General features: G+C 59.8%; 412 protein-coding genes, 2 tRNA genes, 6 pseudogenes and 2 riboswitches (2 of these 422 running past the window's edge). Of the genes and pseudogenes, 154 read left to right on the top strand and 266 right to left on the bottom strand.

All coding sequences use genetic code 11. From position 1 onward, the window contains the following. Positions 1-748, bottom strand: the 5' portion of a protein-coding gene (locus tag ACA072_RS08435; protein WP_497623950.1) for an MFS transporter. Its footprint begins 446 nt before the window's first position; 748 of the gene's 1,194 nt are visible here — the first part of the coding sequence; its start codon is at positions 746-748; the stop codon falls past the left edge of the window. A 91-nt stretch (positions 749-839) separates the two neighbouring features. Here ACA072_RS08435 and ACA072_RS08430 point away from each other — a divergent pair, with 91 nt between their 5' ends. Beyond that, positions 840-1,379 carry a TetR/AcrR family transcriptional regulator gene (locus ACA072_RS08430; protein WP_497623949.1) on the top strand — a complete coding sequence of 180 codons (540 nt, stop codon included), beginning with the start codon at positions 840-842 and terminating at the stop codon, positions 1,377-1,379. 239 nt (positions 1,380-1,618) lie between these two features. After that, the gene (locus tag ACA072_RS08425) at positions 1,619-5,089 is read left to right on the top strand and encodes a hybrid sensor histidine kinase/response regulator (RefSeq protein WP_497623948.1); all 3,471 of its coding nucleotides are present in this window, start codon (positions 1,619-1,621) and stop codon (positions 5,087-5,089) included. A 161-nt stretch (positions 5,090-5,250) separates the two neighbouring features. Here the strand turns inward: ACA072_RS08425 and ACA072_RS08420 are convergent, their stop codons facing one another. Both ACA072_RS08420 and ACA072_RS08415 read right to left on the bottom strand, forming a co-directional pair. Further along, positions 5,251-6,615: a DNA recombination protein RmuC gene (locus ACA072_RS08420; protein ID WP_497624957.1), complete on the bottom strand. Its 1,365-nt coding sequence runs from the start codon at positions 6,613-6,615 to the stop codon at positions 5,251-5,253. 175 nt (positions 6,616-6,790) lie between these two features. Further along, the gene (locus ACA072_RS08415) at positions 6,791-7,114 is read right to left on the bottom strand and encodes a sel1 repeat family protein (protein WP_497623947.1); all 324 of its coding nucleotides are present in this window, start codon (positions 7,112-7,114) and stop codon (positions 6,791-6,793) included. A gap of 941 nt (positions 7,115-8,055) precedes the next feature. Here ACA072_RS08415 and ACA072_RS08410 point away from each other — a divergent pair. The 3 genes from ACA072_RS08410 to ACA072_RS08400 all read left to right on the top strand — a co-directional run bounded on the left by ACA072_RS08410 (position 8,056) and on the right by ACA072_RS08400 (position 10,458). Beyond that, positions 8,056-8,280, top strand: a complete 225-nt coding sequence (locus ACA072_RS08410; protein ID WP_008031832.1) for a hypothetical protein — start codon at positions 8,056-8,058, stop codon at positions 8,278-8,280. Between the two features lie 277 nt (positions 8,281-8,557). Further along, positions 8,558-9,040, top strand: coding sequence for a hypothetical protein (locus ACA072_RS08405; protein ID WP_109628671.1), 483 nt, complete (start codon positions 8,558-8,560; stop codon positions 9,038-9,040). A gap of 146 nt (positions 9,041-9,186) precedes the next feature. After that, the gene (locus ACA072_RS08400; protein ID WP_497623946.1) at positions 9,187-10,458 is read left to right on the top strand and encodes an OmpP1/FadL family transporter; all 1,272 of its coding nucleotides are present in this window, start codon (positions 9,187-9,189) and stop codon (positions 10,456-10,458) included. 89 nt (positions 10,459-10,547) lie between these two features. Here the strand turns inward: ACA072_RS08400 and ACA072_RS08395 are convergent, their stop codons facing one another. The 14 genes from ACA072_RS08395 to cobO all read right to left on the bottom strand — a co-directional run bounded on the left by ACA072_RS08395 (position 10,548) and on the right by cobO (position 22,084). Further along, on the bottom strand, positions 10,548-11,099 hold the full coding sequence (locus ACA072_RS08395) for a glutathione peroxidase (RefSeq protein WP_497623945.1): 552 nt from the start codon (positions 11,097-11,099) through the stop codon (positions 10,548-10,550). 55 nt (positions 11,100-11,154) lie between these two features. After that, complete coding sequence (locus ACA072_RS08390) at positions 11,155-11,277, bottom strand: hypothetical protein (protein WP_256597486.1); 123 nt, start codon at positions 11,275-11,277, stop codon at positions 11,155-11,157. Beyond that, entirely contained in the window at positions 11,274-12,482 is a 1,209-nt protein-coding gene (locus ACA072_RS08385; protein ID WP_497623944.1) for an MFS transporter, read from the bottom strand. The genes ACA072_RS08390 and ACA072_RS08385 overlap by 4 nt, the downstream gene beginning before the upstream one ends. Before the next feature lie 52 nt (positions 12,483-12,534). Further along, positions 12,535-12,939 carry a MarR family winged helix-turn-helix transcriptional regulator gene (locus ACA072_RS08380; protein WP_497623943.1) on the bottom strand — a complete coding sequence of 135 codons (405 nt, stop codon included), beginning with the start codon at positions 12,937-12,939 and terminating at the stop codon, positions 12,535-12,537. A gap of 201 nt (positions 12,940-13,140) precedes the next feature. After that, on the bottom strand, positions 13,141-13,872 hold the full coding sequence (locus ACA072_RS08375; RefSeq protein ID WP_497623942.1) for an adenosylcobinamide-GDP ribazoletransferase: 732 nt from the start codon (positions 13,870-13,872) through the stop codon (positions 13,141-13,143). A gap of 2 nt (positions 13,873-13,874) precedes the next feature. Further along, the gene (cobC, locus tag ACA072_RS08370) at positions 13,875-14,450 is read right to left on the bottom strand and encodes an alpha-ribazole phosphatase family protein (RefSeq protein ID WP_497623941.1); all 576 of its coding nucleotides are present in this window, start codon (positions 14,448-14,450) and stop codon (positions 13,875-13,877) included. Further along, complete coding sequence (cobT, locus tag ACA072_RS08365) at positions 14,447-15,502, bottom strand: nicotinate-nucleotide--dimethylbenzimidazole phosphoribosyltransferase (protein WP_497623940.1); 1,056 nt, start codon at positions 15,500-15,502, stop codon at positions 14,447-14,449. The genes cobC and cobT overlap by 4 nt, the downstream gene beginning before the upstream one ends. Next, on the bottom strand, positions 15,499-16,020 hold the full coding sequence (gene cobU, locus ACA072_RS08360; RefSeq protein WP_497623939.1) for a bifunctional adenosylcobinamide kinase/adenosylcobinamide-phosphate guanylyltransferase: 522 nt from the start codon (positions 16,018-16,020) through the stop codon (positions 15,499-15,501). Before cobU ends, cobT begins: the two co-directional genes overlap by 4 nt. 74 nt (positions 16,021-16,094) lie before the next feature. After that, a complete protein-coding gene (locus ACA072_RS08355; RefSeq protein ID WP_497623938.1) occupies positions 16,095-17,546 on the bottom strand; it encodes a cobyric acid synthase in 1,452 nt (483 codons plus the stop codon). Next, a complete protein-coding gene (cobD, locus tag ACA072_RS08350) occupies positions 17,543-18,535 on the bottom strand; it encodes a threonine-phosphate decarboxylase CobD (RefSeq protein ID WP_497623937.1) in 993 nt (330 codons plus the stop codon). Before cobD ends, ACA072_RS08355 begins: the two co-directional genes overlap by 4 nt. Beyond that, entirely contained in the window at positions 18,528-19,436 is a 909-nt protein-coding gene (gene cbiB, locus ACA072_RS08345; RefSeq protein WP_497623936.1) for an adenosylcobinamide-phosphate synthase CbiB, read from the bottom strand. Before cbiB ends, cobD begins: the two co-directional genes overlap by 8 nt. Then, on the bottom strand, positions 19,433-20,083 hold the full coding sequence (bluB, locus tag ACA072_RS08340) for a 5,6-dimethylbenzimidazole synthase (protein WP_497623935.1): 651 nt from the start codon (positions 20,081-20,083) through the stop codon (positions 19,433-19,435). Before bluB ends, cbiB begins: the two co-directional genes overlap by 4 nt. Next, the gene (locus ACA072_RS08335) at positions 20,080-21,462 is read right to left on the bottom strand and encodes a cobyrinic acid a,c-diamide synthase CobB (RefSeq protein WP_497623934.1); all 1,383 of its coding nucleotides are present in this window, start codon (positions 21,460-21,462) and stop codon (positions 20,080-20,082) included. Before ACA072_RS08335 ends, bluB begins: the two co-directional genes overlap by 4 nt. Positions 21,463-21,472: 10 nt before the next feature. Then, positions 21,473-22,084, bottom strand: coding sequence for a cob(I)yrinic acid a,c-diamide adenosyltransferase (gene cobO, locus ACA072_RS08330; RefSeq protein ID WP_131062200.1), 612 nt, complete (start codon positions 22,082-22,084; stop codon positions 21,473-21,475). An 81-nt stretch (positions 22,085-22,165) separates the two neighbouring features. Beyond that, positions 22,166-22,399: riboswitch (cobalamin riboswitch) on the bottom strand. A gap of 156 nt (positions 22,400-22,555) precedes the next feature. Between cobO and ACA072_RS08325 the strand changes: the two genes are divergently transcribed. Together ACA072_RS08325 and ACA072_RS08320 are read left to right on the top strand one after the other, a co-directional pair. Next, the gene (locus tag ACA072_RS08325; RefSeq protein WP_497623933.1) at positions 22,556-23,140 is read left to right on the top strand and encodes a hypothetical protein; all 585 of its coding nucleotides are present in this window, start codon (positions 22,556-22,558) and stop codon (positions 23,138-23,140) included. Positions 23,141-23,207: 67 nt separating this feature from the next. Then, the gene (locus ACA072_RS08320; protein WP_497623932.1) at positions 23,208-24,521 is read left to right on the top strand and encodes a PQQ-dependent sugar dehydrogenase; all 1,314 of its coding nucleotides are present in this window, start codon (positions 23,208-23,210) and stop codon (positions 24,519-24,521) included. Between the two features lie 44 nt (positions 24,522-24,565). Here ACA072_RS08320 and ACA072_RS08315 read toward each other — a convergent pair whose 3' ends face one another. The 6 genes from ACA072_RS08315 to ACA072_RS08290 form a co-directional block, all read right to left on the bottom strand. Next, entirely contained in the window at positions 24,566-25,219 is a 654-nt protein-coding gene (locus tag ACA072_RS08315) for an O-methyltransferase (RefSeq protein WP_497623931.1), read from the bottom strand. Positions 25,220-25,241: 22 nt separating this feature from the next. After that, the gene (locus ACA072_RS08310) at positions 25,242-25,778 is read right to left on the bottom strand and encodes a C40 family peptidase (protein WP_109628654.1); all 537 of its coding nucleotides are present in this window, start codon (positions 25,776-25,778) and stop codon (positions 25,242-25,244) included. Positions 25,779-26,000: 222 nt separating this feature from the next. Then, the gene (locus tag ACA072_RS08305; RefSeq protein WP_497334683.1) at positions 26,001-26,642 is read right to left on the bottom strand and encodes a C40 family peptidase; all 642 of its coding nucleotides are present in this window, start codon (positions 26,640-26,642) and stop codon (positions 26,001-26,003) included. Between the two features lie 214 nt (positions 26,643-26,856). Beyond that, positions 26,857-27,561, bottom strand: a complete 705-nt coding sequence (hda, locus tag ACA072_RS08300; protein ID WP_010456804.1) for a DnaA regulatory inactivator Hda — start codon at positions 27,559-27,561, stop codon at positions 26,857-26,859. Positions 27,562-27,791: 230 nt separating this feature from the next. Next, positions 27,792-28,865 (bottom strand): AI-2E family transporter, encoded by a 1,074-nt coding sequence (locus ACA072_RS08295; RefSeq protein WP_497623930.1) that lies wholly within the window; start codon positions 28,863-28,865, stop codon positions 27,792-27,794. A 38-nt stretch (positions 28,866-28,903) separates the two neighbouring features. Further along, on the bottom strand, positions 28,904-29,965 hold the full coding sequence (locus tag ACA072_RS08290; protein ID WP_497623929.1) for a DUF2066 domain-containing protein: 1,062 nt from the start codon (positions 29,963-29,965) through the stop codon (positions 28,904-28,906). Between the two features lie 384 nt (positions 29,966-30,349). Here ACA072_RS08290 and purM point away from each other — a divergent pair, with 384 nt between their 5' ends. The 3 genes from purM to ACA072_RS08275 are packed head-to-tail and all read left to right on the top strand — an operon-like array spanning position 30,350 to position 32,780. Further along, positions 30,350-31,408, top strand: coding sequence for a phosphoribosylformylglycinamidine cyclo-ligase (gene purM / locus ACA072_RS08285; RefSeq protein ID WP_010456810.1), 1,059 nt, complete (start codon positions 30,350-30,352; stop codon positions 31,406-31,408). Continuing rightward, on the top strand, positions 31,408-32,058 hold the full coding sequence (gene purN / locus ACA072_RS08280) for a phosphoribosylglycinamide formyltransferase (protein WP_497623928.1): 651 nt from the start codon (positions 31,408-31,410) through the stop codon (positions 32,056-32,058). The genes purM and purN overlap by 1 nt, the downstream gene beginning before the upstream one ends. Before the next feature lie 8 nt (positions 32,059-32,066). Beyond that, the gene (locus ACA072_RS08275) at positions 32,067-32,780 is read left to right on the top strand and encodes a DUF3108 domain-containing protein (protein ID WP_497623927.1); all 714 of its coding nucleotides are present in this window, start codon (positions 32,067-32,069) and stop codon (positions 32,778-32,780) included. A gap of 65 nt (positions 32,781-32,845) precedes the next feature. Here ACA072_RS08275 and ACA072_RS08270 read toward each other — a convergent pair whose 3' ends face one another. From ACA072_RS08270 to ACA072_RS08260, 3 genes are all read right to left on the bottom strand, one after another. After that, positions 32,846-34,024, bottom strand: coding sequence for a trans-sulfuration enzyme family protein (locus ACA072_RS08270; protein WP_497623926.1), 1,179 nt, complete (start codon positions 34,022-34,024; stop codon positions 32,846-32,848). Continuing rightward, positions 34,021-35,397, bottom strand: coding sequence for a pyridoxal-phosphate dependent enzyme (locus tag ACA072_RS08265; RefSeq protein ID WP_403101004.1), 1,377 nt, complete (start codon positions 35,395-35,397; stop codon positions 34,021-34,023). The genes ACA072_RS08270 and ACA072_RS08265 overlap by 4 nt, the downstream gene beginning before the upstream one ends. Positions 35,398-35,545: 148 nt before the next feature. Continuing rightward, on the bottom strand, positions 35,546-36,556 hold the full coding sequence (locus ACA072_RS08260) for an amidohydrolase family protein (RefSeq protein WP_497623925.1): 1,011 nt from the start codon (positions 36,554-36,556) through the stop codon (positions 35,546-35,548). A gap of 142 nt (positions 36,557-36,698) precedes the next feature. Between ACA072_RS08260 and ACA072_RS08255 the strand changes: the two genes are divergently transcribed. After that, complete coding sequence (locus tag ACA072_RS08255) at positions 36,699-37,115, top strand: OsmC family protein (RefSeq protein ID WP_109628644.1); 417 nt, start codon at positions 36,699-36,701, stop codon at positions 37,113-37,115. Positions 37,116-37,176: 61 nt separating this feature from the next. After that, the gene (locus tag ACA072_RS08250; protein WP_497623924.1) at positions 37,177-38,037 is read left to right on the top strand and encodes a pirin family protein; all 861 of its coding nucleotides are present in this window, start codon (positions 37,177-37,179) and stop codon (positions 38,035-38,037) included. 128 nt (positions 38,038-38,165) lie between these two features. On the opposite strand, the gene ACA072_RS08245 is transcribed toward ACA072_RS08250, so the two are convergent. The 4 genes from ACA072_RS08245 to ACA072_RS08230 form a co-directional block, all read right to left on the bottom strand. Next, positions 38,166-38,894: a dienelactone hydrolase family protein gene (locus ACA072_RS08245; RefSeq protein ID WP_497623923.1), complete on the bottom strand. Its 729-nt coding sequence runs from the start codon at positions 38,892-38,894 to the stop codon at positions 38,166-38,168. 66 nt (positions 38,895-38,960) lie between these two features. After that, positions 38,961-40,865 (bottom strand): molecular chaperone HtpG, encoded by a 1,905-nt coding sequence (htpG, locus tag ACA072_RS08240; RefSeq protein WP_497623922.1) that lies wholly within the window; start codon positions 40,863-40,865, stop codon positions 38,961-38,963. Between the two features lie 81 nt (positions 40,866-40,946). Beyond that, on the bottom strand, positions 40,947-41,399 hold the full coding sequence (locus tag ACA072_RS08235) for a PaaI family thioesterase (protein WP_497623921.1): 453 nt from the start codon (positions 41,397-41,399) through the stop codon (positions 40,947-40,949). After that, positions 41,396-41,872, bottom strand: coding sequence for a PaaI family thioesterase (locus ACA072_RS08230; RefSeq protein WP_497623920.1), 477 nt, complete (start codon positions 41,870-41,872; stop codon positions 41,396-41,398). The genes ACA072_RS08235 and ACA072_RS08230 overlap by 4 nt, the downstream gene beginning before the upstream one ends. A 157-nt stretch (positions 41,873-42,029) precedes the next feature. On the opposite strand from ACA072_RS08230, the gene ACA072_RS08225 reads away from it, so the two are divergent. Continuing rightward, entirely contained in the window at positions 42,030-42,263 is a 234-nt protein-coding gene (locus ACA072_RS08225) for a hypothetical protein (RefSeq protein WP_064679026.1), read from the top strand. Between the two features lie 67 nt (positions 42,264-42,330). On the opposite strand, the gene ACA072_RS08220 is transcribed toward ACA072_RS08225, so the two are convergent. The 12 genes from ACA072_RS08220 to sdhC form a co-directional block, all read right to left on the bottom strand. After that, positions 42,331-42,732: an MAPEG family protein gene (locus ACA072_RS08220; protein WP_497623919.1), complete on the bottom strand. Its 402-nt coding sequence runs from the start codon at positions 42,730-42,732 to the stop codon at positions 42,331-42,333. After that, on the bottom strand, positions 42,732-43,469 hold the full coding sequence (locus ACA072_RS08215) for a DUF599 domain-containing protein (RefSeq protein WP_461957848.1): 738 nt from the start codon (positions 43,467-43,469) through the stop codon (positions 42,732-42,734). Before ACA072_RS08215 ends, ACA072_RS08220 begins: the two co-directional genes overlap by 1 nt. A 261-nt stretch (positions 43,470-43,730) precedes the next feature. Next, on the bottom strand, positions 43,731-45,044 hold the full coding sequence (brnQ, locus tag ACA072_RS08210; protein ID WP_497623918.1) for a branched-chain amino acid transport system II carrier protein: 1,314 nt from the start codon (positions 45,042-45,044) through the stop codon (positions 43,731-43,733). A gap of 421 nt (positions 45,045-45,465) precedes the next feature. Beyond that, positions 45,466-46,347: a succinate--CoA ligase subunit alpha gene (gene sucD / locus ACA072_RS08205; protein ID WP_008148605.1), complete on the bottom strand. Its 882-nt coding sequence runs from the start codon at positions 46,345-46,347 to the stop codon at positions 45,466-45,468. Next, the gene (gene sucC / locus ACA072_RS08200) at positions 46,347-47,513 is read right to left on the bottom strand and encodes an ADP-forming succinate--CoA ligase subunit beta (RefSeq protein ID WP_008148602.1); all 1,167 of its coding nucleotides are present in this window, start codon (positions 47,511-47,513) and stop codon (positions 46,347-46,349) included. Before sucC ends, sucD begins: the two co-directional genes overlap by 1 nt. Before the next feature lie 196 nt (positions 47,514-47,709). After that, positions 47,710-49,146 carry a dihydrolipoyl dehydrogenase gene (gene lpdA / locus ACA072_RS08195; protein ID WP_497623917.1) on the bottom strand — a complete coding sequence of 479 codons (1,437 nt, stop codon included), beginning with the start codon at positions 49,144-49,146 and terminating at the stop codon, positions 47,710-47,712. A 110-nt stretch (positions 49,147-49,256) separates the two neighbouring features. Then, the gene (gene odhB / locus ACA072_RS08190; RefSeq protein WP_033056077.1) at positions 49,257-50,477 is read right to left on the bottom strand and encodes a 2-oxoglutarate dehydrogenase complex dihydrolipoyllysine-residue succinyltransferase; all 1,221 of its coding nucleotides are present in this window, start codon (positions 50,475-50,477) and stop codon (positions 49,257-49,259) included. 42 nt (positions 50,478-50,519) lie between these two features. Further along, positions 50,520-53,351 carry a 2-oxoglutarate dehydrogenase E1 component gene (locus ACA072_RS08185; protein WP_497623916.1) on the bottom strand — a complete coding sequence of 944 codons (2,832 nt, stop codon included), beginning with the start codon at positions 53,349-53,351 and terminating at the stop codon, positions 50,520-50,522. Positions 53,352-53,610: 259 nt separating this feature from the next. Next, entirely contained in the window at positions 53,611-54,315 is a 705-nt protein-coding gene (locus ACA072_RS08180) for a succinate dehydrogenase iron-sulfur subunit (RefSeq protein ID WP_056743991.1), read from the bottom strand. A gap of 11 nt (positions 54,316-54,326) precedes the next feature. Further along, positions 54,327-56,102, bottom strand: coding sequence for a succinate dehydrogenase flavoprotein subunit (gene sdhA, locus ACA072_RS08175; protein ID WP_497623915.1), 1,776 nt, complete (start codon positions 56,100-56,102; stop codon positions 54,327-54,329). 3 nt (positions 56,103-56,105) lie between these two features. Next, positions 56,106-56,474: a succinate dehydrogenase, hydrophobic membrane anchor protein gene (sdhD, locus tag ACA072_RS08170; RefSeq protein WP_007945134.1), complete on the bottom strand. Its 369-nt coding sequence runs from the start codon at positions 56,472-56,474 to the stop codon at positions 56,106-56,108. Continuing rightward, on the bottom strand, positions 56,468-56,842 hold the full coding sequence (gene sdhC / locus ACA072_RS08165; RefSeq protein WP_033053500.1) for a succinate dehydrogenase, cytochrome b556 subunit: 375 nt from the start codon (positions 56,840-56,842) through the stop codon (positions 56,468-56,470). The genes sdhD and sdhC overlap by 7 nt, the downstream gene beginning before the upstream one ends. Before the next feature lie 363 nt (positions 56,843-57,205). Between sdhC and gltA the strand changes: the two genes are divergently transcribed. Together gltA and ACA072_RS08155 are read left to right on the top strand one after the other, a co-directional pair. After that, positions 57,206-58,495: a citrate synthase gene (gltA, locus tag ACA072_RS08160; protein WP_010456856.1), complete on the top strand. Its 1,290-nt coding sequence runs from the start codon at positions 57,206-57,208 to the stop codon at positions 58,493-58,495. A gap of 383 nt (positions 58,496-58,878) precedes the next feature. Next, complete coding sequence (locus ACA072_RS08155; RefSeq protein WP_497623914.1) at positions 58,879-59,229, top strand: hypothetical protein; 351 nt, start codon at positions 58,879-58,881, stop codon at positions 59,227-59,229. A 455-nt stretch (positions 59,230-59,684) separates the two neighbouring features. Here the strand turns inward: ACA072_RS08155 and ACA072_RS08150 are convergent, their stop codons facing one another. The 3 genes from ACA072_RS08150 to ACA072_RS08140 form a co-directional block, all read right to left on the bottom strand. Continuing rightward, complete coding sequence (locus ACA072_RS08150; RefSeq protein ID WP_497623913.1) at positions 59,685-61,343, bottom strand: cation acetate symporter; 1,659 nt, start codon at positions 61,341-61,343, stop codon at positions 59,685-59,687. Next, positions 61,340-61,651 (bottom strand): DUF485 domain-containing protein, encoded by a 312-nt coding sequence (locus tag ACA072_RS08145; RefSeq protein WP_497623912.1) that lies wholly within the window; start codon positions 61,649-61,651, stop codon positions 61,340-61,342. The genes ACA072_RS08150 and ACA072_RS08145 overlap by 4 nt, the downstream gene beginning before the upstream one ends. 205 nt (positions 61,652-61,856) lie before the next feature. Then, entirely contained in the window at positions 61,857-62,708 is an 852-nt protein-coding gene (locus ACA072_RS08140) for a glycine betaine ABC transporter substrate-binding protein (RefSeq protein WP_497623911.1), read from the bottom strand. 299 nt (positions 62,709-63,007) lie between these two features. On the opposite strand from ACA072_RS08140, the gene ACA072_RS08135 reads away from it, so the two are divergent. Further along, entirely contained in the window at positions 63,008-64,603 is a 1,596-nt protein-coding gene (locus ACA072_RS08135; RefSeq protein WP_497623910.1) for a glycoside hydrolase family 17 protein, read from the top strand. A gap of 124 nt (positions 64,604-64,727) precedes the next feature. Here ACA072_RS08135 and ACA072_RS08130 read toward each other — a convergent pair whose 3' ends face one another. Further along, a complete protein-coding gene (locus ACA072_RS08130) occupies positions 64,728-65,096 on the bottom strand; it encodes a hypothetical protein (RefSeq protein WP_497623909.1) in 369 nt (122 codons plus the stop codon). 224 nt (positions 65,097-65,320) lie between these two features. On the opposite strand from ACA072_RS08130, the gene ACA072_RS08125 reads away from it, so the two are divergent. Further along, complete coding sequence (locus ACA072_RS08125; RefSeq protein WP_497623908.1) at positions 65,321-66,619, top strand: serine/threonine protein kinase; 1,299 nt, start codon at positions 65,321-65,323, stop codon at positions 66,617-66,619. Next, complete coding sequence (locus tag ACA072_RS08120; protein WP_497623907.1) at positions 66,612-67,400, top strand: MlaA family lipoprotein; 789 nt, start codon at positions 66,612-66,614, stop codon at positions 67,398-67,400. Before ACA072_RS08125 ends, ACA072_RS08120 begins: the two co-directional genes overlap by 8 nt. 191 nt (positions 67,401-67,591) lie before the next feature. On the opposite strand, the gene ACA072_RS08115 is transcribed toward ACA072_RS08120, so the two are convergent. After that, complete coding sequence (locus ACA072_RS08115) at positions 67,592-68,506, bottom strand: DUF808 domain-containing protein (RefSeq protein ID WP_497623906.1); 915 nt, start codon at positions 68,504-68,506, stop codon at positions 67,592-67,594. 134 nt (positions 68,507-68,640) lie between these two features. Here ACA072_RS08115 and ACA072_RS08110 point away from each other — a divergent pair, with 134 nt between their 5' ends. Then, positions 68,641-69,249 (top strand): TetR/AcrR family transcriptional regulator, encoded by a 609-nt coding sequence (locus ACA072_RS08110; RefSeq protein WP_497623905.1) that lies wholly within the window; start codon positions 68,641-68,643, stop codon positions 69,247-69,249. A gap of 109 nt (positions 69,250-69,358) precedes the next feature. Here the strand turns inward: ACA072_RS08110 and ACA072_RS08105 are convergent, their stop codons facing one another. Both ACA072_RS08105 and ACA072_RS08100 read right to left on the bottom strand, forming a co-directional pair. Next, complete coding sequence (locus ACA072_RS08105) at positions 69,359-69,817, bottom strand: REP-associated tyrosine transposase (RefSeq protein ID WP_497623904.1); 459 nt, start codon at positions 69,815-69,817, stop codon at positions 69,359-69,361. 213 nt (positions 69,818-70,030) lie between these two features. After that, positions 70,031-70,471, bottom strand: coding sequence for a GlcG/HbpS family heme-binding protein (locus ACA072_RS08100; RefSeq protein ID WP_497623903.1), 441 nt, complete (start codon positions 70,469-70,471; stop codon positions 70,031-70,033). Positions 70,472-70,738: 267 nt separating this feature from the next. Between ACA072_RS08100 and gcl the strand changes: the two genes are divergently transcribed. The 8 genes from gcl to ACA072_RS08060 all read left to right on the top strand — a co-directional run bounded on the left by gcl (position 70,739) and on the right by ACA072_RS08060 (position 80,342). Further along, entirely contained in the window at positions 70,739-72,514 is a 1,776-nt protein-coding gene (gene gcl / locus ACA072_RS08095) for a glyoxylate carboligase (RefSeq protein ID WP_150712114.1), read from the top strand. 138 nt (positions 72,515-72,652) lie between these two features. Continuing rightward, positions 72,653-73,435 carry a hydroxypyruvate isomerase gene (hyi, locus tag ACA072_RS08090; RefSeq protein WP_131061573.1) on the top strand — a complete coding sequence of 261 codons (783 nt, stop codon included), beginning with the start codon at positions 72,653-72,655 and terminating at the stop codon, positions 73,433-73,435. Positions 73,436-73,586: 151 nt separating this feature from the next. After that, on the top strand, positions 73,587-74,477 hold the full coding sequence (locus ACA072_RS08085) for a 2-hydroxy-3-oxopropionate reductase (RefSeq protein WP_497623902.1): 891 nt from the start codon (positions 73,587-73,589) through the stop codon (positions 74,475-74,477). Between the two features lie 153 nt (positions 74,478-74,630). Continuing rightward, positions 74,631-75,911 (top strand): glycerate kinase type-2 family protein, encoded by a 1,281-nt coding sequence (locus tag ACA072_RS08080; RefSeq protein WP_497623901.1) that lies wholly within the window; start codon positions 74,631-74,633, stop codon positions 75,909-75,911. Then, positions 75,901-77,316 carry a pyruvate kinase gene (pyk, locus tag ACA072_RS08075; protein ID WP_497623900.1) on the top strand — a complete coding sequence of 472 codons (1,416 nt, stop codon included), beginning with the start codon at positions 75,901-75,903 and terminating at the stop codon, positions 77,314-77,316. The genes ACA072_RS08080 and pyk overlap by 11 nt, the downstream gene beginning before the upstream one ends. 162 nt (positions 77,317-77,478) lie before the next feature. Then, positions 77,479-78,393 carry an urea transporter gene (locus ACA072_RS08070; RefSeq protein WP_497623899.1) on the top strand — a complete coding sequence of 305 codons (915 nt, stop codon included), beginning with the start codon at positions 77,479-77,481 and terminating at the stop codon, positions 78,391-78,393. 21 nt (positions 78,394-78,414) lie between these two features. Further along, complete coding sequence (locus ACA072_RS08065; protein ID WP_497623898.1) at positions 78,415-79,239, top strand: ion transporter; 825 nt, start codon at positions 78,415-78,417, stop codon at positions 79,237-79,239. A 104-nt stretch (positions 79,240-79,343) separates the two neighbouring features. Continuing rightward, positions 79,344-80,342, top strand: coding sequence for a sulfate ABC transporter substrate-binding protein (locus tag ACA072_RS08060; RefSeq protein ID WP_497623897.1), 999 nt, complete (start codon positions 79,344-79,346; stop codon positions 80,340-80,342). Between the two features lie 191 nt (positions 80,343-80,533). Here ACA072_RS08060 and ACA072_RS08055 read toward each other — a convergent pair whose 3' ends face one another. Then, entirely contained in the window at positions 80,534-81,163 is a 630-nt protein-coding gene (locus ACA072_RS08055; protein WP_497623896.1) for a hypothetical protein, read from the bottom strand. A 235-nt stretch (positions 81,164-81,398) separates the two neighbouring features. Here ACA072_RS08055 and ACA072_RS08050 point away from each other — a divergent pair, with 235 nt between their 5' ends. The 3 genes from ACA072_RS08050 to ACA072_RS08040 all read left to right on the top strand — a co-directional run bounded on the left by ACA072_RS08050 (position 81,399) and on the right by ACA072_RS08040 (position 84,514). Continuing rightward, the gene (locus ACA072_RS08050) at positions 81,399-82,604 is read left to right on the top strand and encodes an MFS transporter (RefSeq protein WP_497623895.1); all 1,206 of its coding nucleotides are present in this window, start codon (positions 81,399-81,401) and stop codon (positions 82,602-82,604) included. 170 nt (positions 82,605-82,774) lie between these two features. Further along, positions 82,775-83,494 (top strand): SDR family oxidoreductase, encoded by a 720-nt coding sequence (locus ACA072_RS08045; RefSeq protein ID WP_497623894.1) that lies wholly within the window; start codon positions 82,775-82,777, stop codon positions 83,492-83,494. A gap of 132 nt (positions 83,495-83,626) precedes the next feature. Further along, positions 83,627-84,514 (top strand): LysR family transcriptional regulator, encoded by an 888-nt coding sequence (locus ACA072_RS08040; protein ID WP_497623893.1) that lies wholly within the window; start codon positions 83,627-83,629, stop codon positions 84,512-84,514. 47 nt (positions 84,515-84,561) lie between these two features. On the opposite strand, the gene ACA072_RS08035 is transcribed toward ACA072_RS08040, so the two are convergent. From ACA072_RS08035 to ccmA, 10 genes are all read right to left on the bottom strand, one after another. Continuing rightward, the gene (locus ACA072_RS08035; RefSeq protein WP_497623892.1) at positions 84,562-84,969 is read right to left on the bottom strand and encodes a hypothetical protein; all 408 of its coding nucleotides are present in this window, start codon (positions 84,967-84,969) and stop codon (positions 84,562-84,564) included. 13 nt (positions 84,970-84,982) lie between these two features. Next, entirely contained in the window at positions 84,983-86,185 is a 1,203-nt protein-coding gene (gene ccmI, locus ACA072_RS08030; RefSeq protein ID WP_497623891.1) for a c-type cytochrome biogenesis protein CcmI, read from the bottom strand. Then, on the bottom strand, positions 86,178-86,651 hold the full coding sequence (locus ACA072_RS08025; RefSeq protein WP_438662312.1) for a cytochrome c-type biogenesis protein: 474 nt from the start codon (positions 86,649-86,651) through the stop codon (positions 86,178-86,180). The genes ccmI and ACA072_RS08025 overlap by 8 nt, the downstream gene beginning before the upstream one ends. Continuing rightward, positions 86,648-87,184 carry a DsbE family thiol:disulfide interchange protein gene (locus ACA072_RS08020; protein WP_403099509.1) on the bottom strand — a complete coding sequence of 179 codons (537 nt, stop codon included), beginning with the start codon at positions 87,182-87,184 and terminating at the stop codon, positions 86,648-86,650. Before ACA072_RS08020 ends, ACA072_RS08025 begins: the two co-directional genes overlap by 4 nt. Continuing rightward, positions 87,181-89,169, bottom strand: coding sequence for a heme lyase CcmF/NrfE family subunit (locus ACA072_RS08015; RefSeq protein WP_497623890.1), 1,989 nt, complete (start codon positions 89,167-89,169; stop codon positions 87,181-87,183). The genes ACA072_RS08020 and ACA072_RS08015 overlap by 4 nt, the downstream gene beginning before the upstream one ends. Positions 89,170-89,172: 3 nt before the next feature. After that, positions 89,173-89,628, bottom strand: coding sequence for a cytochrome c maturation protein CcmE (gene ccmE / locus ACA072_RS08010; protein ID WP_095127755.1), 456 nt, complete (start codon positions 89,626-89,628; stop codon positions 89,173-89,175). Next, positions 89,625-89,801: a heme exporter protein CcmD gene (gene ccmD, locus ACA072_RS08005; RefSeq protein WP_008145547.1), complete on the bottom strand. Its 177-nt coding sequence runs from the start codon at positions 89,799-89,801 to the stop codon at positions 89,625-89,627. The genes ccmE and ccmD overlap by 4 nt, the downstream gene beginning before the upstream one ends. Continuing rightward, entirely contained in the window at positions 89,798-90,553 is a 756-nt protein-coding gene (locus ACA072_RS08000) for a heme ABC transporter permease (protein ID WP_497623889.1), read from the bottom strand. The genes ccmD and ACA072_RS08000 overlap by 4 nt, the downstream gene beginning before the upstream one ends. A 76-nt stretch (positions 90,554-90,629) precedes the next feature. After that, positions 90,630-91,298, bottom strand: coding sequence for a heme exporter protein CcmB (ccmB, locus tag ACA072_RS07995; RefSeq protein WP_497623888.1), 669 nt, complete (start codon positions 91,296-91,298; stop codon positions 90,630-90,632). Further along, positions 91,295-91,930, bottom strand: coding sequence for a cytochrome c biogenesis heme-transporting ATPase CcmA (gene ccmA / locus ACA072_RS07990; protein WP_497623887.1), 636 nt, complete (start codon positions 91,928-91,930; stop codon positions 91,295-91,297). Before ccmA ends, ccmB begins: the two co-directional genes overlap by 4 nt. Before the next feature lie 197 nt (positions 91,931-92,127). On the opposite strand from ccmA, the gene fliK reads away from it, so the two are divergent. Then, positions 92,128-93,702 carry a flagellar hook-length control protein FliK gene (gene fliK, locus ACA072_RS07985; protein ID WP_497623886.1) on the top strand — a complete coding sequence of 525 codons (1,575 nt, stop codon included), beginning with the start codon at positions 92,128-92,130 and terminating at the stop codon, positions 93,700-93,702. Further along, positions 93,699-94,028, top strand: a complete 330-nt coding sequence (locus tag ACA072_RS07980; protein ID WP_497623885.1) for an EscU/YscU/HrcU family type III secretion system export apparatus switch protein — start codon at positions 93,699-93,701, stop codon at positions 94,026-94,028. Before fliK ends, ACA072_RS07980 begins: the two co-directional genes overlap by 4 nt. A gap of 115 nt (positions 94,029-94,143) precedes the next feature. Here the strand turns inward: ACA072_RS07980 and ACA072_RS07975 are convergent, their stop codons facing one another. From ACA072_RS07975 to rfbF, 56 genes are all read right to left on the bottom strand, one after another. Continuing rightward, entirely contained in the window at positions 94,144-94,536 is a 393-nt protein-coding gene (locus ACA072_RS07975) for a DUF2802 domain-containing protein (protein ID WP_010456926.1), read from the bottom strand. Next, positions 94,537-95,022, bottom strand: coding sequence for a chemotaxis protein CheW (locus ACA072_RS07970; RefSeq protein WP_008155806.1), 486 nt, complete (start codon positions 95,020-95,022; stop codon positions 94,537-94,539). Between the two features lie 88 nt (positions 95,023-95,110). Next, positions 95,111-96,007: a CheW domain-containing protein gene (locus tag ACA072_RS07965; protein ID WP_497623884.1), complete on the bottom strand. Its 897-nt coding sequence runs from the start codon at positions 96,005-96,007 to the stop codon at positions 95,111-95,113. Position 96,008: 1 nt separating this feature from the next. Then, a complete protein-coding gene (locus ACA072_RS07960; protein ID WP_497623883.1) occupies positions 96,009-96,797 on the bottom strand; it encodes a ParA family protein in 789 nt (262 codons plus the stop codon). A gap of 43 nt (positions 96,798-96,840) precedes the next feature. Then, positions 96,841-97,731: a flagellar motor protein MotD gene (gene motD / locus ACA072_RS07955; protein ID WP_497623882.1), complete on the bottom strand. Its 891-nt coding sequence runs from the start codon at positions 97,729-97,731 to the stop codon at positions 96,841-96,843. 15 nt (positions 97,732-97,746) lie between these two features. Continuing rightward, a complete protein-coding gene (locus ACA072_RS07950) occupies positions 97,747-98,487 on the bottom strand; it encodes a flagellar motor protein (protein WP_497623881.1) in 741 nt (246 codons plus the stop codon). Continuing rightward, positions 98,487-99,626, bottom strand: coding sequence for a protein-glutamate methylesterase/protein-glutamine glutaminase (locus ACA072_RS07945; protein WP_497623880.1), 1,140 nt, complete (start codon positions 99,624-99,626; stop codon positions 98,487-98,489). The genes ACA072_RS07950 and ACA072_RS07945 overlap by 1 nt, the downstream gene beginning before the upstream one ends. Positions 99,627-99,676: 50 nt before the next feature. Then, positions 99,677-101,908 (bottom strand): chemotaxis protein CheA, encoded by a 2,232-nt coding sequence (locus ACA072_RS07940; protein ID WP_497623879.1) that lies wholly within the window; start codon positions 101,906-101,908, stop codon positions 99,677-99,679. Between the two features lie 46 nt (positions 101,909-101,954). Next, positions 101,955-102,743: a protein phosphatase CheZ gene (locus tag ACA072_RS07935; RefSeq protein WP_403099478.1), complete on the bottom strand. Its 789-nt coding sequence runs from the start codon at positions 102,741-102,743 to the stop codon at positions 101,955-101,957. A 22-nt stretch (positions 102,744-102,765) separates the two neighbouring features. Continuing rightward, positions 102,766-103,137, bottom strand: coding sequence for a chemotaxis response regulator CheY (locus ACA072_RS07930; protein WP_003183998.1), 372 nt, complete (start codon positions 103,135-103,137; stop codon positions 102,766-102,768). 167 nt (positions 103,138-103,304) lie between these two features. Further along, entirely contained in the window at positions 103,305-104,045 is a 741-nt protein-coding gene (gene fliA, locus ACA072_RS07925) for an RNA polymerase sigma factor FliA (protein WP_007894214.1), read from the bottom strand. After that, on the bottom strand, positions 104,042-104,872 hold the full coding sequence (fleN, locus tag ACA072_RS07920) for a flagellar synthesis regulator FleN (protein ID WP_003222917.1): 831 nt from the start codon (positions 104,870-104,872) through the stop codon (positions 104,042-104,044). The genes fliA and fleN overlap by 4 nt, the downstream gene beginning before the upstream one ends. 116 nt (positions 104,873-104,988) lie before the next feature. After that, the gene (flhF, locus tag ACA072_RS07915; protein WP_497623878.1) at positions 104,989-106,323 is read right to left on the bottom strand and encodes a flagellar biosynthesis GTPase FlhF; all 1,335 of its coding nucleotides are present in this window, start codon (positions 106,321-106,323) and stop codon (positions 104,989-104,991) included. 11 nt (positions 106,324-106,334) lie between these two features. Then, positions 106,335-108,464 carry a flagellar biosynthesis protein FlhA gene (gene flhA / locus ACA072_RS07910; protein ID WP_219095671.1) on the bottom strand — a complete coding sequence of 710 codons (2,130 nt, stop codon included), beginning with the start codon at positions 108,462-108,464 and terminating at the stop codon, positions 106,335-106,337. 239 nt (positions 108,465-108,703) lie between these two features. Then, positions 108,704-109,843: a flagellar biosynthesis protein FlhB gene (gene flhB, locus ACA072_RS07905; RefSeq protein ID WP_497623877.1), complete on the bottom strand. Its 1,140-nt coding sequence runs from the start codon at positions 109,841-109,843 to the stop codon at positions 108,704-108,706. Between the two features lie 3 nt (positions 109,844-109,846). After that, on the bottom strand, positions 109,847-110,632 hold the full coding sequence (gene fliR / locus ACA072_RS07900; RefSeq protein WP_497623876.1) for a flagellar biosynthetic protein FliR: 786 nt from the start codon (positions 110,630-110,632) through the stop codon (positions 109,847-109,849). A gap of 3 nt (positions 110,633-110,635) precedes the next feature. Further along, positions 110,636-110,905: a flagellar biosynthesis protein FliQ gene (gene fliQ, locus ACA072_RS07895; RefSeq protein WP_007948918.1), complete on the bottom strand. Its 270-nt coding sequence runs from the start codon at positions 110,903-110,905 to the stop codon at positions 110,636-110,638. Then, on the bottom strand, positions 110,902-111,660 hold the full coding sequence (gene fliP / locus ACA072_RS07890; RefSeq protein WP_027922366.1) for a flagellar type III secretion system pore protein FliP: 759 nt from the start codon (positions 111,658-111,660) through the stop codon (positions 110,902-110,904). Before fliP ends, fliQ begins: the two co-directional genes overlap by 4 nt. Next, positions 111,660-112,109: a flagellar biosynthetic protein FliO gene (gene fliO, locus ACA072_RS07885; RefSeq protein WP_497623875.1), complete on the bottom strand. Its 450-nt coding sequence runs from the start codon at positions 112,107-112,109 to the stop codon at positions 111,660-111,662. Before fliO ends, fliP begins: the two co-directional genes overlap by 1 nt. After that, positions 112,110-112,568, bottom strand: coding sequence for a flagellar motor switch protein FliN (gene fliN, locus ACA072_RS07880; protein ID WP_109628591.1), 459 nt, complete (start codon positions 112,566-112,568; stop codon positions 112,110-112,112). 66 nt (positions 112,569-112,634) lie between these two features. Beyond that, positions 112,635-113,603, bottom strand: coding sequence for a flagellar motor switch protein FliM (fliM, locus tag ACA072_RS07875; RefSeq protein ID WP_438662292.1), 969 nt, complete (start codon positions 113,601-113,603; stop codon positions 112,635-112,637). Positions 113,604-113,612: 9 nt separating this feature from the next. Next, complete coding sequence (fliL, locus tag ACA072_RS07870; RefSeq protein ID WP_497623874.1) at positions 113,613-114,110, bottom strand: flagellar basal body-associated protein FliL; 498 nt, start codon at positions 114,108-114,110, stop codon at positions 113,613-113,615. 220 nt (positions 114,111-114,330) lie between these two features. After that, a complete protein-coding gene (locus ACA072_RS07865) occupies positions 114,331-115,710 on the bottom strand; it encodes a flagellar hook-length control protein FliK (RefSeq protein ID WP_497623873.1) in 1,380 nt (459 codons plus the stop codon). Positions 115,711-115,815: 105 nt separating this feature from the next. Beyond that, positions 115,816-116,163, bottom strand: a complete 348-nt coding sequence (locus ACA072_RS07860; RefSeq protein ID WP_497623872.1) for an Hpt domain-containing protein — start codon at positions 116,161-116,163, stop codon at positions 115,816-115,818. A gap of 30 nt (positions 116,164-116,193) precedes the next feature. Continuing rightward, positions 116,194-117,897, bottom strand: coding sequence for an ATP-binding SpoIIE family protein phosphatase (locus ACA072_RS07855; RefSeq protein ID WP_497624956.1), 1,704 nt, complete (start codon positions 117,895-117,897; stop codon positions 116,194-116,196). Positions 117,898-117,902: 5 nt separating this feature from the next. Beyond that, positions 117,903-118,208: an STAS domain-containing protein gene (locus tag ACA072_RS07850; protein ID WP_497623871.1), complete on the bottom strand. Its 306-nt coding sequence runs from the start codon at positions 118,206-118,208 to the stop codon at positions 117,903-117,905. A gap of 212 nt (positions 118,209-118,420) precedes the next feature. After that, complete coding sequence (gene fliJ, locus ACA072_RS07845) at positions 118,421-118,870, bottom strand: flagellar export protein FliJ (protein WP_131061616.1); 450 nt, start codon at positions 118,868-118,870, stop codon at positions 118,421-118,423. A 6-nt stretch (positions 118,871-118,876) separates the two neighbouring features. Further along, on the bottom strand, positions 118,877-120,235 hold the full coding sequence (gene fliI, locus ACA072_RS07840; protein WP_497334550.1) for a flagellar protein export ATPase FliI: 1,359 nt from the start codon (positions 120,233-120,235) through the stop codon (positions 118,877-118,879). Continuing rightward, positions 120,225-121,025 carry a flagellar assembly protein FliH gene (gene fliH, locus ACA072_RS07835; protein WP_497623870.1) on the bottom strand — a complete coding sequence of 267 codons (801 nt, stop codon included), beginning with the start codon at positions 121,023-121,025 and terminating at the stop codon, positions 120,225-120,227. The genes fliI and fliH overlap by 11 nt, the downstream gene beginning before the upstream one ends. Before the next feature lie 7 nt (positions 121,026-121,032). Beyond that, complete coding sequence (gene fliG, locus ACA072_RS07830) at positions 121,033-122,052, bottom strand: flagellar motor switch protein FliG (protein WP_007894195.1); 1,020 nt, start codon at positions 122,050-122,052, stop codon at positions 121,033-121,035. Further along, the gene (gene fliF, locus ACA072_RS07825) at positions 122,045-123,832 is read right to left on the bottom strand and encodes a flagellar basal-body MS-ring/collar protein FliF (RefSeq protein ID WP_497623869.1); all 1,788 of its coding nucleotides are present in this window, start codon (positions 123,830-123,832) and stop codon (positions 122,045-122,047) included. The genes fliG and fliF overlap by 8 nt, the downstream gene beginning before the upstream one ends. A 14-nt stretch (positions 123,833-123,846) precedes the next feature. Beyond that, a complete protein-coding gene (fliE, locus tag ACA072_RS07820) occupies positions 123,847-124,176 on the bottom strand; it encodes a flagellar hook-basal body complex protein FliE (protein ID WP_010456962.1) in 330 nt (109 codons plus the stop codon). A 163-nt stretch (positions 124,177-124,339) separates the two neighbouring features. Next, positions 124,340-125,719, bottom strand: a complete 1,380-nt coding sequence (locus tag ACA072_RS07815) for a sigma-54-dependent transcriptional regulator (RefSeq protein WP_497623868.1) — start codon at positions 125,717-125,719, stop codon at positions 124,340-124,342. 5 nt (positions 125,720-125,724) lie between these two features. Beyond that, complete coding sequence (locus ACA072_RS07810; RefSeq protein WP_497624955.1) at positions 125,725-126,930, bottom strand: sensor histidine kinase; 1,206 nt, start codon at positions 126,928-126,930, stop codon at positions 125,725-125,727. Positions 126,931-127,058: 128 nt separating this feature from the next. Further along, positions 127,059-128,534 (bottom strand): sigma-54 dependent transcriptional regulator, encoded by a 1,476-nt coding sequence (locus ACA072_RS07805; protein WP_131061623.1) that lies wholly within the window; start codon positions 128,532-128,534, stop codon positions 127,059-127,061. 173 nt (positions 128,535-128,707) lie between these two features. Next, complete coding sequence (gene fliT, locus ACA072_RS07800) at positions 128,708-129,004, bottom strand: flagellar protein FliT (protein WP_497623867.1); 297 nt, start codon at positions 129,002-129,004, stop codon at positions 128,708-128,710. A gap of 10 nt (positions 129,005-129,014) precedes the next feature. Continuing rightward, a complete protein-coding gene (fliS, locus tag ACA072_RS07795; protein ID WP_497623866.1) occupies positions 129,015-129,410 on the bottom strand; it encodes a flagellar export chaperone FliS in 396 nt (131 codons plus the stop codon). Positions 129,411-129,538: 128 nt separating this feature from the next. Continuing rightward, the gene (gene fliD, locus ACA072_RS07790; protein ID WP_497623865.1) at positions 129,539-130,942 is read right to left on the bottom strand and encodes a flagellar filament capping protein FliD; all 1,404 of its coding nucleotides are present in this window, start codon (positions 130,940-130,942) and stop codon (positions 129,539-129,541) included. 82 nt (positions 130,943-131,024) lie between these two features. After that, positions 131,025-131,390, bottom strand: a complete 366-nt coding sequence (locus tag ACA072_RS07785; protein WP_497623864.1) for a flagellar protein FlaG — start codon at positions 131,388-131,390, stop codon at positions 131,025-131,027. A 74-nt stretch (positions 131,391-131,464) separates the two neighbouring features. Beyond that, positions 131,465-132,316: a flagellin domain-containing protein gene (locus ACA072_RS07780; protein ID WP_497623863.1), complete on the bottom strand. Its 852-nt coding sequence runs from the start codon at positions 132,314-132,316 to the stop codon at positions 131,465-131,467. 253 nt (positions 132,317-132,569) lie between these two features. Further along, positions 132,570-132,839 carry a hypothetical protein gene (locus ACA072_RS07775; protein ID WP_497623862.1) on the bottom strand — a complete coding sequence of 90 codons (270 nt, stop codon included), beginning with the start codon at positions 132,837-132,839 and terminating at the stop codon, positions 132,570-132,572. Continuing rightward, a complete protein-coding gene (locus ACA072_RS07770; RefSeq protein WP_497623861.1) occupies positions 132,836-134,128 on the bottom strand; it encodes a motility associated factor glycosyltransferase family protein in 1,293 nt (430 codons plus the stop codon). Before ACA072_RS07770 ends, ACA072_RS07775 begins: the two co-directional genes overlap by 4 nt. Positions 134,129-134,224: 96 nt before the next feature. Beyond that, positions 134,225-135,151, bottom strand: coding sequence for a ketoacyl-ACP synthase III (locus ACA072_RS07765; RefSeq protein WP_497623860.1), 927 nt, complete (start codon positions 135,149-135,151; stop codon positions 134,225-134,227). 228 nt (positions 135,152-135,379) lie between these two features. Then, entirely contained in the window at positions 135,380-136,432 is a 1,053-nt protein-coding gene (gene pseI / locus ACA072_RS07760) for a pseudaminic acid synthase (protein WP_497623859.1), read from the bottom strand. Beyond that, a complete protein-coding gene (gene pseG / locus ACA072_RS07755; protein WP_497623858.1) occupies positions 136,425-137,930 on the bottom strand; it encodes a UDP-2,4-diacetamido-2,4,6-trideoxy-beta-L-altropyranose hydrolase in 1,506 nt (501 codons plus the stop codon). The genes pseI and pseG overlap by 8 nt, the downstream gene beginning before the upstream one ends. Then, positions 137,927-138,622 (bottom strand): pseudaminic acid cytidylyltransferase, encoded by a 696-nt coding sequence (gene pseF / locus ACA072_RS07750; protein ID WP_497623857.1) that lies wholly within the window; start codon positions 138,620-138,622, stop codon positions 137,927-137,929. Before pseF ends, pseG begins: the two co-directional genes overlap by 4 nt. Positions 138,623-138,628: 6 nt before the next feature. Next, a complete protein-coding gene (gene pseC / locus ACA072_RS07745; RefSeq protein WP_497623856.1) occupies positions 138,629-139,792 on the bottom strand; it encodes a UDP-4-amino-4,6-dideoxy-N-acetyl-beta-L-altrosamine transaminase in 1,164 nt (387 codons plus the stop codon). After that, positions 139,789-140,790 carry a UDP-N-acetylglucosamine 4,6-dehydratase (inverting) gene (gene pseB / locus ACA072_RS07740; RefSeq protein WP_497623855.1) on the bottom strand — a complete coding sequence of 334 codons (1,002 nt, stop codon included), beginning with the start codon at positions 140,788-140,790 and terminating at the stop codon, positions 139,789-139,791. The genes pseC and pseB overlap by 4 nt, the downstream gene beginning before the upstream one ends. A gap of 29 nt (positions 140,791-140,819) precedes the next feature. Then, the gene (locus ACA072_RS07735; protein WP_497623854.1) at positions 140,820-143,753 is read right to left on the bottom strand and encodes a TIGR00180 family glycosyltransferase; all 2,934 of its coding nucleotides are present in this window, start codon (positions 143,751-143,753) and stop codon (positions 140,820-140,822) included. Positions 143,754-143,804: 51 nt separating this feature from the next. Then, positions 143,805-144,542 carry a cephalosporin hydroxylase family protein gene (locus tag ACA072_RS07730; RefSeq protein WP_461957780.1) on the bottom strand — a complete coding sequence of 246 codons (738 nt, stop codon included), beginning with the start codon at positions 144,540-144,542 and terminating at the stop codon, positions 143,805-143,807. 17 nt (positions 144,543-144,559) lie between these two features. Next, on the bottom strand, positions 144,560-145,630 hold the full coding sequence (locus ACA072_RS07725; protein WP_497623853.1) for a class I SAM-dependent methyltransferase: 1,071 nt from the start codon (positions 145,628-145,630) through the stop codon (positions 144,560-144,562). Continuing rightward, on the bottom strand, positions 145,620-146,477 hold the full coding sequence (locus tag ACA072_RS07720) for an NAD-dependent epimerase/dehydratase family protein (RefSeq protein WP_497623852.1): 858 nt from the start codon (positions 146,475-146,477) through the stop codon (positions 145,620-145,622). The genes ACA072_RS07725 and ACA072_RS07720 overlap by 11 nt, the downstream gene beginning before the upstream one ends. Then, complete coding sequence (locus ACA072_RS07715; protein WP_497623851.1) at positions 146,474-147,700, bottom strand: methyltransferase domain-containing protein; 1,227 nt, start codon at positions 147,698-147,700, stop codon at positions 146,474-146,476. Before ACA072_RS07715 ends, ACA072_RS07720 begins: the two co-directional genes overlap by 4 nt. Continuing rightward, on the bottom strand, positions 147,697-148,257 hold the full coding sequence (locus ACA072_RS07710) for a dTDP-4-dehydrorhamnose 3,5-epimerase family protein (RefSeq protein WP_497623850.1): 561 nt from the start codon (positions 148,255-148,257) through the stop codon (positions 147,697-147,699). Before ACA072_RS07710 ends, ACA072_RS07715 begins: the two co-directional genes overlap by 4 nt. Further along, complete coding sequence (gene rfbG / locus ACA072_RS07705; RefSeq protein WP_497623849.1) at positions 148,254-149,336, bottom strand: CDP-glucose 4,6-dehydratase; 1,083 nt, start codon at positions 149,334-149,336, stop codon at positions 148,254-148,256. Before rfbG ends, ACA072_RS07710 begins: the two co-directional genes overlap by 4 nt. Continuing rightward, positions 149,318-150,091: a glucose-1-phosphate cytidylyltransferase gene (rfbF, locus tag ACA072_RS07700; RefSeq protein WP_461988446.1), complete on the bottom strand. Its 774-nt coding sequence runs from the start codon at positions 150,089-150,091 to the stop codon at positions 149,318-149,320. Before rfbF ends, rfbG begins: the two co-directional genes overlap by 19 nt. A gap of 460 nt (positions 150,092-150,551) precedes the next feature. Here rfbF and ACA072_RS07695 point away from each other — a divergent pair, with 460 nt between their 5' ends. Further along, positions 150,552-150,755 carry a hypothetical protein gene (locus ACA072_RS07695; protein WP_497623848.1) on the top strand — a complete coding sequence of 68 codons (204 nt, stop codon included), beginning with the start codon at positions 150,552-150,554 and terminating at the stop codon, positions 150,753-150,755. 429 nt (positions 150,756-151,184) lie between these two features. Here ACA072_RS07695 and ACA072_RS07690 read toward each other — a convergent pair whose 3' ends face one another. The 9 genes from ACA072_RS07690 to ACA072_RS07650 all read right to left on the bottom strand — a co-directional run bounded on the left by ACA072_RS07690 (position 151,185) and on the right by ACA072_RS07650 (position 165,199). Further along, positions 151,185-154,757, bottom strand: a complete 3,573-nt coding sequence (locus ACA072_RS07690) for a glycosyltransferase (RefSeq protein WP_497623847.1) — start codon at positions 154,755-154,757, stop codon at positions 151,185-151,187. A gap of 93 nt (positions 154,758-154,850) precedes the next feature. Next, positions 154,851-156,416, bottom strand: coding sequence for a flagellar hook-associated protein 3 (locus tag ACA072_RS07685; protein ID WP_497623846.1), 1,566 nt, complete (start codon positions 156,414-156,416; stop codon positions 154,851-154,853). 13 nt (positions 156,417-156,429) lie between these two features. Further along, positions 156,430-158,496: a flagellar hook-associated protein FlgK gene (gene flgK / locus ACA072_RS07680; RefSeq protein ID WP_497623845.1), complete on the bottom strand. Its 2,067-nt coding sequence runs from the start codon at positions 158,494-158,496 to the stop codon at positions 156,430-156,432. Positions 158,497-158,519: 23 nt separating this feature from the next. Further along, a complete protein-coding gene (flgJ, locus tag ACA072_RS07675) occupies positions 158,520-159,818 on the bottom strand; it encodes a flagellar assembly peptidoglycan hydrolase FlgJ (RefSeq protein WP_497623844.1) in 1,299 nt (432 codons plus the stop codon). Between the two features lie 11 nt (positions 159,819-159,829). Next, the gene (locus ACA072_RS07670; RefSeq protein ID WP_438659492.1) at positions 159,830-160,918 is read right to left on the bottom strand and encodes a flagellar basal body P-ring protein FlgI; all 1,089 of its coding nucleotides are present in this window, start codon (positions 160,916-160,918) and stop codon (positions 159,830-159,832) included. 27 nt (positions 160,919-160,945) lie between these two features. Then, positions 160,946-161,641 (bottom strand): flagellar basal body L-ring protein FlgH, encoded by a 696-nt coding sequence (gene flgH, locus ACA072_RS07665; protein ID WP_109628550.1) that lies wholly within the window; start codon positions 161,639-161,641, stop codon positions 160,946-160,948. A gap of 51 nt (positions 161,642-161,692) precedes the next feature. Continuing rightward, positions 161,693-162,478, bottom strand: coding sequence for a flagellar basal-body rod protein FlgG (gene flgG, locus ACA072_RS07660; RefSeq protein WP_219097700.1), 786 nt, complete (start codon positions 162,476-162,478; stop codon positions 161,693-161,695). 45 nt (positions 162,479-162,523) lie between these two features. Then, positions 162,524-163,264, bottom strand: coding sequence for a flagellar basal body rod protein FlgF (locus ACA072_RS07655; protein ID WP_497623843.1), 741 nt, complete (start codon positions 163,262-163,264; stop codon positions 162,524-162,526). 369 nt (positions 163,265-163,633) lie between these two features. After that, entirely contained in the window at positions 163,634-165,199 is a 1,566-nt protein-coding gene (locus ACA072_RS07650) for a sigma-54-dependent transcriptional regulator (protein WP_497623841.1), read from the bottom strand. Between the two features lie 371 nt (positions 165,200-165,570). Here ACA072_RS07650 and phhA point away from each other — a divergent pair, with 371 nt between their 5' ends. From phhA to ACA072_RS07620, 6 genes are all read left to right on the top strand, one after another. Beyond that, positions 165,571-166,359 carry a phenylalanine 4-monooxygenase gene (gene phhA, locus ACA072_RS07645; protein WP_497623840.1) on the top strand — a complete coding sequence of 263 codons (789 nt, stop codon included), beginning with the start codon at positions 165,571-165,573 and terminating at the stop codon, positions 166,357-166,359. Between the two features lie 103 nt (positions 166,360-166,462). Next, positions 166,463-166,819, top strand: coding sequence for a 4a-hydroxytetrahydrobiopterin dehydratase (locus ACA072_RS07640; RefSeq protein WP_123509107.1), 357 nt, complete (start codon positions 166,463-166,465; stop codon positions 166,817-166,819). Continuing rightward, complete coding sequence (locus ACA072_RS07635) at positions 166,819-168,012, top strand: amino acid aminotransferase (protein WP_497623839.1); 1,194 nt, start codon at positions 166,819-166,821, stop codon at positions 168,010-168,012. Before ACA072_RS07640 ends, ACA072_RS07635 begins: the two co-directional genes overlap by 1 nt. A 292-nt stretch (positions 168,013-168,304) precedes the next feature. Further along, positions 168,305-168,436 (top strand): hypothetical protein, encoded by a 132-nt coding sequence (locus tag ACA072_RS07630; RefSeq protein WP_010461912.1) that lies wholly within the window; start codon positions 168,305-168,307, stop codon positions 168,434-168,436. 76 nt (positions 168,437-168,512) lie between these two features. Continuing rightward, positions 168,513-168,698: a hypothetical protein gene (locus ACA072_RS07625; protein ID WP_497624954.1), complete on the top strand. Its 186-nt coding sequence runs from the start codon at positions 168,513-168,515 to the stop codon at positions 168,696-168,698. A gap of 100 nt (positions 168,699-168,798) precedes the next feature. Then, positions 168,799-169,998 (top strand): MFS transporter, encoded by a 1,200-nt coding sequence (locus ACA072_RS07620; protein WP_497623838.1) that lies wholly within the window; start codon positions 168,799-168,801, stop codon positions 169,996-169,998. Here ACA072_RS07620 and arfB read toward each other — a convergent pair. Both arfB and ACA072_RS07610 read right to left on the bottom strand, forming a co-directional pair. Beyond that, positions 169,995-170,408: an alternative ribosome rescue aminoacyl-tRNA hydrolase ArfB gene (gene arfB, locus ACA072_RS07615; protein ID WP_123364512.1), complete on the bottom strand. Its 414-nt coding sequence runs from the start codon at positions 170,406-170,408 to the stop codon at positions 169,995-169,997. The two genes, ACA072_RS07620 and arfB, sit on opposite strands and share 4 nt — an antisense overlap. Positions 170,409-170,635: 227 nt before the next feature. Beyond that, positions 170,636-172,051: an amino acid permease gene (locus ACA072_RS07610; protein WP_497623837.1), complete on the bottom strand. Its 1,416-nt coding sequence runs from the start codon at positions 172,049-172,051 to the stop codon at positions 170,636-170,638. A gap of 931 nt (positions 172,052-172,982) precedes the next feature. Between ACA072_RS07610 and ACA072_RS07605 the strand changes: the two genes are divergently transcribed. Together ACA072_RS07605 and ACA072_RS07600 are read left to right on the top strand one after the other, a co-directional pair. Beyond that, the gene (locus tag ACA072_RS07605; protein ID WP_010461921.1) at positions 172,983-173,120 is read left to right on the top strand and encodes a hypothetical protein; all 138 of its coding nucleotides are present in this window, start codon (positions 172,983-172,985) and stop codon (positions 173,118-173,120) included. A 69-nt stretch (positions 173,121-173,189) separates the two neighbouring features. Further along, the gene (locus tag ACA072_RS07600; RefSeq protein WP_497623836.1) at positions 173,190-174,155 is read left to right on the top strand and encodes a leucyl aminopeptidase; all 966 of its coding nucleotides are present in this window, start codon (positions 173,190-173,192) and stop codon (positions 174,153-174,155) included. Positions 174,156-174,321: 166 nt separating this feature from the next. Here ACA072_RS07600 and rluB read toward each other — a convergent pair whose 3' ends face one another. The 6 genes from rluB to ACA072_RS07570 all read right to left on the bottom strand — a co-directional run bounded on the left by rluB (position 174,322) and on the right by ACA072_RS07570 (position 179,424). Next, positions 174,322-175,602 carry a 23S rRNA pseudouridine(2605) synthase RluB gene (rluB, locus tag ACA072_RS07595; protein ID WP_497623835.1) on the bottom strand — a complete coding sequence of 427 codons (1,281 nt, stop codon included), beginning with the start codon at positions 175,600-175,602 and terminating at the stop codon, positions 174,322-174,324. 156 nt (positions 175,603-175,758) lie between these two features. Next, entirely contained in the window at positions 175,759-175,950 is a 192-nt protein-coding gene (locus ACA072_RS07590) for a DUF1289 domain-containing protein (RefSeq protein ID WP_497623834.1), read from the bottom strand. A 147-nt stretch (positions 175,951-176,097) separates the two neighbouring features. After that, a complete protein-coding gene (gene scpB, locus ACA072_RS07585) occupies positions 176,098-177,084 on the bottom strand; it encodes an SMC-Scp complex subunit ScpB (protein WP_497623833.1) in 987 nt (328 codons plus the stop codon). A gap of 11 nt (positions 177,085-177,095) precedes the next feature. Further along, the gene (locus tag ACA072_RS07580; protein ID WP_461957756.1) at positions 177,096-177,917 is read right to left on the bottom strand and encodes a segregation and condensation protein A; all 822 of its coding nucleotides are present in this window, start codon (positions 177,915-177,917) and stop codon (positions 177,096-177,098) included. Beyond that, the gene (locus ACA072_RS07575; protein ID WP_497623832.1) at positions 177,918-178,547 is read right to left on the bottom strand and encodes an L-threonylcarbamoyladenylate synthase; all 630 of its coding nucleotides are present in this window, start codon (positions 178,545-178,547) and stop codon (positions 177,918-177,920) included. 13 nt (positions 178,548-178,560) lie between these two features. Then, complete coding sequence (locus ACA072_RS07570) at positions 178,561-179,424, bottom strand: PHP domain-containing protein (protein WP_497623831.1); 864 nt, start codon at positions 179,422-179,424, stop codon at positions 178,561-178,563. Positions 179,425-179,511: 87 nt separating this feature from the next. Here ACA072_RS07570 and ACA072_RS07565 point away from each other — a divergent pair, with 87 nt between their 5' ends. The 6 genes from ACA072_RS07565 (at position 179,512) to ACA072_RS07540 (ending at position 183,929) form a co-directional block, all read left to right on the top strand. Then, positions 179,512-180,108, top strand: coding sequence for a septation protein A (locus ACA072_RS07565; RefSeq protein ID WP_462026127.1), 597 nt, complete (start codon positions 179,512-179,514; stop codon positions 180,106-180,108). A 1-nt stretch (position 180,109) separates the two neighbouring features. Continuing rightward, positions 180,110-180,409 carry a YciI family protein gene (locus tag ACA072_RS07560; RefSeq protein WP_497623830.1) on the top strand — a complete coding sequence of 100 codons (300 nt, stop codon included), beginning with the start codon at positions 180,110-180,112 and terminating at the stop codon, positions 180,407-180,409. A gap of 109 nt (positions 180,410-180,518) precedes the next feature. Then, entirely contained in the window at positions 180,519-180,932 is a 414-nt protein-coding gene (locus ACA072_RS07555; protein ID WP_497316379.1) for an SH3 domain-containing protein, read from the top strand. Positions 180,933-180,939: 7 nt separating this feature from the next. After that, complete coding sequence (locus ACA072_RS07550; protein ID WP_059407604.1) at positions 180,940-181,617, top strand: response regulator transcription factor; 678 nt, start codon at positions 180,940-180,942, stop codon at positions 181,615-181,617. Between the two features lie 318 nt (positions 181,618-181,935). Beyond that, positions 181,936-182,385: a Spy/CpxP family protein refolding chaperone gene (locus ACA072_RS07545; RefSeq protein ID WP_131062526.1), complete on the top strand. Its 450-nt coding sequence runs from the start codon at positions 181,936-181,938 to the stop codon at positions 182,383-182,385. 203 nt (positions 182,386-182,588) lie between these two features. Next, positions 182,589-183,929: a sensor histidine kinase gene (locus ACA072_RS07540; protein WP_497623829.1), complete on the top strand. Its 1,341-nt coding sequence runs from the start codon at positions 182,589-182,591 to the stop codon at positions 183,927-183,929. A 133-nt stretch (positions 183,930-184,062) separates the two neighbouring features. On the opposite strand, the gene ACA072_RS07535 is transcribed toward ACA072_RS07540, so the two are convergent. Beyond that, a complete protein-coding gene (locus ACA072_RS07535; protein ID WP_497623828.1) occupies positions 184,063-184,626 on the bottom strand; it encodes an NAD(P)H nitroreductase in 564 nt (187 codons plus the stop codon). A gap of 122 nt (positions 184,627-184,748) precedes the next feature. Between ACA072_RS07535 and ACA072_RS07530 the strand changes: the two genes are divergently transcribed. After that, positions 184,749-186,203: a TrkH family potassium uptake protein gene (locus ACA072_RS07530; protein ID WP_497623827.1), complete on the top strand. Its 1,455-nt coding sequence runs from the start codon at positions 184,749-184,751 to the stop codon at positions 186,201-186,203. On the opposite strand, the gene ACA072_RS07525 is transcribed toward ACA072_RS07530, so the two are convergent. Further along, positions 186,160-187,221, bottom strand: coding sequence for an AraC family transcriptional regulator (locus tag ACA072_RS07525; protein WP_497623826.1), 1,062 nt, complete (start codon positions 187,219-187,221; stop codon positions 186,160-186,162). The two genes, ACA072_RS07530 and ACA072_RS07525, sit on opposite strands and share 44 nt — an antisense overlap. Positions 187,222-187,384: 163 nt before the next feature. Between ACA072_RS07525 and ACA072_RS07520 the strand changes: the two genes are divergently transcribed. After that, a complete protein-coding gene (locus ACA072_RS07520) occupies positions 187,385-187,696 on the top strand; it encodes an Mpo1-like protein (protein ID WP_497623825.1) in 312 nt (103 codons plus the stop codon). A gap of 99 nt (positions 187,697-187,795) precedes the next feature. Next, the gene (locus ACA072_RS07515; RefSeq protein WP_497623824.1) at positions 187,796-188,386 is read left to right on the top strand and encodes an HD domain-containing protein; all 591 of its coding nucleotides are present in this window, start codon (positions 187,796-187,798) and stop codon (positions 188,384-188,386) included. Positions 188,387-188,521: 135 nt separating this feature from the next. Here the strand turns inward: ACA072_RS07515 and ACA072_RS07510 are convergent, their stop codons facing one another. Next, positions 188,522-189,337, bottom strand: a complete 816-nt coding sequence (locus ACA072_RS07510) for a UDP-2,3-diacylglucosamine diphosphatase (RefSeq protein ID WP_008156147.1) — start codon at positions 189,335-189,337, stop codon at positions 188,522-188,524. 129 nt (positions 189,338-189,466) lie between these two features. Here ACA072_RS07510 and ACA072_RS07505 point away from each other — a divergent pair, with 129 nt between their 5' ends. Together ACA072_RS07505 and ACA072_RS07500 are read left to right on the top strand one after the other, a co-directional pair. After that, positions 189,467-190,231, top strand: coding sequence for a helix-turn-helix transcriptional regulator (locus tag ACA072_RS07505; RefSeq protein WP_497623823.1), 765 nt, complete (start codon positions 189,467-189,469; stop codon positions 190,229-190,231). 218 nt (positions 190,232-190,449) lie between these two features. Next, positions 190,450-191,340, top strand: coding sequence for a DMT family transporter (locus ACA072_RS07500; protein ID WP_497623822.1), 891 nt, complete (start codon positions 190,450-190,452; stop codon positions 191,338-191,340). On the opposite strand, the gene ACA072_RS07495 is transcribed toward ACA072_RS07500, so the two are convergent. The 4 genes from ACA072_RS07495 to recQ all read right to left on the bottom strand — a co-directional run bounded on the left by ACA072_RS07495 (position 191,334) and on the right by recQ (position 196,230). After that, positions 191,334-191,621, bottom strand: coding sequence for an Rdx family protein (locus ACA072_RS07495; RefSeq protein WP_403099289.1), 288 nt, complete (start codon positions 191,619-191,621; stop codon positions 191,334-191,336). The two genes, ACA072_RS07500 and ACA072_RS07495, sit on opposite strands and share 7 nt — an antisense overlap. Positions 191,622-191,666: 45 nt before the next feature. Beyond that, complete coding sequence (locus ACA072_RS07490; protein ID WP_497623821.1) at positions 191,667-193,421, bottom strand: motility hub landmark protein FimV; 1,755 nt, start codon at positions 193,419-193,421, stop codon at positions 191,667-191,669. 128 nt (positions 193,422-193,549) lie between these two features. After that, positions 193,550-193,984, bottom strand: a complete 435-nt coding sequence (locus ACA072_RS07485) for a MarR family transcriptional regulator (RefSeq protein ID WP_461957741.1) — start codon at positions 193,982-193,984, stop codon at positions 193,550-193,552. A gap of 119 nt (positions 193,985-194,103) precedes the next feature. Next, the gene (gene recQ, locus ACA072_RS07480) at positions 194,104-196,230 is read right to left on the bottom strand and encodes a DNA helicase RecQ (protein ID WP_497623820.1); all 2,127 of its coding nucleotides are present in this window, start codon (positions 196,228-196,230) and stop codon (positions 194,104-194,106) included. Between the two features lie 874 nt (positions 196,231-197,104). On the opposite strand from recQ, the gene ACA072_RS07475 reads away from it, so the two are divergent. The 6 genes from ACA072_RS07475 (at position 197,105) to ACA072_RS07450 (ending at position 204,709) form a co-directional block, all read left to right on the top strand. Beyond that, the gene (locus tag ACA072_RS07475) at positions 197,105-197,692 is read left to right on the top strand and encodes a UPF0149 family protein (protein WP_010461974.1); all 588 of its coding nucleotides are present in this window, start codon (positions 197,105-197,107) and stop codon (positions 197,690-197,692) included. 10 nt (positions 197,693-197,702) lie between these two features. Continuing rightward, entirely contained in the window at positions 197,703-198,098 is a 396-nt protein-coding gene (locus ACA072_RS07470; protein WP_497623819.1) for a YbaN family protein, read from the top strand. Between the two features lie 233 nt (positions 198,099-198,331). Continuing rightward, entirely contained in the window at positions 198,332-199,039 is a 708-nt protein-coding gene (gene lapG, locus ACA072_RS07465) for a cysteine protease LapG (RefSeq protein WP_497623818.1), read from the top strand. 22 nt (positions 199,040-199,061) lie between these two features. Beyond that, positions 199,062-201,002 carry a cyclic di-GMP receptor LapD gene (gene lapD, locus ACA072_RS07460; protein ID WP_497623817.1) on the top strand — a complete coding sequence of 647 codons (1,941 nt, stop codon included), beginning with the start codon at positions 199,062-199,064 and terminating at the stop codon, positions 201,000-201,002. Positions 201,003-201,140: 138 nt separating this feature from the next. After that, positions 201,141-203,891 carry an Ig-like domain-containing protein gene (locus ACA072_RS07455; RefSeq protein ID WP_497623816.1) on the top strand — a complete coding sequence of 917 codons (2,751 nt, stop codon included), beginning with the start codon at positions 201,141-201,143 and terminating at the stop codon, positions 203,889-203,891. Between the two features lie 458 nt (positions 203,892-204,349). After that, positions 204,350-204,709 (top strand): DUF6124 family protein, encoded by a 360-nt coding sequence (locus tag ACA072_RS07450; RefSeq protein ID WP_497623815.1) that lies wholly within the window; start codon positions 204,350-204,352, stop codon positions 204,707-204,709. 386 nt (positions 204,710-205,095) lie between these two features. On the opposite strand, the gene ACA072_RS07445 is transcribed toward ACA072_RS07450, so the two are convergent. Further along, on the bottom strand, positions 205,096-212,262 hold the full coding sequence (locus ACA072_RS07445; protein ID WP_497623814.1) for a retention module-containing protein: 7,167 nt from the start codon (positions 212,260-212,262) through the stop codon (positions 205,096-205,098). A 590-nt stretch (positions 212,263-212,852) separates the two neighbouring features. On the opposite strand from ACA072_RS07445, the gene ACA072_RS07440 reads away from it, so the two are divergent. Genes ACA072_RS07440 through ACA072_RS07430 form a run of 3 tightly spaced genes read left to right on the top strand, consistent with a single transcriptional unit; the run spans position 212,853 to position 217,766 of the window. Further along, entirely contained in the window at positions 212,853-214,211 is a 1,359-nt protein-coding gene (locus ACA072_RS07440) for a TolC family outer membrane protein (RefSeq protein WP_497623813.1), read from the top strand. A gap of 18 nt (positions 214,212-214,229) precedes the next feature. Beyond that, the gene (locus ACA072_RS07435; RefSeq protein WP_497623812.1) at positions 214,230-216,389 is read left to right on the top strand and encodes a type I secretion system permease/ATPase; all 2,160 of its coding nucleotides are present in this window, start codon (positions 214,230-214,232) and stop codon (positions 216,387-216,389) included. A gap of 9 nt (positions 216,390-216,398) precedes the next feature. Further along, entirely contained in the window at positions 216,399-217,766 is a 1,368-nt protein-coding gene (locus ACA072_RS07430) for an HlyD family type I secretion periplasmic adaptor subunit (protein WP_010462001.1), read from the top strand. A gap of 187 nt (positions 217,767-217,953) precedes the next feature. On the opposite strand, the gene ACA072_RS07425 is transcribed toward ACA072_RS07430, so the two are convergent. After that, the gene (locus tag ACA072_RS07425) at positions 217,954-218,550 is read right to left on the bottom strand and encodes a tRNA-uridine aminocarboxypropyltransferase (protein WP_497623811.1); all 597 of its coding nucleotides are present in this window, start codon (positions 218,548-218,550) and stop codon (positions 217,954-217,956) included. 4 nt (positions 218,551-218,554) lie between these two features. Next, positions 218,555-219,448, bottom strand: coding sequence for a LysR family transcriptional regulator (locus ACA072_RS07420; protein WP_007945995.1), 894 nt, complete (start codon positions 219,446-219,448; stop codon positions 218,555-218,557). Between the two features lie 425 nt (positions 219,449-219,873). On the opposite strand from ACA072_RS07420, the gene speB reads away from it, so the two are divergent. The 6 genes from speB (at position 219,874) to ACA072_RS07390 (ending at position 225,468) form a co-directional block, all read left to right on the top strand. Continuing rightward, positions 219,874-220,824: an agmatinase gene (speB, locus tag ACA072_RS07415; protein ID WP_010462004.1), complete on the top strand. Its 951-nt coding sequence runs from the start codon at positions 219,874-219,876 to the stop codon at positions 220,822-220,824. 9 nt (positions 220,825-220,833) lie between these two features. Continuing rightward, the gene (locus tag ACA072_RS07410) at positions 220,834-221,241 is read left to right on the top strand and encodes a YybH family protein (protein ID WP_200667912.1); all 408 of its coding nucleotides are present in this window, start codon (positions 220,834-220,836) and stop codon (positions 221,239-221,241) included. A gap of 54 nt (positions 221,242-221,295) precedes the next feature. Further along, positions 221,296-222,807 (top strand): purine-cytosine permease family protein, encoded by a 1,512-nt coding sequence (locus tag ACA072_RS07405; RefSeq protein WP_497623810.1) that lies wholly within the window; start codon positions 221,296-221,298, stop codon positions 222,805-222,807. 163 nt (positions 222,808-222,970) lie between these two features. Next, a complete protein-coding gene (locus ACA072_RS07400) occupies positions 222,971-224,350 on the top strand; it encodes a sodium:solute symporter family protein (RefSeq protein ID WP_497623809.1) in 1,380 nt (459 codons plus the stop codon). Between the two features lie 85 nt (positions 224,351-224,435). Further along, positions 224,436-225,161 (top strand): MBL fold metallo-hydrolase, encoded by a 726-nt coding sequence (locus ACA072_RS07395; RefSeq protein WP_461980175.1) that lies wholly within the window; start codon positions 224,436-224,438, stop codon positions 225,159-225,161. Between the two features lie 55 nt (positions 225,162-225,216). Then, positions 225,217-225,468, top strand: a complete 252-nt coding sequence (locus ACA072_RS07390) for an acyl carrier protein (protein ID WP_497623808.1) — start codon at positions 225,217-225,219, stop codon at positions 225,466-225,468. Positions 225,469-225,680: 212 nt separating this feature from the next. Here ACA072_RS07390 and ACA072_RS07385 read toward each other — a convergent pair whose 3' ends face one another. Continuing rightward, positions 225,681-225,809 (bottom strand): PA1414 family protein, encoded by a 129-nt coding sequence (locus tag ACA072_RS07385; RefSeq protein ID WP_007914492.1) that lies wholly within the window; start codon positions 225,807-225,809, stop codon positions 225,681-225,683. Positions 225,810-225,948: 139 nt separating this feature from the next. After that, complete coding sequence (gene ptrR, locus ACA072_RS07380; protein WP_497623807.1) at positions 225,949-226,842, bottom strand: putrescine utilization regulator PtrR; 894 nt, start codon at positions 226,840-226,842, stop codon at positions 225,949-225,951. A 103-nt stretch (positions 226,843-226,945) separates the two neighbouring features. Between ptrR and ACA072_RS07375 the strand changes: the two genes are divergently transcribed. After that, positions 226,946-228,127, top strand: coding sequence for an MFS transporter (locus tag ACA072_RS07375; protein ID WP_497623806.1), 1,182 nt, complete (start codon positions 226,946-226,948; stop codon positions 228,125-228,127). Here the strand turns inward: ACA072_RS07375 and ACA072_RS07370 are convergent. Together ACA072_RS07370 and ACA072_RS07365 are read right to left on the bottom strand one after the other, a co-directional pair. After that, positions 228,072-229,004 (bottom strand): DMT family transporter, encoded by a 933-nt coding sequence (locus ACA072_RS07370; protein ID WP_497623805.1) that lies wholly within the window; start codon positions 229,002-229,004, stop codon positions 228,072-228,074. The two genes, ACA072_RS07375 and ACA072_RS07370, sit on opposite strands and share 56 nt — an antisense overlap. 126 nt (positions 229,005-229,130) lie before the next feature. Then, positions 229,131-229,967 (bottom strand): CvfB family protein, encoded by an 837-nt coding sequence (locus tag ACA072_RS07365; protein ID WP_497623804.1) that lies wholly within the window; start codon positions 229,965-229,967, stop codon positions 229,131-229,133. Positions 229,968-230,320: 353 nt separating this feature from the next. Here ACA072_RS07365 and ACA072_RS07360 point away from each other — a divergent pair, with 353 nt between their 5' ends. The 3 genes from ACA072_RS07360 (at position 230,321) to ACA072_RS07350 (ending at position 232,393) form a co-directional block, all read left to right on the top strand. Next, positions 230,321-230,509, top strand: a complete 189-nt coding sequence (locus ACA072_RS07360; protein WP_017337097.1) for a PFL_1563 family small protein — start codon at positions 230,321-230,323, stop codon at positions 230,507-230,509. A 220-nt stretch (positions 230,510-230,729) separates the two neighbouring features. Then, the gene (locus ACA072_RS07355; protein ID WP_497623803.1) at positions 230,730-231,446 is read left to right on the top strand and encodes a TorF family putative porin; all 717 of its coding nucleotides are present in this window, start codon (positions 230,730-230,732) and stop codon (positions 231,444-231,446) included. Positions 231,447-231,523: 77 nt separating this feature from the next. After that, positions 231,524-232,393 carry a DUF6279 family lipoprotein gene (locus ACA072_RS07350; protein ID WP_497623802.1) on the top strand — a complete coding sequence of 290 codons (870 nt, stop codon included), beginning with the start codon at positions 231,524-231,526 and terminating at the stop codon, positions 232,391-232,393. A gap of 125 nt (positions 232,394-232,518) precedes the next feature. Here the strand turns inward: ACA072_RS07350 and ACA072_RS07345 are convergent, their stop codons facing one another. Beyond that, positions 232,519-232,908: a transcriptional regulator gene (locus ACA072_RS07345; RefSeq protein ID WP_497623801.1), complete on the bottom strand. Its 390-nt coding sequence runs from the start codon at positions 232,906-232,908 to the stop codon at positions 232,519-232,521. 178 nt (positions 232,909-233,086) lie between these two features. Between ACA072_RS07345 and ACA072_RS07340 the strand changes: the two genes are divergently transcribed. Next, on the top strand, positions 233,087-233,821 hold the full coding sequence (locus ACA072_RS07340) for a DUF899 domain-containing protein (RefSeq protein WP_497623800.1): 735 nt from the start codon (positions 233,087-233,089) through the stop codon (positions 233,819-233,821). Between the two features lie 66 nt (positions 233,822-233,887). On the opposite strand, the gene ACA072_RS07335 is transcribed toward ACA072_RS07340, so the two are convergent. Together ACA072_RS07335 and ACA072_RS07330 are read right to left on the bottom strand one after the other, a co-directional pair. Next, on the bottom strand, positions 233,888-235,045 hold the full coding sequence (locus ACA072_RS07335; RefSeq protein ID WP_497623799.1) for an MFS transporter: 1,158 nt from the start codon (positions 235,043-235,045) through the stop codon (positions 233,888-233,890). Positions 235,046-235,093: 48 nt separating this feature from the next. Beyond that, positions 235,094-238,009: an aldehyde dehydrogenase family protein gene (locus ACA072_RS07330; protein WP_497623798.1), complete on the bottom strand. Its 2,916-nt coding sequence runs from the start codon at positions 238,007-238,009 to the stop codon at positions 235,094-235,096. A gap of 591 nt (positions 238,010-238,600) precedes the next feature. Here ACA072_RS07330 and ACA072_RS07325 point away from each other — a divergent pair. Beyond that, positions 238,601-238,791: pseudogene (locus ACA072_RS07325) on the top strand (DUF899 family protein); the annotation flags it as partial. Positions 238,792-238,800: 9 nt separating this feature from the next. Here the strand turns inward: ACA072_RS07325 and ACA072_RS07320 are convergent. From ACA072_RS07320 to ACA072_RS07290, 7 genes and pseudogenes are all read right to left on the bottom strand, one after another. Continuing rightward, entirely contained in the window at positions 238,801-239,025 is a 225-nt protein-coding gene (locus tag ACA072_RS07320; RefSeq protein ID WP_497623797.1) for a hypothetical protein, read from the bottom strand. 334 nt (positions 239,026-239,359) lie between these two features. After that, entirely contained in the window at positions 239,360-239,704 is a 345-nt protein-coding gene (locus ACA072_RS07315) for a hypothetical protein (RefSeq protein WP_497623796.1), read from the bottom strand. After that, positions 239,701-252,648, bottom strand: a complete 12,948-nt coding sequence (locus ACA072_RS07310; RefSeq protein WP_497623795.1) for a hemagglutinin repeat-containing protein — start codon at positions 252,646-252,648, stop codon at positions 239,701-239,703. Before ACA072_RS07310 ends, ACA072_RS07315 begins: the two co-directional genes overlap by 4 nt. Before the next feature lie 24 nt (positions 252,649-252,672). After that, positions 252,673-254,379 carry a ShlB/FhaC/HecB family hemolysin secretion/activation protein gene (locus tag ACA072_RS07305; protein WP_497623794.1) on the bottom strand — a complete coding sequence of 569 codons (1,707 nt, stop codon included), beginning with the start codon at positions 254,377-254,379 and terminating at the stop codon, positions 252,673-252,675. Between the two features lie 240 nt (positions 254,380-254,619). Beyond that, on the bottom strand, positions 254,620-254,724 hold the full coding sequence (locus tag ACA072_RS07300) for a hypothetical protein (protein WP_497623793.1): 105 nt from the start codon (positions 254,722-254,724) through the stop codon (positions 254,620-254,622). Positions 254,725-255,101: 377 nt separating this feature from the next. Next, positions 255,102-255,173 (bottom strand): annotated as a pseudogene (locus ACA072_RS07295) (tRNase toxin domain-containing protein); the annotation flags it as partial. A gap of 642 nt (positions 255,174-255,815) precedes the next feature. Then, positions 255,816-267,569, bottom strand: coding sequence for a two-partner secretion domain-containing protein (locus ACA072_RS07290; protein WP_497623791.1), 11,754 nt, complete (start codon positions 267,567-267,569; stop codon positions 255,816-255,818). Positions 267,570-267,947: 378 nt separating this feature from the next. Between ACA072_RS07290 and ACA072_RS07285 the strand changes: the two genes are divergently transcribed. From ACA072_RS07285 to ACA072_RS07275, 3 genes are all read left to right on the top strand, one after another. Further along, positions 267,948-268,223 carry a hypothetical protein gene (locus ACA072_RS07285; protein ID WP_497623790.1) on the top strand — a complete coding sequence of 92 codons (276 nt, stop codon included), beginning with the start codon at positions 267,948-267,950 and terminating at the stop codon, positions 268,221-268,223. A 254-nt stretch (positions 268,224-268,477) separates the two neighbouring features. Beyond that, positions 268,478-269,062, top strand: a complete 585-nt coding sequence (locus ACA072_RS07280) for a papain-like cysteine protease family protein (RefSeq protein ID WP_497623789.1) — start codon at positions 268,478-268,480, stop codon at positions 269,060-269,062. 12 nt (positions 269,063-269,074) lie between these two features. Then, complete coding sequence (locus ACA072_RS07275; protein WP_497623788.1) at positions 269,075-269,674, top strand: hypothetical protein; 600 nt, start codon at positions 269,075-269,077, stop codon at positions 269,672-269,674. A 63-nt stretch (positions 269,675-269,737) separates the two neighbouring features. Here ACA072_RS07275 and ACA072_RS07270 read toward each other — a convergent pair whose 3' ends face one another. Next, entirely contained in the window at positions 269,738-271,084 is a 1,347-nt protein-coding gene (locus ACA072_RS07270; protein ID WP_008153197.1) for a DEAD/DEAH box helicase, read from the bottom strand. A 192-nt stretch (positions 271,085-271,276) separates the two neighbouring features. On the opposite strand from ACA072_RS07270, the gene ACA072_RS07265 reads away from it, so the two are divergent. Beyond that, on the top strand, positions 271,277-272,575 hold the full coding sequence (locus tag ACA072_RS07265; protein ID WP_497623787.1) for a mechanosensitive ion channel family protein: 1,299 nt from the start codon (positions 271,277-271,279) through the stop codon (positions 272,573-272,575). Between the two features lie 35 nt (positions 272,576-272,610). Here ACA072_RS07265 and ACA072_RS07260 read toward each other — a convergent pair whose 3' ends face one another. From ACA072_RS07260 to ACA072_RS07245, 4 genes are all read right to left on the bottom strand, one after another. Further along, on the bottom strand, positions 272,611-273,459 hold the full coding sequence (locus ACA072_RS07260; protein ID WP_497623786.1) for a mechanosensitive ion channel family protein: 849 nt from the start codon (positions 273,457-273,459) through the stop codon (positions 272,611-272,613). A 99-nt stretch (positions 273,460-273,558) separates the two neighbouring features. Beyond that, positions 273,559-274,425, bottom strand: a complete 867-nt coding sequence (locus tag ACA072_RS07255) for a carboxylate/amino acid/amine transporter (protein ID WP_497623785.1) — start codon at positions 274,423-274,425, stop codon at positions 273,559-273,561. Positions 274,426-274,773: 348 nt separating this feature from the next. After that, positions 274,774-275,373 carry an FMN-dependent NADH-azoreductase gene (locus ACA072_RS07250; RefSeq protein ID WP_219095154.1) on the bottom strand — a complete coding sequence of 200 codons (600 nt, stop codon included), beginning with the start codon at positions 275,371-275,373 and terminating at the stop codon, positions 274,774-274,776. A gap of 260 nt (positions 275,374-275,633) precedes the next feature. Further along, a complete protein-coding gene (locus ACA072_RS07245; protein WP_497623784.1) occupies positions 275,634-275,963 on the bottom strand; it encodes a 3-phosphoglycerate kinase in 330 nt (109 codons plus the stop codon). Between the two features lie 49 nt (positions 275,964-276,012). On the opposite strand from ACA072_RS07245, the gene ACA072_RS07240 reads away from it, so the two are divergent. The 4 genes and pseudogenes from ACA072_RS07240 to ACA072_RS07225 all read left to right on the top strand — a co-directional run bounded on the left by ACA072_RS07240 (position 276,013) and on the right by ACA072_RS07225 (position 280,238). Beyond that, entirely contained in the window at positions 276,013-276,936 is a 924-nt protein-coding gene (locus ACA072_RS07240) for a PA3225 family LysR-type transcriptional regulator (protein ID WP_131060451.1), read from the top strand. 14 nt (positions 276,937-276,950) lie between these two features. Beyond that, a pseudogene (locus ACA072_RS07235) lies at positions 276,951-277,756 on the top strand (alpha/beta fold hydrolase). Positions 277,757-277,759: 3 nt separating this feature from the next. Then, positions 277,760-278,320: a peptidylprolyl isomerase gene (locus tag ACA072_RS07230; RefSeq protein ID WP_497623783.1), complete on the top strand. Its 561-nt coding sequence runs from the start codon at positions 277,760-277,762 to the stop codon at positions 278,318-278,320. Positions 278,321-278,405: 85 nt separating this feature from the next. Continuing rightward, on the top strand, positions 278,406-280,238 hold the full coding sequence (locus ACA072_RS07225; RefSeq protein ID WP_497623782.1) for an ABC transporter ATP-binding protein: 1,833 nt from the start codon (positions 278,406-278,408) through the stop codon (positions 280,236-280,238). 173 nt (positions 280,239-280,411) lie between these two features. On the opposite strand, the gene ACA072_RS07220 is transcribed toward ACA072_RS07225, so the two are convergent. Next, positions 280,412-281,536: a GNAT family N-acetyltransferase gene (locus ACA072_RS07220; protein WP_497623781.1), complete on the bottom strand. Its 1,125-nt coding sequence runs from the start codon at positions 281,534-281,536 to the stop codon at positions 280,412-280,414. Positions 281,537-281,820: 284 nt separating this feature from the next. Between ACA072_RS07220 and ACA072_RS07215 the strand changes: the two genes are divergently transcribed. Continuing rightward, positions 281,821-283,137 carry a putative porin gene (locus ACA072_RS07215; protein ID WP_497623780.1) on the top strand — a complete coding sequence of 439 codons (1,317 nt, stop codon included), beginning with the start codon at positions 281,821-281,823 and terminating at the stop codon, positions 283,135-283,137. A gap of 133 nt (positions 283,138-283,270) precedes the next feature. On the opposite strand, the gene ACA072_RS07210 is transcribed toward ACA072_RS07215, so the two are convergent. The 5 genes from ACA072_RS07210 to aceK all read right to left on the bottom strand — a co-directional run bounded on the left by ACA072_RS07210 (position 283,271) and on the right by aceK (position 291,557). Next, the gene (locus ACA072_RS07210) at positions 283,271-283,507 is read right to left on the bottom strand and encodes an anti-sigma factor family protein (RefSeq protein WP_497623779.1); all 237 of its coding nucleotides are present in this window, start codon (positions 283,505-283,507) and stop codon (positions 283,271-283,273) included. Next, positions 283,501-284,112: an RNA polymerase sigma factor gene (locus ACA072_RS07205; RefSeq protein WP_497623778.1), complete on the bottom strand. Its 612-nt coding sequence runs from the start codon at positions 284,110-284,112 to the stop codon at positions 283,501-283,503. Before ACA072_RS07205 ends, ACA072_RS07210 begins: the two co-directional genes overlap by 7 nt. Before the next feature lie 154 nt (positions 284,113-284,266). Next, positions 284,267-285,388 (bottom strand): beta-ketoacyl-ACP synthase III, encoded by a 1,122-nt coding sequence (locus ACA072_RS07200; protein ID WP_497623777.1) that lies wholly within the window; start codon positions 285,386-285,388, stop codon positions 284,267-284,269. 343 nt (positions 285,389-285,731) lie between these two features. After that, on the bottom strand, positions 285,732-289,643 hold the full coding sequence (hrpA, locus tag ACA072_RS07195; RefSeq protein ID WP_497623776.1) for an ATP-dependent RNA helicase HrpA: 3,912 nt from the start codon (positions 289,641-289,643) through the stop codon (positions 285,732-285,734). Between the two features lie 195 nt (positions 289,644-289,838). Beyond that, positions 289,839-291,557 carry a bifunctional isocitrate dehydrogenase kinase/phosphatase gene (aceK, locus tag ACA072_RS07190; protein ID WP_497623775.1) on the bottom strand — a complete coding sequence of 573 codons (1,719 nt, stop codon included), beginning with the start codon at positions 291,555-291,557 and terminating at the stop codon, positions 289,839-289,841. 157 nt (positions 291,558-291,714) lie between these two features. Here aceK and ACA072_RS07185 point away from each other — a divergent pair, with 157 nt between their 5' ends. Next, on the top strand, positions 291,715-292,623 hold the full coding sequence (locus ACA072_RS07185; protein WP_497623774.1) for a DMT family transporter: 909 nt from the start codon (positions 291,715-291,717) through the stop codon (positions 292,621-292,623). 259 nt (positions 292,624-292,882) lie between these two features. On the opposite strand, the gene ACA072_RS07180 is transcribed toward ACA072_RS07185, so the two are convergent. Both ACA072_RS07180 and ACA072_RS07175 read right to left on the bottom strand, forming a co-directional pair. Further along, complete coding sequence (locus ACA072_RS07180) at positions 292,883-293,746, bottom strand: DMT family transporter (protein WP_497623773.1); 864 nt, start codon at positions 293,744-293,746, stop codon at positions 292,883-292,885. 109 nt (positions 293,747-293,855) lie between these two features. Then, a complete protein-coding gene (locus tag ACA072_RS07175) occupies positions 293,856-294,020 on the bottom strand; it encodes a hypothetical protein (protein WP_497623772.1) in 165 nt (54 codons plus the stop codon). Between the two features lie 185 nt (positions 294,021-294,205). On the opposite strand from ACA072_RS07175, the gene ACA072_RS07170 reads away from it, so the two are divergent. Both ACA072_RS07170 and ACA072_RS07165 read left to right on the top strand, forming a co-directional pair. Beyond that, complete coding sequence (locus ACA072_RS07170) at positions 294,206-294,745, top strand: hypothetical protein (RefSeq protein WP_497623771.1); 540 nt, start codon at positions 294,206-294,208, stop codon at positions 294,743-294,745. 4 nt (positions 294,746-294,749) lie between these two features. Next, positions 294,750-294,950, top strand: coding sequence for a hypothetical protein (locus ACA072_RS07165; RefSeq protein WP_497623770.1), 201 nt, complete (start codon positions 294,750-294,752; stop codon positions 294,948-294,950). 61 nt (positions 294,951-295,011) lie between these two features. On the opposite strand, the gene ACA072_RS07160 is transcribed toward ACA072_RS07165, so the two are convergent. Both ACA072_RS07160 and cysK read right to left on the bottom strand, forming a co-directional pair. Further along, entirely contained in the window at positions 295,012-295,950 is a 939-nt protein-coding gene (locus tag ACA072_RS07160) for an aspartyl/asparaginyl beta-hydroxylase domain-containing protein (protein WP_497623769.1), read from the bottom strand. A gap of 222 nt (positions 295,951-296,172) precedes the next feature. Then, complete coding sequence (cysK, locus tag ACA072_RS07155; RefSeq protein ID WP_497623768.1) at positions 296,173-297,147, bottom strand: cysteine synthase A; 975 nt, start codon at positions 297,145-297,147, stop codon at positions 296,173-296,175. Positions 297,148-297,274: 127 nt separating this feature from the next. Between cysK and ACA072_RS07150 the strand changes: the two genes are divergently transcribed. After that, complete coding sequence (locus ACA072_RS07150) at positions 297,275-298,351, top strand: DUF748 domain-containing protein (RefSeq protein ID WP_497623767.1); 1,077 nt, start codon at positions 297,275-297,277, stop codon at positions 298,349-298,351. Here ACA072_RS07150 and ACA072_RS07145 read toward each other — a convergent pair. Both ACA072_RS07145 and ACA072_RS07140 read right to left on the bottom strand, forming a co-directional pair. Then, the gene (locus tag ACA072_RS07145) at positions 298,348-298,851 is read right to left on the bottom strand and encodes a DUF2442 domain-containing protein (RefSeq protein WP_497623766.1); all 504 of its coding nucleotides are present in this window, start codon (positions 298,849-298,851) and stop codon (positions 298,348-298,350) included. The genes ACA072_RS07150 and ACA072_RS07145 overlap by 4 nt on opposite strands. Further along, complete coding sequence (locus ACA072_RS07140; protein ID WP_497623765.1) at positions 298,839-299,069, bottom strand: DUF4160 domain-containing protein; 231 nt, start codon at positions 299,067-299,069, stop codon at positions 298,839-298,841. Before ACA072_RS07140 ends, ACA072_RS07145 begins: the two co-directional genes overlap by 13 nt. 202 nt (positions 299,070-299,271) lie before the next feature. On the opposite strand from ACA072_RS07140, the gene ACA072_RS07135 reads away from it, so the two are divergent. Continuing rightward, on the top strand, positions 299,272-300,117 hold the full coding sequence (locus tag ACA072_RS07135; protein WP_008035065.1) for an AAA family ATPase: 846 nt from the start codon (positions 299,272-299,274) through the stop codon (positions 300,115-300,117). Positions 300,118-300,130: 13 nt separating this feature from the next. Next, the gene (locus ACA072_RS07130; RefSeq protein WP_497623764.1) at positions 300,131-301,309 is read left to right on the top strand and encodes a vWA domain-containing protein; all 1,179 of its coding nucleotides are present in this window, start codon (positions 300,131-300,133) and stop codon (positions 301,307-301,309) included. Between the two features lie 123 nt (positions 301,310-301,432). Here ACA072_RS07130 and ACA072_RS07125 read toward each other — a convergent pair whose 3' ends face one another. From ACA072_RS07125 to ACA072_RS07110, 4 genes are all read right to left on the bottom strand, one after another. Continuing rightward, positions 301,433-302,359 carry a 5-oxoprolinase subunit C family protein gene (locus tag ACA072_RS07125; RefSeq protein WP_497623763.1) on the bottom strand — a complete coding sequence of 309 codons (927 nt, stop codon included), beginning with the start codon at positions 302,357-302,359 and terminating at the stop codon, positions 301,433-301,435. Beyond that, positions 302,356-303,060: a 5-oxoprolinase subunit PxpB gene (gene pxpB / locus ACA072_RS07120; protein ID WP_497623762.1), complete on the bottom strand. Its 705-nt coding sequence runs from the start codon at positions 303,058-303,060 to the stop codon at positions 302,356-302,358. Before pxpB ends, ACA072_RS07125 begins: the two co-directional genes overlap by 4 nt. Beyond that, positions 303,057-303,809 (bottom strand): 5-oxoprolinase subunit PxpA, encoded by a 753-nt coding sequence (locus ACA072_RS07115; protein WP_497623761.1) that lies wholly within the window; start codon positions 303,807-303,809, stop codon positions 303,057-303,059. Before ACA072_RS07115 ends, pxpB begins: the two co-directional genes overlap by 4 nt. Before the next feature lie 63 nt (positions 303,810-303,872). After that, positions 303,873-305,159: an MFS transporter gene (locus ACA072_RS07110; protein ID WP_497623760.1), complete on the bottom strand. Its 1,287-nt coding sequence runs from the start codon at positions 305,157-305,159 to the stop codon at positions 303,873-303,875. A 158-nt stretch (positions 305,160-305,317) separates the two neighbouring features. Between ACA072_RS07110 and ACA072_RS07105 the strand changes: the two genes are divergently transcribed. Further along, the gene (locus ACA072_RS07105; protein WP_497623759.1) at positions 305,318-306,232 is read left to right on the top strand and encodes a LysR family transcriptional regulator; all 915 of its coding nucleotides are present in this window, start codon (positions 305,318-305,320) and stop codon (positions 306,230-306,232) included. A 120-nt stretch (positions 306,233-306,352) separates the two neighbouring features. Here ACA072_RS07105 and ACA072_RS07100 read toward each other — a convergent pair whose 3' ends face one another. The 3 genes from ACA072_RS07100 to ACA072_RS07090 are packed head-to-tail and all read right to left on the bottom strand — an operon-like array spanning position 306,353 to position 308,208. Continuing rightward, positions 306,353-306,895: a DUF2937 family protein gene (locus ACA072_RS07100; protein ID WP_008067554.1), complete on the bottom strand. Its 543-nt coding sequence runs from the start codon at positions 306,893-306,895 to the stop codon at positions 306,353-306,355. A gap of 12 nt (positions 306,896-306,907) precedes the next feature. Continuing rightward, on the bottom strand, positions 306,908-307,684 hold the full coding sequence (locus tag ACA072_RS07095; protein ID WP_109628454.1) for a class II glutamine amidotransferase: 777 nt from the start codon (positions 307,682-307,684) through the stop codon (positions 306,908-306,910). Between the two features lie 26 nt (positions 307,685-307,710). Further along, positions 307,711-308,208 (bottom strand): MFS transporter, encoded by a 498-nt coding sequence (locus tag ACA072_RS07090; protein WP_462026046.1) that lies wholly within the window; start codon positions 308,206-308,208, stop codon positions 307,711-307,713. Positions 308,209-308,445: 237 nt separating this feature from the next. Between ACA072_RS07090 and ACA072_RS07085 the strand changes: the two genes are divergently transcribed. Next, positions 308,446-310,500 (top strand): S9 family peptidase, encoded by a 2,055-nt coding sequence (locus ACA072_RS07085; RefSeq protein WP_497623758.1) that lies wholly within the window; start codon positions 308,446-308,448, stop codon positions 310,498-310,500. 255 nt (positions 310,501-310,755) lie between these two features. Beyond that, the gene (locus ACA072_RS07080) at positions 310,756-311,229 is read left to right on the top strand and encodes a cyclic nucleotide-binding domain-containing protein (protein WP_497623757.1); all 474 of its coding nucleotides are present in this window, start codon (positions 310,756-310,758) and stop codon (positions 311,227-311,229) included. Here ACA072_RS07080 and ACA072_RS07075 read toward each other — a convergent pair. After that, positions 311,226-311,516 carry a hypothetical protein gene (locus ACA072_RS07075; protein ID WP_497623756.1) on the bottom strand — a complete coding sequence of 97 codons (291 nt, stop codon included), beginning with the start codon at positions 311,514-311,516 and terminating at the stop codon, positions 311,226-311,228. The two genes, ACA072_RS07080 and ACA072_RS07075, sit on opposite strands and share 4 nt — an antisense overlap. Positions 311,517-311,596: 80 nt before the next feature. On the opposite strand from ACA072_RS07075, the gene ACA072_RS07070 reads away from it, so the two are divergent. The 4 genes from ACA072_RS07070 to ACA072_RS07055 all read left to right on the top strand — a co-directional run bounded on the left by ACA072_RS07070 (position 311,597) and on the right by ACA072_RS07055 (position 313,857). After that, complete coding sequence (locus tag ACA072_RS07070) at positions 311,597-312,283, top strand: spermidine synthase (RefSeq protein WP_027925870.1); 687 nt, start codon at positions 311,597-311,599, stop codon at positions 312,281-312,283. A 48-nt stretch (positions 312,284-312,331) separates the two neighbouring features. Further along, a complete protein-coding gene (locus ACA072_RS07065; RefSeq protein WP_461980127.1) occupies positions 312,332-312,706 on the top strand; it encodes a YajD family HNH nuclease in 375 nt (124 codons plus the stop codon). Positions 312,707-312,916: 210 nt separating this feature from the next. Further along, positions 312,917-313,387 (top strand): RNA methyltransferase, encoded by a 471-nt coding sequence (locus tag ACA072_RS07060; protein ID WP_008153126.1) that lies wholly within the window; start codon positions 312,917-312,919, stop codon positions 313,385-313,387. 92 nt (positions 313,388-313,479) lie between these two features. Continuing rightward, positions 313,480-313,857: a YgaP family membrane protein gene (locus tag ACA072_RS07055; RefSeq protein WP_497623755.1), complete on the top strand. Its 378-nt coding sequence runs from the start codon at positions 313,480-313,482 to the stop codon at positions 313,855-313,857. Between the two features lie 110 nt (positions 313,858-313,967). On the opposite strand, the gene ACA072_RS07050 is transcribed toward ACA072_RS07055, so the two are convergent. Both ACA072_RS07050 and ACA072_RS07045 read right to left on the bottom strand, forming a co-directional pair. Further along, the gene (locus ACA072_RS07050; protein WP_497623754.1) at positions 313,968-315,197 is read right to left on the bottom strand and encodes a hypothetical protein; all 1,230 of its coding nucleotides are present in this window, start codon (positions 315,195-315,197) and stop codon (positions 313,968-313,970) included. Between the two features lie 18 nt (positions 315,198-315,215). Then, the gene (locus tag ACA072_RS07045) at positions 315,216-315,665 is read right to left on the bottom strand and encodes a YcgN family cysteine cluster protein (protein ID WP_438658832.1); all 450 of its coding nucleotides are present in this window, start codon (positions 315,663-315,665) and stop codon (positions 315,216-315,218) included. Positions 315,666-315,943: 278 nt separating this feature from the next. On the opposite strand from ACA072_RS07045, the gene ACA072_RS07040 reads away from it, so the two are divergent. Then, entirely contained in the window at positions 315,944-316,537 is a 594-nt protein-coding gene (locus tag ACA072_RS07040) for a nitroreductase family protein (protein WP_131060411.1), read from the top strand. 133 nt (positions 316,538-316,670) lie between these two features. Here the strand turns inward: ACA072_RS07040 and ACA072_RS07035 are convergent, their stop codons facing one another. From ACA072_RS07035 to ACA072_RS07010, 6 genes are all read right to left on the bottom strand, one after another. Further along, a complete protein-coding gene (locus ACA072_RS07035; protein WP_497334279.1) occupies positions 316,671-317,603 on the bottom strand; it encodes a D-2-hydroxyacid dehydrogenase in 933 nt (310 codons plus the stop codon). Between the two features lie 120 nt (positions 317,604-317,723). Continuing rightward, positions 317,724-318,017 carry a YcgL domain-containing protein gene (locus tag ACA072_RS07030; RefSeq protein WP_007898694.1) on the bottom strand — a complete coding sequence of 98 codons (294 nt, stop codon included), beginning with the start codon at positions 318,015-318,017 and terminating at the stop codon, positions 317,724-317,726. Then, positions 318,014-319,147, bottom strand: coding sequence for a ribonuclease D (rnd, locus tag ACA072_RS07025; protein WP_497623753.1), 1,134 nt, complete (start codon positions 319,145-319,147; stop codon positions 318,014-318,016). Before rnd ends, ACA072_RS07030 begins: the two co-directional genes overlap by 4 nt. Before the next feature lie 123 nt (positions 319,148-319,270). Beyond that, entirely contained in the window at positions 319,271-319,933 is a 663-nt protein-coding gene (locus ACA072_RS07020) for a class I SAM-dependent methyltransferase (protein ID WP_497623752.1), read from the bottom strand. A 73-nt stretch (positions 319,934-320,006) separates the two neighbouring features. Continuing rightward, positions 320,007-321,656, bottom strand: a complete 1,650-nt coding sequence (locus tag ACA072_RS07015; protein ID WP_497623751.1) for a phosphoethanolamine transferase — start codon at positions 321,654-321,656, stop codon at positions 320,007-320,009. A 179-nt stretch (positions 321,657-321,835) separates the two neighbouring features. Then, a complete protein-coding gene (locus tag ACA072_RS07010) occupies positions 321,836-323,218 on the bottom strand; it encodes a glutamine synthetase family protein (RefSeq protein WP_497623750.1) in 1,383 nt (460 codons plus the stop codon). A gap of 515 nt (positions 323,219-323,733) precedes the next feature. Between ACA072_RS07010 and ACA072_RS07005 the strand changes: the two genes are divergently transcribed. After that, a complete protein-coding gene (locus ACA072_RS07005) occupies positions 323,734-324,927 on the top strand; it encodes a cyanate transporter (protein ID WP_497623749.1) in 1,194 nt (397 codons plus the stop codon). Between the two features lie 205 nt (positions 324,928-325,132). After that, positions 325,133-326,068, top strand: a complete 936-nt coding sequence (locus ACA072_RS07000) for a LysR family transcriptional regulator (protein ID WP_497623748.1) — start codon at positions 325,133-325,135, stop codon at positions 326,066-326,068. A 3-nt stretch (positions 326,069-326,071) separates the two neighbouring features. Here ACA072_RS07000 and ACA072_RS06995 read toward each other — a convergent pair whose 3' ends face one another. Continuing rightward, the gene (locus ACA072_RS06995) at positions 326,072-326,437 is read right to left on the bottom strand and encodes a 5-carboxymethyl-2-hydroxymuconate Delta-isomerase (protein ID WP_497623747.1); all 366 of its coding nucleotides are present in this window, start codon (positions 326,435-326,437) and stop codon (positions 326,072-326,074) included. A gap of 212 nt (positions 326,438-326,649) precedes the next feature. Here ACA072_RS06995 and ACA072_RS06990 point away from each other — a divergent pair, with 212 nt between their 5' ends. Then, the gene (locus ACA072_RS06990; protein ID WP_497623746.1) at positions 326,650-327,354 is read left to right on the top strand and encodes a ribonuclease T2 family protein; all 705 of its coding nucleotides are present in this window, start codon (positions 326,650-326,652) and stop codon (positions 327,352-327,354) included. A gap of 48 nt (positions 327,355-327,402) precedes the next feature. Here ACA072_RS06990 and ACA072_RS06985 read toward each other — a convergent pair whose 3' ends face one another. The 5 genes from ACA072_RS06985 to ACA072_RS06965 form a co-directional block, all read right to left on the bottom strand. Continuing rightward, positions 327,403-328,323, bottom strand: a complete 921-nt coding sequence (locus ACA072_RS06985; protein ID WP_497623745.1) for a LysR substrate-binding domain-containing protein — start codon at positions 328,321-328,323, stop codon at positions 327,403-327,405. A 72-nt stretch (positions 328,324-328,395) separates the two neighbouring features. Beyond that, on the bottom strand, positions 328,396-330,510 hold the full coding sequence (locus ACA072_RS06980) for a DUF6311 domain-containing protein (RefSeq protein ID WP_497623744.1): 2,115 nt from the start codon (positions 330,508-330,510) through the stop codon (positions 328,396-328,398). Beyond that, on the bottom strand, positions 330,507-330,893 hold the full coding sequence (locus ACA072_RS06975) for a GtrA family protein (protein ID WP_461957665.1): 387 nt from the start codon (positions 330,891-330,893) through the stop codon (positions 330,507-330,509). The genes ACA072_RS06980 and ACA072_RS06975 overlap by 4 nt, the downstream gene beginning before the upstream one ends. Continuing rightward, on the bottom strand, positions 330,890-331,600 hold the full coding sequence (locus ACA072_RS06970; protein WP_497623743.1) for a class I SAM-dependent methyltransferase: 711 nt from the start codon (positions 331,598-331,600) through the stop codon (positions 330,890-330,892). The genes ACA072_RS06975 and ACA072_RS06970 overlap by 4 nt, the downstream gene beginning before the upstream one ends. A gap of 3 nt (positions 331,601-331,603) precedes the next feature. Beyond that, positions 331,604-332,572 (bottom strand): glycosyltransferase family 2 protein, encoded by a 969-nt coding sequence (locus ACA072_RS06965; protein ID WP_497623742.1) that lies wholly within the window; start codon positions 332,570-332,572, stop codon positions 331,604-331,606. Between the two features lie 277 nt (positions 332,573-332,849). On the opposite strand from ACA072_RS06965, the gene ACA072_RS06960 reads away from it, so the two are divergent. After that, positions 332,850-333,041 carry a YegP family protein gene (locus tag ACA072_RS06960; protein ID WP_010462174.1) on the top strand — a complete coding sequence of 64 codons (192 nt, stop codon included), beginning with the start codon at positions 332,850-332,852 and terminating at the stop codon, positions 333,039-333,041. A gap of 138 nt (positions 333,042-333,179) precedes the next feature. Here ACA072_RS06960 and ACA072_RS06955 read toward each other — a convergent pair whose 3' ends face one another. The 18 genes from ACA072_RS06955 to ACA072_RS06870 all read right to left on the bottom strand — a co-directional run bounded on the left by ACA072_RS06955 (position 333,180) and on the right by ACA072_RS06870 (position 355,960). Next, positions 333,180-333,884: an NAD(P)H-dependent oxidoreductase gene (locus tag ACA072_RS06955; RefSeq protein ID WP_497623741.1), complete on the bottom strand. Its 705-nt coding sequence runs from the start codon at positions 333,882-333,884 to the stop codon at positions 333,180-333,182. Between the two features lie 9 nt (positions 333,885-333,893). After that, a complete protein-coding gene (locus ACA072_RS06950; RefSeq protein ID WP_497623740.1) occupies positions 333,894-335,549 on the bottom strand; it encodes an ABC transporter ATP-binding protein in 1,656 nt (551 codons plus the stop codon). A 2-nt stretch (positions 335,550-335,551) separates the two neighbouring features. Next, positions 335,552-336,379, bottom strand: a complete 828-nt coding sequence (locus ACA072_RS06945; protein ID WP_497623739.1) for an ABC transporter permease — start codon at positions 336,377-336,379, stop codon at positions 335,552-335,554. Positions 336,380-336,382: 3 nt separating this feature from the next. Next, entirely contained in the window at positions 336,383-337,342 is a 960-nt protein-coding gene (locus ACA072_RS06940; RefSeq protein ID WP_497624953.1) for an ABC transporter permease, read from the bottom strand. Positions 337,343-337,507: 165 nt separating this feature from the next. Next, positions 337,508-339,109, bottom strand: coding sequence for an ABC transporter substrate-binding protein (locus ACA072_RS06935; RefSeq protein WP_497623738.1), 1,602 nt, complete (start codon positions 339,107-339,109; stop codon positions 337,508-337,510). Positions 339,110-339,215: 106 nt separating this feature from the next. Beyond that, positions 339,216-340,631: an aldehyde dehydrogenase family protein gene (locus ACA072_RS06930; RefSeq protein ID WP_497623737.1), complete on the bottom strand. Its 1,416-nt coding sequence runs from the start codon at positions 340,629-340,631 to the stop codon at positions 339,216-339,218. Further along, positions 340,624-341,814, bottom strand: coding sequence for a pyridoxal phosphate-dependent aminotransferase (locus tag ACA072_RS06925; protein ID WP_497623736.1), 1,191 nt, complete (start codon positions 341,812-341,814; stop codon positions 340,624-340,626). Before ACA072_RS06925 ends, ACA072_RS06930 begins: the two co-directional genes overlap by 8 nt. Before the next feature lie 21 nt (positions 341,815-341,835). Next, positions 341,836-343,443 (bottom strand): 5-guanidino-2-oxopentanoate decarboxylase, encoded by a 1,608-nt coding sequence (locus tag ACA072_RS06920; RefSeq protein ID WP_497623735.1) that lies wholly within the window; start codon positions 343,441-343,443, stop codon positions 341,836-341,838. A 10-nt stretch (positions 343,444-343,453) separates the two neighbouring features. After that, entirely contained in the window at positions 343,454-345,553 is a 2,100-nt protein-coding gene (locus ACA072_RS06915) for an acetate--CoA ligase family protein (protein WP_497623734.1), read from the bottom strand. An 18-nt stretch (positions 345,554-345,571) separates the two neighbouring features. Next, positions 345,572-346,732: an acyl-CoA dehydrogenase family protein gene (locus ACA072_RS06910; RefSeq protein WP_497623733.1), complete on the bottom strand. Its 1,161-nt coding sequence runs from the start codon at positions 346,730-346,732 to the stop codon at positions 345,572-345,574. Between the two features lie 52 nt (positions 346,733-346,784). Beyond that, complete coding sequence (locus ACA072_RS06905; RefSeq protein WP_497623732.1) at positions 346,785-347,576, bottom strand: enoyl-CoA hydratase/isomerase family protein; 792 nt, start codon at positions 347,574-347,576, stop codon at positions 346,785-346,787. A gap of 266 nt (positions 347,577-347,842) precedes the next feature. Further along, positions 347,843-349,255, bottom strand: coding sequence for an amino acid permease (locus ACA072_RS06900; protein WP_497623731.1), 1,413 nt, complete (start codon positions 349,253-349,255; stop codon positions 347,843-347,845). Between the two features lie 186 nt (positions 349,256-349,441). After that, positions 349,442-351,706 carry an ATP-binding protein gene (locus ACA072_RS06895; RefSeq protein WP_497623730.1) on the bottom strand — a complete coding sequence of 755 codons (2,265 nt, stop codon included), beginning with the start codon at positions 351,704-351,706 and terminating at the stop codon, positions 349,442-349,444. Further along, positions 351,703-352,476: a substrate-binding periplasmic protein gene (locus ACA072_RS06890; RefSeq protein ID WP_497623729.1), complete on the bottom strand. Its 774-nt coding sequence runs from the start codon at positions 352,474-352,476 to the stop codon at positions 351,703-351,705. The genes ACA072_RS06895 and ACA072_RS06890 overlap by 4 nt, the downstream gene beginning before the upstream one ends. Positions 352,477-352,481: 5 nt before the next feature. Continuing rightward, positions 352,482-353,198 (bottom strand): response regulator, encoded by a 717-nt coding sequence (locus tag ACA072_RS06885; protein ID WP_497623728.1) that lies wholly within the window; start codon positions 353,196-353,198, stop codon positions 352,482-352,484. A gap of 92 nt (positions 353,199-353,290) precedes the next feature. Then, the gene (locus tag ACA072_RS06880) at positions 353,291-353,938 is read right to left on the bottom strand and encodes a TetR family transcriptional regulator C-terminal domain-containing protein (RefSeq protein ID WP_497623727.1); all 648 of its coding nucleotides are present in this window, start codon (positions 353,936-353,938) and stop codon (positions 353,291-353,293) included. A gap of 117 nt (positions 353,939-354,055) precedes the next feature. Beyond that, positions 354,056-354,835, bottom strand: coding sequence for a class II aldolase/adducin family protein (locus tag ACA072_RS06875; RefSeq protein ID WP_497623726.1), 780 nt, complete (start codon positions 354,833-354,835; stop codon positions 354,056-354,058). Positions 354,836-354,910: 75 nt separating this feature from the next. Then, a complete protein-coding gene (locus ACA072_RS06870; protein WP_497623725.1) occupies positions 354,911-355,960 on the bottom strand; it encodes an ABC transporter substrate-binding protein in 1,050 nt (349 codons plus the stop codon). A gap of 216 nt (positions 355,961-356,176) precedes the next feature. Between ACA072_RS06870 and ACA072_RS06865 the strand changes: the two genes are divergently transcribed. Next, the gene (locus tag ACA072_RS06865) at positions 356,177-358,138 is read left to right on the top strand and encodes an oxidoreductase (RefSeq protein ID WP_497623724.1); all 1,962 of its coding nucleotides are present in this window, start codon (positions 356,177-356,179) and stop codon (positions 358,136-358,138) included. A 69-nt stretch (positions 358,139-358,207) separates the two neighbouring features. Continuing rightward, on the top strand, positions 358,208-358,807 hold the full coding sequence (locus ACA072_RS06860; RefSeq protein ID WP_497624952.1) for a cupin domain-containing protein: 600 nt from the start codon (positions 358,208-358,210) through the stop codon (positions 358,805-358,807). A gap of 90 nt (positions 358,808-358,897) precedes the next feature. On the opposite strand, the gene ACA072_RS06855 is transcribed toward ACA072_RS06860, so the two are convergent. The 3 genes from ACA072_RS06855 to ACA072_RS06845 form a co-directional block, all read right to left on the bottom strand. Further along, positions 358,898-359,209 (bottom strand): hypothetical protein, encoded by a 312-nt coding sequence (locus tag ACA072_RS06855; RefSeq protein ID WP_497623723.1) that lies wholly within the window; start codon positions 359,207-359,209, stop codon positions 358,898-358,900. Next, a complete protein-coding gene (locus ACA072_RS06850) occupies positions 359,202-359,567 on the bottom strand; it encodes a hypothetical protein (protein ID WP_497623722.1) in 366 nt (121 codons plus the stop codon). The genes ACA072_RS06855 and ACA072_RS06850 overlap by 8 nt, the downstream gene beginning before the upstream one ends. A gap of 248 nt (positions 359,568-359,815) precedes the next feature. Further along, positions 359,816-360,139, bottom strand: a complete 324-nt coding sequence (locus ACA072_RS06845) for a hypothetical protein (protein WP_497623721.1) — start codon at positions 360,137-360,139, stop codon at positions 359,816-359,818. 115 nt (positions 360,140-360,254) lie between these two features. Here ACA072_RS06845 and ACA072_RS06840 point away from each other — a divergent pair. The 3 genes and pseudogenes from ACA072_RS06840 to ACA072_RS06830 all read left to right on the top strand — a co-directional run. After that, positions 360,255-360,429: pseudogene (locus tag ACA072_RS06840) on the top strand (phage holin family protein); the annotation flags it as partial. Further along, a complete protein-coding gene (locus ACA072_RS06835) occupies positions 360,426-361,268 on the top strand; it encodes an N-acetylmuramidase domain-containing protein (protein ID WP_497623720.1) in 843 nt (280 codons plus the stop codon). The pseudogene ACA072_RS06840 and the gene ACA072_RS06835, both read left to right, overlap by 4 nt. A gap of 100 nt (positions 361,269-361,368) precedes the next feature. Continuing rightward, positions 361,369-361,685: pseudogene (locus tag ACA072_RS06830) on the top strand (hypothetical protein); the annotation flags it as partial. 80 nt (positions 361,686-361,765) lie between these two features. Here ACA072_RS06830 and ACA072_RS06825 read toward each other — a convergent pair. The 5 genes from ACA072_RS06825 to dapA all read right to left on the bottom strand — a co-directional run bounded on the left by ACA072_RS06825 (position 361,766) and on the right by dapA (position 365,455). Further along, positions 361,766-361,855: transfer RNA gene (locus ACA072_RS06825), tRNA-Ser, on the bottom strand. 83 nt (positions 361,856-361,938) lie between these two features. Next, the gene (gene purC / locus ACA072_RS06820) at positions 361,939-362,652 is read right to left on the bottom strand and encodes a phosphoribosylaminoimidazolesuccinocarboxamide synthase (protein ID WP_008034929.1); all 714 of its coding nucleotides are present in this window, start codon (positions 362,650-362,652) and stop codon (positions 361,939-361,941) included. Between the two features lie 28 nt (positions 362,653-362,680). After that, positions 362,681-363,439, bottom strand: coding sequence for an MBL fold metallo-hydrolase (locus ACA072_RS06815; protein WP_008153089.1), 759 nt, complete (start codon positions 363,437-363,439; stop codon positions 362,681-362,683). Between the two features lie 4 nt (positions 363,440-363,443). After that, positions 363,444-364,559 (bottom strand): NlpB/DapX family lipoprotein, encoded by a 1,116-nt coding sequence (gene bamC / locus ACA072_RS06810; protein WP_497623719.1) that lies wholly within the window; start codon positions 364,557-364,559, stop codon positions 363,444-363,446. A gap of 17 nt (positions 364,560-364,576) precedes the next feature. Further along, entirely contained in the window at positions 364,577-365,455 is an 879-nt protein-coding gene (dapA, locus tag ACA072_RS06805) for a 4-hydroxy-tetrahydrodipicolinate synthase (RefSeq protein ID WP_403098986.1), read from the bottom strand. A 328-nt stretch (positions 365,456-365,783) separates the two neighbouring features. Between dapA and ACA072_RS06800 the strand changes: the two genes are divergently transcribed. Both ACA072_RS06800 and ACA072_RS06795 read left to right on the top strand, forming a co-directional pair. Beyond that, positions 365,784-366,344 (top strand): glycine cleavage system transcriptional repressor, encoded by a 561-nt coding sequence (locus tag ACA072_RS06800; RefSeq protein WP_109628402.1) that lies wholly within the window; start codon positions 365,784-365,786, stop codon positions 366,342-366,344. 10 nt (positions 366,345-366,354) lie between these two features. Then, entirely contained in the window at positions 366,355-366,828 is a 474-nt protein-coding gene (locus ACA072_RS06795) for a peroxiredoxin (protein WP_497394791.1), read from the top strand. A gap of 126 nt (positions 366,829-366,954) precedes the next feature. Here ACA072_RS06795 and ACA072_RS06790 read toward each other — a convergent pair whose 3' ends face one another. Together ACA072_RS06790 and ACA072_RS06785 are read right to left on the bottom strand one after the other, a co-directional pair. Further along, the gene (locus tag ACA072_RS06790; protein ID WP_497623718.1) at positions 366,955-368,025 is read right to left on the bottom strand and encodes an AI-2E family transporter; all 1,071 of its coding nucleotides are present in this window, start codon (positions 368,023-368,025) and stop codon (positions 366,955-366,957) included. A gap of 31 nt (positions 368,026-368,056) precedes the next feature. Then, positions 368,057-368,296 carry a sulfurtransferase TusA family protein gene (locus ACA072_RS06785; RefSeq protein ID WP_497623717.1) on the bottom strand — a complete coding sequence of 80 codons (240 nt, stop codon included), beginning with the start codon at positions 368,294-368,296 and terminating at the stop codon, positions 368,057-368,059. Positions 368,297-368,394: 98 nt separating this feature from the next. Between ACA072_RS06785 and ACA072_RS06780 the strand changes: the two genes are divergently transcribed. Then, entirely contained in the window at positions 368,395-369,828 is a 1,434-nt protein-coding gene (locus ACA072_RS06780) for a M48 family metalloprotease (RefSeq protein WP_497623716.1), read from the top strand. A gap of 80 nt (positions 369,829-369,908) precedes the next feature. On the opposite strand, the gene ACA072_RS06775 is transcribed toward ACA072_RS06780, so the two are convergent. The 4 genes from ACA072_RS06775 to rpoE all read right to left on the bottom strand — a co-directional run bounded on the left by ACA072_RS06775 (position 369,909) and on the right by rpoE (position 373,683). Further along, positions 369,909-371,336: a DegQ family serine endoprotease gene (locus ACA072_RS06775; RefSeq protein WP_497623715.1), complete on the bottom strand. Its 1,428-nt coding sequence runs from the start codon at positions 371,334-371,336 to the stop codon at positions 369,909-369,911. Positions 371,337-371,518: 182 nt separating this feature from the next. Continuing rightward, entirely contained in the window at positions 371,519-372,475 is a 957-nt protein-coding gene (locus ACA072_RS06770; protein WP_497623714.1) for a MucB/RseB C-terminal domain-containing protein, read from the bottom strand. Positions 372,476-372,483: 8 nt separating this feature from the next. Further along, positions 372,484-373,071 (bottom strand): sigma-E factor negative regulatory protein, encoded by a 588-nt coding sequence (locus tag ACA072_RS06765; RefSeq protein WP_077749615.1) that lies wholly within the window; start codon positions 373,069-373,071, stop codon positions 372,484-372,486. Between the two features lie 30 nt (positions 373,072-373,101). Then, complete coding sequence (gene rpoE / locus ACA072_RS06760) at positions 373,102-373,683, bottom strand: RNA polymerase sigma factor RpoE/AlgU (RefSeq protein ID WP_007944079.1); 582 nt, start codon at positions 373,681-373,683, stop codon at positions 373,102-373,104. Between the two features lie 558 nt (positions 373,684-374,241). On the opposite strand from rpoE, the gene nadB reads away from it, so the two are divergent. Continuing rightward, entirely contained in the window at positions 374,242-375,858 is a 1,617-nt protein-coding gene (nadB, locus tag ACA072_RS06755) for an L-aspartate oxidase (protein ID WP_497623713.1), read from the top strand. Here nadB and ACA072_RS06750 read toward each other — a convergent pair. Together ACA072_RS06750 and ACA072_RS06745 are read right to left on the bottom strand one after the other, a co-directional pair. Further along, complete coding sequence (locus tag ACA072_RS06750) at positions 375,827-376,279, bottom strand: protein YgfX (RefSeq protein WP_497623712.1); 453 nt, start codon at positions 376,277-376,279, stop codon at positions 375,827-375,829. The two genes, nadB and ACA072_RS06750, sit on opposite strands and share 32 nt — an antisense overlap. After that, entirely contained in the window at positions 376,263-376,517 is a 255-nt protein-coding gene (locus ACA072_RS06745; RefSeq protein WP_007944081.1) for an FAD assembly factor SdhE, read from the bottom strand. The genes ACA072_RS06750 and ACA072_RS06745 overlap by 17 nt, the downstream gene beginning before the upstream one ends. A gap of 149 nt (positions 376,518-376,666) precedes the next feature. Between ACA072_RS06745 and ygfZ the strand changes: the two genes are divergently transcribed. Continuing rightward, positions 376,667-377,608: a CAF17-like 4Fe-4S cluster assembly/insertion protein YgfZ gene (gene ygfZ, locus ACA072_RS06740; RefSeq protein ID WP_497623711.1), complete on the top strand. Its 942-nt coding sequence runs from the start codon at positions 376,667-376,669 to the stop codon at positions 377,606-377,608. Between the two features lie 35 nt (positions 377,609-377,643). Continuing rightward, positions 377,644-378,465, top strand: a complete 822-nt coding sequence (locus ACA072_RS06735; protein WP_497623710.1) for an HDOD domain-containing protein — start codon at positions 377,644-377,646, stop codon at positions 378,463-378,465. A gap of 130 nt (positions 378,466-378,595) precedes the next feature. Here ACA072_RS06735 and ACA072_RS06730 read toward each other — a convergent pair whose 3' ends face one another. Beyond that, entirely contained in the window at positions 378,596-379,984 is a 1,389-nt protein-coding gene (locus ACA072_RS06730; RefSeq protein WP_497623709.1) for a sensor histidine kinase, read from the bottom strand. Next, positions 379,977-380,648, bottom strand: coding sequence for a response regulator (locus ACA072_RS06725; RefSeq protein ID WP_007898613.1), 672 nt, complete (start codon positions 380,646-380,648; stop codon positions 379,977-379,979). Before ACA072_RS06725 ends, ACA072_RS06730 begins: the two co-directional genes overlap by 8 nt. Before the next feature lie 235 nt (positions 380,649-380,883). Here ACA072_RS06725 and ACA072_RS06720 point away from each other — a divergent pair, with 235 nt between their 5' ends. Genes ACA072_RS06720 through ACA072_RS06700 form a run of 5 tightly spaced genes read left to right on the top strand, consistent with a single transcriptional unit; the run spans position 380,884 to position 386,260 of the window. After that, positions 380,884-382,176, top strand: coding sequence for an OprD family porin (locus ACA072_RS06720; RefSeq protein ID WP_497623708.1), 1,293 nt, complete (start codon positions 380,884-380,886; stop codon positions 382,174-382,176). 39 nt (positions 382,177-382,215) lie between these two features. Then, on the top strand, positions 382,216-383,193 hold the full coding sequence (locus ACA072_RS06715) for a Bug family tripartite tricarboxylate transporter substrate binding protein (protein WP_497623707.1): 978 nt from the start codon (positions 382,216-382,218) through the stop codon (positions 383,191-383,193). A gap of 59 nt (positions 383,194-383,252) precedes the next feature. Continuing rightward, positions 383,253-383,711, top strand: a complete 459-nt coding sequence (locus ACA072_RS06710; protein WP_497623706.1) for a tripartite tricarboxylate transporter TctB family protein — start codon at positions 383,253-383,255, stop codon at positions 383,709-383,711. 1 nt (position 383,712) lies between these two features. Continuing rightward, positions 383,713-385,227, top strand: coding sequence for a tripartite tricarboxylate transporter permease (locus ACA072_RS06705; protein ID WP_497623705.1), 1,515 nt, complete (start codon positions 383,713-383,715; stop codon positions 385,225-385,227). Next, positions 385,220-386,260 carry an AbrB family transcriptional regulator gene (locus tag ACA072_RS06700; RefSeq protein ID WP_497623704.1) on the top strand — a complete coding sequence of 347 codons (1,041 nt, stop codon included), beginning with the start codon at positions 385,220-385,222 and terminating at the stop codon, positions 386,258-386,260. The genes ACA072_RS06705 and ACA072_RS06700 overlap by 8 nt, the downstream gene beginning before the upstream one ends. Positions 386,261-386,375: 115 nt before the next feature. Here the strand turns inward: ACA072_RS06700 and ung are convergent, their stop codons facing one another. Then, entirely contained in the window at positions 386,376-387,071 is a 696-nt protein-coding gene (gene ung, locus ACA072_RS06695) for a uracil-DNA glycosylase (RefSeq protein WP_497623703.1), read from the bottom strand. Positions 387,072-387,203: 132 nt separating this feature from the next. Between ung and dspII the strand changes: the two genes are divergently transcribed. Further along, positions 387,204-388,316: an enoyl-CoA hydratase/isomerase DspII gene (gene dspII / locus ACA072_RS06690; protein ID WP_497623702.1), complete on the top strand. Its 1,113-nt coding sequence runs from the start codon at positions 387,204-387,206 to the stop codon at positions 388,314-388,316. Positions 388,317-388,435: 119 nt separating this feature from the next. Here dspII and ACA072_RS06685 read toward each other — a convergent pair whose 3' ends face one another. Both ACA072_RS06685 and ACA072_RS06680 read right to left on the bottom strand, forming a co-directional pair. Further along, on the bottom strand, positions 388,436-388,879 hold the full coding sequence (locus ACA072_RS06685; RefSeq protein ID WP_497623701.1) for a hypothetical protein: 444 nt from the start codon (positions 388,877-388,879) through the stop codon (positions 388,436-388,438). A gap of 167 nt (positions 388,880-389,046) precedes the next feature. After that, positions 389,047-389,289: a hypothetical protein gene (locus ACA072_RS06680; protein WP_497623700.1), complete on the bottom strand. Its 243-nt coding sequence runs from the start codon at positions 389,287-389,289 to the stop codon at positions 389,047-389,049. A gap of 276 nt (positions 389,290-389,565) precedes the next feature. After that, positions 389,566-389,666, top strand: a riboswitch (guanidine-I (ykkC/yxkD leader). Between the two features lie 62 nt (positions 389,667-389,728). On the opposite strand from ACA072_RS06680, the gene ACA072_RS06675 reads away from it, so the two are divergent. From ACA072_RS06675 to ACA072_RS06605, 15 genes and pseudogenes are all read left to right on the top strand, one after another. After that, positions 389,729-390,796: a putative urea ABC transporter substrate-binding protein gene (locus tag ACA072_RS06675; RefSeq protein ID WP_497623699.1), complete on the top strand. Its 1,068-nt coding sequence runs from the start codon at positions 389,729-389,731 to the stop codon at positions 390,794-390,796. Positions 390,797-390,811: 15 nt separating this feature from the next. Next, positions 390,812-391,627 (top strand): ABC transporter permease, encoded by an 816-nt coding sequence (locus tag ACA072_RS06670; protein WP_497623698.1) that lies wholly within the window; start codon positions 390,812-390,814, stop codon positions 391,625-391,627. Further along, complete coding sequence (locus tag ACA072_RS06665; RefSeq protein ID WP_497623697.1) at positions 391,624-392,412, top strand: ABC transporter ATP-binding protein; 789 nt, start codon at positions 391,624-391,626, stop codon at positions 392,410-392,412. The genes ACA072_RS06670 and ACA072_RS06665 overlap by 4 nt, the downstream gene beginning before the upstream one ends. A 12-nt stretch (positions 392,413-392,424) precedes the next feature. Next, complete coding sequence (locus ACA072_RS06660) at positions 392,425-393,150, top strand: urea amidolyase associated protein UAAP1 (RefSeq protein ID WP_497623696.1); 726 nt, start codon at positions 392,425-392,427, stop codon at positions 393,148-393,150. Between the two features lie 11 nt (positions 393,151-393,161). Then, positions 393,162-393,803 carry an urea amidolyase associated protein UAAP2 gene (locus ACA072_RS06655; RefSeq protein WP_077749606.1) on the top strand — a complete coding sequence of 214 codons (642 nt, stop codon included), beginning with the start codon at positions 393,162-393,164 and terminating at the stop codon, positions 393,801-393,803. Positions 393,804-394,087: 284 nt separating this feature from the next. Beyond that, positions 394,088-397,717 carry an urea carboxylase gene (uca, locus tag ACA072_RS06650; protein ID WP_497623695.1) on the top strand — a complete coding sequence of 1,210 codons (3,630 nt, stop codon included), beginning with the start codon at positions 394,088-394,090 and terminating at the stop codon, positions 397,715-397,717. Between the two features lie 25 nt (positions 397,718-397,742). Then, positions 397,743-399,515: an allophanate hydrolase gene (atzF, locus tag ACA072_RS06645; protein WP_497623694.1), complete on the top strand. Its 1,773-nt coding sequence runs from the start codon at positions 397,743-397,745 to the stop codon at positions 399,513-399,515. Positions 399,516-399,720: 205 nt separating this feature from the next. Beyond that, on the top strand, positions 399,721-401,208 hold the full coding sequence (locus tag ACA072_RS06640; protein WP_497623693.1) for a sensor domain-containing diguanylate cyclase: 1,488 nt from the start codon (positions 399,721-399,723) through the stop codon (positions 401,206-401,208). A 6-nt stretch (positions 401,209-401,214) separates the two neighbouring features. Continuing rightward, positions 401,215-401,409, top strand: coding sequence for a cysteine-rich CWC family protein (locus ACA072_RS06635; RefSeq protein WP_461957603.1), 195 nt, complete (start codon positions 401,215-401,217; stop codon positions 401,407-401,409). Between the two features lie 57 nt (positions 401,410-401,466). Beyond that, positions 401,467-402,159, top strand: a complete 693-nt coding sequence (locus tag ACA072_RS06630) for a pseudouridine synthase (protein WP_497623692.1) — start codon at positions 401,467-401,469, stop codon at positions 402,157-402,159. 311 nt (positions 402,160-402,470) lie between these two features. Continuing rightward, a complete protein-coding gene (locus ACA072_RS06625; protein ID WP_497623691.1) occupies positions 402,471-403,355 on the top strand; it encodes an alpha/beta fold hydrolase in 885 nt (294 codons plus the stop codon). 181 nt (positions 403,356-403,536) lie between these two features. After that, positions 403,537-403,610 (top strand) — tRNA-Gly (locus ACA072_RS06620). A gap of 219 nt (positions 403,611-403,829) precedes the next feature. After that, positions 403,830-404,042, top strand: a pseudogene (locus tag ACA072_RS06615) (helix-turn-helix domain-containing protein); the annotation flags it as partial. Between the two features lie 433 nt (positions 404,043-404,475). After that, positions 404,476-404,745 (top strand): short-chain dehydrogenase, encoded by a 270-nt coding sequence (locus tag ACA072_RS06610; RefSeq protein ID WP_497450511.1) that lies wholly within the window; start codon positions 404,476-404,478, stop codon positions 404,743-404,745. Positions 404,746-405,174: 429 nt separating this feature from the next. Further along, positions 405,175-405,903, top strand: a complete 729-nt coding sequence (locus ACA072_RS06605; RefSeq protein ID WP_497623690.1) for a class I SAM-dependent methyltransferase — start codon at positions 405,175-405,177, stop codon at positions 405,901-405,903. A 262-nt stretch (positions 405,904-406,165) separates the two neighbouring features. Here ACA072_RS06605 and tam read toward each other — a convergent pair whose 3' ends face one another. After that, complete coding sequence (gene tam, locus ACA072_RS06600) at positions 406,166-406,936, bottom strand: trans-aconitate 2-methyltransferase (RefSeq protein WP_497623689.1); 771 nt, start codon at positions 406,934-406,936, stop codon at positions 406,166-406,168. A 536-nt stretch (positions 406,937-407,472) separates the two neighbouring features. On the opposite strand from tam, the gene ACA072_RS06595 reads away from it, so the two are divergent. The 3 genes from ACA072_RS06595 to ACA072_RS06585 all read left to right on the top strand — a co-directional run bounded on the left by ACA072_RS06595 (position 407,473) and on the right by ACA072_RS06585 (position 409,296). Then, positions 407,473-407,976, top strand: a complete 504-nt coding sequence (locus tag ACA072_RS06595; protein WP_090181110.1) for an inclusion body family protein — start codon at positions 407,473-407,475, stop codon at positions 407,974-407,976. Between the two features lie 124 nt (positions 407,977-408,100). Beyond that, positions 408,101-408,640 (top strand): AidA/PixA family protein, encoded by a 540-nt coding sequence (locus tag ACA072_RS06590; protein ID WP_497624951.1) that lies wholly within the window; start codon positions 408,101-408,103, stop codon positions 408,638-408,640. A 245-nt stretch (positions 408,641-408,885) separates the two neighbouring features. Beyond that, entirely contained in the window at positions 408,886-409,296 is a 411-nt protein-coding gene (locus ACA072_RS06585) for a low affinity iron permease family protein (RefSeq protein WP_497623688.1), read from the top strand. 66 nt (positions 409,297-409,362) lie between these two features. Here ACA072_RS06585 and ACA072_RS06580 read toward each other — a convergent pair whose 3' ends face one another. The 6 genes from ACA072_RS06580 to ACA072_RS06555 all read right to left on the bottom strand — a co-directional run bounded on the left by ACA072_RS06580 (position 409,363) and on the right by ACA072_RS06555 (position 413,714). Beyond that, positions 409,363-409,866: a DUF4142 domain-containing protein gene (locus ACA072_RS06580; RefSeq protein ID WP_497623687.1), complete on the bottom strand. Its 504-nt coding sequence runs from the start codon at positions 409,864-409,866 to the stop codon at positions 409,363-409,365. Between the two features lie 75 nt (positions 409,867-409,941). Beyond that, the gene (locus tag ACA072_RS06575; protein WP_010462447.1) at positions 409,942-410,100 is read right to left on the bottom strand and encodes a KGG domain-containing protein; all 159 of its coding nucleotides are present in this window, start codon (positions 410,098-410,100) and stop codon (positions 409,942-409,944) included. Positions 410,101-410,217: 117 nt separating this feature from the next. Beyond that, positions 410,218-411,567: a sensor domain-containing protein gene (locus ACA072_RS06570; RefSeq protein ID WP_497623686.1), complete on the bottom strand. Its 1,350-nt coding sequence runs from the start codon at positions 411,565-411,567 to the stop codon at positions 410,218-410,220. 84 nt (positions 411,568-411,651) lie between these two features. Beyond that, positions 411,652-412,290, bottom strand: coding sequence for a LysE family translocator (locus ACA072_RS06565; RefSeq protein ID WP_497623685.1), 639 nt, complete (start codon positions 412,288-412,290; stop codon positions 411,652-411,654). A gap of 43 nt (positions 412,291-412,333) precedes the next feature. Next, the gene (gene fos, locus ACA072_RS06560; RefSeq protein ID WP_497623684.1) at positions 412,334-412,771 is read right to left on the bottom strand and encodes a fosfomycin resistance glutathione transferase; all 438 of its coding nucleotides are present in this window, start codon (positions 412,769-412,771) and stop codon (positions 412,334-412,336) included. A gap of 10 nt (positions 412,772-412,781) precedes the next feature. Beyond that, positions 412,782-413,714, bottom strand: a complete 933-nt coding sequence (locus tag ACA072_RS06555) for a LysR family transcriptional regulator (RefSeq protein WP_497623683.1) — start codon at positions 413,712-413,714, stop codon at positions 412,782-412,784. A gap of 86 nt (positions 413,715-413,800) precedes the next feature. Here ACA072_RS06555 and ACA072_RS06550 point away from each other — a divergent pair, with 86 nt between their 5' ends. Further along, positions 413,801-414,289 carry a DMT family transporter gene (locus ACA072_RS06550; protein ID WP_497623682.1) on the top strand — a complete coding sequence of 163 codons (489 nt, stop codon included), beginning with the start codon at positions 413,801-413,803 and terminating at the stop codon, positions 414,287-414,289. 180 nt (positions 414,290-414,469) lie between these two features. Here ACA072_RS06550 and ACA072_RS06545 read toward each other — a convergent pair whose 3' ends face one another. From ACA072_RS06545 to ACA072_RS06530, 4 genes are all read right to left on the bottom strand, one after another. Further along, the gene (locus ACA072_RS06545) at positions 414,470-415,801 is read right to left on the bottom strand and encodes an MFS transporter (protein ID WP_497623681.1); all 1,332 of its coding nucleotides are present in this window, start codon (positions 415,799-415,801) and stop codon (positions 414,470-414,472) included. A 176-nt stretch (positions 415,802-415,977) separates the two neighbouring features. Further along, entirely contained in the window at positions 415,978-416,904 is a 927-nt protein-coding gene (locus ACA072_RS06540; protein WP_497623680.1) for a hydroxymethylglutaryl-CoA lyase, read from the bottom strand. Beyond that, complete coding sequence (locus tag ACA072_RS06535; RefSeq protein WP_497623679.1) at positions 416,901-418,094, bottom strand: CaiB/BaiF CoA transferase family protein; 1,194 nt, start codon at positions 418,092-418,094, stop codon at positions 416,901-416,903. Before ACA072_RS06535 ends, ACA072_RS06540 begins: the two co-directional genes overlap by 4 nt. Before the next feature lie 268 nt (positions 418,095-418,362). Further along, positions 418,363-419,271 (bottom strand): LysR family transcriptional regulator, encoded by a 909-nt coding sequence (locus ACA072_RS06530; RefSeq protein ID WP_497623678.1) that lies wholly within the window; start codon positions 419,269-419,271, stop codon positions 418,363-418,365. A 195-nt stretch (positions 419,272-419,466) separates the two neighbouring features. Between ACA072_RS06530 and ACA072_RS06525 the strand changes: the two genes are divergently transcribed. Beyond that, positions 419,467-420,633, top strand: coding sequence for a multidrug effflux MFS transporter (locus tag ACA072_RS06525; protein WP_497623677.1), 1,167 nt, complete (start codon positions 419,467-419,469; stop codon positions 420,631-420,633). Here the strand turns inward: ACA072_RS06525 and yiaY are convergent. Beyond that, positions 420,630-421,778 carry an L-threonine dehydrogenase gene (gene yiaY, locus ACA072_RS06520; protein ID WP_497623676.1) on the bottom strand — a complete coding sequence of 383 codons (1,149 nt, stop codon included), beginning with the start codon at positions 421,776-421,778 and terminating at the stop codon, positions 420,630-420,632. The two genes, ACA072_RS06525 and yiaY, sit on opposite strands and share 4 nt — an antisense overlap. A gap of 156 nt (positions 421,779-421,934) precedes the next feature. Here yiaY and ACA072_RS06515 point away from each other — a divergent pair, with 156 nt between their 5' ends. Continuing rightward, positions 421,935-422,954 carry a DUF4917 family protein gene (locus ACA072_RS06515; RefSeq protein WP_497623675.1) on the top strand — a complete coding sequence of 340 codons (1,020 nt, stop codon included), beginning with the start codon at positions 421,935-421,937 and terminating at the stop codon, positions 422,952-422,954. A 116-nt stretch (positions 422,955-423,070) separates the two neighbouring features. Here ACA072_RS06515 and ACA072_RS06510 read toward each other — a convergent pair whose 3' ends face one another. Further along, complete coding sequence (locus ACA072_RS06510; protein ID WP_497623674.1) at positions 423,071-423,613, bottom strand: helix-turn-helix domain-containing protein; 543 nt, start codon at positions 423,611-423,613, stop codon at positions 423,071-423,073. Between the two features lie 159 nt (positions 423,614-423,772). Between ACA072_RS06510 and ACA072_RS06505 the strand changes: the two genes are divergently transcribed. Both ACA072_RS06505 and ACA072_RS06500 read left to right on the top strand, forming a co-directional pair. Beyond that, the gene (locus ACA072_RS06505) at positions 423,773-424,555 is read left to right on the top strand and encodes an aldolase (protein WP_497623673.1); all 783 of its coding nucleotides are present in this window, start codon (positions 423,773-423,775) and stop codon (positions 424,553-424,555) included. Positions 424,556-424,584: 29 nt separating this feature from the next. Next, positions 424,585-425,472: a dihydrodipicolinate synthase family protein gene (locus tag ACA072_RS06500; protein WP_497623672.1), complete on the top strand. Its 888-nt coding sequence runs from the start codon at positions 424,585-424,587 to the stop codon at positions 425,470-425,472. Positions 425,473-425,615: 143 nt separating this feature from the next. On the opposite strand, the gene ACA072_RS06495 is transcribed toward ACA072_RS06500, so the two are convergent. The 3 genes from ACA072_RS06495 to ACA072_RS06485 all read right to left on the bottom strand — a co-directional run bounded on the left by ACA072_RS06495 (position 425,616) and on the right by ACA072_RS06485 (position 427,042). Further along, positions 425,616-425,960, bottom strand: a complete 345-nt coding sequence (locus ACA072_RS06495) for a YegP family protein (protein ID WP_403098842.1) — start codon at positions 425,958-425,960, stop codon at positions 425,616-425,618. Positions 425,961-426,141: 181 nt separating this feature from the next. After that, positions 426,142-426,447, bottom strand: a complete 306-nt coding sequence (locus tag ACA072_RS06490) for a ribbon-helix-helix domain-containing protein (RefSeq protein WP_008025707.1) — start codon at positions 426,445-426,447, stop codon at positions 426,142-426,144. Between the two features lie 13 nt (positions 426,448-426,460). Continuing rightward, entirely contained in the window at positions 426,461-427,042 is a 582-nt protein-coding gene (locus ACA072_RS06485; RefSeq protein WP_497623671.1) for a DJ-1/PfpI family protein, read from the bottom strand. Between the two features lie 302 nt (positions 427,043-427,344). Between ACA072_RS06485 and ACA072_RS06480 the strand changes: the two genes are divergently transcribed. Further along, positions 427,345-428,235 carry a DMT family transporter gene (locus tag ACA072_RS06480; protein ID WP_497374115.1) on the top strand — a complete coding sequence of 297 codons (891 nt, stop codon included), beginning with the start codon at positions 427,345-427,347 and terminating at the stop codon, positions 428,233-428,235. Between the two features lie 120 nt (positions 428,236-428,355). On the opposite strand, the gene ACA072_RS06475 is transcribed toward ACA072_RS06480, so the two are convergent. From ACA072_RS06475 to ACA072_RS06460, 4 genes are all read right to left on the bottom strand, one after another. Then, complete coding sequence (locus ACA072_RS06475) at positions 428,356-429,570, bottom strand: class I SAM-dependent methyltransferase (RefSeq protein WP_497623670.1); 1,215 nt, start codon at positions 429,568-429,570, stop codon at positions 428,356-428,358. 253 nt (positions 429,571-429,823) lie between these two features. Continuing rightward, positions 429,824-430,441 carry a TPM domain-containing protein gene (locus tag ACA072_RS06470; protein WP_109628344.1) on the bottom strand — a complete coding sequence of 206 codons (618 nt, stop codon included), beginning with the start codon at positions 430,439-430,441 and terminating at the stop codon, positions 429,824-429,826. Positions 430,442-430,469: 28 nt separating this feature from the next. Then, positions 430,470-431,225 carry a TPM domain-containing protein gene (locus ACA072_RS06465; protein ID WP_497623669.1) on the bottom strand — a complete coding sequence of 252 codons (756 nt, stop codon included), beginning with the start codon at positions 431,223-431,225 and terminating at the stop codon, positions 430,470-430,472. Positions 431,226-431,259: 34 nt separating this feature from the next. Continuing rightward, positions 431,260-431,868 carry a LemA family protein gene (locus tag ACA072_RS06460; protein ID WP_497623668.1) on the bottom strand — a complete coding sequence of 203 codons (609 nt, stop codon included), beginning with the start codon at positions 431,866-431,868 and terminating at the stop codon, positions 431,260-431,262. Positions 431,869-432,106: 238 nt separating this feature from the next. Here ACA072_RS06460 and bglX point away from each other — a divergent pair, with 238 nt between their 5' ends. Next, positions 432,107-434,398, top strand: a complete 2,292-nt coding sequence (gene bglX, locus ACA072_RS06455) for a beta-glucosidase BglX (protein ID WP_497623667.1) — start codon at positions 432,107-432,109, stop codon at positions 434,396-434,398. 124 nt (positions 434,399-434,522) lie between these two features. Here bglX and ACA072_RS06450 read toward each other — a convergent pair whose 3' ends face one another. The 5 genes from ACA072_RS06450 to ACA072_RS06430 form a co-directional block, all read right to left on the bottom strand. After that, a complete protein-coding gene (locus ACA072_RS06450) occupies positions 434,523-435,680 on the bottom strand; it encodes a phospholipase D-like domain-containing protein (RefSeq protein WP_497623666.1) in 1,158 nt (385 codons plus the stop codon). A 1-nt stretch (position 435,681) separates the two neighbouring features. Beyond that, positions 435,682-436,272, bottom strand: coding sequence for a YceI family protein (locus ACA072_RS06445; protein WP_497623665.1), 591 nt, complete (start codon positions 436,270-436,272; stop codon positions 435,682-435,684). Between the two features lie 209 nt (positions 436,273-436,481). Beyond that, positions 436,482-436,808 carry an amidase gene (locus tag ACA072_RS06440; RefSeq protein ID WP_497623664.1) on the bottom strand — a complete coding sequence of 109 codons (327 nt, stop codon included), beginning with the start codon at positions 436,806-436,808 and terminating at the stop codon, positions 436,482-436,484. Next, on the bottom strand, positions 436,805-437,899 hold the full coding sequence (locus ACA072_RS06435) for a serine hydrolase domain-containing protein (RefSeq protein WP_497623663.1): 1,095 nt from the start codon (positions 437,897-437,899) through the stop codon (positions 436,805-436,807). The genes ACA072_RS06440 and ACA072_RS06435 overlap by 4 nt, the downstream gene beginning before the upstream one ends. A 157-nt stretch (positions 437,900-438,056) precedes the next feature. Then, entirely contained in the window at positions 438,057-438,944 is an 888-nt protein-coding gene (locus ACA072_RS06430; protein WP_497623662.1) for an acyl-CoA dehydrogenase middle domain-containing protein, read from the bottom strand. 155 nt (positions 438,945-439,099) lie between these two features. On the opposite strand from ACA072_RS06430, the gene olsB reads away from it, so the two are divergent. Next, positions 439,100-439,855 carry an L-ornithine N(alpha)-acyltransferase gene (gene olsB, locus ACA072_RS06425; protein WP_208671639.1) on the top strand — a complete coding sequence of 252 codons (756 nt, stop codon included), beginning with the start codon at positions 439,100-439,102 and terminating at the stop codon, positions 439,853-439,855. Next, the gene (locus ACA072_RS06420) at positions 439,855-440,646 is read left to right on the top strand and encodes a lysophospholipid acyltransferase family protein (protein WP_497623661.1); all 792 of its coding nucleotides are present in this window, start codon (positions 439,855-439,857) and stop codon (positions 440,644-440,646) included. The genes olsB and ACA072_RS06420 overlap by 1 nt, the downstream gene beginning before the upstream one ends. 126 nt (positions 440,647-440,772) lie before the next feature. Here the strand turns inward: ACA072_RS06420 and ACA072_RS06415 are convergent, their stop codons facing one another. Beyond that, a complete protein-coding gene (locus tag ACA072_RS06415) occupies positions 440,773-441,351 on the bottom strand; it encodes an acyl carrier protein phosphodiesterase (protein ID WP_497623660.1) in 579 nt (192 codons plus the stop codon). Between the two features lie 171 nt (positions 441,352-441,522). Between ACA072_RS06415 and ACA072_RS06410 the strand changes: the two genes are divergently transcribed. The 3 genes from ACA072_RS06410 to ACA072_RS06400 are packed head-to-tail and all read left to right on the top strand — an operon-like array spanning position 441,523 to position 444,086. Beyond that, a complete protein-coding gene (locus ACA072_RS06410; RefSeq protein WP_010462509.1) occupies positions 441,523-441,843 on the top strand; it encodes an ArsR/SmtB family transcription factor in 321 nt (106 codons plus the stop codon). Between the two features lie 3 nt (positions 441,844-441,846). After that, positions 441,847-443,013: an MFS transporter gene (locus ACA072_RS06405; protein ID WP_497623659.1), complete on the top strand. Its 1,167-nt coding sequence runs from the start codon at positions 441,847-441,849 to the stop codon at positions 443,011-443,013. A 23-nt stretch (positions 443,014-443,036) separates the two neighbouring features. Next, on the top strand, positions 443,037-444,086 hold the full coding sequence (locus tag ACA072_RS06400) for an alkene reductase (RefSeq protein WP_497623658.1): 1,050 nt from the start codon (positions 443,037-443,039) through the stop codon (positions 444,084-444,086). A gap of 248 nt (positions 444,087-444,334) precedes the next feature. On the opposite strand, the gene emhR is transcribed toward ACA072_RS06400, so the two are convergent. Next, positions 444,335-444,967, bottom strand: coding sequence for an efflux system transcriptional repressor EmhR (gene emhR / locus ACA072_RS06395; RefSeq protein WP_497316111.1), 633 nt, complete (start codon positions 444,965-444,967; stop codon positions 444,335-444,337). A 265-nt stretch (positions 444,968-445,232) separates the two neighbouring features. On the opposite strand from emhR, the gene emhA reads away from it, so the two are divergent. The 7 genes from emhA (at position 445,233) to ACA072_RS06360 (ending at position 455,236) form a co-directional block, all read left to right on the top strand. Then, complete coding sequence (emhA, locus tag ACA072_RS06390; protein ID WP_497623657.1) at positions 445,233-446,390, top strand: efflux RND transporter periplasmic adaptor subunit EmhA; 1,158 nt, start codon at positions 445,233-445,235, stop codon at positions 446,388-446,390. Between the two features lie 3 nt (positions 446,391-446,393). Then, entirely contained in the window at positions 446,394-449,543 is a 3,150-nt protein-coding gene (gene emhB, locus ACA072_RS06385; protein ID WP_497623656.1) for an efflux RND transporter permease subunit EmhB, read from the top strand. Next, a complete protein-coding gene (gene emhC, locus ACA072_RS06380) occupies positions 449,540-451,000 on the top strand; it encodes an efflux RND transporter outer membrane subunit EmhC (RefSeq protein WP_497623655.1) in 1,461 nt (486 codons plus the stop codon). Before emhB ends, emhC begins: the two co-directional genes overlap by 4 nt. 442 nt (positions 451,001-451,442) lie before the next feature. Then, positions 451,443-452,702, top strand: coding sequence for an OprD family porin (locus tag ACA072_RS06375; RefSeq protein ID WP_497623654.1), 1,260 nt, complete (start codon positions 451,443-451,445; stop codon positions 452,700-452,702). 225 nt (positions 452,703-452,927) lie between these two features. Next, positions 452,928-453,575, top strand: a complete 648-nt coding sequence (locus ACA072_RS06370; RefSeq protein WP_497623653.1) for a hypothetical protein — start codon at positions 452,928-452,930, stop codon at positions 453,573-453,575. Positions 453,576-453,620: 45 nt separating this feature from the next. After that, complete coding sequence (locus ACA072_RS06365) at positions 453,621-454,382, top strand: DUF3050 domain-containing protein (RefSeq protein ID WP_497623652.1); 762 nt, start codon at positions 453,621-453,623, stop codon at positions 454,380-454,382. 38 nt (positions 454,383-454,420) lie between these two features. Beyond that, positions 454,421-455,236 (top strand): methyltransferase domain-containing protein, encoded by an 816-nt coding sequence (locus tag ACA072_RS06360; protein ID WP_497623651.1) that lies wholly within the window; start codon positions 454,421-454,423, stop codon positions 455,234-455,236. Positions 455,237-455,409: 173 nt separating this feature from the next. On the opposite strand, the gene pcaC is transcribed toward ACA072_RS06360, so the two are convergent. The 4 genes in view from pcaC to ACA072_RS06340 are tightly spaced (at most 45 nt apart) and all read right to left on the bottom strand, a layout consistent with a single transcriptional unit that may run on beyond the window. Continuing rightward, positions 455,410-455,802, bottom strand: a complete 393-nt coding sequence (gene pcaC, locus ACA072_RS06355; RefSeq protein WP_497623650.1) for a 4-carboxymuconolactone decarboxylase — start codon at positions 455,800-455,802, stop codon at positions 455,410-455,412. Between the two features lie 10 nt (positions 455,803-455,812). Continuing rightward, positions 455,813-456,604: a 3-oxoadipate enol-lactonase gene (pcaD, locus tag ACA072_RS06350; protein ID WP_497623649.1), complete on the bottom strand. Its 792-nt coding sequence runs from the start codon at positions 456,602-456,604 to the stop codon at positions 455,813-455,815. Between the two features lie 11 nt (positions 456,605-456,615). Continuing rightward, entirely contained in the window at positions 456,616-457,980 is a 1,365-nt protein-coding gene (locus ACA072_RS06345; RefSeq protein ID WP_497623648.1) for a 3-carboxy-cis,cis-muconate cycloisomerase, read from the bottom strand. A 45-nt stretch (positions 457,981-458,025) separates the two neighbouring features. Next, positions 458,026-458,548 carry the final stretch of an MFS family transporter gene (locus ACA072_RS06340; RefSeq protein WP_462025926.1) on the bottom strand. It continues 782 nt past the right edge of the window, so only the last 523 of its 1,305 coding nucleotides appear in the window; the start codon falls outside the window, past its right edge; the stop codon is at positions 458,026-458,028.

Below are 458,548 nucleotides of genomic sequence, written 5' to 3'. Positions count from 1 at the left end.
CTGTCGCACCGCCAATCAGATTCGAAGTCGATCCGGTGGCCGTCCGCACTAGGGACGGCGCGAGGGAGGCAAAGAAGCCACCGAGCGCCCACGCCGCGGTGTTAAGCGGCATCACCAGCCACAACACGCGCCGAGCCTGGACCGGCACATGCAGGGTCGGAAGCAGCGAAGCCAGCGCGCCCGGTTGTGGGCTGACGCTTTCCGGAAGACGCCAGACGTACAACGCCTGCAACCCGAAGAGTGCGAGCAGCACCCAAAAGGTCAATTGCAGCGGCAGCGGCGCAAACTCGGCCAACAAACCACAACCCATGGCTCCCGCCGCCATGCCCAGCAGCGGCGCGACGCTGTTGACCAGCGGACCTTGCTGGCGATCGGTGTCGAGCAGCGCGGCACCCAATACAGCCGTGGCCATCCCGGTGGCAAAGCCCTGAAGCACCCGGGCGCTGATCAACCAGGCGACGCTGTCGGCATTGATGAACAGCAGCATCGCCAGCATGTTCAGCACCACAGCGGTGAAAATCACCGGTTTGCGTCCCAGGTAATCCGAGAGCGAACCCACTGTGAGCAGCGCGGCGAGCAAGCTGATGGCGTACACGCCGAAGATCAGGGTCAGGGTCGCCGCCGAGAACTGCAGGTGTTCCTGATACAAATGGTACAGGGGCGTCGGCGCAGTGGAAGCGGCGAGAAAACTCAGTAAAGTGATCGCCAGAAACCACAGGCTGGAACGGTTTGATATCGAGCTGGACATGTGCACACTCCGCAAAAGCTAATTTGTTGCTTTTGCGGAGTGTGCTACTGGCCAGCGCTTAAAGCAAATTCTTTGTGTTAAGGTCCGCCGTATGGCTATTAAAGAAGGTTTACGCCCCGGCGGTCGAAGCGCCCGGGTGCAAGAGTCGATTCATTCGGCTGTCCGCCAACTCCTCGAAGAGCAGGATCGCGCCACCGTGACCGTCCCGCAAATCGCTGCGCGTGCGGGGGTGACGCCGTCGACGATCTATCGGCGCTGGGGCGATTTGTCGGTGTTGCTGGCCGATGTCGCCCTCGCCCGCCTGCGCCCGGAAAGCGAGCCGGCGGACACCGGCAGCTTGCGCGGTGATGTGCGGGCCTGGGCGGAGCAGTATCTGGATGAGATGAGTTCCGAGCCCGGCCGGAACATGCTGCGCGACGTGCAAAGCAGCGTCACACCGGTTTATTGCGCGACGATCATTGGCGGGCAATTGCAGACGATTTTGGACCGTTACCCGGATCAGCCGAAACCGAGCGTCGATCGGCTGATCAATCTGGTGGCGGCACCGACGGTGTTTCGTATCCTGTTTTCGGCGGCGCCGTTAGAGGTTGAGGAATTGGATCAGTTGATCGAGATTGCGTTGAATCAGTGAGGCCGCCTTCGCGGGCGAGCCCGCTCCCACCTTTAATCGCATTCCATCGGAGTACTCGGTTAAATGTGGGAGCGGGCTTGCTCGCGAAGAGGCCAGTGCAGGCAGTGAAAAATCCAACTGACTGAAACCCTGCGACACCCCGCCACGCCACGACCTTGGTCGACACTGACTAACCCCGGCCATCGTGCGAGACTGTCTGACCGGGCGGGAGTCCCGGGTGTCTTTTGTCGGGAGTTCCCATGTCGCTGTCCAGCGGGCTGATCGCCGCCGTCGCCCTGGCCTATATGGCCATCATGTTCGCCATCGCCTTTTACGGCGACCGTCGCAGCACACCGTTGCCGCCCCGAGTGCGCGCGTGGGTGTACAGCCTGTCGCTGGCGGTCTATTGCACCAGCTGGACCTTCTTTGGCGCCGTCGGCCAGGCCGCCGAACAACTCTGGTCATTCCTGCCGATCTATCTGGGGCCGATCCTGCTGCTGGTCTGCGCGCCGTGGGTCCTGCAAAAAATGGTGATGATCAGCAAACAGGAGAACATCACCTCCATCGCCGACTTCATCGCCGCCCGCTACGGCAAATCCCAGTCACTGGCGGTGGTCGTGGCGCTGATCTGCCTGGTGGGCGTGCTGCCTTACATCGCCTTGCAGCTCAAAGGCATCGTCCTCGGGGTGAACCTGCTGATCGGCGCCGGCGCCGACGCCATGGGCACCCGCGCCCAGGACACGGCGCTGATCGTGTCGCTGGTGTTGGCGCTGTTCACCATTGTCTTCGGCACGCGCAACCTCGACGCCACGGAACACCACCGCGGCATGGTGCTGGCGATTGCCTTCGAATCGCTGGTCAAGCTGTTTGCGTTTCTCGCCGTCGGCGCGTTCGTCACCTACGGACTGTACGACGGCTTTGAAGACCTGTTCGATCAGGCCATGCTCGCCCCGCGCCTGGAGGCGTACTGGAAGGAAACCATCAACTGGCCGTCGATGGTGGTGCAGACCGGCGTAGCGATGATGGCGATCATCTGCCTGCCCCGACAGTTCCACGTGACGGTGGTAGAAAATATCGACCCTCAGGATTTGCGCCTGGCGAAATGGGTGTTCCCTGCTTACCTGGCGCTGGCGGCATTGTTTGTCGTACCGATCGCCCTCGCCGGTCAGATGATGCTGCCCAGCTCGGTGCTACCGGACTCTTTTGTCATCAGCCTGCCCCTGGCCCAAGCTCATCCGGCCTTGGCGATGCTGGCCTTTATCGGTGGTGCCTCGGCGGCGACCGGCATGGTGATCGTTGCCAGCGTGGCACTGTCGACCATGGTCTCCAACGACATGTTGCTGCCGTGGTTGCTGCGCCGAAACAACGCCGAGCGGCCGTTCGAAGTGTTCCGCCAATGGATGCTCTCGGTGCGCCGCGTCAGCATCGTGGTGATTCTGTTGCTGGCCTACGTCAGTTATCGCCTGCTCGGTTCGACCGCGAGCCTGGCGACCATCGGCCAGATTGCCTTCGCCGCCGTGACCCAGCTGGCCCCGGCCATGCTCGGCGCGTTGTACTGGAAGCAGGCCAACCGTCGGGGTGTATTTGCTGGCCTCGCCGCCGGGACATTCCTCTGGTTCTACACCCTGATTCTGCCGATCGCGGCCCACAGCCTCGGCTTGTCCTTGAGCAGTTTCCCAGGGCTGGCCTGGTTGCACAGCAACCCGCTGGACCTGCCGCTAACCCCGCTGACCCAAGGCGTGGTGCTGTCGCTGGCGGCCAACTTCACGCTGTTCGCCTGGGTGTCGGTGCTGTCACGCACGCGGGTGTCGGAGCACTGGCAGGCCGGTCGTTTCATCGGTCAGGAAATCAGCGCGCGCCCCAGCGCCCGCTCGATGCTGGCAGTGCAGATCAACGATTTGCTGCAACTGGCCGCACGCTTCGTCGGTGAAGAACGCGCGCGGCAGAGCTTCATCCGCTTTGCCTACCGCCAAGGCAAAGGCTTCAATCCGAACCAGAACGCCGACGGCGAATGGATCGCTCACACCGAACGTTTGCTGGCCGGTGTACTCGGCGCTTCTTCGACGCGCGCGGTGGTAAAAGCCGCCATCGAAGGTCGGGAAATGCAACTGGAGGATGTAGTCCGCATCGCCGACGAAGCCTCGGAGGTGCTGCAGTTCAACCGTGCCCTGTTGCAAGGCGCTATCGAAAACATCACCCAGGGCATCAGCGTGGTCGACCAGTCGCTAAAACTGGTGGCCTGGAACCGGCGTTATCTGGAGCTGTTCAATTACCCGGACGGGCTGATCAGGCTTGGCCGACCGATTGCCGACATTATTCGCTACAACGCCGAACGCGGGCTGTGCGGCCCCGGCGAAGCCGAAGTGCACGTCGCCCGCCGCCTGCACTGGATGCGCCAGGGCCGCGCCCACACCTCTGAACGACTGTTCCCCAACGGGCGTGTGATCGAGCTGATCGGCAACCCGATGCCCGGCGGCGGTTTTGTCATGAGCTTTACCGACATCACCGCGTTCCGCGAAGCCGAGCAAGCGCTGACCGAAGCCAACGAAGGCCTTGAGCAGCGCGTCACCGCACGGACCCATGAACTGTCGCAGCTCAACGTGGCCCTGACCGAAGCCAAGGGCACCGCTGAATTGGCCAACCAGTCGAAAACCCGCTTTCTGGCAGCGGTCAGCCATGACTTGATGCAGCCACTGAATGCCGCACGCCTGTTCTCCGCCGCCCTCTCCCATCAAGACGATGGCCTGTCCAGCGAGGCACAGAAACTGGTTCATCACCTGGACAGTTCGTTGCGTTCGGCCGAGGACCTGATCAGCGATCTGCTGGACATTTCCCGCCTGGAAAACGGCAAGATCAACCCGGACATCAAACCCTTCGCGCTCAACGAACTGTTTGATGCGCTCGGCGCCGAGTTCAAGGCACTGGCTCAGGAACAAGGGCTGAAATTCCGGGTTCGGGGCACCACGATGCGGATCGACAGCGACATCAAATTGCTGCGACGGATCCTGCAGAACTTCCTGACCAACGCTTTCCGTTATGCCAAGGGGCCGGTGCTGCTCGGCGTCCGGCGGCGCAAGGGCGAGTTGTGCCTGGAGGTCTGGGACCGTGGGCCGGGAATTGCGGAAGACAAACTGCAGGTGATTTTCGAGGAGTTCAAACGCCTCGACAGCCACCAGACGCGCGCCGAGAAAGGACTGGGCCTGGGGCTGGCGATTGCCGACGGGTTGTGTCGCGTATTGGGTCACACCTTGCGCGTACGGTCCTGGCCTGGACGTGGCAGCGTGTTCAGTGTCAGCGTGCCGCTGGCACGGGCACAAGCCGTCGCGCCGGCCAGGGTCAGCGAGCTCAATGGCCATGTGTCGAGCGGCGCGCAGGTGCTGTGCATCGATAACGAAGACAGCATCCTGATTGGCATGAACAGCCTGCTGACACGCTGGGGTTGCCAGGTCTGGACCGCGCGCAACCGTGATGAGTGCGCAGCGCTACTGAAGAACGGTGTACATCCGCAGTTGGCATTGGTGGATTACCACCTGGACCATGGCGAGACCGGGACCGAGTTGATGGCGTGGTTGCGCACCCAGCTTGGGGAACCGGTGCCGGGGGTGGTGATCAGTGCCGATGGCCGGCCAGAGACGGTGGCCCAGGTACATGCGGCTGGCCTGGAGTACCTGGCCAAACCGGTGAAACCGGCGGCGTTGCGGGCGTTGTTGAGTCGGCATTTGCCGTTGTGATCGCAGGCTTGAGTTCTTTGGTGGCAGTGCTGACGCCTTCGCGAGCAAGCCCGCTCCCACAGGGGATCGGAGTTGTTGCGCACATAGAGTGAACAACACAAAAAACCTGTGGGAGCGGGCTTGCTCCGGGCGGCGTTCCGACGAAGCTTTTGGCTTTTGACCTATTCAGGCAACTCAGCCAACCCATCGACATCGGTCATCGCCCGCTCCAGCAGATCAGCCGGCAAGCTCTTGCTGGCGCGCGCACCCAGCAACTTCAACTGTTCACTGCGACTGACCAGATTGCCGCGCCCTTCTGTCAGCTTGTTGCGCGCAGAGCTGTAGGCCTTGTCCAGTTGCTGCAAGCGATTGCCGACTTCATCCAGGTCCTGGATGAACAACACGAACTTGTCGTACAGCCACCCGGCGCGCTCGGCAATCTCCCGGGCGTTCTGGCTCTGGCGCTCTTGCTTCCACAGGCTGTCGATGACCCGCAGGGTCGCCAGCAACGTGGTCGGACTGACGATGACGATGTTGCGGTCGAAGGCTTCCTGAAACAGCGTCGGCTCAGCCTGCAAGGCAGCGGAAAACGCTGCTTCGATCGGCACGAAGAGCAAGACGAAATCCAGGCTGTGCAAGCCGTCGAGTCGCTTGTAATCCTTGCCCGACAGGCCTTTGACGTGATTGCGCAGCGACAGCACGTGCTGCTTGATGGCGATCTGGCCGATGGCATCGTCTTCGGCTGCCACGTATTGCTGATAGGCCGTGAGGCTGACTTTGGAGTCGACCACCACCTGCTTGTCGCCCGGCAGATAAATGATTACGTCCGGCTGGAAACGCTCACCGTCCGGGCCCTTGAGCGTGACCTGGGTCTGGTACTCGCGGCCCTTCTCCAGCCCGGCATGTTCCAGCACGCGCTCAAGAATCAGCTCACCCCAGTTGCCCTGGGTTTTCTGGCCTTTCAACGCACGGGTGAGGTTGGTGGCTTCGTCGCTCAGGCGCAGGTTCAGTTGCTGCAGGCGCTCCAGCTCCTTGGCCAGGGAAAACCGTTCGCGGGCTTCGGCCTGATAACTTTCCTCAACGCGTTTTTCGAAAGACTGAATGCGTTCCTTCAAAGGATCGAGCAACTGGCCCAGACGCTGCTGGCTGGTTTCGGCGAAACGCTGTTCACGCTCGTCGAAGATCTTGCCCGCCAGCTCGGCGAACTGCGCGCGCAGCTCGTCACGCGAGCCTTGCAGGTCGTTGAGGCGCTGTTGATGGCTGTCCTGCTGCTCACGCAGTTCGGCGGTGAGCGAAGCCGCCCGGGCGTCCAGGCGCCGCAGCTCGGCTTCTTTGCCGGCCCGTTCGATGTTCCAGGCGTGAGACGCATCGCGCGCGTCGTCGCGCTCGATTTGCAGCAGTTCGATTTCACGGCGCAGGGCGGCCAGTTCTGCCTGTTTGGCGCCGTTGGCCTGGCTCAGATCACCGATTTCATCGCGGCAGGCTTCAAGCTGAGCGTTCAAACCGTCCTGCGCCAGTTGCGACATGGCCAGGCGCTCTTCCAGCAAGGCCACCTCGGCTTGCCCCGTGCTCGCCCGGCGCTGGATCTGCCAGGCCAGTACCAGCAATGGCAATGCAGCGCCCGCCAGACCGAGCAAAATGCTGGTCAAGTCCATAGCCATAGCGACTCCTGCCGATGAGATTAAGCTTGAAGGGTAACCAAGGCGTCAGAACTTGGACAGCTCAGTCTTCGACCAGGCCCAGTTCCTGAAGGGCGCGCAGATCCCCTGCCCGTGCGGCTTGGCGCAGCAGGTCCTGGCCAATGCGGCGATCGCGGGCATTGCCGCATTCGCGGCACATCAGCTGGCCGAGGCGACTTTGCGCAGCCACGACACCTTCACGGGCAGGCTGCTTGAGCAAACGCCCGGCGAAATGTTTGACGTTGGTGTTTTCACCCAGGCGCGGGCTATCGAGCAACCACTCTGCCACTCGCATCGAAAAGCGTTTGGGAGGGGTAACACCGGGAGGTGTAGAGGTGGCAGAAACTGATACGGAGCGAAACTTCATAAAGCACTGTGGGGCAGATCGGAAGGCGCGCCACTCTACTCTTTTTTTCTTACAGGTAAAGTCTAAAAAAACCCGGCACGCCCGTCCTAGAGCAAGCGCTCGGGACAATCCACAGAAGCTGTGGATAACTCAGTGGACAACCGCCCTTGAACTCTCGCAAAGCCCTGTGGAATGGGGCTCGCAGTCAAACTGACGATTTTTTCACCAGTAAAAAAAAGCGATGTTTTTCATTGACTTAAATTTTCAGTACAGGCACCCACTGTGGTCGGCGCGCGGATGACAGTGCGGTTACAGTCTGCGCAACTTATGTGCACAAGTACCTTCGCTGCAGTTATATCGATGCGCTTTTTCGGAGCGTTTTGCGGACCGCTTCTGGGGATAACCTTGGCAAACCCCTGTCCCGGGCATGTGCCGGACAGAGGACCAGTGGTCGGAAATTGGCCCAATGCGGAGCAAGATTGCGAGGCTCTGCATTTATTTTGCTTTCACGCTTCCCTTCGCCCACTCGATCCGTTAGTATCCGCGGCGTTAGTACCAAGCTGAAAGTCAATTCTGGTCGAACAAATCCTCCCGGTCAGCCTTCCCAAAGGAAGCCTCTACCGAACAAGCGGGATCGACCACCTCGATGGTTTCCAGGTAAACCTTGCGCCAACACAGCCTTTGAATCGAAAGCAAAGGGTGTTGCGAAGCTCACTTACTCTGACCGAACCAGCCTGCAAATTGATCAGGATCTTCACCCCGGGCCCAGAACCTTTGCCCTTGATGTGTTGCCTGCCCTCCTAAGTACCTACCTGCCAGCCCAAGCGCGCCAATTATCAGCGCTTCAAACTGGCTGCTTTGTTCCAGTCGGGTTCTTCGTTCGACCAATGGTGGTCGTCGTCACTGGAACGTTTTAATTTTGCACGGCTCTTATCCGTGTCGCTTGTAGGAACACCCATTTAATGACTACTCAAATCCACACCCAGGATGCCATCCGCACCCTAACCAACGCTTTTGCACCAATGAACTGCCTGATCATGGCCGCTCGCAAAGGCTGCTTCAGCTTCACTCTGGTCAACGAACACGGCATCGCTCGTCACAGCGAACGCCTCTACCCCGATCAATACTCCAGCGCAGAACCGCTGCAGGCCGTGATCGAGCGTACCCGTCAGGCACTGGTTGCCTGATACGCCAGAAAGACTGAAAACCTCAAAAGCCCTGCTCAAAAAGCGGGGCTTTTTATTGCCTGGTATTTCTCATCAGGCCGCTTGCGCCTAAGCACTAACCGATATAACGGTTATAACTCGAAGCCACAAATATTTTAAAAACAGTCCTTTACAGCGCGAATATGACACTACACTTCAACTCAAGCGGCTTGTTCCGCTTCCGGCGAGCCTGATTCGATTTACCCGCTGCCAACGCTCCCTTCAGGTATCGCCGCCCACTTCATGTTCCGAGGGCTTTATGGGTATCGCTGCCAGCGAACTGTGCCGTTATGTGATCCGCCCGACTTTGATTTACCTTGGGCGCCATAGCGCAACTGCCGAATCCCTGCTGCTGGGCATCGCCGCCAGTCAGTCAGCCCTTGGTTCCGCCCTGCATGACCGCCGTGGGCACGGCCTTTACCGAATCGCCGAACCTCGCCATCAGGCCCTCTGGGATCACTACCTGGCCCTGGACCCGGAGCGCGCGAGCCTCGTGCGCGGCCTCGCCAGTCAGCATGCCTTTCTCAGCGGACCGCACCTGGAATTGACCGTCAACCTGCGTTACGCCACTGCCATCGCCTGGCTGCTGGTGGAAGAACAGAACACTCCCCTCCCCGCCGCAGATGATTTGTTGGGAATGGCCCGAATCTGGCGCCAGACTTTTCAGCCTCAAGGTCGCCTGCGCGACTTCACCTACGCTTGGCAAACCTGTGTTTCACCCATGAATCAGGTCGCCTGCTGACCCACCGGTTTCCAAAGATCCTGTAACGGGTCGCGAATCTGGTCGGATTGTCCTACAAAACCGCTCTAACTCAAGCCATACAGCCTATAGCGCTGGGACGAAAATGTTGGTAATTTTCGCCCCGGTGATCACCAGGAGTTCTAATAATGAAAAAAGTAATGCTCAAAACCACCATTAGCCTCGCCGTTGCCATGGCATCCACCCAGATCTTCGCAAGTGGCTTTGCCCTCAACGAACAAAGCATCAGCGGGATGGGAACAGGTTTTGCCGGGCGATCTTCCTCTGCCGACGACGCATCCACCATTGCAGGCAACCCTGCCGGCATGTCTCGCCTCAAGCGCGAACAAGTGACCGGCGGTGTTGCATTCATCGACGCGCACACTGACATCAGTGACGCCAGCTCCAGTCCGAATGGCGGTTCCAACAAAGGTGACATGGTCCCTTTCATGGGCGTGCCGATGGGCTACTACGTCAAGCCAATCGATGACCACTGGGCCGTCGGTTTCGGCGTCTACGCTCCATTCGGCCTGGTGACCGATTACGAGAAAGGCTTTGCCGGCCGTTACTTCGGCAGCAAGAGCGAAGTCAAGATCGTCACCCTGCAACCGACTGTCAGCTACGCCTTCAACGACAAGGTTTCCATCGGCTTCGGTCCGACCATCAACCGCATCGACGGCACCCTGGAATCGAACCTGTCGATCACCCAGGCCGCGCCGGACGGCAAGGTCAAGATCGAAGGTGACGACACTGCGCTGGGCTACAACATCGGCGTGCTGGTGCAGGCTACCGACAGCACCCGCGTCGGCCTGACCTACCACTCGAAAGTGAAGTACAAGCTCGAGGGCAACTCCAAGGTCGACTACAACGTGCTGGGCCTGATCGGTCAGAACCCAAGCCAGAAGTACGACGCCTCGCTGGACCTGACCACGCCTGAATCGGTGGACTTCTCGGTCACTCATCAGCTGGACGACCAGTGGACCCTCTACGCAGGCAGCACCTGGACTCGCTGGAGCCGCCTGAAAGAAATCACCGTCGATAACAAAGGTGTTCCGGCGGTCCTGAACGGTCAGTTCGGCACCATCACCGAGGAACAGAACTGGCACGACACCTGGGCTCACGCCATCGGCGCGTCCTACCAGTTGAACAAGCAATGGGTATTGCGTACCGGTCTGTCCGTCGACCAGGCGCCGACCAACAACACCGACCGTTCCCCACGCATTCCGACTGGCGATCGCAAGATTTTCAGCCTGGGCGCTGGCTGGAGCCCGACCGACGACCTGACCATCGACGTGGCGTACTCGTACCTGCGTGAAGAGTCGGTCAAAGTCGACAACAGCAACAACCGTGGCCAGAACTACAACGCCAAGTATGAAAACTATGCGAACGGCTTCGGTGTCGGCGCGACCTACCGCTTCTGATGATTTACGGCGAGCCTGAAACACTCGCCGCCTGAATCAAAAAAGCCCCGCGCTCTTGTACAGAGGCGGGGCTTTTTAGTGGGCGTCAATCAGGGTTGCGAGGCCAGGGCTTTTTCTACCGCCGCGATGAACTCGGGATCGTCGGGCTTGGTCAGGCTGGAGAAATTGGCAATCACCTTACCCTTGCGATCGACCACGTATTTGTAGAAATTCCACTTCGGCGCGCTGCTCTGCTTGGCGAGGATCTTGAAAAGGTGAGTCGCGTCGTCGCCGCGGACTTTCTGCGGCTCGGTCATGGTGAAGGTTACGCCGTAGTTCACGTAGCAGACCTTGGCGGTCTCGGCGCCGTCCTTGGACTCCTGCTTGAAGTCATTGGACGGAACGCCGATCACCTCCAGCCCTTGATCCTTGTAACGCTGATTCAGCGCCTCAAGGCTTTTGAACTGGGGGGCGAAACCACAGAAGCTTGCGGTATTGACCACCACCAGCGGTTTACCCTCAAACCGTTGGCACAGGTCGATGGATTCCTTGGCGCGCAGCTTGGGCAACGAGCCCTGCAACAGCTCTGGGCACTCGGCCGCTGTTGCCAATCCGGTAAACGCCACCAGCAACGCGGGGACTGCAATCCAGCGCATCAGCATGTCGGTGCATCCTTGATCAATGGTCACAAACGAAGTTACTCGCCCTCGCCCGTTCCTAGCAAGCGCCCATTCCCAACTGCATCAGCGCCAGTCCGCCCTGATGCCAGCCCCACCAGGCCAGCGCCAGCAACAAGGCGCCGACAGCGGCTACGGCTATTCGCGGCCAGAGACTGTTCATATCGCACTCATTCGGGTTTGCAGGCGCGCAACCGGCTGCTCACGCACTGGCCAGTTTAGGGCGGCGGCCAACAGGCTCAAGAGGATTGCCACTTGCCAGATCAAGTCATAGCTCCCGGTTCGGTCATACACCACCCCGCCCAACCAGCCGCCGAGGAACGAACCGAGCTGGTGGAAGAGGAAAACAATCCCACCGAGCATGGACAGGTTTCGCACACCGAACAAGGTCGCCACCGTGCCGTTGGTCAATGGCACGGTCGACAGCCACAGGAAACCCATCGCCATGCCGAACAGGTAAGCGGTGGTCGTGGTGACCGGTGCCCACAGGAACAGCGTAATCACCACCGCCCGCAGCAGATACAAACCGGTGAGCAAGCGCGGCTTGGACATGCGCCCGCCGAGCCATCCTGCGGTGTACGTGCCGAAAATATTGAACAGCCCGATCAGCGCCAGCACCGTGGTGCCCACCGTGGCGGGAAGGTGCTGATCCACCAGGTACGCCGGCAAGTGCACACCGATGAACACCACCTGGAAACCGCAGACAAAAAAGCCGAACGCCAGCAACCAGAACCCCGAATGGGAACAGGCTTCGCGCAGCGCTTCGGAGAGGGTTTGTTCATGGCCGAACACCGGCAGCGGTTTGTCCTTGAGCATTCTAACCAGCGGGATGATCAGCGCCACCAGCAGGCCCAACACCAGCAATGCCGCGGACCAGCCCAGCCAGCCGATCAACCCCAGCGTACCGGGCAACATCGCAAACTGGCCAAACGAACCGGCGGCGCTGGCGATGCCCATGCCCATGCTGCGTTTCTCCGGCGGCACGGCGCGACCGACCACGCCGAGGATCACCGAGAACGACGTGCCCGAGAGGCCCAGGCCGATCAACAGACCGGCACTGAGGGACAACGTCACAGCCGAGTCGGACAAGCCCATGAACACCAGGCCCAAGGCGTACAGAACGCCACCGACCAGCACCACTTTCGCCGCGCCAAAACGGTCAGCCAGCGCGCCGGTGAATGGCTGCGCCAGGCCCCAGATCAGGTTCTGCAAGGCAATGGCAAACGCAAACGTCTCACGGCCCCAACCGAACTCGGCACTCATGGGTGCCAGAAACAGGCCGAAGCCGTGTCGCACGCCCAAAGACAATGCCAGGATCAGCGCACTCCCCACCAAAACCCAACCGCACGTACGCCACATCGAGGTCATTCTTATTCTCCGGTAGCGGGTATATACCCGCTTAAGATCGGAAAAACCGGCATCACGCCAGTTCGTCCAGCAATCGCAACAAGGTTTCGCGTTTTTCGGCACCCAGACGATCGACCAACCGCTGCTGTGCCGCTTCCCACGCCGGCAAGGCCGCTGTCAGGCGATCGGCACCCGCCTGGGTCAGGCGGACAATGCGGTTACGCATGTCCTCACCCTCGACCAGCGTGACCAGGCCCTCACCTTCGAGCACCCGAAGATTGCGCCCCAGGGTGCTGCGGTCCAGGCCCATGGCATCGGCCAGGGTGGAAATACTCGGTTCATTCAGGCGCTGCAGATTGCACAGCAAAGAATACTGGGCAACGTTGATCCCGAAGCCGTCGAGAGCGCCGTCGTAATGCCTGCTGACGCCACGGGCGGCGCGACGCAGGTTGATGCATAAACATTGAGAGTCGAGCATGGTGCGTGTATATACCCGCGAGTGTGTTAAATCAAGTTACAGATGAGTTCAGTCAGGGATATCGAAGTGTCTGGCAGACCGCATTCGCGAGCAAGCCCTCTCCCACATGATTGGCGTCGTACATAAATTCTGCGTTCACTGAAGATCTACTGTGGGAGCGGGCTTGCTCGCGAAGAGGCCCGCACACCCAGCACAAAAACCTCAGACCAACGCCAATCCTACCAACACCGCCATCTCCAGCAACTCCAGCATCGCCCCGGCCGTATCCCCCGTCGTCCCACCCAATCGTCGCAGCATCACCTGCCGCAACCAAACGAACATGCCCGCCGCCAGCAACAGCGCCCAGACACCGCTGAACCCTGCGATCAGCACACATGCCAACGCACTGACCGCCAACACCTGCTTACCCGCTGAACGAGGCAAATGATCGGCCAGCGCCTGCCCCAACCCGCCGGCACGCACATACGGCGTGGTCAGGAACAACCCCAGCAGCGCGCTGCGGCCAATCAGCGGAACGATGATCAGCACAACGCTGTGCTGCTGCTCGATCAACGCCAGCAACGCGGCGAATTTGAGCAGCAACACCAGCACCAGCGTCACCACCGCAATCGGCCCGCTGCGCGGGTCTTTCATGATGGTCAGCGTGCGCTCGCGGTCGCCGAAGCCACCGAGCCATGCGTCGGCGCTATCGGCCAGACCGTCCAGGTGCAACGCGCCGCTTAGCAGTACCCAAACCGTCAGCAGCAACGCGGCGTGAAGCAACAAAGGCGTGCCCAGTAACAACCCGTTCAGCGCCCATAAAATAACGCCGAACAGCAGCCCGACCAGCGGATAAAACAGCAGCGACCGACCCAGTTCCTGAGGCGCGGGCATGCCGGACAGACGAATCGGCAGACTGCTGAGAAATTGCAGGGCGATCCAGAACGGCAACATGGTCAGGTCGCTTCCTTGAGAATGACGCCTGACTCGACGCGCAACGAAAACAGCGAGCCATGGCCGACCTCGACATTCAGCAACTGCTCTCGCGGCAAACCCCGCGCCTGAGCCAGCAACAAACGCATGACGCCGCCATGGCTGATCAACAAAATCCGTTCGCCCGCATACGTCGCGTGCAGACGCTCCACCGCCGCCAGCACCCGCGTCGAAAAATCTCCGACCGGCTCGCCCTCAGGAGGCGTAAAGGAATAAGGATCGGCCCAGAACAGGCCCAACCCTTCAGCGTCAGTCTCCATCAGTGCCGCCGCGCGCTTTCCTTCCCAGGCACCGAAGTGCAGTTCTTGCAGATCCTTATCGAGGTGTACAGACAAGCCCAGCTGAGCACCGAGTTCATCAGCAAACCGCGCACAGCGTTGCAATGGCGAACTGATCAACCGATCCCACGGCCCATGTCCGACCACCGCCGCGCGCATCTGCTCCCAGCCCTTGGCGGTCAGCGCATCGTCTAGGCTGCCGCGCAAACCGCCACCGAGCTCGGTTTCACCGTGGCGCAGAAGATCCAGGCGCAACGTCATGCCGGACGGTCCGCCACCGCTGCTTCGGCGAAGGTCGCCATTTGCCCGTGAAGATCACAAGCCAGGCGCAGCAACGGCACGGCCAACGCAGCGCCACTGCCCTCGCCCAGCCGCAGGCCGAGGTCCAGCAGCGGCTCGGCGTTGAGGGTTTCCAGCACATGACGATGGCCCGGCTCGGCACCGCGATGGCCGAACAACAACCACTCGCGGCATTCAGGGTTCAAGCGCACTGCCACCAACGCGGCGACGCTGCAAATAAAGCCGTCCACCAGCACCGCAACGCCCTCCTGGGCACACGCCAGATACGCACCGACCAACGCCGCAATTTCAAAACCGCCGAGGTTGAACAGGGTTTGCAGTGCATCACCGCGCTGAGCGCCGTGCAATGCCAAGGCACGTTCGATGACCTGCGCTTTATGGCTGACCCCCGCCGCGTTCAAGCCGGTGCCCGGCCCGGCCAGATGCACCACCGGGCAATCGAGCAAGGCACAGGCCAGCGCACTGGCTGCGGTGGTGTTGCCGATGCCCATCTCACCACCGATAAACAGCTGCGCACCGGCGGCGACCGCACGCTGCACGCTGTCGCGACCGGCTTGCAAAGCGAGTTCGCCCTGGGCCTGAGTCATGGCCGGACCTTCCACGAAATTGGCAGTGCCCGCACCGATGTTGAGGTGACGCACGCCCGGCAGGTTCAACGATGGCGTCACTGTACCGAGGTCGACCACTTCCAGGGACGCACCGAGCTGGCGCGCCAGCACGCTGATTGCCGCACCACCGCTGACGAAGTTATGCAGCATCTGCCCGGTGACTTCCTGAGGAAATGCCGACACGCCCTCAGCCACAACGCCATGGTCACCGGCAAAAATGGCAATCCACAACTGATCAAGACTCGGTTTGACCTGCCCCTGCAGTCCCGCCAATTGCACGGCCACCGATTCGAGTCGGCCGAGGGAACCGGCGGGCTTGGTCAGCTGCTGTTGACGGGCCTGCGCCTGTTCGACAGCTTGCGCATCGATCGGCTTGCTCGGGTTCAGCCACCAGGATTGAGTCATAACGCAGTTCCTTTCAAAGTCAGGGGCAGGCCGGCGACGGTCAGGACGACACGTTGGCAGCACTCGGCCAGGGCTTGATGCAGCCAACCGGCTTCATCGACATAGCGGCGAGTCAATTCGCCCAGCGGCACGACACCCATTCCGGTCTCGTTGCTGACAAAAATGATTTCACCCGGCAATGACGCCAGGCAGCCCAGCAAGGCTTCGCGCTCTGCGATGAGGCGTTCGGCGTTGTCGAGCATCAGTAGATTGGTCATCCACAGGGTCAGGCAATCCACCAGCAGGCAACGCTCGGCGCGGGCGGTTTCGCGCAGCACTCGGGCGAGTTCGATGGGCTCTTCGATCAACGCCCATTCGGTCGGGCGACGGGCGCGGTGATGGGCGACCCGCTCGTTCATTTCACCGTCCAGCGGTTGGCTGGTGGCGATGTAGGTCACTGCCAGGCCACTGTCGGAGGCGAGTTTTTCAGCGAGTCGACTTTTGCCGGAACGGGCGCCGCCGAGGATCAGTTGCAGCATGGTTACATCCTATAAATGTGCGGTGAGGCGACTGGCGCCTTCGCGAGCAAGTCGAAGACGCCAGTGAAACCACCCTAAATCCCACAGAGCTCACGCAACAACGCGGTATCCAAATGCTTCTCCACCAAATCCGCCAACCGCTCGATATCCCGCTCGCGCAACCCGTGGTAATCCACGTCCTGCACATTCTGCAAACCCGCCCAACGCAGCAGCGCACTGCACGCTACCGGAGATTCGAACAGGCCATGCAAGTAGGTGCCGAAAATCTGCCCGTCAGTACTTTGCGCGCCATCACAGCGACCATCGTCCAGCTGCACCGCAGCATTTTCCAGCGCCGGCCCGGTGGTGACTCCGGCATGAATTTCGTAACCGCTGACTTCAGCATCTTCCAGCGCCAGACGACCGCGCACATTGCGCAATTGCTTCTCTTCTTCGAGCTGCGTTTCAAACGCCAGCAAGCCCAGACCGGCACTGGAACCCGGCGCGCCTTCGAGGCCCAGCGGGTCATGCACCTGCTCACCGAGCATTTGCAGTCCGCCGCAAATCCCCAGCACTTTGCCGCCGTAGCGCAGATGACGACTGATGGCCGCGTCCCAGCCATTGGCACGCAGATACTCGAGGTCGCTACGCACGCTTTTTGAGCCGGGGAGGATGATCAGGTCGGCCGGCGGGATCGCCTGGCCAGGGCCGATGAATTGCAAGTCCACTTGCGGATGCAGGCGCAGCGGATCGAAATCGGTGTGGTTGCTGATGCGCGGCAATACCGGCACCACCACTTTCACCACGCGCTCAGCCTTGTCGGTCTGGCGCTGATCGATGCCGTCCTCGGCTTCCAGGTGCAAATCCATCACATACGGCAGCACGCCGATCACCGGTTTGCCGGTGCGCGCTTCCAGCCAGTCCAGTCCCGGTTGCAGCAAAGCGATGTCGCCGCGAAAACGGTTGATGATGAAGCCTTTGACCCGTGCCTGTTCGGTGGGCGACAGCAATTCCAGCGTGCCCACCAGATGCGCGAATACCCCGCCGCGATTGATGTCGGCAATCAACACCACCGGACAATCCACCGCTTCGGCAAAGCCCATGTTGGCGATGTCGCCGGTACGCAGATTGATCTCGGCCGGCGAGCCCGCGCCTTCGACCATCACCACCGGATAGGCCGCGCTCAATCGTTCATGGGAGGCCAGCACCGCTTGCATGGCGATGGTTTTGTAGTCGTGATAGGCCACCGCGTTCATCGTTGTGACTGCGCGACCATGAATGATCACTTGGGCGCCGGTGTCGCTGTTGGGTTTGAGCAGTACCGGGTTCATGTCGGTGTGCGGCTCAAGGTTGGCCGCCTGGGCTTGCACGGCCTGGGCGCGACCGATCTCGCCACCGTCGGCGGTCACGGCACTGTTGAGCGCCATGTTCTGCGGTTTGAACGGCACGACGCTCACGCCCTGACGCGTGACCCAGCGGCACAACGCCGTCACCAGGGTGCTTTTACCGGCGTCGGACGTGGTGCCTTGCACCATTAGCGTGGTCATTGGGATTCCTTGACGTAGTCTTGAAGCGCCAGTTCGAGACGCTGCCAATCGGCCTCATCCGCAGGCAAGCCAAAACGCACGCTACTGTTGTGGGTGAACAGCCGCAGCAAGATGCCGCGCCTCGCCATGAACTCGTGCAGCGCTTCGGCACGCTCGGTGATCAGCCATTGAAACAAGGCGCAGCCACCCTGCGGCTGCAAACCATACTGCCCGAGCAACAGCGCCAATCGTTCGCTGGCCACTTCGCTGCGTACCCGCTGCCTGGCGTGGCCTTCGGTGTCCAGCAAACAGGCTTGGCCTAGCACCCGTGTCGGCCCGCTGACCGCCCACGGCCCGACCTGCTCGGCGAGTAATTTGAGCAGCTTGCGCTCAGCCAGGACAAAGCCCAGCCGCACACCGGCCAGGCCAAAAAACTTGCCGAAGGAACGCAGCACAATCAAACCGACCAGATGGGCAAACGGCGCCAGGCTCAGCGTCGGCGTGTTGTCCATGAACGCCTCGTCCACCACCAGCCAGCCACCGCGCGAGGCCAGTCGGGCATGCCAGTCGAGCAGGCGACTCGGGGTCAGGCTCAGGCCTGTCGGGTTGTTGGGATTGACCACCACCAGCACGTCGAGGCTGTCGATATAGAAGTCGACCTCCTGCTCCAGCACTTCGCGCACAATGTAGCCGTTGCGCCGCCACGCTTCCGCGTGTTCGGCGTAGCACGGCGACAGCACGCCGACCTTGCCGGCCCGGCGCAGACGCGGCAGCAACTGGATGGCCATTTGCGAACCGGCAACCGGCAGCACCTGGGCGGCGCCGTAATAATCGCAGGCTGCCTGCTCCAGACCGTCATCGGTTTCCGGCAAGCGCGCCCAGGCCCGCAGCGGGATTTCCGGGATCGGGAATGGCCACGGCGCGAGGCCGCTGGACAGGTCCAGCCAATCGGCTTCGGCAATGCCGTATTCGAGCGCCGCCTTGCGCAAGCGGCCACCGTGCTCAAGCATAGAATTCAGCTCCCACGCAGAGAATCAGCAGCCATAACCATACCCCGCGCTGGACCAATTGCCAGCCACGGTCGATGGAGTCGGCATCCGCCGGCACACCTTCGCCCAGTTGCGGACGCTGATGCAGTTCACCGTGATAGATCGCCGCCCCGCCCAACTCGACGCCGAGTGCACCGGCACCGGCCGCCATCACCGGCCCGGCGTTCGGGCTGTCCCAGGTCGGGCCCTGGGTGCGCCAACATTTCAACGCCAGTCGGGTTTTGCCCAGCAGCGCGTAGGTCAACGCCACCAGGCGCGCAGGAATGTAGTTGAGGACATCGTCGATTTTCGCCGCCGCCCAGCCGAAACGTTCGAAGCGTTCGTTGCGATAACCCCACATCGCGTCCAGGGTGTTGCTCAAGCGATAGAGCACCACGCCGGGTGCGCCGGCCACGGCAAACCAGAACAGCGCAGCAAATACCGCATCGCTGCCGTTTTCCAGGACTGATTCGGTGGCGGCGCGGGCGACTTCGGTTTTATCCAGCTCGCTGGTCTGGCGGCTGACCAGATAGCCGACACGTGTGCGCGCCTCCTCCAGATCATCGCTGCGCAGGGCCTTGGCCACCGGCTCGACATGTTCGCCGAGGCTGCGCATGCCGAGCGCGCAATAGAGCGCGAGAATCTCGACCACCCAGCCGACATAAGGCGCCCAGGAAAACGCCGTGGCCAGCAAGGTCAGCGGCAACACCGCAATCACCCAAGCGGTGACGCCGTGACTGCGCCAGCCGCGCCCCTCACCATTGAAACGTCGCTCGATGCGGTCGGCAAAACGGCCGAACGCCACCAGCGGATGCCAGCGTTTGGGTTCGCCCAGCAGCGCGTCCAGCGCCACCGCGGCGACACTCAATAACGCCACACTCATTGACTCACTCCCCAATAATTTTCATACAGCAACTCACTGAGCGGACGCGCCTGCGCCCACCCTTCGAGTACCAGCATCGGCGCCGGATAGAATTCCTTGACCGGGCCGAGGCAAAGAACTGCCAACGGCTTGGCTCCGGCGGGTAAACCCAGCAAGTCCGCCAGTGCTTGCGGCTCGAACAGCGACACCCAGCCCATGCCCAGACCTTCAGCGCGGGAGGCCAGCCAGAGGTTCTGGATCGCGCAGGACAACGAGGCCATGTCCATTTCCGGCAAGGTGCGACGGCCAAAGATGTGGCGTTCGCGATCATCCATCAGCGCGGCGACCAGCACCTCGGCGCAATCGTTGATGCCTTCGACCTTGAGCTTCATGAATTCGTCGGTGCGCTCGCCGAGGGCTTCGGCGGTGCGGATGCGTTCTTCTTCCACCAGTTGCTGGATCTTGCCGCGCAGGGCCCGGTCGCTGATGCGGATGAACCGCCAGGGCTGCATCAGGCCGACGCTGGGGGCTTGATGGGCTGCTTCGAGCAGGCGCTGCAGTAACTCGGGCTCGACGGTGCCGCCGCTGAAGTGGCGCATGTCGCGGCGTTCGGCAATTGTCCTATAAACCGCTTCGCGTTCGGCTTCGGAAAATGCGTTGTCGGTCATGGCCTCTTCGCGAGCAAGCCCGCTCCCACAGGGGTTAGGTGATCCAATGTGGGAGCGGGCTTGCTCGCGAAGGCGTCCCTGAAGTCGGGAAGAAATAGTGCAGCGATCGCGTTCGGATTGGACGGGAAATAGAAGTGGACGTAGGAAGCCGTCATCCGCCCCTCACGATAAACCGCCTCCGCCCCACGCCCGCCGTTCGGGCTCAGCCCACGAGCAATCGGCTCAAGCTCGGTGCTGGTCAACGAATGGTGATAGGTGTGCCCGCGCAACGAACCTTCCGGCAACTCAACGGCTTGCAGCGCCAGCGCAGCCAGACGTTTCTGCATCACCGCATCACCGGCCAGCAAACCGACCAATTCAGCGCGAGTGCCTTCGACGTCGGTCAACGAATCGAGCAGGTACAACATCCCGCCACATTCGGCCAGCAACGGTTTGCCGGCGGCATGATGGGCGCGGATAGCATTGAGCATCGAGGTGTTCTGTGACAGCGCCACATGGTGCAATTCCGGATAACCGCCCGGCAAATAAAGGCTGTCCGCCTCTGGCAAATCAGCATCGCGGATCGGCGAGAAAAACAGCAATTCGGCGCCCATGGCCCGCAGCAAATCCAGGCTCGCGCCGTAGGTGAAAGCAAACGCTTCATCACGGGCCACGGCGATTCGCACGCCGGCCAGCAAAGGCTCGGCGACGATCATTTCAGGTGCCGCAAATTCCACGGGCGGCGGCAGCGCCACGTCGCAACTGCTGGCCAGCGATTGGGCCGCGGCATCGAGGCGCAGGTCGAGATCGTTCAACTCGCTGGCCTGGACCAGACCGAGATGACGACTCGGCAATTCAATCCCGGTCTCACGCGACAACGCGCCGTACCAGCGCAAGCCTTCCGTCAAGCTGCCTTCCAGCAATTGCGCGTGGCGCAGCGTGCCAACACGGTTGGCCAACACACCGGCAAACGGCAAGTCCGGCTGATACTTGGCCAACCCCAACGCCAGCGCACCGAAAGTCTGCGCCATCGCCGTGCCGTCGATCACACCGAGCACCGGCACACCGAAGTGCCGCGCCAGGTCCGCGCTGGACGGCGTGCCGTCGAAAAGGCCCATGACGCCTTCGATGAGGATCAGGTCGGCCTCACCGGCGGCTTCCCACAACAGTCGACGACTTTCCTGCTCGCCGACCATCCACATGTCCAGTTGATACACCGGCGCACCGCTGGCGCGCTCGAGAATCATCGGGTCGAGAAAGTCCGGGCCGCACTTGAACACGCGAACCTTGCGCCCCTGATTGCGATGCAAACGGGCCAGCGCGGCGGTGACGGTGGTCTTGCCCTGACCGGAGGCCGGCGCGGCAATCAATACCGCCGGGCATTGACGATGGCTATTCATAAAGTGCAGCTCACAACTCGACGCCTTTTTGCGCTTTGATCCCGGCCTGGAATGCGTGTTTGATCACGCCCATTTCGGTGACCGTGTCGGCCAGTTCGATCATCTCCGGTTTGGCGCCGCGACCGGTGACCACCACATGTTGCATCGGCGGACGCGCCTGCAAGTCAGTGAGCACTTGATCGAGGTCGAGGTAACCGTGCTTGAGCGCAATGTTCAACTCATCCAGCACCACCAGGCCGATCGATGGATCGCGCAGCAGTTCGCGGGACACTTCCCAAGCGGCTTCGGCGGCGGCGATGTCACGCTGGCGGTCCTGGGTTTCCCAGGTGAAGCCCTCGCCCATCACATGAAAACGCACCTGCTCCGGGAAGCGGCGGAAGAACAGCTCTTCGCCGGTACTGTTGCGGCCCTTGATGAACTGCACCACGCCGCACTGCATGCCGTGCCCCATGGAGCGGGCGAGCATGCCGAAGGCCGAGCTGCTCTTGCCTTTGCCGTTGCCGGTCAGTACCAGCAGCAGGCCGCACTCGTTCGGCGAGTTGGCGATGCGTTCGTCGATCACGGCTTTTTTGCGCTGCATGCGCGCCAGATGGCGTTCGTCACGATCAGGGGAATCAGTCATGGGGGAGCTCTCCGTTGAGGCTGGATAACGGCGGGCAGGCACAAGAATAGACGGCAAGAAGCCTGGCATCGCCCACCGTGATGCCGTTGGATGAATCAGGCCGGTCTCCGGGCTCATGAGCGGCTTGCGCCGGACTGCGCGCCTTCCCATGTCGACAGTCGACACAGTGGCTCAAGGCGCAATCTTTACTCATTTACCGTTGCGGGGGCAGCGCCGGGATCGTGACGTTTCGTCGCTTGAAGATGGTCACTCACCGGCTTCCCTGTTTCACTCTGTCGACCTTCGCCACAGAGCACCTGAAACAAGCCGCGAAGGTTAGAGGGTTGGGGGTGGAGCGTCAATTGAAGACAAAGCGCGGGCGAGCGATATACTGCCGCCGGTCAATTTACTGACACCCCAACTTGCACCACACTGTCAGCAGTGATATCAAAGCGCCACAACCCAACATCACAATTACAAAGGGTGAGCAACATGCAAGGCATGATCATCAGCAATCCGAAGCTGGAATTCCTGCGACCGGTGCTGGAACGCTGGTTTGACTGTATAGACCGCTACAATGCGGTGCGCGGCGATAACGATACGCCTTACTGGTACGACGAAAAAGCCAACCTTGGCTTGCTCTCCGCCGCGGCCTGGATGGCGGAAATGGTCACGTTGCAACAAACCACAACGCGCAAGCAGAACGAAGAAGGCGAACGCAACGGCCGTGCCGATCTGTTTATCGCCTCCCCCGAAGAACGCGCCTACCTTCAGGCCACTCAACGTTGGCCGAAGGTCAATAGCCTGAACCTGAGCCAGGCGCTGCAGGACATCACCAGCAACGCCAAACGCATCAGCTACGCCAGCGACCTGAAACTCGGCTGCTTGTTTGTTGCGCCCCAAAAGGCCCAGCAGAGCGCGACACCGGAAGAACTTCAGGACATGGTCGACGACCTGCAAAAAGAACACAGCTGCGCCGTGGCCTGGTATTTCCCGTACGCCTATCGCAAGTTGCGCAATGAAGCCGGCAACTATCACCCCGGCATCGCCGTGCTGTTCAAGGAAGCCCGCGGCTGACCGGTTGAACCATCGCGCTTCAAATCTTCTCTATGATTAAGTCAATGCATTCATAGGGAAGATCCGCATGCGCAAGCCCCAGCTCGTTCTCGTCATCGCGCTCGCCGGAGGGCTCGCCGCTTGTGGTGAAACCTCCAGCTTGCAAGTCTCCGACGGCACCGGCCCGTCACCCAAGTTGCCAGAACCCAACAAAACCCTGATCCCGACGGTGAATATCGCCCCGGCGATCGGCTGGCCGGAGGGCGCGAAACCCACTCCTGCGGCGGGCACTCAAGTGGCGGCATTCGCCGAAGGGCTCGATCACCCGCGCTGGCTCTACGTGCTGCCCAACGGCGACGTGCTGGTGGCCGAAACCAACGCGCCACCGAAACCCGATGACGGCAAAGGCATTCGCGGCTGGGTAATGGGCAAAGTCATGGGCCGTGCCGGTGCCGGCGTCCCCAGCCCGAACCGCATCACGCTGCTGCGGGACAAGGACCACGATGGCATCGCCGAAACCCGCACGGTGTTCCTGGAAAACCTCAATTCGCCGTTCGGCATGACCCTGGTCGGCAATGACCTGTACGTCGCCGACACCGATCGCTTGCTGCGCTTTCACTATGAAAACGGCGCCACGGCAATCAAGTCGCAGCCGATCAAGGTGGTCGACCTGCCGGGCGGCACGTTGAATCACCACTGGACCAAAAACGTCATCGCCAGCAAGGACGGGAGCAAGCTGTACGTCACGGTCGGCTCCAACAGCAACGTTGGCGAAAACGGCCTGGACCAGGAAGAAGGTCGCGCGGCGATCTGGGAAGTGGATCGCGCCACCGGCAATCACCGCATCTTCGCCTCGGGGATTCGCAATCCAAACGGTCTAGCCTGGGAACCGCAGACCGGTGCCTTGTGGACGGCGGTCAATGAGCGGGACGAAATTGGCAGTGATCTGGTGCCGGACTACATCACTTCGGTGAAAGACGGCGGATTCTACGGCTGGCCCTTCAGCTATTACGGCCAGCACGTCGACATTCGCGTCGAGCCGCAAAACCCGGACCTGGTGGCCAAGGCCATTGCGCCGGACTACGCGGTCGGCCCGCATACCGCGTCGCTGGGCCTGTCGTTTGCCGAGGGCAACTCGCTTCCAGCGCAGTTCAAGGAAGGCGCCTTCATCGGTCAGCACGGCTCGTGGAACCGCAAGCCACACAGTGGCTATAAGGTGATTTTCGTCCCGTTCGCGGGCGGTAAACCGACCGGGCAACCGGTGGATGTGCTGACAGGTTTCCTCAATGAGGATGAGAAAGCCATGGGCCGGCCTGTGGGCGTGGTGATTGATCAGCAAGGGGGTTTGCTGGTGGCCGATGATGTGGGGAACAAGGTGTGGCGGGTTTCCGCAGCCAAGTAATCTCAAGCTGCCAATACATAACTAATGTGGGAGCGGCTCAGCACTTACTTTTTACGACACAGAGTTAAACCATCTCCTAGCGGCAACAACGACAGATCCACACGCGAGTCATCCTTCAAGGCGCGATTGAGCGCCTGGATGGCTCGGGTGTCTGCGCTTTCGGGATCCTTTTCAAGCACCCGCCCGCTCCACAGCGTGTTATCGAACACCGCCAGCCCGCCGATGCGCAGCAAACGCAGCGCATGCTCCAGATAGCCCGGATAGTTAGCTTTGTCAGCATCGATGAAGATCAGATCGAATTGCCCCGGTTGATCCAGCTGAGCCAGGGTTTCCAGCGCAGGCGCCAGACGCAGATCGATGCGATGGGCGAGCCCCGCCTCCTGCCAATAACGACGCGCGATAGCGTTGTAGTCGCCGGGGATATCACAGCAGATCAGCGAACCGTCCTGCGGCAACGCAGCGGCCATGCACAAGGCGCTGTAACCGGTGAACGTGCCGACTTCCAGCAATCGCTTCGCGCCAATGAGTTTGACCAGTAAAGCGAGGAACTGCCCCTGCTCCGGCGCCACCTGCCAGCGCGCCATCGGCATTGCCTGGGTTTCGTCGCGCAAGCGCTTGAGCAGCGGCGTTTCCCTCAGGGAAACGTCGAGCAGGTATTGATACAGGGAATCGTCGAGATTGAGCGTGCGGGCGGTCATGACGACCTCTTCGGACAGAATGCTACGGATTGCGCGCCAAATGCTCAGGCTGCAGAACACGCTTGGCGCTCAGATATGCCTTCTGCCAGTAAGCCTTGGACAGGCTGTCGAGCTTCACCGTGCCACCAGTGGCGGGCGCATGAACGAAGCGACCTTCGCCGACGTAGATACCGGCATGGCTGACCTGGGAGCCACCGTTGGTGGCAAAGAAGATCAGGTCACCGGTCTGCAGGCCTTCCTTGCCGACGCTGGCCGCCTGCATGCTGATCATTTCGCGGGTGGTACGCGGCAGGGAAATACCGGTGACATCACGGTAGACGTAACCGATCAGACCGCTGCAATCGAAGCCCGAATCCGGCGTGTTGCCACCCCAACGATACGGCGTGCCCACCAGGCCCAGCGCGCGGAACAGCACGTCTTCTGCCTCGGGGGAAAAGGGTTGCGGGTTACCGAAAACAATGGGGGCGCGAACCACCGGCGCAGGAGGCGGTGTGCGACTGGCGCAAGCGCTGAGCAGCGCTGCGAAGAGCATGATGGTGAGGCGGGCCGACATCGTCATTAGCAGAACATCCTGATCTGGCTGCGGCTTTTTTCTGCCGGGAAGACAGAAAAGAAAACCGCCTGCGCAGGACGCAGGCGGTTTGCCATCAATAATAGATCTGGATTCTAGCGGCTATGGGCCAAACTTCAAGTAAGACTTTAAGTTCGCCTTACAAACTGTCCGCCTACTTCGTTGCGAAGAGACTTTTTGTCGCCACTGACGTGGCGACAGGCTGAAGATTTACTTGCGTGCCGTGACCACGGTCGGGGCCATCGCGAGTGCGCGCTTGGCTTCGATGAAGGTCTTGCTCCAGTAGCTGTCGCCCAGGCTATCGACCCGGACACCACCGCTTTTGCGGCTGCTGGAGTGGATGAACTGGTTGTCACCCAGGTAGATCCCGGCGTGACTGACACGACCGCGACGACCATTGGTGGCGAAGAACAGCAGGTCGCCCGGCTTCAGCGCGCTGCGAGCCACCAGCGGCGCATCCACATTGATCATTTCGCGAGTGGAGCGCGGCAGGTTCATGCCGGCTTCTTCACGGAACAGATAACCGATGAAACCGCTGCAATCGAAGCCAGCCTCGGAGGTGCCGCCGAAACGGTAACGGGTACCGATCAGGGACATGCCACGTTCGAGGATGCTGTCGGCCAGAACCGGAAGCTGGTACGACTTGCCGTCGGCGAAGTTTGCCAGTTCTTTGTCGGTGGCCACGCCGTCCTGGTAAAGATCTTCCTGGAAAAGAACGGAAGAGGACTGGGCGGTAACTGAATTCTTGACCTGCTGTTGTTGCTCTTGCTGGGTCACTGGGGAGTGGGCAGCGCAACCGAACAACAGGGTGACGAGTGCGAGAGGCACGAGGGGTGCGAAGCGCTTTAGCATGGGCACGACCGTGGCTGATAGTGGGTAAAGAAGCCGCGACTATGCCCGCTATCATCCTCATTTGCAAATTCAATCGAACTTTATGTGACTTCCTGGTTCCGCGTTTACATCTAAGCGCTTAAGCCCCTTTTAGACGCCTGCGCAGCCTACGACTTGTAGGAAAGCGGATTTTCTGACGCCGGAAATTCGCCAAAACCCCCGCCAGGCTTGAGTTTTACCAGCCTAAGGTTTCTTTCAGGAAAGGAATCGTCAGCTTGCGCTGAGCTTGAAGGGAGGCCTGATCGAGACGCTCAAGCAATTCGAAAAGTGCGCTCATGCTGCGGGTACCGCGGGTCAAAATGAAATGCCCGACTTCATCGGTCAGGTGCAGGCCGCGACGGGAAGCACGCAGTTGCAAGGCGCGCAATTTGTCTTCGTCGGAGAGCGGACGCATCTGGAAGATCAGTGCCAGGGTAAGACGAGACTTCAAGTCAGCCAGCTTCACCGGCAGTTCGCGCGGCGAGGTCGACGCCGCAATCAGCAGACGCCGACCGCTGTCGCGCAGACGATTGAACAGATGGAACAGCGCCTCTTCCCAATCCGCCCGGCCGGCGACCGCCTGCAAATCATCGAGGCAGACCAGTTCGTATTGTTCGAGGTTGTCGAGAATGGAGATGCCGCGATCCAGCAGCTCGGCCAACGGCAGATAAACCGCCGGCTCTCCCAGTTGCTCAAAGCGCAGGCAGGCCGCCTGCAACAAGTGCGTACGCCCTACCCCGTCCTTGCCCCAGAGATAAATCAGGCTTTCGGTCCAGCCGGCGTCGGCTTCGCATAGCCGCTCGACATAGCCGAGTGCAGCGGCATTGGCGCCTGGGTAGTAATTGATAAAGGTAGCGTCATCACGCAGACGCACACCTAGGGGCAGCTGAATCGGTTTCATGCTGACTGAACAGTTCCAAAGGAACCGTTAGTGGCCTCTGTGTAAAGTTTGCGAAGTTTATACCCGTGGGGCGGGTCGCACAATGCGACAGACCACAAGCAAAATCAAAGGTTTGCGTTAACGCCCTGGTTTCATGACAGTTTCTTTGGCGGCGCATGTGACAGCAGCGCGGGGGATACGGGCCAACCTGGCAAGAAACCAGGCCGCCCGCCGTGAGACTTCAACGACCTTTATAGCTCGGGTTCGTCGGCACCACTGTAGATATCCGAATCTTTATACAAATCATGCACATGGCGCACCAGCACCATGATCACCGCCGCCACCGGCAACGCCAGTAAGATGCCGGTAAATCCGAACAGCTCGCCCCCGGCCAGAATGGCGAAGATCACCGCCACCGGGTGCAGGCCGATACGATCGCCCACCAGCAACGGCGTCAGCACCATGCCTTCCAGTGCCTGCCCGACCATGAACACCGCGACGATGCCGATCATGGGATACAGATCGCCACCGAACTGAAACAGCCCGGCAACTAACGCCGCGCCGATCCCGATGACAAAGCCCATGTACGGCACAATGGCCGCCAGGCCTGCGATCAGACCGATCAACAGCCCCAGCTCCAGACCCACCAGCATCAAGCCCGCCGCGTAGATCACGCCGAGCGCCACCATTACCAGCAACTGCCCGCGCACGAATGCACCCAGCACTTCATGGCATTCACCGGCCAGGGTCACGATGCGTTCTTCGTTTTCACGGGGCAGCAGGCTGCGGACCTTGGCCATCATCAGGTCCCAGTCCCGCAGCAGGTAGAAACTCACCACCGGGATCAGCACCAGGTTTGCCAGCCAGCCAATCAACGCCAGCCCGGAAGCCGTCGCCTGACTCAGCACCACCCCGACAATGTCGGTGGTCTGGCCCATGTGCTCGCTGATCGCGGCCTTGAGCTTGTCGAACTTCCAGAAATTATCCGACAGTCCGAATTTCGATTGCGCCCACGGCAGTGCGGTGTGCTGCAGCCAGTCGAGCATCTGCGGCGCCAGTTCATACAAGCGAAACAGCTGCTTGGCGAGCATCGGCACCAACACCAACAGTAAAGTCGTGAAGATCAAGGTGAACAACGCGAACACCGCCACCACGCCCCAGGTGCGTGACAGGCCAGCCCTTTCCAGCCGATCCACCAGCGGATCGAACAGATAGGCCAGCAGCAGCGCGACCAGAAAAGGCGTCAGGATCGGATGCAACAACCAGACAAACACGCAGAGCAGAACCACCCCGCCCAACCAGAACCAACGCCGCGTATCGGCCATGTACCACTCCATATGCATCTATATAAAGAAAGAAAACCTTACCAACGGAATCGCAACTGCGGCACCCGTGCCGGAGTTGGCGCCACCACAGGCGCCCAACCCTCGGCCACCGGCTGCACAGGCGCTACCGGAGCTGGCGCCTCACCGGCCGGCACCTCTTGCAACTTCGCCAGGGACAGCTGCGAGCGTAACTGCTCGGCGCTGCCATTGACCCGATAGAGAATGCGTTCACCGTCGACACTTTGCAGGCACGCACCAAAAGGCTCCAGCAAGCGCCCGAGGGCGGCGTAGCGTTCCAGGTTCATGCCCTGCACTTCCAGCAATTGTTCGCCCGAAGCGCCCGGCTTGACGACAAACCGTGGCGCGAGACGCTGACTCACCGCCAGCATCACCGCATCAGCCACAGCAGCCTGGTCCGCACCCTGCACGCTGCCCGCCTCCTTCTTGTCGCCCAGCCACAAATTCCATTTAGCCTGCCACTGACCGCCCTCTTCCCGGGCATGCACCGCGAGCAAGCCGTCAGCGTTATAACGGTCCGATGCACCGCGCAATGGCGCTGCATCCGTCCCTTCAAGATTCGGCGCGGTAGCGACCAGTTGTTCACTCAGGTCGGCCAACGGCAGACGCAGCGGCAAACCACGATGTTGTGCTGCACGACGCAACGGTGCGGCGCTGGCCTGGCCATCTCCCACCAGGCTCGAACCCTCGGCGGAGTCGTTCAGCCACCAACTCAGGATCGACGGCCGATTCGCCCCCCACAACGACAACCCGGCGCGGCGCAAGGCTTGCTCGGTCGTGGCCGGGTCGAAATCGACCTTCAGCACTTCCGGCGGGCCAGCGTCGAAACCGTATTGGCTGATGATCTGTTGCGGGTCCTTGCGCAGCGCCGCCAAGCCCGGACTTTGCACAGCCTTGGGATCGCCGGTCAGACGCAGCACCAGCGTATCGAGCGCGCGCTGGGTCGCCTGATTGCGCTCCTCCGCCGACTGACTGCTGACAGGCTCGCGCACCTGATACAGGCCTTTGACGGTTTCGGCATGACTCGCCAGGCTGACCAGGGACAAACAGCCTGCAAATAAAAATCTGGAAAAAAAACGCATGGAAGATTCCTGACGACGAGAGCGGCTGGAACAGACCGCATGAAGAGGATCGAACAAGGCTGTGACCACGTCCCTGCGCAAAACATTCACCACGATCTGACTAAGTTTTCGCACTGTCATAACGATAGACGGTTAATCGCGATACCTTATACAGCCATCGGTGAGGCGACCAACATGGGCAATAACGGTTTTTTTCGGCCGATATGCCCCTGCCGTCGGCGTGAGGATGGCCGCTGCCCCTCAAGCCTGATAAAATCGCGCGCCTTCGCAGACCGGCAACAGCCGGGCACCCTGAAATTCGCGGACGGCACTCGCCTTCGTCTGTTTCGGCGGTCCCACTGGACTCGGTCGTTACCCCTGAATCCCCCCCTAAAGGCCTGGATCATGAGCAAGCAACCCTCCCTGAGCTACAAGGACGCCGGTGTAGACATCGACGCCGGTGAAGCATTGGTCGAACGCATCAAGAGCGTCGCCAAGCGCACTGCGCGCCCGGAAGTCATGGGCGGCCTGGGCGGTTTCGGCGCCCTCTGCGAAATCCCGGCCGGCTACAAGCAGCCTGTACTGGTTTCCGGCACCGACGGCGTGGGCACCAAGCTGCGCCTGGCACTGAACCTGAACAAGCACGACAGCATCGGCATCGATCTGGTGGCCATGTGCGTGAACGACCTGGTGGTCTGCGGCGCCGAGCCACTGTTCTTCCTCGACTACTACGCCACCGGCAAGCTCAACGTCGAAACCGCGACCCAGGTCGTGACCGGCATCGGCGCTGGCTGTGAATTGTCCGGCTGCTCCCTGGTTGGCGGCGAAACCGCTGAAATGCCAGGCATGTACGAAGGCGAAGACTACGACCTGGCCGGCTTCTGCGTCGGCGTCGTGGAAAAATCCGAAATCATCGACGGTTCGAAAGTCGCTGCCGGCGATGCCCTGCTCGCCCTGCCGTCTTCCGGTCCGCACTCCAACGGCTACTCGCTGATCCGCAAGATCATCGAAGTGTCCGGTGCCGACATCGAAAACATCCAGCTCGACGGCAAACCGCTGACCGACCTGCTGATGGCCCCGACCCGCATCTACGTGAAGCCGCTGCTCAAGCTGATCAAGGACACCGGTGCCGTCAAGGCCATGGCCCACATCACCGGTGGCGGCCTGCTGGACAACATCCCGCGCGTTCTGCCAAAAGGCGCCCAAGCGGTGGTTGACGTGGCGAGCTGGACCCGTCCTGCCGTGTTCGACTGGCTGCAAGAGAAAGGCAACGTCGACGAAAACGAGATGCACCGCGTGCTGAACTGCGGCGTCGGCATGGTTATCTGCGTGGCTCAAGAGCACGTTGAAACTGCGCTGAATGTCCTGCGTGAAGCCGGCGAGCAGCCTTGGGTCATCGGTCAGATCGCCACCGCTGCCGAAGGCGCAGCCCAGGTTGAACTGAAGAACCTCAAGGCTCATTGATGTCCCAGACCTGTGATGTGGTGGTGCTGTTGTCCGGCACCGGCAGTAACTTGCAGGCCTTGATCGACAGCACGCGGACCGGCGACAGCCCGGTCCGCATCGCCGCGGTGATTTCCAACCGCGCCGACGCTTACGGCCTGCAACGCGCCAGGGACGCGGGTATCGACACCCGCTCCCTGGATCACAAGGCGTTCGAAGGCCGCGAAGCCTTCGACGCCGCGCTGATCGAGCTGATCGACGCCTTCAACCCCAAACTCGTGGTACTGGCCGGTTTCATGCGCATTCTCAGCGCTGACTTCGTGCGCCACTACGCGGGTCGCCTGCTTAACATCCATCCTTCGCTGCTGCCCAAATACAAAGGGTTACACACTCATCAGCGCGCGCTGGAAGCCGGCGACACGGAACACGGCTGCTCCGTGCACTTCGTCACCGAGGAACTCGATGGCGGACCACTGGTCGTACAGGCAGTAATACCGGTAGAGTTGCACGATTCGCCGCAGAGTCTGGCGCAGCGGGTCCACACTCAGGAACACCTGATCTACCCGATGGCCGTTCGCTGGTTTGCCGAGGGTCGTTTATCGCTCGGCGAGCAAGGTGCTTTACTGGATGGAAAGCTACTCGCGGCCAGCGGCCACTTGATTCGAAACTAGGAGATTTTATGCGTCGCGCCCTGCTCTTCGCTTGCGCTCTGTTTGCCCTGCCTTTCGCGCAGGCTGCAGAACTTCAACCTTTCTCCGCCAGCTACACCGCCGACTGGAAACAGCTGCCCATGAGCGGCACGGCCGAGCGCAGCCTGACCAAGGAAGCCAACGGTGTCTGGAAGCTCAGCTTCAAGGCCTCGATGATGATCGCCAGCCTGTCTGAAGAAAGCACCCTGACCGTGGACAAGGACACCTTGCTGCCACAGTCCTATCACTTCGAACGTGGCGGTCTGGGTAAAGCCAAGAAAGCGGACCTGGACTTCGACTGGACCAACAAAATGGTCACCGGCACCGATCGCGGTGACGCGGTCAAGATCCCGCTCAATCGCGGCATGGTCGACAAATCCACCTACCAGCTGGCCCTGCAGCACGACGTGGCCGCCGGCAAGAAAAGCATGAGCTATCAGGTTGTTGACGATGGCGAAGTCGATACCTATGACTTCCGCGTGCTGGGTTCGGAAAAAGTCGACACCAAGGCCGGTCAGATCGATGCGATCAAGGTCGAGCGCGTGCGCGACCCGACACAAAGCAAGCGCATCACCGTGCTGTGGTTCGCCAAGGACTGGGATTACCTGCTGGTCCGTCTGCAACAGGTCGAAACCGACGGCAAGGAGTACAACATCATGCTTCTCGACGGCAAGGTCAACGGCAAGACTGTCAAAGGCAGCTGATCCGGATCGACAGAAGGATCCGGAATCCGACAAGGATTCCGGATTTTTTTTATGCCTGCTGAAAGTTAAATCCGCGCCAGCGCCTGGGCCAGGTCGGCGCGCAGGTCTTCGACATCCTCGACCCCCACGGACAAACGCACCAGCGCATCGCCAATGCCGAGTTGCGCGCGGGTGTCTGCCGGGATGGTGGCGTGGGTCATGATTGCCGGGTGCTCGATCAGGCTTTCCACCCCGCCCAGGCTCTCGGCCAGGGCGAAGATCTGCACACTTTCGAGGAAGCGTCTGGCGCCGGCCAGGTCGCTGTTCAGGTCGAGGGAAATCATCCCGCCGAATCCTCGCATCTGCTGGCGTGCCAATTCGTGCTGCGGGTGCGACGGCAGGCCCGGATAGTAAACGCGCGCCACCTGCGGCTGACGCTCCAGCCATTGCGCCAGCTCCAGCGCGTTGCTGCAATGGCGCTCCATGCGCAACGCCAGGGTCTTCACCCCACGCAGGGTGAGGAACGCGTCAAACGGCCCGGCGATGGCGCCCACCGCGTTTTGCAGGAAGCCCAGGCGCTCGGCCAGTTCGGCGTTCTGACCGACCACCGCGATGCCACCGATCACGTCGGAGTGGCCGTTCAGGTACTTGGTCGTCGAGTGCACCACGATATCGAAACCCAGCTCCAGTGGACGCTGTATCCACGGGCTCGCAAAAGTGTTGTCGGCGACACAGAGGATGCCTCGCTCGCGGCAGATGCGCGCTATGGCGGCGAGATCAGACAGGCGCAGCAAAGGATTACTCGGCGTCTCGACACAGACCATCCGCGTGTCGTCCTGCAACGCAGCCTCGAAGGCCGCCAGGTCGGTCAAGTCGACGTAGCTGAAGCGATGCCCGGCACTGCGCTGACGCACCTTGTCGAACAGTCGGAACGTGCCGCCGTACAGGTCGTTGCCAGAGACGATGTGCGCGTTGGCGTCGAGCAGCTCCAGCACGGTGGAAATCGCCGCCAGCCCGGAGGCGAAGGCGAACGCCCGGGTTCCGCCCTCAAGGTCGGCCACGCAACGTTCCAGCGCAAAGCGCGTCGGGTTGTGCGAGCGCCCGTAGTCGAAGCCCTTGTGTACACCGGGGCTCTGTTGCAAATAGGTGGAGTTGGCATAAATCGGCGGCATCAGCGCCCCGGTGGAAGGATCCGGCGTCTGTCCGGCATGGATCACACGGGTGCCGAAGGCGCGTGGCGCGCCGGATTCATCGTGCTGACTCATGAAAGGGATCTCCGTAAGTGATTAAGCATGTCGACTCGTGTAATCAAACCGTGGAAGCCCGAGGCATCGGCGATGATTGCCACCAGCCCGCGATCGAGCTCCGCCTGCAACTCGGCCAGACTGGCGTCAGCCGGCAGGGTTTGCAACTTGTCCGTCATCGCGCTGGCCACGGGCATGCGCAAGTGCGAAGCGTCCTGGTGCACGCCCAGCAGAATATCGGACTCGTCGATCACGCCGATCAGCCGCTTTCCGTCCGCCAGGACCGGCAGTTGTGACACATCCGCCAGGCGCATGCGCTGGAAGGCCGTGAGCAGCGTGTCGTCGGGGCCGACGCTGATCACGCGACCGTCCTCGAAGCGCCGCGCGATCAGGTCGCGCAGATCGCCGTAGCGCTTGTATTGCAGCAGACCCTGATCGTTCATCCACTGATCGTTGTAGACCTTCGACAGGTAGCGGGTGCCGGTGTCGCAGACGAAGCTGACCACCCGCTTCGGCTCGGTCTGCTCGCGGCAGTAACGCAGGGCCGCTGCCAGTAATGTGCCGGTCGAGGAACCGCCAAGAATGCCTTCGGCGCGCAGCAACTGGCGGGCATGATCGAAGCTTTCCTCGTCGCTGATCGAATAGGCGTGGCGCACGCTGGAAAGGTCGGCAATCGACGGAATGAAGTCTTCACCGATGCCTTCCACCGCCCAGGAACCGGCCTTGCCGAGGGTGCCACTGCGGCTGTACTCGGCCATCACCGAGCCGACCGGGTCGGCCAGCACCATTTCCAGGTTCGGCTGCACGCGCTGGAAGAAGCGGGTCAGCCCGGTCAGCGTGCCGGCCGAACCGACGCCGACGACGATGGCGTCCAGGTCATGCTGGGTCTGCGCCCAGATCTCCGGCGCGGTGCTGCACTCGTGGGCCAGCGGGTTGGCCGGGTTGTTGAATTGATCGGCGAAGAAGGCATCGGGAATTTCCTGCGCCAGCCGCGCAGCGACGTCCTGGTAATAATCGGGATGGCCCTTGCCGACGTCGGAGCGGGTGATGTGCACCTCGGCGCCCATGGCCTTCAAGTGCAAAACCTTCTCGGTGGACATTTTGTCCGGTACCACCAGCACCACTCGATAGCCTTTGGCACGGCCGACCAGGGCCAGGCCCAGGCCGGTGTTGCCGGCGGTGGCCTCGACGATGGTGCCGCCGGGTTGCAGACGGCCATCGCGTTCGGCGGCGTCGATCATCGCCAGTCCGATGCGATCCTTGATCGAACCGCCAGGGTTCTGCGATTCGAGTTTGAGAAAAAGGGTGCACGGGCCGGTATCGAAGCGGCTGACGCGCACCAGCGGCGTATTGCCGATCAGTTCAAGCACGGCAGGGCGGGAGTCGTTTGGCATGTCGTTACCTCGCTGCGAGAATCCGCACTGGATGGACAGCGACTTGCGGCGAGTCATCGCGCGCCAGTCGCCAGGAATGCCTCGCTTGGAACATAGGCAGGGATTGCACCATCCGCAACCATCCGCAGCCAATCGGTCGCCTGGCGCTTTAACGGTTGCGCGGCAGAATCGACAGGAAATTGTCCCGTGCGACTTTTTTCGCCACCGGCTCAGGCAAGGCGTCGAGAAACGGATCGAAGCTACGCATTTCCTTACCCAGCTTGTTGAAACGTCCCACCACATCGGAGCCGAGCATGAAGCGATCCGGGAAGCGCTCCACCAGTTTCAGCCAGGCTTGCGAGGGTTGGCCCTGCGCATCCACCAGGTAAGGCGTCAGCATGCTCCAGGACAGGTCGATGTACAGATTGGGGTAAGCCTCGAGCATTCGGCTCAGGGTCGGCGACAGAAAATCCATCTGGGTCTGGTGCCGATGGATCTCGGCACTGGTGCCCGCGTGAGCCCAAATGAATCGCGTGTGCGGGTGATTACGCAGCGGCTCCTCGACTTCTGACAGGTACAGCGGATTTTTCTCACGCTTGGAGGTGATGTTGGAGTGCAGCATCACCGGCAAGTCGTTCTCGGCCGCGAGGTGATAGATCCGCGTCATCGCTTCGTTGTTGGCCCGTGGCGTGTCGCCGGAGGTCAGCGCGGTCAGGTCATCGTGCCGGGTAAACACTTCGCCGATCCCCTGCCACAACCCCGGATTGAGGTCGAGCATGCGCTGGATATGCGCCGCGGAGTTTTTGTCGTTGGGATTGAAGCCCGACAGGAACGGGTGAAAACGCTGACGCTGCTCGGGCGTCAGTTTGTTCACCGCCGCCGCGACGATCACATCCGTTGCGCTGTACCAATAGGCATCGGCGTCATCACCGGCGTAATAGCGCGGACGCTTCGGTTCGTCTTCGTGCCACTTCTTCGCCACCGGGATGCCGGAAATCATCACATGCTCAATGGCATTGTCGTCCATGGCCTTGAGCAGTTTCGGCATGCCGGCTGTCTCCTGGAAAAAGTCCACGTAGTGCAGGTGCGCATCGCTGTAGACGTATTCGCGTGCATCGGCATCAGCACTGGACAGCGCCAGCAAACAGGCAAGGCTCAAACGGAACAAGGGCACGGGCATTCTCCGGGGGCAGGAAAAACGTAGACCTCCGCACATTAGAGGCGGTTCAGCCTGTAAGAAAGTGGAACGCGCAACAGTAGGAATGCTCTATACCTTCAAGGTCTTTTTTGATCGAATGACTTTTTAGCCTGGGAGGCTTCTCATGACCGTTACCGTCAATACCGTTTCCGCCGAAGGTTTTCGTCACAGCGTCCAGATCGACGACCACGAACTCTTTGCCGATGTACCGACCACGTCTGGCGGCGAAGGCACGGCCCCTGAGCCACACGACTACTTCGACGCGGCCCTGGGCGCCTGCAAGGCCCTGACGCTGAAGATGTACGCGAAGAAGAAGGATATTCCGCTGACCGGCGTCACAGTCGAGGTCAAACGTGACAACAGCGAAGAGCAGAAAGGCAAATATGCCTTGCACGTCAAACTGACCCTCAAGGGTGTGCTCACCGACGCCCAGCGCGACGAGCTGCACCGCGTGGCCGACCGTTGCCCGGTGCACAAGCTGATGACCAGCTCTGAAGTCAGCATCGAAACCCATCTGTCCGAAGGTGCCTTCAGCCAATAGCGGCAAGGGCTGCACAAGCGGGTTATGCTCCACGCGTCACCCGCTCAGCCTGGAATGCACCATGAACACTCCGCTCGTGATCCGCCCTCGCGCCGAAGATGTCGAGGGCCAACCGATTCTGCGCCCGCTGCCGTCGGCCAAATGCCGCAGCGTCGGGCCTTTCGTGTTTTTTGACCACATGCTCGAAACCCGTTATCCGGCGGGTAAAGGCATGAACATCCGTCAGCACCCGCACATTGGTCTGTCCACCCTCACCTATCTGTTCCAAGGAAAAATCCAGCACAAGGACAGCCTGGGTTCCGATCAGGTGGTGGAGGCTGGCGATGTCAGCTGGATGACCGCGGGCAGTGCGATTGCTCACGTTGAACGTACTCCTGAAGCCTTGAAGGAAAGCGGCTTCACGATGCACGGTTTGCAGATTTGGCTGGCATCACCCAAGGAGCATGAACAGGGGCCGGGCCACTACAGCCATCACCCGGCGGCGACGTTGCCGGTCAGCGATAACCTTGGCGTGAAGATCCGGATGATTGCCGGGTCAGGCTTTTGCCTGGAATCGCCGGTTCCGGTGCTTTCTCCTACGTTGTATGCGGAATTGAACCTGCAAACGGCGACCACGCTGCTGATTCCCACCGAGCATGAAGAACGGGCGCTGTATGTGCTCAGCGGCGACGTACAGCTGGATGGCGAACTGCTGGAGCCGCATGCACTGGTGGTGTTGCCGGCCGGAGAGGAGCTGACGTTATTCGCCGAGAGCGACTGTCATGCGGTACTGTTTGGTGGGGCACCGCTGGACGGGCCGCGACGGATCAACTGGAATTTTGTGGCGAGCGACCCGGCGGCGATCGATGAAGCGCGGCGACGCTGGGCGGCTGGGGATTGGCCGACGGTGCCAGGGGAGGTTGAGCGGATCGAACTGCCTTAGGCCATCTGGCGTTAGTCAGGCCGCCATCGCGAGCAGGCTCGCTCCCACAGGGGAATGCATTCCAAATGTGGGAGCGAGCCTGCTCGCGATGAGGCCAGCCCTGACACCAACAATGTCAGGGAACGACATCAGCCGCTAAACACTTCATCCAGCAAATTGTGCATCGAGGCAAACGCACGCCCCGCCGTCTTCGCGTCATACATCATCTTGCCCGGCACATTCGCATGCGGGTCAGTAAACGAATGCACCGCGCCGCCGTAGCTCAGCAGTTGCCAATCCACGCCCGCCGCATTCATTTCCTCTTCAAACGCTGGCAATTGCTCTTTCGGCACCAAGGGGTCGGATGCGCCGTGCAGCACCAGCACCGAGCCCTTGATGTTTTTCGCATCGTTGACGTTCGGCGTATCCAGCGTGCCATGGAACGACACCGCCGCTTTTACCGACGCGCCCGTGCGGGCCAGTTCCAGCGCACAGCAACCACCGAAGCAGAAACCGAAGGTTGCCAGCTTCGAGGTATCGACCGCAGCCTCACCCTGTACTTGCAACTGTTCGAATGCCGCCTGCATGCGCTTGCGCAGCAAAACGCGGTCGTTCTTCAGCGGCATCATCGCTGCGCCCGCCTCGTCGGCGTTCTGCGGACGTACCGACTGACCGTACAGGTCCGCGATCAACACCACATAACCCTTGGCCGCCACCGACTTCGCAATTTCCTCGGCACCGGCACTGACGCCCATCCAGTTTGGCGCCAACAACAGACCGGGTCGTGGGCCTTTGTGGCCGGCATCGAACGCCAAACGGCTTTCATAAGACTGGCCATCAATCTGATAAGCGACGGAACGAACAGTGATTTGGCTCATGACTAACTCCCAGCAAAAGACACCAGAATGAAAAAACCCGCCGAAGCGGGTTTTTGTACAACTCAGTTAAACCGACAGTTCAACCAGCAGCTTGTTGAGGCGGCGCACATACGCGGCCGGGTCTTTCAAGCTATCGCCGGCGGCCAGGGCCGCCTGATCGAAGAGGATGTGCGACAGGTCGCCGAAGCGTTCGTCGCTCTGCTCGTTGTCGAGCTTCTCGATCAGCGGGTGAGCCGGGTTGAATTCGAAGATCGGCTTCGAATCCGGAACCTTCTGACCGCTGGCTTCGAGGATCTGACGCATCTGCATGCCCAGGTCCTGCTCGCCAATGGCCAGAATCGCCGGGGAATCGGTCAGACGGTGAGAAACCCGCACTTCGGCAACAGAGTCGCCCAAAGCAGTTTTCAGACGCTCAACCAGGCCTTCTTTGGACTTGGCGACTTCTTCCGCGGCTTTCTTGTCTTCTTCCGAGTCCAGGTTGCCCAGGTCCAGGTCACCGCGCGCCACGTCGACAAAGCTCTTGCCGTCGAAGTCGCTGAGGTAGCTCATCAGCCACTCGTCGATGCGGTCGGTCAGCAGCAGCACTTCGATGCCTTTCTTGCGGAAGACTTCCAGGTGCGGGCTGTTTTTGACTTGCGCGTAGGTTTCGCCGGTCAGGTAGTAGATCTTGTCCTGACCTTCCTTGGCGCGTGCCAGGTACTCGGTCAGACCGACCACTTGCTCGCCTTCATCACCGTTGGTCGATGCGAAACGCAGCAGGCCAGCGATTTTCTCTTTGTTGGCGAAGTCTTCTGCCGGGCCTTCTTTCATGACCTGGCCGAAGTTTTTCCAGAAGCCCTTGTATTGCTCAGGCTCGTTCTTCGCCAGTTTTTCCAGCATGTCCAGAACGCGCTTGGTCAGTGCCGACTTCATGGAGTCGATGATCGGGTCTTTCTGCAGGATTTCCCGCGACACGTTCAGCGACAGGTCATTGGAATCGACCACGCCTTTGATGAAGCGCAGGTACAGCGGCAGGAACGACTCGGCCTGGTCCATGACGAATACGCGTTGTACGTACAGCTTCAGGCCTTTCGGCGCTTCACGCTGGTACAGGTCGAACGGAGCACGGGTCGGCACGTACAGCAGCGAGCTGTATTCAAGCTTGCCTTCGACCTTGTTGTGGCTCCAGCTCAGCGGATTCTCGAAATCGTGAGCGATGTGTTTGTAGAACTCCTGGTATTCCTCGTCCTTGATCTCGGTGCGAGGACGGGTCCACAGGGCGCTGGCGCGGTTGACGGTTTCCCATTCAACGGCCGGCTTCTCTTCGCCTTCGACGGCTGCCACTTCTTTCGGCAACTCGATCGGCAAAGCGATGTGGTCGGAGTACTTCTTGATGATGTTGCGCAGACGCCAGCCATCGGCGAATTCGTCTTCACCGGACTTCAGGTGCAAGACGATACGGGTGCCGCGCTCGGCTTTCTCAACGGTGGCAACTTCAAAGTCGCCTTCACCCTTGGACGACCAGTGCACGCCTTCGCTGGCAGCAGCACCGGCACGACGGCTGAACACGTCAACTTTATCGGCAACGATGAAGGCCGAGTAGAAGCCGACACCGAACTGACCGATCAGGTGCGAATCTTTCTTCTGATCGCCGGACAGGTGTTTCATGAAGTCGGCAGTACCGGATTTGGCGATGGTACCCAGATGGGTGATCGCGTCTTCACGGCTCATGCCGATGCCGTTGTCTTCGAGGGTGACGGTTTTGGCGTCCTTGTCGAAGCTCACACGGATTTTCAGTTCGGCGCCACCTTCCAGCAGTTCAGGCTTGGACAGGGCTTCGAAACGTAATTTGTCGACAGCGTCAGAGGCGTTCGAGATCAATTCGCGAAGGAAAATTTCCTTGTTGGAATACAGCGAATGGATCATGAGGTGCAGCAGTTGCTTCACCTCGGTCTGGAAGCCCAGGGTTTCCTTTTGAGTTTCCACACTCATGGTCATCAAACTCCAATCAGATGGCAGTGGCCGTGACCTTCAGGGTCGACGGCGGGTTGTCATCAGAGTTTGGGGCTGAGTTCAGGATTTCAAGGGCTCTTCAATTTTGAAATGACCGCGAGCCGTGGCAATCGGTTCGGCTTCGGTGGTTTGCCAGGCCGTAATCGCCACGTTTGCCACGCGTCGGCCCTGGCGGCAGACCTGACATTTGGCCCAGGTGTCGCGAAACTGCCCCGCTCGCAGGTAGTCGAGGGAGAAGTCGATGATCTTCGGCACACCGGGTGAACCGGTGAAAATCAGCAGGTGCAGCGCTGCGGACAGCTCCATGAACCCGGCGATCACCCCACCATGGATGGCGGGCAGTAAAGGGTTACCAATGTTGTCCTTGTTGGCCGGCAGGCGAAACAGCAATTCATCCCCGACACGGGAACACTCGATGCCGATCAGTTTGGCGTAGGGAAGCAAATGCAGCAGCGAGGCGTAGTCCCCCAGCTCATGGGCCTGCTGAAGTTGTTCCTTGAAAGTGTCAGTCATTTCGCGCCTCCGGCGATCGCACCGCCAATACCCTTGGTGCCTTTGACGGCCTTGCCCATGCGCATGAAGGTGCCGACGACATGGGCGATGGGCTGCTCCGGATCGTCCTGGTAGGCAAAGCCTCGAGCGAAGATCACGTCGGTGGTCACCCGGTAACATTGGGCGAAACCGTAGACGTCCTTGTGAGGCTCGGCAGCGTGCATGTAGTCGATGCGCAAATCGAGGGTCGGACAGACTTCAAATTCGGGCAGGACGCAGAGGGTCGACATGCCGCACGCGGTGTCCATCAGGGACGTTAGCGCCCCACCATGGATCACCCCGGTCTGCGGATTGCCGACGATTTGCGGGCTGTACGGCAAGATGACCGTCAGTCCGTCGCTACTGGCGCTGTGAACGCGCAAACCCAGTACCTGACAATGCCTGAGCGCTGAAAGAAATCGCGTCGCGCGCTCAAAAACGGGGTTTTCGGCCATGTGATAAACACTCTTCTTAGTATTCGGAGATCGTATTCAGCGTATTCGTAAAAGTTCCCGTGGGAACAATCTTATATATCTGAACGAATTGAGGAACTTAACCCTGATGGCTGTGCTCGAAAGGCCAGTAGATATTTTCCATAAGGAGATACACCCCATGCGTAAGACTTTAGCTATTGCCTTGATGTTGACCGCTTCCCTCGGTCTCGCTGCCTGCGATAAAAAATCCGAGGACAAAGCTCAAGATGCTAACCAACATGCCGAGCAAGCTCAGCAAGACATGAACAAAGCTCAGGATAAAGTGAACGACGCTGCGAAAGAAAACGCCGAAGCTGCCAAAGCTCAGGCCGAATCGAACGAAGCTGCAGCAAAAGAAGCACCTAAAAACTAAAACAGTTTTTAGCGTGATAAAGAAAACCCGCCAAGTGCGGGTTTTCTTTTGCCTGTCATTCAGCCCGTTAGAGCAAAATAGTTCTAAAAGTCGGACTAATCATCAGCAGCAAACAACACACTAATCCGATGAACCACACCAGACTGCGTTGCCAGGCAAGATCGGCCCAATAGCACAGTAAATAAATGATCCGGGTAATCACAAAGATGATTGCCAGCGAGTCGATCAGCCACCCCGCCGTTTGCGTGGTGTGCGCCATCAACACCCCCACCGCAAATAATAGGAACGCCTCGAAGCAGTTTTGATGCGCTGCCACCGCACGGGCGCCGAAGCCGGTCAGTTGTGCTTGTTGCTGACGCGGTAAGTGATTGTTGTAACCGCCCTGCTCTTTCATCGCTTTGGCAACAGGCATGCGAGCGACGTAAATCAGCAATGCGCTGATAAACACACACCAGAACGGAATACTCATCAAGCGGCCTCTTTGTTGGCTTCGGGCAATGGTGCCTCTGTAGGGGTATAGACCATCACATCGAGAACGTCGGAATGAAACTCCCGGCGATACAACACCAGCACCACACCGGCACTCATCAACATGAACAGCCACGGGCTGACGAACCAGGCCAGCATGGTCATGCCGAAGTAGTAAGAACGCAGGCCAAAGTTGAACTGGTTGGCGGCCATGGAGATGACCCGGGCCGCGCGGGCCGCAAAGGCTTTGCGCTCTTGTTCGGACACGTGGCGCTCGCCAATCATTGGCGCCGATCCGATCAAGATGGCGGCGAAGTTGTACTGGCGCATGCACCAGCTGAACGTGAAAAACGCATACACAAACACCAGCGCCAGGCACAGCAACTTGATCTCGGACATGCCTTGGGACGCCTGTTGCACCATCGGAATATCCGCCAGCAACGACACGGCCCGTTCGGACGCGCCGAGCACCGTCAGAATACCGGCCAGGATAATCAGTGTGCTGGAAGCAAAGAACGAGGCGTTGCGCTCCAGGTTGCCGACCACGCTGGCGTCGGCGATGCGGTTGTCGCGGAGCAGCATGCGGCGCATCCAGTCTTCACGGTACAAGTGCAACACACTGGCCAGGCACGCGGTGTCGCGGCCTTTCCACGAGGCATACCGGGTGTAACCGCCCCAGCAGATGACAAACCAGACGGCGGCGAGGATGTGGATGATGTTGGCGTGGATGAACGACATGCAGGTCCTTGTGATGTAGATGCGGTGTACCTGGCCCCTGTGGGAGCGGGCTTGCTCGCGAAGACGGCTTATCATTCAACATTGATGTCGACTGACCCACCGCCTTCGCGAGCAAGCCCGCTCCCACAGGGGATTTGCAGTGCTTCGACGTTAGCTGACAAAAAAAGACACCGCATCACGCGCATAAAAAATGCCCCGCATCGATTGATACGGGGCATTTCTGTAGATGCTCATGACCCGCTTGTGACGGGCCGAAGCCGCTTAAGCCAGCGCTTCTTCGCGCTTGCCCAGCAGACGGTCGCACACCACCGCGACCACCAGGGTCATGACCGACGGCACGAGCCACGCCAGGCCCTGCGCGCTCAGCGGCAGATGGGACAGCTGAGTCGGCATCCAGTCCGCCAGACCCGCGCCCTTGAGCGCATCGATCATGCCGAAGATGAACGACACCAGCATCACCGGGCCGACGATACGGCCCTGTTCATGCCAGAAGTCTTTGCAGAAGCTCAGCGCCACCAGGGCGATGCACGGTGGGTAAATCGCTGTCAGCACCGGGATCGAGAACGCAATCAGATTGGTGAGGCCCAGGTTGGACACCAGCAGGGAGAACGCGGCAAGGATGATGACCAATGTCTTGTAGGACAGCGGCAGCACACCGCTGAAGTATTCAGCACAGGCGCAGGTCAGACCGACAGCCGTGACCAGACAGGCCAGGGAGATCAGCACCGCGAGGAAACCGCTGCCCAACGAACCGAAGGTGTGTTGAACATAGGCGTGCAACACCGCAGCGCCGTTGGTTGCACCGGCCGCCACTTCATGGCTGCCGGAACCGAGACGGAACAGGCTGACGTACACCAGCGCCAGGCCCACGCCGGCAATCAGACCGGCAATGATCGCGTAACGGGTGATCAGCACCGGCGATTCGACGCCACGGGAGCGGATCGCGTTGACGATGACGATGCCGAACACCAGTGCGCCGAGGGTATCCATGGTCAGGTAACCATTGATGAACCCTTGGGAGAACGGTGCCGCCACGTATTCCGGGGTGGCCACGCCGATGTCGCCGGCCGGCAGCGCGAACGCGGCAATGCCGAGTGCGGCCAGGGCGATGATCTTCAGCGGTGCGAGGAAACGTCCTACGGTATCCAGCAAACGCCCCGGATAGAGCGAAATGAAGAACACCAGCAGGAAGTACACCGAGCTGTAGAGGAACAGCGCCAACGGGCTTTCGCCGGTCAACGGCGCCAGGCCGACTTCGAACGACACGGTCGCGGTGCGCGGTGTGGCGAACAACGGGCCCACGGCGAGGTAGCACGCGGCGGCCAGCAGGCCACCGGCGATTTTGCCGATCGGGCTGCTCAACGCATCCATCGCACCACCGACCTTGGCCAGCGCAATCACGGTGATCACTGGCAGACCGACCGCGGTGATCAGAAAGCCCAGCGCTGCCATCCAGACATTAGGCCCGGACTGCAAACCGACGATAGGCGGGAAGATGATGTTGCCAGCCCCGACGAACAGGGCAAATGTCATAAAACCAAGTGCCAGGATGTCCTGACCTTTCAAAACTTTCATTAAGGAAATATCCACACTACTGAATCGGAATTTAGAGAGGGATTTCCCTTGTGGGTGAGGGAAATGCTGTCGGTCCGTATAGGACTGACCCGTTTAGCGCGACGCTTCCTTGTGGGACGCAAACGCAAAAATGGCGGCTAGCCTAACGAATTCGCCCGACAAACGCACTGTTAAGGGGCGATCTATCCGATACACGACATTTCTGTGTCGCGTTTACATATCTAATTTACCTACCTCAGGGGGATCGTTCCCACGCTCTGCGTGGGAATGTATCCCGTGACGCTCTGCGTCACATTCAAAAGCGGAACGCGGAGCGTCCCCGGCGGCATTCCCACGCAGAGCGTGGGAATGATCACCCGGAAACGACAAAGGCCACCCGAAGGTGGCCTTTGTTTGGTGAAGCGTCAGCTAAGCGCGAGGCTTACTTGATCGCCCAACCGGTCAGCTCGGACAAAGCCTTGCCGATGTCTGCCAGCGAACGCACGGTTTTAACGCCTGCGTCTTCCAGGGCAGCAAACTTCTCGTCTGCAGTGCCTTTGCCGCCAGAGATGATTGCGCCAGCATGGCCCATGCGCTTGCCTGCAGGGGCAGTCACACCAGCGATGTAGGAAACAACCGGCTTGGTCACGTGTGCCTTGATGTAGGCAGCCGCTTCTTCTTCAGCCGAACCGCCGATCTCGCCGATCATAACGATCGCTTCGGTCTTCGGGTCTTCCTGGAACAGCTTCAGGATGTCGATGAAGTTCGAACCCGGGATCGGGTCACCACCGATGCCGACGCAAGTCGACTGACCGAAACCGGCGTCAGTAGTCTGCTTGACAGCTTCGTAGGTCAGGGTGCCGGAACGGGAAACGATACCGACCTTGCCTGGCAAGTGAATGTGACCTGGCATGATGCCGATCTTGCATTCGCCTGGGGTGATCACGCCTGGGCAGTTAGGACCGATCAGGACTACGCCCAGTTCGTCGCACTTGACCTTGGCATCCAGCATATCCAGGGTAGGAATGCCTTCAGTGATGCAAACGATCAGCTTGATGCCGCCGAAGGCTGCTTCCAGGATGGAGTCTTTGCAGAAAGGAGCTGGAACGTAGATCACGCTGGCGGTGGCGCCAGTGGCAGCTACAGCATCTTTCACGGTGTTGAACACTGGCAGGCCCAGGTGCTCGGTGCCGCCTTTGCCCGGAGTAACGCCACCGACCATCTTGGTGCCGTATTCGATGGCTTGCTGGGTGTGGAAACTACCTTGCGAACCGGTAATACCCTGGCAGATAACTTTGGTGTCTTTATTGATCAGGACGCTCATTATTTGCCCTCCGCAGCTTTAACGACTTGTTGAGCAGCGTCGGTCAGGCTGGTAGCAGCGATGATGTTCAAACCGCTTTCTGCCAGTACTTTAGCGCCCAGCTCAGCGTTGTTGCCTTCAAGGCGAACAACAACCGGGATTTTCACGCCGACTTCTTTCACTGCACCGATGATGCCTTCGGCAATCATGTCGCAACGAACGATGCCGCCGAAGATGTTGACCAGTACTGCAGCGACGTTAGTGTCGGACAGGATGATCTTGAAGGCTTCGGTAACGCGTTCTTTGGTAGCACCGCCGCCCACGTCGAGGAAGTTGGCTGGTTTGCCGCCATGCAGGTTGACGATGTCCATGGTACCCATGGCCAGGCCAGCACCGTTGACCATGCAACCGATGTTGCCTTCCAGTGCTACGTAGTTCAGTTCGAACTTGGCAGCGTGCGCTTCGCGCGGATCGTCTTGCGACGGATCGTGGAAAGTCTTCAGCTTAGGCTGACGGTACATGGCGTTGGCGTCGATGTTGATCTTGGCGTCGAGGCAATGCAGATCGCCGTCAGCCTTGATCACCAGCGGGTTCACTTCCAGCAGAGCCAGGTCGTGATCCTTGAACAGCTTGGCCAGACCTACGAAGATCTTGGCGAACTGAGCAACTTGCTTGCCTTCCAGACCCAGCTGGAATGCCAGCTCGCGACCCTGGAATGGCTGAGCGCCAACCAGTGGATCGATAGTGGCTTTCAGAATTTTTTCTGGAGTGTCGTGAGCGATTTTCTCGATATCCACGCCACCTTCGGTGGAAGCCATGAACACGATGCGACGGCTTGAACGGTCAACGACAGCGCCCAGGTACAGCTCTTTAGCGATATCAGTGCACGATTCAACCAGGATCTTGGTGACTGGCTGACCATTGGCATCAGTCTGGTAAGTCACCAGACGCTTGCCCAACCACTGTTGAGCGAATGCTTTGGCGTCTTCTTTGCTGCGAACCAGCTTTACGCCGCCCGCTTTACCGCGACCACCTGCGTGAACCTGGGCTTTGACAACCCATTCGGTCCCGCCGATTTTGTCGCACGCTTCTGCTGCTGCTTCCGGGGTGTCTACGGCGAAACCCTGGGATACTGGCAGGCCGTATTCAGCGAAGAGCTGCTTACCCTGATACTCGTGAAGATTCATGCTTATTACCGTCTTCGTTAGGTACTGCGCATTCGGTGCTGCACTTGTTCAAGTGCCGCACCACCTGTGACTGCTGCTCGCGTAGCCTTTCCGGTCAACCGGTGCAACTACGCGAGACTGCGTCCAGCGGATATTCCGCGGTGAGTCTTGCATGCAAGGCTCACGACGGGCCATTCCGCCGTGGTTTCTTATTGTCTTAACGCTTCTTGCGGTTGGCGATGTGAATGGCGCCGCCATTCACTGCCAGAGCTGCTTCGTGCAAGGCTTCAGACAGGGTCGGATGGGAGAAAACCATCATGCCCAGGTCTTCCGCGCTGGTGCCGAATTCCATACCGATTGCGCCCTGCTGAACCAGTTCTGCAGCGCTCGGGCCAATCACGTGGACGCCCAATACGCGGTCAGTCTTGGCATCGGCAATGACTTTCACGAAACCGCCGGTGTCGTTGGCCGCCATGGCACGGCCACTGGCTGCGAACGGGAAGGTGCCAACGTTAACTTCAACGCCTTCAGCCTTCAAGACCTGCTCGGTTTTGCCGACCCACGCGATTTCCGGGTGAGTATAAATAACAGACGGGATCAGGTCATAGTTGATTTGGGCTTTGTGGCCCTTGATGCGCTCAACCACCATGATGCCTTCTTCGGACGCCTTGTGCGCCAGCATCATGCCGCGAACCACGTCACCGATCGCGTAAACGCCCGGTACGCTGGTGGCGCACTGGTCGTCAACGAATACGAAACCGCGCTCGTCGATGTTCACACCGCTGTCGGCAGCCAACAGTTCGGTGGTCACTGGACGGCGACCAACGGCAACGATCAGCTTGTCGAACGTGATGTTCTGTTCGCCATTGGCATCGGTGTAGTTCACGACAACTTCGTTGCCATTCACTTTGGAACCGGTGACGCGAGCGCCCAGCTTGATGTCCAGACCTTGTTTGGTCAGGGTTTTGAAAGCTTCTTTGGAAACGGCGTCGTCAGCGGCTGGCAGGAACTTCTCCAGTGCTTCCAGAACAACCACTTCCGAACCCAGACGCGACCAGACCGAACCCAGCTCCAGACCGATTACGCCAGCGCCGATAACGCCCAGACGCTTAGGTACGGTTTGGAATTCCAGTGCGCCGGTCGAATCGACGATCACGTTCTGGTCAACCGGAGCCGGTGGAATGTCGATCGGACGCGAACCCGAAGCCAGAATCACGTTCTCGGCTTCGATGATTTCAACGGTGCCGTCCGGCTTGGTCAGCTCAACTTTCTTGCCGGCCAGCAGTTTGCCGTGGCCTTGCAGGGAAGTGACGCCGTTCGCCTTGAACAAGGTGGCAACGCCAGAGGTCAGGCCTTTGACGATGTTGGCTTTACGGCCAACCATTGCCGCCACGTCCATGGTCACGCCAGCGTGATTGATACCGTGGATGGCGAAGCCTTCTTTGGCTTCCTTGTATTTCCAGGAGCTGTCCAGCAGCGCCTTGGATGGAATGCAGCCGACGTTCAGGCAAGTACCGCCGAGGGCCAGTTTGCCTTCCTTGTCGGTGTATTTCTCGATGCAGGCAGTGGAGAGGCCCAGTTGCGCTGCTTTAATGGCAGCCACGTAACCGCCAGGGCCCGCGCCAATCACTACCACGTCGAATTTCTGAGTCATGTGTCATTCCTTCTCGAATCAAACCGGACAATCCCTTTTGGGGAGTGTCGTGGGACGAAGCTGGTCATTACAGGAGGGCCGCCCATCACTGGACGGCCCGTGCAACGTAATCAGATATCCAGCAGCAAACGAGCCGGGTCTTCCAGCAGGTTCTTGATGGTAACCAGGAAGGTCACAGCTTCTTTGCCATCGATCAGACGGTGATCGTAGGACAGCGCCAGGTACATCATCGGACGGATAACGACCTGACCGTTGATCGCCATAGGACGCTGCAGAATATTGTGCATGCCCAGGATGGCCGCTTGCGGCGGGTTGACGATCGGAGTCGACATCATCGAACCGAAGGTACCACCGTTGGTGATGGTGAACGTACCGCCGGTCATTTCGTCCATCGACAGTTTGCCGTCGCGAGCCTTCTTGCCGAAGGTGGCGATGCCGCCTTCGATTTCAGCCAGGCTCATCAGTTCGGCGTTACGCAGAACCGGTACAACCAGGCCGCGGTCGCTGGAAACAGCGACACCAACGTCGGCGTAGCCGTGGTAGACGATGTCGGCACCGTCGATCGACGCGTTGACAGCCGGGAAGCGTTTCAGCGCTTCGGTGGCCGCTTTCACGAAGAACGACATGAAGCCCAGGCGTACGCCGTTGTGGGACTTCTCGAACAGGTCCTTGTACTTCGAACGCAGGGCCATGACTTCGGTCATGTCGACTTCGTTGAAGGTGGTCAGCATCGCCATGTTCGACTGAGCTTCTACCAGACGCTTGGCCACGGTAGCGCGAACGCGGGTCATCGGAACGCGCTTCTCGATGCGGTCGCCAGCGGCGAACACAGGAGCAGCGGCAGCCGGAGCAGCAGCCTTGGCAGGCGCGGCAGCCGGAGCGGCTTTCTTGGCAGCTACGGCTGCAACCACGTCTTCCTTGGTCACACGACCGCCTTTGCCAGTGCCGGCAACGGAAGCGATGTTGATGCCGTTTTCTTCAGCCAGCTTGCGAGCAGCCGGTGCAGCAACAGGATCGTCTTCGCCTTCAGCGGCTGGAGCGGCAGCTTGTGCAGCGGCCGGAGCAGCGGCAGCCGCTGGAGCGGCAGCAGCGCCGCCCGCTTCGATGGAGCCCAGGACTTCGTCGGACAGAACGGTGTCGCCTTCGTTCTTGACGATAGCGCCCAGCACGCCGTCGGCGGTAGCCAACACTTCCAGCACAACCTTGTCGGTTTCGATGTCGACGATCAGGTCGTCACGCTTTACAGCGTCGCCCGGTTGTTTGTGCCAGGTGGCAACGGTGCCATCGGCAACCGATTCCGGGAAAGTGGGGGCTTTGATTTCGATAGCCATTATCTGTGAGTCCTTAAATTCGGTTTCAGGTGCGCGAAGGCGTTAAACAGTAAAGGCGTCTTGCAGCAGTTTTTCCTGCTGCTCAGCGTGCATCGATGCATAACCACAAGCAGGTGCAGCAGAAGCATCACGGCCGGCGTACTCGAGGACGAGCGCCTTGTTGTGATTGCCAACGATGCGGCGCATGTGATGCTGGCTGCAGTACCAGGCACCCTGGTTCATCGGCTCTTCCTGACACCAAACGATATGTTTGAGGTTGGTGTACGGAGCCAGGACTTCGTTCAAGTCGTCCTCAGGGAATGGGTACAGCTGCTCGATACGCACGATGGCGATGTCATCACGACCTTCGGCACGGCGTTTTTCCAGCAGGTCGTAGTAGACCTTGCCGCTACACAGAACAACGCGCTCGACCTTTTTCGGGTCTTGGGCATCGATTTCCGGGATCACGGTCTGGAACGAACCTTCGGCCAGATCTTCCAGGGTCGAGATGGCCAGTTTGTGACGCAGCAACGACTTCGGAGTCAGAACGATCAATGGCTTGCGTAGCGGGCGAATCACCTGACGACGCAGCAAGTGGTAGATCTGAGCCGGGGTAGTCGGTACCGCCACCTGAATGTTGTGCTCGGCGCACAGCTGCAGGTAACGCTCCAGACGAGCCGACGAGTGCTCCGGCCCCTGACCTTCATAACCGTGCGGCAGCAACATGGTCAGACCGCAGAGACGGCCCCACTTGTGCTCGCCACTGGTGATGAACTGGTCGATAACCACCTGGGCACCGTTGGCGAAGTCGCCGAACTGGGCTTCCCAGATCACCAGCGCCTCAGGCGTGGTGGTCGAGTAACCGTATTCGAACGCCAGCACGGCTTCTTCGGACAGGAACGAATCGTACAGGTCGAAACGTGGCTGGCCCTTGTACAGGTTTTGCAGCGGAACGTAGGTCCCCGCGTCTTTCTGGTTGTGCAAGACAGCGTGACGGTGCGAGAACGTGCCGCGACCGATGTCCTGACCCGTCATGCGAATCGGGTGACCTTCGAACGCCAGAGTCGCGTAAGCCATGGTTTCGGCGTAACCCCAGTTGATCGGCAGGCCGCCGGCTTGCATCTTCTGACGGTCTTCGTAGATTTTCGAGACCTGGCGCTGAACCACGAAGCCTTCCGGAATTTCCAGCAGCTTGGCGGACAGTTCCTGCAAGGTTTTCAGGTCGAAACGCGTGTCGTGACGCGCAGTCCAGGCGTGGCCCAGATACGGACGCCAGTCCACGAACAACTCTTTGTTCGGCTCTTTGACCAGGCTTTTTACTACATGCAGGCCGTTGTCCAGCGCGTTGCGGTATTCGTCGACTTTCGCCTGAACACGCTCAACGTCCAGCACACCGCTCTGAGTCAGGCGATCGGCATACAGCTCACGGGTGGTGCGCTGTTTGGTGATCTGCTGATACATGATCGGCTGGGTGCCACTTGGCTCGTCGGCCTCGTTGTGGCCACGACGACGGTAGCAGACCAGGTCGATCACCACGTCACGCTTGAACTGCATGCGGTAGTCGATGGCGAGCTGGGTCACGAACAATACGGCTTCCGGATCATCACCATTCACATGGAGGATCGGCGCCTGGATCATTTTCGCAACGTCGGTCGCATACTCGGTGGAACGCGAGTCCAGCGGGTTGCTGATGGTGAAACCAACCTGGTTGTTGATCACGATGTGCACGGTGCCGCCGGTCTTGAAACCGCGGGTCTGCGACATCTGGAAGGTTTCCATCACCACGCCCTGACCGGCGAATGCCGCGTCACCGTGGATGGAGATCGGCAGAACCTTCTCGCCGGTAGGGTCGTTACGACGATCCTGACGGGCGCGAACCGAACCCTCGACCACTGGAGATACGATTTCCAAGTGGGACGGGTTGAAGGCCATCGCGAGGTGAACTTCACCGCCGGTGGTCATGACGTTGGACGAGAAGCCCTGGTGATATTTAACGTCACCGGAACCCAGCTCGACCTTCTTCTTGCCTTCGAACTCGTCGAACAGCTCGCGCGGATTCTTGCCGAAGGTGTTGACCAGCACGTTCAGACGGCCACGGTGGGCCATGCCGATAACGATTTCCTTGGTGCCGTAGGAACCGGAACGCTGGATCAACTCGTCGAGCATCGGAATCAGGCTCTCGCCGCCTTCCAGACCGAAACGCTTGGTGCCCGGGTATTTGGTGCCCAGGTATTTTTCCAGGCCTTCACCGGCGGTAACGCGCTCAAGCAAGTGACTCTTGATGTCGGCGGAGTACGTCGGACGACCACGCACGCTTTCCAGACGCTGCTGGAACCACTGGCGCTGCTCGGAATCGGTGATGTGCGTAAATTCAGCGCCGATGGTGCGGCAATATGTCTGCTGCAACGCTTCGTGAATTTCGCGTAGGCTCGCCTCCTCTTTGCCGATGAACAGGTCGCCGGCACGGAAGGTCGTATCAAGATCGGCATTGGTCAAGCCGTAATGATTGATCGACAGGTCTGCAGGTGCAGGACGCTGCCACAGCCCCAGCGGGTCAAGCTGGGCTGCCTGGTGGCCACGCATACGGTAGGCCTGGATCAATCGCAGCACTTCAACTTGCTTCTTCTCGTGCTCACTGCTCACGCTCCCGGCGGAAACCGGTTGGGCGCGGCGCTGGTTCTTTGCCAGCAAGACGAAATGATCGCGAATTGTGGAGTGCGAAACATCGGTGGCAGTGTTGCCGTCAGCCGGCAACTTCTGGAAGTAGGTGCGCCACTCTTCTGGCACAGCGTTAGGGTCGTGCAGGTAGAGCTCGTAGAGCTCTTCCACATAGGCAGCGTTACTACCGGATAGGTAGGCGCTGTTCCACATGCGCTGCATCACGCTTTCTTGCATGCTTGGTCACCCTCGGTTAGGGGAACACCACCGGCGTCGACACCGAGCAAACTTGCAGAAGTCCGAATGCAGCGACCAAAACAAGCCACTTAGGATCACGCTGATAGTCCGGGTACCAGCCCGGATGCCCCTGCTTGTCTCATTTCTTCAAAATAAGAGCCGCAGCCTTATAAGCTGCTGCTCAGGTTAAAACTACGGCGCCGGTTGAAGCCTGCGCCGTAGCATCTACGGGTACAGCGGTCCTGCCTTTACAGCTGAATCACACGCCGCTTTGCAGCAGCATGTTACGTACGTGACCGATGGCCTTAGTCGGGTTCAGGCCTTTCGGACAGACGTTGACGCAGTTCATGATCCCGCGGCAGCGGAATACGCTGAACGGGTCATCCAGCGAAGCCAGACGCTCGGCAGTCTTGGTGTCGCGGCTGTCTGCCAGGAAGCGGTACGCTTGCAGCAGAGCAGCCGGCCCCAGGAACTTGTCCGGGTTCCACCAGAAGGACGGGCAAGAGGTCGAGCAGCAAGCGCATAGGATGCACTCGTACAGACCGTCGAGCTTTTCACGCTCTTCCGGAGTCTGCAGACGCTCGATGGCCGGAGCCGGCGTGTCGTTCTGCAGGTATGGCTTAACCTTCTCGTATTGCTTGTAGAAGATGCTCATATCGACGACCAGGTCACGGATAACCGGCAAACCTGGCAGCGGACGAACGATCAGCTTGTTACCTTTTACGACAGCGGACAGCGGCGTGACGCACGCCAGACCGTTTTTGCCGTTGATGTTCATGCCGTCGGAACCGCAAACACCTTCACGGCAAGAGCGACGATAGGAGAAACCTTCGTCCTGCTCTTTGATCAGGGCCAGCACGTCCAGCACCATCAGGTCTTTACCACCGGTATCGACCGTAAATTCCTGCATGAACGGCGCAGCGTCCTGATCAGGGTTGTAGCGATAAACACTGACTTGCAACATGGCGGCCACCCTTAATAAGTCCGAATCTTAGGTTCAAAAGTCGGAACAGTCTTCGGCGAGAAGTTCACAGCACGCTTGGTTACGCGCTTGTCACCCGGGAAGTACAGGGTGTGGCACAGCCAGTTTTCGTCGTCGCGATCTTCGAAGTCTTCACGGGCGTGAGCGCCGCGGGACTCTTTGCGGATCTCGGCAGCGATGGCGGTGGCTTCGGCCACTTCCAGCAGGTTTTGCAGTTCCAGGGCTTCGATTCGAGCGGTGTTGAACGCCTGGCTCTTGTCGTTGATCTTGACATTGGCGATACGGCCGCGCAGATCAGCCAGCTGGGCAATACCCTTCTGCATGTATTCGCCGGTACGGAATACACCAAAGTAGTTCTGCATGCAGCTTTGCAGCTCTTTACGCAGGGTGGCGACGTCTTCGCCTTCGGTACGCGAGTTCAGGCCATCGAGACGAGCCAGGGCTGCGTCGATGTCGGACTGGCGAGGACGGGCGTAATCAACGCCTTCCTTCAGGGTCTGCTCCAGGAACAGGCCGGCCGCACGGCCGAATACCACCAGGTCAAGCAGCGAGTTGCCGCCCAGACGGTTGGCACCGTGAACCGATACGCAAGCCACTTCGCCCACTGCGAACAGACCAGGAATGATCTGGTCGACGCCGTCGGCGTCCTGGGTGATTGCCTGGCCATGAATGTTGGTGGCAACGCCGCCCATCATATAGTGGCAGGTTGGAACGACCGGAATCGGCGCCACGGCTGGATCGACGTGTGCGAAAGTCTTGGACAGTTCCATGATGCCTGGCAGACGGCTGTGCAGAACTTCTTCACCAAGGTGATCGAGTTTCAGCATTACGTGGTCGCCATCCGGACCGCAACCGTTGCCGGCGATGATTTCTTTAACCATCGAGCGAGCAACAACGTCACGACCCGCCAGGTCTTTGGCGTTCGGAGCATAACGCTCCATGAAACGCTCGCCGTGCTTGTTGATCAGGTAACCGCCCTCACCGCGGCAGCCTTCAGTCACCAGTACACCGGCGCCGGCGATGCCGGTCGGGTGGAACTGCCACATTTCGATGTCTTGTACCGGCACGCCAGCACGCAGAGCCATGCCGACGCCGTCACCGGTGTTGATCAGGGCATTGGTGGTGGACGAGTAGATACGACCTGCACCGCCGGTCGCCAGTACGGTGGCGTTAGCGCGGACGTAGGAAGTTTCGCCGGTTTCGATGCAGATGACGATCATGCCGACAAAGGCACCGTCTTCGTTCTTCACCAGGTCGACGCCGTAGTATTCGTTGAGGAATACAGTGCCAGCCTTCAGGTTGGCCTGGTAAAGGGTGTGCAGCAGAGCGTGACCGGTACGGTCGGCAGCGGCGCACGTACGTGCAGCCTGGCCACCTTTACCGAAGTCTTTCGACTGACCGCCGAACGGACGCTGGTAGATGCGGCCCTGTTCGGTACGGGAGAACGGCAAGCCCATGTGCTCAAGTTCGAAAACGGCTTCCGGACCTACGGAACACATGTATTCGATAGCGTCCTGGTCACCGATGTAGTCGGAACCCTTGACGGTATCGTACATGTGCCAGCGCCAGTCATCGTTCGGATCTGCCGAGGCGATGGCGCAGGTGATGCCACCCTGGGCGGATACAGTGTGCGAACGAGTCGGGAAAACCTTGGTAACTACGGCAGTCTTGTGACCACCTTGTGCCAGCTGCAGCGCAGCGCGCATGCCAGCACCGCCGCCGCCAATGATGATGGCGTCGAACGAAAGCGTATTAACGGTAGTAGACATGAATCAGATACCCCAGAGAATCTGCACACCCCAGACGAAGTAAGCGAACATCGCAACGCCGCATACCGCCTGGAAAAGGAAACGTATTGCAGTCGCGGACTTGCCGAACGCCATTGGCGTCAGGTAGTCGGTCGCGATGGTCCACATGCCGACCCAGGCGTGAGCGCCAAGGGCAACGAGGGCCAGGAGACTGAAAATACGCATCCAGTTGCTTGCGAACAGTTCATGCCATTGGGCGTAGCCGATGCCAGGGTTGGCGACGACGTATCCGATCAGGAAAATGAAGTAAGCCGCGAGAACGACCGCAGACACACGTTGTGCCATCCAGTCATAGAGGCCCGAACGCGACAGGTTCGTGACGTTAGTTACCATATCCAAACTCCTGCCAGAACGATTACCACCACGGAAACGGCGATAACGATTTTCGAGCCCAGTTTGCCGCCTTCAAGCGACTCGCCGATGCCCATGTCCATCATCAAGTGGCGCACACCGGCAACCAGGTGATACAGCAAGGCGGACAGGATGCCCCATGTCACTAGCTTGGCTAGCGGACTGGTCAGACACGCTTTCACCTGACCGAAGCCTTCTTCCGAGTCGAGCGACTTGTCCAATGCATAAAGCATGATGGCCAGGCTGACAAAGAGGATGATTCCGGAGATTCGGTGAAGAATGGACGTGTAAGCAGTGACTGGGAGTTTGATGGTCCTTAGGTCTAGGTTTACAGGTCGTTGGCTATTCACGGCTTTTTTTCACACTGAAGAGCCCCTAACAATCAGGGCAAAGTTGTTGGGGAGTGCACTGGTCAGGTACCCACCACCCAGGGAGTGCGACCCCCAATAAAGCAGGCCCAAAAGCCCCTGGCGGTCGGAGGCCGAGTATAGACAGTTAGGCTACTAATGACAACGCGTTCACCTTCCCCTAATAGCTCATTGCACAAGTTGGATAAAAGGCGTAAATGGCAGTCAATTTCGAGGAAAAAGTCCGGTTAAAGCCTTCTGGAGCAAGACTTTAGGCAAATTGACATTCGAATTTATCTCACTATAGTGGTGCGGGCCCTGCGTGGGGGGTCTGTCTGATGATTTCAAGCATAAATAGGAGGCCACATGGCTGACAAAAAAGCGCAGTTGATCATCGAGGGCGCAGCCCCCGTCGAGCTGCCCATTTTAACCGGCACCGTTGGTCCCGATGTAATCGATGTTCGGGGCCTGACGGCCACGGGCCGTTTCACCTTTGACCCTGGTTTCATGTCGACAGCTTCCTGCGAGTCGAAGATCACCTATATCGACGGCGACAACGGCATTCTGCTGCACCGCGGTTACCCGATCGAACAGCTGGCTGAAAAGTCGGACTACCTGGAAACCTGCTATCTGCTGCTCAACGGCGAACTGCCGACCGCAGAACAGAAGGCCCAGTTCGTCAGCACCGTGAAGAACCACACCATGGTTCACGAGCAGTTGAAGACCTTCTTCAACGGCTTCCGTCGCGACGCCCACCCAATGGCCGTCATGTGCGGTGTAGTCGGCGCCCTCTCGGCCTTCTACCACGACTCCCTCGACATCAATAACCCGCAGCATCGTGAAATTTCCGCGATCCGCCTGGTTGCCAAGATGCCGACCCTGGCAGCGATGGTTTACAAGTACTCCATGGGCCAACCCATGATGTACCCGCGCAACGACCTGACGTACGCGGAAAACTTCCTGCACATGATGTTCAACACCCCGTGCGAGATCAAACCGATCAGCCCGGTACTCGCCAAGGCCATGGACCGGATCTTCATCCTCCATGCCGACCACGAGCAGAACGCATCGACGTCCACCGTACGCCTGGCCGGCTCTTCGGGTGCCAACCCGTTCGCCTGTATCGCCGCCGGCATCGCTGCACTGTGGGGCCCTGCCCACGGCGGCGCGAACGAAGCTGTTCTGACCATGCTCGATGAAATTGGCGATGTGTCGAACATCGACAAGTACATCGCCAAGGCCAAGGACAAGAACGATCCATTCAAACTGATGGGCTTCGGTCACCGGGTTTACAAAAACCGCGACCCGCGCGCCACCGTGATGAAGCAGACCTGCGACGAAGTGTTGAAGGAACTGGGGATCAAGCACGACAAGCAACTCGAACTGGCCATGCGCCTGGAAGAGATCGCGCTGACCGACCCGTACTTCATCGAGCGCTCGCTGTACCCGAACGTCGACTTCTACTCGGGGATCATCCTCAAGGCGATCGGCATTCCAACCAGCATGTTCACCGTGATCTTCGCCCTGGCGCGGACTGTCGGCTGGATCTCCCACTGGAAAGAAATGCTCTCCAGCCCGTACAAGATTGGCCGTCCGCGCCAGTTGTACACCGGCTACGAGTCGCGTGACATTACCAAGCTGGAAGACCGCAAATAAGACCTGTCTTGCGATAACGTCTTAAGTTGTACCGGGAACGGCCTCTATTTATATAGAGGCCGTTTTTGTTTGTGTGGCCTTAGAAGTCTCAGCGGCCTGAGGGCCGACTGGGTTTTTGGGATTTGGGATTTGTGTACATATCCGTTTCTGCGGTAACGGCGACTTATGGTTTCGCTCTTACAGCGACTCACTTTTCCAAACGCCGGAATGCCGGCCCAGCGAAAAGTAAGCAAAAGGCTTCGCCCCGGCGTACGGCGCCTCGCTGAGGCTCCGCGTTCCCTCGCTACGGCGTCCATCAGGGGGCATCGCCTACGGTCTGCTTCGCGACGACCTCCTCTCGATGTGTGCGGCTTCGCCGCACGGCGCTACGCGCCCACCCCCTGATGAACACCTACGCTCGGCCTGCCGAAGGGGCGAGAGATCAAGATCAAGATCAAGATCAAGATCAAGATCAACGTCAAAAGCCAAAGCAAAGCAAAGCAAAGCAAAGCAAAGCAAAGCAAAGCAACCTGACAACTGTGGGAGCGAGCTTGCTCGCGATGGCGGAGTGTCAGACGACTTCAATGCTGGATGTCAGACCGCAATCGCGAGCAAGCTCGCTCCCACAGTTGAATTGGGTGCATCAGCAAGATATTGGTCGGCTGTCAGGCCGCCTTCGCGAGCAAGCCCGCTCCCACATAAAGCAGCGTGGCGCACGGCTTTTGCTCTTCACCACTCATCAGGCCGAGCGTTAGCTCGCCTTCAGCTTTTGATCTTGATCCACCCGCCCCTTTCGGGAGGCTGAGTGGAGGTGTTCATCCGGGGAGTGGCGCGCAGCGCCGTTCGACGCAGTCGAACACGCTGCATGTAGGTGCAGCGAAGCCAACCGGAGGGCAGTGTCCCCGGATGGATACCGGAGCGAAGGTACGCCGAGCCTTAGCGAGGGGCCGGACGCTTGGGGCGAGCGTTTTTTTGCTTACTTTTTTTAGGCGCTTGTAAAAAAAGTGAGTCGCCGTAAGGGCGAAACCCTAAGTGGCCGTTACCGCAGGAATGGATATACACACAACCACCAAGAACATGGTCGGCTATCAGGCCGCCATCACGCAGGCCAGCTCCCAAAGAGTCAACGCCGAGCCCAATAAAAAATGCCCCGATCTCTCGACCGGGGCATTTTTCGTTCAACGCAACTTACACAGACAACCTCGAAGCCTTAGTGAGAAACCGCCCCACTCGCCCCCAACCCGGTCTGCGAACGAACAAACTGCGGGAAGAACAGCGCACGCTCATTAACGCCAGCCGCGGACTTGTCAGTGATCGAGAAGAACCAGATCCCGATGAACGCAATGGCCATGGAAAACAGCGCCGGGTACTCATACGGGAAGATAGCCTTCTCGTGATGCAGGATCTGCACCCAGATGGTCGGCCCAAGCACCATCAAGCCAACCGCACTCACCAGACCCAACCAGCCACCGATCATCGCACCGCGAGTGGTCAGCTTCTTCCAGTACATGGAGAGCAGCAGCACCGGGAAGTTACAGCTCGCCGCGATGGAGAACGCCAGGCCCACCATGAACGCAATGTTCTGGCTTTCGAACAGAATGCCCAGGCCGATCGCCAGCACCGCCAAAGCGATGGTGGTGATTTTCGAGACACGGATCTCGTCCTTCTCGTTGGCCTTGCCTTTCTTGATCACGCTGGCATACAGGTCGTGAGACACCGCCGAAGCACCGGCCAGAGTCAAACCGGCAACCACTGCCAGAATGGTCGCGAACGCTACCGCCGAGATGAAGCCCAGGAAAATACTGCCACCCACCGCGTTGGCCAGGTGCACCGCCGCCATGTTGTTACCGCCCAACAGCGCGCCAGCCGCATCTTTAAAGGCCGGATTGGTGCTGACCAGCAGGATCGCGCCGAAGCCGATGATGAAGGTCAGGATGTAGAAGTAGCCAATGAAGCCGGTTGCATACAGCACGCTCTTGCGGGCTTCCTTCGCGTCACTCACGGTGAAGAAGCGCATCAGGATGTGCGGCAGGCCAGCGGTACCAAACATCAGTGCCAGGCCGAGGGAGAACGCGGACACCGGATCTTTCACCAGGCCGCCCGGGCTCATGATCGCTTCGCCTTTGGCGTGAACCTTGATCGCCTCGGAGAACAGCGTGTTGAAGTCAAAGTTGACGTGCTTCATCACCATCAGCGCCATGAACGAGGCACCGGACAGCAACAGCACGGCCTTGATGATCTGCACCCAAGTGGTCGCCAACATGCCGCCGAACAGCACGTACATGCACATCAGGACGCCGACCAGGATCACCGCTACGTGGTAATCCAGACCGAACAGCAACTGGATCAGCTTGCCGGCCCCGACCATTTGCGCGATCAGGTAGAACGCTACCACCACCAGCGAACCGCAAGCGGACAGCGAGCGAATCTGGGTTTGCCCAAGGCGGTAGGACGCCACGTCGGCAAAGGTGTACTTACCCAGGTTACGCAGGCGCTCGGCGATCAGGAACAGAATGATCGGCCAGCCCACCAGGAAGCCGATCGAGTAGATCAGGCCATCGTAGCCGGAAGTGAACACCAGGGCGGAAATACCCAGGAAGGACGCCGCGGACATGTAGTCACCGGCAATCGCCAGACCATTCTGGAAACCGGTGATCTTGCCACCGGCCGCATAGTAGTCGGCTGCCGAGTTGTTTTTCTTGGAGGCCCAGTAGGTGATATACAAAGTCGCGCCGACGAACGCCACGAACATCAGGATCGCGGCGACGTTCAGCGGTTGTTTCTGCACGGCACCGGTCAGGGCTTCAGCCGCCCAGGCACCCGGTGCGAAGGCTGCAACACTCAATAAAGCCAATAGACGCCGGATCATTGCTGAGCCTCCTTGAGAATCAGATTGTTCAGGTCGTCGAATTCGCCATTGGCGCGTCGCACGTAGATCGCAGTCAGGACAAAGGCCGAAAGAATCAGCCCGACACCAATCGGTATCCCCCAGGTAATCGAAGATTCGGGGTTGATTTTCGCGCCCAGAATATGCGGCCCGTAAGCAATCAAAAGGATGAATCCGGAGTAAAGCCCAAGCATGATCGCTGAAAGAATCCAGGCGAACTTTTCTCGCTTGCTAACCAGCTCCTTGAAGCGCGGGCTGTTTTGAATCGAGAGGTAAATGCTGTCGTTCATTGTTTTTATCCTCGCAGCACAGATTAAAGTTGGAACGTTATCCACTCTATGCGGCTGCGGAACTGGTTCCAGACGACCTTAGTATTAGAACGACATGACAGAATCGCCATTTTTCAGCATCCACTCCCACAGGGAAAAGCAAAAGGCCCCTTGGCAAATATGCCAAGGGGCCTTGAGAGGTACTGAATAGAGCCTTCAGCTCAAATCACTTGGTCCAGTCCGCGACGCGTTCAGGGTGTTTGGCCACCCAATCCTTCGCAGCGGCTTCAGGTTTGGCGCCATCCTGGATCGCCAACATGACTTCGCCGATTTCGTCTTTCGAGGCCCACTGGAAGTTCTTCAGGAACTTGGCCACTTCCGGTGCCTTGGTTGCAAGTTCTTTGCTACCGATGCTGTTTACGGTTTCAGCCGCGCCATAAACGCCTTTCGGATCGTCCAGGAAGCGCAGTTTCCACTTGGCGAACATCCAGTGCGGCACCCAACCGGTGACAGCGATGGATTCGTTTTTCTTCTCGGCACGGGTCAGCTCGGCAATCATGCCGGCGCCGGAACTGGCCTTGAGTTGATACCCGGTCAGGTCGTAATCCTTGATCGCCTGCTCGGTTTTAAGCATCACACCCGAACCAGCGTCGATACCGACGATGCGTTTCTTGAAGGTGTCGTCAGTTTTCAGGTCATCAATGGTTTTGGCCTTGACGTATTCCGGCACGATCAAGCCGATTTTTGCATCCTTGAAGTTCGGGCCGTAATCGACGACTTGATCCTTGTTCTTGGTCCAGTAGTCGCCGTGAGTCACCGGCAGCCAGGCAGACAACATGGCGTCGAGTTTGCCGGTGGCCACGCCCTGCCACATGATCCCGGTGGCGACGGCTTGCAGTTTCACGTCATAACCCAGCTTTTGCTTGATCACTTCGGCGGCCACATGCGTGGTCGCGACGCTGTCGGACCAACCGTCAACGTAACCGATGCTCAGGGTTTTGCTCTCGGCATTGGCCATCGTGGAGCCAATCGCAAGCACCAGAGCGGCACCGGCGCCTAAAAGTCGTCGCATCTTCATCGTTACTTCCCCGAAAGTGCTGCGCTCGACGGATGCCGAGTCGCGTCAACGTATTGTTATGGTGCACAGCGCGCCCATCACGCCCACCGCAAACTCGTTCGAACATCAGCGTGATTTTCCATGGGAGCACTGATGCATCGATCATCAACCTGACGACAACCGCGACCTGCTCTGTCAGCGACCTCAAGGCATCGAGAAACGACATCAGATCGCCATTAATCTAGTGCACAGAAAGCCCCCAGGCCAATCCGCTCGAACTTTGCATGTCAAAATCATGCAAGGGCCCAAGCGCGGGGCAAATGCAGGTAACATGCGCGGCTTTGCTCCCAGACGGCCTGACCATGCCCGCGACATCCCGCTTTCCTTTTCTGGCTTATCTCTTCGCTTGCCTGCTCGGGCTGTTTGCCCTCGGCGGCTTCTGGTACGGCCTCGGCAAACCGGTGATTCTGCCGGACGTGGCCAGCGCGACGCACAAGCTGCAATGCGCCTCCTACACCCCGTTCGACAAGGACCAGTCACCGTACGACGTGCCGTTCAAGTTGCGCCCCGAGCGCATGGACGCCGACCTCGCGCTGCTGGCCAAAAGCTTCGAGTGCATCCGCACTTATTCCATGACCGGCCTCGAGGCGGTGCCCGATCTGGCCCGCAAGCATGGTCTGAAACTGATGATCGGCGCCTGGGTCAATAGCAACCCGGTGGACACCGAGAAAGAAGTCGACCTGCTGATTGCCTCGGCCAACGCCAACGCGGACGTGGTGACCTCGGTGATCGTCGGCAACGAAACCCTGTTGCGCAAGGAAATCACGGGGGCGCAGCTGGCGAGGCTGATCAATAAAGTCAAAAGCCAGGTCAAGCAGCCGGTCACTTACGCCGACGTCTGGGAGTTTTGGCTCAAGCACCCGGAAATCGCCCCAGCGGTGGATTTCCTGACCATCCATTTGCTGCCGTACTGGGAAGATGATCCCTCGAACATTGACGCAGCGCTGCAGCATGTGGCTGAAGTGCGTCAGGTGTTCGGCAACAAATTCGCGCCCAAGGACGTGGTGATTGGCGAAACCGGCTGGCCGAGCGAAGGCCGCCAACGCGAAACCGCCCTGCCGAGCCGGGTCAATGAAGCCAAGTTCATCCGCGGTTTTGTCATCATGGCCGAACAGCAAGGCTGGCATTACAACCTGATCGAGGCGTTCGACCAGCCGTGGAAACGCGCCAGCGAAGGGGCCGTCGGTGGTTACTGGGGGCTGTTCGATGCTGATCGTCAGGACAAGGGCGTGTTGGCCGGCCCTGTGTCGAACGTGCCGTACTGGTCGCAGTGGCTGGCCGTTGGCGGCTTGATCTTCCTTGGCACGCTGATGCTCGGCGGGCGTGTACGCACCACGCGCGCTGCCTTGGTATTGCCGCTGCTCGGCGCACTGGCCGCGTGCTCGATTGGCGCCTGGGGCGATTTGGCGCGTGTCACGACGCGTTTTGCCAGTGAATGGTTGTGGGTGGCGTTGCTGACGGGTTTGAACCTACTGGTGCTGGCCCATGCAGCACTGACCCTGAGTGCTCGTACCGGCTGGCGTGAGCGTGCGTTCAATGCCCTGGAGCGTCGAGCGGGCTGGCTGGTTGCTGCAGCAGGTTTTGCGGCGGCGGTGATGATGCTGGAACTGGTGCTCGACCCGCGCTACCGCAGTTTCCCGAGTGTCGCGTTCATCCTCCCGGCGCTGGTTTACCTGTGCCGCCCGGTGAGCGCGCCGCGCCGTGAAATCGCCCTGCTGACCTTCATCATCGGCGCCGGCATTGCGCCGCAGCTGTTCGTTGAAGGGTTGCAGAACCAGCAGGCCTGGGGTTGGGCGCTGGTGAGTGTGTTGATGGTGGCGGCGTTGTGGCGCTGTTTGCGGGTTCGCAAGGGCTGATCTTCTGCGCGGCTACCGGCCTCATCGCGGGCAAGCCACGCTCCCACAGGGTTCTTCAGCGAATACAGATTTTGTGTACGACAAAGATCCTGTGGGAGCGTGGCTTGCCCGCGAAGACTGACTCTCAGGCGCTACGAGACGCCCGAACCAGACGCAACCCTGCAATCACCACCGCAAAAACAGCCAAAGTAGTGTTGTACAACGCCAGCGCCGGAATTCCGAATACCAGCGCCAGCACCGCCAGCCACCACCCCGCCCGGCCCGGCACCACAAACCCGAGGATCGCGGCGGCCAATGCGGCGTAGCCCAACACCTTGAAGTGAATCATCAAGCCCAGGCTCGAACGAACCTGGCATTCCCAACGGCTCGCCTCGTCCACGCAGAGGCCAACCCACTGCGCATCCTCCATAAAGCCATAACGCGCGCCATAACTGGCGGCCAGCCATAAAGGCAGCAAAACGAGCAGCAGAATCACAGGCAGACGGCGGGACATGAAGCACTCCAATAAGCGAAAACGGCGGCCAGCTTAATCCCCCGACAGCACTAAGCAAACGCGCGCAACAGATAATTGGTCACGAAATAGCTGCAAAGTGTATCGTCCAGCTACTATTGATCCGAAATACGCCCTGATTGGTGCCGCAGCATGGCACTTTGGCGCAAACCCCGTGGTCATAGCCTGCGAACTTCATTCGGCACCTTCCTCTAAGGGATCTAGTCATGCTCCGTTCCTTGCGCTTCGCCGCCCTGTTTGGCGGCCTTATTTTGAGTGCGTCCGCACTGGCGGTCGACATCGACGCCGCCAGTTATGGCTACCCCTTGACCAACCCGTTCGAGGCAACCATCGCCACGACTCCGCCAGACCTGCGTCCGGAGCTGCCGCTGGACGAGGACATCGACCAACAGACACGCAGCGTGACCCTGCGCCCGGAGCGTGAATTCGAACTGCCAGACAACTTCTGGCCGGTCAAAAAGCTGACCTACCGCATCGCCACGCAAGACAAGGCAGCGCCGCTGATCTTCCTGATCGCCGGCACCGGCGCGCGTTATGACAGCAGCCTCAACGAATACCTGAAAAAGCTCTACTACAAGGCTGGTTATCACGTGGTGCAACTGTCGTCGCCCACCAGCTTCGACTTCATGAGCGCGGCTTCACGCTTTGCCACACCGGGTATCACCAAGGAAGATGCCGAAGACATGTACCGGGTGATGCAGGCCGTGCGGGCGCAAAACCCGAACGTCCCCGTCACCGATTACTACCTGACCGGTTACAGCCTGGGCGCGCTGGACGCTGCCTTCGTCGCGCACCTGGACGAAACCCGTCGCAGCTTCAACTTCAAGAAAGTCTTGCTGCTCAACCCGCCGGTCAACCTTTACACCTCGATCACCAACCTGGACAAACTGGTCCAGACCGAGGTCAAGGGCATCAACAACAGCACCACGTTCTATGAACTGGTGCTGAACAAACTGACCCGCTACTTCCAGCAAAAAGGCTACATCGACCTCAACGATGCCTTGCTCTACGACTTCCAGCAGTCCAAGCAGCACCTGACCAACGAACAGATGGCCATGCTGATCGGCACTTCGTTCCGCTTCTCGGCGGCCGATATTGCCTTCACCTCGGACCTGATTAACCGTCGCGGCCTGATCACCCCGCCGAAGTACCCGATCACCGAAGGCACCAGCCTCACGCCGTTCCTCAAGCGGGCGCTGCAATGCGACTTCGACTGCTACATCACCGAACAAGTGATCCCGATGTGGCGCGCCCGCACCGACGGCGGCAGCCTGCTGCAACTGATCGATCAGGTCAGCCTGTATGCACTCAAGGATTACCTGCACGACAGCCCGAAAATCGCCGTCATGCACAACGCCGACGACGTGATCCTCGGCCCTGGCGACCTCGGCTTCCTGCGCAAGACCTTCGGCGATCGTTTGACCGTTTATCCACTGGGCGGCCATTGCGGCAACCTAAATTACCGCGTCAACAGCGACGCTATGCTGGAGTTCTTCCGTGGCTAAATACCTCCTGCTTATCGCTGCGTTACTCTGTGCAGGCGTCGCCAATGCAGACAACAGCAAAGCCAACGCCCCTGTCGTGGTCGACAGTGACGGTTTCAAGGAACCGCTGAGCAAACTCAAGTTCAACCCGGGGCTGGATCAGCGCGAGTTCGAACGCTCCACGCTCAACGCGCTGAACGTCTACGACCCGCTGGAAGAGTGGAACCGGCGGGTTTATCACTTCAACTACCGCTTCGACCAATGGGTGTTCCTGCCGGTGGTCGACGGTTATCGTTACATCACCCCGAGTTTCCTGCGCACCGGCGTGAGCAACTTCTTCAATAACATCGGCGATGTGCCGAACCTGATGAACAGCCTGCTGCAGTTCAAAGGCAAGCGTTCGATGGAAACCACCGCGCGCCTGCTGCTCAACACCACCATCGGCATCGCCGGCCTGTGGGACCCGGCCACCGCCATGGGCCTGCCGCGTCAGGCCGAAGACTTCGGCCAGACCCTGGGCTTCTACGGTGTACCGGGCGGCGCTTACTTCGTGTTGCCGATCCTTGGCCCTTCGAACATCCGCGACACCGGCGGCCTGGTGGTGGACTTTAGCGCCGAATCGGCGATCAACTTCCTGAACGTCTCGGAAGTCAGCTCCAACCATCCTGAAGTCTGGGCCCTGCGCGGTGTCGACAAGCGCTACCAGAACAGCTTCCGCTATGGCCAGCTGAACTCGCCGTTCGAGTACGAGAAAGTGCGTTACGTGTACACCGAGTCACGCAAGTTGCAGATCGCCGAGTAATTCCAGCGGCAACAAAAAAGGCCATTCGATGCAGATCGAATGGCCTTTTTAATGCGCGAAACCCCAAACACCACAAAACCCAATGTGGGAGCGGGCTTGCTCGCGAAGGCGTCATGTCAGTCAACTTCTCCGTCAACTGATCGACCGCATTCGCGAGCAAGCCCGCTACCACAGTTGGACCGTGCCAGGCTTTAGCTTTTCAGCGCTTTCCAGAGTTTGCTGACGACCATCACACCGGCCAACACCACCGCACCCGCGACTATCCCCGCCACCGCATTCAGCAACGTCGGCACGATAAACCCGGCACCGCCCGCCCCCGCGCTGACGCTTTCAATCCAGTGATGAACCACCGGCACGCCATGGGTCAGGATTCCGCCGCCCACGAGGAACATAGCCGCCGTACCAATCACCGACAGGCTTTTCATCATGTACGGCGCTGCGCGCAGAATCCCGCCGCCGATGCTTTTGGCCATCTGCCCGGGCTTCTGGGTCAGCCACAGGCCGAGGTCATCGAGCTTGACGATGCCTGCCACCAGGCCATAAACACCAATGGTCATGACGATGGCGATGCCCGACAGCACGATGACCTGTTGGGTCAACGACGCATCCGCCACGGTGCCGAGGGTGATGGCGATGATTTCTGCCGACAGGATGAAGTCAGTACGGATGGCGCCCTTGATCTTGTCCTGCTCGAATGCCACCAGGTCGACCGCCGGATCAGCCACTGCTTCGACCAGTTCCGCATGCTCGGCCTGGTCTTCAGCCTTGCTGTGCAGGAATTTGTGGGCGAGTTTCTCGAAACCCTCGAAGCACAGGTACGCGCCGCCGATCATCAACAATGGCGTGACCAGCCAGGGAATGAATGCACTGATGGCCAGGGCTGACGGCACCAGGATCAGCTTGTTGAGAAACGAGCCCTTGGCCACCGCCCATACGACCGGGATTTCCCGCTCGGCACGTACACCGGAAACCTGTTGGGCATTCAGCGCCAGATCATCGCCGAGTACGCCGGCGGTCTTCTTGGCCGCCATCTTGGTCATCAACGCCACATCGTCGAGTACCGCGGCAATGTCATCGATCAGCAACAGCAAACTGCTTCCTGCCATGAATCAAGTGTCCTTCTGGAATGAATGCTGCGCAGCATAGCGCGACCGAGCGCCACACGGGGCATTCTTGAGCGCCGCGCGAGGCCGGTGCTACCATGCGCAACCGCCAGAACAGGCAAGGAACCCCCTGGTTTATGAGCACTATCCGCGAGCGCAACAAACAACTGATCCTGCGTGCCGCCAGTGAAGAATTTGCCGACAAGGGCTTCGCTGCGACCAAAACCAGTGATATCGCAGCCAAGGCGGGATTGCCCAAGCCGAACGTCTATTACTACTTCAAATCCAAGGAAAACCTCTACCGTGAGGTCCTGGAAAGCATCATTGAGCCAATTCTGCAGGCCTCGACGCCGTTCAACGCCGACGGCGTGCCCAGCGAAGTGCTGAGCGGCTACATCCGCTCGAAAATCCGCATCTCCCGCGACCTGCCCTTCGCCTCCAAGGTGTTCGCTAGCGAAATCATGCACGGCGCCCCGCATCTGAGCGCCGACCTGGTGGAACAGCTCAACGGCCAGGCCAGGCACAACATCGACTGCATCCAGACCTGGATCGACCGCGGCCAGATCGCCCCGATTGATCCTAACCACCTGATGTTCAGCATCTGGGCCGCGACCCAGACCTATGCCGACTTTGACTGGCAAATCACCGCCATCACGGGCAAGGCCAAGCTGGATGAAGAGGACTATGAAGCGGCGGCGCAGACGATTATTCGGTTGGTGCTGAAGGGGTGTGAGCCGGACAGGTAGACCGCGGTGCATTTATCGCTAGCAGGCTAGCTCCCACATTGGATCTGTGGCGTTCACCAATCCCCTGTGGGAGCTAGCCTGCTAGCGATGAAGGCGGCTCGGTTTCAGCTCAAACCCAAACAGCATCCCACAACGGATAGTCGCCAAGCTTTTCCACCAGCCCAGCCCGCAACGGGTTGGCCACGACATACCGGGCCAATTTCACCAAATCCTCTTCCCGCCGCAGAGCCCGGTCGTGAAAACCTTTCTGCCAGAGGGCGATCTTGCGGCCAGTAAACTGATTCACCGCTTTGGTGCTCAGTGATTTGGTCTTTTGCATCAGGTCACCTAATGATCCTTGCTGTAACTCGACCAGCCAATGGAAATGATCGGGCATGACAACCCAGGCCAGTGAATTCGCGATGCCTTGATCCTGAGCGCAGCGAAATTGATTAACCACCACTCTACCCAAGGTGAAGTCTTTGAATATTGGCTTTCGGTCGTGTGTATTGGTAGTCAGCAGGTAAATCCGATTGGATTCGGCATAGCGGCCAATGCGCAAGCGATTTGAAGCGGGTAGATCAGGCATTCCTTTGCCCCTTGCATGATTAACTCATCTGGAAGGCTAGACCTGAAATCGCCCAAGGGCGGGGAGACATTTAGCTGGATGTGTCTGGTAGTCCGTCATCGCTAGCAGGCTAGCTCCCACACTGGATCTCTGTGAACACAACATTCGTGTGCGACAAACATCCCCTGTGGGAGCCAGCCTGCTGGCGATGGCGATAGATCAATCAATACGAAATCAAGCCGTCACCCCCGCATCAGCCCTCAACCCCACCGCCTCGATCGCACTGATCGCACACTGCTCGTCAACATCTGACAGATCCCCGCTGATCCCCACCGCCCCCAGCACGTTCCCGTCCTGATCCCGAATCAACACACCGCCCGGTGCCGGCACGACGCTGCCCTGCCCCAGGCTGTTCAGCGCGGCGAAGAAGGCCGGGCGTTGCTGGGCGTCCAGCGCCAGCAGGCGTGAGCCTTTGCCGAGGGCGATGGCGCCCCAGGCTTTGCCGATGGCGACCTGTGGGCGCAGCAGGCTCGCGCCGTCTTCGCGTTGCAGGCTAATCACGTGTCCGCCGGCATCCAGTACCGCGATGGTGAGTGGGGCCGCGGAGATTGCACGGCCTGCGGTGATGGCCTGATCGATCAGGTTGACTGCAACTTTCAAGGTTAAAGCGCTCATGGTGCCGTCCTCATTTTGTTATAGGGAAAGCGGAGGTACTGCGCGTTTGTGCCGCAGCCCAATGCAACAAATAGAACACAATGAGTTATTTTTTTGTATACAATAATTTTCGAAAAGCGCCACATGCGACGAAAAGCCACAGCAGAACGGGCTTCCGACGAATGAAACGACCGCTTGAGAAAATGGATTGACCTGCGCCGTCCGCCGTGAATAAACTCTGCGCAAAGCCACTTGTATACAATTACAAAACGTAAGAGGCACAAAACAATGAGCAAAATGAGAGCAATCGAAGCCGCCGTTCTGGTGATGCGCCGCGAAGGGGTTGATACCGCTTTTGGCATCCCGGGCGCCGCGATCAACCCGCTGTACTCCGCCTTGCAGAAGGTCGGTGGCATCGATCACGTCCTCGCGCGCCACGTTGAAGGTGCCTCGCACATGGCCGAGGGCTACACCCGCACCAAGGCCGGCAACATTGGCGTGTGCATCGGCACTTCCGGCCCGGCCGGCACCGACATGGTCACCGGGCTCTACAGCGCCTCGGCCGACTCGATCCCGATTCTGTGCATCACCGGGCAAGCACCCCGCGCCCGTATGCACAAGGAAGACTTCCAGGCTGTCGACATCACCACCATCGTCAAGCCAGTGACCAAGTGGGCGACTACGGTCATGGAACCGGGCCAGGTGCCGTATGCATTCCAGAAAGCCTTCTATGAAATGCGCTCCGGCCGTCCAGGCCCGGTGCTGATCGACCTGCCGTTCGACGTGCAGATGGCCGAAATCGAATTCGACATCGACGCCTACGAGCCACTGCCGCTGGCCAAGCCAACCGCCAACCGCGTGCAAATCGAGAAGGCCCTGGCCATGCTCGATCAGGCCGAACGCCCATTGCTGGTGGCCGGTGGCGGCATCATCAATGCCGACGCCAGCGAATTGCTGGTGGAGTTCGCCGAGTTGACCGGTATCCCGGTTATCCCGACCCTGATGGGCTGGGGCACGATCCCGGACGACCACCCGCTGATGGTCGGCATGGTGGGCTTGCAGACGTCGCACCGTTACGGCAATGCCACCCTGCTGAAGTCCGACGTGGTCTTGGGCGTCGGTAACCGTTGGGCCAACCGTCACACCGGTTCGATCGATGTGTACACCGAAGGCCGCAAGTTCATTCACGTCGACATCGAGCCGACGCAAATCGGCCGCGTGTTCAACCCGGACCTGGGCATCGTTTCCGACGCCGCTGCCGCGCTGACCGTGTTCATCGAAGTCGCTCGTGAATGGCAAGCCGCCGGCAAGCTGAAAAACCGTAGCGCCTGGCTGCAAGACTGCCAACAACGCAAAGCCAGCCTGCAGCGCAAGACTCACTTCGACAACGTGCCGGTCAAGCCGCAGCGCGTTTACGAAGAGATGAACCAGGTGTTCGGCAAGGACACGTGCTACGTCAGCACCATCGGTCTGTCGCAGATTGCCGGCGCGCAGTTCCTGCACGTCTACAAGCCGCGTCACTGGATCAACTGCGGTCAGGCCGGCCCGTTGGGCTGGACCATTCCGGCAGCGCTGGGCGTGGTCAAGGCCGATCCGACCCGCAAGGTCGTGGCACTGTCGGGCGACTATGATTTCCAGTTCATGATCGAAGAGTTGGCGGTGGGCGCGCAGTTCAAGCTGCCGTACATCCACGTTGTGGTCAACAATTCGTACCTGGGGCTGATTCGTCAGGCTCAGCGCGGTTTCGACATGGACTACTGCGTGCAGCTGTCCTTCGATAACCTGAACGCTCCGGAACTCAACGGTTACGGTGTCGACCATGTCGCGGTCGCCGAAGGCCTCGGCTGCAAGGCGCTGCGGGTGTTCGAGCCGGGTCAGATCCAGCCTGCCTTGCGCAAGGCCCAGGAGCTGATCGAAGAGTTCAAGGTGCCGGTGATCGTCGAGATTATCCTGGAGCGCGTCACCAACATTTCCATGGGCACCGAGATCAACGCCGTCAACGAATTCGAAGACCTGGCGCTGGTCGGCAACGATGCGCCAACCGCGATTTCGTTGCTGGACTAACAGCTGACCGCTCTCCCTGTGGGAGCGAGCCTGCTCGCGATGAGGCCGGCACATTCAACATTGATGTTGACTGTCCCACCGCTATCGCCAGCAGGCTGGCTCCCACAGGGGATCTGCACATACTTTCGGGAGACCACCATGCCGCGTTTCGCAGCCAACCTGTCCATGCTGTTCACTGAGCAGGATTTTCTTGCCCGTTTCGAAGCGGCCGCCAAGGCCGGCTTCAGTGGTGTCGAATACCTGTTCCCCTACGACTTCAGCTCCGCCGAGATCAAGGCCAAGCTCGACGCCAACGGCCTGACCCAGGTGCTGTTCAACCTGCCGGCCGGTGACTGGGCCAAGGGCGAACGCGGTATCGCGTGCCTGCCGGACCGGGTTGAAGAGTTCCGCGCCGGTGTCGATCTGGCGATCGCTTACGCACAAGTACTGGGCAACACCCAGGTCAACTGCCTGGCCGGTATTCGTCCACAAGGTGTCGACGATGCCACCGTGGAAAAAACCTTCGTTGCCAACCTCAAGTACGCCGCCGACAAGCTGCAAGCGGCGGGCATCAAGCTGGTGATGGAAGCGATCAACACCCGCGACATCCCGGGTTTCTACCTGAACAACACGGCGCAGGCCCTGTCGATTCGCGAACAAGTCGGCAGCGCCAACCTGTTCCTGCAATACGACATCTACCACATGCAAATCATGGAGGGCGACCTGGCCCGCACCATGGCTGCGCACTTGGGCGAGATCAACCACATCCAGTTGGCCGACAACCCGGGGCGTAACGAACCGGGCACCGGTGAAATCAACTACCGCTTCCTGTTCGAACACCTGGACCGCATCGGTTATCAGGGTTGGGTTGGCTGTGAATACAAGCCGCTGACCACCACGGAAGCGGGTCTGGGCTGGCTCAAAACCCATAACGCGATCTGACACAGATCCCTGTGGGAGCGGGCTTGCTCGCGAATGCGGTGGGTCAGTCGACATGGATGCTGAATGGTCCACCGCATTCGCGAGCAAGCCCGCTCCCACCCAAAGCACTCCCCTATTTGCTTGAGCTACACAAAAACAAGAGGAATTTCTCATGGCTAAAATCGGATTTATCGGCACCGGCATCATGGGCCACCCAATGGCGTTGAACCTGCAGAAAGCCGGTCATAGCCTGTTCCTGTCGGCGCACCACGACGCCGCCCCGGCCGACCTGATTGCCGGAGGCGCCATCGCCCTGGCGAACCCGAAAGAAGTCGCCCAGGAAGCTGAATTCATCATCATCATGGTGCCGGATACCCCGCAGGTCGACGACGTGCTGTTCCGCGCCGACGGTGTTGCGGCCGGTGTGGGCAAAGGCAAAATTGTCATCGACATGAGCTCGATCTCGCCGACCGCCACCAAAGCCTTTGCGGCCAAGGTCAATGAAAAAGGCGCGCAATACCTCGATGCGCCAGTGTCCGGCGGTGAAGTCGGCGCCAAGGCCGCTAGCCTGAGCATCATGGTCGGTGGCGATGCCGATGCCTTCGAACGCGCACTGCCGCTGTTCCAGGCCATGGGCAAGAACATCACCATGGTCGGCGGCAACGGCGACGGTCAAACCGCGAAAGTGGCAAACCAGATCATCGTCGCGTTGAACATCCAGGCCGTGGCCGAAGCCCTGCTGTTCGCCGCGAAAAACGGTGCCGATCCAGCCAAGGTCCGTGAAGCGTTGATGGGTGGTTTCGCTTCGTCGAAGATCCTTGAAGTACACGGCGAGCGCATGATCAAAGGCACCTTCGATCCGGGCTTCCGCATCAGCCTGCACCAGAAGGATCTGAACCTGGCCCTGCAAGGCGCCAAGGAACTGAACATCAACCTGCCGAATACCGCCAACGCCCAGCAAGTATTCAGCACCTGCGCGGCCATCGGTGGCAGCAACTGGGACCACTCGGCGCTGATCAAAGGTTTGGAACACATGGCGAACTTCTCGATTCGCGATAAGTAAGCAAGCCCTGCATAAAACCTGTGGGAGCTAGCCTGCTAGCGATGAAATCGACGCGGTGTGTCTGATAGACCTCGGCGCCTGAATCGCTAGCAGGGCTAGCTCCCACAGGATCTGAGTTGCCCTTTCAAATAACAAGAATTCCGGGAGCCCGCCATGTCGGTCGATCCGCAACAATTCCTGCGCGAGCTGTTTGCCACAGCCATCGACGCGGCCCATCCGCAGCAAGTCCTCGAAGCCCATTTGCCTGAAGATCGTAGCGGTCGGGTGATCGTCATTGGCGCCGGCAAAGCCGCGGCCGCCATGGCTCAGGTGGTCGAGCGTTGCTGGCAGGGTGAAGTCTCCGGTCTGGTGGTCACCCGTTACGGCCACGGCGCCCCGTGCGAAAAAATCGAAGTCGTCGAAGCCGCTCACCCGGTGCCGGACGCTGCCGGTCAAGCCGTCGCCAAGCGCGTGTTTGAACTGGTCAGCAACCTGACCGGAGACGACCGCGTGATCTTCCTGCTCTCGGGTGGCGGTTCTGCCCTGCTGGCATTGCCGGCGGCCGGCATCACCCTCGCCGACAAGCAATCGATCAACAAAGCCCTGCTCAAATCCGGCGCCACCATCGGCGAGATGAATTGCGTGCGCAAGCACCTCTCGGCGATCAAGGGCGGCCGCCTCGGCAAGGCCTGCTGGCCGGCCACTGTATATACCTATGCGATTTCCGATGTACCGGGCGACCTCGCCACGGTCATCGCTTCCGGCCCGACCGTGGCCGACCCGAGCACTTCGGCTGAAGCATTGGCGATCCTCAAACGCTACGGTATCGACGTTCCGGCCTCGGTGCGCACCTGGTTGCAGAGCCCGGAGTCGGAGACGGTCAAACCCGGTGATCCGAGCCTGGCACGCAGCCATTTCCAGTTGATCGCCCGTCCTCAACAATCCCTTGAAGCCGCTGCGGTGAAAGCCCGTCAGGCCGGTTTCAGCCCGCTGATCCTCGGCGACCTGGAAGGCGAATCCCGCGATGTGGCCAAGGTGCACGCCGGTATCGCCCGGCAAGTGGTCCTTCACGGCCAACCGTTGGCGGCGCCGTGCGTGATTTTGTCTGGCGGCGAAACCACCGTCACCGTGCGCGGCAATGGCCGTGGCGGACGCAACGCCGAATTCCTGCTCAGCCTCACCGACAGCCTCAAAGGCCTGCCCGGCGTCTACGCCCTGGCCGGTGACACCGACGGCATCGACGGTTCCGAAGACAACGCCGGCGCGATCATGACGCCAGAGAGCTACGCCCGCGCCGCCGCCCTCGGCTTGAGCGCCAGCGATGAGTTGGACAACAACAATGGCTACGGCTATTTCGAGGCGCTGGACGCACTGATCGTCACCGAGCCGACCCGCACCAACGTCAACGACTTCCGTGCCATCCTGATTCTCGAGAGCCCAAAAAATGACGCCTGACAAGAAGGTTAAAATCCTCGCCACCCTCGGCCCTGCCACCGACGGGATCGATGACATCCGTGAGCTGGTGCAGGCCGGGGTCAACATCTTTCGCCTGAACTTCAGCCACGGCGATCACGCCGACCACGCTCAGCGTTATCAATGGATTCGTGAAGTCGAACGCCAGCTGAATTATCCGCTGGGCATTCTGATGGACCTGCAAGGCCCGAAACTTCGGGTCGGCAAGTTTGCTGAAGGCAAGGTGCAACTGCATCGCGGCCAGGCCCTGCGCCTGGACCTTGATCCGACGCCGGGTGATCAGCGCCGGGTCAACCTGCCTCACCCGGAAATCATCGCCGCGCTGGAACCTGGCATGGACCTGCTGCTCGATGACGGCAAACTGCGTCTGCGCGTGGTCACCAAGTACGCCGACGCGATCGATACCACGGTGCTCAACGGCGGCGAACTCTCGGACCGCAAAGGGGTGAACGTGCCGCAAGCGGTGCTGGAATTGAGCCCGCTGACCGCTAAGGACCGTCGCGATTTGAGCTTCGGTCTGGAGCTGGGTGTGGACTGGGTCGCGCTGTCGTTCGTGCAGCGTCCGGAAGACATCCGCGAAGCCCGCGAACTGATCGGCGACAAAGCGTTCTTGATGGCCAAGATCGAGAAGCCATCGGCCGTGACTCAACTGCGCGAGATCGCCGAATTGAGCGACGCGATCATGGTCGCTCGCGGTGATCTTGGCGTGGAAGTACCGGCCGAAAGCGTGCCGCAGATTCAGAAAAACATCATCACCATTTGCCGCGAACTCGGCAAACCGGTGGTGGTGGCGACGCAGATGCTCGAATCGATGCGCTTCTCCCCGGCCCCGACCCGCGCCGAAGTCACCGACGTGGCCAACGCCGTGGCTGAAGGTGCCGATGCGGTGATGCTATCGGCGGAAACCGCGTCCGGCGAGTACCCGCTGGAAGCGGTGCAGATGATGAGCAAGATCATTCGCCAAGTGGAAAACGGCCCGGATTATCAGGCGCAACTGGACGTGAGCCGGCCGAAGGCTGAGGCGACTGTTTCTGATGCGATCAGTTGCGCGATCCGCCGCATCAGCAATGTGCTGCCGGTGGCGGTGCTGGTGAATTACAGCGAGTCCGGCACCTCGAGTTTGCGTGCGGCGCGGGAACGGCCGACGGTGCCGATCCTCAACCTGACGCCGAACCTGCAGACGGCGCGGCGCTTGACCGTGGCGTGGGGCGTGCATTCGGTGGTCAATGACCGGCTGCGGCAGGTGGATGAAGTGTGCTCGACGGCGCTGGAGATTGCGCAGGCGCAGGGGATGGCGCAGCGCGGGGACACTTTATTGATCACGGCGGGTGTGCCGTTTGGGCAGCCTGGGTCGACTAACTCACTGCGTATCGAGACGTTGATCTAGAGCGCCCATACCGGCCTCATCGCCAGCAGGCTGGCTCCCACATTGGTTTTGTGTCGATCACGGAATCAAGACTGAACTGAGATTCAGTGTGGGAGCCAGCCTGCTGGCGATGAGCCGGGGTCGCGCTCGACCGACTCGCTCCCTTTGACTTTCAGAACTGCCATGCCTGCCAACCACTTCAACACCCACTGCCCCGATTGGGCGACTGCCCTGCTCAACGGTTTCAGCCAGATCTTCCTCCAGCGCCATCCGCTGTGCGGTCTGCTGTGCCTGTTGGCGATTCTTTTCACCGCGCCCACCCTGCTTGGCGGTGCACTGCTGGGCGGAGTCGCCGGCTTGCTCACCGCGCAACGTCGCGGCTACGCCAAGGCCGATCGTCAGGCCGGGCTGTTCAGTTACAACGGTGTCCTCCTCGGCCTGCTGCTGAGCCTCTATTTCCCCTGGTCCGCGCTGTTGCCGCCGCTGATCATCGCGGCGGGTGGACTGAGTGCGATGTTCACTCAACAGTGGCTCAAACGGGTACGGGTCAGCCACTACCTGCCTGCCTATACGGCGCCCTTCGTGGGGCTGGGCTGGTTGCTGCTGTGCTTCGCCACGCCCTCGACCAATGCGCACCTGATCGAAATCAGTACGCTGAACTTGCTCGCAGCACCCCTGAAAGGCCTAGGTCAGGTGATGTTCCTCGGTCATCCACTGGCCGGTGCGATGATTGCCGTGGGGTTGCTGATCGCTGATCGCCGCGCATTCTGCTGGGCGTTGTTGGCGTCTGTCGCGGGCATGGGCTGGAGCCTGCTGCATCACGACTTCTATAGCGCATTGATCGGCCTCGGTGGCTACAACGCCGTACTCGCCGCCCTCGCCTTCAGCTCGCAACGCCAGAAACCCTGGCTGCCGCTGCTCGGTATTGCCTCAGCGCTGGTGCTGACGCCGGTGTTTGCCGTCATCGGTCTGCCAACGCTGACCGCGCCGTTCATCCTCGCCTGTTGGCTGATCCGCACGGTTGCTCAACTGCTCGGCAAGCCCCCTGTCGCCCGAACGCCTTGCACTCTGGAGGAGAATCAACCTAGGCTTCGCTGATCATTGGTTCAGGCGGTATCCATGGACAGCAGCAGAAACTGGCGTGAAGAGCTTTACGTCATGGTTTTCCAGAGTGACACCAAGGCGGGGCGGCGCTTCGACGGCATTCTGCTGTTGATCATCCTCGCCAGCATCGTGATCGTGATGCTCGACAGCATCGACACGGTCCACAAGAACTACGCCGACGTGCTGGCCTACATCGAGTGGGGCTTCACCGTCATCTTCGCCATCGAATATGGCTTGCGCCTGTACTGCTCGCCCAAGCCGTTGCGCTACGCGTTCAGCTTTTATGGGCTGGTGGATTTGCTGGCGATCGTGCCCGGCATCCTCGCGCTGTATTACGCCGATGCCCAGTACCTGCTGATCATCCGGATCATTCGGATGCTGCGGATTTTCCGCGTGCTCAAGCTCAGCCCGTACCTCAAGCAAGCCAACTACCTGATGTCGGCGCTGCGCGGCAGCAAGCAGAAGATCGTGGTGTTTCTGGTCAGCGTCTGCACGTTGGTTACGGTGTTCGGCACGCTGATGTACGTGATCGAAGGCCCGCAACACGGCTTCACTAGCATTCCCAAAGGCATTTACTGGGCGATCGTCACGTTGACCACGGTGGGCTTCGGCGACATCGTGCCCAAGACGCCGCTGGGCCAGGTGATTTCGTCGCTGGTGATGATCACCGGCTACTCGATCATCGCCGTGCCCACCGGGATTTTCACCGCCGAACTGGCTAACGCTATGCGCGGTGAACAGCTGCAACACGACTGCCCGGTGTGCAAGAAAAGCAGCCATGAACATGGCGCAGCATTTTGCTCCCGCTGCGGCAATGCATTGTTTAAGAAACTGGAATAAGCAAAGTGCTTTTTAATCTTTAAAGGCCTATGCGAGCCCAGTTATAGTCGCTAGCAAATTGCCTCACTTTTTAAATAAAAACTTTATAGAACAAGGAATGCGCAGTGAAAAAACTCTTTGGCGCCTCACTTCTGGCCGCTGGCCTGGCACTGACCAGCGTGGCTCAGGCCGCACCGACCCTGCTCAACGTTTCCTACGACGTGATGCGCGATTTCTACAAGGACTACAACACTGCATTCCAGAAACACTGGCAAGCCGAGCACAACGAGAACATCACCCTGCAGATGTCCTTCGGCGGCTCCAGCAAACAGGCGCGCTCGGTGATCGATGGCCTGCCGGCTGACGTCATCACCATGAACATGGCCACCGACATCAACGCCCTGGCGGACAACGGCAAACTGGTCCCGGACAACTGGGTCACCCGCCTGCCGAACAACAGCGCGCCATTCACCTCGGCTACCGTGTTTATCGTTCGCAAAGGCAACCCGAAAGCCCTGAAAGACTGGCCCGACCTGCTCAAGGATGGCGTGCAAGTGATCGTGCCGAACCCGAAGACCTCGGGTAACGGTCGCTACACCTACCTGTCCGCCTGGGGTTATGTGCTGAAAAACGGCGGCGACGAGAACAAGGCCAAAGACTTCGTCGGCAAGCTGTTCAAGCAAGCGCCGGTGCTGGATACCGGTGGCCGCGCAGCCACCACCACGTTCATGACCAACCAGCTCGGTGACGTACTGGTGACCTTCGAAAACGAAGCGGAAATGATTGCACGTGAGTTTGGTCGTGAACAATTCGAAGTGATCTACCCGAGCGTCTCCGCTGAAGCCGAGCCGCCGGTGTCGGTGGTCGACAAAACCGTCGACAAGAAAGGCACCCGCGCGGCGGCCGAGGAATACCTGAAGTACCTGTGGTCGCCGGAAGGTCAGGAAATAGCGGCGGCCAACTACCTGCGCCCGCGTGATCCGGCGGTGCTGGCCAAGTACACCGATCGTTTCCCGAAAGTTGACTTCCTGTCGGTGGAGAAGACCTTTGGTGACTGGAGGACGGTACAGAAGACCCACTTTAATGATGGTGGGGTCTTTGATCAGATCTACAGCGGCCAGTAATTCCTGAGCTGAATGAAAAAGGCGACCTTCAGAGGTCGCTTTTTTTATGGTCGAACACAAGATCTGTGTTCCCTGAAGATCCCCTGTGGGAGCGGGCTTGCTCGCGAAAGCGGTGTGTCATTGGACATTGACGGCGACTGACACGGCCTCTTCGCGAGCAAGCCCGCTCCCACAGGGTTTTGGACATGCCGTTACATCGGTGGTGTAACCCCATCCTTGCCCGCCGAAATGGATTGCGCCGTCAGCGTCCCGTCAGCACTTTGGGTCACAAACGTCACAATCTTCACCCCCACCTTCAGCAAACTCCGATCCCCCGGCATCAGGTTCACGATCGGCACATCTTCCGGCACCAGGATCTTCTGCTGCCCGCCCTTGTAGTTGACGGTCAACACCCGGCCATTGCTCACCACCAGATCGCCTACGCTGCCGTTGGTCATGCTGCTGCCCTTGACCAGATCGAACGGCCGATGCCCGTCGCCGCTGCCCGCCAGCTCCGGTGGAAAGACGTGGACTTCCAGCGCCTTCAAGGTGCCATCGTCTTGTGGAATAGCGGCCGAGCCGATGTAGCTGCCGGGTTTGATGTCTTCGATATTGGCCAGGGTAACGGCGCGGGCTTTGGTGTCCTGGGTCAGATTGATCACCACGTTTTCGCCGGTGTTGACGTGGACTTTCAAGGCATCGGGGCTGACCCCGGTGATCTCGCCGCGCACGCCAATGCGCATTCCCGGCGCGTCGGCGGCCTGGGCCAGACCTGCCGTGAACATGCCGATCAAGGTGACAACTGAAGCGCCGCGAACAAGGTGACGAAACATCGCATTCATGGAAGTGCCTTCCGGTTATGAATCGTGAAGGAGAACATAAGCACGCTATCGAACAGGATGTAAGTGAATGTATCATCGGAGTTCAATGTTTCGACGCAAGGTTCGTCGATGGACGGCACTCACGTCCATCACCCATTCCGCAATGGAATGATTGCTATCACTCCAATCCCTCTTCTGCCGAATCCGATACCTCTTTAGCCTGCGCGCATTCCCCTTTTGTTCAGCGAGACACGTTATGAACCCAGCGACCCAGGTGCCCCACGGCACCGCGACAATGACCAAAGGCATGGTGATGCTGTTTGCCTTCTGCTGTGGCGCGATTGTGGCCAACATTTACTATGCCCAGCCGATCATCGGCCTGATCGCGCCGGACATCGGCCTGACCAGCACCATGGCCAGCCTGATCGTTTCGCTGACCCAGATCGGTTACGCGTTGGGTCTGTTCTTCCTCGTTCCGCTGGGCGATCTGCTGGAAAACCGCCGGTTGATGATCATCACCACCGTGGTGGCGATTGCCAGCCTCTTGGGTGCGGCGTTCACCGATCAGCCGAATGTGTTTTTGCTGATCTCATTGCTGGTGGGTTTCAGTTCGGTGTCGGTGCAAATCCTGATTCCACTGGCGGCGCACCTCGCGCCGGAAGAGTCGCGCGGTCGGGTCGTCGGCGGGATTATGGGCGGGCTGCTGCTGGGGATTCTGCTGGCGCGGCCGGTGTCCAGTGTCGTGGCTGACCACTTCGGCTGGCGCGCGATGTTTGTGATCGCGGCGGTATTGATGGCGGCGATCAGCCTGGTGCTGGCACTGACGATCCCCAAGCGCCAGCCTGATCACAGCGCTTCTTATGGCCAATTGCTGGGTTCCCTGTGGACGCTGTTGCGCCAGCAACCGGTGTTGCGTCAGCGTGCGTTCTACCAGGGCTGCATGTTCGCCACGTTCAGCCTGTTCTGGACCGCCGTGCCGCTGGAACTGGCGCGCAATCATGGCCTGTCGCAAACCCAGATCGCGATTTTTGCGCTGGTTGGTGCCATTGGTGCGATCGCCGCGCCGATTGCCGGTCGACTGGCCGATGCTGGCCACACCCGCATCGCTTCGCTGCTGGCCCTGCTCTTCGCCAGCCTGAGCTTTCTGCCAGCGTTCATCCACCCGGCCTACAGCGTCATCGGCCTCGCGGTCACCGGCGTGGTCCTCGACTTCTGCGTGCAGATGAACATGGTCCTCGGCCAACGCGCGGTCTACGCCCTCGATGCCAAAAGCCGCAGCCGCTTGAATGCGTTGTACATGACCAGCATCTTCATCGGCGGCGCGTTTGGCTCCTCCGTGGCCAGTGCGGTGTATGAGCATGGCGGCTGGCTGTGGATCGTGATTGTGGGCAGTGCATTTCCGCTGTTGGCGTTGTTGCGGTTTTTGAGTGTTTCGCCGAAGGCTTCGTTGGCGACTGTATAAGGCGTCAAAAGCTTCGCGGGTAAGAACTTGTCCCTGCAGATCCTTGTAAGAACCGGGCCAACCCGGATTACACTCAGCGTCCAGAGCCTGAAGCGAAGCTGGATGCGATTCGAGCCTGACCCGTTCAAATGCCGCCTGCCCCGGCGGCATGTTCTTTCAAGGAGTTTGCAATGACCCGACGTACCTTTCTCATTACCGGTGCCAGCAAAGGCATTGGTCGGGCAGTGGCCGAGCATCTGGACCGCGCGGGGCATCGGGTGGTCGGGATTGCCCGCACGCCTGACCTGTCATTCCCCGGGATTCTGTTTCCGCTGGATTTGAGTGACAGGACGCTGACTCAGGAGGTGCTGGCGGATCTGGCCAGGACGTACGAATTTGATGGGCTGGTGAATAACGTCGGCCTGGTTCGCCCCCAAGTACTGGGCGAAATCGACCTCGATACCTTCGACGACGTGATGCGGGTCAACCTGCATTCGGCGTTGCAGGCTACTCAGGCGCTGCTGCCGAACATGCGCGCCAAGGGCTGGGGTCGGGTGGTGAATATTTCCAGTTTGACGGTACTCGGGATCACCCAGCGCACGGCGTACGCGGCAGCCAAAGCAGCGCTGATCAGCTTCACGCGTTCCTGGGCGCTGGAACTGGCGCAAACCGGCGTGACCGTCAACGCCGTGGCGCCAGGGCCGACGGAAACGGAACTGTTCCGCACCAACAACCCGCCGGGCAGCGAAGGCGAAGCGCGGTATCTGGCGGGTGTGCCGATGGGTCGGTTGGGGCAGCCGCACGAGATCGCGGCGGCCATTGCGTTTTTGCTGTCCGAGCAGAGCGGTTTTATCACCGGGCAAACCTTGTTTGTCGATGGCGGCTCTTCAATCGGCAAAGCCGCGTTTTAACTGAATACACGGATCCCCTGTGGGAGCGGGCTTGCTCGCGAATGCGGTGTATCAATGGACATTATTGGTGTATGTCAGTCCGTATTCGCGAGCAAGCCCGCTCCCACAGTTTGATCTTCACAAGGACTTTGGATGGACCGCCTCGGCGCAATGGAAACCTTCGTCTACGTGGTGGAAACCGGCTCGTTTTCCGCCGCCGCCCGGCGCTTGAATATCGGCCAGCCCGCCGTATCGAAAACCATCGCACAACTGGAAGCGCGTCTCGCGGTTCGACTGCTGTTGCGCTCGACTCGCGGCCTGACGCCCACCGAAGCCGGGCTGGTCTTCTTCGAACGCGCCAAGCGCGCCATCGAAGAAGCCGATGAGGCCGACAACGCCGCGCGCGGTGCCGCCAGCGGCCTCACCGGCAACTTGCGAATCTGCGCTGCCGTGACCTTCGGCCGCCTGCACATCGTTCCGCACCTCGGACCGTTCCTCGATCAAAACCCGGACCTGAACATCGACCTGATGCTCGACGACCGCAACGTCAATCTGGTCGAAGAAGGCGTCGACATCGCCTTGCGCCTGGGTACCCAGAGCGACTCCGACCTCACCGCCCGCAAAATCGCCGAATGCCGGCGCGTCGTCCTGGGCACGCCCGCCTATTTCGAAAAGCACGGCGAACCCGACTGCCCGGCTGATCTGAGCAAACACCAGGCAGTCGTCTACAGCTTGGGGGGCGGTGCGAACTGGCAGTTTCGCAACGGGACAGATGAGCAGTCAGCCATCATCAGCGGCCGAATCCGCGTCAACGCCGCCGAGGGTCTGCGTGCAGCCGTGCTCGCCCATCAAGGGCTGACCCTGGCATCGGAATGGATGTTTGCGCCGGAGTTGGCCAGCGGTGCGGTCAGGGAAGTGATGAAGGATTGGACGTTGCCGAATCAGGACCTTTGGGCGGTGTTTCCCACGGGCAGAATGGCCAGCGCCAAGGCTCGGGCGTTTGTGGAATATGTTCAGGGGTTACTGACAAAAGACGTCTGAGAAACGCTCAGAAACCAAAACGGCGATCCAAGGATCGCCGTTTCAATTTACTCCCCGAACTGCCGCCCCAACCCACCCGGCACACCATGGATATTGGTCTCTTCCCATGGCCCGTTCGGGCTGATGGACCGGCTCCAGCCGTTGTTCCAGCGGTAGTAGGTGCGCTGGCGGTAGAAGGTGTTGGGCTGATCATCCAGCACGTAGACGCCGAGCTTGGCATCCCAATGGCTGTTGCCACCCGGTGGCGGCGCGAAGCTGGCGGAAGTGCGTGGCAGCGGCTTGGCGGGTTTGGCCGGGATGGTCGGCTTGCTCGGGACCGTTGAGGGCGCCGGTTTGGTGCTGGGCTGGGACGGAGGGATCGGTCGCGGGGTTGGCTGCTCAGGGGGCCGTTGGACCGCACAAGCGCTTAACCCCAAAACCAGACTGAGCAGGGTGATACGAGCGATGGCGGTCATGGGCGATTTCCTGTTATTTGTCCGGGCTGTCGATGGTCAGTTTTTGCGCTGCTGTGGTGGTGCTGGCCAAGGGCTGGCTGCGACCGATCCATTCACCGGCAGTCGGTTGGCCGGCGCGGGAGATGCGCGCAACCAATTGGACTTCAGGGAAGTTCGACAGTTTCAACTGCGGCATCATTGCGTCGGCATCGCCCAGTTCGACGGTGGCCGGCAAGTCGGCGACGGTCAGACGCTTGGCGGCCAGCGGTGCCGGTGGACCCGAAGTGGCGCGGGCGAAAATGAACACGCTGTCATCGGGCTGGACCTTGGCTTTGAGTTCGGGCGCCAGATCGACGGTGACTTTAAGCTTGGCTGCCGCTTTGGTCGCTGGGGCCTGGGCGACTTTGCCGCCGCTGGCTTCAAGCTTCTCGGTCGCCCGGGTGATCCCGCCTTGCAGCGCGGCACGGGAACTGTCTTCCGGCGGCAGTTGCGCCAACAGGCGATTCCAATAGTCGATGGCGTCCTGATAACGCTGGCTTTCAAACGCCGCGATACCCAGCAAGCCAAGGCTGGTGACTTCTTTCGGATCGGTTTTCAGCGCTTCGTCAGTCAGTGCCTGAATCTTGTCCGACCACTTCTTGCCATCGGCGAAGTACTGGGCCTGGGCCCATTGGCCGAGCAGTTCCGGTTGACGACCGGCCAGGTTTACCGTGCGTTCGAAGATCTTCGCCGCATCGCCAGGACGGTCCTGAGCCATGTACGTGCGACCTAGGAAGTACAAGCCTTCAGCAGAATCCGGCTGAGCCGCGACCGCGCGCTCCAGACGCTGGGTCATCTCTTCCATCGACTGCGGTGCCTGGGCGAATTCACGAGTCAGTTCGACCTTGTCGCTGGCCCCGAAATGCAGGTACAAGCCCAATCCCAGGACCGGCACCAGAATCGCCGCCAGCAAGGGCAACGGTTTGCCCAGGCGCGCCACGCGCGGTGCCTCGACGCCTTCGGTGTCTGCGAGCAACTCACGGGCCGCTTCGGCGCGACCGGTTTCCAGTTGCGCAGCGTTGAGCACGCCCTCTTCCTGCTCGGTTTGTAACTCAGCCACCCGCTCCTGATACAGTGCGACGTTCAGGGCAGTTCGATCCTCTTCAAGTTGCGCGCGACGGCCACGCAAAACGGGGATCAGCAGAAAACTCAGGGCAACCAGAAGTAGCAGACCTGCAGCGAGCCAGAAATCAATCATTCTTGGTTTTATCCAACAGGTGGTCGAGGCGCTCGCGCTCCTCGGCAGAAAGCTCGTCCCGGGTGTCAGTGCGTTGCACGCGACGACGGCGGACGATCACGGCGATGATCACAAAACCGCCCAGCAACAGGCCGGCGGGGCCGAACCAGAGCAGCGCAGTTTTGGCGTTCAGGGCGGGTTTGTAGCGGACGAAATCACCGTAGCGATCAACCATGAAATCGATGATCTGCTGGTTATCCTTGCCCTCGCCCAGCATGCGGAAAATCTCTTTGCGCAGGTCGGCGGCGATTGGCGCGTTGGAATCGGCGATGTCCTGATTCTGGCACTTGGGGCAACGCAGCTCTTTGGTCAGTTCGCGAAAACGCTCGCGATCACCTTCTTTGGCGAACTCGTAGGTGTCGATGGCCGCGTGCGCGACGCCGGCCATGCTCAAACCCAGTACAACAGCGGCTATCCAGCGTTTCATGGCTTGGCCTCGTCGACCAGCGCCTGATACCTGGCCGCCAGTTTTTCGCGCCAGACCTGCTCGTCGATCACACCGACGAACTTGTCGCGGATGATGCCCTTGGCGTCGATGAAGAACGTTTCCGGCGCGCCGTAAACGCCGAGGTTCAGGCCCAGCGAGCCCTCCGCGTCACTGATGCCCAACTGGTAAGGGTTGTGGAATTCCACCAGCCACTTCTTCGCGTCGGCGTTGACGTCCTTGTAGTTGATGCCATAAATCGTCACGCCCTGCTGGGCCAGTTTGTTCAGGACCGGATGCTCGACCTTGCAGGCGATGCACCAGGTGGCCCAGACGTTCACCAGCGCAGGTTTACCGAGAATGTCGGCCTTGGTCAGGGTCTTGTCGCCCTCCACGGTCGGCAGGGAAAACGCCGGGAACGGCTTGCCGATCATCGCCGAAGGCAACTCGGCCGGGTCCAGGTACAACCCGCGATACAGGAAAACAGCCACCACCAGAAAAATCGCCAGTGGCAACAGCATTAACCAACGTCTCATGCAGTGGCTCCTGTCATGCCCAGTGCTTCACGCACGCGGCTTTTCACCTTGACCCGATAACGGCGATCCAGCGCCGCCAGCAACCCGCCGAAACCTGTGAGCAGACCGCCGAACCAGATCCAGCGCACGAACGGTTTGACGTGCACGCGCACAGCCCAGGCGCCATCGCCCAGCGGTTCGCCGAGTGCGACGTAAATGTCACGGGTAAACCCGGCGTCGATCCCGGCTTCGGTCATCACCGAGTTCTGCACGGTGTAGAGGCGTTTTTCCGGGTGCAGCACGCTGACTTCCTTGCCGTCACGGATCACCCGGACGGTGCCCTTGTCGGAGGTGAAGTTCGGGCCTTCGTAGTGCTTGGCGCCTTCGAACACGAAGTGATAACCGGCCAGGTCCATGGACTCGCCCGGTGCCAGGCGCAAATCGCGCTCGGCACTGTTCTGGCTCGACAGCACGACACCAAGGGCACACACGGCGATCCCCAAGTGCGCGATCTGCATGCCCCAGTAGCTGCGGGTCAAGGTCGGCAGGCCTTTGATCAGGCCTTTGTGGCGAGTCTTGTCGAAAATGTCGCGTACACCAGCCAGCAACACCCACGCGGCGAGCATGAACGTAGCGATCACCGCCCAGTTGAAATCGCCGTAAGCGACGCCGGCCACCACGGCCAGCGCGGCACTGCCGAGCAACACCGGAGCCAGCATGTTGAACAGCCATTTGACCGGGGTGTCTTTCCAGCGCACCAGCATGCCGACTGCCATCACCATCATCAGCAACGCCATCAACGGAATGAACAGCGCGTTGAAGTACGGCGGGCCGACCGACAGCTTGGCGCCGGTCATCGCATCGAGAATCAGCGGGTACAAGGTGCCCAGCAGGATCATCGACGCCGCCACTACCAGCACCAGGTTGTTGCCCAGCAGCAGGGTTTCCCGGGACCACAGGTTGAAGCCGACGTGGCTCTTCACCACCGGCGCGCGCAGGGCGAACAGCGTCAGCGAGCCGCCCACCACAAACAGCAGGAAAATCAGAATGAACACGCCGCGCTCAGGGTCGGACGCGAAGGCGTGAACCGAGGTCAGCACGCCGGAACGCACCAGGAACGTACCGAGCAAGCTCAACGAGAACGCGGCGATGGCCAGCAACACGGTCCAGCTCTTGAACACGCCACGTTTTTCCGTGACCGCCAACGAGTGAATCAGCGCCGTACCCACCAGCCAAGGCATGAAGGATGCGTTTTCCACCGGGTCCCAGAACCACCAGCCGCCCCAGCCGAGTTCGTAGTAGGCCCACCACGAACCGAGGGTGATGCCGATGCCGAGGAAGGCCCAGGCGACGATGGTCCATGGACGCGACCAGCGCGCCCACGCCGCGTCAAGACGACCGCCCAGCAACGCGGCGATGGCGAAAGCGAAAGCCACGGAGAAACCGACATAACCCATGTACAGCATCGGCGGGTGAACGATCAGGCCGATGTCTTGCAGCAAGGGATTGAGGTCGCGTCCGTCCGCCGGAATCTGCGGCAGGATCCGCGCAAACGGGTTTGACGTGAGGATCAGGAACAGCAGGAAACCGATGCTGATCATGCCCATCACCGCCAGCACGCGGGCCAGCATCACTTGCGGCAACTGCCGGGAGAACACCGACACCGCAAAGGTCCAGCCGCCGAGGATCAAGGCCCACAGCAGCAACGAGCCTTCGTGAGCGCCCCACACCGCGCTGAACTTGTAGTACCACGGCAAGGCGCTGTTGGAGTTGCTGGCCACGTAGGCAACGGAGAAGTCGTCGGCCATGAACGCGTAGGTCAGGCAGCCGAAGGCGAACAGCAAGAAGGCGAACTGGCCCCAGGCGGCCGGCTGCGCGAGGCTCATCCACAAACGGTCCCCGCGCCAGGCGCCGAGCATCGGCACGATGGCCTGAACCAGCGCGAAACACAGCGCCAGGATCATGGCCAGGTGGCCAAGTTCAGGAATAAACAGTCCGGATGTCATCGATCAACCCTCCTTCGCGGGCGTTGGAGCAGATTGACCGCTGTCTTTCAACGCCTTGGTCACTTCTGGCGGCATGTACTTTTCATCGTGCTTGGCCAGCACTTCGTCGGCCACCACCACGCCGTCAGCGTTCAGTTTGCCCAGGGCGACGATGCCCTGCCCTTCGCGGAACAGGTCCGGGAGGATGCCGCGGTAGCTGATGGTCACGGATTTTTTGAAGTCGGTGACAATGAATTTCACGTCCAGCGAGTCGCCGGAACGTTGCAGCGAACCTTTCTCGACCATGCCGCCGGCGCGAATGCGCGTGTCTTGCGGGGCCTCGCCGTTGGCGATCTGGGTCGGGGTGTAAAACAGATTGATGTTCTGCTGAAGGGCGCTCAGGGCCAGGCCGACGGCTGCGCCGACACCCACCAGGATCGCGAGAATGATGATAAGACGCTTTTTGCGCAGCGGATTCACTTGCCGTTCTCCCGGCGCAAACGACGCGCCTCTTGTTGCAGATACCGCTTGCGGGCCAGGATCGGCGCCGCCACGTTGAGGGCCAGCACCGCCAGGCAGATGCCATAGGCTGACCAGACATACAGGGCGTGATGGCCCATGGCGAGGAAGTCGCCGAATGAAGCAAAACTCATTGAGCGGCCTCCAGACTGTTCTGCACTTCAGCCTTGACCCAACTGGCTCGGGCTTCGCGCTTGAGCACTTCAAGGCGCATGCGCAGCAACAGCACCGCGCCGAAGAAACAGTAGAAACCCAGCACCGTCAGCAGCAGTGGCAGCCACATCTCGACCGGCATTGCCGGTTTTTCGGTGAGGGTGAAGGTCGCGCCCTGGTGCAGGGTGTTCCACCACTCCACCGAGTATTTGATGATCGGGATGTTGATCACGCCGACAATCGCCAGGACCGCGCAGGCCTTGGCCGCGCTGTCACGATTGCTGATCGCGTTGCCCAGCGCAATGAGACCGAAGTACAGAAACAGCAGAATAAGCATGGACGTAAGTCGCGCATCCCAGACCCACCACGAGCCCCAGGTCGGTTTGCCCCAGATCGCGCCGGTGACCAGCGCCACGGCGGTCATCCACGCACCGATAGGCGCCGCGCATTGCAGGGCGACGTCGGCCAGTTTCATCTTCCAGACCAGCCCGACGATGCCGCACACCGCCAGCATCACGTAGACGGACTGCGCCAGCATGGCGGCGGGAACGTGGATATAGATGATGCGAAAGCTGTTGCCTTGCTGGTAGTCGGGCGGCGCGAAGGCCAGGCCCCAAACGACACCGATGCCAATCAGCAACAACGCGGCGATGCTCAGCCACGGCAGCAGTTTTCCACTGATGCCGTAAAACCATTTGGGCGAGCCGAGCTTATGAAACCAGGTCCAGTTCATTACTGTTTCCATCACGGTTGCTCTTCGCTATGAAGAGCCAAAGGGTCTTTACTGATCAAATTTTGACCAGACCTCATTATTCGCCGACGCTGATCTTCAGGCCAGCAGCTATTGCAAACGGTGTCAGGGTTACCGCCAGGGCGGTCAGGCTACCAAGCCACAAGAGATAACCGGTCGCCGGCATGCCCTGCAAAGCCGCCTGCAAGGCGCCACTGCCGAGAATCAACACCGGGATGTACAGCGGCAGAATCAGCAGCGCCAGCAACAGGCCGCCACGCTTCAATCCCACCGTCAGGGCGGCGCCCACCGCACCGAGCAGGCTCAGCACCGGTGTACCCAGCAATAAAGAAAGCAGCAACACCGGCAGACAGGCGGTTGGCAAACCGAGCATCAACGCCAGCAGTGGAGCGAGCAAAACCAGTGCCAGGCCAGAGAAGGCCCAGTGTGCCAGTACCTTGGCCAAAACCAGAAGAGGCAGGGGGTGCGACGAAAGGACCCACTGTTCAAGCGATCCGTCTTCGAAATCACTGCGGAAAAGCCCGTCCAGCGAGAGCAAGACCGACAAAAGAGCCGCTACCCAGACCAGTCCCGGAGACAAGGTTTGCAACAATTGAGACTCGGGTCCGACCGCCAACGGGAACAGCGAAACGACGATCGCGAAAAATACCAGCGGATTCGCCAGCTCCGCAGGACGGCGGAACAGCAGACGGGCCTCGCGGGCAACCAACAGGCCGAAAACACTCATACGGCCCATTTCCCCAGATCGATATCGCGATAGCTGGCCGGCATCCGGATCAGCGTGTGGTGGGTGGTCAGCACCACCATACCGCCGCGCTCACAATGGGCGGCCAGGTGCTCTTCGAGTTGCGCCACGCCTTGTTTGTCGAGCGCGGTGAACGGTTCGTCGAGGATCCACAGCGGCGGGCTGTCCAGATACAACCGCGCCAACGCCACGCGGCGCTTCTGCCCGGCGGACAACGTGTGACAGGGAACATCCTCGAAACCGCGCAGTCCGACATCGGCCAGCGCTTGCCAGATTGCCTCGTGGGAGGCCGGTTGATGCAGGGCGCAGAGCCAGGTCAGGTTCTCCTCCGGCGTCAGCAGGTCCTTGATCCCGGCGGCATGGCCGATCCACAGCAGGTTGCGCGCCAGTTCCAGGCGCTGGTCATTCAGCGGCTGGCCATTGAGCAGCACTTGACCGGCGGTCGGCTGCATCAGGCCGGATAACAGACGCAGCAGGCTGGTCTTGCCACTGCCGTTGGGGCCGCTGATTTGCACCATTTCGCCACTGGCCAGTCTCAATTCGAGATTTTCGAAGAGCAGCCGAAGGTCTCGCTCACAAGCGAGGGCAACGGTTTGCAGGACTGGACTGGTCACGAGATCACGGGCCTTCAGGGTTCAAGTCGGCAGTGGAGCGGCCGTTAAAGACATGCAGGATAAATGCATTGGCGGCCCGTTCTAAGGAGCTGGATCAAGTATTTGAAATGTTTTCAGCGCCCCGGATACAACGGGGCGGCATTATACATGCCATGCCCTACTCTCAAGAGGGCAATTTCCTCAGGTTGTGACCGCGTATGACAGGCGAAATGAACATCCTCCCGCTCCCGCAAGCCACCCCCGCGACTTCGCGGCCATTGCTGGTGAGTGGCGATCTGCTCAAGCTGCTGACGCCGATGGAGGGCCTGATCACACCCGGACAAACCGCCAAGGCTGAAGTGCTGTCGCTGAAGCAGGCGGATCAGACATTTCAACTGTTGCTCAAAGTCACCCTCGACAGCGGCCGCCAGACCACGGTCCAGGCCACCAGCACCCAGCCGCTGCCCCAAGGCACCAGCCTGGCGATCACCCAGCCGTCAGCGAGCAACCTGGCGATCACGGTGCAACAGGCCATCGCTTCCAGCGTCGCCACCCTCACCCGCATCGATACCGCACAATTGCCTGTCGGGACGCTGTTGCAGGGCAAAGTGCTGACCTCGCAGGTCCTGCCACAGGTGCCGGGCCAGCCGACCGTGTATCGTTCGATGGTGAGCCTGCTCAACACGGCGTTGAGCGGCAGCACCCTGAGCATCGAGAGCCCGACGCCACTGCGCATCGGCACGTTGTTGAGTGCCCTGGTGCAGGACACGCAAACCTTGAAGTTCGTTCCGCTGAGCAATCGTCAGGAGCAGTTGGCCGTCACCCAGCAATTGGTCAGCCAGCAGAGCCGCCAAGGCTCGCTGGATGGCTTGATCAAAGTCCTGCAAAACCTGCCGCCTTCGGACCAAACCTCCAGCGACCTGCGGGTTGCCGTGGAAAAGCTGCTGGCCGGTTTGCCGGACGTTCAGCAACTGAGTACCCCGAAAGGTTTGGCTCAGGCGCTGGCCAATAGCGGCGTGTTCCTCGAAGCGAAACTGCTGACCGGACAGAACCCGACACTGGCGCCAGACATGAAAGGCGATCTGCTCAAGCTGATCGCACAACTGACGCCAGGATTGCCGGCCAACACCAATCTCAACGCGATTATTGCGGCCAATACGCTGGTCCAGTCCATGCCGAATTTCGTGCGCAGCGCGTTGGGCATGCTCGGCCAGGTCAGCGCCAAGCCGCTGCCGACCAGTTTCCCGCTGCCCGAACGGCTGCTGCAAAGCCAGGACGGTGAAGACGATCTTGAGCACTTGCTGCGTCTGGCCGCGGCGGCCGTTTCGCGCCTGCAAAGCCATCAATTGTCGAGTCTCGAGCAGACCGGCGTCACTGACGATGGACGCCTGATCAGCACCTGGCAGCTGGAAATCCCGATGCGCAATCTGCAGGACATTGTGCCGTTGCAGGTCAAGTTCCAGCGCGAAGAAGCGCCGGAGAAAGAACAACCGCACGAACGCCGGGACGAACGCGAGCCGAAGCAGCAATTATGGCGCGTGGACCTGGCGTTCGACATGGAGCCGTTGGGCCCCTTGCAGATTCAGGCGCAGCTGATCAAGGGCAGCCTGTCCAGCCAGCTGTGGGCCGAACGGCCGTACACCGCCAGCCTGATCGAAAGTAACCTGGCCGCGCTGCGCCAGCGCCTGCTGGATTCCGGGCTGAACGTCGGCGATCTGGATTGCCACCTCGGCACGCCACCGCAAGGTCCGCAAACCCGTCTCGAACAACGCTGGGTCGACGAAACCGCATGAGAAACCCCAACACCCCACGCCAGGCCATCGCCCTCAAATACGACGGCACCCACGCCCCTACCCTCACGGCCAAAGGCGACGAAGCGCTGGCCGAAGCCATTCTGAAGCTTGCCCGTGATTATGAAGTGCCCATCTATGAAAACGCCGAGCTGGTGAAGCTGCTGGCGCGGATGGAGCTGGGGGAAAGTATTCCGGAAGAGTTGTACCGCACGATTGCCGAGATTATTGCGTTCGCGTGGAACCTGAAGGGCAAGTTTCCGGCGGGGCATGATCCGCAGGCGCCGATGGTGGAGAAGGACGTTACCGATCGCGGGGATGACTATTGATCTGTGTTGATGCAAAAAGATCGCAGCCTCGTTTCACTCGACAGCTCCTACAGGGGAATGCAGAACCCATGTAGGAGCTGTCGTGTGAAACGAGACTGCGATCTTTTGATCTTTCTCAGTTCTTGTGCAGCTTGCGCATCAACTCCGCTTCAGCCTGGGTCAACCCGCAAGACTGAGTCAGTTCATCGACGGTAGCCCCCATGCCGACCAGGCGTGCCGCCTGGGCAAACGACAGGCTCGACGGATCGCGCTGTTCCAGCTGCGCCAGTTTGTCCGGCAAGGGGCTGACGACGGCGCGCAGTTCGTGCAGGTCTTCACCCATGCGCACGTTGCCGCTCTGATAGTCGTCGACGCGCTTGGCCAGGTCCTTGATGCGCTGATCGCGCAGCGCATCACCCTGGGCCTGTTGCGCGGCAATTTGCCGTTGAGCGCGAATGTACGCCAGGAACATTGCCAGCGTGCCTGCCCAGAAAAGGAACAGGACAATGACCGCTACCTCAAGAATCAATCAGATGTTCTCCAGGTCCGACCATTCTTCTTCGCTCATCATCTTGTCCAGTTCGACCAGGATCAGCAGTTCGTTGTTCTTGTTGCACACGCCTTGGATGAACTTGGCGGATTCTTCGTTACCGACGTTTGGCGCGGTTTCGATTTCCGACTGACGCAGGTAAACCACTTCGGCCACGCTGTCGACCATGATCCCGACCACTTGCTTGTCGGCTTCGATGATGACGATACGGGTGTTGTCGCTGATCTCGGCATTCATCAGGCCGAAGCGCTGACGGGTGTCGATCACGGTGACCACGTTACCGCGCAGGTTGATGATGCCCAGCACGTAGCTCGGAGCACCCGGGACCGGGGCGATTTCGGTGTAACGCAGGACTTCCTGAACGCGCATCACGTTAATGCCGTAGGTTTCGTTGTCCAGTTTGAAGGTTACCCATTGCAGGATCGGATCTTCAGAACCTTTTGCATTCGTCGCTTGATTACTCATACCCTGACCCCTCGAAAAACCGCTTCTGGCGGCGTGTGCTCTGTTGGCGGCATTCAACAATGCCGTCGCATACTTGTTATGTCGGCAGCTATGTCGGTTTGTGTAGCGGCTTGCTGCCGCTCATGTGCTTTGCTCCACCGCTGGCGATCAACTCGGCCAGGGCTGCAACGTCCAGCAATGCACACATGTGCTCAATCACCGTGCCGGCGAGCCATGGCCGCTGACCTCGATGACTTCTCCATTTGATTTCGTTCGGGTCCAGGCGCAACGAGCGGCTGACCTGATGCACCGCCAGCCCCCACTCGTAGCCCTGAACCGAAATAACGTATTGCAGGCCCTGGCGGAAATCGTCGCGGTAGCGGTCGGGCATGACCCAGCGCGCGGTATCCAGGACTTTCAGGTTGCCGGCCTGGCTCGGCAGGATCCCGAGGAACCATTCCGGCTGACCGAACAACGGCGTCAGCTCGTGACCGGCCAAGGAGTAAATCGAGCCGAGGCACACCAGCGGCACTGCCAGGGTCAACCCGGCGACGTCGAACAGCAGGCATTCGAATGGCTCGGCAGCCCACGCCGGCCGACCGTCGGTTTCCACCGGCGGCGGCGTGTTGCTCGGTGGCAGATGGACTTCGACCAGCGGCGGCACCAGGGTTTGCAACAGCGGTGCAAGGGTTGAGACCGGCGCCAGAATCGGTGCCGGCGCTTCTTCGATCACCACCGGGGCTGTTGCGACCGGCGCAATCACTGGCGCCACGACAGGCGCGGCAGCGACAACGGACTTCTGCGCATCACGCGCCTGTTCTTCAAGCACGGCTGCCTGGAACTCGTCCAGTGCTGCTTCGACCTCGACCGCTTCAACGACCTCAATGACTTCAGCCACCGCTTCGACTTCCAGCGGCAACTCTTCAGTCGCCTCCATCAGCAAGTTGTCCAGATACGACTGGAGCGCCAGTTGCGGACGCGAGGTGATCTTCACCGGCCGATTCATCTCAGGCCACCTGCGGAACGAGTTGTGCCGCCAGCAAATGCTTGAGCAAGGCGCGGTAAGCAAGAACGCCACGGCTCTTGCCGTCGAATTGCGAAGGCGTCAGCCCGGCCCGGCTCGCATCCCGCAGGCGCGTGTCGATCGGGATATAGCCTTGCCAGATTTCTTCCGGGTATTTGTCGCGCAGCACGCGAAGGGTGCCGAGAGACGCCTGGGTACGGCGGTCGAACAGGGTCGGAATGATGGTGAACGGCAACGCCACTTTGCGTGAGCGGTTGATCATCGCCAGGGTGTTGACCATGCGCTCCAGGCCTTTGACGGCCAAGTGTTCGGTCTGCACCGGGATCACCAACTGTTGACTCGCCGCCAAGGCATTGACCATCAACACGCCGAGCAACGGCGGGCTGTCGATGACGGCGTAATCGAAGTCCTGCCACAGTTGCGCCAGGCTCTTGGCGATCACCAGGCCCAGGCCACTCTGGCCCGGCGACTGACGTTCAAGCGTGGCCAGCGCGGTGCTCGACGGCAACAGCGAAATACGTTTGTCACTGGTCGGCAGCAGCAATTGACCGGGCAAGCCTTGCGGCACGCTGCCCTTGTGCAGGAACAGGTCGTAGCTGCTGTGTTCAAGACTGTCGGGGTCATAGCCGAAGTAGCTGGTCATGGAACCGTGCGGATCGAGATCGACCACGACCACGCGCTTGCCCGCCTCGGCCAGTAACCCGGCTAAAGCGATAGAGGAAGTGGTTTTACCAACACCACCCTTTTGATTGGCAACGGCCCAGACTCTCATTCGGATTGTTCCTCCCGGCCGACATGATCGACCGAGAAATAGCTCAACGTGTTAATGCAGGCGACGGAGAATTGACGGCGTTCTCTCGTACCGGCGACTTGACCGGGGTCGGTGCAGTTTGTGTGCCAGCACGCTTCAACGCGGCATCCGGTTGCGCATGGGCGGTTCCGGTCCCGGTGAGGCTGCGGCGTACATCGAGATTGCGTGACACCACCAGCACCACACGACGGTTGCGTGCCCGGCCCTCGGCGGTGGCGTTATTGGCCACCGGCTGGAATTCGCCGTAACCCACCGACGCCAGACGACCAGGGTTCACACCCTGCATCGCGAGCATGCGCACGATGCTCGACGACCGGGCCGAGGACAGCTCCCAGTTGGTCGGGTATTGCGCGGTGCGGATCGGTTGATCGTCGGTAAAACCTTCGACGTGGATCGGGTTATCAAACGGCTTCAGAATCCCGGCGACCTTGTCGATGATGCTGAACGCCATGTCGCTGGGCATGGCGTCGCCGCTGCCGAACAACAGGCTGGAATTGAGCTCGATCTCGACCCATAACTCGTTGCCGCGCACGGTCATCTGGTTGGACTTGATCAAGTCACCGAACGCCGCGCTGATGTCATCGGCGATGCTTTTCAGCGGATCGCTGGAACCGGCGACACCGGCGTCGACCTGCTCGCTGTCCTTGACCAGCGGCTTGGCCGGGGTCACGGTTTGCGGCCGTTCTTCACCAATCGGAATTGGCTTGAGCGAGCGATCGGCATCCGTAAAGACCCCGATCAACGCTTGCGAAATGACCTTGTACTTACCCTCGTTGATCGAAGAAATCGAGTACATGACCACGAAGAATGCGAACAGCAACGTGATGAAGTCGGCGTAGGAAACGAGCCAGCGTTCGTGGTTTACATGTTCTTCAGGTTGCCGACGACGAGCCATGATCCATTTTCCCCATCAATCCATGAAGCCCTGAAGCTTCAACTCAATAGAGCGAGGGTTTTCACCTTCGGCGATCGACAAGATCCCTTCCAGAAGCATTTCGCGATAGCGCGATTGGCGCAAGGCAACGGACTTGAGCTTGGCGGCAACCGGCAGCAACACCAGGTTGGCACTGGCCACACCGTAGATGGTCGCGACAAAGGCGACGGCGATGCCGCTGCCCAGTTGCGTCGGATCGGCCAGGTTGCCCATGACATGGATCAGGCCCATCACCGCACCGATGATGCCGATGGTCGGCGCGTAGCCGCCCATGCTTTCAAAGACTTTCGCCGCTTCAATGTCGCGAGATTCCTGGGTGTAGAAATCCACTTCCAGAATGCTGCGAATCGCTTCCGGCTCGGCGCCGTCCACCAGCAGTTGCAGGCCTTTGCGCGAGTAGCTGTCAGGTTCCGCATCGGCCACCCCTTCCAGACCGAGCAAACCTTCCTTGCGCGCGGTCAGGCTCCAGTTGACGACGCGGTCGATGCCGCCGGCCAGGTCAACGCGCGGCGGAAACAGAATCCAGCCGATGATTTGCATGGCACGCTTGAAAGCGCTCATCGGCGATTGCAGCAACGCTGCGCCGATGGTCCCACCGAGTACGATCAACGCCGCCGGGCCGTTAGCCAATGCGCCGAGGTGACCGCCTTCAAGGTAGTTGCCGCCAATGATGGCGACAAACGCCATGATGATCCCGATAAGGCTTAAAACATCCATCAGATACACGCCTCGACCAAGTGCCTGCCAATGTCATCCAGACCGTAAATTGCGTCGGCGAGGTCGGCTTTGACGATGGCCATCGGCATGCCGTAGATCACGCAGCTCGCTTCATCCTGAGCCCAGATTGCACTGCCGCCCTGCTTGAGCAGGCGCGCGCCTTCACGACCGTCGGCGCCCATGCCGGTCAGGACGACCGCCAGAACTTTGTCACCGTAGGACTTGGCGGCAGAACCGAAGGTGATGTCCACGCACGGCTTGTAGTTCAGACGCTCGTCGCCTGGCAGGATTTTCACCGCGCCACGGCCATCGATCATCATTTGCTTGCCACCCGGCGCCAGCAGCGCCAGGCCCGGACGCAGGATGTCGCCATCCTCGGCTTCCTTGACGCTGATGCGGCAGAGCTTGTCCAGACGTTCGGCGAATGCCTTGGTGAACGCGGCCGGCATGTGCTGGATCAACACGATCGGGGCCGGGAAGTTGACCGGCAGCTGGGTCAACACCCGCTGCAGGGCAACCGGACCGCCGGTGGACGTGCCAATGGCCACCAGTTTGTAGGCTTTGCGTTTCGGTGCTGGCGACGACGGGCCCGACGATGTGGTCGCGTGGCTACGCGCCGGAATCGGTGCCGGAGCCGGACGCGCGGGCGTGCTGCTGCCGTAACTGCTGACGCTCGAAGGCGCAGGCGTCGGGGCTGGCGCGGCGACCGGGGCCGGTGCGCTGTAGGTGTTGGCGCGACGGTTACTGCGCGAGATGCTGAGAATCTTCTCGCACAGCAGTTGCTTGACCTTCTCCGGGTTGCGGGAGATGTCTTCGAAATTCTTCGGCAGGAAATCCACCGCGCCGGCGTCCAGCGCATCGAGGGTGACCCGGGCGCCTTCATGGGTCAGCGAGGAGAACATCAACACCGGAGTCGGGCAGCGCTGCATGATGTGCCGCACGGCCGTGATGCCATCCATCATCGGCATCTCGTAGTCCATGGTGATCACGTCTGGCTTGAGGGCCAGCGCCTGATCGATCGCCTCTTTTCCGTTGGTCGCCGTACCGACGACCTGGATATTCGGATCCGCTGAAAGAATTTCCGAGACGCGGCGGCGGAAAAACCCCGAATCGTCCACCACCAGGACTTTGACTGCCATAAACACTCCGTTAGGACGGAGCGAGGCTCAGTCGCCCCGCTCCACCAGAATCAAATACGCCGTGCGGCGTAACGCTTGAGCATGCTCGGAACATCGAGAATCAGCGCAATGCGACCGTCACCGGTGATGGTGGCGCCCGACATGCCCGGGGTTCCCTGGAGCATTTTGCCCAATGGCTTGATGACCACTTCTTCCTGGCCCACCAACTGGTCGACGACGAAGCCGATCCGCTGAGTGCCCACCGAAAGGATCACCACATGGCCCTCGCGCTGCTCTTCGTGAGCGGCGGAGCTGACCAGCCAGCGCTTGAGGTAGAACAATGGCAGTGCCTTGTCCCGCACGATCACCACTTCCTGGCCGTCCACCACGTTGGTGCGCGACAGGTCGAGGTGGAAGATCTCGTTGACGTTCACCAGCGGGAACGCGAACGCCTGGTTGCCGAGCATGACCATCAGCGTCGGCATGATCGCCAGGGTCAACGGGACCTTGATGACGATCTTCGAGCCCTTGCCCTTGGTCGAATAGATATTGATGGTGCCGTTGAGTTGGGCAATTTTGGTTTTCACCACGTCCATGCCCACGCCGCGTCCGGAGACATCGGAAATTTCGGTCTTGGTCGAGAAACCCGGGGCGAAGATCAGGTTGAAGCAATCGGACTCGCTGAGGCGATCCGCGGCATCCTTGTCCATCAAGCCTTTCTTCACGGCGATGCCGCGCAGAACGTCAGCGTCCATGCCCTTGCCGTCATCGGAGATGGACAGCAGGATGTGGTCGCCTTCCTGTTCAGCAGACAGGATCACCTTGCCGCTGCGCGGCTTGCCCATCGCTTCGCGCTCGGCCGGCTCTTCAATACCGTGGTCGACCGAGTTGCGCACCAAGTGGACCAGCGGGTCGGCCAGGGCCTCGACGAGGTTCTTGTCGAGGTCGGTTTCTTCGCCGACCAGCTCCAGGTTGATCTCTTTCTTGAGCTGGCGAGCCAGGTCGCGAACCAGACGCGGGAAGCGCCCGAAGACTTTCTTGATCGGTTGCATCCGGGTCTTCATGACCGCGGTCTGCAGGTCGGCCGTGACCACGTCGAGGTTCGACACGGCCTTGGACATGGCTTCGTCGCCGCTGTTGAGGCCCAGACGGACCAAGCGGTTACGCACCAGTACCAGTTCGCCGACCATATTCATGATCTCGTCGAGACGCGCGGTATCAACCCGCACGGTGGTCTCGGCTTCACTGGCCGGTTTTTCCGGTGGTGGAGCGGACGGTGCGCGGGCCGGAGCCGGTGCAGCGGCAGCCGCTGGCTTCGGCGCTTCGGCTTTTGGTTCGGGCGCTTTGGCAACCGGTTTCGGTGCAGCCGCCTTGGCGACTGGAGCAGCCACCGCAGTGCCTGTGCCGACTTCGGTGAACTTGCCTTTGCCATGCAATTCGTCGAGCAGCGATTCGAACTCGTGATCGGAGATCAGATCACCGCCGGCCGCTTTAGCGGTTGGCGCAGCCGGCGCCGGGACGGCGGCAATGGCCGACTCCAGCGCATCCACGGCAAAGTTGCCCTTGCCGTGCAACTGATCGAGCAGTGCTTCAAATTCGTCGTCGGTGATGTCGGAGCTGTCGCCTGCCGCTTTCGGGGCAGCCGGTGCAGCAGGCGCTGCCACCGCGTCGACGGCGAACTGGCCTTTACCGTGCAATTGATCGAGCAACGACTCGAACTCGGCATCGGTGATTTCGTCGCTGGCCGCGGAATCGGCGCCAGCCACTGGAGCAACGGCCGGCGCCTCGGCTTGAGCCTTGACGGCGTTCAGCGAGTCCAGCAGTTGTTCGAATTCGTTATCGGTGATGTCGCCCGATTCTTCAGCGGCCGGTGCTTCGACCACTTCGGCAACCGGTGCGGTTTCATCCGTCGTTTGCGGCTCGGCCAGACGGGCCAGTGCCGCGAGCAATTCAGGCGTGGCAGCCGTGATCGGGCTGCGTTCGCGCACTTCGGTGAACATGCTGTTCACCGCGTCCAGCGCTTCGAGAACCACGTCCATCAGTTCCGAGTCGACGCGACGTTCACCCTTGCGCAGGATGTCGAACACGTTCTCGGCGATGTGACAGCACTCCACCAGCTCGTTGAGCTGGAGGAAGCCGGCGCCCCCTTTTACAGTGTGAAAACCGCGAAAAATTGCATTGAGCAAATCCGCATCATCCGGTCGGCTTTCCAGCTCGACCAGCTGTTCGGACAGTTGCTCTAGAATCTCGCCGGCCTCAACCAGGAAATCCTGAAGGATCTCTTCATCGGCGCCGAAGCTCATTAAGGGGGTGCTCCTACAGGTCTAAAAACCTAAAAAACCTAAAATTCTAAAACCCTAGGCTGGATAGCAAATCGTCCACATCGTCCTGACCGGACACAACGTCTTCTCTTTTATCGGCATGAATCTGCGGACCTTCACCCTGAGAGAGATGTTTTTGCGGATCTTTTTCAGCGAGCATCGCATCACGGTCATGTTCGATACCCGCAAAGCGGTCTACCTGACTGGCCATGAGCACGAGCTTGAGCAGGTTGCTTTCAACTTCGGTGACCAACTGGGTCACGCGCTTGATCACCTGACCGGTGAGGTCCTGGTAATCCTGGGCCAGCAGAATGTCGTTGAGGTTGCTCGACACCGTGCGATTGTCTTCGCTGCTGCGTGTCAGGAAACCGTCGACCCGCCGGGCCAGCTCGCGGAACTCTTCAGCCCCGACTTCGCGACGCATGAACCGCCCCCAATCCGTGCTCAACGCCTGGGCTTCTTCGCTCAGGCTGTTGACCAGCGGCGTGGCGTTCTCCACCAGGTCCATGGTGCGGTTGGCGGCGGCCTCGGTCAGCTTGACCACATACCCCAGGCGCTCGGTGGCGTCCGTGATCTGTGACACTTCCTCGGCTTGCGGCATGTTCGGGTCAATCTGGAAATTGACGATCGCGCTATGCAGCTCGCGAGTGAGCTTGCCCACTTCCTGATACAGGCCGCGGTCACGGGTCTGATTGAGCTCATGGATCAGTTGCACCGCGTCGCCGAACCTGCCTTTTTCAAGGCTTTCGACCAGTTCGACCGCGTGTTTTTTCAGGGTCGATTCAAAATCGCCCAGTGAAGATTCTTTATGCTCCATAGCTCCCCCGTGGCGCAGTGGATCAACCGATGCGTTCGAAAATCTTCTCGATTTTTTCTTTCAACGCCTGGGCCGTGAAGGGTTTGACCACATAGCCGTTAACACCGGCCTGGGCCGCTTCGATAATCTGCTCGCGCTTGGCTTCTGCAGTCACCATCAGCACCGGCAGGTGCTTGAGCTTTTCATCGGCGCGCACGTGACGCAGCAGATCGATACCGGTCATGCCAGGCATGTTCCAGTCCGTTACCAGAAAGTCGATGCTCCCGCTGTTGAGAACCGGAATGGCGGTAGTGCCATCGTCGGCCTCGACCGTGTTGGTGAACCCAAGGTCACGCAACAGGTTTTTTATGATCCGCCGCATCGTTGAGAAGTCATCAACGATGAGGATTTTCATGTTCTTGTCCAATTCGACCTCCAAGCAGTCTTAAACGCGCCCAGCACCTGGACGCGCCATTTCAATCAATCCGGCAATGCACTCGATGACTGTCTGGAGCACAACAGATCGCGACCGGTGCAGTTCAACACTCCACCGGCCTCGTTCGCAGTGTCCCCACACTGCCTTCAGCGCGCTCGCCACTCCCCCAAACGCCCCCGCAAACGGGCCGCGCACTGGCTATGTAACTGGCTGACCCGCGATTCGCTGACCCCCAGGACCTCACCGATTTCCTTGAGGTTCAGCTCTTCGTCGTAGTACAGCGCCAACACCAGTCGCTCACGCTCCGGCAAATTGGCAATCGCGTCCGCCAGCGCTGCCTGGAAGCGTTCATCTTCCAGATCGCGTGACGGCTCCAGATGTGCACTCGCGCCATCCTCATGCAGCCCTTCGTGTTCGCCGTCCTGCAACAGATCGTCGAAACTGAATAACCGGCTGCCCAGGGTGTCGTTCAAAATCCCGTAATAATCGTCGAGACTCAATTGGAGTTCGGCCGCAACCTCATGATCTTTAGCGTCACGACCGGTTTTAGCTTCAATCGAGCGAATTGCGTCGCTGACCATGCGGGTATTGCGGTGGACCGAACGTGGCGCCCAGTCCCCCTTGCGTACTTCATCGAGCATCGCGCCGCGGATTCGAATGCCCGCGTACGTCTCGAAACTCGCGCCTTTGCTGGCGTCGTATTTGGTCGACACTTCAAGCAGGCCGATCATCCCGGCCTGGATCAGGTCTTCAACCTGGACACTGGCCGGCAGACGGGCCAGCAAGTGGTAAGCAATGCGTTTGACCAGTGGCGCGTAACGCTCGATCAGCTCGTACTGCGCGTCACGTGCCGACTTCTTGTAGAGGTTGTAGCCACTGGCTGTCATAGGACGGGTCCTGCGGTCTGTTGCACGAGGCGCTCGACGAAAAACTCCAGGTGCCCACGCGGGTTGGCAGGCAACGGCCAGGTGTCGACCTTCTGCGCGATCGCCTTGAACGCCAGGGCGCACTTGGAACGCGGGAAGGCTTCGTAGACGGCACGCTGCTTCTGCACGGCCTTGCGCACGCTTTCGTCGTAAGGCACCGCGCCGACGTATTGTAGGGCGACGTCGAGGAAGCGGTCCGTGACCTTGGTCAACTTGGCGAACAGGTTGCGACCTTCCTGCGGGCTCTGGGCCATGTTGGCCAGGACGCGGAAGCGGTTCATGCCGTAATCGCGGTTCAGCAGTTTGATCAGCGCGTAGGCATCAGTGATCGAAGTCGGCTCGTCGCAGACCACCAGCAAGACTTCTTGCGCGGCGCGAACAAAACTGACTACCGAGTCACCAATACCCGCAGCGGTGTCGATCACCAAGACGTCGAGGTTGTCGCCGATATCGCTGAAGGCCTGAATCAGGCCGGCGTGTTGGGCCGGGCTCAGATGAACCATGCTCTGCGTGCCGGACGCGGCCGGGACGATGCGAATACCGCCAGGGCCTTGCAACAGAACGTCGCGCAGCTCACAGCGGCCTTCGATCACGTCGGCCAGGGTACGTTTGGGTGTCAGCCCCAGCAGGACGTCGACGTTCGCCAGCCCCAGATCGGCGTCCAGCAGCATGACGCGCCGGCCGAGCTCAGCTAGAGCCAGGGACAAGTTCACTGACACGTTAGTCTTCCCGACGCCACCTTTGCCGCCGGTCACCGCGATCACCTGTACGGGATGCATGCTGCCCATGTTATTTCTTTACCTTGTCTTGCATAGACGGAGGCCACATTACTGGCTGCGCGTTCATCAACTGAACAATGCATGGCAGACCATCGATGTAGGTACAAAAACGGTTCATTAGTACCTCAGCCAACCTGCTTGGTCGGGCTGTGGTAAATATCAGCGAACATGTCAGCCATGGCTTCTTCGCTGGGTTCTTCTTGCATTTGCACGCTTACGGCGCGACTGACCAACTGATGACGACGCGGCAGATGCAGATCATCCGGAATACGCGGGCCATCGGTCAGGTACGCCACCGGCAATTCATGACTGATGGCCAGGCTCAACACCTCACCCAGACTTGCCGTTTCATCCAGTTTAGTCAGGATGCAGCCAGCGAGCCCGCAGCGCTTGTAACTGTGATAAGCGGCCGTTAGAACCTGTTTCTGGCTGGTGGTTGCCAGAACCAGATAATTTTTTGACTTGATGCCACGTCCAGCCAGGCTTTCGAGCTGCATGCGCAGGGCCGGATCGCTGGCCTGAAGGCCCGCGGTATCAATCAGCACCACGCGTTTGCGCAACAATGGATCCAGCGCCTGGACCAGCGATTGGCCCGGATCGACGTGGGTTACCGACACGTTGAGAATCCGGCCCAAGGTCTTCAATTGTTCCTGCGCACCGATACGGTAGCTGTCCATGCTCACCAGCGCGATGTTTTGCGCGCCGTATTTGAGCACATAGCGGGCCGCAAGCTTTGCCAGGGTGGTGGTCTTGCCCATGCCGGCAGGGCCGACCATGGCAATCACGCCGCCCTCTTCCAGTGGCTCGACTTCCGGTGTGGCAATCATCCGCGCCAGGTGCGCCAGCAACATGCGCCAGGCCTGACGGGGTTCGTCAATGTCGGTGATCATCGCCAGCAAGTCGCGGGACAACGGGCCAGACAGGCCGATGCGTTGCAGGCGACGCCAGAGATTGGCCTGGGCCGGACGGCTGCCTTGCAGCTGATTCCAGGCCAGGGAGCCGAGTTGCACTTCCATCAGTTCGCGCAGACTGTTGAGCTCGAAACGCATCGAGTCGAACGCCCGCGGGTCCACGCCGCCAACAGCGGGTGCCGGGGCTGGAGCGGAGCGACGAGGCTCGGCGTAGGTCGGTTCGATCAGCGGCTCGGCAGCGGTCAATGGCAGGCCGGCGAACAACTGGCGATTGGTGGTCTTGTCGCCTTCGGTCTCGCCTTCGCCACGCAGGCTCAATTCAGCCTGGGCAGTGACGATCCGCGACTGGGTCTTGCGCAGCTCATCCTCGAGTTCCATGTTCGGAACACGCGGGGCCAGCGCCGACAATTTGTAATCCAGGGCAGCCGTCAGCTCGACACCACCGGCGATCCGGCGATTGCCAATAATGGCGGCATCAGCGCCCAGCTCATCACGAACCAGTTTCATGGCCTGACGCATATCGGCGGCGAAAAAACGCTTAACTTGCATAAACCACTACCTCAGCCGTTGGGCCCTACTGTCGCAACGATGGTCACTTGCTTGTTGTCAGGAATTTCCTGGTAAGCCAACACATGCAAACCCGGGACTGCCAGTCGGCCGAATCGCGACAGCATCGCGCGAACCGGACCGGCTACCAGCAGAATCACCGGTTGACCTTGCATTTCCTGACGCTGCGCCGCATCGATCAACGAGCGCTGCAGTTTCTCAGCCATGCTTGGCTCCAGCAGCACACCCTCTTCCGAGCCTTGTCCTGCCTTCTGAAGACTATTGAGCAATATTTGTTCCAACCTTGGCTCCAGGGTGATAACTGGTAGCTCGGAGTCAGTCCCTACAATGCTTTGGACGATTGCGCGGGATACGCCGACGCGCACCGCGGCCACCAAAGCGGCAGTATCTTGACTCTTGGCCGCATTGTTGGCGATGGCCTCGGCAATGCTGCGAATGTCCCGCACAGGCACCTGCTCAGCCAACAAAGCCTGAAGCACTTTGAGCAGTTGCGAGAGCGAAACCACACCCGGCACCAACTCTTCAGCCAGCTTAGGCGAGCTTTTGGCCAGCAATTGCATGAGTTGCTGGACTTCTTCGTGACCAATCAGTTCGCTGGAGTGCTTGTACAGAATCTGGTTCAAGTGCGTCGCCACGACCGTACTGGCATCCACCACGGTGTATCCGAGCGATTGCGCCTGGGCGCGCTGGCTGATTTCGATCCACACCGCCTCCAGGCCAAAAGCCGGATCTTTGGCGGTTATGCCGTTGAGCGTGCCGTAGACCTGCCCCGGGTTGATCGCCAATTCGCGATCCGGGTAAATCTCGGCTTCGGCCAGGATCACGCCCATCAGGGTCAGACGGTAGGCACTCGGCGCCAGGTCGAGGTTGTCACGAATATGCACAGTCGGCATCAGGAAGCCCAGATCCTGGGAGAGCTTCTTGCGCACGCCCTTGATCCGCGCGAGCAACTGACCACCCTGGTTGCGATCCACCAGCGGAATCAGGCGATAGCCGACTTCCAGGCCGATCATGTCGATCGGCGTCACGTCGTCCCAGCCCAACTCCTTGGTTTCCATGGCGCGGGCTGGCGATGGCAGCAGCTCTTGCTGACGCTTGACCTCTTGCAGGGCCTGGACCTTGACCACGTTCTGCTTCTTCCAGAACAGGTACGCACCACCGGCCGCCAACGCGGCCATGCTCAGAAAGGAGAAGTGCGGCATGCCGGGCACCAGGCCCATCACCGCCATCAAACCTGCCGCCACGGCCAACGCTTTTGGCGAGGCGAACATCTGGCGATTGATCTGCTTACCCATGTCTTCCGAACCGGAAGCACGGGTCACCATGATCGCTGCAGCGGTCGACAACAGCAGTGATGGCAATTGCGCCACCAAACCGTCACCGATGGTCAGCAAAGCGTACACCCGGCCGGCGTCGCCGAAGGTCATGCCGTGCTGGAAGATACCGACCGCCATGCCGCCGATCAGGTTGATGAACAGGATCAGCAGACCGGCGATGGCGTCACCGCGCACGAATTTGCTGGCGCCGTCCATGGAACCGTAGAACTCGGCTTCCTGGGCGACTTCCATCCGGCGCAGTTTGGCCTGGTTCTGGTCGATCAGGCCGGCGTTCAAATCGGCGTCGATCGCCATTTGTTTGCCCGGCATCGCATCGAGGGTGAAACGCGCGCTCACCTCGGAAATTCGCCCGGCACCCTTGGTCACCACGACGAAGTTGATGATCATCAAAATCGCGAAGACCACGATACCGACCACGTAGTTACCGCCGATCACCACCTCACCGAAGGCCTGGATCACCTTACCGGCGGCGGCATGGCCGTCCTGACCGTGGAGCATCACCACTCGCGTGGAGGCCACGTTCAGCGCCAGTCGCAACAACGTCGCCACCAGCAGGATGGTCGGGAACACCGCAAAATCCAGCGGCCGCAACGCGTACACGCACACCAGCAGCACGACGATGGACAGCGCAATGTTGAACGTGAAAAACACGTCCAGCAGGAACGGCGGCACCGGCAGCATCATCATGGCCAGCATGACCAGCAGCAACAACGGCACACCCAGGTTGCCCCGACTCAAGTCGGCAACGTTTGTGCGGGCAGTGTTGAATAACTGAGAGCGATCCACCGGTTTTCCCCGTTTCTTTAAAGCAAACTTTTGACGCCCAAAGCAGGCGCAGGGCGGCTACTGCAAGAAGCCTTCCAACTTTTGCAGAGGATTGAAACAGAGGGGTTAATTGAGGATTTGTAGCAGCTGCCGAGCCTGCGAGGCTGCGTTCGAGGACGGAATCCTCGGAAAAAACCCTCACGACTGCTGCGCAGCCGAACGCCGCCTCGCAGGCTCGACAGCTGCTACAGGGTGCGGGATCAGGAATCGCGGCGCAGATCCGGCGGAATCGGCAGATTATCCTTGAGCGGATCCGGACGCTTGCCCATGCCCGCGCGGTACTGGCGGATCTGGTAGACGTAGGCCAGTACCTGAGCAACCGCCAGGTACAACCCACCGGGGATTTCCTGCTCCAGTTCGGTGGAGTAGTAGATCGAACGCGCCAAGGCTGGCGATTCGAGCAGCAGCACATTGTTGGCCACCGCGATTTCACGAATCTTCAAGGCGAGGAAATCACTGCCCTTGGCCAGCAACACCGGCGCGCTGCCCTTGTCAGGATCGTACTTGAGGGCGACGGCATAGTGAGTCGGGTTGGTAATGACCACATCGGCCTCGGGAATGGCCGCCATCATCCGGCGCTGGGACATCTCGCGCTGCAACTGGCGAATGCGCTGTTTGACCTCCGGCTTCCCTTCCTGATCCTTGTGTTCGTCGCGCACTTCCTGCTTGGTCATCAGCAGTTTCTTGTGGCTTTCCCACAGCTGCACCGGCACGTCGACGGCGGCGATGATGATCAGCCCGCAGGCCATCCACAAGGTGCTCCAGCCGACCACTTGCAGGCTGTGAATGATCGCCATGTCCAACGGCTCGTGCGCGATGCGCATCAGGTCATCGATGTCGGAGGACAATACCGCCAGCGCCACGAACAGCACGATGAAAAACTTCGCCAGGGCCTTGAGCAGCTCGACCAGCGCCTTGGCCGAGAACATCCGCTTGAGCCCCGCGCCGGGGTTCATGCGACTGAATTTCGGCGCCATCGAGCTCGCCGCAAACAACCAGCCGCCGAGGGAAATCGGGCCGATCAACGCCGCCAGCAACAAGGTGATCATCACCGGTTGAACCGACAACAAGGCAATCAGCCCCGAGTGCATCAGAAAGGTGCCCATGTTGCGCTGATCCAGAATGACTTCTCGCGACAGCGTGAAGTTCATCCGCATCAGTTCCATCAGGTCTTGCGCCAGGGCACCGCCGAAAATCAGCAACGCGCCAGCACCGGCGAGCATGACCGCCAGGGTGTTGAGTTCCTTGGAGCGCGCAACCTCCCCCTTTTCCCTGGAGTCCTTTTTGCGTTTCTCCGTGGGGTCTTCTGTTTTGTCCTGACCGCTTTCGCTCTCAGCCATGACTCAGCGCGCCCGTGCCAGTTCGCGTAACAACTGCAAGGCCTCGGAAGCCAGCGGTTGATACTGATTGATGATGTCCGCCAGACCGACCCAGACGATGAAGAGCCCGAGCACCAGGGTCAGCGGAAAACCGATGGAAAAGATGTTCAGCTGCGGCGCGGCGCGGGTCATCACGCCAAACGCAATGTTGACCACCAGCAGCGCCGTGACCGCCGGCAGCACCAGCAACAACGCGGCACCCAGGACCCAACCGAGCTTGCCGGCCAGCTCCCAGAAATGATTGACCATCAACCCGCTACCCACCGGCATCGTGGTGAAACTTTCGGTGAGGACTTCGAAGACCACCAGGTGACCGTTCATGGACAGGAACAACAGCGTCACCAGCATGGTGAAGAACTGCCCGATCACCGCTACCGAGACGCCGTTGGTGGGGTCGACCATCGACGCGAAGCCCATGCCCATCTGAATGGAGACGATCTGCCCCGCCACCACGAAGGCCTGGAAGAACAACTGCAAGGAGAAACCCAGCAGCGCGCCGATGAGGATCTGCTCGGCGATCAGCAGCAGCGCACTCAAATCCAGCGCATTGATCGGCGGCATCGGTGGCAGGCCCGGCGCAATCACCACGGTGATCGCCAGGGCGAAGTACAGGCGCACGCGCGTGGGCACCAGGGACGTGCCGAACACCGGCATGACCATCAGCAACGCGCCGATGCGAAACAGCGGCAACATGAACGTCGCCACCCAGGTACTGATCTGGGTATCGGTCAGTTGCAGCAGCGACGGCATGGTTTAGCCGATGACCTGAGGAATGCTGCCGTACAGCTGCAGGATGTATTCCATGAACGTCTGCACCAGCCACGGACCGGCGACAATCAGCGTCACCAGCATGACCAGCAGGCGCGGCAGGAAACTCAGGGTCTGTTCGTTGATCTGCGTGGCGGCCTGGAACATCGCCACCAGCAGGCCCACCAGCAGACTCGGAATCACCAGCACGGCGACCATCATGGTGGTCAGCCACAGCGCTTCGCGGAAGATGTCTACCGCCACTTCCGGCGTCATGGCGACACACCGCCGAAGCTGCTCGCCAGGGTGCCGATGATCAACGCCCAGCCATCCACCAGCACGAACAGCATGATCTTGAACGGCAGGGAAATGATCAGCGGCGAGAGCATCATCATACCCATGGCCATCAGCACACTGGCCACGACCAGGTCGATGATCAGGAACGGAATGAAGATCATGAAGCCGATCTGGAACGCGGTTTTCAGTTCAGACGTCACGAAGGCCGGCACCAGAATGGTCAGCGGCGCCTGATCCGGCGAGGCAATGTCGGTGCGCTTGGACAGCCGCATGAACAGTTCAAGATCGCTGCTGCGCGTCTGCGCCAGCATGAAGTCCTTGATCGGCACCTGAGCCTTGGCCACGGCATCCTGAGCGGTGAGTTTTTCCGCCAGGTAAGGCTGCAAGGCGTCCTGATTCACCCGGTCAAACACTGGCGCCATGATGAACAGGGTCAGGAACAGCGCCATGCCGGTGAGGATCTGGTTCGACGGCGTCTGCTGCAGGCCCAGGGCCTGGCGCAGAATCGAGAAGACGATGATGATCCGGGTAAAACTGGTCATCAGCATGACGAACGCCGGGATAAAACTCAGCGCCGTCATGATCAGCAGGATTTGCAGGCTGACCGAGTATTCCTGGGCGCCATTGGCGTTGGTACCCAGGGTGATCGCCGGGATCGACAACGGATCGGCGGCGAACGCCAGCGGCGCGGCCAGCATCAGGGCCAGCGTCAAGACGATGCGTAACGCACCCATTACTTCTTATCCTTCTGATCCTTGCCGAGTATCTTCAACAGATGCTGGGCAAACTCCGGAGTCGCTTTATCGGTGGTGGTCGGCACTTCGATCGGCTCTTTAAGCACATGCAACGCAGTGATCGTGCCGGGGCTGAGGCCAAGCAGGATCTGCTCGTTGCCGACTTGCACCAGCATCAAGCGGTCGCGAGGACCCAAGGCACGGGAACCGACAATCTCGATCACCTGCCCTTTGCCGGCCGGCCCGGCCTGCTGGACCCGGCGCAGCAGCCAGGCAAGGAAGAAGATCAACCCCAGTACCAGCAGCAAGCCGAACACCAACTGCGTCAATTGCCCGGCCACACCGCTACCGGCCGCCGGCGCAGCAGCGGCCGTTACAGCCGTGGCCACAGGTTCGGCTGCCAGAACACTGAACGGCAACGCAAGCAGAAGCCCCAGAACCTTGTTCACTTAGCGCAGCTTCTTGATACGTTCGCTTGGGCTGATCACGTCAGTCAGGCGGATGCCGAACTTCTCGTTGACCACAACCACTTCGCCGTGGGCGATCAGGGTGCCGTTGACGAGCACGTCCAGCGGCTCACCGGCCAGGCGATCCAGCTCGATCACCGAACCCTGGTTGAGTTGCAGCAGGTTGCGGATGTTGATGTCGGTGCTGCCCACTTCCATGGAAATCGACACCGGGATGTCGAGGATCACGTCGAGGTTCGGACCGTCGAGGGTGACCGGATCGTGGTTCTTCGGCACGCTGCCGAACTCTTCCATCGGCAGACGGTTGGACGGCGAACTGGCGGCGTCGGCAGCCAGCAAGGCATCGATATCGTCCTGGCCGGCATCACCGGTTTCTTCCAGGGCGGCAGCCCATTCGTCAGCCAGTGCCTGGTCGTCCTGGGCGTTCATATCGTCGTTCATCATGTGTCCTCGGCGGGCAACTGCTCAATCAAGAGCAGCCAATTAATAGGGGGGTTGGAGCGCCGGTCAGCGGCGCTCGATCGGCTCGATCACCTGCAACGCGAGGTTGCCTTTGTGCGAGCCCATCTTGACCTTGAAGGCCGGCACGCCGTTGGCGCGCATGATCATCTCTTCCGGCATCTCGACCGGGATCACATCCCCCGGCTGCATGTGCAGGATGTCGCGCAAGCGCAATTGGCGGCGGGCAACCGTGGCACCGATCGGCACGTCGACGTCCAGCACGTCCTGGCGCAGGGCGTTGACCCAACGCTCGTCCTGGTCATCAAGATCCGACTGGAAGCCGGCGTCGAGCATTTCGCGCACAGGCTCGATCATCGAGTACGGCATGGTCACGTGCAGATCGCCGCCACCGCCATCGAGTTCGATGTGGAACGTCGACACCACCACCGCTTCGCTCGGGCCGACGATGTTGGCCATGGCCGGGTTCACTTCCGAGTTGATGTACTCGAAGTTCACTTCCATGATCGCCTGCCAGGCTTCCTTCAAATCGACGAAGGCCTGCTCCAGCACCATGCGCACGACGCGCAGTTCGGTAGGGGTGAATTCACGCCCTTCGATCTTGGCGTGACGACCGTCGCCGCCGAAGAAGTTGTCCACCAGTTTGAACACCAGTTTGGCGTCGAGGATGAACAGCGCGGTGCCACGCAGCGGCTTGATCTTGACCAGGTTGAGGCTGGTCGGCACGTACAGCGAGTGCACGTATTCGCCGAACTTCATCACCTGCACGCCACCGACGGCGACGTCCGCCGAGCGGCGCAGCATGTTGAACATGCTGATGCGGGTGTAGCGGGCAAAACGCTCGTTGATCATCTCCAGGGTCGGCATGCGTCCGCGGACGATGCGATCCTGGCTGGTCAGGTCGTAGCTTTTGACGCTGCCGGGTTCGGCAACGTTATCGGTCTGTACCAGACCATCGTCGACGCCATGCAACAGCGCATCGATCTCATCCTGGGACAGCAGGTCCTGCACGGCCATGTCGTGTTCCTACTGCAGTACGAAATTAGTGAAAAGCAGCTGTTCGATAACCACTTTGCCGAGTTCTTTCTGCGCCACTTCCTGGACGCCGGCCGTGGCCTTCTGACGCAACATCTCCTGGCCGACCGGGGTCGCCAGCGTGGCGAAATCCTGGCCGGAGAACAGCATGACCAGGTTATTGCGGATCACCGGCATGTGCACTTTGAGCGCTTCCAGATCGGCCTGGTTGCGCCCCAGCATGGTGATGCTCACCTGCATGTAGCGCTGGCGACCGTTCACGTTGTAGTTGGCCACGAACGCCGGGGCCATGGGCTCGAAAATCGCTGGCTGCTTGCCGATCACAGCGGTTTCAGCGGCGGCAGGCTTGCTCTGGGCGCTGTGCATGAAGAACCAGGTCGCCCCCACGGACATGCCGATCGCCAGCAGCAGGGCCACCACGATCACAATGATCAGCTTGATCTTGCCTTTGGTTGCGGGGTCTTTTACTACTGCGTCGCTCTTCGCCATGCCAATAATCCGTCACTATTCTAGTTTTCACAGTCGCACGGCAAGGCAAGAGCAAGTGTTATGCCAGAAGTCTCGGGAGGGCTTTAGTCAGGGGGATTGGCATGCCACGACCCCTGTGGGAGCGGGCTTGCTCGCGAATACGGTTTTACATTCAACAATTATGTCGACTGTCACACCGCATTCGCGAGCAAGCCCGCTCCCACAAAGGTACTGCGTTGGGTCAGGCGTAGTAATCGACGGCGCTGGAGCCGATCACGCTGGTAGCGGTTGCCGCTACCTCAGCCACGCTCGGTGCGATCTCTTCATCCATGGCATCAAGACCACCGCCATTGGCATTGGTCCGACCGCCCTGCCCCTGTTGAGCCTGTTCCTGGCCCTGCCCTTGCCAGCCACGAGACTGGTCGGACACGTTGACGTCGACCTGACCCATACCCTGTTGCGTGAACATGTCACGCAGGCGATGCATCTGGCTGTCCAGCGCTTCGCGCACGCTTGGATGGGCGCTGATGAAGGTGACCTGGGTCTGCTGGTCCGGAACCATGTTGACCCGGATATCCAGACGCCCCAGTTCAGCCGGTTGCAACTGGATGTCGGCCGCCTTGAGGTTGGCGCTCGAGAGGTACATGACGCGGTTGACCACTTCCTCGGTCCAGCCGCTCTGGTGCATGGCGATCGGCTGATTCACCGGCAACGCATTGGCGGTTTTCGGAGTGGCCGCCTGGGTCAGTGCCGCCAGACGATTGGCGAAGTCATCGACACGGGTATCGCTGCTGGCGGAGGTCAAATCCTTGAGGCCGCTATCGATCAGACCGCTGAAAGCCTTTTCGCCGCCCTGGCTGGTGCTGTCCTTGTCGGCTTGCACATCGAGCATGCTGGCCATGCCGACGGCAAAGTTCTGCGCCGCCGTCAGTTCACCGTCAGCCTGGGTCTGGGCAGAACTGGCTTTTGGCTGGGCCTGGCTGCTGGCGGAGACGTGACCGCTCTGTTCCATGGCCATGCGCACGGCCGGCAGCGCGTCGAGGGGATCAGCTTCGGGATCGAAATCGCTATCGGTGACAGGCGCCGCTTGTGCGGTCGCGGCAACGACGGCGGCGGAGGCAACCGGCGCTTCAGCCTGTGGCTGTGCGGTCGTCACGACGGGCGCAGCGGTTTGCACGACCGGCACGGTCACCAACGGCTGCACTGCCTGCATCAACGCAGGATCGAGGGCAGGATCGAGGCTCGGATCAACAGGCGCCGTTTCGACCACTGGCGTTTCGGCGGTCTCGGGCTGGTCGTCGCTGGTCGTTGCGTCATCGGTCGGCGCCGGTTTCTCGGCGGGCAAGGAATTGCCGCTATCGGCAACCACCGGCTCCGGAGCGGCAGGCTTGTCACTGCTGACATCCGGTTTGCCAGCGCTTTGCGGGGCATTATCGGCAGCCGGTTTAATCGGTTTATCAGCGGCCGCAGAAGGCTTGTTCTGGGCTTGATTGGCGTAAACATCAGCGAAGCTGGACGCCTTGTCCCCTGGCTCAGAGCCTTGCGCCGGGGTATTGGCGGAGGCAACCTGAGTCTTGGCCGTCGCGACGGCCTGCAGAAGCGAATTGGGGGTAACGGGCATAAAACGGTCTCCGCTGCACTGGGATCGTAGGTACAGTTGAGTGAGATAGCTGCAAAGGTCGAGCCAGGTTGGCTCGACAGAGGCTAAAAGCGCCGGACGGTCGTATCAGTCTGCGAGGGAGCGTTGTCGCTCAGCTTCATACAGCGGTCGGACGATGGCGAATTCGCCGTCGATTTCTCCAACCAGTTTTTCAATACCCGCGAGGCTTTTTTGCTTGGCGCGCTGCTCCAGCTCGTGGCACAACTCAGCCAGGCGAACGGCACCCATGTTGCTGCTGCTGCCTTTGAAGCTATGGGCAGTGTTCATAAGTTGCGCAGCATCTTCAGCCTCGCGCAACACACTTAAACGCTCTTCGGAGTCAGCGAGAAAGGTATCCAGCAACGTCGGATACTCATCCTCCATGACTTCCTGCAACGCGCTCAGCACGTCGCGGTCCAGATGTGTGTCAGCCACTTGCTCACTCCTTGATCAAGAATGGGTGAATTATGCCAGAGCCTCCCAGAAAAACTCCACGCGGGCACTTCGACCATCGTCGGACCAGCTCGCGCTACGGCTCAGCTGACGGATCAGACTGACGCCGCGTCCCGACAGACGGCCACCCTCGACGGGACGCTCCATCACCCGCGCCACATCAAAGCCTTTGCCACTGTCTTCGACCCGCACAATCAGGCTGCCGCCCTTGCCGGTCGGCACGACCTGCAAATGCACCCGCACATAGCCATCTTGCAACGCCTCCAGCCGCTCACTGCGTGCCTGATAATAGCGTGCAAACCCCGAGGCATCGCGTTTGAGGCTTGAATCCAGCCCCAGCACGCCGTGCTCCAGGGCATTGGAATAAAGCTCTGCCAGCACACTGTAGAGCGCGCCACTCTGAGCCCGCAGGCCGTGGACCTCAAGCAGCAATTGCAACAGGTACGGCAGCGGATTGAAACGTTTGAGGGTCGCGGCACGAAATTCGAAACTTACCGACCAGTCCAGCGGACAGGACTGGCCGCTGTCGGAGTACACCGGCGCCGGTGGGATCAATTGCGCAGCCTCCAGCAGACTGACCTCGACCATGCTCACGTCATCGCGCGCCTCGCCACGGAAATCCCGCAGCGCCTGTTCGATTTCCTCGAACAGCGCATCTGGCTGGCGATTGGCTGCAAACACCCGCTGCAATCGCTCCACGCCAAATAACTGTTCGTTGGCATCGCAGGTGTCGATGACCCCGTCGGACAGCAGGAACACCCGATCGCCGACGGCCATCGGAAACACCTCGGTGCGGTCATTGAAGGTTTGCGGGCTCAGTACGCCCAGTGGCAAGTGCCGCGCCGGCAGCGGCGTGCGCTCCCCCGTGGCGATACTGTGCAAGTAACCGTCCGGCATTCCGCCGTTCCAGACTTCCACCGAGCGCCGCTGAAAGCTCAGGCACAACAAGGTGGCGCAGCAGAACATGTCCACCGGCAGGATGCGTTTGAGCTTGGCATTCATCTCGCGCAAGGTTTCCGCCAGGCCATAACCCTTGGCGGTCATGCCGTAGAAGACCTCCGCCAGGGGCATGGCGCCCACCGCGGCCGGCAAACCGTGACCGGTGAAATCCCCCAGCAGCACGTGCATGTCGCCAGCCGGGGTGAACGCCGCAAGCAGCAGGTCGCCGTTGAACAGCGCGTACGGGGATTGCAGGTAGCGGATGTTCGGCGCACTCAGGCAGCCCGAATGCGCCACCTTGTCGAACACCGCCTTGGCCACCCGCTGCTCGTTGAGCAAGTAGTCATGATGTTTGGCGATCAGGTCACGCTGCTGCAGCACCGTGGCCTGCAACCGGCGCAAGCGGTCCATGGCCTTGATCTTGGCGGCGAGAATTACCTGGTTGTAGGGCTTTGCCAGAAAATCGTCGCCACCGGCCTCCAGGCATCGGGCCAAGGCTTCGCTTTCGGTCAGCGAGGTCAGGAAGATGATCGGCACCAGGGTTTCCCCGGCCAGTGCCTTGATCTGCTGTGCCGCCTCGAAACCGTCCATCACCGGCATCATGGCGTCCATCAGCACCAGGTGCGGCCGCTGCTCGCGAAACGCTTCGACTGCTTCGGCACCATTGGCGGCCGTGAGCACCTGGTGGCCCTGGCGACGGACGATGCTCGACAACAGCATGCGATCGGCCGCACTGTCTTCGGCGATGAGGATCGTCAGCGGTTCGACCGGCTGCATGGCGGTCATGCAACGTCGAAGATTTGTTCGAAATTGGAGATGGCGAGAATCTTGCGCACATCGGCGTTGGCGTTGGTCAACGTGATTTCGGCATTCTCACCGCCGGCGTGATCGCGTAATAGCAAGAGCATGCCGAGCGCCGAACTGTCGAGGTAGGTGGCCGCTTTAAGATCCACCTCGAACGATTCGGGCTTTTGATCAAGCTTCTCGTAGGATTCACGGAATTCCTGGTGCTTGGCAAAATCGAATCGTCCCTCGACCGAAATCGTCAGCTTTTTCCCATCCTGGGAGACTTTTGTAACGACTGGCATTTATCGGCTTCCTTGTCATGGGTGAGCGTACGTGTACAAGGTTTAGCACTTGGCGGAGATGGGAGCAAGGCGGGAAGTTGTGGCGCCTGTCAGACCGCCTTCGCGGGCAAGCCCGCTCCCACAGGTTTTGTGTCGTTCACAGTATTAGGAACAACACGACACTTGTGGGAGCGTGGCTTGCCCGCGAAGAACGATAACGCGGTCCAACTGACTCAGTACGGATCATGCCGCGGCAACCGCTGGGACAACTCATCCAGCAGCTTCTGCTCGCGCTTGTCTTCGAGCTTGCGCGCCTCGTCCATGTAGCGCTGTACAAGTTTTCGCAAGCCTTCAACCCGGGCAAACGCCTGCTGCCAGGAATCCCGCGCCTTGTTCAGGTTGTTCTGGTGCCAGTTCAGGCTTTGGCGCTGCTGATCGATGGCGGTGCCCAGTTGTGCAAGAAAGCCCTGATAGCCGAGCAACCACTGGCCGGAAACGCCCGAACTGCCGCGCACAATCCATTGCTCCTGGTATTCGAGGCGGAAGTTTTCGAGGTCGGCGAGTTTGCTTTCCGCCACACGAACCTGGCCCTGAAAGTGCCCGAGGCGCATGACCGCGGTTTTTTCGGCCTTTTCGGCCATTTCCACCACGGGTGCCAGGCGTGCCGCGCGGCTCTGGGCCATGGCCGGTTAGCCGCCCGCTGCCGGGGCGAAGATGGTGGCGAGATGGTGTTCGCTGGCGCCCATGCCGATGTTGTCGTTCAAGCCCTGACGCAGATAAGTGGTCATGGCCGGTTGCAGGGAAATCGCGATGTCGGTTTCTCGATCACCGCCCGGCACGTAGGCGCCGACGCTGATCAAGTCGCGACTCTGCTGATAACGCGACCAATACTGCTTGAACATCTGTGCACGCGCCATGTGCTCGGGGCTGACCACCGACGGCATGACCCGGCTGATGGAGGCTTCGATGTCGATGGCCGGGTAATGACCTTCTTCGGCCAGGCGCCGGGACAGCACGATGTGCCCGTCGAGCACGCCTCGCGCCGAGTCGGCGATCGGGTCCTGCTGGTCATCGCCTTCGGACAATACGGTGTAGAACGCCGTAATCGAACCGCCGCCCTTCTCGGCATTACCGGCCCGCTCCACCAGTTTTGGCAACTTGGCGAACACCGACGGCGGATAACCCTTGGTCGCTGGCGGTTCGCCGATGGCCAGGGCGATTTCCCGCTGGGCCTGGGCGAAACGGGTCAGCGAATCCATGAGCAACAAAACGTTCTTGCCCTTGTCGCGGAAATACTCGGCGATGCGCGTGCAGTACATGGCCGCGCGCAGACGCATCAGCGGCGCATCGTCTGCTGGCGAGGCGACGACCACCGAGCGCTTGAGCCCTTCTTCACCGAGGATATGCTCGATGAATTCTTTAACCTCGCGACCCCGCTCACCGATCAGCCCGACGACGATAATGTCGGCCTCGGTGAAGCGGGTCATCATGCCCAGCAGCACGGATTTACCGACGCCTGTACCGGCGAACAGACCGAGACGCTGACCGCGACCGACCGTCAACAAACCGTTGATGGTGCGGATGCCCACGTCCAGCGGCTCGCTGATCGGTTCGCGCTTGAGCGGGTTGATGGTCGGCCCGTCCATCGGCACCCAGTCTTCGGCCTTCATTCCACCCTTGCCGTCCAGCGCACGGCCGGCGCCGTCGAGCACCCGCCCGAGCATGCTCATGCCCATCGGCAAGCGACCAGTGTCTGCCATAGGAACCACGCGGGCACCGGGCGCAATGCCGGCGACGCTGCCGACCGGCATCAGGAACACCTTGCTGCCGGAGAAGCCCATGACTTCGGCTTCGACCTGCACCGGGTGATAACTGTCGTCGTTGATGACCATGCAGCGGCTGCCCATGGCGGCACGCAAACCTTCGGCTTCGAGGGTCAGGCCGACCATGCGCAGCAGACGGCCTTCGAGGATCGGAGCCCCCGCCAGCGTAGTGACCTCGGCATAGCTGCCCAGGCGCTTGGCGAAGCTGGTGCGATCAAGGCGCATCGGGTGCGTCCAGGGCCGGCTCGACCGCAGGCTTTTCGTCGACCGGCAGTTCCAGGCTCAGATCCGGCGCGGCCGGGTGCAAGGCCTGGTCATGCAACTGATCGAACAGCTTGGCCATGACCTGGGCAACGCGGGTTTCAACGGTGGCGTCGATGCGACTGTGTTCGGTTTCGACCCGGCAACCGCCGGGCAGCAGGGACTCGTCCTCGACGATGCGCCAGGTTTCTTCATGGCGCTCGCGCAGGGCTTTGACCTGTTCGAAATCCTGCGGATTGATGTACAGCCGCACATTGCCCACGCCCAGCGGCAAGAGCTTGAGGGCTTCGCGCATGACGTGTTCGATTTGCGTCGAGTCGATGGCCAGTTCGCGTTGAATCACCTGTTTGGTGATGTGCTGCACGAGGTCGACCAGTGACTTTTCGATCTGCGTGTCTTGCTCGGCGATAGGCTCGAACAGGTTAGCCATCAGCTGTTCAAGGCCGGCGATCTTCGGCGCCAGCGCCGCTTCGGCTTCCTGGCGAACCTTGAGCGTGGTGCTATGGAAACCCTCTTTCTCGCCCACGGCGAAACCTTCGTTGTAGGCTTCCTGGCGAATCGCTTCGAGCTCTTCGAGGGTCAGTGGCTGGACTTCATCCAGCGGCACTTCTTCCATTTCCGGCGGTTCAGGCTCGGGTTCCGGCTCGGGCTCCGGCACAAACGGATCGAAGCTGGGCAACGCCCAGACGTCGAAACCGGCGACGGCCTGGCCTCGGATCAGGTCGGTCTGGGACTCATCATGTTTGGACGACATAGTGACCTTAGATCATCTCTTCGCCGCCCTTCCCGCCGAGAACGATTTCTCCGGCTTCGGCCATACGGCGGGCAATGGTGAGGATTTCTTTCTGCGCGGTTTCCACGTCGCTGACGCGCACCGGGCCTTTGGCCTCGAGGTCGTCGCGCAACAGTTCGGCCGCTCGTTTGGACATGTTCTTGAAGATCTTTTCCTTGACGCCTTCGTCCGAACCCTTGAGGGCCAGCACCAGCACGTCGGAGGACACTTCGCGCAGCAACGCCTGAATCCCGCGGTCGTCGACATCGGACAGGTTGTTGAACACGAACATGAGGTCTTCGATCTGACCGGACAGGTCTTCGTCGACTTCGCGAATCGAGTCCATCAGCTGACCTTCGATCGAGCTGTCGAGGAAGTTCATGATGTCGGCCGCACGCTTGATGCCACCCAGGGTGGTGCGCGAGGCATTCGAGTTGCCGGAGAACTGCTTCTCGAGAATCTGGTTGAGTTCTTTCAGGGCCGCTGGCTGCACGGTATTCAGCGAGGAAACCCGCAGAATGATGTCCAGACGCACCTTGTGATCGAAGTTGCCGAGCACTTCGCCGGCCTGATCCGGATCGAGGTACGCCACGACGATCGCCTGGATCTGCGGGTGCTCGTAACGAATCACGTCGGCGACGGCGCGCGGTTCCATCCACTTCAGGCTGTCGAGGCCGCTGGTGTTGCCGCCCAGCAGGATGCGATCGATCAGGCCGTTGGCCTTGTCTTCGCCCAGGGCCTGGGTGAGCATTTTGCGCACGTAGTCGTCGGAGCCGACGCCCAGGCTGGTCTGGTCGCCGACGATGTCGACGAACTCGCTCATGACCTGCTCGACCTGCTCGCGGTGCACGTTGCCCATCTGCGCCATGGCCACGCCGACGCGCTGGACCTCTTTGGGCCCCATGTGACGCAACACTTGGGCAGCATCGGTCGAACCCAGGGACAGCAGCAGAATCGCGGCTTTGTCGACCTTGGTCAGTTTGGCGGCAACGGCTCGGTTATCACTCATCTGCGTTAATCCACTCTTTCACGACCTGGGCCACGCGACCCGGATCTTCTGCCACCAGACTCTTGATTGCATTCAACTGTGCGTCATAGCCTTCGCTAGGGCTCGGCAGCAGGATGCTTTGCGGGCCGCCAAGGCTGACGCGATCGTTGGCCAGTTCGCCGTCCAGGCCGCCCATGCCACCCAACTCGACGTCGCTTCCCAAGCCAGCAAGCTGTTTGCCTTTGCCGCCACCGGTGATGTTGTTGAGCACCGGACGCAACACACCGAACACCAGCACCAGGATGAACAACACACCCAGCACTTGCTTGACGATGTCCCAGAACCACGGCTGGGAGTAGAACGGAATATCGGCAATCACTTCACCGCGCTCGGCGGAGAACGGCATGTTGATCACGCTGACGCTGTCACCACGGCTGGCGTCGAAACCGACCGCGTCCTGCACCAGGCGAGTGAAGCGCGCCAATTCATCGGCGCTCCACGGCGCGCGAGTGGTTTCGCCATTGGCGGCGTTGACCTTGACCTGGTCATCCACGACGACTGACACCGACAGGCGATTCAGACGACCCTGCTGTTGCTTGGTGTGGCTGATCGAGCGGTCGAGTTCGAAGTTCTTGGTGGATTGTTGACGCTTGTCCGCCGGGTACGGCGCCAGCATCGGCTGACCGGTGGCCGGGTCCATGATTTGCTGACCGTTGGCATCGATCAACGGCTGGCCTGGCTGCACCATGCCGGCGGCTGCGGTGCTGCCACCGGTGGTTTGCGGCGCGGAGGCTGGCGATGGCGGCTGGTTGCTCAAGGCACCCGGCACACCTTGCGGGCCATTGCTGGCGGTGCGTTGTTCGTTGACCGACTGCTCGCTGCGCAACGCCGGTTGATCCGGGTTGAACTGCTCGGAGGTCGACTCGACGGCACTGAAGTCCACATCGGCCGACACTTCAGCTTTATAGCGATCGTTGCCCAGCACCGGTTGCAGGATGTTGTGCACGCGCTGGGTCAGCATGGTTTCCATGCGACGGCTGTAATCGAATTGCTTGCCGGCCATGGTCAGTTCGGAATTTTCCGCCTGATCCGACAGCAGATTGCCCTTCTGATCCACTACGGTGATCTGGGATTTGCTGAGCTCGGGAACGCTGGTCGCGACCAGGTTGATGATTGCTACCACCTGGCCCGGCTCCAGCGAACGGCCGGAGTACAGCTCAACCAGTACCGAAGCACTTGGCTTGCGTTCGTCACGCACGAACACCGAGCTTTTCGGAATCGCCAGGTGCACGCGGGCGCCCTTGACGTTGTTCAGGCTGGAAATGGTACGAGCCAGTTCGCCTTCGAGGCCGCGACGATAACGGGTCGCTTCCATGAACTGGCTGGTCCCCAGGCCCTGGTCCTTGTCGAGGATTTCAAAACCGATGTTGCCATCGCTGGGAGTGACACCAGCGCCCGCCAGCTTGAGCCGCGCACGGGACAGGTCTTCGGCCTTGACCAGCAAGGCACCGGAGTTGGGTTCCACGGTGTAGGGAATATCGGCGGCGGCCAGGGTGTCCATGACCTGTTTGGCGTCCATACCGGCAAGGCTGCCGTACAGAGGCCGGTAGTCCGGCTGCTGCGACCACAGCACCACGGCAAAACCAATCGCCACGCTCGCAGCCAGGCCGACCAACAGGCCCACCTGACGCAACATGGTCATCTCGGAGAGGTTTTCCAGGAAGGACAACCCGAACAGCGGCGGTTTGCCGTCTATCGGAGTGGCCTTGGCCGGAACATTATCGGCGACTGCTTCTGCCATGACTCAATTCGTCCTTAAACCGGCATCTGCATGATGTCTTGGTATGCCTGAACCAGCTTGTTTCGCACTTGGGTCAACGCTTGAAAAGACACGCTGGCCTTCTGCGAGGAAATCATCACATCCGTCAGGTCGACGCCACTTTTGCCGATCTCGAAGGCACTGGCCAACTGACTGGACGCCTGCTGGGTGTCGTTCACTTTATTGACAGCCTGACCGAGCATGTCGGAAAAGCTGCTGCCACCCAGTTCAGGGACTGCGGCAGTCGATTTAGGCGCAGACATGGCATCCATTTGCATGGAACGCATATCCAGCATCAACCGATTAAATTCAATACCTTGGCTCATGGTCTACTCTCGTTGGCGACCCGCAATTTTTTGACACTCACTCGGCGGGTAGTGAGGTGTTAGCAACAAGGGTGCCAGCTCCGTGGCCGCTCTGAACAAAAGCCCTTCCTTTGCCCTCATTCCAATCTTTCAAGCCGCAACGCAACCTGCTACAAAAATCGAATCAGGTGGCGAACAGGTACGCTTCCACATCCATGCCGGCATCGCGCATCTGCGCCAGCTTGTAGCGCAAGGTGCGCGGGCTGATGCCCAGTCGCTCGGCGGCTTCCTTGCGGCGGCCGCGCTCGGTGCGCAAGGTGTCGATGATCATCTGGAATTCACGCCGGCGCAGGTCATCACCCAAAGCCCCGGCCGATTCAGCATCGACCTCCACGGCCCGTGCCGGCGCCAATGCCGGCAGCGGCGCACAGGCCACCGGGCCTGACAGGCAGAAATCCTGAGGCTGGATCAAACCACCCTGCTGCAAAATCAAGGCGCGCTGGATCGCGTTGTCCAGTTCACGCACGTTGCCCGGCCACGGGTAACCGATCAGGCACGCCTGCGCCTCGGCCGACAGTTTCGCCGCGGCATGCTTCATTTTATTGACGTGTTTGGCCAACAGTCGCTCGGCCAGCGGCAGGATGTCGGCGGTGCGCTCGCGCAACGGACGCCAGGCCAGCGGAAACACCGACAATCGATAGAAGAGGTCTTCACGGAACCGTCCCGCCGCCACTTCACCGGACAGGTCACGGTTGGTGGTCGCCACGACCCGGATGTCCAGAGTGATCGGCTTGCGCGCACCGACCCGTTCGACTTCGCGCTCCTGCAACACACGCAGCAACTTGGCCTGGAGCCCAAGGGGCATTTCAGAAATTTCGTCGAGCAGAATGGTGCCGCCATCGGCCTGCTCGAACTTGCCGGCCTGCGCCGCGATGGCACCGGTGAACGAACCTTTTTCGTGACCGAACAAGGTGGCTTCAAGCATGTTGTCGGGGATCGCCGCGCAGTTGATCGCAATGAACGGCTGACTGGCGCGATGGGAATGCTGATGAATGTAGCGCGCCAGGACTTCTTTACCGGTGCCGGACTCGCCGGAGATCAACACGGTCGAATCACTGCGCGCGACCCGCGCGGCCAGTTCCAGCAATTGCACGCTGGCCGGCTCGAAGGCAATCGGCCCTTCACTCTCGGTCGCGCCGAGCGCACCCAACGCGTGCCGCGCCACCAGATCGAGCAAAGCCTTGGGCTCGAACGGTTTGACCAGGTAATCTGCTGCGCCCTGGCGCATTGCATCGACGGCCCGCTCGACAGCGCCATGAGCCGTCATCAGCAACACCGGCAATTGCGGCTGACGCGCGCGCAACAGACCGAGCAGTTGATGGCCGTCCATGCCCGGCATGTTGACGTCGCTGATCACCAGGCTGAACGCCTCATTACCAACGGTCGCGAGCGCCTCTTCCGCCGAACCTACTGCGGTGTAGTCGTGCCCCGCGAGCAGCAGCGTATCGGCCAATGCTTCGCGTAGCGCGCGGTCGTCCTCGACCAGTAGAACCTTGATTGCCATGTCCTTCACTCCGCTCCGTGAGCGTTGGGCTGTTCACCGGAAAAAAGCGGCAGGATGACTTGCGCACAGGTGCCGCGCCCCGGCCGCGAGCGCAACTGCAATTCTCCCTGATGAGCACGGGCCACTGCCTTGACCACGGTCAGGCCCAGGCCGGTTCCGGTGGTTTTAGTGGTGAAAAACGGCTCGCCCAGGCGCGCCAGCACTTTGCTGTCGATGCCGCTGCCGCTGTCACTGACACACACGCGCAGGTTGTTTTCACGGGCGTAGAAATGCACCTTCAACCGGACATCGCCAGCGCTGGCCTGGATCGCGTTCTCGATCAGGTTAAGGATCGCGCCGACCAGGGTGTCGCGGTTGCACAGCAACTCACCGGCGTGACTGTCGCACTGCCAGCGAATCGGCAGGTCCTGCACATGAGTCAGCGCCGCCGATTGCAACGACTGCATCAGTTGCTTGGGCGTGACACGGTCAGTCAACGGCAACTCGCCGCGAGCGAACACCAACATGTCGCGGACCTGATGTTCCAGCTCATGCAAACGCTCTTTCAGGCGCCCGGCGAAACGCTGTTGCGTGGCGACCGGCAATTCCTGCTCAGTCAAATGGCTGGCGTAGAGCAAAGCGGCTGACAGCGGTGTACGAATTTGATGGGCCAACGAAGCGACCATTCGACCGAGGGACGACAGGCGTTCGTGTCGGGCCAGTTGATCTTGCAGATGACGGGTTTCAGTCAGGTCGTTGAGCAACACCAACTGCCCCGGCTCGGCATCCAGCGAGCGAGTGGCGATCGACAGACGCCGACCGTCCTTGAGGGAGATTTCGTGACCGTCATCTTCGCGAGGGGCAAAGCAGCGGGCAATGACATGGCGCCAGAGTTCGCCCTCGAGGGGCAGACCGAGCAGCTCGCAGGCCGCCGGGTTGGCTTCGCGCACGATGCCCTGGGCATCAATGACGATGACGCCGCCAGGCAACAGATCGAGGAGGTTTTGCAGACGGTTGGCCAGGCGTTCTTTTTCCGCCAGTTCTTGCATGCGCTGGGCGCTGACCACCGCCAACTCACCCTTGAGCTCGGTGACCCGGGCTTCAAGCATGCTGTAGGAATCAGTCAACTGGCTCGACATCTGATTGAACAGCGAGAACGCCTGTTCAAGGCCAAGCCGGCTTGCCTGCTCTACGGACGACGGTTGCCCCGAAGTGTCAGGGACAGGAGACATCTGGGCGGCTTGGGGCATCGTGCTCTCTCGCTTGGCTGACCGTCAGTTAAACGGAACGTTGCGAGGGATGTAGCAATACCCGTGCCTAAAAAAAACCGCCTATAAATGAACGACTTGAAAAACAGGCGTCAATCATCCGCCTGTTCATCACCGTCGCGACGGCTCATGCCGTACTTGCGCATCTTCTCCACCAGGGTGGTGCGACGAATACGCAGGCGTTCTGCAGCGCGGGCGACGATGCCATTGGCATCATCCAGCGCCTGCTGAATCAGCCCCTGCTCCAGACCACCGAGGTAGTCTTTCAAGTCGAGGCCTTCCGGCGGCAGCAGGGCGTTGGCGGTGAAGTCCGGGGTATGGCCGTTGATCGCCACTCGTTCTTCAAGATCGCTGCGCAGGCTGTCGACCAGTTGCTCATCTTCGTCATCGACGTAGCGGAATTTCTTCGGCAGTTCGACCACGCCAATCACCCCGTACGGGTGCATGATCGCCATGCGCTCCACCAGGTTGGCGAGCTCGCGAACGTTGCCCGGCCAGCCGTGACGGCACAGCGACATGATCGCAGCCGAGTTGAAACGTATCGAACCGCGCTTTTCGTGCTCCATGCGCGAGATCAACTCGTTCATCAGCAACGGGATGTCTTCGACACGTTCACGCAGTGGCGCCATCTCGATCGGGAACACGTTCAGGCGGTAGTACAAATCTTCGCGGAAGGTGCCGATCTCGATCATGCTTTCGAGGTTCTTGTGAGTCGCCGCAATGATGCGCACGTCGACGCTCTGGGTCTTGTTGCTACCCACACGCTCGAAGGTGCGCTCCTGCAACACACGCAGCAACTTGACCTGCATCGGCAACGGCATGTCGCCGATTTCGTCGAGGAACAGGGTGCCGCCGTTGGCCAGCTCGAAACGCCCGGCGCGGCTGGTGATGGCCCCGGTGAAGGCGCCCTTCTCGTGGCCGAACAATTCGCTTTCCAGCAACTCGGCCGGGATCGCCCCGCAGTTGACGGGAACGAACGGCGCGTCACGGCGCTTGGAGTGGTAATGCAGGTTGCGCGCGACCACTTCCTTGCCAGTGCCTGATTCGCCGAGGATCAGCACGCTGGCGTCGGTGTCGGCCACTTGCTGCATCATCTGACGGACGTGCTGGATCGCCCGGCTGGTGCCGACGAGGCTGCGGAACAGATTGGGTTCACGATGACGACCGCGCTCGCGGGCCTGGTCATACATCTCGCGATAGACCTGGGCACGGTGCAACGAGTCGAGCAATTTGCTGTAGCTGGGTGGCATTTCAAGGGTCGAAAGCACTCGGCGACGCTGGTCTTCAGGCAAGTCAACGGAAGAATTATCGCCCATTAACAAAACCGGAAGGAACTCATCCCAGGTTGCGAGTGTCTTTAACAAGCCCGGAAGTGCGCCAGGAGCATTGACCGTCCCGATCAGGACACAGATCACTTCACGACTTGATGACAAAGAGCCGACCGCCTGCTGCCAGTCATGGCTACCGCAGGGTAAATTTTCTTCGCCAAGAAAATTTAAAATCACCGCCAAATCGCGGCGACGGACGCTATCGTCATCAATCAGCAGAATTTTGGTTTCACGCCACATGCAATAGCAACTTCCCTAGTCAACTCAATGCCCAAAATGATGGGGCAAGCTAGACGCTTGCAGACACGTTATGCCTGTAGACGCCTGAAATCTGGAACCAGCCACTAGTTAAGTCAAAAAACCGTGCACAGTCAAATTTATGGCGCACTATGTTTGGATTAACTGAGGATTAATTAACCAAACAGATGGTAAACCTTTGCCGCACTCTGTGCTTGATGGATCTGCGACATCTCGTCGACTATCGCCTGCCTCTCCCCCGTCGCCGCCTCAAGAAGCTGCTTGTACACCCCCAGCAACTCCTCAAGATTATCGCGCAGGGCAGCTTCGTCCACCGAAGCTTCACTCAAGACGTCTTCCATGCAGGAACGACACGCCAGGTCCAACTCACCGATGGCCTCCCAGTTTCGATCGGCCAATGCGCCGACCAGGGCTTCGCGGGTGTGTTCGATACGCTGCAATACAAGACTCATGGTGATCTCCTTAAAACTGCGGACCCGGTGCGGCAATCGCATCCCAACCATCTTTGACTGTTCGAAGCAGATCAGCCACTTCGTCGAGAATCGCAGGATCAGTCTTGATGTTGGCCTCGGCCAGACGCTTCATCATGTAGGTGTACAGGTTATCCAGTTCACCGACGCTCTCAACAGAGTTCTCAAGGTCCAGGCCTTCACGCAAACCACCGATGATGCCGATGGCCTTGCCGATCAGGACGCCCTTGTTCGGAATATCTTTGCGCTCCATCGCGCCCTTAGCCTGGGCGATACGGTCCAGCCCGCCCTCCATCAACATCTGCACCAGACGATGCGGACTGGCTTCGGAAGTTTGCGCCTGAGCGCCAATCTTCTTGTATTGGCGAAGGGCTAACATTGGATTCATGTTGTACCTCATCAAAATTCTGTAGTTCGTCTAACCAGTGTATCGACGACGCGTCAAAAAACTTTAGATTCAAATGCAAAAAGCCCGGAGCGCTTGAAAACGCTGCCGGGCTTTTGGCGTTATGCGTGTTACGAGTTCTTCTGTTGCGCAGCCATCGCCTCAAACATACCGGTGATATTGCTGGCTGTCGCTTTCAACTTACCAACGAGCGTATCCATGTCGTTGTACTTTTTGGTCAGTACAGCGGTCAGGGTCTCGATTCGACGATCAAGTGCACCCTGGTCGGCGGCCAACCTGGTTTTGGTCACGTTCAGGCTGGTGGTGCGGGTATCCAGAATACCGCCGGTATCGGTGTACGGCTTGATCACATTGTTCATGCGCTCGAGCAGACCATTGGTACCGGTAAACAGGGTCTGAACCTCGCCGCCGAGCTTCTTGTCATTCATCGCCGCGGTGAACTTGACGGAGTCGAAGTTCAGCGCACCGGTTTTCTGGTCAGTGGTAATCCCCAACTGCGAGAGCACGGTCAGCTTGTCGCCGGCACCGGTCGTGGACAGTGGGCCACGCATGCCTGCCAGAATCGAACGCGGCATCGCGTCACCGGTCAGCGCAGCAGGGATGGTCGGCTTGCCATCGTCGTCCAGGGACGGCTTGGTCAAGGACGTCACAGCGTTGGCGACGGCGTTGTAGGCATCGACAAACTTCTGGATCGAAGCCTTCAGGCCATCGTTGTTGCCTGCGACGGTTACGGTGGTGGTGTCCTTGGACAGCAAGGTCATCGACAACCCGGAAACGTTGCTCACGGTGTTGGAAGGACTGCTCATCGCCAAGCCATCAACGCTGTAGAGCGCATCCACAGGCAATTCGCCGATGGCGCCCGAAGAAGTCGCAGTCGGCGTTGCCGCCATTTTCACTGTACCGTCCATGTCCAGACCGGCAATACCGCTGACCTTGAGCTCGGACCCAGCACCCGTTGTGCTGGAACCCAGCACCAGACGCGAACCGAAACTGTCGGTCACGATGTTGGCGCTGAGGCCACTGGACTGGTACTGAGTGTTGATGGAGTCGCGAACCGATTGCAGGGTGGCGCCCGCCGCAACGTTAACGGTGTAGGACTTGCTGCCCTGATTGATCGTCAGGGTGCCTGACGCGATCGGGCTGGTTGCACCACCGGCGAAGGCGGCACTGGCCACTTTCGAGCTGGTTGCCAATTGGGTGACGGCGACGGTGTAAGTACCGGCGACCGCTGAGTTGTTAGCGGTGGCGGTGACCACTTTGGCGTTGGCGGTGGTCGCTGCAAAACCTGTGAACTGAGGAGATGTCGTGCTACCCAGATCCTTGAGCGCGGTCTGGAACGTGGCCAGCAGCGATTTCAAGGTACCGACCCCGGAAATACTCGCCGAGTTGGTGGCGGTCCCACGGTCGATCTGACCTTGCTTGGCCGCTTTGTCAGCGTTTACCAAGGCTTTGACGATAGCACCGGTATCAAGGCCGGAGCCTAGACCCGTGCCCGGTAAAATTGGACTTGCCATGTAGAACTCCCTTCAGTGTGTCGCCGGTCTTTTGACCACTACAACGCCCAAAAGAACATAACAACAAAATTCGTGCCAGCTGTCAGGCTTTAGCGCTGAACAACAAGCTGCTTGCATCATTCAAACTATTGGCCAGTTTCAGGACTTCTTCGTTGGGGATCTGACGGACCACCTCACCGGACTCACTGGCAATGACCTTCACAACAACCTGACCTGAAGGCTCATCAATCGAGAACTCCAGATTACGCTTGACCGACTGAACGAACTTTTCAATTTCTTGAACAGCCATTTTCAGTTTGTCCTGCTCGGCTTGTGCGCTCTTGCGCACCTCCTTGACGTCGACCACTTTCGCGGGCTCCGCTCGAGGCTTTTCCGCAGGCTTGTCAGCAACAGTGGTCGCTTGCTTCGCCGTTGGATAAGACAAGTTCAGCTTCACGCTCATATCCATGTCCATCACCTCTAAAAGTAAAAAAGCGAGAGGGTACGACCAGCGCACACCCCTCGCCAAAACTCAATCAGCTATTACTGAAGCAGTTTCAGAACAGCGGATGGCAGTTGGTTGGCCTGGGCCAGAACTGCGGTGGAAGCTTGTTGCAGAGTTTGTTGCTTGGTCAGTTCTGCAGTTTCAGCAGCGAAGTCGGTATCTTGTACGCGACCACGAGCAGCACTGGCGTTTTCGTTGATGTTCTGCAGGTTGGAGATGGTGCTGGTCAGACGGTTTTGTGCAGCACCGAGGTCAGCACGCGCGCTGTTGATGGTCTGCAGAGCAGCATCGATACGGGTGATGGCAGCGGAGAACGAAGCCTGAGCGGTAGCCGAGCTGTTACCAGTGATCTGGGTGGTAGCCGAGTCAACCGACAGGGTTGCAGCGCCGAAGCCCGAAGCCAGAGTCAGGGTGATCTGGTTAGCCGAACCAGTGTTGGAACCAACCTGGAAGGTCATGGTGCCAGCAGTACCGTCCAGCAGGTTCTTGCCGTTCAGGTTGGTGGAGTTGGCGATACGAGTGATCTCGTCCGACATTGCCGCGAATTCTTTGTTCAGAGCCACACGGTCTTGAGTACCGTTCGAGTCGTTTCGAGCTTGTACGGCCAGTTCACGCATACGCTGCAGAATGTTGGTGGTTTCCTGCATCGCGCCTTCAGCGGTCTGAGCGATCGAGATACCGTCGTTGGCGTTTTTGATCGCCATGGTCTGACCGCGGATTTGCGCGGTCATACGAGTGGTGATTTGCAGGCCGGCGGCGTCGTCTTTGGCGCTGTTGATTTTCAGGCCGGAAGACAGACGAGTCATCGAAGTCGACAGAGCGTCGGAGGAGCGGTTCAGGTTCTTCTGAACGCTCAACGATGTGACGTTGGTGTTTACTGTTAAAGCCATGACGAATTCCTCGTTGGTTGGGTACTGCGGCTTCCGGCCCTGGCAACCGCCGGGTATGGCCTAGAGAACCTTCGTAATAGTTATCGTCGCCAATGCAACTTGCTTTAGGGGATTTTCAAAATTATTTGCCATCACGTTGCCACCCCCTGTAAATCAAGGGGTTGGCGACGTTCCAATAGCGAAAAAATGACGTCAGGGAAATGTCGGCGACAGATCGGCGAGGACTCGCCGGCACCGACAGAAGGGAAATGGCTTAAACAGACAGGCTTTCGGTCAGCAGCTCGACCAGTTCATATTCCAGGTAATCGGCCAGTGCGAGCCAGTTCTGCGCCTCCTGACACGCGAACATCTGGCCGAGCACAAACGCCCACTGCTGCTGAGCCTCCTGCGGCTTCGAATCGAACGCCGGGTGGACTGTACCGGCCAACTCGATCATCGCCAGACCGGCTTCGACATCACGCCCCAAGCGGAACAAAGCTGCACATTGCTGCGCGTCGGCAACGAAGGTTTCAAGCGCGCTCATGACGCAAACTCCGGATGAAAAACCGTGCCGGCGATCATCGCCCCTGCCCGACTGCTGTTATAGAAACGTACCTGCGGATGACCCGCAATAAAACGCTCCAGCTCACACAGATAGCTGCGGAAGTTGAGCTGAGTCTTGATGCGCTGACCGTGACCGTCCAGTACCCAGTGCTTGGCAGCCCCCAGTTGCGGCCCCAGATCACCATCGCTCCAGCCGGCGTGAGTCTTGTCACCCGGAAAGGCGAAGTCGGCGCCGAACAGCGTGACCTGTGCCGCGCCCATCTTCACCGCCAGGTCCGCCGCCGGATGGATCACGCTGCCACCGACATACAACTCACCCCTTGGCAATTGCCGACGTAACTGCTGGTAGATCGGGCTCGCGGAGTAACCGGTATAACGTGGCCCCTGCCAGGCTTCAATCACCACCGGATCCAGCATGGGCATGTACACCAGCGTGATGTCGGCCGTGCCTTCAGCCGGCAGGTGCCGGTCGGAAATGCGCTGGTCGATGCTGACGACAATGTCGGGACGAATGCCGTGCTTGAGCAGCGGGCGATAGGCCGTATCGACGCAGATGAACAACGGCCGCCCGGCTTCATTGCGAATCGCGCGCAAGGTCGCAAAGTGCTGTTCCAGGCTTGGCCCGGTGGCGATGACAAAGATCTCCCGCCCCGGCTGTGAACCGAACAACTCGGCCACATCGCGATCGCCCTGCACCCATTCGAGACTGACCTGCAAGCGCTCGATAATCTCAGGCGCCTGTGGATCGAATTCACGATTATTGAAAGTCAGGTGGGTTTCGCTGATCAGCCGATCACGGATCTTCGCGTTGAAATCGTCGGCCAGCACGAGCTCGGAGGGCAGGGCAAAAAACGGCAGCTGGATTTCCCCCAGATCACCGGCATACAACAGTTCGACCCGTGGATCGCTGAGCCACGCCTGTTGATCGAGCAGTTGCAGCACCAGGGCAAACACGGCGCCGTTGAGGATGTGCACGTACAACCGTTGAAGACTGGCACGTTGCAGCAACTCCGTTTGCAGATCGCCGAGCCCGGTGCCGTAGACATGCGCCACCGGACTGTCGACCGGCAAGCTGTCGGCCTGAAGCACGGCCTCGCGACTGCGATCATGGCGACTGGTCAGTTGAATGCCATTGATGCTCAACGTCGAGCCCAGGCCCTCCACCAGATCAGCCTGTAGCAGGTTCGTGTCTTCGACCAGCAAGCGCACAGCCAACGCCGGCCAGCGTTGCTGGATGACGTCGACGTTGTGCTCAAAGAACTCGCTCATGGCGCCTCGCTTTTGGTTCGGGCAAAAAAATAGCGCTCAAGATTACACCTTGAGCGCTTTTTTTGTGTCTGGCTTTCTTTGACTAAAGCACCGGGTTCAAGGGCGATAGAGAATCGCCGAGCCCCAGGACAGACCCACACCGAAACCGCTCAACGCGACGCGCTTCCAGTCGGAGTCCAGCACGTGTTTTTCCAACAGCAGCGGAATGCTCGACGACACGGTGTTGCCGGTCTCGACCATGTCCTTGATGAACTTCTCCGGCTCGCCTTCGAAGCGACGCGCTACGGCGTCGACAATTGCTGCGCTGCCCTGGTGAATGCAGAAAGCGTCGATGTCGTCAGCCGTCAGTTGCGAGTCGGCCAGCAGTTCATGCAAGTGCGCCGGCACTTTGAGCAGCGCAAAGTTGAACACCTGACGGCCGTTCATATAGAACACGCCATCGGTGACTTTCAGGTGCGGCGCACCGGAACCGTCGGTGCCGAACTTGGCTTTGCCCAGCTGCCAAGGCGCGTCTTCACCCATCCAGGTCGCAGTAGCGGCGTCGCCGAAAAGCATGGTGGTGTTGCGGTCTTCCGGGTCGACGATCTTCGAATACGGGTCGGCAGTGATCAGCAAGCCATTCTTCAGGCCGGCGGCTTCCATGAAGCCCTTGATCGCGTAAATGCCGTAAACGTAGCCGGAGCAGCCCAGGGAGATATCGAACGCAGCCACGGTGGTTGGCAGGCCGAGTTTGTCCTGAACGATGGCTGCGGTGTGGGGCAAGCCTTCTTCGTCACCGTTCTGGGTGACGACAATCAGTACGTCAATGGATTCGCGTTTCAGATCGGGGTTGTTGGCGAACAGCGCGTTGGCTGCTTCGACACACAGGTCCGACGTTTCTTGTCCGGCGTCTTTGCGCGGCAGGAAGGCCGAGCCGATTTTGCCCAGGATGAACTCTTCATCCTTTTCGAACTTTGCACCTTGTGCGTAATTGTCCACGCCGGCTACAGGAACGTAGCTCGCAATGCTTTTTATGCCAATCATTACGGCTTCCCAATAATAAACAGCCCAATACCACCGCTCGTAATGATTCGAGGGGCGCCGACAAACAGAGAAAAACGTCGCCCCATAGAGGCGACAGCGGAAAGAATAAAAGACTATCACTGGACCAAACAGAGACCAGGCGCCACCTTCCCGATTAATACAATACAGTGAAGATGCGCGTTATGACTCTCAGGTCACGCTATTTTGCCGAAACAGGCCTACAACGCGTTATTCGACCAACGACCAGTCCAGCGCGGTTCCACGCTTGATGGCGTGGCGGGCACGACGGCCCAGAAGGGTTTCAGCGTGTTTGGGCGCCAGCCCCAGGCCAGGACGGATGGCTCGCAGATTGACGACGGTGAACGGCTCGCCGGCCGCCATGTCTTGTGTGACATAGAGCGAACGTCGGTACACCAGGGACTTGCGCTCCGCTTCGGTGACACCGTAATGCACCTGGCCCATGGCTTGCCAGGCACGCTCGGTTTCGATCACCAGGCTTTCGAGTTCGGCCGGTTCCAGGGAGAAACTGGCGTCCACGCCGCCGGCCGAACGGTCGAGGGTGAAGTGTTTTTCCACCACCGTCGCCCCCAATGCCACCGCGGCCACGGACACGCCGACACCCATCGAGTGATCGGACAGCCCGACTTCGCAGCCAAACAACTCACGCAAATGTGGAATTGTGCGCACGTTACTGTTGGCCGGGGTCGCCGGATAAGTGCTGGTGCATTTGAGCAACACCAGGTCCTTGCACCCCGCCTCGCGGGCCGCGCGCACGGTTTCGTCCAGCTCGGCGATGCTGGCCATGCCGGTGGAGATGATCAAGGGCTTGCCGGTGGCCGCGACACGGCGAATCAGCGGCAGGTCGGTGTTCTCGAAACTGGCGATCTTGTAGGCCGGCACATCGAGGCTTTCCAGGAAGTCAACGGCGCTGTCATCGAACGGCGTGGAGAACGCCAGCATGCCCAGTTCCTTGGCCCGGGCAAAAATCGGTGCATGCCACTCCCACGGCGTATGCGCTTTCTCATACAACGCATACAACGAGGTCCCGGCCCACAGACTGTTGGGGTCCTTGATGAAGAACTCGCCTTCGGACAGGTCCAGGGTCATGGTGTCTGCGGTGTAGGTTTGCAGCTTCAAGGCATGCGCGCCGGCCTTGGCCGCGGCGTCGACGATTTGCAAAGCCATGTCCAGCGACTGGTTATGGTTGCCACTCATCTCGGCGATGATAAACGGCGGCGCGTCGGCACCGATCAAGCGGTCGCCAATCTTGAAGCTAGTCATTTCTGTGATCCTTCAATATGCGCGTGAACGCGCAAGCACTCTGAGTGAAACCGGCTTCGCGAAACACCTTCAGCGACGGCTGGTTGGTCGGCAACACTTGGGCGGTGATGACGGTCAGTTGCGGCCAGTGGGCTGTCACGAACGCCTCGCCGCGAGCCAGCAGCGCCCTGCCCCAGCCCAGGCCGATGCGATCTTCGAACAGATAAATCGAGACTTCGGCTTCAAAGCCGCGCAAGTCATAACGCAACACGCCCACCGGACCGTCATCGGCTTCAGCGATCAACAGCAAGCGCTGCGCATTGTTCAAACTGGCGGCCAGCCAGTTTAGATGTGACGACCATTCAATCGCCCCGGTCTCCAGCGACCAGCGCCGTACCGCCTCGGCATTACGTCCGTCAAACAAAAGCCGGGCATCGGTTGCGGTCGCCGGACGGATCTGTAACACCGCACCGGCCAAGGCCGCCGCCACCCGCTGCGCACCGCGGCCATCAACCAATTGCCGTGAATGGTCGGCCAGGCTCTGGCGTATCCCCTGATTGCCCGCGACAAAACCGATCGCCTGGCGCAACTGCTCGACGCTGACCTGCTCACGAGCGCCCAGATACACATGGGCACCCGAGGCGCCCATGACCTCGCCGTTGGCCTGCTGATTGTTCGAGACCGCAATGCAAATCGTCGGCAGCCCCATGGCCGCCCGTTCCCAACTGGTGCCGCCACCGGCGCCGACAAACAGGTCGGCCTCGGTCATCAGCCGGTGGAAATCGCTGACAAAGCGGTGCAAGCGCCAGTTCGGACGATTCGCTGCCATGGCCTGCATCGTGTCCCAGGCCGGGTTGTCGACACCGGCCACGAAGTCGACTTCCAGCGCGTTGAAATCCGCCATCGCCAGCATCGCGTGGTGAGTCTGCATCGCCGCATCGAAGCCGCCGAAATTCACCAGCACGCGCTTCGCCCGGGGTTTGATTTCGATCGCCGGGCAGCGAAATTCATCGCGCAACATGGCAAAACGAGGGCCGAGCAAGGTTTGGCAATCGTATTTGAGCAGCGAAGCGTAGGCCTGTGGCGTGCCGGACAAGTTTTGATTGAGCAACAAATCGACGCTGTACCGGCGAGTAGCAAGATCATCCACCGCAGCGATCCGTGGCGCCCAGCGCCGGGCCGCCGTCTGCCAGTGATGGTCGAGGCCATAGTGGTCGACGACGATCCAGTCGAACGCTGGACGGGTTTCCAGTGCGCGCGCCAACGCGTCGATGTCTGCTTGCCACGGCAGCATGGATTCGATGGCTTGCTGCGGGTCTTCATCGGGATAACGCTGCGGCAGCGCGAAGGTTTCAAAACCTTCGGCCGCCAACGCGTCCAGACGATGCCCCGGCAGCAGCCGACAGGCAAAGGCCACGTGCGAGCCCTGCTTGCGCAAGGTTCTGGCCAGGGGCAACAAGCGAGCGATATGTCCGCTGCCAATGGTCGGCGACGCGTCGGAGCGAATCAGCACCCTCATTGCAGTTCACCACCGGCCTTCAGCGCGGCGTACAGGTATTCAGCGCGCTTCCAGTCTTCGAGGGTGTCGATGTCCTGCACCAGATGCCGCGGCAGAATCACCGGCAGGCTCGCCGGGGAAAACAGCACATCGCCGCGCAACCAGGCCTCGCTGCGCCCCCAGTAGAACTGACCGGCGTCTTGAAAGGCTTCGGCCAGATCCTGCGAGCGAGTGTTGCGAAATTCCGGGTACAACGATGTCAGTGCGCCCTGCTCGTCAAGGGTCAAGGCACGCTGCACGGGAAAGCCGAACCCGGCCACGGAGAACGCGAAGGATTTATCCGGGTGCTGCTCCAGCAATTCAAATCCCTGCCGCAGAAACCGCGCCTGCAACAACGGCGCAGTCGCGTAGATACAGCAGGCATAGTCGAACGCCGGAAGCTCATTCAACGCATGCACCATCACCGCAGCGGTGCCGGTGAAATCGTCGGCCAATGACGCCGGGCGCATAAACGGCACTTGAGCGCCGTGCGCCCGCGCGACCTCGGCGATTTCTTCATCGTCAGTGCTGACGATTACCTGATCGAACAGCTGCGAATCCAGCGCCGTACGAATCGAGCGGACGATCATCGGCACGCCGTCGAACGGCTTGAGGTTCTTGCGCGGGATACGCTTGCTGCCGCCCCGGGCCGGAATAATAGCGATGCAACTCAACAGTCACTACTCCTCTAGAACCAGCCGCCGCAGTTGCTCGACCACATAGTCCTGCTGTTCGTCGCTCAGCAAAGGAAACAGCGGAAGGCTGATCGCCTCGGCGTAATAACGCTCGGCTTGCGGAAAATCACCTTCGGCAAAACCCAGGTCACGATAGTACGGCTGCAAGTGCACCGGAATATAGTGCAGGTTCACACCGACACCGGCCGCTCGCAAGCCTTCGAACACTTGTCGATGGCTGAGGTTGATCCGGTCGACCTGCAACCGCACCACATACAGGTGCCACGCCGACTCAGCCTCGGGCTGCGCACTGGGCAGCATCAGTGGCAAGTAGGCCAACAACCGGTCGTAACGCGCCGCCAGTTCACGACGGCGCTCGATGAAGTCGTCGAGTTTGTTCAGCTGTGACAACCCGAGGGCTGCCTGCAGGTCGGTGATCCGGTAATTGAAGCCGAGCTCCACTTGCTGGTAGTACCAAGGGCCGTGGCTGGGCTCGGTCATCTGCTGTGGATCGCGGGTCATGCCGTGGCTGCGCAAGCGCTGCAAGCGTTCGGCCAGGTCCGCACGATTGGTCAGGACCATGCCGCCTTCGGCGCTGGTGATGATCTTCACCGGATGAAAACTGAACACCGTCATTGCCGCGAAATCGCCGCACCCCACCGGACGTCCGGCAAAGGAGGCACCCACCGCGTGGGAGGCGTCTTCGATGACCGTGAAGCCATAACGCTCGGCCAGTTCGGCGATCTTGCGCATGTCGCAGCTTTGGCCTGAAAACGCCACGGCCACCAACACCTTTGGCAGCGTCCCGTCACGTTCGGCGGCTTCAAGTTTCGATTCCAGCGCATAGGCATCGAGGTTCCAGGTCAGCGGATCGATGTCGACGAAATCCACCTCGGCGCCACAGTAGCGACCGCAATTGGCGGAGGCCAGGAAGGTGTTCGGCGTGGTCCACAAGCGGTCGCCCGGCCCGAGTCCCGCCGCCAGGCAAGCGATGTGCAGCGCGGCAGTGGCGTTGCACACCGCCACCGCGAAATCAGCCTGGCAGCGCTCGGCCATGGCCTGTTCAAAACGCTCGATGGTCGGCCCTTGAGTCAGCCAGTCAGACTGCAACACAGCAACCACCGCGTCGATGTCTGCCTGATCGAGACTTTGCCGACCGTAGGGAATCATGCCGGCAACCCCGCGTGCAGGTCGGCGATCTGGCCCACCGACAGGAAATGCGGGTTGGTGTCGGAGCGGTATTCGAAGTCTTCACCCACAGGCCGGCCCTGCTCGCCTGTGTTGTCGACGGCAAAATCCACGTCGACGCTGGTGAAACGAATCGACGGCTGAATGGTGTAGTGATCGGCGAACTCCAGGGTCATGCGCGCGTCATCCAGCGGCACCATCAACTCGTGGAGTTTTTCGCCCGGGCGGATGCCAACGTTCTTGTGCGGCAAGTGTTCAGCCATGCCCAACGCCAGATCGACGATGCGGATCGATGGAATCTTCGGCACAAACACTTCACCACCGTGCATGCGGGCGAAGCTGTCGAGTACGAACTGCACACCGTGATCAAGGGTGATCCAGAAGCGCGTCATGCGCTCATCGGTGATTGGCAGCTCTGTTGCGCCTTCGTTGATCAACTTGCTGAAGAACGGCACGACAGAGCCGCGCGAACCTGCCACGTTGCCGTAGCGGACCACGGCAAATCGCGTTTGCTGTTCGCCGGCAATGTTGTTGGCGGCCACGAACAGTTTGTCCGACAGCAACTTGGTCGCGCCGTACAGGTTGATCGGGCTGGCCGCCTTGTCGGTAGACAGCGCGACGACTTTCTTCACGCCGTTATCGATGGCCGCGGCAATGATGTTTTCCGCGCCATTGACGTTGGTGCGGATGCATTCGGTCGGGTTGTATTCCGCCGCCGGCACTTGCTTCAGGGCGGCGGCATGCACCACGTAATCGATACCGCGCATGGCCTGACGCAAACGCTCGCCATCACGTACATCGCCGAGAAAGTAGCGCATGCACGGCGCATTGAACGTCTGCTGCATCTCGTACTGCTTGAGCTCGTCGCGCGAGAACACCACCACCCGCTTTGGCTGGTATTGCTCGAGCAGGCGGCGGATGAAATTGCGACCGAACGAGCCGGTACCACCGGAGATGAAAATCGATTTACCGTTGAACATGCCTTGAGTCCTTTTACCTGTCAGCAGGCTTAAGCAAGCAACTGCGCCCAGTTCACACTGGAAGCGTCGCCGAGGGTAAAGCCCTTGCCGGTCAAGGCCAGGTTCTGGTTGTAAGCCGAATATTGGGCGAAACGCGCCTGCCACTTGTCTTGCAGGGCCGCGGCAGTCTGCGGCGCGTCAGGCAACAGGCCCGGGTGCAGCATTTGCGCCTGAGGGCACCAGACGATCAGGTAACCGGCGTCGGCGGCTTTCAGGCACAGATCGATGTCAGCAAAGGCTTCGTCGAAATGCTCTTCGTCCAGACCGCCGACCGCTTCATAAAGATCTTTGCGAACCATCATGCAAGCCCCGGACACTGCCGAGTAGTTCTGCTCCACCTGATGACCATTCATGTAGCCTTTGGCATCTTTGCGCTCACCGATAAACACCGAGCCCAGCACACCGTTAAGGCCCAGTACCAGACCGGCCTGAGTGGTGACGCCGCGGAAGTCCATCAGCTTGGCGCCGACAATCCCGACTTCCGGACGCTGGGCCTGGTTGAGCAGGCTGTCGAGCCAGTTGGAGTTGACCACTTCGACGTCGGACGACATCAGCACCACGTAGGCACCCTTGGCCTCACGCACGGCAACATTATGCAGCGCCGAGGCGCTCAGTCGCTTGCCGGTACGCAGGATGCGCAGTCGATCGCTCTTGCCTTCCAGACTGGCGAGCCAGGTCGCCAGCTCTTCGGATTGACTGTGGTTATCGGCAATAAGAATTTCATGCTGCTGATAACGGGTGCGTTGCAGCACGCTGACCACGGCGCGCCGCAGCGACTCTAAATTGTCCTGACTGTGCAGGATGATCGAGACTTTCGGGCGCTCGGCGTGCTGGTAGTCGATCTGCCAGGTTTGCGGCAGCTCGGAGCTGACCTGGCCGCGATAACCGCGAGCCGTCAAGGAGCGGGTCAGGGTCTGACGTTCGTGAGGATTTTCCTCGGTGGACGGCGCGTTGCAGATCAGCAGCGGCTCCGCCAGATGTGCCAGGCCACCCAAGCCGCCGTCTTCGATCAGGCGCAGCACCAGATCGAACTCCAGTGCCGACGCGTATTCAGTCGAGTAACCACCGGCTTCGACCCATACGTCACGCTGGATCAGCCAGTGACGGGCCATCATCGACGGCACGGTTTGCAGCAGATCGAGGTTGACGCCCGGACGGAACACATCGCTCAGGGAACCGTTTTCCTGACGCTGGATTTCGTCCATGGCCACCGCGCGAACGCCCTCGGCGCCCAGCAATTCGAGGCTGGCACGCAGCAGGCCGCTGGCGGTGAATTGATCTCCGGCCTCGGCCAGCACCAGCCAGTCGACGGTGGACTGGGCCACACTCTGGTTGATGCGTTCAACGTAGTTGGCGGCGGTGACTTTGACAAAGTGCACGGTGTCACGCGGTGTGGTGGTCGCCGGCAAATCGCCGGTGGTGAACACCACCAGTTTGAACGCCTTGCAGTGGCCACTGACCAGGCTGTCGAAGGTGGCCTGCAACTTGACCATATCGGCGTCCAGGTCCAGCAGCAGGATGCCGAATTGTGGACCGCCGTTGTGTTTGGCCAGGTGTGCGCTGATTGACTTGAGTTGCTTGGCATCCGGGTTGCGCGCTTCGATCCAGTTCAGCAGGCGTCCGGACGGCATGTTTTCGAACAACGACTGTTCGTCCTGCTTCGGCACCGACAACAGGCGCTTGGCCCAGGCTTGCAGCTTGACGCCCTCGTCCTCATCTTCGGTGCCCTGCAACGACTCGGCCAGACGTGCAACCACGGTGCGGTTGAACGCATAGAGGCTCAGCGCTTCCCACAATCGGGCGCGCAGGGTGCGGTCGTTGTCGTTAGGGTGAACGCGCATCAGCTCATGCTGCTTGAGCAAAATGCCTTCCAGTTCCTGGAGCTGCAATTTGCCGGCGGGCATGGTGTGCAGGAGGAATTCGAATTCGGTCAGCAGGTCGAACACCGGCTGGTTGTAGAACGGCATTTCGACAAACTGCTCGGTATTGAACGTACGCACCGGCTCTTTGCCGGATTCGAGCCAAGCCGAGGTAAAAATCAGCGTGCCCTTGAGCGAACGCATGTTATTCAGGCAGTCGGCCATGGTGGCGAAACTGTCCAGCGCCACCTGCTTGCCCTCGGCCAGCGACTTGTGGCTCATACCGGTCGGCAACGAGGCCAGAAACTCGGCGAAGCGCTCGCGGTCGGCCACGGTTTTCGTGTCTTTAAGCGTCAACACCGTCAGCACGTTGGTGTTGTGCTCCGAGGCACCGTAGGGAATTTCCCGCACGGCGAACGGGATCGGCAAGATCCGCGCCTTGGCCCGTGCGAGCATGTAATAGGCATGCCCGATTTCCTGCCACTCGAAGCTGGTGTTCGGCAACAGCGCGTTGTGCCAGTCCTGCAGCAGCTCGGTGCGGCTGACCGCATAGAACGGCGGCAGGAAGTGCCCCATGAATTGCATCAGGCGATCTTCGGCCTGATCCGAGCAGTAATCTTCCGGCCCCTTGCGGTCGCGGCGGAAGTAATTCACTTCCGTGGCGCGGGCCAGGTACATGATCCCGTAACCGTGGGCCATGCCGTAGTCGGCGTTGTCCTCGAGGAACTCCAGCGACTCGGTGACCGCATCGTGCAGCAGGAAATCGTCATCGGCCGCCAGCACCATGTACGGCGTGGTCACCTGATTCACGCCGTAGGCAAGTTTTTCCTGCAACCCGGTGTAGGTGAACTGCGGCAGGTGCCGGTAATCGACCATCGGGTAATCCCGGGTGATGTTTTCGTCGCTTTTGAGCGAAGAATCCAGAACCAGGATCGTGCAGGGATAGCTGCTGTAATACTGCAAGGTACGCCGCAGGTACGCGTTGCGGTTGTGGGAAATCACCACCACCGTCAACCGGTCTTTCAGCGGTGCCACATCGTTACGAGCAGTGTTTTGAACGCGCATATCTCTATCCCCACAACCGGCCAAGCGCCGAGAACCCAGATTCAATAATGATTAACGAACGCGACGCAGATAGCCGTCCGGCGCCACGGTGATCAGCAGCTTGTTCTGCAACTGACGGTCGATTTCGAAGTCAGCGTTTTCTTCCAGGTATTTCCACACGGCGGTCTTCGGGTTGTCGCCCGGGCCCCATGGACGATCCGGGAAGAAGTCGGCTGGCATGTCTTCAACCACGGTGTCCATCACCACGCAGTAGCTGTCGACCGACACCAGTGGTGCGTACAGGCGCAGCTCTTCCAGCACGTGGTCGTGGGTGTGGTTGGAATCCAGTACCAGAATGACCTTCTTGCCTTCGGCCGCCGCGCGCACTTGCTCGGCGATGGCCGCGTCGATGCTCGAACCTTCGATCATTTTGATGCGCTTGCTCATCGGGTGGCTTTCGATGGCTTCGCGGTTGTGCGGGCGAATGTCGAGGTCGATGCCCAGCACTTCACCGTGGCCTTGCAGCTCCAGCAACGAGGCGTAATAGATGATCGAGCCGCCGTGGGCGATGCCGCATTCGATCACCAGATCAGGTTTGACCTGCCAGATGATTTCCTGCATCGCCATCATGTCTTGCGGCAACTGAATGATCGGACGGCCCATCCACGAGAAGTGGTAGCTGTACTTGTGCTTCGCCGACTGGTTGAAGAAATCCTGGGCCAGACCAGTGAGTTTCTGGTCGTCGCCCTGAGCAGCGATTTCTGCCTGGCATTGGGCTTCGAAGGCTGTATTGATGGTGTTGTCGGTCATTTTTCTAATCTCAATAGTCACTGGAACGAAGCGCTGTCGACGGCGTGATAGACATAGCGTCCATCGGTCATCCGCTTGATTTCTTCGAGGTAGTTGGAGTTCATCACAAACAGGTTGGCGCCTTCGGGCAACGCATCCATGGCCTCTTGCGGCGAGGACACCCGCACGCCGCTCAGGGGCAGATACCGGCCCTGTTTGGCCGGGTTGATATCCACCACGCGATCCACCGCCACACCGGCCCGTTGCAGGAACAGCGAATAGATCACGCCTTTGGACGACGCGCCCCAGATCGCCGAACCCTGTTCGGGCGCGGCTTGAATAATCTGCACCGCGCGCTCGAGGCTGCTGGTGAAACCTTGCGGCAACTCAAGGCGTGGCACCGGTTGCTCCGGGGTCAGGCGCAAGGTCGCCAGGTCCGCCACGATGTACAGGTATTGGCCACCGAACAGGTGACCGGCCTCGTGCACCGTGCCGAACATCCGGCGCAGGTCATCCAGGCGGAAGTAATTGACGTGCTCGTAGAACAAGTCGAACCAGGCGCGGTGCTCCAGGATCCAGTCGAAGCACGGCACTTCGATGTAGATCTGCCCGCCCTGATTGGCGTCGGCCATTTCGGCGAGGAAACTCACCGGATCCTGAATGTGTTCCAGCACATGGCGCAGCACAATGGCATCCGCCGCCAGGCCCAGACCACGCGTGAACGGCGCCTTGATCACATCGGCGTTGCTGCCTTCGTAGGCCGGGTCGATGCCGGTGATGGCGTAACCCAGGCTTTTCAGCAGCTCCAGAAAGTAGCCTTTGCCGCAGCCGACTTCGATCAGTTCCTGACCCTTGAAGTGGCGGGCGATGATGCCTTCGACATCGCTCAAGTGCTTCTGGAACTGGCCCGAGTGCGCCTGTTCGTTCTGGTAGTCAGCGTCGTAGCTGAGCTTGTCGGCATCGAAGGCCTGGTTGAAGATCAACCCGCTCTTTTCGTCCTGCACCAACAGCATGTCGGCGCTGGCCGATGCCCGGGCCGACTCTGGGTCGGCAAAGGTACGGTTCTGCAACACCGGCAGGTCGGCGACCCGATACAACTCATGCCTCATGCTCTGCTCCCAGTAGCTGTTGCAAACGGTCCGCCACGCCCCAGAACGCCATCGGCTCGTGAGTCGGGTATGGGTAGTGACCGAGGTTCAAACGGATCGCTGCGCCACGTTCGCGCAGTCGCTGCTCGACCAGCGCCCTAACCGAAACCGGCTGGCCGCTGGAACAGTTGATCACGCCGTCGAAATCACGCTGTTGCACGATGGCGGCGAGGTAACCGGCGACCGTCTCGATGGCCAGGTAATCGCGCAGCTGTTCGCCGGCCGACATATTGAAACTGTCGTCGCCGGCATCGATTGCCCGGTCCAGCGCCGCCAGCAAACTGTTCGGGTTTTGCCCCTCGCCGTGCAGGTAGAACAACCGCGCCCATTGCAGGGTGAACGGTTGAACCCGCTGCAGGTTTTCGAGGAACAGACGCAGGGTATTTTTTGCCAACCCATAAGGGTTACTCGGCAGCGGTGCGGTCTGCTCGCTGAGCGGCCCGCTCTGCAGGCCGTATTCAAAACAGGTGCCGGTGACCAGCACTTGCGAAACGCCCGCCTCGACCGCGCTCTTGATGAACCGGTAGTCGGCCATCAGGTTGTGCTCGAAGTGAAACAGCGCCTGATAGTTCGGCAACCCTGGCCAGGCCAAATGCGCCAAGGCATCAATGCCATCGGTCAGCGCGGCGATGTTCACATCGTCGGCGTGAATATCCGCCGCGATGAACTCCACGGCATTAATCCACGGCATGTTCGCAGCGGTCTCGGCGTTGCGTGCCACGGCGCGGATTTCGCAGCCACGGGCGAGCAAGGCCTCGACCAGATACCTGCCAACGAACCCGGTCGCCCCGGTGACCAGAATCTTCACAGGACGGTCAACTCAGGCACGGCGATGACAAAGCGCCCATCCCACTCGCGTACCTGGGCCAGTTGCTGACTGACTTCGTGCAGCAGGTTCCACGGCAGCACCAGCACGTAATCCGGTTTTTCCAGATCGATCTGCGCCGGCGACACAATCGGAATGCGACTGCCCGGCAGGTACTTGCCTTGCTTGTGCGGATTGGCGTCGGCGACCCAGGCCAACAGGTCCGGCTTGACGCCTGCGTAGTTGAGCAAGGTGTTGCCCTTGGCCGCGGCGCCGTAACCGACCACGCGCTTGCCGTCGGCTTTCGCCTGCAACAGGAAACGCAGCAGTTCGTGCTTGATGCGTTCGGCGGCGGGCGCGAGGGTCGCGTAGTACTCGGGGGTTTTCACCCCGGCGGCGAGTTCGGCTTGCAGTTGCTGTTGAACCGCTGGCTGGACTTCGCGGCGCACACCGTCGACGCGCTGAACGAACACGCGCAGCGAACCGCCATGGGTCGCCAACTGACTGACGTCGAACACTTCCAGACCGTTGCGCTCGCACAGCGTTTGCACAGCGGTCAGCGACAGATAGGAGTAGTGCTCGTGATACAGCGTGTCGAACTGCTGCCCGGCCATCAGGGTCAGCAACTGCGGAAACTCAAACGTCGCCACGCCGGTCGGCTTGAGCAACGTCGCGAAACCGCCGAGGAAATCATTGATGTCCGGCACATGGGCCAGCACGTTGTTGGCCGCCATCAGGTCGGCGGACCAACCGTCGGCGATCAACTGCGAAGCCGTGTCGCGACCGAAGAACAGCTCGCGGATCTCCAGGCCTTTTTCCCGCGCCGCTTGTGCGGTGCTACGGGTCGGCTCGACGCCCAGGCAAGGGATGCCGCGTCCGGCGACGTACTGCAACAGGTAACCGTCGTTCGCGGCGATTTCCACCACACGACTGTCGGGGGTCAAGCCGAAGCGCTCAACCATCTCGGCCACATACTTATCGGCATGGGCCAGCCAGGTGCTGGAGAACGAACTGAAATAGGCGTACTCGGCGTCGAACAGGCTGTCGGCGCTGGTGTAATCCTCGGTCTGCACCAGCCAGCACTGCTGACACACCGCCACTTTCAGCGGCACCCATTGTTCGGCTTGCTCAAGCTGATCGGCGCGCACATAGGCGTTGGACGGCGGCGAGGTGCCGAGATCGATCAGTGGCAAGGCCAGGGAAGTCCCGCAACCACGGCAATTCATACACGCACTCCAGCGAAGTGTTCATCGAGCAAGGGATGGCTGGAATCCCGTGCCGACAGATTATTGACAGGCAACGGCCAGGCAATCGCCAACCGTGGATCGTTCACACTCAAACCACCCTCGTGCGCAGGCGTGTAATCCTCGCTGTGCAGGTAGAGCAATTCGGCGTCATCGGTCAGGGTCTGGAAGCCGTGGGCGAACCCGGCCGGAATCAACAGGCTGCGACCGTCGCCGGCGCGCAGGTGTTCGGCATGCCAGTGCAGGAAGGTCTCGGAGTCGGGGCGCAAATCCACCGCCACGTCCCAGACTTCACCGCGCAGGCAGGTGATCAACTTGGCTTCCGGCGCGCTGGCGTTCTGGTAATGCAGACCGCGCACGCTGCCGCGTTCGCGAGTGCAGGAATGGTTGATCTGACGGATATGAAACGGTTGGCCGAAGGCGCCGAGGCTGCCTTCACAGAACAGCCGCGCAAAGTGCCCGCGCTCATCTTCGAAGCGTTTGTGCTGCACGCTGAACAACCCGGCCAGCGGCAATGGTTTCAACAGAAACTCGCTCACAGCGCGCCTCGGTACAGGTTCAACTGGCCCAGGGTGATGGCGCGCATGTCGTCGCCGTTTTGCCACGCCAGGTGCCAGTCGAGGGTCTGGGTCAGGCACTGCTGCAACGACCAGCGCGGTTGCCACGCCAACAGTTGACGGGCGCGGCTGCTGTCCAGACGCAACAGACCGGCCTCATGCAAATCACTCGGCTCGATGCGCAAACCACGGGCTTGCGGCCAGCGGCTGGCGAGCAATTCGACGACTTCGCCGACGCTGCACATGTCCGCTTCGCTCGGGCCGAAGTTCCACGCACCGGCAAATTCCGGACCTTTTTCGTAGAGGCCGGCGGCCAATTGCAGGTAACCGGCCAGCGGCTCCAGCGCGTGCTGCCACGGGCGCACGGCTTGCGGGTAGCGCAGGGTCACCGGTTCGTCGGCGGACCAGGCTTTGAGCACATCGGGAATCAATCGCTCTGGTGCAAAATCCCCCCCGCCCAACACGTTGCCGGCACGCGCCGTGGCCAGGGCCAGACCGTGTTCGGCATACTTTTCAGCCGGGAAGAACGAAGCAGCATAAGACTGCGCCAACAACTCGCAGCAGGCTTTGCTGCTGCTGTAAGGGTCGTGTCCGCCCAGGGCTTCGTTTTCACGGTACGGCCACAGCCATTCCTGATTGGCGTAGACCTTGTCGGTGGTCACCAGCACACAGGCGCGCACACCGCCGATCTGGCGGATGGCTTCGAGCAGGTTGAGGGTGCCCATGACGTTGCTGGAGTAAGTCCCCAGCGGGTCGCGATAACCTTCGCGCACCAGCGGCTGGGCCGCCAGGTGCAGGACGATTTCCGGCTGGGACTCGGCAATCAGCTCCAGCAATGCGCCGAGGTCACGCAGATCGCCGCGCTGATCGTTGATGCCTTCGCGCACCCGCGCCAGGTCGAACAGACTCGGCTCGGTCGACGGGTCCAGCGAAAAACCGCTGACCTCGGCACCCAGGCTTTGCAGCCACAACGTCAGCCAGCTGCCTTTGAAGCCGGTATGGCCGGTCAGCAGAACCCGCTTGCCGCGCCAGAACTCCGGACTCAGTCCCATTGTTTCCATGGGGCCTCCCCGCTCAGCCACAGTTGCTCAAGGTGGTTTTTGTCGCGCAGGGTGTCCATCGGATGCCAGAAACCGTCGTGCTGGAAGGCTTGCAGTTGCTGTTCACTGGCCAACGCGGCCAGCGGCTCGGCTTCCCAGGAGGTTTGATCGTCGGCGATGTACGGCAGCACTTTGGGCGACAGCACGAAGAAACCACCATTGATCCAGCCGCCGTCACCGCGCGGTTTTTCAATGAAGCCTTTAACGCTGTCACCGTCGCGCTCCAGGGCGCCGTAACGGCCCGGTGGCTGTACGGCGGTCACGGTCGCGAGCTTGCCGTGGGTCAGGTGGAAGTCCACCAATGCGCCAATGTTGAGGTCCGAGACGCCGTCGCCGTAGGTGAAGCAGAACGCTTCTTCACCTTCCAGGTAACGGGAGGCGCGGCGCAGGCGGCCACCGGTCATGGTGTCTTCGCCGGTGTCGATCAGGGTCACGCGCCACGGTTCGCTGTAGTTCTGGTGAACGTCCATGCGGTTGTTGCACATGTCGAAGGTGACGTCGGAGGTGTGCAGGAAGTAGTTGGCGAAGAAATCCTTGATCGCGTAGCCCTTGTAGCCAAGGCAGATCACGAAGTCATGAATCCCGTGGGCGGAGTACTGTTTCATAATGTGCCAAAGAATTGGCTTGCCGCCGATTTCGATCATTGGCTTGGGCTTGAGGTGCGACTCTTCGCTGATCCGCGTACCGAGACCACCTGCCAGAATTACTGCCTTCATCGCTGTCCTCTTGCTCTTCGCGCAGCCCTGCCACCCCCGCGAGGGTTGGCGAACCGTCAGATGCACATCATTTGCCCGCAGCCACTGGGGCCTTCACGTGTTTTGAGGTGAAGGTTTTATGGCGATATGCGGGGGACTTGCAGGAAGTGAGCCAATTGTCTGGGGTCGGCGACTGGTGGGGGTTGGAGGGATTTGGGATTTGGGATTTGTGTACATATCCGTTTCTGCGGTAACGGCGACTTATGGTTTCGCTCTTACAGCGACTCACTTTTCCAAACGCCGGAATGCCGGCCCAGCGAAAAGTAAGCAAAAGGCTTCGCCCCGGCGTACGGCGCCTCGCTGAGGCTCCGCGTTCCCTCCCTACGGTGTCCATCAGGGGGCATCGCCTACGGTCTGCTTCGCGACGACCTCCTCTCGATGTGTGCGGCTTCGCCGCACGGCGCTACGCGCCCACCCCCTGATGAACACCTACGCTCGGCCTGCCGAAGGGGCGAAAGATCAAGATCAAGATCAAGATCAAGATCAAGATCAAGATCAACGTCAAAAACCAAAAGCCAAAGCCAAAGCCAAAGCCAAAGCCAAAGCCAAAGCCAAAGCCAAAGCCAAAGCCAAAGCCAAAGCCAAAGCCAAAGCCAAAGCCAAAAGGATCGTAGCTATCGAGTAGCTTGCGTACATCCGAAAGAACAGGTCGGCTGTCAGGCCGCCATCGCTGGCAGGCCAGCTCCCACATAAAGCAGATCGGCGTACGGCTTTTGCTTCTCACCACTCATCAGGCCGAGCGTTAGCTCGCCTTCAGCTTTTGATCTACCCGCCCCTTTCGGGAGGCTGAGTGGAGGTGTTCATCCGGGGAGTGGCGCGCAGCGCCGTTCGACGCAGTCGAACACGCTGCATGTAGGTGCAGCGAAGCCAACCGGAGGGCAGTGTCCCCGGATGGATACCGGAGCGAAGGAACGCCGAGCCTTAGCGAGGGGCCGGACGCTTGGGGCGAGACCTTTTGGTTCCTTTTGGGGCGTTTGCCAAAAGGGACTCGCCGTAAGGGCGAAACCCTAAGCCGCCGTTACCGCAGCAACGGATATGTACACAGACAAAACAATCAGTCCGGCAACCACCCCCAAAGCCAATGCTGCAAATTATCCCCCCGCAACATAAAGTCCCGATGCACAGCCTCACGCAACTGATCCCCCATGCGATAACTGGCATCCGGATCAGCCAAATGCATCCGAATCGCCTGCAACCACTCTTCAGTGCTATTGCTCAAAACCTTGGTGCAAGGCAGGAACCCGTCATAAGCCCGGGTATCAGTACAAATCACCGGATACCCACAAGCGCCATATTCCAGCAACCGCAAATTACTCTTGCAGTCGTTGAAGATATGAAACTCCAGCGGCGCCAACGCCAAATCAAGGTTCAGGCTAGCCAACTTGTACGGGTAACTCTGCAAATCAATCGTGCCATGGAACTCATGGATGTACGGGCGCAAGGCATCCGGACACATACCGAAGAACACCCAATCCACCTCATTGGCCAACTCGCGAACCACATCGGCAATGATCTCCAGATCGCCGGTATGACTGGTCCCGCCACCCCACCCAACCCGCGGCTTCTTCGAGGTACGACGCTGACTGGTCAGCGTCAACCACGGCGCGGGCGGAAGCATGTTGGGCACCACGCGAATCTCGCTGTGCATGCTCGACAAAACATCGGCCAGTGCCTGAGTCGTCACCACCACGCGGTCGCACAGGGCAATGCCGTCACGCAACATCTGCTCCGTGTTGGTCGGCTTGTTACGGGCGTGGCTGTTCTTTTTCGGCGTGCTGACAATGTAGTCATCCAGCTCGAAAATCCGCAGGGCACTGGAATACTTCTTCATGCGCAGAATGTCGGCCGCCGAGCCTTCGCTATAGCGGCCCTGCAGAATAATGGTGTCTGGCGACAACCGCTCGATTTCCACGGTCGACGGCGATTCGTAAGCCACGCGCGCAATGACTCGCCCGGCCGCCTCAAGCTCTGCCAGAGGCGCGGTCACACGGTAATGCCCGATTGCTGATTCATTGACCGGCAAGCCGAGAATCAGCGGCAGGTCGCGATGGCGGAACGGGTTCCAGTTATTGCGCAGCGAAGGCTCCAGACTGAAGCTCGCCACACCGAGTGTCAGCGCCGGGTTGTAGGCCGGGTCACGAGAGATCGTCGGCAGCCACTTTTTGTAGAAAGTTTCATGCTCAGACACCTGCGCCTGCACCTCGACCTGCGAGGCTACAGGCGACGGGTCTTCGCCCATCATCACGGTCGCAAAAGGTGTCCAGACCACCAGGTAGCCGTTTTTGCCCGCCTTGAGGCACAGATCAACGCCACTGAGCCCGAGGTTGAATTCGGCTTCATCGCGTTGACCGAGGCTGTCGAACACCTCTTTGCGCACTATCAGGCAATCACTGCTGACGGCGCTCCAGTTCTGGGCCACTTGCAGGCGCTGCATGTAGCCACGGGCACTGACGTGCTCGCCGAGAAATGGCGAACTGGCCGGGCCGGCCAGCCCCAGGATCAAACCGGCAGAGACGATCGCATTGTTGGGACCAAGCAGCCGCGCGCCCACCACACCAACTTCCGGGCGCTGCGCGTGATTGAGCAGTTCGGCGAGCCAGTCGCCCTCGCGAATCACGCTGCGCGGGTTGAGCGTCAGCAGGTACTCGCCACGGGCATGCTCGGAGGCGAAGTTGACCAGGGTCGCCTCACCGCCACTGCCGGCATAACGCAGCACCCGCAGCAGGGCCGCGCCCATCTGAGCCATGGCGTTCAGCCAATCGGCCATCGCCGGATCGCCGCGACCGTCATCGACAATCAGGATTTCGTATTCGGAGTACGTGGTGTTTTCGATCAGGCTTTCGGTGCAGCGCTGCAACGCACCCAGCGACGTACCTGCGCCAATGATGATCGAGACCAACGGCCGGTGGCCGTGCAGGTAATCGATGCGATTAAGCAGCGGCAATTGTTCATGGCGAATCCGGTGTTCCAGGCCGATACGGGTCAAGTGCGCACTGACCAGTGCCTCACTGCCCTCGATAACCTCCGGCAACGACATCCAGTCCGGGAACGTCTGGGTCGACTCCACCTGAATCTCGGCAATGTGCTCGATGGTGTGCAACCCGGCTTCTTCCACCAGACGCCAGAGCAAATCCTGTGGCGCCAGCTCACCGTGCACCGAATCGAAACCACCCACCGCCAGAAAGCGCTGGCGCTCGAACGCCAGGGTTCGGCCGACGTAAGGGTAGGAACGCATCAGGTCGAGGTTGAAGTCAGGCTTGAACACCGGGTCGACGGATTCCCCCTCGACCAGCGCGCCTTCGTCGCTGTAGGCGCACAGCATGCCCGGCGTACTGGCGATGCGCTCGGCCAGCACCAGCAGCGCCGACTCGCGCAGCGTGTCACCCGCACGCAGCAGGTAGAACCAATGCGCGCCTTCCAGCTGCGGTACAACGGCATTGAGCTGTTGCGCCCAGTTCGCCTCAAGCGGCAATTGCAGGACTTTATCGTCGGCATCGCAGTCAGCGTTGGACAGCACCACGACCGCTTGCGGTGCATACAGTTGACTGGCAATGCTGGACAGCGTGGCTTTCAGCCCGACGCTGTCGGATTCGGTGTCGATGACGATCGGCACCAGGTTCGGACGCACGGCCCAGCGGCTGATGCGTTCCGGCATGTGCCGCGCTTCCGCCGGGTTGAAGGTGCGGACCGCCAGCCACTCGCGGTAGAAATCGGCGTAGCTGTCGCTGTTCCCGCCGACTCGGCCGTTGACCACGGTGTTGCGGTTGCCCAGCACCCGCACCACGCACAACTCTTCCCAATTGCGCGGTTCTTCAGCAGCCTTGCTCAGTTCGACGCTGCGCACCCAACCCGAGGCCGGCGCCGACTCGCCGCCGCGTGCAGTCAGCATTTGCGTCAGCCATTCCCATTCCTGCACAGCGGCCCGCGTCATTTCCAGGGTCTTGCTCAGGCGTTCCGGGTACTGGCGCTCGGTGCTCTGCACGGTGTTCAGCGCCGCCAGATTGCCGCGACGCAACAGGCACACGAACAAGGCGAAATCGAGCATCGCGACGAAGCCGGAACCTTCCTGGATCAGCGCGGGCAACAGCTCGAGCACATCGGCACGGCGCATCAGCGTCGAGCTGAAGTTGCCGATGAAGTTCTTCGGCGTACCTTCGAAAATCGCCAGCATGTCATCGCCCTTGAGCAACGAATCAATGGGCGAAAAACGGCAGTTGTCGATCCGTGGCGGCAAGATGAAGTTGTTGGCATCGCTCATCATGCGCAGGGCGCAAACGAGGGTGACCTCGGGATGATCGATCAGCACCTGCGCTTGCAGGGCAATAGCCGGCGCGAACAGACGGTCGTCGTCGCACAGCACTTTGATGAACTCGCCACGCGCGGCTTCGACGCAGCGCAGCAGGTTCTTTTGCAGGCCAAGACGCTTGGGGTTACGCAGGTAACGAACGGTGTGCACAGTGTCGGCAAACGACTCGACGATGTCGCGAATCTCGTCGGAAGACGAATCGTCACAGATGACGATTTCGACGTTCTCGTACGTTTGAGCGAGCGAACTTTCCAGCGCCTGGCTGAAGAAGCGCGGGTTGAAGGCGGGGATGACGATACTGACTAGAGGGTGTTGATTCACGACAAAACTCTCGAGCGGCGAACCCCTGCCCTTTCAGGCAGAGGCTTCAAAACCGCTTAGGAAAAGACGGTTGGCAGCTCGACAGGCACAGACTCAGATCTTGTTGAACAAGCCCAGTTGAGCAATCTTGCTGAAGGCCAGCTGCGACGCTTGCAACATGGTTTGTTGCAATGTCAGGCGGGTCATCACTGCGGCCGGATCGGAATCGCGGATCGCCGACTGGGTCTGGGTATTCGCCAGGACCAGACTCTGGTTGGTGTCGCTCTGCGTATCCAGGGCCGAACCGCGACCACCCACCGAACTCAGTGCACTGGACAACTGATCGTTGCCGCTCTTCAGGTTGCCGATGCCCGAAGCGAGGGAGGCTTGCAGCTTCTGGGTCAGGATCGGATCGCCATTGGTTGGCGTGTTCAGCGCCGATTTCAACTGGCTCACGGTGTCCAGAATGTTCTGGGTTTCGTGAGTGTTGACGGCCACGCTGAACTGATCGCCCGCCGCTGGTGTACCGGCCAGGTTGAAGCTCACGCCCGAGGCGGTCGCAACGCCGGCCACCACGGTGCCGGAAGACACCGGTTTGCTATCGGCCGTCAGCGGTGCTGCGTACAAATCGAATGCGGTGGCACTGGTGAATTTCATCACCGCCGAACCGGTCGGGAAACTGGCGTGGTAAGCCGTCGGGTTGGTGATGCTGCTGCCGGTCACTTGAGTCGCTGACGGGTTACCCGGGCTGCGAGTTGCGGTGAACGTGTCAGGCTTGGCCGCCAAGGTGAAGCTGTGGCCCGGCAACACGGTGGCTGCAGTGTCACCGGCCGCCAGATTGATGTTCAGGGTCAGCTCGACGCCGCGGAAAGACACGCCTTGGCCGGCTTTGGCGTTCGGGTCGAACGCACCGCCCTGGCTGGCTTCGGCGGTCACGTCGTTACCGCCCGAGTCGGTGATTTTCAACTGGGTGCCGCTGACGAAATCGACGGTGTACGGTTCGCCCGCACGGAATTTGTTGTTGTAGGTCACGCTCGACGAAACCTGGCCATTGGACAGGACGACACGCCCGTCATCCACGGCCGGCGCGGTCATGGTGACCTGGCTGCGGCTGGTGTTGATGGCCTGCTGGAACACTTCCCAACCGGTGCTGTTGGTCGCCATCGACATGGTGTCGCCGATCGCCAGATCGAGGGTCACCTGGTCACCGTTGTAGCTGTAGGTGCCATCGTCGTTGCGCGAGAACGGCGCGGTATCGCCCTTGGAACCGGCGAAGATGTATTTGCCGTTCTCGTCCTTGCTGTTCATCAGGCTCAGCAACTGCTCTTCGATCTGACCCAGCTCTTTGGCGTTGGCCTGACGGTCGGCGTCGGTGTAGCCACCGTTGCCGGCACCCACGGCCAGTTCCTGGGCACGTGCCAGCACGTTGTTGATGCTGGTCATCACCGCTTCGGTCTGACCCAGGGTCGCCTTGAGGGTGTTGGTGTTGGCCTTGTACTGATCGAGCATCGACGCCTGTTGACCCAATTGCAGCAGGCGCGAGGCGCCGACCGGATCATCGGCTGCGGTATTGACGCGAACCAGGCTGCTGGCCTCTTCGCTGCTTTTGACCACGTTGGCGAAGTTCTTCTGATAGTTCGCGGCAGAGGACTCGTAAAACTGGGCGGTAGAAATGCGCATGGGCTACGACTCCTTAAAGACTGTTGATCAGTGTGCTGAAGATTTCCTGCGCAGCCTTGATGATCTGCGAAGAGGCGGTGTAGTACTGCTGATACTTGACCAGGTTGCCGGTTTCCTCATCGAGGTCGACACCGGACAGCGAGTCGCGAGCACCTTTGGCGTTGGCCAGGATGGCGCCGGTTGCGGCACTGTCGAGCTTGCCCTGAGCGGCTTTGGCGCCCACACCTTCGACCAGTTTGCCGTAGGCGTCGGTCAGGGAAATGCCTTTGCTGGCGCTCCCGGTGTCCACGACCTGTTTGGTCTGCAAGCCGGCCAGGGCGGTGCCGTTACGGTTGTCCATCGTGCCTGGCTGCGCAACGTTGATGTCGATTGCGCTGCCGGTGCCCGGCGAGCCGGCCACGGTCATGTCGAAGGTCGCGGTACGCTGCACGGCCGGCGGGCCCGGATCCATGATCGGCGCACCCAAGGCATCCTTGAGCGGTACGCTCAGGCTCAGTGTGTTGTTCTGGTTTGGCTTGATGGTGCCGGTGCTGATCTGCACGCCCTTGGCGTCCAGCAACTGGTAAGTCTGGCTGGTGCCGTCGGCAGATGCCGCACCGAACACCACTTTGACCGGCGTCGAATTCTTGATGCCATTCTGGATCGCCGTGGTGGTGGCGGCATCGTAAATATCAAACTTCGTGGTCAGGGTAGGCTGACCGCTGGCCGGGATCGTCAAGGTGCCGCTGCCGCCCGGCGTAATGGCCGCGCTCAACGGTGCAGCGATGGCCAGACGCTTGGAGTCGGTCATCTCGGTCTTGATGTTCGCAGCCGCGTTGCGAGTCGGCGTGATCTTGAACGTGTCGCCCGCAGCGGCGGTGCCGCCGGTCAACTTCAACGAGAAACCATCAATCACCGGCGGCGGCGTGGTCAGGGTGCTGAAAGCGCCCATGGACGTGCCATCCGGCAGACGCGAAACGGTGTAGTCGGTGCCGGTGGTGAAGGTGATCTTGTAGTCGTTGATGGTCAGCTTGCCGCTGTCCGCGATGGTCACATCGAAGTTGCCTGAACCGGCGCTGTTGCCGACGGTGGCAACACTGCGGCTGGCCATCTGCGCGGCACTGTTGATGCTGTTGAACAGGTTCGAGCCGAACGCACCGTTCTTGTCGATGCCCTGGGCCTGGAGGCCGTTCATCTGATCGGCGACAACCAGAGCCACGCGGCCCAGTTCGTTCATGGCTGGGTCCAGCACGGTGTCGCGATAACGCAGCAGACCGCCCATTTCACCACCGGTCATCACCGAGGTGATGTCAACAGTGCTGCCGTTGCGATCGAGCTGGATGCCCACGCGCGAAGGATCTTTTTGGCTCGGCACCACCGACAGGGTACTGGCGGTGCCACCTATGACCAGCGGCTGGCCGCTGCCCAGGTAAACGTCGAGGTTACCGTCGCGCTCGATGACCTGCGCACCGGTGAAGGTGGAGAGCTGACGCACGGTTTCGTTACGCGCATCGAGCAGCTCGTTCGGCATGCCGCCGGACTTGGAAACTTCGGAAATCTTCTGGTTCAACTGCGCCACGGTGGCGGCAAGTTTGTTGACCTGATCGGCCATGTTCGTCAGGTTGCCGTTGATGCTCGCGCTCTGCTGAGTCAACTGGCTGGACACTGAGTTGAAACGATTGCTCAAGGCCTGGGCATCGCTCAGCAGCAGTTGACGCGACGCGTCGTCACCCGGCTTGGCATTGACGTTCTGCACCGAGGCGAAGAACTTGGTCAGGGCGCCATTGAGGCCGGTGCCGCTGTCCGACAGCAAGGCGTCGAGCGGGCTGATCTGCCCGGCGTACGCGGCCGCATCGCTGTTGAGCGACGTGGTGGTCTGCAATTGCGCATCGAGGTAGCTGTTGTAGACGCGGCGTACATCGGCCAGGGTCGTACCGGTGCCAATGTAGACGTTGCCGAACTGATTCGAGGCTTTGGTACTCTGCACGGTTTGCTGGCGTGAGTAACCGGCGGTGTCGGCGTTGGCAATGTTATTGCCGGTAGTCATCAACGAGGATTGGCCAGCGGCCAGACCCGACATCCCGATATTGAGCAAACTCATGGTTCAGACCTTATGCCTTGTGCCTATAGAGGCGTAGTGGAAGCGCCCGCCGCAGCGTAGTTTTGGTAACTCGTCATCTGCTTGGCTATCTGCGAAATCTTGCTTGCGTAGGCCGGGTCTGTTGCATACCCGGCTTTCTGCAGCTCGCGTACAAACTGTTCTGGGTTATCGGCAGACTTCAGAACATCTTGATAGCGATTGTTGGATTGCAGCAAAGTCACCAGGTCATGGAAGCTGTCTTTGTACGAATCGTAGGAACGGAACTCGGCCGTCTCCTTGACCATCTCGCCATTCCTGAATTCGCTGGTGATCGCGCGCGCCGATTCACCCTTCCAGTTGCTGCTGGCCTTGATGCCAAACAGGTTGTGGCTGCTGCTGCCATCCTGGGCACGCATGACCGATTTGCCCCAACCGGTTTCCAGGGCAGCCTGGGCCACCAGGTAACGCGGATCGACGCCGATACGGTCGGCGGCTTCCTTGGCCATCGGCAGCATGGTGTTGACGAATTCGTCGGCGGAGCTGAAGGCTTTCTTCGGCGGCGCCAGTGGAATCTGCGCCATCGCACGGCCGTAGACCTGCAAGCGTCCGCTCGATTTGTTATCGGTTGGCGAAGGCAGCCAGTCGCCATTGAACAGCGGCCCGGCACCGGTCACTACCGGCGTCGCGGCGCGTTCAGGCAGCACGGTTTTGTTCGGGGTTGTCGCGGCGGTCGTCGTTGCCGAAGGCACCAGACCGGCGAGCAAGCGATCAGCCAGTTTCGGCGGCAAGGCCAGGCGGCGCTGATTGATCAGCTCCATGTCATTGCGATGGGTGCCCTCGCCTGTCGGCGCCTTGACCGAACGCGAGGCCCACAACGGACGCTGACCATTGAGGCGCGACAGCGGACCGTCGGTAGCCACGGTGCCGGCAGCAATCGGGGTTTGCACTGCCGCTTTCGCCGCTTCCTGCTTGGCGGCGGACAAGGCCGCAGCCTCGCCCGGCGCCAGCGGTTTGTTCTTCGACATCTGGCGCATCAGCACGTCCGCCAGACCAATACCGCCGCCCTCGCGGGACATGGAAACGGCCAACTGCTGGTCGTACATTTCCTGGTATTGCTTGGCCGCCGGCGTGTTGAGCGGGTTGTCCTTGCCCAGCGCTTCGGTGGCCGAGCGCATGGACTTGAGCATTTCTCCGAGGAACAGCGACTCGAATTCCTGCGCCACCTTGCGCATGTTCGCGTCACTGTCCTTGTCGCCGACCTTGAGCTGGTTCAAACGATTCAAGTCCGAATAGGACCCCGAATCGTTGCTGCTCACACCCAGGCCACCTTTGCGCATATCCATGGTCGCTGTCCTCAGATCACGATCAGGTCGGCTTGCAACGCGCCGGCCTGCTTCAGTGCTTCGAGGATTGCCATCAAGTCACCCGGCGCCGCGCCGACCTGGTTCACCGCCCGCACGATTTCGTCGAGGGTGGTGCCAGGGCCGAACTTGAACATCGGCTTGGCTTCTTGCTGAGCGTTGACTCGCGAGCGCGGCACAACAGCGGTCTGGCCGTTGGACAGAGGGCCGGGCTGGCTCACGATCGGGTCTTCGGTGATGGTCACCGTCAAGCTGCCGTGAGTCACGGCGGCTGGCGAAACCTTGACGTTCTGGCCGATCACGATGGTGCCGGTACGCGAGTTGATGATGACTTTCGCCACCGCCTGACCCGGGTCGACTTCAAGGTTCTCGAGGATCGACAGATAGTCGACGCGCTGGCTTGGATCAAGCGGTGCACTGACACGAATCGAACCGCCGTCGATGGCCTGGGCCACGCCAGGGCCGAGCATGTCATTGATCTTGTCGACGATACGTTTGGCGGTGGTGAAGTCCGAACGGTTGAGGTTCAGGGTCAGGCTGTTGCCTTGGTTGAAACCGCTCGGCACCGAACGCTCGACCGAGGCACCACCGGGGATACGACCGGCCGACGGAACGTTGACGGTGATCTTCGAACCGTCGCGACCTTCCGCATCAAAACCGCCGACCACCAGGTTGCCCTGGGCGATCGCGTAGACGTTACCGTCGATACCCTTGAGCGGCGTCAGCAGCAAGGTGCCGCCACGCAGACTCTTGGAGTTACCGATGGAGGATACGGTGATGTCGACTTGTTGTCCCGGCTTGGCGAACGCCGGCAAATCAGCACTGATCGACACGGCGGCGACGTTCTTCAATTGCACGTTGCCCGAACCCGGCGGCACTTTGATGCCGAACTGCGAGAGCATGTTGTTGAAGGTCTGCAGGGTGAACGGGGTTTGCGTCGTCTGGTCGCCGGTGCCGTTAAGCCCGACCACCAGGCCGTAGCCGATCAATTGGTTGGAACGTACGCCGGAAATACTGGCGATATCCTTCAGCCGCTCGGCTTGCGCGTTGAACGCAGCCGAGAGCATCAGGGCAGCCACCATCAGGTGTTTAAGATTCAACGTAGCCACCTAGAAAGGGAACAGCGGGCTGAGGAAGAAACGGTCGAACCAGCCTGGCTGACTCGCATCGGCAAACGCACCGGTGCCCGAGTAGGTGATGCGTGCATCGGCGACGCGAGTCGACGACACGGTGTTGTCGGTGGCGATGTCATCGGCGCGCACCATGCCGGCAATCCGTACCAGCTCATCGCCGGTGTTGAGCGTCAGCCACTTCTCGCCGCGCACGGCGATGATGCCGTTGGGCAGCACGTCGGCGACGGTCACGGTGATCGAGCCGGTCAGGCTGTTGCTCTGGCCGGACTTGCTGTCCCCCTTGGTCGCACGGTCACCTTCGTAACCGACGTCCAGGCTCAGGCTACCGCTGCCCACCGGATCGCTGGTGCTCAGGCCACCGCCGAAAAACGAGCTCAGACCGATGTCGGTCTTGCTGTTCTTGCCGATTTGCGAGTTGGCGTTCTTGCTGGCCTGGGTGCGTTCGTTCAGGGTGATGGTGATGATGTCGCCGACCCGGAACGCCTTGCGGTCGCTGTACAGGTTCTGTTCGAAACCGGCCTGGTAGATCGAGCCGTTATTGGCGGCAGCCGGCAGCGGCGTACGCGGCAACACCGGGGCGTAGTAAGGGTCATTGGGCTTGGGCGGCGGAGCGACGCAGCCCGCGAGCACGACGACCCCACTCAGTGCCAGAACAGATACAAAGCGATTCATGACCCTACCTCACGGTGTTGCAGGCGGCCTCATGGCCGCCTCATAGACTGATTACAGATTCTGCGTTACGAACGAGAGCATCTGGTCGGCGGTGGAGATCACCTTGGAGTTCATCTCGTAGGCGCGCTGAGTGGTGATCATGTTGACCATCTCTTCAACGGTGCTGACGTTGGACGTTTCCAGGGTGTTCTGCAGCGTGGTACCGAAACCGTTCAGGCCCGGGGTGCCGATTTGCGGCGCACCGCTGGCAGCGGTTTCCAGGAACAGGTTGTTCCCCACAGCTTGCAGGCCGGCCGGGTTGATGAAGTCGGCGGTTTGCAGGTTGCCGATCACCTGGTTGGCCGGGTTACCCGGAACGGTGATGGACACGGTGCCGTCGCGACCGACCGTGAAGGTCTGTGCGTCGTTCGGAATGACGATGGCCGGTTCCAGGGCGAAGCCGCTGGCGTTGACGATCTGACCGTTGGAGTCAAGGTGGAACGTGCCGTCACGGGTGTAGGACGTGGTGCCGTCCGGCTGCAGGATCTGGAAGAAACCGCGACCGTCGACGGCCAGGTCCAACGGCTGCTCGGTGGTTTGCAGGCTGCCGGCGGTGAAGTTTTTCTGGGTGCCGACGATGCGCACACCGGTACCCACTTGCAGACCGGACGGCAGTTCGCTGTCCTGGGTCGACTGGGCGCCTGGCTGGCGTTTGATCTGATAGAGCAAGTCCTGGAACTCGGCGCGGTCACGTTTGAAACCCGTGGTCGACACGTTGGCCAGGTTGTTGGAAATGGTCGTCAGGTTGGTGTCCTGGGCGGACAGACCTGTTTTGGCAACCCATAGAGCCGGAAGCATTCGATTCTCCTCGTGCGCCTGTTTTACGGCGCGACGTTCTGATAATTAGCTGATCTGCAAGACCCGAGCCATGGCCTGGTCATCGTCTTTTGCGGTGTTCATCATCTTGATGTGCAGCTCGAACTGCTTGGCCAGCGCCAGCACCGAGGTCATTTCTTCCACGGCGTTGACGTTGCTCGACTCAAGGAATCCGGACACCAGCTTGACGCCCGCATCGGCTTGCGCCGGCTTGCCGTCCTTGGTGTGGATCGAACCGTCCAGGCCCTTGGTCATGTTCTTCAGGTCAGGGTTGACCAGTTTGATGCGGTCGACTTCAGCCATCACGCGCGGGCCTTCGCCCATGGCACGGATGCTGATGGTGCCGTCTTCGCCGACTTCGATCTGCTGCTCGGGCGGCACGGCGATTGGTCCGCCATTGCCCATCACCGGCATACCGTTGCCGGCCCGCAGCACGCCCAGGGCGTCCACGTTCAGGCTGCCAGTGCGCACGTAGCTTTCAGCGCCGTCCGGGGTCTGCACGGCGATCCAGCCATTGCCTTGCACCGCAACGTCGAGGTCGCGACCGGTTTCAACCAGCGACCCTGGAGAGAAGTCGGTGGCCGGACGCTCGGTCATGGCAAACGCACGCGCCGGAAAGCTGTCACCAAACACCGGCATCGAACGGGCCTGTTCCAGGTCCTTCTGAAAACCGTTGGTGGAGATGTTTGCCAGGTTGTTGGCATGAGCCTTCTGCGCCAGTGCATTCTGGCTGGCGCCGGTCATTGCCACATAAAGGTACTTATCCACACTCTTTCCTCTGCATGCCGGACGTTTGCCGCCCACCGCTGTACTGCTGAGCGATAAGCAATTTGCAGACCAACTTTCTTTTGACGGCGCGAGGCCCGGCAAACAAAGGACTTGAGGGGTTTTGCGGGGATTGGGGAAATGTATCGGAGACGAAAAACCGGCGGTGTTATGCCGTTTGGTGGCAAGTGTCAGCCTCGTGAGCTCAACGAAACCCTTGTAGCAGCTGTCGAGCACCGCGAGGCAGCGTTCGGCGGCGAAGCCGTCGTAAAACCAGCCCCCGCGGTGTAGCAGCAAAACCTTGCACGCCGGGTTTGCGACGGCTGCGCCGCCGAACGCTGCCTCGCGGTGCTCGACAGCTGCTACAGGGACCTAGGTGTTGCCGGGGTCTTTGCCCACTTCGTACTCACGCAACTTGTTGGCAATGGTCGTGTGCGAAACCCCCAACCGCTTGCCCAGTTGCCGACTGCTCGGATGCTCGGAATACAGCCGCTCCAGCACCGCTTTCTCAAAGCGCCCGACGATCTCATCCAGACCACCCTCAAGCGAAAAATCGCCAAGCGGCTGACGCACGCCGTAGTCCGGCAAGCGAATGTGCTCGGCCTTCACGGTCCCGCCCTCGCACAGGGAAACTGCCTGGAACAGCACGTTCTCCAACTGCCGGACATTGCCCGGCCAATGGTAATGACTGAGCCGCTCCAGCGCCGCCGGCGCCAGTTTCGGCAGCGGGCAACCGATCTGCCGGCTGGCCTGATCGAGGAAGTGTTCTACCAGCGGCGTCAAACCGTCGAGGCATTCGCGTAGCGGCGGGATGTGCAGCGACAGCACGTTCAAGCGGTGATACAGATCCTGGCGAAACTCACCGCGCGCGCACAACTCGGACAAATCCACCTGCGTCGCGCAGATCACCCGCACATCCAGATAAACCTCTTCATCACTGCCTACACGGCGGAAGCAACCGTCCTGCAGGAAACGCAGCAATTTCACCTGCAACCGCGGGCTCATTTCCCCGACGCCATCGAGAAACAGCGTACCGCCCGCCGTCAGTTCCAGCAGCCCGAGCTTGCCTTCGGCCCGCGCCCCTTCGAAAGCACCGGGCCCGTAACCGAACAACTCAGTCTCGGCCATCGATTCCGGCAAGCCGGCGCAGTTGAGCGCCATCAAGGGTGACTGGCCGCGAGGGCTCGCCAGGTGACAGGCACGCGCCAGCAACTCTTTACCGGTGCCGGTTTCGCCTTCTATCAACAGCGGCGCATCCAGCGGCGCCATGCGCCTTGCTTCACGCACCACCGCTGCCATCACCTTGGAGCTTTGGAAAATGCTGTCGAACCCACGCAATTCCTGCTTGCGCACGTTATAGATGCGCTCACCGACCCGGTCAGCCCGGTGCAGCGTCAACACCGCGCCCGCCATGGCTTCGCTGTCGTCATGCTCCGACTGCAATGGCGCGATGTCGGCGAGAAACACATCGCCCTTGACCTTGACCCGCAGCCCGTTGATCCGCGACTTGTTGGCGCGCACCAGTTCCGGCAAGTCGAAATCCTCGGCATAACGGGACAGCGGAATGCCCGGCACCTCATCGACCCGCACACCCAGCAACTGCGCCGCCGCACGGTTGGCCGCGACGATTGAGCCGCCCATGTCGATCGACAGCACCGGAAACTCCAAAGCGCCGAGCAAGGCATTGAGCTCCATGTGCCGACGCTCGCTGGGCATCAGCCCTACACGCTTGACGCCAAACACCCCGGCAATCGATTCGAATTTCGGACGCAACGCCTGGAACTGAATGTTGATCAGGTTCGGGCAATGCAGGTAGATCGCGTTGCCATGCTCACCGCCGACCTCACCACGAGCGACGTTGATCCCGTACTCGACCAGCAAGTTGAGAATGTCGCGCAGGATGCCGATGCGGTTCTGGCAGTGGACTTTGATACGCATATAAAAGACCTGATAAACGATGATTGACCTGTGGGAGCCAGCCTGCTGGCGATGGCGTCGCATCAGGCGATATTGATGTCGAATGACAGACCGCTATCGCCAGCAGGCTGGCTCCCACAGGGTTAGCGCCCGATTTTTCTGATAGGGCACTGAGAAAGCCGTCAAGATTATGTGACAGTCAAAGCGCTTTTCAAACCCGAGAATCTCAGCAACTACACGGCGGCTGCCGATTCGTAACGAATACTTTACGTTTTTCGCGATTTTTTCCTACATAGAGCGCCGATCACCTACTGCAAGGCCGCAATCATTGGGGTATTCCTATGTCCATAGCAACACATAACAAGAACGAAATCCCCTAGCAGGAGAGCAGCATGAAGCAGACGCAATACGTGGCTCGCGAGCCCGATGCGCAAGGTTTTATCGACTACCCCGCTGAAGAACACGCGGTGTGGAACACGCTGATTACTCGCCAACTGAAAGTGATCGAAGGGCGTGCGTGCCAGGAGTACCTGGACGGTATCGAAAAACTCGGTCTGCCCCACGACCGCATTCCGCAACTGGGCGAGATCAACAAAGTCCTCGGTGAAACCACCGGTTGGCAAGTTGCCCGCGTCCCGGCGCTGATCCCCTTCCAGACCTTTTTCGAATTGCTGGCCAACAAGCAGTTCCCGGTGGCGACGTTTATTCGTACCCGCGAAGAGCTGGATTACCTGCAAGAGCCGGACATTTTCCACGAGATCTTTGGCCACTGCCCGCTGCTGACCAACCCTTGGTTCGCCGAATTTACCCACACTTACGGCAAACTTGGCCTACAAGCCACCAAGGAAGAGCGCGTGTACCTGGCGCGTCTGTACTGGATGACCATCGAGTTTGGCCTGGTCGATACGCCAGAAGGCTTGCGCATCTGCGGCGGCGGCATTCTCTCCTCGCCGAAAGAAACCGTTTACTGCCTGTCGGACGAACCTGAGCATCAGCCGTTCGATCCGCTGGAATGCATGCGCACGCCTTATCGCATCGACATCCTGCAACCGCTGTACTTTGTCTTGCCGAACCTCAAGCGCCTGTTTGATGTAGCTCATGAAGACATCATGAGCATGGTCAAGCAAGGCATGCAGCTGGGTTTGCACGCCCCCAAATTTCCGCCAAAAAAAGCCGCGTGATCCGCAGCTTTTAGAATCAAGTGAGCCTGTCAGAAACCGACGCTTTGGTTTAGCGTGGGGTACTGACGGCCGATTTCCAACAATTCGATTTCAGGAACTCATCATGTCCACATTGAACCAAGCCCATTGCGAAGCCTGCCAGGCCGGCGCTCCACAGGTCAGCGACGAAGAACTGCCGGTACTGATCAAGCAGATCCCGGACTGGAACATCGAAGTTCGCGACAGCGTGATGCAGCTGGAAAAAGTTTTCCTGTTCAAGAACTTCAAGCACGCGCTGGCATTCACCAATGCGGTCGGCGAAATCTCCGAGGCGGAAGGTCACCACCCAGGCCTGTTGACCGAGTGGGGCAAAGTCACCGTGACCTGGTGGAGCCACTCCATCAAGGGTCTGCACCGCAACGATTTCATCATGGCCGCACGCACTGACGACGTAGCCAAGGACGCCGAGGGCCGCAAATAATGCATTTCGACGCCATAGGTCGAGTACCCGGCGACCCGATTCTCGGCCTGATGGAGGCCTATGCGCAGGACCCTAACCCGCGCAAATTCGACCTTGGCGTGGGCGTCTATAAAGATGCCCAGGGCCTGACGCCGATTCCCCAGTCCGTGAAGCTCGCCGAGCAGCGTCTGGTGGATCGCCAGACCACCAAGACCTACATCGGCGGTCACGGCGAACCGGCGTTCGGCAAGGCCATCAATGAGCTGGTGCTGGGCGTCGATTCCCCGCTGATCTCTGAAAAACGGGCCGGCGCCACCCAAACCCCGGGCGGAACCGGCGCACTGCGCTTGAGCGCCGACTTTATCGCCCAATGCCTGCCGGGCCGTGGCGTGTGGTTAAGCAACCCGACCTGGCCGATCCACGAAAGCATTTTCGCGGCCGCCGGGGTCAAGGTCAGCCACTACCCCTACGTCGGCAGCGATAACCGCCTCGACGTCGAAGCCATGCTGGCAGTACTCAAAGAAGCGCCGAAGGGCGATGTCGTTTTGCTGCACGCCTGCTGCCACAACCCGACCGGTTTCGATCTGTCCCATGACGACTGGCGCCGCGTGCTGGACGTGGTGCGCAGTCGCGATCTGGTGCCGCTGATCGACTTCGCCTACCAGGGTTTCGGCGATGGCCTGGAACAGGATGCGTGGTCGACGCGGCTGTTCGCTGCCGAGTTGCCGGAAGTGCTGATCACCAGCTCCTGCTCGAAGAACTTCGGCCTGTACCGTGATCGCACCGGCGCGCTGATTGTCTGTGCGAAAACCGCTGAAAAGTTAGTGGATATCCGCAGCCAACTGGCCAACATCGCCCGCAACCTGTGGTCGACGCCACCGGATCACGGCGCTGCCGTGGTGGCAACGATTCTTGGCGATCCAGAGCTGAAAAGCCTCTGGGCAGACGAAGTGGAAGCCATGCGTTTGCGCATTGCCCAACTGCGCAGCGGTCTGGTGGAAGCGCTTGAACCACACGGCTTGCGTGAACGCTTTGCGCACATTGGTGTGCAACGCGGGATGTTTTCCTACACCGGGTTGACGCCGGACCAGGTTAAACAGCTGCGTGATCATCACAGCGTTTACATGGTCGGTACCGGCCGTGCGAACGTGGCCGGGATCGACGCGACGAGGCTTGACCTGCTTGCCGAGGCAATCGCCGCAGTCTGCAAATAACCTCAAGCCCTACACATCCCCTGACTGATCGTTCCCACGCTCCGCGTGGGAATGCAGCCCGGGACGCTCTGCGTCCCAACAGCGGACGCGGAGCCTCCATTGAGGCATTCCCACGCAGAGCGTGGGAACGATCCCCCCCCCGTAGCTGCTACTGACCTGTCTAGACAACGCCATCCGTCGAAACAAATGGATATAAAAGTCTGATTGTCATTTCTCCTGCTGTATCCTGCCCAAGCTTTTTAAAAGCGCGGATCTACCAGATCTATCAACAGACTTTGCGAGGAGCGCGAACATGCACGAGATCCCTAATCTCCCCTTCCCAAGCCTGCACGAAACTGAGCAGACAACCACGCAACAAGCCGGTGCCCAACAGCCCGAGCCGAAAGAAGCCACTGAACGCCGCCAGGCCGACAGCGAAGACTGAAACACCTGCAATGCCAGACCGTGTGGAAAGCGCTAACATGCGCTTTCCACACCGCCTGAACCCCGAGTTCCACACCATGACTGATGACTTCTCTGAAACCCAGGCCAGCGTCCTGATCGGCACCGCCGAGAAGATGATCGAGATCTGGAATCGCCTCTCTCCCGAGAAACAAGCCGCGTTGCTCGCCCGTTTCGGCAGCGAAGAAAACGCCCTGGCCGCCCTGGTCACGACGCAACTGGTTGCCCCGCAAAAACCTGAATAACCCCCGCCCGGCAAATAGTTTTACTTTTCCACGCCTCGCGGCCGCTCGCGCCGCTATCATAAGCAGCCTATCTATCCTGCTTTCCCGTGGACCTTTACCCATGTCTGAAAACCAGCGCCCCCTGGCGGTCACGCTGCAAGTCGTTTCCATCGTTCTCTTTACCTTCATCGGCTACTTGAACATCGGCATTCCCCTCGCCGTATTGCCCGGCTACGTCCACAGCGACCTCGGCTTCGGCGCGGTGATCGCCGGGCTGGTGATTAGCGTGCAGTACCTGGCCACCCTGCTCAGCCGGCCATATGCCGGGAAAATCATCGACAACAAGGGCAGCAAACTGGCGGTGATGTACGGTCTCGCCGGCTGCGGCTTGAGTGGCGTGTTCATGCTGATTTCGGCCTGGACCCAGAGCCTGCCGATGCTGAGCCTGATCAGTCTGTTGATCGGTCGTCTGGTGCTCGGCAGCGCGGAAAGCCTGGTGGGCTCCGGCTCGATCGGCTGGGGCATCGGCCGGGTCGGAGCCGCAAACACCGCTAAAGTCATCTCCTGGAACGGCATCGCCAGTTACGGCGCATTGGCGGTCGGCGCGCCGTTGGGCGTGCTGCTGGTCAGTCAATTGGGCTTGTGGAGCATGGGCGTGAGCATCGTGCTGCTGGCCGTCCTCGGCCTGGCGCTGGCATGGCCGAAAACCGCCGCGCCGATTGTGGTCGGTGAACGGCTGCCGTTCATGCATGTGCTTGGACGGGTACTGCCCCATGGTTGCGGCCTGGCCCTGGGCTCGATCGGCTTCGGCACTATCGCCACCTTCATCACCCTGTATTACGCCACGCAACACTGGGACAACGCGGTGCTGTGCCTGAGTTTGTTCGGCGCCAGCTTCATCGGCGCACGGCTGCTGTTCGGAAACCTGATCAACCGCCTCGGCGGCTTTCGCGTGGCGATTGCCTGTCTGTCGGTTGAAACCCTGGGGCTGTTGTTGCTGTGGCTGGCACCGGATGCGCACTGGGCACTGGCCGGTGCGGCATTGAGCGGTTTCGGCTTCTCGCTGGTGTTTCCGGCGTTGGGCGTGGAAGCGGTCAACCTGGTGCCCGCCTCCAGCCGTGGCGCGGCGGTCGGGGCATACTCGCTGTTCATCGATTTGTCGCTAGGGATTACCGGGCCGCTGGCCGGTGCGATTGCAGCGGGATTTGGTTTTGCGTCGATCTTTCTGTTTGCCGCAATTGCCGCTTTGAGTGGTTTGGCGCTGAGCGTTTACTTGTACCGGCAAGCGCCTAAGTATCGTGGAGAGCGGGACACCCGCTAGAAATCGATCTTGCCGCGTCCAGCCTTGATGCTGCCGCGCTTGGTCTTGGACTCCAGCCGACGCTTTTTCGAACCTAGGGTCGGCTTGGTCGGACGACGCTTCTTCTCGACCTTGGTGGCGCTGAGAATCAACTCGGTCAGCCGCTCCAGCGCATCGGCGCGATTGGCTTCCTGCGTGCGGTATTGCTGGGCCTTGATGATCAACACTCCTTCACTGGTGATGCGACTGTCACGCAGCGCCAGCAGCCGCTCCTTGTAGAACTCGGGCAAGGACGAGGCCGGAATGTCGAAGCGCAGGTGCACGGCGCTGGAGACCTTATTGACGTTCTGCCCACCAGCGCCTTGCGCGCGAATGGCCGTCAACTCGATCTCGGCATCCGGCAGATGCACATTGTTGGAAATCACCAGCATGGAAAAAGCGTCCGGGTTCAGGGCCGCTAGAATACCGCGAATAGATTGATGGAATACGGACCTTGTGGGAGCGGGCTTGCTCGCGAAAGCGGTGGATCAGTCAACATCAACATTGCCTGACCCACCGCTTTCGCGAGCAAGCCCGCTCCCACAGGGGATTTGTGTAGGCACGGTGAAAACAACAAACCCGGCACATTGGCCGGGTTTGTTGTTTCTGCGTGCTGCGCTTACTTCGCGCTTGCCGCCTGCAACGCATGCTGAGCACTGCGCTTGTTCTTGATGCCGTAGCACACCCACATGAACGCGACCCACACCGGAATCGCATACACCGAGATCTGGATGCCCGGGATCAACAGCATCACGCCGAGGATGAACACCACGAACGCCAGGCAGATGAAGTTCCCGTACGGGTACCACAGGGCCTTGAACAGCGGCGTCTGTTTGGTTTTGTCCATGTGCTGGCGGAACTTGAAGTGCGAGAAGCTGATCATCGCCCAGTTGATCACAAGGGTGGCAACCACCAGCGACATCAGCAGTTCCAGCGCGTTTTGCGGGATCAGGTAGTTCAGCAACACCGCGATCAACGTTACCGCCGCCGAAGCGAGGATCGAGCGCACCGGCACACCGCGCTTGTCGATCTTCGCCAGGGCTTTCGGCGCATCGCCCTGCTCGGCCATACCCAGCAGCATACGGCTGTTGCAGTAGGTGCCGCTGTTGTACACCGACAGCGCTGCGGTCAGGACCACGAAGTTGAGGATGTGCGCGGCGGTGTCGCTGCCGAGCATCGAGAACACTTGCACGAACGGGCTGCCGCTGTAGGAATCACCCGACGCGTTCAGGGTCGCCAACAGGGCGTCCCACGGCGTCAGCGACAACAGGATGACCAGTGCACCGATGTAGAAAATCAGGATCCGGTAGATCACCTGGTTGATGGCTTTCGGGATCACGGTTCTCGGCTTGTCGGCTTCGGCTGCGGTGAAACCGAGCATTTCCAGGCCGCCGAAGGAGAACATGATGATCGCCATGGCCATCACCAGACCGCTGACGCCGTTCGGGAAGAAGCCGCCGTGGGCCCACAGGTTGGTCACGGATGCTTGCGGACCGCCGTGGCCGCTGACCAGCAGATAGCTGCCCAACGCAATCATGCCGACGATTGCCACGACCTTGATGATCGCAAACCAGAACTCGGCCTCGCCAAAGACTTTGACGTTGGCCAGGTTGATCAGGTTGATCAGGACGAAGAACCCGGCGGCCGAGACCCAGGTCGGGATGTGGGGCGCCCAGTAGTGGATGTACTTGCCGACCGCAGTCAGCTCCGACATGCCCACCAGAATGTACAGGATCCAGCAGTTCCAGCCCGACAGGAAACCGGCGAAACCGCCCCAGTATTTGTGCGCGAAGTGGCTGAAGGAACCGGCCACCGGCTCTTCGACGATCATTTCGCCGAGCTGGCGCATGATCATGAATGCAATGAAGCCGCAGATGGCGTAGCCGAGGATCATCGACGGGCCGGCAGATTTCAGTACGCCGGCCGAGCCCAGGAACAGCCCGGTACCGATCGCGCCACCGAGGGCGATCAGTTGAATATGGCGATTTTTCAGGCCGCGTTTCAGCTCGCCTGAATGCGAGTTTTGTCCACTCATGAAAAGGGTCTCACGCAAGGTTTGATGATGTTCATTAGACGTTGCCGCTCGGTTGCGATTTCAAGCAGCGCCGATCAAACCCCAGCGAAGGCAATAGGAGTTCAGCGTTTTTACAACGGTCATGCGTCACCTGTTTGTTTTTATCTGTGACGAAATCGAACCCGGCACGCTTGTGGCGCGGCGGAGTGAACAAGGCGGATAGCCTTGAGGTTTGCGCAGGTGCGCAGGAGGTCACAGTTAAAACGCGGCGCATTGTACACCTGTAACCCCCTGCTGCCAGACACCGCTGGATCAGCGTGTCGCTTGCCGGGATTGCCTGTGTCCGCCCCGAGGGTCTCGGGCGGCTGCAAAAACTGGGTCAGACCTTTGCGGGTCTTCGATAAGGGCGACGAGAAAACCGCCCCTTGGGGAGAAGTGGAGATGAGTCACGGCGTACATTGCGCCTCCTTCTTGTTATGCACCTGCACGACAGGCATGGGGCGCATCTCACCCTTCCAGCGCCGCCGAAACAAGCGGGCCAGAGCCTTGCAGAATCGCCGACCCGGCTATTTGCGGCAGGTTTTCCTTACACCCCTTCCGCAAGCGTCAATCCAAGGGCTTTAAGGCGTGAATCCGTCAGCATTTCTTTACAAGCTGTAACGCATATTTTCCAAATCAGATCGATCTGTAGGACGACTGCAAATTGACGGTAGGAAGCTTCCTAACGAAAAGGTCGAGTTAGTTTTTTGTTTTTTATCGATAAAAGCCTCGCCAAAAAACAGAATAAAAAGTTCAACAAAATCTAATTTGATTATTTTTTTGCAATTTAAAAACCTCTGGACTAGGTTTTCAGCGACTTGCCGAGACGCATCGACCGTCAAGTTGGCGGGTTATTCAATGACTGAAAAACACGCCGCTGCACTTACCGAAAAAGTCATCTAGGAGATTCACAATGCAAGCACTTGAAAAAGACTTGGAAACTGAACTGCAACTGGACGATTGGTTTGAAGCACCGACCCATGAAGCCGCCGTTGAAATGATGCAAGCCGATGCGGTCGTTCCGTTCGGCACGGCGATGTGGCCGCTGTAAGACACCCCGGCAGGTACGATCCGGCCGGTTGTGCCTGCCACTTTTTCTCGGTTTGTCAGGGAGGACTACATGGATAAGCAACGCGCCATTTCGCATTTCCTTTACTACCTCGAACACCACCCTGCCCTTGCCGGCATCAATCCGGCGGAGGTCTTGCTCGGCCACACCGCTGATTACCAGGCACTGACTGGCGCCATCGCCGAACAGGCCGGTGACAGCCAGCCCTTCCGCTTCAGCGCCGTGCGCCTGGACCTCGAACCGACAGAAAAGCTGGCCCAGGCGATTGCCGACAGCGATCTGTACATTTTCTTCTACGACTCTTCCACCCTGCCCAATCCACGCCCCGACGGCCCGGAGTTTGTCCGTGCGCTGCAAGACGTCATGGCCGAGAACTGGAAGAAGTCGCTGCTGTTCAAGGATTACGGCGATTACTTCTACGACACCTTCAGTGTCACTCCGCAGCGAATTGCGGGGCTGAACAGCCACTTGATCCAGCGCATGTCCCACGCGACAACCTTAAGTTTCAAAGATGATCACGGCTCATGGTTTGAAACGCCGATGCATAGCATCAAGAAGTGGACGGATATCAACGGTGTCGGCAACTTTGACTTGGCGCCCGGTGAAATAGCGACGCACAGCGAAGCGATTAACGGCCAGGTGAAGTTCATGGGGACTTTCCTCAGCACCATTCCGTTTGCCCGCAAGTACGGCGTGCTGGATTCGCCGCTGGAGTTGTGGATCGAGAACTCGACCATCCGCAAGATCGCCACGGAGGTGCCGGGGCTGGAACATGACTTCAACAAGTACCTGGAGGCCAATCCGTCGAATCGACGCATTGAGGAATTGGGGATTGGCACCAATGAGGGCGTGAAGAGTTTGTATGCGCGCAATGCCGGGTTTGAGGAGCGCCATTGCGGGCTGCATCTGGGGCTTGGAGGCGGGGCCAAGGGCAGCCATCATCTGGACCTGATCTTCTCCAGCGGCGTATTGGCGCTGGATGATGAGCCGGTGTTTGATGGGCGGTTTGTCTTCTGACTGATCGTTCCCACGCTCCGCGTGGGAATGCAGCCCGGGACGCTCTGCGTCCCATTGGAACGCGGAGCGTCCCTAGAGGCATTCCCACGAAGAGCGTGGGAACGATCAGCCAGACAAAAAAAAACGCCAACCCAAAGGTTGGCGTTTTTTATGCGGCGCTTACCGATTACTCAGGCTTGCGACGACCAAAGCCCGGACGCTGGCCCGAACCCGCTGGCGCACCACGGCGTTTGCCCGACGGTGCATCCTTGTCGACCAGAACGATGCCTGGGCGTTTCTTCCCGACAGGCTTGGCCGGACGCTTGGTGTCGGCCGGACGATCTGCCACTGGCGTACCGCGACTCGAATCACCACGAGGAGCACCGCGATCGCTACGACCACCGGACGGAGCACCGCGGCCTTCGCCACGCTCGGTGCGACCGTTGGCCGGACGTGGCGTGCGTGGACCGCGCTCGCCGTCAGCACGAGGTGCTGCTGGCTTGCGGGCTGGACGCTCGCCTTCGATATGCGGTTCACGCGTATCACGTGGAGTAGCAGCGGTCTGGTTACCGATGGCTGGACGCAACGAACGCACGCGCTCGGTCTTGCCCATCGGACGCGACGATTTACGCTGCATGCGGTCGAGCTTGTCTTTGCTCTTGGCGTTCATCTGCGGCATGGCCACAGGCGTCAGGCCCACTTCAGCACTCAGAATGTCGACTTCGTACTGGCTCATTTCGCGCCAGCGGCCCATCGGCAGGTCGGAGTTGAGGAACACCGGACCGAAACGCACGCGCTTCAGACGGCTGACCACCAGGCCCTGGGATTCCCACAGACGACGAACTTCGCGGTTGCGACCTTCCATCACCACGCAGTGGTACCAGTGGTTGAAACCTTCGCCACCCGGCGCTTGCTTGATGTCGGTGAACTTGGCCGGACCGTCTTCGAGGACGACGCCTGCTTTCAGGCGCTCGATCATCTCGTCGTCGACTTCGCCACGCACACGTACCGCGTATTCACGGTCCATTTCGTAGGAAGGGTGCATCAGGCGGTTGGCCAGCTCACCGTCGGTGGTGAACATCAGCAGGCCGGTGGTGTTGATGTCCAGACGACCGATGTTGATCCAGCGACCTTCTTTTGGTTTCGGCATCTTGTCGAAAACGGTCGGACGGCCTTCCGGATCAAGGCGGGTGCAGATTTCGCCGTCGGGCTTGTTGTACATGATCACGCGGCGTACCGACTCGGCGGCTTCTTCGCGCTTGATCACCTTGCCATCAATGGTGATGGCGTCGTGCATGTCGACGCGCTGCCCGAGGGTGGCGTCTTTGCCATTGACCTTGATGCGGCCGTGGCTGATCCAGGCTTCCACGTCACGGCGCGAGCCGACGCCGATACGGGCGAGGACTTTCTGCAGTTTTTCGCCTGCTGGGCCGATTTCCTGGTCGTCTTTCTGGTCGTTGATACTCATCTGGGCACCTCCCGGTGTGGTCTGTTCAGGCGGCCCTGAATTGAGCGTCCTGAAGCGATGTAAATCTAATCACTTGGCGAGGGGATCGCCGAAGGGTCGCGAATCATACGCTCATGGGAGCGTTTGCGCATCAGAGACTAGCTGATGATTGCCTGCTTATTTGCTTTTGCGCCGAACGGCACCGCCGAGTTTGATCAACCGAAGTGAGGCTTCGGCCAGGACGGTGCGCTTGTCGGCCTTGTCGAGTTTCTTCCAGGCCTTGATCTCACGCTTGCTGCGACCGCAGCCGAGGCAGATGTCGTCGGTGAACTTGCAGACGCTGATGCAGGGGTCTTTGGTTGAGCTCATCAAATACTCCAGTCAACACAAAACCCCTGTGGGAGCTAGCCTGCTAGCGATGAGGGAGTTTCAGTCGACATCATTGTTGCCTGACACTCCCTCATCGCTAGCAGGCTAGCTCCCACAGGGGGGCCTTCTTTGCCTACGGGATTTGGGTCAGTCGTCAAACTCGCGGCGTTCGGCCTCGATGGCTTCGGCGAGGGCGCGGGCTTCGGCTTCTTCGTCACTCAATTCGGGCTCGGGCTTGTGTTGTTCAAGGGCGGCGACAGCGGCGAGAAGTTTCTCGCGCGCCTCGGCAACACCGAGCACGTCGTCTTCGAGTTCTTCTTCCTGCTCTTCTTCGACTGTGGCTTCGGGCTCGACCTGAAGTTCAACTTCGATCTCCGGCTCAGGCTGATCCAGCACCTCTTCGGATTCCACCACCGCGCTATCGCGCAGGATGTCATCAAAGTCAGTCTTGATCCCCTCCTCCATGGTATCCAGTTCCAACAGCAACGTATGGAAACTGGTCTCCTCCTTCGGCTCTTCCGGCTCGGCGCTGGCATCGGCCAGTTCCTGCAAGCCCGCCGGCACCGGCGCGTCGTCGAAGTCGAGTACCGGATCGGGCTCCAGCTCGCGCAGGTCGGCGAGCGGCGGCAGATCGTCGAGGTTCTTCAGGTTGAAGTGATCGAGGAACGCCTTGGTGGTGGCGAACATCGCCGGTTTGCCGGGCACGTCGCGGTAGCCGACGATGCGGATCCACTCGCGTTCCAGCAGAGTCTTGACGATGTGACTGTTGACCGCCACACCGCGCACGTCTTCGATCTCGCCCCGGGTGATCGGCTGGCGATAGGCAATCAGGGCGATGGTTTCGAGCATGGCGCGCGAATAACGCTGCGGGCGTTCTTCCCACAACCGTCCTACCCACGGCGAGAACTTTTCGCGGATCTGCAGACGATACCCGGAGGCCACTTCCTTCAGCTCGAAGGCGCGGCCGTCGCAGGACTTGGCCAGAATCGTCAGGGCTTTCTTGAAGACCGGCGGCTCCGGCCGCTCGCCCTCTTCAAAAAGTTCGAACAGGCGTTCAAGCGATTGCGGTTTTCCCGAGGCCAACAGAAAGGCTTCAAGCAGTGGCGCCAGCTCGCGGGGTTCAGTCAGGTTCATGATTCAACTCGTTATTCGGCTCGGGCTCGCACGTGGATCGCCGCGAACGGCTCATTCTGCACCAGCTCGACCAAAGATTCCTTGACCAGTTCGAGGATCGCCATAAAGGTCACCACCACCCCCAGACGTCCTTCTTCAGCGGTGAACAACTCGACAAAGGGCACGAAACCGCCGCCCTTGAGCCGTTCCAGTACATCGCTCATGCGTTCGCGGGTGGACAGCGCCTCGCGGCTGACCTGGTGGCTTTCGAACATGTCGCCACGGCGCAGGACCTCGGCCATCGACAGCAATATTTCCGAAAGTCGCACATCCGGCAACAGCTTGCGCGCCCGGGCTTCCGGGGCGTCGAGCTTGGGCACCACCACGTCACGGCCGACACGGCTCAGGCCATCGATGCCTTCCGCCGCCGCCTTGAAGCGTTCGTATTCCTGCAACCGGCGGATCAGTTCGGCGCGCGGGTCGTCTTCTTCGTCTTCGATGGTTTCGGCACGCGGCAACAGCATCCGCGACTTGATCTCGGCCAGCATCGCGGCCATCACCAGGTACTCGGCGGCCAGTTCCAGGCGCACCGACTGCATCAACTCGACATAGCCCATGTACTGGCGAGTGATTTCCGCCACCGGGATATCGAGGATGTTGATGTTCTGTTTGCGGATCAGGTACAGCAGCAGGTCGAGCGGGCCTTCGAACGCTTCAAGGAAAACCTCGAGCGCATCCGGCGGAATGTACAGGTCCAGCGGCATTTCCATGACCGCCTGGCCATAGACCATGGCGAAGGGCAGCTCTTGCTGGGCGCCGGCCTGGCTGTCGACAACGGGTTCTACTGCCGACATCTACGCCTCGGCCATGAACGGCGTCGGGTCGCCGCAGCCAACGCGGATCACTTCCGGCTCGCCGTCGGCGAGGTTGATCACGGTGGACGCCTTGATCCCGCCAAAACCGCCATCGATGATCAGGTCGACCTGATGCTCAAGCAATTGGCGCATTTCGTAAGGATCGCTCATCGGGTCGGTGTCGCCGGGCATGATCAGGGTCACGCTCATCAATGGCTCGCCGAGTTCTTCCAGCAGCGCCAGGGCAATCGGATGGCTCGGTACCCGCAGGCCGATGGTGCGTTTTTTCGGGTGCAACAACAGCCGCGGGACTTCGCGGGTGGCGTTGAGAATGAAGGTGTAAGGCCCCGGCAGGTGCGCTTTGAGCAAGCGGAAGGTGCCGGTGTCGATCTTGGCGAACAGCCCCAGTTGCGACAGGTCGCTGCAAATCAGCGCAAAGTTATGCTTGTCATCCAGCCCGCGCAAACGGCGTACGCGCTCCACGGCAACCTTGTCGCCGATCTGGCAACCAATGGCGTAGGACGAGTCTGTGGGATAAATCACCACCCCGCCGTTGCGGATGATCTCGACAGCCTGTTTGATCAGGCGCACTTGCGGGTTTTCCGGATGAATCTGGAAAAATTGACTCACATTCTCTACCTGTTCAGACGGCGGCAATAATTGGGTCATGTTTGAATCGACACCACAGTGGTGGCAGATCCTCCGGGAGCGGGCGGTATTCGCCGATCTCGGACCAGCCTCCAGGGCCATGAAAATCACTGCCGGCGCTGACCAGCAGACCGAATTCGCGGGCAAGAATCGCCAGGCTGCCCACTTGTTCGGCGGGCTGATGGCCATTGACCACTTCAATGGCGTGGCCCCCGGCTTGAATATAGTCAGAAATCAGGCGGCGACGCTTGCTGCGAGTGAAATCGTAGTGCCACGGATGCGCCAGACTGACCCATGCCTTCGCGGCCCGAAGGGTTTCGACCGTGTCTTCCAGGGTCGGCCAGTGCTGTTTGACGTCGCCCAGCTTGCCGGCGCCCAGCCATTTACGGAACGCTTCGGCGCGATCCTTTACGAAACCTTCACGCACCATCCAGTCAGCGAAGTGCGGACGGGCCGGTGCATTGCCGCTGTCACCCAGCTCCTGCTGGATGGCCCGGGCACCTTCCAGCGCGCCGGGCATGCCTTTCAACGCCAGCTTGCGGCTTATTTCTTCGGATCGCAGCCAGCGGCCATCGTGCAATCTGGCGATTGCCTCGACCAACGGTACGGCATTTACGTCAAATCCGTAGCCGAGCACATGAATGGTCGCGCCGCCCCAGGTGCAGGACAATTCGACGCCGTTGACCAGTTGCATCCCCAGCGCGGTTGCCGCACTGCGCGCCTCATCAAGGCCTTCAAGCGTGTCGTGATCGGTCAAGGCCAGGACTCGCACGCCTTTCTCGAACGCACGCGCCACCAGGACAGCAGGCGCGAGAGCGCCATCGGAGGCGGTGCTATGGCAGTGCAAATCGACATTCACGGGGATGTGTTACCTCAAATCAGCTGGCGCTATCGCGCGCCCATATGTTTGTTATTATGCCGCCACATCCTGCTTCTGGCTGCCACTGTGAAACAATTCATCGATTTCATCCCGCTCCTGCTGTTTTTCATCGTTTTCAAAATTGATCCACGGGTCGTCGACATCGGCGGTCATCAACTGACTGTAGGCGGTATTTACAGCGCCACCGCGATGCTGATCATCAGTTCCCTGGTGGTTTACGGTGCGCTGTTCATCAAGCAGCGCAAGCTGGAGAAGAGCCAGTGGCTGACCCTCATCGCCTGCCTGGTCTTCGGTAGCCTGACGCTGGCGTTCCACAGCGAGACCTTCCTGAAGTGGAAAGCCCCGGTGGTCAACTGGCTGTTCGCCCTCGCATTCATTGGCAGCCACTTCATCGGTGATCAATTGCTGATCAAGCGCATCATGGGCCACGCACTGACCCTGCCGGACCAGGTCTGGACGCGCCTGAACATCGCCTGGATCGGCTTTTTCCTGTTTTGCGGTGCCGCCAACCTGTTCGTCGCGTTCACGTTCCAGAGCTACTGGGTCGACTTCAAAGTCTTCGGCAGCCTGGGCATGACGTTGCTGTTCCTGGTCGCCCAGGGTATTTACCTGTCCCGCCACCTGCACGACGCCGATACCACAACGCCAAAAACCGAGGACTGACATGCTTTACGCAATCATTGCCACAGACGTCGCCAATTCCCTGGAAGCCCGCCTGGCCGCACGGCCTGCCCACCTCGAACGCCTGCAAGTGCTCAAGGGCGAAGGTCGTATCGTATTGGCCGGCCCGCACCCGGCGGTCGACAGCAATGATCCGGGCGCGGCGGGTTTCACCGGCAGCCTGATCGTCGCCGAGTTCGATTCCCTGGGCGCCGCCCAGGCCTGGGCGGATGCCGATCCGTACATCGCCGCTGGCGTCTACGCCAGCGTTTCGGTCAAGCCGTTCAAGCAAGTCCTGCCGTAATTTCCTCTTGCGCGATGAACCTTGTCGGTTCATCGCGCTCTCAACGCTCATTATTCTCGTTCAGCGGCCGACAACCTGCCCAATACTCGTATTGGAATCAGGAGTGGCGATGCGCAAAGGTCCGTTGTGTCTGATGTTGGTGACGTTGTCGATGGTGGCCCCTGCCCACGGTGAAGAAAGCGCCGAGGGCGGCAGTTCGACGCCGCTGTCGCTGAGCGCCGGCAGCCAGATCAGTGAGTTGCAGCAGCGCTTGAAGGTAAGTGAGCAGCAACGGGAAGAACTGAGCAAACAACTGCAAAATACCGACAGCGAACGCGAAAGCGCTCAGCTGAGCCGTTTGCGCCAAGAGAATCAGCGCCTCAAGCTGCAACTCAAGGAAGCCCAGGCCAGCAACCCGCTGCCACGCCTGCTGACTGATCAGCAGCAATGGTTCGTAATCGGTGGTGGGGTTGCGCTATTGGCCCTGCTGTGCGGTATCTTCGCCAGCGGTGCCACCAGAAAACGTCGGCAATGGCTAAATTGAGTGAGTGATGAGCGAGCTGTTATTAATTGATGATGACCAGGAGCTGTGCGAGCTCCTGAGCAGTTGGCTGAGCCAGGAAGGCTTTCAGGTCCGTGCCTGTCACGACGGCCAGAGTGCCCGTCGTGCGCTGGCCGAAACCTCCCCCGCCGCCGTAGTGCTGGACGTGATGCTGCCGGACGGCAGCGGTCTGGAACTGCTCAAGCAATTGCGCAGCGACCACCCGGACCTGCCGGTGCTGATGCTGTCTGCGCGTGGCGAGCCCCTGGACCGCATCCTCGGCCTGGAACTCGGCGCCGACGACTACCTGGCCAAGCCGTGCGACCCACGGGAACTGACAGCCCGTCTGCGCGCCGTGTTGCGCCGCAGTCATCCGGCGGCGGTGTCCAGCCAGCTTGAACTGGGCGACCTGTGTTTCAGTCCGGTGCGCGGCGTGGTCAGCATCGACGAACAGGAATTCACCCTCACCGTCTCCGAAAGCCGTCTGCTTGAAGCCCTGCTCAAGCAACCCGGCGAGCCGCTGGACAAGCAGGAGCTGGCGCAAATCGCCCTCGGCCGCAAGCTGACCCTGTACGATCGCAGCCTGGACATGCACGTCAGCAACCTGCGCAAAAAGATCGGCCCCCACCCCGACGGCCGCCCGCGCATCATTGCCCTGCGCAGCCGCGGCTACTACTACAGCCTCTGAAACCGAACACGATCTCTCGTAGCAGCTGTCGAGCCCCGGCGAGGCTGCGTCCGGCTGCGAAGCAGTCGTGAAATCAGACAATGCGGTTTTTCAGGTAAACCGCGTACTCAGGTTTCACGACTGCTTCGCAGCCGGACGCAGCCTCGCCGGGGCTCGACAGCTGCTACAACGGTTGTGTTTCGTCAGGGGTATGGATTTGTCAGTTCGGCCAGAACTCGTCTTTACCCAAGCTTTACGCTCCGCTGACCGCCGCTGACCTTGATCTCCGTAATCTGAACTCATCCGGAACGTACCGGGAACGAGACAAGGAGATTCACCATGCGCAAGACTCTTATCGCTCTGATGTTCGCTGCCGCCCTGCCGACCGTTGCCATGGCCATGCCTGAAGGTGCCGGCCCGATGGGTGGCCCGATGGACGGCTCGCGCCACGGCGGTCAGATGCACGGCATGCACGGTAAAGGCCCGTACAGCCAGCTGGACCTGAGCCGCGAACAGCGCGAGCAGATCCGCAAAATCATGGGCGAGCAGATGCACGAGCGTAAGCAAGTGGTCGAGAAGTACCTGGAAAAACTCTCGCCGGCCGACCAGAAAGCCATGAAAGATGAAATGGCTGCCAACCACAAGAAAGCCGAAGCCGATGTTCGTGGCCTGCTGAAACCGGATCAACAGAAGAAATTCGACGAGATCCAGAAGAAAAAGGCTGAGCGCCGCGCCGAATGGGCCGAGTTCAAGGCGTGGAAAGCGCAACAACCGCAAAAAGCGCAATAATGCGTCAACCCGGACCCGACGGCTAACCCCGTTGGGTCTGTCTCCATTCAGTCTAATGTGGGAGCGGCGGTGCGACGATTCGACTTGCTCGCGAAGGCGTCCTTTTAGTCACGTTGATGTTGAATGTGCCGACGCTTTCGCGAGCAAGTCGAATCGTCGCACCGCCGCTCCCACATTGACTTGTGATTGTCTGAGGATTTTCTGTGCGCTCATTGTTCTGGCGTATCCTGGCCAGCTTCTGGCTGGCCATCGCTCTGGTTGCAGGGCTGTCCATTCTGCTGGGGCACATGCTCAACCAGGACGCGTGGATTCTCAGTCGCCACCCGGGCCTCAACACCCTCGCCGAACAGTGGACGCAAACCTACGAAGCCCAAGGCGAAGAAGCGGCCCAGGACCTTCTGGAACAGCGCAAGCGCCAGTATCACATCGATGTTCAGGTGCTCAACGAGAGCGGCGATCCAGTAGTGCGCGGCACCTTCCCCCGCCGTGCGGCGGCTTTCGAAGCACGGCAGAACAACGATGATCGCCGCCTGCCGTGGCGGCGCCTGACCGCGGAATACACCAGCGAAAAAACCGGCGACACCTACCTGCTGATCTATCGCATCCCACACCCGGAACTGGACTCATGGCACCGCGAAAGCCTGCTGTGGCCGTTGAGCGCGTTGGGCATTGCGCTGGTGGTGCTGACCCTCTTCAGCCTGTTCGTGACCTTGTCCATCACCCGCCCGCTCAACCGCTTGCGCGGCGCGGTGCATGACCTTGGGCAAACCACTTATCAGCAGAACAGCCTGGTGAAACTGGCCAACCGCCGCGACGAATTTGGTGTGCTGGCCAACGATTTCAACCGCATGGGCGCGCGCCTGCAAAGCCTGATCGGCAGCCAGCGGCAATTGCTGCGAGACGTGTCCCATGAATTGCGTTCACCGCTGGCACGACTGCGCATTGCCTTGGCACTGGCCGAGCGTGCCACTCCCGAAGAACGGGAAAAACTCGCGCCACGCTTGACCCGTGAGTGCGATCGACTCGAAGCGCTGATCAGCGAAATCCTGGTGCTGGCGCGGGTCGATGCCGACAACGCCAGCGCTGAAGATGTAGACCTGAATGCGTTGCTCAACACGCTGCAAAAGGACGCGCAATTGGGCTCGCCGGAGCAGACCGTACGCCTTGAAGCCGAACCGCAGCTGAACCTCAAGGGCTGGCCGACGATGATCGAGCGTGCCGTCGACAACCTGCTGCGCAATGCGCAGCGTTTCAACCCGCAAGGGCAGTCGATTGAAATGCAGGCAGTGCGCCAGGGCGAGCGGATTGTGGTCAGCGTCAGGGACCACGGGCCCGGTGTCGACGCCGAGCATCTGACTCAGCTGGGTGAGCCGTTCTATCGGGCGCCGGGGCAGACTGCGGCCGGGCATGGCTTGGGATTGGCCATTGCGCGACGCGCGGCGGAACGGCATGGCGGGAGTCTGGTGCTGGCCAATCATCCGCAGGGCGGGTTCATCGCCAGCCTGGAATTACCGTTGGTGCCTGGAGCCGTCGTCCAACCCTGAACCCTGAACCCTTTGGCGTCAGGGCTTGATCGTTCCTACGCTCCGCGTGGGAATGCCTCAAGGGACGCTCCGCGTTCCAATGGGACGCTCCGCGTCCCGGGCTGCATTCCCACGCAGAGCGTGGGAACGATCCTTACTGACCAGGCCAGGCGCTGACGAATTGGGCCAGGTCAACCTTCTCCGCCACGCGCGGTTCTTTCTGCGGCGTACCCAGGTAAAGAAACGCGATCACCTCCTCCCCGTCCGCCAAGCCCAACCCTTTTGCTACATGCGCCGAATAGGCCAGTTCACCGGTGCGCCACACTGCGCCAATGCCTTGCGCGTAAGCAGCCAGCAGAATCCCGTGAGCCGCACACCCCGCCGCCAGCAATTGCTCGGATTTCGGGTATTTGACGTGATCCTGTATCCGCGCGATCACGACGACCACCAGTGGCGCGCGCAATGGACCGTTACGCGCCTTGTCCAGTGCCGCCTCGGACACCTCGCTGTCTTGCAGCTTCGCCGCTTCGGCCAGCAACTCACCCATTTGCTCGCGCGCCGCGCCTTCGACTGTCAGGAAGCGCCAAGGCTGCAAATGGCCGTGGTCCGGCGCACGCATCGCGGCGGCAAACAGCACCTCGCGCTGTTCTGCAGTGGGTGCCGGTTCGAGCAGTCGTGGAACGGAAACACGGTTGAGCAAAGCGTCGAGAGCCTGCATCGGCCACCTCCTGAAAAATATGTGCGGCTATTCTAGCTTCAACTGCGTTGGCGGTGCCGGTTTACATGCCCTGCCCCGCAGGTAGAATGGCGCCCTTCCTTTCTTCAGCCCGAGCGGACTTCATGGCGTTGCCGACCTTACGTCTCATTGGTTTCATCATCGGCCTCTTCCTGATCACGCTGGCCATCGCCATGGTCGTGCCCATGGCCACCCTGGTGATTTACGAACGCACGGGCGATCTGCCGTCGTTCCTCTGGGCGAGCATGATCACCTTTGTCGCCGGCCTCGCGCTGGTCATCCCCGGTCGCCCCGAACACGTACATCTGCGCCCGCGCGATATGTACCTGCTGACCGTCAGCAGCTGGCTGGTGGTGTGCATTTTCGCCGCGCTACCGTTTCTGCTGACCCAGCACATCAGCTACACCGACTCATTCTTCGAAAGCATGTCCGGCATCACGGCCACCGGGGCGACGGTGCTCACCGGCCTGGACACCATGTCCCCCGGCATCCTGATGTGGCGTTCATTGCTGCACTGGATCGGCGGTATTGGCTTTATCGGCATGGCGGTAGCGATTCTGCCGCTGCTGCGCATCGGTGGCATGCGGCTGTTTCAGACCGAGTCGTCGGACCGTTCCGAAAAGGTCATGCCCCGTTCGCACATGGTGGCGCGTTTGATCGTTGCGGCCTACGTCGGCATCACCATTTTCGGCAGCCTGGCATTCTGGTGGGCCGGGATGAGCCTGTTCGATGCAATCAACCACGCGATGTCGGCGATCTCCACCGGTGGTTTTTCAACGTCCGACCAGTCTCTGGCCAAGTGGCCGGAGCCTGCAGTGCATTGGGTGGCGATCGTCATCATGATTCTTGGTGCCCTGCCGTTCACCCTCTATGTAGCGACCTTGCGCGGTAACCGTAGGGCCCTTATCAAGGATCAGCAGGTTCAAGGTTTGCTCGGCATGTTGCTGGTGACCTGGCTGGTGCTCGGCACCTGGTACTGGTGGACCACCCAACTGCACTGGCTCGAAGCGTTGCGGCATGTGGCGCTGAACGTGACTTCGGTCGTCACGACGACAGGATTTGCACTGGGGGACTACAGCCTCTGGGGCAATTTCTCGCTGATGCTGTTCTTCTACCTGGGTTTTGTCGGCGGTTGCTCGGGCTCGACGGCGGGCGGGATCAAGATCTTCCGCTTCCAGGTCGCCTACATCCTGCTCAAGGCCAACCTTAACCAACTGATTCACCCGCGCGCGGTGATCAAGCAGAAGTACAACGGTCACCGTCTCGACGAAGAGATCGTGCGGTCGATCCTGACCTTTTCGTTCTTTTTCGCCATCACCATCTGCGTGATTGCGTTGTTGCTGTCGCTGCTCGGCGTCGACTGGATGACCGCCCTGACCGGCGCGGCCAGCACCGTTTCCGGTGTCGGTCCGGGCCTGGGCGAGACCATCGGCCCGGCGGGTAACTTCGCCACCCTGCCGGACGCCGCCAAGTGGATTCTCTCGTTCGGCATGCTACTGGGCCGACTAGAGATCATTACGGTGTTTGTTCTGTGTATTCCTGCGTTCTGGCGGCACTGACAACCGCGGGCGTTTCCATCATCCGCGCCCGGTACTCGCCGGGCGTCGCGTCGAACCATCGCCTGAAGGCACGGAAGAAGTTGCTCGGATCGGCGAACCCCAGCAGGTAGGCAATTTCCAGCAGGGTCATGGTCGGCTGCGCCAGGTATTGCTCGGCCAGTTCACGCCGAGTGTCGTCGAGCAACGTCTGAAAACTCGTGCCTTCTTCCTGCAAGCGGCGCTGCAAGGTGCGTTGCGACAGGTGCAGCGTCTGCGCCACGGTATCGCGCTTGGGTTCGCCCTGGGGCAGCAAACGGCACAGCACCTGTCGCGCCTTGTGGGTCACGCGACTCTCGGAAAACCGCGCCAGGTATTCGCCGGCAAACCGGTCATGCAACAGCGCCATCGCCTCGTTGGCCGTCGGCAGCGGCGCCTCCATGTCGGCACGCTCGAAGATCAAGGCGTCATAAGGCGCGTTGAACACCAAAGGCGCATGGAAAGCGAGTTTATAGGGTTCAAGATCGACAGGCTGATCGCCCTGGATCAGCACCTTGCGTGGTTGCAACGTGCGCCCGGTCAACCAGCCGCACAGCGCCAGCGCACAGGCCAGAGACGCTTCGGCGCTCTGCCGGGTTGGCGGCAAGTGATCGCCATGCACCGTCAGAATCAGCGCATAACCTTCATCCAGCAGGCGAAAACTAAGGTCGGCACTTTCGGCAATGATCCGCTGATAACGCACCAGCCGCTGAAAGCCTTCGGCCAGGGTCTGGCTGGACATCAGGGCGTAGCCAGCCACATGGAACGAGGCCGGTCGCACCACCTTGCCCATGTTCAGGCCAATCGCCGGGTTGCCGGACAGCTCGACCGCGCGCTGCCACAGGCGTGTCATGGAATCTTGCGGGAAGCGCGCATCCGGATCATCCAGTGAGGCGTAGTCGAGCCCCAGTTGCTTGAACAGAACCCGGCAATCCAGGCCGTCCATCTCCAGTGCTTTGACAATCCCCATCGCCCAGCTTGCAGAAGTCGTTCGTTCGCTCATGGCGTTTTCTTACTGTTTTGTGAGCCGTCTACCGCGGCAAATTTGCGAAGGATACTAAAGTGGCGCCCATTGTCACTGGCTGATGCCAATGATCACTCTAGACTCAAATAAGCTACCCGCAGAACAACTTGCAATCAGAACAATAACCACAGAGATCGCAGTCGTGGAAAACATCAGACGTTTCAACAGCTTCGCTGAGTTCTATCCGTATTACCTCAGCGAACACAGCAACAGCACCTGTCGGCGATTGCATTTTGTCGGGACCAGCCTGGTCATCCTTATCCTGGCCCTGACCATCGGCAAAGGCGCCTGGCTGATGTTGCTGGCCTTGCCGCTGGCGGGTTACAGCTTCGCCTGGGTCGGGCATTTCTTCTTCGAGAAGAACCGCCCCGCCACGTTCCAGCACCCTCTTTATAGCCTGCTCGGCGACTTTGTCATGTACCGCGACATGATTCTGGGTCGCGTGCCGTTCTAGGTTCCAATGGCCACCAAAGCGTCCTGCGCAGCCAGTGCTATATTGGATCCAAGTTCTACACTCAAGACATCCCTTACGATTAGAACAAGAGGATAGCTGATGAACGCCAATGCACGATTCACCCACATGAAGGATGGCACGCAGGAAGACTGGGCAATCATCGCCGCCGACTTCAGTGCCTATGCCAAGCAATTGCCGTCACGAATTGTGGCGCACCTGAAGTTGCTGGAGGGTGATTTTGGCGGCTTCCCGGTGGATCGTCTGACCCACTCGCTGCAAACCGCGAGCCGTGCCTGGCGCGATGGCCGGGATGAAGAATATGTGGTCTGTGCGCTGCTTCACGACATCGGCGACACGCTGGGTACCTACAACCATCCGGACATTGCTGCGGCGATCCTCAAGCCATTTGTCAGCGCCGAGAACTTGTGGATGGTGGAGAAGCACGGGATATTCCAGGGGTATTACTTCTTTCATCACCTGGGGATGGATCGGCATTTGCGCGAGCAATTCAGCGGGCATCCGCAGTATCAGGCAACCATCGAGTTCTGCGCCAAATATGACGCCGCGGCGTTCGATCCGGCTTACGAGACGTTACCGCTGAGCTTCTTTGAGCCGATGATGGAGCGGTTGTTTGCGCATCCGAAGAACTCGATCTACATGGCGGCGATGGAAGAACATTCGCCAGCCTGATCGATCCGGTGGGACTGCTGCGCAGTCCATTCGCGAGCAAGCCCGCTCCCACATCAAACCGTGTCTAACTTGAAAACACGGTCAAATGTGGGAGCGGGCTTGCTCGCGAAGAGGCCGGCTCAAACACCCCAAATGTTAAGCCGGCTCTGCAATTTTAATGGCCTTCAACTCCGCCTCTCGCGCCTGCGCATCCGCCAACCGGTACAACTCGATCGACCCGTCCCAATGCTCGATCAACGCCGTGCACGACTCAACCCAATCTCCGCAATTGAGGTAATCCACCCCGCCGACCTTGCGAATCTCGGCATGGTGAATGTGCCCGCACACCACCCCATGCAACTCGCGTTTGACGCACTCGTGGGCGATGGCTTCTTCAAAATCACTGATGAAGCTGACCGCCGTTTTCACCTTGTGCTTGAGGTAGGCCGACAACGACCAGTAGCCGTAGCCATAACGGGCACGCCAGTGATTCAGCCAACGGTTGAGGGTCAGGGTGAACTCGTAGGCCGAGTCGCCGAGAAAGGCCAGCCAGCGGTGATACCGGGTGATCACGTCGAACTGGTCGCCATGGATCACCAGCAGATGGCGACCATCGGCGGTCACGTGCACCGCTTCGTCCACCAGCTGGATGTTGCCCAGGATCAGCTTCGAATAGCGGCGCAGGAATTCGTCGTGGTTGCCGGTGACGTAGATCACCTCTGTGCCGCGCTTGCTCATGGTCAGCAGGCGGCGAATCACATTGGTATGCGCCTGAGGCCAGTACATGCCGCCGCGCAGTTTCCAGCCGTCGATGATGTCGCCGACCAGATAGATCTTGTCCGCGTGGTAGCCCTTGAGAAACTGCGACAGGTGTTCGGCCTGACAGTCCCGGGTGCCCAGATGCACATCGGAAATCCACAAGGTCCGCACACGTTGCTTACGGCTGGGTTTGGCGAGCTCGGCGCTGGTCATGGACAACCCTCTGGGCAAGTTTTGGCAAGCTTGCGCCGATCCGGTTAATTGCCCATGACAACCGCGAGTCAATCCTGTGACAACACCCGGCCGGTGTAGACTGGCCGCATCTTGCCCGGGAGACCTGCGATGAGACCGATCCTCACGCTTCGCCAATACACCAAGGACCTGATCGTCCACAGCCACGACCACGCGCAACTGGTGTTCGGGCTGTCGGGTGCACTGGACTTCGAGGTCGGCGGGCATGGCAGTCAGGTAATTCAGCAGAGTTTCGTGGTGGTGCCGTCGGGCTTCCATCATGCCTGCGGCAGCAGCAATGGCAGCCGTTGCCTGGTGCTGGATGTGCCGAGCGATCAATGGGTTTCACAGTCCCTTGGCGATCACGCCGACGCCAGCCGACGCTTGCTCGACAACGCCGGTCGCCTGCCGCTGGATGCCGGGCAGAGCCAATTGGTGAGTTGGTTGGCAGGCAGTCAGGTCAGTGACCCGTTGATTGCCCAGCAAGGCGCAGTGCTGTTATTGGCCAGCCTCAACAACGCCAAGCCTGAAATCGTGGGCGGTCGGCGCCTGCCGTATGCGGCGCTGAATGCGCACATCGACCAGTACGCGGCTTATCCGCTTCAAGTCGCCGATCTAGCGCGCGTCGCCGGGCTGTCCAGCGCCCGGTTGCACGCGCGGTTTGTCGCTGAATGCGGGCAGACGCCGATGGATTACATCCGCAGTCGGCGGCTGCATATGGCGGTGGGACTGCTGCGCGATTCAACCTTGCCCATCGGCGAGATTGCCAGTCGGGTCGGTTACAGTTCCCAGAGCGCATTTGCGGCGGCGGTGTTGCGCGAGTTTGGTACGACCCCGGGCAAACTGCGACGCGAGGCTGGCGACAAAAGTCGATAGCCTGCCGACAGACTCGCGAGTGGCTACGCGGTCTAATGTGTAGCAGCTGGCGAAGCCTGCGTTCGGACGAAGCAGTCGTGAAATCAGTCAACGCGGTCTTTAAGTTAAATCCGGGATTCAGGGTTTACGACTGCTGCGCAGCCGAACGCAGGCTTCGCCAGCTGCTACAGGGGCGGTGGTGTCTGTCGGTCCGGTTTAAACGTTTATCAAGGAATAAAATGACTCCCCGTACCGCCCTTGGCGCACTGCATATCGGCGCATTGATGTTCGGCCTGACCGGTGTGTTCGGCAAACTCGCTGCCGCCTCCCCCGCCGTCATCGTATTTGGCCGCGCTGCATTTGCCGTGCTCGCCCTGGCGGTGTTCGCGCGGTTCGCCAGCAACACGCGCTGGTACAAGCTCGAAGCGCAGGACTGGCGCCGTCTGCTGCTCAGCGGTTTGCTGCTGGCCGGGCACTGGGTGAGTTTCTTCATTGCGGTGAAAGTCGCCGGCGTGGCGATCGCGACCCTGGGTTTCGCCAGCTTCCCGGCGTTTACCGTCATCCTCGAAGGGCTGATATTCCGTGAGCGGATCCGCGCCAATGAAATTCTCTTGGTCGTGCTGGTGAGCATTGGTCTGGTGCTGGTCACGCCCGATTTCGATCTGGCGAGTGGCGCTACCACGGGCCTGCTCTGGGCGGTCGGTTCAGGTTTGCTGTTCGCCCTGCTGTCGCTGACCAACCGCGCCAGCTCCGGAAGAATTCCACCGGTGCAGGCGGCGCTGTGTCAGAACGTGGTGGTCGCGCTGTGCCTGCTGCCGGTGGCGGCGCCGCAGTTGAGCGAAGTCCGCGCCATCGACTGGCTGTGGATCGGTTTGCTCGGAGTGTTCTGCACCGGCGTCGCTCACAGCTTGTTCGTCGCCAGCCTGGCGGTGATCAAGGCGCGCACGGCCGCCGTGGTGTTCGCCCTGGAGCCGGTATACGGCATCACCATGGCCTGGCTGTTGTTCGATGAAAACCCGACGCTGCGCATGCTGATCGGCGGCGCATTGATCATCGTCGCAATCGTGGTCTCCAGCAGACTGTCCGGCTCAAGCAAAAAGACCGTGGCAGCCGAAGCCGCGTCTCACTGAGTGCGGTCGTTGTGGCCAAGGTCGCGGTCAGGGTCGATCTGATCGCGGACCCGCTGCTTGAGCACCTTGGCCTCCGGGAAACCGCCGTCGGCCTTGCGTTCCCAGATCTGCACATCGTCACAGAAAATATGGAACACCCCGCCGGTGCCGGGCACCAGCGACACTTTGCCCAGGTCGTCGCCGAAGGTGCTAAGCAGTTCCTGGGCCAACCAGGCCGCACGCAAGAGCCATTGGCATTGCGTGCAATAGGTGATGATGATTTCCGGTTTATGCGTGGTCATGATGGGCAAGACTCCTGAGCCTGAGTGCGCCGCCATAGTAGTGGCTCAGCGGATTCCGGCCAACAGGCTCCGGGCGGTCTGCCTGAGCGGCTCATCGCCTTCCTTCAGCAACTCGTTGAGCAGTTCGATGGCGCTGTCCAGATCGCCGTCATCGATGCAGGTCTGGGCTTGTTCCAGTTTATCGGCGCTGGTCGGATCGGCCGGCTGCGGATTTATCGGCTCAAGCTCCAATGATGGGCCATCGCTGAATTCGTCAAGAAAATCGTCGTCCAGCGCCTGTGAGTCCGGTTCGGCGACCCACTCAAGCTCTGGCTCATCCAGCGTCGGTTCTTCAGGCATCTCGAACACATCGGGCAACACGTGCAGATTCGAGGTGAACGCAGGCTCTACTGCCTTGGGTGATTCGCCTGGAGATTTAGCGTTTTCGAAAGGGCTGACCAGGTCCCAGCTGGAATCCATGGACAGGTCATCCAGGTTCAACTGGAACTCGTCTGCAGGTGCCGCGTCTTGCGCGGGGGTGATGACTGCTGTGGCGGCCAACGGTGCCGCATTGCCGAGTTTAGGGGAGCGGGTGCGAATGGCCTGAAGTTTTTCTACATCGAACCCGCCGTCACGCAAGTTTTTCTCCTGTGCGTCATAAGCGAGGACATCACCTTGTTTGCCGAGGACTTCCAGCAGTTGCACGCCCAGGTCCGTGCGCTGTGGTTCCTTGATCAACGCTTCTCGCAACAAACCGACCGCTTCGGAAAAACGGCCATAGGCCAGGTAGATACCGACGCCTTCCAACACATCGCCGGTGGGCGTTTCTTCACGTTGGTCGGGAGCAGGTTTGAGCATGGGCTGTTGCACCGACGGTTGCGCCGGACGCTCCAGTACCGGCTCATGTGGCGAAGGTGAAGCGGGCAAAGACTCGGGCAACGCCTGAACCTGCTGGCGTTGACGTCGAACAAACAGCCCCAGCAACACCAACGCGATCAGCGCCAGCAAGCCGATGATCAGCGGCCAACGGCTAGTCTCGGGTTCTTCAGCAACCACGGAAGCAGGCGCCACCGCTACCGGCGTCGCCGGCGACGCCTGGTTGACCTCCGCCAGTTGAGTTTGCAGTTCGGTTACCTGTTTTTTCTGGCCCGCGATCTGCTCGTCCTGAACCTGAAGCTTTGCATTCAGCAAAGCGATGGTTTTTTGCAACTGCTGGTTTTGCAACACGCTGGCGGCCAGTTCTTCGGCAACAGAATCTGGCACAGGTGCGACAGGTTGAACCGCGGCAGGTGCTTGTGCGGGTTTCTTCGTTGCCGGTGCCACAGCAGTAGCCGGTTTGACTCTCGGGAATGGAGAGTTTTGTGGGCTGGCGACGGGTTCGTCGTCGGTCGGCACGATCCCCGGCGAACCCGGCGGATCGATCAGCACCGTGTACTCGCGCAGCAAACGGCCGTTGGGCTGATTGAGCTGCACCAGGAAATTCAGGAAAGGTTCATTGACCGGTTTGTTGGAGGTCACCCGGATCAGGCTGCGGTTGCCCCGCAGGACCGGCGTGAACTTCAGGTCGTTGAGGAAGAACACCCGATCGACGCCGGCACGGGTGAATTCCTCTACTGTCGCCAGGCTGACCGAGAGCTCGCCCTCCTCCAGCCCACCGACATCCACCAGGGCGATGTCGGCACGCAACGGCTGATTCAACGCGGAATGAAGGGTGATCTCACCCAATCCCAGCGCAGGGGCCAATGCCGAGTAAGTGACAGCACCACCGACCAGAAGCAGCCTGGCGCAACACCGCAAAACAACGTGCCAACTCTCGAGCATGAGCATCCCTTAGATAACCAGAACCAACCTGTACGCGTTCGCACATCCGGTACGAACACGATATTGCCTAGTAGTTCTTTATAGTCTGCCCAACGGGGTATCTCAAAAAGCTGACGCGCGGTTATGCCTCAAGATTTTTCCAGGTTGGCCAGAATGTGCCCGTGGACACGCATGCAGATCTTTAAATCCGCCTCGTCGACGCCGTCGAACAGTTCGCGGCGCAGTTGCGTGGCAATGGTTTCAATTTGTTCGATCAGAGGACGGGCCGGGGCACAGAGGACGATTTTTTTCGCCCGTCGGTCTTCCAGCACCGATTGACGCTGGACCAGGCCCTGGGTTTCCAGGCTGTCGAGCAACCGGGCCAGGGTCGGGCCTTCGACGCCGACACTTTGCGCCAGCTCACGCTGGGTCGGTGCTTCTTCGAAGCGCGCCAGGTGCAGCAGCACCAGCCAGCGCGCCTGAGACAGACCCAGACCCGCCAGACGGCGATCCAGTTCGGCACGCCAGCCGCGAGACATTTGGGCCAGTTGCATGCCAAAGCGGTGTTGATCGGTTAACGGCATAAAACACTCATGATTAGACTGAAATAGAGAAAAACTAATTATTAGTCAGCTAAGCATGGCCGTTGGCTTGAGGCAAGGTCTGGTCTGTAGTGAATCGTTACATCACTGTAACAGGTCATTTAAACCTCAAATTCGGACTGCAGTGCCGCCCGAACGCAGTACAAGACACCTTCCGGCACTCGACCAGCGAACAGCGCGGCAATCTCCGACACCGGTGGCAGTTCGCCCTCGCCATCGAGGAACGCATCCTGAACCTCGCCCATCAATTCCTCGGGCAGGTCCAGCGCTTGCTCCAGCGACAACTGCTGCTTGCCGATCGCTTCGGCGAGCATGGTGTAGACATTCTTTTCCGAACATTGCAGCTGACCGGCGATCTGCATTGGCGTCATGCCGGCGCGAGCGAGGGTGATCAGTTCGTGGCGCACGTCGGCGACCACTTTCGGCGCCTCGACCTGACCGCCCAGTACTTCGAGGAAGGCCTCGCCGTAACGCTCGAGCTTGCGTGCACCGACGCCGCTGACCGTGGCCATTTCCGCCAGCGAGGTCGGCTGGCTGCGGAGCATTTCCAGCAAGGTCGAGTCGGGGAAGATGACGTACGGCGGCACGCCGTGTTCCTCGGCGAGCTTGCGGCGCAAGGCCCGCAGGGCTTCCCACTGTTCGCGTTCTTCGCCGCGAACCAGTTGGCTCGCCTGGCTCTTGCTGCTTTTGGCCGTAGTTTGCGGCTTGAGGTCGCGGCGCAGTTCCAGGGTCACTTCGCCCTTGAGCAGCGGCCGGCAGGTGTCGCTCAGGCGCAGGCCGCCGTAACCTTCAAGGTCAATGTCGGCCAGACCACGGGCCACCAGCTGGCGGAACAGCGAGCGCCATTCACTCTCGCCCATGGCCTTGCCGACACCGTACACCGACAGATGTTGGTGGCCGAAGCTGCGGACCTTTTCGTTGTCCTTGCCCAGCAGCACGTCCACCAGATGCCCGACGCCATAACGCTGGCCGGTGCGGTAAATCGCCGAGAGCGCCTGACGAGCCGGCTCAGTGGCGTCCCAGGTCTGCACGCCATCGACGCAGTTGTCGCAATGGCCGCACGGCTCGGGCATGTCTTCGTCGAAGTAGGCCAGCAACGTTTGCCGACGGCAGCGGGTTTCTTCGCAAAGCGAGAGCATGGCGTCGAGCTTGTGCTGCTCCAGACGCTTGTGGCGCTCGTCGCCCTCGGAGTTTTGCAGCATCTGCTTGAGCATCACCACGTCTTGCAGGCCGTAGGCCATCCAGGCATCCGCCGGCAGTCCATCACGACCACCGCGACCGGTTTCCTGATAGTAAGCCTCAAGGGATTTCGGCAAATCGAGGTGAGCGACAAAGCGTACGTTGGGCTTGTCGATGCCCATGCCGAACGCCACGGTGGCGACCATGATCAAGCCTTCCTCGTTGAGGAAGCGCTTCTGGTGATGGGCCCGGGTATCGTTGGGCAAGCCGGCGTGGTACGGCAGCGCCGGGAAGCCTTGCTCGCTGAGGAACACCGCGACTTCGTCGACTTTTTTGCGCGACAGACAATAGACAATGCCGGCATCACTGCGGCGCTCGGCAAGGAATGCCAGCAACTGCTTGCGCGGCTGCTCCTTGGGCACGATGCGGTAGAAAATGTTCGGGCGGTCGAAGCTCGAAAGGAAGCGCTCGGCATCCTGTAAATGCAGACGATCGACGATTTCTTCGCGGGTACGCTTGTCGGCCGTGGCCGTCAGGGCAATGCGCGGGACGTTGGGGAACAGTTCCGCCAACTGACCCAGTTGCAGGTATTCGCGACGGAAGTCATGACCCCATTGGGACACGCAGTGCGCTTCGTCGATGGCGAACAGGGCGATTTCAAGGCTTTGCAGGAAGGCCAGCATCCGCGGCTGGACCAGACGCTCGGGCGCCAGATAGAGCATCTTCACTTCGCCGCGCTTGATTCGCGCAGCGAGATCGCGCTGCTGCTCGGCGCTGAGCGTGGAGTTCAATGCAGCGGCAGCGACGCCGAGCTCTTCGAGGGTCGCAACCTGGTCATCCATCAACGCGATCAGCGGTGACACCACCACCGCCAAGCCTTCGCGCAGCAGCGCCGGGACCTGGAAGCACAAGGACTTGCCGCCACCGGTAGGCATCAGCACCAGAGCGTCGCCGCCACGGGCCACGCGCTCAATGATTGCACCCTGGCGGCCACGGAAACTGTCGTAGCCGAAGATGTCCTTGAGGACGCGTTGAGCCTGTTCGAGCATAAAAACTCCAAAAATCACAAAAACATCCCTGCAAGGCTGGTTCAGAACCACCAAGGCTGCACCGACAAATCGTAAGTGCGCATTGCATGACGCTTCACATCACAGCCGCGACGCCAGCAGGGCATCACAAAACGCGCGAGTATACCCGACGCCTGCCCCGCAAAGGGTGCCGCTGAGAAGACACACGAATGCCGATGCAACACAAAACCTGTGGGAACGGGCTCCCACATTTGATTTGTGTACATCTGAGAGAGATTGGTCGGCTGTCAGGCCGTCAAGGTCAAGATCAAAAGATCGCAGCCTCGTTGCACTCGACAGCTCCTACAGGGAATGGTGTACACCCGCTTTTCACCACTCAACAGGCCGAGCGTTAGCTCGCCTGCAGCTCTTGATCTTGATCCACCCGCCCCCTCGGGAGGCTGAGTGCAGGTGTTCATCCGGGGAGTGGCGCGCAGCGCCGTTCGACGCAGTCGAACACGCTGCATGTAGGTCGTCGCGAAGCAGACCGTAGGGCAGTGTCCCCGGATGGATACCGGAACGAAGGAACGCCGAGCCTAAGCGAGGGGCCGGACGTTTGGGGCGAAGCCTTTTGGTTCCTTTTTGGCGTTTGAAAAAGGGACTCGCTGTAAGAGCGAAACCATAAGTGGCCGTTACCGCAGAAATGGATATGTACACCATCAACAAGAGCCTGGTCGGCTTTCAGGCCGCCAAGGTCAAGGGCGAGATCAAAAGATCACAGCCTCGTTGCGCTCGACAGCTCCTACAGGGCGGTGTTTGCGGGGCACCAAGGGTGCAAATATCCCGCGCGGCTGGCCTGGGCGCTCAAGAAGGCCTAGAATTCCCGCATCTGTTAATTCCCCAAGGTAGCCCTTTAATGTCCTTCGCTGAGCAACTAACCCGTTTGCAAGTCTTCCTCGACGCCGACGAACTGCATGACGAGGCGCTGGACTACGTGGCCGCCCACGGCTACCTCACTGCGCTTTCGATCTGTTCCGAAGAGGTTCCGGATCGTGAATGGATCGACGCCCTCTTCGCCGAAGAGCCGCATTACGCCGACGACACCGAGCGTGAAGCGATCGAATCCACCCTGCTGGCCCTCAAGGCTCACATCGCGCGCCAACTGGCTTCCGATGAAGAGTTCGAGCTGCCATGCGACCTGGACCTGGGCGAGGAGCCGGACGATTCCGACCTGCGCGGCTGGTGCATCGGATTCATGGAAGGCGTGTTCCTGCGCGAAGCAGCCTGGTTCGAAACCGCCGAAGACGAAGTCAGCGAAATGCTGCTGCCGATCATGGTCGGTTCGGGTCTGTTCGACGAACAGCCTGAGTTCGAAGACATCGCCAAAGACGCCAACCTGATGGACGACATGATCGTGCAGATCCCGGAAGCCCTGACCGCGTTGTACCTGCTGTGCCAGGCGCCAGACGAAAAACCGGCGATCCTCAAGCCACGTCACCACTAAGGTTTTGCCTATGGACAACCCCATAGGCAACCGCTCCCTGATGTTGCGTTACGTGCTGCTGGCCATCGGCTGGCTGAGCGTAGCGCTGGGGGTGATCGGGATTTTCCTGCCGGTATTGCCCACCACACCTTTCCTGCTGTTGGCCGCTGCCTGCTTCGCCCGCAGTTCACCACGGTTTTATCAGTGGCTGGTGGGGCATCCACGGCTTGGCCCGTGGATTCGCGACTACCTCGACGGCAACGGCATCCCGCTCAAGGGCAAGGTCTACGCCATCGGCCTGATGTGGGTGAGCATCCTCTTCTCCTGCTACCTGGTGCCCCTGCCGTGGGCGCGCGGGTTCATGCTGACCAGCGCGGTGCTGGTGACGATCTACATCCTCAAACAGAAAACCCTGCGCAAATCCTGAAACCAACACGGTCCCTTGTAGCAGCTGGCGAAGCCTGCGTTCGGCTGCGAAGCAGTCGTGAAATCAGGCAACGCGGTCTTTCAGTTCAATCCGGGATTCAGGGTTTACGACTGCTTCGCAGCCGAACGCAGGCTTCGCCAGCTGCTACAGGTCCGCGTGCCAACCCGACGATTTGTCCTGCCTCGCTGAAAACTCCGCCTAGACTTCAGTCATCTGCACCCGAGCAGCCAGACATGTCCCGTCGCCGGCGTAGTCCAGGATGGCAAACGCTCCGACTTCGGCTCGGCGGATGGCTGTTGCTGGCCTGTTTTCTGCTGACGGGCCTGGGCAGTGTCTGGGCCGACTGGGAATTTACGCAGATCCTGCAAATCGCCGAAAAGCGCTACGGCCCGCTCGGCCCCGCGCAAGGAAGAATCGAGGCCTGGAGTCAAATGCTCAAAAGCGAACTCAACCAACCCGAGCGCGAGCAACTGGACGCGGTCAATCGCTTCTTCAATCAACAGCTGAATTTTCAGGACGACACGCGCATCTGGCGTCAGACCGATTACTGGGCCACACCGGAAGAATCGCTGATCAAGGGCGCCGCCGATTGCGAAGACTACGCCCTGGCGAAATATTTCAGCCTGCGCCAACTCGGAATTCCCAGCGAGAAACTGCGCATCACCTACGTCAAGGCCCTGAACCAGAACCAGGCGCACATGGTGCTGACCTTCTACAGCAGCCCCACGGCCGAGCCGCTGGTGCTCGACAATCTGATCGGCGAGATCCGCCCCGCCTCCCAACGCAAAGACCTGTTGCCGGTGTATGCCTTCAACGCCGAAGGCCTGTACTTGCCGGGAGCCAACGGCGGCAAACGCAGCAGCGACTCGAAGAAATTGTCCCGCTGGCAGGACGTGTTGAAAAAGATGCAAGCCGAAGGGTTCGCCGTGGGCGAAGGCTAGTCGCCGTCGCAAGGAGCGTTTTATGTCACTGCGCAAACAGTTGTTTCTCGCCATTTGCCTGTTCTTGCTGGTGGCCTTCAGCGGCAGTTTTTTTGTCAGCCTGGAAAGTTCTCGCGAACAGATGCTCGGCCAGTTGCGCTCCCACGCCCAGGACGCCGCCACCGCGCTGGGCCTGTCGTTGACCGCGCAGATCGACGACCCGGCGATGACTGAACTGATGGTCAGCTCGATTTTCGACAGCGGCTATTTCCGCAGCATCCGTGTCGTCACTATCGTTGATGACAAGGCGCTGGTTGAGCGCATCGCACCGGCGCAGATCGAAGGCGTGCCTGGCTGGTTTGTGAACCTGGTCAACCTGCGTCCGGAAGGTGGCGACGCGTTGATCATGCGCGGCTGGGAACAGGTGGCGCGGGTCGAAGTGCTGAGCAATCCGCAGTTCGCCCTGGCCAAACTCTGGGACAGTACCCTCGGCAGCCTGATCTGGCTGTTGATCTGCGGGCTGCTCAGCGCCTTGTTCGGTGGTTGGCTGTTACGCCGGCAATTGCGCCCGCTTGACAAGATGGTCAGGCAAGCCGAAGCCATCAGCAAACGCGAGTTCCTCAGCCTGCCCAAACTGCCACGCACGCCGGAACTGAGACGCGTGGTGCTGGCCATGAATCAGATGGTCGAAAAGCTCAAGGCGTTGTTCTCCGAAGAGGCCACACGCAGCGAAAAACTGCGCGCCGAATCCTATCAGGACAGCCTGACGGGCCTGGCCAATCGACGCTTGCTGGATGAACAACTGGCCGACCATTTGTTGGTCTCCGAGCAAAGCAGTGACGGCCATTTGCTGATGCTTCGGATCAACGACCTGATCGGCCTCAACCAACGCCTGGGCGGACTGCGTACTGACGGGCTGATCAGTGCCGTCGGCGAATTGCTCAAGCGCCTCACGCATCTGCCGGAACGCCGCACCTGGCTGGCGGCGCGCAACCGTGGTGGCGAATTCAGCCTGCTGACACCGGGCCTGGACAGCACCGAAGCGGCCCGCCTCGCCTCGGAAATCAGTGCCACCCTGGAAAATCTCAGGCTGACCGGCGCCAGCGATTGCATGCCCGTGGCACACCTGGGCGTGGTCGCCTACCAGCCCGGCGAACCGGCCAGCGATGTCCTGCTGCGCCTCGATCAAGCGCTGGCCCAGGCCCAGCAACATCCCGAACGGCCGTGGGTGCATCTGGCCCGTTCCAGTACCGCGACGAACCACACCCAACACGACTGGCGCACCTGGATCGACGACGCCCTCACCGAGGGCAAAATGCAGCTGTATTTCCAACCGGTCGTGCAATGCGCCGACACCAGCCAGGTGCTGCACCACAAAGTCCTCGCACGCCTGATCGACCCGCAAGGCGAGGCCATTGCCGCCGGGCACTTCCTGCCGTGGATCGAGCGTCTCGGCTGGTCGGCACGCTTCGACCTGGCAATGCTCGAAGCCACCCTCGACTACCTCATCGTCAACCGTTGGCCATTGGCGCTAAGCCTGTCTGGCAGCACCCTTCGCGACCCGGCGCAACTGCGGCAGATCATCGACATGCTCGAATCACTGCCCGAGCTGGCCCATCTGCTGATACTGGAAATCGACGAACGCCAACTGCCGCCACAGGACGAACTGCAGCGCCTGAGCCACAGCCTGCTCGACACCGGTTACCGCATCGGTCTGCAGCACTTCGGTGGCAGCTTCAGCCAGATCGGCAACCTGACGCAGCTGGGGTTGGCGTATCTGAAAATCGATGGGGCGTACATCCGTCACATTGATGAGCAGAGTGACAAGCGGCTGTTTATTGATGCGATATACCGGGCAACCAACAGCATTGATTTGCCGTTGATTGCGGAGATGGTCGAGACCAAGGGGGAATTGGAAGTGATCCGGGAGTTGGGATTGTTTGGGGTGATGGGGCGGTTGATCGGGCCGCCGGAGCCGATGTGAGAGATTGACCGTTCGTCTTAAAACCGTCGCTACCTGTCAGATCTGACAGTAGGCATGCTCCCATGCCGGCGATCTAATCCCTCCTTATCGGTGCCGCCCATTCGGGAAGCAGGGCGCCTCTATGGAAGGTACGCATTCATGAATACCCCAGTGACAAACTCCGACCTCGCGTCCACTGAACAAGTCGTTGTATTTCCACCCGATCGCAGCTTAGGCGTGTTGGCCGTCGACCCGCCCTACCCGGTTGGTTTCAAACCGCAGAATGACGGTGCTCTGGGGATCAACATCAATATGGTGCACGGTGACCGAGATGGATTACTGGTTTACATCCTGGCCTATCTGAACATGGCCATCGGAGACAACATTAAGGTTTACATCGACCTACCAAACGCTCCCGTCGCTGAATTCTCGGTCACGCAAGCGCATTTCGATGAAGACGGTAACGCGAAAAACATTCCTTTTTACATTCGCGCCTCAGTCATGGAAGCCAGGTTTCTTCAATCCGAGAACAAGCCCTTCTGGTTCAAGGTTGAACGCGTGAGCGGCAACGGCACCGAACAATCGCCGCCTGTTCAGCTGTTTTACAAACACCCGGCGCCGGGTGAAGCGGACACCGACGGCGGCAAGCCCTTCAACCAGGGTCTCAAATTGCCCGTTGCCTCGGAAAGCGTTGTCGATCAGACCGTGATCAATGACGGCATGTTCGTGACCGTGCTGGCGTACTTCAATCAGTCCGTCGGTGACGTGGTGGTGCTTGCCTTCGGGTCTTTACTCCTGGAAAGCACGGTCACCGCATTAGGCGATGTCATCTTTGAACTGACCCCGGCGATGCTCGCCACCTTGGCACCCACCAACAGCCTGGTGGTGCGCTGGGAAGTGTTCGATAGGGTGGAGAACTCCAGCGGCTGGTCGGATGCGCTCATCCTCACGTTCAAACCCGGCATGGTGTTGCTGACCGCACCGATTTTTGAACAAGCCGATCCCGACAATGTGGTGGATCACGATGGGCTCGCGGGCGCAGACATGCAGATCCTGGTCACCGGTGTCTTTGCAATCAGGGATGTGATCGAGCTGACTCTGGCCGGGCTCACCAAAGGTGGCGATCCGGTCACCCACACCTTCAGCAAGACGCTGACGACCGCCAGCAGGACAGTAACCTTTTCGGTGTTGAATGAGTGGGTACGCAACCTGATTGGTGGTTCGGCGCGGGCCTCTTATACATTGACCAGAGCAGGCAATACCCAGCGCTCGAAACCCGCCGATGCCACCTTTACCGGTAGCTCCCAGCCATTGGGCCTGCCGATTGTCGAACCGCTGGTCGACGACAAGCTTCCGGTCGACACCGCCATGGCCACGGTGCGGGTCGCCGAATACTGGCCCTTGAAGCAAGGCGCGATTGTCGAACTTCGCTGGCAAACCACCGATCAGGACGGGATCAAGGTGCTGTTTATTTTCCAACGGCTCGTCACCGACCCGACACAACCCGTCATCTTCCAGGTGCCTGCCAAATACATCGCCCCTTACGCCAATACTTCGTTGACCGTGCAGTGCACGGTGACCAACCCGGGTGAGGTGGAGGTGTTTTCCGACTTGCTGCGGTTGATGTTTGGCGATGCGGCGAAAATTGTGTTGGATCCGCCGGTTCTGGTAGCCGGCACCAACCCCCTCGATCCACTGAATCACCCCCGGGGGGTGGACGTTCGCGTCGCGTTTCGGGATGCGTTACCCGGTGATCAGGCTCGACTGAAACTGCTCAACCCCTGGCCGGATTCACCGACGTTTTCGGCGCAGCCGCTCGATCAGAACCGTCAGGCCACCTTTAATCTCGACACGAGGTTTCTCGGAGCATGGCACGGCAAAGTACCGCAGTTAGTGTGGGCGCTGATTCGGGGTGGGCGAGAGATTGCCGAGTCGGACGCGTTGGTGTTGACGGTGAATCCGATCATGGATGGGGATACGCGGCTTCCAATGCCCGTCATTGCTGGTTACACAGCGTCAGAGCTGGATATTAAAAAACTGGTGGCTGGCGATAAACTGAGTGTTGCGCAGTGGTTCCTTCAAGTGTTCGGGCAGTATGGGTGGTTGCGCTATGACGGGTTTGATAGCAACGGAACACCGATTTTCTATGATGATCTTTACGGCGTGCCGAACAACGAGACACTGGGACTGACCCGAGCCATACCCCTGGAGTGGTTGAAAAGACTCCGCAATGGGAGTGCGCTGAGGATTACATTGAAGATTAACTTTGCGAGAAAGCCGGATGAAGGGACGGCGGTAATCTTTCCGGAGCGAAGATATACGGTGAAGGTGGAAGCTGATCATCCTGAATTTATTCTGGACCCCTGTCCGATGACGATATCGGGAGCGAACCTTTCAATCGAGGGTTCGGGACTTAATTGGGAACGTTCCAGGTATGAACCACCTGGTACTTTTGCTGATCGTCCAGCATCAGGCGGCAAGCAACCGTATACCTACGTGTCATCAAATGAAAAAGTTGCATCGGTCGACAACATGGGACGGGTTACAAGCGAAGGAAATGGTACCGCCACTATCACTGTAACCGACGCTGCAGGTGCGACGGGATCATTCACCGTTACCGTTTCAAATGTAGGCAGACTCGTATTCAACGCTACGCCAATGACTCGCGAGGCGTCACGATCATGGATCCTTGCCAGAGGCGGTCAACTTCTGCACGCCGGGTCGCCCCATGGTTACTCAATCAATCGCTTCAAGGCCAAAAATTTCGCTTCTTTTTTTTACCACACTGGTATTTTCGACGCGAATTCTCCGGCTTTGACGGTCACTCGGAATGATTCGGATGGACGCATTTGGTACCAATATCCCGCAGACCACGGAAACCTACGCCCGTTTATTTACTACATGCGTTAGAAGTAAGTTGGAAAAAGATTGATTTGTCAGGAATACAAAAGAAACAAAAGGGGGGGTATTTATTTACCTTCCCTTTCCATCTACCTACATCTGAGTGAGCTTAAACAGCGATGTTTAAAAATCATCTCTAGACACTCATTCAGGCTACGCATCCTTGCGCCGTTGCCTACGACTGCGCCAGAATCCGCCGGCTTGTGCGCCTAAGGGCCGGGCTCTATTGTTTCCCGGTCGCTGACGAATCAGCGATGGGGTTTAGCGACCCGAACCTTTGTAGGCGCAACAGCGCTCCAAACTCTCTTGCAGATTGTGATGTCTGCGACTGATGTCATGGCGGCTGTGCGCGGGAGACCTTCGGGTCTGCCGGGCGCCTACACCCGGTTCGCTAACCTGCGTGCAGCCGCCACCCTTACTTGTTTAGCGACAGGTCTTGGTGGCTCCATTCTTGTAGGAGTTTCACCATGTTCAAGATCACACCCAACCCACCCGAAACCGACGACGTTTCCCCGTACGAAATCCCCGATTCTAAAAAGCTCAACGAAGCCGCCGACCGCGCCCTCGATTACTACCTCAAACCGGTCATTCCCAAAGACACTCCGCGTAAACCGAGCACGATTTACTCCATTGCTCCCGACACTAATGACGAAACCCTGCTGGTCAATGCTTGCGAAACTCTGGCATCGGCGAGTGTGATGCTGAGTAATTCTGCTGGGTTGATGGAGGGGTCGCATCGCAATACGGTGCTGGGGATTCAGCAGGTGGTGATGCTGGGGGAGTTGGCGGTGAATCGGATGCTGGATAATTTTGTTCCGCAGGGCTGACGAAGAAGCTGAGGCGAGGGGATTTAGCGAAACGTCACACCGCCCCGTTCGGCTGCGAAGCAGTCGTCATCCAGGCACATGCGGTTTAATTGCAGAAACCGAGGTGAATGGTTTTGGGGTTGCTTCGCAAACGGGGATAAATCCCCTCGCCACAATTGCATGGTCACTGCAGAGTTTTTCGGTGGTCTTCCGGGCCTCTTCGCGGGCAAGCCCGCTCCCACAGTGATCTGGGTTGTTTGCCAGTTTTGTGTTCACTGAAGATCAAAATGTGGGAGCGGGCTTGCTCGCGAAAGCAATCCAACAAGCACCGCATTACTAAATGTCGGACAAAAAAAACCGCCATTCCTTTCACAGGAATGGCGGGTTTTGTTGTTTCAGCCTTCAGATCACACGGTATCCACCTTCAGCGAATGGTCATTCAGCATGCCGTTGATGATGGTCGCCGTGTCGTGCCCGCCCGCCACCACCCCGCCCGCTCCCGGCGTGACGCCGTAGTGGCTGGCCAGGTTGACGCCGGCCAGGTCGATGGTCTGGTTCGGTGCCGCGCCGGCCATGGCGCTGACGTCGATGCTGGTCAGTACCGAGGCGCCGCTGCCGATGACTTTGAAGTGCAGGTAGTCATCCAGCGACGCCGCGGTGCCGTTTTCGCCTTGCAGCAGTTGCGACAGGTCCAGCTTGTCGGTGCCTGGGGTGAAGTCGGTGACGAGGTCGTGGCCGCTGTTGCCTTTGAGCCACTGGAAGGTGTCGGCCCCTGCCCCGCCGGTGAGGGTGTTGTTGCCCAGGCCGCCGATCAGGAAGTCGTCGCCGCCACCGCCCTTGAGTATGTCGTCGCCCAAACCGCCGGTGATGACGTTGCTCAGGTTATCGCCGGTGAGTGAGTCGTTGAAGTTGGAGCCGGTGAGGTTTTCGATCGCAGTCAAGGTATCGGTGCCGGCGCCTCCGGTGTTTTGCGCGGTGGCCACGCTCAGGTCGACCGTGACCCCGGCGGTGGCGTGGGCGTAACTCACGGTGTCGGTGCCGGTGCCGCCGTCGAGCAGGTCGTTGCCGGTGCCGCTGAACAGCAAGTCATTGCCGGCGCCGCCATGCATCTCGTTGTTGCCGGACCCGGCGGTAAGCACGTCGTTGCCGTCGCCGGCATTGAGGACGTTGTTGCCGGTGCCCGCCACCAGCACATCGTCGCCCGCCGTGCCGGTGAGGGTGTGGCCATCCTGATAGCTGATGGTCACCGCCGCGCCGTCGCTGCCGCCATGGTTGTCATTGGCGGTGTAGGTGCCGTGGGCGTCCGGGGCGATGTCGTGGCCGCCGGAGTAATTGAGGGTCATGGTCAGTTGGTAGTATTCCGCGTTGTTCACGCCGCTGCCGCTGGAGTTGGTGATGTTGGTGACGTGGATCTGATAGGTCCCGTCCGCTGCCGCGGTGAGGGTCTGTCCGTCCGCGAGAGGAATCCAGGCACCGCCGTTGAGCGAGTACTCCATGGCGATGTGACCACCCGCCAAATTGTGGTCCAGGTTGAGGGTTTCGCCCTGTTTGAGGTTGACGGTAATCCGGTCCTCATCGTTGGCGTTGCCGGTAGTTACCCCGCCCAGATAACCACTGACCACCAGCACCGCCGTCATGGTTGCCGCGTTCGCCGTAAAGGCGCTGCGCACGTTCGCCAGGACTTGGTTAGCGTTGTTGTTGCCGGTCGAGGAGAAGCTGATCGCCCCGGTGCCGGTGAAGTCGGCGCCTTTGGAAATCCAGCCGGTGTTGAAGGTGGTCGGCGAGGCTGTCAGCGGATCATGGTCAGGATCAGTGTCGTTGGCCAGCAGCAACTCGCCCGGCACCACGACGCTGCCCGAGAGCACGTTGGTGATGATGTGGTCATCGACCGCCACCGGCGCCGCGTTCGGAATGACTTTGACCGTCAGCGTGGAGCTGGCCAGGTCGCCGTCGTTGTCGCTGGCGGTGAAGCCGATGTTTTCGGTGATCACCACCGACGTGGTTTTTTGCGAGGTGTAGGTGTACTCGCCGGTGTCGAGGTTGACCACCAGGGTGCCGCCATTGTTGGTGGCGATGCTGATGCTGTTGTTCACCGTGTTGAACGTGCCGTGGTTGGCGCCGCCACTGAAGTTCAGCGCGCCCTGATTGCTGTTGCCTTTAGGGTCGTAGGTGTACGTGGTGCCGTCGACCACGAGGGTTTTGATGAAGCCGCCATCGGCGCCAAACGTACCGCCCTCGAGCAAGGTGCCCGTGACCGGCGCGCCGACCACCGTGCCTGAAAGCACCGAGTTGAGTTGGTTGAGATCAGTCACCACTACCGCGTTGGTGTTGGTGTGCGTGCTGCCGTCATAGGCCAGCGGGTCGAGGTAGGCGTTACTCACGCCACTGCCCAGGCCGATCGCGTAGTTCTTGATGCTGTTGGCGTCGAGGAAGGCTTTGAGCGCAGCTTCGTCTGCGCTGCCGATGTCGCCTTCGTTGGGTTTGCCGTCGGAGAAGAAGTAGCCGACGTTCTGCGCCCCGGTCAGTTTGCCCGAGGTGTTGAACGCGGTTTGCATCGTCGCGACAGCCGCGTCGTAGTTGGTGCCACCGCCGGCAGTCAGGCCGGAGATGATCGACTTGGCGGTCGCTACATCAACCCAGATCGATGTCTTGTCGGTGGCATTGCTGCTGAAGGTGACGATCTGCACTTTCACATCGCCCAGGTCGTCGTATTTGTCGAGCAAGGCACTGATCGCCTGCTTGGCCAGCGCCAACCGCGACAGCCCGGGTACGCCGGAGGGGTCGACCATACTGCCGGAGACGTCGATCACCAACAGCAGGTTGGAATCGATCTCGACCGCGGCCACCGAACGATCGGCGGCAACCGCCTTGGGCACGTCATCGACGATGCTCACCACGAGGGTGCTGGTGGTGCTGTTGCCCAGCGCATCCGTGGCTTTGTAGGTGAAGCTTTCGCTCAGGGTGTTGGGCCCGTCGTTGGCGTTCGGCGACGTTTTCGGCGCCGAGGTCAGGGTGTAGGTGTAGGTGCCATTGGGGTTGAGCAGCATTTGCCCGTACGTCCCGGTGGCGCTGCCGACCAGGGTGTAGGTGATGGCGCCACTCGCGCCGGTGACGGAGCCGACCAGGGTGCCGGTGGCCGTTTCGCCGGTGTTGCCCGGGTCGCTGCCGCTGACGGTGCCGGCCGCCAGGTCCAGACCGTCCTTGCTAAGATCCAGTGCTTTCTCGTAGACGGTCACGTCGGTATCGGTAACCGCTTTGATGCAGCTGTTCGACACATCGATGGTGATGGTGGTGGTGCTTTCATCGCCGTCGGCATCGCGCACGGTGTAGGTGAAGGTGTCCGTGGCGCCCGCACCGCTCACGGCGTTGGGATTGCTGTGATAGACCGCGTTGCCATTGGCATCCAGCGTCAGGTAACCGTAGGTGCCGTTGATGTTCGTGCCCAGGCCTCCGATGGCCGAGGACGACGTGTCCGAGCCTGCGCGCACGCCGACCACCGCACCACCGGGTGCCGCGCCGTCGGCGCCCTTGATGTCGTTGTCCAGCACATTGCCGCTGACCGTGCCGCCTTCTGCCACGCTCGCCGTGTCCGCTTTGGCCGTCGGCAGATCATCGACGATGTTGACGTTGATCTGGCCCGTCGCGGTGCTGCCGTCGGTGTCCGTCGCCACCACGTTGAAGTTTTCGGTGATGCCGTTGGCGCCGTTGGCGTTCGGATGGGTTTCGTTGTCCGCCAGGGTGTAGCTGTAGCTGACCACGCCGGTCGCCGGGTTGTAACCGGTGATGGTCAGCGTGCTGCCGAGCGGTGTGACCACCGATTGCGGGAAGCCGGCCGCCACGCCACCGGTGACCAGCGCAATGCCGCCGACGGTCAGGGTTTGCAGACCGTCCAGCGCGGTCACGGTGAAGGTGCCGCTCTGGGTCAGGGCCGGCGTGTTCGGGCTGGTGCCGTCGCTGAGGTTTTTCTCGTAGACGGTCAGCTCACCGCCGTACACATCGAGGCCGTTGAGGGTGACCGGGTCGTTGTTGTTGTGGATGTTCAGCACCAGGTTGGCGGTGCTGGTATCGCCGTCGGCATCGGTAAGGGTGTAGGCGAAGGTTTCGGTGCCGTTGCCGCCGCCGTGCAGGTTTTTGAAGTCCGCATCGTTGGTGTTCAGCGTGTAGGTGTACGTGCCGTTGGCGTTGAGTACCAGGGTGCCGTAAGTGCCGGTGAAGGTGCCGGGAGTGACAGGCCCGGCGTTCGGCCCGGTGGCGACGTGGTCTGCCCCTTGAACATCGTTGGTCAGAACGTTGCCGTTGAGCGTCAGCGCGGCCTCCGAAGCCGTGCCGGTGTTGCTGTCGTTGAAGGCTTTTGGCACGTCATCGACGATTTTCACCACGATGGTGCTGGTGGTGCTGTTGCCCAGCGAGTCGGTGGCCTGGTAGGTGAAGCTTTCGGTCAGCGTGTTCGCGCCGTCATTGACATGCGGCGTGGTGGTCGCAGGCGACGTCAGGGTGTAGGTGTACGTGCCGTTGGGGTTGAGCTGGAGCTGGCCATAGTTGCCCGTGGCGCTGCCCACCAGCGTGTAGGTGATCGCGCCGATCGCACCGGTGACCGAGCCGACCAGCGTGCCCTTGGCGGTTTCGCCGGTGCTGGTCGGATCGCTGCCGATGACCGTGCCGGCCGCCAGGTCTTGCCCGTCCTTGGTCAGGTCCAGGGCTTTTTCGTAGACGGTTACGTCGGCATCGGTGGAGGCGACGATGCAGCTGTTGGACACGTCGATTGTGATGGTGGTGGTGCTTTCGTCACCATCGGCATCGCGCACGGTGTAGGTGAACACGTCGATCGCGCCCGGGCCATTCACCGCGTTGGGATTGCTGTGGTAGGTCGCGTTGCCGTTGGCATCCAGTGTCAGGTAACCGTAGGTGCCGTTGATGTTCGTGCCCAGGCCACCGATGGCCGAGGTCGAAGTGTCGCTGCCGGCACGCACGCCAATCACGGCGCCGCTGAGCGCCGGGCCGTCGGCACCGCCGATGTCGTTATCGAGCACGTTGCCCGAGATGGTCGCGCCCTCGTCCACCGAGGCGAAATCAGGGTGCGCAGTGGGCAGGTCGTCGACGATGTTGACGTTGATCTGGCCCGACGCGGTGCTGCCGTCGGTGTCCGTCGCCACCACGTTGAAGTTCTCGGTGATGCTGTTGGCGCCGTTGGCGGTTGGATGGGTTTCGTTATCGGCCAGGGTGTAGCTGTAGCTGATCACGCCGGTGGCCGGGTTGTAGCCGGTGATGGTCAGTGTGCTGCCCAACGGTGTGACGATCGATTGCGGGAAGCCTGCGGCCACGCCACCGGTCACCACGTTGATCCCGCCCACGGTCAGGGTTTGCAGACCATCGAGCGCCGTCACGGTGAAGGTGCCGTTCTGGGTCAGGGCGGGCGTGTTCGGGCTGGTGCCGTCGCTGAGGTTTTTCTCGTGGACGGTCAGTTCACCCCCATAGACGTCGAGGCCGTTGAGGGTCACGGGGTCGTCGTTGTTGTGGATGTTCAGCACCAGGTTGGCGGTGCTGGTGTCGCCGTCGGCATCGGTGAGGGTGTAGGTGAAGGTTTCCGTGCCGCTGCCATTGCCGTGCAGCGCTTTGAAGTCGGCGTCGCTGGTGTTCAGGGTGTAGGTGTACGTGCCGTTGGCGTTCAGCACCAGGGTGCCGTACGTCCCGACGAACGTGCCGGGGGTGATCGGCCCGGCACTTGGGCCAGTCGGCACGCGGTCGGCGCCTTGCACGTCGTTGGTCAGCACATTGCCGTTAAGGGTCAGCAAGGTTTCCGAGGCGGTGCCGGCGTTGCTGTCATTCACGGCTTGCGGCAGGTCGTCGACGATGTTGACGTCGAGATTGCCGTTGGCGGTGGTGCCGTTGTCATCCACCACGGTGACGGCGAATTGCTCGGAGATGCCGTTGGCGCCATTCGCCGTCGGATGCGCTTCGTTATCGGCCAGGGTGTAGCTGTAACTGACCACGCCGGTTGCGCTGTTGAACCCGGTGATGGTCAGCGTGCTGCCGAGCGGCGTGACGATGGATTGCGGGAAGCCTGCGGACACCCCGCCGACCACCACGTTGATGCCGCCGACGCTGAGGGTCTGCACACCGTCGAGGGCGGTGATGGTGAAGGTGCCGCTCTGGGTCAGCGCAGGGGCATCAGGACTGCTGCCGTCGCTGAGGTTTTTCTCGTAGACAACGAGTTCTCCACCTTCGACGTTGAGGCCGCCGATCGTGACCGGGTCATCGTTGTTGTGGATCTCCAGCACCAGGTTGGCGGTGCTGGTGTCGCCGTCGGCATCCGTCAGGGTGTAGGTGAAGGTTTCGGTGCCGCTGCCACCGCCGTGCAACGCTTTGAAATCGGCATCGCTGATGTTCAGCGTGTAGGTGTAACTGCCGTTGGGATTGAGCACCAGGGTGCCGTATGTCCCGGTGAAGGTGCCGCCGATGATCGGCCCGCTGTTGGGGCCGGTGGGAATGCGGTCAGCCCCCTGCGAGTCGTTGGGCAGCACGCTGCCGGTCAAGGTCAGCAGGGTTTCGGAAGCGGTGCTGGCGTTGGTGTCATCGACCGCTTTGGGCACATCGTCGGTGATGTTTACATCCAGCGTGCCGGTGGCGGTGTCGCCGTTGGAATCACCGGCGACCACGGTGAACTGTTCGCTGAGGTTGTTGGCACCCTCGCCGGCCGAATGGGTGTCGTTGCCGACCAGGGTGTAGCTGTAACTCACCACGCCAGTGGCCGGGTTGTAACCGGTGATTGTCAGGGTGTTGCCCAGTTGCGTGGTGATCGACTGCGGGAAGCCGGCGGCCACCCCGCCCGTGATCACATTGATCCCGCCGATGCTCAGGCTGGTCAGCCCGTCGGGCGCAGACACGGTGAAGGTGCCGTTCTGGATCAACGCGCCCGGATTGCTGGCAGAACCGTCGGCAAGGTTGGCTTCGTTGAGGGTCAGTTCGCCCCCCGCCACCGACAGGCCCGCGAGGGTGACCGGGTTGTTCGGCAAGACGCCTGTGCCCCCTGAACCGGCACCGCCGTCGCCGTTGTCACCGTTGTCCGGGTCACCGGCCAGACGTTCCAGCGGAAATTCAGGAATGCCGTTGAATCCCGCAGTAGGGAAGCCGATGGTGGGATCGACCCGCCCGCCCACTTCTTCGAGCATGACGAAACTGTGGCCGCCGCCCGCAGCCCCGCCGGGTGCGCCGGTTGGAGCAGCTCCGGCCGCCGTGGCTTCAGCCGTTTGAGTCGGGTCTTCGCCGGCTGCGATAGCTTTTTGCAGTTGTTCGACATCGGTCAGTTGCGCCTGCGTCGGTGTCACCGCTTCAGCGGTATCCACATGGGGCGCCTGGTGCGCCAGTAGCTGGGAGGTCATTTGCAGGCTGCTGCCGCGTCCGAGGGTCAGCTCCTGGCCATTTTGCAGACGCACGGCCACCGCACCTTCGGCCCCGGTGATCAATTGGTCGCCGGCGAACAATCGATCGCCCTCGACCAGCACACGTCGGGTGCCACCGCTTTCCGCGAACACCTGACCAATGACTTTACTGACGATACCGATGAGCGTTGCCATGTGCATTTCCTCCGCTGCCAACCGCTGTCGGCACCCTGTTTGTGCGAAGAACGTGCTCATGGTTGAAGCAGGTTGCCGGGCGGATCACCCGCGGGGTGCGTTTACCTGAGTAAGCCGCTGCCCCGGCGATCGTCTCACCAAGCGTGCCGCTCGCGGGCAATGTGTGCGTTTTTGGCAAAACCCCAATGCAATCAACACGTTTGGGGGTCCAATCGCCGACCCATTGCCCTTCGAACGATGCGTAACGATTTTGAACCTAGCGAGTGACAAAAAAATGTCGCCTCAAAACCGTTTCGCTTCCCTCCCCTCCAGCACTTCTCCGCCCTATGTCGATAAGTGGATGGAACTTTCCTCAAACCCCCGAATACTCCTAAGAGCTCCTGAATCAAGGGCTTTCAGAGTGAACAATGTGCTGGATTTTGCAGAGCGCATAAGTTTTTTTTGGAATAAACCCTATGAAAAAAATTTCTTAGCTACGCTCTAGAATGTTCTTAGCTACGTTGTTACAAGCATGAAACGGTTTTGCCTATAAATGTCGTCAAATATTTGGCGACTGATAAAGAACCATCAGGAATCAGGGAGATGTACCCATGCGCGTTTTAACCCCCCTTTGCAGCGCAATTCTGTTGGCCATGGCCTGCACATCCCAGGCCCAGGCCATGTCGTTGACCGAGGCGATCCAGAGCACCATCGCAACTCACCCCGAACTGGCATCGCGGGTGGACAGCCGTCTCTCGGCCGATGAGCAAGTGAAAGTCGCCAAAGGGGGCTTTTATCCATCGGTGGACCTGAACGCCGCCTACGGGCGCGGGTACAGCGATAACACCAACACCCGGGCGTTCGGCAATCACCACACCGAAATCCTCACCTACACCCAATCCGAACTGCGCCTGCGGCAGATGCTGTTCGACGGTTTCAACACCGCGAACGAAGTCGAACGCACCAAAGGCGTGGTCAATTCCCGGGCCTATTACGCGCAAGGCACCGCCCAGGACCTGGCATTGCGCACCACCGAGGTCTACCTCGAAGTGCTCAAGCGCCGCGAACTGGTGACCCTGGCCACGAACAACCTGCAGGCTCACTTGCGGGTCAACGACCAGATCGGCCTGCGCACCCAGCGTGGCGTTGGCAGCAACGCCGACTCCGACCAATCCGGCGCGCGCCGGGCACTGGCGCAAAACAACCTCGACACCGCCGAGGTCGATCTGGCGGATGCCGAATCGAACTTCTACGCCGTCACCGGGCGCCTGCCCGATGAACTCGAAGCACCGCCGTCGATCCGCGGCGAACTGCCCGCCACCCTGCCGGAAGCCCAGCAGAGCATGGTGGAAAACAATCCGTACCTGAAATCCGCCCAGGCTGACGTGCAATCGGCCGAGAGCCAGTACGAGGTTTCCAAGTCGCCGTTCTACCCACGTTTCGATGCCGAAGCGGCGGTGGGCGCGAACAACAACGTGCAAGGCGATGAAGGCCACGACAACGAATGGCGCGTGGGTGTGGTGATGAACTACAACCTGTTCCGCGGTGGCAGCGACAAGGCGCGCCTGCAGTCCAATGCGCATCAGATCAACCAGGCGATGGACATCCGCAACAACGCCCTGCGCCAACTCAACGAGAACATCCACCTGGCCTGGAACGCCATGGTCAACGCCAAGAAGCAGACCCCGACGGCCCGCGAATACGCGGATACCAGCCGACGTGTGCGCGTGGCGTATCAGGACCAGTTCGGCCTCGGCCAACGCACCCTGCTCGACTTGCTCGACAGTGAAAACGAGCTCTACAACGCCAATCGCCGCTACACCGAAGTGCGCTACACCGAGGAATACTCGATGTACCGCGTGCTGGCGAACATGGGCCAGTTGCTGAGCAAACAGCGGGTGGTACTGCCCGCCGATGCGATCGCCTCCACCGAAGTGAAAAACGAAGCCCGTTTGCCTGAACTGAAGTAGGCCTGTGGAGAGATCAATTTGACCAGCATGGAACCCGGCAACACCGGTGTCGATCCGCGCCTGAGCTTCGATGACCCGCTACTGGACGGTCTGTTGATCCTCTGCAAACTCCACGGCGCGACGGTCAGTCGCGCCAGCCTGAGTGCCGGGCTGCCGCTGAACAAGCAGCGCTTGAGCCTGGACCTGCTGCCCCGAGCAGCCGCCCGGGCCAGCTTGCAGGCGCGGGTGCTGCGCCGCGAACTGGCGGACATTTCCGCGCTCAACCTGCCTGTGATGCTGATCCTCAACAACGGCCGCACCGCCATTCTTCGACGCTTCGGCGATGACGGCCGGTTGCTGATCCTGCCCAGCGAGGCGGACGGCGGTGAACAATGGGTCAGCCGGGAAGAGCTGGCCGAAAATTACAGTGGCCAGGCGTTGTTCGCCCGGCCACGGCATGAACTGGAAGACCTGCGCTCGCCGCTGGTGCCGCGCGTGGAAGCGTGGTTTCGCGACACCTTGAAGCTGTCGAAATGGCTGTACAGCGATGCGATTCTGGCGAGTTTCCTGATCAACCTCTTGGGATTGATGGTGCCGCTGTTCGTGATGCAGACCTACGACCGCGTGGTGCCGAACCAGGCCACCTCGACCTTGTGGGTGCTGTCGATCGGCTTGCTGATCGGCACCGGTTTCGAACTGGTGCTACGGGTGGTTCGCGCGCACTTGCTGGACACCGCCGGGAAGAAAACCGATGTGATTCTTTCCGCGACCTTGTTCGAACGCATCACCGGCATGGCGATGAAGGCGCGGCCGGCGACCATCGGCGGTTTCGCCCAGAGCATCCATGACTTCCAGGGCCTGCGTGAATTTCTCACTGCCGTTACGCTGACCAGCCTGATCGACCTGCCCTTTGCCGTGTTGATGCTGGTGGTGATCGGCTTGCTCGGCGGCTGGCTGGTGGTGATCCCGTTGCTCGCCTTTCCGATTACGATCATCTTCGCGATGGTGATTCAGGTGCGTCTGCGCGACACCGTGCAGAAGAGCTTGAGCCTCGGCGCCGAGCGCCAGGCGCTGCTGATTGAAACCCTCGGCGGCCTGGAAACCCTGAAAGCGTGCAGCGCCGAAAGCGAACGCCAGCACAAATGGGAAAGCACCCACGGCGCCCTCACCCGCCTCGACAGCCATGCGCGCAACCTCTCGGCACTGGCCACCAACGGCACGCTGTTCATCCAGCAATTCTCCGGCATGGCGACCATCGTCGCCGGGGTCTACAGCATCATCGCCGGCAACCTCAGCGTCGGCGCGCTGGTGGCGACCTACATGCTCGGCAGCCGCGTGCTCGCCCCCTTGGGACAAATCGCCGGTTTGATAACCCGCTACCAGCAAGCGCAATTGACCATGAAAAGCACCGATGCGCTGATGTCCTTGCCGCAAGAGCGCGATGCCAACCAGCGGCCGCTGGAGCGCACGCAACTGCAAGGCGCACTGGACGTCAGCGGTGTGACCTTCCACTACAACGGCCAGAACGCCCCGGCCCTGGCCAACGTCAGCTTCAGTGTCAAACCCGGCGAACGGATCGGCATCATCGGTCGCAGCGGTTCGGGCAAAAGCACCCTGGCGCGATTGGTGATGGGGTTTTATGCGCCGGAAGAAGGACAGCTGTTGCTCGATGGGCTGGACCTGCGGCAACTCGATGTCGCCGACCTGCGCCAACAGATCGGTTACGTCGCCCATGACCTGCCGCTGCTGGCGGGCAGCCTGCGCGACAACTTGACCCTCGGCGCCCGTTACATCAGCGACTCGCGGATGCTCGAAGTCGCCGAACTGACCGGCGTCACCGAGCTGGCGCGTCAGCATCCGCAAGGGTTTGACCGCCCCGTGGGCGAACGCGGGCAGTTGCTGTCCGGCGGTCAACGTCAGGCTGTGCTGCTGGCCCGGGCCTTGTTGCTGGATCCGCCGATCATGCTGCTCGACGAACCCACCAGCGCGATGGACAACAGCAGCGAAGACGTTTTGCGGCAGAAACTCCACGGCTGGGTGCAGGGCAAAACCTTGCTGCTGGTGACCCACCGCACCTCGATGCTCAGCCTGGTGGATCGGCTGCTGGTGCTGGACAACGGGCGGATCGTTGCCGACGGTCCGAAAGAAGCGGTCATCGATGCACTGCGCAAGGGCCGTGTCGGCTCTGCGGCTGTCTAGGAGCTACCCATGGCCCGTTCATCATCCGACACGCCACAAGACCGGGGCTACTTCGGCAGTTTCGGCAAAACCGCAGAAAGCGAATTCATGCCGGAAACCGCCGGCGCTTCGCTGCAGGATTCGCCGCGCTGGTCGCGAATCACCGTGTGGCTGGCCGCTGCGCTGCTGATTACCGCGCTGGTCTGGGCCAAGTTTGCGGTGCTGCAAGAAGTCACCATGGGCGAAGGCAAGGCGATCCCGTCGAGCAAGGTCCAGGTGATCCAGAACCTTGAGGGCGGCATCGTCACCGAGATCTTCGTGCGCGAAGGGCAAATGGTGAACAAGGGCGACACCTTGCTGCGCCTCGATGACACGCGGTTTCTGTCGAACAAGGGCGAGAGCGAAGCGGATCGTTATGCGCTGACCGCACAGGTCGAACGGCTGTCGGCCGAAGCGGAGGGCCGGCCGTTCAAGCTGTCACCTGAAGTGATCGCCAAGGCCCCGCAAGTGGCCGAGGACGAGCGCTCGCTGTACGAACAACGCCAGCGCCGACTGGCCAGTGAGCAACGGACGCTGACCGAACAACTGCGGCAAAAAACTCAGGAACTGGCGGAATTCCGCTCCAAGCAGGGGCAGTTCAGTTCGAGCCTGGCATTGCTGCAACAAGAGATGAACATGTCCGCGCCGCTGGTGGGCACCGGCGCGGTTTCGCCGGTGGAAATCTTGCGACTCAAACGCAGCGCGGTAGAGATTCGCGGCTCTTTGAATGCGACGACGCTGGCAATTCCGCGGGCGGAATCGGCGATCAACGAGATCAAAAGCAAGATTGATGAATCGGAACAATCCTTCCGCTCGGACGCGGCAAAAGAGCTGAATGAAAAACGAACCGACCTGTCGAAAATCACAGCGTCGAGCATCGCCATCGATGACCGCGTGACTCGCACCACCGTGGTGTCGCCGGTGCACGGGATTATCAAGGTGCTGAAGGTCAACACCATCGGCGGCGTGGTTCAACCGGGCAGTGACATGGTGGAAATCGTCCCCATTGAAGACAATTTGCTGATCGAAGCCAAGGTGCGGCCGCAGGACGTGGCGTTCCTGCATCCGGGGCAGAAAGCGATGGTGAAATTCAGCGCGTACGACTACACGATTTATGGCGGATTGACTGCGAAGCTGGAGTTGATTGGTGCGGACACGATTACCGATGACAAGGGCAACAGCTTTTATCTGATTCAGGTGAGGACTGACAAGAATCACTTGGGCGGGGACGTGAAACCGTTGTTGATTATTCCGGGGATGGTGGCGACGGTCGATATCATCACTGGCGAGAAGAGCGTGCTGGATTACCTGTTGAAACCGGTGTTGAAAGCCCGGACCGAGGCGATGCGGGAGCGGTAGTTTCGACCGGAATCTTTGATCGTTCCCACGCTCCGCGTGGGAATGCCGCCCGGGACGCTCCGCGTCCCTTCCCGGATGTGACGCAGAGCGTCACTGGATGCATTCCCACGCGGAGCGTGGGAACGATCAACACCCCAAAACACTGTGGGAGCGGGCTTGCTCGCGAAGAGGCCCTCTCAGGCAACGACTATTTCGGCCCATGGTTACGCTGGTAGACCTCCTCCCCCATCGCCGCAATCTGCCCTTCAATCAACGCCTCGAACGGTTTCAACAACGGTTCGAAACTGACAGGCGCTTCCAGCGTCTGCAACGCCTGGACAATCGCCTCCACCGTCGATAACGCCCCCGGCCCCGGGGCTTTGCGCAGTCGATATCGAGACACGCCGCCATCCACCAATGCCACCCTCGGCAACGCCGCCAGCAACGGATTGAGGTGCAACATCTTGCGCGCCTTGCGCCAGGTGCCGTCGGGCACGACCAGCAATAGCGGCGGGTCATTCGCGGTGTACGCCTGCAACGGTTGCGCATCGTCGGCAGGAAACAACAACCGCGCCTGATACCCCGGCGGGCTCAACAGCGCCGGTAAATCCTCGAACACCTCGCCCACAATCAGCTCGGCATTCTTCAAGCCCAACGCGGCCAGGCGCGCCGTGTTCAACGCATGGTTCACTTCGCTCGGATGCTGCAACAGCAACACCCGGGTGCGGCTGTCGAGGCTCGGGATCAACGGGCACAGGCAGTGGGTTTGTGGGCGCAGGCAGCGTGGACAGTGGATTCTGGACATGTTCTCAGGCCTGGTTCAGTTGTGCTTTAAGCAGATCGCGGAAGGTCTGGATCAGCGGCTCACGACTGCGGCCACGGCGCACGATCATCGAGAACGGCGCCTGATAGCCGAAGGTCGCCGGCAGCAACACCCGCAAATCGCCCTTGTCCGCCCAAGCCTGGGCATAGTGCTCCGGCAGGTAACCGATGTAGGCGCCGGAGAGCACCAGAATCAACTGCGCTTCCATACTTTCCACGGTGGCGGCGCTGTGCTTGAAACCGTGCCGGGCCAGTTCGGCCTGGCTCCAGTAACCACGGCCCACCATGCGCTGCTGGGTAATGACTTGCTCGGGAATGCGCCGCTCGGTGAACAGCGGATGGCGGCTGCTGCAATACAGCCAGTGTTGTTCGCGGTACAGCGGCATGTAGACCAGACCGCTCATGCGCGTGGAAAACGCACCGATGGCCAGATCGAGGCGATTGTCCTGCACGCCGAGCTGCAATTCGTAGGGGCTCATGACGGAGAGGTGCAAATGCACGGCCGGGTGTTCCTGGCTATAGGCGCCGATGGCTTCGGCGAACGGCAAGGCCTTGTCGCTGACGGTGGAGTCGATGACGCCGAGGTTCAGCGTACCGCGCAGCTCGCCCTTCAGCGCCGCCGCGTATTGCTCGAAGCCTTCGAGTTCGCCCAACAGACGCAGGGTTTCCTGATGGAACAGCTCGCCTTTGCTGGTCAGGCTGAAACCGCCACGACCGCGATGGCAGAGCACCAGGCCAAGGGCGGCTTCGAGCTGGCTCATGTAGGTGCTGATGGCCGAGGTCGAGAGGTTGAGTTCTTGCTGGGCGTTGGCGAACCCTTGATGACGGACCACGCTGACGAAGATGCGCAGGAGTTTCAGGTCGGGTAAAGCATTGGCCATGGGGGCCCTCCAGCGAAAAGCACGCAGACGATGAGGTCTTGTAGCAGCTGCCGAGCAGCGCGAGGCTGCGTTCGGTTCGGGCCGCGTTCGGACGCTGCAGTCGTGAAACCTGTACCTAAGGGTTTCCTGAAGAACCGCATCGCATGATTTTACGACTGCTTCGTCCGAACGCGGCCCGAACCGAACGCTGCCTCGCGGTGCTCGACAGCTGCTACAGAATTGAGTGCAGGCTCGGCAGCTGCTACATGAACACTGCGAGTCTATCGCCGTCATCGGCATTAGTTTAGAAAAATCTGAACTAAGTATTTGCCCGTAGCGATTCTTCCCGACCACTACATTTCGCAGAATCGGCCCCCAACGGTGCCCGTACCTCCCCGGAGTGGCGCAACCGACATAAATAAAACAACGACGATGAGGCCTTACCCGTGGACAAGATTCTTCACCAACCACTGGGCGGCAACGAAATGCCGCGCTTCGGCGGCATCGCCACCATGATGCGACTCCCCCATTTGCCTACCGCTGCCGGTCTGGATGCTGCCTTCGTTGGCGTTCCGCTGGACATCGGCACCTCGCTGCGCCCCGGTACCCGTTTCGGACCTCGCGAAATCCGCGCTGAATCGGTGATGATCCGCCCGTACAACATGGCCACCGGCGCTGCACCGTTCGACTCGTTGTCGGTTGCCGACATCGGCGACGTGGCGATCAACACGTTTAACCTGCTGGACGCCGTACGGATCATCGAAGAATCCTACGACGCCATCCTCGAACACAACGTAATCCCCCTGACCCTGGGCGGCGACCACACCATCACCCTGCCGATCCTGCGTGCGATTCACAAGAAGCACGGCAAGGTCGGCCTGGTGCACATCGACGCTCACGCCGATGTGAACGATCACATGTTTGGCGAGAAAGTCGCCCACGGCACCACCTTCCGTCGCGCCGCCGAAGAAGGCCTGATCGACTGTGATCGCGTGGTGCAAATCGGCTTGCGCGCTCAGGGTTACACCTCCGAAGACTTCAACTGGAGCCGTAAACAAGGCTTCCGTGTGGTTCAGGCGGAAGAGTGCTGGCACAAATCCCTGGCCCCGCTGATGGCCGAAGTTCGCGAGAAAGTTGGCGGCGGTCCGGTGTACCTGACTTTTGACATCGACGGCATCGACCCGGCCTGGGCCCCAGGCACCGGCACCCCGGAAATCGGTGGTCTGACGACCATTCAGGCGATTGAGATCATTCGCGGCTGCCAAGGCCTCGACCTCATCGGTTGCGATCTGGTAGAAGTCTCGCCCGCTTACGACACCACCGGCAACACCTCGCTGCTGGCCGCCAACTTGCTGTACGAAATGCTCTGCGTACTGCCTGGCGTGGCCCACCGCTGAGGATCGGTCATGAATGAACGCGATCAGGTTCTGAAAGCCGCCGCCGATCTGGTGTCCGCCTTCGCCCGTAACGATCGCGAAGCCTACTTCGGCGCGTTCAGCGCCGACGCCAGCTTCGTGTTTTACACCCTCGAGCAGCCCCTGCTGTCGCGCGATGCCTATCAGGCGTTGTGGGACACCTGGCGCGCCGAGGATGGCTTCGAGGTGCTTGCGTGCACTTCAAGCAACGCCTTCGTCAGCTTGCAAGGTGACGTGGCGATTTTCATCCATGACGTGGCCACCGAGCTGCGCATGCAAGGGGAGCAACACTTCAGCCAGGAGCGCGAGACGATTGTGTTTCGCCGACAACAACAAGGCCTATGGCTGGCCTGCCACGAACATTTGTCCGCGATGCCGGAAGGGCTGCCACCCCCTTAGCCAAACAGGTGACGCTCACACACGATGAGCGCGCCTTTATGATCGGAGCTGATCATGAATAACAACAACAAAGACCAAAGCCTTACGCAGATTGAAACCCACGGGGTCGAACAGATCCCGGACAACGAACGCACCGCAGGCCCGACGGACTTGTTCCGGATGATCTTCGGCGGTTCCAACACCTTTGCCACCGCCGTGCTCGGCAGTTTCCCGGTGCTGTTCGGCCTGTCTTTTCAGGCCGGCGTCTGGGCGATTGTGCTGGGCGTGCTGCTGGGTTCGCTGATCCTCGCGCCAATGGGCCTGTTCGGGCCACTCAATGGCACCAACAACGCCGTGTCGTCCGGTGCGCACTTCGGCGTGCACGGGCGGATCGTCGGTTCGTTCCTGTCGCTGCTGACCGCCATCGCCTTCTTCTCGCTCTCGGTGTGGAGTTCGGGTGATGCGCTGATCGGCGGCGCGAAACGCCTGATCGGCCTGCCGGAAACCGACCTGACGCTGGGCCTGGCCTACGGTCTGTTCGCAATCCTGGTGCTGACGGTTTGCATCTATGGCTTCCGCTTCCTGTTGTGGGTCAACAAGATCGCGGTGTGGAGCGCCAGTCTGCTGTTCCTGCTGGGCATCTTCGCGTTCGTCGGGCCTTTCGATGTGAACTACGCCGGCACCGTGAGCATGGGGCAACCTGGTTTCTGGGCAGCCTTCATCGGCGCTGCTTTGGTGGCGATGAGCAACCCGATTTCCTTCGGCGCGTTCCTCGGCGACTGGTCGCGTTACATCCCGCGTGAGACCTCGAAGCGCCGGATCATGGCCGCTGTGGTGATCTCGCAGATCGCCACGTTCATCCCGTTCCTGTTCGGCCTCGCCACCGCCACCATCGTGGCGATCAAGGCCCCGGACTACATCGCGGCCAACAACTACGTCGGCGGTCTGCTGGCGGTATCGCCGAGCTGGTTCTTCCTGCCGGTGTGCCTGATTGCAGTGATCGGCGGCATGTCCACCGGCACTACTTCGCTGTATGGCACGGGGCTGGACATGTCCAGCGTGTTCCCTCGCGTGCTGTCGCGGGTCAAGGCCACGTTGCTGATTGGCGTGATGTCGATTGCCTTCATCTTCATCGGGCGCTTTGCGGCGAACCTGGTGCAGAGCGTGTCGACCTTCGCCGTGCTGATCATCACCTGCACCACCCCGTGGATGGTGATCATGATCATCGGCCTGCTGGTGCGCCGCGGCTTCTACTGCCCGGATGACTTGCAAGTGTTCACCCGTGGCGAGAAAGGTGGCCGCTACTGGTTCACCCACGGCTGGAACTGGCGTGGGCTGGGTGCCTGGATCCCGAGTGCGCTGGTGGGTTTGTGCTTTGTGAACCTGCCGGGGCAATTCGTTGGCCCGCTGGGTGAACTGGCGGGAGGCATCGACATCAGCCTGCCGGTGACCCTCGGCCTGGCGTCACTGGTGTACCTGACGCTGCTGAGCCTGTTCCCGGAACCGGCCGCGGTGTTCGGGCCGAATGATGCACGCAACAAGGGCACCAACACCGTCGCAAAGCCTGAACTCCGTCAGCCCGCCTGACACAGATCCACCTGTGGGAGCGGGCTTGCTCGCGAAGACGGCGGCACATCCTACATCGATGTGACTGAAAGACCGCATTCGCGAGCAAGCCCGCTCCCACAGAGAGCAACCCCACTGAACATCTTTGTTTCACCATAAAAAAGACAATCGGAGACACGCCATCATGGCATTGGATTTATTCGTCGTTCTCATATACGCCGCCGCGATGCTGGTACTCGGCTACTTCGGCATGCGCAAGGCCAAGACCCACGAAGACTATTTGGTCGCCGGTCGCAACCTCGGCCCTAGTCTCTACATGGGCACCATGGCCGCAACCGTTCTGGGTGGCGCGTCCACCGTCGGCACCGTGCGCCTGGGCTACGTCCATGGCATCTCCGGTTTCTGGCTGTGCGCCGCACTGGGTTGCGGGATCGTCGCGCTGAACCTGTTCCTCGCCAAACCGCTGCTGAAGCTCAAGGTATTCACCGTTACCCAGGTGCTGGAAAAACGTTACAACCCGATGGCTCGTACGGCGAGCGCGACCATCATGCTGGCCTATGCACTGATGATCGGCGTGACTTCGATCCTGGCGATCGGCACCGTTCTGGAAGTGCTGTTCGGCCTGCCGTTCTGGGTTTCGATACTGCTCGGCGGTGGTGTGGTGGTGATTTACTCGACCATCGGTGGCATGTGGTCCCTAACCCTGACCGACATCGTCCAGTTCGGTATCCAGACCGTGGGCCTGATGTTCCTGTTGCTGCCGATCTGCCTGTACCGTGTCGGTGGCTGGGATCAACTGGTTGCCCAATTGCCAGCCGCCAGTTTCAGCTTCACCAGCATCGGCTGGGACACCATCATCACCTACTTCATGATCTACTTCTTTGGCATCCTGATCGGTCAAGACATCTGGCAACGGGTGTTCACCGCACGCAGCGAGAAAGTCGCCAAGTACGCGGGCACGTCTGCCGGGATCTACTGCATTGTCTACGGCTTGGTGTGTGCGCTGATCGGCATGGCCGCCCATGTGCTGATTCCGGACCTGGACAACGTCAACAATGCCTTTGCCGCCATCGTCAAAGTGTCCCTGCCGGACGGTATCCGCGGCCTGGTAATCGCTGCAGCACTGGCGGCCATGATGTCCACCGCCAGCGCCGGCCTGCTCGCCGCATCCACCACACTCAGTGAAGACCTGCTGCCGAAGTTGCGTGGCGGCAAGCAATCGAATGTGAATGTTAACCGCCTGTTCACCCTGCTCACCGGCATCGTCGTGCTGGGCATCGCACTCGTAGTCAATGATGTGATCAGCGCACTGACCTTGGCCTACAACCTGTTGGTGGGCGGCATGCTGATCCCGTTGATGGGGGCTATCTACTGGAAACGCGCCACTACGGCCGGCGCGATCACCAGTATGGCGCTGGGCTTCGTCACCGCGCTGGTGTTCATGTTCAAGGACGGTATGGACGCCAACACCCCGATCTACTACAGCCTCGGCGTAGGTCTGGTGAGTTTCGTCGTGGTCAGCTTGCTGTCCCGTCGCCCGGCAGCGATGGCGAGCGCCATCTAAGCTGAAAGGAATGGATTAACTGTTTCTTCGACGGGTGTGGCGTCGGTTGCCACACCCGTTTTTTTTCGTCTGAAGGAAACTGCTTATGAAGATCGTCAGCCGCGATCAGTGGTTCGAGGTGAAACAACTCAGCGACGGCATTCGCCTGATTCACGAGCCTTACATCCGACCCTTTTATCGCTGCAATCTCTGGCACATCCAGGGGCGCGACAAGGACTTGCTGCTCGATAGCGGTTCCGGGCTGGTGAGCCTGCGCGAGCAATTGCCTTGGATCACTGAGCGGCCGCTGGTCGCCGTGGCGAGCCATTGCCATTTCGACCACATCGCCGGTCACCACGAATTTCCTGAACGTCTGGTACATCCGGCCGAGGCCGACATCCTGGCGGCACCTGACGGCGAAAACGATCTGAGCCGGGCGTTTGTCGGTGACGAGATGTTCGAGGCGCACCCGGACTGCCCGCTGTGCTACGCCGAATACCGGGTCAAAGCCGCGCCGGCCACGGGAATGATTGAAGAAGGCGACGTGCTGGACCTAGGTAATCGCGTCCTGCAAGTGCTGCACACACCGGGGCATTCACCGGGCGGCATCAGCCTGTACGAAGCCGCGACCGAGACCCTGTTCAGCGGCGACATCATCTACGACGGGCCGCTGATCGAAGACGCCTACCATTCCAATCTCGATGACTACGCTCGCAGCCTGCAACGCTTGCGCGCGTTGCCGATCCGCACGGTACACGGCGGGCATTTCGGCAGTTTTTCCGGGGAACATTTGCGCACGATGATTGACGAGTGGCAGCGCTCACACGCCTGAAGCCTGCTGTACTCAAGCCCAGGGACAACAACAATAACGCCCTCGAAGAACCACCATGAAAAGAGCTGCCGTTCGTGCCGCCGTGTATCGTTTCATCAGCCGCCTGCTGGAGGGCCAGGATGACTTTGACGACAACGCCAGCCTGGCGCAGTTGGGACTGGATAAACAGGATATCGAAGAGCTGATCTTCCATCTGGAAGATGAGCTGGGGTTGACGGCGTTTACAGGGGAAGAAGACCGGATGCTCAAGAATGCCAGGACAGCGAATGATTTGAGTCGGTTTTTGATGGAGATCGGGCGGGATTAAATCCGCCACACTTAGAATTCACGCGGTCCTGTAGCAGCTGCCGAGCACCGCGAGGCTGCGTTCGGTTCGGGCCGCGTTCGGACGAAGCAGTCGTGAATCAGACGACGCGGTGTGTCAGGCAAATTTTGCAAACAGGGTTGACGACTGCTGCGCAGCCGAACGCTGCCTCGCGGTGCTCGACAGCTGCTACAACAACAGCAGCAGCGTTGCGATTACCGGCGGCGCTGCTGGCGTCGACGCTGTTCGTCATCAGTGCGAATAGGCACAGGTTGCAGAGGCGGTTCAATCAAACCGAGCGCAACACCCAGATCGTGCAGCCAGTTTTGGATTTTCTCTTTCATGGTGCCCCCTTCAGGGTAGTGCCGAGCGACCGGAATTCTGTAGCCGCTTCGCACTGATAATAGTCCGAAGTCCTACGTATTGCTCGCCCAAATCCGCAATGATCTGTTACTGAATGGATCAAAATACCTGACCAATAGTTCAAGCAATCGCCGAAGCCTGTATCGACACCGATGGATAGACCGCCTGCTGCTGCTCAATCCACGCGTTCAGGTTGGCGCCGAGCATGCCCTTGCGCCACATTAGCCAGGTCGTAGCGTGAGCGAACGGTTCCGCCAACGGGTGCACCGCCACGCTCTCGCGGCCCGGCAGGCTGGCAAGCATCGACTCCGACATCAGCGCCACGCCCGAGCCGGCAATCACACAGGCCAGCATGCCCGGATAGGATTCAATCTCCATCGCCCGGCCCATGGCCGCGTGGTCATGGGCGAACCAGGCTTCCAGGCGCATCCGGTAGGAACAGCCCTGACGAAAGGTAAACACCGAGCGCCCTTCCACATCCAGCGCGCTGCGCACCGGCGGGTGATCGGCCTCGCTGATCAACACCAGCCGCTCGTCGCATAACGGCACGCCGTCGAGGCCGGCCAGCTCCAGCGGTCCGTCCACCAATGCCGCGTCGAGACGACCGGTGAGCAAGCCTTCAAGCAATTCGCCGCTGGGTCCGGACTGCACTTGCAGGTTCACCGCCGGATACGTGCGGTGATAACGCGCCAATAACCCCGGCAGATGAATCGCCGCCGTGCTGTACATGGTGCCCAGCACGAAGTCCCCGGCTGGTTGCCCGCCCTGCACCGCTGCCTGGGCTTCGTCGCGCAAGCTGAAGAGCCTGGCGGTGTAATCCAGCAGGACTTTTCCCGCAGGCGACAACTGCAAACGCTGACGCTCGCGGACGAAGAGTTCTACGCCGAGCTGCTCTTCAAGTTGTTTAAGGCGCGTCGACAGGTTCGACGGCACCCGATGCAAACGCTCGGCAGCCCGGGTGATCGAGCCTTCTTGCGCCACTGCCTGGAAGATCCGCAACTGGCTGAACTCCACGATCTTCTCCAAATCAGAACAAGTTACTCACTATTATTCATTTTTAAAGAAAGTCAATCAGCCCTAGCCTGACGGTCATTGATCCTTTGCAGGAATTGAGACCATGTCTCCACTGATTCGCCTACTCGCCAGTTTTATTGCCCTGATGATGGCCATGGGCATCGGCCGTTTCGCCCTGACGCCGCAAATGCCGCACCTGCTCAGCGAAGGTCAAATCGACCTGACCGCCGCCGGTCTGATTGCCGCCGCCAATTACCTCGGCTACTTCGTCGGCGCCGTGGACGCCATGTTTTCTCGCCGTCCCGATCAGGTCCGCCGGCGATTGTTGGGCGGTTTGTGGCTGTGTGTGCTGCTGACGCTGGCGTCGTTCTGGGCCAACGGGTTCTGGTCGCACCTGGTGCTGCGATTCGGCACCGGCGTGGCCAGCGCCTGGGTGTTGGTGATGATCACGGCGCTGAGCCAGCCATTGGCAGCGGCAGCCGGTCGCCCACGTCTGGGCGCCCTGGTATTTGCCGGACCGGGTCTGGGGATTTTTCTGACAGGTTTGTTGGCCTTGGGCTCGAATCTGCTGGGGCAGACGTCTGCCACCTTGTGGCTGGTGTATGCCGTTGTCGCCCTGGCGATGCTGCTGGTGATTCTGCCTTTTCTACCGAAATCGACCGCGACGGTCGTTGCCGCCCCGAGCGCAGCCACCTCCAGTCATCAAGGCATTGGCCGTCTAGGTGTGATCTACGGGTTGTACGGTCTGGGCTACATCATCCCGGCCACCTTCCTTTCGCAAATGGCCAGCGCCCAGTTCCATGGCCAATGGCAGGCCGACCTGTTCTGGCCGTGCTTCGGCCTGGCGTCTGCTCTCGGGGTGCTGCTGGTCAGTTTGCGTCGACAAACCCCCAATGGCACTCGCCACTGGCTGATGGCGACGTTGTGGCTGCAAGCCGCCGGCGTCTTTGCCTGCCTGTTGGGCAGCGGCTCGGGCCTGGCGCTGGGGGTGATTCTTTGCGGCACGCCTTTCCTGGCCTGCATGCAATTGGTGATGCAATGTTCCCGGGAACTGGCGCCCCACGCCACTCAACGCAATGCCGGGCTGCTGACGGCCTGCTTCGCCGTGGGTCAGCTCGCCGGACCGTTGCTGGCGGCGCTCAGCAGTCATTTCAGTGGCGGCTTACAGCCAGCGCTGGTGGTTGCCGGCAGCGGCTTGCTTGTCGCTGGTGGTCTGCTGTTGCGTCCGGTCACTGCTGCCCAAGGGCTTTGCGCAAACGACGGCGCACCCACTGCTCAGCGCTGACAAAAGTGATACCCAGCAGCACCAGCACGGCACCGATGACGAAGTTCAGGCTCAGCTCTTCACCCAGCAGCACCACGCCGAATGTGACGCCGAACAGCGGCGTCATGAACGAAAATACTGCCAGGTTCGCCGCCAGATAACGACGCAACAGCCAGAACCACGTCAGGTAACTGAAGAACGACACCACCAGTCCCTGGAACAGCACACTGGCCACCGCCACGGTGGTCAGACTGACATGGGTCACCTGGCCGCTGAGGATCGCGATCAGCAGCAGGCCGACGAAGCCGACGATCAGTTGATAAAACAGGGTCAGCGTGACGGGGGCTTCGGACAGTCGCGAGGCGCGCACCACCACCGTGGTCGCGCCCCAGGATGCGCCGGCCAACACGCCTAACGCATCGCCCATCAACATGCGGTGATCGAGGTTGTCCCAGGACACGCCGCCGGCAAACGCGATGGCGATCCCGACGAACGCGAGGAAAATCCCCAGCCACTGCACGGGTCTCAACCGTTCGCTCGGCAGCAGCCAGTGCACGCCCAACGCGGTAAAAATCGGCGCGGTGTAAAGGAACACCGACATGTGCGCGGCTGTGGTCAGTTGCAAGCCTTCGGAAATGAAGAAGAACTCCAGGCCAAATAGCGCACCCGCCAACAAGCCACCGCGCCAGGTGCTGCTGACCTGGTCCCAACCGCCCTTCCAGCAGATCAACAATCCTACGAGCAACGCGGAAATACCCGACCGCCCCGCCGCTTGCATGACCGGCGCGATGTCGGGCGCCGCCCACTTGATCATCACCTGCTGCACGCCCCAGATCAGGCACAAGCCGATCATCACTTGCAGGGCAAACCCATCGGCGCTACGCCGGGTGGCGCTCATTGGAACGCCTCGATAACACACAACATGGCAGTCACTCGGCAGTAGAAAGCAAAGTCCCGGCGCAGGGCCGGGGCTTTTAATTACAGTCCAACCCGATGTAATCGGTGAACATAGGTTGGCTCAAGGTCAGCTTAGTTCAATGCGATCCGCATGAATGACGATCTGGCCATTCTTGTACAACGCACCGATGGCCTTCTTGAAGTTGCCTTTGCTGACACCAAACATGCTGGTGATCACGGTCGGGTCGCTCTTGTCGCTGACTGGCAGGGTGCCGTTGTTGTCACGCAACTTGGCGAGGATTTTCGAGTTGAGGCTGGTGGCCGCTTCTTCGCCTACCGGTTGCAGGCTCAGGCTTATCTTGCCGTCGGCACGGACTTCTTTGATAAAGCCCTTCTCTTCTTTGCCGGCGCGCATGAACTTGAAGATTTCGTTCTTGTGGATCAGGCCCCAGTGCTTGTTGTTGATGATTGCCTTGAAGCCCATGTCGGTCGCTTCGGCCACCAGCAAATCAACTTCCTGGCCCGGGGTGTAGTTGGCCGGGCTCTTGTCGAGATAACGGTCCAGGCGCGCCGTCGCGGTGATGCGGCGGGTGTGCTTGTCGAGGTAGACGTGCACCACGACATACTCGCCGGCCGTCATCTGGCGCTTTTCTTCAGAGTACGGCAGCAGCAGATCCTTCGGCAGACCCCAATCCAGGAAAACACCAATGCTGTTGACTTCAACGACTTTCAAACTGGCGAATTCACCGACCTGAACTTTCGGCGTTTCGGTAGTCGCGATGAGTTTGTCATCGCTGTCCAGATAAACAAAAACGTTGAGCCAATCTTCATCTTCGCTGGGAATATCTTTGGGAATATAACGATTAGGCAGGAGGATTTCGCCATCCGCGCCACCGTCAAGATATAAACCGAAGTTAGTGTGTTTAACCACTTGCAAACTGTTGTAGCGCCCGACTAAAGCCATTTCCAATACCCTCATTGCGTGGGCGGCATTCTACCCGGTTTTGCGGGCGGCGTTCCTGCGGCCAGCCCGGTGACACCGGAAAATCTTCTGAAAGCCTTCATTTTCCTGGGTTCTGATTCAGGCTTTCGGCCGCTCGTCAGGCCGTACGAGCAATCGCCCCCCCTTGCCACCCCCTCGAAAAACCCTATTTTCCTACCGTCGTTCTTATTTAAAACAGCAGCTTAGGGGCGCATTTCGAATAGTAACTTGTGCATAATTACACCCCTACGATGTGTATTTTGAGGGGATATTTGCCAAGCAATTGTCAAGTATTTCCTGTACGATGCCTGGCCAAGTTAATTTTCTACAGGTTAATGGCCGCCATGCGTGTAAAAGCATCCAACAGCAAAGCAAAGCCAGCTCCAGCCGTTGAAACCAGCGAATCGATCAACAACCAGATTGCTGCGTTCCTCAAGTCCGGCGGCGAGATCCAGCAAATTGCCAAAGGCGTCAGCGGCCAGACGTTCGGCCCGTCCAAGCAGATCACTCTGGGCAAGAAGTAACACTCACCCAAAGATCCGCCGCGTCACCTGGTCCGTAAGCGCTTTGAGCTTCGAAGCGCTTGGACTGGAACCTCCCCGCAACACCCCGCCAAACACATCAATATTTCAAAAATCGACGAACGGCCTTCAATGCCGAGCATTCGCCGGTATGCTTGCACACGTCTAGATCAAGCGTTTCAGTAGGTTTTTGTTCCTGCTCCTCGCTGTCATGGAGTGACGCATGCTCAAACCCTCCCATTTATTGCTCGGCACTCTGCTGTCGTGTTCGGTCGCCAACGCGCAAATCTTCCAGCGCGAGTTGGGCGACTTCGATCTCAAACTCGGCACCACCCCCAGCCGCAGCATGGCCCAGGGCCTGGTCAAGCCTTCCAGCACCGGCTCGTTTCACGGCGGCCTCGACTTGAGCCACGACAACGGTTTTTATGTGGGGCAATGGGCACCGAGCATGGGTTTGACACCAGGAGCCAAGCTGGAAGTCGACTCCTATATGGGCTTTAAACAGCCCTTCGATAATACCCTCGGGTACGAAGTCGGCATGATCCGTTACAGCTATCCGAAAGTGGATACCCTCGACAGCCAGGAGCTGTTCGGTGGCCTGACTTTTCTCGGCAGCCGCTTCGGCGCCGCGTTCAGCAACGACCCGGACAAACAGAACAGCACCGTCTTCGCCGACCTGGGCGGCAATCAGCCGTTCGGCATCGGGATCAGCATGAAATACACCACCCATCAGCTCAACACACCGGCGTCTGTCGACGGTGGTTATATCGGCAGTTTCACCGATTGGTCGGTGCAGCTTTCGCGGCCGTTCATGGGCGTTGACCTCAACCTGATCTACAGCGACTCAAACCTCAGCGGCAGCGATTGTTCCGCCTATTCCGGGCACAACAGCCAGTGCGACGGGCTGGTTACCCTCAAGGCCGAACGCGCCTTCTATTGATCGGCTGAACTGCCGGGCACATTCTGCGTTCACATAAGAATCCACTCTATAAGCCAGACCTTCGCAAGGACTTGCCCATGTCGCGCTGGTTGAAGTATCTCGCCGTCATCATCACCCTAAGTCTCACCCTTGGCGCGTGCAGCCGCGTGGGCCTGGCCTATCGCAACCTCGACGTGATCATTCCGTGGACGCTCAGCGACTACCTGGACATGAACGGCGAGCAAAAAGGCTGGTTCAACGAGCGCCTCAAGGAACACTTGAGCTGGCACTGCACCACGCAACTGCCAGGCTATCTTGACTGGCTGGACCGCTTGCAGACCATGGTCGAAACCAATCAGATCACCGACGCCGCGCTGCAGACCCGCACTCAGGAAGCCAAGGCCGCCATCGCCCAGACAGCCCGGGAAATCACGCCCTCGGCCATCGAACTGTTGCAGGGACTGGATGAGAAGCAAGTTGCGGAAATGAACGACGCCTTCGCCAAGGATCAGCGCAAACGCCAGGAGGATTACGTCAAGCCGTCTCTTGACCAGCAGATCAAGCAGCGCGCCGAGCGCATGGAAAAGCGCCTGAATGACTGGCTGGGTCCGCTCAGCCCGACCCAGCGACAACGGGTGGTCACTTGGTCGAACGCCTTGGGTGACCAGAACACGCAATGGATCGCCAACCGCGTCCATTGGCAGAAGCAGTTCAGTGCGGCGGTTGCGCAGCGCCAGAGTCCGGAATTCCCACAGCGTATCGAGACACTTCTGGTGAATCGTGAGAGTTTGTGGACGCCGGCGTACCGTCAGGCTTTTGCCAACACAGAAGCGCAGGCACGAAGTTTGTTTGTGGATTTGATGGCTGAGAGCACACCGGCACAGCGCCAGCGCTTGTTGAAGAAGATTGAAGGGGTTCGCAAAGACTTCAACGATTTGAAATGCCTGAAAGCTGCTCAGCGAGGTTGAACCCCAACACAAATCAAATGTGGGAGCGGGCTTGCTCGCGAAGGCGGAGTGTCAGACAACGATGATGTTGACTGACACTCCGCCTTCGCGAGCAAGCCCGCTCCCACATTAGTTATCGGTAGTGTTCAGGCAATCTGCGCCTTCGACGCCACCTCATCAAACGTCACTTCATCCAGCGCATCTTCCTGCTCATCCAATACCTGCCGCGGATGGTCATTACCCGGAATGCTGCTGTCGATCAGGCTCAACAGACTCGAACCCCGTGGCGTCAAAATGTAATTGGAGCCGGTGCCGCCCTGCTCTTCTGGCCGAGGTTCGATATAGCCGCGCGCCAGCAGTAATTTTTCGTACTCACCGGCAACCGCTTTGAGGTGGTCGAGGTTTTCAGTCTCTTCGCCTTCTGACGCTTTCTCCGCAGCGTACTGCTCGGCATACGGGCGCGGCGTGAAACTGGCCTCACCGTGTTGCACTTCGTGCAGCAAGCGTTCAATCAAATCCCAGTTGTAAGTTGTCATCCTGATTCAACCTCCAAAGCCTGTGAGTGAGATGGCCTTCTTAAGTTGTGACCGGCACCGCGCGCAGCCGTTCAGCCGATCTTTTTGCGGCTGCCGACAGGCGGTATGTCGATTTGGACGCAAGCCAAACGACTAGGCTCTGTAAGTCACCTCCCAGCACTGCGAAGGAGAAAACCTGATGAACGTTCAGAATCATCCCGTCGTGTCCCGCGAAGAATGGCTCGCCGCCCGCAAACAACACCTGGCCCACGAAAAAGCCTTCACAAAGGAACGGGACAAGCTCAGCGCCGAACGCCGCGCCCTGCCCTGGGTGAAAATCGACAAGGATTACCACTTCCAGGGCCCCCATGGCGAACTGAAACTCGCGGACCTGTTCGGCGGCCGCAGCCAGTTGGTCATCTACCACTTCATGTTCGCCGCCGGATGGGACGAAGGCTGCCCCGGCTGCTCGTTCCTGTCCGACCACATCGACGGCGCCAACCAGCATCTGGCTCATCATGACGTGGCCGTGGTGGCGGTTTCCCACGCACCGTTCGCCGAATTCCAGGCCTTCAAACGGCGCATGGGCTGGAAATTTGATTGGGTGTCGTCAGAGGGCTGCGATTTCAACTACGACTTCGGCGTCTCCGCCCGAGCCGAAGACGTCGTCGCGGGCAAAGCCACCTACAACTACGAAAAATCCGACGGCGCCGAAGAAGAACTCCCCGGCCTCAGTGTTTTTTATCGCAATGAAGCCGGCGACATCTTCCACACCTACTCCACTTATGCCCGTGGCCTCGACCTGCTGGTCGGCGCCTATAACTACCTCGACCTTATGCCCAAGGGGCGAAATGAAGAGCAGATCATGGAATGGGTGAAGCATCACGATCGGTATGACGACAAGGCCTCGGCAGGCTGCTGCCACGGGGGATAGAGCTCAGAGCCCGAATCGTGGCCTTCGCGAGCACGCCCGCTCCAGCCGCGGTGGTGGCTCGGACGTTCAATCCAGCGCCTTCACCCCGACCGTTCTCCTGAACAGCGGCAACGCAAACAACACAAACAGCGCAGCTGCAGCAGACAGCGCCAACGGCAAACCGTGGGCGCTGGTTGTCATGGCTGCGCCACTGACCAGGGGCCCGAGCAAACTGCCTACGCCCCATAAAAACCCGGCACTGGCATTCGCCGTGACCAGGTCGGGCCCCTTGAACCCTTCGCCGATCAGAATGATCGCCAAGGTGTAGACCCCGCCAGCGACCGCCCCGAGCACCACCAGGCTTGGCCAGAGCAAGAAGGGATAGTTCATCAGCCACGGCAGGCATACACCGATTGCCAGAGAAAGCACACCGCACCCCAAGTAGATGATCGGCCTGGGGACGTTGTCCGAGAGCCAGCCCAGTGGAAACTGAAAGGCCGCGTCACCGAGCAGAATCACCGTCACCATGAGCGCGGCGAATTTGATGGCGTAGCCGTGATCGGCGGCGTACACCGGAAACATCGACAGGATGACGCTATCGAAAAACGAGAAGAAAATGATGCCCATACACAGCGCCGGTGCCACTTGAATGAAGCCCAGCACCGAGAACGTCTTGCTCTCCGAGTGCCCAAGATAGCCCGCCTGTCTGGGCAAGGTGAACCAAATGACCCCTAGCGCCAAAAGATGCCCGGCAATCACCACACCGATCACCTGGGGTCCCGCGGTGCCGAACAGGGCCACCATTCCCGGTCCGAGCAGCTGGAAAACCGTGAAACAGGTGGTGTAAATCGCGACAACCCGGCCCCTGTGGGAGTCCTGGGCGATTTCATTCACCCAGGATTCCCCCAGAATGATGATGATCCCCGCCGCCAGCCCCATCACCAACCTGGCCAAAGCCAGGCCGTACATCGACGAGGCGAAGCCCTCGACGGCGGCCACACTCAGGACCGACAGTGTGAAACACCCCAAATAAATATGTCGACGGCTCAGCCGCTGGCAGATCCAGTCCACCATAAAGGCCGACAGCATCATGCCGGCCGCCGGTAATGCTGACATCACGCCGATGTGCACATTCGACGCGCCCGCCTGGTACAGGCGCAACGCGACCACTGGCACGGTCGAACCGATACACAACCCGACAATGGAAACGCCGAGTACCAACGCCGCCAACAATAATCTATCCATTCATCACACCTCAGGCTCTCTGCCCGTCGATAGCCGGCCCACTTACGTTCAAACCGCCACGAGATGCTCGTGGATGTCCCGTTGTGGCAACGTCGGTTTGGCGATCCGCTCGCCGTTCACGTAGAGGCAGGACGCCGCGACTCCATACCCACCGTAAGGGTTGTAACCCTTCTCCACGACATGCAGGTCGGTGTCGTTCAGCACCGTATTCGCGTCATGTTTGCCGGACGCCACCAGGCCGTCGATGTAGCCACTGCTGCCAAACAACGACACGTACATGGAGTTGGGCGCATAAAGTGGATGTTCGAAATAACCCGACAGCTCCGCGTCTTCGGCATAAGGTTGAACAAAGAACACCGGGGCAAAGAACTCTTTATAGTTACCGCCCAGCGACAATGGCCGCTCGAACACGGTCGGACGAATCAATCCGCTGATCGGATTGATCTCGCCGCCATAAGTGCAGTGTTCGCGATACTCCTTGAACATCTTCACCACTTTCAACGTATGGTCAGGGTCGCTGTTAGGCCCGACGATGTTCTCTTTGCGTGCGTAATCGCCCACATAGTCCTCGCACTTGAGCAGCTCTTCGCGCAACCGACGAATGAACTCACCGTAGACCTGCCGATGCACAAGGATGCTGTTGGGACCGGCGCAATCCTGCCCCTGGTTGTACAACACCACCCGCAGTGCACTTTCAATTGCGGTGTCGATCGATGCATCAGCCGACACCACCAACGGGTTATGACCCGCCCCGTTGAGAATGAACAAGGTGCGCTTGAGGTAGGACTTTCTGACCTTGGTCGCGTTTTCCGGTGTGCCGGTAAAAATAACCACATCGGACAGCGCTGCGGTCTGGCTGACGAACGTCTCTTTGTCGGCAAAAGAAACATTCAGGTTCGGAAAGAAACGCTCCAGCTGCAACGACTCCAGCAACTTCCTATAGTGCGCGTGCATCGCCGTCGGCGGCCGCAGCCAGGCTGAATCGGCCAGCAATGAAGGGATAATGCCAAAGCAAGTCGTGGCATAGATCGGCTGATTGAGCGGCAAGTAACTGGTGACGCAACGCACCCTGCGTTCAAAGAACGGCCTGTTAAGCTCCAGACACTCAAGAAACTCGACACACCGCTCAATCTCATCCACCGCCACGTTGTAACACTCGAACCCCGAAAGACTCTCGGCAATCGCCTCACTGTTGCTTCGAAGATGCTGCGCAAACGCTGCGGCACGGACTTTGACCTCTTCGAAATCGATGGCTTCCAGCACTCGTCCGGCCTCCCGCTGCAGATCGTTAGTGGTCATCGGGCACGGGGCTTCGGACAACTCGGTAGTAGCTTGACTGACCTGCACATCGCTCATGGTTTCACTCTCCCTGTGTTGAACAGCCTGTTTGATCCGTGATTCGAGTTCCGCACAAAAAGCCTGAACACCCAGACGATTGATGTACCCGTGCAGTCGCGGCCCGCTTTCCTCGCCGAACAGACAGGCGTAAAGCATCCGGTAACCTGCACTGTGACTGGAAACGCCAACCTGATCGAAGACTTGCGTGATCTGTTCGCGAGCAACCGGTCTTTGGTCAACCGTCAGTTGTTTGAACTGCTCAGAAATCCGATGCAGCACCGACTCCCCATACTCGTTGAGCAGCCGCGGCTGGAAACGTGGGGCAACCCGTTCCTGGTAATAGGTAAACGCTTTCTGTACCACGTCGGTAAAGGCGTCATCCGCCACGATGTCCTGCCGGGTTTTGTCGTGTTGCAGCAGGTAGTGGTAAGCCGCATCAATGTCACCTGGATGGCAGGCGGTAAAGATGTTCAGCATCCGCTGGTAGGTGGTGCAACGCTTGCCATGGATCGGTGGACGATGGAAATAACCGACGGGGTTGTCATCGTCTCCCTCGACCATGCGCGCATGGTCGGCGCGGTAATCGTCATACGCCTTGATCGACACCTGTGGGTGGAAACGCGTGGTGCGATAAGGGTTGTTGAACATGAAATGCTGCAACGCCCCCTCGGGCATGTACTTGCTGACTTGCTCCAGAGAAAACCCGTTGCCTTTGCTTTTGGATATTTTCTTGCCGGCGATGTCGGTAAACAGCCCGTACTTCATCAGGATCGGTGCTCGTACATCCAGTACCTGGCAGATGTCGCGCACCGTATTCGCCGAGTCAGTCAAATCTTCGCCATGCATTTCAAACGCAGTATTGCGGTGAATCAGGCGCATTGCCCAATCGGCTTTCCACTGCAACTTGCAGTGACCGTCCAACACTGACGTGGTGATGTCTTCGCCAATCGGCTCGTCAGCGTAGTACTCCTGGGACGTGATGCTGTATTCCTCGCCTGGCCGGTTGATCAGCAGGTCCGGCGGAATCTGATAGACAATCTCCCCACGCTGCAGATCAACGTGCCGGACCACCAGATGCTCGATGACCCGCCCGGAAAAACGCGAAACAGGCATAAACATGCTGTAGCTCTTTCTACGGGTAATCCCCAGACGTGAGGCCACAACCTGATTGATCGCCTCCATTCGAGAGAGGAATTGTCTTATGGTCGAGTTGTAGAAACCGGATCGATAAAGCGCACTGTTTTCAACTAATTGATAGTCCAGCGCATAGGGCATCAGGGCCTGATCAAGTCGAGCGTTAATACCTGCCGAGAGACTTTCTGCCTGTTCGAAAGGGTCGGGAATATCGCACAACGGCAGCCCCAGACAACCTTGCAGGAGCTGCGGCTGAGGGAATGTACCCGGTACTTTTCTCAGCGCGTCCAGATCGTCGGAAACAATAATCAGCCGGGTTTCTTTATCGGATATTTTCTCGAATGCTGTTCTTACGATGCTGACCCGCAACACCTCACACAACGTTCCGATATGGGGAAGCCCGGAGGGTCCGAAACCCGCGCCAAACGCGACGACCCCATTGTGGTCGGCAGTTTTTTCCTGAATTTGCCGAGCAAGACTCTTCCACCACATGCAGTGAACTCCCTGTTTGATGCATCAATAGACCCGCCCCACCCAAGAGGACGTCCCGTTAAAAAGGCTCAGGCAATCGCTGACAGGCAGGGCAAAGCACCCGGCCAGTTATCAGGAAGGCAATAGGTTCAATAACGACTTAGCGTTTTTGGGGGGGAGGAGAGAACGTAAAGGCGAACAAAATGCTGCGACGACGACTGTTCGCAACATGGCTATCGAAAAGGGCGACATCCGGGCGGACGCGCACGATGTATCGATGTGGACTCAGTACGGAAGGAGACATGAAAGTATCAATAACCAGATATTTGCGAACGCTTTTCCAACACACGCGCCGTGTTCGATTACAGGCAGGCAATAAAACGGTTCTGTCGCCCACCAACCCTTGTAAAAATGAAGCGTCCTGTCTGGTACTGATGTGTGCCGTCATCCGACTCAACCTTGAGAAATGACTGACACGATCAACGGAAATAGCCTACGTGAACCTCTAATCAGAAATCAATCCCCGGGCGGCATCCTTTCGAAACAAATCCACAAGGTTCCACTGTTCTGGTGATTGCATCGATTGCCTGACTGCAGCTGGGGACGCGCCCGTCAGTGTTTTATCGCAACGGGGCCCGGCGAAATTCTCCACGCCTTTGCGACCTATGCCCGGGACCTTGTTGGTCGGCGCCTACAACTACCTGGACCTCACGCCCAAGGGCCGCAATGAGGAGGAGATCATGGAATGGGTGCAGCACCACGACAAACAGGAAGACAAGACGTCCTCCAGTTGCTGCCATGGGAATAGCGCACTAAAACACATAACAACTTTCAGGCCGCAGGGTCTCGAACCGCCACGACCGGATCACGCCATCGGCCGCGGTGTACACCGAATAGTTGCAATCGAACAGCCAGTTGAAGAAGTAGCGATTACCGTCGCCCTCGACCACTCGCTCGTCGCGGTGTTCGTGATTGTTCGGGGACCACAATATGAGTCGGCAGCGAACGTCGCACGGGCCGTTTTCGATGTTGGGCATGGGTTGCCCCACCAGGCTGTTGACGCTATCGATCCATGCTGAACGAGAGGGTCCGCAAGCTGATAAAAATAAAGGAATAAAGAAAGGAATAAAGGGGACAGATTTATTTTCCGGCCACACAGCAAAATAAATAAATCTGTTCCCTTTCACTCAACAAATAAACCCGCCCCCTTTAGCATTCTTTTCTCCCCCCTCTTACCCTAAATGAATCTGCCCCCTTATCCCTGCTAAATAAATCTGTCCCCATATCCGTTGTGAGGTGGGGAGGCCGGCCAGATGATTCTCAGATTTACTTGCTTATGCCAAACAAACAAATCCGTCTCCTTCACTTTCGCTAATGCTTTTCTTCTCCCTTATAATCAAAATCTTTCGGCACCTCAGGCCACGAAGCATCTCGCAGTAGAATATCAAGATCGTCATATATATCTCGAAAAAAATTAGCGAGATCCATAAAATCCACACGAACATCTAATAGGGCTACTTTCAACATAATATCATCTTTGCTTTTTTGTGCAGCCATAGCCCTGGCAATATTATCAAATCCCTTCTCCATTCTTTCAGAGAACTCCACCCCCCAATTCAGCTTATAATCAGCCTCCCACTCACCACCATTAAAGTCACCTTTCCTATCCTTTACCAACTGAATAATAAAACTCTTTACCACATCTAAATCATTCATTTTAGTTTCCTGCCTGCTGCTATTGCCTTATCTGTCTTCTCAATATTCTTCGTACCGTCCAGATTTAAAACAAATTTCACATCCCCGAACTTATCAAATACTTCCAGATGATCCTTATGCAAATTATCCAAATATATTTGGTCGCCCTTCTTGATATTCGCTCCAATTTTTTCAGTCGCTTTAAATACACTCTGCCCCTGAAACCTTTTTGACGTTTTTCTAGTGCCCTCAGACAGCTCACTACCAAATCCAGGCTGATTAAAAAAATCTTCCATTTTTTCAATCTTTGTAATCGTAGGTCTGCTTGGGGTAGATACTGGATCAGTGCTTGGTTGTTTACCACCGACTTTTGTGCTGACTGCTAGTACCCTACCAACCCCCTTTATACCCTCACCTACCACAGTATCAATCAGGAAATCGATAGCCATGACGTAAGGCTCGCCTTTAAGAACGCCGCCGGCTTTCTTGGCCTTCTCGTGCTCTTCCCTCATGAAAACTGGATCACGGTCAGTCAGCGCGGCTGCCAAGTCGATCGCAGCTTCCTCTTTCAGCGCCTTGTATTGGTCCCCTACCTGCTTTTCGATCAATGTGTGTATTGCCACGCCGACCGCTAGTTTCAAGGGTCCCATGATTGCCTGAATAGACAGCGTTACGAACTGCATTTGTTCTGGGGGGAGCTTGTGGGCAAGTTCCAATGCACTTATGAGCGGCTTGAGCATGGCCTCGCCCGCGTTGCGAGGGAGATCGTTGATGTTTGTTACCCCCAGCTCCACAACCTGACCCCGCCGCCAGTTGTCTTGAGTGACGACTTTGCACGTCTGGCAGGCTTCGACCTTCCCATCAAAAACCGCCGCTTCTTTTGCAAACTTGTCCAGTTCGCTCAGAAGCCCCTCTGGCAGCAGATCAAAAGTTTCCGGGTCGATACCTTCTAGAACGAGGTTTTTGGTAATCGCGAGGGCGCGCTCGTCACCAAATGCTTCACGAACCTTTTGCGGCACGTCATTGATGTCTACATGTTGAGCCTGAATTTCATTCCATCTGGAAGCAATGGAACCAAAAATCTCGGTAGCCTGTTTTTTCTGGATCTCGTCGAAGTTGATGACATTGCTAGTCCATCTATCGAGTGTTTTTACCGGATCTCTCACCGCTTCAACTGAAGAACTGCTGACATACAGATCCGTACGATGCTCCTCGTCCCGAGTCACTTCATAGGCCTTGGTCACATCTCGATTAAGCCCAGCCGTGGAGTCCTGCCCGGTAGCCTTGTCGTGACGCACGACAATCTCGCCCGCCCCCACCGTAGCGTTCAGTGTCTGCTCGCGATCCTTTGTGTAGTTGTAACCCTCCACCGCCCAGCTATTTTTATCCCCTCCTTCCATGCCTTTATTGGGCTTGTCCGCCTGAGCCCCGCCGCTACTGCCGTAGCTACCGCTGACATTGAGGTAGTAACCGTGCTCGTTGTCCTTGCCAGTAATATTGCGGAAACCCAAAGTGTCTGTGTCGAGTTTGAGATTGCCATTATCAGCAGCAATCACAGAACCATCGAGTTGGGTGTGGTTTTCGGTGCGGATATCGACTTTGTTTTTGCCGCTGATGACCGTCTGATTTTCGACCCAGTTGGTTTTACCATTGGTTTGGCCATAACCCAGAGAACCGCTGGCCGTTACGCCGAAACTGACTGCCACAGTAAGGCTGGCATCGAACTCTTTGCCCTCGACCTTGCCGGTGTTCGGCACCGACGTCACGGTGAGGTTGCGCCCGACATCACCGATCACTTCGTCACCACGTAGTGTGGCACCCGCGATCGTAGTATCACGGCCGCTTTCGAAACTCAGACTATTACCTGCGTGCAGATTGGCTTCCTGCTGCTTGACACCTTGGCGGTCAAGATCGCCTATACCGACGTTGGCAGAGCCATAGACCCCAAAACCGTCCTGGCCGGCAATGATGCCGCCTTCCGCTCCCCAGCTGCGACGAGTGTTTTCGCTGCTGTAGGCATTTTGTGCCGACAGGATATTCAGGTCGTTGCCGGCCTTGAGTTTGATGTCCCTTTCGGCGGTCGCCTGTGTGCCGATGAGCGTCAGATCGTTTTTTGCGTCCAGGTTGATGCTGCCACCGGCATTAAGGTGCGTCGCAGAAGAGGTGCCTTGACTCGACTCTCCCTCGTTGCCGGCATTACTGATACCGACGCCCAGTTTGAAACCACCAGTGGTGCCGCCCTTGATGCCGCCCTTGCTTTGGGTCTGATTGTCTTCGCTGTTTTCGGCACCGTGTGCCACATCGAAGGTGATGTTGCGGCCAGTGACATTGATATCGCGACCGGCATCGAATTGGCTGCCTTTCACGTTGACATCATTTTCAGCCTCAAGCGTGATATCACCACCGGCCGTCAAGCTGGATGGACGATGTGTCACGGACGTCTGGGTCTGGGTCTGGCTGGTGCTCGAGCTGCCGATATGCCCGTCGAACTTCGGACCGCTGAAAAAATTATCCAGCGCATCGACCGACTTCAGAACGCTGGAACCCTTGCTGACCCCATCCTCACCTTTGCCGGTGCCTTTGAGGCTATCAACGGTGTTGCCAAAGTTGTAAGCAACAGTCGTGGTACTGCCCGTGCGTTTCACGCTGTCACGGGTGGTGACGATGCTGGCTTCTTCCGCCGCATCAATATTGATATTGCGCCCGGCTTTGAGCTTTATGTTGTTTTCGGCCTCTAGGTCGGCCCCCTGCTGGTTGATATCACGGCCGGCTGTGACATTGAGGTTCAGTCCGGCATCAATGGAGCTGCCCGCTGCGGTGTAACCGCTGCTGTCGACACCATGCTTGATGGTTTCATTACCGACAAACGTGGTGTACCCGTTGTTATCGACGGTTTGCTTGAGGCCGAAGCTCTTATCGGTTTCCCAGCTGTTGCTGCGCTGCTGATCAGTAGAAGCAACCACGTTGACATCGCGGCCGGCATCCAGCTTCGCGTTGTTATCGGCGCTGATGCCGCTGCCAATGATGTTGATGTCACGGGCGGCATTCAAAATCGCGTCATGCCCTGCATTGACCTGGCTGCCAACGCTGTTGGAACTGACGACTTCGCGTCCCTCCTTGTGTGACGCATTGAAGGTAATGTCACCTCCGAAACTTGGTGTACCGACCGCCCACCCCATTGCATCCTTGAGCGTCAGGCCAAGCTTTTTCTTGTATTCCTCGGCACGGCTGTAAGCCAGGTCATCGGCGGATGAAAGCGTGATATCACCCGTTTTATCCACCAGTCCGGCATGCAACTCAGCATCGTTGTCGGCGTTGATTTCACTCGCGTTCAAGCGCACGTCACGCCCCGCAATGACAACGGCATCGTGCCCGGCGCTCAGTTCGCTACCGATCTGAGTGACGGTGGTCTGCAGTTGGCTCTTGCCGCTGCTCGACATACCGAACAAGCCGGTTTTGGTCTTTTTGCTGTAATCGCCGGTCTCTTCGGTGGCAGAAAGAACCGCTACGTCGTTGGTTGCCCCGACCACCAGGTCGTTACCCGCTTTCAACTGACTTCCGATGATGGTGACATTGCGGCCGCCATCCAGGCTGACTGCACCATCCTCATCCTTGGAAGTGTTTACGGTAAGGTCGTGGCCGGCTTCGATCACTGAGGCAACGTTGGTGCTGTCGTAACTCTCTTTCTGGGTAGTGCTGCTGCGCCCGAACGAACCGGTCTTTTTCTTGTAATAGTAGGAAGAACTCTCGTCTTTTGCCGAGGCTACAGTGATGTCCTGAACCGCATCCAGGCTAATGTCTTCCTGAGCCTTGATGCGACTGGCAATAATTCCCAGATCGTTACCGGCATTAAGCGCTATGTCGCGACCGGCATTCAGCACGGACGCCTGCTGGGTGGTGCTGTGAGTTTCCTCCGCCCGTTTTTTGCTGCGCGAGACGTAATCGCTCTCGTTAGCCGCCGACGTAATGATGATGTCGTTGCCTGATTCGACACCGATATCCCGCTTGGCGTCCAGGCGACTGGCAACGACCGCGACATCCCGACCAGCACTGATCGACAGATCTCGGCCAGACATCACTTCTGCGCCGTACTGAGTAATGGTCTGATTGAGGAAATTGCTGCCACGTGACGTGGTATTTCGGTCCTGAACCGAGGTGATATTGACGTCTCGGTCAGCGTCAAGCTCCAGGTTCTGACCACTCTTCATCACACCGCCAATGTTGTTGATATCGCGACCGGCATCAATGCTCAAATCATTGGCCGCCTCGATCCGCGCCGCGTTATCCAGATAGTCACGGTGGCGCACATTCCCGCCCCCGATGGTGTCAACACTCGTCACATCACGCTGGTTGATCACATCACCATTGGTGGCCGTCAGCGTCACGTCACGACCGGAAATAATGCCCCCCGACTTGTTGACGATGTTGTTGCCCGCCTTCAGCGTCAGGCGATCACCCGCCTCGATCAGACCTGAGTTGGTCAGGTCATTTCCAGCCTCGGCTGACAGGTTATTGGTAGCGCGCAAGGTCCCGGCGTTGTTCAGATCCTGGCCGGCTATCAGGGTGACGTCGCCGCCCTGGATCAATGCGCCATTGGGCGCGAGACGGTTGTTCGCCTGGGCCAGATACAGCACGGGCACCAGCACTTTTTCACCATTCACCACATGTTCTTCGAGCCAGACGATGTCGCGGGTCAGCGCCGCGACTTGCTGTGCGGTAAGGGTGACGCCCATCGACAAATTCAGCTGGTTCTTGCTGGCGATGGCGTTGTTCATCAGGTACTTGAACATCGCTTCGTCAGAGGTCTGACCGTCGAGGAAACGCTGGCCGGTGCGGGCCACGATCGATTGCTGTACCAGGCGTTGTTCGAACAAGCCATCCCCCAGGCGCTTGGCGCTGGTGTCCGGGTTGTAGCCGAGGTTGCTCAGCAGGTAATCCGAACTCATGAACTGCTTGAGGTCGGTGAGTACAGGGTTGGTCTCGATCAGGTATTTGTGCGGGTTGGAGCGCACACTGACGTCGGGCAAACCCTGCACGCGCGGAACGCTCATCGGTCCACTGGCGCGGTTCGGCAACAACACGCCCACCGGGCCATCGCTAGCGGCGGCATTGACGCTGACCATTGCCATTTTGTCGCTGAAGTCCACCGGCGGACGGCTCGCCAGGGCCAGGTCACGGGCCTTGACCGAAACCGGGTCATTTTTGTCGAACTTGAACTCGGTAGCCTTCACCAACGTGGAGTCCTGATCGCGCTGGATCAGGTCTGAATTGATGTTGCCGATGACCCAGTCTTGAGCCGGAACCACAGTTTGCTCGGTGCCGTCTTTACGGCTGAGACGGAACAGACCGTTATCGCCGGTCGGCAGGGTGAAACCAGGAAGTGCCAGCGGGTTGACCTGTTGCTGCGCCAGGTCCGGCGGTAACTGTGAGTTGATGCTGATGACGGTCGGGGCGACTTGACCGGCGAGTTGCGTAGAGCCTACGCGCGGTCCTCGGGTGCCAGGAGCGTAGCCGTCACGAAGCACGGTATTGGTCAGATCTTTTGTAGCGTTGATGTACACCTTGCCGCCGGCCTGAACCACAGCATTGGCGGTGGACGACGGGCTGCTTTCGGTAATGGTGTTCTCAAAAAAACCGGCATTTTTGACGAGGGCAGGCGCTTCGGTGCGTACACCGCTGTTATAGCGAGGTGCGGGGACGCTGTATTTTCCACCGCCGAACTCGATCCACACAGGGCCAAATTTCACGTAAGGCGTCGACTCGCCTCCTTGCTTGGTCAGTACCCGCGTATACGATTCATCACCGTTACTGTTCCACAAACGAATGTTCGGTCGGACAAAATCCCCTTGACCGGCGATGTAGCCGAGTTCGCCAGAATCATAAAGTGGATCATTGGCTGCGTTGTAATCCAGTATCTGGTTCCAGAAGCTCAAGCTTTCGCTTGGAATCTCAAACGACCTCCTGACGCTATAAGTACCGACCGCCGCGCCTTCACTGGTGAAATTCTGAAGGTTGAGCGTCATGTCGTTTCCGGCAGTGACGGTGGACACCTTGTTAAGGAAAGTCCCGCCACTTACCAGCAGATTTCGTCCAGCGGTGAACGTCGCAGAAGCAGAGTCCTTGACGATTTCAGATTGATAGTTCTCCACCCACACCAGGTGGCTTGGGTATTGCTGCATGTAATTTTCAAAGGAAGAACAGGACTTGCACTGGACACCAATGGCGCCAGAAATCAGCCCGCCACCGGCCACCTCGAACACGTCCTTGCGGTTCTCGATGTAACTGGCTGCCATGGTGAGGTCGCCGACGCTTTCAATGGTCCCCGAGATGTTGTTGATCGATGAACTCCAGCCATTGCTGTCATCCCGGGCGATGCTGATGTTGCCCATGCCATAGATATCGGCGAAACGGTTGGTCAGTGTGCCCACCCGCAGGTCCATATCGCCGCCGCTGAATATCAGGCCGTTCTGGTTGAGCAACGAGTTGCTGTTGATGCGCAATTTTCCGGCGCTGCCGAGGGTGCCGTTGTTGATCAGCGAGGCGGCGTTGACGGTCAGGCTGTCAACTGACGTCATGCGCCCGAGGTTGGTCAGGCTGCCTCGGCTGGTGACCGTAGCGGTGGACGCACCGGTGATGCTGGCCGCGGCCGTCAAGTCGATCCGGGACGCGGTGAGCCCCATATTGCCGAGGCTGCTGATACGCCCGTTGCCCCCGTATGCCCCACTCAGGTCAAAATTCAAAGTCCCGCTGCTGGCAATGAGGCCATCGTTGGTCCAGTTAACGCCGCTGCCAACGAAACTGTCGGACGCCAATAACTGGCCGCCAGCGGTTTGCCTCAGATTATTGACATTGACCGTCAACCGTCCGGCCTGAATCACACTGCTGTTGGTCCAGCTGTCCGCATTCAGCGTCAACCCGCCACGGGTCACCATCGTGCCGCCGGCGTTCATGACGTTGGCCGTGGAGATGTCGAACTCACCGACACCCACATGGGTCACGGTGCCGCCGGAGTTCAGGAAGCTCGGCGTGTTCAGCGTCAGATCGGTGTTGGCGGTTTCCAGCAGGCCATTGCGGTTATCGAACTGGCTGCCGATCTGGAAATTGGTTTTGCCGCCGTAGCCCAACGCACGCAGTTTGCCGCTCTGGTTATCGAGGCTGACAGCACGCACTGCCAGGGCTCGGGCGCTTTCGATCAGGCCGCCGCGGTTGGTGAGAGCGCCATTGAACCCCAGATCAATCCCGTTGCCGCTGATCTGACCCGCGTTGTTGTTCAGCGAGCCGCCAACAACGTTGACCAGACCTTTGGCGTAGATCCCGCCGCCGCTGTTATCGATTGCAGCATTGCCGGCATTGAGCAAGATGTCGCCAGTGTTGGCGGCGATACGCCCGCCATCACTGTAGATTCCGCCCAAGGCTTGCAGGTCGAGGCGGCTGCCTTCGAGCTTGCCGCCCTGGCCGTTGCGCAATACGCCAGTGAGGCGGGTTTGCAGTAAACCTTTAAGGCTTGAGAGCACACCGCTGCGGCTGTCGAGATTGGCGGCGGTGATGGTGAGGTCGCCGTTTTGAGCGATGATTTTGCCGCTCTGGTTAGCGATATCGCCGCCGGTCACATCGAGAGTCATTGCGCCCAGGCTTTGCAATGCGCCGCCAGCGTTATTGAGGGATTTGGCGCTGAGGGTCAGGCCGGCGTCACGGCTGTAGATCAGGCCATCAGCGTCATTGCGGACGTTGCCGGTGGCGGTAAGGGCAAGCTGTCCGTTGGCTGACAAGGTGCCGTGCTGGCTGTTGTTCAAATCACCGGTCAACAGCGTCAACAGCCCTTGGCTGAGCAACTGGCCGCCCTGGTTGTCGATGCTGGCGGAACGCTTGATCACCAGTGGGCCGGTGCTGCCGAGCGCGCCATTGACGTTGGTCAGCGCACCGATCAAGTCGAGGGTAATGCTGTCTTTGCCGACCAGGCTGCCGTTGCTGTTGTCCAGGCTTGTACCGGTGAATGTCAGGGCTTTTTTGCCAGTGATGTCCCCGGTGTTGTTGTTCAGGCTCGACGCTTTGATATCCAAGGTGTCGTCGCTTTTGATCACGCCGCCCGCAGAGTTATTGATCGGGCCTTGGGTCATTGTCAGGGTTTGCTTGCCATAACTGCTGACGATGCCATTGCGGTTGTCGAGACTGGCCGCGGTAATGGTCACGTCGCCGTCGGCACCGATGCCGCCCTTGACGCCCTTGCCGGTATTGATCAACGCGCCGCTGAGGTCGATGCCCAGGTTACCGAACTGGCTGGAAACCGAGCCCTCCTGACTGTTATCGAGACTGCCGCCCGTCAGGGCCAGTTTCTTCCAGCCGGAAACCAGACCGCCCTGGTTGTTCAAACGGGTGGCGTTGAGCGTCAGTTGATCGTTGCTGATCAGATTGCCGCCTCGGTTATCCAGCGCATTGCCTGTCAGACTGAAGCTGTGGACGCTTGAAATTTCGCCTTGCTGGTTATTCAGGTCGCGCAGGTGAGCGATGCTCAGGACGCCTTTGGTGTTGATCAAACCATCCTGGTTGTTCAGGTCGGCCGGCGCGGTGCCCAAATCGATACTGATGCCTGTGCCACCGAACAGGTTACCGCCAAGGTTGTTCAAGCCGTTGCTGTTGAGGGTGAGTTGCCCGGTCGCGTTGATCAAGCCTCTTGTCAGGTCCTGGATCTGGTTTGTCAGCAGCCCGTCGACGGTGATCTGAATATCGCCATCACTGAGTATTTTGCCAGCGCTGGTATCAAGGCTCGCGGCACGAACCTGCAAGGCAGCGGCGGCGATTTTGCCCTTGACCGAGGTCAGCGCGTCGTCGATTTGCAGCGTGAGTTTGTGGTTGCTGAGCAGTTGGCCGTCGCTGTTGTCCAGTTGCCTGGCCGCCAGTACGAAGGCCTGTTCGCTGGAGATTTCGCCGTGACGGTTGTTCACGTCGGCAAGGTTTTTCAGTAGCAATTGGCCCGGCGCGTTGATGAAGCCGTCCTGGTTGTTCAACGCCCCGCCGTTCAGGTCAAGGCTCAAAGTACCCTTACTGAACAGCCGGCCACCCTGCTGATCCAGTCCGGTGATGTTAGCGATCAGCGAGGTGGCCGCGCTGACGCTGCCGCCGGTATTGGTGACTTGCCCAGCGTTCAGCTCCAGACGATCGCCTGCGTAAATCGTGCTTTGGTTGCTGTTATTGAGCGCGCCGGTGCTGATACTGGCGTTAGCTTTGCTGCTGATCGCGCCTTTTTGCTGGTTATCGAGGCTGGCGCTGTTGAGGGTCAGTGTCGTGTTGGTCAGTAGCTTGCCGCCCTGATTGCTGATGGCGCCCTGGGTGACGACCGTCAGCGCCTTGGCACTGGAAATTGTGCCACCGTTGTTGCTCAGGTTTTGTGCGTTGAGCGCCAGTTCACCTTCGCTGATGAGGCTGCCCTGATTGTTGTTCAGATCGGACGATAGGTTGAGCGCAAGATTTTTCTGTGTTGTGAGGCGACCGCTGTTTTCCAGGGTCTGTCCGGTCAGCGTCAACCCGGTATCGCCGGACAACAGGCCTTTATTGCGGTTGATGACGTTGCCCACGGTCAGCGCGAGGTTGCCGTCCGCCAGGATATGCCCGGCATCGCTGTTGTCGAGTTGTTGGCCGATCAGCGTCACATCCGCCTTGCTCGACAATTCGCCGCTTCGGTTATCGAGGTTGTCGACGGTCAGTTTCAGCGCTTTTGTCGCCCCTACCAAACCCTCCTGACGGTTATCCAGGCTGGCGGCTTTTACTGTCAGGCCGTCATCGGCAATGACCAGGCCGGCCTGGTTGTTGAAGGCATCGGTGACCGTAAGATCAACCTCGCCACGACCACGGATTTCACCGTTGTTGTTATCCAGGCTCGCACTGCGACTGGCGAGGCCAGCCGACTTGATCAGGCCATGGATGTTGCTCAGTGCGCGGTCGATGACGAGGGTGAGTTTTTCATTGCTCAGCAGCTTGCCGCCGTCGTTGTTCAGGCTTTTGGCGTTAATGCTGTAGGCCTTGGCCGCGGAAATTTCACCCCCGCTGTTGTTCACCTCGTTGAGGTTTTTCAACAGCAACAGACCCGGTGTGTGGATGTTCCCGCGCTGGTTGTTCAGCAGGCCGTTGTTCAAGTCGAGGGTCAGGTCGCTGTTGCTGAACAGCTCGCCGCCATCCTGATCCAGGCTCGTGACCGAGGCGTTCAACTGTTGCTGACTGCCAATCTGCCCGGCCGAGTTATTTACGTGCCTGGCCGTCAGGTCGAGGGAGCCGTCGGTTGCCAGACTGCCGCCGTTGCTGTTGTTGAATTCACCCGTGGTGACGGTCGATGAGGCTTTGGCGCTGATCAGGCCTTTGTCGCTGTTGTCGAGGCTGGCGCTGACCAGCGTCAGACCTATTTGCGAGCCGATCAAACCGCCCTGGTTTTGCAGGGCTGCCGCGACGTTGAGCGACATGGCCTGGAGGCTCGACAGGTTGCCCAGTCGGTTGTCCAGGCTGCCGGCGTTGAGCACCAGTGTGCCTTCGCTGCTGATCAGGCCTTGCTGGTTGTTCTTGAGGCCGTCGAAGGTCAACGCCAGGTTGTTCTGGCTGACGATCTTGCCGCCCGAGTTGTCGAGCCCGACACCCGTGAGCGTAACCGCGCCTTTGCTGACAATCTGGCCGGCAGTCTGATTGATGATCTGATCGACCTTGAGTGCCAGGGTCGTATTGGACAGCACTTTGCCGCTGTCGCTGTTGTTCAGGGCCGCGCCGTTGATGTGCAGGTCGGTCTGACTGGACAGCGAACCGCTGCGGTTGTCGATTTGATCGACGTTGACGGTCAGTGTTTTGAGGGACGCGACCAAACCGTCCTTTCGGTTGTCCAGCGACTTGCCGGTCAACGTCAGGTTGCCCTCGGCAATCAACTCGCCAGCCTGCTGGCTCAAGGCATCGATATTGGCTTCGATATCACCCTTGCCGGAGATACGGCCACTATCGTTGGCAACGTCTTTGGCCTTGATGGACAGCGGTCCGGTGGCTGTGAGCAGGCCACCATTGCGGTTGTCCAGTTTGCTGCCATCAAAGGTCAACGCCGCCTTGCTTTCCACCCGCCCCTTGTCGCGGTTATCCAGTTCGGTGACCTGCAGTTTCACCGCCTGATCGGCACGAATCACCCCGCCACGGTTGTCGATGTTGCTGCTGCTGACGTTCAGGGTATTCAGGCTGGAAATCTTGCCGTTGCGATTGTCCAGGCGCGTGGCCTGCACATCCATCGCGCCATTGGCCTGGATCTGCCCTTTGCTCTGGTTGTTCAGCAGGCCGCTGACGCGGGTGGTCAACTGACCTGCGCTGCTCAGCGTTCCTTGCTGACTGTTGTCGAGGTTTTGCGCGCGGACGGTCAGGGCTTGTTGCGCCCCCAGGGTGCCGCTGTTGTTGTTGATGGCGCCGCTGGCGGTGATGTCCAGCAGACGTCCAGCGGTCACCAGACCGGCGACGTTATCCAGTGCGGCCACGCTCAGCGTCATGTCGGCCAAGCTGCTGAGTTCACCGCTGTTGTTGTTCAGTCGACCGATATTACCGGTGAGAAGGCCGGTGCTGTTGATCACTCCGTTGGTGTTGAACACCTGACTGGCATTGAGGTTTAGCGTGCTGTTACTCAGTACTCGCCCCTCGTTCTGATTGTCCAGAGTGGCGGCGGTGATGCGGGTAGTTTGTCCGGTGAGCGTGCCGCCTTGGTTGCTTAATGTCTGTGCGGTATTGATCGACAGGTTGCGGCTGGCAACCACGCTTTTGCCGCTGTTGTTGAAATTCTGCGCGGTCAGGCTTACATCGCCATTAGCGTTACGACCGTAATCGGGATTAACCCCGGCCTCGATGATGCCGTTGTTGGTCAACTGCCCACCGGTGCTCAGGGCAATGCTGTCGCGGGCGGCGAGGGTTTGCTGGCTGCTCAGGTTGCCTTGGGTTTGCACGTTTAGCGCGGTGCCCGCATACACCGGACCGCGAGCGTCGAGGCTGGCGGCTTTGACGTTTACGGCGCCGTTGGTGGCCGAGGTGTCGACCAGGCTCAAGTGGCCGCTGGCATCGAGCTGAATGTCGCCACCGCTGGCGATCAGTTTGCCGTCGAGCTTCACCCCGACGCCCGACTCTGTGCCGACCAGTTTGATCGCCCCGGCATACATCCCGCCCAGCGCCGACGAGTCAATGGCCAGTTGCGGTTTCGCGCTGCCGTCATCGGCGCGCGCGGTGGCGTTGAGCGTCTGCGCGTTGACGTCGTTGCGACCGGCCACAATCGTCAGGTTCTTCGCCTGGATTTCGGCGTTGATCTTCGCGCTGCGGGTGATGATTTCGAAGCTGTCGACGTTGTTGGCGTTCAACCCGGCGCCGTCGATGGAGACGCTGCCCTGATCGACCTGGAAGCGATCCAGACGACCGTTGTCGAGCACCGGTTTGCCGGTGGTCAACGTCACACGCGGGGTGTTGATGAAACCGCAGCCGTTGCAACTGATGCCGTAAGGGTTCGCCACGATGACGCGTGCCGACTGCCCCGCCACTTCCGTATAACCGCGCAGCTGGCTCGGACTGCCGCCGACCACTTCGTTGAGGATGGTTTGCGCCGCGACCCGGTTGGTGAGGTTGGGGTTGCCGACGATGATGCCGCCCAGTTGCGTCGCACCGGTCTGGTTGGCGACGTTGTTGAGGATGACGCCTTGGGTGCCGACGTTGTAATCGTGAAACTGGTTATGCGACAGCCCCGTGCCATTGGGCGTGGCGATGTTGACGATCGGCACGCCATTGCCCGCCTGGCCGAGGCTGGTGCCCGGCGAGGCCACGACGATCCCCTCGGCTTGGGCCCACATCGGTTGCCAGAACATTACGTTGGCCAACAGGAACGCAAGTCCGCGCTTGGGCATGCCCCAAAAGTGCTCGCGGGCTTTCACGGCAGAAGAAGGCTGACGGCTCAGGAAGGCGAATTGACGGGCGTCCATGTCGAAGGTCTCGATGCGGCGAAATTAGAGGAAGAAATCCATGCGGAAATAGATCGGCGCTTCGCGCTCGGTCAGGGTGTCCGGGCGTTCCAGGGAGTGGGCAAAAGTCACGCTGGCGGCGAGGTGCTGACCGCGAGCGAACACCTCCACCGAGTTGCTGGAAAGGCGTCCGTGCTGGTCGCCGTTGTAGCGATCGCCACGAATCACGCCCTGGTCGTAACCGAGGCTGGTGCCGTATTCGGCGAACACCGGGCGCAGCCATTCCAGCGTCACTGGACGGCTCCAGCGCAGGTCGTTGCGCCAGTAACCGCCGCTGTCGCCGGACAATGATTGATCCTTGTAACCGCGGATCGACGACTGCCCGCCGAGGCTGGTGCGCTGCGGGCTGAACAGCACGTCTTCACTGCGTTGGCCGGTCATCAGGCTGCTGAAGCTGAACGACTCGCCCCACAGCTTGAACGGTTGCAGGTAACTCGCGGTGGCGGTGTATTTGCGATAGCGCGCATCCGGTTCGCCGGGCCCCGGGTGACCGTTGCCCTGCGCATCGAACGCGCCGATGCCTTGCTGCATGCCGAGGTCAAGGTTGACGAAGGCACTGCCGACTCGCCGACCGTGGTTGATGCCGAACTGCGCTTCGCTGATGCGGTTGCTGCTCAGTTTGAGTTTGCTGTCTTCGATGAAGTTGTTGGTGCGCAGGTACGACAGGCCGGTGCTGAGGGAGGTCTTGCTCACGGCATCGCGATGGATCACCCGCTCGGCGCGCAGTTGATGGTTCTCGCTGTCGCCGGTCTGCTTGAAGTTGAAACCGTTGGCTTGCGCCTGCGAGCGGTATTCACTCTGGCTGTAGGTGTAATTGAAGTTCCACCAGCCCCATGGCAGGTTGTAATTGAGCAGCGCGTTGTTGGAGGTGTGCTGGTGATCGGTCATCGCATCGTGACCACCGCGCAGATTCAACTGATCCGCCAGACCCAGCGGACTGTCCCAATCAAACGTGGTACCCCACTGCTGTTCACCGGTGCTGCGCTGGCCGTCGTTGCTGCGAGACAACCCGGCACGCCACGGCTTTTGCGGCGTGTTCTTGACCAGCACTTCGCTGCCCCCAACGTTCTTGCCCGGCGCCAATTCCATCTGTGCCTGATTCGACGGCAAACGGTTGAGCTGATCGACCAGTTGCTCGATTTCCCGCAGGTTGACCAGCTCACCGGTCTTGCCGGGAAAAGCCATGCCCAACTCGCGGTCCGACAGCTTGCTGCCCTGCGCACCTTTCAATCCTTCGAGCTTGCCTTCGACCACCAGCACCTTCAGATGCCCACCGGACAAATCCTGCTGCGGCAAGTAGGCACGACTGGTGACCAGGCCTTTTTCGATGTAGTGGTCGGTGATGACTTTCAGCAGTTCATTGAGCTGCGTGACGCCCAGGCATTGACCGATGTAAGGCTTGAGCAGGCGGTTTTTCTCTCCCTCGGAAAGGCTGTCGGCACCTTTGAGTTCGATGTCCTTGATCGGGAAGCAACGGGTTTCAGCAGGCGCTGCCGGTGTGGCGGGTTTGACTGCCTTGCCGGGTAATTCCTTGAGCTCTTCGAGACGCCGACGCTGCTCTTCGAGCAGGCGATCCTGGCGTTCACGGATGAGGTCGGTTTCCCCAGGAGTGGGGGCGGCGTAAGCAAGATTTAGCGGAGACAGGCACAGCAAAGCCAGGCACAACCTCGCCGCAAGGGCGGCTGGGTACATGTTCGATCCCTCGAAATGGAGACTGATAGCACAATAGTGGCGCGATATTAGATGGCCACTATTTTGGCGTCAATATATGGATCCATTCTGGGCTGGAGGCCGACGAACGGTAGATTTGAGAGAAATGGAAGGAGGTCACGTGAGGAGGCATAGGCCGCTGAGTAATGAAAAACGGGCGCCCTGTTGGTCGCCCGTTTTTTGCTTCATTAGTATCCCGCCCCGTTTTTTCTAAAGCTCCCTTTACTTCAGCGGTCCCAACACGTCATTGGTAAAAAATCGGGTAGCCTCATCCGAGGCCCGCTCCATTCCAAAGTAACAAGTAACAAACTCGAATTTCTTGGCCATTTCCTTCGAGAACGCAAAAAAATACCAATGGCATCGACATCCTGCAACCCGACATCATCCTCATCAAAACTAATATCAAGATCAAACTTACCTTGATACCTAACAACTCGAATGAGTGCTGAGTCTACGTTCACACCCATAAATTTCAAACTCCGGACATTGACAAGCACACTCAACGCGCCATCAAAATCAATTGCAGCGCGGACTGCATCGAGTTCAATTCCCCCATTGCTCCAGACCGGAAAATCTTCTGAACACTCAGCACTGACTACGGACTCACTCCGCATCAGCAACAACTGTTTCCAGCAAGGGCAACACCACGTCCTGCCTGACGTTCTCAAATACTATTTCCAATAGTCCGGCCATACTGCCATCCATTAATCAATGAACCCTTTGAATGAACCGTCCATATTCAATCTTACACCTCGCCCATCCACCAGCATTTTCTCAAGGAATGTCTGGCCTTATCCGTCGTGACAGGAGAAAGGGAAATAAGAGGAAAACAAAGGGATAGATTTATCTTTCAGCTCAAGTTACTGATTTAACGCTTGCATGATGATGCAAACTAACCCTCAAGCTATCTTCCGATATAAGAAAACTTCAAAAAATACAAAAACCAAAAAAAAACAAGCGGAGGGATTTGTTTTCTGGCCAATGCACCAGACCAAACAAATAAATAATAAAACCACTCCGCCTTTTCCGCTTACGCTCTCACGCCACGACTAAAACACCAAGATGGGACACACACCATGACGGGTAGAAACAACATAAGACTCTAAACCATTTCTATCAGCAACTATTCTAATGAAACTCGAATCTTCGAACACGAGTTCCAATACCCCATCGTCTGCGAAACTGGCAGACTGCACATCTTGATTAAGAAACCCATAAAGCAAAACAGAAGTGTAAACATTTTCCCCATGCCCTGACAGACGACCATTGCCATCCTCACACTCGAAAGGGCACTGACACATTACAGATGCGCCATTCGCAAATAGTAATATTTGCGAGCCAATCCCTACCGTTATGCCCACCAGACTGGTGGACTCCAACTCTATTAAATCTCTTCTCTCAAGCATTAATCTTTCCTCCTAACGAGGCGGCGGAGTGGTGTTTGGGGGTAACGGAACATGTGTATCGCCTCTTCCACCTGGTTTTCCTGTTGCTGGATTTATCGCCTGCCCTTTATTCATATAGACCCAATAACCATTCTGTAAGCCTGGAACAGGAGTTGAACCCGACGGCATCACCCTGATGAATGTACTGCCTTTGTCAGCCGGGTTAGTTCCAGGAGGGTAGTAAATCGTACTCCCAGGCACTCTGCCAGGTCGGCTTATCCAGCCCTGAGGAATGACAGGACCTTGCGGCGGATTTGTAAACGGCTCAAGTTTAGGAGGTATTTTGGGGCCCGATCCTGTCTGCCCACCACTGCTACCTGCACCAACCGGGTTTTTACCCAGAATCGCCATGCCCAGCGAAAACGTCAGGCCAGTGATCGCCGCTACCCGTTCGTCCAAAGACAACTTCCGCCCAGCCTGCACGTCAAGCCAACTGGTGTCCTTCACCCATTGATCTACCGCTGCCAATTCATCTGGCGTTAGCCAGCCCTCTTTGAGGTTCTTCGCAAAGGCAATTTGTTTATCCGAAGTAAACATGGCTCCCCAGCTATCGACACCCGGAGGAGGGATGGCAATACCCCCCGGATTCCCGGTGAGGAGCCCTGCCATATCGTAAGAGATGTTGCGCCGCAGGAACTCCATCAGATCCTTGGCGACGGGGGCATCCAGTGAGACAGCACTTTTCTGGATCGCATCCACACACGCTCTGCTTTTACAGGCATTCATCGCCGACGAACGTTGGGCCGACAGCTCTTCGAACCGTCCAACGATCTCGCGGATGTTCGCTGCGCTGCAGCCCTCAGTCGCCCGGCAGCCCTGAAGCTCCTTGAGCAGCCGCTCCGCTGAAGGGTGGTCGAGGTTGTTGTACTGGGTTGCGTTTGCCGTTACTGCAGCTGCGGAGTTCGGATCGCCCCCGGTAAAGGCCGCCGTCAACACGCCTATCAGTTGAGAGGCCGCCAGCAGCTTATTCACGCCTTGCTGATATTCCAGGCTGTTTCTATCGACGCCAACCGGTAACAACTTATCAGTCAGGAAATCAACCAATGCTTCATTCGCGCCCGCCGCAATCGCCCCCGTTCGGAAGTCCCCGCCCATTGCCTCCGCCATCAAACCACCCAACGCCGCGTGCATTACGACTTTGGAGAGCTTGCCGTCTTCGAACACAGTGATGTCGCCAATCTTGTTCGCCGTGACCGCACCACCAATGGTGATCGCCGAGCCAAGTGCCGATGCCACCAGGTTGTCTTTCAGACTGCCGCCCATGACGGCGGTTTTTGCCAAGGCGTCAGCCGCGGCCTTGATGGCTACGGTCTGCAGGGTGTCCACATCAAACTTCAGTTCGGTTGGAACAAAACCAAACTTGGCAGCGATGCCTGCCGTAACACCGGCAAGCACATAACCTTTGAGGCTCTCAGACGAGAAGACATCCTTGAACACGTCTCCAAGGTGGCCTTTGTTGTTGATGGTACTGACCGCCGTGGTACTGGCCATCGACGTCAGTACGGCGGAAGCGATGATGTTGCCCAGCCCGGCAGTCGTCGCCGCCGCGCCGGTGGTGGCTGCCGCCATCGTACCGCCCGCCGCGCCCAGGCTGCCACTTGCAGAAGCGACTGCGGCACTCGCCGCCCCCGCCGTCAGCACACTCACGATGATAATCACCGCCAGCATTGCCGCCGGCCCCATCCCCGAGTTGCTGTACTTGAAGGAGTCGTGCGTTTCCTTCACCAGGCGCCAGTCAACATCACCGCGTTTCTCGGCATCCTTGAGCCAGGCCAGCCCGGGATCAGCCTTGATCATGGCATCAATGGTCTGACTGACGGTGCTCTGGCTGATGTCCTTGATGTCGATGTTCAAGCCTTCGACGGCTTGGATCACCAGGTTGCCATTGGCAATCATTTCACTCTGGCGCAACGTCTCGTCGGTATTGCCCCGGCCCTTGGCCGAGTTCCAGACCATGCTGTTATTGCTTTTTGTGTGGCTTTCCTGGTGCAGGTCTTTCACGGCTTCGAAGGTGATGGAGCCGCCGCTGAGCAAGGAGATGTCCTTGGCACTGTCGAGCTTGGCCGCCTGATAGCGCTGATCACCGCTACTGAGCAGCGTAAGGTTGCCACCCGAGGTGATTTCAGTACCGACATTTCTTACATCGGTGACTTCATCACGCTTGGATTTTCCGGTGCCGAAACTGCCCTTTTTCTTCATGTCATACAGCGAGTAATCGCTGTCTTGCGCCGCCAGCAGCTCCAGGTTCCCACCGGCCACCAGATATGCCTCGTCACCAGCCTTTATCCGGCTCGACACCAGCGTCATGTCGGCGCCAGCTTTCAGGGTGACGTCGCCGCCCCCGGTAATGGTCGACGCGACTTGCTTGACATGGTCTTCCTGGCGCAGGGTGTGGCCGACTTTGGAGGATGTATGGCTTTCGTCTGCGGCCGACGTGACGAACAGGTTGTCGGTAGCCGTAATTGCCACGTCACCCTTGGCAGCGATGTCGCTGGCGACCACGGCGATGTCCCGACCGCTTTTGAGGGTCAAATTTCGGCCAGCGTCGATCGTCGCACCCAGTTGCGTGGTGCTGTCGTTGAGGTAGCGGTATTTGCTGTCGGCATTGCGCTCTTGCACAGACACAACATTGATGTCGCGAGTGGCATCGATGTAGGTGTCACCACCGCTTTTCATCACGCCACCGGCGTTGGTGATATCGCGCCCAGCCGAAGCGGTCAATTCGTTGGCCGCTTCAATCCGCGCGGCGGTGTCAACGTAGTCCCGGTGCTGCGTTTTGCCGGAGTAGCTGGCGTCCATGCTGGTCACGGTGCGTTCGTTGATCACATCGCCAGCGATGGAGACCATATTCACGTCGCGCCCGGTAATGATGCCGCCGGCCTTGTTCACCAGGTTATTACCCGCCAGCAAGTCAACACGGCCGCCCGCCTCGATCAGGCCACTGTTGGACAGGTCGTTGGTGGCCGTAGCGCTGAGGTTATTACTGGCGCGCAAAGTCCCTGAGTTCTCCAGATTCGCCCCGGCAATCAGCGTCACATCCGAGCCCTGGATCAATGCCCCATTCGGTGCTAGGCGATTATTGGCGTTGGCCAGGTACAACACCGGCACCAGGACCTTCTCACCATTCACTTCATGCTCTTCCAGCCAGACAATGTCGTGGGTCAGGGCTGCGACTTGTTGGGCGGTGAGGGTCACGCCCATGGAAAGATTGAGCTGATCCTTACTGGCGATGGCGTTGTTCATCAGGTACTTGAACAGGCCTTCATCCGTGGTCTGGCCGTTGATGTAACGCTGGCCGGTGCGGGCAACGACCGCTTGCTGAACCAGGCGCTGTTCGAAGAGGCCGTCGCCCAGGCGTTTGGCACTGACGTCCGGGTCGTAGCCGAGGTTGCTCAGCAGATAATCCGAACTCATGAACGATTTGAGGTCGGTGAGGACCGGATTGGTTTCGATCAGGTATTTATGCGCGTTGGACGGTGCCTTGACATCCGGCAGGCCGGTGACGCGTGCCGTTGGAAGAATACCGATAGCGGACTTGAGGGAATTGGTCCGTATATCGGCGCCAACGCCGGTCGATTTAACGCTCAAATCGAGTGTACTGGCATCGGTCTTGATGACCGTCGGCGTACGTCTGACCGGCTCTACCGCGCGATCATCCGTGGAAACAGCGGGCGGCCTGTCGATCGACAAATCTCGCGGGCCACCGCTGCTGGCGGCGGTTATGTGTCCCAGCGTACTGACGCTTTCGCTACCCACGGCCCAACCCGGCGGATGAATCGTGCCCGCCCCCGCTGGAGCGTTGTTTGTACCTTCCGCACTGAGGCGGAACAGGCCATTTTGCCCGGTTGGCAAGGCGAAGCCAGGCAGGCTCAGCGGGTTGACTTGTTGCTGAGAGAGGTCCGGTGGCAGCTGGCCGTTGAGGTGCACTAACAACGGCTTTCCGGTGCCACCACCCTGGGTGTTTTGCCGGCGATCAACGCCAGCAACAAAGGCATAATCCTCGTGGATAACGCTGTTGGTGAGGTTTTTGGTGGCGGTGATGTTGACCTTGCCGCCGGCCTGGACGATCGCATTCTGAACAGTGCCGCCGTCACGGGATACTTCGGTGTCTACTACCGAGTAGTTCAGGAGCTGAGCCGGTATCGACATCAAATTATTCGGGTCGTATTCCGACTTCTCGTAACGATCCGGATGATGCCAGGCGCCGTAGCCGATCAGTTTTCGGCCGGTTTCACTGTCCACCAGAATGTCGCGGACTTCCTCACTGCCTTTCCAGTAATACGTTTCGGTTGAATAATTGGCGGTGCGGAACTGACCGGCATTATCAATGTAGTGAAAGGTCAACGGGCCGTTGTCGTTGCGTTTGTTGTACTCCCACAATTCACCTTGCATGAATCGGGCGTGCGTACCATCGGTGATCCCGTCCGCGCTGAAGACCCGCGTGCGCTCGATGGTGCCGGCGGATGCACCGAGGTTGGTGAAATTGTTGGCGTTGATCGTGATGTCTCGTGCGGCGACCAGTTCGCTGCGGCTATTCAGGAAGTCGCCGCCGTTGAATGTGAAGTTACCGCCCGAGGTCAATTTTGCGCCCGGCGATTGATCAGAGACGCCAGCCTCGTAAATCTCCTTCAAGCCGTAATCGACGGAAAAAGTATCGCCGCTGCAATCATTGCAATGAACGGCAAGGAAGCTGGACACCAATTTGCGCGAAACCTCGAACTTTTCCCCGCGGTTGTTCAGCGTTGTGGCGTCGATCGACATGTTGCCGACGCTCTCCATGACCCCGGAGATGTTATCCACCACGTTGGCCCGAGCCGCACCGGCGTAGCCCTTGATCGTGAGGTCACCCAGGCTGTAGAAGTCGCCTTGGTTGTTGGTGAGGCTGCCGACTTCCAGCGCGGTATTTTCGCCACTGAAAATCAGGCCGCGATCGTTCACCAGGTTCGGCGTTTTGATCAGCACCGATTGCGAACCACCCAGCGTGCCGGTGTTGTTCAGGCTGCCGGCTTCAACGCTCAGATCGCCGTTGGAGGTCAGGCGTCCGGCGTTGTTCAGTAACCCGCCAATCTTGATGTCTGTGTCGCCGCCACCGGCAATACTGGAAACCGCGTTCAGGCTCAACTGCGCCGCCGACAGATAGAGTCCGCCGAGGCTCGACACCCTCCCGTTGCCGCTGTAGCTGCCGGCCAGTTGCATGTCCATCATGCCGTCGCTGGCGATCAAGCCATCGTTGGTCCAGTTGCCGCCGCGTGCTTGCAAATGATCAGCGGCGAGCAGTTGGCCAGTGGCGGTCTGACTGAAGTTGTTGACGTTGACGTTCAAGCGCCCGGCCTGGATGACGCTGGAGTTGCTCCAGGTATCGGCATTCAGGTCCAGGCTGCCACGGGTAGTGATGCCACCCCCGGCGCCAATCACGTTGGCGGTAGAGATATCAAACCGGCCACGCCCCACATGGTTGAGTTGGCCACCGGCATTCAGGAAACTGCCAACGGCTACGGTCAAGTCGGTATTCGCGGTTTCCAGCACGCCGTTACGATTGTCCAGCAGCCCGCCAATCTGGAAGCTGGTTTTGTCGATGCTGCCGAGCGACCGCAGCCGGCCAGTCTGGTTGTCGAGGCTGGCGGCTTTAACGGTCAACGTGGTGTCGCTTTCGACGATGCCGCTACGGTTGTTCAGGGCGCCATTGAGGTTGAGGTTAATGCGGTTGCCGGCGATTTGCCCGGTGCCGTTGTCCAGGCTGGAGCCGGTCACGCCCACCAGGCCTTTGGCGTAGAGGCCGCCGTTGCGGTTATCCAGTGCGCCAGTGGTGAGGGTGACGTCACTGACCTGCGCCGAGATCCGCCCACCGTTGTTGTCCAGGCCGGCCAATGCCGACAGGGTCAGGCGTTGACCTTGAATAACCGCTCCCTGGCGATTGTTGTTGAGGTCAAAACCGTTGCGCAGCACACCGACGGTCTGCGCTTCAAGAGCCCCCTTGATGCTCGACAGCACGCCACCGCGGTTATCGATGTTGGCCGCGTTAACGTTGACGTCGCCGTTTTCGGCGATGACTTTGCCGCTCTGGTTATCGAGGTCGCCGCTGACGTCGAGGGTCAGCCCGTTCTGGCTCTGGAGCGAGCCCTTACCGTTGACCAGGCTGGCCGCGTGCACTTGCAGACTGGCGTTCTTGCTGTAGATCAGACCGTTGGCGTTGTTCTGCACCGCGCCGCTGGCGGTGACCGACAAAGCGTCGTTGGCAGCCAGGGTGCCGTTGTTGCTGTTGTCCAGGGAACCGGTCAACAGGGTCAGCGTTTTTTGGCTGGCGAGTTGACCGTTCTGGTTACTGAGGTCGGTAACTCCCTTGATCAACACCGGACCGGCGCCGGCCAGTTTGCCGCCGTTGTTGTCCAGTTGCGCCAGCAGGCTGAGGGTAATCGCGCCGTTGCCGATGATTTGGCCGTTCTGATTGTCCACGCCGCTGGCGGTCGCGTTGATCGCCTGTTGCGCATTGATCACACCGCCAACGTTGGTGAGTGCAGCACTAGTGATGTCGAGAGCGGCGCCACTGTCGATCAGGCCTCCCAGATTGTTGTTCAGCGAGCCGCTCAGGTTCAGGGTCTGCCCTGCCGTGCTGCTGAGGATGCCCTTGTTGCTGTTGTCCAGACTGGTGGCTTTGACGCTCAGGCCGCCTTTGCTGACCAGAGCTCCGTCGTTGCTGTTGAGCAAGGCCCCCTTGAGGTCTACGGCGACGTCGCCCTCGCGGCTCGAAAGCGTACCGCTGGCGCGGTTATCCAGGCTGTCGCCATTGACGGTCAAACCTTCCCAGCCAGAAATCAGGCCCTTCTGGTTGATGAGCGTGGTGCCATTGAGAGCCAGCTTCTGGCTGGTGATCAGTTTGCCGGCGCTGTTATCCAGGGCCCGGGCGATAATGTCGAAACCGAGGTTGCTGGAGATCTCGCCGCTGTGGTTGTTGAGGTCACGCAGACGCTTGAGGGTCAACGGACCTTTGGCCGTGAGCAGGCCGTTACGGTTGTCGAAGTCACCGTTGGCCAGGTCCACGGTGACCGCTTTATCGCCCAGCACGCGTCCGCCGTTCTGGGTCAGGAACGTGAGCTTCAGGTCGATATCGCCCTTGGCCGAGATTTCACCGTCGTTGCTCGAGTCCAGGTTTGTCGCGGTCAGGCTCAGGTTGCCCTGACTATTGATCAGGCCGCCGTCACGGTTGTTCAAGGCCATGGCATTGAGGATGACTGCCGCACCGCCGAGTAGGCTACCGCTCTGATTGTTCAGGTCGGCGCTGTTCAGTTTCAGCGTTTGTACGGCGTTGATCAGGCCTTTGTCATCGTTGCGCAGCAGGCCGGTCACCGTCAGATCCAGATCAGCGCGACTGCTCAAAGTACCGCCACTGTTGTTCAGCGTGCCGGCGCGGGCGTCGAGCGTTGCGCCGCCGATCAGGCCTTTGACGTTGTCCAGCGCGTTGGCGATGCGCAAGGTAAGGTCCTGATTGCTCAGCAGTTTGCCGTTGTTGCTGTTGGCGAGGCTTTGTGCGGCGAGCGTGAACGCTTCGGCGCTGGAGATTTCCCCGCCCTGGTTGTTCACGCCGCTGAGTTGTTTGAGCAGCAATGCGCCGGGGGCGTTGATCAGGCCGTTCTGGTTGTTCAGTTGACCGTTGTTCAAGTTAAGGCTGAGGCTGCTGTTGCTGAACAGTTTGCCGCCCTGTTGATCCAGCCCTGTGACACTCGCCGTCAACGCGCCTTGGCTGCCGATGCGCCCGGCGTCCTGGTTGGTGACTTGGCCGGCGACCAGATCGAGGGTGCTGGCGCTGGTAAGTTGTCCGCCCTGACTGTTATCGAACGCGCTGGTGGTGACGGACACGGCACCCTTGCCGCTGATGCTGCCCTGCTGGCGGTTGTCGAGGCTGGCGCTGGTGACGGTGAGTGCGCCGTCGGTCACGACCGCACCGCCCTGGTTGGCGATGCTGCCATTACTGGTGAGCACCAGGTCGGCCGCGCTGGACAGGCTGCCTTTGGTGTTGGTCAATTGCGCGGTGTTTACGGTGAGGGCCGACTCGCTGCTGACACGCCCGTCACTGTTGTCGAAGGTGCCTGTCAGGTTCAGGCTCATGCTCTGCAGGCTAACGAGGTTGCCACCACTGTTATCCAGTAAACGCCCCAGCAGATTCAATGCGCCGGTGGCGTCGATCATGCCTTTATTGCGGTTGAGCAACTGGTCGAACGTCAGCGTCATCGCCTTGCCGGCAGTTATTTTACCGCCATCACTGTTGTCGAGTTTTTTACCGGTGATCGTCAGGTCGGCATTGGTGGTCAGTTCGCCCCCGCGATTGTCGAGATCATCGACTGTCAGGGTTACGTCTTTGGTGGCACCCAGCAAACCGTTTTGGCGGTTATCGAGTGTGTCGGCGGTGACCTGCAACGTGCCGGTGGTGATCAGCTTGCCTTGCTGGTTATCCAGGTGTTTGACCTTGACCGTCGCCTCGCCTTTACCGGCGATTTCGCCGTTACGGTTGTCAACGGTGTCGGCGGTGATCTGCAGTCCACCATCAGCGATGACCACACCGCGCTGGTTATCCAGGGTGCCATCGATGCTGAGTTCCAGCTCGCCGTGACTGCTGATCAAGCCTTCAGTGTTGTCGAGGCTGGCACTGTGGCTATCGATGGACGCGGCGGAAATTGCACCTTTGACGTTGTTCAACGCGTGGGCAATGCGCAGGGTCAGACCCTGACTGCTCAGCAGTTTGCCGTTGCTGTTGTCGAGGCTCTGCACAGCGAGTGTGAAGGCTTCGGCGCTGGAGATTTCCCCGCCCTGGTTATTCACGTCACTGAGTTGTTTGAGCAACAAAGTGCCGGGGGCGTTGATCAAGCCCTTTTGGTTGTTCAACTGGCCATGGTTCAGGTCCAGGCTCAAGCTGGTTTTGCTGAACAGCTCTCCGCCCTGCTGATCGAGCCTGGTGACCGAGGCGGTCAAGGCTTGCTGACTGGCAATCCGCCCGGCGGCGTTGTTGACCTGTTTGGCCGTCAGATCCAGGGTCGAGCCACTGGTGAGGCGCCCGCCCAGGCTGTTATCGAAATAACTGGTGACCACGTGCGTAGCGTTCTTGCCCGAGATCAAGCCCTTTTGACTGTTGTCGAGGCTCGCGCTGTCGAGGCTCAAGGTGCTGTCGGCGCTGATCGAACCACCCACATTGCGCAGTGCTCCACGGCTGGTCACTGACAACGCACCGGCACTGCTCAGGCTGCCGCCGTCGTTATCGAGGCTGCCCGCGTTGACAGTCAAGCTTCCTTCGCTGCTGATCAAACCGTCGAGATTGAGCAAGGCGGCGTCGAGGGTAATCACCAGACCGTTGAGGCTGTTGAGCGTACCGCCACTATTGTCCAGCAAGGTGCCAGTCAACGTCGTGGCGCCTTTGCCGACGATCAGGCCTTTGTTCCGGTTGATCAGGTTGGCGACGGTCAATGCCAGATCCGTGGCCGCCAACACCTTGCCGCCATCGCTGTTGTCCAGACGCTGGCCGTTGATGGTCAACAGCAGGCTGCTGGAGATTTCGCCTGCGCGGTTGTCGATGTCACCGACATTGAGTGTCAGCGCTTTAGTGGTGCCGACCAGACCTCCATTGCGGTTATCGAGAGAGGTGCCGGTCAGGCTCAGATTGCCCTGGGCGACCAGCGCACCGCCCTGTTGTTTCAGCAGGCCAATGACGGCGGTGAGATCGCTCTGGCTGGAGATGCGCCCAGCGGCGTTTTGCACTTCACTGGCGTTGAGCGTCACTGGACCCGCTGCGCTGAGCAAACCGCCCGTATTGTCAAATCGAACGCCGACATAACCGACGCCGGCCTTGCCGCTGATCAAGCCTTTGTCGCGGTTGTCTAGCTGGCCTATTTGCAGGTCCACCTGTTTGTCCGCCTGAATCACGCCACCGCGGTTATCGGCGGAAGCGCTGCCGACAGACAGCGTGTTTTTACCAATGACTTTGCCACCGCGGTTGTCGAGACTGCCGGTTTGCACATCGACGGCGCCCTTGGCGGTGATTTCACCGGTGTTGCGGTTGTCCAACAAACCGGTGATGTGTGCATTAAGGCTGCCATCGCTGACCACCACGCCTGCGTCACGGTTGTCGAGGCTGGCGGCGTTGATCGTTACGGTGGTGCCGGAGCCCAGCACGCCATCGCGGTTGTCCAGTGCGCCGCTGAGGTCGATGCTCAAACCCAGGTCACCGAGCACCTGACCGCTGCGGTTGTTCAATGTCATCGCGGTGAGTCGGGTAAGGCTTGTGCTGGACACTTCACCGTTACTGTTATTGAGCTGACCGATGTTGGCGGTCAAGTTGCCCGAACTGTTGATCAGTCCGTTCGAGTTGAACACCTGATTAGCCACCACGTTCAACGCGCCACTGCTCAATACTCGGCCGTTATTCTGGTTGTCCAGGGTGCCAGCGTTGATGTTGGTGGTTTGTTGAGCGCTAAGCGTGCCGCCTTGGTTGCTTAATGTCTGTGCGGTATTGATCGACAGGTTGCGGCTGGCAACCACGCTTTTGCCGCTGTTGTTGAAATTCTGCGCGGTCAGGCTTACATCACCATTAGCGTTGCGACCGTAATCGGGATTAACCCCGGCCTCGATGATGCCGTTGTTGGTCAACTGCCCACCGGTGCTCAGGGCAATGCTGTCGCGGGCGGCGAGGGTTTGCTGGTTGCTCAGGTTGCCTTGGGTTTGCACGTTTAGCGCGGTGCCCGCATACACCGGACCGCGAGCGTCGAGGCTGGCGGCTTTGACGTTTACGGCGCCGTTGGTGGCCGAGGTGTCGACCAGGCTCAAGTGGCCGCTGGCATCGAGTTGAATGTCGCCACCGCTGGCGATCAGTTTGCCGTCGAGCTTCACCCCGACGCCCGACTCTGTGCCGACCAGTTTGATCGCCCCGGCATACATCCCGCCCAGCGCCGACGAGTCGATGGCCAGTTGCGGTTTCGCGCTGCCGTCATCGGTGCGTGCGGTGGCGTTGAGCGTCTGCGCGTTGACGTCGTTGCGACCGGCCACAATCGTCAGGTTCTTCGCCTGGATTTCGGCGTTGATCTTCGCGCTGCGGGTGATGATTTCGAAGCTGTCGACGTTGTTGGCGTTCAACCCGGCGCCATCGATAGAGACGCTGCCCTGATCGACCTGGAAGCGATCCAGACGTCCGTTGTCGAGCACCGGTTTGCCGGTGGTCAGCGTCACACGCGGCGTGTTGATGAAACCGCAGCCGTTGCAACTGATGCCGTAAGGGTTCGCCACGATGACGCGTGCCGACTGCCCCGCCACTTCCGTATAACCGCGCAGCTGGCTCGGACTGCCGCCGACCACTTCGTTGAGAATGGTTTGCGCCGCGACCCGGTTGGTGAGGTTGGGGTTGCCGACGATGATGCCGCCCAGTTGCGTCGCACCGGTCTGGTTGGCGACGTTGTTGAGGATGACTCCCTGGGTGCCGACGTTGTAATCGTGAAACTGGTTATGCGACAGGCCGGTGCCATTGGGCGTGGCAATATTGACGATCGGCACGCCATTGCCCGCCTGCCCGAGACTGGTCCCCGGCGTGGCCACGACGATCCCCTCGGCCTGCGCCCACATCGGTTGCCAGAACATCACGTTGGCCAACAGGAACGCCAGTCCGCGCTTGGGCATGCCCCAGAAGTGCTCGCGGGCTTTCACGGCGGCAGAAGGTTGGCGAACAAGGAAAGCGTATTGGCGAACGTCCATGTCAAGAATCTCGATGCAGCAGGGCAAGGGGAAATAGCAAATCGAAGGTGAAGTAATCCCGCCAAGGTCAGCGCACAAGGCATTGGCCATCGGTCACGACAAAGATGGGCAGGGAGACGCCCGGATAAGAATGTCCAGTGCGTGGCGAACCGCGCCTTCGCTACCCTCAGCGACAGGCTGCTCGATTCCTCGAAACGGCAAAGTGATATCACTTTAGTGGCGCGATATTAAGTTGCCATCATTCTGACGTCAAATAGTGGATTGGGTGTTTTTTCGAAAGCGCTCTAGTACGGGGCTTCGCGTGATCAGCCTGAACTTTTCAGTGCGTTTAACCCTCCACTCAGTAACGTCGCGATCCCGATAAAAGAGGCCTGTCCGATGAAAACCCTGCTGAAACTAACTCTCGCCACCACCCTCGCCTGCGCCCTTCCCGCCTGGGCCTGCACCCCCGAGGAAGCCACGGCCAAGCGCGAACAGCTGGCCAAGGAAGTGACCAGGCTCACGGAACAGAATCCGGCCAAGGCCAAAGAGATCAACGATGAGCTGCAGAAGATGGATCTGGGCACCGCCAGCGCGGATCTGCCCGACAAATGCCAACTGATTGATCAGCGGTTGAAAGAGCTGAAGACGGCGGACAAAAAAGCCGAGAGCTGAAACCAGGGCCTTTGGATAGCTACAACGCAAGAATGACGGTTCCTCCGGCGCTGCCAAAGGCGCCGTTCTTTCGATCTGGAATTTGCACTAGTGCATTTAATTATTTGCACAAACGCATATATCTGCCTAAGGTTACCTCGAGCCCGGATCGGAGCCGGCCATCCAGCATGGCAAAACGCACACGCCGATCGCTCAGCAACACCGCTACAGACCCACTAGCTGGACGCTAGTTTTCACTCATGGAGGATTGAAAAATGTTAACCACTGAAGCAACGTCATTCACCGGCGAAACCCTGCCAAGGTGCCTGGCCGGTCGTCTACTCAACCCGCAACTGTCCGATGTCCAATCGGCTGCCCCACTCAACGCACTGGCTGCTGCCAGTCTCAACTTCACAATGCAGAAGCAAACCCAGACCAACTGGTGCTGGGCGGCAGTTTCCGCGTCGGTCGGCAACTATTACGGCACCGGGTCCTGGACCCAATGCGGCGTGGCTACCACTGCGCTCGACCGCAACTGCTGCAATCAACCGGGGCCGTGCAACGTGTATGGCTATCTGGATACGGCCCTGAGGATTACCCGCAGTTTCAACGGCATGAACCAGGGTTCGCTGCAGATGTCGGCCATCCAGAACCAGATCAACATGGGTCGGCCGATTGGTTTGCGCTGTGCCTGGTACGGTGGTGGTGCCCACTTCCTGACGATCTATGGCACCAACGGCAACTACGTGTTGGTTGCAGACTCGATCTACGGCTACTCGACCCGAGCGTTGAACTCGTTCCCCGGTTCTTACAACGGCGGCGGCAACTGGACCAACACTTACTTCACCGTGAAAAACTAGGAGGGCGACATCATGCAACTGACTTATCCAAAGGCGCCTTCCAACGGCGTGCAGACATTGCGTCCGGCGCTCCAAGCCGCCCTGCAAAACCAAGGCTTCGGCGTCAATCGCCAGTTTGCCAATGCCACGCCCGGCAAGATCAGCCTCAGCGAGGCCTACCGTGGTTACTCGCTCAGCCTGGAGGACGTGAGCCAGGGCAAAGGCCTGAAAGACGCCAAGATTGGCGATTGGCATTACCTGGTGTTTTCCGATGGCGTGACGATTGCCGATGCACAATTGGCCGACGTCCGCGGTCATGTCGAGTTCGCCTCGCTGAACCACGGAGCCATGGCGGCCGCGACGGTCGGCGCGTTGAAACTAGCGGAACAGTCGCCGCAACTGCAGGGTAAAACCGTTGAACTGCGGGTACTGTTTGTTTCGGCATTGCACTTGGTGGCGATCTGGCTGCATGCAGACGATAGCGACGTGCTGATCCCGATTGAGCCGACCCCCAGGGAACTGGCGGTCACTCAGTTGTACAGCGAGGCTGCCTTGCTCGCCTTGCTCAAACCGAAGGCTGATCAAGCCAAACAACGCTTTGATGCGGACACCCGTGGGCTGTTGGGGAGCTGACAAACGCTGGAGATAAAAAAACCCGGACACTGTCCGGGTTTTTTATTGGATCGCTACGGCGCTTTATTCAGCTGCCGGCGCTTCCGGCTTGCGGCGCTTGAGCGGCGCCATGCCGTCCTTGCTGACCAGCGACAGGGCGTCGGTCTTAGGGCGGTTGGCGATTTTGCGTTTGGTCGGGGCCTTGGCGCCGGTTTTCTTCTTGTCGCCTTTGGCGTCGACTTTTTTCTTCTTCACGCCAACGGCTTTGCCCGAGGCCTTGACCTTTTTCGGTCCGCCGTAGGTGCCTTTGACTTCCTTGATGGTGCGGCGCTCGAAGCTCTGCTTGAGGTAGCGCTCGACGCTCGACATCAGGTTCCAGTCGCCGTGGCAGATCAGCGAGATGGCCAGGCCATCGTTGCCAGCACGGCCGGTGCGACCGATACGGTGAACGTATTCGTCGCCGCTGCGCGGCATGTCGAAGTTGATCACCAGGTCCAGGCCTTCCACGTCGAGGCCGCGAGCGGCAACGTCGGTGGCGACGAGGATTTTCACGCCACCCTGCTTCAGGCGATCGATCGCCAGTTTGCGGTCTTTCTGGTCTTTGTCGCCGTGCAGCACGAACGCTTTGTATTCCTGCGCCACCAGACGACCGTAAATGCGGTCGGCCATGGCCCGGGTGTTGGTGAACACGATGGCCTTCTGGTAGGTCTCGTTGGCCAGCAGCCAGTTCACGATCTGTTCTTTGTGCTGATTGTGGTCAGCGGTGATGATCTGCTGACGGGTGGTCGCATTCAGATCGCTGACGTTGTTCAACTGCAAGTGTTCCGGGTTGTTCAGAACCTTGGCGACCATCTCGCGCAAGCCCGAACCACCGGTGGTGGCCGAGAACAGCATGGTCTGCTGACGGTTGGTGCACTCTTCCACCAGACGCTGCACGTCTTCGGCAAAGCCCATGTCGAGCATGCGGTCGGCTTCGTCGAGGACCAGCACTTCGACTTCTTTCAAGTCGAGGTTGCCGGCGTTCAGTTGCTCGATCATCCGGCCCGGCGTACCGATCAGGATGTCCGGTACCTTGCGCAGCATGGCGGCCTGGACCTTAAAGTCTTCACCACCGGTGATCAGGCCGGACTTGATGAACGTGAATTGCGCAAAGCGCTCGACTTCCTTGATGGTCTGCTGGGCCAGCTCGCGGGTCGGCAGCAGGATCAGGGTCTTGATGCTGACGCGGACTTTTGCCGGGCCGATCAGACGGTTGAGGATCGGCAAAACGAATGCAGCGGTCTTGCCGCTACCGGTTTGCGCTGTCACCCGCAGGTCACGCCCTTGGAGCGCCAGCGGAATAGCCGCTGCTTGCACAGGCGTTGGCTCGACAAATTTAAGCTCGGCCACGGCTTTGAGCAGGCGTTCGTGCAGGGCGAATTGGGAAAACACGGGTGCTACCTCGAAGAAATACAAAAAAACAGCTGCATAGGGTAACGGTTTCGAGCGCCGAGGCCGAGTTTCTTTATGCAAACGGCGGTAAACAGTGGCTTTTTTGTTGCCTGATTTGTCTCAAAACGTCATGCAAAGCGTCTTAGATGCTCTAATCGCCCCGTCGCGTCCTACAGAAGACCGTTTTCGCCCATGGATATCAAACAGCTCTGGCTCAACGCCCAAGACCTCTGGGGTGCCCTCGATCAGCACCCGCTCCTGCATTCCAGCCTGGCGCTGATCCTGCTGCTGGTGGTAGCGCTGGCCCTCGGACGAGTGGCGCGCTACCTCATTATTCACGCGACCAAAATACTCGGTCGCCAACCGGCCTTGCACTGGATCAACGACTTTCGGCATAACAAGGTCTTTCATCGCCTGGCGCAAATGACCCCGTCGCTGGTGATCCAGTTCGGCCTGTACCTGGTGCCGGAGCTGAGCAAGACCAGCCTGATTTTCCTCGGCAACGTCGCACTGGCGTTCACCATCCTGTTCCTGGTGCTGTCGGTCAGCGCCCTGCTCAGTGCCTTGCTGGACATCTACGCCCGCACCGAACACGCCCGCACCCGGTCGATCAAAGGCTACGTGCAGCTGGCGAAAATGGTCTTGTACGTGTTTGGCGCGATCATCATTGTCGCCACACTGATCGACCGCTCGCCACTGTTGCTGCTGTCGGGTCTGGGCGCCATGTCGGCGGTGATTCTGTTGGTCTACAAGGACACGCTGCTGTCGTTCGTCGCCAGCGTGCAGCTGACCAGCAACGACATGCTGCGGGTCGGCGACTGGATCGAGATGCCGCAAGTGGGTGCCGACGGTGACGTGGTCGACATCACCCTGCACACGGTGAAAGTGCAGAACTTCGACAAGACCATCGTTTCGATCCCGACCTGGCGTCTGATGTCCGAGTCGTTCAAGAACTGGCGCGGCATGCAGCAGTCCGGCGGACGACGGATCAAGCGCAGCCTGTTCATCGATGCCAGCGGCGTGCGGTTTATCCGCGATGACGAAGAGTTGAAGCTGAGCCAGGTGCATCTGCTGACCGATTACATCAGCCGCAAACAGGCCGAACTCAAGGCCTGGAACGAGGCTCAAGGCAACGTCGCGGCGATGTCGGCCAACCGGCGGCGGATGACCAACATCGGGACGTTCCGCGCGTATGCGTTGGCGTATCTGAAGAGTCACCCGGAGGTCCAGCCGAACATGACCTGCATGGTCCGCCAGATGCAAACCACTGCGCAGGGCATTCCACTGGAAATCTACTGCTTCACCCGCACCACGGCGTGGGCGGATTACGAGCGGATTCAGGGGGATATTTTCGATTACCTGCTGGCGGTGCTGCCGGAGTTTGGCTTGAGCCTGTATCAGCAGCCCAGTGGCGGGGATTTAAGGGCCGGGTTACTCCCGGCGATGCTGGGCGCGAGCCACATTCCTGAGCCAGAAAAACACATCATGTAGAACCACAAAACCCTGTGGGAGTGATGGTGTGAGGCTCAGCCGGCTTGCTGCTGGATGATTACCGTCTGCGCCGGCATCGGAGCCGGGAAACCGGCTTCACCGAGGGAATCCTTGATGGTGCGGTTGGTGTCGAAATACACCTGCCAATAGTGCTCGTTGTGGCAGTAAGGACGCACCGCCAACACCGGACCTACCAGATTGAACTCTAAAATCTCCACCTCCACGGCCGGCTCGGCAAGCACATTGGGGATTGCCGCAATGTGTTGTTTCAGCAAGGCTGCCGCCGCTTTCCAGTCGGCCGCACCCGATAGCTGGGCTTTCAGTTCGACACGGCGGAACGGGTTGTGGGTGAAGTTCTGGATGTTGTCGCTGAAAATCTTGTTATTACCGACCAGCGTCAGCACGTTATCCGGGGTGTTGATAGCGGTAGCGAACAGACCGATCTCGGTGACCGTACCCGTCACCCCACCCGCGCAAATGAAGTCACCGACCTTGAACGGCCGCAAGACAATGATAAACGCGCCAGCCGCCAGATTGGCCAACAACCCTGACCAGGCCAGACCAATCGCAAGGCCGACCGCAGCGAGCAGCGCGGCGAAGGTCGTGGTTTGCATGCCCAGGTAGCCGAGAATACCGATCACCAAAATGATGTTCAGCGTCACGGTAATGGCTGAGCCGACATAGCGCAGAACAGTCGGGTCGACCTTCTGCTTGGCCAGGGCCCGCTGCACCATTCCGACAGCAAAGCCTATCAGCCAGCGCCCGACGATCCAGAAGGCGATTGCGGTGAGAATCTTCACCGCGAAAGCGGCGCCATATACCTGTATCACCGTGACTAACGCGTTGAACTTCGCGGTGGTCACGTCAACGATCGTCTCGTCCATGGCAAGGGCTCATCGGAAAGATAGGTCCAAAAACACTAGCACAGCCCACACGCCCCGCCAGTCGACGGACTGCGGTGCGTACATTAATGGCCCCAAGGGTCAGGTCAGCGCCAAAGACTTTCGTACACCCAACCGACTGATCCACACCGCCATCAAGATCACGGACCCACCGAGGAACAGCCGCCCCAGCTCTTCATGCTGATTCCAGATCAGCAAATTGATCAGCAACCCCACCGGCACATGCAGGTTGTTCATCACCGCCAGCGTCCCGCCATTCACCAGGCAGGCGCCCTTGTTCCACCAATACAACCCCAACGCGGTGGAGACCAGGCCGAGGAACACCAGCACACCCCATTGCAACGGCGCCTCCGGCAGGAAATTCTGTTTGCCGAACATCAGGAACGCCGGCAATGCCACCGCCAGCGCGCCCAGGTAGAAGTAGCCAAAGCGTCGGTAGTGCGGAAGATCGCTCGGATGGCGCGCTACCAGGTGCTTATAAAGGACCTGCCCGGCGGCGTAGGTGAAGTTGGCCAGTTGCAGCAGCAGGAAGCCCATGAAGAAATCCGGGTTGATTCGGTCGTAACGAATCACCGCCGCGCCGAGCACTGCCACCAGTGCCGCGACCAATGCCCAGGGATTGAAGCGCCGGTTCAATGCATCTTCGATCAGGGTCACGTGCAGCGGCGTGAGGATGGTGAACAGCAACACTTCCGGCACCGTCAGCACCCGGAAACTCAGGTACAGGCAGACGTAGGTCACGCCGAATTGCAACGCACCGATCAACAGCATGCCGCGCATGAACGCCGGTTCCACCGAACGCCAGCGGGTCAACGGAATGAACACCAGCCCCGCCAACAACACGCGTACCAGCACCGCAAAGTAACTGTCGACATGACCGGCCAGGTATTCGCCGATCAGACTGAAGGAAAACGCCTGGATCAGCGTGACAAAAAGTAGATAGCCCATGCTCGCCTCGTTTCGAATGGCGGCGACGATAGCGGGTTTTATCCGTTATCGCGAACCCTCTGCCCACGCACAAATCCCATGTGGGAGCGGGCTTGCTCGCGAAAGCGTCGTGTCAGTCGATATTAATGTTGCCTGACCTATCGCATTCGCGAGCAAGCCCGCTCCCACAGGAGATCGGTGCACATCCACCAAATCCCAGGCAAAAAAAAGCCCGATCTCGCTAAAGCGTTCAATCGGGCGACAGCACTCAGGAGCAACAAGTGCAAAGGGAGGTTCGATGCGCGTAAAGCCTTGAAGGGGTTGCGCCAGGCCACTTGAACATCAAGGGATTATCTGGCGATTAAAGCCTCAAGCCACCTGGGAAAGCTTGGCGTTGGCCTGGTTCAGGCCTTTCTCCTGGAAGTCACCGCCCAGGTTCATGCCTTCGGCGTGAATGAAGGTCACGTCGTGGATTCCGATGAAGCCCATGACCTGACGCAGGTACGGTTCCTGGTGATCGGCCGTGCTGCCGGCGTAGATCCCGCCGCGAGCGGTCAGCACGTAGGCACGCTTGCCGCTGAGCAAACCTTGCGGGCCGGTGTCGGTGTACTTGAAGGTCACGCCGGCACGCAGCACGTGATCGAGCCAGGCTTTAAGGGTGCTTGGGATGGCGAAGTTGTACATCGGCGCGGCCATGACCAGCACATCGGCGGCCAGCAGTTCGTCGGTCAACTGGTTGGAGCGTTCCAGGGAGACCTGTTCGATGTCGCTGCGCTGTTCGGCAGGTTTCATCCAGCCACCCAACAGGTTGATGTCCAGGTGCGGCACAGGGTTGACGGCGAGGTCACGCACGGTGATCTGGTCGTTCGGGTGCGCGGCTTTCCACTGGCTGATGAAGGTCTGGGTCAACTGGCGGGAAACCGAGTCTTGCTGACGGGCGCTGCTTTCGATGATCAGAACGCGTGACATGGGATGTAGGCTCCATCTGAGAATGCTGTAAGGCGATGGAGTGAAGGTTAAACAGAGTCATATCGATGAAAAAGCGCAAATAACTGCTATAACCCATCAATAAATTCGTTTATAAGCTGAGCATGCCGCTCTGTGGGAGCGGCGGTGCGACGATTCGACTTGCTCGCGAAGGCGTCGTGTCAGGCGCTATCACTTTCGCCTGATGCACCGCTTTCGCGAGCAAGTCGAATCGTCGCACCGCCGCTCCCACAGGTTGTCAGTCATTTGGGGGTGCAGGTCAGGTTGATACGCATCTTGATAATGGTGCGGGTGAACTTGGCGGTGGCATTTTTGTGTTTGCCGGCGGCCACTTCGATAGAGCGGGTGCGCGGCGATTCCGGGCCATTGTTGAAAACAACCTTACAGAGCGCATCGGTGTCGCCGTAGTTGTTGACCTGGATGGAGGCGATGTCGTTATCCGTGTCGAACGCGTTGTAGTCGATCTTCATGCCATTGAGCTGCTTTGTCACATCGATCGGATACGCAAACGCAGTCAGCGGCAGCAGCGCCAGCACCACACAACCCGATACCACACTACAAAACTTTTTCATTCAGCAGTCTCCAATAAGGACTGCCAGCTTAGGACAAGAGGAGCTATTCATGAAAGCGCCCCGCGTGACCCTTGATCAATGGCGAACCTTGCAAGCCGTGGTCGACCACGGCGGTTTCGCCCAGGCCGCCGAAGCGCTGCACCGTTCGCAATCCTCGGTGAGCTACACCGTGGCGCGTATGCAGGACCAGCTCGGCGTGCCGCTGTTGCGCATCGATGGCCGCAAAGCGGTGCTGACCGAAGCCGGCGGCGTGTTGCTGCGCCGCTCGCGGCAACTGGTGAAACAGGCCAGCCAGCTGGAAGACCTGGCCCACCACATGGAGCAAGGCTGGGAAGCGGAAGTGCGGCTGGTGGTCGACGCCGCTTACCCGAGCGCCCGCCTCGTCCGCGCATTGACCGCGTTCATGCCGCAAAGCCGTGGCTGCCGGGTGCGTCTTCGCGAAGAAGTGTTGTCGGGTGTCGAAGAAGTGTTGCTGGAAGGTGTGGCGGACCTGGCCATCACAGGATTCAGCATTCCCGGCTATCTCGGCGCGGAATTGAGCGATGTTGAATTCGTTGCCGTTGCCCACCCCGAACACCCGCTGCATCGTCTGAACCGCGAACTGAACTTCCAGGATCTGGAAACCCAGATGCAAGTGGTGATCCGCGACTCCGGTCGCCAGCAACCCCGAGACGTTGGCTGGCTTGGCGCCGAACAGCGCTGGACCGTCGGCAGCCTGGCCACCGCGGCGACGTTTGTCAGCAGCGGCCTGGGTTTCGCCTGGCTGCCCCGGCACATGATTGAACGCGAACTTCGGGAAGGCACGCTCAAGCTGCTACCGTTGGACCAGGGTGGCAGCCGCAACCCGAGCTTCTATCTGTATTCGAACAAGGACAAACCCTTGGGCCCGGCGACGCAAATCCTGATCGAACTGCTGCGCACCTTCGACACCGCGCCGCTGGATGCGCCGTTCGCCGCCCCTGAACAAGCCTGATACGGAGTATCTGCATGGCCTATTTCGAACACGAAGGTTGCAACCTGCACTATGAGGAATACGGCCACGGCACGCCGTTACTGCTGGTCCACGGGCTGGGTTCCAGCACCCTGGACTGGGAAAAGCAGATCCCGGCGCTGTCCGCCCATTACCGCGTGATCGTCCCGGACGTACGCGGCCACGGTCGCTCCGACAAACCCCGCGAGCGTTACAGCATCGCCGGGTTCAGTGCCGACCTGGTCGCCCTGATGGAACACCTGAACCTTGGCCCTACGCATTACGTGGGCTTGTCCATGGGCGGCATGATCGGTTTTCAATTGGCCGTGGATCAGCCGCAAATGCTCAAGAGCCTGTGCATCGTCAACAGCGCGCCCGAGGTCAAACTGCGCAGCCGCGACGATTACTGGCAGTGGTTCAAGCGCTGGAGCCTGATGCGTGCCCTCAGTCTGGGCACCATCGGCAAGGCCCTGGGCGCCAAGCTGTTTCCCAAACCCGAACAAGCCGATTTGCGCCAGAAGATGGCTGAGCGCTGGGCAAAAAACGACAAACATGCTTATCTCGCCAGCTTCGATGCCATCGTTGGCTGGGGTGTTCAGGAACGACTTTCCAGAGTCGCCTGTCCAACCCTCATTGTCAGCGCCGACCGCGATTACACGCCGGTCTCACTGAAGGAAACCTACGTAAAACTGCTGCCCGATGCGCGGCTGGTGGTGATCGCCGATTCGCGTCACGCCACCCCGCTGGATCAACCCGAACGCTTCAACCAAACCCTGCTCGAGTTTCTCACCGCAGTCGACACCACCTCACTCAGGATCACTGACCCATGCTGAAAAAAATCGCCCTCGTCGCCGGCTCCGTTCTGTTTGCCGCCAACCTGATGGCCGCAACGCCCGTTGCCAAGGCGCCGCACGTGTTGCTGGAAACCACCAACGGCCAGATCGAAATCGAACTGGACCCGGTCAAAGCACCGATCAGCACCAAGAACTTCGTTGATTACGTCAACAGCGGCTTCTACAACAACACTATTTTCCACCGTGTGATTCCTGGCTTCATGGTCCAGGGCGGTGGTTTCACTCAACAAATGCAGCAGAAAGATACCAAGGCACCGATCAAGAACGAGTCCAAAAACGGTCTGCATAACGTGCGTGGCACGCTGTCCATGGCCCGCACCTCGAATCCCGACTCGGCCACCAGCCAGTTCTTCATCAACGTCAAAGACAACGACTTCCTGGACCAGGGTGATGGCTATGCCGTGTTCGGTAAAGTCGTCAAAGGCATGGACGTGGTGGACGTCATCGTCAACTCCCAGACCACCACTAAAGGCGGTATGAAAGACGTGCCGGCTGACCCTGTGTTCATCAAGTCTGCCAAAGTCATCGACTAATCTGCACAGGAGTGCTTGAGCGGCTGCCGGTCTCCGGCGCCGCTCATACCGTTTAAAGGAGAGCCCGCGCGCGGGCGGAGAACAAATGCTTTATCGCCGTTTTGAACAACTGATCGACGTCTTCCGTGACGCCCCGACGGCGGCTCCGCCCGACCGTGTTTTCCCCTTTTATACCTATTACCTGAAGCAGGTCTGGCCGAGTTTCGCTGCCCTGCTGACCGTCGGCCTGTTCGGCGCGCTGATCGAAGTCGCGCTGTTCAGCTACCTGAGCCGCATCATCGACCTGGCCCAGGGCACGCCGAACGTTAATTTCTTCAAGGAACACGGCATCGAACTGGCCTGGATGGCCGTGGTGGCGCTGATCCTGCGCCCGGTGTTCGTGGGCCTGCATGACCTGCTGGTGCACCAGACCCTGAGCCCCAGCATGACCAGCATGATCCGCTGGCAGAACCACAGTTATGTGCTCAAACAGAGCCTGAATTTCTTCCAGAACGACTTCGCCGGGCGCATCGCCCAACGCATCATGCAGACCGGCAACTCGTTGCGCGACTCGGCCGTGCAAGCGGTGGACGCGCTGTGGCACGTGCTGATCTACGCGATCAGTTCCCTGGTGCTGTTCGCCGAAGCCGACTGGCGCCTGATGATCCCGCTGCTGAGCTGGATCGCCGCGTACATTGGTGCGCTCTGCTACTTCGTGCCACGGGTCAAGGAGCGCTCGGTGGTGTCCTCGGATGCCCGCTCCAAACTCATGGGCCGCATTGTCGACGGCTACACCAACATCACCACGCTGAAGCTGTTCGCCCACACTAATTTCGAACAGCAATACGCCAGGGAAGCCATCGAAGAACAGACGGTGAAAGCCCAACTGGCCGGCCGCGTGGTCACCAGCATGGACGTGGTCATCACCAGCATGAACGGCTTGCTGATCGTCACCACCACCGGCCTGGCGCTGTGGCTGTGGACGCAGTCGCTGATCAGCGTGGGCGCCATTGCCCTGGCGACAGGCCTGGTGATCCGCATCGTCAACATGTCCGGCTGGATCATGTGGGTGGTCACCGGCATCTTCGAAAACATTGGCATGGTCCAGGACGGTTTGCAGACCATTTCACAACCGGTCAGCGTCACCGATCGCGATCAGGCCAAACCGCTGACTGTCGCCCGTGGCGAAGTGCGCTTCGAGTACGTGGATTTTCACTACGGCAAGAAGAGCGGGATCATTGGCGACCTCAATCTGACGATCAAGCCCGGTGAGAAAATCGGCTTGATCGGACCGTCCGGCGCGGGCAAATCGACCCTCGTCAACCTGCTGCTGCGCCTGTATGACGTGCAGGGCGGGCGGATCCTCATCGATGGGCAGAACATCGCCGAAGTCGGCCAGGAAAGCCTGCGCGAGCGCATCGGCATGATCACCCAGGACACGTCCCTGCTGCATCGCTCGATCCGCGACAATTTGCTGTACGGCAAACCCGATGCCACCGATGCTGAGTTATGGGAAGCGGTGCACAAAGCCCGTGCCGATGAGTTCATTCCGTTGCTGTCGGACGCCGAAGGCCGTACCGGTTTCGATGCGCATGTGGGTGAACGCGGGGTGAAACTTTCCGGTGGCCAGCGTCAGCGGATTGCGATTGCCCGGGTGCTGCTCAAGGACGCGCCGATCCTGATCATGGACGAGGCGACCTCGGCCCTGGACTCGGAAGTCGAAGCGGCGATCCAGGAAAGTCTCGAAACCCTGATGCAGGGCAAAACCGTGATCGCCATCGCCCACCGGCTCTCGACCATCGCACGGATGGATCGGCTGGTGGTGCTGGAAAAAGGCAAGATCGCCGAAACCGGCACCCACGCCGAATTGCTGGCGCATGGCGGTTTGTATGCGCGGCTGTGGCAGCACCAGACGGGGGGGTTTGTCGGTATCGACTAAATTGGACTCACCACTATCCCTGTGGGAGCGAGCTTGCTCGCGATGGCGGTGTAGCAGTCAACATTTATGCCGACTGACACTCCGCTATCGCGAGCAAGCTCGCTCCCACAATGATCCAAGACATCCTGAGCAACCGCTAACCCCCTCAAACGTGGGCAGGCTATTTGCGAAAATCATGCCTGCCGATAAGGCAACGCGGTCCTCGCTTCCTCAGCGTAAGCCAGCACGCCCACCCTTTCCTGCTCCAGAAAGTCCTTCACTGCGGCTTTCAGGCCGGGGTGACGCAGGTAATGCCAGGAATGCGTGATCACCGGTTCAAAGCCGCGAATCAACTTGTGTTCACCTTGGGCACCGGCATCAAAACGCTGCAAGCCATTGGCAATCGCGTAGTCCATGCCCTGGTAGAAACAGGTCTCGAAATGCAGACGGTCGAACTCCGCCAGGCAGCCCCAATATCGCCCGTAAAAACTGTCGCCGCCCACCAGGCTGAAGGCCATGGCCACGGGTCGTGAACCTTGTTTGGCCAGCACCACGCGAATGGATTCCGGCATGCGCTCGGCCAGCAGACTGAAAAATTCCCGCGTCAGATAAGGCCTTTGCCGACGCACCGCGTAGGTATTGGCGTAGCAGGCATAGACGAAGTCCCACTGCGCCTGATCCAGTTGCCGACCTTCAAGCCATTCGAACTCAATGCCCTGCCCCGCCACTTGCTCGCGTTCCTTGCGCATCTGTTTGCGTTTGCGCGAACTGAGGACGTCGAGGAAGTCCTGAAAATCCCGATAGCCACGATTCTGCCAGTGATACTGACAGCCAATTCGCTGCAACCAGCCGGGTTGTTCGGCCAGTGCCGCGTCGGTGAAAGGGTCTGTGAAGTTGATGTGGGCGCTGGAGAGTTCTTCGATCTCAAGGTAGCCCGGCAGGCTCTTCAGTAGCTCGAAACCGTCCTCGACACTGGCCGCCAGCAACCGTGGCCCGCTGACCGGGCTGAACGGCACGGCGGTCAACAGCTTGGGGTAATAGTCGATACCGGCGCGCTCGCAGGCATCGGCCCAGGCGTGATCGAACACGTACTCGCCGTAGGAATGCCACTTGCGGTAACTGGGCAGCGCGGCAATCAAACGCCCCTCATCGAGGTGCAACAGATGCTCGGGCTGCCAGCCGGAATGGGGGCCGAGGCTGCCGCTGTCTTCCAGCGCGCTGAGGAAAGCGTGGCGCAGAAACGGCTGATTATCCGGCACCAGGGCATCCCACGTGCGCGGACCAATATCGGACAGGCTTTCCAGACGTTGCAGCGGCATTGACACCCTCTCGACTACTTCGCGTAACAGCCCGGCGAGTATCGCCTATCGCCCGCCATTGCACATCCGCCAAAAACCGCTGACAGGGCTCTGGATCAAAAGTTCAGACAGTCTTTGTATCGTCATCGAGACGCCATCACTTTGCCACTGCTCTGTAATAAACCATCGCGATACTGGCGCCAGTTTTTAGAGCGTCGGGTTCTACCCGGCCACTGTTTCCGTCCGTCAATGGTCGGTTGTGTCCCGGATGGCTCAGTCATCCCCTTACATCTTCGGAGATTGATATGCGTCTTGCTTCCACGAAAACTGCGGCGGCCCTGTGTGGCGGTCTGCTGCTGGCCATGAGCGTTCCGGCCAGCGCCGCAGTCGACGCCAAACTGCTCGACATGCTCAAGGCAAACGGCTCGATTACCAACGCGCAATACAGCGAGCTGCAAGCCGAACTGGCCAGGGATCAGAAAGACCAGCAAATCGCCCGTCAGGCTCAGCAAGAGACCAATGAGCAGATCGCGGCCACTGCGAAGAAAACCAATGAGCTGAGCACCTTCGACCAGAAACTGGCCTGGGCCGCCAAGACCCAATTCAAGGGTGACGTACGTTTCCGTCAGGAGACGGTCAAGAACGATGGCGTTTCCAACAACCGCGACCAGGATCGTCAGCGCGTTCGTGCCCGCCTGGGTGCCTACACCGAGATCAACCCGCAAGTCGACACCGGTATCCGTATCGCTACCGGCAACAACGATGACGCGCGTTCCACCAACCAGAGCCTGGACAACTACTTCGACAAGAAGTCGATCTGGCTGGACCAGGGTTACGTCGACTACCACCCCGACTTCGCCAAGAACCTGCACATCGTTGGCGGCAAGATGCCACAGCAATGGGTGAGCATGGGCGACATCATCTGGGATAGCGATATCAGCCCTGAAGGCCTGGCACTGACTTACAAATACCCACTGGGCGCCAGCACCGAGCTGTTCGGTAGCGCCGGCCACTACACCCTCAAGGACAACGTCGACGGCGACGGCGTGCAGTTCAAGCACGACCTGCGTCTGTACGCCGGCCAGTTGGGCGCGCGCTTCGCCCTCACCGACAACCTGAAACTGACCCTGGGCGGCAGCGTCTACGGCTACGACAACGACGACGACATCACCGCAGGCGGCACCAGCATTCCATCCGTGCTGGCCACCAACGGCAACACCCCGAACGAGCAATTCAAACTGTACGAAGGCTTTGGTCAGATCGACATCACCGGCCTGCCACTGCCGCTCTCGTTCTACGGTCAGTACGTCAATAACAAAGATGCAAGCAACGATCAGGATTCTGCCTGGCTGGCGGGTGTAAAGACCAAGTTCTACGGCTTCGCTGTGGACTACAACTACCGCGACGTACAGCGTAACGCCGTGGTCGGCGCCTTCACCGACTCTGACTTCGCCAACGGTTTCACCGGTTCGCGTGGCAGCAAGTTGAAAGTGAGCTACGAGCTGGACAAGAACTTCGCCCTGGGCGCGACGTACTTCATGGCTAACTCTGACTACACCAACGCCACCCTCAAGGATTCGGACATCAACACCCTGCAACTGGACGCCGAAGCCAAGTTCTAAGCAGCACCGTTGCACGCCTCAGGTCATGGATGCTTGAGGCGCTTTACAGTCTGGCGTGGATGGATCGATCCCCATCATCCGTTCGATGCATCCACGCCGGCCTGCTTCTCTTCCCTGCGATAACACCCCGAATCTACGGAATGTCCTTGCGACGCTCCGCAGCGAGACGTTCGGCGAGTGCATCGAGCTCCGGCACAGGCTCCTCCGGCAAGACGCGCAGCGTTGCCTGCATCAAACGCATCTGACGAATGAACCGCCGGCAATTAGGGCAGAACATTAAATGATGCCGCACCATCAACTTCTCCCGAAAGCTCAACTGGCCATCGAGATAATCACTGGAACGTGCCACTTGTTCCTTACAGGTCAGCATTCACCGGTTTCCTCAAAATGCTCTACGGTCGTAAAGACCTTCAACCGTGCCCGATGCAGCAGCACGCGAACATTGGAGAGCGAGATTTCCAGAAGATTACAGATCTCGTCCAGCTCCAGGCCCTGACGTTCGCGAAGTAACAGAACATTGCGTTGCAATTGCGGCAAGCTTAGCAAGGTGTGTTCAAGGCATTCGCGCAGCTCGTTTTGGGTGAGCAACGCTTCCGGGGTGTCCTGATGCCAGGCGAACGGCGCGACCAGCCAATGCCCGTCTGCGGCGGAAAAACGATCGTCATCAACGGTGCCATGCGGCGATGGAAGGTCATCGAGCAACACTTCACGACGGTTTTGTTTGTAGCGACCTTTTGCCGAGTTTGCGGTGATGGTCAGCAACCAGGTCTTGAGGCTCGAACGCGCCTCAAACTTGCTCAGATGGCGCACGACTGACAGCCACGCGTCCTGCACCACTTCGTCGGCATGCCGGCTGCCTACGATCGCATAAGCCACCGCACGCATCGGGCTCTGATAAGTGCTGACCAACTCTTTGAAGGCCTGTTGCTCACCTGCCAGCAATCGTTCCAGCAGTTGCGCGTCGTCAGCCGCCATTCACAAATCCCCTTGTCCTGACCTCGAAAAATGAGTCAGCAGGACTCTGTCGTCGCAATGTCCTGCTGTCATTTCCGAAAATTACAGCGTCCCGACTGTTTCGAATGTAGGAATTATCCTACGTATCAGGGGAAAAGAACGACAGCCTTCCACCTCAACGCTTGCGCAAAATCACGCTACCAATCGAATAACCCGCGCCGAACGAGCTGAGCACGGCCAGGGAACCGGCGGCCAGATCATCCTGATGCTTGTGAAACGAAATCACCGACCCGGCGGAGCTGGTGTTGGCGTAGGTGTCGAGAATCACCGGTGCTTCTTCTTCGGTGGCTTCGCGGCCCAGCAGTTTCTTGACGATCAGGTGGTTCATGCTGAGGTTGGCCTGATGCAGCCAGAAACGCTTCACGTCACCGACGTTGAGCGTGTTCTCTTCCAGGTGTGTGGCGATCAGCTCGGCCACCATCGGGCAGACGTCGCGGAACACCTTGCGGCCTTCCTGAACGAACAGTTTGTCCTTGGCACCGATGCCCTCTTCCGCCGCGCGGTTTAGGAAGCCGAAGTTGTTGCGGATGTTGTTGGAGAACTTGGTCAGTAGTTTGGTGCTGACCACGTCGAACTGATACTTGGACGTCGCCAGGTCTGCACGCTCGATGATCACCGCCGTCGCCGCGTCACCAAAGATGAAGTGGCTGTCACGGTCGCGGAAGTTCAAGTGACCGGTGCAGACTTCCGGGTTGACCATCAGGATGGCCCGGGCCTGACCCAGTTGCACGCTGTTGGCGGCGGCCTGGATGCCGAATGTCGCCGAGGAGCAGGCCACGTTCATGTCGAAACCGAAACCCTGGATGCCCAGCGCTTCCTGGACTTCGATGGCGATGGCCGGGTAGGCGCGCTGCAGGTTGGAGCAGGCAACGATGACACCGTCGATGTCGGCGGCGGTTTTGCCGGCACGCTGCAAGGCTTGTTCGGCCGCGCCGATGGCCATCTGGCAAAGCACCGACCATTCGTCGTTGGAACGCTCAGGCAGACGCGGCGCCATGCGTTGCGGGTCGAGGATGCCGTCCTTGTCCATGACAAAGCGGCTCTTGATGCCGGACGCTTTTTCGATGAACGCAGCGCTGGATTCGGTCAACGCTTCGACTTCGCCACGGGCGATGGCGTCGGCGTTGTCGGCGTTGAATAGCGCGACGTAAGCGTTGAAAGACTGCACCAGCTCTTCATTGGAGATGCTGTTGGCCGGGGTATACAGGCCGGTGCCGCTGATGACGACGTTATGCATGGTCGTTTCTCTAATCTGTTCAGGCAGAAAGCGTTGGCACCGACGTACCAACACACAAAGGGTCTGTTCCCGTCACGGGAACCACACCTGGCATCGCTTTATTCCGTACCGCCCGAACCTTGAGAGGCTCAAAACCGCGGGACCGGCGCTTATAGGCGCGAAGTTTGCCATAAACATTGGGTTTTGGCCCTATTTGCAGGATCAAACACCTATCGACGGAGCGCCCCTATGATCATTCCCACGCTCTGCGTGGGAATGCAGCCCGTAACGCTCTGCGTCGCTGGGACGCGGAGCGTCCCTTGAGGCATTCCCACGCAGGAGCGTGGGAACGATCAGCGACAGATTATGGCTCGACCTGGGTCCATTGCTTGTTCAGGCGCTTGTCGGAGATCGGCACTTTGGTCCCCAATTGCTGGGCGAACAGCGAAACCCGATATTCCTCCAGCCACCAGCGATAAAGCTCCAGTTGCGGATCGCGCTTGCCTTCCTGGGCGTGCTTGCTGGCACGGGTCTGGTATTGGGCCCAGAGACCGGACAACTCACCACTCCAGACCCGGTCCCTCTGCACCTGAGCACCGATCTTCTCGAAGCGCTGCTCGACCGCTTTCAGGTAACGCGGCAGTTCCTTGAGCCACTGCATCGGCGTTTCCCGGACAAAACCCGGGTACACCAGATGACTGAGCTGCTGCTTGATGTCGTTCAGGGCCACGGCTTGCGCCAGATCGATCTTGCCCTTGAAGCGTTTTTGCAGGCCGTGCCAGTGTTTCAGAATCTCCAGCGTCAGTTTCGCCAGACGCTCGGCGTGCTCGGTCCAGCCACCGCGTTTGCGCTCGGCCAACGCCGCGAGCCCGGCGCCATCCCGGGGCAACGGGTCTTCACCGTCGAGAATGCAGCTGTCGAGACTGGCCAGCAGAATGTCCTCGACCAGACTGTCGATACGCCCCATGTCGCGGTACATCAGGCCCAGTTCGGTCAGCCCCGGCAATTTGCCGCGCAGGAACTTGGCCGTATCCGCCAGTTGCTGCATCAGCAACCGCTGCAAGGCGCGGCGATGCTGGAACTCGGCTTCGGCCGGTGTCGAGAAACGCCCTTCCTTGACCGTGCCGCTCTCCTCCACCAGCGCCGGATAGACCGTCATCGACAGTCCGGCGATCTTCTGTTGAGTCTTTTGCGCCACCGCCGCGAAGACTTTTGCCTCCACCGGCTGCTGGCTTTTCGCGGTTTGCGGCACAGCCAGCGCGGCCTGACTGGCTTCGGCAAAACGTGCGGTCAGTTCGCCCAGGTCTCGACCTTCGCCGAGAAACTTGCCCTGGCCGTCGACGATTTCCAGGTTCATGCGCAGATGACTGTCGACCTGTTGCGATGCTTCCGCCCAAGCCTCATCGCTGACCCGCGCGCCCGTCATGCGCAGCAGCTCGCGGCCCAATGCCTGAGGCAACGAGCCGTCGGCGAAGGTCATGCGCTGCAACGCGGCTTTGACGAAGTCCGGCACCGGTACAAAATTCTTGCGCAGAGCCTTGGGCAGGTTGCGTACCAACGCGATGCACTTGGCCTCGATCACGCCGGGCACGAGCCATTCCAGACGCTCAGGCGGCAGCATCGGCAACAGCGGTGCCGGTACGCGCAGGGTCACGCCGTCGCGCGGGTGATTGGGCTCGAAGTGGTAACTGAGGGCCAGTTCCAGATCACCGATATGCAAAGTGTCCGGGTAATGCAGGGCGGTGACTTCGCTCGCTTCGCGGGCCAGCACGTCTTCTTCGCGCATGATCAGCAGCTGCGGGTCTTTCTGGCTTGTGACCCGATACCAGCTGTCGAAGGTGGCGGTCTGGTGGATCTCTGCCGGCAGCCGCGCATCGTAGAAAGCAAACAGCGTTTCTTCGTCGGCCAGAATATCGCGACGACGGGCCTTGGCTTCCAGTTCGTCGAGCTGTTCCAGCAGTTGCTGGTTGGCCGTCAGGCACTTGGCCCTGGATTGAATCTCGCCCCGCACCAGGCCTTCGCGAATAAAAAACTCACGGGACACCACCGGATCGATCGGCCCGTAATGCACCGGCCGGCGACCGACCACGATCAGCCCGAACAGGGTGATTTGCTCGAAGGCCACGACTTGGCCGCGCTTCTTCTCCCAGTGCGGTTCGAAGTGGTTCTTCTTGATCAGGTGCCCGGCCAGCGGTTCGATCCAGTCGGAGTCGATCTTGGCCACCATCCGCGCGTAGAGCTTGGTGGTTTCCACCAGCTCGGCGGTCATCAGCCATTGCGGGCGCTTTTTGCCCAGGCCCGATGACGGGTGAATCCAGAAACGTCGCTGACGGGCGCCGAGGTAATCGCCTTCATCGGTCTTCTGGCCGATCTGGCTGAGCAGGCCCGAGAGCACGGCTTTGTGCAGTTTCGGGTAATCCGCCGGCTCTTTGTTGAGGCTCAGCTGCATGTCGCGGCAGATCAGGCTCAACTGACGGTGCGAGTCGCGCCATTCGCGCAGGCGCAGGTAATTAAGGAAGTTCTTGCGACACCAATTGCGCAGCGGGCTCGCCGTCAGCGCCTGGCGCTGCTCTTCGAAACCACGCCACAGATTGACCAGCCCGGCGAAATCCGAGTCCACGTCTTTCCATTGCGCGTGGGCCTGATCCGCCGCTTGCTGACGCTCCGGCGGACGTTCGCGCGGGTCTTGAATCGACATGGCGCTGGCGACGATCAGCACTTCCTGCAAGCTGCCGAGTTTCGCCGCTTCCAGCAGCATGCGTCCCATGCGCGGGTCCACCGGAAGGCGCGCCAACTGGCGGCCGAGCGGGGTCAGCTGGCTGTTGCGGTCCACCGCCGAGAGCTCTTGCAGCAGGTTGAAACCGTCACTGATGGCCTTGCCATCCGGCGGCTCGATAAACGGGAAATCGGTGATCTCGCCGAGGCGCAGATGCAGCATCTGCAGGATCACCGCCGCGAGGTTGGTCCGCAGGATTTCAGGGTCGGTAAATTCCGGGCGACCGATGAAGTCTTCTTCGCCATACAGGCGGATGCAGATGCCCGGCTCGACCCGGCCGCATCGACCTTTACGCTGGTTGGCGCTGGCCTGGGAAATCGCTTCGATGGGCAGGCGCTGGACCTTGGCGCGGTAGCTGTAACGGCTGATGCGCGCGGTGCCGCTGTCGATCACGTAACGAATGCCCGGCACGGTCAGCGAGGTTTCCGCAACGTTGGTCGCCAGTACCACACGACGGCCCGGGTGCGACTGGAAAATCCGCTGCTGTTCGGCTGGCGAAAGCCGAGCGTACAACGGCAGGATTTCAGTGTGCTTGAGCTGGGCCTTGCGCAGCATGTCGGCCGCATCGCGAATCTCCCGCTCGCCGGGCAGGAACACCAGCACATCGCCGGGGCTCTTGCGCTCGCTGCGTTCGAACGCGGCGATTTCATCGAGGGTGGCGAGGATCGCCTGATCCACGGTCAAGTCGTCCTCGACGCGGTTGCCCTCCTCGTCCTGCTCCAGGGTCAGCGGGCGATACCAGGTGTCTACCGGGAAGGTGCGGCCCGAGACTTCAACGATCGGCGCATCGTCGAAGTGCTTGGAGAAGCGCTCCAGGTCGATGGTCGCCGAGGTGATGATGACTTTCAGGTCCGGACGGCGCGGCAGCAGGGTTTTCAGGTAACCGAGCAGGAAGTCGATGTTGAGGCTGCGCTCGTGGGCTTCGTCGACGATGATCGTGTCGTAGCGTTCGAGGTAGCGGTCGTTCTGGGTTTCCGCCAGCAGGATGCCGTCGGTCATCAGCTTGATCAGGGTGTTGGAATCGCTCTGGTCTTCGAACCGCACCTGATAGCCGACCAACGCGCCCAACGGCGTCGCCAGTTCTTCGGCAACCCGGCTGGCCACGCTGCGCGCAGCGATTCGACGTGGCTGCGTGTGGCCGATCAGGCCATGTTGGCCGCGACCGATTTCCAGGCAGATCTTCGGCAGCTGGGTGGTTTTACCCGAGCCGGTCTCGCCGGCAATGATCAGCACCTGATGTTTGAGCAGCGCCTCTTTGATTTCATCGCGCTTGGCGGCGATCGGCAAACTGTCGTCGTAACGAATCACCGGCAGGCTGGCACGCCGCGCCAACACCTGATCACAGGACGCCTGCATGCGCGTCACCCACTGGGCCAGCTTGGCCTCGTCGGGTTTCTTGCGCAGCTCAAGCAACTGCCGCCGCAGCCGGTGGCGGTCGGCGAGCATGGCGTGATCGAGGTTTTTCAGCAGTTTGTCGATGGAAGGCGATTCGTCAGTCATCAGGTACGCAATAAGTGGTCTGGTGGCGCAGGGGGCGATTGTCGCAGATTTGCGCCCTGCTGTGATCGTTCCCACGCTCTGCGTGGGAATGCAGCCCGGGACGCTCCGCGTCCCAAAAGCGGACGCAGAGCGTCCATTGAGGCATTCCCACGCAAAGCGTAGGAACGATCGGTGTCGGGTGTGACGGTGTGGGGACTATTCGTTGTCGAGGCCTTTGCGCCGGTACGGGAACACGTCGATGACCTTGCCGGCACGGATGGCTTCCTGAAGGCTTTTCCAGTAATCGGCGTTGTACAACTCACCATGCAACTGGTCAAACAGCTTCCGTTGCCCCGAATCGGCGAACAAAAACGGCGGAAACTCTTCCGGAAACACATCCAGCGGCCCGATCGAATACCACGGCTCGGACGCCATTTCGTCTTCCGGTGTGCGCGGTTGCGGGATGTGGCGGAAGTTGGCTTCGGTCAGGAAGCAGATCTCGTCATAGTCATAAAACACCACGCGCCCGTGCCGGGTGACGCCGAAGTTCTTCAACAGCATGTCGCCGGGAAAGATGTTCGCCGCCGCCAGTTGCTTGATCGCCAGCCCATAATCCTCCAGCGCCTCGCGGACTTGCGCGTCGTTGGCGTTTTCCAGGTACAGGTTCAACGGCGTCATCCGCCGTTCGGTCCAGCAGTGGCGGATCAGCACGGTGTCGCCTTCCACCGACACCGTGGAGGCTGCCACCTCAAGCAGTTCTTCCAGGCACGCCGGCTCGAACTTGCTCAACGGGAAGCGAAAATCGGCGAATTCCTGGGTATCGGCCATGCGCCCGACGCGGTCGACGCTTTTTACCAAACGGTATTTTTCGATCACCGTGGCGCGGTCGACGTTTTTCGACGGCGAGAAACGGTCCTTGATGATTTTGAACACGGTGTTGAAGCCCGGCAGCGTGAACACGCTCATCACCATGCCGCGCACACCGGGGGCCATGATGAATTGGTCGTCAGTGTTGGCCAGGTGATTGATCAGCGCCCGATAGAACTCGGACTTGCCGTGTTTGTAGAAGCCGATCGAGGTGTACAGCTCGGCGATGTGCTTGCCCGGCAGGATGCGCTTGAGGAAGCCGATGAACTCCGCCGGCACCGGCACATCCACCATGAAATACGAGCGGGTGAACGAGAAGATGATCGACACATCGGCTTCATCGGTGATCAGCGCATCGATCTGAATCCCACGACCTTCGCGGTGCAACAGCGGAATCACCAGCGGCCATTGTTCGTCCCGGGTGTAGATGCGTCCCACCAGGTAGGCGCCTTTGTTGCGGTAGAGCACCGAGGAAAACAGCTCGACGCTCAAGTCCGGGTCCTTGCATACCCAGTCCGGCAGGTTCTCGCGCAGTTGCGCTTCGAGGCGGCGCAGGTCGCCGGCCAGGTCGGCGTAATCCTCGCTGAAGCCGTAATCGGCAAAAATGCTCGCGAGCATGCCGGACAACTGGCCCTGGGGCTTGTAGGTCCGGGTTTGCGCGGCCCGAGCCCGGCGCAGGCTGGGCCGGGTGGTATGAATGAACATGCAGCCGTCGCTGATCAGGTCATGGCTGAACAGCCCGCAGAAAATCGAGTTGTACCAGGTTTCGGACAATTCATCGTCGAAGCGCAGGTCAATCAAGGTGATGTAAGCGCTTTTGACCAGAGGCCAGCAACTGACGTCCAGCGTGTCGGCGTCAAATGCGATGCGCAGTCGTTCCACCGTTTCGCTGACTTTTTCTTCGTACAGATTGATCCGCGCGGCCGAGGCCACCTGCGCCTCCTGCCATTGGGCCTGCTCGAAGCGGGCCCGGGCGCCATCGGTGATCTGGCGGAAATGCTCGCGGTAATCGTCAAAGCCATCGAGGATCATTCGGGCGATGTCGGCGGCTGGCCATTGCTGCGGCATGGTGAGACCTCTGCGGGAATTCGTGAGCCCTGAGCTTAGCCAGTGAACCGGGTGCAGGAGAAGCGTAATTTTCGGCCCGGGTTAAATGCTCGATTTTCGGTTGCCATGGATAGAGCGCTCGGCAACACTCTCGTCCCCAGCAAGGAAGGAGTGCACCGTGAGCCCTGTCGATATTTTCCGTTTACTGTCGCTGGCAGCGATCTGGGGCGCGAGCTTTCTGTTCATGCGCATCATCGCCCCCGTGATTGGCACAATCCCCACCGCCTTCTTCCGCGTGTCGATTGCCGCCACCGGCTTGCTGGTGATCCTCGGGCTGATGCGCATCAGCTGGGATTTCAAGGGCAAGCTCAAGACGGTGATGCTGCTCGGGGTGATCAACTCCGGGATTCCAGCGACTCTCTATTCGGTGGCCGCCCAAGTGCTGCCGGCCGGTTACTCGGCGATTTTCAACGCCACCACGCCATTGATGGGCGTGTTGATCGGCGGCCTGTTTTTCCATGAAAGACTGACCGCTGCCAAGCTTGGCGGGGTGTTCCTCGGGCTGCTTGGCGTTGGCGTCCTGACCCGTGCCGGTCCTGTGGCGTTTGACATGGAATTGCTGATGGGCGCCGTCGCCTGCCTGCTCGCCACCACCTGTTATGGCTTTGCCGGGTTCCTGGCCCGCCGCTGGCTCGATCACGCAGGCGGTCTCGACAGTCGTCTTTCGGCGCTGGGCAGCATGCTCGGGGCGACGCTGTTCCTGTTGCCGTTGTTCGGTTACAGCGTGATCAGCCAGCCACCGGCGAGCTGGGGCGGCTGGAATGTCTGGTTGTCGTTGCTGGGGTTGGGGCTGGTGTGTACCGCGCTGGCGTACATCATTTACTTCCGTTTGCTTAGCTCGATCGGGCCGGTGAGGTCGATGACCACGACCTTCCTGATCCCGCCGTTCGGGGTGTTGTGGGGGGCGCTGTTGCTGGATGAGCCGCTGTCGATGGCGCATATCTATGGTGGGGTGTTGATTGCGGCGGCGTTGTGGCTGGTGTTGAAGCCTGCGGTGGTGAAGGCTGCGGCGGTGGCTGCCAAGTAATTTGTGGTGCGGCTGATGAGGCGTCGTCAATTGCCCGCGCAGACCGTGTAACGCTGCCGCCAGCGGCGCCCTATCCTCAACCTCGATAACGATGCAGCGATTTGCTCACCCCGCACCTGGAGCGCTTCGGGCAGCAGGAACACCGGGTTGATGCTCGACATCTCGACCCCCCCCGGGATCGGTTGCGGGCCGAGCACGCATTGGCCAAATGAAAAAGGCCCGGGGCAGATGCTCCGGGCCTTTTTGTTTTCATGCAGTTTTACGCTGTTTTACGGAATACGAAGACCAGACCGATGATGATCAACAGCATGCCGAGCATGCTCAATGCCGCCAGTCGATTACCAAAAATCAGGTAGTCCATCACCGCTGTCACGGCCGGCACCAGGTAAAACAGACTGGTGACATTCACCAGATTGCCCCGGGCGATCAAGCGGTACAGCAGCAACGTCGCCAGCACCGAGACCACCAACCCCATCCATAACACCGGCACGATGAAACCGCTGCTGTGTTCGAAATGAAACGGCTGGAACGGTACGAAGATCCCGCAGAGCAACAGCCCCGCCAGATACTGCACCGGCAGTGTGCCGAGCGGGTTGTCAGTGATGCGCTTCTGCATGATCGAACCGAACGTCATGCTTGCCAGCGCCAGCAAACCGAAGAGCATGCCCGCCAGTGACATGCCGGCCAGACCGATGCCTTGGTAAACCACCATGATCAACCCGGCCAGGCCCAGCGCCAGGCCGAACATTCGGCTGGCCGAGCGCTGCCGCTCCATGATCACCACCGTGAGAATCGGCTGCACGCCCATGATAGTGGCCATCACGCCCGGGGTGACTTTCAGGTCCAGGGCCAGCAGATAAAAAATCTGATAAGCCCCCAGCAGCACCACGCCCGTGGCCATCGCATACAGCATCGGCTTGCCGCCCTTGGGCAGTTTCAAATTGAGCAACGGCACCAGCAGCATCAATCCGCACAGGGCGATGACAAAGCGAATCAGCAAAAAGGCAAAGGGTGAGGCGTGGGCCAGACCCCATTTGGAGAAGATCGCCCCGCTGCTCCACAGCAGAACGAACAGGCTCGTGGACGCCGCCGCGAGCGCGGATTTTTTCGAAAGGACAAACATGAATACCACCTGTAGTCAGGCAAGAAGCCAACTCAGCCGAAGCTGAAATTCAGTAGTTTTTCAGGCGAAAACTTTTTGGACGGGCATGGGAACAGCAGAAAAAAGCTGATCAGCCCGAGAAGCCAACGCCCGGCGGTGATACGACTGCGTACACCGGCGTGCTACTGACAGGTGGGGGGTAATGACTGATCTGCGCAGGCTGCTGATTCCCGCACGGCACGACGCCAGCGTTGACCGCTGAATCGACTACCGCGTTGATGAGGGAAGCTGGCATGAGCTGATCTTTTTTGATGGGGTGGCCGGTGAGTTGGAGATCACCGAGCGCCGACTATAACCAGCGCGTGACACGGATTGCAATGACTTGGTCAAAGGGCCAGTAAAGACAGCATGTGCGGCTCGATCTACCTTGGAGGGGAATACAAACGCCCGATAATGGGGACATGGAATGCAAGAGATCACATGCCAAGGGAACGGACTCAACTTCGATATCAACTGTACAGATCCAGGGCACGAAAACTGGCCAATCTCTCTATAGCTGAGCCAGACGCCGTACTAGAGACTGATAGCACTCGAAACAACGATTTAGAGAGCGTTCGATTCGAAGCGATCAATGCGGATGCATTAACTGCGTTCAGCCTCTGGGATGAACCACACTTTTCATGGAACGAGGTCATTGCCTGGAAAGCGAAAGAGCCTATGGCACTGGATCTGGCTATCTGGTTCGGCCCCGAGCTATGTGGGTTGTGCTTTGCCAACCCCAACAACAGCCGACTTCGAGTCAGAATTGTCCGGCTCGAGGGAAAACCAGGCAGGCCCCGTCGCCTCAAGAACCGTATAGCCCCATTGGCCTTGATTGCGGTCGAACATTACGCACGAATCATCGGCAGCACGCTGATAGAAATCCAGGAACCGGCAGAAGGCGCGCTCCCTATTTATCAAAAACTCGGTTTCGAGTTCGACAACGAAGACCGTCTTGTGATGGCCATAGGGAGCGACTAGTATCGTGAAAACTGTTCAATTTGAGATCAAAAATGGAGGCAATATGCGAGCGCGCGTTAAAAAGTCTTCCGCCCAAGGCGAATCGCCCAAGGCAGTAACAAAACCCATGCCGACAAAGCTTTCGGCCAATCAGCTTCGCTTTCTCAAAGTAGCTTTGACGGGTACCCACATCGACGAACCGGATCTGCTCGCGGGACGTCCCTAGTACTCTCTAACTCAAAAAAAACCGCTCCCAAAGAGCGGTTTTTTCTTAATGTCGGTCGCCATTACCCAAACAACCAATACCCCAACATCGTCAGCACCACCACCGCCAACACCGGCCGCAGCACGCGGTATGCCTTGGGATGACGACGTTTCCAGCGCTTGACCGCACCGCTGACCTTGTCGCTGGAACTCTTGCTCCAGGCGTAAAACCGGTTGATCCCGCCGACACGTTCATCATCAAGGTTCTGAGGCGCGGTGGCGCGACCGAGCAGGCCGCTGATCCCGCGGTTGATACAGGTCATGACGCGGTTGCTCAACGGTCGTTCGATGTCGCAGAACAGAATGACGCGGGTTTTCTCGGTTTCGTTCTTGACCCAATGCACGTAGGTCTCATCGAACATCACGTCCTCGCCATCACGCCAGGCGTAGACCTGACCGTCGACGAAGATGCGGCAATCATCGGAGTTCGGCGTCGACAGCCCCAGGTGATAACGCAGGGAACCGGCAAACGGGTCGCGGTGCGGATTGAGGTGACTTCCGCCCGGCAGCAGCGCGAACATCGCACCTTTTACGTTGGGAATGCTGCTGACCAAAGCAACGGTTTTCGGGCACAGGGTTTCGGCTGATGGCAGGGGTTTGTCGTACCACTTCAGGTAAAACCGCTTCCAGCCTTTCTTGAAGAACGAACCAAATCCGGCATCGTTGTTCTTGTCGGCGGCGCAGATGTACCCCTCGTCAAACAGGTGCATGGCTTCGTCGCGGATGACTTCCCAGTTGTCCTTGAGCACGTTCAGCTCCGGGAATTTGCTGCGATCCAGATAGGGTTTGGACGGCACGCTGGAGAACAGGTACATCAAGGCATTGTATGGCGCGAACAGGGCCGAGTGATTGACGAACTGGCGCAGAACCGGCAATCGCGCCTTGCCGCGTAAATGCACATAGAGGGTGCTGCCCAGGAATAGCAGCAACACTGACGCTTTCGCGGCAAAGGAAAAGGTCATCTACGGCTCCTTGAGATTAGGCTCTTCGCACAACGCCATTTACCCGACGTGGCAGCCGGCCATGATAAACATTACCGGCCTCGGGAAAAACCCGCATAACTCGACATTCAGTATTAAGGTTTGTGCAACAAAGCACTTATTAACATAAGGTTCCTGAACGGGGGCTGACCTGAATCAGCCCTCGCACCATCCGTAAAAAAGATCCCGCAGACATGACCGCTCTTACTGCTGATTCTCCTGCTCGGTAAACAGATCACTGAACAGCATGCTAGACAGGTAGCGCTCACCGGAATCCGGCAGGATCACCACGATGGTCTTGCCCTGCATTTCCGGTGTTTCGGCCAGCCGCACCGCTACCGCCATCGCGGCGCCACAGGAAATACCGCACAAGATCCCTTCCTCCTGCATCAGGCGCAGGGCCATGGCCTTCGATTCGTCGTCGCTGACCAACTCAACCCGATCGACGATCGACAAATCCAGGTTCTTCGGAACAAAACCGGCACCAATCCCCTGGATCTTGTGCGGACTCGGCTTGATCTCTTCACCGGCGATTGCCTGGGTAATCACAGGCGACACCACTGGCTCCACCGCCACCGAGATAATCGGTTTGCCCTGGGTATTCTTGATATACCGCGAAACGCCGGTAATGGTTCCGCCGGTTCCGACGCCCGCCACCAGCACATCGACCGCGCCGTCGGTATCGTTCCAGATTTCCGGGCCGGTGGTTTTCTCGTGAATGGCCGGGTTGGCCGGGTTGTCGAACTGCGCCGGCATGAAGTACTTGGCCGGGTCGCTGGCGAGGATTTCGGCAGCCTTCTCGATGGCACCCTTCATGCCCTTGGTCGGCTCAGTCAACACCAGTTCGGCGCCCAGCGCCTTGAGAACCTTGCGACGTTCGATGCTCATCGAGGCCGGCATGGTCAGCATCAATTTGTAACCGCGGGCCGCGGCAACAAACGCCAGGCCAATACCGGTATTACCCGACGTCGGTTCGATGATGGTCATGCCAGGCTTTAGTTTGCCGGAGCTTTCGGCGTCCCAGATCATGCTCGCGCCGATCCGGCACTTGACCGAATAACCCGGGTTGCGCCCTTCGATCTTGGCCAGGATGGTCACACCGCGCGGGGCAATGCGGTTGATCTGCACCAACGGCGTATTGCCGATGGAATGGGCGTTGTCAGCGTAAATACGGCTCATGGCTGGGTCCTTGTACAGCGTTGAATAAGCTCCCAAAGGTATGCCTGTTGCCTGTGGTCGTCCAGTCAGGTCGAACGTCCAGTGACCGTCGCAGTCAATGGTTTTACATCGCCAGAGATTTGCCGTCATGAAACGTCGATACAGTTGGCCCCTGTGGACCCTCGCCGGCCTCGTTGTGCTGTTGATTGCCCTGCACATCGCCCTGCCCTACCTGGTGCGCGACTACCTAAACGACAAGCTGGCGGACATGGGCGATTACCGCGGCCAGGTGACCGACGTGGACTTGGCCCTGTGGCGCGGCGCCTACAAAATCAACGGTTTGAAAATCGTCAAGGTCGACGGCAAGGTCCCGGTGCCTTTCGTCAATGCGCCGCTGATCGACCTTTCTGTCAGTTGGCACTCACTTTGGTCGGACCACGCAGTGGTGGCCGAGGTGAAGTTCTTCAACCCCGAGGTGAACTTCGTCGACGGCGGTGCCAATAAACAAAACTCCCAGACCGGTCAAGGCACCGACTGGCGCGCACAGCTCAGCAAACTGGCGCCGTTCACCTTTAACGAAATACGCATCTACGACGGCAAGATCAGCTTTCGAAACTTCAATTCCAAGCCTCCCGTCAACATGAACGCCACCCAGGTCAACGCCAGCCTCTACAACCTGACCAACGTGGTTGATACCGAAGGCAAGCGCGACGCGCGCTTTGAAGGCAAGGCGCTGTTGCTGGGGCACGCGCCGCTGGAAACAACGGCAACCTTCGACCCGTTAAGCAACTTTGAAGATTTCGAGTTCCGTTTGCGGGCCAGGGACATTGAACTCAAACGCATGAACGACTTTGCCTCCGCCTACGGCAAGTTCGACTTCAACGCCGGTCATGGCGATGTGGTGATCGAAGCGCAGGCCAAGAAGGCCAAACTGACCGGCTATATCAAACCGCTGCTGAAGGACGTCGATGTCTTCAACTGGCAGCAGGACGTGGAAAACAAGGACAAGGGACTTTTCCGTTCCATCTGGGAGGCCATCGTCGGCGGCTCCGAAACCGTGTTGAAAAACCAGGGCAAGAATCAGTTCGCGACTCGCGTCGAACTGAGTGGCAACGTGCATCGACAAGATATCAGCGCGTTCCAGGCTTTTTTGCAGATTTTGCGCAATGGTTTTGTCCAGGCGTTCAATGCCCGGTATGAGCGGCCGAAGCCGGAGGCTGGTTAAGGTTTGCGCGTAACGGTGTAGCGCCCGGTTTCTTCGGCGGCCCGCATCGGGCTCGCCTGCTGCTGCAGGAAATCCCACCCCAGACAGGCCAGCGCCAATGATCGGGGTACCGCTTCACGCCCACTGCTATAGCGCGTGATGCTGCGGGCGCTAACCCCCAACGCTTCAGCCGCCTGATTGAGCGGCAACCCGGTTCGGGCGCGCCAATCGATAAAGATCCGGGTGTTTTCGTCCGATGCGTTTTGCGCGAGCGCATCCAGATAAAGGGTGTCGGCGCCAATCTGGATGTCCTGCTCCGGCCACTCGACACTCCAGCCATCATCACCCGACATTGCACTTTCAAAGGCGCCAGCCTCCAGCAATGGCTGCAACCCTGGATAGGCGTGCAAGTCGCGACTCAAATCGAGGGTCAGTTGCTGACCGTCGATAAAGGTCAGCGCCAAGCGGAAATCCGGCAGCGCCTGCACAGCCAACAGCCTTGGTCGTTTCATGGGTAACATCGTTTCCAGTCCTCCAGCAATTGCACCTGATGGGTCCTGACCCACTCCAGTGCTTCCTTGATAATCAGCGGCGGTGCCTTGCCCACCATCACTTCGACGGTTACCAGGCTCAACATGACATCCAGCCCGCCCCCCGTCAGGTGGACATGGGGCGGTGGATGATCCTTCTCACGCAACTGAATGCGGTACGTATCGCGAAATCGATATTTAGTAGACATACCCCGCAAGCTATCGCCAAAATGGCTATAGCTCAATACCGGCCAGCAGCCAAATCCGAGTCAAGATGTGACGCTCCATTCAGAGACTGAATAAGCCGTCTGCGTTCACAGTCGACCGGGCAGCGCGTTATAGTCGGGTACTACACTTATTGCGCCCCGCCCTGCCCCGTTCAGGTCGGCGTTACCGTTCGAGGATTAGCAGATGAAGTTCGAAGGCACCCAGGCCTACGTCGCCACCGATGACCTGAAGCTGGCGGTCAACGCCGCCATTACCCTGGAGCGTCCACTGCTGGTCAAGGGCGAGCCGGGCACCGGCAAAACCATGCTCGCCGAGCAACTGGCCGAGTCCTTTGGCGCCAAGTTGATCACCTGGCACATCAAGTCCACGACCAAGGCGCATCAGGGCCTTTACGAGTACGACGCGGTCAGTCGCCTGCGTGACTCGCAACTGGGCACGGAAAAGGTTCATGACGTTCGCAACTACCTGAAAAAGGGCAAGCTTTGGGAAGCCTTCGAGTCTGAAGAGCGGGTAATCCTGCTGATCGACGAAATCGACAAGGCTGACATCGAGTTCCCGAACGACCTGCTGCAAGAACTCGACAAGATGGAGTTCTACGTTTACGAGATCGACGAGACCATCAAGGCCAAGAAACGCCCGATCATCATCATTACTTCCAACAACGAGAAAGAGCTGCCGGACGCTTTCCTGCGCCGCTGCTTCTTCCACTACATCGCCTTCCCGGATCGCGTGACGTTGCAAAAGATCGTCGACGTCCACTACCCGGACATCAAGAAAGACCTGGTCAGCGAAGCGCTGGACGTGTTCTTCGACGTGCGCAAGGTACCGGGCCTGAAGAAAAAGCCCTCGACCTCCGAACTGGTGGACTGGCTGAAACTGCTGATGGCCGACAACATCGGCGAAGCGGTTTTGCGTGAACGCGATCCGACCAAAGCGATTCCGCCGCTGGCAGGCGCCCTGGTGAAGAACGAGCAGGATGTTCAATTGCTTGAGCGTCTGGCGTTCATGAGCCGTCGCGGCACCCGCTAAGAGGCTGATCGCCATGCTGCTCAACCTGTTCAATGAAATGCGCGCAGCCAAGGTGCCGGTCTCGGTGCGTGAACTGCTGGACCTGATCAATGCGCTGAAACAGCGCGTGACCTTCGCCGACATGGACGAGTTCTACTACTTGTCCCGGGCGATTCTGGTGAAGGACGAACGGCATTTCGACAAGTTCGACCGCGCGTTCGGCGCCTACTTCAATGGCCTGGAAAAACTCGACGACCACCTTCAGGCGTTGATTCCTGAAGACTGGCTGCGCAAGGAATTCGAGCGTTCCCTGACCGACGAAGAGCGGGCCGCGATCCAGTCCCTCGGCGGCCTGGACAAGCTGATTGAAGAGTTCAAGAAACGTCTCGAAGAACAGAAAGAACGCCACGCCGGCGGCAACAAATGGATCGGCACCGGCGGCACCAGCCCGTTTGGCTCCGGCGGCTTCAACCCGGAAGGCATTCGAGTTGGCGATGCCGGCAAGCGCCAGGGCAAAGCGGTCAAGGTGTGGGATCAGCGCGAGTACAAGAATCTCGACGATTCGGTGGAGCTGGGCACGCGCAACATCAAGGTCGCCCTGCGGCGCTTGCGCAAATTCGCGCGTCAGGGTGCGGCGGAAGAGCTGGACATCGATGGCACCATCGACCACACCGCACGCGATGCCGGCCTGCTGAATATCCAGATGCGGCCGGAGCGACGCAACACCGTCAAGTTGTTGCTGTTGTTCGACATCGGCGGCTCGATGGACGCGCACGTGAAGATTTGCGAAGAGTTGTTCTCGGCCTGCAAGACCGAGTTCAAGCACCTGGAGTACTTCTACTTCCACAACTTCATTTATGAATCGGTGTGGAAGAACAACATGCGCCGCACTTCCGAGCGCACGTCGACCCAGGACTTGCTGCACAAGTACGGCGCCGACTACAAAGTGATCTTCATTGGCGATGCTGCGATGGCGCCTTACGAAATCACCCAGGCCGGCGGCAGCGTCGAGCACTGGAACGAAGAAGCCGGTTATGTGTGGATGCAGCGGTTCATGGAGAAGTACAAGAAGGTCATCTGGATCAACCCGTATCCGAAAGATACGTGGGGTTATACGTCTTCGACCAATATCGTGCGGGACTTGATTGACGACCAGATGTACCCGCTGACGTTGCGGGGGTTGGAGGAAGGGATGAGGTTTCTTTCCAAATAGAGATTGTTGTCGTCTGTAATACCGCCTTCGCGAGCAAGCCCGCTCCCACATTTGATCTCCGGGGAACACAGTAACCGTGGGCGACCGGGATCAAATGTGGGAGCGGGCTTGCTCGCGAAGCTTTTAGCGGTTCACAAACCTCTGCAGGTACTCAATTTGTTGCCGATGCGCCACTTCTTGCACCACCGGCCTCAATCGCACCTTCGCCCCCGGCAAACACTGCGCCAGTCGAGCCAACGCCAACGGCGTCAACGCCCCCAACCGCGGATATCCGCCAATGGTCTGCCGATCATTGAGCAACACAATCGGCTGACCATCCGGCGGCACCTGGACTGCGCCGAGGGGGATGCCTTCGGAAATCATCGGTTTGCCCTGGTACTGCAACTCCGTTCCCAACAAGCGAATGCCCATGCGATCGGCACGACTGTCTAGGGTCCAGACGCTGTTGAACGCGTCGAACAGACTTTGCCCGCTGAACTCGCCGATCTGCGCGCCGAGGACCACATCCAGAGGCGAATCGACTTTGAAATCCGGCCGATGCTCTGTCGGCAACTCCCGTAGCAGTAACAGTGCACTGCCGCGATAGCTCAACGAAGCATCTTTGGCCAAAGGTCGGCCCAGACCATCCAGACCGCCGAGTTCTTCACGAACCACCGTCGAGCTACTGCCCAACACTTTTGGCGCATCGAACCCGCCCGGTGCCGCCAGATAGGCCCGCGCCCCGAGCAGCGGTTGAGTGAACTGTAATCGCTGACCTTTGTTCAGCCGGAAACTGCGCCACGGCGCCAATGCCTCGCCATTCACTTGCGCGCCCAGATCCGCGCCAACCAGCGCCAACACGCAATCTTCCTCGGCCACGACGCTGAATCCGCCGAGGGTGATTTCAATCACCGGCGCATCCAAACCGTTACCCAGCAGCCAGTTGGCCCACGACATCGAGCGCCAATCCAGGCCACCGCCCTGGGTCACGCCCAGATGCCGCACGCCAAAACGGCCAGCGTCCTGCAACAGGCACAGCGGCGTACTCGCCTCAATCAATAGATGGCTCATGCCTGGGCCTCCAATGGCGTGTCATCACCGCCCAGGTTGATGAACTCGGCATGACTGACCGCTTCAAAGCGCACGGTGTCGCCCGGTTGCATCAGGCTGTAGCCGTCGCGTTCGCGGTCGAACAGCTTGGCCGGCGTGCGACCGATCAAGTTCCAGCCACCGGGGGACACCATCGGGTAGGCGGCGGTTTGCCGCTCGGCGATGCCGACACTGCCGGCAGCGACCTTTTTGCGCGGCGTATTCAGGCGCGGCGCAGCGAGTACCTCCTCCACCAGCCCCATGAAGGCGAACCCCGGTGCGAAACCCAAAGCAAACACCTGATATTCACGCTCACTGTGGCGACGGATCACTTCGTCCACCGACAACCCGCTGCGCTGCGACAACAGGCTCAATTCCGGACCGACGCTCAAGTCATACCAGACCGGCAGCACATGGCATTTGCCGCTGGCGCGGGCATTGGGCGACAGGTCGATCAGCGCTTCGGCGATCAGTTCCCGAGCCTGAGCCGGACTCAACGCGGTCAGATCGTAATGCACCATCAACGTCGTATAGGACGGCACCAGATCAATCAGATGCCCGGCGAACGCAGCGCGCAGGTTTTCGCTGGCCGCCAGCATCCACGGCATGTTGGCCTCGGCAATTTCATCGAACAGCCGCACCATCAGACAATCCAGCGCCACCACCTCAACCCGCGGTTTCATGGTGCGCTCTGCTGATCAAGGGCTTCGCGAATCCGGCGCACGGCCGCCACCGAACTGGCGTTGTCGCCGTGGACGCAAAGGGTGTTGGCCTGCAGATGCAAGGCACTGCCGTCGCTGGCGGTGAGGGTGTCGCCACGGGCGATGGTCAGCGCTTGCTCGATAATTCGTTCGGGATCGTGGTGCACCGCCCCCGGCAGTTGCCGTGAAACCAGCATCCCGGCGCTGTCGTAGGCGCGGTCGGCGAAGGCTTCGAACCACAGGGTTACGCCGTATTCCTCACCCAGTTGCTGCGCGGCACTGTTGTCGCGCGTGGCCATCAGCATCAGCGGCAGGGTCCGGTCATACGCGGCCACAGCCTGCAGCACCGCACGCAATTGCGCCGGGTTGGCCATCATGTCGTTGTACATCGCACCGTGGGGTTTGACGTAACTGACACGACCGCCCTGGGCCCGGCAAATGCCGTCGAGGGCGCCGATCTGGTATTGCAGGATGTCCTGAAGTTCCTGGGCGGCGTAGGCCATGGAACGGCGGCCGAAACCCACCAGATCCTGATAGGCCGGGTGCGCGCCGATCTTCACGCCGTTGCTCAGGGCCAGGCTGACGGTCTTGCGCATGATGCTCGGGTCGCCGGCATGGAAGCCGCAGGCGATGTTGGCGCAATCGATGAAGGGCATGACCTCGGCGTCCAGACCCATGGTCCAGTTGCCGAAACTCTCGCCAATGTCGCAGTTCAATAGCAGGCGGCTCACGGTGAACACTCCTGTAGGCATCTTCTTTTTTTACTGCCGGGCAGTTGCCCCGCAGATTATCAGTTACTGGGCGTCGAGTTGTTTGCCACGGGTTTCCGGCAGGCTTAACGCTGCAATGATCACCACGCCGTAGGACACCGCTGCAAACGCCCCGATGCCTACGCTCAACGGCACCGTCTGACTCAACAAACCGATCAGCAGCGGGAACAACGCCGCCAGGGCCCGACCGATGTTGTAGCAAAAGCCTTGGCCCGAACCGCGAATCCGCGTCGGAAACAGCTCGGTCAGAAACGCACCCATGCCACTGAAAATCCCTGAGGCGAAGAAGCCCAGCGGGAAGCCCAGCCACAGCATCACGCCGTTACTGACCGGCAATTGGGTGTAGAGCAGCACGATGGTGAACGAGCCCACGGCGAACAGGATGAAGTTCTTTTTGCGCCCGAGGATGTCAGTCAAATACGCGCTGATGACGTAGCCGACGTAGGAACCGACGATCACCATCGCCAGATAACCGCCCGTGCCGAGTACGCTCAATCCGCGTTCGTTCTTCAGAAAAGTCGGCAACCAGGACGTGATGGCGTAGTAACCGCCCAGTGCGCCAGTGGTCAGCACCGAAGCGCGAATCGTGGTGAACAGGATACCGGGGGCGAAGATCTCGTAGAACTTCGCTGCGTTGCCGGGTTCCTGTTTGGCCTTGGCTTCGCGGTAGATTTCCGGGTCCTTGACCAGTCGACGGACGAAAATCACGAAGATTGCCGGCACGATGCCGAGGATGAACAGCGCGCGCCAGGCATCTTCCGGCGGCAGTACCGAGAACAGCAGCGCATAGAGAATCGCCGTCAGCCCCCAACCCAGCGCCCAGCCCGATTGCACCATGCCCACCGCTTTGCCGCGGTCCTTGGCGCGTATCACTTCGCCCATCAACACCGCGCCGGCGGTCCACTCACCACCAAAGCCGAAGCCCATCAGGGTGCGGCTGATCAACAGTTGCTCGTAGTTTTGCGCGAAGCCGCAGAGGAAGGTGAAGAAGGCGAACCACAGCACCGTCAGTTGCAAGGTGCGCACGCGGCCGATGCGGTCCGACAGAATGCCTGCCACCCAACCACCGATGGCTGAAGCAATGAGCGTGCTGGTGTGAATCAGCCCGGCCTCGCCGGTGGTGATGCCCCACATGGCAATCAGGGTCGGCACCACGAAGCTGAGCATCTGGGTGTCCATGCCGTCCAGGCCATAGCCGATCTTGCAGCTCCAGAAGGTGCGGCGTTCCTGCTGATTGATGTTGCGGTACCAGTCGAAAGGTCCCGGGCGAGACGTGGCTTTGGGGATGTCGAGCGTGTCGGGCGCACTCATGGCAAATCTCCGTGCAAATTTTATTGGTATTGTTCTGAGCCCCGACGACGCCTATCGTGGGAACCGGATGGCCTGATTTTTGGGCGCCTTGCCCTGTTGCGTCCAACTAATAAAACCCCGCCCTAGACATAAGAATTCTTTATCCCCGAGCAGATCCCATGAACCTGAAGTTTCTCGAAACCTTCGTCTGGGTCGCCAGACTCAAGAGTTTCCGCCTGACGGCAGACAAGCTCTTCACCACCCAGGCGTCGATTTCCAGCCGCATCGCGGTGCTCGAAGGCGAGCTCGGGGTGAAGTTGTTTTTGCGCGACTCGCGGGGCGTGAGCTTGACGCCCGAAGGCTTGAAAGTGCTTGAGTACGCCGAGCAGATGATGGACACCATGCAGGCCCTCAAGCAGTCGATCGAGACGCGATCGAGCAAGGTCGGACGCGTGCGGATCGGCGTGATGGACACGGTGATCCACACGTGGCTAAGCCCGCTGGTGGCACAGATGATGGATCACTATCCGCTGGTGGAGATCGAGCTGGTGGCCGATACGGCGCTCAACCTCTGCGATCAGCTGCAAAAAGGCTTTCTCGATCTGATCCTGCAAACCGACCTGGTGCGCCAGGAAAGCGTGCGCAGCCTGGAGCTGGCGAGCCATCCGATGGGCTGGATCGTGGCCAGTAATTCGATCTACAACCGCGAGTACTCAGACATTGCCGACCTGGCTCGCGAGCGGATCATTACCTACTCGAAAAACTCACATCCGCATCAGGATATTTTGAGCCTGATGCAGGCGAATGGGGTGATGACGCCCCGGCTGAACTGTGTGAATTCGGTGTCGGCGATTACCCGGTTACTGCGCGATGGATTCGGGATTGGCGCGTTGCCGCCGGTCCTGGTGGCCGAGGAGCTGGCGCGGGGGGAGTTGACCTTGCTGGCTATTGATCAACAGCTGCCGAATTTGCAGGTCGTGGTGTCGTGGCGGGTGGGTGTGGAATGGGTGGAGGAGATTGTCGCGTTGTGTCAGCAAGTGCTGGAAAGGTATGCGCGCAAGGTGGGCGAAGACTACATCACCCTGGCGCGCTGAACTGATCGTTCCCACGCTCTGCGTGGGAATGCAGCCCGGGACGCTCCGCGTCCCATCCGAAGCCGAACGCGGAGCGTCCGTTGAGGCATTCCCACGCGGAGCGTGGGAACGATCATCGTCCTAAAGGCCACGCACATCCCGGTCTTCGATCGGCCGGCTCTGGCGCAGGCGTTTGCCGCCCAGCACCACCCAGTCGATCAAACGGAACAGGCATTCAATGCCGAATGACAGCAGCAACGCCCCGCTCATTCCCCAGATCATCGCTTCCGGTGTCAGCAGTATCTGGTAGCTGTAGCCATTCCAGGTTTCCTTGCGAATATCCGGATCAGCCGCCAGCGCCACCTGCAGGACGCGGATGTACCACGGGCCCTGCATGGCCTGGAACTGTTTATCGAGGGCCAGCTGACGGGTGAGCAAGGTGCTCAGGCTGTCGGCGTCGCTGCGGAAAATCGGGTCTTCGCTGGCACGGTAATGGGCGACCAGCGCCTGCATATCGCCCTTGAAGAACTGATTGGCAGTGCCCTGGAAACCGCTCAAGCCGGTCTGCGCCTCAATCAGATGCGCTTCGACCCGTTTCGCGTAATCGCTGATGAACCCCGGCACCTGGACACCGATCAACAGGCCCGCCGCAAACAACACCAGCCGTAGATAACTGAGCAACATCGGGTGAGATCCTTATTCGGTCTTGCCCTGGCTGACGCATTCGCCGCGTCGCCAGAGGCTCCATTGGCCCGGTTCGTAGCGGGTCCAGGTTTCGTTTTCGGTCAGGGGTTCGGTGGCGATCACCGTGACCACATCGTTAGGCGTGGTTTCGGCCTGGAAATCGACGATCACATCGACATCCTTCAACCGCGCCGGGCCGAATGGCGCACGACGGGTGATCTGGGCCAATTTGGTCGAGCAATAGCAGAACAGCCAATCGCCATCGCTCAGCAGGCAATTGAACACGCCTTTGCTGCGGTATTCGGCGCAAGCGGCCACCAGGTCCGGCAGCAACGCTTCGATCTCGACCGGTTCCGGGAACGCTGCGCGAACACGGTTGAGCAGATCGCAAAACGCCGCTTCGCTGTCGGTATCACCGACGGGGCGGTAAAAGCTTTTGATCGGCTGAAAATCGGCAAGCTGGCCATTGTGGGCGAAACACCAGTTGCGGCCCCACAGTTCACGCACGAAAGGGTGTGTGTTGGACAGGCAGACCTTGCCGACGTTGGCCTGGCGTATGTGCCCGATGACCACTTCGCTTTTGATCGGATAGCGCTGCACCAGGTTCGCCACTTCGGACTCGCAGCTCGCCGCCGGGTCCTGAAACAACCGCAGCCCGCGCCCCTCGTAGAAGGCGATGCCCCAACCGTCACGGTGCGGGCCGGTGCGGCCGCCGCGCTGCATCAGCCCGGTGAAGCTGAACACGATATCGGTCGGCACATTGGCGCTCATGCCCAATAACTCACACATGCTCGGAATCTCGCTTCAAGGCCGGGTTACAAACGCGGTTCGACCCGCAAACGCTGAGGGTTGCTCGGCACTGGCGGACGACCGTAACGATCATCGCCGGCACCGCCGAACGGATGATCGTCGTCAGGATCGTCGGCCCGGGCCGCGGCCTTGGCGGCGGCTGCCTGTTCCTTGCGAGCGTTGGAGGCGCGTTCGAGCGGGAAGCGGATCGCCACGTAAACCAGGTAAATGCCGAAGGCGATCATGCCGTACATGAACAGATCGGAAACCGCCCGCCAGGCGTTGTTGCCCACCTTGAACAGCAGATCGAGCGCGGTGATGGCGATGGCCGGGGCCACTTTTTCCTTCACCGGGTCGATGATGGTCGGGCTGAACAGCAGCACCGCAACCAGCAGCCGCAGCGGTTCGCGCAGCCAACGCCACATCCAGCGGGTGATGCGCATCCACACCAACAGGCAGCCTAAAGCGGCAAAGGCGTAGAGGCCCCAGGCGATCAGATAGTCGTTCTCGGTCATGGTGTCCATGGCAAGGCAGGCAAAGAGGCGCTTATAGTAACGACTTTTCGCCCGTCAGGCTTGTCCCAATGCCGGGCCGCTACGCCTGACTCCTGTGGGAGCGGGCTTGCTCGCGAATGCGGTGTGTCAGCCAACACAGATGTTGAATGTGCAGGCCCCTTCGCGAGCAAGCCCGCTCCCACAGGGGTTTGCAGCGGCATCAAGACACGCGCGCGCCCTATTCCGTACATTGTCCGAGAGTCCTCCATGCCCTTATCCGCCAACGCCACCAGCGCCCCGATCGCCCGCAAGGCCGAGGGTGATGACCCGTATGCCTGGCTGCAGGAGCGCGACACCGACGCGGTGCTCGACTACCTCAAGGCTGAAAACAGCTACCAAGAGGCGCAAACCGCCGATCAGGCCGGGCTGCGCGAAACCCTGTTCGAGGAGATCAAGGGCCGGATTCTCGAAACCGACCTGTCGCTGCCCTCCCCGTGGGGCCCCTACCTGTATTACACGCGCACCACCGCCGGTGACGAATACGCCCGCCACTATCGCTGCCCGCGTCCGGCCGATGACAGCCTGCAGCTCGACGAAAGCCGGGAACAGCTGCTACTCGACCCGAACGAATTGGCCAATGGCGGCTTCTTTTCCCTGGGTGCGTTCAGCATCAGCCCGGATCATCAGCGCCTGGCCTACAGCATCGATTCCACGGGCGATGAGATTTACACGTTGTTCGTGAAGGAATTATCCAGCGGCCGTGTCAGCGAACTGGAGTTCCAGGACTGTGACGGCAGCATGACCTGGGCCAACGACAGCCTGACGCTGTTTTTCGGCGAACTCGACGACACCCACCGTCCGCACAAACTGTTGCGCTATCGACTGGACGGCACGGCGGCCGAAGAAGTGTTCAATGAGCCGGATGGACGATTCTTCCTGCATTGCTACCGCTCCAGTTCCGAACAGCAATTGCTCCTGTCGCTGGGCAGCAAGACCACCAGCGAAGTCTGGGTCCTCGACGCCTCCCAGCCGCAGCAGGCCTTTACCTGCCTGGCGCCCCGGGTCGAAGACCACGAATACGACGTCGATCACGGCACGCTGAACGGTGAATGGGCCTGGTTCATCCGCACCAACCGCGACGGCATCAACTTTGCCCTGTATAGCGCCATCGATACCGGCGTTGCGCCCACCGAGGCCGACTGGCAGAACCTGATCCCCCACAGCGATAGCACGATGATCGAAGGCATGAGCCTGAACGTCGGCGCGATGACCCTGAGCCTGCGGGTCGGCGGCTTGCCGGTCATTGAAGTCCACCCACAAGACCTGCCGAGCTACCGCGTGCAACTGCCGGATGCGGCGTACAGCCTGCATGTGCAGAACAGCCTGGAGTTTGTCAGCGACAGGATCCGCCTGCGGTACGAGGCTTTGAATCGTCCGGCGCAGATCCGTCAGCTTGAGCTGGACAGCGGCGAGCAGAAAGTCCTCAAGGAAACCCCGGTGCTCGGCCCGTTCGACGCCGACGCTTACGTCAGCCAGCGCCTGTGGGCGATGGCACCCGATGGCACGCAAGTGCCGATCAGCTATGTCGTCAAACGCGAAGCACTCGGGAAGCCGACGCCGCTGTATCTGTACGGCTACGGCGCTTATGGCGAAAGCCTCGACCCGTGGTTCTCACACGCCCGCCTGAGTTTGCTGGATCGCGGCGTGGCGTTTGCCATCGCCCACGTGCGTGGCGGCGGTGAACTGGGCGAAGCCTGGTATCGCGCCGGCAAGCAGGAACACAAGCACAACACCTTCAGCGACTTTATCGGCTGTGCCGAACACCTGATCGACAACGGTTTCACCACCTCGCAGCAATTGGCGATCAGCGGCGGCAGTGCCGGCGGTTTGCTGATTGGCGCGGTGCTCAATCAGCGTCCGGAGCTGTTCGGCGCAGCGATTGCTGAAGTGCCGTTCGTCGACGTGCTCAACACCATGCTCGACCCGGACCTGCCGTTGACGGTTACGGAATACGACGAGTGGGGCAATCCCGGAGAGCCGGACGTTTATGATCGGATCAAGGCCTACGCGCCGTACGAAAACGTCACCGCGCAAGCCTATCCGGCGACCCTGGTGATTGCCGGCTACAACGACAGCCGCGTGCAGTACTGGGAGGCGGCGAAGTGGGTGGCAAAATTGCGCGCGACCAAAACCGACACCAATCCCCTGCTGCTCAAGACCGAATTGGGCGCCGGGCATGGCGGGATGAGCGGTCGGTATCAGGGATTGCGTGACGTAGCACTCGAATACGCATTTGTTTTCAAGGTTTTGGGGATTGCCTGAGGAACTTGGCCCGGCGTGCTGGTCTTAACACCAGACACCGGGCTGACGCGGCTCCCTGTAATAGCAGCTGGCGAAGCCTGCGTTCGGCTGCGAAGCAGTCGTTAATCCGGCTTACTCGGTTTAACTGACGAACCGCGTTGGCCGATTTTACGACTGCTTCGCAGCCGAACGCAGCCTTCGGCAGCTGCTACAGGGAATCGCGACATTCTCGCCAGACCGGAACAGCAACAGACACAAAAAAAAGACCGTGCCGACATGTCAGAACCGACCTTACTGAACAACGAAATCCGCGACTGGCTGATGGACTGCGGCCTGTTCGATCAACTGCTGCCAGCGGACTTCGCCGCCGCCTCCGGCTACTTCAGCATCAGCACCATCACCGAAGGCGAAGAAATTTTCCATGAGGGCGATGCCGGCAGTTTCATGTGCATCATCCACACTGGCCAAGTGTCGGTGCAGAAGACCAGCGGCGACGGGCAACTGGTGACCATGGCTACCTTGCGCAGCGGTCGCTCGTTCGGAGAAATGGCTGTACTCGATGGCGAACGCCGCTCGGCCAGTTGCGTGGCCGCCAGCCACTGCCAGCTGCTGAACCTGGGCAAGGACTCTCTGGAAAAGATGATCAACGACGCGCCGAAAATCGCCGCCAAGATCATCCGCGCCCTCGCCGTCGCCCTGTCCAAACGCCTGCGCATGGCAGACGGGCAACTGCTCTCGCAGCAGGTTTAACCGCCGGGCGACTTGGTCTTCGTGCTGTTTGGCTCAAGGCCCGGCACTGGTTGATCCTTGACCGGTGGACTGGGCATGTTGATCGGCACCAGCGGTGGGCCGCCACTGCCAGGCCCGGTCCGGGGCGCAGTGGACGGGGTGATTTGCGGGTACGGCGTCGGGGTCGCGGTGCCGGGCGAACCGGGCATCGGCACCGGGCTGATCGGAACGGGTTGCAACTGCTGGGCCTGCACTGCAGTTATCGAGAGCGCGGCCGAGGCAATGACCGTTAGAATGGTGCGCTTCATCAATGGCTCCGTTGGCCTTGTTGTCATTGGCAGGCTACTCCCAACTGCCTCTGTTTGCCTTCCCCCAATTTGAGATTTCCATGAAACGTTTCGTTCTGCTCGACACCGCCCCTATCCCTGAAAACGGCGGCGCTTTGTGCCTGTTCGAGTATGGCGAGGATTTTGTCATCAAGATCCAGGGCGGCGACGGCGGGCAGTTGATGAACACCCGCATGCACGGTTCCGAAGATGCCCTGGCCGAGATCCCGTGCCGCAAGGTGGCCGGCCGGCCGAACTCGCGGGTGCTGATCGGCGGCCTCGGCATGGGCTTCACCCTCGCCTCGGCCCTCAAGCATTTGGGCAAGACCGCTGAAGTGGTGGTCGCCGAGCTGGTGCCTGGCGTCGTGGAGTGGAATCGCGGGCCGCTGGGGGAGAAAGCCGGCAATCCGCTGCTCGACCCGCGCACCGTGATCCGCATGGAAGACGTGGCCAAAGTGCTGCAAGCCGAGCCACAAGGTTTCGACGCCATCATGCTCGACGTCGACAACGGCCCCGAAGGCCTGACCCAACGGGCCAACAGCTGGCTTTACTCCGCCGGCGGCCTGAGCGCCTGCGCCAAGGCCCTGCGGCCCAAAGGCGTGCTTGCCGTGTGGTCGGCCAGCGCCGACAAGCAGTTTTCCGACAAATTGAAGAAGGCCGGTTTCAAGGCCGAGGAAGTCCAGGTCTTCGCCCACGGCAACAAAGGCACGCGCCACACCATCTGGATTGCCGAGAAGCTCAAGGGCTGAGCTAAACTTCGCTCATAACCGTCATTAGTCTTTTACAAAGGTGAACCCATGAGTTCGTCAACACCTCCGACCAACACGTCGAAACTGGACCGCATCCTTGCCGACAATCAGCGCGACAAGGAAATGGGTTACCGCGACAAGGCCCTGAAGATGTACCCGCACGTGTGTGGCCGCTGCGCCCGCGAGTTCTCCGGCAAGCGCCTGAGCGAACTGACCGTGCACCACCGCGACCACAACCACGACAACAACCCGCAAGACGGCTCGAACTGGGAATTGTTGTGCCTGTATTGCCACGACAACGAACACTCGCGGTATACCGACCAGCAGTATTTTCACGAAGGCTCGCTGAGCACGCCGAAAATCGCCAAGGCGACGCATAACCCGTTTGCGGCGTTGGCTGGGTTGATGAAGAAAGACGACTGAAGGTCTTCAGTGCCCCTACGGGCCTCATCGCTAGCAGGCTAGCTCCCACGGGTTCTTCTGTGCACATAAGTATTTGTGAACGCACAAGATCCAATGTGGGAGCTAGCCTGCTAGCGATAGCAATTGTTCAGACACCACAAGTCTCCAAACCGGACACCCCTCCCCCAATCCCCGTATAATCGCCGTTTTTTCCCCGAAGGCACCCCGCTCGTGGCAGACAAACGGTACAGCTGCATTGGTTTGTATAACCCCAAATCACCGGAAAACGTCGGCTCGGTGATGCGCGCCGCCGGCTGCTATGGCGTGGCGTCCGTGTTCTACACCGGCAAGCGTTATGAACGCGCCGCCGACTTCGTCACCGACACCAAGCGCGTCCACTACGACATCCCGCTGATCGGCATCGACGACCTGAAGAAAATCCTGCCGTTGGGCTGCGTCCCGGTCGCCGTGGAGCTGGTCGAAGGCGCCCGTTCGCTCCCCGAATACACCCACCCGGACCGTGCGCTGTACATCTTCGGCCCGGAAGACGGTTCGCTGGATAAAGAGATTCGCGACTGGTGCGAAGATGTGGTCTACATTCCGACCACCGGTTGCATGAACCTGGCCGCCACGGTCAACGTTGTGCTCTACGACCGCATGTCCAAGGGGCTCAACACCCGTTCCGGGGCAAAATTCCGCTGAATCACCGCACATTCGATGGAACAAGCGGACCGCCCCGGCAGTCAGCTTAACTATCTATTGTTGAAGCAGCCTTTCCTGCCTGGAGACAGATCATGAGCGAACTCAAACGCGTAGAACGCATCGAATCCACCCCTTTCCAGACTCATTCCGAGCAGAACGTACACGGCTGGGAGCGCGTCGGTTCCCTCGCCGGTGGCGTGCTGATGATGGGCAAGGGCCTGCGTCGCGGCGGCCTTTTCGGGCTGATTCAAGTGGCGATCGGCGGTGTCGCGCTGGCTCGCGGGATTACCGGGCACAGCTCGGCGAAAAGCCTGCTGGAGAAAAGCCGTCAGGACATGAACACCGTTCGGGCGAAGATCGAGCGGGCCGGGGAAGAATTGAGCAAGTTGAAGGCGAATGCCGAGGCGGCGACCAATACCGCTACGGTGACGGGCAATGATTCGTTGAAGTCGCCCAAGACCGGGGTTTGACGTTTTAAGATCAAAAGATCGCAGCCTCGTTTCACTCGACAGCTCCTACACGGATACGCGTTCCAATGTAGGAGCTGTCGAGTGAAACGAGGCTGCGATCTTTTGATTTTCTATTGCAACAGCTCGGTATCAAGCACCTTGGAAGACTCGCCAATCACGCTTTCGGCGAGCTGAACAAACTCCTTGGTATCCACGCTCTCCAGATGCATCGCCCCACGCAACACATCATCCAGCGAGCGTTTGTTGCGCGTCTTCAAGCGAATCTCTCGATCCAGTTCCTGCAGTAACACCACCGCTTTTGACACCTGCGCCGGGGTCACCTGTTCGCCACGCAACGTGGTGACTTTCTGGCTGTCCTTGATCAATTTGCCGTGCAAACTTTCATAGCGCTCATCACTCATGCCTCCGGCGCGGCGTATCAGTTCGATCGCGTAATACTCGGCAAACCCTTCGCTGATCCAGTCGCTGCGCTGCTTGTCGTTAATCCGCCCGGAGACTTGCACCAGTTCACGCACCAACGCGCTGGAGCCGCTTTCGCTGACCAGCGGCAGACGCGTGTTCAGGTAGATCGATTCACGTGCGGCCAGGCTGCCGCGCCACATCGGGTCGTTGGCGCCGACGATCAACAGTTTGGTCGGATGACGCGGGAACACCGCCTGGACCTGCGGCCAGACAAAGGTCAGCAGCGTCAGCACGTCCATGCGCCGCATGCCCCGGCCTCGGGGCGAGGCAACGGTGACTTCGGTTTCCCCAAGCCTGGTGCGACGGCTGCCGAGGTGGCCGGCGAGCATCCAGCCTGTCGGCCGGTCGAACAGCCGGGAAACGTTATCGATGCGGAATTTGTTCTTGCCGATCCGCGGCCAGGCCGTCTCGACGCTTTTCCAGCCTGTGGGCAATTCGAACTCAAGGCGTGAAACCAGCTCGATGCCGTCCTGCTGATCGAGTTTGGCCGGCGGTACCAGGTCGTCACCGCGCATCAGCGCCCAGGTCGGCGTCATGCGCGTATCGAAGCTGCCACTCTTGCGCCCATGGCTGATGCGCACGCGGTAGGTCAGGCTGGCCTTATCGGCGGAGGGACGCCAGACACCGCGCGCCTCCTTGCCCGGCGTGAGCTGCCATTGACCGTCAGCCTTAAAGTCGCTGTAGTGGCTGCCGTCGCCCAGATCGAAATCCAGGCTGCGCACCGCCGAGCCTTGGGCCAGCGTCAGCCGCACTTCGGCCTGATCGCTTTGCGGCAACAGGCGTACGTGATAGTCCAGATCGACCTTCTTCGCCGCCCACACGGACGAACTCAGGGCCAATAGCCCAACGGTCAACGCCAGCCGCAATCCCACAGCCATACACACTCCTTTGTAAAACTAACCTGCCCGGAAAATCAGGTGATCTTCCCAATCATCTTCGTCCACGCTGCCTTCGGCGAGCATGCGCCCGGACTGGGAAATACGTTCGTGGTGCACCGCATCGCGATCACCGCACACCAGGTGATGCCACAGGGGAAGGTCCTTGCCTTCGCTGACCAGGCGATAACCGCAGGTCGGCGGCAGCCATTTGAACTCGTCAGCCTTGCCCGGCGTGAGCTGGATGCAATCAGGGACGAATTCCCGGCGGTTCGGGTAGTCGGTGCACTGACAGGTGTTCAGGTCCAGCAGTTTGCAGGCGATGCGCGTGTAATAGACGGAGTTGTCGTCTTCATCTTCGAGCTTTTGCAGGCAGCACAGGCCACAGCCGTCGCACAGCGATTCCCATTCCTGTGGATCGAGTTGATCGAGGGTTTTTCGTATCCAGAACGGTTCGACTTTGGCGGCCATGGTTCAAGCATCGACATCAGGTGGTGAAAAGGCCGCCAGTCTAGTGCCAAGGCCCTTGCGGGCCAAGCATTGGCGACTGCCGGTAGAACGGGGCTTGTCAGTTATTGCGCCGCCACGTAGCTTTGCCAGTCGCAAGGAGCCATGCCCAAATGCCATTAACGCTCAACCGCGTTGCATTCAGGTGAACTGCCCGGCTCTCGAAAACCTTGGTGCTCAGCTCAACTGCGCCCGCAGGTTTCAGACGACCCTCACTTTCAAACGAAGCCAGGAATCTCTTGATGAGTGCAAATCCACGCGTTGCCGATTATGCGATCCACCCTCAGTTCACCGATCGCTGGTCGCCCCGCGCCTTCACCGGCGAAACCATTGCCGAAGAAACCTTGCTGAGCTTCTTCGAAGCCGCACGCTGGGCGCCATCGGCCTACAACTCGCAGCCTTGGCGGTTTCTCTACGCGCGTCGCGATACGCCGAACTGGGAACGCTTTCTGGGCCTGCTGAACGAATTCAACCGCGGCTGGGCGCAACACGCCTCGGCGCTGGTGATCGTGATCTCGAAAACCACGTTTGCGGTACCCGGCGCCACCGAAGAAACCCCGGCGCTGTGGCACACTTTCGACACTGGTTCGGCCTGGGGCCACCTCGCGCTGCAAGCGAGCATCAGCGGCTGGCACACCCACGGCATGGCCGGTTTCGACCAGGACCTGACCCGCAAGGAGCTGAACATTCCTGAAGGTTATGCACTGCACGCAGCGGTGGCCGTGGGCAAACTGGGCGACAAGGCAACGCTGGCCGATTACCTGCAAGCGCGCGAAGAGCCAAGCCCGCGTCGCCCGCTGAGCGAACTCGCGGCCGAAGGCGACTTCACCCTCTAACCCACACTGTATGATCGTTCCCACGCTCTGCGTGGGAATGCATCCCGTGACGCTCCGCGTCACATCCAAAGCGGAACGCGGAGCGTCCCCGGCGGCATTCCCACGCAGAGCGTGGGAATGATCAGTGGTGGGATCAGTAGCCGCGGTTGAAATCCACTTCCCCGCGCAACGCCTCACCCGCCTGATACGCCCGCAGGTTTTCGACGAACAGGTTCACCATCATCGATGGCGAGGTCGGTGCCGAGCTGTGGCCAGTCAACAGCAAGCCCCAAGCGGTCCAGAACGGATGACGCTGCGGCAGCGGCTCTTGACGGCAGACGTCAATCACCGCGCCGGCCAGATGCCCTTCTTTCAAGGCTTCCACCAGGTCCGCGTCGACCACGGCCACGCCACGCCCGACGTTGATGAACAACCCGGTCGGCTTGAACTGCTTGAACAGCGCCGCGTCGTACAAGTCGTGGGTATTGGGGGTGTTGGGCAGCAGATTGATGACGAAATCCACTTCCCCGACCAGACGAGGCAAGTCCGCCAGCGCGCCGACTTCAACAAACGGCGCCTGCTCGCGGGCTTCACTGGCGATGCCGTACAGCTCGACGCCAAATGGCACGAGGAACTTGGCCACGGTCTGGCCGATGTCACCGGTGCCGACGATCAGCACCTTGCGCCCCGCCAGGCTCTGGCCCTGACGACTGTCCCACTTGCGCTCGACCTGGCTGACCAACCGCGCCAGCACTTCGCGCTCATGACCGAGCATGTAGGTCAGGACGTATTCGGCCATGACCTGACCAAAAATCCCTACCGCACGGGTCAGGCGATAATCGCGGCGCAAACCGTCGGCGAGCAGCGGCGTGATGCCGGCCCAGGTCGATTGCAGCCATTGTGGCTGGTGGCCCTGGCGCAACAGGTTCGCCAACAGGTCCGGCTGGCCCAGCCAGATCGGGCAGTCGGCCGCCTGACGGGCCAGTTCGGCGGAGTCGCCGCTGGTCAGCACTTCCAGATCAGGCGCAGCCTGACGCAACAGTTGGGCGTACACAGGGTGGTCGTGTTCAGCAATCAGAACGCGCATGGTTCAAACCTTTCAAAAACAGTGCAGACGGCCGCCGACGGAGTATCGCTCCGTCACCCTGGCCATCGCCAAAATCATTCCAGTGTTTCACACAGACTCTGAACAGAGCCTGTCTGCCGATCACATCGGGTCGTTGCGGCGCAGCAATTCTTCCGGCAAGTGTTCGATGTATTCGTCTTCGGCCGGTGGCATTTGCAGGTGGTAGCCCTGCTTCTCAAGGTTTTCCAGGACCACGGTGATGTCCTCCCGCGACAGTTTTCGCTCGGGGGTCAGCACCAGATCGAAAGCGTGATGAGGTTTGCCGAAGGCGGCCATCAGACTTTCCGGGACACGCTCCAGTGCATCGCTTTTGAGCACATAGAGGTACATCTCGTTTTTCTTCAGGCTTCGGTAGATGGAGCAAATACGTTTCAAGGCTGTTCTCCGGCGGTGGCCAGGCTGTCGAGCAGCGCCTGGCCCATCAATTCGCGGCGCCAGCCACGCAGCGAATCAGGCAATTGGTAAGGACCGTTGGGGTAGCCGCTCTTAAGCAGCGCTTCCAGGGTTTTCTTGCGCAGCATCAGCTCCGGCGCAATGTTCAGGCGCTCGGCTTCGGCCTGGCCGATCGCACGCAGCTGTTTGATCAGGGTAGCGGCATCCACCGGCAATGGCTCCGGCACGGCGGGCGGCCATTGATCTGGCGACACACTGCCAGAGCGCTTGATCAGATCAAGCAGAAATTCGCCGTCCTGACGCACGGTACGCGGGTGCATGTCTTCAATTTTCGCCAGAGCGCCGAGGTTGTCGGGTTGCGTGCGCGCCAACGGCCACAGCGAGTGCTCGCGGACAATGCGATTACGCGGCAGGTCACGGGCGCGGGCTTCACGTTCACGCCAGGCGCAGAGTTCACGCAACACGGCGAGCTGGGCGCGGGAGAGCTTCCAGGCCAGTTTGGCGTCGCGATAGACCTCGTACGGATCGACCTCGCGGCGCAAGTTGGCCACCAGCTCGGCGCCGTCTTCCAGGACCCAGGCGTACTTGTCGTCGGACAGCTTCGGACGCAGCTGTACGAAAACTTCCGCGAGGTGCAAGGCATCTTCGGCGGCGTAGCTGATCTGGGTGTCTGAGAGCGGACGTTGCAGCCAGTCGGAGCGGGTCTCGCCCTTGGGCAGGTCGATGCCGAGCACTTCCTGCACCAGTCGCGAATAGCCCATCGAGAAGCCGAGGTTCAGGTAAGCGGCGGCCAATTGTGTGTCGAACAGCGGCGCCGGCAGGCTGCCGGTCAGGCGCAGCAACACTTCGAGGTCTTCACTGCACGCATGGACGACTTTGACCACGGCCGGGTTTTCCAGCAACGCGGCCAGGGGCTGCCAGTTGTCGATGGTCAGGGGGTCAATCAGGTAAGCGCGTACGCCATCGCCGATCTGCAGCAGGCCTGCGATCGGATAAAAGGTGTCGACCCGCATGAATTCGGTGTCGAGGGCAACGAATGGCAGCTGCTGCCACTCGGCGCAAAACTGACCGAGGCTATCGTTGTCGCGAATCCAGTGAATATCGATGGCCACACGGCTCTCCCTTGAAGAATGGCGCGCAGTATATATCGCCCCCGGCGATTTCCGCGCATCCACTGAACAAGAGCTTTAGCGAAAATGCCTGCTAGACGGCAAGAAGTGTCTGACAAGCGGAGGTTAACTGGCCTTACGCAGCACGTAGACCCGCATCCGCGCGCAACCGGGCAGGAAGTCCTGGTGACTGAGCAAGCGGAAACCCGCTTGCCTGAACTCGGCTTCGACCTCGGCCTTGTCAGCCAGCTGCCGGGGGTTAATGCCCGCTGCGCTTGATCGGCGGAGCTTGAAATGCGCAGCGACCCGTACCGCCACAATCACGGTATCGCGACTCACACGGTGAAACTCTTTGAGCAAGGCCAACCGATGCTCCGGGCTGACTATGTGCTGAAACAGTTGCATGCAAAAAATGCTGTCGACCGCGTTTGCCGACAATTGGAGGGTGAAGGCCGAACTCTGGAACGTCTTGATCCGCTGGAGCAGGCTCTGCGAATGGTGAGTCTGGGCGTGATTGAGCATGTCCTGCGAATGATCGGACGCGAGGATCACTCGATTCGTGTGCTCGACCAACACCGGCCAGTAACGCCCGGCGCCGCACGCCACATCCAGCATCAAGCCCGGCTCGCCGGCGACCTTGAGCGCATTGCGCACCAGCTGCTCGTCGCGCCAGAAGGTCAAGCGCCCCGCCAGGCCACGCGGTCGCGGCTGAAGGCAGACGCGGCTGTGTTCCTGATCGTAGCGCCGGGCGAACTCAAGCTCGATGGCGGAGGGGGGCTGCGCGGACATGTGCAAAGGCTCTTGTAGGAATATGTACCGGCCGCAGATTAACCACCGGTAGGTGAAAAAAAGGTCGAAACCCTTACTCTTTGGCCAACACACCGTCGATCACGGCCCCGCGGCAACCGGCAAACATGTCCAGATCCTGGTTGTAGACCTTGCTGTTGACCTCCAGCAGACCGAGCATCGAATGGAACAGGTTGTCCTGGCTCAGGGGCTTGTCGCGGCTCAGTTGCAGGCAATGGGTGTCCACCGAGAACGACTTTTGATAGCTGTCGGAGAACCACGCCAGCATCGCCACATGCTTCTGCTGATCCGGCGCGAGCATGTAAGGGGTGCCGTGGAGGAACAGGTTGTATTCGCCCAGGGATTCGCCGTGATCTGACAGATACAGCATGGCGGTATCGACTTTGTCCTGGTTGCTGCGCAACAGATCGATCAGGGTCGACAGCACGTGGTCGGTGTAAACCAGTGTGTTGTCGTAGCCATTGACGATGCTTTCGCGGCTGCAATTGTTCAGTGCGTTGCTTTCACAGACGGGCGTGAAGTGTTCGTACTCTTTCGGGTAGCGCTTGAAGTATTCCGGGCCATGGCTGCCCATCTGGTGCAGCACCAGCACGGTGTCTTTATCCAGCGTGTCGATGAAGTGCTGCAAACCTTGCAGGAGAATTTCGTCGCGGCATTCACTGTTTGCGCACAGCACCGGGTCCTTCAAGTTGCTGACGTCATCAAGGGTGACCCGGTCGCACGTGCCTTTACAGCCCGATTGATTGTCACGCCAGATCACGTCGAGACCGGCGCGCTTGAGTACGTCCAGCAAGCCCTCTTCATTCTTCGCCGTGCTGGCGTTGTAATTCTTGCGGCCCATGTCCGAGAACATGCACGGCACTGAGACGGCTGTTTCCGTGCCGCAGGAATGCACATCGGTGAAGGCAATCAGGCCGGCTTCCTTGTCCAGTTTGGGTGTGGTGTCGCGGTCATAACCGAGGATGCCGAAGTTCTCGGCCCGGGCACTTTCACCGACCACCAGCACCGTCAGGGATTTACGGCCGTGGGTTTGCCAGGCGGGATTTCGCTGGGCATCTTCACCGACTTTGACGAAGGGTTGCCGGGCGGAGACGACTTGCTCACGCAGATAACCGAACGTGGCCCCTATGTAATTGCTCGGCACCAGCATCAGGCGCAGTTCATGGTGATTGCGAAACAACGAGGACAGGCCCTGATAGTTCACCAGTGCGACGCAACCAACAACCGCAACCGACGCGACACTCACCAACGCCTTACTTATTAGCTCACGGTGCCAGCGGCGATAATTGACCGGAACTTTCCACAACAACCAGGAAGGTAAAACACCGAGAAAAATAATATAGGCAAGCAACTTGATCGACAGTAAGTCACGCACTTCCGTCGCGTTGGTTTGCGCGAAGTTACGCAACATGCCGGTGTCCATCAGCGCACCGTATTGACTCATGAAGTACGCCACGCCAGCGCTGATCATGAAGATCAGGATCAAGACCGGCTTCATCACGCGGCGGAACGCCAGCAGGGTCAGCACAATGTTGAAGGCTGCCAGAATCATCACGCCGAACGCGATGCGCATGACGATGCCTTTACCATCCGTGGCGGTGATATCAAACAGGTGCTGCCAGAGCACTAAGTTAAAGCCCGTTAAAAGAAAGGCGCTGGCAATCAGTGTCACCCATTCCGGGCGCACGGGTTTGAACTTCAACATGATGGTTGGCTGTTCCTGAAAAGAAGTGCCTTCGGTAAATGTGAAAATTTCATTTACCGCGATAGCACTAACTTTAGGTAGCCAACCATCAATTTTTTGTGAAAAAGAAGCCAACGATTAGTTGGCTCCTGTTGTGAGATCGATACTTTTAACTTATTTGAGAATGGTTCAGCTTTTGTTCAGGCCTGATGCAAATACCAACGCCAGTCCTGTTCACCGACTTCACCCATGAACTGCCGATACTCGGCGCGCTTCACCGCCAGGTACACGCCGAGGAATTCACCGCCGAACGCTTCACGCGCCCAGGTCGAACCTTCCAGCGCACGCAAGGTGGTCAGCCAGTCGGTTGGCAGCAACTCCGTGGCCTGGGCGTAACCATTGCCTTCCACGGGGGCGCCCGGGTCGAGTTGTTCGCGAATGCCACGATGGATGCCGGCCAGAATCGCCGCCGCCGCCAGATAAGGGTTGGCGTCGGCCCCGCAGATGCGGTGCTCGATATGCCGGGAGAAGGCCGGCCCGCCGGGCACGCGCAAACTCACGGTGCGGTTGTCGACGCCCCAGGTCGCTGCAAGCGGCGCATAGCTGTTGGTCTGGAATCGGCGGTAGGAGTTGGCGTTCGGGCAGAACAGCAGCAACGAATCGAGCAAGGTACTGAGCATGCCGCCGACCGCGTGTTTGAGCAGCGGCGTGCCGTCCGGGGATTCGCTGGCGAACAGGTTGTTGCCGTCCTTGTCCGCCAGGCTGACGTGCATGTGCATGCCGGTGCCCGCCAAGTCATCGAACGGCTTGGCCATGAAGCAGGCGGCCATCCCGTGTTTATGCGCGACGCCTTTGACCAGCCTTTTGTAGCGCACGGCTTCGTCCATTGCCTGCAGGGCGTCGGTGCGGTGTTCGAGGGTGATTTCCACCTGCCCCGGTGCGTATTCGGAAATCGCCGTGCGCGCCGGAATGCCTTGCAACTTGCAGGCACTGTAGAGATCCGCCAGAAACGGTTCGATCTGCTCCAGTTCACGCAACCCGTAGACTTGCGTCGAGCGCGGTCGCCCGCCATCAACATCCCTCGCCGGTTGCGGCCGACCGTTGCTGTCGCGCTGCTGATCGAGCAAATAGAACTCCAGCTCCGCCGCCATCACCGGGTAATAACCGTCGGCCTGCAAGCCTTCGATCACCTTCGCCAGCAGGTGCCGTGGATCGGCAATCGTCGCCGGCATGCCTTCCTTCGGGTGCATGCTGACCTGCACCGCTGCCGTAGGAATCAGCCGCCACGGCATGTGCGTCAGACTGCCGCTGATCGGGTACGCGCGGCAATCGATGTCGCCGACATCCCAGACCAGGCCTGAGTTTTCCACGTCATCGCCGTTGATGGTCAGGCCGAGAATGGTGCTGGGCAATGGCCGCCCGCTTTCGTACACCGCCAGCAGTTCATCGCGATGCAGCAACTTGCCCCGTGGCACGCCGTTGTTGTCGAGGATGAACAACTCGAACATCTCGATATCCGGGTTCTGTTCGAGAAAGGTCAAGGCTTCTTGTTTGGTGGCGAAGGATGTCGTGGCACTGCTCATGGGCATTCTCTTGTTTCCGCGTCAGGCAAACGCGCAGGCGTTGCCGGGTCTGATCCCGGCGCACAGCGCGGGACCTGTCAGAAGAATCAACGGGAAAGGCAGGAATCCGGTGGGCGCGCGTGGCGACAGTGCCATAGCGCCCAGAAGGCTAATTCGGAGGGAAGTGCGACGGGGCAACCGTCCATAGAAATAACCGCAGGAAACAGATGAGCAGCAGCGTCACACGGGCAGTCAGGTCGTTAAATCGGGATTTGAAGAACTTTGGGTGTGGATGGACTAAACAATCAATGTTCCAAACACTGAATATCCCCTGTGGGAGCGGGCTTGCTCGCGAAAGCGGTGTGTCAGGCTCCAGATGTGTCGACTGTCACACCGCTTTCGCGAGCAAGCCCGCTCCCACAAGGGATGGGGTGTGACGGAGGTATTTAATTTTTAAATACCTCTGCGGACTATCTGATTTGCGACCTCTTATCCTCGCGCGCCTAATCGGCCCCTGATTATTCAAGGTCCGATTGATGGAAAACGTTCGTGCAACCTCCCGCCCTGCCCTCTGGCTGATGGTCAGCATCATGCTTGTCGCCCTGAACCTTCGTCCGTCGATGGCGGCTGTCGGGCCCTTGCTGTCGGCCATCCGCGGTGACATCCCGTTGACCTACAGCCTGGCCTCGCTGCTGACCATGTTGCCGGTCATGGCCATGGGGCTGGCGATGTTCTTCGGGCAGAGCATCAGCCAACGCCTCGGCGAACGGCGCACGGTGGTGATCTCGCTCGTGATCATTGGCCTGGCCACGGTGTCGCGGCTGTTCGTGGACTCGGCAATCGAATTGATCCTCAGCGCCATGCTGGCCGGCATCGGTATTGCGCTGATCCAGGCATTGATGCCGGCGCTGATCAAATCCCGCTTCGGCGATAACGTTGCTGTGTGCATGGGGCTCTACGTGACGTCGATCATGGGCGGTGCCGCGATTGCGGCATCGTTTGCCCCATTGGTGATGACCCGAACCGGTAGCTGGCGTGCAGGGCTGGCGATCTGGGCGACGCTGGCACTGATGGCGTTGCTGTTCTGGACCGTCGGGCGTGCGGGAACCTCAACACCAACGGCACTTGCACCCTGCAACACATCGTTCTTCACAAATTCCCGCGCCTGGTTACTCGCCATCTTCTTCGGTCTGGGTACCGCGTCCTACACCTGTGTGCTGGCCTGGCTGGCGCCGTACTACGTGGAAAAGGGTTGGAGCGAACAAAATGCCGGTTTGCTGCTGGGCTTTTTGACGGCCATGGAAGTGCTGTCCGGACTGGTGACCCCCATCATCGCCAACCGCAGCCGTGACCGGCGCCTGGTGCTGGTGGTGTTGCTGGCGCTGATCATGACCGGTTTCTGCGGGTTGATCCTCAGCCCGCAACACTTCAGCCTGTTGTGGCCGTGCCTGCTGGGATTGGGCATCGGCGGCCTGTTCCCGATGAGCCTGATTGTGTCGCTGGATCACCTCGACAACCCGCAACGCGCCGGCGGGTTGACAGCCTTCGTTCAGGGGATCGGCTATCTGATCGCGGGGCTCTCACCACTGATGGCCGGGATGGTGCGCGATCAACTGGGCAGTTTCGAATGGGCCTGGTGGTGCCTGACCGGTGTCATGGCGCTGATGATCCTGATTGCACTGCGCTTCAATCCGCGACATTACGCCCGGCAATTTCCTACAGCAGCCTGAGTACACTGTTCATCAGCGTTCAGGGGTAAAGGCCTCTGGCCATGTTTGCCGGGATTAAATTCACACGTCGTGTTCGGAACATTTTCTGTCCCACAACTGACCATGAAACATCCTACAGGGCATTCTCCTGGCACCATCGTTCCGTTAGGATCGTTCGCACACGTTTGCGCACAGTCAGCGCAAGGAGCACAGCGAGACGGAACGGATGCTGAACAGTAACTTGCTTAGAAAGCTCGATATGCAGGACCTCATGGTGTTTGTCGCCGTGTATGAGCAAAGCAGCGTCACCGGTGTGTCGGAGGCGCTCTGCGTCAGCCAGTCCACCGTGAGTTACTGCCTGAAAAAATTGCGCACCAGTTTTGAAGACGAGTTATTCATCAATACCCGCACGGGTATGCGCCCCACGTACAAAGCCAGCACCATGTACACCCATGTGCTGAAGATCCTCGAAAGCATCAACCTCTGCCACGCCGGCGCCCAGGCCTTCGACCCGACCTTGCAACCGGTGACGTTCAATATCTGCGCACCGGAATACTTCGAGCAGTTGATCCTGCCGCGCCTGTTGAGAAGCTTCGATTTCGCCGATTTGCCGGTGATGGTCAACATGCACAAGTTCGAAACCGACATCCCCGCCGACGACCTGCGCGATGGCAACCTCGACCTGGTGATTTGTTTCGGCCCCCATCTTCATCGCAGCCACAGCGACTTCAAATCCCGGTTATTGCTGGAAGATGATCTGGTCTGCGTTTTCGACAAACGCGCCACGCCACTGGAGCCACGTTTAAGCCTGAAGGCGTTTGTCGAACGCCGGCATGTGTTTCCGACACCGTGGACGTCCACCACCAACATGGTTGATGGCTGGCTGGCGCGGCAGGCGCACAAACGGCAGATTGTCGCGCGCTCCAACAGTTACAGCGCGGCGCTGAAAATGATCACCGGCACTGACTTCATCCTGACGCTGCCCCGTCGCATCCAGCAATTGCTGGCCAACGAGGCGATCTTCAATCACTGCGAAGCGCCTAACGGCTTGCCGGGTTTCACCCTGGACATGCAGTGGAGTCAAAGCGTCGATCAGGACAGCGCCAACACCTGGCTGCGCGAGCAAGTGATCAAGGCCTGCGCCGAGCAGGAAATGGCCTGAAACTCAGTGGCCGATGGCAGTCTTGGTGTAGGCCTCTCGATCGATGTCGAGGATCTCCACGCACAACTGGACTTCAACGCCCGTCGGCCATTCACACAACTCTTGCACCACGGCCAGCAGGCTTTCGGACAGCTGCTTTTTGATCTGCGGCGGGCGACCGCTCAGCAGCGCCAGCTTCACATGCACAAACGCCCGTTCTGCCATCGCCGTGCCGACCTTGAACGTCTCGACCTTCACCGCACGGCTCTTGATATCGAACTCCGCCGCAAACTGACCGGACGCCACCAAGGCATTATTGAGCCGGATCAACGCCACGTCGGCGTTCAGCCCGGGCAGGTTGGCGGTGTATTCCATGTGCAGGTGGGGCATGGTTTGGCTCCTGATTAAATGGCAGTACTCAAAAAAGGACGTCGACGTTAGCCGTACATCTACTTGGATTTCCCAATGCCCCGTACTGTACTAGTGTTTCCAGATCAGGTCTGAAATTAGAAGTGCGCTGTTAATTGATCATGACGCTGAAAGCGTCCTCTCAAGCTGTGAGGAGGTAACCCGAAAATATACAGTTTCAAGGATCGAACACCATGAACCGTTTTTACGCATCAGTGGCCCTGTCTGCTTTTTCTCTCTGCGCTCACGCCCTGGACCCAGGCGAAGAAAGCATGGAGGGAGCGCCTAGCGCAACATTCGACTACCTCGCCTATGCCGTCACTTGGCAGCCAACGTTTTGCCGGTTGAAACCCACCACTGCGGGTTGCGACAAACCGAAAAACGTCTTTTACACCCACGGCATCTGGCCTTATTACAACAGCACTGACCGATCGGCCAATCGCCACCCTTCCTCCTGCATCAAGTCAGCGGGGTGCGGCCAGACTGAAACGGTTTGCGAACTGTCCGAAACAGACCAGAAACTGGCACAGGCCAATCACGGTTTTTCTGAAATTGTCACCGAATCGCCCGAATACCTGATGAAACACGAATGGAAGAAACATGGCACTTGCTATGGGGCCAACCAGACTGAATATTTCAGGGATTTTGTAAAGTTTCGCAAAGCCGTCAACTACAGTCCGAACTTCAACCAGTTTCAGGGCAAATCCCTGAAACTGGACAAACTAAAAGCGCTGTTTCCGAGCAACACCTCATTTCGGTGCGCCAGCCACGGCGGAAAACAGTATCTATTCGAAGTGTTCTTCCTGATTGATCGGCAGGGGCAGCCTTACACCAAGGATCAAAAGCTGCAAATCGGGGAAAAGTGTCAGTCTCAGGAGATCCATATTCCGGCGGCTTGATCACTTGCCTCGCGGTCCGGATGAATCAGCAGTTCCACCTGACAAATTTCAGATCGGCGACTCAAGACGCTCACTCATGAACGCCTCCAGCCGCGCGCGCAACCAGCGTTCGGCTGGATCGGTATCGACATGACTGAGCCAGACCATGGACAGGTCCAGCGTCGGGGTCTTGAACGGAAAGGCTTCCTTGAACAGTTGCCCTGAGGCGGCCATCGCCTCTGCCGTGTAATCCGGCAGGCTGGCGATCAGGTCGGTGCCGGCGAGCAAGGCCGGCAACGAACTGTATTGCGGCACCGATAGCACCACCTGGCGCGTACGGCCGATCTCCGCCAGCCATTCATCGGCATAGCCACTGACGTTGGCCGTGTGCGATACCAACACGTGCGGGCGGGCGCAATATTCATCGAGGGTCAGCGGGGTGTCCGAGGCATCGGCGCGCAAAATGCTCGGCTGGATGTGCCGCAACAACTTGCGCTTGGCGTTGGCCGGCAGTCCGCGGGTCTGGCTGATGCCGACCGTGATATCGCCGGACGCCAGCAAGTCGGGAATGCGCCAGTAATCGACATGCTGAACCACGAACACCACCTTCGGCGCTTCCTGGCGCAACGTGCGCAGCAGCGGCGGCAGCAGGCCGAACTCGACATCGTCCGACAGCCCGATGCGAAAGGTCATGGTGCTGCTGGCCGGGTCGAAATCGTGGGTCAGGCTCAAGGCGACCGACAACGAATCCAGCGCCGGCGACAGGTGCTGGATGATCTCCTCGGCCCGCGCCGTCGGCTCCATGCGATGACCGACGCGAATGAACAGCGGATCGTTGAACATCGTCCGCAGGCGGTTGAGCGCGGCACTGATGGTCGGCTGGCCGAGAAACAGCTTCTCCGCCACCCGCGTGACATTGCGCTCGAGCATCAACGTTTCGAACACCACCATCAGGTTGATGTCAGCCTTGCGCAGTTCGTTGCGATTCATTCCTTGCCCCCGGTCCTCAACACTTCAGGCAGTGTAGGAAGGCGCGACGGGGGCGTCTACGTGCGTCGGCGCTCAATTGACCGTCAGGGTCTTCAAGCCGAAGGCGAGTTGTCGGGCGTCCTCGCCTATCCCGAACTGTTTCGGGCTGACGGCGTCGGCGAACTGCATGTGCAAACTCAATACACCCTGACTCGACACCCGCTCTTGCATTTCGGTGGTGAGGCGCACATCGATAACGTTGCCATCGGCCTGCTGAAGTTGGGTCTTCAAGGCCGCAATGCCGTTGATGCTGATGACAACACGTTGGCCGGCATGCCCGGGAGGGAGAAACGCCGTGGCCTCCAGACGCAAGGAATGCACGGGCACCGGTACACGGAACATGACGTCGGCGTCGGGACCTTCAGACCAGGTGCCCCAGAGTTCGGAATCGGACCAGCCCCTGGCCAGAAACGCTCTCCCCTTGGTGCCGTAGTTGAATAGCGTTTTTTGTCCGGCTTCAAGGGAAGGGATCAGCGCGAGCGGGTCAGCTGGCGTATTCATCTGCAAGCAAGCGCCGCATTGTTTCCATCCCGGTGCAAGCACCGTAAATCCGTCAATCCGGGTAAACAGATCCTTTTGGGTATCGACGTTCATCGCGGCCTGAAGCAGCGCACGCTCATCCAGCAGGTACAACGTGTCGGCCTCATACTTTCCCGATGCCATTAACCCGGCAGTCTCCCGGTCGGCGCGTTTCCAATTGGCAGTATCCATTCGCCCCAGGTAAACCGCATTCGTTGCCATGCCATGGGCGCCGGCAAAATCAGCCACGGCCATCCAGTGCAGGGACAGATTCTGTGGAACGATCCAGCGAATGTTCTTGTAATGGGCCGCCGCGCTTTCCCAAAATGGATCGACCATGGGCGACGCCCACTTCGAAGCAGACTCAACCATCAATTGCTTGCGAACCGCTACCCAGCCGGCGTGAGTGTCCAGCACCTGAATCAGTAGCGCGAGTGACAGCAAGCTCACAGCGGTGCGTGGTGTATTGGCGCGAATCACCAGAAAAATGATGGCGAAGATAATCGCGTAGTACACCGGCCAAAACATCCGTCCCGAGGCGCGGAAGATGTTGGCAATGGAAATCACCACTGGCGGCAGCGGATAGGTGAACTCCAGCAAGCCCAGCGCCACATGGTTTGAAATCGCGAAAACAGTCAGCCCCACCAGCGCCAACAGTAAGAAGGGGCGCCGCCCCAGTTGTTGCCCGAAGCCGGTATTGCCTTGCAGTAAACCGACCACGGCACAGATGCCCAGCGTGATCAGCCCAAGTCCGAGAAAGACAAACCCTTCGCCGTCACCGAACCCTTGAACACCGGGCAGATCCTTCAGTAAATAGGACCAGTTCCCCGGATCGACCAGTGACAGCAAGTTCATGGCGTACATGCCAAAACCATCGGATACCGCGCCGTCGGCGCCCACCGAAAAATACCCCGCCTGCCAACAGCAGAAGCTGACCAACGAAAACAGCACGATAAATTCAGTTAACGTCGACCGTAACGTCAGTTTTTTCCTGGACCAGCCGGCAGCGAGACTGGCAACCCAGATCACTGCAACCATTGCCAGAAAGTACGCGTGGACCAACGCGGCCGCCGCCAGCAACGCGCCCCATTTCAGTTGTCGACGCTGCAGTTGCGGATGCAGCCCCAGGTACAACGAGGCCAGCACCAGAAAATGCCCGCCCAGGGACAAATGAAAGGGCATGCGCATGAGCATCGGCGGAACAAAAAGGAACAACGCCGCGCTCACGGCCCGTACACCGACGTGCGAAGAAATCAGCCCGACCAGTTTCCAGGCGAACCACGCCTGCAGGACGAAGCAGGTCAGGAGCCAGAGGCCAAAATACTGAAAAGGCATCGGCAGCAGCGAGGCGAACGGTTTGAACAAGAAAGCCAGCAGCGGATTGGAATCAGAAAAAATGATGCCATTGCCCAGTTCCAGCCCGTAGGACGGATTGAGCCCGATGGGAAAGCTCCAGGGTGACTGCCGGAAAAACACCCAGCCCAGATAATGCGTCGCCGGGTCACCGTTGCCCAGCCACGCAATGTTGAGCGGGTTCAGCGCCCTGGGTCCGACGACGAGGAAAAAGGCTACAACACCGATCAACAGGGGCACAAGGTTGAGCGGCAGGCGTTTAGCGAAATCCGTCATCGATACGTCCAGAAGTTATGCAATACAAAGGTGAAGGCCGGAAGGGTCAGCGCCACCGCGCCAATCCCCAGCAAATAATGCAGCCCGGCCATTTGTGCGGCCCAGGCCACCAGCATCGCCAGCAGAAAACCGGCAACGGAAACCATCATGAAGCGCAGCAGCGTTCGCCCATGCAATCGGGCGGAAAAACTCCACGTGGTATTGATCAGGTAGGACACCACGGTGGCCACGGCAAACGCCGCGCCGTTGGCCAAGGGCGGCAGTGGCAGCACGTAGTTGATGAACAACACGGCCACCAGCGCGTGCAGGGCCGTGACGAACAATCCGGTCACGGCAAAGCGCAGGCCACGCTGGATCAAGGCGGATTTTTCGGCTGACGTCACGGCTTCTGCGCCAGGACAAACACCGTCAACCCCGCCAGACGATTTGCGCCCATGAACGGCAGTTCGACGCTGCACAGCGTTTTCAAAATCGTATTCACCAGTGGGTGGTGCTGTTTGAGCTGCGAGCGCGGCGGCGACGGTTGCGCACCGTTGGGCAGCAATCGCAGGGTGGCGGCAATCGGGAACACCAGACCGAAATAGTACGCCCCCTGCTTCACCGTCAAACCGGCATCCCGGGCCACCGTTTCCAGCTGCGGCAAGGTATAGCGACGCTTGTGATCGAGGAAGTCATCGTGCCCGCTCCAGAGAAACTGGAACGCCGGCACCGTCATCAGGAATCGGCTGCCGGAAGGGACTTTATCGACGTAAGCCTTGAGCAACCCGACGTCATCATCGACATGCTCCAGCACGTCCATCAGCAGCACCAGATCGGCGTCCACCGAGTCGATGCCGCGACGGTAATGCACCGGTTTACCGGCGGTTGTGGCGTCTGAATCGGCGTCGTAACTGATGTCGACACACCATGCTTCACCGGCCGCTGAATGCGTCAGTAAATGGTGGGAAAAGAACCCGGAGCCTGCGCCTACATCGAGAATCCTTTTGAGCGGCGTGTTGCCCAGCATTCGCGTCGTGGCCGCCGCTTTGGAGGCGTAATACCAATGCTGGTCGATGCTTGAACCGAGGATGTCGGTTTCCTTGAGATCCATGGTTCAGTCCTTGGGGTCGTAGACACGGCGCACCAGATACACCGGGCGGCGTTTTGACTCGATGTACGTCCGGCCGAGGTATTCACCCAGCACGCCGATGCCGATCAATTGCAGGCCGCCCAGAAACGTGACGGCGACCATCAGCGAGGCATAACCCGGCAGATCAACGCCGGAGATCAGGGTGCGCAAGATGATAAAAATGGCGAACGAGAAAGAGATCAGCGAGACGAACAGCCCCAGATACGTCCAGATGCGCAGCGGTTCGGTGCTGAAACTGGTGATGCCTTCCAGCGCGAAGTTCCACAAGCGCCAGCCGTTGAATTTGCTTGCCCCGGCGACCCGCTCGAGACGCTCGTAATTCACGTAAGTGGTGCGAAACCCGACCCAGGCAAACAGGCCTTTCATGAAGCGCCGGGACTCGGGCAAGGTTTGCAAGGCATCCACCACACAGCGGTCCATCAGCCGAAAATCGCCGACGTTTTCCGGAAGGTGTTGCTCAGCGATTTTGTTGTGCAGGCGATAAAACCAGTTGGCCGAGGTTTGCTTGGCCCAGGAGTCGGTCTTGCGGCTCACACGATGGCCCAGCACCACTTCATAGCCTTCACGCCAAAGCGCGATCATTTCGAGGATGACTTCGGGCGGGTCCTGCAAATCGACATCGATCGGCACGACCACCTGGCCGGTGGCGGTCTGCAAGCCGGCGGTCAGGGCCGCTTCCTTGCCGAAATTGCGGCTCAGATCGACGATGCGCAGGCGCGCATCGGTCTGTTGACGTTCCAGTAGCAGGTCGAGCGTGGTGTCGGTGCTGCCGTCGTTGACGAAGACCATTTCCAGACTGACCAACGTTTCGTCCTTGAAGACGTCAGTGATCCGCGCGATGAACAAATCAATGGTCGCCGCTTCATTGAACACCGGGATCACAAGCGAAAGCTGTAAATGCCCGGTCAGTTGCGTTCCGTGCTGATGAGTCAATTGATTGCTCTTTTTTATAGTGATTTTTCTACAATCCGAGGTCGCCGACCGCTGTTCGACGCCATGAGCCGTGTCGTATTAAGCAGGACCGAGGGAGGTGATGCAAGGGCGAAACTGCGGGGGTTTTGGCCATTCGTACCGGCCCGGTTGCGCTGGCCGAAATATTTTCAAATGCCTGGAAACAAATGCCTGATGGTCAAAAAAGCCAGCTCCGCTAGGCTTGCCCCCGATGCGTCACACAGGTTGTCGCAATTACCCATCGCATGGAGCGAGCAGAATGTATTTCGAGATTTACAGGCAATCCAAAGGCACGCCAAGCACCGGCAAAGGACAATGGCGCTGGCGCTTGAGGGCGGGGAACCACGAGACGATCGCCAGTGGTGAATCGTATGTGAACAAGGCGGATTGCCTGCATGCCATCGGGTTGATCAAAGGGGTTGAGGGTGAGACGCCGGTGAAGGAGATCTAAACCGATAGCCAATGCCGAAGCTGTTCGGGTGCTGTGAACAGCTTCGGCATTTAAGGTTGAGCTCACTGGCCCCATCGTGAGCAGGCTCGCTCCTGGGGCCCGAAAGTTCACCATCCAACTATTGGCCAATCTCCCCTTTTAGCCAGGCAACGGATACAACCCATCATCAAACTGCGACAACCGCGGAAACTGCATCGGCTGATCATCACTCACGTGTTCCAGACGCTGCTGATAACTCTGCAGGAAATCCTTGCGCGCTTCGTCACTGATGTACGGCACATGCCAGGCCACGAACGGCTCCAGCACATCAAACCCGACATACGCCAACGTGCCGCGCAGAATCGGCCGCAACATGTCTTCCAGCGGACCGTGGATCGCGCCATCACCGAACATATGCTCACGGCCGCCCAAGGTGATGGAAACCAGCGCCTTCTTGCCGCTCAATCCGCCCTGGTCGTAAAAGCGTTTGCCGCCGTAGCAGATCCCCGACACCAACACCCGGTCAATCCAGCCCTTGAGCATCGCCGGGGCGGAGAACCAGAAAATCGGGAAGTTCAGAATCAGCAGGTCAGCCCACAACAGTTTATCGAGTTCTTGCTGGATGTCCGGCGCCAGCGACTGGCTCTTCACCCCCAGGCGTTGTTCCAGCGCATACACCAGGTACTCGGGATTCTCCCGCGAAGAAAAGTCATCGGCGCTGGCCACCGGGTTCCAGTTCATGGCGTACAGGTCGCTGACCCGAACCTCATGCCCCTGGGCCTCAAGTGTCGCCACCGCCTGATCACGCAGGGCGGCGGTAAAGGATTTCGGCTCCGGGTGAGCGTGGACAATCAAGACTTTCATGGCAATTCCCTAAACGTTTACAGGTTTTGAATCGGAGGACGATAACGCGCGCGTGGCCAGCAACCGGTCGAGCCAGTCGGGGTCCATTTGCGGTTCGGATGAAAACAGCAGCCCGGTGTAATCCTGATGCGGCGGGGTGAATATGGCGCTGCGCGAACCGTGGTCGACCACCCTGCCCCGCTGCATCACCAACACCTCATCGGCAATTGCCCGAACGGTGGCGACATCGTGGGTGATGAACAAATAAGCGACGCCCAGTTGCTGCTGGATACGGTTGAGCAGTTTGAGCACGCCTTCGGCCACCAGTTGATCCAGCGCCGAGGTCACTTCATCGCAAATGATTAGTTGCGGATCGGCCGCCAATGCCCGGGCGATGCACACGCGTTGCTTCTGCCCACCGGACAGTTCGCGGGGCTGGCGCTCCATGAAAGTCGCCGGATCGAGCTCGATCATTTCCAGCAACTCGGCCACCCGCGCCCGCATCGCCTTGCCCTTGAGCCCCAGGTAAAACGTCAGCGGCCGACCGATGATGTCGACGATGCGCTGACGCGGGTTCAGTGCCGTATCCGGGATCTGGTAGATCATCTGGATGCGCCGCAGTTGCTCCTTGCTACGCTGGCGAAAGTCCGCCGGCAGCGCTTCGCCGTCATACAGCACCTGACCCGACGTCGGCGCCAGCAAGCCGGTGATCAATCGCGCGGTCGAACTTTTGCCGCTGCCGGACTCACCGATCACCGCCAGGGTCTGACCGCGATACAGGCTCAACGAGACATCGTGCAACACCGGTTGATGACCATAACTGGCGCAGCTCTTGCGCAATTCCAGCAGCGGTTTTTCCTGCTGCGGGCACGGCTTGGGTTCGGTGCGAAAACTGCGCACCGCCCACAGGGACTTGGTGTAATCCTCTTGCGGATCACCCAGCATCTTGCGGGTTTCGGCTTCCTCCACCAGTTTGCCGTGGCGCAGCACCATGATCCGGTCGGCCATTTGCGCGACCACCGCCAGGTCGTGGCTGATGTAGATCGCCGCGCTGCCGTAAGTCGCCACCGCATCGCGAATGGCCGCCAGCACTTCAATCTGCGTGGTGACGTCGAGGGCGGTGGTCGGTTCGTCGAAGATGATCAGGTCTGGATGGCAAGCCATGGCCATGGCGGTCATGACCCGCTGCAACTGCCCGCCGGACACCTGATGCGGATAACGCTGACCGATCTGCTCCGGGTTGGGCAAGCGCAGCACCCGATACAACTCCACCGCTTCTGCCATCGCCTGGGCGCGGCTCATGCCACCGTTTTTCACCGCGGTTTCCACGTGCTGATCAATCAGTCGATGGGCTGGATTGAACGAGGCAGCAGCACTTTGCGCGACGTAGGCGATCCGCAGGCCACGCAGTTTGCGCAGCGCTTCGGGCTTGGCGCGCAGCAGGTCGATGCCGTCGAACTGCACCGAGCCGCCGGTGATCCGGCAGCCGTCGCGGGTGTAGCCCATGGCGGCGAGGCCGAGGGTCGACTTGCCGGCCCCCGACTCGCCGATCAGCCCCAGCACTTCACCGCGTTGCAGGGTCAGATCAATGCCCTTGATCAGCGGGTGCCAGGTGTCTTCGTAATGACCTTCGATGTGCAGATCGCGGATTTCCAGCAACGGTTTTTCTTCGGTGATCGCGTTCATGTTCAGCACTCCTTAAGGCCGCTGGATTTGTGCAACATCCAGTCGACGACGAAGTTGACGCTGACCGTGATCAACGCCACGGCCAGGGCGGGCAGCAAAGGGCTGACGTCGCCGAAAGTAATCAGCACTGCGTTGTCGCGGACCATGCTGCCCCAATCGGCGGTGGGCGGTTGAATGCCCAGGCCGAGGAACGACAGCGCGCTGATGAACAAAAACACGAAACAGAACCGCAGGCCGAACTCGGCAATCAGCGGCGCAGCGGCGTTGGGCAACACTTCGCGGGTGACCAGCCACCACAGGCCTTCACCGCGCAGGCGGGCGGCTTCGACGAAGTCTTGCACCACCACGTTCATCGCCACGGCCCGGGACAGGCGAAACACCCGGGTCGCGTCCAGCAGCGCGATCACCAACACCAGCGAAGTCGCGGTGGTGCCGACCACACTGAGGATCAGCAAGGCGAAGATCAGCTGCGGAATCGCCATCAGAATATCGACGACCCGCGACAAGCCCTGATCAACCCAGCCGCCCTTTATCGCGGCGACCAAACCACTCAGGCCGCCAAGCAGAAATGCCAGCACCGTGGTCAGGAACGCGATGCCCAAGGTGTTGCGCGCGCCGTAGACCAGGCGGCTGAACATGTCGCGCCCGAGGTTATCGGTGCCCAGCAGAAACTCACCGCTCCACGGCGCAAAGCCTTCGCCCACCACTTGGGTTTCGCCATACGGCGCCAGCAACGGCGCGAACAGCGCCACGAGGATGTACAGGATGATCACCAGCATTCCGAACTGGGCACTCAGCGGCGCCCGGACCAATTGTTTGAGCAGGCTCATGTTCTACCCCTTCGGATGCATCAGGCGTGGGTTGCTGGCGATTGAAAGCACATCCGCCGTGGTGTTGAGCAGGATGTAGGTCGCCGCGAAAATCAGGCTGCAGGCCTGGACCACCGGGATGTCGCGCTTGGCCACCGAGTCCACCAGCAACTGGCCGAGGCCCGGGTAGACGAACACCACCTCGACCACCACCACACCGACCACCAGGTACGCGAGGTTCAGCGCCACCACGTTGACGATCGGCGCCAGGGCGTTGGGCAAGGCGTGGCGGAAGATAATGCGCGACTGGCTGATGCCCTTGAGCCGGGCCATTTCGATGTACGGGCTGGCCAGCAGGTTGATCAGCGAGGCGCGGGTCATGCGCATCATCTGCGCGATGACCACCAGGCTCAGGGTCGCGACCGGAAGCACCGAGCGTTCGAGCACGGTGCCAAACGAAGCGTCCGGTGCCAGGTTGGAAATGCTCGGGAACCAGTTGAGCTTCACCGCGAACACCAGGATCAGGATGTAGGCGACGAAGAACTCCGGAAACGACACCGCACTCAAGGCGCTGGTATTGAGCAAGCGGTCGAACCAGCTGTTGCGATAGAGCGCCGCGAGCATCCCCAGCATTAACGCGAGCGGCACCGACACCAGTGCCGCCAGCGCCGCGAGGCTGAACGTGTTGCCCAGCCGCGAGGCGACCAGTTCCGCGATGGGCCGCTGGTTGGCCAGTGAGACGCCGAGATCACCTTGCAGCAGGTGCCCGATCCAGTGCCCGAAGCGGGTCAGCGGCGGCAGGTCCAGGCCCAATTGTGTACGGAACGCCGCGACGGTTTCCGGGGTGGCGGATTGGCCGAGCATGGCCTGGGCGATGTCACCCGGGAGCATGCCGACGGCGAGGAAGATAATGACTGATACCGCGAAGAGCGATAACAGCCCCAATGCCAAACGCTGCAGGAGCAACTTGAAAATACTATTCATCATGCGATTCCTTGAATCGGGCACGCTCGCGAAAACTGCGAGTTTCCAATGTGGGAGCGGGCTTGCTCGCGAAGGCGGTGTGCCTGTCAACGAATGTGTTGAATGTGAAATCGCTTTCGCGAGCAAGCCCGCTCCCACAGTTGATCTTCACTGTTTTGAGATTCCTTACGCCTGCCACCAGCGCTCGATCACGCGCAACCCATCCAGTTCGCCATAAGGCGCGGTTTGCCCGCCATGCGCTACGCGGTTCGACCGCGCCGCCACCGAGCTGGCAAACAACGGCACAATCGCCCCGCCATCGTCCCGGCACAGCGCCTGCATTTCGTTGTACATCTCGCGGCGCAACGGGTCGTTCATCTCGCCGCGGGCGGCGTTCAGCAGTTGGTTGAAACGCGGGTTGTCCCAATGGGTTTCGTTCCACGCCGCGCCCTTGGCGTAACCGATGCTGAACATCCGGTCGGCGGTCAGGCTGCTGTACCAAAAGGACGTGGTGAACGGTTGTTTCATCCAGACATTGGAAAAGAAACCATCCGCCGGTTCACGAACCACATCGATATCAATCCCGGCCTGACGCGCCTGCTCCTTGAACAGCACCGAGGCATCCACCGCGCCGCTGTACGCCGCATCAGACGCTTGCAGGCGCACCTTGAGCGAGTCGACACCGGCCTGGCGCAGGTAGAAACGCGCCTTGTCCGGGTCGTAGGTACGTTGCTCCAGCGCCGTGTTGATAAAGCGGCTGCCGGGCTGGATCGGGTGGTCGTTGCCCACCAGGCCATAGCCATACAGCACCGAGGACAGCAGGGTTTCGCGATTGATCGCGTGCTTCATCGCCATGCGGATGTTGCTGTCCTGGAACTGCTGGCTGTCGCACAACATCGGGAAGGTGTAGTGCTGGGCGCCTTTGGTTTCTTCGATCACCAGGTTCGGATTGCGCTTGAGCAAGGCCACGGTTTTCAGGTCGACCTTGTTGATCACATCGACTTGCCCGGTGACCAGCGCATTGATCCGCGCCGCGCCGTCGGCAATCGCGATCAGCTCGGCACTGGCGAAGTGCGCCCGGCCCGCTTTCCAGTAATCGGGGCTGCGTTCCAGACCCATGCGCACGCCCGGCTCGAAGTCCTTGAGGCGATAACCGCCGGTGCCGACACCGGCCTGCCAGTCCGCCACACCGTCCTTGGCCGGCATGATGACCAGATGGTAATCGGCGACCACATAGGAGAAATCAGCATTACCCGACTTCAGTTCGAACACCACGCTGTCCGTGCCTTGGGTGCTGACCTTGGCGACGTCGCCCAACACGGTCTTGGCTGCCGAGGTGGATTTCTCGCTGAGGTGATGCTGGATCGAGGCGACCACGTCGTCGGCAGTCAGGGTCTTGCCGTTATGGAAGGTCACGCCCTGACGCAGTTTGAAGGTCCAGATGCGCGCGTCCGGTGTCGATGCCCAGCTCTCAGCCAGTTCCGGGATGGCGGTGCCGTCGACGGCGATTTCAGTGAGGGTGTTATAGACCGCAGAGAAGCCGACGAAGGTGAAGGTGTCGACCCAGGAACCGGGATCTTTTGAGTCGGTGGTGCTGCCGCCCGCCAGGCCGAGGCGCAACACGCCGCCCGGTTTGGGCGTGGCTTCCTGGGCGAAGGCGCCCATCGGCAACCCCATGGAAAACGCCCCTGCTACGGCAGCAGCAGTGGCGCTGTACCTCAGGAAGTCGCGACGCGGAAAACTGAATTCATGGTTCGCTTGAGTACTGTTGTTTTTGTTATCGCTCATTGCATTGCCCCTGATCACAAACAGAGTGAGTAATGAATTACCGGTTTGAAACCACGCAAAGCACCGGGCCAGGGCCCGGTGCGAAGATCATTTGAATCGTCAACGGTCACACTTGAATCGCCTTCACTTCGACGAACTCGTTGAGCCCTTCTTCCCCCCATTCCCGGCCATTGCCCGATTGTTTGTAGCCACCGAACGGCGCCTGATAATTGAACGCCGCACCGTTGAGAAAGCATTGCCCGGCGCGCAACTGACGCCCAAGGTGCAAGGCGCGTTCAGTGCTGGAAGCCCAGACACCGCTGGACAGACCAAACGGCGAATCGTTGGCGATCCGGATCCCTTGCGCTTCATCGGCGTAAGGAATCAGGCACAGCACCGGACCGAAAATTTCTTCCTGGGCGATGCGCATGCGGTTGTCGACATCGGCGAACAGCGTCGGGCTGACGTAGTAACCGCGCTCGAAGGCGTGCGCCGTATCGCCGCCACACAGCAGCCGCGCACCTTCCTGTTGACCGACCTGAATGTAGTCCTGCACGGTGCGCCGCTGCGCCGCCGAACACATCGGCCCGAGGAAACTCCGCGGGTCCAGCGGATCACCCATGCGCAGGCTTTGGGTTTCGGCAATGGCCAGTTCCACGGCCTCGGCGTAACGACTGGCCGGCAGCAACATGCGGGTCAACGCGGTGCAGGTCTGCCCGGAGTTGATCATCACGTCCTGCACGCCGTAGCGCACCGCGGCGGCCAGGTCCGCGTCCTCGGCAATCAACAGCGCCGACTTTCCGCCCAGCTCCAGGCACACGCGCTTCACCGAAGGCGCCGCCGCTTGTGCCACGCGAACCCCGGCGCCGGTGGAGCCGGTGAACGAGACCATGTCCACGTCCGGGTGCTTGGCCAGTGCTTCGCCGACCTTCGAACCCGGTCCGCTGACCAAGTTGAACACCCCCGCCGGCAAGCCGATCGCTTCGATCATCTGCGCCAGCAAAAACGCATGCAGCGGGGTTTCCTGACTTGGCTTGACCACCACGGTGCAACCGGCGGCCAGCGCCGGGGCGAGCTTGCCGATCAGTTGATGCAGCGGGTAGTTCCACGGGTTGATGAAAGCGCACACGCCGACCGCTTCGCGAATCACCAATGAATTGCCGACCTTGCGTACCTCATCCATCAAGCCGGCGAGTTCGACGTATTGCTCCAGGCCGATGATGGGCCCGTCGACCTGCACCGAACGGCACCATTGCACCGGCATGCCCAACTCAGTAGTAATGACCGCGGCCATCTCGTCGGCGCGCGTGCGCAACTGCTCGGCAAGCGCTCGGATGTATCCGGCGCGAACGCTTGAAGGCGTGCGCGACCATGGACCGAACGCTCTGCGTGCGGCGGCCACCGCGTTGTCGACATCACGCTCATCGCCCAGCGGCACCGAACCGGCGACTTCTTCAGTAGCCGGGTTAATCACTTCGGCAATGCCTTGCCCCGACGGGGTTTGCCAGCGGCCATCGATAAACAGCGTCTTGTGGTTATGCATAGACTTGGGCTTCCATCAGTTCAGTGGCGCAACGAGTGATTCGCTGGCAGGCGTCACGCAAGGGTTCTGCGCCCAACACCAGTCCCAGACGAATGTGACCGGCAGCGCTCGGGCCGAAGGCTTCACCGGCCAGCACCGAGACGCCATGGCGGTCGAGCAAGCGGTCGGCAAACGCCTGGGCACTGAGCCCGGTGTCGCGGATATCGACCATCACGAACATCCCGCCATCGGGTTTCAAGGCGCGCACGCCGGGGCAGTCGGCCAGGCATTCGCAGACCAGATCGCGACGTTGGCGATAGGCTTCGCGCATCGCGTCCAGTTCCGGCAGGTTGCTTTCCAGCGCGACGACGGCGGCGTCCTGCACGAAATCCGGCAACCCGTAGAGCATGCACAGCGCGAGGTTTTCCAGATGTTCAGCCAGTGCTGGTGGCGCGATCGACCAGCCGATGCGCCAGCCGGTCATGGCATGGGATTTCGACAGACTGTTGAGCGTCGCGGTGCGCTCGGCCATGCCCGGCAAACTGGCCGGGCTGATGTGTTCGCCCTCGAACAACAGTTCGCTGTAGACCTCATCGGAAATCAGCCAGAGGTCGTGGGTGATGCACAAATCTGCAAGTGACTGCCACGTGCCGCGCGACAAACTGGCGCCGGACGGGTTGTGTGGGCTGTTCAGCGCCAGCGCCCGAGTGCGCGGCGTGATGCGGGCCGCGACGTCTTCGGGCAACACCCGAAAACCGTTTTCGGAACGCACCGGCACCGGAATCACCACCGCGCCACAGGCACCGAACACCGCTTCGTAAGTCACGTACATCGGTTCGGCGACGATCACTTCATCGCCCGGATTGAGCACGCACTGCGCCACGCAGAACAACGCGCATTGCGCCCCGGCGAGCACAGTTACCTGATCCGCCGAGACCTGTTGGCCACTGCGTTTCCCGTAGTGTTTAGCGATGCTTTCACGCAGTGCGCGTTTGCCGCGCACGTCGGCGTAGTGGGTGTTGCCGGACAACAGGCTGTCGATGGCCGCCTGCACAATCGGCACCGGCGTGTCGAAATCCGGGTCGCCGACTGACAGCAGCAGGATGTCTTCACCCTGTTCCAGCAGCGCCAGTGCGCGGTAATGAATGCCCCAAGCGGCAGCGCCGTCACCGGCGATACGTTGAGTCAGGTCGGAAAAACGCATGGCGGTATCCTTCTAAAATGGTCAGAGCGCGCACGCATGCTTGAGTTCGATCAGGGTCACGCCGTTGCGCTTGAAGCCGTGGCGCAAATCGGTTTGCAACTCGGCCAGGCTTTGCGGCTCATTCACCGTGCAACCGAATGCGCGGCCAAGGGCGGCGAAGTCCGGGTTGCGCGGCAGCACGCCAATCGGCTCGATATCCAGCCCAATCATGTCGTCGCGGATCTGCCCCAGCGCGTCGTTGTTCCAGAGCAACACCACCAGCGGGCTGTCCAGCTCTTCGACGGCGGTCGCCAGTTCTTGCGCGGTGTAGAGAAAACCACCGTCGCCGACCAGCACCAGACCAGGCCGCTGCGGTGCGCCGAACTTGGCGCCGATGCCCGCCGGCAAGCCATAACCCAACGTGCCGTAACCGGTCGGATGCAACCAGCTGCGAGGCGCCTGGCTGTTGAAGGCGTAGTTGCCGGTGTAGGCCAACTGGGTCATGTCGGTGCTGATGAAGGCCTCGTCCGGCAGCTCGGCGGCGATCCGTTCGAGAATCGCCTGATGGATCGACTGCAACGGGCCGTGGCTGTTTTTCACCGCTTCACGCAGTGCTGCGACGGACGCAATCGCGGCACTGGCATCACGCTTGGCGGGGGACAGACGTTCGAGCAATGCGGCGAGGGTGTGTTGCGCATCGCCTTGCAGCGCCACCGCACACGGGTAGAAATCGTTGAACTTGCGCGGATCGATGTCCACGCGCAGCAGTTCGGCATTCAGCGGCAGACGCTCGCGCCAGAAATCGGTGTCGGCCATTTCGGTGCCGACCGCCAGCACCACGTCAGCCTCGGCGATCAGTTGCCAGCCCGGCTCTACGCACAGGCTCGAGCCAGCGTTGAGCGGCGCATCCGGCGGCAACAGGCCTTTGCCGGCCACGCTGGTGAACAGCGGCGCGGCGAGCCGGGTGCTGAGTTCATGCACTTGCTGCTGCGCATTCAAGGCGCCACCGCCAGCGATGATCATCGGCCGCTTGGCGCTTTGCAGTTTGGCCACAGCCTGGTCCAGCGCCGTGGCTGCCGGTACGCCACGGCTTGGGCGGCGCACCACTTCATTGCTCCAGTCGCGGGTGATTTTTGCGGACAACACATCCAGCGGCACCGAGATGTGCACCGGGCGCGGGCGTTCGCTGTCGAATACCGCGTAGGCACGGGCAATCAACTCGGGCAGGTCTTCGGCACTGAGCGCCACCGCCGAGAACGCGGTGATCGGCGCGGTGATTGCGCGCTGGTCCTGGGTTTCGTGCAGGCACCCCCAGCCTTTACCGAGGCTGGCCGTGTGGTTGACGCTGGAAATCACCAGCATCGGAATCGAGTCGGCATACGCTTGGCCGATGCCGGTCGCGGCGTTGGTCACGCCCGGCCCGGTGATGATGAAGCACACGCCCGGTTTGCCGCTGACCCGCGCGTAGCCGTCGGCCATGAAACTGGCGCCCTGCTCGTGGCGCGTCAGCACGTGACGAATGCCGCTGCCGGGCAAGCCGCGATACAACTCCAGCGTGTGGACGCCGGGGATGCCGAACACGGTGTCGACGCCGTAGTTGGCCAACAGGCGCACCAGGGCCTGGCCGCCGGTCAATGTTGTGCTTTGCATGTTCACTTCCTCACTCGTGGCCGAGGCGAATCAACGCATCGACCGCAGTCGTGCCGTGGGCACCGACCAACAATGGGTTCACATCGAGTTCCAGCAACTGCCCGGCGTTCTCGCAGGCGTAATCGGCCACCGCACGAATCGCCGCCACCAGCGCGTCCAGATCCGCCGCGTCGCGACCACGAAAGCCTTGCAACAACGGGGCACTGCGCAGGCTCAACAATGCTTGGCGGATGGCGCCATCGGTGGTCGGCAGCAGCAGGCTGCGGCTGTCCTTGAGCAACTCCACCAGAATCCCGCCCGCACCAATGACCAGGGCCAGGCCAAAGTCGTTTTCGCGTTTGATGCCGACGATCAATTCCGCCAAGGGTGGTGTGGCCATCGGTTCCAGCAGCACCTGATCGAACGGCACCTGCGGCGCGTAATCGGCAATGCTCGCGCGCATTTTTTCCAGGGCGGCGCTCAGGGCCGCGGCGTCCTTGAGGTTCAACGCCACGGCGCCGGCTTCGGTTTTGTGCGGCAGCTGGGCACTGACCGCTTTCAAGACCAGCGGATAACCCAGCGCGTTGGCGTCACTCAACGCGTTGTCCGGGGTGCTCAATACGCCGTTCGGCGTCGGCAGGCCAAAGGCGCGCAAGGCTTTTTTGGAATCCCATTCATCGAGCAAGCGACCTTCGCCTTCCAGCGCCTGCGGGCAGTGCGGCACCAGCGCCGATTCACCGAGCGCCAGCAGCGCCTGACGATTGCGTTGATAGCCCGCAATCCGACCCCACGCGGCCAGCCCGTCTTCCACGCCTTGCAACGCCGCCACGCCTTGGGCATGCAGACGCTCGCGAGCATGGGCCGGCAGCAATTCCGGGAACGCCGAGGTGACAAAACCGGTCTTGCCGTGGCGGACCAGGGCGGCGCAATACAGCTCCAGCAGCAGGTCGCATTCCTTGCGTTCGCCGGTAAATTCCGCCGGGTAATCGAGCACCAGCATCGCTGCATCGGCCTCGGTGCGCAGGGCGCTGTCGAGCATACGGTTCAAGGCTTCGCCGTCACCCCAGATCGCCGTGGTGAAATCCAGCGGATTGACCAGGTTGGCGTAGCTCGGCAGCACGTTCGCCAACTCTGCACGCTGCCCCTCATCGAGTTTCGGCAAAGTCAGGTCGTTGCGTTCGGCGTAGTCGGCAATCAGCCCGGCGTCACCGCCTGAACAGGCCAGCGCGATCAGGCTGTTGCCCGCCGGCAGCTTGCCGCACGCCGCCGCTTTCAGGGTTTCGACAAAACTCACCGGGCCGCTGACGCGGATTACGCCGAGGCGCGCAAACAGACTGTCGTACAGCGCATCGGAACCGGACAGTGAGCTGGTGTGACTCAGCGCCAGTTCGGCACCGATCTGCGACACGCCGGTTTTCAGGGCGATGATCGGAATGCCCTTCTCCAAGGCCTTGTGCGCGGCGCGGGCGAATCCCGGGACGTTTTTCAGGCCTTCGAGGTGCAAGCCGATGGCGGTAACGCGCGGCTCGTCGAGCAGCACGTCCATCAATTCGGCGACGCCCAGTTGCGCCTGATTACCGACCGAGGCCATGTAGGCCACCGGCAGCGAGCGGTCACTCATCGACAGGTTATAAGCAAAGTTGCCGCTTTGGGTCAGGACAGCGACGCCCTTCTCCACCGGTTTGCCGCCATGGGCCACCGGCCACAGCGCTGAGCTGTGCAGGTAGTCGAGCAAGCCGTAGCAGTTGGGGCCGAGCAAGGCCATGTTGCCGGCCGCCTGAAGCAATTGTTGCTGCAAGGCCTGACCCTCGGCGCCGGTTTCGGCGAACCCGGAGGCGTAGCAGATCGCACCGCCCGCGCCCTTGGCGGCCAGTTCGGCAACGCAGGTCAGGGTCAGTTCGCGGTTGGTCGCGATGAACACCGCATCCGGGCCGCACGGCAGTTCGGCGATGCTGCGCACGCAGGGTACGCCTTCAAGGCTGTTGTGCTGCGGATTGACCAGCCACATTTCACCAAGGTAGCCGCCTTCGGCGCAGCGCTTGAGCGCACGGGCCATGCTGCGGCCACCGACAAACGCCACGTGGCGCGGTGCGAGAATGCGTTTGAGGTTGTCACGAATCGTTTGCGACATAGCCATTCTCCGGGCGGATCAGCGCAACAGTGGCCGCAGCAATTCGCGGGAAATGATGTGGCGCTGGATCTCCGAGGTGCCTTCCCAGACGCGCTCGATCCGCGCGTTGCGCCAGATGCGTTCCACCGGGCATTCATCCATCAGGCCCATGCCGCCAAAGATCTGCACCGCCTCATCGGCGACCTTGCCGAGCACTTCACTGGCGAACAACTTGGCCATGCCGGCCTCGCCATCGGTCATGGTGCCCTGGTCCATTTTCCAGGCGGTGTGCAAGGTCAGCAGCTCAGCGGCGCGGATCTGCGTGACCATGTCGGCGAGCTTGAACGAGATGCCCTGGTAGGTGCCGATCGGCTGACCGAACTGCTTGCGATCCGCCGCCCATTGCAGCGACACATCGAGCGCGCGCTGTGCCTGGCCGACGCAGTTGGCGGCGACCATCACCCGCCCGGCGGTGAGCCAGGCATTGGCCACGTCCCAGCCCTTGCCGACTTCGCCCAGCACTTTATTGGCGGGGACGCGGCAGTCGTCGAAGAACATTTCGAAGGTGTGGTAACCGCGGTTGCTTACGCACTTGGGACCACGGCGAATGGTCATGCCCGGTGTGTCGCGGTCGACCAGGAACGAGGTCACGGCGTTGCGCTGTTTACCGTTGTGATCGTAGGTGTCGGTGACGGCGAAAACGATGGCGAAATCGGCGTGCCCGGCGTGGCTGATGAAGTGTTTGCTGCCATTGAGAATGAAGTCATCGCCATCGCGCACGGCGCGGGTCTTGATCGCGTTGGCGTCGGAGCCGGCGCCCGGTTCGGTCAGCGCGAAACAGTCAATTTTCTCGCCCTGGATGCACGGCAGCAGGTAGTCGTTGATCTGATCACCGGTGCAGGCCATGAGGATTTTCGACGGCCGCGCGACGAACACATGCAGCGCCCACGAGACCTTGGACAGTTCACGTTCGATCAGCGCCTGGGACAGGTAATCGAGGCCGCCACCGCCGACTTCTTCCGGCATGTTGAAGGCATAGAAACCCGCCGCAATCGCCTTGCCGCGAATCTGTGCCGCCAATTCGGGGGAGACGTCGTCGGCGCGGTCGACCGCTTCCTCATGAGGCAGCAGTTCCTTGGCGACAAAGCTGCGTACTGCGTCCACCAACATTTCTTGTTCTTGGGTCAGTTGGAAATTCATGGGGCTACCTGTTGTTCATGTGCTGAGTAGATGTTCGGGCAAGCCGGCGGGCTTATTTGCCGCTGAAGTGTGCCGGGCGTTTTTCGATGGCGGCGCGCAAGGCTTCGGCGCCGTCGTCGCTGCGACCGCAGAGCAGGCCGGCGGCGAGCTCGGCTTGCAGTTGCTCCGGCAGGCTGCGCTGGGCGCCTTCGCGCATGAGTTTTTTGGTCTGGGCGAACGCGAACGTCGGGCCGTTGGCCAGGCGCGTGGCCAATTCAGTGGTCACATCGTGCAGTTGATCATCGGCGCAGACTTCGCCGACGAGGCCGGCAGCCAGGGCACGGTCGGCGCCCCACAACTCGTCGAGGAACAGCAGGCGTTTGGCTTGCTCGGTGCCGATCAGACGCGGCAGATGCCAGCTGGCACCGGCGTCCGGCGAGTAGGCCATGCTGGTGTAGCCGGCCTTGATGCGAGCCGATTGCGCGGCGATGCGCAGGTCGCAGCACAGCGTCAGGTCCATCCCGGCGCCGACGGCGGTGCCATTGATGGCGGCGATGGTTGGTTTTTCGAGGCTGTACAAGCGGCTCATCAGGGCGTGGGCGGTTTCGGTCCAGCCGTAGCTTTCGAGGGCGCCACGGGCTTCGGCTTCGGCCCACTCGGCGAGATCCGCGCCGGAGCAGAAACTGCGGCCGCTACCGGTCAGCACCACGACTCGAACGGAGGGATCGGCGTTGAACTCATCGAGCAAGGCGTGCAGGTTTTTCAGGGTCGGAATGTCCAGCGCATTGCGCTGATCAGGGCGATCAAGCGTGATCCAGGCCACACCGGCTTTTACCTGGCAGAGCAGAGAAATGAGAGTAGTCATGCGAATCCTCGAATTATTGTGTTTGGCATGAGGTGGTGCGACTTGAGGCCATACTAAACGAGTGTTCAGTAAGACGGCAATTGGCGAAAGAATTGGCTGTAACAGCCTTACCAATAATCTATCTGTTTGTATTTAAAGGATTTAATAGAAAATATCGGCGCTGCGAGGATTGCACTGTTACAACTTCGAACAACTGCCTACAGCCCGCCGCAAACAACTGTGGGAGCGAGCTTGCTCCCACAGGAAATGCGCTTTGAATCAAAGATTTAAACGGTTGGCAGGCTCGGCGCCAGCACCGCCTGACGCTTGCGTTGAGTCAGGAAATACGCGGCGTAGCACACCGCGATAAACCCGAAGCCCCAATACAGCGAAGGACGTTGCGTCTCATCCAGCGCCAAAAACACAAACAGCGAACAGCACAGCGCGATGCACGTCAGTGGCAATAGCGGAAACCACGGTGCGCGGTATTTCAAATCGCTGAGCTTGCCGCCATCGCGCAGGTAAGCCTTGCGGAATTTGTACTGCGCCAGTGCGATCACAATCCAGGTCACCGTGCCCGACATGCCACTCACCGCCATCAGCACCATGAACAGCGTGTCCGCCGCGACAAAACTGGTCATCAACGACACCAGCGCGAAGCACAAGGTGATGCTCAGCGCCCGCAACGGCACGCCGCGCTTGCTCAACGGCGACAGGCTTTTCGGCGCCATGCCGGTCTTCGACATCGCCCACAGAATGCGCGTCGAGGCATACAGTCCGGAGTTGCCCACCGACAGAATCGCGGTGAGGATCACGAAGTTCATCAGGTCCGCAGCGTAAGGAATGCCGACCATGTCGAACACCTGCACGAACGGACTCTCCATCAATCCGGCCTGCTGCCACGGCACGATCGCCGACAGCACCACGATCGCCAGCACATAAAAAATCAACACGCGAAACACCACGTTGCGGACGGCGCGCGGGATGCTTTTTTCCGGTTGATCGGTTTCGCCGGCGGCCACGCCCATGATCTCGCAACCCTGGAAGGCGTAGACCACGGTCATCATCACCGCGAACACAGCGGACAAGCCATTGGGGAACAGCGAGTCGCCAATCAGATTGTTCATCATCGGCGCCGGTGCACCGCTGGTCAGCGGGATCGCGCCGAAGATCACCAGCACGCCGACCACGATAAAACCGAGGATCGCCGCGACCTTGATCCCGGAGAACCAGTATTCCGCTTCACCAAAAGCCCGCGTCGCCAACGCATTCAGGCCGAACAGCACCACCACGAACAGCGCCGACCAGTACCAGATCGGAATGGTCGGGAACCAGCGCTCCATCAGCATGCCTGCCGCCGTGAACTCCAGGCCCACGGTGGTCGCCCAACTCATCCAGTACACCCAGCCGATCATGAACCCGGTGGCCGGCCCGATGAATTTGGTGGCGTGGGTTTGAAACGAGCCGGACACCGGCATTTGCACGGACAGCTCGCCCAGGCACACCATCACCAGGTACATCAGGAAGCCGGCGACCAGGTAGGCCAGAATCGCCCCCACCGGCCCGCCCTGATTGATCGTCACCCCGGAGCCCATGAACAGCCCGGTACCGATCACGCCGCCCAGGGACAACATGAAAATGTGCCGGCTCTTCAGGGCGCGGGTCAGATGGATGCCGTTACGTTCGGTAGATTCGCTCATGTCCGCACCCCATCAGCGAGGTGCGCGTGGCGCGAGGAAGGATCAGCTTTACGGCCATTCATTATTATTATCTCCAATAAGCTTCGAAGACCGCGCTGTGGCGGTTGCCTCGATTATTGGAAGGCCATGTAAGCTCCCGTTGACCGTAAAGATCGAAGTTGTAAAAAGTCGTAACGAACTTGTACGTCAGCTGTGCAGCAGCTCGGCCAGGGTCTGTTGCGAACGCTGCAAGTGCGCATGAACCTGCGGCGCCAATGCCCGCAACCTTGATTCGTCGTTGACCTGCGCGGCCTCTTCCAGCGCACGCAGCACAGTGGCCAATGCCCGAAAGCCCAATGAATCGCTGCTGCCGGCCAGGCGATGCGCCAGATGAGCGACTTCGGTGCAATCGTCGGCCTCGATCGCTTCCGTGAGCGCCTCGCGATGCTGGCTGATCGAATCGCGCAACACCGCCAGCAATCCCAGGAGTTTCTGTTCACCGAGCAAGGTGCGATGAGTGTCCAGCAGCGGCCAGTCCATCGCCTCGTCATCAAACTGCGGCGCGGGTGTCGGTGAATGCCCGTCCAGCGCCTGACGCAGGTTCTCGAGCTTCAGCGGTTTGGCGAGAATGCCGTCCATCCCGGCATCCAGATAACCGCGCACCAGCGCCGGCTGCACACTGGCGGTCAGTGCGAAGATTCGGCAGTGGCGGTTCGGGCCTTCGGTGCGGCGGATCTGTATGCACAACTCGACGCCGCTGATGCCCGGCAAGTGCACATCGAGCAGGATCAAATCGAACGTCTGCGCGGCGCATTGCATCAAGGCCTGTTCACCGTCTTCGGCGAGCCAGACCTGATGCCCGTCCCGTTGCAGCAAGCCGCTGACCACGTCACGGTTCAGCGCGACATCCTCGACCACCAGAACCTTCAGCGCGTGACCGGGCTCGTGGTGCATTGGCAACTCGGCAAACCCGGTAGACGCCGGCTGCAATGTCACTTCAAACCAGAAACAACTACCCCGCCCGACCTCACTCTCAACGCCGATCTGCCCGTCCAACTGCTGCACCAGATGTTTGCAAATGGCTAATCCGAGCCCGGTGCCACCGAATCGTTGCGCCACTTCCTCGCTGGCCTGAGTGAAGCGCTCGAAGATCTTTTCCTGCACTGCTGGAGCAATGCCGATGCCGTTGTCCGTCACACTCACACGCAGCCGTTGCCCGGTCGGTTCCGGGACTTGAGCCAGCAGCGCAACGTCCACTTTGACCTGACCGCCTTCGGTGAACTTGATCGCGTTGGCCAGCAAGTTGCTCAACACCTGACGCAAGAATTGTTCGGCACCATGGTGCCGGGCGGCGACCTGCGGATCGATCCGGCAGTGCAGCGTCGTGTCGTTGCTCAGCGCGCGCGGTTCCAGCAGCGTCAGCACCTCATCCAGCAATTGCCGAAGCGAAAAATCCACCGGCTCCGGGTGGCTGACGCCCTCCTCCAGTCGAGCGAAATACAGCACTTCATTCAGAATCGACAACAACCCTTCGCCGGCCTTGTACAGCGCATCCAGACGTTTGCCGTCGCGCGCATCCAGGTTGGCGTCGCGCAGCAATTCGGCCATGCCGAGAATGCCGTTCAGCGGTGTGCGCAACTCGTGGCTCATGGTTGCCAGAAAGCGCGACTTGGCGAGGTTGGCCGCCTCGGCTTCGTCCTTGGCGCGCATCAGGCTGGCAGTGCGGCGCTCGACCATTCGCAGCAATTCATCGCGGTTGTCTTGCAGGGCCAGTCGATCGCTTTCCCGGCGATCAATGTCGCTGAGGATCGCCCGGCGCATGTCGTCCAGCGCATGGGCCACGGTGTCGATTTCGTCCTCGTCAGCGCTGCGGCGTTTGTCCAGTTGCAAGGGTTCATGCCAGTCACCGGCGGCGATGCGTCGGGCAAACCCGGCCATGACTTGCAGGTGCCGCGTCACCAAGCGATAAAACAGTCCCGACAGCGTCACCGCCAGCCCGCACAAAAACACGCTCATCCAAAGCAGGCTGGTCAAACCGGTGGCGTACAAACGCTGATGCACGGCGCCCAGATCAGTGCTGACCTCCAACTGCCCCAGATGCCGCAACGGCCCGGACGGTGGCTGATAGTCCAGTGGAAAACGCTCGATGCGCAGTGGCCCGATCGGGTCCGCGCTGCCATGCAGCAGATCGAAATCAGGGCTGGTCAGATGCACCCGCGCCACATCGGAGAAATCCACCAGACCGCGCAACTGCACATTCAATTGCTCCTGGTTCAAGTCCCAGAGACTGCGCTCCAGGCTGGCCAGATACCCGGCACGAATCAGCTCCATGCGTGAGTCGATGTCACGCATCTCCCGGCGGTATTCGAAGTACAACTGCACGGTGCTCGCCAGCACGGTGAAGCACAGGCTGAAGAGCAAAATGAACAGCAGCAGACGCCGCAACAGTCCACCGGGCCGAGCGCGGATCATGGCGAATTCGCCGGCAGGTTGATCATGTCGCGATAGGTGACTTCGCTTTCGTTGAGCAAACGGTCGACGTCCCCGGCATCGACCATGCGCTTGAGTTGCGCATCGATGTCCGGCATGCGGCTTGCCAGCGGGGAACGGCGTGATACCGCAATCCGCAGGTAGTCCACGCTCAAGGACGTGGGCAATGCGACGATGTCTTGCGCGCCCGGCAGGCTTTCGACGTAGAGCTCGCCGGTGCGTCGCTCCGAGGTGATGAAGTCGATGCGCCCACGAATCAGTTTGCCGAAGTTCTGGCGGCTGTCAGAGACCCACTCGATGTTCTGGTGCTGTGCGACCAAGCGGTCGAATTCCACGCCGTAACTTTCACCAAACAACAATCCGCCACGGTAATTGGCCAGGTCCACCAGACGCTCGAATTTCACCGGGCGCTGGCGGTTGATGAACAACGCGACCTCTTCACGCAGCACCGGCACCGTGGAAAAAATCATGCTCTGCTCCCGTTGCGCGGTGTTGTAGGCCAACACCACATCGACCCGGCCTTCGGCGGCGTCGAGCAGGCAGCGTTTCCAGTTGCCGAGCACGACGATTTCCACTTCGTAGCCGAGTTTTTCAAAGAGGTTTTTCACCACGCTCGGGGCCAGGCCGCGCACCTGTTTGCCGTCGCTCCACGAGATCGGCGGGTACACCGGATAGTCGCAGTAGCGAATCTTTTGCGCCGCCATCGCGCTGTTCGCGACCAGTGCCAGCAGCAACGCGAACACTCGCCACATAAAACTCAGGCCGCCACGCTGGCGGTGAACAGGTAACCGGCGCCGTGGATGGTGATGATCAGTTGCGGCTCGGCCGGGTCGTCGTGCAACTTGCGCCGCAAGCGTCCGACAAGCACGTCGATGGAGCGATCATTGGGCACCCACTCGCGGTTGCGGATCTGGTCCATCAACTGATCGCGGCTCAAGGTATGGCCGCTGTTGCGCAGGAACACGCTGAGCAATTGGTACTCGCCGTGGGTCAGCAGGGTTTCGCTGCCGGTGGGGTCGATCAGCCGCCGGCGATCGGTGTCCAGCGCCCAGTCGGCGAATTGTTTGACCGGTTTTGCGATGGCCGCCACCGGTTGGGGCACCTGCGCGTGACGAACCCGGCGGATCAGGTTTTTCGCCCGGGACACCAGCTCGCGTGGGTTGAGGGGTTTGATCACGTAGTCATCGGCGCCGCATTCGAGGCCGACGATGCGGTCGATCTCATCGTTGCGCCCGGTGATCAGAATGATCCCGACTTCCGAACGGACCCGAAGCTCCCGGGTCAGCGTCAGGCCGTCCTTGCCCGGCAGGCGGATATCGAGCATCACCAGATCAACCGCCTGGCTCGCCAGAAAGGTTTCGGCCAGCTCCGCCGTGGCCGCGCAATGCACGTCATAACCTTCCTGGGACAGGTAGGCGTGCAGCAGTTCGCGAATCAGCGGATCGTCATCGACGATCAGTACCCGAGGAGTCATCGCTAGGTGTCCCGCGTATGCCCGAAGGCGTGTTTCTTATTAGAGTGTTGTGTTGCCTTGGCGTCAGAGAGTATCGGCAGCTGAACGACCGATCAACAGCCCGTCGTCTGGACGCAAAACCGTTGGCGACCACCGGCCTGCAATCCGTCGACCCAGGCTTCGCAGATCTGGATGCCTTGCTCTGGGGTAAAGGTGCCGGGGTTGAGGCCCGACTCCAGCCACAAACCGTCGAGCAACGCACTGAGGCTGATGGCAGCCAGATCGGCGTCGAAGTTTTCCCAGCCCTCCTCCTGCGCCAGCTCGGTCAGGACTTTGCGCAAGATGCCGCGGTACTCACCGTAGGAATGCTCGTGCGCGAGGTTGATTGACTCCGCCGTACGCACCGCGCCCCAGAAGGCCAGCCAGGCATCGATCAGTTGCGGGTCGAGCAGTTCGGCGGAGAACGACCCACGGAAAAACGCCGACAAACGCTCGCGGGCGGTGGGCGCCGCGTGCTGCATCGCCTCGCGCAGCAAACTCATGACCCGCCCGGTAATTGCCCGGTAGGCCTCCGCCACCAGTTCATCCTTGCCGGAATAATGATGGCTGATCAACCCGACCGAGACACCGGCCTCGGCGGAGATCTTGCGGATCGACGCGCCCTGGAAGCCGTGGCGCTTGAGACAAACCAGCGTGGCTTCGATCAGGTTGGCCTTGCGCAACTCCGGCTCCATGCGGGAAAAACGGGCTTCCTGACTCATGCGCGACACTCTCCGTGGATCAATCGTTTAGGGCGCGGCTGGACAAACCGCGAGCTGAACGACTGTACAGCAAGAGTGCCGTAAGTCTCTAGTCAGTTGCACGCCCCAGAAACCGGGTCAGTCCCGATAACCCGGCGCCACCCGCTCAAGCAATCGCAACAACGCCGCCCAGGCCAACTGCATGGCATCCGGATCGCTTAGCTCGCCGTCGTCCAGCGGACGGCCAGGATCATTAAACTGACGCTCGGTGTGTTCGCACACCTCGCTCGGCGGCAAAACCAGCTCACCGGCAGCCTGCGCGGCGAGCTGGATTTCGCACGCTTTTTCCAGGTAATACATGCGCAAGAAGGCCTGGCTCACGGTCTCGCCAACGGTCAACAAACCGTGGTTACGCAGCATCAGCACCGGCTTGTCGCCAAGGTCCTGCACCAGACGCTGCTGCTCGCTCATGTCCAGCGCCACGCCCTCATAGTCGTGGTAGGCAACCCGCCCATAGAACTCCATGGAAATCTGGTTCACCGGCAACAACCCGCATTTCAACGCCGCGACCGCGCAACCGGATCGAGTGTGGGTGTGCAGCACGCACTGCGCGTCTTCACGTGCACCGTGGATGGCGCTGTGAATTACAAACCCCGCCGGATTCACCGGATACGGCGACGGCTCCACAGCTCGACTATCAAGGCCAATTTTCACCAGATTCGACGCAGTGATCTCATCGAACATCAGCCCGTACGGATTGATCAGGAAGTGATGATCAGGCCCCGGCAGCCGCACCGAGATGTGGGTGAAAATCAGATCGGTCATGCGAAAGTGCGCGATCAATCGGTAACAGGCAGCCAGCTCTTCGCGCAGACGCTGTTCCGTCGCGCTGCGCAGGTGGTGGGCGATCTCGTTCATTGTTGTGGTTCTCCAGGCTGATCGACTGCGCAAAACAGTAAGGCCGGACGCGGTGAAACGTCCAGCCGCTTGCGATTACTTGCTGGCCCAGGCATTGAAGCGCTCTTCGAGTTCTTCGCCGTGATCGACCCAGAACGCCACGTCCATCGACAGCGCGCCCTTCAGGTTTTGAGGCGCGGTGGGCACCCATTGCGCTAGTTTGCCGTCCAGTCTGGCTGCTGCTTCAGTGTTGGTTGGGCCATAAGGGATCTGCTCGACATACTTGACCTGGGCGTCCGGCTGATTGGCGAACGCAATAAAGCGCTTGGCCTGATCGACATGTTTCGAGCCCTTGATGATCGCCCAGTAATCCATGCCATACAGACTGCCCGGCCAGACCAGCCCGAGATGACTGCCGCTTTGCGCGGCGGCGGCCACACGTCCGCTATACGTCGAGGTCATCACCACATCCCCGGCCGTCAGCCATTGCGCCGGTTGCGCGCCGGCCTCCCACCACTGGATATAGGGTTTGAGTTCGGTGAGTTTGGCGAAGGCCCGGTCGACACCCTTCGGCGTGTTCAACACTGAATAGACGTCCTCGACCTTCACCCCGTCGGCCAGCAAGGCGAACTCCAGGTTGTACACCGCACGTTTGCGCAGCCCGCGTTTGCCGGGAATTTTCTGTACATCCCAGAAGTCGGCCCACGAGGTCGGGGCCTGCGCCAGCTTCTGCGTGTCGTAGGCAATCGCCACGCTCCACACCAGCGCTGCCGAACCGCACGGCTGCGCGGCATCGGGAATCAACTGCTCGACGCGCCCCAGGGTTTTCCAGTCGAGTTTTTCATACATGCCTTCGTCGCAACCGCGCATCAGGTCCGGGCCTTCAATCTGCACCACGTCCCAATCGGCGTTGCCGGTGTCGACCATCACTTTGATCCGGGCCATCTCGCCGTTGTATTCACTCTGGATCAGCTTGCTGTGATCCGCGACGCTGAACGGCTGAAAAAACGCCACATCCTGGGCTTTCTGGCCGGCGCCTCCGTAACCCACCACCACCATGTCCGGTGCTGCCTGAGCGCTGCCAAGGCCCATGGCCAGAGACAGCAACAAGGGATAAAAACCGTGCTTGAGCGTATTCGATTTCATCAGTGGTTCCTCTTGCAGGTGCCACGCGAATAACGTCCACGTGACCCTTTTTTATTGTTGTGAGGTTTGCCCCAGGTCCGGGCGCCAAATGAATCTACTGCGAGGCATAGTAAAAAAACAAGTTGATTTTTTACTACAGGTAAATTTCTATAGGCAAATAATAACAACGCCGAAAACCCGGCCTTTCGGCTTCAGCCTGCCTGGAGTACCCGTCCCATGCCGACCTCGTCCCCTGCTTTTGCGCACCTGTTCGAACCCTTGCAGCTGCGTGGCAAACGCCTGAAAAACCGCATCATGTCCAGCGGTCACGACACCTCGATGCCCACCGACAACCTGGTCAACGAACAACTGATCGCCTATCACACCGCACGGGCCGAAGGCGGTGTCGGGCTGATCGTGTTGCAAGTGGCCGGTGTGCATGACAGCGCCCGGTACACCTCACACGTGCTGATGGCCACTGACGACGCGTGCATCGAGGGCTATCGAAAAATCGCTGACAGTTGCCATGCTCACGGCACCGTGGTGCTGTCGCAGATTTTCCATCCGGGTCGGGAAATCATGGAGTCCAGCGATGGCTTGCTCGCTGTCGCTTACTCGCCTTCGGCGGTGCCCAACGAGCGTTTCCGAGTGATGCCCCGGGCGCTGGATCAAGCGATGATCGATGAGATCGTCGTCGGTTACGGTGCCGCCGCCCGGCGCCTGTATCAGGCCGGAATCGATGGAGTGGAAGTGGTCGCCAGCCACGGCTACCTGCCAGCGCAATTCATCAACCCGCGGGTCAACCGTCGCACCGATGGCTACAACGGCGAGCTGGAACAACGCCTGCGTTTCTTGCGCGAAGTGATCGCCGCCGTTCGCGCCAACACCGATGAACACTTCATCATCGGCCTGCGCATTTCCGCCGACGAACGCGATCCTGAAGGGCTGACCGAGGATGAATCCCTGGCCGCCGTGCAATCCCTGCAACCGTTTCTGGATTACGTGCACATCGTCGCCGGCACTTCGGCGTCGTTGGGTGGCGCGGTGCATATCGTGCCGCCGATGGCGATCGAAGCCGCGTATCTGGCCAAGGAAGCCGGAACCTTCAAGGCCGGGCTGTCGATTCCACTGTTCGTCACCGGGCGCATCAACCAGCCGCAGGAAGCCGAAATGATCCTCGCGCGCGGCCAGGCCGATGTCTGCGGCATGACCCGTGCCCTGATCTGCGACCCGCAAATGCCCAACAAAACCGACACCGGCCACGTCGAGGATGTGCGCGCCTGTATTGCCTGCAATCAGGCGTGCATCGGCCACTTCCACAAAGGCCTGCCGATTTCCTGCATCCAGCACCCGGAAACCGGGCGCGAACTGATCTTCGGCCAGCGGCAACCGACGGGGCAACGCAAACGCATCATGATTGCCGGCGGCGGGCCTGCCGGGATGAAAGCCGCCGCCGTCGCCGCCCAGCGCGGACATGACGTGACCCTCTACGAAGCCAGCTCGCAACTCGGCGGTCAGGTCTTGCTCGCGCAATTGCTCCCTCGACGCGCCGAATTCGGCGGCGCCAGCACCAACCTGCAACGTGAAATGGAACTGGCCGGCGTGCGCGTCGTACGCAACACCCGCGTCGACCGGGCGCTGGTCGAACGCGAACGTCCGGACATGGTGATCGTCGCGACCGGCGCCGAACCGTATTGGCCAACCTTCGAGCGCGGCGGCGAATTGCAGGTCGTCGACGCCTGGCAAGTGCTGCGCGATGAGGTGCAAATCGGCCGCTCCGTAGTGGTCGTCGACTGGCGCGCCGACTGGATCGGCCCCGGCATCGCCGAGCGCCTGGTTCGCGCCGGGCACCAGGTGCAATTGGCCGTCAACGGCACCCACTGCGGGGAAAACCTGCCGCTGTACGTGCGCGATCAATTGGCCGGCGAACTGCACAAACTCGGCATCCCGATCACCCCCTACGCCCGCCTGTATGGCTGCGACGACAACACTGTCTACCTGCAACACACCGCCAGCGGCGAACCGATGCTCTTCGAAAACATCGACACACTGGTGCTCTGCCAGGGCCATCAACCCGTTGATACCCTCGGCGCCGAACTGCAAGGACTGGTGGAATTTCGCCGCATCGGCGACTGCCTCGCTCCGCGCACTGCCGAAGAAGCCATCTACGAGGGTTTGAAAGTCGCCTGGACACTTTGAGGCTGTTTTATACTCCGGGGCTTTTACACAGTCCCCGGTTTGGAGCACGCCATGAGCAACAGCAGCAAGATGCCGCCTGCCAGCAGCGCGCCCACACAGGACAGCGCTACGGCAGCACCGCACTTTCTCGGCACACGGATTCGTGGGTTGCGTAAACGTCGGGGCATGACCCTGGCGGAGTTGGCACAGATGAGCGAGCTGACGGCGGGGTATATCAGCCAGCTGGAGCGGAACCTGGCTTATCCGTCCATTCCTGCGCTGTTCAATATCGCTCGTAGCTTGGGTGTGACCATTCAGTGGTTCTTTGCCAGCGAGGGCAATACGGCACCTGAAGATAACGGCGTTGTGGTGCGCAAGCACACTCGGATGAGCGTGCATTATGAAGACGGGATTGTGGACCAGCTGCTGACACCGCAGCCGAATCGGCAGTTGGAAATGCTGCATTCACGGTTTCCGCCCGGGACTTACAGTCAGCAAAGTTACAGCCATGAAGGTGAAGAGGCCGGGTACGTGCTATCGGGAAGTTTTGAGCTGTGGGTGGGGGAACGGTATTTCCAGCTGAATGAAGGGGATAGTTTCAGCTTTTCGAGCCAGGAGCCCCATCGCTATGGAAACCCTGGGGAGGTGGATGCGGTGGTGATCTGGGTGATAACACCGCCTTCGTTTTGAGGGTTTGGCAGCCGTCTTGGTGCATGAAGCATTCAGGCGGCTCGACCACTGCATAAAAAACCGGCGCCTGGCCGGTTTTTTGTTCGTCGTTTACAACCAGCCGAATCCTTTCCCCATGACCGCCGCCAAACCCAGCGCGGCGGTAATTAAAGCGCCGAACAGCAGACGAAAGTCCGTTCGAGCTTCTTGCCGCTGCTCACGAAAATCAGTGCGAAGGTCACCGAGGTCACGCCGGACGTATTCGATGTGCGTTTCAAGTTTGGATACACGCGGTTCCAATGGGTTTTCTCCTGGAGGACCTGGTGGTCTTCGTCCATGTTCTTCCCCGCCACTCCTTTTGTTGCTCGGGAAGCGGTCGGGGTAATGCTCATCAAGGTTTACCAGCACAAAAGGTTCACTCATCGCAGACCTCCAGCGCTACGGTTTTGCTGCCGTCTTCGACGACGATATCTGCCAGCACACTGAGCGAATGCAGGCGAATGAATCCGCAGTACGTGCAGTTAAGCATCACCGCCGGTGTGCCAGAACGTAAGTACTCCTTGCCACATGCCCAAGGCAACCCTACGCCCGTAGCCCCGACCTGCAGTGGTAACTCCCACTCATCATGCTCACAGAACGGGCACTCGGTATTCTTTATTCGCGCTTTGAAAATGTTGGCCAACCGCCCGGTATCGAGATGAAGATCCCCAGGCATTGGCTTACCTCGTGACACCCCGGTCTGATCATCGCCCTGAAAACCTTCTTCACTGCCGCTGTACATCGCTACCTCCTCCTTGAGGGAATAAATCATCGATTAACCGATCAACCAGAAGATGGTGCGTAACGTCCAGCCACCTGCTCGACCACGAAGTCATGACTGATGTCTTCGCTGAAAAACGAATATACCTTCGATCAATCTCGGACGTATCCGCGTACGAAGTAGGACGATTCGCTTGTTTGTGTCAGGCCGGAATTATGGCTGTGAGATTTGTCCAGGCGGCTCTAATTCGAAGTTTACCAGCGTCAGGGTCACGGGTTTCCAAGATGAGTGGGGTCTTCAGTTGGAAAGGTCAGTGGCCGCTCCGGCGTTGCGCCGGCATCGCTCTGAGGTTCGGCATGAGGTCTGGAAATGATCTGGGCCACCAATCCCGACACACCCCTTTCAATCAGTGAAAGCAGTCCGAAAGTTATAAAGCCAAAGATCAGCCCGGCAACCAGTATGCTCAAAGGGTGAATTTGCACGGCATCGGCGCTTTCCAGCATGTAGAGAAAAGCCTGGACAGCGACGGCCACGCAGGCCGCAACAGCTGCTATCAGCTTGATAATCAACCAAAGCCGCCGCCATCTGTTCATGCTATCCCCCGCTATCCGGTGATTTAGCTCTTTATTGCATGATAGCTAATGGGCGGGATGTGCCTGGTTTCCTTGCATATCTTCAGATAATCAGGGGCGGCCTCTTCAAACGCATCTCGAAGCCCCACTCTGCGGTGCGTTGACAATAGTGGCCGGCCATGGCCTTTCGTTGCTCGGTGTTTCCGCGTCTACCGCACCTTTTTTTTGGCGGTATTATCGACTTGGTAGGCGTGGAAGGAACCCGCGCCGCAGCCAGGAATTTTTTCAAGCGCAAGGAGGCCTCACAATGATTTCATTACGTCACGGCGACCGCTCGCAAGCGGTACGCCATCTGCAAACCACCCTGAACAACAACGGCGCCCGTCTGATCGTTGACGGGCACTACGCCGATAATACCGAAGCGGCCGTGCGTGCTTATCAACTGAGCATCGGTCTGGTGGCTGATGGCATCGCCGGCCACAAAACGCAGACAGCGCTCGCCGGCAATGACTGCCAGCAACTACTGAAAAACGCCGACCTGGTCAACGCCGCGCAACGGCTCGATGTGCCGCTGGCAACCCTCTACGCCGTCAACGAAGTCGAATCAAAAGGCCGAGGTTTTCTCTACAGCGGCAAGCCGGTGGTCCTGTTCGAGCGGCACATCATGTACCGCCGTCTTTCGAAAGTTCGACACCCAAACGATAACCCCGCCGACCTCAAACACCACGCCGATCAACTCGCTGTCGCTCACCCGGCCATCGTCAACCCGAAAGCCGGTGGCTACGTCGGTGGTAGCGCCGAACATCAGCGGCTGTACAGCGCTCGCGTGCTTCATGACATCGCCGCCCTGGAATCCGCGTCATGGGGCGCCTTCCAGATCATGGGCTTTCACTGGGAACGACTGGGATTCGCCAACGTGCAGGATTTCGTTGCAGCCATGAGCGCGGATGAATCGCAGCAGTTTGATGCGTTCGCGCGCTTCATCGAAACCGACCCGGTTTTATACAAAGCACTGAAGGCACGCAATTGGGTCGAGTTCGCCAGGCTCTACAACGGGCCGGACTATCAGCGAAACCTTTACGACATCAAGCTTCAGCGCGCTTACGAGCGGCACGAGAACTGCGGTTGTGGTCAGTTGGTGGCCGCATGATCCAGTCTTGCATCGCTTATCGGGGCATCAATCCCAAAGGCGATCATGAACAAACCCGACAACCTGTGGATGGTCGCCTCGCAACGCCTGCACGACAGTCCTCACCGGTCTGTTCAGCGATCAAATCCCAACCAACGCTGACCGCGAAAGCCTGCACCGCCGAACATACCGCGATGGTACGTTAATTGGGTACGACAGCATTGCTCATCACCTCAATGCCACGCTCGTCGATGGCGGTACCACCACCCTGATCAGCCCGGTGGCGTCCGTATTGCGGGCCCGATCACTCATGAGGGCGACTACACCCAGACCGGCAATCAAACCATCTCCGGTAAATTTACCGTCTCCAAGTACGTAGTCGCGGCTTATTATCCGTACTCCACATTCCATCGAGTGAACGAGAGCAATTTTCCCTGAAAATGCCCTAACCCAAACGCCAGAAACGAAAAAGCCCCTGAAATCTTTAACAATTTCAGGGGCTTAGTCTTATTCAATAATGGCGGAGAGATAGGGATTCGAACCCTAGGTACCGGTGAAGGTACAACGGATTTCGAATCCGTCCCATTCGGCCACTCTGGCATCTCTCCAACGGCGCGCATCATAACAACACTTTCGCCGGAAGCGAACCCCCTAAGCGAAATTTTTCCGTGCTATCAGATGCTTGCGTCGATTAAAGCGGTACGCCCAGACGATTGGCAACTTCTTCGTAGGCTTCGATGACGTCACCGAGGCCCTGGCGGAAGCGGTCCTTGTCCATTTTCTTGCCGGTGGCCTTGTCCCACAGGCGGCAGCCGTCCGGGCTAAATTCGTCACCCAGGACGATGGAGCCGTCGGAGAAGACGCCGAATTCAAGTTTGAAGTCGACCAGCAGCAGGCCGGCGTCGTCGAACAGTTTGCTCAGGACTTCGTTGACCTTGAGCGACAGTTCTTTCATGCGAACCAGTTGCTCGGCGGTGCCCCAGCCAAAAGCCACGACGTGGGATTCGTTGATGAACGGGTCGCCCTTGGCGTCGTCCTTCAGGAACAGTTCGAAGGTGTAAGGGTTGAGCTTCATGCCTTCTTCGACGCCCAGGCGCTTGACCAGGCTGCCGGCCGCGTAGTTACGCACGACGCACTCGACCGGAATCATGTCGAGTTTTTTCACCAGGCATTCGTTGTCGCCCAGCAGTTTGTCGAATTGGGTCGGCACGCCGGCGGCTTCGAGTTTCTGCATGATGAAGGCGTTGAACTTGTTGTTCACCATGCCTTTGCGGTCGAGCTGCTCGATGCGCTTGCCGTCGAACGCCGAGGTGTCGTTGCGAAACAGCAGGATCAAGCGGTCAGCGTCGTCGGTCTTGAAAACCGATTTGGCTTTGCCGCGGTAGAGTTCTTCACGTTTTTCCATGATGGGCTCCGCTTGCTAAGTAGGTGGGCTAGGCGATGTGTCGCCAGTCGAGCCCTGAATCTTGATCGGCCAGTTGCAGCCAGTCCGGGTCGCACCCAAGGGTGTCGACAAAACATTGCCGGGCCAGCTGCGGCAGGTTGTTCTTGCTGCTCAGATGGGCCAGGACCAGGTGTTGCAGGCCTTGCCAGCCCAACTCGGACACCAGGAATGCCGCCTGGTGGTTGTTCAAATGTCCCAGTTCCCCGCCCACCCGCTGCTTCAGGAAGTACGGGTAGTGACCGCGAGCCAGCATGTCTCGGCAATGGTTGGACTCGATCATCAACGCATCGAGGTCCCGATAACCGTCCAGCACCTTGTTGCAATACGAGCCCAGGTCGGTCAGCAGGCCGAAGCGCCGCTCACCGTCGCTGAACACGTACTGCGTCGGTTCCTGTGCATCGTGGGCCACGGCAATGACGCCGATGCTCAGTGCGCCGATCTGCAGTTGCTCACCGCCGGCCAGAAGGCCAGCCGGTTCAATCGGTTTGCGCATCCCGCGCAAGGTCCCGCGACTGAGGTAGACAGGCAGATTGTAGCGCCGAGACAGCAAACCCACGCCATGCACGTGGTCGGCATGTTCGTGGGTCACGAGTATCGCGCTCAACTGCGCAGGGTTCACACCCAGGCGCAGCAGGCGTTTTTCGGTTTCCCGCAGGGAAAAACCACAATCCACCAGCACATACGTGTCAGCGCTGGCTATCAGCGTGCCGTTCCCTTGGCTACCGCTGCCGAGAACGGCAAAACGCATGTGATCAGCCCAGGTTGTCCTGAATAACGCTCAACACTTTGCGCGCCACTTCTGCCGGCGCCACGGTGTTGATGTTTTTCTCGACGGTGACCTGGACGTTCTCGCCAACCTTGCTCAGGCGAACCTGATAACGCTCGGCACGGGCTTCAACTTCTTCCTTGCTCGGCGCGCTGCCGAACAGGCTGCTGAAGAAGCCAGGCTTCTCGTCTTTCTTCTCGGCTTTTTCGGAGAGGTTGATGTAGTACAGACCCAGGCTGCGGTTGATGTCTTCAACGCGCCATTCGCCCTGTTCCAGCGCACGACCGACGCTCGACCAGGCACGATCCAGGTCGTTGCCGACGTTCAGGACCGGGTTGCCGCTGCCGTCTTCACTCAGGCTGACACGATTTGGCGTATCAAAATCACGTGAAGCCAGCATCGAGACCGAACCGCCCTTCTCCGAGATGCGGCTCATGCTTGCGAGCATGTCGTCGACCAGTGCCGCGTCCAGGCCAGTGTTGACCGAACGGTTGGTGAAGGCCACGTCGGCGGTGCTGCCGGCAGGACGTTCGGCACTGACCACGTAGACTTCACTGGTGTTGCGTTGCACGCCCGGCTCGATACGAACCCGGACGCGGGTTTCGCTGTCGGTGCTGACCCCGGCGGCGCTCAGGCGCTTGGCCATCGCTGCCGACAGTTCGTCGGAATGCTGCCAGGTGGTGGTGAATTCGCCGGTTTGCGGCTTCTGTTCGTCCAGACGGAAACCGTTGTCCTGGAAGAACTGCACAGCCACTGGCCAGACTTCGGCAGGTGGGTTCTGGGCGACGATCCAGCGCGAATCACCGGTCTTCTGCAGCGAGTAGGCGCTGGCGTCGGCCCCAGCCGTCAACGGCTGTGGACGCGGCACGATGTACTCGCCCTTCGCGGTGTCATCGGCCACGTTACGCGGGATCGGCAGCAGCGGATCCAGACGTTTGGCGGTGCTGACATCCGTTGGCAATTGCATAGGTGCAGTCTGTTGCGCTTCCAGGTAATCGCTACCACGGTCACGGAAATAACCTTCCGGGCCCCAGACCCATCCACAGCCACTGGTGCTGGAGATAATCAAGGCAAGTGCGGAAAGTCCGGCCAATCGCTTCATGCGTAGTGCTTCCTCAATTAAACCAGTACGCCGGACTGGCGCATGGCCTGCCGCAGCGGTTCGTGACAGGCAGCGCTGAGCCAGGTGAGCGGCAGACGGATACCGTCCGGCATCAAGCCCATTTCATGCAATGCCCATTTCACGGGGATAGGGTTGGATTCGATAAACAGGGTTTTATTGAGCGGCATCAGCTTTTCGTGAATCGCACGGGCCGTGACGGCGTCGCCTTTCAGGGCAGCGTTGCACAGGTCGCTCATGTCGCGCGGAGCGACGTTGGCGGTGACCGAGATGTTGCCTTTACCGCCGAGCAGGATCAGCTCGACCGCGGTGGCGTCATCACCGGACAGCACCACGAAGTCTTTGCTGACGCCGTCGATGATGGCTTTGGCACGGGCCAGGTCGCCGGTGGCTTCCTTGATACCGATGATGTTTTTCACGGTCGACAGGCGGATCACGGTTTCGGTCAGCATGTCGCAGGCCGTACGGCCCGGCACGTTGTAAAGAATCTGCGGGATGTCGACGGCTTCGGCGATGGCCTTGAAGTGCTGGTACAAGCCTTCCTGGGTCGGCTTGTTGTAGTACGGCGTGACCAGCAGGCAAGCATCGGCGCCGGCGGTCTTCGCATTGGTGGTCAGCTCGATCGCTTCGCGCGTCGAGTTCGCGCCGGTCCCGGCGATCACCGGAATGCGCCCTGCCACCTGCTTCACCACGTAACGAATCACTTCAATGTGCTCGTTCACGTCGAGGGTGGCCGATTCACCTGTAGTGCCGACCGCCACGATCGCGTGGGTGCCGTTCTGCAGGTGAAAGTCCACCAGTTTGCTCAGGCTGTCCCAGTCGAGACGACCTTGTGCATCCATGGGTGTGACCAGTGCCACCATACTGCCCGCAATCATGCAACCGCTCCTGCCGGAAAAAGAGAGCGGTAATGGTACTGGCGCCAAGATGCTTGTACAAGCAAAGTACTGCGCTGCTGCCATTCCCCTTGGCGCTGCTTTTCGCTACCCTTCAGACTTTGATCGGTACTGACAAGCTAGTACGCCGGGTTTCAGCCTCCATTTTCGGCATCACAAGCCCCGATCCAGCGTTGCCACCCCTCGCTCCTGCCTTGATGGAGCACGTTGCAACCTTCGGCCCGGGTTTTCTGAATTCGCATCCGCAGGCTCGCCCCCGGTAGTAAAAGCCCGTAAAAGTATCGACCGCTCATCGCTTTAGGAATGCTGCATGTCCACCCCCACAGTTCGCGAACAATTCCTTGTCATCAGTGCCCTCGGCGCCAACCCCATGGAGCTGACTAACGTCCTGTGCCGCGCCAGCCATGAAAACCGCTGCGCCGTGGTCACCTCCCGCCTGACCCGTCATGGCGAGTGCAGCGCGTTGATCCTCGAGATCTCCGGCAGCTGGGACGCCCTGGCGCGCCTGGAAGGCAGCCTGTCGGGCCTCGCCAAGAAGCACGCATTCACCGTTAACGTGGTGCGCAGCGCAGCGCTGGAGAATCGTCCGCAGGCCTTGCCTTACGTCGCTTATGTCAGCTCGGCCTATCGCTCGGACATCATCAATGAGCTGTGCCAGTTCTTCATGGACCACAACGTCGAGCTGGAGAACCTGACCTGCGACACGTATCAGGCGCCGCAAACCGGTGGCACCATGCTCAACGCCACGTTTACCGTGACCTTGCCGGCCGGCGTGCAGATCAGCTGGCTGCGTGATCAGTTCCTGGATTTCGCCGACGCGTTGAACCTGGACGCGCTGATCGAACCGTGGCGCCCACAAAACCCAATGTAAGGAAGCTTTCATGGCCGTTGCCATCGACCAACCGGTTACCGACTTCGAAGCACCTGCCACTAATGGACAGACCGTCAGCCTCGCAGGCCTTAAAGGCAAGCAAGTGGTGATCTATTTCTATCCGAAAGACAGCACGCCGGGCTGCACCACTCAGGGCCAGGGCTTTCGCGATCAGCTTGATGCCTTTAAAGCGGCTAACACCGAAGTCTTCGGCGTGTCGCGCGACAGCTTGAAATCCCACGAGAACTTCAAGGCCAAGCAGGCGTTCACCTTTGAGCTGATCAGCGACAAGGAAGAAGCGCTGTGCCAGTTGTTTGATGTGATCAAGCTGAAGAAGCTGTATGGCAAGGAATACATGGGCGTTGATCGCAGCACTTTCCTTATTGATAAGGACGGTGTGCTGCGTCAGGAATGGCGCGGTGTGAAGGTGCCGGGGCATGTGGATGCGGTTTTGGCGGCTGCACAGGCGTTGAACAAGGCCTGAATTTATCGGCGGCTGTTCCGACGTCATCGCGGGCAAGCCCGCTCCCACAGGATTAACGCAAACCCTGTGGGAGCGGGCTTGCCCGCGAAGAGGCCATCAGCCTCACTGCAAAATTAGAGATGACGGTTAAAGCAACGGCGCCACCACCGGCTCTTTGCGCGGCCATGCGTCCAGTACGGCCTTGAACAAGGTTGCTAGCGGAATCGCAAAGAACACTCCCCAAAATCCCCACAACCCGCCAAACAACAGCACCGCGCAGATAATCGCCACCGGATGCAGATTGACCGCTTCCGAGAACAACAGCGGCACCAGCACATTGCCGTCCAGTACCTGGATAATCCCGTAGACCGCCATCAAGTAAATGAACTGATCGCTCCAGCCCCACTGGAACAGCGCAATCAGCAGGACCGGCACGGTCACCACCACCGCCCCGACATACGGCACCACCACCGACACCCCCACCAGCAATGCCAGCAGCGCCGCGTAGTTGAGCCCCAGCACGACGAAACCGATGTAGGTCACACCACCGCAGATGAAAATTTCGATGACTTTGCCGCGAATGTAATTGGCAATCTGCCGGTTCATCTCATGGGCAACCCGGGTGATCAGCGCTCGCTCACGCGGCAGATAACCGCGTACCCACTGGCCGATCATCTCGCGGTCCTTGAGGAAAAAGAACACCAGAATTGGCACAAGCACCAGGTAAATCATGATGTTCACCAGCAACGGCAGGCTCGACAGCGAGAACGTCAGCGCCCACTGACCGAACTTGCCGATCTCGCCCCGCGCCACCTCGATGGCCTGCAGCACCTGCTCGTCGGACACCAGATGCGGATAGCGCTCGGGTAGCAGCAACAGCAGTGATTGCCACTTGGCTAGCATGCCGGGCAGCTCGTTGAACAGCGTGATCAGCTGATGCCAGAGCAACGGCACCACGACAATGATGAACACCAGCAACACGCCCATGAACAAGGCGAAGACCAGCCCCACCGCCACCCCGCCGGGCATGCGAAGGCGTTCGAGGGTGACGACCAGGCCTTGCATCAGGTACGCCAGCACCATCCCGGCGAGTACCGGTGCGAGCATGCCGCCCAACGTGAGCACGGCGGTAAAGGCCAGAAACAACAGCACGGCCAGCACCACGGCTTCTTCATCGGAAAAGTAGCGCTGAATCCAGTCGCGTAACACCTTGAACATCAATAATCCTTAGAAATGAACGCAGCAGGTTTCAGGCTTTCTTCAACCAGTAGCGGTAGACACCCGCCTCATCTTCTTCGCGAAGCAGCGTATGACCGGCCAATCGGGCAAAGGTGCGAAAGTCGCGCTGGGAGCCCGCATCGGTGGCAATCACCTTGAGTACCGCGCCACTGGCCAATCGATTGAGCTCCAGCTTGGCCTTGAGCAACGGCAAGGGGCAGTTCAGGCCACTGGCATCCAGTTCGGCGTCATGGGCTACAACGTCGGTCATTACATCGCTCCGGGTCAGGTGGTGGAGTTGCCTAGAATATCTGGTCCCAAGCCAAGTGTCCGGCTACAGTAAGGTCTTTGTCGACTAAGGCTTTGTGCATGACTTTTTTGCGCCCTACCCTGCTGACGCTCGCTTGCCTGCTCGCCTCACCGGGCTTCGCCGACGATCTGCCGTCACTCGGCGACGCCAGTTCTGCCATTGTCTCGCCGCAACAGGAATACCAATTGGGCCGTGCGTGGCTGGCACTGTTGCGCAGCCAGGTCTCTCAGCTCAACGATCCGCAGCTCAAGGATTACGTCGAATCCAGCGTTTACCGACTGGTGGAAACCAGCCAGGTTAATGACCGGCGCCTGGAGTTCATCCTGATCAACAGCCCCCAGCTCAACGCCTTTGCAGCACCGGGCGGGATTGTCGGGGTCAACGGTGGTCTGTTCCTCAATGCCCAGACCGAGGGCGAATACGCTTCGGTACTGGCGCACGAATTGGCTCACTTGTCGCAACGCCACTTTGCCCGTGGTGTTGAAGCCCAACAGCGCATGCAAGTGCCGATGATGGCCGCCCTGCTGGCCGGTATCGTCATTGCGGCTGCCGGTGCCGGTGACGCCGGGATCGCGGCGATTGCGGGTACTCAGGCGGCGGCGATCCAGGAACAGCGCCGGTTCTCGCGCCAGAACGAGCAGGAAGCCGACCGCATCGGCATCCTCAATCTGGAAAAGGCCGGTTACGACCCGCGGTCGATGCCGACCATGTTCGAGCGGTTGATGCGTCAATACCGCTTCGACGCCAAGCCGCCGGAATTCCTGCTGACTCACCCGGTCACCGAATCGCGGATCGCCGACACCCGCAACCGCGCCGAACAGGCCAAACCGGGCGGCGTCGAAGACACCATGCGTTATCAGTTGATTCGTGCACGCGTTCAGCTGGTCTATGAAGAAACCCCTGGCCTGGGCGCCAAGCGTTTCCGTGCGCAACTCGATGAGAACCCGAAAAACGACGTCGCACGTTATGGCCTGGCGATTGCCCAGATCAAGGGCGGCCAGTTGAACGAAGCTCGTGAGAACCTCAAGCTGCTGCTGGCCAAATCACCCAACGAGATCATCTACAACCTGGCGCAGGTCGACCTGGACATCACCAACAATCGTCTGCCCGATGCTCAAACGCGGGTTGACCGGATGCTGACTCAGTACCCCGGCAACTATCCGCTGAACCAAGTGCGTGTCGATCTGCTGCTGAAACAAAACCGCGCAGCCGATGCCGAAAAGGCACTCGAAGGCCTGCTCAAGTCACGCCCGGACGATCCAGACGTTTGGTATCAGGTGGCCGAGACGCGCGGGCTGTCGGGCAACATCATCGGTCTGCATCAGGCTCGAGCAGAGTATTTCGCCCTGGTGGGTGACTATCGCCAGGCCATTCAGCAACTGGACTTCGCCAAGCGCAAGGCCGGCAGCAATTTCCCGCTGTCGTCGCGTATCGACGCCCGACAGCGTGAGTTGATGGAGCAGGAGCGCATGGTCAAGGACATGATGGGCTGACCTGCTTCAGGAGCACAAAAGCTTCAGGCACAAAAAAACCGCCTCTTTCGAGGCGGTTTTTTATTCAGCCGACAACCGGTTTATTCAGCCAGTTTGAAGGTGATGAAGCTGGCACGACCTTGACGCAGAACCCGCATGGACACCGAACGATTCTTCGGCAGTGCCTTGGCGATTTCAGCGAACTCCTTGCTGTCGTTGATTGCCTGGTTGTTCAGGTGAGTGATCACATCATTGGGCTGCAAGCCGATGAGCGATGCAGGACCGTCCTGAACTTCCTTGATCACCACACCACCTTTGAGGTCGTAGGTTTTCTTCTGCTCGGCAGTCAGATCAGCGACGGCAACGCCCAGACGATTGCTATTGGTTTCGACACCGGACTTGAGTTTCGAGTCCAGCTCTTTGCCTTCGTCAGGGATTGCGCCAACTGTCAGCTCGACATTCTTGCGCTTGCCGTCGCGAATCACTTCAAGTTTGGCCTTCTCGCCTTCCTTCAGTGCCCCCACCAGGTGCGGCAGATCGGCAGACATGACGATCGGTTGACCGTTCATGCTCAGGATCACGTCGCCGACTTGCAGATCACCCTTGGCAGCCGGGCCATCTTCCTGGATCTGGGCCACCAGCGCACCGGCTGGCTTATCCAGACCAAACGACTCGGCCAGATCCTTGTTCACTTCCTGGATCACGACACCCAACCAGCCACGGCTGACTTTGCCGCCACTTTTCAATTGATTGGAAACATCCATGGCCACATCGATAGGGATCGCGAACGATACGCCCATGAAGCCACCGGAACGGGTGTAGATCTGCGAGTTGATCCCGACCACTTCACCGGCCAAGTTGAACAGCGGACCGCCTGAGTTACCCGGGTTGATGGGCACGTCGGTCTGGATGAACGGCACATAGTTTTCATTCGGCAGGCTACGACCAACAGCGCTGACGATACCTTGGGTCACGGTATGGTCGAAACCGAACGGCGAACCGATCGCTACAACCCACTGGCCGGCCTTCAGGTCCTGGGACTTGCCCAGTTTCAGGACGGGCAGATCCTTGCCTTCGATTTTCAGCAGCGCCACGTCGGAACGTGGATCCGTGCCCACAAGCTTGGCTTTCAATTCACTGCGGTCGGAGAGACGAACGAGAATTTCGTCGGCATCGGCGATCACATGGTTGTTGGTCAGGATGTAGCCGTCTGGAGAGATGATGAAACCCGAGCCCAGAGACTGCGCTTCACGCTGGCGATCACCGCGAGGCGAGCGTGGCTGCTGCGGCATGCCCCGCTCGAAGAACTCGCGCAGCGCGGGTGGCAAGCCTTCAAGGTCGGGCATCTGGCCGGACACTCTGCGGTCCGGCAGCTTTTGCGTGGTACTGATGTTCACCACCGCGGGCGAGGCTTGCTCGACCAGTTGGGTAAAGTCAGGCAATTCGACTGCTTGAGCAGTGACCGCCTGACCGAGCACCAGCACGGTGGCAAAAATGGAAAGATAAGACTTCAAGCGTGGTATCGACATACGGCTCCCGTTACGACGAGCATGGTTAAGCGATATGGAGCAAGGAACACCGGGAAAGATACGCCGGTATTTTTGTTCCGGGAACAACAAAACAAGGCCAGAGCCGTGAGGCTCTGACCTATAGAAAAATTCAGGTTTTTTTGCAAATTGAAATGCTCACCAAACATTTCGATATCAGCCCACTACTTGGTTGCAGTGGCATCGGAGCGCATGGACAGCGCAATCCGTTCAGCAGTACCAATTGGTATTTCACCGACCACAGTCACCATCATCTCGCCTTGAGGGGTCGTCAAGCGTCGAGATACAGCAACGGTTGGGCCTAACTGGGTGCGGGTGTCAGTGATGGTGGCACCGTTCAATGGCTCAAGGAATACCGAGAACCGTGCCAGACCGTCGTCGTACATCAGACTGTTGACCTGGGTTTTGGTCTCTGGATCCTTGCGGGAGCTGCTGCTGGTCAACTCGAAACCGGGGGGAAGCCAGTCCGAATGCCAAACTTGGGCGGCCTTGACGGCGGAAGCCTTGTCACTGTCGAGGTTGACAGCCTTGCAGTCGTCGCCTGCCTGCAAGTCACTGTCAGACGGAACGCTGGTGGTATTCAACTGAGTGAATTGAAAACGCTCCAGCAACTGCCCTTTGTCATTAAGCAGCAATGACTTCAGCGGCAAGCCGGTTTCCTTATCCAAGTGAAGTTCAAAACCGTAACGATGCTGATCACGTGGTTTAAGTGAAACAATCACTGCCGCACGCCCAGCCACACGCGACTTGCCAATGACGGCAAGCTCATACCAATTTTTCAGCTTTTGTGGATCGAGTGCACGAGCCGCAGAATTAGGTGAGTCCCCAAGCCCTGCTATCAGGGCGCCGCTGACGCATTGAGTATGTCCATCAATGCGCACGACTTCCTGTGCGGAGCCGTCGAGCTGGAGTAAACGCTCGCGGACCTTGCCATCCTGGACACGATGCCAAATGTTATGGGTAGAAAAACTACCGTTACGCTCGTATACGAAAGTGCCGTGAAAGCTTTGCTGTTGCTCGGCCTGACCAAGACGGGTCAACCAGTCCTGGGCTTCATCGGCGTGGGCTGGAACAACAAACCAGCCACCGAGCAGAAGCGAAAGTAGAGGTATGGCGCGCATGATCCTCCTTAACGGTTTTCCAAGCTTGCTGCACGAGCGTAAGGCAGAGCGCTCTCAGTACCTTTCAGTGCAGCTTGTTGAGCATGTTGGCGCAAGTAACCTGGCAGACGCTGATCATGCCAGCCTGGCTGACCTTGCAATACGCCGTTGGCCATAGGGCCAGTGGCTTCCGAACTCTCATTGTAGCCTGCCAATACAGCTGGACCCTTGACCTGAGGAACGGCCAGACCCGGCTGACTGGATTGCTGAGCCAGCTCGACACCCGCGATCTCGTCCTGGTTGTACAGACGCACACCTGCCAGCACGGCAACGGTCACCGAAGCAGCGACAGCCAGACGACCCAGGCTGCGCCATGGACCACGGGAGGCTTTAGCCGGTACGGCTTCGTCGGCCAGAGCAGCAGAAACTGCCGCGGCGATGTCCAGACGTGGAAGCAGCAAATCCTTGTGCATAACTGCCCGAGCGATCTGATAACGAGCCCATGTTTCACGGGTTTCAACATCGTCAAAGGCATTTAATACCCGACGCAATTCCAGTTCGTCCGCTTCGTTATCCATCACTGCGGACAGCGATTCCTGCAGGGCTTCACGACTCATGGCGTTCCTCTCTTGGCTATCGCCGCTGTCTCAGTTTTCCTGCAACAACGGCTGCAGGGCTTTATCGATGGCCTCCCGAGCGCGGAAAATCCGGGAGCGCACGGTACCCACCGGACACTGCATGACTGCCGCAATGTCCTCGTAACTCAGACCATCGAATTCACGTAAAGTTAACGCCGTACGCAAATCTTCTGGCAGTTGCTGAATGGTTCGATGGACGGTGCCTTCGATCTCATCCCGCAGCAATGCACGCTCTGGCGACTCGAGATCCTTGAGGCCATGATCGCCATCGTAGAACTCTGCATCTTCGGAACTGACATCGCTATCCGGCGGCCGACGGCCGCGTGAAACCAGATAATTCTTCGCCGTGTTGATGGCGATGCGGTAAAGCCACGTATAAAACGCGCTGTCTCCGCGAAAGTTTCCAAGTGCGCGGTAGGCCTTGATAAAGGCTTCCTGTGCCACATCCTGGGCTTCATGGGTGTCGTGCACGAAACGCACGATCAACCCGAGAATTTTGTGCTGGTATTTCAGCACTAGCAGATCGAAAGCTCGCTTGTCGCCGCGTTGAACGCGCTCGACGAGCTGCTGATCCTCTTCCTGGGTTAGCATGAACACTCCTCGATAAGCTCGGAGGAGGCTTGCATAACTAAACGACCAGACTTGCAAACATAGACTCGGGCTTTTCGCAAAAGTTCTCCCCCTCCAAGCAAGTTTCCTGCGGGCTCTGATTTGGCACGCACGAAAAGCGCAGCTCGGCATGACCCGGCTGCGCGAATAATCTTGTTGTCGGATTCACTGGCAAGGACCAAACCACAGGTCCCGTCCTGAAACCGACACTGTCCTTCTTTTCAGGCACCGTCTATTGATCTTGGGCCTTTGGCAAAAGTTCCAAATATTTATAGACGGGCGAAAGGGGCATTGTGCAACCGTGAACAGAAAAAGACTGTTAAATCGTTGATACAGTCGCCTTGTCCCCGAACCGGGGGGAAAACCATCCGACGAAGCGTCAGGTATTTTCCGTCACAGTAGTTTCACAATGCCATACGCGCTCGGGTATTGTGCCGCTCCCCCCCTCTATATACTAGTGGGCTGTGTGGCTGCCTTGACTCGCCGTTCCAGGAGTCTTGCGCCAACCCCGACCCGGGTCGCTTTGAGCGGAATCCTGAAATGAGCCAACAGTTTCAACACGATGTTCTGGTCATTGGCAGCGGCGCTGCCGGTTTGAGCCTTGCGCTGACCTTGCCCGGACATTTGCGCATCGCCGTACTGAGCAAGGGCGACCTCGCCAACGGCTCGACTTTCTGGGCCCAGGGCGGCGTCGCTGCCGTTCTGGATGATACCGATACTGTCGAATCCCACGTCGACGACACCCTCAATGCCGGCGGTGGGCTCTGCCACGAAGACGCCGTGCGTTTTACCGTCGAGCACAGTAAAGAAGCCATCCAATGGCTGATCGACCAAGGCGTACCGTTTACCCGTGATGAACAGTCCGGCACCGAAGACGGCGGATTCGAGTTTCACCTGACCCGCGAAGGCGGTCACAGTCATCGGCGCATCATTCACGCCGCCGATGCCACGGGCGCAGCGATCTTCAGAACCTTGCTCGCCCAGGCCAGACTGAGACCCAACATCGAACTGCTGGAACAGCGGGTCGCCATCGACCTGATCACCGAAAAACGCCTGGGCCTCGAAGGCGATCGCTGCCTCGGCGCTTACGTGCTGAATCGCGGCACCGGTGAAGTCGACACCTACGGCGCACGGTTCGTGATCCTCGCCTCCGGTGGCGCGGCCAAGGTCTACCTCTATACCAGCAACCCCGACGGTGCTTGCGGTGACGGCATCGCCATGGCGTGGCGTTCGGGCTGCCGGGTGGCGAATCTGGAATTCAACCAGTTTCACCCGACCTGCCTTTATCACCCGCAAGCCAAAAGTTTTCTGATCACCGAAGCCCTGCGCGGCGAAGGTGCACATCTCAAGCTGCCGAACGGCGAACGCTTCATGCAGCGCTTCGACCCACGCGCCGAACTCGCGCCCCGGGACATCGTCGCTCGCGCCATCGACCATGAGATGAAGCGCCTGGGTGTCGACTGCGTCTATCTGGACATCAGCCACAAGCCCGAAGCGTTCATCAAGACGCACTTCCCAACGGTGTATGAACGCTGCCTCGAGTTTTCCATCGACATCACCAAGCAACCGATCCCGGTGGTTCCGGCGGCGCATTACACCTGCGGCGGGGTGATGGTCGATCAGAACGGTCGCACCGACGTACCGGGCCTGTATGCCATCGGCGAAACCAGTTTCACCGGCCTGCACGGCGCCAACCGCATGGCCAGCAACTCGTTGCTGGAGTGTTTCGTCTACGCCCGTTCGGCGGCGGCGGACATTCTTGAACAGTTGCCGCAAGTGTCGATTCCAATCGCCCTGCCCGTCTGGGATGCCAGCCAGGTCACCGACTCCGACGAAGACGTGATCATTGCGCACAACTGGGATGAATTGCGGCGATTCATGTGGGACTACGTCGGCATCGTGCGCACCAACAAGCGCCTGCAACGCGCGCAGCACCGCGTGCGGTTGCTGCTGGACGAGATTGACGAGTTCTACAGCAACTATAAGGTCAGTCGGGATTTGATCGAGCTGCGTAACCTGGCCCAGGTGGCGGAGCTGATGATCCAGTCCGCCATGGAGCGCAAGGAAAGTCGCGGCCTGCATTACACCCTCGACTACCCAAATATGCTGCCGGTCGCGCTGGACACTATTCTGGTGCCGCCCACCTACGCCGACTGAATGCGAGCCTCACCCGCAGGCGTCGGTGCACATCCGCCGCCTGCGAGTCCCGGGGAACGCAGATCGATCTGACTTGCCGCTCGCCTCGCAGTCGAAAACGCAGCACCACGACCAACGGCAACGCCAGGCTGTCCGGACGCAACTGCACAGGCTGCCAGCCTGAGGCCTGATTCCACAATTGCCAGCCATCGGCATCGCGTCGCAAGCCGCGGTATGCCTGTGGATGCGTCAGCAGAATCTGTCGCGCCAGCAGCCAAACACCGTGAACCACGCACAGCGCAATGCCGAGCAGACTGGCCCAAAGCGGTATAGAAAGAAGAAACAGCGAACCCAGCGCGAACAGCTGGGCCACAAGATACGCCGCCAGCAACTGCCGTGAGGCATGCCAGCGGCATTCGAACGCATTACTTGGGCTGGACACGATCCAGGATCATGCGAACCATGCGCTGAAGCTCCGGATCTTCCGATTCGGCGCGCTCCATGAACCAGCCGAACATGTCCTGATCTTCGCATTCGAGCAGCTTGCGGTAGCAATCGCGGTCGACGTCGTTGAGGTGCGGGTAGACCTCTTTCACGAACGGCACCAGCAATACGTCAAGCTCGAGCATGCCGCGGCGGCTGTGCCAGTAGAGGCGATTCAGTTCAACATCTTCGACCATGGAGCGCTCCTCAAATAGGCGGCAAGTATACAGCCCCGAGCCCGGTCGAACACTCGGCTTTGGTCGGGCGCCATCGATCCTTTGTGAACTACCCATTTCGAGAGCGCCCCCTTATGATGTCCCCCAGACTCTTTACCCTGCGATGACCCATGGCCGATTCTGCTTTTTTCTGCACCCTGTCCCATGAAGGCGTTCTTGCAGTCCGCGGCGCGGACGCCAGCAAATTCCTGCAAGGCCAATTGACCTGCAACCTCAATTACCTGAGCGACACCCAGGCCAGTCTCGGTGCCCGCTGCACGCAGAAAGGCCGGATGCAATCGAGTTTCCGCATTGTGCTGGAAGGTGACGGCGTTCTGCTGGCAATGGCCACCGAGCTGCTTGAGCCACAGTTGGCGGACCTGAAAAAGTATGCCGTGTTCTCCAAATCCAAACTGACCGATGAAAGCGCCGCCTGGGTCCGCTTTGGCCTCGATCATGGCGATGCCGCACTGAGCAGCCTGGGACTTGAGTTGCCGGCAGACACCGACAGCGTCGCGCGCCATGAAGGTGTGATCGCCATTCGCGTTTCGCCGGATCGCGCCGAACTGTGGGCCGCTGCCGATCAAGCCGACACCATCAAGGGCAAGCTGTCCGCCCTGCTGGCCGAAGGCACTCTGAATCAATGGCTGCTTGGCCAGATCCGCGCAGGGATCGGCCAGGTCATGCCGAGTACCCGCGAGTTGTTCATCCCGCAGATGCTCAACCTGCAAGCCGTCGGTGGCGTGAGTTTCAAAAAGGGTTGCTACACCGGCCAGGAAATCGTCGCGCGCATGCAGTACCTGGGCAAACTCAAGCGCCGCTTGTATCGCCTGACACTGGATGCCAACGAATTGCCCGAGCCCGGCACGCCACTGTTTTCTCCGTCCCACGGCAGCTCCATCGGCGAAGTGGTGCTGGCCGCCAACGCCGGGCAAAACATTGAACTCCTGGCCGTGCTGCAAGCCGAAGCAGCAGAAGGTGGCGATATTCATCTGGGCGCCCTTGAAGGGCCGGCCCTGCACCTGCTCGACCTGCCTTATCAACTGGATCGCGATCGCGAAATCCAGCGTTAACCGCAGCACTTGTTGCAACACCCTAGAGAAAAGAAATGAGCGAGCTGGCGGATAAGGTCCAACAGGATTTGGTTGAGGCCATCGATAACGATGACCTGGTTCTGCCAACGTTACCGGAAGTGGCCCTGCAGATTCGCAAGGCTGCTGAAGATCCGGAAGTCAGTGTCAGCGCCCTGAGCAAAGTGATCGGCCGTGATACGGCGTTGTCGGCGCGCCTGATCAAAGTGGTCAATAGCCCGCTGCTGCGCGCGACTCAGGAAGTCACTGACCTGCACACGGCGATCACACGACTGGGCGTCAACTACAGCAGTAATCTGGCGATCGGTCTGGTGATGGAACAGATTTTCCACGCCCGCTCTGAGGTGGTGGAACAGAAAATGCGCGATGTCTGGCGTAAAAGCCTGGAAATCGCCGGGGTCAGCTATGCGCTGTGCCGCAGTTACACGCAGCTCAAGCCTGATCAGGCAGCCCTTGGCGGGCTGGTGCATCAAATTGGTGTACTGCCGATCCTGACCTATGCCGAAGACCATTATGAATTGCTGTCTGACCCGGTCAGCCTCAACCATGTCATCGACCGCATTCATCCCTTGATCGGCGACAAGCTGCTCAGGGTCTGGGAGTTTCCGGAAATGCTGGTGCAGTTGCCGGGGTTGTACCTGGATTTCAAGCGCCAGTCGGAGCGGGTCGATTATGTCGATCTGGTGCAGGTGGCCAGCTTGTATTGCCACAAGGACACCGATCACCCGCTGGCGCGTATTGACGCGTTCAGTGTGCCGGCGTTCAAGAAACTGGGGATCGACCCGGAGAATGAGTCGATGTGCCGGGATCTGGAAGAGTCGCGGTCGATGTTTTATTGATCAAGACCGCAGCGCCCCCTTCGCGAGCAAGCCCGCTCCCACACTGATTCGAATCGAACACAAATACTGTGTCCGCTGGAGATCAAATGTGGGAGCGGGCTTGCTCGCGAAGGGGCGATGACAGACACCATCACTCCCCCGCAATAAAACTCACCCGCACCTTCAACCCTGCCGACTCACCATCGTGCAGGCTGATCTGTGCCAGGTGCGCGCGACAGATCTCGCCGACAATCGCCAACCCGAGCCCCGAACCAGCGACCTGCTGATTACGCCGGTAAAAGCGCTCGAACACCCGGTCCCGCTCATCAATGGGAATCCCTGGCCCGTCGTCTTCGACCTCCAGCACCGCCGGCGCCGTGACCCGCAGAATCACATTGCCGCCCGGTGGCGTGTGAGCGAGGGCGTTGTCCACCAGGTTGCTCAGCAATTCGTTCAACAGCGTCGGCTCGCCGCGCAGCCACACCGGTTCGTCCGCTTCCAGCGCCAGGGCTACGCCGCGTGCGTGGGCCAAGGGCGCCATGGCCATGCCCAGTTCGCGCGCCAACTGACTCAGGTCCAACAACTGTGCGCCGCCCTCGGCAATCGCCCGGGCTCCGTTTTCTACCCGCGCCAGCGAAAGCAATTGATTGGCCAGGTGCGTCAGACGATCGGTACCTTGGGCAGCGGTTTCCAGGGTACTGCGCCAGGTTTGCGGTTCGTTTGAACGCAGGCCCAGTTCGAGTCGCGCCTTGAGCGCCGCCAACGGCGTACGCAATTCATGCGCGGCATCGGCAATAAACTGCGCCTGCCGCTCGAACTGCCCGCGCAGACGCTCGGTAAAGTGATTGAGCGCGCGCACCAGCGGCCACAACTCGTGCTGCACTTCCACCAGTGGCAACGGCCGCAAATCATCCGACTGACGCTCTTCCACCGCCGTGCGCAAGCGCTCCAGTGGACGCAACGCCGCGCTGACTGCAAACCACACCATCAACAACGCACCGACCGCCAGCATGCCCAAACGCAGCAAGGTGTCTGTCGCCAGACTGCGGGCCATGGCGACCCGCGCCTCGTCGGTTTCCGCGACGCGGATTTCCGCCATGCCGTTCATGTTCGGCTCGCTCACGGGCTTGAGCAGGCTTACCACGCGTACGTTCTGCCCTCTGTATTGGGCGTTATAGAAGCGTGCAAGTGCCGGATAGTCATCGGTACGTGGCGTTCCCGGGGGCGGTGGCGGGAGGTTTTCGTAACCGGAAATCAGCTTCTGATTGATGTCGTTGACCAGGTAAAAAATCCGCCCGGCGCTGTCGTAGGCGAATGTATCGAGGGCGACGTAAGGCACGTCGGCACTGAGGCTGCCATCGCGTTGGGACACGCCGGCGGCAATGGTTCGCGCCGACGCCAGCAGGGTCCGGTCATAGGCCGTGTCGGCAGCTTCGCGACCATTCCAGTACGCGCTCAAACCACTGGCGAGCATTAACACCACCAACAACAGCGCGAGGTTCCACAGCAACCGCCAGCGCAGGCTGCTGGGCTTATGCATCGCGGCTTTCCAGCAAATAGCCGAGGCCGCGGAAGGTCACAATGGCGACCGGTTGGCCGTCGAGTTTCTTGCGCAGGCGATGGACGTAGATTTCGATGGCGTCCGGGCTGGCTTCTTCATCCAGGCCAAACACCTGAGCAGCCAGTTGCTCTTTGCTCATCACCCGACCGGGCCGGGCGATCAACGCTTCGAGGACCGCCTGTTCGCGGGAGGTCAGGGTCAGCAATTCCTCACCGAGGGTGAAGCGCCGAGTATCCAGATCGTAGGCCAGCACGCCGCAGCGCTGCTGACGCTCACCGCCCAGCACACTACGCCGCAACAAGGCTTTGACCCGTGCTTCAAGTTCGGTCAGTTCGAAAGGTTTGGCGAGGTAATCATCAGCACCGAGGTTGAGCCCGTGAACCCGGTCCTTGACGTCGCTGCGCGCGGTCAGCATCAACACCGGCAGGTTCTTGCCCCGGGCCCGCAGGCGCGCCAGCACTTCGAATCCATCCATGCGCGGCAGGCCGACATCGAGGATCGCCACCGCGTACTCCTCGCTGCTCAAGGCCAGGTCGGCCGCCACGCCGTCGTGCAGCACATCCACGGTCAGCCCGGTGCTCTTGAGCGCCTGGGCGACACTTTCGGCGAGCTGCAGATGGTCTTCGACGAGCAGGACACGCATGGATCTTTACCTCATTCAGGGATGGTCGACGCCATTCTTTGGCGCGGAGTTTACAGCTGCATCCGCCACTGTGAAGTCTGAACACCGCGAAAGTCTGCTGAAAGGTTAGCGAAAGGTTAGCCCGTTAGAGTCCAACTACGGACAGTTTCGACTGCCGTCGCTACGCACATAGCGATACGAAAAACGCCTCGAAGCGTTTTCGCCAAATAAGAACAATAAAACGGAGTATTTCACGATGCTGTCTACGCAGCCTCAGGCTCGCCCGCCTGTTCGTTTTTCTCGCCTCAGCCACACCGCCCTCGCCAGTGCCGCCGCCTTCGCCGGCTTTTCGCCCTTGGCCCAGGCTGCCTTCTTCGAAGACAGTACGGCAACCCTCGAAACCCGCAACATGTATTTCAACCGTGACTTTCGCGACGGCACCAGCGCCCAGCAATCGAAGCGGGACGAATGGGCTCAGGGGTTCATGCTCAATCTGCAATCGGGTTACACCGACGGTACCGTGGGGTTCGGTGTCGATGCGTTGGGCATGCTCGGCGTCAAACTCGATTCGAGTCCGGACCGCACCGGTACCGGCCTGCTACCGACCCACGATGACGGTCGCGCGGCGGATGAATATTCCAAACTGGGCCTGACCGGCAAAGTGAAAATCTCGGCGACGGAACTGAAGATCGGCAGCCTGATTCCGGAGCTGCCGATCCTCAAGCCCAACGACGGGCGCATCCTGCCGCAGACGTTTGAAGGCGGCCTGTTGACCTCCAAAGAGATCAAGAACCTGACCTTCACCGGCGGGCGACTGGAAAAAGCCAAGGACCGCGACAGCACCGATTTCGAGGACATTGCCCTCAACAACAAGAACAGCCGCTTCGCCGGCACCGCGGCCGGTAAACACTTCGACTTTGGCGGCGTGGACTACAAGTTCACCGACAAGATCACCGGCAGTTACCACTTTGCGCAACTCGATGAAGTCTATAACCAGCACTTCCTCGGCATGGTGGCCTCGGAAAAGTTCGGCCCTGGCACCTTCGGCACCGACCTGCGCCTGGCCATCAGTGACGATCAGGGCGCAGCCCGTGGCGGCAAGATCGACAACAAATCCCTCAACGGTCTGGTGAGCTATGCCCTGAGCGGGCATAAATTCAGTGCCGGTTATCAGCACATGTCCGGCGACAGCGCGTTCCCGTACGTTGATGGCAGCGATCCATACCTCGTCAACTTCGTGCAGATCAACGACTTTGCCGGCGCCGAAGAACGCTCCTGGCAGGCGCGCTACGACTTTGACTTTGCCCGGCTCGGCATTCCCGGCCTCAGTTTCATGAGCCGTTACCTCAGCGGTGACAACATCAAGCTCAAGAACGGCGACGAAGGCAAAGAGTGGGAGCGCAACACCGAGATTAAATATGTTGTACAAAGCGGCGCCCTCAAGGACGTTGCCGTACGCCTGCGTAATGCCACCTACCGTTCCAACTACTCCGCTCGCGATGCCGATGAAGTGCGTCTGCTGGTGAGCTATAGCGTTGCCCTTTGGTAATTCAGTACGTCCATAACAAAAACTCTTAAGGAGACAAAGATGAACTTATCACTGCGTAAAGTTGCTCTCGCCGCCAGCTGCATGCTGTTCGCCGGCCAACTGATGGCCGAGCCAAAACGCCCTGAATGCATCGCCCCGGCCTCACCAGGCGGCGGTTTCGACCTGACCTGTAAACTGGCGCAAAGCGCGCTGGTGAACGAAAAACTGCTGACCAAGCCGATGCGCGTGACCTACATGCCCGGCGGTGTCGGTGCGGTGGCGTACAACGCGGTGGTTGCTCAACGTCCGGCCGACGCCGGCACGCTGGTGGCGTGGTCCAGCGGTTCGCTGCTGAACCTGGCCCAGGGCAAGTTCGGTCGTTTCGATGAAACCAACGTTCGCTGGCTGGCCGCCGTCGGCACCAGCTATGGCGCCATCGCGGTGAAAAGCGATTCGCCCTACAAGTCCCTGGACGATCTGGTCCAGGCGCTGAAGAAAGACCCGAGCAAAGTGGTGATCGGCTCCGGCGGCACCGTCGGTAGCCAGGACTGGATGCAGACCGCGCTGATCGCCAAGGCCGCCGGGATCAACCCGCGCGACCTGCGTTACGTCGCCCTCGAAGGCGGCGGTGAAATCGCCACCGCCCTGCTTGGCGGTCACATCCAGGTCGGCAGCACCGACATCTCCGACTCCATGCCGCACATCCAGAGCGGTGACATGCGCTTGCTCGCCGTGTTCTCGGAGAAGCGTCTGGACGAGCCGGAAATGAAAGACATCCCGACCGCCAAAGAGCAAGGCTACGACATCGTCTGGCCAGTGGTTCGCGGTTTCTACCTCGGGCCAAAGGTCAGCGACGAAGACTACGCCTGGTGGAAAGAAGCCTTCGACAAACTGCTGGCGTCCGAAGACTTCGCCAAGCTGCGCGATCAGCGTGAGCTCTTCCCGTTCGCCATGACCGGCCCGGAGCTGGACACCTACGTGAAGAAGCAAGTGTCGGATTACAAAGTGCTGGCCAAAGAGTTCGGCCTGATCCAGTGATCGCCTCTTTCTAGCGGTGGCGGTCCCGTTCTAGCAGGGCCGTCGCACAGGAGTTTCCCATGCTCTTACAACGCATTTTTGCTTCGGTGCTATTGCTGGCCTGTGTTGGTCTGGCACTGATGGCCTGGCCGTATCAGGCCGCATTTTCCTATGAACCGGTCGGGCCCCGTGCCTTCCCTTTGTTGATGCTCAGCCTGATGGGGCTGGGGCTGCTGTACATGCTGTTTCGCCCGACGCCGATCGTGCACAGCGAAGACGACCCGAAACTCGACCGTGAAACCCTGAACAAAATCGGCATCTGCGTGGTTCTGCTGCTGATCTTCGCCGGACTGTTCGAACCTCTGGGCTTCATTCTCAGCAGCATCCTGATCGGCATCCCGATGGCCCGTCTGTATGGCGGTCGCTGGGGCCTAAGCATCGTGGTCACCACGCTGATGAGCATTGGCCTCTACCTGCTGTTCGACAAGTTGATGGACGTGCCGCTGCCTCTGGGCCTGCTCGACGTTCTGGAGAACTGATATGGATACTTTTGCTTATTTGGGCCAAGGCTTCGGCGTCGCGCTGAGCCCGTACAACCTGGTGACTGCCCTCTGCGGCACCCTGATCGGCACCGTGGTTGGCCTGTTACCGGGCCTGGGGCCGATCAACGGCGTGGCCTTGCTGATCCCGATCGCCTTCGCCCTGGGTCTGCCGCCGGAGTCGGCGCTGATCCTCCTGGCAGCCGTGTACCTGGGTTGCGAATACGGCGGACGGATCAGTTCGATCCTGCTGAACATTCCCGGCGAAGCTTCCACCGTCATGACCACCCTCGACGGCTACCCGATGGCCCGCAAAGGCCTGGCTGGTGTGGCCCTGTCGCTGTCGGCGTGGAGTTCGTTCATCGGTGCTTTCATCGCCACCTGCGGCATGGTGCTGTTCGCGCCGTTGTTGGCGAAATGGGCGATTGCCTTCGGTCCGGCGGAATATTTCGTGCTGATGGTCTTCGCGATTGTCTGCCTTGGCGGCATGGCCGGCGATCGTCCATTGAAGACGTTCGTTGCCGCGCTGATCGGTCTGTTTCTGTCGACCGTCGGCATCGATGCCAACAGCGGCGTGTACCGTTTTACCGGGGACAACATTCATTTGACCGACGGTATTCAGTTCGTCGTTCTGGTGTTGGGCCTGTTCTCGATCAGTGAAATCCTCCTGCTGCTGGAAAAAACCCATCGTGGCCAGGAAGCGGTGAAAGCCACCGGCCGGATGATGTTCAACTTCAAGGAAGCGTCGTCGGTGTTCGTGGTGAATATCCGTTGCGGCCTGTTGGGCTTCATCATGGGCGTGCTGCCGGGTGCCGGCGCCACACTCGCCAGCGCCGTGGCCTACATGACCGAAAAACGCATCGCCGGTCCCAAGGGCACGTTCGGCCAGGGCGACATGCGCGGCCTCGCCGCACCGGAAACCGCGATCGGCGCCTCTGCGTGCGGCGCTCTGGTGCCGATGCTGACTCTCGGCGTTCCTGGCTCGGGCACCACGGCGGTGATGATCGGCGCCCTGTCGCTGTACAACATCACGCCGGGTCCGCTGTTGTTCCAGCAACAACCGGACATCGTCTGGGGCCTGATCGCGTCGTTGTTCATCGCCAACATCATGCTGGTGATCCTCAACATCCCGATGATCCGCATCTTCACCCGCATCCTCGCCGTGCCGAACTGGGCATTGGTACCAGTGATCGCGATCATCACCGGGATCGGCGTCTACGCGGTGCACGCCACCACCTTCGACCTGTTCCTGATGATCGGCATCGGCATCTTCGGTTACATCTTGCGCAAGCTAGACTTCCCGTTGTCGCCCGTGCTGCTGGGCTTCATTCTCGGTGGTTTGATGGAGCAGAACCTGCGTCGCGCGCTGTCGATCTCCAACGGTGCGCTGGAAATCCTCTGGTCGAGCCCGATCACCTTCGGTGTCTGGGTACTGACCGCGTTCATGCTGTTGATGCCGCTCCTGCGGATCTGGCGCAAACGTTCGGTTGCGCGGCGCGTTATCGCCGATGTCTGATCGAACACCTTTCAAAGCCTGGTGGGGTACGCCGCTGGTCGGCGCGCTGGGCGGTTACCTCGCCAGTCTCGTTGGCTGGCCGCTGCCGTGGATGGTCGGCTCGTTGCTGGCGATCATCCTGGTGCGCTGCCTGACACCCTGGCAATTGGCGGAAATCCCTGGCGGCCGCAAGTGCGGCCAGTGGGTTGTCGGCATCGGTATCGGCCTGCACTTCACGCCGGTGGTGATGGAGCAGGTGTTGAGTCACTTTGGTTTGATCTTCTTCGGTGCGTTGATCACCAGCCTGTCCGCCGTGGTCGGGGTCTGGCTGATGCGGCGCACCGGGGAGGATCGCGCCACCGCGTTCTTTTCCAGCATGCCCGGCGGCTCCGGGGAGATGGTCAACCTCGGCGCGCGCAACGGCGCGGTACTCAGTCGCGTGGCGGCGGGGCAAAGTCTGCGAGTGTTGGTGGTGGTGCTGTGTGTGCCGGCGGCCTTCAAGTACTTGCTGGGTTACGGCGCACCGATCTTGCATCCAACCGCCGTCAACGGGTGGTGGCTGGCCCTTCTATTCCCGGCAGGCGCGTTGGCGGCCTGGCTCTGGGAACGTCTTCGTCAACCCAATCCGTGGCTGTTCGGGCCGTTGCTGGTCAGTGCGGCAGTAAGCATTGGTTGGGATTTGCACATTGGCTTGCCCAATGGTGGCAGCCAGATCGGCCAATGGCTGATCGGCAGCGGTCTGGGCTGTCATTTCAATCGGCAGTTTTTCCGGCGGGCGCCTTCGTTCATGGGGCGGACTTTGATTGGCACAGTACTGACCATGTTGATCGCCACAGCGGCGGCACTGGGACTGAGCGCGCTGACGCATCTGGATTTGCGTTCGCTGACGCTGGGCATGATGCCCGGCGGTATTGCAGAAATGAGCCTGACGGCAGAGACCCTGCAATTGTCCGTACCGCTGGTGACGGCGATGCAGGTGATGCGGCTGTTGTTTGTGCTGTTTCTGGCGGAGCCGTTGTTCAGGTATTGGAATCGCGAGCCCGACGCCCTCTAACCTGATCGTTCCCGCGCTCTGCGTGGGAATGCCTCAACGGACGCTCCGCGTTCGGCTTTGGATGGGACGCAGAGCGTCCCGGGCAGCATTCCCACGCGGAGCGTGGGAACGATCATTAGGCGACTGGCGGCAACCGCCACTCAATCGGCGTTTCGCCATTCTGCTCAAGAAACTTGTTGGTACGGCTGAAATGCCCGCACCCAAGAAAACCGCGATAAGCGGACAGCGGTGATGGATGCACCGACGTCAGCACCAGGTGCTTGGTGGCATCGATCAGTTTCTGTTTGCTCTGTGCATGCGCGCCCCACAGCATGAACACCAGATGCGGTTGCTGCTGGCTGACCACTTCAATGATCCGATCCGTGAAAAACTGCCAGCCCTTGTCCTTGTGTGCATTGGCATTGGCTCGCTCCACCGTCATCGTGGTATTGAGCATCAACACGCCCTGCTCGGCCCAGCTCTGCAGGTAGCCGTGATTGGGGATGTCGATGTTCAGGTCACGTTTCAACTCTTTATAAATGTTCACCAGCGACGGCGGTGCCGGTACGCCCGGTTGCACCGAGAAGCACAACCCGTGGGCCTGTCCCGGGCCGTGATACGGGTCCTGGCCGAGAATGACGACCTTGACCTTGTCCAGCGGCGTGGAGTTAAGTGCGTTGAAAATCATCGGGCCCGGAGGATAGATCTCCTTGCCTGCCGCGCGCTCCTGCTGCAGGAAATTACGCAACTCTGCCATGTAGGGCTGGTCGAATTCGGCACGTAGCGCCTCCTTCCAGCTCGGTTCGAGTTTGATACGGTCATCAGCAGTCATGGTTACATCCGGCAAAAACAATGGGGCGAACCCTAGGAAAGCCCATCACGCTTGTCAATTGATCTGACGCAGATCCGGCACTTTCTTGTACAGCGATCATACTGAACGCTCAATTTCCCTATCGAGGTCACGATGAATCTGCACTTCGAAGAACTCACCGGCACCGACGGCGCGCGCATCGGCGTCGCCAGCCTGGATGCCGAAAAGTCGCTCAACGCCCTGTCCTTGCCAATGATCAACGCCCTGCGCGATCAGATGGACGCCTGGGCCAAGGATCCACAAATCGTCTGCGTTCTGTTGCGTGGCAACGGCGCCAAAGCCTTTTGCGCCGGCGGCGAAGTGCGCAGCCTGGTGGAAGCCTGTCGCGCTCACCCGGGGGAAGTGCCGCCCTTGGCCGCGCACTTCTTTGCGGCGGAGTATCGCCTGGACTTCAACTTGCACACCTACCCCAAACCGCTGATCTGCTGGGGTCATGGTTATGTGCTGGGCGGTGGCATGGGGTTGTTGCAAGGGGCAAGCATCCGGATCGTCACGCCGAGCAGCCGTCTGGCAATGCCGGAGATCAGTATCGGTCTGTACCCGGATGTCGGCGCCAGTTGGTTCCTGTCACGGTTGCCTGGCAAGCTCGGCATGTTCCTGGGACTGACCGGCGCGCACATGAACGGTCGCGATGCGATCGACCTGGACCTGGCCGACCGTTTCCTGCTCGATGAACAGCAAGAAGAGCTGATCGAAGGCTTGCTGCAATTGAACTGGCAGGAACAGACGCCGATGCAGCTCAACAGTCTGCTCAAGGCTTTGCAGCAGGAAGCCGTTGCGCAAATGCCCGAAGCGCAGTGGCTGCCCCGGCGCCAGCAGATCGATGAGCTGCTGGATGTCAGCGATGTGCGCTGCGCCTGGAAAGCCATCAGTCATCTGCGCGACCACACGGATCTGCTGTTCAGCCGAGCGGCGAAAACCATGACTGAAGGCTCGCCCCTGACCGCGCATCTGGTGTGGGAACAGATCGCACGCGCCCGGCACATGTCGTTGGCGGAGGTCTTTCAGATGGAATACACAATAAGCCTCAACTGCTGCCGTCATCCGGAGTTCAGCGAGGGGGTGCGGGCGCGGTTGATCGACAAGGATCAGAAACCTCATTGGCACTGGCAGGACGTCAACACGGTGCCGGATGCGGTGGTCGAAGCGCATTTCCACAAGGTCTGGGAAGGCCGGCATCCGCTGGCGGATTTGACGGAATACTAAAAAAAATGTGGGAGCCGGCTTGTTCGCGAAGAGGGTGTATCAGTCGACGATAATGCCGTCTGATACACCGCCTTCGCGAGCAAGCCCGCTCCCACAGGTATTGCGTTTATCGGATGAGGTTAACGACGGCCGCCTCGGCCATCGTGATCGCCGCGACCGTTATGGTCGCCTCTCCCGCCGTGGTTGTTGCGTCCGCCATGACCACGGTTGTCATTGCTCCAACCGCCGCGGTTCCGCCCGTCCCAACCATGGGCCCGGTAGTCGCCTCGTTGCGACTGGTAATAACGGGGTGCCGGTTGATAAACCCGCGGCTGGTGGTAGTACCGCGGTGTTGGCTGGTAGTACCGCGCCGGTGGCGCGTAGTACCGGCGTGGCTGCGTGTAGTAACCCCCGCCACCTGAATAATAAGGGCCGCCGCCGGAATAATAGGCTGGCGCTGGCGAGGTATAGACCTCGGAACTGTAGTAGCTGCCTCCTCCATCGGAATAGGGCACGCACGCACCAAGAGACAATCCCAATACTGCAATCAGAAGAATTCGGTGGACCTGTTTTCGACAGAGCATGGCGGCCTCCTGGACCGCGAGTGAGCCACACCAGCGACGCTGGCAGGCGACAGTCAATTATTCGGTGACTGTCGAAAGATCAGACATCGATTTCGGAATCCGGTGCGTTCTTGAAACAGATTGAAACAAGTCGCCGATGAAAGGTTTTTCATCTATTCACCCGCTGATTAACGGTGGCCACCGCGATATCCACCACCGTAATGACGTGGCCCGTGCCCGCCCCAATAGAAGTAACGATAGCCACCATAAAAGCGTGGGCCATAGTAATAGCGGGGACCGTAATAGTAGGAATAAGGGGAATAGCCGGGGTAGTAGTAAGGCGCGGAATAAACATCGTAGCCACCGGCGTAGTAATAGCAGCCGGACAAGCCCAGACCGAGAACAACACCGAACAACAGTCGACGAAACATGGCGGCCTCCTGAAAGACCACAACCGGAACAGGCCGGCTGACACCCCTTTTGACTGGCAACGCTGCGCCAAGTGCCGAGCGGCGCGGACCTTCAGATCAGCGGCCAGCCCGATCCATTGCGGTGCACCCACGCACCATCACAAGGCAACGCCGCCACCTCCCCCCAACACGCTAACCGCGTAATCCCCCGCGCTAGAGCCCTCAAGCCGACTTGGCACGGCTCTCGCTTTAGCAAACCCGTGCAGGAGTCATCACAGGTTCGCGGCACCACAATTTCCAATGGCTGACTAGGGTTCCGGCTCGCTAAGGCGAGTGGCTGGTCCGAGAGTTGGCGACCTCCAGTTGAGGTTACACGGCGGGACAAAAGCCCGGGAGACAAGCCACCGTTCGCGGTGCCGCGTTGACTCCTGCCCGCCCTTGATCAACTGGAGAACCACCCATGCTCAAGCTTCGTTTACCCGCCCTGCTCGCCGCTGCTTTCGCAGCCCTCGTGAGCGTCTCTTCCCAAGCCGCCCAGAAAGACCACTTCAGCGTCTGCTGGACCATCTACGCCGGCTGGATGCCGTGGGAGTACGCCGGCAGCCAAGGCATCGTCGACAAATGGGCGAAGAAGTACGGCATCAAGATCGATGTGGTGCAGCTCAACGACTACGTCGAATCCATCAACCAGTACACCGCCGGTCAGTTCGACGGCTGCACCATGACCAACATGGACGCGCTGACCATCCCGGCGGCCGGTGGCGTCGACAGCACCGCGCTGATCGTCAGCGACTTTTCCAACGGCAACGACGGCATCGTCCTCAAGGGCGACGGCAAGAAAGTCACCGACCTCAAAGGCATGGACGTCAATCTGGTCGAGCTGTCCGTCTCGCACTACCTGCTGGCTCGCGCGCTGGACTCGGTCGATCTCACCGAGAAAGACCTGAAAGTGGTCAACACCTCCGACGCCGATATCTCGGCCGCTTTCAACACCGATCAGGTCAACGCTGTCACCACCTGGAACCCGATGCTCTCGGACATCAAGGCCAAGCCCGGGGTGACCGAAGTCTTCAATTCCAGCCAGATCCCCGGCGAAATCATGGACATGATGGTGGTCAACAGCGCCACCCTCAAAGACAACCCGGCCCTGGGCAAGGCGCTGACCGGTGCATGGTTCGAAGTGGTCGAGTTGATGAACGCGAAAAACGCCGCCAGCCAAACCGCGCTTGAACACATGGCCAAAGCTTCGGGCACCGACCTGGCCGGTTTCCAGTCGCAACTCGACACCACCAAATTGTTCGCCACGCCCAAGGAAGCCCTGGACTTCTCCACCAGCAAGCAGTTGCCGGAAACCATGCGCAAAGTCGCCGAGTTCTCGTTCCAGCACGGCTTGCTCGGTGAAGGCGCCAAGGACACCAGCGCGGTCGGCATGGCCTTCGCCAATGGCGTGACCAGCGGCGACAAGACCAACCTCAAGCTGCGCTTCGACCCGACCTACGTGCAGATGGCCGCTGACGCCAAGCTGTAAACCGGAGGACTGGCCATGCGCCTGATCAATCGCCACCCGGATCGCCCGAGTCGCCTGCTGCTGGTGATCCTGCCGTTCGCCCTGGTGCTGTTTGCCTACTTCATGGGCTCGGCCGAGCGGCTGATGGATAACCCGAACGACAAGCTGTTGCCGAGCGCCGTGCAGATGACCGACGCGGTAAAACGCCTGGCTTTCACTGCCGACACGCGCACCGGTGAATACCTGTTGTGGCAAGACACCGCATCCAGCCTGCGCCGCCTGGCCATCGGACTTGCCATCAGCGCGCTGGCCGGGCTGTGCCTGGGCATCGCCGCCGGGACGTTGCCGCTGTTCGGCGCGCCGTTGTCGCCGTTGCTGACGGTGCTGTCGATGGTGCCGCCGCTGGCGATCCTGCCGATTCTGTTCATCGTCTTCGGGCTGGGGGAATTGTCGAAAGTGATGCTGATCGTGATCGGTATCACCCCGTGCCTGGCCCGTGATCTGGAACAGCGTGCCCGGGAAATTCCGGTCGAGTTGCTGATCAAGGCCCAGACCCTCGGTGCTTCAACCTGGACGTTGATGCTGCGCGTGGTACTGCCGCAACTGCTGCCACGCTTGTTGATCTCACTGCGACTAATGCTCGGCTCGGCGTGGCTGTTCCTGATCGCGGCTGAAGCCATCGCGTCTACTGACGGCCTCGGTTACCGGATTTTCCTGGTGCGCCGTTACCTGGCGATGGACGTGATTTTGCCGTACGTGGTGTGGATCACCCTGCTCGCCTGGCTGATGGATTGGGGCCTGAAGCGCCTGACTCAGCGTGCTTTTCCTTGGTATGAAGGAGCCCGCGCATGAGTTTCATCACGGTGAAAAACGTCTGGCAGCAATACGCCGATCAAGTGGTGCTCGAAGGGTTGAACCTGAGCGTCAACGAAGGTGAGTTCTGCACCCTGGTCGGCGCCTCGGGTTGCGGTAAATCGACCTTCCTGCGGCTGCTGCTGGGTCAGGAACGCACCAGTCGCGGCGAGATTCTGCTGGATGGCCAGGCCCTGGCCGGCGAACCGGATTCGAGCCGTGGCGTGGTGTTCCAGCGTTACTCGGTGTTCCCGCACCTGACCGTGCTGGACAACGTCGCCCTCGGTCTCGAACTACCGCGTTCGCCGTTACTCGGGCGCTTGTTCGGCAGTGCCAAAAAAGAGGCCCGCGAACAGGCCTCGGTGCTGCTGCACAAAGTCGGCCTCGGCCACTCGCTGGACAAGTACCCGGCGCAGTTGTCCGGCGGCATGCAACAACGGCTGGCCATCGCCCAGGCGCTGATCATGAAGCCCCGCGTGTTGCTGCTCGACGAACCGTTCGGCGCCCTCGATCCGGGCATCCGCAAAGACATGCACGACTTGCTGCTGGAGCTGTGGCGCGAGACGCAACTGACGGTGTTCATGGTCACCCATGACCTGTCCGAAGGTTTCAGCCTCGGCACTCGCCTGCTGGTGTTCGACAAGGTCCGCGTCGACCCGCACGCCCCCGGTGCCTATGGCGCGCGCATCACCTACGACATCCCTTTGAACAGCGACCGCCGCGTCAATCGCGCCGCCGTCGACGCCTTGCCGGCAGAACTGGCAGGCACGCTTCGTATCGCTTAGAGGAATTTTGAAATGACTGATTCGACTCAACTGTTCCCGCCCTTCGCCGAAGAAATGCTCCCTGGCGGCGGCCATCGCTCCTTCGTCTTGAAGCGCGGCCAACTGCTGCGCCTGACCGACCTGCGCGGCGGTGCCAACGTCAGCCTGACGCTGCTCAACGCCAATGAAAAAACCGAACGCCTGAACCTGCCCGACAGCCTCAAATGCCAACACACCGCCAAGCTCACCACCGGCCATTGCCTCTACTCGGACATGGGCCGCGTGCTGGCGGCGATCACCGCCGACACCTGCGGCTGGAGCGACAGCCTCGGCGGCGTGCTCTGCGCTGAAGAAGTCGCGCAAAAGTACGGCGCGGGCCGCTATCAGGAACTGCGCAACGGCTTCTTCCGCAACGGCACCGACAACCTGTTGGTGGAACTGGGCAAGTGGGGTTTGGGCCTCTCGGACCTGCTGATGACCCTCAACCTTTTCAGCCGCGTGAACGTCGATGAAGCCGGGCGTTTCCACTTCGTCGAAGGTAATTCGAAGGCCGGCGATTACATCGAGTTGTACGCGCCGATGGACACCCTGGTCGTGCTCACCGCGCTGCAACATCCAATGGATCCGTCGCCGGAATACGCACCGAAGCCCTTGAAGTTGAGCTGGATGAACGCCGACGCCAGCGTCGCCGAACACTGCCGCACCTCGCGCCCGGAAAACGAGCGCGGCTTCATCAACACCGACCGCCTGTTCGCCTGAGGATCGCTGCCATGTCACTTGCAATCGCTACCGCTCAACAGTCTCCTGAAACCGCGGTCTACCGCGCCACCATCCCGGCCGGCGAACCGTGGCTAATGGAGGTCAAGGCTGGCCAGACCTTGCGCATCCTCGACCTGGAAGGCAATCAGGCCGTCGACACTTTGTTCTACAGCGTTGCCAATCCCAAGGAACGTTACGACGTGCAGCGCACGTTGCGCCGGCAGAACAGCGTCTACCTGAGCACCGGCAGCGTGCTGTATTCCAACCTCGGCAAGCCGATGCTGACCATCGTCGCCGACACCTGCGGGCGTCACGACACCCTCGGCGGCGCCTGCGCGCAAGAGAGCAACACCGTGCGTTACGCGCTGGAAAAACGCTACATGCACAGCTGCCGCGACAACTACCTGCGCGCCTGCGTCCATGACGGGCGACTGGGCAAGGGCGACATCGGGCCGAACATCAACTTCTTCATGAACGTGCCGGTCACAGCGGATGGCGGACTGACGTTTGAAGACGGCATTTCGGCGCCGGGCAAGTACGTCGACCTGCGGGCCGAGATGGATGTGATTGTGCTGATCTCCAACTGCCCGCAACTGAACAATCCGTGCAACGCCTACAACCCGACACCTGCGGAGTTACTGGTATGGAACTGAAATTGACGCGGTTGCGTAGATGGTTGTTTGCCTTGTGCCAGGCCCGGTCCGGGCAGTGCATCAAAACTCCAGAACACCACTAACCCCACTGTGGGAGCGGGCTTGCTCGCGAAGAGGCCGTCACATTCAAAATTGATGTCGACTGACACGCCACTTTCGCGAGCAAGCGCGCTCCCACAGGGATTCGGTGGTGGTTTTGAGTGAAGTGATTCTGCCGTCGGGGACGACCCCGGCGCTCATCGAAAAACTGCGGGACGGCCCGCATCCCCTTCAGGGGTTATGCCATGTTCGAAAAAGTCCTGATTGCCAACCGTGGCGCCATTGCCTGCCGCATCCTGCGCACCCTGAGTCAATTGCAGGTCAAAGGCGTTGCCGTTTATTCCGAAGCCGATGCCGCCAGTTTGCACATCCTGCAAGCCGATGAAGCCCAAAGCCTCGGTGAAGGCGCGGCGGCCGGCACCTATCTGGCGGTCGACAAAATCCTCGCCATCGCCAAAGCCACCGGTGCCACGGCGATCCATCCCGGCTACGGTTTCCTTTCGGAAAACGCCGCGTTCGCCGAAGCCTGCGAAGCCGCCGACATCGCCTTCATCGGCCCGACGCCAGAACAACTGCGGGTGTTCGGCCTCAAGCACACCGCGCGCGCCCTGGCCAAGCAACACGGCGTGCCGATGCTCGAAGGCACCGAACTGCTCGACAGCCTCGACGCGGCGCTGATCGCGGGTGAACAGGTCGGCTACCCGGTGATGCTCAAAAGCACCGCTGGCGGTGGCGGCATCGGCATGCGCGTGTGCCGCAGCGCGGCCGAGTTGAGCGAATCCTTCGAAGCGGTGAAACGCCTCGGCCAGAACAACTTCAGCGACGCGGGTGTGTTCATCGAGAAGTACATCCAGCGCGCCCGTCATCTGGAAGTCCAGGTATTTGGCAACGGCCGTGGCGACGTGATTGCCCTCGGCGTGCGTGACTGCTCGGTGCAACGGCGCAACCAGAAAGTCCTCGAAGAAACCCCGGCACCGAACCTGCCCGACGGCATGGCTGAAGAGCTCTGCGCGGCGGCAATCAAACTGGCGAAAGCGGTGAATTACCGCAGCGCTGGTACCGTAGAATTCGTCTTCGACAGTGAGGCTCAGCGTTTCTACTTTCTCGAAGTGAACACCCGTTTGCAGGTGGAACACGGTGTCACCGAGCAAGTGTGGGGCGTCGATCTGGTGCGCTGGATGGTGGAACTGGCGGCCGGTGATTTGTCGCCATTGAGTGTGTTGAGCCAAGGTTTGAAAGCCGACGGCCATGCGATTCAGGCACGGCTTTATGCGGAAGATCCGGGTCGTGATTTCCAGCCAAGCCCTGGCTTGCTGACCGCCGTTAACTTCCCTGTCGCCGACGGCAAAAAATTGCGCATCGACACCTGGGTCGAGGCCGGCTGCGAGATCCCGCCGTACTTCGATCCGATGATCGCCAAGGTCATCAGTTGGGCGCCGACCCGTGAAGAGGCCGCTGCCGATCTTCATCAGGCGTTGAGCGACAGTCTGCTGTATGGCGTGGAAACCAATCGCGATTTCCTGCGGCAAATCCTCCTCGATGCACCATTCGCCAGCGGCCAGCCATGGACCCGTTGCCTGGAAGGTCTGGTGTATCACGCCAACACCTTTGAAGTGCTCAGCGCCGGCACCCAGACCAGCGTCCAGGACTATCCCGGCCGCCTCGGTTACTGGGCGGTGGGCGTGCCGCCGTCGGGGCCGATGGACAGTCGCGCGTTGCGTCTGGGCAATCGTCTGCTGGGGAATGACGAAGGCGCCGCGGCGCTGGAAATCACCATGAGCGGGCCATTGCTGCGCTTCAATTGCGATGCGGTGGTGGCGGTCACCGGCGCGGTGATTCCGCTGACGCTTAACGGTGAAATCGTCGCGATGAACACGGCGCTGCTAATCCCGGCCGGCGCCACGTTAAGCCTCGGCACGATTGCAGGGGCCGGCGCTCGCAGCTACCTGTGCCTGCGTGGCGGCTTGCAGGTGCCGGATTATCTGGGCAGCAAAAGCACGTTCACGCTGGGCCAGTTTGGTGGGCATGGCGGTCGTGCGTTGCGGGCCGGTGACGTGTTGCATGTGCCGGCCCTGATCGACCGCAACGTCGGTCAGCAACTGGACCGCGTCACCGAGTTACCGGCCGTGCGGCAGATCCGGGTGATCTACGGGCCCCATGGCGCACCGGAATACTTCACCGAAAACTACATCGGCACCTTCTTCGCCACCCAGTGGGAAGTGCATTTCAACTCCAGCCGAACCGGCGTTCGGTTGATCGGACCGAAGCCTGAATGGGTGCGGGCCGATGGGGGTGAAGCGGGGCTGCATCCGTCGAATATTCATGACAATCCGTATGCCATTGGGGCGGTGGATTTTACTGGGGACATGCCGGTGATCCTCGGTCCCGACGGCCCAAGCCTCGGTGGGTTTGTTTGCCCTGTGACGGTGATCGAAGCTGACCTCTGGCAGCTTGGGCAGCTCAAGGCAGGGGATAAAGTGCAGTTCCTGCCGGTCGATCTCAAAACCGCCCGAAATCTCGCCCTGAAATGGAATTCCCCTTGTGGGAGCTGGCCTGCCAGCGATGGGGACAGACCAGACACCGCATCAGCTTCATCGCTGGCAGGCCAGCTCCCACAGGGTCTTTTGTCGCCTGTGGTTTTGGACTTGGGTCTGGGGGATACGCAGCTGGTGGCGAGACTGTCTGGTGACACTCATCTACTGCTGGAAATCGGCGCACCCGAACTTGATCTTGTTTTACGCTTCCGCGCCCACGCCCTGATGCAAGCACTGGAAAGCAAAAACCTGCACGGTGTCATCGACCTCACCCCGGGCATCCGCTCCCTGCAAGTGCACTACCAGCCCGAGCAACTTCCCTTGGCCGACTTGCTCGGCATCGTCGCCGGTGAGTGGGACGCGGTGTGCGCCGCCAAAGACCTGCAAGTCCCCTCGCGCATCGTGCATCTGCCGCTGTCCTGGGATGATCCGGCCTGCCAACTGGCGATCGAGAAATACATGACCACCGTGCGCAAGGACGCACCGTGGTGCCCGAGCAATCTGGAGTTCATCCGCCGCATCAACGACCTGCCGAACCTAGACGAAGTGCAGCGCACGGTATTCGACGCCAGCTATCTGGTAATGGGTTTGGGCGACGTCTACCTCGGCGCACCGGTCGCCACCCCGCTCGATCCGCGTCATCGTCTGGTGACTACCAAGTACAACCCGGCCCGCACCTGGACCGCGGAGAACTCGGTGGGCATCGGTGGCGCCTACATGTGCGTGTACGGCATGGAAGGCCCGGGCGGTTATCAGTTTGTCGGACGCACGTTGCAGATGTGGAACCGCTACCGCGAAGTCGCCGCGTTCGACGGCAAACCGTGGCTGCTGCGCTTTTTCGACCAGATCCGTTTCTACCCTGTGAGCGCCGATGAACTGCTGCGCATCCGCCGGGACTTCCCGCTCGGGCGCTTCGATCTGAACATCGAACACAGCCAGCTGAATCTGGCGGACTACCAGGCCTTCCTGACAAAAGAAGCCGAGACCATCGCCGCGTTTCGCGATCAGCAACAAGGCGCGTTCAACGCCGAGCGCGAACGCTGGATCACCAGCGGCCAGGCGCATTTCGACAGCGAAGAACCGGCGCCGGAAGCGACCGAAGATGCACCGCTCGCCAGCGGTGAAATGAGCGTCGACAGCCACATCGCCGGCAACCTCTGGCAGGTTCAGGTCGAGACCGGCAGCCGCGTCGCCGCCGGTGACGTGCTGGTGATTCTGGAGTCGATGAAGATGGAAATTCCGCTGCTCGCACCCATGGCTGGCGTGGTACGCGAGATCCGTGTGCAACCGGGTTCTGCGGTGCGTGCCGGACAGCGCGTCGTGGTGCTGGAACTCGACTGAACCCATTTGAAAAAGGATTAACGCCATGATTATCAATCTGCAACTCGACGCCCTGCGCAGCGCTTATCGCCTCGGCAACATCACGCCCCGTCAGTTGCTGTTGGGCCTGCGCGACAAAGCCGCGGCGCTGAACCCGGACTATCACCTGTTCATCCACTTGCTCAGTGTTGAAGAACTGGAACCGTACCTCGCCGCGCTCGACGGTCGCGACCTCGACAGCCTGCCGCTGTATGGCGTGCCGTTCGCGATCAAGGACAACATCGACCTGGCGGGCATACCCACCACGGCGGCGTGCCCGGCGTTTGCCTATGTACCGGAACGTTCGGCGACCATCGTCGAGCAATTGCTGGCGCTGGGCGCGATTCCGTTGGGCAAGACCAATCTCGACCAGTTTGCCACTGGCCTCAATGGCAGTCGTTCGCCGTATGGCGCGTGCCCAAACAGCGTGCTGTCGGAGTATCCGTCGGGCGGTTCCAGTGCCGGGTCGTCGCTGGCGGTGGCGTTGGGCGTGGCGAGTTTTTCGTTGGGCACGGACACGGCGGGGTCGGGACGCGTGCCGGCGGCGCTGAACAATCTGGTCGGGTTGAAAGCCACCAAAGGACTGATCTCAACGGCCGGTGTGGTGCCGGCCTGTCGCACGCTCGATTGCGTGACGACGTTCACCGCGACCGCTCGGGAGGCCAGTCAGTTGCTGGCGCTCACCGCACATCTTGATCCGCGAGATGAATACAGCCGCCGCAACCCGCTGTGGAATGACGGCTCGGCGTTTGGCGCTCCGCGCCCTTTCCGTTTTGGCGTGCCGCGTGCGCAGGACCTGGAATTCTTCGGCTGCCCTGAAGGGCCTTTGTTGTTCGGCGATGCTATCGATCGGCTCAAGGCGTTGGGGGGTGAAGCGGTGGAGCTGGATCTGACGCCGTTCCTTGAAGCGGCGCGTTTGCTCTATGAAGGCCCGTGGGTCGCCGAGCGCTACAGCGTGGCGGGCGAGTTGATGGAGCAGAATCCTGAAGCCGTATTGCCGGTGATTCGCGCGGTGCTGGCCAAGGCGCCGGCGGTGAGCGGCGTGCAGACCTTCCGTGCCCAGTATCGGCTGCAAGCCTTGAAGGCCCTCTGCGACCAGGCGCTGGAAGGGCTCGATTGTGTCGTCACACCCACAATCGGCCGCCCCGTTACGCTGGCGGAACTGGACGCCGAACCGGTGCTGCGCAATTCGGAGCTGGGTTACTACACCAACTTCATGAACTTGCTCGATTACGCCGCCGTCGCGGTGCCGAGCGGATTTATGGGCAATGGTTTGCCATGGGGCGTGACGGTGTTTGGTCGGGCGTTCACCGATCAGTATTTGTTGGGTGTAGCGGATGCTCTGCAGCGCCATTCGGCTGAGCCTGCAGCGACGACTGTCGCCCGTAATGATCGCGCACGACTGGTGGTGTGCGGCGCGCATCTGGATGGGCTGGCGCTGAACTGGCAATTGAAGAAGCGCGGGGCTCATTTGGTCGAGACGACGTTCAGTTCACCGGACTATCACCTGTATGCGTTGGCCGGCGGCCCGCCGTTTCGTCCGGGGATGGTGAGGGTGAAGGACGGTGGCGTGGCGATTGCCGTGGAGGTGTGGGAATTGCCGAGCAGTGAGTTAGGTTCGTTTTTGACCGGGATTCCGGCACCGCTGGGGTTGGGCAAGGTGCAACTGGCGGACGGGCGTTGGGAGAGTGGGTTTATTTGTGAGGCGTATGGGTTGGAGGGGGCGGTGGATATCAGTCGTTTTGGGGGGTGGCGTGCATATCTGACAGATCTGCAGTGATCTCCCGATTCGTCGGATCGCCGCCCGGAGCAAGCCCGCTCCCACAAGGACCACGTTATCCCTGTGGGAGCGGGCTTGCCCACGAAGGCGTCGGCGCGGACGCCACGGCCCCTGATCCTTGCCGATTCACCTTGCAAATGCAGGAGTCATTTCCCCGCAGTGCCATTAGAATGCCTGCCATCGGGTCACTGCCAACGGAATCGTCATGCCGCTTCACTCGCCGCTGTATTCGCAACGTTCGTTGGTCCTCACGCTCATCGCGTTGCTGGGCGCAGGCTTTCTGGCGACTTCATTCCTGAGTTACTACGCCTCGCGAGCCTCTATCCGCGACAGCATCGTCAACACCGAACTGCCGCTGACATCGGACACGGTCTACTCGGAAATCCAGAAAGACCTTGTCAGACCGATCCTGATTTCCTCGATGATGTCCCGCGACACCTTCATGCGCGACTGGGTAGTAAACGGCGAGCAAGACCCCGAGAAAATGACCCGCTACCTCAACGAGGTCATGACCCACTACGGCGCCTACACTGCATTTTTCGTCTCCAACACCAGCCTCACCTACTACCACGCCAAGGGCGTGCTCAAACAGGTCAAGTCCACTGAACCCCGCGATGCCTGGTATTTCCGCGTCCGCGACATGGCCGACCCCTACGAGATCAATGTCGACCCGGATCTGGCCAACAAGGACAACCAGACCTTCTTCATCAACTACAAAGTCTACGACTACAACAACCGTTTCATTGGCGCCGCGGGCGTCGGCCTGACGGTCGATGCAGTGATCAAGCTGATCGACAAATACCAGCAGCGCTACCAGCGCAGCGTGTACTTCGTCGACAACTTCGGCCGCCTGGTGCTCACCGGCGCCGAGGGCGGCCCGCAAGGCGCGCATATCGGCCAGAAACTCGGCGAACTCGACAACATGAAGGAGCTGGTCAGCCAGTTGCCCAAACCCCACAGCGGCAGCTACGAATATTCCGTCCACGGCCAGGGACATTTCCTCAACGTGCGGTTCATTCCGGAGTTGAACTGGTACCTGTTCGTCGACAAACGCGAAGACGGTGCCCTCAGTGAAATCCGCCAGTCGCTGTACCTCAACCTGCTGATCTGCCTGCTCGTCACGCTGATCGTGCTGGCCCTGCTCAACCGGGTGATCAAGCGCTACCAGGGCAAGATCCAGGCGCAGGCAACGCTTGATAGCCTGACCGAACTGCCGAACCGCCGAGGCTTCGACCTGTTGGCAGCGCAAGCCATGCACGAGGCCGAGCGAGAGCCCAAGCCGCTGACCGCGTTGTTGCTGGATCTGGATCACTTCAAGGCCTTGAACGACACCTACGGCCACTTGGCCGGCGATCAGGTGCTGATCGGCTTCGCCCGGGATCTGGAGAGTTGCCTGCGGCATTCCGACATCGTCTGCCGCTGGGGTGGCGAAGAGTTCATCGTGCTGCTCAAGGACACCGACGGTGAGACCGGTCTGATGGTCGCCGAGAAAATTCGTCAACATGTCGAGCAACAGCGTTATGCCTACAACGATCATGCCTTGCAGCTGACAGTCAGCATTGGCCTCACGACGCTGCAACCGGATGAAACCTTGCACACCCTGCTCTCCAGGGCCGATCATGCGATGTATCGGGCCAAGCAATCCGGCCGTAACCGAACCTGCGTGGAAATGCCTCACACCAGTTATGCATAGTCCTACATGAACAAACCTGAATTCTGCCCCGCCTGCGGCGCCTCCAACGCCTGCACCCTGGCTGACCCGCGCACCGTCGATCAGGCGTGCTGGTGCTTTGGCGTCAGCATCGACCCGGCGGTGCTCGAAGCGCTGCCGGCCGAACTGCGCGACAAATCGTGCTTGTGCCCGCGTTGTGCCGAGGTCGAGGCGCAGTTGTAAGCACGCGCCCGGCCGATCACGTAAGATACGCGGCCCTTTTCCAACTGATCCCCAGCCATGCGCGTTGACCGTTTTCTCAGCAACCTGCCGCGCTTCAACCGTAAGCAGGTGCGCCTGTTGTTGGTGGAAAAGCGCGTTCGGGTCGACGGAAAAATCGTCACCGACCCGCATGCCGAGGTACTCGAGTTCAGCCTTGTCGAGGTCGATGAGCAAGTGCTGCAAGTCGGCAAACCCGCACGCTACTTCATGCTGCACAAACCGCCGGGCTGCGTCAGCGCCACCCGCGACCCGGAGCACCCGACCGTACTCGACCTGATCCACGAGCCGGACAGCGATGACCTGCACATCGCCGGGCGCCTGGATTTCAACACCACCGGCCTGATGCTGATCACCAACGATGGCAGCTGGTCGCGGCGCCTGACCCAGCCGCAAACCAAACTGCCCAAGGTCTATTACGTCGAGACCGAGCAGGAGATTGGCCCGGAATACGCATTGAAATTCACCGAAGGGTTGTACTTCGCTTTCGAAGACCTCACCACGCAACCGGCCGAGCTGATCGTGCTCGGGCCGAAGTCGGCGCGGCTGAGCATCGTCGAGGGCCGTTATCACCAGGTGAAGCGGATGTTCGGCCACTTCGACAACAAGGTGCTGCGCCTGCACCGCGAACGCATGGGCCCGCTGGTGCTCGACAATGCGCTGAAACCGGGCGAGTACCGCGCATTACGCACCGAAGAGATCCATTTGATCTAAGCAGCCTACCGCCGAGCAGAAGTTGTCGAACAATTTACGAAAGGCACTTGCGCGATCACGTGACCCCTGCTTGAATCAGGACGTCGGCCGAAATGTGACCGACGAGTCACAACATACTTCTAAGAAACTTTTTGCCGGTTAGAGAACCCTCAGGTTCCGCCTCAGACCGGCAGACTGCCCGCCAATAACAATACCCGTCGACCTGCTGTACGGATCGACATGGGCCTCCAAATTTCAGGCGTATGCCTACCTGTCACAAAGCTCGTGCAATCTCATTTGCGCGCATACCCGCTTGCTTGGAGTCTGATGACATGAGGCCAGAAATCGCTGTGCTGGATATACAGGGTCAGTATCGGGTTTACACGGAGTTCTATCGCGCAGACGCCGCAGAAAAGACCATCATCCTGGTCAACGGCTCGATGGCCACGACCGCGTCGTTTGCACAAACCGTGAAAAACCTTCATCCGCAGTTCAATGTGGTCTGCTACGACCAGCCCTATGCGGGCAAGTCAAAAGCTCACAACCGGCATGAGAAATTGCTGACCAAGGAAGTCGAAGGGCAGATCCTCCTGGAGCTGATCGACCACTTCGCCGCCGAACACGTGCTTTCGTTTTCCTGGGGTGGCGCCGCGACCCTGGTCGCCCTGGCACAACAGCCACGGCGCATCGAAAAGGCCGTGATCAGCTCGTTCTCCCCGGAGATCAACGCGCACATGCTCGACTACCTCGAGCGCGGTGTTGACTATCTCGGTAGCCGTGACGGCGATCGGGTCGGCAATCTGGTGAACAGCACCATCGGCAAACACCTGCCGACGCTGTTCAAGCGTTTCAACTATCGCCATGTCAGCTCCCTGGCCGAGCATGAATACGGGCAGATGCACTTCCACATCAGCGACCTGCTGCACAGCGATCGCCAGTGCTTTCTCAAAGCCGCAGAGAAAATCAACGTGCCGGTGCTGTTCATGAACGGCGAATGGGACGAATACACCGCCGCCGATGGCGCCCGGTTGTTCGCCAACCACGTGCAAAACGCCACCTTCAGCACCCTTCAGGCCACCGGCCACTTTCTCGATATGGAGCACAAAGCTGCCTGCCGAGACAGCCGCGACGCACTGCTGGGCTTCCTGAAACCGGCGCAACACGCAAGCCGACCGCGTTACCACTACGTCCAGGACCAACATGCACTGGCTATCTGAATCAGCGTCATCGCGAGCAAGCTTCGCCCTACAGTATTGAACGCATTTCTGTAGGCGCGAGGTTTGCCCGCGAACGACCGTTACGCGGCCTGATGTCTTGCTTCACCTGCTCTAAAGCTATCCAGCGCAAAGAAAAACTTCATTTCCACGCGCACATCTGGTACAAAGTCAGCCGCTCTGAGCGGGTGTCGTATAATGGCATTACTCCAGCTTCCCAAGCTGATAACGAGGGTTCGATTCCCTTCACCCGCTCCAATCGAATTTTTTCTCACGTTGTTTTTTGACGGGGGATGCAGGTAAAGAAAAAACCGGCCTTGATGGCCGGTTTTTTTGTGTCTGGGGCTTGTGTTTCATCGCGAAAATTAACTTTTTTTTGTCACAAAAATGGTGTTTTGTTAGCGTTTTTCTTGCCCCAGTAACGGTTTTGTCGGCACCCTTTGCCCAGTATGACCAGATCAACGCGGAGACCGTGGAATGAACCTAAAGCCAATTCACAGCCAAGAAGACCTGAACGCTGCATTTGCTCGCGTGGAGCAGCTTTGGGGTGCAGACATTGGTTCGCCTGAAGGTGATGATCTGGGGATTCTGGCGCTGCTCATCGAAAAATACGAAGACGAGCATTACCCAATGCCGCCCTCCGATCCGATTGAGGCCATTAAATTTCGTATGGATCAGCAAGGCCTGACTCGTTGAGAACAGGATTTAGTGAACCGCTGATTTTTCATCTTGAATGATCTATCAACGCCTGCCATTACCTGTCGAGACCCCATTCGCTAGTGGCATGAAAGTGGCCAATTATCGAAAAGGCAGGGTCCTACACTACGGTGGGAATTGTCCGTAGACTTGCGCATTGCTGCCCATTTGCATCGAGGCCTATAGTCGAGCCGGCGCCAAAATGGCGCTTCGGGTTTGGCGACTCGATCCAATGAACAAGAGCTTCCGAGCAGTTTTCGGATCGCTTTAAAGCACTTAGCTGCCTGCTTTTTGGTGGCTGTGCGCGGGAGACCTTCGGGTCTGCCGGGTTGTCCATTGTCCGGTTCGCCAACCTGCGTACAGCTGCCACCCTATTCGTTTGGCGACGATTGAGTGGTAGACCTCTTAACCCAATGGAGCTCTACGCATGAATGAGTACATGGCTTTAACCAGCAACGCCGACGACCTTCCCTCGCTCTACGTCAACACCACCCAACCGCTGCATTCGCTGCTCAGCACCGCCAGTTACAGAATCCGGGCCGTGACGCAGCTTCTTGAAAACCTCGCGATGCGAGGCGACATCACGTCTGATTCGGTCATCCTCAGCGACTTTGCATTGCTCTGCTGTGTGCCCTTGCGCGACGGTTGTGATGTGCTGGATGTCATTGCTCGACGCATGGATGCAGAACCGTCTTGACGAGATTTGGGGACGCCTTTCGAGGTGTCCTCAATTTGTAGCAGCTGGCGAAGCCTGCGTTCGGCTGCGAAGCAGTCGTGAAATCAGACTTTGTGGTTTTTCAGGATGACCTTGCGCTCAGGTTTTACGACTGCTGCGCAGCCGAACGCAGGCTTCGCCAGCTGCTACCAAAGTATGTGTTGCCCCTGCAATTTCCTTACTGATCGGCAATTCCCTGAATGGTCGGTGTTCTTTGATTTGAGCTCCGCTTACAAATCCCCAACGCTCAACCCGTTTCCCCTCCCCGCTCTACCCGCTAGCATCTCCCCTATCTTTAATCGCCCTCTCCCCTGCGCGGGCATCAACGAACACGCGCCATCACTCTTCGAGGGAACCCAATCGTCCGCACATCAGGTGCCGCCCGTAAACGATCTCAACAGAGCCCCGAACATGACTCAAAACATCTACGACGACCCGGAGTTTTTCCAGGGCTACAGCCAAATGGCCCGCTCCATCGGCGGTCTCGACGCAGCTCCCGAATGGCCTGCGCTAAAAGCAATGTTGCCACCCATGAAAGGCCTAAAGGTCGTAGACCTTGGTTGCGGTTACGGCTGGTTCTGCCGCTGGGCCAGTGATCAAGGTGCCGATAGCGTGCTCGGCCTGGACGTCTCGGAAAAAATGTTGGAGCAAGCGTGCAACACGACGTCGGCAACCAATATCCAATACGCCCGTGCCGACCTGGAACAACTCGACCTACCCGCAGCCAGTTTTGATCTGGCATACAGCTCTCTGGCGCTGCACTACATCAAAGATCTTTCAGGTCTGTTCGCCAAAATCCACGCAGCCCTTAAACCCGGTTCACGCTTCGTATTTTCCATCGAACACCCAATCTTCATGGCACCGCGTAATCCGGGCTGGCTGATTGATAGCGAAGGGAACAAACGCTGGCCGGTGGACAGTTATCAAATTGAAGGCGAACGCGTAACCAACTGGCTGGCCGAAGGCGTGATCAAGCAGCACCGCACCATCGGCACGTTGCTCAATACGCTGATTGGCGCAGGTTTCAGCATCCAGCAGGTCAACGAATGGGGCCCGACCGATGCACAGGTAGCGGCGCAACCGGCCCTGACCGAAGAGCGGGAGCGGCCGATGATGATGCTGGTCGGCGTTCAGCGCTGAACACCAGGCCGGGTATTCGTAATTTTTGCGTATGGATTCAGGGAAGCCAGTAAAGAAGCAGTAGCGCTGCGTCGGACCTGACCACAGAACCTTTATTGTGTCAGCTCACACATCGCCAAGAGATCAACATGGACCATTCAGAGTTGGGGATCATGATCATTACGATGATCGGGTTGTTCGGCTTTGCTTCGTTTATTTTTGAATATTTGAGTGCTCGGCGAAGGGACAGATAACGTTCGGCGTGATCCGTCCCTTATACGCACTAGCGAGTCGCGACGATGAACAACCGCGGGAATGGCAACAGCACCGAACCATCGCTCAGCGCCGGATACGCCTGCTTGATCGCGGCCTGGTACTGCTTGAGGTATTGCGCTTTTTCCGCCTCATCCAGCGGTTCGAGAAATGGCCGCAAGCCGCTGCCCTTGAACCACTCGACCACGCCCGACGCGCCGCCCGCGAGCGGGTGATGGTAGGTGGTGCGCCACACATCGACACGCGCACAGTGCGGTCGCAGCATTGAGTAGTACTCGCTGGTGCTCGCCATTTCCGTGCGTTGCCCGGCGGCGTCCGCCAACTTGCTCGCCCACGGCCCATCGGCAGCGACTTCGCGCATCAGGCGATGGGACGGCTCGTTGAGATTGTCAGGCATTTGAATGGCCAGGCTGCCGCCCTGGGTCAGTCGGGCGGCCAGCGAAGGCAGTAACGCCGCGTGATCGGGCACCCACTGCAACACCGCGTTGGCGAAAATCACATCGAACGGACCGGGTTCGCTCCAGGTATCGATGTCAGCCGTGTCGAATTGCAACTGCGGCAAGCGCTTGCGGGCGGCCTCGATCATATCGGTCGAACTGTCCAGGCCACGCACCGTGGCAGTGGCAAAGCGCTCCACCAGCAACTCGGTCGAATTGCCGGGGCCGCAACCGATGTCGATGGCCGAGCGCGCGTCCACGGGCGGGATCGCCGCGAGCAAATCGCGGGCCGGGCGTGTGCGTTCATCTTCAAAAGCGACGTATTGTTTGGCGGACCAACTCATTGCGTTCTCCTGTCGGTGCGTTGTTGTGGCCAGCGGCGCACAACCGGTTCGCTACGATACCTCGACCGGTGCGCCCTGCCCTATCCGACCTATGGCGAAAGATGTCAGTTGACCCCCTCATCGAGTGAAACAGCAAAATTTGCCCCCCTTTCCAGCCATGCTCCTGCCTGGCCCACTGATCTTGTAGCAGGTCATTTCTGTCTATTGCCTGAACTTGCATCACTTGGCGTCGGTGGAGCAAAGCGGTTTTGAATGAGCTGTTTTTTATCGCCAAATCATCGGAAGTCATAACTATATCGACCGCTCGTCGAACATGCAGTCCAGCAATTTTGACAGCCTCTGTTTCGCATCTATAGTCCTAATCGCGGCCGTCGGAAGGAACCCGACTTATCAGTTTGCACGCAGGGAGCAAGGCCAACTTATCTCCCGTGATCGGTGGGTTCCGCCCGTAGTGTTTTCGCAACGGCCGCAAGGCAAGCAAGCGTTGTTGTGCCTGGAAAGATGCCAGGCGCTCACTATGAACAAGGAGCTTTACTATGTCTCGAGTCACGGATGTTCTTGTTTCAATCGACACTGAAACCATTCTGAAAAACTACCCGAACATCAGCAAAAACCCCGCCTCGCCGACGCTCATCGACGTCAATCATGTGTACATGGTGACCAACCGGGACAACGTGATTAACGGCCAGGCCGGTGGCGAACTCAATTTAAAAGCTCAGGTGGGCGACCTGATTCGCTGGCGTGAAACCAGCCTGTCGCAGAGCTTCGAGACGGCAGTGATTTTCTACAAGTTCATCGGCAACGTCGGCAACGAATTGATCTCCACACCCACGCCGCGCAAGGCTACCGCTTGCGTCGCCGTCCCCAACACCAGCAACCCGTCGGTGCCGAGCTGCCAGAAAGTCGATAACCATTACTGGTCTTCGGAAACACTGTCGTGCGGCAGCGTGACCTACCACTTCCACTTCCTGATCGTGGATCGCGATTGCAAGATTGTCGGCTGCTGTTCGTGGGATCCGTTCATTACCATCCGTAACTGAAGATGGTCCGACCCCTTGGCGACAAGGGGTCTGCCAAGTTCGTTGCCGCCTCGACAGGAACGGGATGTCTTGCATGAACCGAAGCGGCTGCCGTTTTGCGTCAACATCATGAAAGGAATCCATGATGACTTCCGAACCGATCAAATCCCCTTCGACCAGTGTTGCGCCCCCCCACAATGTGTTGCTGGTTGTCGATGCCGAGTCTCTGCTTTTACACTATCCGGAACCCAGTCTTGAGCCCGAAAACCCGACGTCTATTGCAGATGGCTTCATCTTCGCCATCAACGGATCTCCGACACCACAAAGTACAATAAACGACAGCTCAATTACGCTAATCCTCGGCACTGGATCGACTTTCCATATTCGCAGCAGAACCGTCAGCTTGCTCGCTGAGCACAGCGTGGTGTTTTACGGGATGTCGGTAGGCGATGCCGGCGTACTTTCGACGCCTGAATTGTTGGTGAAGGAAAACCTGACCGTGCCTGCACCCGATCCTGAAAACCCGACCGTACCTGGCAGCCATTCGGCCGATGATCATTTTTGGCAGTGCACGCAATTGGCCTCGGGGGTCGAGGCGTGTGAACTGAGCTTCATGCTGATTGATAAAAACTGCGAGGCGCTGGGATACTTCCGTTGGGCAGTTGATGTGAAGGTGACGGACTGAACGCCAAGTAAGCCGCAACTCGATCCGTAGCAGCTGGCGCAGCCTGCGTTCGGCTGCGTAGCAGTCGTAAAATCCGACGATGCGTTTTTTCAGGAAAATCGCGAACTCAGGTTTTACGACTGCTACGCAGCCGAACGCAGGCTTCGCCAGCTGCTACAAAATTTCGTCGAGACCAAATGTAAGTAGAATTATCAACACGCCGTCGCTGTCTGAAATTCAGGCGCATCCCGATAAGGAACACGGCAATGAAATTCGCAAAAATCTCGCAGAAACTCGCCCTCTGGGCCGGCAGTCCCAAGACGTTCATGGGGGCTCTGATTCTGATCGCTGTATGGGGAATGAGCGGGCCGATTTTTGATTACAACGACACCTGGCAACTGATCATCAACACCTCAACCACCATCATCACATTCCTGATGGTGTTCCTGATCCAGAACACGCAGAACCGCGACACCGACATCCTGCACCTGAAAATCGATGAGTTGTTGCGGGTGAACAAAGAGGCGCAAAACGCGATGTTGGGGCTGGAATTGCTAGACCTCAAACAACTTGAGGCGCTGCGCAAACACTATCGCGCCATGGGCGAAAAAGACGTGCATGGGCTGGCGGGGCTGGCGGCTTCGAGCAAGCGCAAACAGGATTTGAATGAGTGCTGAGCAGAAACAAAACGGCGCGTGATGTGAATCACGCGCCGTTTGCTTTGAACGCCGTCAAACTCGGTGCTATCGACCCGCTTGCAGCGCCCTGGCCATTTGCAGATGGTTTTGCAATTTGGGCAGCGTTTCCTCAGCGAAAGCTTTGATTTCCGGCACATCGGTGGTCTCTGCGGTTTGCTGAAGTTGCTCAATGGCTTCCTGGGTGGTTTTCACCTGACTGGCAGCGTAGGCCTGGTCGAAGGTGGCGTCGTCCTTCACTTCCGGCATCAACGCTTTGGCCTTGTCGACCACTTCTTCCCGAGGAGCAACCGGCAAATCCAGCTGCTTGGCGATTTTCGCCAGATGCTGGTTGGCGGTCGTACGGTCGTTGATGACCACGATGGTGTAATCCTTGACCTCTTTGGATTCGGATTTCTGATGCACCAGGCGACTGGCTTCGATGTCGGCCATGCCTTTGGCCGAGGCATCGTTGATGAATTCGGCGGGCGACTGGGCGAAGGCACTGTTGGCAAACAGGCCCAGCAACGTGGTAAAACTGGCAGTGCGTAATCGGGTGGCCATCCGGCTCATGGTCGCGCCCTCCTTCTGAAAAAATTCAAGCGGGAGCTTTCGCCCCCGCCTCTCAATCAAAACTACCTTCACCGACTATTTCGATTTCTGACCGCCTTTGCGGCCCATATCGGGTTTCGCAGGGTCTTTATCGACAGTCGTAGTGGTAGTTTTCCCACCTTTGCGACCGGCTTCAGACGCCTTCGTTCGATCGTTGGCGAAGTTTCCCGAGTTCGAGTTTCTTGAATTAGGCATGATTCTCTACCTCTTGGTGATGATCGCGGCGAGCAGGAGCCCGCATAGAATCTGAATTTCGATCGCCACAAAGGTTTAGAAAAAATGAAATCGCCGCGACGAACGGTGGACGATTTTTCAGGCCCCGAGGCGCTGGTGGTTTCGGCGCTTGGCCGCGTACATGGCCTCATCGGCATGCCGGAAAAGCTGCTTTTCTTCAGTCCCATGCTCGGGGTAATGCGCGACGCCGATACTCGGCTGGATGTTCACGCTGTGCCCGTCCAGGCGCAGGGGTTGGGCCAGAACCTGACGGATTTTTCCCGCGACGTTTTCAGCGTCTTCCGACGCGTGGATGCTGTGCAACAACACCACGAATTCATCCCCTCCGATGCGCGCCACCGTGTCGCTCTCGCGCACGCAGCCCTTGAGCCGATTGGCGACCGCTTGCAACAGCATGTCGCCGACCGCGTGACCGTGGGTATCGTTGACCTCCTTGAAGCGGTCGAGGTCGACATACAGCAATGCCATTCGTCCAGAATCGGTGCGAGCCAGCGCCAGTGAATCTTTGAGCCGGTCGCGCAGCAACGCTCGGTTGGGCAGTTGAGTCAGTTGGTCGTATTGGGCCATGCGTTGCAGCCGGGCATGCAATTGCTTGCGCTCGATCGCGGTGGCTACCTGGGCGCAGACGTATTGCAGCAGTTCCTTGTCTTGCTCGGTGTAGCGCTCACCACCCGGTACGCTTTTGACGATCAGCGCGCCGATGGTGCCGTTTTGCGAATTCAATGGCACACCCAGCCAGCAAGGGGCATCCGGCCCGGCGACCAGCACTTCGAAGCCTTCTGGCGGGTTGTCCTGGTCCGGGGTCAGCAATATCGGCAGGCCGCTGCGGATCACTTCGGCGCAGAGGCGGCCGGTCACGGTGCCGGGCTGCTCGGGTTGCAGTTCGTGGTCATTGACGTGATACGGGAAATTCAGCTGCGCGCAGTGCTCGTCATACAGCGCTACGGAGAAATTCAGCGCCGGCAGCCATTCGCCGATAATCAAATGGACGCGTTTGAACAACGCCAGCAAATCTTCCGCGGCGTGGGCCGCCTCGGAGATTGCATACAACGCCGCTTGCCGGGACTCGGCCTGCTTGCGCTCGGTGATGTCCCGGGCCACGGCGATGCGCAGCTGATCGACTTCAGACCAGCGCGCCGACCACAGGATATGCACCACCGCGCCATCCTTGCGCAGGTAACGGTTTTCGAAGTTGAGTTTGGGGTCACCGCCCATGATTTCGCGCGCGGCGTCGAGGGTGCGCTGGCGATCGGCGGGATGCACCATGTCAATCATCGGCTGGCCGATCAGTTCGTCCGGGGTGTAGCCGAAAATACGCTCGCAGGCCGCGCTGACAAATACGAAGCGACCTTGTTTATCCACCGCACAGACGGCGTCCAGCAAGAGATCGATGTAGCTCGCCAACGGCGCGGAATTTCTGGTTGCCATGGTGCGATGAGCGTGTCCGGACAATGCAGCAAAAAGAACCCTCCCTGACCGTTCAGTACAGCTGACGCATCCGTGCGCTCAACTTCAAGCCTTGTTCGACACCAGCCCCGGTAGCGCATGAGCGAGGGCGTTGATGGCGAAACCGATAAACATCACCCCGCACAACCGGGTGATCGCCAGTTCATGGCGTTGATACAAGGTGCGCACCTGCCGCGCACCGACGATGCCAATGAGGATAGCGTAGGCCATCAGGCCACCGACGAAGCTCAGGGCAATCAACCACGGCAACATTGACCAGTGCAGCAATTCCGCACGGCTGGACAGCAGCGCAGTGAACGTCGCCACCGCCACGGGGTAAGCCTTCGGATTGGTCAGGCCGAACAGAATGCCGTGCCAAAAGGGCTGGCGAGCCGGGCCTTGAGGGGCATCAGCACTGCTGCGCTTCGCTCGTATGGCGCGCAAACCGAGCCAAAACAGGTACAGCCCGCTAAGTACGCCCAACACATCGAACGCCGTGCTGCCGATTTCCCGTGCGCCGACAATGGCGATCAGCGCCGTGCTGCACCAGACCACGTCCCCCAGCAAATGCCCACAGAGAAACCCCGCCCCGGCCCGTCGTCCACGCGCCGCACCGATGCCAAACACCGCCAATACGCCCGGCCCCGGCGTGATGCCGTAGATAAAACCCGAGGCGAGAACGGCCATTAGCAGCGATGGGGTCATTTGAGAGCCTTTTAACTATTTGGTGAATGGGCGCAAGTCTATATCAGGTCCCGGGAATATCGACTGACTGATCGTCGAAGAACTTCATTCCCGCATACGGATGCTCGCGGCAGGCTGCCAGCCGGGACGTCAGGTCCCCGACGTGGGCTTCGAGCTTGTGGCCGTCCGGGTCGAGGAAATAGAAGGACGCGCCTTCGCTGCGGTTATCGCGCCATTCCTGCACGTTGGCGGATCGCAGGCGTTCGACGAACACGGGGAAATCCGTTGCGCTGAGGGTGAAGGCGTAGTGGGTGTAATCGGCGGCGGGTTCGGACTTGCGCAGTGGATCGAGGGAAAGGCACAGCCACAGACCGGGCAACGAGAGATAGGCGCCGCTGTCCCAAGTGGCTTCGACACGCAATTGCAGCAGGTCTTGATAGAACGCCACGCTGCGGTTCAGGTCGGTGACGGCGAGGGTCAGGTGGTTGAGGCCTGTCAGCAATGTGTTCACCTCAACGGTTAAATGATGAGCCGGTGGTAAGGTCGATTGGCACTATCCCCTGCCCAATCCGCCCATTCAACCAGTTCAACGCCTGATCCCCGCCCCGCCGCTTGTGCCAGACCAGCACAAACGTAAACGACGGAATATGAAATGGCGGCGCGACCACCATCAACGAGCGCTCATCAATCTCGCGCAACCCACGTGATGCAACGGTAAGAATCAAATCCGTGCCACTAATGAATTCCGGGGCGACGCTCCAGTGCGGCAGGCTGATCGCGACGCGACGGCGCTCTCGCAGTGCAGTCAGGGCGCGTTCGATTTCCGGGGTGCCGCTGCCGCGCATTTCCAGCAGGACGTGTGGCCGCGCGAGGTAGGTCGACAGGTCGAGAACGCCATTGGCAGGCAAGCTGTTGCGGTCCACCAGGCAAGCGTAGTGCTCTTCGAACAGCGGGGTGCTGCGCAGTTCGTTGGGCAGCTCCGGAAAGACCCCGGCCGCAACGTCGATGTCGCCGTTGAGTACCGCGTCGAGCATGCCTTCACGGCTGGCGTGGCTGATTTGCAGGTCGATGCCCGGTGCTTCCCGGCGCAATGTCCGAATCAGACCTGGCAGGACGATGGCGGCGCCATAGTCGGACATCGCCAGACGGAAGGTGCGCTTGGCCGTGGCCGGGTCGAAGGCGTTCGGCGCCAGCAGCGATTGCACTTGGGCAAGTGCCTCGGCCAAGGGTGCGATCAACTCCAGGGCTCGAGGAGTGGGCACTAACGTGGCGCCCGTGCGTACCAGCAGCGGATCGCCAAGCAGATCGCGTAACCGCCCCAAGGCATGACTGACCGCTGGCTGACTCAGGTGCAATCGCTGCGCCGCACGCGTGACATGCTGCTCACTGAGCAGGGCGTCAAGGATCACCAGCAAGTTGAGGTCAATACGCCGAAGATCATTCATCTAGTGCATGTTCTGGATAGCAATTTGGAATTTAAATCTGCGCGACGAATACTTTAGAGTCCAGCAAAACCTGTTGGAGAATAATCATGAGTACATTGCATTGGGCCGGGCTGTTGCTGCTGGCCGTGATTGCCGGGGCGGTGGTGCCGTTTCAGAGTGCGATCAACGCCAACCTCACGCGTGGGTTGGGTCATCCGTTGTGGGCGACACTTGCGTCGTTACTGGTGAGCATCGTGGTGTTGCTGCCGATCATGTTGGCGATGCGCTTGCCGCTGCCGTCGCTGGCGTTCATCACCAAAGCGCCTTTGTGGATGTGGGCCGGCGGTGCATTCGGGGTGTGTTTTATTTCGTTGGCCTTGATGCTGCTGCCCAAGCTTGGGGCGTCGGGGTTTATTGCGTTGGCGCTGGCGGGACAGGTGGTGGCTTCGCTGGTGCTGGATCACTTCGGGTTGTTTGGGTTGGTGGAACGGCAGATGACGTTGCCGCGGGTGGTTGGGGCGGTGTTGTTGATGGCGGGGGTGGCGATGATTCAGTTCAGTGCTGCGCCGACCAGAGCGCTGATCGCGACATCCTGATCGTTCCCACGCTCTGCGTGGGAACGCAGCCCGTGACGCTCCGCGTCACTGGACGCGGAGCGTCCCTAGAGGCATTCCCACGCAGAGCATGGGAACGATCATCAACTTTGGATCGCAGCCTTCGCCGGCCTCTGCAAGGATGCGTGGTCGATGCAGGGACCGGCGTAGCCTGCGAAACGCTTAGTACTTGTCGAGCGTACGCAGTTTCTGCGGCAACCCCCACAGCAGCAGCGCAACAGCGATCAGCGCGCAGACGCCAATGACATACAACGCCGGGGTGGTGCTGCCGGTCAGGTCCTTGATTCGCCCGACCATGACCGGACTGACGATGCCACCGAACTGCCCGAGGGTGTTGATCACCGCGATCCCGCCAGCAGCCCCGGCGCCGGCACCGGCCAGCAGTTTTGGCGGCAGGGTCCAGAAGCTCGGGATGGAGGCGATAATCCCGGCACCGAGCAGGCCCAGCGCGACAATCAGGAAGGTCGTATGGTTGGCAAAGATCCCCGCACAGAAGAACCCCACCGCGCCCACCGCCACCAGACCGGCAACAAACTTGCGTCGTTCACCAGTCGAGTCGGACAACCGTCCGATCACCACCATGCTGATCGCCCCGCAGATGTACGGAATCGCCGTCAGCAAACCGATCATCACCGGGCTCTCGGTGCCGGCGCTGCGGATCAGTTGCGGTGCCCAGAAATTCAAGCCGTAGGACGCCACCTGAATCAGGAAGTAGATCAGCCCCAGGGTCAGGAACCCCGGAATCCGCAGCGCGGCGAGCAGCGAGCCGCCACTCTTGTGCGGTTCATGGTGAGCAATGCGGCTGGCCAGCAGGGTTTTCTCCGACGGCGTCAGCCAATGGGCGTCCTCGATGCGGTCCTTGAGCAAGGTCAGCACCAGCAAACCAAGCCCGATGCAAGGCACGCCGCCGAGCAGAAACAGCCAATGCCAGCCGCGCATATCCATAAAGCCGTCGAGGTGTTGCAGCACCAACCCGGAGAACGGTGCACCGACCAGACCGGCAAATGCCGACGACAGAAACAGCATCGAGGTGATGCGCCCGCGATAGTGCTGCGGGAACCACAGCGTCAGGTAATACAGGACTCCCGGCGCAAAACCGGCTTCCATCGCGCCGATCACGAAACGCAGCGCGTAGAACTGCCATTCGCTGTTGACAAAGACCATCGCGGCGGTGGCGAGGCCCCAGGACATCATGATCCGGGCGATCCAGCGTCGGGCGCCGACCTTGTACAGCATCATGTTGCTCGGCACTTCGAAGATCACGTAACCGACCACAAACAGCCCGGCGCCGAGGCCGTAAGCGGTGTCGCTCAGGCTCAGGTCGGTCTGCAGCTGGAACTTGGCGAAGCTGATGTTGATGCGGTCGAAAAAGGCGAACAGGTAGCAGACCATGATCAGCGGCATCAGGCGCCAGGCGACCTTGCTGACCAGGGCTTTTTCTTCGTCGTGGTTAACGGACGGGCTCGCGCCCGCCTCCAGTACATTGAGACTCATGGTGCTTTCTCCAGGCGGACTTCCCTTGGGTGTCCGATTGTTTTTGTTGTCTGGTTCGTTGTGGTTCGTTCTGTAGGAGCCAGCTTGCTGGCGATGTGGCCAGCACATCCAACATAAAGGTTGCCTGACCCACCGCTATCGCCAGCAAGCCGGCTCCTACAAGGGGTTCGGTGTGTTTAGGAGGGTGTCGGGTGCAAATCGCAATTACGGCCGGCCTTGGCCAGCTGACCGGGCACTTCGTGGCCCAGCAGCGCGGGTAATCCCCGGGACAATTGCAGCAACAGCGGCAGATCAATGCCGGTATGAATGCCGATTTCATCACACAAGTTGACCAAATCTTCGGTGCAAATATTGCCCGAGGCACCCGGCGCAAACGGGCAACCGCCGAGCCCGCCGAGGGCCGCATCGAAGCGTCGGGCGCCAGCCTCGTAGGCGGCCAGCACATTGCACAAACCGAGGCCGCGGGTGTTGTGGAAATGCAGGGTCAGATCCGCCGGTGAAACCCGCTGCAAGACCCGCCGCACCAGTCGATCCACCTGCCGCGGATTGGCCATGCCGGTGGTGTCGGCCAGGGTGATGCCCTGAATGCCAAGCTCCTGATAGGCCTCGACGATTTGCAGCACGCGATCCTCATCGATCTTGCCTTCGAACGGGCAGCCGAACGTGGTGGCGATGCTGCCGTTGAGTCGCACCGGCGTGCCACCGACGTATTGCACGATCTCGCCGAACGCCGCCAACGAGGCTTCGCAACGCATGCGCATGTTGGCCAGGTTGTGGGTCTGGCTGGCGGACATCACCAGGTTCAGTTCGTCGGCCCGCGTCGCCAGCGCCCGTTGCGCGCCTTTGAGGTTGGGGATCAACGCGACGTAGATCACCCCCGGTTGCCGGGCGATGCCCTTGAACACCAATTCACCATCGCGCAGCGCTGGAATCGCCTTGGGCGATACGAACGAGCCGGCTTCGATGCGGCTGAAACCCGCCAGCGACAGCTGATCGATCAAGGCAATCTTGTCGACGGTTTCGACCCAGGTCGGCTCGATCTGCAAGCCGTCGCGGGGGGAGACTTCCTGAACAATCAGGGTCTCGGAAAAATCAGTGATCATTGCACCACCCCTTCAGCTTTCAGCCGTTCGATGTCCAGCGCCGTAAGGCCCAGCCCCGCAAGGATGCCGTCGGTGTGCTGGCCCAGACTCGGCCCGGACCAGTTCACGCCGCCGGGGGTCTCGGACATTTTCGGCACGATGCCGGGCATCTTCACCGTGGCGCCGCCCGGCAGGTCGGCGCTGAGCAGCATGTCCCGCGCCTGATAGTGCGGATCGGCGACGATGTCGGCGACGGAATAGATGCGCCCGGCCGGGACTTCGGCGGCTTCCAGCGCTGACAGGACTTCGTCGATTGGCAGGCTGCTGGTCCAGTGAGTGATCGCCGCATCGAGCACGTTACTTTTCAATGCTCGGCCGTCGTTATGAGCAAACTCCGGCGCATCGGCCAGGTCACGACGGCCGACCACTTCCATCAAACGCTTGTAGATCGGGTCACTGTTGCCGGCGATCACCACGTAGGCGCCGTCGGCCGTCAGGTAAGTGTTGGACGGCGCGATGCCCGGCAAGGCGCCGCCGCTGCGTTCACGCACATGGCCGAGCATGTCGTATTCCGGCACCAGGCTTTCCATGACGTTGAACACGCTTTCGGCCAGCGACACATCGACCACTTGCCCGCCGCCCTGCCCGGTCTTGACCCGCAGCAACGACATCAAGGCACCGATCACCGCGTGCAAGGACGCCAGGGAATCACCGAGGCTGACGCCGACCCGTGCTGGCGGCGAACCGGGAGTGCCGGTGGTATAGCGGATCCCGCCCATGGCCTCGCCGATGGCACCGAAACCCGGACGGTCGCGGTAGGGGCCGGTCTGGCCATAACCGGAAATCCGTACCAGCGTCAGGTTAGGGTTGAGGGCGTGCAACACGTCCCAACCCAGACCGAGTTTTTCAAGGGCGCCGGGGCGCAGGTTTTCGATCAGCACGTCGGCGCTGGTCGCCAATTGCTTGACCAGTTCGATGCCTTCGGCGGATTTGAGGTTGAGCGCCAAGGACTTCTTGTTTCGCGATTGCAGGTACCACCACAGCGACGTACCTTCGTGCAGCTTGCGCCACTTGCGCAGCGGGTCGCCCTGGCCCATGGCTTCGATCTTGATCACTTCGGCGCCGAACTCGGCGAGCATGCGCGCAGCGAACGGCGCGGCGATCAGCGTGCCGATTTCGATCACTTTGATTGCACTCAAGGGGGCAGTCATCGCGGGGTACCTCTATGTTGTTCTTGGAATATGAGCCAAGGCTAGAGGACCAGGGGGCGATGAATCCAACCTTCAGTTGGCAACGTTCGTTCGCGAAACGCGAACGCTCCCGAAGATTACCGCGACCTCAGGTCCGCCTTCGCGAGCAAGTCGAATCGTCGCACCGCCGCTCCCACAGTGGATCTGCGGCGTACACAAACCCTGTGGGAGCGGCGGTGCGACGATTCGACTTGCTCGCGAAGGGGCCGGCCCAGCCAATCAAGATCTATCAGGTCTGCCCACTCAACTGCTCAAACAACATCCGGCTCACCGGCGACAACGCCGCTTCATCACGCACCACCAGAATCAGCGCACGATCCGACCAGTCATCCGTCAACGGCACCGCATGCAAACCCAACGCCCGGCCAAACAGTTCATAGGCCTTTTGCGGCAGGATACCGATGCCCATGTTGGCCTGGACCATCCGGCACATCGCATCAAAACCCGGTACATGAATCCGCAACCGCAGCACTTTGCCGGCCTTGCGCGCCGCCGCGTGGGTGCGCATGTTGATCGAACTGGCGGAATGCAGTCCGACGTAATCGCTCTCCAGCGTATCGTCGAAGGCCAGGCTGGAGCGACTTGCCAGCGGATGATCGGGCAGCATCAACACCACCAGTTTGTCCTGGCGATAAAACACGCTGTGCAAACCTTTGACGTCGCTGTCACTGGAACAGATCCCAAGGTCCGCCACACCGTCCAGCACACCCTGAATCACTCCGCTGCTAGGCCGTTCTTCGAGGTCAGTCTTGACCTGGGGATGGCGCTCGGAAAAATCCCGCAAGTCTTCGGGCAGAAACTGAATGATCGCCGACAAGTTGGCGAGCATCCGCACATAACCGCGCACGCCGTGGCTGTGCTCGCCCAGTTCCAGGCCCATTTTCTCGACGTTGAACAACATTTGCCGGGCATGGTGCAGCAGGGTTTCGCCAGCCGGCGTCAGGGTCATGCCTTTGGCCTGGCGCACGAACAGGCTGATACCCAGCGCCTCCTCCAACTCCATCAGCCGCTTGCTGGCCGCCGACACCGCGATCGCTTCACGGGTCGCGGCACGGGTCAGGGTGCCTTCTTCATGGACGGCGACAAACAGTTGGAGGGTGATCAGGTCGAGGCGGCGGATCAGGCTTTTTTGCAGCATGGAGGGCTCGATGACTTCAGTTCGGCTGAGCCGGCAGGATAGCCCGGTTTTGGCCCACAACATCACACGCCGTCGCCCTACACCTGAATCTCATTGGCCGATCACGACGGGAGATCGCTGAAAAAGTCGCGCGACTTGATGTAGCTTTACGCACCCACGACGGGGACGTCGGTTTCTGAAACCCAAGGAGACTCAATGAAGAGCAGCACCACCCTCCTAGTCACCTGCAGCACGGTGTTTCTCGCCCAACTGGGCATGAGCATTTACCTGCCGGCGCTGCCGGACATCGCCCGGCATCTGTCCGCCGATGCCTCGCAGGTGTCCTGGGGATTGGCGGTGTACCTGATCGGCATGGCGCTGCCGATGTTGTTCTGGGGCGGTCTGGGTCAGCGTATTGGCCGAAAACCGGTGTTGCTCGCCGCACTCGGCATCTACGGGTTGGGTAATCTGGCTCTGCCCTTGGGCCAGACGCTTGAGTCGTTCCTGTTGTGGCGACTGGTTCAGGGGATTGGTGCCAGCGGGATTTCGGTGATGGCGCGGGTGCTGATCCGCGACAGTTTCCGCGGTGACCTGCTGGCCAAGGCACTGTCCTGGATATCGATTTCCTTTGTGGTGGCGCTGGGCATCGGCCAGTACCTGGGGTCGATCATTCAGGTGGCGCTGGGCTGGTCGGCGATTTTCTATCTGTTGGGTGGCGTGAGCCTGTTGATGGCGTTGGTCGTGTCGCGTGTCAGCTTTCCAGTGCTGGCTGAGGACAATGTTCTGTCGTCCGCCTGGCCCAGTTACGGGCGCATTCTGCGTGATCCGGCCTTCCTGCTACCGGCCCTCGCCGGCGGCCTCGGTTATGGCGTGATCATCGCGTTCAACACGGCGGCGCCGCTGATTCTGCAAGGCCCCTTCAACTGGTCGGCCGTGGAGTACGGACTGTTGGGCTGGCCGATCAGTGCGGCGTATTTTCTGGGCGCATTGGGGGTCAATGCCTTCGTGCTGCGCACCGGTCAACGCCGGCTGATGACGGCGGGCGTGGGGCTGGTGCTGGCGGGCAGCGTGGTGATGTTGCTGGGCAGTCTTGCGGGCACAACCGTTGCGCTGCTGTTCTGGTTGCCCTACTGCTTTGCGGTGTTCGGGCAGTCTTTGAACTACCCGATCAGCCTGTCCCTGGCCAATGACGGCTCGCCGGTCGGCGGGGCGTATGCGATGGCGTTGAGCGGTTTCATTCACCAACTGATGGCCGCCATCATCGGCGCGATTGCCAGCCTGATCGCAAGCCAGCAGGCGTGGCCACTGTCCCTGTTTTGCACCTTGCTGGCGTTGGGCGCGATGCTCTGCGTGATGCTCGCGCGCGGTCGTCATACCGGTTAGAACGCGTTGCGGAAAATCTCCTCGATCTGGCGCTGATCCGCCACCCGTGGATTGGTCAGGCCGCAGGCGTCTTTCAACGCATTGATGGCGAGCGTCGGAATGTCGTTGAGCTTGGCGCCGAGCTCACGCAACCCGGCGGGGATTTCCACGTCTCTGGACAGGCTGCGGATCGCGACGATGGCTGCCTGGGCGCCCTCTTCCGGGCTGACACCACGGGTGTCGGCGCCCATCGCGTGGGCCACATCCGTCAGGCGCGAGGCGCACACCAGCGCATTGAAACTTTGTACGTGGGGCAGCAACACCGCGTTGCACACACCATGAGGCAAGTCGTAGAACCCGCCCAACTGGTGAGCCATGGCGTGGACATATCCCAAGGATGCGTTATTGAACGCCATGCCGGCGAGGAACTGTGCGTAGGCCATGTTTTCCCGTGCAGCGATGTCGCTGCCGTCGCGCACAGCCAGGCGCAGGTTGTTGCTGATCAACGTGATTGCCTTCAGTGCGCAGGCATCGGTGATCGGGTTGGCTGCGGTGGACACGTAGGCTTCGATGGCGTGGGTCAGTGCGTCCATGCCAGTGGCGGCGGTCAGGCCCTTGGGCATGGCGACCATCAGCGCCGGGTCGTTGACCGACAACAGCGGCGTGACGTTGCGGTCGACGATGGCCATTTTTACGTGACGCGATTCGTCGGTGATGATGCAAAAACGGGTCATCTCGCTGGCCGTGCCAGCGGTGGTGTTGATCGCGATCAGGGGCAGTTGTGGCTGCGTGGATCGGTCGACGCCTTCGTAGTCGCGGATCTGCCCGCCGTTGGTCGCACACAACGCGATGCCCTTGGCGCAGTCATGGGGCGAGCCACCGCCGAGCGACACCACGAAATCGCAGAGACTTTCCTTGAGCAGGCCCAGGCCGAGCTCGACGTTGGCGATGCTCGGGTTCGGTTTGGCGCCGTCGAAGATCACCGAGTCGATGTCCTGCATCGCCAGTTTCTCGGCAATCATTTTCGCCACGCCGGCCTTGGCCAGCCCGGCGTCAGTGACGATCAGTGCCTTGCGAAAGCCGTACTTGCCAATGGCGTCCATGGCTTCGTCCAGGCAATCGTTGCCCATGATGTTCACGGCGGGAATGAAAAACGTGCTGCTCATGAGCGTGTCTCCTGGTGGGGTCGAACCCGCAATGCCGATCCAGCGGGTACCCACAGGATCGACCTATCGGTTACGCAGTAACTTGATCTGGCTCAAGTCCCGGTCGTGATAAAGTCGCCGCCCATCAGACCACTTGCTTTGAGACTTTGAACCGCAATGACCGATTTCCAGGATGTTGATGCCCAACTTGAAGACTGGAACGCCTTGCGCGCCACCGCCTCGTTCAGCGGCTTGATGGTGGGCAACGGTGCGAGCCGCGCGGTGTGGGACGACTTCGGCTATGACTCGCTGTTTGAAAACGCCCGCACCGTCGAAGAAAAACCCCTGAGCCAGTCCGAGCTGAGCGTATTCGACGCCATGCAGACGCGCAGTTTCGAGCAGGTGCTGAGCGCGTTGAAAACCACCAGCCGGGTCAACAAGGCCCTGGCCGTCAGCTCCGCCGCGCCGCGCAATCGTTACTACGCGATCAAGGAAGCGCTGATCAACACGGTTCACGCTGTTCACATTCCATGGCGGCTGGTGGTGCCTGCGACCCTGGCGAGTATCAGTCAGGAACTGAGCCGCTATCGAACGGTGTTTACCACCAATTACGACTTGCTCAACTACTGGGCGATCCAGCACCAGCCAGAAGCGATCACCGATCTGTTTCAGGGTGCCGAACCGGGTTTCGACTTGAGCGCCACGGCGACCGATAAAACCCGTTTGCTGTACCTGCACGGCGGTCTGCATCTGGTGCGCAATCAGGACGGCACGGCGCGCAAGCTGATGTCGACCGAGGGCACGTTGCTGGGCAGTTTCGCCATCAACAATACGATCAAGACGCTGGATGACGTGCCGCTGTTTGTGAATGAAGGGCCGAGCGCGGACAAGCTCAAGACCATTCGCAGCTCGGATTATTTGTCGTTTTGCTACGACCAGTTATTGAGTCATGGCGACGGCTTGTGCCTGTTTGGTCATGCCCTGGGCGAGCAGGACAGCCACATCATTCATGCGTTGCGCCAGGCGAAACCGAAGGTGGTGGCGATCTCGATTTACCCGCGCAGCAAGGCATTTATCCAGCATCAGAAGCGGCATTACACGAAGGTGTTTGAAGGGACGGGCTCGGAGTTGCGGTTTTTTGATTCGAAGACGCATGCGCTCGGCAGCCCGAAGCTCACCGTACCTGTTGAGGTTTAGGTCAAGATCGTTCCCACGCTCTGCGTGGGAATGCAGCCCGTGACGCTCCGCGTCACTGGACGCGGAGCGTCCCCAGAGGCGTTCCCACGCGGAGCGTGGGAACGATCATGTCAGCGCTATTCCTCAGCGCTATGCACCACCACCAGCAATTGCGCCTGAACCTCTCCCACTGACCGAATCCGGTGCGGCTTCTGCGCATTGAAGTGCAGCGCGTCCCCGCGATTGAGCAGCACGCGCTCGTTCATGAAGTCCACTTCCACCTGCCCTTCGTGCACGAACAGAAACTCTTCCCCCACGTGTTCCTTGAAGGTTTTATCGGCGAATTCGTTCGGCGGATAAATCATGAACGGCAGCAGGTTGCGCTCGCTGACCTGATGAGCCAGCACCGCGTAGCCGGGGCTTTCGTCGCTGGCCGCCAGGGACTGGCGTTCGCCGCTGCGCACCAGGCTGTAGCTGTCGAGGCTGACGTTGTCTTCGGAGAACAACTCCTCGACCTTCACATTCAGCGCCTTGGCCAGTTTCAAGGCAGCCGCAATCGACGGCGTGTTTAGCCCGCGCTCGACTTTCGACAGGTAACTCTTGGTCATGCCCGATTTTTCGGCCAAGGACTCCAGGGTCACGCCTAGTTTTTTTCTCAATAATTTCAAACGGATAGACATGAAAAACGATTAATCCATCAAGAAGGCGACGATTGACCCTTGCCAATGACACTTTGTGTCATATAGTCTCGTTTGTGTCATTTGCATTCACCCCTGACCTTGCGAGCAACGAGTGAACGGCAAACCCGACGTCCATTGAACCACCCAAAGGACACCGATATGGCCAAGACCTTAGCACTACCTAAAGAGCAACTGGTGAAGCAAGCGCTGACCCAGATGCAAAATACCCTGGCGGATAATACGTGGACCGACCGGCAAAAGCTGGCCCTGACCTGCCGGATTCTGTTCGAGAGTGGTCACGACTCCGGCTTGGCCGGGCAGATCACCGCCCGAGGCCCGCAGCCCGGCACTTACTACACTCAACAACTGGGCCTGGGTTTCGACGAAATCACCGCCAGCAATCTGTTGCTGGTCAACGAAGACCTGGAAGTGCTGGAGGGCCACGGTATGCCCAACCCGGCCAACCGTTTCCACAGTTGGGTGTACCGCGCCCGGCCCGATGTGAACTGCATCATTCACACGCACCCGACTCACGTCGCGGCGCTGTCGATGCTCGAAGTGCCGCTGCAGATTTCCCACATGGACCTCTGCCCGCTCTACGACGATTGCGCGTTCCTCGAAGGCTGGCCGGGCGTGCCGGTGGGCAACGAAGAAGGTGATTTGATCGCCGGCGCACTGGGCGACAAACGGGCCATCCTGCTGTCGCACCACGGCCAATTGTCCACCGGCACCACCATTGAAGAGGCCTGTGTCATCGCTCAATTGATCGAGCGCGCCGCGAAGTTGCAACTGCTGGCGATGAGTGCCGGGACGATCAAGCCGATCCTGCCGGAACTGGGCCGCGAAGCCCATGACTGGATTTCGAAACCCAAGCGCCACGGCGCTGCGTTCAACTACTACGCTCGGCAGAACCTGCGTCAACACGCCGATTGCCTGAACTGACCCCACCCATTTTCTAAAGGAGAGACGACATGTCGACCCCAACCATTCACGGCATCATCGGCTACACCATCACCCCGTTCACCGCCAACGGCGAAGGCGTTGATCTCGACGCGCTCGGGCGTTCCATCGACCGTTTGATCGACGGCGGCGTCCACGCCATCGCCCCGCTGGGCAGCACCGGCGAAGGCGCTTACCTGAGCGACGCGGAGTGGGATCAGGTCAGCGAGTTCAGTATCAAGCATGTGGCCAAACGCGTGCCGACCATCGTCAGCGTGTCCGACCTGACCACCGCCAAAGCCGTGCGCCGCGCCCGTTTCGCCGAAGCCCACGGGGCTGATGTGGTGATGGTGCTGCCGACGTCCTACTGGAAACTCAGCGAAGCGGAAATCCTCGCCCACTACCGTGCCATCGGCGACAGCATCGGCGTGCCGATCATGCTCTACAACAACCCGGCCACCAGTGGCACCGACATGTCGGTGGACCTGATCCTGCGGATCGTCAATACCGTGGAGAACGTGACCATGGTCAAGGAGAGCACCGGCGACATCCAGCGCATGCACAAGCTGCAACTGCTGGGCGAAGGTCAGGTGCCGTTCTACAACGGCTGCAATCCGTTGGCGCTGGAAGCCTTTGCCGCCGGTGCGAAAGGTTGGTGCACGGCCGCGCCGAACCTGATTCCGCAGCTCAATCTTGATTTGTATGAAGCGGTGTTGGCCAACGACCTGGGCAAGGCGCGGGAGTTGTTCTATCGCCAGTTGCCGGTGCTGGACTTCATCCTCAAGGGCGGGTTGCCGGCGACGATCAAGGCGGGATTGCGTGCGACCGGGCTGGAAGTGGGCGATCCGCGGTTGCCGGTGTCTCCACTCGGTGAGGCTGGGATCAGCCAGTTGCAAGATTTGTTGAAAGCTTTGCGCTGATCTCGAAGTTCACAAAAAACCAATGTGGGAGCTAGCCTGCTAGCGATAGCGGCCTGACATTCAACATCTTCGCCGAATGTTAAGCAGCCATCGCTAGCAGGCTAGCTCCCACAGTGGATTTGTTTTGAGTTGGAAAGGTGTGGTCAGAGCACCGGCAAAGTCTTGTCCTTGATCACGGTGGTCGGCCCATTGGCCTTGACGCTGGCGATGCCTTTATCCATCGCGCCAGTGGAAGAGTAGGTCTCGCTGCTGCCGATGATCTCGTGGTTACCGGCCTTGAGATTGAAGTAAGGATGACCATCCTTGGTGGTTTTCTTTTCGTAGCGCTCATCCAGCGGGCTGTTCTTCTGCACCGAAGCAATGCCGTTGTCGGCAGCGCCGCGCGTGGTGTACAGCTCGCTGGTCAGAATGGTTTCGGCGTTGGCGGCCTTCAGTACAAACTTGAACTGACCGTTGCTGCTTTTGCTTACTTCGTACCATCCGGACATGCTCTTACTCCTTGGCAATTGAGAGGTTTCGCGCTTCAGAGTAAAGACCAGCCTGTGATATCTGTCGCCTGTCCGGGCCCTTTCGCGAGCAAGCCCGCTCCCACAGTAGACCGAGTCTGTCTGGACAACTCGGTCTACTGTGGGAGCGGGCTTGCTCGCGAAGGGGTCGAAGCGGTCTAAGCTACTTCACCACCGCCCGCACCACCGACAACTCCGGCGCCTGCACCCGCCGCTGACTCAGATACCGCGTACAACTCACCCGCAAAAACGAGGCGAAATTCACCACTTCCCCACGGTAGTCCATCACCTCTTCATACAGCTTGGCGATCAACTGGTTGGTGGTCATGCCGTCGACCTCGGCGATTTCGCTGAGGATGTCCCAGAACTGATTCTCCAGGCGCAGGGTGGTGACCACCCCGCAGATGCGCAGCGAGCGGGAGCGCGATTCGTAGAGAATCGGATCGGCTTTGACGTACAGCTCGCACATGGAAAGTCCCTCGTTACAGCGTGATTTTGGTGCCCAGCAACCCGAGGAAACCGGCGAGCCAGCTCGGGTGCGCCGGCCAGGCGGGCGCAGTGGCCAGATTGCCTTGTACGTGACCTTCCGTCACCGGGATATCGATGAACGTACCGCCGGCCAGGCGCACTTCCGGCGCACAGGCAGGATAAGCGCTGCACTCGCGACCTTCGAGAATCCCCGCTGCCGCCAGCAATTGCGCACCGTGGCACACGGCGGCGATCGGCTTGCCGGCCTTGTCGAATGCGCGCACCAGTTCCAGGACTTTTTCGTTCAGGCGCAGGTATTCCGGCGCACGACCGCCGGGGATCAGCAGCGCGTCGTAGTCGGCTTCAGCGACTTTCGCGAAATCGAAGTTCAACGCGAACAAGTGGCCAGGTTTTTCGCTGTAGGTCTGGTCACCTTCGAAGTCGTGGATCGCCGTGCGCACCGTCTGGCCAGCGGATTTGTCCGGGCAAACGGCGTGCACCGTATGGCCGATCATCAGCAGCGCCTGGAAGGGCACCATCACTTCGTAGTCTTCGACGTAATCGCCGACCAGCATCAGGATTTTCTTGGCAGCCATGGGGAGGACTCCTCTGGGAAAGACGTGGGCCTGCAGGAGTATTCAAGGTAGTCCTTATCTGCGGGGTCGGGTAATAACCGGGTACTACCGGAAGACCGCGTTATCGTTCTTCGCGGGCAAGCCCGCTCCCACAGGTCCTGCGTCGTTCTTGCGGCCGAGGCAAAACCTGTGGGAGCGGGCTTGCCCGCGAAGAGGCCCTCAAACTGTACGGATAACTCTGCGCCTAGCTGTAACAGCGGCAGACGCCGAGTTTATGGCTAGATGAGGACTCTTCCCGCCATCTTCGATTCTGGTCCCCCATCATGTCCTCGCGCGAAAACACCGGCATGGCCCTCGGCCTGCTGGGCGTTGTGATCTTCAGCCTCACCCTGCCCTTCACGCGGATCGTCGTGCAGGAACTCCATCCGCTGCTCAACGGTTTGGGGCGGGCGCTGTTTGCGGCGGTTCCGGCTGCGATGCTGTTGCTGTGGCGCCGGGAAAAATGGCCGACCTGGAAACAGGTCAAAGGCCTGACGCTGGTGATCGCGGGCGTGATCCTCGGCTTCCCGGTGTTGTCGGCCTGGGCGATGCAAACCTTGCCAGCCTCCCACGGCGCGCTGGTCAACGGTTTGCAGCCGCTGTGCGTCGCGCTGTACGCCGCGTGGCTTTCCCATGAGCGACCGTCAAAGGCTTTCTGGGCCTGTGCCGCATTGGGCAGTGCGCTGGTGCTGGGTTATGCGCTGATCAGCGGGGCCGGCAGCATTCAGGCCGGTGATTTGCTGATGCTCGGGGCGATTGCCGTGGGCGGTCTGGGTTATGCCGAGGGCGGCCGGTTGGCCAAGGAGATGGGCGGCTGGCAGGTGATCTGCTGGGCGCTGGTGTTGTCGACGCCGTTGTTGATCGGGCCTGTGGTGTATTTGGCACTGCAACACCAGGGCGAGATTTCGGCCAAGACCTGGTGGGCGTTTGGTTATGTTTCGCTGTTTTCGCAGTTCATCGGGTTCTTCGCCTGGTACGCCGGGCTGGCGATGGGCGGCATCGCCCGGGTCAGTCAGATCCAACTGTTGCAGATCTTCTTCACCATCGCGTTTTCGGCGTTGTTCTTCGGTGAACACATCGAGCCGATCACCTGGCTGTTTGCGGCCGGGGTGATCGTGACCGTGATGCTCGGTCGCAAGACCGCAGTCAAACCTGCACGCATTGCCACCGCATGATCCTGGCCAAACACGAACGTATTGCCACCGCATGACTCTGTAGGAGCCGGCTTGCTGGCGATGGCTTCACTGCGGTCAGTCAGATACACCGCGGTGATGCCATCGCCAGCAAGCCGGCTCCTACAGGTAATTGTCAGCCCGCAGTAGGGTTTCGAGGCAATGCTCGGTGATCTGGTAGAAATCCTTCAATTCCTGGATCTTCACCAACAGCTGGGCCGGGTCCACCGGCTCGGCGCGTTTGACCGCCAGAATCATCTTGTTCTTGTTGGTGTGGTCCAGTGAGATGAACTCGAACACTTTGGTTTCGTAACCACAGGCTTCCAGGAACAGCGCACGCAAACTGTCGGTGACCATTTCCGCTTGCTGGCCCAGATGCAGACCGTATTGCAGCATCGGCTTGAGCAGCGCAGGGCTCTGGATTTGCAGGCGGATCTGTTTATGGCAGCACGGCGAACACATGATGATCGAGGCGCCGGAACGGATGCCGGTGTGGATCGCATAGTCGGTGGCGATGTCGCAGGCGTGCAGCGCGATCATCACGTCCAGCTCGCTCGGCGCGACAGTGCGCACGTCACCGCACTTGAACACCAGCCCCGGGTGCTCGAGCTTGGCGGCGGCGGCATTGCACAGGTTGACCATTTCTTCGCGCAACTCGACGCCGGTCACTACGCCTTCGGCCTTCAAGGTATTGCGCAAGTAGTCATGGATCGCGAAGGTCAGGTAACCCTTGCCCGACCCAAAATCCGCGACCTGCACCGGCTTGTCCAGCGCCAGGGGTGAGGTGGTCAGCGCATGGCTGAAGACTTCGATGAACTTGTTGATCTGCTTCCACTTGCGCGACATCGCCGGGATCAGCTCGTGCTTGCTGTTCGTCACACCGAGGTCGGCGAGGAATGGTCGGTTCAGGTCGAGGAAGCGGTTTTTCTCGCGGTTGTGCTCGGCGGACGGCACTTCACGCAATTGCTGAGGTTTGCTCTTGAACAGCGAAGACCTGCCCTTTTTGCTGTATTCGAGCTGGGCTTCGTCGGTCAGCGACAGCAAATGCGCATTTTTGAACGAGGCCGGCAACAACGCGGCAAGGGTCGCCACGCCCTCGACAAGCGGCAGGTTCTTGGTGATGTCGCGGGTCTTGTAGCGGTAGACGAAGGACAGGCAGGGCTGATCCTTGACCGTGAGCTGTTTGATGATCAGCCGCTGCAAATCGGCTTCGGTGCCGACGTACTTGGCCAGCACCAGTTTGATGAAGGCATTCTGGTCGAGGCTGGTTTGCAGCAGGTCGATGAACTGGGCGTGGTGGTCCGGCGCGAGGCTGGCGGGAGTGGCGGTGACGGACATGGAAAAAACGGCCTCGGGCGGAGCGAATCGGGGAATGGCGGGTATTTTAGGGGGGGATGGCATGCGAGGGCACGGCTAATTTCCCGAACGGTGCGACCTGTAGCAGCTGGCGAAGCCTGCGTTCGGCTGCGCAGCAGTCGTGAATTCAGACGCTGCGGTCTTTCAGGCAAACCCTGCACACCGGTTTTACGACTGCTGCGCAGCCGAACGCAGGCTTCGCCAGCTGCTACAGGGAATGCGTCGCGGCTTGGATTCAGCCCAACACCACCAACCGGTTCGGCAACTCATTCCTCACATGCGTCACCGGCACATGCACCTTGAGCAACTCGCCACACGCCTCCACACAGGTCACAAACCCCTGTAACGTCTGACCCTGCTTCACCTGCTGCGTGAACGCTGCAACAATCGCGTCCCAGTTCTTGTTGTCCAGCCGTTTGGAAATCCCTTCATCCACCAGGATCTCCACATAGCGCTCGGCTTCGCAGACAAAAATCAGCATGCCGGTGCTGCCCACTGTGTGGTGCAGGTTCTGCTCCAGGAACTGCCGACGCGCCAGGTTGGAGGCGCGCCAATGGCGTACCGAGCGCGGGATCAGATGGGTGGTGACTTTCGGAATGCGGAACACCAGGCACAGCACGATGAAACTGATCCATTGCACCAACAGCAGGCTGTGCATGGTCAGCCAGCCGGTCAGGTAATGCACGACACCCGGCACCACCAGCGCCAGCAGGCTGGCCCAGAGCAGCGGGATGTACGCATAGTCGTCGGCGCGGGCCGCGAGCACGGTCACCAGTTCGGCGTCGGTGTCGCGCTCGACCCGGGCAATCGCCTCGGCGACTTTGCGTTGTTCGTGTTCAGTCAGTAATGCCATGTTTAACAGTGCTCGCTCATTATTATTCTCACCAGCCGCCCGACGAACCGCCGCCCCCGAAACTGCCGCCGCCACCGCTGAAGCCCCCGCCTCCACCACCGCCGCCAAAACCTCCACCGCCGAAACCGCCGCCCGAACTGCCTCGGCCGCCACCACCGCTGGGCAGGATCCCGAGCATCTGGCAGACGAAAATCGTCAGGATGAACAGCATCACCAGAAACACGAACACGCCCGGATGACGTGACAGGAAATCGTCGCCCTCATCCCCGCGCGGCTCGTAGACCGTCGACGGCTCATCCAGCGGGTTGCCGCCCAACACCACCAGCATCGCCGCGACCCCGTCGCTGATGCCTTTGCCGAAGTTGCCGGTTTTAAACGCCGGCGTGATCACCTGGTTGATGATCACCGAACTCTGCGCGTCGGTCAGGCGATCTTCCAGGCCGTAACCGACTTCGATGCGTAATTTACGATCATCGCGCGCGACAATCAGCAGCGCGCCGTTGTTCTTGTCCTTCTGACCGATGCCCCAGTAGCGTCCAAGCTGATAACCGAAGTCTGCGACATCGGTGCCCTGCAGGTCCGGCACCGTCACCACGACCAATTGCTCGCCGGTGGCTTTTTCATGGGCCTGGAGTTGTTGCGTCAGTTGCTCGCGCACCGACGGCTCGATCATCTGGGCGTTATCGACCACCCGTCCGGTCAGTGGCGGAAACTTCAACTCGGCCTGGGCTGTCAGGGCAAACACCCACAGCAACAGCACCAGGCCCACTTTCAACACGCGCATTGGCAACCTCATCCGTGGTGATGCGTCAAGCCGATCAGAACTTCACTTCAGGCGCTTTTTCAGCATTGGGGCTGGTGGCCTCGAAGGTTTCGCGGATCGGCAGATCGCTGTACATCACGGTGTGCCACAGGCGACCCGGGAAAGTGCGAATTTCGGTGTTGTACTTCTGCACCGCGAGGATAAAGTCGCGACGCGCCACGGCGATGCGGTTCTCGGTGCCTTCGAGCTGCGATTGCAACGCGAGGAAATTCTGGTTGGCCTTGAGGTCCGGGTAACGCTCGGACACCACCATCAAACGGCTCAAGGCACCGGTCAGCTGATCCTGCGCTTGCTGGAACTGCTTGAGTTTTTCCGGGTTGTCCAGGGTGCTGGCATCCACCTTAATCGACGTCGCCTTGGCCCGGGCTTCGATCACCGCGGTCAGGGTTTCCTCTTCGTGCTTGGCGTAGCCCTTGACGGTTTCCACCAGGTTGGGGATCAGGTCGGCGCGGCGCTGGTACTGGTTCTGCACCTGGCCCCAGGCGGACTTGGCCTGTTCGTCGAGGGTCGGAATGTTGTTGATGCCGCAGCCGGCCAGCAGCGTGGTGAGCAACATCAAGGCTGCAACCTGCAGGCTCGACCGATAGTGGTGTCGTACATTCATCTGGTTGACGCTCCCTTGCACATTCCGTTGAAAAACAACCCGCAACCTTCTGAGCGGTCTGTTGGGGCATAATCTGCCGCCGCCACTGGATTGCATCGAGCCAATGGGCTAAAAGATGCCCCAGCGCTAAAACACTGCGCAAGTGTGCATGCATTTACCTGAACAACAATAGTCGCTCCCTAAATTTTGGCTGACCGGCGCGTATTCACTGCCGTTTAGGCCTTTGAGAAAACTATTCATGAAGAACCTGTGTTTGCTGGGCCTGTTCGTCAGCCTGGCCAGTCATACCGTATTGGCCGCCACGACGCCCGCACCTCTAGAGAACAAGGACGCTTTCATCACTGACCTGATGAAGCAGATGACCCTCGATGAAAAGATCGGCCAGTTGCGCCTGATCAGCATCGGCCCGGAAATGCCTCGGGAGATGATCCGCAAGGAAATCGCCGCGGGCAACATCGGCGGTACGTTCAACTCGATCACGCGCCCGGAAAACCGTCCGATGCAGGACGCGGCCATGCGCAGCCGGTTGAAGATCCCGATGTTCTTCGCCTATGACGTGATCCACGGTCACCGCACGATTTTCCCGATTCCGCTGGCTCTGGCCTCTAGCTGGGACATGGACGCCATCGGCCTGTCCGGGCGCATTGCCGCCAAGGAAGCTGCGTCGGACGGCGTCGACCTCACCTTCGCGCCAATGGTCGACATCTCCCGTGACCCACGCTGGGGCCGCACGTCCGAAGGCTTCGGCGAAGACACTTACCTGGTGTCGCGCATTGCCGGCGTCATGGTCCGGGCCTTCCAGGGCACCGGCGCGAACGCGGCCGACAGCATCATGGCCAGCGTCAAGCACTTCGCGTTATACGGCGCGGTCGAGGGCGGTCGCGACTACAACGTCGTCGACATGAGCCCGGTCAAGATGTACCAGGACTACCTGCCACCGTACCGCGCCGCGATTGACGCGGGTGCTGGCAGCGTCATGGTTGCGCTGAACTCGATCAACGGCGTGCCGGCCACCGCCAACACCTGGCTGATGAACGACCTGTTGCGCAAGGACTGGGGCTTCAAAGGCCTGGCGGTCAGCGACCATGGTGCGATTTTCGAACTGATCAAGCATGGCGTTGCCGCTGACGGTCGCGAAGCTGCGAAGCTGGCGATCAAGGCCGGCATCCACATGAGCATGAACGACACGCTGTACGGCAAGGAACTGCCAGGGCTGCTGAAGGCGGGCGAGATCCAGCAGAGCGACATCGACAACGCCGTGCGTGCGGTGCTCGACGCCAAGTACGACATGGGCCTGTTCAAAGACCCGTATCTGCGTATCGGCAAGGCTGAAGATGATCCGGCCGACACCAACGCCGACAGCCGCCTGCACCGTGCCGAGGCCCGTGACGTAGCGCGCCGCAGCCTGGTGTTGCTGAAGAATCAGGGCGAAACCCTGCCGCTGAAGAAAACCGCGAAAATCATGCTGGTCGGCCCGTTGGCCAAGGCTCCGATCGACATGATGGGCAGTTGGGCCGCCAACGGTCGCCCTGCCCAATCGGTGACGCTGTTCGACGGGATGACCACCGCACTCGGTGCGCAATCGACACTGATCTACGCCCGTGGCGCCAACATCACCAGCGACAAGAAGGCGCTGGATTACCTGAACTTCCTCAACTTCGATGCCCCGGAAGTGGTGGATGATCCGCGCTCGGCGCAAGTGCTGATCGACGAAGCGGTGAAAGCTGCCAAGGATGCCGATGTGGTCGTCGCCGCCGTCGGTGAGTCACGTGGCATGTCACACGAATCGTCGAGCCGCACCGATCTGAATATTCCGGAAAATCAGCGCGAGCTGATTCGCGCCTTGAAGGCCACCGGCAAACCGCTGGTGCTGGTGTTGATGAACGGACGTCCGCTGTCGATTCTCCAGGAGAAGGAACAGGCCGACGCTATCCTGGAAACCTGGTTCAGCGGCACCGAAGGCGGCAACGCCATCGCTGACGTGCTGTTCGGTGACTACAACCCGTCGGGCAAATTGCCGATCACCATCGCGCGTTCGGTGGGCCAGATTCCGACCTACTACAACCACCTGAGCATTGGCCGGCCGTTCACGCCGGGCAAACCGGGCAACTACACCTCGCAGTATTTCGATGACACCACCGGGCCGCTGTTCCCGTTTGGTTTCGGCCTGAGCTACACCGACTTCAGCCTGACCGACATGGCGTTGTCGTCGACCACGCTGAACAAGACCGGCAAGCTCGACGCCAGCGTGATGGTGAAAAACACCGGCAAGCGTGACGGCGAAACCGTGGTGCAGTTGTACATCCAGGACGTGACCGGCTCGATGATCCGCCCGGTCAAGGAACTGAAGAACTTCCAGAAAGTGATGTTGAAAGCCGGCGAACAGAAAGTCGTGCACTTCACCATCACCGAAGACGACCTTAAGTTCTTCAATGCCCAGCTCAAGTACGCGGCGGAACCAGGCAAGTTCAACGTGCAGATCGGCCTGGATTCCCAGGACGTGACGCAGCAGAGCTTTGAACTGCTTTAACCCCTGCGCGGACTGATCGTTCCCACGCTCTGCGTGGGAATGCAGCCCGTGACGCTCCGCGTCACTGGACGCGGAGCGTCCCTTGAGGCATTCCCACGCAGAGCGTGGGAACGATCTGACGCCACTATCCGCGGCGATCCAGCAGGTTCACCACCAACCGATCCACCCATCCCCACACCCGTTGCTTGACCCGCCGCCACAGCGGTCGGCGTTGCCATTCCTCCAGGCTGACTTCCTGGCTCAACGCAAAATCCTTCTCGAAACTCGCCACCACGGCCCGCGTCAGCCCCGGGTCCAGCGCTTCGAGGTTGGCCTCCAGATTGAAGCGCAGATTCCAGTGATCGAAATTGCACGAGCCGATGCTCACCCAATCATCGATCAAGACCATTTTCAGGTGCAGGAAACACGGCTGGTATTCGAAGATCTTCACCCCGGCCTTGAGCAGTCGCGGGTAGTAGCGGTGCCCGGCGTAGCGCACCGACGGGTGATCGGTGCGCGGCCCGGTCAGCAGCAGACGCACGTCGACGCCCCGGTTGGCGGCCCTGCGCAACGAGCGGCGGACTTTCCAGGTCGGCAGGAAATACGGCGTGGCCAGCCAGATGCGGTGCTGGCCGCTGTTCAGCGCACGAATCAGCGATTGCAGAATGTCGCGGTGCTGGCGGGCGTCGGCATAGGCTACCCGGCCCATGCCCTCGCCCATGGACGGCACGCGTGGCAGACGCGGCAGGCCGAAATGCGACGAGGGTTTCCAGGCGCGGCGATGGCGGTTGGCGATCCATTGCCGATCGAACAGCAGTTGCCAGTCGATGACCAGGGGGCCGGTGATTTCCACCATCACCTCGTGCCATTCGCTGGTGTCCTCGCCCGGCGTCCAGAACTCATCGGTGACGCCCGTTCCGCCGACCACGGCCAGGCTTTGGTCGACCAGTAACAGCTTGCGGTGATCGCGGTAGAAGTTACCGACCCAACGCCGCCAGCTCAGGCGATTGTAGAAGCGCAGCTCCACACCCGCCGCCGTCAGACGCTGACGCAAGGTCAGGGTGAACGCGAGGCTGCCGTAATCATCGAACAGGCAGCGAACCCGCACACCGCGTTCGGCGGCCTGGACCAACGCCTGCACCATGGCCTCGGCACAGGCCCCCGCCTCGACCAGGTACAGTTCCAGCTCGACCTGTTCTTCGGCGCGGGCAATCGCGACCAACATGCGCGGGAAAAACTCCGGGCCATCGATCAGCAGTTCGAAATGGTTACCTTCACGCCAAGGGAAAATTGCCCCGGCCATGTCAGCGCGCCGTGAAAATCAGCACCGCACCCACCGGCACCGACAGACTGATGGCCGACAAACCGGCGACCTTGCGCAAACTTTCCAGCCCCGGTGCCAGATCGAAGTCTTCGGCATTGATGATCAGCGGCTCAAGGGTCACCACCTGGAAGCGTCGGTCATCGAGACGGGTCGCCAGCAGTTCGGCGTTGTATTCGTGGGTTTTACCGTGAAGGTTGACGGTCAGCGGCAAGCGCAGCTCCAGCTGGGCACCGGGCGCGAGGTCGTTGATCGGGCGCAGATCAATCTGCGCGGTGATCAACGCTTCGGGATAGGTCTGGATTTCGAACAGCTCCTTGCGCATGCGTTCATCACGCAGCGGGATGCCGCTGTTCACCGACTCCATCTCGACTTCCACCTCGGCCAGGCCTTTGGGACTGACCTTGCCGTGCAGTACCAGGAAGCGCTGCACTTCGGAGATGTTGGCGTTTTTGGTGCTGACGAACGACAGCCGCGAGGACTCGCCGTCGAGGTACCAATTGGCCTGGGCCGACAACGAAGCGCCGGCCAGCAGCAGGAAGGCGAAGGTTTTGGAAAGGGACCGCTTGAACATAAAGACTCGTGGGGGAAATAAACCTGAGCGAACCTTAACCGCCCGTGAGCCAATTGCATACTTGTAGCAGCTGACGAAGCCTGCGTTCGGCTGCGAAGCAGTCGTGAATTCAGACACATCGGTTTTTCAGGAGGATCTAGGTGGCTGGATTGACGACTGCTGCGCAGCCGAACGCAGGCTTCGCCAGCTGCTACAAAGGTCATTTGTGTTCAGGGAGTCAGGCGGCAACCTTGGCGGTCGCCGATCCATTGCGCGCTGTTGCTGCGGCCCATGCCACTAACCGTCACGCGCTTGCTGGCGGCATCATCGGTGAAGCCGCTGGTCGGCAGCCACTGCTTCACATAGCTGTGGCAATACTCGGCCTGATTGCCCATCACGTACCGGCACGAACAATACTCCTTGGCGGTATAAGCGCTGATGATGTCCGGGAACGCCAGCAGCGCCACCCGCTCCTGCCAGATCCAGCCGAGCAAGGCGACCAGCAATACCAGCAACAACGTGCTGAACGGCCGACGACGCACAAAACTGCGACTCATGGCTGCACCTGCCCGGCAAATGCCTTGAGCGCAAGCTTGAGCAATTCGTTGTGTTGATAGCTCTCATCGCGGTCATCGCCGTAGCGCACGATCAACAGCTTTTCGCTGGGAATCACGTACATCGCCTGGCCCCAATGGCCCAGTGCGGCAAAGGTATCGGCGGGCGCATCGGGCCAAGGTCGGGCGGCACCACCCACCGTACGGTTGAGCCACCAATGACCGCCGGGCACCGCATCGTCCTGATTGGCTTGATAGTGAGCGAAGGGTTCGCGGTTGAAGGCAACCCAATCCTTGGGCAGCAGCTGGCGATCACCCCAGCGCCCGTCTCGCGCCATCAGCAGACCGACGCGCGCCAGGTCGCGGGCGGTGAGGTAGGCATAAGAGGAAGCCACGAAGGTGCCCGTCGCATCGGTTTCCCAGACGGCGTGGCGAATGCCTAACGGCTCGAACAGCGCGGTCCATGGATAGTCCGGGTAACGCACCGGACCGACGATGTTTTTCAGCGCCGCCGACAGCAGGTTGCTGTCACCGCTGGAATACCGAAAGGCCTGGCCGGGCCGCGCGTATTCGTCGTGATCGGCGGTGAACGCCGCCATGTCGTGATGCCCCCGGGTGTAGAGCATGGCCACCACCGAGGACTTCAACGGGGCGTATTCGTAGTCTTCCTGCCAGTCCAGGCCTGAGGCCCAGTGCAGCAGGTCGGCCAGGGTGATCGCCGGGTGTTTTGCCAGCGGCTGATAAAACATCAGCGCCGGGTCCTGGAGCTTGAACAGGCCTTCGCCGTAGGCCACACCGAGGACCGTCGCCATCAGACTTTTGCTGATGGACCAGGTCAGGTGCGGCGTGTCAGCCGTGGTCGGGCCGGCGTAGCGTTCGTAGATTAATTGACCGTCACGGATCACCAGCAAGGCATCGGTGCGGATACCTTGTCGGGTCGCGTCGTCGCGGGGCGGGAAGGCGTAAGTCTCCAGGGCCTGAAGTGCTGGGCCGATGACTTTCGGACCCGTCGACCATTGCTCGGCGGGCCAGTGTTCGGCATGGGCCGTGAGGCTGAGCAGCAGCATGAAGATCAGGGACAAGCCTTTGAACATGGTGGGGGCTCGGAGGGATTGGCTGGGTGAGCCTAGTCGAGGTTGATGACAGTTCTGAAATTTGTGTCGCCCATCAGTCCGTCATCGCGAGCAGGCTCGCTCCCACAGGGGAACGCATTTCAAAATGTGGGAGCGAGCCTGCTCGCGATGAGGCCAGTCAACTCAACGAAGATCCCGCGAGTGCTTTAGCCAATCGCTTACCTCTAGCCCCCGCCGCCAAATCCATCACCGCCTGATCCCGCTGCCACATCGCCGCCCAATGCGGCGGGCCATCGGCCAGTGCCTGATTGATCTCAGCCTTAAGCCCGTCGAATTGCGCAAACAATCCCCCCAGCACCACATGCCCGGCCAGATTGTTCGGCGCTTGCCGGCTGACTTCCGCGCACCCGGCCAGCAGCGCCAGCAATCGCAGAAGCAAGCTTTGTAGCCAGTCACTGTCATGACCGACGCCGTACAGCCACGCCGTCATCGCGCTCAGTACATAAATGTCTTCCAGCGTGCGGAACGGCTTGACGTAGGCATCCCAACCATCCCCCGCGAGCAATTCGCACTGGGCGTTGTCCAGAAACAACCGACCGTGGCTGATGTCCGGCATCAACGGGATCGCCGGGAGTTTTTCCAGGCGCACGCCCGGTTCATCGGGATAGACCACCGCCAGACTCAGGCGCGGACTTTCGCCGGGCGCTTCACTGCGTGCGGCGATCAGCAGCCAGTCGGCCGCATCGCCAGCGGTGACGAAATCCTTGCGCCCGCTCACGCGTAAATCGCTCAGGCGAGTCTGCATGTCCGCCACCCGCAGGCTGCGCTGTTCAGTGGCACACAACGCGCCGAGGCTCGGCGGCGCACTCGGCCAGAGCATGCGCAACGCCGCCTGATACCCCACCAGAAACGCCAGCCCCGGGGTCGCCATCAGCCGCCCGCCGACCACCGCCAGTTCGAACGGCGTGACCGTGCCCAACGTATGCAACAAGGTTGCGAAACCCTCCGCCAGATCCGGATTGGCGGGCAGGCGATCGCGGCGATTCAACAGGTTTTGCCAGGGCATAAGAGGCTCCTTGTGGGCTGTCATATAAGCATCACCAAAGCTTCATGGCGATGACACCGGGGCTACATAGCCTGACTTTGCACAACACGGCTGCATAAAGAAAGTCGACCGGCTTGCAACCCAAGACGGGTGAACAGCCCGCACGGAGATTCCCAATGACTCAGATCGCCCGCATCAGCGACACCGGCAATGAACGCCGCCTGCAAGCCGAACGCCTGGTGGGCGCCGAGGCATTGCAGGAAGCCCAGGCCTTGCGCTTCAACGTCTTCAGCGGCGAGTTCAACGCCAAGCTCAAAGGCGCGGAGCTGGGTCTGGACATGGACGACTATGATGTTCACTGCGCCCACATCGGCGTGCGTGACTTGAACACCGGGCGCTTGGTGGCGACCACCCGTTTGCTCGATCACACGGCGGCCAGCAGCCTGGGCAAGTTCTACAGTGAAGAAGAATTCAGCCTGCACGGTCTGGTGCATTTGAAGGGCCCGATCCTGGAAATCGGTCGCACCTGCGTCGACCCGGCGTATCGCAACGGCGGCACCATCGCGGTGCTTTGGGGTGAACTGGCCGAAGTGTTGAATCAGGGCGGTTACAGCTATTTGATGGGTTGCGCGAGCATTCCGATGCAGGACGGCGGGATTCAGGCCCACGCGATCATGCAGCGTCTGCGTGAGCGTTACCTGTGCACCGAACACCTGCGGGCCGAGCCGAAGAAACCGCTGCCGGTGCTGGACATCCCGTCCAACGTGATCGCCGAAATGCCGCCGCTGCTCAAGGCCTACATGCGTCTGGGCGCGAAGATCTGCGGCGAGCCGTGCTGGGACGAAGACTTCCAGGTCGCCGACGTGTTTATCCTGCTCAAGCGCGATGAGCTTTGCCCACGTTATGCCAAGCACTTCAAGGCGGCGGTCTGATGAGTCGGTTGCGGGTGTACGCGCGAATTGCGCGAGTGCTGGTGGTGGTCGCGCTGGGCTTGAGCATGGCCAGTGTGTTCGGGCTGTTCGAGCGCTTGGGGATTGCTCATTCGATGGTTCGCCGCCAGCGCTGGTCGCGGTTTTTCATGGCGCGGTTGAGCAACGCCCTGCCCTTTCGCGTGACGGTTCACGGTGAACTGCCGAAAGAGCCGATGCTGTGGGTCAGCAATCATGTGTCGTGGACCGACATTCCATTGCTGGGCATGCTCACGCCGATGTCGTTCCTGTCCAAGGCCGAAGTGCGCACCTGGCCGGTGGCCGGCTGGTTGGCAGCCAAGGCCGGCAGCCTGTTTATCCGTCGCGGCTCGGGTGACAGCCAGTTGATTCGCAAACAGATGACGCGCCACCTGGCACAGGAACATCCGCTGCTGATGTTCCCGGAAGGCACCACCACCAATGGACGTTCGTTGCGTACGTTTCATGGCCGCTTGTTGTCGGCGGCGATTGACTCTGAGGTAAAGCTGCAGCCGGTGGCGATTCGGTATCTGCGTGACGGCGAACTCGATTCCCTGGCGCCGTTCATTGGCGATGATGATTTGCTGTCGCACTTGATGCGTTTGTTTACCAATGATCGCGGGGAAGTGGAAATCAAAGTGCTCAAGCCGATTGCTTGCGAAGGTCGCGAGCGTGCGGCGCTGGCGTTCGAGGCGCAGCAGGCGGTGCAGAAGGCGTTGTTTGGGGCGATTCCGCAGGCGCAACCGGAACCGCTGCGGCCCGCGATCGCGGCCTGATATAAATCCCCTGAAGAAACACAAATCCCTGTGGGAGCGGGCTTGCTCGCGAATGCGGTGTATCAGCTGGCATCAATGCTGAATGACACACCGCATTCGCGAGCAAGCCCGCTCCCACAAGGGTATTTAGGGTGTTGGATAGTTCTGGGCGAAATCCTGAAGCTGCGGATAGAACAACCGAAAATCATCGCTCAACGGCTCATACAACAACCGCAATTCCTGCATCGCCCCCGCCAGCTCCTCAGGCCGGGTCAGCCGCCGGGAAATCCCCCGCAGCACCTGCTCCAACACTTCAAACTCCTGATAAGACCCCAACCAGTCATTCGCCACCATGTGCGGCGCGATCCTCGCCAGCCGTTCCGGCAATTGCGTCTCGGTGGACAGCACCCGATACACATCCGAAGTGAACCGCTCCAGTGGCTGGTCCGAGTAGAGCGTCCAGTCCCGCGCCAGGCAGTGGTCGAAAAACACGTCGAGTACGATCCCGGCGTATCGCCGGCGCGTGATGGAAAAACGCGACAACGAGGCATCCACCAACGGGTGGCGGTCGGTAAACACGTCGATGCTGCGATGCAACTGGATGGCCGCTTCGATCTCCGGGTCGAACTGCCCTTGCAGCCGTCCCTTGACGAAATCGCCATACAGACTGCCGAGCCATTGACCGGGGCGCTGGCCACCGAGGTGTAGATGTGCGAGATAATTCATGGGCGCAGCTTAGCACTGCGCCTTTATATGTTCACACCCAGAGTATCGTTATAACCCGATATACCGATTTATGCGGTCGTCAGACCAAAATCATATTGGTATATCGCGAAGTAGCGATTTAAAGTTCGCCTCATCGCGATATAGCGTTTTACTCATCACGAGCCCAAACCCATGACCATCGACCTCGACGAAATAATAAAAGCCCTGGCACACCCAGTACGCCGAGACATTCTCATCTGGCTGAAAGACCCGAAGACCCAGTTCCCGGAACAGATCCATAACCATGAGTACGGCATTTGCGCCGGACAGATCGATCAACGCTGCGGCCTGTCGCAGTCGACCGTGTCCGCCCATCTGGCGACCTTGCAACGTGCGGGGCTGATCAGCAGCCAGAAAGCCGGTCAATGGCATTTCTTCAAACGCAACGAGGACGTGATCCAGGCGTTCCTCGCGGCCATCGTCAAGGAGCTCAGCGCTCCGACAAGGAATTAAACAATGCCCCTCTCGCTCCTCATTCTGGCCTTGAGCGCTTTCGCCATCGGCACCACCGAGTTCGTCATCATGGGCCTGCTGCCCGATGTGGCGGCTGACCTCGGCGTGTCGATCCCCGGCGCGGGCTGGCTGGTGACCGGTTACGCCCTGGGCGTGGCCATCGGTGCGCCGTTCATGGCACTGGCCACTGCCAAATTACCGCGCAAGGCTGCATTGGTAGCGTTGATGGGCATTTTCATCATCGGCAACCTGCTCTGTGCCATGGCCACCGATTACAACGTGCTGATGTTTGCCCGTGTGGTCACCGCCCTCTGCCACGGTGCATTCTTCGGTATCGGCTCGGTGGTGGCGGCAGGTCTCGTCCCGGCGAACAAACGTGCTTCGGCCGTGGCGTTGATGTTCACCGGGCTGACCCTGGCCAACGTGCTCGGCGTCCCGCTGGGCACTGCGCTCGGTCAGGAAGCCGGCTGGCGTTCGACCTTCTGGGCCGTGACGGTGATTGGTGTGATCGCACTGATCGGCCTGATCCGCTTCCTGCCGGCCAAGCGCGATGAAGAGAAACTCGACATGCACGCCGAACTGCGCGCCCTCAAAGGCGCCGGGATCTGGCTGTCGTTAAGCATGACTGCGTTGTTCGCCGCGTCGGTATTCACCCTGTTCACCTACGTCGCCCCGCTGCTCGGCGATGTCACCGGCGTCTCGCCCAAAGGCGTGACCTGGACCCTGATGCTCATCGGCCTGGGCCTGACGGTCGGCAACATCATCGGCGGCAAGCTGGCGGACAAAGGCCTGGCCGCGACGCTGATCGGCGTCTTCATTTCGATGGCCGTGATCTCGACCGTACTGACCTGGACCAGCGTCGCGCTGATCCCTGCCGAAATCACCCTGTTCCTCTGGGCCACCGCGTGCTTCGCCGCCGTGCCCGCCCTGCAAGTGAACGTGGTGACTTACGGCAACGCCGCGCCAAACCTGGTCTCGACCCTGAACATTGGCGCTTTCAACATCGGCAACGCCTTGGGTGCCTGGGTTGGCGGCAGCGTCATCGCCCACGGTTTCGGCCTGACCAGCGTGCCTCTCGCGGCAGCGGCATTGGCGGTACTCGCCCTGCTGGTGACCCTGATTACTTTCCGTCAGCGCGGTAATCCCGAACTGGCTCCTGCGACTAACTGATACCTCACGAGGGTTGTACTGAAATGACGACTATTTTCGATCCAATCAAACTGGGCGACATCGAACTCGCCAACCGCATCATCATGGCGCCACTGACCCGCTGCCGCGCCGACGAAGGGCGTGTGCCGAACGCGCTGATGGCCGAATACTACGTACAACGTGCCTCGGCCGGCCTGATCCTCAGCGAGGCCACGTCGGTTACCCCAATGGGCGTCGGCTACCCGGACACCCCGGGTATCTGGTCCAACGATCAGGTGCGTGGCTGGGCCAACGTGACCAAAGCGATCCACGGCGCCGGCGGCAAGATCTTCCTGCAACTGTGGCACGTCGGCCGGGTTTCCCACGAGTCGTACCTGAACGGTGAAGCGCCGGTCGCACCGAGCGCCATCCAGCCAAAGGGTCACGTCAGCCTGGTTCGCCCATTGGCCGACTACCCGACGCCGCGTGCTCTGGAAACGGCTGAAATCGCCGACATCGTCGACGCTTACCGCACCGGTGCCGAGAACGCCAAGGCCGCCGGTTTCGACGGCGTGGAAATCCACGGCGCCAACGGTTACCTGCTTGATCAGTTCCTGCAAAGCAGCACCAACCAGCGCACCGACCACTACGGCGGCTCCCTGGAAAACCGTGCGCGCCTGTTGCTGGAAGTGACCGACGCCGCAATCGAAGTCTGGGGCGCTGGCCGTGTGGGTGTGCACCTGGCTCCACGTGCCGACTCCCATGACATGGGCGACGACAACCTGGCCGAGACGTTCACTTACGTCGCTCGGGAACTGGGCAAGCGTGGCATCGCCTTTATCTGCTCCCGCGAGAAAGAAGCCGGCGACAGCCTCGGCCCACAACTCAAGGAAGCCTTCGGCGGCCCGTACATCGTTAACGAACGTTTCACCAAGGACAGCGCCAACGCCTGGCTGGCCAGCGGCAAGGCTGATGCGGTCGCCTTCGGTGTGCCGTTCATTGCCAACCCTGACCTGCCGGCACGCTTGAAGGCTGATGCGCCGCTTAACGAAGCGCGTCCAGAGCTGTTCTACGCGAAGGGCCCGGTGGGTTACATCGACTACCCAGTGATGTAAACATCGCCCTTGAAATGCAAAAGCCCCGACTCGAAAGAGCCGGGGCTTTTTACTGCAGCATGGTTATTCACATGGCTTCACACCGATTCACACGCGCGACACAAAATCCCTACAAAATACGGAGTTCGCTACCTTTCAACCTGGCGACTGTGCGGTTATAAAAGCACCCCATTGCAATAAGGCGAACATTGAAGGGATTAACGCTCGCCTAATGGTTGACATAACCGGATCCAATTACGCATTTTGTTTCATTTGCGCAGACTGGGGCTCAGACGCAGCATGTCCAACCCTGCATTGACCCAACGCTCGGCTTCGGTGTGCAGTTGAAAACTGTCGGGGGCCAATAGCCACTGGTACAACATGCCATCGATGTAGGCATGCAGGCTGATGGCCGCGCGGGCCGTGTCGAGGTCTTCGGGCATCTGCCCCCGATTCACCGCATTACTCAGGGCCAGGGCGATTCGCACGTTGCAATCGAGGCTGACCTCACGACGTTGCTGACGCAGGTCGCACATTTCATCGGTGAATTCGCACTTATGAAACAAAATCTCATTGATGCGTCGGGTTTTCGGGTCCAGGGCAACTTGATGAAACAAATGAATCAGCAGTTTGCGCATGCAGCCCAGCGGATCGAGTTCATCTTCACTTTCACTGGCCCTGGCCATTTCATCCAGCGGCTCTTTCAAGCTGTCCAGCATGGCCTGCACCAGATCCGCCTTGTTGCTGAAATGCCAGTAGATGGCTCCGCGAGTCACGCCGGCCAGGGTCGCGATGTCCGCCAGCGTCGTACGCGCCACGCCCCTTTCATAAAAGGCTTTCTCTGCCGCTTCCAGAATCTGGCTGCGGGTTTCCTGAGCTTCCTCTTTGGTACGACGGACCATGGCAGTAAAACCTCAATCAGGATGCTTCAGCGATGTCTGAACAGCCGCTGAACAAAAGTGGGGCGAGCGCTCTCGGGTCTCGTCCCCGGCTTACAATTCGAACCTTTGACGGGCGTAGGTAACAGGGTGGATACGCAGTCAAGGTGTTTACAAACAACCATGAACGTAAGTATATTCCTTAGCAAGCTACTTATCCACCCGGCACTCATTTTTTACCCTTCCACATTTCTTGTGCGTTTCTTGCGCGCCTGACCCGAGGATTTTCATGCAATTCAAGCCAGCCGTTACCGCTCTGGTCGCCGCCGTCGCCCTCGCATCACTGCTCAGCGGATGCAAAAAGGAAGAAGCGGCACCCGCCGCACCGCCTCCTCAGGTCGGCGTGGTTACCCTGCAACCTCAAGCCTTCACCCTGACGTCCGAGCTTCCGGGGCGCACCAGTGCGTTCCGTATTGCCGAAGTTCGCCCGCAGGTCAACGGCATCATTCTCAAGCGCCTGTTCAAGGAAGGCGGTGACGTCAAGGCCGGCCAGCAGCTGTATCAGATCGATCCGTCTGTCTATGACGCTACGCTGAAAAGCGCCGAAGCCAACCTGCAACAGACGAAGTCGATCTCTGATCGCTACAAGCAGCTGGTCAACGAACAGGCTGTCAGCCGTCAGGAATACGACACAGCCGTGGCCAACCGCATGCAATCGGAAGCCGCGCTGCAAACCGCTCAGATCAATGTGCGCTACACCAAGGTCTACGCGCCGATTGCCGGCCGCATCGGTCGCTCGAACGTGACCGAGGGTGCGCTGGTCAGCAACGGCCAGGTCGATGCCATGGCGGTGATCCAGCAACTTGACCCGATTTACGTCGACGTCACCCAGTCTTCGGTCGAGCTGCTTGAGCTGCGTCGCGAACTGGAAAGCGGTCGCCTGCAAAAGGCTGGCGACACGGCAGCGGCGGTCAAGCTGACCCTCGAAGACGGCAGCCAGTACAAACAGGAAGGCAAACTTGAGTTCTCCGAAGTCTCGGTTGATCAGACCACCGGCTCCGTGACCTTGCGTGCAGTGTTCCCGAACCCGGATCACACGCTGCTTCCAGGCATGTTCGTGCACGCCCAGCTCAAAGCCGGTGTGAACGCCGCCGCGATTCTGGCGCCGCAACAAGGCGTGACTCGCGACCTCAAAGGTACGCCGACCGCACTGGTCGTCGGTCCGGACAACAAGGTTGAACTGCGTCAGCTCAAGGCCAGCCGCACCGTCGGTAGCCAATGGCTGATCGAAGACGGCCTGAAGGCAGGCGATCGCCTGATCACCGAAGGACTGCAATTCGTCAAACCTGGCATCGAAGTCAAAGCCAGTGAAGCGACTAACGTTGGCGCAAAGAACCCGGCCCCCGCACAGGCAGCTGAAAAGGCTTCCAGCGGCAAAGGGGAGTAAACCATGTCGAAATTCTTTATCGACCGTCCGATTTTCGCCTGGGTAATTGCCCTGGTGATCATGCTGGTCGGGGCACTATCGATCCTCAAACTCCCGATCAACCAATACCCGAGCATTGCGCCTCCGGCCATTGCGATCCAGGTAACCTACCCAGGCGCTTCCGCACAAACCGTGCAGGACACCGTGGTCCAGGTCATCGAACAACAGCTCAACGGTATCGATAACCTGCGTTATGTCTCCTCGGAAAGTAACTCCGACGGCAGCATGACCATCACCGCGACCTTCGAGCAGGGCACCAACTCCGATACCGCGCAGGTTCAGGTCCAGAACAAACTGAACCTGGCCACCCCGCTGCTGCCGCAAGAAGTGCAGCAACAGGGTATCCGCGTGACCAAGTCAGTGAAGAACTTCCTGATGGTGATCGGCGTGGTGTCGCGCGACGGCAGCATGACCAAGGACGACCTGTCCAACTACATCGTGTCGAACATGCAGGACCCGATCTCGCGGACCGCCGGTGTCGGTGACTTCCAGGTCTTCGGTTCCCAGTACGCGATGCGGGTCTGGCTCGACCCGGCCAAGCTGAACAACTTCAACCTGACGCCCGTGGACGTGAAAGCAGCCATCGCGGCGCAGAACATCCAGGTGTCCTCAGGTCAACTGGGCGGTCTGCCAGCTGCGCCCGGCCAGCAGTTGAACGCCACCATCATCGGCAAGACTCGTCTGCAGACCGCCGAGCAGTTCAACAAGATCCTGCTCAAGGTCAACAAGGACGGTTCGCAAGTGCGTCTGTCCGATGTCGCCGACGTAGGTTTGGGTGGTGAAAACTACAGCATCAATGCTCAGTTCAACGGTGCACCGGCTTCCGGCCTGGCGGTGAAACTGGCCAACGGTGCCAACGCCCTCGACACGGCAAAAGCACTGCGCAACACCATCAACACGCTCAAGCCGTTCTTCCCGCAAGGTATGGAAGTGGTCTTCCCGTACGACACCACGCCGGTGGTGACCGAGTCGATCAAGGGTGTGGTTGAAACCCTGGTCGAAGCGATCGTGCTGGTGTTCCTGGTGATGTTCCTGTTCCTGCAAAACTTCCGTGCCACCGTCATCACCACGATGACGGTGCCGGTGGTATTGCTGGGTACGTTCGGCATCCTCGCGGCGTTCGGTTTCAGCATCAACACCCTGACCATGTTCGGTATGGTGCTGGCCATCGGTTTGCTGGTGGACGATGCCATTGTTGTGGTGGAAAACGTCGAACGGGTCATGAGCGAAGAAGGCCTGTCACCCAAGGAGGCCACCAAGAAATCCATGGGGCAGATCCAGGGTGCGCTGGTCGGTATCGCCCTGGTGCTGTCGGCGGTACTGCTGCCGATGGCCTTCTTCAGCGGTTCCACGGGCGTGATCTACAAGCAATTCTCGATCACCATCGTGTCGGCCATGGCGCTGTCCGTGATGGTCGCATTGATCTTCACCCCGGCCCTTTGCGCCACCATGCTCAAGGCAATTCCGAAAGGCGAGCACGGCACACCGAAACGCGGCTTCTTCGGCTGGTTCAACCGCAGCTTTGACCGTGGCGTCAAAAGCTACGAGCGTGGCGTGGGCAACATGCTGACGCACAAGGCGCCGTACCTGCTGGCGTACCTGATCATTGTCGTCGGCATGATCTGGCTGTTCACCCGCATTCCAACGGCGTTCCTGCCAGAAGAAGACCAGGGCGTGTTGTTCGCCCAGGTGCAGACCCCGGCCGGTTCCAGCGCCCAGCGCACGCAGGTGGTGATCGATGAGATGCGCTCCTACCTGCTGGATAAGGAATCGAGCGCTGTAGCCTCGGTGTTTACCGTCAACGGTTTCAACTTCGCCGGTCGTGGCCAAAGCTCGGGCCTGGCGTTCATCATGCTCAAGCCGTGGGATCAGCGGGATGCGGAAAACAGCGTGTTCAAACTCGCCGCCCGCGCCCAGCAGCACTTCTTCACCTTCCGCGATGCCATGGTGTTTGCCTTCGCGCCACCGGCGGTACTGGAGTTGGGTAATGCCACCGGTTTCGACGTGTTCCTGCAAGACCGTGCCGGTATCGGTCACGACAAGTTGATGGAGGCTCGCAACCAGTTCCTCGGCATGGCGGCGCAGAGCAAGGTGCTCTATCAGGTGCGTCCGAACGGCCTGAACGACGAACCGCAATACCAGTTGGAAATCGACGACGAGAAGGCCAGCGCATTGGGCCTGACCCTCACCGACATCAACAGCACCCTGTCGATTGCCTTGGGCAGTAGCTACGTCAACGACTTCATCGACCGTGGTCGGGTGAAGAAAGTCTACGTGCAGGGTCAACCCAATTCGCGGATGAGCCCGGAAGACATCAAGAAATGGTATGTGCGTAATGCCGCAGGGACCATGGTGCCCTTCTCGGCCTTCGCCAAGGGCGAGTGGATCTACGGGGCGCCGAAGCTCTCGCGTTACAACGGCGTAGAAGCAATGGAAATCCTCGGCTCCCCGGCGCCGGGCTACTCCACCGGTGAAGCCATGGCGGAAGTCGAGGCCCTGGCCAAGAAACTGCCGGCCGGTGTCGGTATTTCCTGGACCGGTCTGTCGTACGAAGAACGGCTGTCCGGCTCACAAGCGCCGGCGCTGTACGCGTTGTCGCTGCTGATGGTGTTCCTGTGCCTGGCGGCGCTGTACGAAAGCTGGTCGATTCCGATCGCGGTGATGCTGGTGGTTCCGCTGGGGATCATCGGGGCACTGTTGGCCACCAGTCTGCGGGGACTCTCCAACGACGTTTACTTCCAGGTGGGCCTGTTGACAACCATCGGTCTGGCAGCGAAAAACGCCATTCTGATTGTCGAGTTCGCCAAGGAGCTGCATGAGCAAGGGCGCAGCCTGCGCGAAGCGGCGATCGAAGCGTGCCGGATGCGTTTGCGGCCGATCATCATGACCTCGCTCGCCTTCGTCCTCGGCGTAGTACCGCTGGCGATTTCCACGGGCGCAGGCTCAGGTAGCCAGCATGCAATCGGTACAGGCGTTATTGGCGGTATGATCACCGCCACGGTCCTGGCGATCTTCTGGGTCCCACTGTTCTTCGTTACCGTGTCATCCATTGGCCAGCGCAAAAAAGCCGACCAGGACGACGCAATTGAACCTTCTAAAGAGGCTGGCCAATGAGCAAGTCGCTACTCTCCATCGCAGTCGCCGCCTTCGTGCTGAGCGGCTGCTCGCTGATCCCCGATTATCAGCAGCCTGAAGCACCGGTGGCAGCGCAATACCCGCAAGGCCCGGCGTACTCGCCGGCCCAGGCGCCTGCACAGGCCGCCGCTGAACAGGGCTGGAAGCAGTTTTTCCATGACCCGGCACTGCAACAGCTGATTCAGGTTTCACTGGAAAACAACCGTGACCTGCGTGTTGCGGCCCTGAACATCGACGCCTTTGCGGCTCAGTACCGCATCCAGCGTGCCGATCTGTTCCCGGCGGTTTCGGCCAATGGCACCGGCAGCCGTCAGCGCGTTCCGGCTGACATGTCGCAGACCGGTCAAGCCGGCATCACCAGTTCCTACTCGGCTACAGTCGGCATCAGCGCCTATGAACTCGACCTGTTCGGTCGGGTTCGCAGCCTCAGTGAAGAAGCCCTGCAGAAGTACTTCGCCACTGAAGAAGGTCGTCGCAGCACGCAGATTAGCCTGGTGGCCAGCGTGGCCAATGCCTACCTGACCTGGCAGGCTGACAAGGAATTGCTGAAGCTGACCCAGGACACCCTCGGTGCGTTCGAGGAGAGCTACAAGCTCACCTCGCGCAGCAACGAAGTCGGTGTCGCCTCGGCCCTGGACCTGGCCCAGTCGCGTACCTCGGTGGAAAACGCCCGGGCGCAATTGGCCAAGTACACCCGTCAGGTCGCGCAGGACGAAAACAGCCTGGTGCTGTTGCTCGGCACCGGTATTCCGGCCAATCTGCAAGCCGCCAAGCCACTGGCTGACGACCTGCTGAGCGATGTGCCGGCCGGTCTGCCATCGGACTTGCTGCAACGTCGCCCGGATATCCTCCAGGCCGAGTACAACCTGAAAGCGGCCAACGCCAACATCGGCGCGGCACGGGCGGCGTTCTTCCCGAGCATCAGCCTGACGGCCAATGCCGGGACCTTGAGCCCGGACCTGTCCGGTCTGTTCAAGGGCGGTTCGGGCACCTGGCTGTTCTCGCCGCAGATCAACCTGCCGATCTTCAACGCCGGCAGCCTGCGCGCCAGCCTGGATTACTCGAAAATCCAGAAAGACATCGGCGTGGCGAACTACGAGAAGTCCATTCAAACGGCCTTCCAGGAAGTCGCCGACGGCCTGGCCGCCCGCCAGACCTACACCGATCAATTGCAGGCGCAGCGCGATTTCGTCACCGCCAACCAGGACTACTACCGTCTGGCCGAGCGTCGCTACCGCATTGGTGTCGACAGCAACCTGACCTTCCTCGACGCCCAGCGTCAGCTGTTCAGTGCGCAACAAGTGCTGATTACTGACCGCCTGGCGCAGCTGGTCAGTGCGGTCAATCTGTACAAGGCACTGGGTGGTGGCTGGAACGAGCAGACGGCGAAAGTCGAACCGCTGAAAGAAGAAGCGCCGAAGATGAGAATGTTCTGATAGCGCTGCTTTAAACACGAAGCCCACCTTTTGGTGGGCTTTTTGTTGGCTGCGGGAAAGTTGTGGCGTCTGGGAGGGCCCCTTCGCGAGCAAGCCCGCTCCCACAGGTTTCTATGTTTGCCACTAATCGCATACACGCAATAGGTCCACTGTGGGAGCGGGCTTGCTCGCGAAGAGGCCAGCACATACAACACAAAAACCTCAAACCAACATGCGTTCGATAACCGCCCAAAACCCGCTTTCCCCGATTGAACCGCCTGGTTCATTCCCCGCACCATTCGTCGCACAAGACCAATAACATCAGGTTCGACACCATGTCCCCGCGCCCTGCCCTGTCCGGCTGATCCCGCTCCCGTTTTTCACGAAGTCGCATCCCTTGTCTGCAACCCGTCGTTGCGGCAGGGCCCCGTTTCATCCCTAACAATTAGAGAGTCCCGAGCCCATGACGCCTTCCACCGCGCAGTATTACCTCCCAAGCCTGATTGCCATCGCCCTGGCCAGCACGGCCCTGCCCGCCATGGCCGAGGAATCGGGTTTTGTCGAAGGCGCCAAGGTCAACCTGAACCTGCGCAATTTCTACATCAACCGCAACTTCACCAACCCGACCAAGGCCCAGGGCAAGGCTGAAGAGTGGACGCAAAGCTTCATCCTCGACACCAAATCCGGCTTCACCCAGGGCACCGTCGGCTTCGGCATGGACGTGCTGGGGCTGTACTCGGTGAAGCTCGACGGCGGGAAAGGCACGGGCGGAACGCAGTTGCTGCCGCTGGATCACGACGGTCGCCCGGCGGACAACTTCGGTCGCACCAACGTGGCGTTCAAGGCCAGGCTGTCGCAGACCGAAGTCAAGGTAGGCGAATGGATGCCGGTGCTGCCGATCCTGCGCTCGGACGACGGACGCTCCCTGCCACAAACCTTCCGTGGCGGTCAGATCACCTCGAAAGAAATCGCCGGCCTGACGCTCTATGGCGGCCAGTTCCGCGCCAACAGTCCGCGCGACGACAGCAGCATGAGCGACCTGTCGATGACCGGAAAACCGACATTCACCTCCGACCGCTTCAACTTCCAGGGCGGCGAATACGCCTTTAACGACAAGCGCACCCAGATCGGTGTGTGGAACGCCGAGCTCAAAGACATCTACAGCCAGCAATACATCAACCTGATCCACAGCCAGCCCGTCGGCGACTGGACCCTGGGCGCCAACCTCGGTTTCTTCTACGGCAAGGATGACGGCAGCGCCCGGGCTGGCGATCTGGACAACAAGACCTGGTCAGGTCTGTTTTCGGCCAAATACAGCGGCCACACCTTCTACGTCGGCCTGCAAAAGCTCACCGGCGACAGCGCCTGGATGCGGGTCAACGGCACCAGCGGCGGCACCCTGGCCAACGACAGTTACAACGCCAGTTATGACAACGCCCGGGAAAAATCCTGGCAGGTGCGCCACGACTACAACTTCGTCGCCCTCGGCATCCCCGGCCTGACCCTGATGAACCGCTACATCAGCGGCGACAACGTGCACACCGGCACCATCACCGACGGCAAGGAGTGGGGCCGCGAAAGTGAGCTGGGCTACACCGTGCAGAGCGGCGCGCTCAAGGACCTCAACGTCAAATGGCGCAACTCGACCATACGCCGGGACTTCAGTAACAACGAGTTTGATGAGAATCGGTTGATCGTCAGCTATCCGATCAGTTTGTTGTAACCGCATTCCACAGAGCCCGGACACAGGCCACACCGGAAGTGGCCTAATCAAAAATAGCGGAGAGCAGCTGATTATCGCATTTGATCAAGTTATAACGGATTGTCTGCCCCACTATTATTAAAAGAACTTAAAACCTGTTAGTTTTTACAGTAGCGTCCTTCCTATCGGACTTCTAGAATCTGCCAGAAGTAATATTCAGCAGTTTCAACCTTGGAAGGAAACACTATGAACTGGTGGCAGCTCGACATAATGATCATGGCCTCTTATGGCATTGTTCACTCCTGCCTTACTACCCGACCGGCGATGAAACTTTACGAAGTTTTTTTTCCGGAGTGGAGCTGGAATATTGGGATGTGCGTCTTTTCCGCCGCCACCCTGACTCTTGGTATTTACTACTGGCAACCCTCAGGACAATACATCTACGTCCTGATACCAGGAAGCCCGCTGTTTCACTTCGCAGCGTTATCGATGGTGACTCTATTGGGTCTTACCATTTACTGCTTTCGTTATACCTCTACGTTTTGGCAATGGCTCGGCGCTCATCAATTAATTGCCAAATTGAGAGGGCAAAGAATCCCTGCACCCTATCGAATGCAAATACAGGGTATCAAACGTTACGTACGCTTTCCCCACCATACTTTTCTAATGCTGTTTTTCTGGGCCCACCCGATTATGACGTACGACACGCTACTCTTTTCGATCGGGGCCACGATCTATATGTATATAGGCACATGGCACATGGATAAACGCCTTGAATCCATATTTGGTGATGAATGGCGAGTTTACAAAAAAGTTACCGGATTAATGCTGCCTTCCCCAAAAGCATGGTCACGACTTTTCGCAGATCTCCGCCAACCGCGCACTGCTCTCTGACATAGCGCTAGCCCCTCTTTCATCGTCTTCGCAAGGACGCAACCCATGTTTGAAAAAGAACTCGGGCCTTATCAGAATCGGTTGGCCCAACACCCTATTTATGAGGCCATTCGCTCGATAGAACACGTCAGACTGTTTATGAGTCACCACGTATTTGCAGTGTGGGACTTCATGAGCCTGGCCAAACGTCTGCAACGCGACTTCACCTGTGTCGAGCTACCCTGGATACCGGTGCAGAATGAAGATAGTGCCCGCCTCATCAATGAAATCATTACCGGCGAAGAATCGGATATTGGCCATGATGGCCGCCCGGCCAGTCATTTCCGCCTGTACCTCGACGCAATGGCTGAAGTCAGTGCACCCACTGAAAGAATCGATACATTCATCAATCAATTCACACACTCTTTTTCGCTAGGGAAGGCACTCAACCAGGCCCGGGTTCCGGCGTACGTACAAACGTTCGTCAAACACACAATTAAGACAGCACGTAAGGCCTCGACTGCCGAAGTGGCCAGCAGCTTTCTTTTTGGCCGGGAAGACCCGATACCCGAAATGTTCCAGACTCTTTTAGAGCGCTGGGGACTAAATATTCATCAGGCCCCGAAGTTGACGTACTACCTGAATCGACACATCGAAGTAGACAGTGGCGACCATGGCCCTGGTGCGCAAAAAATATTGTCTCGATTAATCACCACGCCAGACCAGCAGGAAAAAGCATTGAAGGCGGCCATTGACGCGATCGAACACCGAATCAAATTGTGGAACGGCATCTATGGCGAAATAAAAAAGTCGGATGCAGGTGCCTAGTCACTCACCGACCACTCATGGACAGAGAGGATAACCTCATGCCCCCTCGACTCAAGTCGGCTCCCGTAAATCGCGACTGGGATCCCACGGCTTACCAGCAATTCTCCCGGCTTCGACAACGCCCCGTGATCGAGCTACTCGACCGCGTCAACCTTGAAAACCCCAAACGCATCTATGACCTCGGGTGTGGCACCGGCATTGCGACGCAAGCCCTGGCCAAGCGCTGGCCCCATGCGCACCTGATGGGTGTCGACAGTTCGGAACAGATGCTTGGGGAAGCTCGATGCTTGCCGATCAAGGCGCAGTGGAAGCAGTGCGATCTGCAGAACTGGCAGCCGGAGCTACCCGCCGACCTGCTCTTTGCCGCCGCCGTGCTGCACTTCATCGATGGTCACGAACAACTGCTGCCGCGTCTGCTCGGTTATCTCAATGGGGGTGGTTGTCTGGCGGCGCACATGCCCGACTGGCGGGATGCGGTGTGGTATCAACTGATGCTCGACACCCTCAACGATGGAGGTTCCGACGGCAAACCGCTGGGCTCCCCGCAATTGCGCAAAACCATGGCCAGGCGGTCACTGTTGTCCCTGGAGGGTTACTACCGTTTGCTGGCACCGATCTGTGCATCGCTGGATATCTGGGAGACCGAGCAGTTGCAGGTCGTCGACGGCAAGTCGCCGATTTATGACTGGATCAAGGTGTCGGCCTTGAGGGCGGTGATGCAAGGATTGAAGGATGAGGAACAGGCGCGGTTCATTTATCACTTCATGATGCGGGTGCACGCGCATTACCCCCATGAAAGCGATGGACGCACGCTGTTTCCGTTCAAGCGGATTTTCATTGTCGCCACGGTTTGATTGATCGCGAAGTGGTTATCCAGCCAATTGATGTATCAAGCCCATCACCGCTTTCGCGGGCAAGCCACGCTCCCACAGGACCGCGGTGAACGTCTGTTTTGTGTTCACCGCGGACCTGTGGGAGCGTGGCTTGCCCGCGAAGGCGTCAGCTCTAACAATGCAAAACCCGAAGATCAATCCCGCGATTCAACCCCAAGCTCATCCCAAACCGACTCCGCCAAATGAAACGTCGCATTGGCCGCCGGGATGCCGCAGTAGATCGCGCTCTGCATGATCACTTCCTTGATCTCGCTGCGGGTCACGCCGTTGTTGGCGGCGGCGCGCAGGTGCAGTTTGAGTTCTTCGTTGCGGTTCATGCCGATCAACATGGCGATGGTGATCAGGCTGCGGGTATGACGCGGCAGGCCCGGACGGGTCCAGATGTCGCCCCACGCGTGGCGGGTGATCATTTCCTGGAACTCCGAGTTGAACTCGGTCAGCGCATTCAGGCTGCGGTCGACATGGGCGTCGCCGAGCACTGCACGGCGGACGTTCAGGCCCTCGTCGTAACGTTGTTTTTCGTCCACAACAATCCCCTTAATGAGCCAACAAAAACGCCAGCACACGGTTGCTAAAATCATCCCCGGCCTGGACGTTGGACAGGTGCGCGGCATAGAACTCGGCGTACTCGGCGCCCTGCACATGCTCCTGAATAAAGTGCCCACCGGACGGCGGCGTCACCGCATCTTCAGTGCCGGCGATGACCAGCAGCGGCACCTTGATCGAGGACAGATGATCTCGGAAATCGGCATCGCGCACCGCCGCGCAATTGGCCGCATAACCTTCAGGCGAAGTGGCCGCGAGCATGTCGGTAATCTGCTTCGCGGCAGCAGGATTCGCCTCGGCAAAATCTGCGGTGAACCAGCGCGCAATCGACGCATCACGCAAAGCGACCATTGCGGCCTGACCGTCACGCAGCACCATTTCGATCCGTGGATCCCACACCGACGGATCGCCGATTTTCGCGGCGGTGTTGCACACCACCAGTTTGTTCAATCGATCGCCGGCATTGATGCCCAGCCACTGGCCGATCAAACCACCCATGGACAGGCCGCAGAAATGCGCCTTTTCAATGTGCAAGGCATCCAGCAGCGCCAGCACGTCGTGGCCCAGTTGCTCGATGCTGTACGGCCCCTGCGTCACCAGCGACTGGCCATGACCACGGGTGTCGAAACGCAGCACCCGAAAATGCTCGGAGAACGCAGCAATCTGCGCGTCCCACATGTGCAGGTCGGTGCCCAGCGAGTTGGACAACACCAGCACCGGCGCATCGTCCGGCCCATCAATTTGGTAATGCAGTTCGCCCTCGGCGAGTTGTACGAAAGCCACAGCAATCTCCTTCAGGCAGTCAACGCAGAATGTTCAGCCACCGCTCGCTCGACCCAGGTATGGGCCTGACCGAGGTAATGGGCGGGGTCCAGCAGATGATCGAGTTCAACGGCAGACAGCTCGGCGGTCACTTGCGGCTCGTCGCCGAGTACCGCTCGCAGATGACGTTGCTCGGCCACCGCACGTTTGCAGCATTGCTCCAGCAGATGGTGCGCAGTGTCGCGGCCGACCCGTTGCGCGAGGACTATGCTCACCGCTTCGGCTAGCACCAGGCCCTGGGTCAGGTCGAGGTTGCGGACCATACGATCAGCGTCCACTTCCAGTCCATCCGCCACCAGCAACGCTTGCTTGAGGCTGCCGGACACCAGGCAGCAGATCTCCGGCAAGGTTTCCCATTCGGCATGCCACAGGCCCAGGCTGCGTTCGTGTTCCTGCGGCATGGCACTGAACAGGGTCGAGAGCAAACCGGGAATCCGTGTCGCTGCACTGATCAGCACCGCCGCGCCGACGGGGTTGCGTTTGTGCGGCATGGTCGAGGAACCGCCCTTGCCCGGTGCTGCCGGTTCGAACACTTCGCCGGCTTCGGTCTGCATCAACAGGCTGATGTCGCGGCCGAGTTTGCCGAGGCTGCCGGCGATCAAACCGAGCACCGCGCCGAACTCCACCAGGCGATCACGCTGGGTGTGCCAGGGTTGGTCCGGCAACGTCAGTTGCAGCTCACCGGCCAAGACTTTGGCAATCGGCATCGCCTGCTCGCCGAGGGCCGCGAGGGTTCCGGAAGCACCGCCGAATTGCAGCACCAGCAGGCGTGGTTTGAGTTCTTGCAGACGTTGGCGGCTGCGGGTCACAGCGCCCAGCCAACCGGCGATTTTCATGCCAAGGGTGACGGGCGTTGCGTGCTGCAACCAGGTGCGTCCGGCCAGCGGCGTGGCAACGAAGCGTAACGCCTGGGTCGCCAACGTTTCGCCCAGTTGCGCCAGATCGCTTTCGATCAGTTCCAGCGCGCGACGCAGTTGCAACACCAGACCGGTGTCCATCACGTCCTGACTGGTTGCGCCCAGATGCACATAGCGCTCGGCCTCAGCATCGTTGGTCGCGATCTGTTTACCCAAGGCCTTCACCAACGGAATCGCCGAATTGCCCGCCGTGGCAATCGCCTCGCCGAGCGCAGCAAAGTCGTAATGTTCGGCACGACATGCCGCTTCGATCCATGCGACAGCCGTTTGCGGAATCAAACCCACCCGCGCCTCGGCCCGGGCCAGTGCCGCCTCGAAATCGAGCATGGCCTGAACCCTGCCCTGATCGCAGAACACCTCACGCATGTCGCGGGCCGTGAAATAGGCATCGAACAATTGATTGCCCGGTCGCTGGTTCATAAACAGTCCCTGAAGGCGTGGACCGCTCGGGCCCACGCGGATGGATCAAAGGTCGTGGTGCAAGTACTTGGCCTGTTTCGGCAGGCGCAGGCTGAACAGGAACGCCACCGCCATCATCACTGTCACGTACCAGTAGAAGGAGTTTTCCATGCCCACGGCTTTCAGGCTCAGGGCGACGTATTCCGCCGAGCCACCGAAGATCGCATTGGCCACTGCATACGCCAGGCCGACACCCAGTGCGCGCACTTCCGGCGGGAACATTTCGGCTTTCACCAGACCACTGATGGAGGTGTAGAAACTGACAATCGCCAGCGCAACGGTAATCAGCACAAAGGCGAGGAACGGACTGCTGACGCTTTTCAAGCTGAGCAGGATCGGCACGGTGCACAGCGTCCCGAGGGCACCGAACCAGAGCATCGAGTTACGTCGGCCGATCTTGTCCGCGAGCATGCCGAACAGCGGCTGCATGCACATATATAGAAAGAGCGCGCCGGTCATGATGTAGCTGGCGGTCTTGGCGTGCATGCCGGCGGTGTTCACCAGGTACTTCTGCATGTACGTGGTGAAA

The sequence above is a fragment of the Pseudomonas sp. LBUM1656 genome (assembly GCF_059716065.1).
This window is presented reverse-complemented; position numbering and strand designations above follow the sequence as displayed.

What these genes read in the sequence shown, in the direction of transcription:
- ACA072_RS06580 (WP_497623687.1), bottom strand. Translation starts at nt 409,866, where the DNA reads ATGAGCCGGATGGCCACCCGATTACGCACTGCCAGTTTTACCACGTTG.
- ACA072_RS07430 (WP_010462001.1), top strand. Translation starts at nt 216,399, where the DNA reads ATGGCCCGTTCATCATCCGACACGCCACAAGACCGGGGCTACTTCGGC.
- ACA072_RS06410 (WP_010462509.1), top strand. Translation starts at nt 441,523, where the DNA reads ATGACCATCGACCTCGACGAAATAATAAAAGCCCTGGCACACCCAGTA.
- gltA (WP_010456856.1), top strand. Translation starts at nt 57,206, where the DNA reads ATGGCTGACAAAAAAGCGCAGTTGATCATCGAGGGCGCAGCCCCCGTC.
- scpB (WP_497623833.1), bottom strand. Translation starts at nt 177,084, where the DNA reads ATGAACCTGACTGAACCCCGCGAGCTGGCGCCACTGCTTGAAGCCTTT.
- fliS (WP_497623866.1), bottom strand. Translation starts at nt 129,410, where the DNA reads ATGAATCCAATGTTAGCCCTTCGCCAATACAAGAAGATTGGCGCTCAG.
- ACA072_RS06665 (WP_497623697.1), top strand. Translation starts at nt 391,624, where the DNA reads ATGAGTTTCATCACGGTGAAAAACGTCTGGCAGCAATACGCCGATCAA.
- ACA072_RS07255 (WP_497623785.1), bottom strand. Translation starts at nt 274,425, where the DNA reads ATGGGCTATCTACTTTTTGTCACGCTGATCCAGGCGTTTTCCTTCAGT.
- rluB (WP_497623835.1), bottom strand. Translation starts at nt 175,602, where the DNA reads ATGAGTATCAACGACCAGAAAGACGACCAGGAAATCGGCCCAGCAGGC.
- ACA072_RS06730 (WP_497623709.1), bottom strand. Translation starts at nt 379,984, where the DNA reads ATGCATAAGCCCAGCAGCCTGCGCTGGCGGTTGCTGTGGAACCTCGCG.
- ACA072_RS08065 (WP_497623898.1), top strand. Translation starts at nt 78,415, where the DNA reads ATGGACAGCAGCAGAAACTGGCGTGAAGAGCTTTACGTCATGGTTTTC.
- ACA072_RS07775 (WP_497623862.1), bottom strand. Translation starts at nt 132,839, where the DNA reads ATGAGCGCGCTTGAAACCTTCGTTGCCGACGCGCAGCAATGTGCAGCT.
- yiaY (WP_497623676.1), bottom strand. Translation starts at nt 421,778, where the DNA reads ATGAGCAGCACGTTTTTCATTCCCGCCGTGAACATCATGGGCAACGAT.
- fliE (WP_010456962.1), bottom strand. Translation starts at nt 124,176, where the DNA reads ATGAGCCAAGGTATTGAATTTAATCGGTTGATGCTGGATATGCGTTCC.
- ACA072_RS07385 (WP_007914492.1), bottom strand. Translation starts at nt 225,809, where the DNA reads ATGAAAGAGAAAATCCAAAACTGGCTGCACGATCTGGGTGTTGCGCTC.
- ACA072_RS07590 (WP_497623834.1), bottom strand. Translation starts at nt 175,950, where the DNA reads ATGAGCTCAACCAAAGACCCCTGCATCAGCGTCTGCAAGTTCACCGAC.
- ACA072_RS07390 (WP_497623808.1), top strand. Translation starts at nt 225,217, where the DNA reads ATGAAAAGAGCTGCCGTTCGTGCCGCCGTGTATCGTTTCATCAGCCGC.
- ACA072_RS07515 (WP_497623824.1), top strand. Translation starts at nt 187,796, where the DNA reads ATGAACGCCAATGCACGATTCACCCACATGAAGGATGGCACGCAGGAA.
- ACA072_RS07110 (WP_497623760.1), bottom strand. Translation starts at nt 305,159, where the DNA reads ATGAGTGCGCCCGACACGCTCGACATCCCCAAAGCCACGTCTCGCCCG.
- ACA072_RS07935 (WP_403099478.1), bottom strand. Translation starts at nt 102,743, where the DNA reads ATGGAGCATAAAGAATCTTCACTGGGCGATTTTGAATCGACCCTGAAA.
- ACA072_RS07850 (WP_497623871.1), bottom strand. Translation starts at nt 118,208, where the DNA reads ATGCCAGTCGTTACAAAAGTCTCCCAGGATGGGAAAAAGCTGACGATT.
- ACA072_RS07125 (WP_497623763.1), bottom strand. Translation starts at nt 302,359, where the DNA reads ATGAGCCATCTATTGATTGAGGCGAGTACGCCGCTGTGCCTGTTGCAG.
- ACA072_RS06895 (WP_497623730.1), bottom strand. Translation starts at nt 351,706, where the DNA reads ATGATCCGCGCTCGGCCCGGTGGACTGTTGCGGCGTCTGCTGCTGTTC.
- ACA072_RS08405 (WP_109628671.1), top strand. Translation starts at nt 8,558, where the DNA reads ATGGGTATCGCTGCCAGCGAACTGTGCCGTTATGTGATCCGCCCGACT.
- ACA072_RS07635 (WP_497623839.1), top strand. Translation starts at nt 166,819, where the DNA reads ATGCATTTCGACGCCATAGGTCGAGTACCCGGCGACCCGATTCTCGGC.
- ACA072_RS07625 (WP_497624954.1), top strand. Translation starts at nt 168,513, where the DNA reads ATGACTGATGACTTCTCTGAAACCCAGGCCAGCGTCCTGATCGGCACC.
- ACA072_RS08245 (WP_497623923.1), bottom strand. Translation starts at nt 38,894, where the DNA reads ATGAGCCAAATCACTGTTCGTTCCGTCGCTTATCAGATTGATGGCCAG.
- ACA072_RS07685 (WP_497623846.1), bottom strand. Translation starts at nt 156,416, where the DNA reads ATGCGCATTTCTACCGCCCAGTTTTACGAGTCCTCTGCCGCGAACTAT.
- ACA072_RS07610 (WP_497623837.1), bottom strand. Translation starts at nt 172,051, where the DNA reads ATGAGTGGACAAAACTCGCATTCAGGCGAGCTGAAACGCGGCCTGAAA.
- ACA072_RS06605 (WP_497623690.1), top strand. Translation starts at nt 405,175, where the DNA reads ATGACTCAAAACATCTACGACGACCCGGAGTTTTTCCAGGGCTACAGC.
- ACA072_RS08180 (WP_056743991.1), bottom strand. Translation starts at nt 54,315, where the DNA reads ATGTTGCAAGTCAGTGTTTATCGCTACAACCCTGATCAGGACGCTGCG.
- ACA072_RS07490 (WP_497623821.1), bottom strand. Translation starts at nt 193,421, where the DNA reads ATGCTCGAGAGTTGGCACGTTGTTTTGCGGTGTTGCGCCAGGCTGCTT.
- ACA072_RS08035 (WP_497623892.1), bottom strand. Translation starts at nt 84,969, where the DNA reads ATGACCGCCATCGCTCGTATCACCCTGCTCAGTCTGGTTTTGGGGTTA.
- olsB (WP_208671639.1), top strand. Translation starts at nt 439,100, where the DNA reads ATGACTCAGATCGCCCGCATCAGCGACACCGGCAATGAACGCCGCCTG.
- ACA072_RS07395 (WP_461980175.1), top strand. Translation starts at nt 224,436, where the DNA reads ATGAAGATCGTCAGCCGCGATCAGTGGTTCGAGGTGAAACAACTCAGC.
- ACA072_RS07305 (WP_497623794.1), bottom strand. Translation starts at nt 254,379, where the DNA reads ATGTACCCAGCCGCCCTTGCGGCGAGGTTGTGCCTGGCTTTGCTGTGC.
- ACA072_RS06470 (WP_109628344.1), bottom strand. Translation starts at nt 430,441, where the DNA reads ATGGCATTACTGACTGAACACGAACAACGCAAAGTCGCCGAGGCGATT.
- ACA072_RS06445 (WP_497623665.1), bottom strand. Translation starts at nt 436,272, where the DNA reads ATGTTCAAGCGGTCCCTTTCCAAAACCTTCGCCTTCCTGCTGCTGGCC.
- ACA072_RS07150 (WP_497623767.1), top strand. Translation starts at nt 297,275, where the DNA reads ATGAAACGTCGATACAGTTGGCCCCTGTGGACCCTCGCCGGCCTCGTT.
- fliF (WP_497623869.1), bottom strand. Translation starts at nt 123,832, where the DNA reads ATGGCAGAAGCAGTCGCCGATAATGTTCCGGCCAAGGCCACTCCGATA.
- ACA072_RS06420 (WP_497623661.1), top strand. Translation starts at nt 439,855, where the DNA reads ATGAGTCGGTTGCGGGTGTACGCGCGAATTGCGCGAGTGCTGGTGGTG.
- ACA072_RS07470 (WP_497623819.1), top strand. Translation starts at nt 197,703, where the DNA reads ATGGACAACCCCATAGGCAACCGCTCCCTGATGTTGCGTTACGTGCTG.
- ACA072_RS06685 (WP_497623701.1), bottom strand. Translation starts at nt 388,879, where the DNA reads ATGCTCTGTCGAAAACAGGTCCACCGAATTCTTCTGATTGCAGTATTG.
- ccmD (WP_008145547.1), bottom strand. Translation starts at nt 89,801, where the DNA reads ATGAGTTTTGCTTCATTCGGCGACTTCCTCGCCATGGGCCATCACGCC.
- fliL (WP_497623874.1), bottom strand. Translation starts at nt 114,110, where the DNA reads ATGGCGAAGAGCGACGCAGTAGTAAAAGACCCCGCAACCAAAGGCAAG.
- ACA072_RS06430 (WP_497623662.1), bottom strand. Translation starts at nt 438,944, where the DNA reads ATGCCCTGGCAAAACCTGTTGAATCGCCGCGATCGCCTGCCCGCCAAT.
- flhF (WP_497623878.1), bottom strand. Translation starts at nt 106,323, where the DNA reads ATGCAAGTTAAGCGTTTTTTCGCCGCCGATATGCGTCAGGCCATGAAA.
- uca (WP_497623695.1), top strand. Translation starts at nt 394,088, where the DNA reads ATGTTCGAAAAAGTCCTGATTGCCAACCGTGGCGCCATTGCCTGCCGC.
- emhC (WP_497623655.1), top strand. Translation starts at nt 449,540, where the DNA reads ATGAGCAAGTCGCTACTCTCCATCGCAGTCGCCGCCTTCGTGCTGAGC.
- ACA072_RS08390 (WP_256597486.1), bottom strand. Translation starts at nt 11,277, where the DNA reads ATGAACAGTCTCTGGCCGCGAATAGCCGTAGCCGCTGTCGGCGCCTTG.
- flgK (WP_497623845.1), bottom strand. Translation starts at nt 158,496, where the DNA reads ATGAGTTTGCTCAATATCGGGATGTCGGGTCTGGCCGCTGGCCAATCC.
- ACA072_RS06995 (WP_497623747.1), bottom strand. Translation starts at nt 326,437, where the DNA reads ATGCCCCACCTGCACATGGAATACACCGCCAACCTGCCCGGGCTGAAC.
- ACA072_RS06720 (WP_497623708.1), top strand. Translation starts at nt 380,884, where the DNA reads ATGCTGTCTACGCAGCCTCAGGCTCGCCCGCCTGTTCGTTTTTCTCGC.
- ACA072_RS07170 (WP_497623771.1), top strand. Translation starts at nt 294,206, where the DNA reads ATGCCAAGGGAACGGACTCAACTTCGATATCAACTGTACAGATCCAGG.
- ACA072_RS07015 (WP_497623751.1), bottom strand. Translation starts at nt 321,656, where the DNA reads ATGTTGAAGTTCAAACCCGTGCGCCCGGAATGGGTGACACTGATTGCC.
- cbiB (WP_497623936.1), bottom strand. Translation starts at nt 19,436, where the DNA reads ATGAGTGTGGCGTTATTGAGTGTCGCCGCGGTGGCGCTGGACGCGCTG.
- cobC (WP_497623941.1), bottom strand. Translation starts at nt 14,450, where the DNA reads ATGACGTTGCGCCTGGATCTTCTGCGCCACGGTGAAACCGAGCTCGGT.
- ACA072_RS06775 (WP_497623715.1), bottom strand. Translation starts at nt 371,336, where the DNA reads ATGTCGATACCACGCTTGAAGTCTTATCTTTCCATTTTTGCCACCGTG.
- ACA072_RS08230 (WP_497623920.1), bottom strand. Translation starts at nt 41,872, where the DNA reads ATGGCCGAAAACCCCGTTTTTGAGCGCGCGACGCGATTTCTTTCAGCG.
- ACA072_RS07245 (WP_497623784.1), bottom strand. Translation starts at nt 275,963, where the DNA reads ATGAAAAAGTTTTGTAGTGTGGTATCGGGTTGTGTGGTGCTGGCGCTG.
- dspII (WP_497623702.1), top strand. Translation starts at nt 387,204, where the DNA reads ATGAATCTGCACTTCGAAGAACTCACCGGCACCGACGGCGCGCGCATC.
- ACA072_RS08410 (WP_008031832.1), top strand. Translation starts at nt 8,056, where the DNA reads ATGACTACTCAAATCCACACCCAGGATGCCATCCGCACCCTAACCAAC.
- ACA072_RS08260 (WP_497623925.1), bottom strand. Translation starts at nt 36,556, where the DNA reads ATGCCCGTGCCCTTGTTCCGTTTGAGCCTTGCCTGTTTGCTGGCGCTG.
- ACA072_RS07225 (WP_497623782.1), top strand. Translation starts at nt 278,406, where the DNA reads ATGCTTTATCGCCGTTTTGAACAACTGATCGACGTCTTCCGTGACGCC.
- ACA072_RS07285 (WP_497623790.1), top strand. Translation starts at nt 267,948, where the DNA reads ATGAAAACCCTGCTGAAACTAACTCTCGCCACCACCCTCGCCTGCGCC.
- ACA072_RS06405 (WP_497623659.1), top strand. Translation starts at nt 441,847, where the DNA reads ATGCCCCTCTCGCTCCTCATTCTGGCCTTGAGCGCTTTCGCCATCGGC.
- ACA072_RS06360 (WP_497623651.1), top strand. Translation starts at nt 454,421, where the DNA reads ATGCCCCCTCGACTCAAGTCGGCTCCCGTAAATCGCGACTGGGATCCC.
- hrpA (WP_497623776.1), bottom strand. Translation starts at nt 289,643, where the DNA reads ATGACTGACGAATCGCCTTCCATCGACAAACTGCTGAAAAACCTCGAT.
- lpdA (WP_497623917.1), bottom strand. Translation starts at nt 49,146, where the DNA reads ATGACTCAGAAATTCGACGTGGTAGTGATTGGCGCGGGCCCTGGCGGT.
- ACA072_RS07780 (WP_497623863.1), bottom strand. Translation starts at nt 132,316, where the DNA reads ATGGCTTTAACAGTAAACACCAACGTCACATCGTTGAGCGTTCAGAAG.
- ACA072_RS07035 (WP_497334279.1), bottom strand. Translation starts at nt 317,603, where the DNA reads ATGCGCGTTCTGATTGCTGAACACGACCACCCTGTGTACGCCCAACTG.
- ACA072_RS06715 (WP_497623707.1), top strand. Translation starts at nt 382,216, where the DNA reads ATGAACTTATCACTGCGTAAAGTTGCTCTCGCCGCCAGCTGCATGCTG.
- ACA072_RS06655 (WP_077749606.1), top strand. Translation starts at nt 393,162, where the DNA reads ATGTCACTTGCAATCGCTACCGCTCAACAGTCTCCTGAAACCGCGGTC.
- ACA072_RS08015 (WP_497623890.1), bottom strand. Translation starts at nt 89,169, where the DNA reads ATGACATCCGGACTGTTTATTCCTGAACTTGGCCACCTGGCCATGATC.
- ACA072_RS08355 (WP_497623938.1), bottom strand. Translation starts at nt 17,546, where the DNA reads ATGACCACGCTAATGGTGCAAGGCACCACGTCCGACGCCGGTAAAAGC.
- ACA072_RS07970 (WP_008155806.1), bottom strand. Translation starts at nt 95,022, where the DNA reads ATGAGTAATCAAGCGACGAATGCAAAAGGTTCTGAAGATCCGATCCTG.
- ACA072_RS06530 (WP_497623678.1), bottom strand. Translation starts at nt 419,271, where the DNA reads ATGCTGCAAAAAAGCCTGATCCGCCGCCTCGACCTGATCACCCTCCAA.
- ACA072_RS07715 (WP_497623851.1), bottom strand. Translation starts at nt 147,700, where the DNA reads ATGAATTGCCGTGGTTGCGGGACTTCCCTGGCCTTGCCACTGATCGAT.
- ACA072_RS07145 (WP_497623766.1), bottom strand. Translation starts at nt 298,851, where the DNA reads ATGTTACCCATGAAACGACCAAGGCTGTTGGCTGTGCAGGCGCTGCCG.
- ACA072_RS08325 (WP_497623933.1), top strand. Translation starts at nt 22,556, where the DNA reads ATGCAAGGCATGATCATCAGCAATCCGAAGCTGGAATTCCTGCGACCG.
- ACA072_RS06630 (WP_497623692.1), top strand. Translation starts at nt 401,467, where the DNA reads ATGCGCGTTGACCGTTTTCTCAGCAACCTGCCGCGCTTCAACCGTAAG.
- ACA072_RS08135 (WP_497623910.1), top strand. Translation starts at nt 63,008, where the DNA reads ATGCAGGTAACATGCGCGGCTTTGCTCCCAGACGGCCTGACCATGCCC.
- ccmB (WP_497623888.1), bottom strand. Translation starts at nt 91,298, where the DNA reads ATGAGTGTTTTCGGCCTGTTGGTTGCCCGCGAGGCCCGTCTGCTGTTC.
- ACA072_RS07695 (WP_497623848.1), top strand. Translation starts at nt 150,552, where the DNA reads ATGAACACCTACGCTCGGCCTGCCGAAGGGGCGAAAGATCAAGATCAA.
- ACA072_RS07620 (WP_497623838.1), top strand. Translation starts at nt 168,799, where the DNA reads ATGTCTGAAAACCAGCGCCCCCTGGCGGTCACGCTGCAAGTCGTTTCC.
- ACA072_RS06345 (WP_497623648.1), bottom strand. Translation starts at nt 457,980, where the DNA reads ATGAACCAGCGACCGGGCAATCAATTGTTCGATGCCTATTTCACGGCC.
- ACA072_RS07000 (WP_497623748.1), top strand. Translation starts at nt 325,133, where the DNA reads ATGCTGAACAGTAACTTGCTTAGAAAGCTCGATATGCAGGACCTCATG.
- hda (WP_010456804.1), bottom strand. Translation starts at nt 27,561, where the DNA reads ATGAAACCGATTCAGCTGCCCCTAGGTGTGCGTCTGCGTGATGACGCT.
- ACA072_RS07495 (WP_403099289.1), bottom strand. Translation starts at nt 191,621, where the DNA reads ATGACCACGCATAAACCGGAAATCATCATCACCTATTGCACGCAATGC.
- ACA072_RS08085 (WP_497623902.1), top strand. Translation starts at nt 73,587, where the DNA reads ATGGCTAAAATCGGATTTATCGGCACCGGCATCATGGGCCACCCAATG.
- ACA072_RS07355 (WP_497623803.1), top strand. Translation starts at nt 230,730, where the DNA reads ATGCTCAAACCCTCCCATTTATTGCTCGGCACTCTGCTGTCGTGTTCG.
- ACA072_RS06765 (WP_077749615.1), bottom strand. Translation starts at nt 373,071, where the DNA reads ATGAGTCGTGAAGCCCTGCAGGAATCGCTGTCCGCAGTGATGGATAAC.
- ACA072_RS06515 (WP_497623675.1), top strand. Translation starts at nt 421,935, where the DNA reads ATGACCGATTTCCAGGATGTTGATGCCCAACTTGAAGACTGGAACGCC.
- ACA072_RS06660 (WP_497623696.1), top strand. Translation starts at nt 392,425, where the DNA reads ATGACTGATTCGACTCAACTGTTCCCGCCCTTCGCCGAAGAAATGCTC.
- ACA072_RS07670 (WP_438659492.1), bottom strand. Translation starts at nt 160,918, where the DNA reads ATGGTGGCTGCCCTGATGCTCTCGGCTGCGTTCAACGCGCAAGCCGAG.
- ACA072_RS08070 (WP_497623899.1), top strand. Translation starts at nt 77,479, where the DNA reads ATGCCTGCCAACCACTTCAACACCCACTGCCCCGATTGGGCGACTGCC.
- ACA072_RS07785 (WP_497623864.1), bottom strand. Translation starts at nt 131,390, where the DNA reads ATGGATATGAGCGTGAAGCTGAACTTGTCTTATCCAACGGCGAAGCAA.
- bglX (WP_497623667.1), top strand. Translation starts at nt 432,107, where the DNA reads ATGAAGAACCTGTGTTTGCTGGGCCTGTTCGTCAGCCTGGCCAGTCAT.
- ACA072_RS06570 (WP_497623686.1), bottom strand. Translation starts at nt 411,567, where the DNA reads ATGGCAACCAGAAATTCCGCGCCGTTGGCGAGCTACATCGATCTCTTG.
- ACA072_RS07350 (WP_497623802.1), top strand. Translation starts at nt 231,524, where the DNA reads ATGTCGCGCTGGTTGAAGTATCTCGCCGTCATCATCACCCTAAGTCTC.
- ACA072_RS08155 (WP_497623914.1), top strand. Translation starts at nt 58,879, where the DNA reads ATGAACACCTACGCTCGGCCTGCCGAAGGGGCGAGAGATCAAGATCAA.
- ACA072_RS07550 (WP_059407604.1), top strand. Translation starts at nt 180,940, where the DNA reads ATGAGCGAGCTGTTATTAATTGATGATGACCAGGAGCTGTGCGAGCTC.
- ACA072_RS07200 (WP_497623777.1), bottom strand. Translation starts at nt 285,388, where the DNA reads ATGCATAACGTCGTCATCAGCGGCACCGGCCTGTATACCCCGGCCAAC.
- ACA072_RS06505 (WP_497623673.1), top strand. Translation starts at nt 423,773, where the DNA reads ATGGCCAAGACCTTAGCACTACCTAAAGAGCAACTGGTGAAGCAAGCG.
- atzF (WP_497623694.1), top strand. Translation starts at nt 397,743, where the DNA reads ATGATTATCAATCTGCAACTCGACGCCCTGCGCAGCGCTTATCGCCTC.
- ACA072_RS07055 (WP_497623755.1), top strand. Translation starts at nt 313,480, where the DNA reads ATGAGCGAACTCAAACGCGTAGAACGCATCGAATCCACCCCTTTCCAG.
- ACA072_RS08150 (WP_497623913.1), bottom strand. Translation starts at nt 61,343, where the DNA reads ATGATCCGGCGTCTATTGGCTTTATTGAGTGTTGCAGCCTTCGCACCG.
- ACA072_RS08305 (WP_497334683.1), bottom strand. Translation starts at nt 26,642, where the DNA reads ATGCTAAAGCGCTTCGCACCCCTCGTGCCTCTCGCACTCGTCACCCTG.
- ACA072_RS06845 (WP_497623721.1), bottom strand. Translation starts at nt 360,139, where the DNA reads ATGAACAGATGGCGGCGGCTTTGGTTGATTATCAAGCTGATAGCAGCT.
- ACA072_RS07475 (WP_010461974.1), top strand. Translation starts at nt 197,105, where the DNA reads ATGTCCTTCGCTGAGCAACTAACCCGTTTGCAAGTCTTCCTCGACGCC.
- ACA072_RS06930 (WP_497623737.1), bottom strand. Translation starts at nt 340,631, where the DNA reads ATGCATAACCACAAGACGCTGTTTATCGATGGCCGCTGGCAAACCCCG.
- purM (WP_010456810.1), top strand. Translation starts at nt 30,350, where the DNA reads ATGAGCAAGCAACCCTCCCTGAGCTACAAGGACGCCGGTGTAGACATC.
- sucD (WP_008148605.1), bottom strand. Translation starts at nt 46,347, where the DNA reads ATGAGCGTCCTGATCAATAAAGACACCAAAGTTATCTGCCAGGGTATT.
- ACA072_RS06565 (WP_497623685.1), bottom strand. Translation starts at nt 412,290, where the DNA reads ATGACCCCATCGCTGCTAATGGCCGTTCTCGCCTCGGGTTTTATCTAC.
- ACA072_RS08110 (WP_497623905.1), top strand. Translation starts at nt 68,641, where the DNA reads ATGAGCACTATCCGCGAGCGCAACAAACAACTGATCCTGCGTGCCGCC.
- ACA072_RS08385 (WP_497623944.1), bottom strand. Translation starts at nt 12,482, where the DNA reads ATGACCTCGATGTGGCGTACGTGCGGTTGGGTTTTGGTGGGGAGTGCG.
- cobU (WP_497623939.1), bottom strand. Translation starts at nt 16,020, where the DNA reads ATGCTGCAACTGATCCTCGGCGGCGCCCGTTCCGGCAAAAGTCGACTC.
- ACA072_RS06635 (WP_461957603.1), top strand. Translation starts at nt 401,215, where the DNA reads ATGAACAAACCTGAATTCTGCCCCGCCTGCGGCGCCTCCAACGCCTGC.
- ACA072_RS06880 (WP_497623727.1), bottom strand. Translation starts at nt 353,938, where the DNA reads ATGAGTCAGGAAGCCCGTTTTTCCCGCATGGAGCCGGAGTTGCGCAAG.
- ACA072_RS06970 (WP_497623743.1), bottom strand. Translation starts at nt 331,600, where the DNA reads ATGGATCTCAAGGAAACCGACATCCTCGGTTCAAGCATCGACCAGCAT.
- ccmI (WP_497623891.1), bottom strand. Translation starts at nt 86,185, where the DNA reads ATGATTGATTTCTGGCTCGCTGCAGGTCTGCTACTTCTGGTTGCCCTG.
- ACA072_RS07525 (WP_497623826.1), bottom strand. Translation starts at nt 187,221, where the DNA reads ATGAGCGAACGAACGACTTCTGCAAGCTGGGCGATGGGGATTGTCAAA.
- ACA072_RS07815 (WP_497623868.1), bottom strand. Translation starts at nt 125,719, where the DNA reads ATGGCAATCAAGGTTCTACTGGTCGAGGACGACCGCGCGCTACGCGAA.
- ACA072_RS06885 (WP_497623728.1), bottom strand. Translation starts at nt 353,198, where the DNA reads ATGACTCCTCGGGTACTGATCGTCGATGACGATCCGCTGATTCGCGAA.
- ACA072_RS06495 (WP_403098842.1), bottom strand. Translation starts at nt 425,960, where the DNA reads ATGTCCGGATGGTACGAAGTAAGCAAAAGCAGCAACGGTCAGTTCAAG.
- ACA072_RS07560 (WP_497623830.1), top strand. Translation starts at nt 180,110, where the DNA reads ATGCTTTACGCAATCATTGCCACAGACGTCGCCAATTCCCTGGAAGCC.
- ACA072_RS06475 (WP_497623670.1), bottom strand. Translation starts at nt 429,570, where the DNA reads ATGTCCGTCACCGCCACTCCCGCCAGCCTCGCGCCGGACCACCACGCC.
- ACA072_RS07805 (WP_131061623.1), bottom strand. Translation starts at nt 128,534, where the DNA reads ATGTGGCGTGAAACCAAAATTCTGCTGATTGATGACGATAGCGTCCGT.
- ACA072_RS06375 (WP_497623654.1), top strand. Translation starts at nt 451,443, where the DNA reads ATGACGCCTTCCACCGCGCAGTATTACCTCCCAAGCCTGATTGCCATC.
- ACA072_RS06365 (WP_497623652.1), top strand. Translation starts at nt 453,621, where the DNA reads ATGTTTGAAAAAGAACTCGGGCCTTATCAGAATCGGTTGGCCCAACAC.
- ACA072_RS07070 (WP_027925870.1), top strand. Translation starts at nt 311,597, where the DNA reads ATGAAACGTTTCGTTCTGCTCGACACCGCCCCTATCCCTGAAAACGGC.
- ACA072_RS07090 (WP_462026046.1), bottom strand. Translation starts at nt 308,208, where the DNA reads ATGGACACCATGACCGAGAACGACTATCTGATCGCCTGGGGCCTCTAC.
- ACA072_RS07535 (WP_497623828.1), bottom strand. Translation starts at nt 184,626, where the DNA reads ATGCAGGCTCTCGACGCTTTGCTCAACCGTGTTTCCGTTCCACGACTG.
- motD (WP_497623882.1), bottom strand. Translation starts at nt 97,731, where the DNA reads ATGGCTCGTCGTCGGCAACCTGAAGAACATGTAAACCACGAACGCTGG.
- ACA072_RS07310 (WP_497623795.1), bottom strand. Translation starts at nt 252,648, where the DNA reads ATGGACGCCCGTCAATTCGCCTTCCTGAGCCGTCAGCCTTCTTCTGCC.
- ACA072_RS08395 (WP_497623945.1), bottom strand. Translation starts at nt 11,099, where the DNA reads ATGCTGATGCGCTGGATTGCAGTCCCCGCGTTGCTGGTGGCGTTTACC.
- ACA072_RS07320 (WP_497623797.1), bottom strand. Translation starts at nt 239,025, where the DNA reads ATGCCCAACATCGAAAACGGCCCGTGCGACGTTCGCTGCCGACTCATA.
- ACA072_RS07105 (WP_497623759.1), top strand. Translation starts at nt 305,318, where the DNA reads ATGAACCTGAAGTTTCTCGAAACCTTCGTCTGGGTCGCCAGACTCAAG.
- recQ (WP_497623820.1), bottom strand. Translation starts at nt 196,230, where the DNA reads ATGCTCGAACAGGCTCAACGCGTCCTCAAGGACATCTTCGGCTACGAC.
- ACA072_RS06485 (WP_497623671.1), bottom strand. Translation starts at nt 427,042, where the DNA reads ATGGCTGCCAAGAAAATCCTGATGCTGGTCGGCGATTACGTCGAAGAC.
- ACA072_RS06950 (WP_497623740.1), bottom strand. Translation starts at nt 335,549, where the DNA reads ATGAACGCGATCACCGAAGAAAAACCGTTGCTGGAAATCCGCGATCTG.
- ACA072_RS08025 (WP_438662312.1), bottom strand. Translation starts at nt 86,651, where the DNA reads ATGAAACGCTGGATAGCCGCTGTTGTACTGGGTTTGAGCATGGCCGGC.
- ACA072_RS06510 (WP_497623674.1), bottom strand. Translation starts at nt 423,613, where the DNA reads ATGTCTATCCGTTTGAAATTATTGAGAAAAAAACTAGGCGTGACCCTG.
- ACA072_RS07100 (WP_008067554.1), bottom strand. Translation starts at nt 306,895, where the DNA reads ATGTTGCTCAGTTATCTACGGCTGGTGTTGTTTGCGGCGGGCCTGTTG.
- ACA072_RS06735 (WP_497623710.1), top strand. Translation starts at nt 377,644, where the DNA reads ATGAGCGAGCTGGCGGATAAGGTCCAACAGGATTTGGTTGAGGCCATC.
- ACA072_RS07020 (WP_497623752.1), bottom strand. Translation starts at nt 319,933, where the DNA reads ATGTCCGCGCAGCCCCCCTCCGCCATCGAGCTTGAGTTCGCCCGGCGC.
- fliM (WP_438662292.1), bottom strand. Translation starts at nt 113,603, where the DNA reads ATGGCCGTGCAGGACCTGCTGTCCCAGGATGAGATCGATGCGCTGTTG.
- ACA072_RS07375 (WP_497623806.1), top strand. Translation starts at nt 226,946, where the DNA reads ATGTCTCCACTGATTCGCCTACTCGCCAGTTTTATTGCCCTGATGATG.
- ACA072_RS06545 (WP_497623681.1), bottom strand. Translation starts at nt 415,801, where the DNA reads ATGAGTCTCAATGTACTGGAGGCGGGCGCGAGCCCGTCCGTTAACCAC.
- ACA072_RS07045 (WP_438658832.1), bottom strand. Translation starts at nt 315,665, where the DNA reads ATGGCCGCCAAAGTCGAACCGTTCTGGATACGAAAAACCCTCGATCAA.
- ACA072_RS07420 (WP_007945995.1), bottom strand. Translation starts at nt 219,448, where the DNA reads ATGGCCAATGCTTTACCCGACCTGAAACTCCTGCGCATCTTCGTCAGC.
- ACA072_RS07135 (WP_008035065.1), top strand. Translation starts at nt 299,272, where the DNA reads ATGAAGTTCGAAGGCACCCAGGCCTACGTCGCCACCGATGACCTGAAG.
- ACA072_RS07455 (WP_497623816.1), top strand. Translation starts at nt 201,141, where the DNA reads ATGAATACCCCAGTGACAAACTCCGACCTCGCGTCCACTGAACAAGTC.
- ACA072_RS06450 (WP_497623666.1), bottom strand. Translation starts at nt 435,680, where the DNA reads ATGGCCGGGGCAATTTTCCCTTGGCGTGAAGGTAACCATTTCGAACTG.
- rpoE (WP_007944079.1), bottom strand. Translation starts at nt 373,683, where the DNA reads ATGCTAACCCAGGAAGAGGATCAGCAGCTCGTCGAGCGCGTTCAACGC.
- ACA072_RS06780 (WP_497623716.1), top strand. Translation starts at nt 368,395, where the DNA reads ATGACTTTTTTGCGCCCTACCCTGCTGACGCTCGCTTGCCTGCTCGCC.
- ACA072_RS07450 (WP_497623815.1), top strand. Translation starts at nt 204,350, where the DNA reads ATGTTCAAGATCACACCCAACCCACCCGAAACCGACGACGTTTCCCCG.
- ACA072_RS08425 (WP_497623948.1), top strand. Translation starts at nt 1,619, where the DNA reads ATGTCGCTGTCCAGCGGGCTGATCGCCGCCGTCGCCCTGGCCTATATG.
- ACA072_RS06795 (WP_497394791.1), top strand. Translation starts at nt 366,355, where the DNA reads ATGGCCGTTGCCATCGACCAACCGGTTACCGACTTCGAAGCACCTGCC.
- ACA072_RS08250 (WP_497623924.1), top strand. Translation starts at nt 37,177, where the DNA reads ATGAACACTCCGCTCGTGATCCGCCCTCGCGCCGAAGATGTCGAGGGC.
- ACA072_RS08275 (WP_497623927.1), top strand. Translation starts at nt 32,067, where the DNA reads ATGCGTCGCGCCCTGCTCTTCGCTTGCGCTCTGTTTGCCCTGCCTTTC.
- ACA072_RS07930 (WP_003183998.1), bottom strand. Translation starts at nt 103,137, where the DNA reads ATGAAAATCCTCATCGTTGATGACTTCTCAACGATGCGGCGGATCATA.
- ACA072_RS07765 (WP_497623860.1), bottom strand. Translation starts at nt 135,151, where the DNA reads ATGATTGGCATAAAAAGCATTGCGAGCTACGTTCCTGTAGCCGGCGTG.
- ACA072_RS08310 (WP_109628654.1), bottom strand. Translation starts at nt 25,778, where the DNA reads ATGACGATGTCGGCCCGCCTCACCATCATGCTCTTCGCAGCGCTGCTC.
- sdhD (WP_007945134.1), bottom strand. Translation starts at nt 56,474, where the DNA reads ATGGTAACTAACGTCACGAACCTGTCGCGTTCGGGCCTCTATGACTGG.
- emhR (WP_497316111.1), bottom strand. Translation starts at nt 444,967, where the DNA reads ATGGTCCGTCGTACCAAAGAGGAAGCTCAGGAAACCCGCAGCCAGATT.
- ACA072_RS08270 (WP_497623926.1), bottom strand. Translation starts at nt 34,024, where the DNA reads ATGAGTCAGCACGATGAATCCGGCGCGCCACGCGCCTTCGGCACCCGT.
- ACA072_RS07730 (WP_461957780.1), bottom strand. Translation starts at nt 144,542, where the DNA reads ATGACCGACAACACCATCAATACAGCCTTCGAAGCCCAATGCCAGGCA.
- ACA072_RS07370 (WP_497623805.1), bottom strand. Translation starts at nt 229,004, where the DNA reads ATGAGCGCCACCCGGCGTAGCGCCGATGGGTTTGCCCTGCAAGTGATG.
- pseB (WP_497623855.1), bottom strand. Translation starts at nt 140,790, where the DNA reads ATGTTCAACGGTAAATCGATTTTCATCTCCGGTGGTACCGGCTCGTTC.
- ACA072_RS08185 (WP_497623916.1), bottom strand. Translation starts at nt 53,351, where the DNA reads ATGCAAGAAAGCGTGATGCAGCGCATGTGGAACAGCGCCTACCTATCC.
- ACA072_RS07175 (WP_497623772.1), bottom strand. Translation starts at nt 294,020, where the DNA reads ATGCCAGCTTCCCTCATCAACGCGGTAGTCGATTCAGCGGTCAACGCT.
- ACA072_RS07445 (WP_497623814.1), bottom strand. Translation starts at nt 212,262, where the DNA reads ATGGCAACGCTCATCGGTATCGTCAGTAAAGTCATTGGTCAGGTGTTC.
- ACA072_RS08295 (WP_497623930.1), bottom strand. Translation starts at nt 28,865, where the DNA reads ATGGCCGATACGCGGCGTTGGTTCTGGTTGGGCGGGGTGGTTCTGCTC.
- fliH (WP_497623870.1), bottom strand. Translation starts at nt 121,025, where the DNA reads ATGTCGTCCAAACATGATGAGTCCCAGACCGACCTGATCCGAGGCCAG.
- arfB (WP_123364512.1), bottom strand. Translation starts at nt 170,408, where the DNA reads ATGCTGGTGATTTCCAACAATGTGCATCTGCCGGATGCCGAGATCGAG.
- ACA072_RS06535 (WP_497623679.1), bottom strand. Translation starts at nt 418,094, where the DNA reads ATGACTGCCCCCTTGAGTGCAATCAAAGTGATCGAAATCGGCACGCTG.
- ACA072_RS08290 (WP_497623929.1), bottom strand. Translation starts at nt 29,965, where the DNA reads ATGCGTTTTTTTTCCAGATTTTTATTTGCAGGCTGTTTGTCCCTGGTC.
- fleN (WP_003222917.1), bottom strand. Translation starts at nt 104,872, where the DNA reads ATGGGCAGCATGCATCCCGTACAGGTGATCGCGGTGACCGGCGGCAAA.
- ACA072_RS08265 (WP_403101004.1), bottom strand. Translation starts at nt 35,397, where the DNA reads ATGCCAAACGACTCCCGCCCTGCCGTGCTTGAACTGATCGGCAATACG.
- ACA072_RS07290 (WP_497623791.1), bottom strand. Translation starts at nt 267,569, where the DNA reads ATGGACGTTCGCCAATACGCTTTCCTTGTTCGCCAACCTTCTGCCGCC.
- ACA072_RS06790 (WP_497623718.1), bottom strand. Translation starts at nt 368,025, where the DNA reads ATGTTCAAGGTGTTACGCGACTGGATTCAGCGCTACTTTTCCGATGAA.
- ACA072_RS06745 (WP_007944081.1), bottom strand. Translation starts at nt 376,517, where the DNA reads ATGGTCGAAGATGTTGAACTGAATCGCCTCTACTGGCACAGCCGCCGC.
- hyi (WP_131061573.1), top strand. Translation starts at nt 72,653, where the DNA reads ATGCCGCGTTTCGCAGCCAACCTGTCCATGCTGTTCACTGAGCAGGAT.
- ACA072_RS07085 (WP_497623758.1), top strand. Translation starts at nt 308,446, where the DNA reads ATGCCCTTATCCGCCAACGCCACCAGCGCCCCGATCGCCCGCAAGGCC.
- ACA072_RS06920 (WP_497623735.1), bottom strand. Translation starts at nt 343,443, where the DNA reads ATGCAAAGCACAACATTGACCGGCGGCCAGGCCCTGGTGCGCCTGTTG.
- ACA072_RS08145 (WP_497623912.1), bottom strand. Translation starts at nt 61,651, where the DNA reads ATGAACGACAGCATTTACCTCTCGATTCAAAACAGCCCGCGCTTCAAG.
- ACA072_RS06670 (WP_497623698.1), top strand. Translation starts at nt 390,812, where the DNA reads ATGCGCCTGATCAATCGCCACCCGGATCGCCCGAGTCGCCTGCTGCTG.
- ACA072_RS06590 (WP_497624951.1), top strand. Translation starts at nt 408,101, where the DNA reads ATGACTTCCGAACCGATCAAATCCCCTTCGACCAGTGTTGCGCCCCCC.
- ACA072_RS06890 (WP_497623729.1), bottom strand. Translation starts at nt 352,476, where the DNA reads ATGTGGCGAGTGTTCGCGTTGCTGCTGGCACTGGTCGCGAACAGCGCG.
- ACA072_RS06700 (WP_497623704.1), top strand. Translation starts at nt 385,220, where the DNA reads ATGTCTGATCGAACACCTTTCAAAGCCTGGTGGGGTACGCCGCTGGTC.
- ACA072_RS06675 (WP_497623699.1), top strand. Translation starts at nt 389,729, where the DNA reads ATGCTCAAGCTTCGTTTACCCGCCCTGCTCGCCGCTGCTTTCGCAGCC.
- phhA (WP_497623840.1), top strand. Translation starts at nt 165,571, where the DNA reads ATGAAGCAGACGCAATACGTGGCTCGCGAGCCCGATGCGCAAGGTTTT.
- ACA072_RS07210 (WP_497623779.1), bottom strand. Translation starts at nt 283,507, where the DNA reads ATGCTGACCTGTAAGGAACAAGTGGCACGTTCCAGTGATTATCTCGAT.
- ACA072_RS06960 (WP_010462174.1), top strand. Translation starts at nt 332,850, where the DNA reads ATGTATTTCGAGATTTACAGGCAATCCAAAGGCACGCCAAGCACCGGC.
- ACA072_RS07510 (WP_008156147.1), bottom strand. Translation starts at nt 189,337, where the DNA reads ATGACCAGCGCCGAGCTCGCCAAACCCAGCCGTAAGCAACGTGTGCGG.
- ACA072_RS06800 (WP_109628402.1), top strand. Translation starts at nt 365,784, where the DNA reads ATGTCCACCCCCACAGTTCGCGAACAATTCCTTGTCATCAGTGCCCTC.
- ACA072_RS06910 (WP_497623733.1), bottom strand. Translation starts at nt 346,732, where the DNA reads ATGAATTTCCAACTGACCCAAGAACAAGAAATGTTGGTGGACGCAGTA.
- ACA072_RS06875 (WP_497623726.1), bottom strand. Translation starts at nt 354,835, where the DNA reads ATGAACGAGATCGCCCACCACCTGCGCAGCGCGACGGAACAGCGTCTG.
- ACA072_RS07640 (WP_123509107.1), top strand. Translation starts at nt 166,463, where the DNA reads ATGTCCACATTGAACCAAGCCCATTGCGAAGCCTGCCAGGCCGGCGCT.
- ACA072_RS07040 (WP_131060411.1), top strand. Translation starts at nt 315,944, where the DNA reads ATGAGTGCAAATCCACGCGTTGCCGATTATGCGATCCACCCTCAGTTC.
- ACA072_RS07440 (WP_497623813.1), top strand. Translation starts at nt 212,853, where the DNA reads ATGCGCGTTTTAACCCCCCTTTGCAGCGCAATTCTGTTGGCCATGGCC.
- fliG (WP_007894195.1), bottom strand. Translation starts at nt 122,052, where the DNA reads ATGAGTGATAACCGAGCCGTTGCCGCCAAACTGACCAAGGTCGACAAA.
- ACA072_RS06555 (WP_497623683.1), bottom strand. Translation starts at nt 413,714, where the DNA reads ATGAATGATCTTCGGCGTATTGACCTCAACTTGCTGGTGATCCTTGAC.
- ACA072_RS07315 (WP_497623796.1), bottom strand. Translation starts at nt 239,704, where the DNA reads ATGAATGATTTAGATGTGGTAAAGAGTTTTATTATTCAGTTGGTAAAG.
- ACA072_RS07950 (WP_497623881.1), bottom strand. Translation starts at nt 98,487, where the DNA reads ATGGATGTTTTAAGCCTTATCGGGATCATCATGGCGTTTGTCGCCATC.
- ACA072_RS07240 (WP_131060451.1), top strand. Translation starts at nt 276,013, where the DNA reads ATGAAAGCGCCCCGCGTGACCCTTGATCAATGGCGAACCTTGCAAGCC.
- ygfZ (WP_497623711.1), top strand. Translation starts at nt 376,667, where the DNA reads ATGGCCGATTCTGCTTTTTTCTGCACCCTGTCCCATGAAGGCGTTCTT.
- ACA072_RS07140 (WP_497623765.1), bottom strand. Translation starts at nt 299,069, where the DNA reads ATGTCTACTAAATATCGATTTCGCGATACGTACCGCATTCAGTTGCGT.
- ACA072_RS06860 (WP_497624952.1), top strand. Translation starts at nt 358,208, where the DNA reads ATGCCGCCTGCCAGCAGCGCGCCCACACAGGACAGCGCTACGGCAGCA.
- ACA072_RS08315 (WP_497623931.1), bottom strand. Translation starts at nt 25,219, where the DNA reads ATGACCGCCCGCACGCTCAATCTCGACGATTCCCTGTATCAATACCTG.
- ACA072_RS07220 (WP_497623781.1), bottom strand. Translation starts at nt 281,536, where the DNA reads ATGCCGCTGCAACGTCTGGAAAGCCTGTCCGATATTGGTCCGCGCACG.
- ACA072_RS08100 (WP_497623903.1), bottom strand. Translation starts at nt 70,471, where the DNA reads ATGAGCGCTTTAACCTTGAAAGTTGCAGTCAACCTGATCGATCAGGCC.
- ACA072_RS07425 (WP_497623811.1), bottom strand. Translation starts at nt 218,550, where the DNA reads ATGTCCAGAATCCACTGTCCACGCTGCCTGCGCCCACAAACCCACTGC.
- ACA072_RS08430 (WP_497623949.1), top strand. Translation starts at nt 840, where the DNA reads ATGGCTATTAAAGAAGGTTTACGCCCCGGCGGTCGAAGCGCCCGGGTG.
- ACA072_RS08400 (WP_497623946.1), top strand. Translation starts at nt 9,187, where the DNA reads ATGAAAAAAGTAATGCTCAAAACCACCATTAGCCTCGCCGTTGCCATG.
- ACA072_RS08050 (WP_497623895.1), top strand. Translation starts at nt 81,399, where the DNA reads ATGAACCCAGCGACCCAGGTGCCCCACGGCACCGCGACAATGACCAAA.
- ACA072_RS06490 (WP_008025707.1), bottom strand. Translation starts at nt 426,447, where the DNA reads ATGTGCGAGCTGTACGTCAAAGCCGATCCGATTCTCTACGAATCGCGC.
- ACA072_RS06980 (WP_497623744.1), bottom strand. Translation starts at nt 330,510, where the DNA reads ATGACGGATTTCGCTAAACGCCTGCCGCTCAACCTTGTGCCCCTGTTG.
- ACA072_RS07500 (WP_497623822.1), top strand. Translation starts at nt 190,450, where the DNA reads ATGACTCCCCGTACCGCCCTTGGCGCACTGCATATCGGCGCATTGATG.
- pseG (WP_497623858.1), bottom strand. Translation starts at nt 137,930, where the DNA reads ATGAGGGTGCTGATTCGCTCCGACGCGTCGCCGACCATTGGCAGCGGA.
- pseI (WP_497623859.1), bottom strand. Translation starts at nt 136,432, where the DNA reads ATGACTAGCTTCAAGATTGGCGACCGCTTGATCGGTGCCGACGCGCCG.
- ACA072_RS07770 (WP_497623861.1), bottom strand. Translation starts at nt 134,128, where the DNA reads ATGAGCGAGTTCTTTGAGCACAACGTCGACGTCATCCAGCAACGCTGG.
- flhB (WP_497623877.1), bottom strand. Translation starts at nt 109,843, where the DNA reads ATGGCTGAGAGCGAAAGCGGTCAGGACAAAACAGAAGACCCCACGGAG.
- ACA072_RS06815 (WP_008153089.1), bottom strand. Translation starts at nt 363,439, where the DNA reads ATGCGTTTTGCCGTTCTCGGCAGCGGTAGCCAAGGGAACGGCACGCTG.
- ACA072_RS06935 (WP_497623738.1), bottom strand. Translation starts at nt 339,109, where the DNA reads ATGAGCGATAACAAAAACAACAGTACTCAAGCGAACCATGAATTCAGT.
- ACA072_RS07940 (WP_497623879.1), bottom strand. Translation starts at nt 101,908, where the DNA reads ATGAGCTTCGGCGCCGATGAAGAGATCCTTCAGGATTTCCTGGTTGAG.
- ACA072_RS06870 (WP_497623725.1), bottom strand. Translation starts at nt 355,960, where the DNA reads ATGAAATCGAATACGCTCAAGCACGGTTTTTATCCCTTGTTGCTGTCT.
- ACA072_RS08045 (WP_497623894.1), top strand. Translation starts at nt 82,775, where the DNA reads ATGACCCGACGTACCTTTCTCATTACCGGTGCCAGCAAAGGCATTGGT.
- ACA072_RS06710 (WP_497623706.1), top strand. Translation starts at nt 383,253, where the DNA reads ATGCTCTTACAACGCATTTTTGCTTCGGTGCTATTGCTGGCCTGTGTT.
- ACA072_RS07280 (WP_497623789.1), top strand. Translation starts at nt 268,478, where the DNA reads ATGTTAACCACTGAAGCAACGTCATTCACCGGCGAAACCCTGCCAAGG.
- ACA072_RS07605 (WP_010461921.1), top strand. Translation starts at nt 172,983, where the DNA reads ATGCAAGCACTTGAAAAAGACTTGGAAACTGAACTGCAACTGGACGAT.
- ACA072_RS07345 (WP_497623801.1), bottom strand. Translation starts at nt 232,908, where the DNA reads ATGACAACTTACAACTGGGATTTGATTGAACGCTTGCTGCACGAAGTG.
- ACA072_RS07265 (WP_497623787.1), top strand. Translation starts at nt 271,277, where the DNA reads ATGGATATCAAACAGCTCTGGCTCAACGCCCAAGACCTCTGGGGTGCC.
- ACA072_RS06705 (WP_497623705.1), top strand. Translation starts at nt 383,713, where the DNA reads ATGGATACTTTTGCTTATTTGGGCCAAGGCTTCGGCGTCGCGCTGAGC.
- emhA (WP_497623657.1), top strand. Translation starts at nt 445,233, where the DNA reads ATGCAATTCAAGCCAGCCGTTACCGCTCTGGTCGCCGCCGTCGCCCTC.
- ACA072_RS07130 (WP_497623764.1), top strand. Translation starts at nt 300,131, where the DNA reads ATGCTGCTCAACCTGTTCAATGAAATGCGCGCAGCCAAGGTGCCGGTC.
- ACA072_RS08125 (WP_497623908.1), top strand. Translation starts at nt 65,321, where the DNA reads ATGCTCCGTTCCTTGCGCTTCGCCGCCCTGTTTGGCGGCCTTATTTTG.
- ACA072_RS07340 (WP_497623800.1), top strand. Translation starts at nt 233,087, where the DNA reads ATGAACGTTCAGAATCATCCCGTCGTGTCCCGCGAAGAATGGCTCGCC.
- ACA072_RS06550 (WP_497623682.1), top strand. Translation starts at nt 413,801, where the DNA reads ATGAGTACATTGCATTGGGCCGGGCTGTTGCTGCTGGCCGTGATTGCC.
- ACA072_RS08380 (WP_497623943.1), bottom strand. Translation starts at nt 12,939, where the DNA reads ATGCTCGACTCTCAATGTTTATGCATCAACCTGCGTCGCGCCGCCCGT.
- ACA072_RS08215 (WP_461957848.1), bottom strand. Translation starts at nt 43,469, where the DNA reads ATGTCGTTCATCCACGCCAACATCATCCACATCCTCGCCGCCGTCTGG.
- ACA072_RS07650 (WP_497623841.1), bottom strand. Translation starts at nt 165,199, where the DNA reads ATGCGTATCAAAGTCCACTGCCAGAACCGCATCGGCATCCTGCGCGAC.
- ACA072_RS08335 (WP_497623934.1), bottom strand. Translation starts at nt 21,462, where the DNA reads ATGAATAGCCATCGTCAATGCCCGGCGGTATTGATTGCCGCGCCGGCC.
- cobT (WP_497623940.1), bottom strand. Translation starts at nt 15,502, where the DNA reads ATGACTCAATCCTGGTGGCTGAACCCGAGCAAGCCGATCGATGCGCAA.
- ACA072_RS07725 (WP_497623853.1), bottom strand. Translation starts at nt 145,630, where the DNA reads ATGAGGCATGAGTTGTATCGGGTCGCCGACCTGCCGGTGTTGCAGAAC.
- ACA072_RS08040 (WP_497623893.1), top strand. Translation starts at nt 83,627, where the DNA reads ATGGACCGCCTCGGCGCAATGGAAACCTTCGTCTACGTGGTGGAAACC.
- ACA072_RS07005 (WP_497623749.1), top strand. Translation starts at nt 323,734, where the DNA reads ATGGAAAACGTTCGTGCAACCTCCCGCCCTGCCCTCTGGCTGATGGTC.
- ACA072_RS07010 (WP_497623750.1), bottom strand. Translation starts at nt 323,218, where the DNA reads ATGAGCAGTGCCACGACATCCTTCGCCACCAAACAAGAAGCCTTGACC.
- ACA072_RS07300 (WP_497623793.1), bottom strand. Translation starts at nt 254,724, where the DNA reads ATGGCCAAGAAATTCGAGTTTGTTACTTGTTACTTTGGAATGGAGCGG.
- ACA072_RS06480 (WP_497374115.1), top strand. Translation starts at nt 427,345, where the DNA reads ATGTCCTCGCGCGAAAACACCGGCATGGCCCTCGGCCTGCTGGGCGTT.
- tam (WP_497623689.1), bottom strand. Translation starts at nt 406,936, where the DNA reads ATGAGTTGGTCCGCCAAACAATACGTCGCTTTTGAAGATGAACGCACA.
- ACA072_RS06985 (WP_497623745.1), bottom strand. Translation starts at nt 328,323, where the DNA reads ATGAATCGCAACGAACTGCGCAAGGCTGACATCAACCTGATGGTGGTG.
- ACA072_RS07960 (WP_497623883.1), bottom strand. Translation starts at nt 96,797, where the DNA reads ATGAGAGTCTGGGCCGTTGCCAATCAAAAGGGTGGTGTTGGTAAAACC.
- cysK (WP_497623768.1), bottom strand. Translation starts at nt 297,147, where the DNA reads ATGAGCCGTATTTACGCTGACAACGCCCATTCCATCGGCAATACGCCG.
- ACA072_RS07600 (WP_497623836.1), top strand. Translation starts at nt 173,190, where the DNA reads ATGGATAAGCAACGCGCCATTTCGCATTTCCTTTACTACCTCGAACAC.
- fliI (WP_497334550.1), bottom strand. Translation starts at nt 120,235, where the DNA reads ATGCGCCTTGATCGCACCAGCTTCGCCAAGCGCCTGGGCAGCTATGCC.
- ACA072_RS08055 (WP_497623896.1), bottom strand. Translation starts at nt 81,163, where the DNA reads ATGAATGCGATGTTTCGTCACCTTGTTCGCGGCGCTTCAGTTGTCACC.
- ACA072_RS07180 (WP_497623773.1), bottom strand. Translation starts at nt 293,746, where the DNA reads ATGTTTGTCCTTTCGAAAAAATCCGCGCTCGCGGCGGCGTCCACGAGC.
- ACA072_RS07250 (WP_219095154.1), bottom strand. Translation starts at nt 275,373, where the DNA reads ATGTCACGCGTTCTGATCATCGAAAGCAGCGCCCGTCAGCAAGACTCG.
- flgH (WP_109628550.1), bottom strand. Translation starts at nt 161,641, where the DNA reads ATGAATCGCTTTGTATCTGTTCTGGCACTGAGTGGGGTCGTCGTGCTC.
- ACA072_RS07965 (WP_497623884.1), bottom strand. Translation starts at nt 96,007, where the DNA reads ATGAATCGGCCGGTGAAGATCACCTCGCGTCCGCAACTGGCGCTCCAG.
- ACA072_RS07855 (WP_497624956.1), bottom strand. Translation starts at nt 117,897, where the DNA reads ATGCAGCCGGTCGAACCGCTGACGATCCTCATCGCCGAAGACAGTGCG.
- ACA072_RS06900 (WP_497623731.1), bottom strand. Translation starts at nt 349,255, where the DNA reads ATGAGCGAATCTACCGAACGTAACGGCATCCATCTGACCCGCGCCCTG.
- bamC (WP_497623719.1), bottom strand. Translation starts at nt 364,559, where the DNA reads ATGAAGCGATTGGCCGGACTTTCCGCACTTGCCTTGATTATCTCCAGC.
- ACA072_RS06575 (WP_010462447.1), bottom strand. Translation starts at nt 410,100, where the DNA reads ATGCCTAATTCAAGAAACTCGAACTCGGGAAACTTCGCCAACGATCGA.
- ACA072_RS07810 (WP_497624955.1), bottom strand. Translation starts at nt 126,930, where the DNA reads ATGTCTCCTGTCCCTGACACTTCGGGGCAACCGTCGTCCGTAGAGCAG.
- gcl (WP_150712114.1), top strand. Translation starts at nt 70,739, where the DNA reads ATGAGCAAAATGAGAGCAATCGAAGCCGCCGTTCTGGTGATGCGCCGC.
- fliA (WP_007894214.1), bottom strand. Translation starts at nt 104,045, where the DNA reads ATGACAGCCAGTGGCTACAACCTCTACAAGAAGTCGGCACGTGACGCG.
- flgG (WP_219097700.1), bottom strand. Translation starts at nt 162,478, where the DNA reads ATGCTTCCGGCTCTATGGGTTGCCAAAACAGGTCTGTCCGCCCAGGAC.
- ACA072_RS07330 (WP_497623798.1), bottom strand. Translation starts at nt 238,009, where the DNA reads ATGTGGTGGAAGAGTCTTGCTCGGCAAATTCAGGAAAAAACTGCCGAC.
- ACA072_RS08115 (WP_497623906.1), bottom strand. Translation starts at nt 68,506, where the DNA reads ATGGCAGGAAGCAGTTTGCTGTTGCTGATCGATGACATTGCCGCGGTA.
- emhB (WP_497623656.1), top strand. Translation starts at nt 446,394, where the DNA reads ATGTCGAAATTCTTTATCGACCGTCCGATTTTCGCCTGGGTAATTGCC.
- ACA072_RS08130 (WP_497623909.1), bottom strand. Translation starts at nt 65,096, where the DNA reads ATGTCCCGCCGTCTGCCTGTGATTCTGCTGCTCGTTTTGCTGCCTTTA.
- ACA072_RS07275 (WP_497623788.1), top strand. Translation starts at nt 269,075, where the DNA reads ATGCAACTGACTTATCCAAAGGCGCCTTCCAACGGCGTGCAGACATTG.
- ACA072_RS07080 (WP_497623757.1), top strand. Translation starts at nt 310,756, where the DNA reads ATGTCAGAACCGACCTTACTGAACAACGAAATCCGCGACTGGCTGATG.
- dapA (WP_403098986.1), bottom strand. Translation starts at nt 365,455, where the DNA reads ATGATTGCGGGCAGTATGGTGGCACTGGTCACACCCATGGATGCACAA.
- ACA072_RS06990 (WP_497623746.1), top strand. Translation starts at nt 326,650, where the DNA reads ATGAACCGTTTTTACGCATCAGTGGCCCTGTCTGCTTTTTCTCTCTGC.
- ung (WP_497623703.1), bottom strand. Translation starts at nt 387,071, where the DNA reads ATGACTGCTGATGACCGTATCAAACTCGAACCGAGCTGGAAGGAGGCG.
- rfbG (WP_497623849.1), bottom strand. Translation starts at nt 149,336, where the DNA reads ATGGAAACAATGGGACTGAGTCCGGAGTTCTGGCGCGGCAAGCGGGTT.
- ACA072_RS07075 (WP_497623756.1), bottom strand. Translation starts at nt 311,516, where the DNA reads ATGAAGCGCACCATTCTAACGGTCATTGCCTCGGCCGCGCTCTCGATA.
- cobO (WP_131062200.1), bottom strand. Translation starts at nt 22,084, where the DNA reads ATGACTGATTCCCCTGATCGTGACGAACGCCATCTGGCGCGCATGCAG.
- odhB (WP_033056077.1), bottom strand. Translation starts at nt 50,477, where the DNA reads ATGGCTATCGAAATCAAAGCCCCCACTTTCCCGGAATCGGTTGCCGAT.
- lapD (WP_497623817.1), top strand. Translation starts at nt 199,062, where the DNA reads ATGTCACTGCGCAAACAGTTGTTTCTCGCCATTTGCCTGTTCTTGCTG.
- ACA072_RS06400 (WP_497623658.1), top strand. Translation starts at nt 443,037, where the DNA reads ATGACGACTATTTTCGATCCAATCAAACTGGGCGACATCGAACTCGCC.
- ACA072_RS07365 (WP_497623804.1), bottom strand. Translation starts at nt 229,967, where the DNA reads ATGGCTTTAGTCGGGCGCTACAACAGTTTGCAAGTGGTTAAACACACT.
- ACA072_RS08225 (WP_064679026.1), top strand. Translation starts at nt 42,030, where the DNA reads ATGCGTAAGACTTTAGCTATTGCCTTGATGTTGACCGCTTCCCTCGGT.
- ACA072_RS06680 (WP_497623700.1), bottom strand. Translation starts at nt 389,289, where the DNA reads ATGTTTCGTCGACTGTTGTTCGGTGTTGTTCTCGGTCTGGGCTTGTCC.
- ACA072_RS07205 (WP_497623778.1), bottom strand. Translation starts at nt 284,112, where the DNA reads ATGGCGGCTGACGACGCGCAACTGCTGGAACGATTGCTGGCAGGTGAG.
- ACA072_RS08235 (WP_497623921.1), bottom strand. Translation starts at nt 41,399, where the DNA reads ATGACTGACACTTTCAAGGAACAACTTCAGCAGGCCCATGAGCTGGGG.
- purN (WP_497623928.1), top strand. Translation starts at nt 31,408, where the DNA reads ATGTCCCAGACCTGTGATGTGGTGGTGCTGTTGTCCGGCACCGGCAGT.
- ACA072_RS07260 (WP_497623786.1), bottom strand. Translation starts at nt 273,459, where the DNA reads ATGGACGAGACGATCGTTGACGTGACCACCGCGAAGTTCAACGCGTTA.
- ACA072_RS07050 (WP_497623754.1), bottom strand. Translation starts at nt 315,197, where the DNA reads ATGGCTGTGGGATTGCGGCTGGCGTTGACCGTTGGGCTATTGGCCCTG.
- ACA072_RS08375 (WP_497623942.1), bottom strand. Translation starts at nt 13,872, where the DNA reads ATGTTGCCGTTCTGGATCGCCCTGCAATTTCTCAGCAGTCTGCCGATT.
- ACA072_RS06435 (WP_497623663.1), bottom strand. Translation starts at nt 437,899, where the DNA reads ATGTTCAAAGGCTTGTCCCTGATCTTCATGCTGCTGCTCAGCCTCACG.
- ACA072_RS06440 (WP_497623664.1), bottom strand. Translation starts at nt 436,808, where the DNA reads ATGAGTCGCAGTTTTGTGCGTCGTCGGCCGTTCAGCACGTTGTTGCTG.
- ACA072_RS06865 (WP_497623724.1), top strand. Translation starts at nt 356,177, where the DNA reads ATGCCGACCTCGTCCCCTGCTTTTGCGCACCTGTTCGAACCCTTGCAG.
- sucC (WP_008148602.1), bottom strand. Translation starts at nt 47,513, where the DNA reads ATGAATCTTCACGAGTATCAGGGTAAGCAGCTCTTCGCTGAATACGGC.
- ACA072_RS07360 (WP_017337097.1), top strand. Translation starts at nt 230,321, where the DNA reads ATGGCCGCCATGCGTGTAAAAGCATCCAACAGCAAAGCAAAGCCAGCT.
- ACA072_RS07530 (WP_497623827.1), top strand. Translation starts at nt 184,749, where the DNA reads ATGGCGTTGCCGACCTTACGTCTCATTGGTTTCATCATCGGCCTCTTC.
- ACA072_RS06525 (WP_497623677.1), top strand. Translation starts at nt 419,467, where the DNA reads ATGAAGAGCAGCACCACCCTCCTAGTCACCTGCAGCACGGTGTTTCTC.
- ACA072_RS06415 (WP_497623660.1), bottom strand. Translation starts at nt 441,351, where the DNA reads ATGAATTATCTCGCACATCTACACCTCGGTGGCCAGCGCCCCGGTCAA.
- ACA072_RS06370 (WP_497623653.1), top strand. Translation starts at nt 452,928, where the DNA reads ATGAACTGGTGGCAGCTCGACATAATGATCATGGCCTCTTATGGCATT.
- rfbF (WP_461988446.1), bottom strand. Translation starts at nt 150,091, where the DNA reads ATGAAGGCAGTAATTCTGGCAGGTGGTCTCGGTACGCGGATCAGCGAA.
- ACA072_RS06945 (WP_497623739.1), bottom strand. Translation starts at nt 336,379, where the DNA reads ATGAGCCTGCTCAAACAATTGGTCCGGGCGCCGCTGAGTGCCCAGTTC.
- ACA072_RS08105 (WP_497623904.1), bottom strand. Translation starts at nt 69,817, where the DNA reads ATGCCTGATCTACCCGCTTCAAATCGCTTGCGCATTGGCCGCTATGCC.
- fliK (WP_497623886.1), top strand. Translation starts at nt 92,128, where the DNA reads ATGACAGGCGAAATGAACATCCTCCCGCTCCCGCAAGCCACCCCCGCG.
- ACA072_RS06500 (WP_497623672.1), top strand. Translation starts at nt 424,585, where the DNA reads ATGTCGACCCCAACCATTCACGGCATCATCGGCTACACCATCACCCCG.
- fliP (WP_027922366.1), bottom strand. Translation starts at nt 111,660, where the DNA reads ATGGGTGCGTTACGCATCGTCTTGACGCTGGCCCTGATGCTGGCCGCG.
- ACA072_RS06770 (WP_497623714.1), bottom strand. Translation starts at nt 372,475, where the DNA reads ATGCGCGCCATACCTCTACTTTCGCTTCTGCTCGGTGGCTGGTTTGTT.
- ACA072_RS08415 (WP_497623947.1), bottom strand. Translation starts at nt 7,114, where the DNA reads ATGAAGTTTCGCTCCGTATCAGTTTCTGCCACCTCTACACCTCCCGGT.
- ACA072_RS06785 (WP_497623717.1), bottom strand. Translation starts at nt 368,296, where the DNA reads ATGACCGACGTTGTAGCCCATGACGCCGAACTGGATGCCAGTGGCCTG.
- sdhA (WP_497623915.1), bottom strand. Translation starts at nt 56,102, where the DNA reads ATGTCTACTACCGTTAATACGCTTTCGTTCGACGCCATCATCATTGGC.
- ACA072_RS06940 (WP_497624953.1), bottom strand. Translation starts at nt 337,342, where the DNA reads ATGAATAGTATTTTCAAGTTGCTCCTGCAGCGTTTGGCATTGGGGCTG.
- ACA072_RS07405 (WP_497623810.1), top strand. Translation starts at nt 221,296, where the DNA reads ATGAATAACAACAACAAAGACCAAAGCCTTACGCAGATTGAAACCCAC.
- fliD (WP_497623865.1), bottom strand. Translation starts at nt 130,942, where the DNA reads ATGGCAAGTCCAATTTTACCGGGCACGGGTCTAGGCTCCGGCCTTGAT.
- purC (WP_008034929.1), bottom strand. Translation starts at nt 362,652, where the DNA reads ATGGAAAAACGTGAAGAACTCTACCGCGGCAAAGCCAAATCGGTTTTC.
- ACA072_RS07335 (WP_497623799.1), bottom strand. Translation starts at nt 235,045, where the DNA reads ATGGATAGATTATTGTTGGCGGCGTTGGTACTCGGCGTTTCCATTGTC.
- fliJ (WP_131061616.1), bottom strand. Translation starts at nt 118,870, where the DNA reads ATGGCCCAGAGCCGCGCGGCACGCCTGGCACCCGTGGTGGAAATGGCC.
- ACA072_RS08000 (WP_497623889.1), bottom strand. Translation starts at nt 90,553, where the DNA reads ATGAACTGGACCTGGTTTCATAAGCTCGGCTCGCCCAAATGGTTTTAC.
- pseC (WP_497623856.1), bottom strand. Translation starts at nt 139,792, where the DNA reads ATGATTCCCTACGGTCGGCAAAGTCTCGATCAGGCAGACATCGACGCG.
- ACA072_RS06625 (WP_497623691.1), top strand. Translation starts at nt 402,471, where the DNA reads ATGAGGCCAGAAATCGCTGTGCTGGATATACAGGGTCAGTATCGGGTT.
- ACA072_RS07230 (WP_497623783.1), top strand. Translation starts at nt 277,760, where the DNA reads ATGCTGAAAAAAATCGCCCTCGTCGCCGGCTCCGTTCTGTTTGCCGCC.
- fliQ (WP_007948918.1), bottom strand. Translation starts at nt 110,905, where the DNA reads ATGACGCCGGAAGTGGCGGTAGACATCTTCCGCGAAGCGCTGTGGCTG.
- ACA072_RS06595 (WP_090181110.1), top strand. Translation starts at nt 407,473, where the DNA reads ATGTCTCGAGTCACGGATGTTCTTGTTTCAATCGACACTGAAACCATT.
- nadB (WP_497623713.1), top strand. Translation starts at nt 374,242, where the DNA reads ATGAGCCAACAGTTTCAACACGATGTTCTGGTCATTGGCAGCGGCGCT.
- fliN (WP_109628591.1), bottom strand. Translation starts at nt 112,568, where the DNA reads ATGAACGACGATATGAACGCCCAGGACGACCAGGCACTGGCTGACGAA.
- htpG (WP_497623922.1), bottom strand. Translation starts at nt 40,865, where the DNA reads ATGAGTGTGGAAACTCAAAAGGAAACCCTGGGCTTCCAGACCGAGGTG.
- ACA072_RS06905 (WP_497623732.1), bottom strand. Translation starts at nt 347,576, where the DNA reads ATGACTACTCTCATTTCTCTGCTCTGCCAGGTAAAAGCCGGTGTGGCC.
- cobD (WP_497623937.1), bottom strand. Translation starts at nt 18,535, where the DNA reads ATGCTTGAGCACGGTGGCCGCTTGCGCAAGGCGGCGCTCGAATACGGC.
- ACA072_RS07980 (WP_497623885.1), top strand. Translation starts at nt 93,699, where the DNA reads ATGAGAAACCCCAACACCCCACGCCAGGCCATCGCCCTCAAATACGAC.
- ACA072_RS06725 (WP_007898613.1), bottom strand. Translation starts at nt 380,648, where the DNA reads ATGCGTGTCCTGCTCGTCGAAGACCATCTGCAGCTCGCCGAAAGTGTC.
- ACA072_RS07865 (WP_497623873.1), bottom strand. Translation starts at nt 115,710, where the DNA reads ATGCCCGTTACCCCCAATTCGCTTCTGCAGGCCGTCGCGACGGCCAAG.
- ACA072_RS06640 (WP_497623693.1), top strand. Translation starts at nt 399,721, where the DNA reads ATGCCGCTTCACTCGCCGCTGTATTCGCAACGTTCGTTGGTCCTCACG.
- ACA072_RS07160 (WP_497623769.1), bottom strand. Translation starts at nt 295,950, where the DNA reads ATGACCTTTTCCTTTGCCGCGAAAGCGTCAGTGTTGCTGCTATTCCTG.
- ACA072_RS07505 (WP_497623823.1), top strand. Translation starts at nt 189,467, where the DNA reads ATGAGACCGATCCTCACGCTTCGCCAATACACCAAGGACCTGATCGTC.
- ACA072_RS06925 (WP_497623736.1), bottom strand. Translation starts at nt 341,814, where the DNA reads ATGCGTTTTTCCGACCTGACTCAACGTATCGCCGGTGACGGCGCTGCC.
- ACA072_RS06915 (WP_497623734.1), bottom strand. Translation starts at nt 345,553, where the DNA reads ATGTCGCAAACGATTCGTGACAACCTCAAACGCATTCTCGCACCGCGC.
- ACA072_RS07580 (WP_461957756.1), bottom strand. Translation starts at nt 177,917, where the DNA reads ATGTCGGCAGTAGAACCCGTTGTCGACAGCCAGGCCGGCGCCCAGCAA.
- ACA072_RS07735 (WP_497623854.1), bottom strand. Translation starts at nt 143,753, where the DNA reads ATGCGCGTTCAAAACACTGCTCGTAACGATGTGGCACCGCTGAAAGAC.
- bluB (WP_497623935.1), bottom strand. Translation starts at nt 20,083, where the DNA reads ATGACCGACAACGCATTTTCCGAAGCCGAACGCGAAGCGGTTTATAGG.
- ACA072_RS07545 (WP_131062526.1), top strand. Translation starts at nt 181,936, where the DNA reads ATGCGCAAGACTCTTATCGCTCTGATGTTCGCTGCCGCCCTGCCGACC.
- ACA072_RS06610 (WP_497450511.1), top strand. Translation starts at nt 404,476, where the DNA reads ATGAATGAGTACATGGCTTTAACCAGCAACGCCGACGACCTTCCCTCG.
- ACA072_RS06835 (WP_497623720.1), top strand. Translation starts at nt 360,426, where the DNA reads ATGATTTCATTACGTCACGGCGACCGCTCGCAAGCGGTACGCCATCTG.
- flgJ (WP_497623844.1), bottom strand. Translation starts at nt 159,818, where the DNA reads ATGGATATGCGCAAAGGTGGCCTGGGTGTGAGCAGCAACGATTCGGGG.
- ACA072_RS08320 (WP_497623932.1), top strand. Translation starts at nt 23,208, where the DNA reads ATGCGCAAGCCCCAGCTCGTTCTCGTCATCGCGCTCGCCGGAGGGCTC.
- ACA072_RS08220 (WP_497623919.1), bottom strand. Translation starts at nt 42,732, where the DNA reads ATGAGTATTCCGTTCTGGTGTGTGTTTATCAGCGCATTGCTGATTTAC.
- fliT (WP_497623867.1), bottom strand. Translation starts at nt 129,004, where the DNA reads ATGAGTCTTGTATTGCAGCGTATCGAACACACCCGCGAAGCCCTGGTC.
- ACA072_RS07630 (WP_010461912.1), top strand. Translation starts at nt 168,305, where the DNA reads ATGCACGAGATCCCTAATCTCCCCTTCCCAAGCCTGCACGAAACTGAG.
- ACA072_RS07485 (WP_461957741.1), bottom strand. Translation starts at nt 193,984, where the DNA reads ATGCCGTTAACCGATCAACACCGCTTTGGCATGCAACTGGCCCAAATG.
- ACA072_RS08020 (WP_403099509.1), bottom strand. Translation starts at nt 87,184, where the DNA reads ATGAGACGTTGGTTAATGCTGTTGCCACTGGCGATTTTTCTGGTGGTG.
- ACA072_RS07215 (WP_497623780.1), top strand. Translation starts at nt 281,821, where the DNA reads ATGCGTCTTGCTTCCACGAAAACTGCGGCGGCCCTGTGTGGCGGTCTG.
- ACA072_RS07095 (WP_109628454.1), bottom strand. Translation starts at nt 307,684, where the DNA reads ATGTGTGAGTTATTGGGCATGAGCGCCAATGTGCCGACCGATATCGTG.
- brnQ (WP_497623918.1), bottom strand. Translation starts at nt 45,044, where the DNA reads ATGAAAGTTTTGAAAGGTCAGGACATCCTGGCACTTGGTTTTATGACA.
- aceK (WP_497623775.1), bottom strand. Translation starts at nt 291,557, where the DNA reads ATGCCGCAGCAATGGCCAGCCGCCGACATCGCCCGAATGATCCTCGAT.
- pxpB (WP_497623762.1), bottom strand. Translation starts at nt 303,060, where the DNA reads ATGAAACCGCGGGTTGAGGTGGTGGCGCTGGATTGTCTGATGGTGCGG.
- ACA072_RS07410 (WP_200667912.1), top strand. Translation starts at nt 220,834, where the DNA reads ATGAATGAACGCGATCAGGTTCTGAAAGCCGCCGCCGATCTGGTGTCC.
- ACA072_RS06855 (WP_497623723.1), bottom strand. Translation starts at nt 359,209, where the DNA reads ATGAGTGAACCTTTTGTGCTGGTAAACCTTGATGAGCATTACCCCGAC.
- ACA072_RS07400 (WP_497623809.1), top strand. Translation starts at nt 222,971, where the DNA reads ATGGCATTGGATTTATTCGTCGTTCTCATATACGCCGCCGCGATGCTG.
- ACA072_RS06540 (WP_497623680.1), bottom strand. Translation starts at nt 416,904, where the DNA reads ATGATCACTGATTTTTCCGAGACCCTGATTGTTCAGGAAGTCTCCCCC.
- fliR (WP_497623876.1), bottom strand. Translation starts at nt 110,632, where the DNA reads ATGCCGTCGCTGCTGCAACTGACCGATACCCAGATCAGTACCTGGGTG.
- ACA072_RS06465 (WP_497623669.1), bottom strand. Translation starts at nt 431,225, where the DNA reads ATGCGCGTGTTGAAAGTGGGCCTGGTGCTGTTGCTGTGGGTGTTTGCC.
- ACA072_RS08140 (WP_497623911.1), bottom strand. Translation starts at nt 62,708, where the DNA reads ATGAAGATGCGACGACTTTTAGGCGCCGGTGCCGCTCTGGTGCTTGCG.
- ACA072_RS06955 (WP_497623741.1), bottom strand. Translation starts at nt 333,884, where the DNA reads ATGAAAGTCTTGATTGTCCACGCTCACCCGGAGCCGAAATCCTTTACC.
- ACA072_RS08080 (WP_497623901.1), top strand. Translation starts at nt 74,631, where the DNA reads ATGTCGGTCGATCCGCAACAATTCCTGCGCGAGCTGTTTGCCACAGCC.
- lapG (WP_497623818.1), top strand. Translation starts at nt 198,332, where the DNA reads ATGTCCCGTCGCCGGCGTAGTCCAGGATGGCAAACGCTCCGACTTCGG.
- pyk (WP_497623900.1), top strand. Translation starts at nt 75,901, where the DNA reads ATGACGCCTGACAAGAAGGTTAAAATCCTCGCCACCCTCGGCCCTGCC.
- ACA072_RS06585 (WP_497623688.1), top strand. Translation starts at nt 408,886, where the DNA reads ATGAAATTCGCAAAAATCTCGCAGAAACTCGCCCTCTGGGCCGGCAGT.
- ACA072_RS06850 (WP_497623722.1), bottom strand. Translation starts at nt 359,567, where the DNA reads ATGTACAGCGGCAGTGAAGAAGGTTTTCAGGGCGATGATCAGACCGGG.
- ACA072_RS08255 (WP_109628644.1), top strand. Translation starts at nt 36,699, where the DNA reads ATGACCGTTACCGTCAATACCGTTTCCGCCGAAGGTTTTCGTCACAGC.
- ACA072_RS07065 (WP_461980127.1), top strand. Translation starts at nt 312,332, where the DNA reads ATGAGTTCGTCAACACCTCCGACCAACACGTCGAAACTGGACCGCATC.
- ACA072_RS07945 (WP_497623880.1), bottom strand. Translation starts at nt 99,626, where the DNA reads ATGGCAGTCAAAGTCCTGGTGGTGGACGATTCGGGGTTTTTCCGCCGC.
- ACA072_RS06460 (WP_497623668.1), bottom strand. Translation starts at nt 431,868, where the DNA reads ATGAATGTACGACACCACTATCGGTCGAGCCTGCAGGTTGCAGCCTTG.
- ACA072_RS07555 (WP_497316379.1), top strand. Translation starts at nt 180,519, where the DNA reads ATGCGCAAAGGTCCGTTGTGTCTGATGTTGGTGACGTTGTCGATGGTG.